Source organism: Tissierella simiarum (assembly GCF_018917865.1).
GTDB lineage: Bacteria > Bacillota > Clostridia > Tissierellales > Tissierellaceae > Tissierella_C > Tissierella_C simiarum.
The window spans coordinates 115,343-494,699 of sequence record NZ_JAHLPM010000001.1 but is presented as its reverse complement, the minus strand read 5'-3'; the positions used below and the strand labels follow the sequence as shown (position 1 = coordinate 494,699).

375 protein-coding genes, 1 tRNA gene, 5 pseudogenes and 2 riboswitches (1 of these 383 only partly in view) are annotated in these 379,357 nt (G+C 30.5%); of the genes and pseudogenes, 328 read left to right on the top strand and 53 right to left on the bottom strand.

What is annotated here, in order from left to right:
• The first annotated feature begins 143 nt into the window (after positions 1-143).
• From KQI42_RS02465 to proB, 12 genes are all read left to right on the top strand, one after another.
• Positions 144-821 carry a hypothetical protein gene (locus KQI42_RS02465; protein WP_216516356.1) on the top strand — a complete coding sequence of 226 codons (678 nt, stop codon included), beginning with the start codon at positions 144-146 and terminating at the stop codon, positions 819-821.
• Positions 822-844: 23 nt separating this feature from the next.
• The gene (locus KQI42_RS02460; protein WP_216516354.1) at positions 845-1,435 is read left to right on the top strand and encodes a nucleotidyltransferase family protein; all 591 of its coding nucleotides are present in this window, start codon (positions 845-847) and stop codon (positions 1,433-1,435) included.
• Positions 1,436-1,611: 176 nt separating this feature from the next.
• A complete protein-coding gene (locus KQI42_RS02455; protein WP_216516352.1) occupies positions 1,612-2,901 on the top strand; it encodes a neutral/alkaline non-lysosomal ceramidase N-terminal domain-containing protein in 1,290 nt (429 codons plus the stop codon).
• Positions 2,902-2,927: 26 nt separating this feature from the next.
• Positions 2,928-3,353, top strand: a complete 426-nt coding sequence (locus tag KQI42_RS02450) for a PTS sugar transporter subunit IIA (RefSeq protein WP_216516350.1) — start codon at positions 2,928-2,930, stop codon at positions 3,351-3,353.
• 103 nt (positions 3,354-3,456) lie between these two features.
• Positions 3,457-4,236 carry a PTS mannose/fructose/sorbose/N-acetylgalactosamine transporter subunit IIC gene (locus KQI42_RS02445; RefSeq protein ID WP_216516348.1) on the top strand — a complete coding sequence of 260 codons (780 nt, stop codon included), beginning with the start codon at positions 3,457-3,459 and terminating at the stop codon, positions 4,234-4,236.
• Positions 4,229-5,041 (top strand): PTS system mannose/fructose/sorbose family transporter subunit IID, encoded by an 813-nt coding sequence (locus KQI42_RS02440; protein WP_216516346.1) that lies wholly within the window; start codon positions 4,229-4,231, stop codon positions 5,039-5,041. The genes KQI42_RS02445 and KQI42_RS02440 overlap by 8 nt, the downstream gene beginning before the upstream one ends.
• A gap of 71 nt (positions 5,042-5,112) precedes the next feature.
• Positions 5,113-5,601, top strand: a complete 489-nt coding sequence (locus KQI42_RS02435) for a PTS sugar transporter subunit IIB (RefSeq protein ID WP_216516344.1) — start codon at positions 5,113-5,115, stop codon at positions 5,599-5,601.
• A gap of 28 nt (positions 5,602-5,629) precedes the next feature.
• Positions 5,630-6,337, top strand: coding sequence for an SIS domain-containing protein (locus KQI42_RS02430; protein WP_216516342.1), 708 nt, complete (start codon positions 5,630-5,632; stop codon positions 6,335-6,337).
• A gap of 35 nt (positions 6,338-6,372) precedes the next feature.
• A complete protein-coding gene (gene nagA / locus KQI42_RS02425; RefSeq protein WP_216516340.1) occupies positions 6,373-7,569 on the top strand; it encodes an N-acetylglucosamine-6-phosphate deacetylase in 1,197 nt (398 codons plus the stop codon).
• A 93-nt stretch (positions 7,570-7,662) separates the two neighbouring features.
• On the top strand, positions 7,663-8,781 hold the full coding sequence (locus KQI42_RS21610; RefSeq protein WP_216516338.1) for a Gfo/Idh/MocA family protein: 1,119 nt from the start codon (positions 7,663-7,665) through the stop codon (positions 8,779-8,781).
• A 329-nt stretch (positions 8,782-9,110) separates the two neighbouring features.
• Positions 9,111-10,352 carry a glutamate-5-semialdehyde dehydrogenase gene (locus KQI42_RS02415; protein WP_216516336.1) on the top strand — a complete coding sequence of 414 codons (1,242 nt, stop codon included), beginning with the start codon at positions 9,111-9,113 and terminating at the stop codon, positions 10,350-10,352.
• A 10-nt stretch (positions 10,353-10,362) separates the two neighbouring features.
• A complete protein-coding gene (proB, locus tag KQI42_RS02410) occupies positions 10,363-11,163 on the top strand; it encodes a glutamate 5-kinase (protein ID WP_216516334.1) in 801 nt (266 codons plus the stop codon).
• A 133-nt stretch (positions 11,164-11,296) separates the two neighbouring features.
• Here proB and KQI42_RS02405 read toward each other — a convergent pair whose 3' ends face one another.
• Both KQI42_RS02405 and KQI42_RS21190 read right to left on the bottom strand, forming a co-directional pair.
• Complete coding sequence (locus tag KQI42_RS02405; protein ID WP_246566000.1) at positions 11,297-12,709, bottom strand: alanine/glycine:cation symporter family protein; 1,413 nt, start codon at positions 12,707-12,709, stop codon at positions 11,297-11,299.
• 163 nt (positions 12,710-12,872) lie between these two features.
• Positions 12,873-13,565, bottom strand: coding sequence for a BclA C-terminal domain-containing protein (locus tag KQI42_RS21190; protein ID WP_216516332.1), 693 nt, complete (start codon positions 13,563-13,565; stop codon positions 12,873-12,875).
• A 452-nt stretch (positions 13,566-14,017) separates the two neighbouring features.
• Here KQI42_RS21190 and KQI42_RS02395 point away from each other — a divergent pair, with 452 nt between their 5' ends.
• From KQI42_RS02395 to KQI42_RS02370, 6 genes are all read left to right on the top strand, one after another.
• Positions 14,018-14,869 (top strand): restriction endonuclease, encoded by an 852-nt coding sequence (locus tag KQI42_RS02395; RefSeq protein WP_216516330.1) that lies wholly within the window; start codon positions 14,018-14,020, stop codon positions 14,867-14,869.
• Positions 14,870-15,058: 189 nt separating this feature from the next.
• Complete coding sequence (locus tag KQI42_RS02390) at positions 15,059-15,607, top strand: RNA polymerase sigma factor (protein ID WP_216516328.1); 549 nt, start codon at positions 15,059-15,061, stop codon at positions 15,605-15,607.
• Entirely contained in the window at positions 15,597-16,232 is a 636-nt protein-coding gene (locus KQI42_RS02385) for a hypothetical protein (protein WP_216516326.1), read from the top strand. The genes KQI42_RS02390 and KQI42_RS02385 overlap by 11 nt, the downstream gene beginning before the upstream one ends.
• 13 nt (positions 16,233-16,245) lie before the next feature.
• Positions 16,246-16,803: a DUF4358 domain-containing protein gene (locus KQI42_RS02380; RefSeq protein ID WP_216516324.1), complete on the top strand. Its 558-nt coding sequence runs from the start codon at positions 16,246-16,248 to the stop codon at positions 16,801-16,803.
• A 76-nt stretch (positions 16,804-16,879) separates the two neighbouring features.
• Positions 16,880-18,301 carry an MBOAT family O-acyltransferase gene (locus KQI42_RS02375; protein WP_216516322.1) on the top strand — a complete coding sequence of 474 codons (1,422 nt, stop codon included), beginning with the start codon at positions 16,880-16,882 and terminating at the stop codon, positions 18,299-18,301.
• A gap of 34 nt (positions 18,302-18,335) precedes the next feature.
• Positions 18,336-19,472 carry a DHHW family protein gene (locus tag KQI42_RS02370; RefSeq protein ID WP_216516320.1) on the top strand — a complete coding sequence of 379 codons (1,137 nt, stop codon included), beginning with the start codon at positions 18,336-18,338 and terminating at the stop codon, positions 19,470-19,472.
• 154 nt (positions 19,473-19,626) lie between these two features.
• Here KQI42_RS02370 and KQI42_RS02365 read toward each other — a convergent pair whose 3' ends face one another.
• A complete protein-coding gene (locus tag KQI42_RS02365; RefSeq protein WP_216516318.1) occupies positions 19,627-20,061 on the bottom strand; it encodes a helix-turn-helix domain-containing protein in 435 nt (144 codons plus the stop codon).
• 116 nt (positions 20,062-20,177) lie between these two features.
• On the opposite strand from KQI42_RS02365, the gene KQI42_RS02360 reads away from it, so the two are divergent.
• Both KQI42_RS02360 and KQI42_RS02355 read left to right on the top strand, forming a co-directional pair.
• On the top strand, positions 20,178-20,342 hold the full coding sequence (locus tag KQI42_RS02360; RefSeq protein ID WP_216516316.1) for a hypothetical protein: 165 nt from the start codon (positions 20,178-20,180) through the stop codon (positions 20,340-20,342).
• Between the two features lie 252 nt (positions 20,343-20,594).
• The gene (locus KQI42_RS02355; protein WP_216516314.1) at positions 20,595-21,458 is read left to right on the top strand and encodes a D-alanyl-D-alanine carboxypeptidase family protein; all 864 of its coding nucleotides are present in this window, start codon (positions 20,595-20,597) and stop codon (positions 21,456-21,458) included.
• 69 nt (positions 21,459-21,527) lie between these two features.
• Here the strand turns inward: KQI42_RS02355 and KQI42_RS02350 are convergent, their stop codons facing one another.
• Positions 21,528-22,211 carry a hypothetical protein gene (locus tag KQI42_RS02350; RefSeq protein ID WP_216516312.1) on the bottom strand — a complete coding sequence of 228 codons (684 nt, stop codon included), beginning with the start codon at positions 22,209-22,211 and terminating at the stop codon, positions 21,528-21,530.
• Between the two features lie 156 nt (positions 22,212-22,367).
• On the opposite strand from KQI42_RS02350, the gene KQI42_RS02345 reads away from it, so the two are divergent.
• Positions 22,368-22,685 (top strand): hypothetical protein, encoded by a 318-nt coding sequence (locus tag KQI42_RS02345; protein WP_216516310.1) that lies wholly within the window; start codon positions 22,368-22,370, stop codon positions 22,683-22,685.
• 28 nt (positions 22,686-22,713) lie between these two features.
• On the opposite strand, the gene KQI42_RS02340 is transcribed toward KQI42_RS02345, so the two are convergent.
• Complete coding sequence (locus tag KQI42_RS02340) at positions 22,714-24,072, bottom strand: APC family permease (protein ID WP_216516308.1); 1,359 nt, start codon at positions 24,070-24,072, stop codon at positions 22,714-22,716.
• A gap of 698 nt (positions 24,073-24,770) precedes the next feature.
• On the opposite strand from KQI42_RS02340, the gene KQI42_RS02335 reads away from it, so the two are divergent.
• The 16 genes from KQI42_RS02335 to KQI42_RS02260 all read left to right on the top strand — a co-directional run bounded on the left by KQI42_RS02335 (position 24,771) and on the right by KQI42_RS02260 (position 40,092).
• Positions 24,771-26,024 carry a M20/M25/M40 family metallo-hydrolase gene (locus KQI42_RS02335; protein ID WP_216516306.1) on the top strand — a complete coding sequence of 418 codons (1,254 nt, stop codon included), beginning with the start codon at positions 24,771-24,773 and terminating at the stop codon, positions 26,022-26,024.
• Between the two features lie 208 nt (positions 26,025-26,232).
• On the top strand, positions 26,233-26,865 hold the full coding sequence (locus KQI42_RS02330; protein WP_216516304.1) for a winged helix-turn-helix domain-containing protein: 633 nt from the start codon (positions 26,233-26,235) through the stop codon (positions 26,863-26,865).
• A 116-nt stretch (positions 26,866-26,981) separates the two neighbouring features.
• Positions 26,982-27,602 (top strand): sugar transferase, encoded by a 621-nt coding sequence (locus KQI42_RS02325; protein ID WP_216516302.1) that lies wholly within the window; start codon positions 26,982-26,984, stop codon positions 27,600-27,602.
• A 2-nt stretch (positions 27,603-27,604) separates the two neighbouring features.
• Positions 27,605-28,258: a NeuD/PglB/VioB family sugar acetyltransferase gene (locus KQI42_RS02320; RefSeq protein ID WP_216516300.1), complete on the top strand. Its 654-nt coding sequence runs from the start codon at positions 27,605-27,607 to the stop codon at positions 28,256-28,258.
• A 49-nt stretch (positions 28,259-28,307) separates the two neighbouring features.
• The gene (locus KQI42_RS02315; RefSeq protein ID WP_216516299.1) at positions 28,308-29,483 is read left to right on the top strand and encodes a LegC family aminotransferase; all 1,176 of its coding nucleotides are present in this window, start codon (positions 28,308-28,310) and stop codon (positions 29,481-29,483) included.
• A 269-nt stretch (positions 29,484-29,752) separates the two neighbouring features.
• Entirely contained in the window at positions 29,753-30,952 is a 1,200-nt protein-coding gene (locus tag KQI42_RS02310) for a glycosyltransferase family 4 protein (protein WP_216516298.1), read from the top strand.
• Positions 30,953-31,232: 280 nt separating this feature from the next.
• Positions 31,233-32,054 (top strand): LicD family protein, encoded by an 822-nt coding sequence (locus KQI42_RS02305; protein WP_216516296.1) that lies wholly within the window; start codon positions 31,233-31,235, stop codon positions 32,052-32,054.
• A gap of 565 nt (positions 32,055-32,619) precedes the next feature.
• On the top strand, positions 32,620-33,066 hold the full coding sequence (locus tag KQI42_RS02300; RefSeq protein ID WP_343231631.1) for an FAD synthase family protein: 447 nt from the start codon (positions 32,620-32,622) through the stop codon (positions 33,064-33,066).
• A 290-nt stretch (positions 33,067-33,356) separates the two neighbouring features.
• Positions 33,357-34,160 (top strand): glycosyltransferase family A protein, encoded by an 804-nt coding sequence (locus KQI42_RS02295; RefSeq protein WP_216516295.1) that lies wholly within the window; start codon positions 33,357-33,359, stop codon positions 34,158-34,160.
• A gap of 327 nt (positions 34,161-34,487) precedes the next feature.
• On the top strand, positions 34,488-35,540 hold the full coding sequence (locus tag KQI42_RS02290; protein ID WP_216516293.1) for an O-antigen ligase family protein: 1,053 nt from the start codon (positions 34,488-34,490) through the stop codon (positions 35,538-35,540).
• Positions 35,541-35,618: 78 nt separating this feature from the next.
• The gene (locus tag KQI42_RS02285) at positions 35,619-35,939 is read left to right on the top strand and encodes a hypothetical protein (protein ID WP_216516292.1); all 321 of its coding nucleotides are present in this window, start codon (positions 35,619-35,621) and stop codon (positions 35,937-35,939) included.
• Positions 35,940-36,017: 78 nt separating this feature from the next.
• Positions 36,018-36,578 carry a lipid II flippase MurJ gene (locus tag KQI42_RS02280; protein WP_216516290.1) on the top strand — a complete coding sequence of 187 codons (561 nt, stop codon included), beginning with the start codon at positions 36,018-36,020 and terminating at the stop codon, positions 36,576-36,578.
• 118 nt (positions 36,579-36,696) lie between these two features.
• Positions 36,697-36,954 (top strand): polysaccharide biosynthesis C-terminal domain-containing protein, encoded by a 258-nt coding sequence (locus tag KQI42_RS02275; RefSeq protein ID WP_216516289.1) that lies wholly within the window; start codon positions 36,697-36,699, stop codon positions 36,952-36,954.
• 170 nt (positions 36,955-37,124) lie between these two features.
• Positions 37,125-38,207 (top strand): UDP-glucose 4-epimerase GalE, encoded by a 1,083-nt coding sequence (gene galE, locus KQI42_RS02270; RefSeq protein ID WP_216516287.1) that lies wholly within the window; start codon positions 37,125-37,127, stop codon positions 38,205-38,207.
• 31 nt (positions 38,208-38,238) lie between these two features.
• A complete protein-coding gene (gene murJ / locus KQI42_RS02265; protein ID WP_216516285.1) occupies positions 38,239-39,771 on the top strand; it encodes a murein biosynthesis integral membrane protein MurJ in 1,533 nt (510 codons plus the stop codon).
• A gap of 156 nt (positions 39,772-39,927) precedes the next feature.
• Positions 39,928-40,092 carry a hypothetical protein gene (locus tag KQI42_RS02260; RefSeq protein ID WP_216516283.1) on the top strand — a complete coding sequence of 55 codons (165 nt, stop codon included), beginning with the start codon at positions 39,928-39,930 and terminating at the stop codon, positions 40,090-40,092.
• A 171-nt stretch (positions 40,093-40,263) separates the two neighbouring features.
• Here the strand turns inward: KQI42_RS02260 and KQI42_RS02255 are convergent, their stop codons facing one another.
• The gene (locus KQI42_RS02255) at positions 40,264-41,292 is read right to left on the bottom strand and encodes a sensor histidine kinase (protein WP_216516281.1); all 1,029 of its coding nucleotides are present in this window, start codon (positions 41,290-41,292) and stop codon (positions 40,264-40,266) included.
• Complete coding sequence (locus KQI42_RS02250) at positions 41,279-41,962, bottom strand: response regulator transcription factor (RefSeq protein WP_216516279.1); 684 nt, start codon at positions 41,960-41,962, stop codon at positions 41,279-41,281. Before KQI42_RS02250 ends, KQI42_RS02255 begins: the two co-directional genes overlap by 14 nt.
• Positions 41,963-42,143: 181 nt before the next feature.
• Here KQI42_RS02250 and KQI42_RS02245 point away from each other — a divergent pair, with 181 nt between their 5' ends.
• Positions 42,144-44,522 (top strand): ABC transporter ATP-binding protein/permease, encoded by a 2,379-nt coding sequence (locus KQI42_RS02245; RefSeq protein WP_216516277.1) that lies wholly within the window; start codon positions 42,144-42,146, stop codon positions 44,520-44,522.
• Positions 44,523-44,590: 68 nt separating this feature from the next.
• Here KQI42_RS02245 and KQI42_RS02240 read toward each other — a convergent pair whose 3' ends face one another.
• Positions 44,591-45,613 (bottom strand): sugar kinase, encoded by a 1,023-nt coding sequence (locus KQI42_RS02240; protein ID WP_216516275.1) that lies wholly within the window; start codon positions 45,611-45,613, stop codon positions 44,591-44,593.
• A gap of 34 nt (positions 45,614-45,647) precedes the next feature.
• Positions 45,648-46,277 carry a bifunctional 2-keto-4-hydroxyglutarate aldolase/2-keto-3-deoxy-6-phosphogluconate aldolase gene (locus tag KQI42_RS02235; protein ID WP_216516273.1) on the bottom strand — a complete coding sequence of 210 codons (630 nt, stop codon included), beginning with the start codon at positions 46,275-46,277 and terminating at the stop codon, positions 45,648-45,650.
• A gap of 236 nt (positions 46,278-46,513) precedes the next feature.
• Between KQI42_RS02235 and KQI42_RS02230 the strand changes: the two genes are divergently transcribed.
• From KQI42_RS02230 to KQI42_RS02190, 9 genes are all read left to right on the top strand, one after another.
• Entirely contained in the window at positions 46,514-47,275 is a 762-nt protein-coding gene (locus tag KQI42_RS02230) for an IclR family transcriptional regulator (protein WP_216516271.1), read from the top strand.
• A 62-nt stretch (positions 47,276-47,337) separates the two neighbouring features.
• A complete protein-coding gene (locus tag KQI42_RS02225; protein ID WP_216516268.1) occupies positions 47,338-48,018 on the top strand; it encodes a GntR family transcriptional regulator in 681 nt (226 codons plus the stop codon).
• Positions 48,019-48,186: 168 nt separating this feature from the next.
• Positions 48,187-49,206: a TRAP transporter substrate-binding protein gene (locus tag KQI42_RS02220; RefSeq protein WP_216516266.1), complete on the top strand. Its 1,020-nt coding sequence runs from the start codon at positions 48,187-48,189 to the stop codon at positions 49,204-49,206.
• A gap of 1 nt (position 49,207) precedes the next feature.
• Positions 49,208-49,705: a TRAP transporter small permease gene (locus tag KQI42_RS02215; RefSeq protein WP_216516265.1), complete on the top strand. Its 498-nt coding sequence runs from the start codon at positions 49,208-49,210 to the stop codon at positions 49,703-49,705.
• 1 nt (position 49,706) lies between these two features.
• Positions 49,707-51,011, top strand: coding sequence for a TRAP transporter large permease (locus KQI42_RS02210; protein WP_216516263.1), 1,305 nt, complete (start codon positions 49,707-49,709; stop codon positions 51,009-51,011).
• Between the two features lie 31 nt (positions 51,012-51,042).
• Entirely contained in the window at positions 51,043-52,449 is a 1,407-nt protein-coding gene (gene uxaC, locus KQI42_RS02205) for a glucuronate isomerase (protein WP_216516260.1), read from the top strand.
• Between the two features lie 15 nt (positions 52,450-52,464).
• Positions 52,465-53,514 carry a mannonate dehydratase gene (gene uxuA, locus KQI42_RS02200; protein ID WP_216516258.1) on the top strand — a complete coding sequence of 350 codons (1,050 nt, stop codon included), beginning with the start codon at positions 52,465-52,467 and terminating at the stop codon, positions 53,512-53,514.
• Positions 53,515-53,518: 4 nt separating this feature from the next.
• Complete coding sequence (locus KQI42_RS02195; protein WP_216516256.1) at positions 53,519-54,376, top strand: SDR family oxidoreductase; 858 nt, start codon at positions 53,519-53,521, stop codon at positions 54,374-54,376.
• A 251-nt stretch (positions 54,377-54,627) separates the two neighbouring features.
• Positions 54,628-55,206 carry an Rpn family recombination-promoting nuclease/putative transposase gene (locus tag KQI42_RS02190; protein WP_216516254.1) on the top strand — a complete coding sequence of 193 codons (579 nt, stop codon included), beginning with the start codon at positions 54,628-54,630 and terminating at the stop codon, positions 55,204-55,206.
• Between the two features lie 265 nt (positions 55,207-55,471).
• Here KQI42_RS02190 and KQI42_RS02185 read toward each other — a convergent pair whose 3' ends face one another.
• Both KQI42_RS02185 and KQI42_RS02180 read right to left on the bottom strand, forming a co-directional pair.
• On the bottom strand, positions 55,472-55,777 hold the full coding sequence (locus tag KQI42_RS02185; RefSeq protein WP_216516252.1) for a PfkB family carbohydrate kinase: 306 nt from the start codon (positions 55,775-55,777) through the stop codon (positions 55,472-55,474).
• Positions 55,778-55,882: 105 nt separating this feature from the next.
• Positions 55,883-56,713 (bottom strand): AraC family transcriptional regulator, encoded by an 831-nt coding sequence (locus KQI42_RS02180; RefSeq protein WP_216516250.1) that lies wholly within the window; start codon positions 56,711-56,713, stop codon positions 55,883-55,885.
• Between the two features lie 155 nt (positions 56,714-56,868).
• On the opposite strand from KQI42_RS02180, the gene KQI42_RS02175 reads away from it, so the two are divergent.
• The 18 genes from KQI42_RS02175 (at position 56,869) to KQI42_RS02090 (ending at position 75,310) form a co-directional block, all read left to right on the top strand.
• Positions 56,869-58,230, top strand: a complete 1,362-nt coding sequence (locus tag KQI42_RS02175; RefSeq protein WP_216516248.1) for an oxidoreductase — start codon at positions 56,869-56,871, stop codon at positions 58,228-58,230.
• A 1-nt stretch (position 58,231) separates the two neighbouring features.
• Positions 58,232-58,987 carry a 3-ketoacyl-ACP reductase gene (locus tag KQI42_RS02170; protein WP_216516246.1) on the top strand — a complete coding sequence of 252 codons (756 nt, stop codon included), beginning with the start codon at positions 58,232-58,234 and terminating at the stop codon, positions 58,985-58,987.
• Positions 58,988-58,992: 5 nt separating this feature from the next.
• Positions 58,993-60,990, top strand: coding sequence for an FAD-dependent oxidoreductase (locus tag KQI42_RS02165; protein WP_216516244.1), 1,998 nt, complete (start codon positions 58,993-58,995; stop codon positions 60,988-60,990).
• Between the two features lie 9 nt (positions 60,991-60,999).
• Complete coding sequence (locus KQI42_RS02160; RefSeq protein ID WP_216516242.1) at positions 61,000-62,034, top strand: TRAP transporter substrate-binding protein; 1,035 nt, start codon at positions 61,000-61,002, stop codon at positions 62,032-62,034.
• 91 nt (positions 62,035-62,125) lie between these two features.
• A complete protein-coding gene (locus KQI42_RS02155) occupies positions 62,126-62,629 on the top strand; it encodes a TRAP transporter small permease (protein WP_216516241.1) in 504 nt (167 codons plus the stop codon).
• The gene (locus tag KQI42_RS02150; protein WP_216516240.1) at positions 62,629-63,885 is read left to right on the top strand and encodes a TRAP transporter large permease; all 1,257 of its coding nucleotides are present in this window, start codon (positions 62,629-62,631) and stop codon (positions 63,883-63,885) included. Before KQI42_RS02155 ends, KQI42_RS02150 begins: the two co-directional genes overlap by 1 nt.
• Positions 63,886-64,273: 388 nt before the next feature.
• Entirely contained in the window at positions 64,274-65,329 is a 1,056-nt protein-coding gene (locus KQI42_RS02145; protein ID WP_216516239.1) for a LacI family DNA-binding transcriptional regulator, read from the top strand.
• Between the two features lie 26 nt (positions 65,330-65,355).
• Positions 65,356-66,123, top strand: coding sequence for a glucosamine-6-phosphate deaminase (locus tag KQI42_RS02140; RefSeq protein ID WP_216516238.1), 768 nt, complete (start codon positions 65,356-65,358; stop codon positions 66,121-66,123).
• 17 nt (positions 66,124-66,140) lie between these two features.
• Positions 66,141-67,319 carry an N-acetylglucosamine-6-phosphate deacetylase gene (gene nagA / locus KQI42_RS02135; RefSeq protein WP_216516237.1) on the top strand — a complete coding sequence of 393 codons (1,179 nt, stop codon included), beginning with the start codon at positions 66,141-66,143 and terminating at the stop codon, positions 67,317-67,319.
• 79 nt (positions 67,320-67,398) lie between these two features.
• Positions 67,399-68,901: a sodium:solute symporter family protein gene (locus KQI42_RS02130; protein ID WP_216516235.1), complete on the top strand. Its 1,503-nt coding sequence runs from the start codon at positions 67,399-67,401 to the stop codon at positions 68,899-68,901.
• Between the two features lie 2 nt (positions 68,902-68,903).
• Positions 68,904-70,181, top strand: a complete 1,278-nt coding sequence (locus KQI42_RS02125) for an AGE family epimerase/isomerase (RefSeq protein ID WP_216516233.1) — start codon at positions 68,904-68,906, stop codon at positions 70,179-70,181.
• Positions 70,168-71,448 (top strand): neutral/alkaline non-lysosomal ceramidase N-terminal domain-containing protein, encoded by a 1,281-nt coding sequence (locus tag KQI42_RS02120; RefSeq protein WP_216516232.1) that lies wholly within the window; start codon positions 70,168-70,170, stop codon positions 71,446-71,448. The genes KQI42_RS02125 and KQI42_RS02120 overlap by 14 nt, the downstream gene beginning before the upstream one ends.
• Positions 71,415-72,206 (top strand): sugar isomerase domain-containing protein, encoded by a 792-nt coding sequence (locus KQI42_RS02115; protein WP_216516230.1) that lies wholly within the window; start codon positions 71,415-71,417, stop codon positions 72,204-72,206. Before KQI42_RS02120 ends, KQI42_RS02115 begins: the two co-directional genes overlap by 34 nt.
• 32 nt (positions 72,207-72,238) lie before the next feature.
• On the top strand, positions 72,239-73,297 hold the full coding sequence (uxuA, locus tag KQI42_RS02110) for a mannonate dehydratase (RefSeq protein ID WP_246565999.1): 1,059 nt from the start codon (positions 72,239-72,241) through the stop codon (positions 73,295-73,297).
• A 4-nt stretch (positions 73,298-73,301) separates the two neighbouring features.
• On the top strand, positions 73,302-74,159 hold the full coding sequence (locus KQI42_RS02105) for an SDR family oxidoreductase (RefSeq protein WP_216516228.1): 858 nt from the start codon (positions 73,302-73,304) through the stop codon (positions 74,157-74,159).
• A gap of 176 nt (positions 74,160-74,335) precedes the next feature.
• A complete protein-coding gene (locus KQI42_RS02100) occupies positions 74,336-74,857 on the top strand; it encodes a VanZ family protein (protein ID WP_216516226.1) in 522 nt (173 codons plus the stop codon).
• A 179-nt stretch (positions 74,858-75,036) separates the two neighbouring features.
• Positions 75,037-75,204: a type II toxin-antitoxin system prevent-host-death family antitoxin gene (locus KQI42_RS21605; RefSeq protein WP_216516224.1), complete on the top strand. Its 168-nt coding sequence runs from the start codon at positions 75,037-75,039 to the stop codon at positions 75,202-75,204.
• Entirely contained in the window at positions 75,170-75,310 is a 141-nt protein-coding gene (locus KQI42_RS02090; RefSeq protein WP_216516403.1) for a hypothetical protein, read from the top strand. Before KQI42_RS21605 ends, KQI42_RS02090 begins: the two co-directional genes overlap by 35 nt.
• A gap of 193 nt (positions 75,311-75,503) precedes the next feature.
• Here the strand turns inward: KQI42_RS02090 and KQI42_RS02085 are convergent, their stop codons facing one another.
• Positions 75,504-76,856, bottom strand: a complete 1,353-nt coding sequence (locus KQI42_RS02085; protein ID WP_216516221.1) for a hypothetical protein — start codon at positions 76,854-76,856, stop codon at positions 75,504-75,506.
• Between the two features lie 504 nt (positions 76,857-77,360).
• Here KQI42_RS02085 and galU point away from each other — a divergent pair.
• Both galU and KQI42_RS02075 read left to right on the top strand, forming a co-directional pair.
• Positions 77,361-78,257, top strand: a complete 897-nt coding sequence (galU, locus tag KQI42_RS02080) for a UTP--glucose-1-phosphate uridylyltransferase GalU (protein ID WP_216516219.1) — start codon at positions 77,361-77,363, stop codon at positions 78,255-78,257.
• Positions 78,258-78,481: 224 nt separating this feature from the next.
• Positions 78,482-80,371, top strand: a complete 1,890-nt coding sequence (locus KQI42_RS02075; protein ID WP_216516217.1) for a polysaccharide biosynthesis protein — start codon at positions 78,482-78,484, stop codon at positions 80,369-80,371.
• On the opposite strand, the gene KQI42_RS02070 is transcribed toward KQI42_RS02075, so the two are convergent.
• A complete protein-coding gene (locus tag KQI42_RS02070) occupies positions 80,368-80,535 on the bottom strand; it encodes a hypothetical protein (RefSeq protein WP_216516215.1) in 168 nt (55 codons plus the stop codon). The two genes, KQI42_RS02075 and KQI42_RS02070, sit on opposite strands and share 4 nt — an antisense overlap.
• Before the next feature lie 182 nt (positions 80,536-80,717).
• Between KQI42_RS02070 and KQI42_RS02065 the strand changes: the two genes are divergently transcribed.
• The 7 genes from KQI42_RS02065 (at position 80,718) to KQI42_RS02035 (ending at position 86,965) form a co-directional block, all read left to right on the top strand.
• A complete protein-coding gene (locus KQI42_RS02065) occupies positions 80,718-81,395 on the top strand; it encodes a YveK family protein (protein ID WP_216516213.1) in 678 nt (225 codons plus the stop codon).
• Positions 81,396-81,417: 22 nt separating this feature from the next.
• Entirely contained in the window at positions 81,418-82,152 is a 735-nt protein-coding gene (locus tag KQI42_RS02060) for a CpsD/CapB family tyrosine-protein kinase (protein ID WP_216516211.1), read from the top strand.
• Positions 82,149-82,940, top strand: a complete 792-nt coding sequence (locus KQI42_RS02055) for a tyrosine-protein phosphatase (protein ID WP_216516209.1) — start codon at positions 82,149-82,151, stop codon at positions 82,938-82,940. The genes KQI42_RS02060 and KQI42_RS02055 overlap by 4 nt, the downstream gene beginning before the upstream one ends.
• A 10-nt stretch (positions 82,941-82,950) precedes the next feature.
• Positions 82,951-84,042, top strand: coding sequence for an S-layer homology domain-containing protein (locus KQI42_RS02050; protein ID WP_216516207.1), 1,092 nt, complete (start codon positions 82,951-82,953; stop codon positions 84,040-84,042).
• Between the two features lie 23 nt (positions 84,043-84,065).
• A complete protein-coding gene (locus tag KQI42_RS02045) occupies positions 84,066-86,087 on the top strand; it encodes an S-layer homology domain-containing protein (RefSeq protein WP_216516206.1) in 2,022 nt (673 codons plus the stop codon).
• A gap of 142 nt (positions 86,088-86,229) precedes the next feature.
• The gene (locus KQI42_RS02040) at positions 86,230-86,484 is read left to right on the top strand and encodes a UPF0175 family protein (protein ID WP_216516205.1); all 255 of its coding nucleotides are present in this window, start codon (positions 86,230-86,232) and stop codon (positions 86,482-86,484) included.
• The gene (locus tag KQI42_RS02035) at positions 86,477-86,965 is read left to right on the top strand and encodes a PIN domain-containing protein (protein WP_216516204.1); all 489 of its coding nucleotides are present in this window, start codon (positions 86,477-86,479) and stop codon (positions 86,963-86,965) included. The genes KQI42_RS02040 and KQI42_RS02035 overlap by 8 nt, the downstream gene beginning before the upstream one ends.
• A gap of 25 nt (positions 86,966-86,990) precedes the next feature.
• On the opposite strand, the gene KQI42_RS02030 is transcribed toward KQI42_RS02035, so the two are convergent.
• Entirely contained in the window at positions 86,991-90,002 is a 3,012-nt protein-coding gene (locus KQI42_RS02030; protein ID WP_216516203.1) for an S-layer homology domain-containing protein, read from the bottom strand.
• 181 nt (positions 90,003-90,183) lie between these two features.
• On the opposite strand from KQI42_RS02030, the gene pyrG reads away from it, so the two are divergent.
• Positions 90,184-91,791 carry a CTP synthase gene (gene pyrG / locus KQI42_RS02025; protein ID WP_216516201.1) on the top strand — a complete coding sequence of 536 codons (1,608 nt, stop codon included), beginning with the start codon at positions 90,184-90,186 and terminating at the stop codon, positions 91,789-91,791.
• A 64-nt stretch (positions 91,792-91,855) separates the two neighbouring features.
• Here the strand turns inward: pyrG and KQI42_RS02020 are convergent, their stop codons facing one another.
• From KQI42_RS02020 to KQI42_RS02010, 3 genes are read right to left on the bottom strand one after another with little or no spacing between them, the layout of a single operon-like run.
• A complete protein-coding gene (locus tag KQI42_RS02020) occupies positions 91,856-93,175 on the bottom strand; it encodes an ABC transporter permease (RefSeq protein ID WP_216516199.1) in 1,320 nt (439 codons plus the stop codon).
• Complete coding sequence (locus tag KQI42_RS02015; RefSeq protein WP_216516197.1) at positions 93,168-95,222, bottom strand: COG1361 S-layer family protein; 2,055 nt, start codon at positions 95,220-95,222, stop codon at positions 93,168-93,170. Before KQI42_RS02015 ends, KQI42_RS02020 begins: the two co-directional genes overlap by 8 nt.
• A gap of 3 nt (positions 95,223-95,225) precedes the next feature.
• Entirely contained in the window at positions 95,226-95,936 is a 711-nt protein-coding gene (locus KQI42_RS02010) for an ABC transporter ATP-binding protein (RefSeq protein ID WP_246565998.1), read from the bottom strand.
• 351 nt (positions 95,937-96,287) lie between these two features.
• Between KQI42_RS02010 and kal the strand changes: the two genes are divergently transcribed.
• The 17 genes from kal to prfA all read left to right on the top strand — a co-directional run bounded on the left by kal (position 96,288) and on the right by prfA (position 112,438).
• Positions 96,288-96,671: a 3-aminobutyryl-CoA ammonia lyase gene (kal, locus tag KQI42_RS02005; protein ID WP_216516196.1), complete on the top strand. Its 384-nt coding sequence runs from the start codon at positions 96,288-96,290 to the stop codon at positions 96,669-96,671.
• Positions 96,672-96,709: 38 nt separating this feature from the next.
• Positions 96,710-97,525, top strand: a complete 816-nt coding sequence (gene kce, locus KQI42_RS02000; RefSeq protein WP_216516195.1) for a 3-keto-5-aminohexanoate cleavage enzyme — start codon at positions 96,710-96,712, stop codon at positions 97,523-97,525.
• 95 nt (positions 97,526-97,620) lie between these two features.
• Positions 97,621-99,024, top strand: a complete 1,404-nt coding sequence (locus tag KQI42_RS01995; protein ID WP_216516194.1) for a sigma-54 interaction domain-containing protein — start codon at positions 97,621-97,623, stop codon at positions 99,022-99,024.
• 355 nt (positions 99,025-99,379) lie between these two features.
• Positions 99,380-100,786, top strand: a complete 1,407-nt coding sequence (gene nhaC, locus KQI42_RS01990) for a Na+/H+ antiporter NhaC (RefSeq protein ID WP_216516193.1) — start codon at positions 99,380-99,382, stop codon at positions 100,784-100,786.
• Between the two features lie 96 nt (positions 100,787-100,882).
• A complete protein-coding gene (locus KQI42_RS01985; RefSeq protein WP_216516192.1) occupies positions 100,883-101,287 on the top strand; it encodes a hypothetical protein in 405 nt (134 codons plus the stop codon).
• A gap of 105 nt (positions 101,288-101,392) precedes the next feature.
• Complete coding sequence (locus KQI42_RS01980) at positions 101,393-102,925, top strand: PDC sensor domain-containing protein (RefSeq protein WP_216516191.1); 1,533 nt, start codon at positions 101,393-101,395, stop codon at positions 102,923-102,925.
• 141 nt (positions 102,926-103,066) lie between these two features.
• Positions 103,067-103,726 (top strand): hypothetical protein, encoded by a 660-nt coding sequence (locus KQI42_RS01975; RefSeq protein WP_216516190.1) that lies wholly within the window; start codon positions 103,067-103,069, stop codon positions 103,724-103,726.
• A gap of 59 nt (positions 103,727-103,785) precedes the next feature.
• The gene (locus tag KQI42_RS01970) at positions 103,786-104,637 is read left to right on the top strand and encodes a class II fructose-1,6-bisphosphate aldolase (RefSeq protein ID WP_216516189.1); all 852 of its coding nucleotides are present in this window, start codon (positions 103,786-103,788) and stop codon (positions 104,635-104,637) included.
• Positions 104,638-104,650: 13 nt separating this feature from the next.
• The gene (gene fsa, locus KQI42_RS01965; protein WP_216516188.1) at positions 104,651-105,298 is read left to right on the top strand and encodes a fructose-6-phosphate aldolase; all 648 of its coding nucleotides are present in this window, start codon (positions 104,651-104,653) and stop codon (positions 105,296-105,298) included.
• 11 nt (positions 105,299-105,309) lie between these two features.
• Positions 105,310-106,278 carry a class II fructose-bisphosphatase gene (gene glpX, locus KQI42_RS01960; RefSeq protein WP_216516187.1) on the top strand — a complete coding sequence of 323 codons (969 nt, stop codon included), beginning with the start codon at positions 105,310-105,312 and terminating at the stop codon, positions 106,276-106,278.
• A 228-nt stretch (positions 106,279-106,506) separates the two neighbouring features.
• The gene (gene rho, locus KQI42_RS01955) at positions 106,507-107,871 is read left to right on the top strand and encodes a transcription termination factor Rho (RefSeq protein WP_216516186.1); all 1,365 of its coding nucleotides are present in this window, start codon (positions 106,507-106,509) and stop codon (positions 107,869-107,871) included.
• Between the two features lie 94 nt (positions 107,872-107,965).
• Positions 107,966-108,166 (top strand): 50S ribosomal protein L31, encoded by a 201-nt coding sequence (rpmE, locus tag KQI42_RS01950; RefSeq protein WP_216516185.1) that lies wholly within the window; start codon positions 107,966-107,968, stop codon positions 108,164-108,166.
• Positions 108,167-108,312: 146 nt separating this feature from the next.
• Positions 108,313-109,266 (top strand): DUF1385 domain-containing protein, encoded by a 954-nt coding sequence (locus tag KQI42_RS01945; RefSeq protein WP_216516183.1) that lies wholly within the window; start codon positions 108,313-108,315, stop codon positions 109,264-109,266.
• A complete protein-coding gene (prmC, locus tag KQI42_RS01940) occupies positions 109,257-110,117 on the top strand; it encodes a peptide chain release factor N(5)-glutamine methyltransferase (protein WP_216516181.1) in 861 nt (286 codons plus the stop codon). The genes KQI42_RS01945 and prmC overlap by 10 nt, the downstream gene beginning before the upstream one ends.
• Before the next feature lie 19 nt (positions 110,118-110,136).
• The gene (locus KQI42_RS01935) at positions 110,137-110,679 is read left to right on the top strand and encodes a chromate transporter (protein ID WP_216516179.1); all 543 of its coding nucleotides are present in this window, start codon (positions 110,137-110,139) and stop codon (positions 110,677-110,679) included.
• Positions 110,676-111,194 (top strand): chromate transporter, encoded by a 519-nt coding sequence (locus KQI42_RS01930; protein ID WP_216516177.1) that lies wholly within the window; start codon positions 110,676-110,678, stop codon positions 111,192-111,194. Before KQI42_RS01935 ends, KQI42_RS01930 begins: the two co-directional genes overlap by 4 nt.
• Before the next feature lie 176 nt (positions 111,195-111,370).
• A complete protein-coding gene (gene prfA, locus KQI42_RS01925; RefSeq protein ID WP_216516175.1) occupies positions 111,371-112,438 on the top strand; it encodes a peptide chain release factor 1 in 1,068 nt (355 codons plus the stop codon).
• Here prfA and KQI42_RS01920 read toward each other — a convergent pair.
• Positions 112,435-113,145 carry a ZIP family metal transporter gene (locus tag KQI42_RS01920; protein ID WP_216516173.1) on the bottom strand — a complete coding sequence of 237 codons (711 nt, stop codon included), beginning with the start codon at positions 113,143-113,145 and terminating at the stop codon, positions 112,435-112,437. The genes prfA and KQI42_RS01920 overlap by 4 nt on opposite strands.
• Before the next feature lie 141 nt (positions 113,146-113,286).
• Between KQI42_RS01920 and KQI42_RS01915 the strand changes: the two genes are divergently transcribed.
• The 32 genes from KQI42_RS01915 (at position 113,287) to KQI42_RS01760 (ending at position 140,418) form a co-directional block, all read left to right on the top strand.
• The gene (locus KQI42_RS01915; RefSeq protein ID WP_216516171.1) at positions 113,287-114,336 is read left to right on the top strand and encodes an L-threonylcarbamoyladenylate synthase; all 1,050 of its coding nucleotides are present in this window, start codon (positions 113,287-113,289) and stop codon (positions 114,334-114,336) included.
• A 13-nt stretch (positions 114,337-114,349) separates the two neighbouring features.
• The gene (locus KQI42_RS01910; RefSeq protein WP_216516169.1) at positions 114,350-114,796 is read left to right on the top strand and encodes a low molecular weight protein arginine phosphatase; all 447 of its coding nucleotides are present in this window, start codon (positions 114,350-114,352) and stop codon (positions 114,794-114,796) included.
• Positions 114,797-114,808: 12 nt separating this feature from the next.
• The gene (gene rpiB / locus KQI42_RS01905; protein WP_216516167.1) at positions 114,809-115,246 is read left to right on the top strand and encodes a ribose 5-phosphate isomerase B; all 438 of its coding nucleotides are present in this window, start codon (positions 114,809-114,811) and stop codon (positions 115,244-115,246) included.
• Positions 115,247-115,311: 65 nt separating this feature from the next.
• Positions 115,312-115,941 (top strand): uracil phosphoribosyltransferase, encoded by a 630-nt coding sequence (upp, locus tag KQI42_RS01900; protein ID WP_216516165.1) that lies wholly within the window; start codon positions 115,312-115,314, stop codon positions 115,939-115,941.
• A 249-nt stretch (positions 115,942-116,190) separates the two neighbouring features.
• Complete coding sequence (locus KQI42_RS01895) at positions 116,191-117,219, top strand: glycosyltransferase family 4 protein (protein WP_216516163.1); 1,029 nt, start codon at positions 116,191-116,193, stop codon at positions 117,217-117,219.
• A 34-nt stretch (positions 117,220-117,253) separates the two neighbouring features.
• Positions 117,254-118,357: a non-hydrolyzing UDP-N-acetylglucosamine 2-epimerase gene (gene wecB, locus KQI42_RS01890; protein ID WP_216516396.1), complete on the top strand. Its 1,104-nt coding sequence runs from the start codon at positions 117,254-117,256 to the stop codon at positions 118,355-118,357.
• A gap of 15 nt (positions 118,358-118,372) precedes the next feature.
• Positions 118,373-119,785, top strand: coding sequence for a sigma-54 interaction domain-containing protein (locus KQI42_RS01885; protein WP_246565997.1), 1,413 nt, complete (start codon positions 118,373-118,375; stop codon positions 119,783-119,785).
• Positions 119,786-119,813: 28 nt separating this feature from the next.
• Complete coding sequence (locus KQI42_RS01880; RefSeq protein WP_216516161.1) at positions 119,814-119,954, top strand: hypothetical protein; 141 nt, start codon at positions 119,814-119,816, stop codon at positions 119,952-119,954.
• 182 nt (positions 119,955-120,136) lie between these two features.
• Positions 120,137-121,315 (top strand): acetyl-CoA C-acetyltransferase, encoded by a 1,179-nt coding sequence (locus KQI42_RS01875; RefSeq protein WP_216516160.1) that lies wholly within the window; start codon positions 120,137-120,139, stop codon positions 121,313-121,315.
• Between the two features lie 160 nt (positions 121,316-121,475).
• Positions 121,476-122,132 (top strand): acetate CoA-transferase subunit alpha, encoded by a 657-nt coding sequence (gene atoD, locus KQI42_RS01870; protein WP_216516159.1) that lies wholly within the window; start codon positions 121,476-121,478, stop codon positions 122,130-122,132.
• The gene (locus KQI42_RS01865; protein WP_216516158.1) at positions 122,132-122,791 is read left to right on the top strand and encodes a 3-oxoacid CoA-transferase subunit B; all 660 of its coding nucleotides are present in this window, start codon (positions 122,132-122,134) and stop codon (positions 122,789-122,791) included. The genes atoD and KQI42_RS01865 overlap by 1 nt, the downstream gene beginning before the upstream one ends.
• Positions 122,792-122,898: 107 nt before the next feature.
• Complete coding sequence (locus KQI42_RS01860) at positions 122,899-124,254, top strand: short-chain fatty acid transporter (protein WP_216516157.1); 1,356 nt, start codon at positions 122,899-122,901, stop codon at positions 124,252-124,254.
• 264 nt (positions 124,255-124,518) lie between these two features.
• A complete protein-coding gene (locus tag KQI42_RS01855) occupies positions 124,519-124,746 on the top strand; it encodes an AtpZ/AtpI family protein (RefSeq protein WP_216516155.1) in 228 nt (75 codons plus the stop codon).
• Positions 124,747-124,751: 5 nt separating this feature from the next.
• Entirely contained in the window at positions 124,752-125,123 is a 372-nt protein-coding gene (locus tag KQI42_RS01850; RefSeq protein WP_216516153.1) for an ATP synthase subunit I, read from the top strand.
• 75 nt (positions 125,124-125,198) lie between these two features.
• Entirely contained in the window at positions 125,199-125,867 is a 669-nt protein-coding gene (gene atpB, locus KQI42_RS01845) for a F0F1 ATP synthase subunit A (RefSeq protein ID WP_216516151.1), read from the top strand.
• Positions 125,868-125,901: 34 nt separating this feature from the next.
• Entirely contained in the window at positions 125,902-126,186 is a 285-nt protein-coding gene (gene atpE, locus KQI42_RS01840; RefSeq protein ID WP_216516149.1) for an ATP synthase F0 subunit C, read from the top strand.
• Between the two features lie 63 nt (positions 126,187-126,249).
• A complete protein-coding gene (atpF, locus tag KQI42_RS01835) occupies positions 126,250-126,762 on the top strand; it encodes a F0F1 ATP synthase subunit B (protein WP_216516146.1) in 513 nt (170 codons plus the stop codon).
• Positions 126,750-127,292, top strand: coding sequence for a F0F1 ATP synthase subunit delta (locus KQI42_RS01830; RefSeq protein WP_216516144.1), 543 nt, complete (start codon positions 126,750-126,752; stop codon positions 127,290-127,292). Before atpF ends, KQI42_RS01830 begins: the two co-directional genes overlap by 13 nt.
• A gap of 18 nt (positions 127,293-127,310) precedes the next feature.
• Positions 127,311-128,813 carry a F0F1 ATP synthase subunit alpha gene (atpA, locus tag KQI42_RS01825; protein WP_216516142.1) on the top strand — a complete coding sequence of 501 codons (1,503 nt, stop codon included), beginning with the start codon at positions 127,311-127,313 and terminating at the stop codon, positions 128,811-128,813.
• Between the two features lie 28 nt (positions 128,814-128,841).
• Positions 128,842-129,699: an ATP synthase F1 subunit gamma gene (atpG, locus tag KQI42_RS01820; protein WP_216516140.1), complete on the top strand. Its 858-nt coding sequence runs from the start codon at positions 128,842-128,844 to the stop codon at positions 129,697-129,699.
• 19 nt (positions 129,700-129,718) lie between these two features.
• Positions 129,719-131,116 (top strand): F0F1 ATP synthase subunit beta, encoded by a 1,398-nt coding sequence (gene atpD, locus KQI42_RS01815; protein ID WP_216516138.1) that lies wholly within the window; start codon positions 129,719-129,721, stop codon positions 131,114-131,116.
• Positions 131,117-131,118: 2 nt separating this feature from the next.
• On the top strand, positions 131,119-131,529 hold the full coding sequence (locus tag KQI42_RS01810) for a F0F1 ATP synthase subunit epsilon (protein WP_216516136.1): 411 nt from the start codon (positions 131,119-131,121) through the stop codon (positions 131,527-131,529).
• 148 nt (positions 131,530-131,677) lie between these two features.
• Positions 131,678-132,466, top strand: a complete 789-nt coding sequence (locus tag KQI42_RS01805) for a YwmB family TATA-box binding protein (RefSeq protein WP_216516134.1) — start codon at positions 131,678-131,680, stop codon at positions 132,464-132,466.
• Between the two features lie 16 nt (positions 132,467-132,482).
• Positions 132,483-133,733, top strand: coding sequence for a UDP-N-acetylglucosamine 1-carboxyvinyltransferase (murA, locus tag KQI42_RS01800; protein ID WP_216516133.1), 1,251 nt, complete (start codon positions 132,483-132,485; stop codon positions 133,731-133,733).
• Positions 133,734-133,802: 69 nt separating this feature from the next.
• Positions 133,803-134,840, top strand: a complete 1,038-nt coding sequence (gene spoIID, locus KQI42_RS01795; protein ID WP_216516132.1) for a stage II sporulation protein D — start codon at positions 133,803-133,805, stop codon at positions 134,838-134,840.
• 112 nt (positions 134,841-134,952) lie between these two features.
• Complete coding sequence (locus tag KQI42_RS01790; protein WP_216516131.1) at positions 134,953-135,834, top strand: M23 family metallopeptidase; 882 nt, start codon at positions 134,953-134,955, stop codon at positions 135,832-135,834.
• Between the two features lie 58 nt (positions 135,835-135,892).
• A complete protein-coding gene (gene spoIIID, locus KQI42_RS01785) occupies positions 135,893-136,147 on the top strand; it encodes a sporulation transcriptional regulator SpoIIID (RefSeq protein ID WP_216516130.1) in 255 nt (84 codons plus the stop codon).
• 127 nt (positions 136,148-136,274) lie between these two features.
• On the top strand, positions 136,275-137,306 hold the full coding sequence (gene mreB / locus KQI42_RS01780; RefSeq protein WP_216516128.1) for a rod shape-determining protein: 1,032 nt from the start codon (positions 136,275-136,277) through the stop codon (positions 137,304-137,306).
• Between the two features lie 59 nt (positions 137,307-137,365).
• Positions 137,366-138,409 (top strand): flagellar hook-basal body protein, encoded by a 1,044-nt coding sequence (locus KQI42_RS01775; protein ID WP_216516391.1) that lies wholly within the window; start codon positions 137,366-137,368, stop codon positions 138,407-138,409.
• Positions 138,410-138,421: 12 nt separating this feature from the next.
• On the top strand, positions 138,422-139,216 hold the full coding sequence (flgG, locus tag KQI42_RS01770; RefSeq protein WP_216516127.1) for a flagellar basal-body rod protein FlgG: 795 nt from the start codon (positions 138,422-138,424) through the stop codon (positions 139,214-139,216).
• 13 nt (positions 139,217-139,229) lie between these two features.
• Positions 139,230-139,562, top strand: a complete 333-nt coding sequence (locus KQI42_RS01765; protein ID WP_216516126.1) for a rod-binding protein — start codon at positions 139,230-139,232, stop codon at positions 139,560-139,562.
• A 10-nt stretch (positions 139,563-139,572) separates the two neighbouring features.
• The gene (locus KQI42_RS01760; protein ID WP_216516125.1) at positions 139,573-140,418 is read left to right on the top strand and encodes a transglycosylase SLT domain-containing protein; all 846 of its coding nucleotides are present in this window, start codon (positions 139,573-139,575) and stop codon (positions 140,416-140,418) included.
• A 32-nt stretch (positions 140,419-140,450) separates the two neighbouring features.
• Here the strand turns inward: KQI42_RS01760 and KQI42_RS01755 are convergent, their stop codons facing one another.
• Positions 140,451-143,309, bottom strand: coding sequence for a phosphodiester glycosidase family protein (locus KQI42_RS01755; RefSeq protein WP_216516124.1), 2,859 nt, complete (start codon positions 143,307-143,309; stop codon positions 140,451-140,453).
• A gap of 725 nt (positions 143,310-144,034) precedes the next feature.
• Here KQI42_RS01755 and KQI42_RS01750 point away from each other — a divergent pair.
• The 8 genes from KQI42_RS01750 (at position 144,035) to KQI42_RS01715 (ending at position 150,265) form a co-directional block, all read left to right on the top strand.
• Positions 144,035-145,300: an ATP-binding protein gene (locus KQI42_RS01750; RefSeq protein ID WP_216516123.1), complete on the top strand. Its 1,266-nt coding sequence runs from the start codon at positions 144,035-144,037 to the stop codon at positions 145,298-145,300.
• Complete coding sequence (locus KQI42_RS01745; protein WP_216516122.1) at positions 145,275-146,153, top strand: response regulator; 879 nt, start codon at positions 145,275-145,277, stop codon at positions 146,151-146,153. The genes KQI42_RS01750 and KQI42_RS01745 overlap by 26 nt, the downstream gene beginning before the upstream one ends.
• A gap of 241 nt (positions 146,154-146,394) precedes the next feature.
• Positions 146,395-147,597, top strand: a complete 1,203-nt coding sequence (gene gltS / locus KQI42_RS01740; protein ID WP_216516120.1) for a sodium/glutamate symporter — start codon at positions 146,395-146,397, stop codon at positions 147,595-147,597.
• A 463-nt stretch (positions 147,598-148,060) separates the two neighbouring features.
• On the top strand, positions 148,061-148,405 hold the full coding sequence (locus KQI42_RS01735; protein ID WP_216516118.1) for a hypothetical protein: 345 nt from the start codon (positions 148,061-148,063) through the stop codon (positions 148,403-148,405).
• Between the two features lies 1 nt (position 148,406).
• A complete protein-coding gene (locus KQI42_RS01730; RefSeq protein ID WP_216516116.1) occupies positions 148,407-148,610 on the top strand; it encodes a helix-turn-helix transcriptional regulator in 204 nt (67 codons plus the stop codon).
• 179 nt (positions 148,611-148,789) lie between these two features.
• A complete protein-coding gene (locus tag KQI42_RS01725; protein WP_216516114.1) occupies positions 148,790-149,275 on the top strand; it encodes a nucleoside 2-deoxyribosyltransferase in 486 nt (161 codons plus the stop codon).
• A 227-nt stretch (positions 149,276-149,502) separates the two neighbouring features.
• Positions 149,503-149,688 (top strand): hypothetical protein, encoded by a 186-nt coding sequence (locus tag KQI42_RS01720; RefSeq protein ID WP_216516112.1) that lies wholly within the window; start codon positions 149,503-149,505, stop codon positions 149,686-149,688.
• 73 nt (positions 149,689-149,761) lie between these two features.
• Positions 149,762-150,265, top strand: a complete 504-nt coding sequence (locus KQI42_RS01715) for a hypothetical protein (protein WP_216516110.1) — start codon at positions 149,762-149,764, stop codon at positions 150,263-150,265.
• Positions 150,266-150,475: 210 nt separating this feature from the next.
• Here the strand turns inward: KQI42_RS01715 and KQI42_RS01710 are convergent.
• Positions 150,476-150,552 (bottom strand) — tRNA-Pro (locus tag KQI42_RS01710).
• A 438-nt stretch (positions 150,553-150,990) separates the two neighbouring features.
• Here KQI42_RS01710 and KQI42_RS01705 point away from each other — a divergent pair.
• The 33 genes from KQI42_RS01705 (at position 150,991) to KQI42_RS01545 (ending at position 184,054) form a co-directional block, all read left to right on the top strand.
• Entirely contained in the window at positions 150,991-151,464 is a 474-nt protein-coding gene (locus KQI42_RS01705) for a COG2426 family protein (protein ID WP_216516108.1), read from the top strand.
• Between the two features lie 70 nt (positions 151,465-151,534).
• Positions 151,535-151,641: riboswitch (SAM riboswitch) on the top strand.
• A 92-nt stretch (positions 151,642-151,733) separates the two neighbouring features.
• Positions 151,734-152,921 (top strand): methionine adenosyltransferase, encoded by a 1,188-nt coding sequence (gene metK / locus KQI42_RS01700; protein ID WP_216516105.1) that lies wholly within the window; start codon positions 151,734-151,736, stop codon positions 152,919-152,921.
• Positions 152,922-153,086: 165 nt separating this feature from the next.
• Positions 153,087-153,653, top strand: a complete 567-nt coding sequence (locus KQI42_RS01695; protein ID WP_216516103.1) for an RNA polymerase sigma factor — start codon at positions 153,087-153,089, stop codon at positions 153,651-153,653.
• 361 nt (positions 153,654-154,014) lie between these two features.
• On the top strand, positions 154,015-157,071 hold the full coding sequence (gene ebgA, locus KQI42_RS01690) for a beta-galactosidase subunit alpha (protein WP_216516101.1): 3,057 nt from the start codon (positions 154,015-154,017) through the stop codon (positions 157,069-157,071).
• Between the two features lie 67 nt (positions 157,072-157,138).
• Positions 157,139-158,704 carry an extracellular solute-binding protein gene (locus KQI42_RS01685; protein WP_216516099.1) on the top strand — a complete coding sequence of 522 codons (1,566 nt, stop codon included), beginning with the start codon at positions 157,139-157,141 and terminating at the stop codon, positions 158,702-158,704.
• Positions 158,705-158,779: 75 nt separating this feature from the next.
• Positions 158,780-159,739 carry an ABC transporter permease gene (locus KQI42_RS01680; RefSeq protein WP_216516097.1) on the top strand — a complete coding sequence of 320 codons (960 nt, stop codon included), beginning with the start codon at positions 158,780-158,782 and terminating at the stop codon, positions 159,737-159,739.
• Positions 159,740-159,749: 10 nt separating this feature from the next.
• Positions 159,750-160,673, top strand: coding sequence for a carbohydrate ABC transporter permease (locus tag KQI42_RS01675; RefSeq protein WP_216516095.1), 924 nt, complete (start codon positions 159,750-159,752; stop codon positions 160,671-160,673).
• 43 nt (positions 160,674-160,716) lie between these two features.
• Positions 160,717-162,891 carry an MGH1-like glycoside hydrolase domain-containing protein gene (locus tag KQI42_RS01670; RefSeq protein ID WP_216516093.1) on the top strand — a complete coding sequence of 725 codons (2,175 nt, stop codon included), beginning with the start codon at positions 160,717-160,719 and terminating at the stop codon, positions 162,889-162,891.
• A gap of 38 nt (positions 162,892-162,929) precedes the next feature.
• The gene (locus KQI42_RS01665) at positions 162,930-164,039 is read left to right on the top strand and encodes an ABC transporter ATP-binding protein (protein WP_216516091.1); all 1,110 of its coding nucleotides are present in this window, start codon (positions 162,930-162,932) and stop codon (positions 164,037-164,039) included.
• 73 nt (positions 164,040-164,112) lie between these two features.
• Positions 164,113-165,150 (top strand): LacI family DNA-binding transcriptional regulator, encoded by a 1,038-nt coding sequence (locus KQI42_RS01660; protein WP_216516089.1) that lies wholly within the window; start codon positions 164,113-164,115, stop codon positions 165,148-165,150.
• A complete protein-coding gene (locus KQI42_RS01655) occupies positions 165,140-166,084 on the top strand; it encodes an aldose epimerase family protein (protein WP_216516087.1) in 945 nt (314 codons plus the stop codon). The genes KQI42_RS01660 and KQI42_RS01655 overlap by 11 nt, the downstream gene beginning before the upstream one ends.
• Before the next feature lie 22 nt (positions 166,085-166,106).
• Positions 166,107-167,090: a galactose-1-phosphate uridylyltransferase gene (gene galT, locus KQI42_RS01650; protein WP_216516085.1), complete on the top strand. Its 984-nt coding sequence runs from the start codon at positions 166,107-166,109 to the stop codon at positions 167,088-167,090.
• Between the two features lie 25 nt (positions 167,091-167,115).
• A complete protein-coding gene (locus KQI42_RS01645) occupies positions 167,116-168,282 on the top strand; it encodes a galactokinase (RefSeq protein ID WP_216516083.1) in 1,167 nt (388 codons plus the stop codon).
• A 17-nt stretch (positions 168,283-168,299) separates the two neighbouring features.
• A complete protein-coding gene (galE, locus tag KQI42_RS01640; RefSeq protein ID WP_216516082.1) occupies positions 168,300-169,286 on the top strand; it encodes a UDP-glucose 4-epimerase GalE in 987 nt (328 codons plus the stop codon).
• Positions 169,287-169,304: 18 nt separating this feature from the next.
• Positions 169,305-169,559 carry an ATP-binding cassette domain-containing protein gene (locus tag KQI42_RS01635; protein WP_216516081.1) on the top strand — a complete coding sequence of 85 codons (255 nt, stop codon included), beginning with the start codon at positions 169,305-169,307 and terminating at the stop codon, positions 169,557-169,559.
• Positions 169,560-169,657: 98 nt separating this feature from the next.
• A complete protein-coding gene (locus KQI42_RS01630) occupies positions 169,658-169,879 on the top strand; it encodes a DUF1659 domain-containing protein (RefSeq protein WP_216516080.1) in 222 nt (73 codons plus the stop codon).
• A gap of 33 nt (positions 169,880-169,912) precedes the next feature.
• Positions 169,913-170,131, top strand: a complete 219-nt coding sequence (locus KQI42_RS01625; RefSeq protein ID WP_216516079.1) for a DUF2922 domain-containing protein — start codon at positions 169,913-169,915, stop codon at positions 170,129-170,131.
• 43 nt (positions 170,132-170,174) lie between these two features.
• Positions 170,175-170,318: a YvrJ family protein gene (locus tag KQI42_RS01620; RefSeq protein ID WP_216516078.1), complete on the top strand. Its 144-nt coding sequence runs from the start codon at positions 170,175-170,177 to the stop codon at positions 170,316-170,318.
• Between the two features lie 62 nt (positions 170,319-170,380).
• Complete coding sequence (locus KQI42_RS01615) at positions 170,381-170,962, top strand: hypothetical protein (RefSeq protein WP_216516077.1); 582 nt, start codon at positions 170,381-170,383, stop codon at positions 170,960-170,962.
• A 47-nt stretch (positions 170,963-171,009) separates the two neighbouring features.
• On the top strand, positions 171,010-173,223 hold the full coding sequence (gene recD2, locus KQI42_RS01610; protein WP_216516076.1) for an SF1B family DNA helicase RecD2: 2,214 nt from the start codon (positions 171,010-171,012) through the stop codon (positions 173,221-173,223).
• Between the two features lie 10 nt (positions 173,224-173,233).
• Entirely contained in the window at positions 173,234-173,899 is a 666-nt protein-coding gene (locus KQI42_RS01605) for a ComF family protein (RefSeq protein WP_216516075.1), read from the top strand.
• Positions 173,900-173,911: 12 nt separating this feature from the next.
• A complete protein-coding gene (locus KQI42_RS01600; protein WP_216516073.1) occupies positions 173,912-174,322 on the top strand; it encodes a TIGR03826 family flagellar region protein in 411 nt (136 codons plus the stop codon).
• Between the two features lie 168 nt (positions 174,323-174,490).
• Positions 174,491-174,775 (top strand): flagellar biosynthesis anti-sigma factor FlgM, encoded by a 285-nt coding sequence (flgM, locus tag KQI42_RS01595; protein ID WP_216516071.1) that lies wholly within the window; start codon positions 174,491-174,493, stop codon positions 174,773-174,775.
• A 16-nt stretch (positions 174,776-174,791) separates the two neighbouring features.
• A complete protein-coding gene (locus KQI42_RS01590; RefSeq protein WP_216516069.1) occupies positions 174,792-175,262 on the top strand; it encodes a flagellar protein FlgN in 471 nt (156 codons plus the stop codon).
• A 2-nt stretch (positions 175,263-175,264) separates the two neighbouring features.
• A complete protein-coding gene (flgK, locus tag KQI42_RS01585) occupies positions 175,265-176,698 on the top strand; it encodes a flagellar hook-associated protein FlgK (protein WP_216516067.1) in 1,434 nt (477 codons plus the stop codon).
• A 30-nt stretch (positions 176,699-176,728) separates the two neighbouring features.
• Positions 176,729-178,144, top strand: coding sequence for a flagellar hook-associated protein FlgK (flgK, locus tag KQI42_RS01580; RefSeq protein ID WP_216516065.1), 1,416 nt, complete (start codon positions 176,729-176,731; stop codon positions 178,142-178,144).
• A gap of 13 nt (positions 178,145-178,157) precedes the next feature.
• Positions 178,158-179,081 (top strand): flagellar hook-associated protein FlgL, encoded by a 924-nt coding sequence (gene flgL / locus KQI42_RS01575; RefSeq protein WP_216516063.1) that lies wholly within the window; start codon positions 178,158-178,160, stop codon positions 179,079-179,081.
• Positions 179,082-179,280: 199 nt separating this feature from the next.
• Complete coding sequence (gene fliW, locus KQI42_RS01570) at positions 179,281-179,730, top strand: flagellar assembly protein FliW (protein WP_216516060.1); 450 nt, start codon at positions 179,281-179,283, stop codon at positions 179,728-179,730.
• A 1-nt stretch (position 179,731) separates the two neighbouring features.
• Positions 179,732-179,956, top strand: coding sequence for a carbon storage regulator CsrA (csrA, locus tag KQI42_RS01565; RefSeq protein ID WP_216516058.1), 225 nt, complete (start codon positions 179,732-179,734; stop codon positions 179,954-179,956).
• A 23-nt stretch (positions 179,957-179,979) separates the two neighbouring features.
• Positions 179,980-181,551 (top strand): DUF3369 domain-containing protein, encoded by a 1,572-nt coding sequence (locus KQI42_RS01560; protein WP_216516056.1) that lies wholly within the window; start codon positions 179,980-179,982, stop codon positions 181,549-181,551.
• Between the two features lie 71 nt (positions 181,552-181,622).
• Positions 181,623-182,471, top strand: coding sequence for a flagellin N-terminal helical domain-containing protein (locus tag KQI42_RS01555; RefSeq protein WP_216516053.1), 849 nt, complete (start codon positions 181,623-181,625; stop codon positions 182,469-182,471).
• Positions 182,472-182,802: 331 nt separating this feature from the next.
• Positions 182,803-182,973, top strand: coding sequence for a carbon storage regulator (locus KQI42_RS01550; RefSeq protein WP_216516051.1), 171 nt, complete (start codon positions 182,803-182,805; stop codon positions 182,971-182,973).
• Positions 182,974-183,205: 232 nt separating this feature from the next.
• Positions 183,206-184,054 (top strand): flagellin N-terminal helical domain-containing protein, encoded by an 849-nt coding sequence (locus KQI42_RS01545; protein WP_216516049.1) that lies wholly within the window; start codon positions 183,206-183,208, stop codon positions 184,052-184,054.
• Positions 184,055-184,160: 106 nt separating this feature from the next.
• On the opposite strand, the gene KQI42_RS21180 is transcribed toward KQI42_RS01545, so the two are convergent.
• Positions 184,161-184,295, bottom strand: coding sequence for a hypothetical protein (locus KQI42_RS21180; protein ID WP_281420239.1), 135 nt, complete (start codon positions 184,293-184,295; stop codon positions 184,161-184,163).
• A gap of 204 nt (positions 184,296-184,499) precedes the next feature.
• On the opposite strand from KQI42_RS21180, the gene KQI42_RS01540 reads away from it, so the two are divergent.
• The 30 genes and pseudogenes from KQI42_RS01540 (at position 184,500) to KQI42_RS01395 (ending at position 215,282) form a co-directional block, all read left to right on the top strand.
• The gene (locus KQI42_RS01540; protein WP_216516047.1) at positions 184,500-185,126 is read left to right on the top strand and encodes a hypothetical protein; all 627 of its coding nucleotides are present in this window, start codon (positions 184,500-184,502) and stop codon (positions 185,124-185,126) included.
• The gene (locus tag KQI42_RS01535) at positions 185,113-186,972 is read left to right on the top strand and encodes a motility associated factor glycosyltransferase family protein (protein ID WP_216516045.1); all 1,860 of its coding nucleotides are present in this window, start codon (positions 185,113-185,115) and stop codon (positions 186,970-186,972) included. The genes KQI42_RS01540 and KQI42_RS01535 overlap by 14 nt, the downstream gene beginning before the upstream one ends.
• 14 nt (positions 186,973-186,986) lie before the next feature.
• On the top strand, positions 186,987-188,048 hold the full coding sequence (gene pseB / locus KQI42_RS01530) for a UDP-N-acetylglucosamine 4,6-dehydratase (inverting) (protein WP_216516042.1): 1,062 nt from the start codon (positions 186,987-186,989) through the stop codon (positions 188,046-188,048).
• A gap of 31 nt (positions 188,049-188,079) precedes the next feature.
• Entirely contained in the window at positions 188,080-189,270 is a 1,191-nt protein-coding gene (gene pseC, locus KQI42_RS01525) for a UDP-4-amino-4,6-dideoxy-N-acetyl-beta-L-altrosamine transaminase (RefSeq protein WP_216516040.1), read from the top strand.
• A 10-nt stretch (positions 189,271-189,280) separates the two neighbouring features.
• On the top strand, positions 189,281-190,012 hold the full coding sequence (locus KQI42_RS01520) for a cytidylyltransferase domain-containing protein (protein ID WP_216516038.1): 732 nt from the start codon (positions 189,281-189,283) through the stop codon (positions 190,010-190,012).
• A gap of 27 nt (positions 190,013-190,039) precedes the next feature.
• Positions 190,040-190,501: a GNAT family N-acetyltransferase gene (locus KQI42_RS01515; protein ID WP_216516036.1), complete on the top strand. Its 462-nt coding sequence runs from the start codon at positions 190,040-190,042 to the stop codon at positions 190,499-190,501.
• Between the two features lie 15 nt (positions 190,502-190,516).
• Positions 190,517-191,533 (top strand): pseudaminic acid synthase, encoded by a 1,017-nt coding sequence (gene pseI, locus KQI42_RS01510; protein ID WP_216516034.1) that lies wholly within the window; start codon positions 190,517-190,519, stop codon positions 191,531-191,533.
• On the top strand, positions 191,530-192,507 hold the full coding sequence (locus KQI42_RS01505; RefSeq protein WP_216516032.1) for a hypothetical protein: 978 nt from the start codon (positions 191,530-191,532) through the stop codon (positions 192,505-192,507). Before pseI ends, KQI42_RS01505 begins: the two co-directional genes overlap by 4 nt.
• Positions 192,508-192,531: 24 nt before the next feature.
• Positions 192,532-193,812, top strand: a complete 1,281-nt coding sequence (locus KQI42_RS01500) for a motility associated factor glycosyltransferase family protein (protein WP_216516031.1) — start codon at positions 192,532-192,534, stop codon at positions 193,810-193,812.
• A gap of 480 nt (positions 193,813-194,292) precedes the next feature.
• The gene (locus tag KQI42_RS01495) at positions 194,293-196,554 is read left to right on the top strand and encodes a glycosyltransferase family 4 protein (RefSeq protein WP_216516029.1); all 2,262 of its coding nucleotides are present in this window, start codon (positions 194,293-194,295) and stop codon (positions 196,552-196,554) included.
• Position 196,555: 1 nt separating this feature from the next.
• Complete coding sequence (locus KQI42_RS01490; protein ID WP_216516027.1) at positions 196,556-197,254, top strand: WbqC family protein; 699 nt, start codon at positions 196,556-196,558, stop codon at positions 197,252-197,254.
• 47 nt (positions 197,255-197,301) lie between these two features.
• The gene (locus KQI42_RS01485) at positions 197,302-198,273 is read left to right on the top strand and encodes a 2-hydroxyacid dehydrogenase (protein ID WP_216516025.1); all 972 of its coding nucleotides are present in this window, start codon (positions 197,302-197,304) and stop codon (positions 198,271-198,273) included.
• Between the two features lie 27 nt (positions 198,274-198,300).
• A complete protein-coding gene (locus tag KQI42_RS01480) occupies positions 198,301-199,653 on the top strand; it encodes an MmgE/PrpD family protein (protein ID WP_216516023.1) in 1,353 nt (450 codons plus the stop codon).
• Between the two features lie 87 nt (positions 199,654-199,740).
• Positions 199,741-200,634: a hypothetical protein gene (locus tag KQI42_RS01475; protein ID WP_216516021.1), complete on the top strand. Its 894-nt coding sequence runs from the start codon at positions 199,741-199,743 to the stop codon at positions 200,632-200,634.
• Between the two features lie 71 nt (positions 200,635-200,705).
• A complete protein-coding gene (locus tag KQI42_RS01470; RefSeq protein ID WP_216516019.1) occupies positions 200,706-201,944 on the top strand; it encodes an ATP-grasp domain-containing protein in 1,239 nt (412 codons plus the stop codon).
• 54 nt (positions 201,945-201,998) lie between these two features.
• Positions 201,999-203,138, top strand: coding sequence for an HpcH/HpaI aldolase/citrate lyase family protein (locus KQI42_RS01465; protein WP_216516018.1), 1,140 nt, complete (start codon positions 201,999-202,001; stop codon positions 203,136-203,138).
• A 14-nt stretch (positions 203,139-203,152) separates the two neighbouring features.
• Positions 203,153-203,656 (top strand): fumarate hydratase C-terminal domain-containing protein, encoded by a 504-nt coding sequence (locus tag KQI42_RS01460; protein ID WP_216516016.1) that lies wholly within the window; start codon positions 203,153-203,155, stop codon positions 203,654-203,656.
• Between the two features lie 26 nt (positions 203,657-203,682).
• Positions 203,683-204,537 (top strand): fumarate hydratase, encoded by an 855-nt coding sequence (locus KQI42_RS01455; protein ID WP_216516014.1) that lies wholly within the window; start codon positions 203,683-203,685, stop codon positions 204,535-204,537.
• 469 nt (positions 204,538-205,006) lie between these two features.
• Positions 205,007-205,181: pseudogene (locus tag KQI42_RS21755) on the top strand (DapH/DapD/GlmU-related protein); the annotation flags it as partial.
• Between the two features lie 167 nt (positions 205,182-205,348).
• The gene (locus KQI42_RS01445; protein ID WP_216516010.1) at positions 205,349-206,440 is read left to right on the top strand and encodes a DegT/DnrJ/EryC1/StrS family aminotransferase; all 1,092 of its coding nucleotides are present in this window, start codon (positions 205,349-205,351) and stop codon (positions 206,438-206,440) included.
• 59 nt (positions 206,441-206,499) lie between these two features.
• Positions 206,500-207,369 carry a glucose-1-phosphate thymidylyltransferase RfbA gene (rfbA, locus tag KQI42_RS01440; protein WP_216516009.1) on the top strand — a complete coding sequence of 290 codons (870 nt, stop codon included), beginning with the start codon at positions 206,500-206,502 and terminating at the stop codon, positions 207,367-207,369.
• A 33-nt stretch (positions 207,370-207,402) separates the two neighbouring features.
• The gene (gene rfbB, locus KQI42_RS01435; RefSeq protein WP_216516008.1) at positions 207,403-208,452 is read left to right on the top strand and encodes a dTDP-glucose 4,6-dehydratase; all 1,050 of its coding nucleotides are present in this window, start codon (positions 207,403-207,405) and stop codon (positions 208,450-208,452) included.
• Complete coding sequence (locus KQI42_RS01430) at positions 208,439-208,588, top strand: hypothetical protein (RefSeq protein ID WP_216516007.1); 150 nt, start codon at positions 208,439-208,441, stop codon at positions 208,586-208,588. The genes rfbB and KQI42_RS01430 overlap by 14 nt, the downstream gene beginning before the upstream one ends.
• Before the next feature lie 204 nt (positions 208,589-208,792).
• Complete coding sequence (locus KQI42_RS01425) at positions 208,793-209,464, top strand: Crp/Fnr family transcriptional regulator (RefSeq protein WP_216516006.1); 672 nt, start codon at positions 208,793-208,795, stop codon at positions 209,462-209,464.
• Positions 209,465-209,547: 83 nt separating this feature from the next.
• On the top strand, positions 209,548-210,216 hold the full coding sequence (locus KQI42_RS01420; protein WP_343231630.1) for a DUF969 domain-containing protein: 669 nt from the start codon (positions 209,548-209,550) through the stop codon (positions 210,214-210,216).
• A 16-nt stretch (positions 210,217-210,232) separates the two neighbouring features.
• Complete coding sequence (locus tag KQI42_RS01415) at positions 210,233-211,138, top strand: DUF979 domain-containing protein (RefSeq protein WP_216516005.1); 906 nt, start codon at positions 210,233-210,235, stop codon at positions 211,136-211,138.
• Positions 211,139-211,150: 12 nt separating this feature from the next.
• Entirely contained in the window at positions 211,151-211,792 is a 642-nt protein-coding gene (pcp, locus tag KQI42_RS01410; protein WP_216516003.1) for a pyroglutamyl-peptidase I, read from the top strand.
• A gap of 160 nt (positions 211,793-211,952) precedes the next feature.
• Positions 211,953-212,150, top strand: a complete 198-nt coding sequence (locus tag KQI42_RS01405) for a YjfB family protein (protein WP_216516001.1) — start codon at positions 211,953-211,955, stop codon at positions 212,148-212,150.
• A gap of 207 nt (positions 212,151-212,357) precedes the next feature.
• Positions 212,358-214,391 carry a methyl-accepting chemotaxis protein gene (locus tag KQI42_RS01400; RefSeq protein WP_216515999.1) on the top strand — a complete coding sequence of 678 codons (2,034 nt, stop codon included), beginning with the start codon at positions 212,358-212,360 and terminating at the stop codon, positions 214,389-214,391.
• A 93-nt stretch (positions 214,392-214,484) separates the two neighbouring features.
• Positions 214,485-215,282 carry a Cof-type HAD-IIB family hydrolase gene (locus KQI42_RS01395; protein ID WP_216515997.1) on the top strand — a complete coding sequence of 266 codons (798 nt, stop codon included), beginning with the start codon at positions 214,485-214,487 and terminating at the stop codon, positions 215,280-215,282.
• Between the two features lie 107 nt (positions 215,283-215,389).
• Here KQI42_RS01395 and KQI42_RS01390 read toward each other — a convergent pair whose 3' ends face one another.
• Positions 215,390-216,310: a YihY/virulence factor BrkB family protein gene (locus KQI42_RS01390; protein ID WP_216515995.1), complete on the bottom strand. Its 921-nt coding sequence runs from the start codon at positions 216,308-216,310 to the stop codon at positions 215,390-215,392.
• 544 nt (positions 216,311-216,854) lie between these two features.
• On the opposite strand from KQI42_RS01390, the pseudogene KQI42_RS01385 reads away from it, so the two are divergent.
• Positions 216,855-217,427: pseudogene (locus tag KQI42_RS01385) on the top strand (DsbA family protein); the annotation flags it as partial.
• A gap of 102 nt (positions 217,428-217,529) precedes the next feature.
• Here KQI42_RS01385 and KQI42_RS01380 read toward each other — a convergent pair.
• Complete coding sequence (locus tag KQI42_RS01380) at positions 217,530-218,081, bottom strand: cupin domain-containing protein (protein WP_216515993.1); 552 nt, start codon at positions 218,079-218,081, stop codon at positions 217,530-217,532.
• 217 nt (positions 218,082-218,298) lie between these two features.
• Here KQI42_RS01380 and KQI42_RS01375 point away from each other — a divergent pair, with 217 nt between their 5' ends.
• The 5 genes from KQI42_RS01375 to KQI42_RS01355 all read left to right on the top strand — a co-directional run bounded on the left by KQI42_RS01375 (position 218,299) and on the right by KQI42_RS01355 (position 222,951).
• Positions 218,299-219,516 (top strand): DUF819 family protein, encoded by a 1,218-nt coding sequence (locus KQI42_RS01375; protein WP_216515992.1) that lies wholly within the window; start codon positions 218,299-218,301, stop codon positions 219,514-219,516.
• Positions 219,517-219,568: 52 nt separating this feature from the next.
• Positions 219,569-220,540 (top strand): dipeptidase, encoded by a 972-nt coding sequence (locus tag KQI42_RS01370; protein ID WP_216515991.1) that lies wholly within the window; start codon positions 219,569-219,571, stop codon positions 220,538-220,540.
• 94 nt (positions 220,541-220,634) lie between these two features.
• Positions 220,635-221,147 carry a cob(I)yrinic acid a,c-diamide adenosyltransferase gene (gene cobO / locus KQI42_RS01365; protein ID WP_216515990.1) on the top strand — a complete coding sequence of 171 codons (513 nt, stop codon included), beginning with the start codon at positions 220,635-220,637 and terminating at the stop codon, positions 221,145-221,147.
• Between the two features lie 99 nt (positions 221,148-221,246).
• Positions 221,247-221,594: a PadR family transcriptional regulator gene (locus KQI42_RS01360; protein ID WP_216515989.1), complete on the top strand. Its 348-nt coding sequence runs from the start codon at positions 221,247-221,249 to the stop codon at positions 221,592-221,594.
• A complete protein-coding gene (locus KQI42_RS01355) occupies positions 221,581-222,951 on the top strand; it encodes an FtsW/RodA/SpoVE family cell cycle protein (RefSeq protein ID WP_216515988.1) in 1,371 nt (456 codons plus the stop codon). The genes KQI42_RS01360 and KQI42_RS01355 overlap by 14 nt, the downstream gene beginning before the upstream one ends.
• Before the next feature lie 73 nt (positions 222,952-223,024).
• Here the strand turns inward: KQI42_RS01355 and KQI42_RS01350 are convergent, their stop codons facing one another.
• Both KQI42_RS01350 and KQI42_RS01345 read right to left on the bottom strand, forming a co-directional pair.
• On the bottom strand, positions 223,025-223,636 hold the full coding sequence (locus tag KQI42_RS01350; protein WP_216515986.1) for a response regulator transcription factor: 612 nt from the start codon (positions 223,634-223,636) through the stop codon (positions 223,025-223,027).
• A gap of 5 nt (positions 223,637-223,641) precedes the next feature.
• The gene (locus KQI42_RS01345; RefSeq protein ID WP_216515984.1) at positions 223,642-224,346 is read right to left on the bottom strand and encodes a sensor histidine kinase; all 705 of its coding nucleotides are present in this window, start codon (positions 224,344-224,346) and stop codon (positions 223,642-223,644) included.
• A gap of 524 nt (positions 224,347-224,870) precedes the next feature.
• On the opposite strand from KQI42_RS01345, the gene KQI42_RS01340 reads away from it, so the two are divergent.
• Genes KQI42_RS01340 through KQI42_RS01330 form a run of 3 tightly spaced genes read left to right on the top strand, consistent with a single transcriptional unit; the run spans position 224,871 to position 227,974 of the window.
• Positions 224,871-225,803, top strand: coding sequence for an ABC transporter ATP-binding protein (locus KQI42_RS01340; RefSeq protein ID WP_216515982.1), 933 nt, complete (start codon positions 224,871-224,873; stop codon positions 225,801-225,803).
• Position 225,804: 1 nt separating this feature from the next.
• Positions 225,805-226,860, top strand: coding sequence for an ABC transporter permease (locus tag KQI42_RS01335; RefSeq protein ID WP_216515980.1), 1,056 nt, complete (start codon positions 225,805-225,807; stop codon positions 226,858-226,860).
• Positions 226,847-227,974: an ABC transporter permease gene (locus KQI42_RS01330; protein ID WP_216515979.1), complete on the top strand. Its 1,128-nt coding sequence runs from the start codon at positions 226,847-226,849 to the stop codon at positions 227,972-227,974. The genes KQI42_RS01335 and KQI42_RS01330 overlap by 14 nt, the downstream gene beginning before the upstream one ends.
• 64 nt (positions 227,975-228,038) lie before the next feature.
• On the opposite strand, the gene KQI42_RS21595 is transcribed toward KQI42_RS01330, so the two are convergent.
• On the bottom strand, positions 228,039-229,091 hold the full coding sequence (locus tag KQI42_RS21595; RefSeq protein WP_216515978.1) for an ArsR family transcriptional regulator: 1,053 nt from the start codon (positions 229,089-229,091) through the stop codon (positions 228,039-228,041).
• Between the two features lie 220 nt (positions 229,092-229,311).
• Here KQI42_RS21595 and KQI42_RS01320 point away from each other — a divergent pair, with 220 nt between their 5' ends.
• The 7 genes from KQI42_RS01320 to KQI42_RS01290 all read left to right on the top strand — a co-directional run bounded on the left by KQI42_RS01320 (position 229,312) and on the right by KQI42_RS01290 (position 237,716).
• A complete protein-coding gene (locus tag KQI42_RS01320; protein ID WP_216515977.1) occupies positions 229,312-231,009 on the top strand; it encodes a peptide ABC transporter substrate-binding protein in 1,698 nt (565 codons plus the stop codon).
• A gap of 80 nt (positions 231,010-231,089) precedes the next feature.
• On the top strand, positions 231,090-232,025 hold the full coding sequence (locus KQI42_RS01315; protein WP_216515976.1) for an ABC transporter permease: 936 nt from the start codon (positions 231,090-231,092) through the stop codon (positions 232,023-232,025).
• A gap of 9 nt (positions 232,026-232,034) precedes the next feature.
• Positions 232,035-232,958, top strand: a complete 924-nt coding sequence (locus KQI42_RS01310; RefSeq protein WP_246565995.1) for an ABC transporter permease — start codon at positions 232,035-232,037, stop codon at positions 232,956-232,958.
• A 15-nt stretch (positions 232,959-232,973) separates the two neighbouring features.
• Positions 232,974-233,999, top strand: coding sequence for an ABC transporter ATP-binding protein (locus KQI42_RS01305; protein ID WP_216515975.1), 1,026 nt, complete (start codon positions 232,974-232,976; stop codon positions 233,997-233,999).
• The gene (locus KQI42_RS01300; protein ID WP_216515974.1) at positions 233,992-234,948 is read left to right on the top strand and encodes an ABC transporter ATP-binding protein; all 957 of its coding nucleotides are present in this window, start codon (positions 233,992-233,994) and stop codon (positions 234,946-234,948) included. Before KQI42_RS01305 ends, KQI42_RS01300 begins: the two co-directional genes overlap by 8 nt.
• A gap of 27 nt (positions 234,949-234,975) precedes the next feature.
• A complete protein-coding gene (locus KQI42_RS01295) occupies positions 234,976-236,364 on the top strand; it encodes a TldD/PmbA family protein (protein ID WP_216515972.1) in 1,389 nt (462 codons plus the stop codon).
• Positions 236,364-237,716, top strand: a complete 1,353-nt coding sequence (locus KQI42_RS01290; RefSeq protein WP_216515970.1) for a TldD/PmbA family protein — start codon at positions 236,364-236,366, stop codon at positions 237,714-237,716. The genes KQI42_RS01295 and KQI42_RS01290 overlap by 1 nt, the downstream gene beginning before the upstream one ends.
• A 21-nt stretch (positions 237,717-237,737) precedes the next feature.
• On the opposite strand, the gene KQI42_RS01285 is transcribed toward KQI42_RS01290, so the two are convergent.
• Complete coding sequence (locus KQI42_RS01285) at positions 237,738-239,741, bottom strand: S9 family peptidase (protein WP_216515968.1); 2,004 nt, start codon at positions 239,739-239,741, stop codon at positions 237,738-237,740.
• A 173-nt stretch (positions 239,742-239,914) separates the two neighbouring features.
• On the opposite strand from KQI42_RS01285, the gene KQI42_RS01280 reads away from it, so the two are divergent.
• Positions 239,915-240,457, top strand: coding sequence for an RNA polymerase sigma factor (locus tag KQI42_RS01280; protein WP_216515966.1), 543 nt, complete (start codon positions 239,915-239,917; stop codon positions 240,455-240,457).
• Entirely contained in the window at positions 240,450-240,776 is a 327-nt protein-coding gene (locus KQI42_RS01275) for a hypothetical protein (protein ID WP_216515964.1), read from the top strand. Before KQI42_RS01280 ends, KQI42_RS01275 begins: the two co-directional genes overlap by 8 nt.
• A gap of 28 nt (positions 240,777-240,804) precedes the next feature.
• On the opposite strand, the gene KQI42_RS01270 is transcribed toward KQI42_RS01275, so the two are convergent.
• Positions 240,805-241,656, bottom strand: coding sequence for an HDOD domain-containing protein (locus tag KQI42_RS01270; protein ID WP_216515962.1), 852 nt, complete (start codon positions 241,654-241,656; stop codon positions 240,805-240,807).
• Between the two features lie 153 nt (positions 241,657-241,809).
• Between KQI42_RS01270 and KQI42_RS01265 the strand changes: the two genes are divergently transcribed.
• Positions 241,810-243,954, top strand: coding sequence for a hypothetical protein (locus tag KQI42_RS01265; RefSeq protein ID WP_216515960.1), 2,145 nt, complete (start codon positions 241,810-241,812; stop codon positions 243,952-243,954).
• A gap of 67 nt (positions 243,955-244,021) precedes the next feature.
• Here KQI42_RS01265 and KQI42_RS01260 read toward each other — a convergent pair whose 3' ends face one another.
• The 4 genes from KQI42_RS01260 to KQI42_RS01245 all read right to left on the bottom strand — a co-directional run bounded on the left by KQI42_RS01260 (position 244,022) and on the right by KQI42_RS01245 (position 247,144).
• Complete coding sequence (locus tag KQI42_RS01260) at positions 244,022-244,681, bottom strand: peroxiredoxin (protein ID WP_216515958.1); 660 nt, start codon at positions 244,679-244,681, stop codon at positions 244,022-244,024.
• Positions 244,682-244,683: 2 nt separating this feature from the next.
• Positions 244,684-245,112 (bottom strand): Fur family transcriptional regulator, encoded by a 429-nt coding sequence (locus tag KQI42_RS01255; RefSeq protein ID WP_216515956.1) that lies wholly within the window; start codon positions 245,110-245,112, stop codon positions 244,684-244,686.
• A 30-nt stretch (positions 245,113-245,142) separates the two neighbouring features.
• Positions 245,143-245,319: an HTH domain-containing protein gene (locus tag KQI42_RS01250; protein WP_216515954.1), complete on the bottom strand. Its 177-nt coding sequence runs from the start codon at positions 245,317-245,319 to the stop codon at positions 245,143-245,145.
• Between the two features lie 109 nt (positions 245,320-245,428).
• Positions 245,429-247,144 (bottom strand): hypothetical protein, encoded by a 1,716-nt coding sequence (locus KQI42_RS01245; RefSeq protein ID WP_216515952.1) that lies wholly within the window; start codon positions 247,142-247,144, stop codon positions 245,429-245,431.
• A gap of 142 nt (positions 247,145-247,286) precedes the next feature.
• Between KQI42_RS01245 and KQI42_RS01240 the strand changes: the two genes are divergently transcribed.
• Both KQI42_RS01240 and KQI42_RS21750 read left to right on the top strand, forming a co-directional pair.
• Positions 247,287-247,913 carry a copper homeostasis protein CutC gene (locus KQI42_RS01240; RefSeq protein WP_216515950.1) on the top strand — a complete coding sequence of 209 codons (627 nt, stop codon included), beginning with the start codon at positions 247,287-247,289 and terminating at the stop codon, positions 247,911-247,913.
• A gap of 12 nt (positions 247,914-247,925) precedes the next feature.
• Complete coding sequence (locus KQI42_RS21750) at positions 247,926-248,255, top strand: transposase (RefSeq protein ID WP_216516384.1); 330 nt, start codon at positions 247,926-247,928, stop codon at positions 248,253-248,255.
• A gap of 26 nt (positions 248,256-248,281) precedes the next feature.
• Here KQI42_RS21750 and KQI42_RS01230 read toward each other — a convergent pair whose 3' ends face one another.
• The 3 genes from KQI42_RS01230 to KQI42_RS01220 form a co-directional block, all read right to left on the bottom strand.
• Positions 248,282-248,578: a hypothetical protein gene (locus tag KQI42_RS01230; protein ID WP_216515949.1), complete on the bottom strand. Its 297-nt coding sequence runs from the start codon at positions 248,576-248,578 to the stop codon at positions 248,282-248,284.
• A 503-nt stretch (positions 248,579-249,081) separates the two neighbouring features.
• Positions 249,082-250,326 (bottom strand): HlyC/CorC family transporter, encoded by a 1,245-nt coding sequence (locus KQI42_RS01225; protein ID WP_216515947.1) that lies wholly within the window; start codon positions 250,324-250,326, stop codon positions 249,082-249,084.
• A 64-nt stretch (positions 250,327-250,390) separates the two neighbouring features.
• The gene (locus KQI42_RS01220) at positions 250,391-251,095 is read right to left on the bottom strand and encodes an RluA family pseudouridine synthase (protein ID WP_216515945.1); all 705 of its coding nucleotides are present in this window, start codon (positions 251,093-251,095) and stop codon (positions 250,391-250,393) included.
• Between the two features lie 124 nt (positions 251,096-251,219).
• Here KQI42_RS01220 and KQI42_RS01215 point away from each other — a divergent pair, with 124 nt between their 5' ends.
• The gene (locus KQI42_RS01215; protein WP_216515943.1) at positions 251,220-252,149 is read left to right on the top strand and encodes a DMT family transporter; all 930 of its coding nucleotides are present in this window, start codon (positions 251,220-251,222) and stop codon (positions 252,147-252,149) included.
• Between the two features lie 103 nt (positions 252,150-252,252).
• Positions 252,253-253,950 carry a M3 family oligoendopeptidase gene (locus tag KQI42_RS01210; RefSeq protein WP_216515941.1) on the top strand — a complete coding sequence of 566 codons (1,698 nt, stop codon included), beginning with the start codon at positions 252,253-252,255 and terminating at the stop codon, positions 253,948-253,950.
• A 66-nt stretch (positions 253,951-254,016) separates the two neighbouring features.
• Here KQI42_RS01210 and KQI42_RS01205 read toward each other — a convergent pair whose 3' ends face one another.
• The gene (locus KQI42_RS01205) at positions 254,017-254,934 is read right to left on the bottom strand and encodes an FUSC family protein (protein ID WP_216515939.1); all 918 of its coding nucleotides are present in this window, start codon (positions 254,932-254,934) and stop codon (positions 254,017-254,019) included.
• A 149-nt stretch (positions 254,935-255,083) separates the two neighbouring features.
• On the opposite strand from KQI42_RS01205, the gene KQI42_RS01200 reads away from it, so the two are divergent.
• From KQI42_RS01200 to tsaD, 16 genes are all read left to right on the top strand, one after another.
• Positions 255,084-255,758, top strand: coding sequence for a TVP38/TMEM64 family protein (locus KQI42_RS01200; RefSeq protein WP_216515937.1), 675 nt, complete (start codon positions 255,084-255,086; stop codon positions 255,756-255,758).
• A 52-nt stretch (positions 255,759-255,810) separates the two neighbouring features.
• Positions 255,811-256,170 (top strand): flagellar protein FlaG, encoded by a 360-nt coding sequence (locus KQI42_RS01195; protein WP_216515935.1) that lies wholly within the window; start codon positions 255,811-255,813, stop codon positions 256,168-256,170.
• An 8-nt stretch (positions 256,171-256,178) separates the two neighbouring features.
• Positions 256,179-257,870, top strand: a complete 1,692-nt coding sequence (gene fliD / locus KQI42_RS01190; RefSeq protein WP_216515933.1) for a flagellar filament capping protein FliD — start codon at positions 256,179-256,181, stop codon at positions 257,868-257,870.
• A 15-nt stretch (positions 257,871-257,885) separates the two neighbouring features.
• Positions 257,886-258,275 carry a flagellar export chaperone FliS gene (gene fliS / locus KQI42_RS01185; protein WP_216515931.1) on the top strand — a complete coding sequence of 130 codons (390 nt, stop codon included), beginning with the start codon at positions 257,886-257,888 and terminating at the stop codon, positions 258,273-258,275.
• 8 nt (positions 258,276-258,283) lie between these two features.
• A complete protein-coding gene (flgN, locus tag KQI42_RS01180) occupies positions 258,284-258,754 on the top strand; it encodes a flagellar export chaperone FlgN (protein WP_216515930.1) in 471 nt (156 codons plus the stop codon).
• A gap of 386 nt (positions 258,755-259,140) precedes the next feature.
• A complete protein-coding gene (hpf, locus tag KQI42_RS01175; RefSeq protein ID WP_216515929.1) occupies positions 259,141-259,674 on the top strand; it encodes a ribosome hibernation-promoting factor, HPF/YfiA family in 534 nt (177 codons plus the stop codon).
• Between the two features lie 139 nt (positions 259,675-259,813).
• On the top strand, positions 259,814-262,549 hold the full coding sequence (gene secA / locus KQI42_RS01170; protein ID WP_216515928.1) for a preprotein translocase subunit SecA: 2,736 nt from the start codon (positions 259,814-259,816) through the stop codon (positions 262,547-262,549).
• A gap of 10 nt (positions 262,550-262,559) precedes the next feature.
• A protein-coding gene (prfB, locus tag KQI42_RS01165) for a peptide chain release factor 2 (RefSeq protein WP_216515927.1) occupies positions 262,560-263,667 on the top strand; the annotation gives its coding sequence in 2 pieces (ribosomal slippage) (positions 262,560-262,634 and positions 262,636-263,667; 1,107 coding nt in all).
• Between the two features lie 100 nt (positions 263,668-263,767).
• Positions 263,768-265,867 (top strand): Tex family protein, encoded by a 2,100-nt coding sequence (locus KQI42_RS01160; RefSeq protein WP_216515926.1) that lies wholly within the window; start codon positions 263,768-263,770, stop codon positions 265,865-265,867.
• An 82-nt stretch (positions 265,868-265,949) separates the two neighbouring features.
• A complete protein-coding gene (locus KQI42_RS01155) occupies positions 265,950-266,720 on the top strand; it encodes a sensor histidine kinase (RefSeq protein ID WP_216515924.1) in 771 nt (256 codons plus the stop codon).
• A gap of 30 nt (positions 266,721-266,750) precedes the next feature.
• A complete protein-coding gene (locus tag KQI42_RS01150) occupies positions 266,751-267,911 on the top strand; it encodes an amidohydrolase (protein ID WP_216515923.1) in 1,161 nt (386 codons plus the stop codon).
• A 50-nt stretch (positions 267,912-267,961) separates the two neighbouring features.
• A riboswitch (FMN riboswitch) is annotated at positions 267,962-268,084 on the top strand.
• Positions 268,085-268,172: 88 nt separating this feature from the next.
• Positions 268,173-268,778: an ECF transporter S component gene (locus KQI42_RS01145; protein ID WP_216515922.1), complete on the top strand. Its 606-nt coding sequence runs from the start codon at positions 268,173-268,175 to the stop codon at positions 268,776-268,778.
• Between the two features lie 201 nt (positions 268,779-268,979).
• Positions 268,980-269,441: a tRNA (adenosine(37)-N6)-threonylcarbamoyltransferase complex ATPase subunit type 1 TsaE gene (tsaE, locus tag KQI42_RS01140; RefSeq protein ID WP_216515921.1), complete on the top strand. Its 462-nt coding sequence runs from the start codon at positions 268,980-268,982 to the stop codon at positions 269,439-269,441.
• On the top strand, positions 269,438-270,139 hold the full coding sequence (gene tsaB / locus KQI42_RS01135) for a tRNA (adenosine(37)-N6)-threonylcarbamoyltransferase complex dimerization subunit type 1 TsaB (protein ID WP_216515920.1): 702 nt from the start codon (positions 269,438-269,440) through the stop codon (positions 270,137-270,139). The genes tsaE and tsaB overlap by 4 nt, the downstream gene beginning before the upstream one ends.
• 2 nt (positions 270,140-270,141) lie before the next feature.
• Positions 270,142-270,591: a ribosomal protein S18-alanine N-acetyltransferase gene (gene rimI / locus KQI42_RS20800; protein WP_246565994.1), complete on the top strand. Its 450-nt coding sequence runs from the start codon at positions 270,142-270,144 to the stop codon at positions 270,589-270,591.
• A gap of 15 nt (positions 270,592-270,606) precedes the next feature.
• Positions 270,607-271,611, top strand: a complete 1,005-nt coding sequence (gene tsaD, locus KQI42_RS01130) for a tRNA (adenosine(37)-N6)-threonylcarbamoyltransferase complex transferase subunit TsaD (protein WP_246565993.1) — start codon at positions 270,607-270,609, stop codon at positions 271,609-271,611.
• A 166-nt stretch (positions 271,612-271,777) separates the two neighbouring features.
• Here tsaD and KQI42_RS01125 read toward each other — a convergent pair whose 3' ends face one another.
• Both KQI42_RS01125 and KQI42_RS01120 read right to left on the bottom strand, forming a co-directional pair.
• Complete coding sequence (locus KQI42_RS01125; RefSeq protein ID WP_216515919.1) at positions 271,778-273,688, bottom strand: ABC transporter ATP-binding protein; 1,911 nt, start codon at positions 273,686-273,688, stop codon at positions 271,778-271,780.
• Positions 273,689-273,761: 73 nt separating this feature from the next.
• Entirely contained in the window at positions 273,762-273,977 is a 216-nt protein-coding gene (locus tag KQI42_RS01120) for a hypothetical protein (protein WP_246565992.1), read from the bottom strand.
• A gap of 200 nt (positions 273,978-274,177) precedes the next feature.
• Here KQI42_RS01120 and KQI42_RS01115 point away from each other — a divergent pair, with 200 nt between their 5' ends.
• From KQI42_RS01115 to KQI42_RS20795, 7 genes are all read left to right on the top strand, one after another.
• Complete coding sequence (locus KQI42_RS01115) at positions 274,178-274,822, top strand: redox-sensing transcriptional repressor Rex (RefSeq protein ID WP_216515918.1); 645 nt, start codon at positions 274,178-274,180, stop codon at positions 274,820-274,822.
• 306 nt (positions 274,823-275,128) lie between these two features.
• On the top strand, positions 275,129-276,268 hold the full coding sequence (locus tag KQI42_RS01110; RefSeq protein ID WP_216515916.1) for an acyl-CoA dehydrogenase: 1,140 nt from the start codon (positions 275,129-275,131) through the stop codon (positions 276,266-276,268).
• A gap of 20 nt (positions 276,269-276,288) precedes the next feature.
• Positions 276,289-277,080 carry an electron transfer flavoprotein subunit beta/FixA family protein gene (locus tag KQI42_RS01105; protein ID WP_216515914.1) on the top strand — a complete coding sequence of 264 codons (792 nt, stop codon included), beginning with the start codon at positions 276,289-276,291 and terminating at the stop codon, positions 277,078-277,080.
• Between the two features lie 30 nt (positions 277,081-277,110).
• Positions 277,111-278,331, top strand: coding sequence for an electron transfer flavoprotein subunit alpha (locus KQI42_RS01100; protein WP_246565991.1), 1,221 nt, complete (start codon positions 277,111-277,113; stop codon positions 278,329-278,331).
• A 222-nt stretch (positions 278,332-278,553) separates the two neighbouring features.
• On the top strand, positions 278,554-279,819 hold the full coding sequence (locus KQI42_RS01095; protein ID WP_216515911.1) for a Glu/Leu/Phe/Val family dehydrogenase: 1,266 nt from the start codon (positions 278,554-278,556) through the stop codon (positions 279,817-279,819).
• A gap of 104 nt (positions 279,820-279,923) precedes the next feature.
• Positions 279,924-280,814 (top strand): DNA-3-methyladenine glycosylase family protein, encoded by an 891-nt coding sequence (locus KQI42_RS01090; protein ID WP_216515909.1) that lies wholly within the window; start codon positions 279,924-279,926, stop codon positions 280,812-280,814.
• Between the two features lie 110 nt (positions 280,815-280,924).
• The gene (locus tag KQI42_RS20795; RefSeq protein WP_216515907.1) at positions 280,925-281,239 is read left to right on the top strand and encodes a DUF5301 domain-containing protein; all 315 of its coding nucleotides are present in this window, start codon (positions 280,925-280,927) and stop codon (positions 281,237-281,239) included.
• 214 nt (positions 281,240-281,453) lie between these two features.
• Here KQI42_RS20795 and KQI42_RS01080 read toward each other — a convergent pair whose 3' ends face one another.
• Positions 281,454-282,131, bottom strand: a complete 678-nt coding sequence (locus KQI42_RS01080) for a Crp/Fnr family transcriptional regulator (RefSeq protein ID WP_216515905.1) — start codon at positions 282,129-282,131, stop codon at positions 281,454-281,456.
• Between the two features lie 135 nt (positions 282,132-282,266).
• Between KQI42_RS01080 and asrA the strand changes: the two genes are divergently transcribed.
• The 19 genes from asrA (at position 282,267) to KQI42_RS00985 (ending at position 305,159) form a co-directional block, all read left to right on the top strand.
• Positions 282,267-283,289: an anaerobic sulfite reductase subunit AsrA gene (gene asrA, locus KQI42_RS01075; protein ID WP_216515903.1), complete on the top strand. Its 1,023-nt coding sequence runs from the start codon at positions 282,267-282,269 to the stop codon at positions 283,287-283,289.
• The gene (gene asrB, locus KQI42_RS01070; RefSeq protein WP_216515901.1) at positions 283,290-284,078 is read left to right on the top strand and encodes an anaerobic sulfite reductase subunit AsrB; all 789 of its coding nucleotides are present in this window, start codon (positions 283,290-283,292) and stop codon (positions 284,076-284,078) included.
• A 12-nt stretch (positions 284,079-284,090) separates the two neighbouring features.
• Positions 284,091-285,047, top strand: coding sequence for a sulfite reductase subunit C (gene asrC / locus KQI42_RS01065; RefSeq protein WP_216515899.1), 957 nt, complete (start codon positions 284,091-284,093; stop codon positions 285,045-285,047).
• A gap of 46 nt (positions 285,048-285,093) precedes the next feature.
• A complete protein-coding gene (locus KQI42_RS01060; protein WP_216515897.1) occupies positions 285,094-287,166 on the top strand; it encodes a molybdopterin oxidoreductase family protein in 2,073 nt (690 codons plus the stop codon).
• Positions 287,167-287,178: 12 nt separating this feature from the next.
• The gene (locus tag KQI42_RS01055) at positions 287,179-287,595 is read left to right on the top strand and encodes a 4Fe-4S dicluster domain-containing protein (RefSeq protein ID WP_216516378.1); all 417 of its coding nucleotides are present in this window, start codon (positions 287,179-287,181) and stop codon (positions 287,593-287,595) included.
• Positions 287,596-287,597: 2 nt separating this feature from the next.
• Entirely contained in the window at positions 287,598-288,827 is a 1,230-nt protein-coding gene (locus KQI42_RS01050) for an NAD(P)/FAD-dependent oxidoreductase (protein WP_216515894.1), read from the top strand.
• A gap of 10 nt (positions 288,828-288,837) precedes the next feature.
• Entirely contained in the window at positions 288,838-289,806 is a 969-nt protein-coding gene (locus KQI42_RS01045) for a TDT family transporter (RefSeq protein WP_216515892.1), read from the top strand.
• Positions 289,807-290,027: 221 nt separating this feature from the next.
• The gene (locus KQI42_RS01040) at positions 290,028-290,786 is read left to right on the top strand and encodes a hypothetical protein (RefSeq protein WP_216515883.1); all 759 of its coding nucleotides are present in this window, start codon (positions 290,028-290,030) and stop codon (positions 290,784-290,786) included.
• Position 290,787: 1 nt separating this feature from the next.
• On the top strand, positions 290,788-292,971 hold the full coding sequence (locus KQI42_RS01035) for a DUF3160 domain-containing protein (RefSeq protein ID WP_216515881.1): 2,184 nt from the start codon (positions 290,788-290,790) through the stop codon (positions 292,969-292,971).
• Positions 292,972-293,096: 125 nt separating this feature from the next.
• Positions 293,097-293,789 carry a response regulator transcription factor gene (locus KQI42_RS21590; protein ID WP_216515879.1) on the top strand — a complete coding sequence of 231 codons (693 nt, stop codon included), beginning with the start codon at positions 293,097-293,099 and terminating at the stop codon, positions 293,787-293,789.
• Between the two features lie 8 nt (positions 293,790-293,797).
• Positions 293,798-294,871 (top strand): sensor histidine kinase, encoded by a 1,074-nt coding sequence (locus KQI42_RS01025; RefSeq protein WP_216515877.1) that lies wholly within the window; start codon positions 293,798-293,800, stop codon positions 294,869-294,871.
• A gap of 123 nt (positions 294,872-294,994) precedes the next feature.
• Positions 294,995-295,762: an ABC transporter ATP-binding protein gene (locus KQI42_RS01020; protein WP_216515875.1), complete on the top strand. Its 768-nt coding sequence runs from the start codon at positions 294,995-294,997 to the stop codon at positions 295,760-295,762.
• Positions 295,749-297,707: an ABC transporter permease gene (locus tag KQI42_RS01015; RefSeq protein WP_216515874.1), complete on the top strand. Its 1,959-nt coding sequence runs from the start codon at positions 295,749-295,751 to the stop codon at positions 297,705-297,707. Before KQI42_RS01020 ends, KQI42_RS01015 begins: the two co-directional genes overlap by 14 nt.
• Positions 297,708-298,036: 329 nt before the next feature.
• Positions 298,037-298,321 carry a co-chaperone GroES gene (locus KQI42_RS01010; protein WP_216515872.1) on the top strand — a complete coding sequence of 95 codons (285 nt, stop codon included), beginning with the start codon at positions 298,037-298,039 and terminating at the stop codon, positions 298,319-298,321.
• 22 nt (positions 298,322-298,343) lie between these two features.
• Positions 298,344-299,972, top strand: coding sequence for a chaperonin GroEL (groL, locus tag KQI42_RS01005; protein ID WP_216515870.1), 1,629 nt, complete (start codon positions 298,344-298,346; stop codon positions 299,970-299,972).
• Between the two features lie 1,482 nt (positions 299,973-301,454).
• Positions 301,455-301,892 (top strand): hypothetical protein, encoded by a 438-nt coding sequence (locus KQI42_RS01000; RefSeq protein ID WP_216515868.1) that lies wholly within the window; start codon positions 301,455-301,457, stop codon positions 301,890-301,892.
• Positions 301,893-302,419: 527 nt separating this feature from the next.
• Positions 302,420-303,490 carry a hypothetical protein gene (locus KQI42_RS00995; protein WP_216515867.1) on the top strand — a complete coding sequence of 357 codons (1,071 nt, stop codon included), beginning with the start codon at positions 302,420-302,422 and terminating at the stop codon, positions 303,488-303,490.
• Positions 303,487-304,485 carry a hypothetical protein gene (locus KQI42_RS00990; RefSeq protein WP_216515866.1) on the top strand — a complete coding sequence of 333 codons (999 nt, stop codon included), beginning with the start codon at positions 303,487-303,489 and terminating at the stop codon, positions 304,483-304,485. The genes KQI42_RS00995 and KQI42_RS00990 overlap by 4 nt, the downstream gene beginning before the upstream one ends.
• Positions 304,486-304,487: 2 nt before the next feature.
• A complete protein-coding gene (locus KQI42_RS00985) occupies positions 304,488-305,159 on the top strand; it encodes an ABC transporter ATP-binding protein (RefSeq protein ID WP_216515865.1) in 672 nt (223 codons plus the stop codon).
• 167 nt (positions 305,160-305,326) lie between these two features.
• Here KQI42_RS00985 and KQI42_RS21165 read toward each other — a convergent pair whose 3' ends face one another.
• A complete protein-coding gene (locus tag KQI42_RS21165) occupies positions 305,327-305,458 on the bottom strand; it encodes a hypothetical protein (RefSeq protein ID WP_281420234.1) in 132 nt (43 codons plus the stop codon).
• A gap of 264 nt (positions 305,459-305,722) precedes the next feature.
• Complete coding sequence (locus KQI42_RS00980; RefSeq protein WP_216515864.1) at positions 305,723-305,890, bottom strand: Spo0E family sporulation regulatory protein-aspartic acid phosphatase; 168 nt, start codon at positions 305,888-305,890, stop codon at positions 305,723-305,725.
• A gap of 307 nt (positions 305,891-306,197) precedes the next feature.
• Between KQI42_RS00980 and KQI42_RS00975 the strand changes: the two genes are divergently transcribed.
• From KQI42_RS00975 to KQI42_RS00940, 8 genes are all read left to right on the top strand, one after another.
• Positions 306,198-306,896 (top strand): Bax inhibitor-1/YccA family protein, encoded by a 699-nt coding sequence (locus KQI42_RS00975; protein WP_216515863.1) that lies wholly within the window; start codon positions 306,198-306,200, stop codon positions 306,894-306,896.
• A 185-nt stretch (positions 306,897-307,081) separates the two neighbouring features.
• Positions 307,082-307,888, top strand: coding sequence for a divergent polysaccharide deacetylase family protein (locus KQI42_RS00970; protein ID WP_216515862.1), 807 nt, complete (start codon positions 307,082-307,084; stop codon positions 307,886-307,888).
• A gap of 237 nt (positions 307,889-308,125) precedes the next feature.
• The gene (locus KQI42_RS00965) at positions 308,126-308,770 is read left to right on the top strand and encodes a corrinoid protein (RefSeq protein WP_216515860.1); all 645 of its coding nucleotides are present in this window, start codon (positions 308,126-308,128) and stop codon (positions 308,768-308,770) included.
• An 18-nt stretch (positions 308,771-308,788) separates the two neighbouring features.
• Entirely contained in the window at positions 308,789-309,862 is a 1,074-nt protein-coding gene (locus tag KQI42_RS00960) for a uroporphyrinogen decarboxylase family protein (protein ID WP_216515858.1), read from the top strand.
• Between the two features lie 10 nt (positions 309,863-309,872).
• The gene (locus KQI42_RS00955; RefSeq protein WP_216515856.1) at positions 309,873-310,871 is read left to right on the top strand and encodes a uroporphyrinogen decarboxylase family protein; all 999 of its coding nucleotides are present in this window, start codon (positions 309,873-309,875) and stop codon (positions 310,869-310,871) included.
• Positions 310,871-312,595 (top strand): ASKHA domain-containing protein, encoded by a 1,725-nt coding sequence (locus tag KQI42_RS00950; protein ID WP_216515854.1) that lies wholly within the window; start codon positions 310,871-310,873, stop codon positions 312,593-312,595. Before KQI42_RS00955 ends, KQI42_RS00950 begins: the two co-directional genes overlap by 1 nt.
• A gap of 13 nt (positions 312,596-312,608) precedes the next feature.
• The gene (locus KQI42_RS00945; RefSeq protein ID WP_216515853.1) at positions 312,609-313,469 is read left to right on the top strand and encodes a uroporphyrinogen decarboxylase family protein; all 861 of its coding nucleotides are present in this window, start codon (positions 312,609-312,611) and stop codon (positions 313,467-313,469) included.
• A 141-nt stretch (positions 313,470-313,610) separates the two neighbouring features.
• Positions 313,611-313,898 carry a hypothetical protein gene (locus KQI42_RS00940; protein ID WP_216515851.1) on the top strand — a complete coding sequence of 96 codons (288 nt, stop codon included), beginning with the start codon at positions 313,611-313,613 and terminating at the stop codon, positions 313,896-313,898.
• A 72-nt stretch (positions 313,899-313,970) separates the two neighbouring features.
• Here KQI42_RS00940 and KQI42_RS00935 read toward each other — a convergent pair whose 3' ends face one another.
• Both KQI42_RS00935 and KQI42_RS00930 read right to left on the bottom strand, forming a co-directional pair.
• Positions 313,971-314,264 (bottom strand): spore coat protein, encoded by a 294-nt coding sequence (locus tag KQI42_RS00935; RefSeq protein ID WP_216515849.1) that lies wholly within the window; start codon positions 314,262-314,264, stop codon positions 313,971-313,973.
• Between the two features lies 1 nt (position 314,265).
• A complete protein-coding gene (locus KQI42_RS00930; protein WP_216515847.1) occupies positions 314,266-314,484 on the bottom strand; it encodes a hypothetical protein in 219 nt (72 codons plus the stop codon).
• Between the two features lie 306 nt (positions 314,485-314,790).
• Between KQI42_RS00930 and KQI42_RS00925 the strand changes: the two genes are divergently transcribed.
• Complete coding sequence (locus KQI42_RS00925; RefSeq protein WP_216515845.1) at positions 314,791-315,222, top strand: Csac_0668 family 2Fe-2S cluster-binding (seleno)protein; 432 nt, start codon at positions 314,791-314,793, stop codon at positions 315,220-315,222.
• Between the two features lie 46 nt (positions 315,223-315,268).
• On the opposite strand, the gene KQI42_RS00920 is transcribed toward KQI42_RS00925, so the two are convergent.
• On the bottom strand, positions 315,269-316,393 hold the full coding sequence (locus tag KQI42_RS00920; protein WP_216515843.1) for a double-cubane-cluster-containing anaerobic reductase: 1,125 nt from the start codon (positions 316,391-316,393) through the stop codon (positions 315,269-315,271).
• Between the two features lie 272 nt (positions 316,394-316,665).
• Here KQI42_RS00920 and saoB point away from each other — a divergent pair, with 272 nt between their 5' ends.
• The 7 genes and pseudogenes from saoB to saoX all read left to right on the top strand — a co-directional run bounded on the left by saoB (position 316,666) and on the right by saoX (position 322,242).
• Positions 316,666-317,472 carry an ABC transporter substrate-binding (seleno)protein SaoB gene (gene saoB, locus KQI42_RS00910; RefSeq protein ID WP_425519733.1) on the top strand — a complete coding sequence of 269 codons (807 nt, stop codon included), beginning with the start codon at positions 316,666-316,668 and terminating at the stop codon, positions 317,470-317,472.
• A gap of 13 nt (positions 317,473-317,485) precedes the next feature.
• Entirely contained in the window at positions 317,486-318,358 is an 873-nt protein-coding gene (gene saoA, locus KQI42_RS00905) for an ABC transporter ATP-binding protein SaoA (RefSeq protein WP_216515837.1), read from the top strand.
• A gap of 44 nt (positions 318,359-318,402) precedes the next feature.
• Positions 318,403-319,559, top strand: a pseudogene (locus tag KQI42_RS21585) (double-cubane-cluster-containing anaerobic reductase).
• A gap of 19 nt (positions 319,560-319,578) precedes the next feature.
• Entirely contained in the window at positions 319,579-320,232 is a 654-nt protein-coding gene (locus tag KQI42_RS00890) for an ABC transporter permease subunit (RefSeq protein WP_216515831.1), read from the top strand.
• A 39-nt stretch (positions 320,233-320,271) separates the two neighbouring features.
• Positions 320,272-320,406, top strand: coding sequence for a nitrate ABC transporter substrate-binding protein (locus KQI42_RS21935; RefSeq protein WP_216515829.1), 135 nt, complete (start codon positions 320,272-320,274; stop codon positions 320,404-320,406).
• 147 nt (positions 320,407-320,553) lie between these two features.
• Positions 320,554-320,976, top strand: coding sequence for a MerR family transcriptional regulator (locus tag KQI42_RS00880; RefSeq protein ID WP_216515827.1), 423 nt, complete (start codon positions 320,554-320,556; stop codon positions 320,974-320,976).
• 81 nt (positions 320,977-321,057) lie between these two features.
• Positions 321,058-322,242 carry an ABC transporter substrate-binding subunit SaoX gene (gene saoX / locus KQI42_RS00875; RefSeq protein WP_216515825.1) on the top strand — a complete coding sequence of 395 codons (1,185 nt, stop codon included), beginning with the start codon at positions 321,058-321,060 and terminating at the stop codon, positions 322,240-322,242.
• A 48-nt stretch (positions 322,243-322,290) separates the two neighbouring features.
• Here saoX and saoC read toward each other — a convergent pair whose 3' ends face one another.
• From saoC to saoD, 4 genes and pseudogenes are all read right to left on the bottom strand, one after another.
• Positions 322,291-322,761: a Cys-Cys-COOH (seleno)protein SaoC gene (gene saoC, locus KQI42_RS00870; RefSeq protein ID WP_216515823.1), complete on the bottom strand. Its 471-nt coding sequence runs from the start codon at positions 322,759-322,761 to the stop codon at positions 322,291-322,293.
• Between the two features lie 4 nt (positions 322,762-322,765).
• A complete protein-coding gene (gene saoE, locus KQI42_RS00865) occupies positions 322,766-323,863 on the bottom strand; it encodes an efflux transporter SaoE (RefSeq protein ID WP_246565989.1) in 1,098 nt (365 codons plus the stop codon).
• 11 nt (positions 323,864-323,874) lie between these two features.
• Positions 323,875-324,087, bottom strand: a pseudogene (saoT, locus tag KQI42_RS21150) (thioredoxin-like (seleno)protein SaoT); the annotation flags it as partial.
• 107 nt (positions 324,088-324,194) lie between these two features.
• Entirely contained in the window at positions 324,195-324,527 is a 333-nt protein-coding gene (saoD, locus tag KQI42_RS00855) for a DsrE-related protein SaoD (protein ID WP_216515819.1), read from the bottom strand.
• A 173-nt stretch (positions 324,528-324,700) separates the two neighbouring features.
• On the opposite strand from saoD, the gene saoL reads away from it, so the two are divergent.
• From saoL to KQI42_RS00810, 9 genes are all read left to right on the top strand, one after another.
• The gene (gene saoL, locus KQI42_RS00850) at positions 324,701-325,372 is read left to right on the top strand and encodes a MerB-like organometallic lyase SaoL (RefSeq protein ID WP_246565988.1); all 672 of its coding nucleotides are present in this window, start codon (positions 324,701-324,703) and stop codon (positions 325,370-325,372) included.
• 264 nt (positions 325,373-325,636) lie between these two features.
• Positions 325,637-326,161, top strand: coding sequence for an RNA polymerase sigma factor (locus tag KQI42_RS00840; protein WP_343231629.1), 525 nt, complete (start codon positions 325,637-325,639; stop codon positions 326,159-326,161).
• Positions 326,154-327,473: a DUF4179 domain-containing protein gene (locus tag KQI42_RS00835; protein ID WP_216515813.1), complete on the top strand. Its 1,320-nt coding sequence runs from the start codon at positions 326,154-326,156 to the stop codon at positions 327,471-327,473. Before KQI42_RS00840 ends, KQI42_RS00835 begins: the two co-directional genes overlap by 8 nt.
• A 325-nt stretch (positions 327,474-327,798) precedes the next feature.
• The gene (locus KQI42_RS00830; protein ID WP_216515811.1) at positions 327,799-328,497 is read left to right on the top strand and encodes a DUF5058 family protein; all 699 of its coding nucleotides are present in this window, start codon (positions 327,799-327,801) and stop codon (positions 328,495-328,497) included.
• Positions 328,498-328,511: 14 nt separating this feature from the next.
• Positions 328,512-329,189 carry a hypothetical protein gene (locus tag KQI42_RS00825; protein WP_216515809.1) on the top strand — a complete coding sequence of 226 codons (678 nt, stop codon included), beginning with the start codon at positions 328,512-328,514 and terminating at the stop codon, positions 329,187-329,189.
• Between the two features lie 28 nt (positions 329,190-329,217).
• Positions 329,218-330,393, top strand: a complete 1,176-nt coding sequence (locus tag KQI42_RS00820) for a M20 family metallopeptidase (RefSeq protein WP_216515807.1) — start codon at positions 329,218-329,220, stop codon at positions 330,391-330,393.
• A gap of 13 nt (positions 330,394-330,406) precedes the next feature.
• Positions 330,407-330,529, top strand: coding sequence for a hypothetical protein (locus tag KQI42_RS21145; RefSeq protein ID WP_281420231.1), 123 nt, complete (start codon positions 330,407-330,409; stop codon positions 330,527-330,529).
• 14 nt (positions 330,530-330,543) lie between these two features.
• The gene (locus KQI42_RS00815; RefSeq protein ID WP_216515805.1) at positions 330,544-331,728 is read left to right on the top strand and encodes a M20 metallopeptidase family protein; all 1,185 of its coding nucleotides are present in this window, start codon (positions 330,544-330,546) and stop codon (positions 331,726-331,728) included.
• 144 nt (positions 331,729-331,872) lie between these two features.
• Entirely contained in the window at positions 331,873-333,510 is a 1,638-nt protein-coding gene (locus tag KQI42_RS00810) for a PucR family transcriptional regulator (RefSeq protein WP_216515803.1), read from the top strand.
• Positions 333,511-333,620: 110 nt separating this feature from the next.
• Here KQI42_RS00810 and KQI42_RS00805 read toward each other — a convergent pair whose 3' ends face one another.
• Positions 333,621-334,580: a CPBP family intramembrane glutamic endopeptidase gene (locus tag KQI42_RS00805; RefSeq protein WP_216515802.1), complete on the bottom strand. Its 960-nt coding sequence runs from the start codon at positions 334,578-334,580 to the stop codon at positions 333,621-333,623.
• A gap of 18 nt (positions 334,581-334,598) precedes the next feature.
• Complete coding sequence (locus KQI42_RS00800) at positions 334,599-334,976, bottom strand: helix-turn-helix domain-containing protein (protein ID WP_216515799.1); 378 nt, start codon at positions 334,974-334,976, stop codon at positions 334,599-334,601.
• Between the two features lie 322 nt (positions 334,977-335,298).
• On the opposite strand from KQI42_RS00800, the gene KQI42_RS00795 reads away from it, so the two are divergent.
• The 8 genes and pseudogenes from KQI42_RS00795 to KQI42_RS00755 all read left to right on the top strand — a co-directional run bounded on the left by KQI42_RS00795 (position 335,299) and on the right by KQI42_RS00755 (position 345,374).
• Complete coding sequence (locus KQI42_RS00795; protein ID WP_216515797.1) at positions 335,299-336,753, top strand: SPFH domain-containing protein; 1,455 nt, start codon at positions 335,299-335,301, stop codon at positions 336,751-336,753.
• A 239-nt stretch (positions 336,754-336,992) separates the two neighbouring features.
• The gene (locus tag KQI42_RS00790) at positions 336,993-337,337 is read left to right on the top strand and encodes an FtsX-like permease family protein (protein ID WP_343231634.1); all 345 of its coding nucleotides are present in this window, start codon (positions 336,993-336,995) and stop codon (positions 337,335-337,337) included.
• A 156-nt stretch (positions 337,338-337,493) separates the two neighbouring features.
• Positions 337,494-338,324 (top strand): annotated as a pseudogene (locus KQI42_RS20785) (polysaccharide deacetylase family protein).
• 1,324 nt (positions 338,325-339,648) lie between these two features.
• On the top strand, positions 339,649-340,650 hold the full coding sequence (locus KQI42_RS00775) for an ABC transporter ATP-binding protein (RefSeq protein ID WP_216515789.1): 1,002 nt from the start codon (positions 339,649-339,651) through the stop codon (positions 340,648-340,650).
• Between the two features lies 1 nt (position 340,651).
• Positions 340,652-341,617 (top strand): ATP-binding cassette domain-containing protein, encoded by a 966-nt coding sequence (locus KQI42_RS00770; RefSeq protein WP_216515787.1) that lies wholly within the window; start codon positions 340,652-340,654, stop codon positions 341,615-341,617.
• Complete coding sequence (gene opp4B / locus KQI42_RS00765) at positions 341,595-342,560, top strand: oligopeptide ABC transporter permease (RefSeq protein ID WP_216515785.1); 966 nt, start codon at positions 341,595-341,597, stop codon at positions 342,558-342,560. The genes KQI42_RS00770 and opp4B overlap by 23 nt, the downstream gene beginning before the upstream one ends.
• 12 nt (positions 342,561-342,572) lie before the next feature.
• Positions 342,573-343,505, top strand: coding sequence for an ABC transporter permease (locus KQI42_RS00760; protein WP_216515783.1), 933 nt, complete (start codon positions 342,573-342,575; stop codon positions 343,503-343,505).
• Positions 343,506-343,523: 18 nt separating this feature from the next.
• Complete coding sequence (locus KQI42_RS00755) at positions 343,524-345,374, top strand: oligopeptide ABC transporter substrate-binding protein (protein ID WP_216515781.1); 1,851 nt, start codon at positions 343,524-343,526, stop codon at positions 345,372-345,374.
• 73 nt (positions 345,375-345,447) lie between these two features.
• On the opposite strand, the gene KQI42_RS00750 is transcribed toward KQI42_RS00755, so the two are convergent.
• A complete protein-coding gene (locus tag KQI42_RS00750; RefSeq protein WP_216515779.1) occupies positions 345,448-346,173 on the bottom strand; it encodes a hypothetical protein in 726 nt (241 codons plus the stop codon).
• 483 nt (positions 346,174-346,656) lie between these two features.
• Here KQI42_RS00750 and KQI42_RS00745 point away from each other — a divergent pair, with 483 nt between their 5' ends.
• From KQI42_RS00745 to guaA, 24 genes are all read left to right on the top strand, one after another.
• Positions 346,657-347,223 (top strand): hypothetical protein, encoded by a 567-nt coding sequence (locus tag KQI42_RS00745; protein WP_216515777.1) that lies wholly within the window; start codon positions 346,657-346,659, stop codon positions 347,221-347,223.
• A gap of 166 nt (positions 347,224-347,389) precedes the next feature.
• Positions 347,390-347,821: a hypothetical protein gene (locus KQI42_RS00740; RefSeq protein WP_216515775.1), complete on the top strand. Its 432-nt coding sequence runs from the start codon at positions 347,390-347,392 to the stop codon at positions 347,819-347,821.
• Between the two features lie 18 nt (positions 347,822-347,839).
• A complete protein-coding gene (locus KQI42_RS00735; protein ID WP_216515774.1) occupies positions 347,840-348,268 on the top strand; it encodes a ferritin-like domain-containing protein in 429 nt (142 codons plus the stop codon).
• A gap of 134 nt (positions 348,269-348,402) precedes the next feature.
• The gene (locus KQI42_RS00730) at positions 348,403-348,966 is read left to right on the top strand and encodes an RNA polymerase sigma factor (protein ID WP_216515772.1); all 564 of its coding nucleotides are present in this window, start codon (positions 348,403-348,405) and stop codon (positions 348,964-348,966) included.
• Positions 348,953-349,441 (top strand): hypothetical protein, encoded by a 489-nt coding sequence (locus KQI42_RS00725; RefSeq protein WP_216515770.1) that lies wholly within the window; start codon positions 348,953-348,955, stop codon positions 349,439-349,441. The genes KQI42_RS00730 and KQI42_RS00725 overlap by 14 nt, the downstream gene beginning before the upstream one ends.
• Positions 349,438-350,217 (top strand): hypothetical protein, encoded by a 780-nt coding sequence (locus KQI42_RS00720; protein ID WP_216515768.1) that lies wholly within the window; start codon positions 349,438-349,440, stop codon positions 350,215-350,217. Before KQI42_RS00725 ends, KQI42_RS00720 begins: the two co-directional genes overlap by 4 nt.
• 5 nt (positions 350,218-350,222) lie before the next feature.
• Positions 350,223-351,137, top strand: a complete 915-nt coding sequence (locus tag KQI42_RS00715; RefSeq protein WP_216515767.1) for a hypothetical protein — start codon at positions 350,223-350,225, stop codon at positions 351,135-351,137.
• Between the two features lie 79 nt (positions 351,138-351,216).
• Entirely contained in the window at positions 351,217-351,621 is a 405-nt protein-coding gene (locus KQI42_RS00710; RefSeq protein WP_216515765.1) for a hypothetical protein, read from the top strand.
• Positions 351,622-351,766: 145 nt separating this feature from the next.
• Positions 351,767-352,621 (top strand): ABC transporter ATP-binding protein, encoded by an 855-nt coding sequence (locus tag KQI42_RS00705; protein WP_216515763.1) that lies wholly within the window; start codon positions 351,767-351,769, stop codon positions 352,619-352,621.
• Entirely contained in the window at positions 352,614-353,339 is a 726-nt protein-coding gene (locus KQI42_RS00700) for an ABC transporter permease (RefSeq protein ID WP_216515761.1), read from the top strand. The genes KQI42_RS00705 and KQI42_RS00700 overlap by 8 nt, the downstream gene beginning before the upstream one ends.
• Before the next feature lies 1 nt (position 353,340).
• Positions 353,341-354,060, top strand: coding sequence for an ABC transporter permease (locus KQI42_RS00695; protein WP_246565986.1), 720 nt, complete (start codon positions 353,341-353,343; stop codon positions 354,058-354,060).
• A 16-nt stretch (positions 354,061-354,076) separates the two neighbouring features.
• Complete coding sequence (locus tag KQI42_RS00690; protein ID WP_216515758.1) at positions 354,077-354,682, top strand: TetR/AcrR family transcriptional regulator; 606 nt, start codon at positions 354,077-354,079, stop codon at positions 354,680-354,682.
• A 164-nt stretch (positions 354,683-354,846) separates the two neighbouring features.
• The gene (gene pepF / locus KQI42_RS00685) at positions 354,847-356,748 is read left to right on the top strand and encodes an oligoendopeptidase F (RefSeq protein ID WP_216515756.1); all 1,902 of its coding nucleotides are present in this window, start codon (positions 354,847-354,849) and stop codon (positions 356,746-356,748) included.
• Positions 356,749-356,898: 150 nt separating this feature from the next.
• Positions 356,899-357,435, top strand: a complete 537-nt coding sequence (locus KQI42_RS00680) for a chromate transporter (RefSeq protein WP_216515754.1) — start codon at positions 356,899-356,901, stop codon at positions 357,433-357,435.
• A complete protein-coding gene (locus tag KQI42_RS00675; protein ID WP_216515752.1) occupies positions 357,436-357,966 on the top strand; it encodes a chromate transporter in 531 nt (176 codons plus the stop codon). It abuts the gene before it with no gap.
• 26 nt (positions 357,967-357,992) lie between these two features.
• Positions 357,993-358,877, top strand: coding sequence for a LysR family transcriptional regulator (locus KQI42_RS00670; RefSeq protein ID WP_216515750.1), 885 nt, complete (start codon positions 357,993-357,995; stop codon positions 358,875-358,877).
• Positions 358,877-359,113, top strand: coding sequence for a thioredoxin family protein (locus KQI42_RS00665; protein WP_216515748.1), 237 nt, complete (start codon positions 358,877-358,879; stop codon positions 359,111-359,113). The genes KQI42_RS00670 and KQI42_RS00665 overlap by 1 nt, the downstream gene beginning before the upstream one ends.
• 94 nt (positions 359,114-359,207) lie before the next feature.
• Positions 359,208-359,537, top strand: a complete 330-nt coding sequence (locus KQI42_RS00660) for an ArsR/SmtB family transcription factor (protein WP_343231628.1) — start codon at positions 359,208-359,210, stop codon at positions 359,535-359,537.
• Positions 359,538-359,557: 20 nt separating this feature from the next.
• On the top strand, positions 359,558-360,610 hold the full coding sequence (gene arsB, locus KQI42_RS00655) for an ACR3 family arsenite efflux transporter (protein ID WP_216515744.1): 1,053 nt from the start codon (positions 359,558-359,560) through the stop codon (positions 360,608-360,610).
• A gap of 14 nt (positions 360,611-360,624) precedes the next feature.
• Positions 360,625-361,020 carry an arsenate reductase ArsC gene (locus tag KQI42_RS00650; RefSeq protein ID WP_216515742.1) on the top strand — a complete coding sequence of 132 codons (396 nt, stop codon included), beginning with the start codon at positions 360,625-360,627 and terminating at the stop codon, positions 361,018-361,020.
• Positions 361,021-361,025: 5 nt separating this feature from the next.
• On the top strand, positions 361,026-362,033 hold the full coding sequence (locus KQI42_RS00645; RefSeq protein WP_425519732.1) for a permease: 1,008 nt from the start codon (positions 361,026-361,028) through the stop codon (positions 362,031-362,033).
• A gap of 15 nt (positions 362,034-362,048) precedes the next feature.
• Entirely contained in the window at positions 362,049-362,981 is a 933-nt protein-coding gene (locus tag KQI42_RS00640; RefSeq protein ID WP_246565985.1) for a CobW family GTP-binding protein, read from the top strand.
• Between the two features lie 162 nt (positions 362,982-363,143).
• The gene (guaB, locus tag KQI42_RS00635) at positions 363,144-364,595 is read left to right on the top strand and encodes an IMP dehydrogenase (RefSeq protein ID WP_216515740.1); all 1,452 of its coding nucleotides are present in this window, start codon (positions 363,144-363,146) and stop codon (positions 364,593-364,595) included.
• Positions 364,596-364,612: 17 nt separating this feature from the next.
• The gene (gene guaA / locus KQI42_RS00630; protein WP_216515738.1) at positions 364,613-366,127 is read left to right on the top strand and encodes a glutamine-hydrolyzing GMP synthase; all 1,515 of its coding nucleotides are present in this window, start codon (positions 364,613-364,615) and stop codon (positions 366,125-366,127) included.
• Positions 366,128-366,444: 317 nt separating this feature from the next.
• Here the strand turns inward: guaA and KQI42_RS00625 are convergent.
• A protein-coding gene (locus KQI42_RS00625) for an IS3 family transposase (protein WP_216515736.1) occupies positions 366,445-367,577 on the bottom strand; the annotation gives its coding sequence in 2 pieces (ribosomal slippage) (positions 366,445-367,337 and positions 367,337-367,577; 1,134 coding nt in all).
• Positions 367,578-367,681: 104 nt separating this feature from the next.
• Here KQI42_RS00625 and KQI42_RS00620 point away from each other — a divergent pair.
• The 6 genes from KQI42_RS00620 to KQI42_RS00595 all read left to right on the top strand — a co-directional run bounded on the left by KQI42_RS00620 (position 367,682) and on the right by KQI42_RS00595 (position 372,159).
• Positions 367,682-367,858 carry a TnpV protein gene (locus KQI42_RS00620; RefSeq protein ID WP_216515734.1) on the top strand — a complete coding sequence of 59 codons (177 nt, stop codon included), beginning with the start codon at positions 367,682-367,684 and terminating at the stop codon, positions 367,856-367,858.
• A 320-nt stretch (positions 367,859-368,178) separates the two neighbouring features.
• Entirely contained in the window at positions 368,179-369,159 is a 981-nt protein-coding gene (locus KQI42_RS00615; RefSeq protein ID WP_216515732.1) for a helix-turn-helix domain-containing protein, read from the top strand.
• A 96-nt stretch (positions 369,160-369,255) separates the two neighbouring features.
• The gene (locus KQI42_RS00610) at positions 369,256-369,732 is read left to right on the top strand and encodes a pyridoxamine 5'-phosphate oxidase family protein (protein ID WP_216515730.1); all 477 of its coding nucleotides are present in this window, start codon (positions 369,256-369,258) and stop codon (positions 369,730-369,732) included.
• A gap of 21 nt (positions 369,733-369,753) precedes the next feature.
• Positions 369,754-370,821: a hypothetical protein gene (locus KQI42_RS00605; protein WP_216515728.1), complete on the top strand. Its 1,068-nt coding sequence runs from the start codon at positions 369,754-369,756 to the stop codon at positions 370,819-370,821.
• Positions 370,822-371,308: 487 nt separating this feature from the next.
• On the top strand, positions 371,309-371,719 hold the full coding sequence (locus KQI42_RS00600) for a DUF4829 domain-containing protein (RefSeq protein ID WP_216515726.1): 411 nt from the start codon (positions 371,309-371,311) through the stop codon (positions 371,717-371,719).
• Positions 371,720-371,820: 101 nt separating this feature from the next.
• Positions 371,821-372,159 (top strand): hypothetical protein, encoded by a 339-nt coding sequence (locus KQI42_RS00595; RefSeq protein WP_216515724.1) that lies wholly within the window; start codon positions 371,821-371,823, stop codon positions 372,157-372,159.
• A gap of 534 nt (positions 372,160-372,693) precedes the next feature.
• Here KQI42_RS00595 and KQI42_RS00590 read toward each other — a convergent pair.
• Positions 372,694-373,887 carry a saccharopine dehydrogenase family protein gene (locus tag KQI42_RS00590; RefSeq protein WP_216515722.1) on the bottom strand — a complete coding sequence of 398 codons (1,194 nt, stop codon included), beginning with the start codon at positions 373,885-373,887 and terminating at the stop codon, positions 372,694-372,696.
• 88 nt (positions 373,888-373,975) lie between these two features.
• Here KQI42_RS00590 and KQI42_RS00585 point away from each other — a divergent pair, with 88 nt between their 5' ends.
• From KQI42_RS00585 to KQI42_RS00565, 5 genes are all read left to right on the top strand, one after another.
• Positions 373,976-374,194: a hypothetical protein gene (locus tag KQI42_RS00585; protein ID WP_216515720.1), complete on the top strand. Its 219-nt coding sequence runs from the start codon at positions 373,976-373,978 to the stop codon at positions 374,192-374,194.
• 114 nt (positions 374,195-374,308) lie between these two features.
• Positions 374,309-374,881, top strand: a complete 573-nt coding sequence (locus KQI42_RS00580; RefSeq protein ID WP_246565984.1) for a TetR/AcrR family transcriptional regulator — start codon at positions 374,309-374,311, stop codon at positions 374,879-374,881.
• A gap of 300 nt (positions 374,882-375,181) precedes the next feature.
• The gene (locus tag KQI42_RS00575; protein WP_216515718.1) at positions 375,182-376,975 is read left to right on the top strand and encodes an oleate hydratase; all 1,794 of its coding nucleotides are present in this window, start codon (positions 375,182-375,184) and stop codon (positions 376,973-376,975) included.
• 139 nt (positions 376,976-377,114) lie between these two features.
• Positions 377,115-379,226 (top strand): hypothetical protein, encoded by a 2,112-nt coding sequence (locus tag KQI42_RS00570; protein WP_343231627.1) that lies wholly within the window; start codon positions 377,115-377,117, stop codon positions 379,224-379,226.
• A protein-coding gene (locus KQI42_RS00565) for a hypothetical protein (RefSeq protein WP_216515716.1) crosses the window boundary here: on the top strand, positions 379,223-379,357 show its 5' portion. The gene runs 1,104 nt beyond the window's last position; the window shows 135 of its 1,239 coding nt (coding positions 1-135); it begins with the start codon at positions 379,223-379,225; the stop codon falls past the right edge of the window. The genes KQI42_RS00570 and KQI42_RS00565 overlap by 4 nt, the downstream gene beginning before the upstream one ends.

Here is a 379,357-nt window from a genome sequence, read left to right as displayed (position 1 = left end):
TTATTGATACAATTTTTTGCATGAGGACTTCATCCTTTCTGGGAGGTATTTGTTTTCGGCAAAAACATTGTACCATACAGAGGTTGGAGTCCTCAATTTTCATTTAAGTTTACAAAACGGTATAGAAAAATAGGAGGGGGATTATGAAAAAAGAATTGGATAATAACGAAATTATTACGTGTGAAAGGGAGAAAGAAGATAAGACATATAATATTAGCATTATAGTGTTTTGGGGAGCTATATGGGGTATTATAGAGGCTACAGTAGGGTATGTATTACATATCTTATCCTTTAGAGTGCCAACAGGGTCTATTTTATTCCCTATAGGATATTATTTTATGCAAAAATCTTATAGAGAAACCAAAGACTTAAATTCAATATTTTATACTTCAGTTATTGCAGCTTCAATTAAACTAATAAATTTATTTATACCAATGACTCCTGTAATTAAGGTAATTAATCCTTCAGCTTGTATTTTGCTGGAAGGTTTAGCAGTAGCTCTGATATTTAAATTCTCTGAATATAAAGAAGGACCAATAAAATATATCTACGCCCTTATAATGAGTTTATCTTGGAGGGTAGGATACTATATAATGTGTTTTGCTGCTTTTATTCCTTTAGGTTTAATGAAAAGTTCCTCTATAATAGATAGAAGTAAATTTATAGAGTTTTTCCTTATCAATGGGCTCATAAACAGTTTAATTATATATTTCTATGCTAAAATTACAGCAAACAATAATAAAGAAATAAAGATAAAATATAATCCTATATTCTCTACATCCTTGTTAATCATTGCACTTTTCATTCAATGGTTAATCTAAAATAGGATTAGAATAAACTAAAGATGAAGATAGAAGGAATAGTTCTGGCTGCTGGATTGTCAACTAGAGTTGGTGAAAATAAGCTAGTATTGGATGTAGATGGGAAAACTGTAATTGAAAGGTGCATTCTAGGAATGTATGATATATGTTCTAAAATAATAGTAGTAGGTGGACATAGAATAGAAGATATAGAGGATATATTGAGCAATTATTCTAAAGTAGAGTTAATTTATAATCTTGATTATTTAGATGGAATGTTTAGTTCGGTGAAAAAAGGATTAACCCATATTAAAGAAGAAAGATTTTTCTTAATTCCTGGCGATTATGCTGTTGTTAATAAGAAAACGTATCAAGATATGCTAAAAGTAGACAATGATATAGTTATTCCAATATATGAAGGGAGAAAAGGTCATCCATTATTAATGAAAAGTTATTTAATAGAGGAATTATTAAAAGATATTTCTTGTGAAACTTTAAGAGACTTTACAGGTAAAAAAAGTTTTACTTCTATAAATATAGAAGATCCTGGAATATTAATGGACATAGATACTATGGAAGATTATAGAGAAACTCTTTTATATTTTAAAAAAAAGAAAAAGGATATTTTAAAATGACTAAGGAATCATTTTAAAATATCCTTTTTTATTATAATATTAATTATCGAATTTATTTAAGTTACTCATATATGATTGAGTAACTTTGTATATATAAGATTATAAAGCAATATATAAATTCTAAGTTTAATATGGGACAGGGTAAATATTTCCGAACAGAATTGGGGGAATTTAAGATGAATAATAAGCTATTAGCTCAAGTATCTTCTACAGCCTTTGATATTTCAAAAGGAGTTTATATGGCTGGCTATGCAGATAGAAAAGAGAGAAGTTTGGGAACTCATGACAATCTACATACCAAAGCTCTTACAATTTCAAATGGAGACAAAACTGCTATTTTTATTACCAATGATTTATTAGGAGTAGATAAAGATATAGTAGAGAAAGTTGTATCAGGTATAAGAAATAGCATTAATATTCCTGAAAAAAATATATTTATATGTGCAACTCATACTCATTCAGGACCAGATATAATCCTATGGGATGTAGGAAAGCAAAAATCTCAAGATAATTTAAATAAAAAAGTAAAAGAAGAAGTAATAAATAGAGTCATAGAGAATGCTGTAAATTCCACAAAAAACTTAGAATCAGTAAAAATAAAGTTTGGAAAGTCGAAATCATCAGAGGTTGCATCTAATAGAATAGATAAAGAGCTGCCGTTGGATGATTCAATGGATATTATTTATATAGAAAAAGAGAATCTTATTCCCTTGGCAATAGTAGTAAATTATGCTTGTCATCCAACAATTTTAGGAGCCGACAATCTATACATATCTGCAGATTATCCAGGAGTTTTACAAAGACTAATAGAGGAACACTATAATAATAAAACACAAGCTATGTTTATAAATGGAGCTTGTGGCAATCAAAGTACAAGATTCACAAGAAAATCCCAAGATTTCATGGAAGTAGAAAGAATGGGGAGAATCTTATTTGAAAAAGTATTAGAAGGAATATTGAATTTAGAAGAAGAAAAGGACTTTTCTGTTGAATCAGTCAAAGAATATTTTTCATTTCCTAAAAAAGCATTACCTACCTGTGAAGAAGCAATATCTCAGTATAATAAAGCTAAAAAAGAAAAAGAAAAGGTGTTAAACAACTCCAAATCTACCCAGCAAGAAATAAGAATAGCCATAACTAAATACCAAGGAGCAGTAATAAACTTAGATTTAATAAATACATTGGATACTTTAGATTTTAATCTACCAATTCAAGTTCTTAAAATAGGAAAGATCATATTGGTTGGACTTCCCATAGAACTATTTAATGAATATGGTCAAATAATAAAGAAAAAATCTAAATATAAAAATACTCTAATAGTTGGGTACACCAATGGAATGTTAGGATATGTCTATACACCAGAGTCTTATGATAAGGGTGACTATGAAGCTTGGTCTTCGCCTTTTCATAAGACAACTGGGGATTTTATAGTGGAAAATGTACTGGATCTTATAGGTAAACTTTAAAAATAAAGAAGAATAGGAGGGATCATATGTACAATATACTAATAGTATCGCATGGAGATATAGCAAAGGGATACTTAAATACGACTGAGATGATTATGGGAGAAGTTGAAAATGTTATGGCAATTGGTATCCAGCCTGGGGAAGGTACGGAAGATTATGGAGATAAGGTATTTAAAGTTGCCAATGAGTTATATACAAAAGATGGACTTTTAATATTGACAGATTTATATGGTGGAACCCCTTGCAATATATGCATATCAAGAATTTTACCATATTTTGCGAAGGTTCAAATAATAGCAGGATTTAATTTACCAATATTATTAGAAGCTTTAGGAAGTAGAAATAATTCTTTAGAAGAATCTATCAATACTTTGTTAGATATAGGGAATATGGGCATAGTTGATGTAAATACCATAGTAAAAAATAAAAGAATTGATGATGAAGATGAATGATTACTGAAATCAATAAAATTCACATACAAATTTCAGCACTATCCAGTAATAAAATTTAGAAAGGAGGATAGTGAAAAAGATTCTTTAATTGAAGGAGGGTGTAATGTATATGCAAATCACTTTTATTCAAACCTTATTACTTACTATTTATGCTTTTGTTGCTATCTATGATGCATTAGAAACGGATATAGGTTTAAGTAAACCTATACAAGCAGGATTTTTTACAGGACTTGTAATGGGTGATGTTACACTAGGTTTAGCTGTAGGTGCTACTTTACAGCTAATGATTCTGGGAGTAAGTACTTATGGTGGTGCATCGATCCCTGATTTTATGACTGGTTCTATAATTGGAACGGCTTTTGGAGTTATTTCAGGTAAAGGAATAGAATTTGCCATAGGTCTTGCTGTACCAATAGGATTATTGTTAGTACAACTTGATGTTTTAGCAAGATTCACCAATACATTTTTCCAACATAGAGCTGATAAATATGCAGATGAAGGCAATTTTAAGAAGGTTGAAACAATGAATATTTTAGGAATTATACCATGGGGTTTATCCCGTGCAATACCAGTGTTTATAGCTTTGTTATTTGGTCATGAAATAGTTGATAGCCTTGTAAAAGTATTTCCAGCTTGGTTAATGAGTGGATTATCTGTTGCCGGTAGAGTTCTTCCTGCACTAGGAATCGCTATATTATTAAGATACCTACCAGTAAAGAAATATTCTGCCTACTTATTAATAGGTTTTGTTTTGGCTGCCTATTTGAAAATACCAATGGTTGGAGTTGCAATAATAGGTTTGGCACTAGGGCTATTAGTATATCAAAGAAGCCAAAGAGAAGCACAAAATGCTTTTGCAGGAGGTGTTAATGAAGATGAGTAATAAGAATATGGATACTGGAAAGATAACTAAAAGGGATTTAAAAAAGGTATATCGTAGATGGCTACTAGGAGGACAAATTGGATGGAACTATGAGAGGATGCAAGGATTATGCTATTGCTTCTCTATGATGCCTGTACTAAGAAAACTTTATACCAAGGAAGAAGATTTGAAAAAGGCAGTAAAACAACATCTTCAATTTTTTAACACTGAACCAGATATGGCTCATTTGATTTTAGGTGCCAATGTTGCTATAGAAGAAAGTCAAGGACTAGAAGCAGTGGAAACTGTTACAGCTATTAAAACTGGGCTTATGGGACCATTTGCAGGAATAGGAGATACTATATTTGGAGTTATTGCAGGTACTGTATTTGGATCTATTGCAGCCTATATGGCGTTAAACGGAAATTCTCTTGGAATTTGGATATGGTTGGCTTGGAACATAGCTAGATGGTTTATTAGATGGGAATTTACTAAGTTAGGATATGCACAAGGCTTAAAACTTGTTGCTGCAATGGAAGGAAAATTAAAAAGTATGACGGAGGCAGCAAGTATACTTGGATTAACTGTTGTAGGAGCATTGATTCCTACTGTAGTGCGACCTACAGTACCAGCAGTGTTTCAATCGAGAGAAGTAACTATGGAAGTACAAGGAATATTGGATCAAATAATGCCAGCTCTAATTCCTGTAGCCTTAGTAGCTTTTGTATATTGGTTATTAGGACGGAAGAAGATGAATTCCACAAAAGCAATATGGATTCTTTTGGCTCTATCCATTATTTTAGGAGCATTTGGAATATTAGGTTAGAATAAAAAATCAAAGGGAGTATTATTTTTAATACTCCCTTTAATAAAAAGTGTTTGAAAGGAGGTTTAATCTTGGGCATAGTACACGTGAGAATAGATGATAGACTTATTCATGGGCAAGTAGCAGCTTTTTGGTGTAATTCATTAAAAATAGATAGGATAATGGTTGCAAATGATAAAGTTGCTAGTGATGATATGCAAAAAAGTGTTCTAAGATTAGTTGCTCCACCAGGTATAAGAACATCTATTATCTCAAAGGAAACAGCCGCAGCCAATATTAAGGCAGGAAAGTATGAGACACAAAGAGTATTTCTAATTTTGAAAAATCCTAAGGATGCCTATGAACTAATTAACTTAGGAGTAGATTTAAAAACTATAAATGTAGGAAATATGGCTCATAGAGAGGGAGCAATTCAAATAAAAACCAATATAAAAGTAACCAAAGAGGACATCGAATATTTTCTAAAGTTAAAAGAAATGGGAGTGGAATTAACAGCTAAAATGATTCCAGACGACCCTGAAACTGATTTTATGGATTATTTAAAAAAAGCATTAGATTAGTGATATACTTTAGAAAGGAGAAGGTTTTATGGGTTACGAGTTATATTTTAATGTTATTGAAGAAATGATTAGAGATGTTAAGGAAACACAAGAAAATAGTATAAAGAAAGCAGGAGAAATTATAGCAGATTCAATAATGGCTGGTGGCATAATTCAAGCATTCGGTAGCGGACACTCTTATGCTGGTGCTATAGAAATAGCAGGTAGAGCTGGCGGACTGATTCCAGCTAAAGTTTTAGAAGAGCCTTCAAGAGGCAGGTATGAAGTAGTTGAAGGTGTGGGAACAAAATTTATGGAACAGGCGGACATAAGGGACAATGACTGTTTTGTTCTAATATCAAATTCTGGCAGAAACCCATTAATAGTTGAGATTGCTGATATAGTAAAGCAGAAAGGAAACAAGATAATAGCAGTTACTTCTTTGGATATATCAAGGACTATGACGTCAAGACATTCTTCTGGAAAAAAACTATACGATTTTGCTGACGTAGTACTTGATAATAGAGGTGTAGAAGGGGATGCGGCAGTTAGTTTATCTGGTATGCCTAATAGGATATGTGGAACTTCTTCAATTACAGCAGCTATATTACTAAATGCTTCTGTATTAGAAGCTGTCGAAATAATGTTAAGTAAAGGGTATACACCGCCTGTATACATGAGTGAAAATGTGGATGGTGGTCCAGATTATAATAAGAGATTGGTAGAAGAATACGCAGATAGATTGTATAGAAGATAATATATGCTGTACCTAGTATTAGGGAGGTATTTATTTTGAGTAAATATATTATTAGGGGAAATAAGATATTTACACCAGATTCAATTATGAGTGGCGGTATTATAGTCAATGAAAAAACAATAGAGAAAATAATCCAAGAAGACGATATAAATAAATATAGAGAACTACCTGTCATAGAGCTTAAGGATTCTATGATAATTCCTGGTCTTATAGATATTCATATTCATGGTTCAGGAGGATGGAGTACCAGTGTAGCTAATAAAAATCATATAGAAGGTCTATGTAAATATCTTCCTTCTGTAGGAGTTACATCATATCAGCCAACATTAGGAGGAGAAGAAACAGATGAAATAGGAAAGATTCTAGAAACAATAGGAGCTGTTATTGAAGATGACTATGAAGGAGCAAGGATTTTAGGAATCCACATGGAAGGACCATTCTTAAATCCAAAAAAGAAAGGAGCTTTCATAGTAGAAAATTTAAAAGAACCTTCTATTGAATTAATGGAGTCTTTTATAGAAAAGAGTAAGAATAACATAAGTCATGTAACTATTGCACCTGAACTAAAACATAGTCATAATCTTATTAAGTTGTTGGTTGAAAAGAATATATTAGTTTCTGGAGGACATACAAATGCTACAATAGAGGAGACAAAAGAAGCAATAGATCAAGGAATATCTTTATCAAATCATACTTGTAATGCACAAAGTTCCATTCATCATAGAGAACCTGGTGCTTTAGGAGGTTATTTACTAGATGATAGAGTGTATTGTGAACTAATATGTGACTTATTCCATGTTCATCCAGATATGATAAAAATAATTATTAAAATGAAATCTACAGATAAAATTTGTATGATATCAGATGCTATTATAGGGTCTGGGCTAAAGCCTGGTAAATATGAGTTTTCAGAAAGAGTTATAATTATTGATGATGAAGGATGGAGCAGGTTATCAGATGGAACTATTGCAGGAAGTACAAAGAATCTTTTATTTGGGTTTAAAAACATGGTTACAAACTTAGGACTACCAATAGAAGAAGTAGTCAAAATGTCTTCATATATTCCAGCTAAGTTAGCAAGAATAGAAGATAAAAAAGGATCTATTGAAGAAGGAAAAGATGCGGATATAGTTATTTTAGATAAGGATTTTAATGTTCTCATGACTTTTGTTGAAGGAAAACTTTGCTTTGCTTCGACAAAAGAAGAAGTTTTTCTGAACGAGGATATATAAATATAGGCTGATGATATCTTAGTTTCTATAAAAGAAATAGGATATCATAGCCTATTATCACTTTTTATTTTAATAAAGGAGGAGAAAATACTCGTGAAAAAACTTGATATTGGTTTAATAGGATATGGATACATAGGAAAAATACATAATATTGCATATAAAACTATACCGATAATATTTCCACAATACGGAGATGCCTATAATTTATCATCTCTTATAAGTACTAAAACTCAAAATCTAGAAAATACAGGTTTTAATACACTTGTATCTTCTATATATGACTTAAAAAATGAGAACCTAGATATAGTCGATATCTGCACACCTAATTTTTTACATTTAGAGCAATCTAGTTTTTTCATTAGAAAGAACTCAAATATATACTGTGAAAAGCCTATGGCAGTAAACTTAAAAGAAAGTTTGCAAATTTTGAATTTAGTTAAGGAAAAGGAAATTATTACGCAATTAGCTTTGGTATATAGGTTTATGCCTGCTATAAGTAAAGCTAAAGCAATGATAGAAAACAACTGTATAGGAGAAATAATCAATTTTAGAAGCCAATTATTTCACAGCAGTTATTTAGATCCCAATAGAGCTATTACTTGGCGATTAAAGAAGGAAATGTCCGGAGGAGGAGCTATATCGGATTTAGGTATACATCTACTAGATATATTAGTATTCTTATTAGGTTATGAAAACATAGACAAGCTTAGAGCTGAAGCCAATACTATTATTAAGGAAAGACCAGCAGAAAACGGAGAAGGAATGGAAAAAGTAGATGTTGACGATTGGGGGCTAATAATCTTATACTTGAAAAATGGTGCTGCAGGAACTATAGAAGTATCAAAAGTATCTCATAACCCTTATGACACTTTTGAAATGGAGATATACGGTACTAATGGATATATTAAAATATCTGATAAAAGTCCATATGAACCTATTTACAGTCTATATAACTTAAAGGATTCAAAAGATACATTAGAAATAATTAAAACTGATAATTATGTAAATTATTTAAACAGCATATATCCAAATCCAAAGATGTCTATGGGACCTATGGTTGATATGCATATAGCCAGTATATTAAATATGATAATAAATGTATCAAACAATAAAGTCCTCAACAAGGAAACACCTACCTTTGAAGAAGGGATAAAATCACAAAAATTAGTAGAATTAGCTTATTTATCTGTTAAAGAAAAAATAAAAAGTTGAATTTTCTTTTCTTCATCCTAGTATTAGATTTTTAGCAAAATAGAAAGATGAGAAAATGACTATGAAAATTTTTTATGAGAAATTTAGAAATGTAATTTAATATGCAATTATTACCATAAAGAAATATGGTTAAATTGAAATAAATAATACTATAAAAACTCTTCCAACTGGTTATTGGCCATAGGAAGAGTTTTTAAAAATTTTCATTTTGTCAATATTATAAATTAAGATATATTAAATAGGAAATAAAAAATGTTGGATAACTTGTTCTAAAGTGATATAATGCTTATTAAAAAATAAAAAGTGAAATAAGATTTGGAGGAATCTTTATGTCATGTATATCAGATATGGGTAAATTATTAAGAAAATCAGAAAAGCAGTTATCTATAGCCTCTACAGAAGATAAAAACTTAGCTTTAAAAAAGGTAATAGAAAGTATAGAAAATAATAGGAAAAATATTCTTGAAAGCAATGAGGCAGACATAGCTATTGCAAAGGAAAATAATATGAAGCCAAGTCTAATAGATAGATTAAAACTGGATGATGAAAAAATAGATTCCATAATAGAAAGTATTCATACTGTAATAAAATTGCAAGATCCTATTTGGAAAAGTGATAAGGTTTGGACTTTGGAAAATGGATTAACTATTTCTAAAATGAATGTTCCTTTAGGAGTAATAGGTATAGTTTATGAATCGCGACCAAATGTAACGGTAGATGCTTTTACACTGGCTTTAAAAAGTGGAAATTGCATAATGTTAAGAGGAAGTTCTACTGCCATAAATTCTAATAAAGCTTTAGTAAAAGCTATAAAAGAAGGACTAGCTAACAGTCCAATATCAGAAGATGTAGTTCAATTTATCGAAGACCCTAATCGAGACCATGTTCTTGAAATGCTAAGAGCTAATGAATATATTGACTTGATAATTCCTAGAGGAGGAAAAGATTTAATAAGTTTTGTTGTAAAAAATGCTACAGTACCAACTATAGAAACGGGAGTTGGAAATTGTCATATTTTTATAGATGAAAGTGGAGACTTAAATAAAGCTTTAGACATAGTAATTAATGCTAAAACCCAAAGACCTGGGGTATGTAACGCTTGTGAAACCCTTTTAGTCCATAAAAATATTGCAGAGAATTTCTTACCACTTCTTTATGATAAAATTAAAGATATAGTAGAAATCAGAGGTTGTTCTAAAACTAGGTCAATAATATCGATGAAAGAGGCGGTAGAAAGTGATTGGCAAGAAGAGTATCTAGATTATATCTTAGCTATAAAAGTTGTTGAAGATTTAAATGAAGCTATAGACCATATAGGAAAATATGGATCAAAACATTCAGAATCTATAATTACAGAGAATCTAAGCAACTCAAGAATGTTTTTAAGGAAAGTTGATGCAGCAGCAGTATATGTTAATTCATCTACCAGATTTACTGATGGAGGAGAATTTGGATTTGGGGCAGAAATGGGTATAAGTACTCAAAAAATACATGCTAGAGGGCCAATTGGCTTGGAACAGTTGGTAAGTAATAAATATTTAATTATAGGAAATGGACAAATAAGAAGGTAGGATGGGCATAATGGACAATAATTCAATAAAGGATAGCAATAAAATAGTGATAAAAATAGGAAGTAGTACTATAACTAGTGAGGATGGAACAATAAATAAAGAATTTTTAGATAATCTAGCTAAACAGGTGAAAACTTTAATGGATATGGGAAAGAGGGTAATTATAGTTTCTTCGGGAGCTAGAATTTCTGGAGTAGGAACTTTAGGAAAATGGTCAAGGAAAGAGGATATACATTATAAGCAGGCATTGTGTGCCATAGGACAAGTAGAACTAATGGATTCTTACAGGAAAACCTTCAATAATTACGATCTTCATGTTGCACAAATATTATTAACAAGACAGGATTTTGAAGATAAAGCTAGAACCTTAAACATTAGAAATACTTTATTTACATTGATTGATGAAGGTGTTGTACCAGTAATAAATGAAAATGATACTGTATGTGTAGACGAAATAAAAATAGGGGATAATGATGTTTTGGCAGCTTATACAACTGTATTATGGAATGCGGATTTACTCTTTATCCTTAGTGATATTGATGGAATATATGATAAGAGTCCTAAAGAGAATAAGGATGCTACTTTAATAAAATGGGTGAACAATATTGAAGAGCTGGAGAAAAATATATCTATAGGAAAAACTAGCTCCTTTGGTACTGGTGGAATACAAACTAAAATAAAAGCAGCAAAAATTGTTAATGGCTATGGAATACCGTTGATAATATCCAATGGGAAAAAAGAAAATATAATTGAAAAATTAAATGGAGAGTCTGAATCAGGAACCACTTTTTATGAAGATAATAGACATTAAAGAAAAATGGGCAGAAGAATAGCAGCGTCAACATTCTAGCGTTGCTGCAATAAAAGAAAGATGAAAATATAATTAAGCTTAAATAATTTAAAAAAGCTTTTCTAATTGGCAATAACCAATTAGAAAAGCTTTTTTAGGATTCTTCATTATTCCAATATTCTAAGTTGTTTAACTTAGGATTAGAGCTCGCTTTGAAAACAGGGTTTTTTCCTTCTTTTCTCTGTCTTGTATAATCTTTCAGTGCTTCATAGGCTATAGGGCTTAATCTAGCAATTACAATTAAATTTATTACAGCCATAAGTCCCATAAATAAATCAGCCATATCCCAAACGGTTGAGAGTTTAGCCATTGATCCTAGCATAACCATACATAAAGCAAAAATCCTATAAATAAAAAGAGCTGATTTACTTGATTTTATAAACTCAAGATTTGTTTCACCATAGTAGTAATTACCTATAATAGAGCTAAAGGCAAATAGAAAAATACAAACAGCAACAAAGGAATTTCCCCAAGAACCAACTTGATAAGATACAGCAGCTTGTGTTAGCTGTATTCCTGTTAAATCTCCTGGATTATTGTAAACTCCAGATAAAAGTATTATAAAAGCTGTAGCACTGCATATTAGAATGGTATCAGTGAAAACTCCAAGGGTTTGGATTAAACCTTGTTTTACTGGATGACTTGTATCTGCAGCAGCTGCTGCATTTGGTACACTTCCCATACCAGCTTCATTAGAAAAGAGTCCTCTTTTAATACCTTGTATCATAACTAAACTTAATGATCCCCCAACAGCTTGTTTTATACCAAAAGCATTTGTAAATATGATTTTTATCATTCCTGGTATCAAGGTTATATTTTTAATCATTATAAATATACTAAGTGATACATATATTAAAGCCATAATAGGAACAATTACTGAAGATGCATTAGCAATTCTTTGTACGCCGCCAAAAATAATATAACCAGAAAGAACTACTAAAATAACTCCTGTTATTGCTGTATTAAACCCAAAAGCCTGCTCAAAAGCACTTGCTATAGTATTCGATTGTACAGAATTAAAAACAAGACCAAATGTAATTGTTATTAGTATGGAAAAAATTATTCCTAACCACCGTTTACCTAAAGCTTTTTCAATATAATATGCTGGTCCACCTCTAAAAGTATCTCCATCTTTTACCTTGTATATTTGTCCCAAAGTACTTTCTATAAAACTTGAGCTACTTCCAATCAATGCAATAAGCCACATCCAAAATACAGCACCAGGACCACCGATTGCAATAGCTAAAGCAACTCCCGCCAAATTTCCTGTACCTATTCTTGATGCAGCACTAATACAAAATGCCTGAAAAGAAGACACTCCCTGTTTATTATCTTTGGTATTTGTTTGTTCCCCTAATAGTTTAAACATCTCTCTAAAGTATCTAAATTGAACAAAGTTAGTCTTAATAGAAAAATAAATCCCTAGTAAAATTAACATTCCGATTAATATATAAGACCATAGAAAATCGTTTATAGATCCTACTAAATTGTTTAATAAATTTGACAAAAAAATCCCTCCTTCTTGCAATTATTACAATAATCTAACTATTAAGATTATAGTTTAAGATATTATCTAAAGTCAATATATTTTTTTAACCATAATTTCTATAATTTATATAAAGAGTATAACGGCAAAGTAAAAATAACTTTGCCGTTACATATTTGTTTAACTAGCTTATACATGTAATGCTTAGGGTAGCGCCTGAACCTGATTGAAGAGTTGCTACAGCAAGTGTTCCAAATAATTCAAGTTTAATAACTGAACCAGCAGATAAGTTTATCATGAAATCTGAATTAAAGCTTGTTAGTGCTGTTTCAATTGGGCTGATTACAGAAGGAGCGAATGGAGAATTATTTATTGAAATTCTAGAACCTACTAGTAGTCCCGTTGTTAAATGAATATTATAAGAAATATAATATAAACCAGCTGTATTTACGGTAAATTCTGTATTACTTTCATTTGCCACAATATCTGGTGATAAAATTTGAGAATTAGGAAGTGGAATAGTAGTACCACCAAATACTACCGAAATAGCCGATCCTGTTGTATTTGCTGCAAAACCATGAGTTTCAGTTGGAGAAGGACCAGTAGGACCAGTAGGACCGGTAGGGCCTTGAATACCTTGAGGACCTTGAGGGCCAGTAGCGCCTGTTGCACCAGTAACACCTCTAGGACCCTGAGGACCAGTAGGACCAGCAGGACCTGTAGGGCCAGTAGGACAAGTTACACATTTTGAGACTATAGGTTTACAATATGGTACAGTAACCCAGCAAAATTTTTCATGATTTTTTCTACAATGACAAGAAGAATTTCTCATATGATAGCTATTTGAATAGAGATAATAGTTATATTCATTATTCATGTATTAAACACCTCGCCTTTACTTTTAAGTCAATGTTTTAAGATATACTAATATTAAACAATCTATTGGAAAATGGATTTTTTAAAGTTCTCTTAACTAAAAAACTAGTTTTAAGAATGAGTGAAATTATAATGATATATTTGATACTTCTTTTTCAGTATATAATATGAGAATATATATTTTTTGTCCCTACAAATTGTCAACTCAAGTAAACATTTCTAAATGATTTTAATGTCGAGGTTGATAAAAAATGAGCAGACGTAGATTTAAATCTAATAGATAATAAAAAAGAATTTGGTATTTTTTTAAATATAAATATAATTTTATAGGATTTTTATATAAGAAAAGTAGAGGATAAAATATTGTCTTATTATCATTTAACTTTTTATATGCTTATAAATTGTCTATATTGGCGATAATTCTAAGAAGCTTAGATTAGGAGAGATGAGAGATTGAAAACTAATGAATTTATTGATGGAACTCAATTAAGTTTAGAAGAGTGGTTATGTCTACTTAATGATAATAAAGATAAGGTTTTTCCTAATAATTATTTTCCAACAGAAGATATGTTAGAAGAATATTTAAGTACTATAGATAAACGAAGTGATGAAGAAGTAAAAAATATAATCAGACATTTTCTTACCTATTCAGATTTTTTAGATTTGGATAGAGAATATCAATTAGAAGGTATTACTTGGATACTTAATTTATTGCCATATTATCCTATTAGAGCTATGGAAGCATTAAAATCTTATTTTATAGTACATATGGGTTCTATTTCTCAAACATTCATATATGGTATTGAAGAAACTATGATTTTAATTTGTGCTAAATTTATGGAACATAAAGAGGACATACAAGAAATACGAGACCTTAATTGCAATAAATTGGCATGGCTCGTTGCAGAAATTTATACACAAATGGGATATTATACGGAGATAATTTCAGAAACTTCTGATGGGGGAGTAGACATTATTGCTATGAGAGCTGAAGGCGGTAAGAGAGAGAAACTGTTAATACGCTGTAAAGGCAATGAATGTAATATAACATCAAGACATATAAGAGAAACCATAGAGGAATTCCAACTGAACGAAGAGACTAAAGTAGTTTTCATAACATCTTCTAATTTTTCAAATGAAACAAAAGAGTTGCCTAAGGAATATGGATATCTAGAATTATTAGATATAGAAGATTTAACTAAACTTCTTAATTTACATTTAGGTAATTATTGGACTCATAAATTAGAAAACATCTTTTTCTATAGAGAGTTAGAAGAAGATAATAAAATCCTTTCTGCTTGGTAATAACCAATTAGAAAGGATTTTTAATTTATAAATTTGAAAAATAGGAAATTATAAATGTTTATTTCTTACTATAGTTTTATTTTCTAATTTAAAAGTTCTAAAAGACTAAAAAATAAAATTATTAACATAATAGGTGTAATTATTTTAAATTTCATACGAATAATAAGTAGAGGATGAGGAGGAAAACTAATGATCTCAGATAACGACCTTTATAAACAGTTCTTAAGTGGTAATATCTTATCATTTGAAGAACTGGTTCTAAGGCATAAGGACAATCTAATCTATTTCTTGCAAAGATATGTAAATGATCTATATATTGCTGAGGACATTGCTCAGGATGCATTTGTATATATTTATGTATACAAAGATAAATTTAATTTTAAATTTAATATAAAAACTTTTATTTATACAATAGCAAAAAATAAAGCAATTGATTACATTAGAAAAAATAGTAAGACAGTATCTATTGAAGGTTATGAAGATCTAGAATTGCAAGAAAATGAGCTAGAAAAAAAGATAATCCAAAATGAAGAGAAAAGAATTGTTAATGAGGCAATTAAAAGGCTGAAAAAAGATTATCAAGCAGCATTATTTTTAATTGATTTTCAGGAGTTTTCCTACTCTGAAGCTGCAAAAATTTTAGGAAAAAGTCTACCTCAATTTAGAATCCTCATATTTCGTGCAAGAAAATCATTAAAATCACTATTAGAAAAGGAAGGATACGTGTATGAAAAGTGATAGGGAATTTATTGATGGAATTTATAATAAAGCTAAAAAGATTGATATAATACAAAAACATAAAAATAATATGATAATTAATTATTATTTTAAACCCGCAATGGTAGTAGCATTGATTTTAATAGTTTCACCACTTATTATATTTTCATCATTTAATAAATCAACAGAAATTCCTAAGGGATATACTAATAAAACCCCAATTGCTAGGGGATTCAGTATTAGTTCTGATTTAGATAGTATGATCCAGCAATCTGACCTTATAGTAAGGGGCAAAATTACTGATATTTTTAAAAGTGAATATGAAGATAATGATTTGCTTTTTACAAAAATAGAAATAAAGCAGATTGAAACTTTTAAAGGTCAAGATAATAAAGATCATATAATCTTAAAAATTAGAGGTGGCTTTGATAAAAAATCTAAAACTTATGTGGAATATGAAGCTAACTTTAAAGAAAAGGAGGATACTCTTTTATTTTTAAAGAAAATTGACAATAGCACATATGAACTTACCTTTTCGACTTTTTCAAAATACACATACCTTTCTAAATCTAATGGAGATAGGGTGTATATCTCACCTGATGGTGAGGAACTTTTTATCAGTAAGTTAAAACAAAAAATTAAATAAGGGGAAATGAAAATTGAAGAATAAAATTTCTTTATTTAAATCAGTTATTCTAATGTTTGCAATAGTGCTTTTAACAGGATGTACAAGCCCGGGAAGCAATTCTAATCCAAACTCAAAACCAGTTGAAAGTGGAAAACTTAAAGAAGTGCATGAAGCAGTAAAAGCAGCATATGGTGAGAATTATATTCCTTCCATGCCTTTTGATGATATACAAATAGAAGAAAAGTTTGGTATTAAAAAAGATATAGTTAAAGAAATTATTGCTGAAGGTCCAATGATGAGTACTAACGTCGACGTATTTATAGGTGTTGAAGCAGTTGAAGGACAAGCAGATGAAATTGAAAAAGCTCTTCAAACATATAAAAAGGAGTTAGAAGAAGACACATTGCAATATCCAATGAATATTCCAAAGATTAAATCATCCGTTGTACTAAAGGTTGATAATTATGTTTTCTTTTTACAACTTGGAGAAATAAATACAGATGGCAAAGATGAAGCTGAACAATTAGCTTTTGCTGAAGCAGAAGTTAAAAAAGCAGTTGATGCAGTTTATGAAATTTTAGGTAAATAAGAATTGATATTTTTCCACTTATAAGCTTTGGCTTAATAGGTGGAAAAATATTTTTGGAAGGAGGGAGGTAAGATCTATGGTATTTAGCAGTTTGCTTTTTTTATTTATATTTTTTCCTATAATTTTATTGACCTATTACATTGCACCTATTAAATATAGAAACTTAATTCTTTTTATATTTAGTATTTTCTTTTATGCATGGGGTGAGCCAGTATATGTTTTGTTGATGATATTTTCTACTCTTGTTGACTTTACACATGGTATGTTAGTGGAAAAATTGAAGGAGTCTGGTGAAATCAAAAAAGCAAAACTTGTGTTATTATCTGCTATGGTCATTAATCTTGGGTTACTTGGATTTTTTAAGTATTCTGATTTTTTAATAGGTAATATTAATTTACTTTTAGGGCTTAATATTCCTCTCCTTAACCTTGCACTACCTATTGGTATATCATTTTATACATTTCAAACCATGTCGTATACAATTGATATCTATAGGGGTGAGGCTAAGGCGCAAAAGAATATAATCTCATTTGGGACTTATGTTGCATTGTTTCCTCAGCTAATAGCTGGACCTATTGTCCAATATAAGACAATAGCTGATCAGTTAGTTAATAGAAAGGAAAGTATTAAACAATTTTCTTATGGAATACGCCGATTTATAATTGGACTTGGTAAAAAAGTATTATTAGCTAATAATATTGGATTATTATGGAGTCAGATTTCTGATATGAAGGCAGCAAACCTATCTGTCGTAACTGCATGGATTGGAATAATGGCCTTTGCATTTCAAATCTATTTTGACTTCTCGGGGTATTCCGATATGGCTATAGGACTTGGAAATATGTTTGGATTTGATTTTTTAGAAAACTTTAATTATCCTTATATGTCAAAAAGCATTACTGAATTCTGGAGACGCTGGCATATATCATTGGGTACATGGTTTAAGGAATATGTCTATATTCCTCTAGGTGGTAATAGAAAGGGGTTTATAAAGCAAATACGAAACATACTTATAGTTTGGCTATTGACTGGTATATGGCATGGTGCCAGTTGGAATTTTGTTTTATGGGGACTTTACTTTGGTATTATTTTAATTATTGAAAAGTTATTTGTTTTAAAGTATTTAAAAAGAATTCCTAATATTTTTTCTCATATATATACTATTTTATTAGCATTGTTTAGCTGGGTAATTTTTGCTTTTGATAATACTGTACAGATAGCTGACTATTTAAAATCCATGTTTGGACTAACAAAATCAGGTTTTATAGATGGACAAGGCATATATTTTCTATATACAAATTTAATTCTAATTATAATATTAGCAGCAGCAAGTACGGATATACCAAAAAGGATTGGTAATTGGCTAATGTTAAGGTTAGAAAATCAACAAATAGTATTATCTATAGTAAGAAACTTTATCCTTATAGGAATATTTATTCTTTCGGTAGCATATCTAGTTGACTCAAGTTATAATCCATTTTTATATTTTAGATTTTAACTATAATAGAATAAATTTTAGGGAGTAGGCAAACATGAAAACATCATTAAGTGATAAAATTACAGTAATTAGCTTCGTTCTAATAATCTTTATATTGTCAATTACAAATTTAATTTCTCCTAATATTTCTTTTTCAGAAAATGAAAACCGATATCTTGCCAAAAAACCCAACTTGGAGTGGGAAACTATTGTTTCAGGAGAATACTCAAAGAATTTTGAGGAATATATAATAGATCATTTTATACATCGTGATAAATGGGTAGGATTAAAATCCTTATCTGAAATTGCAATGCTCAAAAAGGAAAACAATTCTGTGTTTTTTGCTAAAGATGGATATTTAATTGAAAAACACTTAGATAAAGATATTGACAAGGAACATCTTGAGCGTAATATTCAAAGATTAATTGAGTTTACAAATAAGAACTCCAATATGAATCTTTCAATTATGCTTATACCAACTGCAAGTAATATTTTAAAAGATAAATTACCTTCTTTTGCTCAAATATATGATCAAGATAAATTAATAGATACTGTTAAAAATAGACTTGAATCAGGTATATTCGTTGATGTAAGAGATATTTTTAAACAAAATAAGGATAACTATATTTATTATAAGACAGATCATCATTATACAACAAAAGGTGCTTTTCTAGCCTATCAAGAATGGTGTAAGGCTATGGGAGCAAATGGATTGAAAGAGAAGGATTTTAATATAAATCCAGTGAGTAAAAACTTTTTTGGAACACTATATTCAAAATCCAATCTTTATACTACAAAACCTGATACAATTTACACTTATATCCCAAAAGAGAAAATAAGCTATGAAGTTGATTATAATATGGGAGAAAAAATAACTGATACTCTTTATGAAACAAGCTATTTAGATAAGAAGGATAAATATTCCATGTTCTTAAACGGAAACAATCCTCTTGTAAAAATAAAAAGTTCAAATAAAAACGGTAAAAACTTACTAGTGATTAAGGATTCATTTGCACACAGTTTTGTACCTTTCGTAGCAAATGATTTTGAAAATGTTCATATGATTGATTTAAGATATTTTAATATGAGTATGGAAAAATATATAGAAGAAAATAATATTACAGATGTATTAGTGCTTTATAACACTATAAACTTTGCAACTGATCCGAATATGTCAGGTTTAATTAAATAGGCAATTAAAATATCTCAATTTGCCTATTTAATGTCTTTTTTATCAAACTATGGAATTGGATGCCATAGCAGTAGCAATCTTATGAATAATTTTGGGATGATTACAATAATTAGATTTTTCCAAATGGAAAAAGAAGGCGAAAAGCTAAGAATGGTTATTCTTTATTATGATTTTGTTTTATTTCATTTTCTAACTTGGCTATTTTTATTGCAGCATCTATTCCATACTTTACAATATTCTCTATTACTTCTTTAGGTATATTTTCCTTTGCATTTATTATACCTTCTAGCAATAATCTTTCCATTACTTCATTCTCAATTTCTTTACATATATTATTTTTCAAATATTTTTCATATGCAGCTTCTTTTAAGATAAAATTTGTATCTCTAATGTTAGTTCTTCCAAGAAGATAATCAATAGATACATCAAAAATATCTGCTATATTTTTTAATATATTTTTATCTGGAAATCTTTCGTTGGTCTCATATCTGCCTACCGTTGCCCTAGAAACATTTAAATCTTTTGATAGGTCTTCTTGCGTCATATTGTTTTCTAGTCTTAGTTGTTTCAGTCTATTACCAAAAGACATTTTATTCACCCTTATTTTTATAGTTATTTTGTGTAATGAAAAGTAGTTTTTATACTATGAAATCTTAAATACTTATAATATAGAACATAGCATTTTTAGTATATTTATATAATATAATGCACCAAAAAGACGAAAAAATTCAAAATACTATTGACAATCGACCGAATGGAGCTATAATATTAGATAGAACCACTATGGTACATTTAGATAAAAATAACTTGGAAAGAGATAGATTTTTAAACAAGAAAGTATCTAATATTTTTAAGATGATTACTTTATAAAAATTAATATTGTTTTTTAGTATCTGAGTATAAAAGATATTGAAAGTAGGTTATTTTCTAATATCTCCATAATTTTATACTCTTTTACATTATTTATAAAAGCTCTTAGCTTGCCCCACTGCTAAGAGTTTTTATCATGTGATTAGTAAATATTAAAGATATCTTAAGAAATGATTTATAAATAATTAACAAATAAATTATATAAATTTAATATAATCTAACTTAGTTATATACTAGATGGAGGTACATAGAATGGGAAGAAGGAAAAGAAAAAAGAAAAGTAAGTTTAGTTTAGGAATATTATTAATTATAATTATACCGATTTCTATAGCTTTATTTGCTAGAGATGATCAACCTAGTATTAAAGGAGAAGCTGCAATAGTTATTGATGGAGAAACAGGGAGGATAATATATTCAAAAAACATACATGAAAAAATGTATCCTGCAAGTACTACTAAGCTTATGACAGCTATTCTTTTGGAAGAAAATAAATCCCCAGAGGATATTTTAGTTTATAGTAAGAATGCTGAGTTCCAAGAACCTAGAAAGTTATCTTTGCCTGTAGGGACAAAGATTTCTGCAGAAAATTCCATGGATGCTTTGTTAATATATTCAGCTAATGATATAGCCTATATGATAGGGGAAAATATTTCAGGAAGTAATGATGAATTTGTAAAACTTATGAATGAAAAGGCTAGGGAAATGAACTTGAAAGATACTCATTTTGAAAATCCATCAGGTTTACCTAATGATAATCATTATAGCACAGCTTATGACTTAGCATTAATAGCTAAAAAGGCCTATGATTACCCTTGGTTAATGGAGGCAATTAACAAAGAAAGCAGTTATATAAAAACTGAAAACAAAGAAATTGATTTTGTTATAGATAATACTAACGTATTATTAAATAGAAATGGATGTGTAGGAGGAAAAACTGGATATACAGATGGAGCAGGTAAGTGCCTAGTAGCTTTTTATGAGAGAGGAGGCAGAAAACGTATTGGAGTAGTCCTAAAATCGAAAGATGATATTACTGTATTTGAAGACATGGAAAAAATAATAGACTGGAGCTATAATCCCGTAGGTAAGTTCTTAAAGAAGATTTGGTCATTATAAGAATTATATTTATTAAAAATGAAAAAATAGAAGGAAGAGAAAAATACTCTTAATCCTTCTATTTTATATTTAATCCATATATTTTTTTCCCTTAGTCAAAAGCTTGTTTTTTTTTGTACTTTTAAAGGATTCATAATAACTTTTTACATCTTTTGTAATGGAAGTGTCATGGCCGTTATCCTCTAATTCTTCTTCCATTTCCTTTAAAACAGCATAAAATTTATTGTCACTTTCTTTTTCAAGTTTACTTCCTTCTGATATATATTTGTTGGCTAATTTAGCAGTAGAAATTTCTCCAGCTTTATACTCAGCATAACCTTTGCTAATAAGAGCATTTAAATCGCCTTCAAATTCAGTTTGTAAAGATTCAAATTTGCTGTTATATTCAGACACAATGGATATATATGATTTACCATTGGTATTTTCTTCAATAGCATCTTTCTTTTCTCCAGGTTTTCCATTTTTATTAGATTCACCATTATTATTGGAATTATCAACAGCATCAACAGAATTATCTTCTTTATCCACAGATTCTTCCTTTTCTATAACTTTTAATAAAGGGTTTTCCACAATAAGTTCTTTATTATCATCAACATCATCAACGTTTGTTATATCTTCTTTATTTTTAAACTTACTATAACTGCTTATCATACCTATAGTAAATTTAATCTTATCAAAATTAATAAAAATCAATACAACTATAAGAGCTAAAATACCAATAAGAAAATATTTAAAATTACTTTTCTTTTTCAAGCCTCCCACAACCTTTCTGCCATATCTTTTAAAGATTATAACATATTTAAAGAAAACAAGAAATAAAAAATAAAAGTAGAATGAATGTTCTTTTATTTAAAATATAAGTAGTATATTATAATGATAACGAAAAAATCGGACTAAGGGGGAATAAAATTGGAAAAGGAAATACTAGAAGCCATAGGGAAACTTTTGGACGAAAAGCTAGATGAAAAATTGAGTCCTATTTGGAAGGAAATTAGAGATCTGAAAACAGATACGGAATTAATAAAGGCACAGCAAAAAGAACTAGAGTCACTACTTAATATGCTATTGGACAAGTCAGAAATAAATAGAGCTGAACATAATAAATTAACTCATGATATGGCACAGGTCTTAGAAACGGTTAATAATATAAGAAGAGATTTAACTGCCGTAGAAATTGTAACGGCTAGAAATATGGAGAATATTGCTCATTTAAAGGCTATAAAATAATACCTGCCGAAGCTAGGCAGGTATTATTTTATATATGTGATTTCCCGATATCTTTTGGTCCAAGTACAATTGGTTTCCATTTCTCTGGCTCTAGTTTTTGCATTCTTTTAGCATATAAGTGGAAAAATACTCCTAAAAGGAAATATCCTGCTAATAAGAATAATGAAGATGCAGAGATTTCTGATAGGGAAGCATATATAACCCATAAAGTAAATATAAGAGCAGCTAGCCCTACTAGAGTACCACCTTTTACTTTAAAAGGCCTTTCCCAATCAGGATGTTTCTTTCTAAGAGTAAGAAAAGCTAAAACTACTGCCGTATAAACTATTCCAGCAACGAAAGAATAAATAGTGTAAATATATTCTACCCATTGTTCTGGTGCAAAGACTGTAAAGTAAATTGCAAGTATTCCAACTACTATATTGCCTATATAAGGTTGTCCATCTTTATTGATCTTTGTAAATATAGGAGATAATTGTCTTTGTTGAGCAGCACCATATAAACATCTAGAAGCACTTAGCCAGAATCCACTTAAAGTAGTTACTGTACCTAAAATTCCAACGATCACAACTATTACAGCAAGCCAATGCTTTCCCACTAAGTCCGCAACTCTAGGATCTACAATGTCTATATTCGATATCCATTCAGCGGAAACTATTCCGCCATTACTGATAATTGCAAGTCCATAGATTAAAAATGTAATTCCAATAGCTCCTATATAAGCTTTCCATTGATCTTTTCTTGGGAAATTAGCTTCCTCTGAAAGTTGAGGTATAAGGTCGAAGCCAATATATTTAAATATTAATATACCAACAGCAGCACTATATCCTGAAAAACCTTTAGGAAACCAAGGTCTTAAGTTGGACATATTCCATTGACCGCTAGTTATTAAGTTTACGGAAACGAATATAGAAGTGACAATCATAATCCAAAATAAAAAATTTTGAATTTTTCCTAATATCTTAATTTCCTTATTGGTCATAAAGAACCATAGTATAAGTACTGCTAAGGCTACTACTTTAGTTTGAAAAAAAGTTAAAGGATAAAAATAATTTGTCATTGTAACGATGCCATATGAAACGGTAGGCATAGCAAGAACGTAAAGCAGAAGTTGTGCCCAGTCAAAATACCAGCCTAAATCCCAGCCAAAAGCATTAGAAATCCAGATATTTGCTCCTCCAGCAAAAGGAAGCATAGCAGACATTTCAGAATAAACAAAAGCTAATGGTAAAACGAGAACAGCAGTAGTAGCCAAAGCCCAGAAGCTTCCAGTACCACTTAATGCAAACCAATACTTGATTTCAACCATCCAAGCTGCAATCATACCACCAGCAGCCATGGCTATGACTTGAGATAGAGATAATTCCTTCTTTAAATTATTACTCAAAATTTTTACCTCCTTTAAATTGTAATTATTTATTTCAGTTTAATGTTAATTGCAAAATACATACCATCTGGAGAACTATTTAAATATGAGAGAATGTGACAAAAAACAACAATATTATGTTACAATAAGAGATAGATAGAGATTTGTGTATTGAAACATTTGACAGTTTCAAAGAATTGCATAACAAGGAAATAGAAAGAATTAAAAGTAGTTGGGAATATAAAAATATAAATACAAAAGCGTCTTGAAACGGGTGTTATGCTATCGCTAATGTGGTTATAGAACTGCTTGATAGTGAAAGTTTTAGGGAAAATAGATAGTTTTAATATGTTGTAACTATATTAAATATAGTGAGAGTATTAAAGAAATCTATACAGTACCTAAGAACCCCACTGCTTTAGCTGTGGGAGTTTCAGCTTTGCACCAATAGAGGGAACTAAATGGAGTATTGCATTGGCTGTAAATTCAGAAGATTATTCAATAGACATTCAACATGAGAAGATGAAAAGATATGGTTTAAAAGATGAATAGGAACGTAAAAGTATCATAGTATGTTACTGAAAGGTTACAAATTTTCATACTTAATTTTTAAAGTAGTATTTATTCAAGATGAACTCTTAGATTGATACTACTTTATTTTTGGCATGAACCTTGCTTAATTATATTTTAAGAGAAAATCGAAAGGAAGGGATACTTAAATGATACTAGTTCAAAGAAGTAATGCTACAAGAATGTTAGAAGATATAAAGACTCTTTCAGGTTTTGGTGGTCGCTTTGCAGGAAGTGAAGGAGAACATAAAGCTGCCGACTTTGTAAAAACTGCCTTTCAAGAATCTGGATTAGAAGTTGTAGAAGAAACCTTTATTATAGATGCTTTTGAAGAAATAGAATCTTATATTGAGTTAAATGGAAAAAGATATGAAACAAGAGCTATGCAATATTCTACATCTACAGAAGATACAGGAGTTGAAGGAGAACTTGTATTTGCAGGGATAGGCAGAGAAGAAGATTTTGAAAATTTATGTGTGAAAGATAAGATAGTAATATTTCATAGAGATAAGGAAACAGAAAAAGACCAATTTTGGCATGAAGTAAGTTTAGCTGCAAAAAAAGGAGCAAAGGGAGTAATATTAATAAACTTTGAACCTTGGATATTTGTCACTACTTTAGAAACTGGACTATTTGATCCTGAAAAACGATTTCTTCCAATAGAACCAAATCCAATTCCAGCATTAGTAGTAGGAAGAGATAGTGGGGAAGAAATATTAAGGAAGATGGAAAAAGGAAATAAAAAGGTAAAGATGTTTTCTAATACATTTAATGGAAAGAGAGAATCTAAAAATGTTAGAGGTATAAAATTAGGTACAGAACTGCCAGATGAAAAAATTCTTATCTATGGACATAGAGATTCTGTAGGAACACCTGGAGCCAACGATAATGGTTCAGGTACAGTTATAATGATGGAAATAGCAAGACTTCTTAAAGATATGCCAACAAAGAGAACTATAGAAATAGTTTCATTAGGAGCAGAAGAGCAACTAGGATCCATTGGGTCTTTGGAATACGTTAAAAAGCATAAAGATGAACTAGATAAAATAAAAGCTTCTTTTGAATTAGATATGGTAGGAGCAGGAAGCTCACTTTGGATTATAGAAAACGGAAACTGGCCAGATGAAAAGATAAAACTTTCAAAATGGTTATGTGATCATGTGAAAAATGCTGCCGATGAACTAGGATACCATATAGATTTAGGTTCCTGTGATTTAGGAACACCAGATTCAGGAAGATTTTCTAAAGCAGGAGTTCCAACTACTTGGATATGGGGGCCATCAGATATATACTACCATAGTCCAGAAGATACTTGGGAAAAAGTAGACCCTAATAAAGTGAAAGCAGTTTGTGATATAGCCCTTACAAGTATATACGATTTAGCAAACAAAGATAGAGTATAAATATAGATTAATAGGAGATTAATAAATGGAGAGGAACACTTTGTAATATATAAGTGTTCTTTTTTCATAGAAACATTTATAGATATTTTTGATCGCTTATGAAATTCAATAAAAAATAACAAAATAAGACAATATACCCTTTTATTTTTTCCAAAAAATGATATAATATAATCGTTCGTTCATCGAATGAATAAAGGAAGGTGGATTAATGGATTTTATAAAGGATATTAAATTCTTTACGCCAACTTTACAGCTAAAGGAATTGGCAATATTACAACATATAGAAAATAAAGAAGACACAACACAAAAAGAATTAGCTGACTTAATAAATGCAGCACCTTCCATGATCAATGTATATATTAATGATTATGAGGAAAAAGGCTATATAATAAGAGAATATATATCAGCCAAAACAGTAAAATATAAAATTACACCACAAGGAATTAATAGAAAAAATTATTTACTTATAAGCTACCTTAGAGAACTACTAGACCTATACAAACTAGCTAAAGAAAATGTAGAAAAATTTCTTCAAGATATTGAAAATAAAGGATATAAAAACATACTATTATACGGTGCTGGAGAAGTAGCAGAAACCATACTGGGTGTCATAAGAGACAGACAGCCTAGTGATATTACTGTAGAAGCTATTGTAGACGATAATCCAGAGAAATGGAACAAAGAATTATTAGGGCATAAAATTATATCTCGTGATGAAATAAAAGAATACAATCATGACGCGATAGTAATTACAAGCTATACATATGAAGATGATATAAGGAAGAGATTAGAAGAAGTAGGATATGATGAGGATAGGGTAGTTAGATTTTTTGGTGGGTAGTTGATTGGTAGGATGTAGTTATTAAGTGCTTGGCAATTAGAGAAATTTGCGTATAAACTGTTGGAATAGATGATTTGTAGTAATGTAAAATTAAACCTTTTGGAGGTTGTGCATAAATGTATAAAAAATATGTAAAGAGGATATTAGATTTTATTTTTGCAATTATATTGTTACTAGTTTTGTCACCTATCATGATGATTGCTGCTATAGCAATAAAAATAGAAGATCCAAAAGGGACAGTTTTATTTAATCAAAAACGACCTGGAAAAGATGCAAAAATATTTGGAGTCTATAAATTTAGAACTATGAGAGTTGAGACTGAACGTGATAATAAACGACTTTCCGATATGGAAAGAATGACAATGGTTGGCTCGTTTTTAAGGAAGACAAGCATAGATGAACTTCCACAGCTACTTAATATAATTCGTGGAGAAATGAGTTTTATAGGACCAAGACCATTGCTGGTTCAATATCTTCAATATTATTCATCAGAACAAATGAAAAGGCATGAAGCCATACCTGGAATATCTGGATGGGCTCAGGTTAATGGGAGAAATACAATTAGTTGGGAAGAAAAGTTTAAATATGACGTTTGGTACGTAGATAATCAATCATTTCTTCTTGACTTCAAAATCTTCTGTATGACTATTTACAATGTAATAAATAAAAAAGATATAAATAATTCACAAGGTGATACAATGCCAGATTTCAAAGGAGAAAGGGCAGGGATAAATTAAGTATGGAGAAAATCATAATAGTTGGTTGTGGTCAACATGCAAATGTAGTTTTATATAATGTGAAAAATCAAGGTAAATATGAAGCTTTAGGTTTTTTTGAATCTAATCCTGATAAAGTAGGAAGAGAATTTCATGGACTAAAAGTATTAGAATTCTATAAGGAATGGGACTTAAAAGAGTTAATAAATAAATATAAAACAAATAAATTTTTTATCGGTTTTGGGAATATGAAATATAGAAGACTTGTTTATAATGAGTTTGTAAATGCTGGCTGGGAAGCAGTTAATATATATCACCCTGATGCAGTTATATCGGAAGAAGCCAAAATTGGAAATGGGGTCTTAATAGAAGCAGGTTGCTTGATTACACCTAACCCTATAATTGGAGATAATGTAGTAGTGAATACCGGCTCTCAAGTAAATCATGATAATACTATTGGAAATCATGTTTACATAGCGTCAGGCGTAGTTTTATCAGGTGGAGTCATCATTAAAGATAATACTTTAATCGATGATGGAGTAATAGTTACACTTGGCAGAAAGATAGGAGCAAATTGCATAATTGGAGCTGGAAGTATTGTAACTAAAGATATTGAAGACAATGTAGTAGTATATGGTGCTCCTGCTAAAGTTATAAGAAGTAATAATAATATATAAATAAATACTGCTGTTTAAGGGTAAGTAGTATAAATTTTGGAGGAATATTATGACTAATAATAAACAAATACCTCTTTCAGTCCCTAATCTTTCACTAGACATTCTTGAAAATGTCAAGGAAACAATAGAGACGGGTTGGGTATCAACTGGAGGAAGGTTTATAACGGAATTTGAAGAAAAAATAGCAAAATACGTAGGTGTAGAAAGAACAGTATCATGTCAATCTGGTACAGCAGGTCTTCATCTTGCATTAAGAGTATTAGGTATAGAATCTAGAGATGAAGTTATAGTGCCTACACTTACATTTATAGCAGCAGTAAATCCAGTTAAATACATGGGAGCAGAACCAATATTTATGGATTGTGATGATACGCTTAATATGGATATGGACAAGCTGGAAGAGTTTTTAGAAAATGAATGTGACTATATAGATGAAAAAGTAATCAATAAAAGTACTAAAAGACAGATAAAAGCTATCGTAATAGTTCATGTATTTGGTAATCCAGCTAATATGGAAAGGTTAATGGAAGTTAAAGAAAAATATAACCTAAAAGTAATAGAAGATTCTACAGAAGCTCTAGGTTCTTATTATCTAGAAGGTAAATATGCAGGTAAATACTGTGGTACTATTGGAGATATAGGAGTGTATTCTTTCAACGCAAACAAGATAATAACTACAGGTGGCGGAGGAATGGTGGTATCCAATAATAAAGAATTACTAGATAAAGTATCATTTTTAGGGGTACAAGCTAAAACAGATTCTCTTTACTTTGTTCATGATGAAATAGGATATAACTACCGTATGACAAATATACAGGCGGCCTTTGGAACGGATCAAATAGATAGACTGGAAGGTTTTATAGAAACAAAGATTAAAAATTATAACTTATATAAAGAAGCTATAGAAGACATAGAGGGACTAACATTACTATCATTTAGAGCAGATACAAGAGCAAATCATTGGTTTTATTCTGTGATAGTAGATAAAGAGAAATATGGTATGGATAGAGATGAATTATTAAGAATGTTAAATGATGAAAATATTCAAACTAGGCCATTGTGGAGGTTGATACATAAACAGAAGCCATATTTAGAAAGTCAGAGTTATAGGATTGATATGGGCGAGTACTATGAGAAGAATCTGATGAATGTGCCTTGTAGTAGCAATTTAAGTGAGGAAGAGGTTGGGGTCGTAGTAAACAAGCTAAAAGACTATAAGATTTAATAGGCATATATTTATTCTTTAAATCAAACTATTATTTTTAGGAGACATAATATAAAAAAATATTTATGACATCTTGTGAGCTGATCTGAAGTTAACCCTTATTTTGGTGGAAGATATTCACATGTATATGAGAGTGGATTAAATATGCCGGAGATGATTGCCAAGAATATAAATGAGAACAGGAATGTAGATACAATAGTCCGGTATTAAAGAGTATTTATATAATGAAATGCAATGAGATTTACATCTTAAAAAGGAGTAGATTATTGATGAAGGACATACTGATAATTTCGCACTTTGTTGATTTTCCATTTGAGAAAGGAAATGACAGGTTTTGCTATATTGCCGAAAAATTGAGATTGTATGGTAACCAAGTAGAAATAGTTACTTCTGATTATATACATGTGAGTAAGTCATATCGTCACAAGGATAGCGTTGAACTATTGAAACTTAACTACAAAACAACAATTTTACACGAGCCATCATATCTAAAAAATGTTTCTTTGAAAAGAGTTTATTCACATTATGTATTCGGAAAAAACTTAGAGAGCTACCTACTAGGAAGAGATAAGCCAGATATCATTTACTGTGCTGTTCCGTCTCTTAACGTGGCGAAAGTGGCAGCAAAGTATGCCAAGAAGAACAATATACGTTTTATTATAGATGTTCAAGACTTATGGCCTGAGGCATTCAAGATGGTTTTTAATGTTCCTGTTCTAAGTGATGCCTTGTTCTATCCAATGAAAAAGCAAGCTGATTATATATATGATGCAGCTGATGAAATAATTGCTGTATCAAATACTTATATGAATAGAGCTTTAAAAGTCAATAGAAAGTGTAAAGAGGGTCATAGCATTTTTTTGGGCACAGAATTGGCATCTTTTGATAGTTTGATGGAAAAAAATAAATTTATCGGTAAGCCTGAGACTGAAATATGGCTTACATATGTAGGTACCCTAGGTCATAGTTACGATTTAACTTGTGTGATAGATGCCCTAAAAATATTGGAAGGGAAAGGAATTAAAAATATTAAATTTATTGCCATAGGTGACGGACCATTGAAATTCATGTTCGAGAATTATGCAAAAGAAAAAGGTGTATACGTAGAATTTATTGGTAGGCTCGAGTACGGCAAAATGGCAGGTATTTTGAAGTCATGTGATATAGCTATAAATCCAATTAAAGCAGGGTCAGCTGGAAGTATTATTAATAAAGTAGGTGACTATTCTGCAGCAGGTTTGCCTGTATTGAACACACAAGAATGCACTGAATATAGAAATTTAGTGGATGAGTATCAAATTGGATTAAATTGTCAGAATAATAATGCGGAAGATTTAGCTACAAAGCTAGTACAGTTGTACGAAAATGAGACTTTAAGAAAAACTATGGGGAAGAATAGCCGAAAATTAGCACAAGAACTATTTGATAGAAAACAAACATATATGAAAATAATAGATCTGATAGGATGAAACTTTACTCATAGCGCATTTTTTCTTTAAAAATCATTAAAATGTAGTTACCCTTTTAGTTATAAAACAATGATTAGTACTGTAAATAATGATGAAGCAGCGACATGGTTAAGATAAGGATTAAAATTTTGTATTTGAATTTATAAGATCTATTGCAAATTATATGTCGAAGGATGATCTCATAAATAAATTAATGAAGGAGTCTTATTACTTGAGAGAGAATATATAAAGAATTAACAAGTAAGTTCATATCTCAAATTATTGGTAAAGGAATGAGAAAATGGCCAAGCAAACGATAAAAGATGTTCAAACTAAAATATTAGAAACAATGAAATTCATTGATAGAATATGTCGTGAAAATGACATTGTTTATTACATTATGGGTGGAACTGCTCTTGGTGCTGTAAGACATAGTGGGTTCATTCCATGGGACGATGATCTTGATATATTCATGACGCCTAGTAATTATGAAAGATTTAAGACAGTGTTTAATCAAATAGAAAGCGATAAGTTCGTATTGCAAGAATGGAAAATTGTTGATAATTATTTGGAATATGCTAAAGTTCGAATGAATGGTACTACGTTCATAGAGAAAGCTTTCAAGAATCGAAAAGATATGCATCATGGTATATACGTTGATATTATGATACTTCATAAATGTCCTAATAAACTATTAATACAGAAAACTGTCTATTATGCATCTAAATATGTAACAATAGTGGCACTTTCTCAGAGAAATTGGGAACCTAAGACTAAATTTCAGAAAGTGGTTTTAAGAGTGCTAAAATTATTGCCTAATAAGTTGATTTCTCGACAGTGCTATAAGCTCATTTACAAGTATGATAGCCTAAAGAATGATTTTGTATATTGCTATTTTATTACAAAGGTTAATTTCAAACAAGGGATATTTGAAATTAGTATGTTTGGAAAACCTATTGATATTCAGTTTGAAGATACGGTGTTAATGGGCCCTTCTGATATAAAAAAATATCTCAAATATAGGTATGGTAATTACATGAAATTACCGTCTGTGGAAGAACAGATGGCAGCTGCACATGCGGAGGTGTACGATACAGAATCTGGGTTTGAAGAATACTTATAAATATATTTTACTTGATTGATTGTCTAAGTGTATATAAGTAATTGTTGCAAACTACTTACTGCTTTACAGAGAAAGCAAGTGTATGAAATAATGTTTGATTTTAGAAATAAATTCAAAACAGGAGAACTAAAGATTATGAGATAGATCATTGATTCTGTCTACTGAGAACTCATCAAACGACTCTTGGTGCGTGGATTTTTTCATAAAAGAAGGGGGAATCTCATATTGGGTATTGGGGAAATTGAAACCGAGAGAGTATTGCAACTTTTGATAGTATAATAAGAGTGATTGAGGATGCGCCTAAATAGTTGTTTGGCTACGGTATAATGAAATTTATCTAATATGATGATGGCAGATAAGCAGGTATATTGTCATGCTATTCTAAGATATGAAAAAGAAGTAAGATTATTTGGGCATAATTAGAAAGATAAGTTTTGGGGAGGAATCCCGAATTTGGTTATAGATGATTTAGATATGGATAAGCTTATCAGAATTTCTTCTTATTATTAGAAGTAATTTGAAATTGTAATGTAATAGAGAATAATTATTTGAAGGAGTGATCATTGTGAAAAAGTACAAGGTAGGCTACACGACAGGTGTTTATGATATGTTCCATATAGGTCATTTAAACTTGTTAAAAAGAGCGAAAGAGCAATGCGACTATCTGATTGTTGGCGTTACAACAGATGAATTAGTGTCATATAAAAACAAAAAAGCCATTATATCACATAGTGAACGAATGACAATAGTTGAAAGCATAAAGTATGTAGATAAGGTAGTGCCTCAAAAGAATATGAACAAAATGGAAGCATGGGAAAAGTATAAATTTGACGTTATGTTTGTAGGTAGTGACTGGAAGGGTACAGACAAGTGGAATGAGCTTGAGTATCAATTTAGTGCTGTAGGTGTAGATATTGTTTATTTCCCTTATACACAAGGAACTTCATCCACGAAATTAAGAGAAGTTTTGAATAAGATTATGAATAGTGATGTAGCGGTTACTAAGGAATAGATTACATATATCATAGAAAATTTATAAAGAAGGATCTAGGCACCTATCCTTTCAGGTATTTAAACTATGTAGGTAAATGCTTTATGTAAACATTAAAACTAGAAGCTAAGAGATTAAAAAACAAGGATTTGCTTGAATATACCTGTTTTGAAAAAGTTAACAAAAGAATATAAAAAACTTACTTCACTGGGAAAAAACAAGGGCAAGAGCAAAGAAATGTAATGAAGTATTTTAGTAGGTATTATACTTAAGAATTAAAGAAACTGTTTATAACACGGGAGTTGAATAAAATGAGAATTGAAGTTCTAATATCGGCTATGAATCAAACCAACTTTGATTTGGTTGAAAAGAATAACATTCGTTCAGATGCCCTAATAATAAATCAATGTGATAGATATGATTATGCTGAAAAAAGTTTTGATAAATATTTGGTGAAAATGATATCAACTAATAATCGTGGATTATCTAGAAGTAGAAACGAAGCTTTATTAAATGCAACTGGCGATGTGTGTTTATTGTGCGATGATGATGTAACATATAAAGATAATTATGTCCAAATAATTAAAGAAGCTTTTAAAAAACTACCGGATGCTGATATTATTGTATTCAATACAGAAAAGATGAATTGTTCTGATTTAAAAAAGCGTAAGCATATTGAAAAAATAAGAATAGCACCTAAACATAAAAACTATGGTTCTGTGCGAGTTGCTTTTAAATTGAGGTCTTTCAAAAAAAATAATATCTGGTTTAATGTAAATTTCGGTGCAGGGAGCATTTATAGTTCTGGTGAGGAATCATTAATGTTTAGAGAAGCTAATAAAAAAGGGTTAAAGATATATGAGTATCCGGCTTTTATTGCTAATGTTGACTATTCAAACTCAACGTGGTTTGAAGGACACAATGCTAAGTTTTTTTTCAATATTGGCGCGTGGTTATCTGTAGCATATCCAAAATCAAAACATCTGTTTAAGTATTATTATCCGATATCATTTAATAATCATTGTTCTTTAACTAAAAAGGAAATAATACATTACATAAATCAAGGTATTAATTCTTACAATAACTTATGTGGTTTTGCGGAAACACACACTTAAATGGAAAAAGAATAGATTAAAATGGTTTACTTGCTTTGAAAAGGTGAGGACTATTCTACACTTACTTTAAAAATATATTTTTAGAGTAAAAGGATATAAATGCTGTGTAGAAAAGTCTAATAATTAGTTATGCTTAAATTATAAAAATATGGTGTTAAACATAGAAAAGGGCTGAGTACGTTGAAATCTAAAACGAGTATAGTTGTATTATTTATGCAAATTTTAATAATGACATTGTTTTTTGGAAGGTTTAATGTGAATATTGGCTTTGCATTTAAACCATACATGTTTATGAGTATTTTTAACATTTTTTTCTTATTCAAGTATATGAAATTTAGCAAATTATTAACCTTCGAAAAGGCTATGTTGATATTCATTTTAGTTTATTCTTCTACAGCTTTACATTTTAGCTATCCAGAAGCACATTTGCGTTTTATATTTGCGTTTTATGTTATATTAATTTTTTATTTTTCAACGAGGGGATTACTTATATCCTGTAGTATTGACGAAGTAGAAAAGATGATTTCAAAATCCGGATTAATAGTAAGTATATTATCATTGACATACTATTTTATGGGGGTTTATAAAGCGGGGATGAATTTTCATGGTAATAACATATCCTACTACGGTTTAATTATAGATAGATCTATACCAAGGTTAACGGGAATAGTATCAGATGATCCAAACATATCTGCATTTTTTATTACATTATACTTTTTTTATTTTTTAAATAATTTAGATTCTAATAGAAATAGAATTTGTTTTATCATTACTTTAATTTGTATCATTTTAACTTTCTCAAGAGGAGCATATATATCCATATTAATTGCATTGGTGATATCATTTATGATTGAAAAAGACAGAAAATGGAAATGTAGATCTATCTTATTGGCTATAATAGTTCTTTTTGTATTAGTTAATGTGTTAGAAGTTTTAGGTATAGGATATGTAGATTTATTCAAAAGACGATTTTTAGGCATGTTAAGTAGTGGTGGAAGTGGAAGGAGTATTATCTGGAAAAATGCATTTGAAACATTTATAAAGAACCCAATATTTGGAATTGGGATTAATGCTTTTTTAAATTATAGTACATCTAATTACGGAATACATAACTATATACACAATACATTCCTTGAGGTTCTTGTAGAATCTGGGGTAGTTGGTTTCTTTATATATGGCTTATTTTTAATTTTAGTATTTTTTAGCTGTATTAAGTTATTTAAAAAAAATAAAGAAACAAAATTTTTATTAGTAACATTTATTGGAATGATGTTTCAAATGTTTTTTTTATCCATACTATTAAGTGAAGTATTTTATTTCATAATACTTTTAATATATCGATATAGTAAAGAGTATTTAAGTGTAGATACTGTGGATTAACGTGGATACAAAAATTACATGGAACTCTTTATTGCATTGTATGTGAATAAATTAATTCGCAGATAACAAGGGAATTCAATGAAAAAAGCAGCAATTCTTTTAGTACTAATAACAATAATTTCAAAAATATTTAGCTTTGCTAGGGGGATTACTTTGCCATATTTCTATGAGACATCAAGTATAAGTGCCGCCTATTTAATATCAATAACAATACCTGCGGTCATATTCTCTTTTATAGGGGCCAGTATATCAGCAGAGGATTGCCTATACAACAAGATAGAACAAGAGTATGGAGAAAAGGAAGGAAATAAATATACTAATAATCTTGTAAATATATTGATAATCATAATAGTACATATGATTATTCTGGGGCTTTTATTTACAGACCAGAAACAGTAAAGATATTCTCACTAGGATTTGAAGGAGAAACTTTAGCTTTACAATTAAAATTACCAAGATAAGTTTATTGGGAATATATTGTATAGGGCGTATATATTTAATGGATTTCTCCATATAAAAGGGAATTATGTAATACCAGCATTAATTCGGGTCCCAATAAATTTCTTTATTATAATATCTATAGGGAGTGTTGTAGCTATAACTTCACAGCTGATATTACTAGTACCTTTCATACATAGAAAAGGATATAGACATAACTTTGTATTAGATATAAAAAATGAGTATATTAAAAATATTGTATATATAGCATTACTAGTTACAATTGGAGTGTCAGTAAATCAGGTAAATGTACTTGTTGATAGAACTTTAGCGTCTAGTGTTGCAATAGGTGGGATATCAGCTCTTAACTATGCTAATAAACTGAATGGATTTGTACAAGGTTTATTTGTTATTTCAGTAGCAACTGCTATGTATCCTATGATATTTAAAATGACGGCAGAGAATAATATAAAGGAACTGAAAGAAACAATATTAGAAGATATAAATTCAATTAGTTTATTAGCCATACCAGTTACAATTGGAGCTATGTTCTTTGCAGAGCCGATAGTTAAACTTTTATTTGGTAGAGGAGCAATTTGAATCTCAGGCCATACCTATTACCTCCAGTACATTGTTTTTTACTCTATTGATATGATTGGTTTCAGGCTTAGGTTAATTCTTAATAGAGTTTTTTATTTTTTACAGGATGAAGATTCCAATGAGCAACGAAGCTATAGCAATAGTTATGAATATTATTCTATCAAAATACATGGGTATAGGTGGACTGGCTCTAGCCACAAGTATATCGACTATATTTTGTACAACATTATTATTTATAAGTTTTAGAAATAAAATAGGCTCATTTGGTATGAAGAACATAGCTATTTCCTCGATAAAAATCCTATGTGCTTCATTGGCTATGGGAACAATAGCTAAGCTATCCTATAGTGTTTTACTTAAATATATAAGTGGCTAATACATCATTAATAGTCTCAATTGGTATAGGTTGCAGTAGTATATTTTGTTATAATCTATTCTATGAGAATAGAGGAAGTAGATACTATGATAAATGCAGTAAAAAATAATTTGAAGAGAAGTGTAAGAAATGCATAAAATAGAGTATTTTTAAATGGAGGACAATTACATATGACTATATTAATAACAGGGGGTATAGGTTATATTGGAAGTCATATTTGTGTAGAGTTGTTAAATACGTGCTATGATGTTGTTGTATTAGACAACTTTTCCAATAGTAAACCTGAATCCTTAAATCGTATACAAGAAATAACAGGAAAATCATTAAAATTTTATAATGCTGATGTTTTAGATAAAGAAAGACTTGAAGAGATATTTAAAGAGAACAAAATTGAAACAGTAATTCATTTTGCAGGATTTAAATCAGTAGGAGAGTCAGTAGAAATTCCTATTGACTATTATCATAATAATATTACTGGAACATTAATACTTTGTGAAGTTATGGCGAAATATAATGTAAAGAAAATGGTATTTAGTTCATCTGCGGCTGTATATGGTAAGAATAATAAATCACCGTTAACAGAAAATTTACCCCTTAGTGCTACTAGTCCTTATGGTTGGACTAAGCTTATGATAGAGCAGATTTTAAAAGATGTATTTATTTCTGACAGAGAATGGAGTATATCTTTACTTAGATATTTTAATCCTATTGGAGCTCATGAAAGTGGTAAGATTGGCGAAAACCCAAATGGAATACCCAATAATTTAATGCCTTATATAACTCAAGTAGCTGTCGGCAAAAAAGAAAAACTATATGTTTTTGGAAATGATTATGATACACATGATGGAACTGGAGTTAGAGATTATATTCATGTGGTAGATTTAGCAAAAGGACACTTAAAAGCACTTGAAAGAATTATGGAAACTACAGGAATTAATACATATAATCTTGGTACTGGTATAGGCTATAGTGTACTTGATGTAGTCAATAGTTTTGAAAGAGTTACAGGAAAAAGAATACCATATATTATTGCAGATAGAAGACCAGGTGATATTGCTAAATGTTATGCAAATCCTACAAAAGCACTTAAAGAATTAGGTTGGAAAGCAGAAAAAAGTCTTGATGATATGTGCCGAGATGCATGGAGATGGCAAGCTAATAATCCAAATGGATATGAGGATAGAACAACTGTATTTGGGAAAGAATTAAAAAATATTGTTCTTGATGAAGCTGCAATTTCTAAAGAAGAATAGAAATATAGAAAAAATGGAGTATGAATCATAAATGAAAAAAACAGCAATTCTTTTAATGTTAATAACAATAATTTCAAAAGTATTTGGTTTTGCTAGGGATATAACTCTTTCATATTTCTATGGAGCATCAAGTATATCTGATGCCTATTTAATATCTTTAACGATTCCAACTGTAATATTTTCCTTTATCGGAACTGGTATATCTACAGGATATATACCTATGTATAGTAAGATAGAACAGGAGTATGGAGAGAAAGAAGGAAATAGGTATACTAATAATCTTGTAAATATATTGATAATTATATGTACAATTATGATTATCTTTGGGCTTTTATTTACAGATCAAATAGTAAAGATATTTGCACTAGGATTTGAAGGAGAAACTTTAGCTTTAGCAGTTAAGTTTACAAAGATAAGTTTATTGGGAATATACTTTACAGGGCTTATATATATTTTTAATGGATTTCTTCAAATGAAAGGGAATTATGTAATACCGGCATTGATTGGGTTTCCAATGAACTTCTTTATAATACTATCTATATTTTTAAGTTCAACTACAAATATTACAGTGTTATCTATAGGAAGTATTGTAGCTGCAGCTTCACAGCTGATGTTACTAATACCTTTTATACATAAAAAAGGATATAGATATAAATTTATATTGGATATAAAAGATAAGCATATTAAGAATATGGCATATATAGCATTACCAGTTATAATTGGAGTATCAGTAAATCAGATAAATGTACTAATTGATAGAACGCTGGCTTCTAGTATTGCAGTGGGTGGTATATCTGCACTTAACTATGCTAATAGATTAAATGGTTTTGTGCAAGGATTGTTTGTTTCTTCAATAGCAACTGCTATGTATCCTATGATATCTAAAATGGCTGCGGAAAATAATGTAAGCGGGCTTAAAAAATCAGTGTCAGAAGCTATAAATTCAATAAATCTTTTAGTTATACCAGCTACAGTAGGAGCTATGATATTTGCAGAACCAGTAGTTAAACTGCTATTTGGTAGGGGAGCATTCGATCCTCAAGCTATATCAATGACTTCTGTTGCTTTGTTTTATTATTCAATTGGTATGGTCGGTTTCGGGTTAAGAGAAATATTATCAAGAGCTTTTTACTCTCTACAAGATACTAAGACTCCTATGATTAATGCTGCCATTGCTATGGTTATGAATATTGTTTTAAATATAATACTTTCAAAATATATGGGCATAGGTGGACTTGCCTTAGCAACAAGTATATCAGCTATATTCTGTACAGTACTATTATTCATAAGCTTTAGAAAGAAAATAGGCTCATTTGGTATGAAAAACATAACTATTTCCTCTATAAAAATTTTATGTGCTTCATTGGTCATGGGAGTAATAGCTAAGCTATCCTATACTATTCTACTTAAATATATAAGTGCTAATTTATCCTTAATAATTTCAATTGGTATAGGTGCAGTAGTATATTTCATCATTATCTACTTTATGAAGATAGAAGAAGTGGATACTATGATAAATGCAGTAAAGAAGAAGCTAAAGAGAAATACAGATGTATGTAGGTAAAAGACGAAGCTCAATTCAGAGTATTGTTTACTATTTTAAACAAAAATAATAGAAGGAAGTATTAATTAGCAGCTATATTATTATTTTAAAACACTCCCTTAAATTACCTTGTATGTAAAGATTGATTATACAAAAAATACATATGAGGTGATAATAGTGAAAGAAAAGCAATCTAAAGAGAAACAATCTAAAGAAAAAATTGATAAAAACTTTTTTAAAGCCATGAATTATGAACTTGCTGGTGAGATTGGTGTAATAGATAATGAAGATATGATAAATAATAAAAGAATTGATTCGCCTGAGGATAATGTTGAAAAATAGTCCACTAAAGAAAGAAAATCAAATGCAGTGGGCTAGAATGGTGAAAACATCCTAAATTGCGTTGAAGAAATTGTACTGAATGAGATAATTTAAGCATAAATAACAAACCCGACAGTTAGTTATAAGTAGTTAACTGTCGGGTATTTTAATTCATTTTTTATATTTATCGGATTATCGACTAAGTCGGACAATAAAAGTAGATCCATTGTATTCCTTGCTTTTTACTGTTATTTTACCACCACATAAATCAATAATGCGTTTTACAATAGAAAGTCCTAATCCATGTCCATCAGTTTTATGTGCCAAATCTCCTTGATAAAATTTATCAAATGCATGCTCTATCATTTCATCTGTCATTCCAATACCGTTATCTTTAATTTTGACTTTGACATCATTTCCTGTTTCATAGCACGTTACTTCGATTTTTCCGTTTTCATAGCTATATTTAATTGCATTTCCAATGAGATTCAGCCATACATGCATCAGCATTTCTTCATCGCCGTAATAATCTATAGGATTCAATGTGAGATGTAATTCTATGTTTTTAGCTTCCCATTCTTTCTCTAATAATAGAATACAATGCCGCAACTGTTCATCCAGAGAAAATTTAACTTTGTTTGATATAATATTTTGATTTTCCAATTTGGTAAGAAGTAAAATGTTTGAAGACATATTCGTTAAGCGCTCCGATTCTTTGATAATAATATCTGTGTATTCTTTTATCTCATCGTTGGTAAGGGAAGAATTCTGAAGCTGCTTAGCAAAACCCCGGATTGAAACAATAGGAGTTTTGAATTCGTGAGAGAAATTGTTTATAAAGTCTCGATGCATCATTTCGACACCAGAAAGCTCAAGTGACATATCATTAAAGTTTTGAATTAAATCTCCCAATTCGTTGTCCATGTTTAAATTTGAAACCTGTATATTATAATTTCCTTTTGCTACTTCTTTTGTTGCGGCGATTAATTCATTCAAAGGCTTTAATACATGTTTTCCTGTAACATAAGACATAATAGTGCCAAAAATAATACTAATAAAACATATTATAAAAAACATAACTGCTGGTGCCATTCGGCGGCTTTCTAAAAGATTAAATTTGTACAGGGACAGCAGCATTAATCCAGATATTAACCAAGAGGACACCATAATGAGAAAGACCACAATTACAAATATAATGTTCAACTTTCTAATTCTTTTCATCTTTTTTTACCGCCTTATATCCAAGACCACGAACCGTAATGATTTCGAAGTCATGATTTGTTTTGAATCTTTCCCGTAAACGGTTAATGTGAACATCTACAGTACGTTCATCTGTATCACTGTCCATATCCCAGATTTCATCCATTAGCTGTCGTCTTGTTAGGATCTTATTTTGGAATGACAGCAGTTTGAATAAAAGCATAAATTCTTTTTTTGGTAATTCCTCTGAATAACCGTTTTTTGTAACAGTAAGAGAATCATAGTCTAAAATTGTTTCACCTACAGTTAGCCTATGTTCGTTTGCAATCTTCGCTCTCCTTAACAGTGCAGAAATTCTTAATAGCATTTCTTCTTCGTTCACTGGTTTCACCATATAATCATCTGTTCCAGAGAGAAATCCAATTTTCTTATCGGCAAAGGCTTCTTTCGCCGTTACCATCAAGATAGGAAGGGTATAGCCTGTATCCCTTAATAGTTGCGTAAGTTCAAATCCATTCATATTTGGCATCATAACATCGAGAAGGATTAGATCAACATGATTTTTGTCGAGGGCTTCCAGCGATTCTAAGCCATCTTTCGCCAAAATTGGTGTATAGCCATTTTGTGACAAAATATTTTTCATAAGTTTACGTGTATTTTCATTATCATCTACAACTAATATATTAAACATTTCAGAAACCTCCATAGGCGTGATTTACAACTTTTATTTTATCAATATATAATAATAACATCAACTGAACATGAACACGTAGATAGAAATAGCATACCCCATATTTTTTAGTTTATATTCAGTTAATATTTATGTAGTAATCTTTATAGCGTAGCAAAAAAACATCGAAGGAGGCGCTGCTATGCTACAATTAAAAGAAATTACTAAAAGCTACACAACCGGCGACTTTACCCAAGTTGCTTTGAACGGCATTAATCTGAATTTCAGAAAAAATGAATTTGTTGCTATTTTAGGGCAGAGCGGATCGGGTAAAACCACCTGCCTAAATGTTATTGGAGGTTTGGACCAATATGATAGTGGTGATTTAATTATCAATGGAAAATCTACCAAAGACTTTAAAGATGGCGAATGGGATGCTTACCGTAATAACAGTGTTGGATTTATTTTTCAAAGTTATAATTTGATTTCTCATTTGAGTATTCTTGACAATGTAGAAATGGGTATGACACTAAGTGGTGTGTCATCTGCTGAGAAGAATAAAAAAGCACTTGAGGTCCTTGAAAGAGTGGGACTAAAGGAGCATATATATAAAAAGCCAAATCAGCTTTCTGGCGGACAGATGCAGAGAGTTGCTATTGCCCGAGCTCTTGCCAACGATCCAGATATTATTTTGGCAGATGAGCCTACAGGTGCATTAGATTCGGCAACCAGTGAGCAAATCATGGATTTAATTAAGGAAATTGCTGATGATAAGCTTGTTATCATGGTTACCCATAACCCGGAGCTTGCGGAAAAATATGCAGATCGTATTGTCAATTTCAAAGATGGCGAGGTAACTCATGACAGCAATCCTTATCAAGTTATTAAGGAAGAGACTGGATATCAGTTAAAGAAAACTAGTATGAGTTTTTTCACTGCCTTGAAAGTATCTGGAAAAAATATTGCAACGAAAAAATGGAGAACGGCATTAACTGCTTTTGCTGCCAGTATTGGTATTATTGGAATTGCATTGATTTTGAGCCTTTCTTCTGGATTTCAGGTTCAGATTGACCAATTCCAGAGTGATGCTTTGTCTGAATTTCCTGTCATTATTTCTCAGTCTGCAATGAGTATGGATGCAGAATCTATGCAAGAAATGAGGGGACAGATGCAATCACCTATATCTGGAGATAGGGAATATACAGATTCCGATGAAGTTTATCTTTATGATTCTGCTGAAAACAAGATTACTCATACCAATAAACTTACAGATGAATATCTTGAATATGTAAATAAGATTGACCCTATAATTTGTAAAAGTATCGGATATACTCGAATGTTGGGTATGAACTTGCTTCGAGAAACAGATGGTAATGTAGTTCCAGCTTCTGTTGCAGTAGGCCTTAATACAGGTGGAGGAAGCGATCAAACGAATATGCAGGGTATGGCTAATATGTCCAGCATGAATGGAGTAGGACTTGCTTCTTATCCTGAAGTATTGGATGACTCAGAACAGTCTTATTTAGAGAAAAACTATGATGTACTTGCCGGCAGTTATCCGACTGAGGAAACTGATTTAGTCTTAGTCATAGACAATAAGAATCAGGTAGATTATACTGTACTGAAAAATCTAGGATTTGATACGGATAATATTGACAGCGTTAAATTTGCAGATATTGTCGGAACTGAGTTTAAGCTGATAACCAACAATGATTACTATCAAAAAACAGAGATGGGAAATTTCTTGCCTAGATCTGATTATAAGGCTATGTATGATTCAACAAACAGCATTACTTTAAAAATTTCCGGTATTGTTCGTCTGAAACCAGATGTTTCCCTTGGAATTTTAGGCAATGGAATCGCATACAGCGACAACTTGGTACAGCATATTTTAGAAATTGAAAAGGATTCAGAAATTGTAAAAGCTCAAAAAGATGCTGATCATAATGTTATAACAATGGAAAAATTGGATGACACATCAAAATCTACTTTCCTTTCCTATTTGGGCGGAGATGCAACTCCATTTATGGTTTATTTATATGCATCTGACTTTGAATCCAAAGAAGCTGTTTTATCCTATTTAGATGAGTATAATAATGGTAAAGCTGAAGAAGATACTGTTATCTATACAGACCTTGCAAGTTCAATGACCAATATGACAAGTGGTATTATGGATGCAATTACGCTGGTTCTTATAGCTTTTGCTTCAATTTCTCTAATCGTTTCTTTGATTATGATTGGGATCATTACCTATATATCTGTATTGGAGCGTACCAAAGAAATTGGTGTTCTTCGTGCGCTAGGGGCTAGGAAAAAGGATATTACCCGTGTGTTTAATGCAGAAACATTTATTATTGGTGCATGTTCTGGTCTCATGGGAATAGGTATTGCATACCTATTAACAATACCTATGAATATTGTCCTAGAAAATATGACAGGCTTATCTGGTGTTGCACAGCTGGATCCTCTATATGCACTTCTTCTTGTGACAATCAGTGTGGTACTTACGTTGATTGGCGGCACAATTCCTGCCAAGATGGCTGCAAAGAAAGATCCGGTAGAAGCATTAAGAACTGAATAATTTTTATTAAAGTCAAGAATAAATGTCCTTTTCTGGTTTATTTGTACCAGAAAAGGACATTTATCTTATTATCTTTGAACTCTACCAGAAGCGTCTCCTTTTAATAGGTTTTCAACTTCGGATACAGTTACCATATTGAAATCTCCGTGGATAGTATGTTTTAATGCTGATGCAGCTACACCGAATTCTAAAGCATCTTTGAAATTCTTTCCACTTAATATACCATAGATAAATCCTGATGCGAAAGAATCTCCTCCGCCTACTCTGTCAACTATTCTTACATCATATTTTCTTGAATGATAGAATTCATTTCCATCATAAGCACAAGCAGACCAACCATTGTCAGAAGCTGAATAGGATTCTCTTAAAGAACTTATAACGTATTTGAAATCAAATTTTTCTTTCATTTGTTTAAAAATATTTTGGTATCCAGCTAATTCTAACTCACCAGTAGTTACGTCTGTTTTTCCTGGTTTGAAACCTAGTGTTAATTCAGCATCTTCTTCATTTCCAATACAAACATCTACATATTTCATTAGATTAGTCATTACTTCTTGAGCTCTTTCTGGAGTCCATAGATTTTTCCTATAATTAAGGTCTACAGAAACGGTTACACCATGTTTTTTAGCTGCTTTTAAAGCTTCTTCCGTTAGAATAGCAGCTTCTTCACTTAAAGCAGGAGTAATTCCTGAGAAATGGAACCATTCTGCATCTTTAAATATTTCATCAAAATCAAAATCATTTACACTAGCCTCTGCTATAGAAGAATTGGCTCTATCGTAAACAACTTTTGAAGGTCTCATAGAAGCACCACTTTCTAAATAGTAGATGCCTATTCTGTTTCCTCCTCTTTCAACATACTCAGTATTAACCCCATATCTTCTTAATTGGTTGATAGCAGCTTGTCCTATTTCATTTTTAGGTAATTTTGATACGAAGTATGAGTCTAATCCATAATTTGCAAGAGATACTGCTACATTTGCTTCTCCACCGCCATAAACAACATCAAAGGATTCTGCTTGAACGAATCTTTCGAATCTAGGAGTGGAAAGTCTAAGCATTATTTCACCTAAAGTTACTACCTTTTTCATTTTATGCCCTCCTAATTAAAATATATTTTAAAAACTATTTGCCTCTAGCTTCTCTAACTTTGTTAACAAACTCTTTTGCCGCTTTTGTCATATCTTCACTAGTTCCCTTTGTTAAGTTGCCACCTACACCAACGGCTATACAGCCATTTTTTATCCATTGATCAACGTTGTCTAAACTAACTCCACCTGTTGGCATTAAGGATGCTTGTGGCAAAGGTCCTTTTATTGCGGAAATAAAGGATGGACCAAAGGCACTACCTGGAAATACTTTGATAACATCGGCTCCGGCTTCCATAGCCGTTATCATTTCTTTTATAGTCATACATCCTGGCATATAAGGTATTTGGTATCGGTTGCATAATTTAGCCGTTTCTAGATCAAAGGCTGGACTAACTATGTATTTTGCTCCTGATAAAATAGCAATTCTTGCAGTTTCACTATCAAGAACTGTACCTGCACCAACTAGTAGTTTATCACCAAATTCATTTGTTAGATCTTCTATAACTTTATGTGCTCCAGGAACTGTAAAAGTAATTTCTATAGAATCTACTCCGCCATCCATACAAGCTAAAGCGATTTTTTTAGCTTTTTCAGTGCTTTCTGCTCTTACTACTGCAACAACTCCAACTTCATGGATTCTCTTAAGGATTTCATATTTTATCATACTAAAACCTCCTTCTACTATACTATTTCATAATATGAAACAATGATTCGTATTATGAAACCAGTTAATTTCATTATAGTCAAAGACGAAAATAATTGCAAACTTATTTTTGAAAAATATATAAAACTTAAAAATCCATATTATTAACAATTCATGTAAATATATGCTATAATCAAATAAATCTGATATTATTTTAAAATTAAAAATAAAAAAGTATTTAATTAGGAGTGAAATAGATGATTGATGTAGTACAATCTGTAGATAGAGCATTATCTATATTAGAATTGATATCTAATTATAATGAAGGCTTGGGAATCACAGAAATAAGTGAAAAGGTAGAACTTCATAAAAGTACTGTTCATAGATTATTAGGTACGCTGATTTATAAGGGATTTGTAGAACAAGACTTGATAACAAATAAATATATGATATCTTTAAAACTTTATGAACTAGGTACAAAGCGAATTGAAGATCTTGATATACTTAAAATTTCAAAACCATATACTAAGGAGTTAATGGAAGAATTAAATGAAGTTGTTCACTTAGTTATAAGAGATGAAAATGATATTGTTTACATAGATAAAGTAGAAGCCGATAATACCATAAGAATGGCTTCAACTATAGGAAGAAGGTCACCATTATACTGTACTTCAGTAGGGAAGGCTATATTGGCTTTTATGGATGACGAAGAGGTAGAAGAGATATGGAAGAATAGCAATATTCAGAAATTAACTGAGAATACTATTACTGGTTTTGAAGAGTTTAAAAAAGAGTTGAGTAAGATCAAAGAACAAGGATATGCTGAAGATGATGAGGAGAATGAGTTAGGAGTTAGGTGCATTGGGGCTCCTGTCTTTAACCATAATGGTGAAGTAGAAGGTGCTATAAGTATTTCTGGACCTACTATTAGGGTTACTAAAGAGAAAGTTGGGGAAGTAGCCGAGGCATTGAAGAAATATTCAAGCATGATTTCAAAGGGGCTTGGTTATAGGGGATAGTGTATTTATAGCAATTAAGTTAATATAAATAATAATATCAAGTTACAAAAGGAGGAAAAGATTTGACAGCTTCAAAGCTTTCCGCAAGTGAATATGTTTATAATTGTTTAAAAGATGAGATAATGTTTTTAGAATTATTACCAGGACAAACAATAAATGAAGTAGAAACTTCTAATAGGTTTAATGTGTCGAGAACACCTGTTAGAGATGCATTCAATAGATTGGAATCAGAAGGACTTATTGATGTTAAATCTAAATATGGTACTTTTGTTACATTAATAGATATAGATGAAATTTCGGATATAATGTATATGAGAGAAAAGTTGGAGTTAGCAGTTATAAAGGATATAAAATATATATCAAAGTCCCAAGAAGTAAAGATAAATGTGTTATTGCTGCAACAATATAAAATATTAAATAGTAATCTTGATGAATTAGAAATGGCACAGAAATTTTTGGAAGCAGATAATGAATTTCATGCTGCAATATTTAATTTAGACAATAAAGAAAGTATATGGAAAAGAATTGCTGAGGGTAATCCTCACTATAATCGATTACGGCTATTGGCAAATAGAGAAAATAAAAATAGTTTGGACAAAATACATGAGGACCATACTAAAATTATAAAGGCTATAATTTCTAAAGACTATGAGTTATTAGAAGAATATTACAATAAACATATTTATGAGGGAATAGAAAATCTAACGGAAATTGTGAGTAAATATAATGAATATTTTAAATAAAACAGAATCCTTCACAACTAGCAAGATTATTGCTAGTTTTTTACAAAGCAAAAATGTTGCATACAACAAGTTGACATTTGTATACAACATGATAAAATATAAAAGGAAATTCGATTGCATCAAAATAATTATTATGCATTTATAACAGTTGGAAAGGAGAGTATTTCAATGTACAGACTCACAAAAAAGATAGTATGTTTACTATTAGTAGGGATTTTAGCATTTAACTTAGCAGGGTGTAGTATCAATACTGGTGGAAAACGTATTATCAGGATATCACATGGACAGTCATCAACACATCCACAACATATAGGTTTATTGACATTTAAAGAACATATAGAATCCCAATTAGGTGATAAATATGATATTCAAATTTTTCCTAACGAATTATTAGGGCCATCTAATAAGGCTATTGAATTAGTTCAAACGGGAGCAATAGATTTTGTAGTTTCTAGCACAGGGAATTTGGAAACCTTCGATGATATTTATCAAATATTTAGTATGCCCTATTTGTTTGATAGTGTAGATGCATACCATAAAGTTATGGAAGATAAAGAATTAATGGAAAGTATATTTAAATCTACAGAAGCTGCTGGATTTGAAGCAATTACATGGTTTGATGCAGGTACTAGAAATTTTTATGCAACATCAGCAATCAGAACTCCAGAGGATTTAAAAGGGAAAAAAATTCGAGTCCAACAAAGTCCTACCAATGTAAGAATGATGGAATTATTTGGTGCAGCAGCGGCACCTATGAGTTTTGGAGAAGTCTACACTGCAATTCAGTCAGGGGTTATTGATGGTGGAGAAAATAATGAGCTTGCTTTGACTAATAATAAGCATGGAGAAGTAGCAAAGTATTATTCATATAATCATCATCAAATGGTCCCAGATATGTTAATAGGTAATGTTAAATTTTTAAATGAATTATCACCAGAAGAGAGAAAAATCTTTAATGAGGCAGCAGAATTATGTACGATTACTGAACGGGAATACTGGGATATTCAAATTCAAGAAGCAATAGACGAAGCAAAATCTATGGGGGTTGAATTTATAGAAACAGATATAGAATTATTTAAAGAAAAGGTACTTCCATTACATGAGGAGTTATTAGAACAAAATAGTAAACTAATATACATATATGAAAAAGTCCAGGAGATAAATAAAGAAGTAAAGGGGTTAGAATAATATGAGTAATTTCAAAGTGAAAATAAATAAGATATTAGAGATAACATGTATTTCTTTATTTGTATTTATAACCATCATAGGAACATATCAAATAGTGACTAGATATGTATTTAACTCACCCAGTACAATTTCAGAAGAATTATTAACTTTTTCTTTTACATGGATGGCATTATTATCTGCAGCTTTGGTGTTTGGAAAAAGGGAACATATGAGAATGGAATTTGCGGTAAACTTTCTTAAAGATAAGTCAAAGATAATGTTAAATATAGTTTCTGAAATTTTAGTTATAGCTTTTGCCTTAACGGTATTGATTTATGGAGGTATTAAGATTACTAAACTTACAGCAACACAGATAACAGCATCTTTAGGTATACCAATGTCATATGTATATATAATTATTCCCATAACAGGGATTTTGATAGTTTTATATAACATTATAAATATTAATGAATTAGTTAAAGATCTTAAGCCAAAAGATTTGAGTAAGGAGGGAAAATAAAATGAGTATCGCACTAATTTCAGGTTTGATAATAGCCATTGTTTTAATAATTTTATTAATAGCAGGGGTACCCATAGCTATTTCCTTAGGAATATCCTCAATACTCGCTATCTTACCTACTTTGAATTTTGAAGCTACAGTTATTACAGGGGCTCAAAGAACATTTTCAGGAATATCAGTATTTACATTAATAGCTATTCCATTTTTTATTCTAGCAGGTAATATTATGAATAAGGGTGGAATTGCTGTAAGATTATTAAATTTTGCAAAACTTATATCAGGTAGAGTTCCAGGAGCAATGGCTCACACTAATGCTGTAGCAAATATGATGTTTGGAGCCATTTCAGGATCAGGAGTTGCAGCAGCTTCAGCAATGGGTAGTATTATAGGACCTATTGCAGAAAAAGAAGGATATGATGCTGATGATATGGCTACAATCAATATCGCTACTGCACCAACAGGGTTATTGATACCCCCAAGTAATGTATTGATAACTTTTTCTTTAGTAAGCGGTGGGACATCAGTAGCTGCATTGTTTATGGCGGGATACATCCCAGGAATTTTATGGGGACTTGGATGTATGGTGGTTGCATTTTTTATAGCAAAGAAAAAAGGATATGTGAGTACAGAACGTGTAACTATGGTACAAGCCTTAAAGATAATACTTGAGGCAATTCCAAGTTTATTGCTAATAGTTATTGTTATTGGAGGAATAACATCAGGTATATTTACAGCAACTGAAGGTTCCGTAATTGCAGTGCTATATAGTTTAATATTATCTCTTTTATTTTATAAAACTATAAGTATTAAAGATTTATATGGAATTTTTAAGGAAAGTGCTGAGTCTACAGGAATGATAGTTTTTTTAATTGGCGTATCAAGTATAATGGCATGGGTGATGGCATTTACTGGAATTCCTTCAGCTATTTCAAATGGGCTTTTAGGGATAAGTCAAAATCCTGTGATTATCTTATTGATTATTAATTTCATATTACTATTTGTAGGGACATTTATGGATATTACTCCTGCTATATTAATTTTCACTCCAATTTTTATGCCTGTTTGCCTAAATCTAGGTATGTCAGCAGTGCAATTTGGAATCATGATTGTACTAAATTTATGTATAGGAACTATAACTCCTCCTGTAGGAAACATACTCTTTGTAGGGGTTAAGGTTGGTAAGACAAAACTTGAGAATATAATAAAAAAATTAATACCATATTATATAGTCATATTTATTGTTCTATTGATTGTAACGTTTGTTCCACAAGTAAGTACTTGGCTACCTACATTGTTAGGATATTAAAGAAATAAAGCTTAATGGTAGGAGGTTTAAGATGAAAAAATTTATTAATGATAATTTTCTGCTTAATACTCAGACTGCAGTAGATCTATATCACAAATATGCTAAAGATATGCCAATATTTGATTATCATTGTCATTTAAATCCTGTAGATATTGCAGAAAATAGAAGATATGAAAATATAACAAAGATTTGGCTAGATGGTGATCATTATAAATGGAGAGCTTTACGTAGTAATGGGATAGATGAAAAATATATAACTGGAGATGCATCAGATTATGAAAAGTTTGAAGCTTGGTGTAAAACAGTTCCCTATCTATTAGGAAATCCTCTATATCACTGGTCTCATTTAGAGTTAAAAAGATTTTTTGATATTGATGTTTTAATTAGTGAAGAAACAGCAGGTGAAATTTGGGAAAAAGCTAATAGAAAATTAGAATCAGATGAGTTTACTGTTTTAGAGTTAATAAAGAAGTCAAATGTAAGAGCATTATGTACTACAGATGACCCTATAGATAGTTTGAAGTATCACAAAATAATTAGAGAAAATCAGAAATATGAAGTAAAGGTATTGCCAACATTTAGACCAGATAAAGCTATGAATATTGATCATAACGGTTTTAAAGCTTGGGTAACTAGCTTAGGTCAAGTGAGCAATATGCCAATTGAAAATTATGATGAGTTTATTAAAGCATTAAAAAGTAGGGTGGAGTTTTTTCATGAGCAAGGATGTAGAATTTCTGATCATGGTATAGAAGATATATTTTTTGAAGTATCTAGTGAAGAGGAAGTGGAAAAGATTTATCAAAAAGGATTGAAGGGTGAAAAATTAACTCAGTCTGATGTCGATAAATTTAAAACTATGACTTTACTTAATCTGTCACAGATATTCTATAAGTTAAATTGGACTATGCAACTTCATATTGGTGCATTAAGAAATAATAATTCTAGAATGTTTGAAAAGATTGGTGCTGATACCGGATTTGATTCTATTAATGATGGAATCATAGCAAAGAAATTATCAAAGCTTTTAGATAGCATGGATATGAATAAGGAACTACCTAGAACAATTCTTTATTGCTTAAATCCTAGGGATAATGATGTAATAGCCACTATGATAGGAAATTTTCAAGGTGGAGGTATACCAGGTAAAATTCAATTTGGATCAGGTTGGTGGTTTAACGACCAAAAAGATGGAATGGAGAAACAAATGAAGTCATTGGCGAATTTAGGACTTCTTAGAAGGTTTGTTGGTATGGTTACAGATTCAAGAAGTTTTCTATCTTATACAAGACATGAGTATTTTAGAAGGGTACTATGTAATTTAATAGGGAGTTGGGTAGAAAATGGAGAAGTCCCAAATGATATTAACTTATTAGGATCTATGGTAGAAGAGATATGCTATAAAAATGCAGTTGAGTATTTTGGGATAGAGATATAATGGAGGTTGATGTATTTGAAACTATCATTTAGGTGGTATGGAGAAGAGGATCCAGTAAAGATAGAATATATTAAACAGATACCTAGTATGGATAGTATAGTAACAGCGATCTATGATGTACCAGTTGGTGAAGTTTGGAGTATGGAAAGTATAAACAAAGTAAAAGAAACTGTTGAAAAAGCGGGTTTAAACTTTGACGTTATAGAAAGTGTTCCTGTACATGAAGATATAAAATTAGGTTTTTCAAGCAGGGATAAATATATAGAGAACTACAAGCAGAACATTATAAATCTAGGAAAAGCAGGAGTAAAAGTTATATGCTATAATTTTATGCCAGTATTCGATTGGACAAGATCTCAACTAGATAAAAAATTAGAAGATGGCTCTACTGCCCTTGTGTACTACAAGGATCAAATTAATAAGATGGACCCACTGAAGGGGGAATTATCACTACCAGGATGGGATTCAAGTTATACTAAAGAAGACCTTAAGGATTTATTTGATAAATATTCAAAAATTGATGAAGAAGACCTTTGGACTAATTTAGAGTATTTTTTAAAGGAAATAATACCAGTAGCTGAAGCAAGTAACGTAAAAATGGCAATACATCCGGATGATCCACCATGGTCTATATTTGGATTGCCTAGAATTATAACAACGGAAGAGAATTTAGATAGATTTTTGAAACTCGTAGATAGTGAGTATAATGGATTAACTCTATGTACTGGATCTTTAGGAAGTGGAAGTTTTAATAATATAGTTAGAATGGTGGATAAATATTCAGCACAAGGTAGAATACACTTTATGCATGTAAGAAACATTAAATTATTAGACGATGGAAGTTTTGAAGAAAGTGCTCATTATTCATCTTGTGGTTCTTTAAATATAGTTGAAATAATGAAAGCTCTTCATAAAAATAAATTTAATGGATACCTTCGTCCTGATCATGGCAGGATGATTTGGGGTGAAACTGGTAAACCTGGATATGGATTGTATGACAGAGCTCTTGGTGCAATGTATATAGCAGGTATTTGGGAAACATTAGATAATGTAAATAAGGAGTGAGATTATGAAACTACCATTTAAAATTGATTTAAGTAACAAAGTAGCTGTAGTTACAGGGGGTACAGGCGTACTAGGGAGTTTATGGGTAGAGGCATTAGCTGCTTGTGGAGCTAAAGTTGCTATTCTTGGAAGAAACTTAGATAAAATAAATGAAAAAGTAAAAGATGTAGAAAATAATGGTGGAATTGCAATAGGAGTAGTAGCAGATGTACTAAATAAAGAAAGTCTAGTAAAAGCTCATATTGAGATTTTAGAAAAACTGGGACCCTGTGATATTTTAATAAATGGAGCAGGAGGCAATCATCCTAAAGGCACTACTACAAAAGAATATTTATATGAAGAAGATTTAAACAATACTGATGAAAATAATGTAACTTTTTTTGACTTAGATGGAGAGGGTATTAGATTTGTATTTGATTTAAACTTCTTGGGAACATTTTTACCATCTCAGGAATTTGCAAAAGATATGGTGGGCAGAAAAGGATGTACCATAATAAATATATCATCTATGAATGCATATACTCCTTTAACTAAAATACCAGCATATTCAGGTGCTAAGGCAGCTATCTCTAACTTTACAGAATGGTTAGCTGTCCATTTATCAAAAGTTGGAATTAGAGTAAATGGTATAGCACCAGGATTTTTTCTAACTAGTCAGAATGAGAGTTTGTTATTAAATGATGATGGCTCCTATACAGATAGGTCAAGAAAAATTTTAAATAGTACACCTATGAATAGATTTGGAAAACCAGAAGAGCTTATTGGAGCTTTACTATTCTTAGTAAATGAAGAAGCATCTAGCTTTGTTAATGGAGTTGTAATACCTGTAGACGGAGGATTTTCAGCTTATTCAGGGGTATAGATTTTCTATATAGTAGTTATTTTCTATTATCTAATTTACGAAAAGATAGAAAAGATAAGAAAGTCATTATTAGCAGTTATGATTGCTAGTGATGACTTTTTTATATTTTTGTTTAACATATGTGAGATATTAACAGCTATGGTATAATAGAGATAAGTAGGTGATGAAATGAAGATACAAAATCCTTACGATAAATTTTTTAAAGAAACCTTTGGAAATATAGAGGTAGCACAAGAACTACACTAGGAGAGATGATAACAGGATATAAAAATTTGCCAAAAGAAGTACAAAAATTTATTCCTGACTATGAATATTTAATTTATGATATATCGAGATACACAGATGAAGAAATAAAAGGTGAAGCTCAACTTAGAATATTGCTCACTATATTTAGAGATATATTTATAAAGGATAACAAAGGGCTACAAGAGTCGATATATAGAGCAGTAGCATATCTACAAGAATTAGATGATAGAGAAACAGGAATAGAGTATTTTGAAACCTTTATTAGATATATATTTAGTGCAAGATCAAATTTAACAAAAAGAGATGTTGAAGAAATAATAGAAGAGATAGAAAAGTCTTATCCTGAAGGGAGTGAAGTTATTATGACTATAATAGAAAGATATAGAGAAGAAGGTCTTATAAAGGGTATGGAAAAGGGTATAGAGAGAGGTATGGAAAAAGGCATAGAATTGGGAGAAAATCGAAAGAAAATTGAGGTAGCTAAAAATTTACTTAAAATTAATTTGCCAATAGAACAAATAATAGATGTAACGGGATTAACAAAGAAAGAAATGGAAAAGCTGATAGAAGAAAGTATTAATTAATAGCTATGTTATTATTTTAAACTCCTCCTTAAATTACCTTGTATGTAAAAATTGATTATATAAAAAATACATATAAGGTGATAATAGTGGAGGAAAAGCAATCTAAGGAGAAGAGGGAATCAATTCTAATCCAAGTAAACAAAATCAAGAAAAAGATAAAAAATAGGTTGTGTTAAAGTCGGAAATAAAAGTCCTTTTCTGGTAAGAATAAACCAGAAAGGGACTTTGTTTTCACTATCTTTGAGCTTTACTAGAAGCATCCCCTTTAACAGGTTTTCAACTTCGATACAGTTACCATATTAAAATCTCTGTGGATAGTATGTTTTAGTGCCGATGCAGCTACACCAAATTCTAAAGCATCTTTGAAATTGTTTCCGCTGAATATACCATAGATAAATCCTGATTCGAAAGAGTCTCCTCCACCTACTCTGTCAACTATTCTTACATCATATTTTCTTGAATGATAGAATTCATTTCCATCATAAGCACAAGCAGACCAACCATTGTCAGAAACCGAATAGGATTCCTTTAAAGAACTTATAACATATTTAAAGCCAAATTTTTCTTTCATTGTTTAAATATACTTTGGTGTCCAGCTAATTCTAACTCACCAGTAGCTACGTCTGTTTTTCCTATAATTAAGTTCTATAGAAAGAGAGAATAATTAATTAACTAATTATTCTCTCTCTTTTCTATAATATTTTCTAAATTGTAAAGGTGTTATATTCTCCTTTTTCTTAAATATCCTAATAAAATTACTCTGGCTATTGAATCCACAGTCCATAGCTATATCGGTAATACTATTGTCTGTAAAATAAAGCTGATTTTTTGCATGAGATATTCTTTTTAGTAAGATGTATTGATTTAAGGTAAAGCCTGTTATATTTTTATAGGAATGTGCTAAGTAATATTTACTTATAAAAAAGTCAGCTGCAATGGATTCTAAAGTTATATTTTGTGTGAAATTCTCATCTATGTATGTTTGTATATCAAGTATTCTTTGATCCTTTTTATTGATATTAGTAATAGGGAATTGATTTGTATATTCTCTATATAAAAATATTATAAGATGACTTAATAAAGAAACAAATTCAATATGCCAAAACTCTTCTTGTGCCGAGTATATGAGACTTAAATTATTTAATATCCTACTTATTGAGCTTATATGCTTTTTCTTAACTTCAAATTTATTTTCAAAGGAATCAGTACGAATTTTAAATATGGATAATAAAGCAGGTTCTTTAATTATATTATCTAGATAATGGGAATCAATAATGATCATATATCTTGAATATGGAGTAGTTATTGGACTCATTTCATGTTTTTCTAAATTATTTAAAAACACTAAATTGTTTTTATCACAAGTATAAATCTTATTATCTATAGTAAAATTAGCCTCACCTTCAGTAATGAATATTATCTCATATCCATTATGAAAGTGCTCCGTTAAGCCTATTCCCCTTGAAGTCAATGTTTTAAAATCCATATTAATATTCTGATGATCCAATTTATCACCTCTTTTAATAAAAGCAATCTTTATCAATTTTTGGGCAACTTGTCAATATAATTACACGATTTACTATATTATAATGTTACCGTAAATAAAAAACAACAGTATTAATTAATTGTTAATAAATGCTATTTAATCGAGGAGGAGAAATATTGGCAGGGAATACATATGCAAGTAATGGAAATTTTAAGTATGGACATCTTAGTGAATTAGAAAAAGACATAGAAAGACTAGAATTAGGTATAAAAACATCCCAAAATCTAGATTTGTTTAAGATGAGAATTAATATTGGGAATCATATAATTCCAAATTCTATTGCTAGTCTTCCGATGGAAGGTGGAGACTCTACTGAGGAAGGAAGTCCAACGGAACTTACGTATAGAAAGTATGAAAAGATCGCAAGAGGTGGGGCTGGATTAATTTGGATAGAGGCTGTTAGTGTTACTAAAGAAGGAAGATCCAATGATAAGCAACTATGGATAACAGAAGAGAATTGGATGGAATTTAAAAAGTTGAATGATTTAATCAAACTATCTGCAAAAGAAGAGTTCGGAGAAAACCATAATCCTATAACGATTATTCAGTTAAACCATTCAGGTAGATATTGCAAAGTAAATGGAAATAAAAACCCTATTATTGCAACACATAAGGAGTTATTAGATAATAAATTAGGGATATCAGATGATTATCCAGTTGTTACTGATGATTACCTTAGAGGGCTTGAAGGAGATTTTTTAAAGGCTGCTAGGTTAGCAAAAAAAGCGGAATTTGATGGTGTAGATATAAAGGCCTGTCATGGATATTTATTATCAGAGTTGTTATCTGCATATGAAAGAGAAGGTGAATATGGAGGCAAATTTGAAAATAGAATTAAATTATTTATAAATGTTATTGATAAAATAAAAGAGGACAATGATTGTCAAGGATTATTACTGGCTTCAAGGTTAAACATATATGATGGTTTACCATATCCTCAAGGCTGGGGAGTATCAAAAGAAAACGGTATAGCTATGGATTTAGAAGAACCAAAAAAACTCATAAGTATTCTAGTAGAAAAAGATGTAAAATTAATAAGTTTAACTATGGGAAATCCATATTTTATACCTCACATAAATAAACCATATGATATTGGAGATTATGTTCCAGATGAAAATGTTATCATAAGTTGTAATAGACTTATAAGTGGAATTGGAGATATACAAAATACTTTTCCTAGCATTAATTTTGTTGGAGTAGGATATAGTTGGTTTAGGCATTTAGCACCTTATGTAGGGGCAGGTAGTTTGGAAAACGGATTATGTAAAATTATTGGTTTTGGGAGAGAAAGTATATCCTATCCTAATTTTGCCAGAGATATATTAGATAATGGTGAGATGAAAAAGAATAGAGTGTGCGTATCTTGTAGCAAGTGTAGTGAAATGAAATCTAAAATAAGCACTTGTGGATGTGTTGTTAGAGATAATGAAGTTTATTTACCTATTTACAAGGAAATGAAAAATAAGGAGATTAAATAATATGAGTAGAGTTGCTGTTGTTACAGGAGGGACAAGAGGTATAGGACTCGGCATAGTTAAAGAATTGTATGAAGACGGTTTTTCAATTGCTTGTCTCGGTAGAATAATAAGTGAAGAAGTAAATGATTTAATAAGAACATCTGAAGGAAGAATTAAATTTATTACAGCTGACATCAGTGATGTTGATAAAATACAGGCAAGTGTAGAAGAAGTAGTCTCTACATTTGGTAGGATAGATGTTCTAGTTAACAATGCAGGTGTAGCTCCTAAGGAAAGAAATGATGTTCTTAAAACAACACCTGAAAGCTTTGATTTTGTAATGAATACTAATCTAAAAGGGACATATTTTATGACTCAAGAAGTAGCAAATATAATGATCAAACAAGATAAGCAAGATTTTCCGCCTAAAATCATAAATATTTCATCCATGTCTGCATATACATCTTCTACGAATAGAGGAGAATATTGTATATCAAAGGCAGGGATTAGTATGATAACTAAACTTTTTGCCGATAGATTATCGAATTATGGAATACTTGTTTATGAAGTTAGACCAGGAATAATTAAAACTGATATGACATCAACAGTTAGTGAAAAGTATGATAAGTTGATTGAAGATGGTTTGCTGCCAATCAAGAGATGGGGGACACCCAAAGATATTGCTGAAATTGTAAGTATATTATGTTTACCTAAAATGTGTTATTCAACAGGCGACATTATAAATGTAGATGGTGGATATCATATAAGGAGGTTATAGAGTAAATGTATAAAGGGCAGATTACAATCAATAATATACCAATCAATGTATATGAGTATAATACAATAGTAGTTGGCTCAGGAGCAGCCAGCCTTAATGCAGCAGATGCTCTATTTAAATTAGGTCAAAAAGATATAGCGTTAGTAACCGAAGGAATGAATAGAGGAACTTCTAGAAATACAGGTTCTGATAAACAAACTTATTATAAGCAATCTACTTCTATAAAGGATGCTGATAGTCCCCTTAAGATGGCTAAAACTTTATTTAATGGTGGAGCAATGCATGGAGATATAGCATTGGTAGAAGCTGCTTTGTCATTAAAAAGCTTTTATAAATTGATAGATATAGGGGTACCTTTTCCCCATGATACATTTGGACAATATGTAGGTTATATGACAGATCACGACGAAAATAGTAGGGCAAGTTCAGTAGGACCATTAACCTCAAAGTATATGACAGAACAGTTAGAAGAAGAAGTAAGAAAAAATGGAACAGATATATTTGATAGATTTTTAGTGATTTCCATATTAAAAGATGAATTTAATGAGGAAGCTGTAGGAGTATTAGCTTTAGATATAAAAAATATGGATGAAAAAAACTATGGCTTGTCATTGTTTAATTGTAGAAATATTATTTATGGAACAGGTGGACCTGCATCAATATACTATAGATCGGTTTTTCCGAAGAGTCAATCAGGAGCTACAGGAATTGCACTAGAAGCAGGAGTTAAAGCTAATAATTTAACTGAGTGGCAATACGGGATTGCATCTATAAAGTTTAGATGGAATTTATCAGGTACATATCAACAAGTTATTCCTAGATATATATCTACTGATATGGATATGAATGATGAGAAAGAATTTTTGGGAGATTATTTCAAAAATCCAACGGACTTGTTAAATGCTACATTCTTAAAAGGTTATCAATGGCCCTTTGATTCTAGAAAATTAACCAACAACGGTTCTTCAGTGATAGATTTACTTATATATATAGAAACACAAATAAAAGGGAGACGAGTATTTTTAGATTTTACTAAGAATCCTAGTTGTGCTACTGTAAGCGGAGGTTTAGATTTTAATCTTTTAGGAAAAGAGGCTTATGAATATTTAAAAAATTCTAATGCATTTCTAAAAACACCAATTGATAGATTGGCAAAAATGAATCCTTTATCCATAGATCTATATAAGAAAAATAATATAGATTTAGAAAAAGAGTACTTAGAAATAGATGTTTGTGCACAACATCAAAATGGAGGATTAGCTGGTGATATTTGGTGGGAAAGCAATTTGAAGAACTTTTTCCCGGTAGGCGAAGCAAATGGAACATTAGGGATTTATAGGCCTGGCGGCAGTGCTTTAAATTCTACTCAAGTTGGGAGCTATAGAGCTGCTGAATTAATAAAAAATAAATATTATCAAAAACCTATGGAATTGGACAAGTTTATAACCAAGGTAAATAATCAGGTTATGAGAAAAGTAAATCTTATAGAGAGAATAAAAATAGAAGACCATAAGAAATCCAATTTAATTGAATTTCAAGAAAGACTACAAAAAGAAATGTCAAAAATAGGTGCCTTTATTCGTGATAAACAAAAAATTGAAAAAGGACTTATTATGCTTAATAAGACATTTAAAGAATTTACAGATTTAGTTTATATAAATGATTTAAAAGAACTACCTACTGTATTTAGAATATACGACATGATAATAACTCAAATAGCGTGTTTAAGCTCTATTTTAGAATATATTAATAAGGGAGGCGATAGTAGAGGTTCTTATTTAATATCGGATGAAGATGGTCTTTATGAAATAAGAATAAATGACATGGTATTGAAATTTTCATTAGAAAAGGATTTCAGAGATAAGATATGTGAGACTGTGATTGATGAAAACGATGGGATTGATGTTTTTCATAATTGGGTAGATGTACGACCGATCCCAGAGTATGATTCGTGGTTTGAAAATGTGTGGGAAGAATATAGACAAAAGAAAATTTATAATTAGGAGGAAAATATGAAATCAAATATAACTTTTAAGAAAATATTAGTTTCAATAATTATATGTGCACTTGCTTTACCACTGTTTGCTTGCGGAAACTCTGAAAAGACCAGTAGTGGGACTGAAAAGGATGTATATGAATTAAAATTTGCCCATGTTGTTAGACCAACAACACCAAAAGGAATGGCAGCCGAAAAATTTAAAGAAATGATAGAAGAGAGAAGTAATGGAAGAATTAAGGTAACCATATATCCAGATTCACAAATGGGTACAGATCAAGAAATTAATGAACAAATATTAGCTAAAACACTAGATATGAATGCTCCATTTTTATCTACTATTACATCTTTTGTTCCTGAGTTTGAGTTGTTTGATTTACCATATTTATTTAATACCAGTGAAGAGGTTTTTGCAGCATTAGATGGTGAAGTTGGTGAGAAATTAAATGAATATTTAGAAGCTAAAGGTTTGGTTTCGTTAGGATATTGGGGTGGAGGTTTTAAACAATTAACAAATTCAAAATTACCGATAAAAAGTGTAAAGGATTTAGATGGTTTAAAAATTCGTGTAAGCCAAAGTCCACTTTTAGTTACACAATTTAGGGCTATAAATGCAGGTGGAATTTCCGTACCTTTTAGTGATTTATATTCCTCTTTACAAACGGGAACTGTGGATGGACAAGAAAATCCCTATGCAAATATAGCCACTAGAAAATTTTATGAGGTACAAAAATATTTAACTATAAGTGATCATGGGTTTATGGGATTTGTGTTTATAATGAACAAAGATAAATTCCAATCATTACCAGAAGATTTGCAATTACTTGTAAAAGAGGTTTCCAAGGAAGTCACTGAATGGCAATGGGAAAAGACTGCGGAAATGGATGCTGATTATCTTAAGGAAATAAAAGATAAAGGTATGATAATTGACGAATTTGATGATGCTGCAAAAAAAGAATTTAGAGAAGCTACACAAGCAGCATACGATGAATTTTTAAAGATGGAAAATGGACAAGAGTTATTAGAATTAGTAGAGAAATATACGAAATAATCAGTGATAACAATGTATGAAGGACAAATAAAAGAATTAGTCCTTCATACATCAATATGCTTTTACAATATAAAATGATAGGATGGTTCTTATGAAAAAAATATTTCAAGTATTAAATAAAGTAGAGGATGCTGTGGCTTCTAGCTTATTGATAATAACATCTTTATTGGTTTTTGTACAAGTTATATTAAGATATAAATTCAATTATTCAATATCTTGGTCAGAAGAAGTATCAAGAATGATGATAGCGTGGTTTATTTTTATTGGTAGTAGTATGGCAGTAAAAGACAATGCTCATGTTAATATGGATGCATTGTTTTCCATAATATCTGGTAGAGCCAAGATATTGGTAGGCATGATAGTAGATATTATAAATATTATATTTTGTATCATCATTATAATAGCTGGTATAAATATGTTGAAAAATGCTATGGCAATAGGCTCAATGGCTACATCTGTAAAGGTTCCGCTTTATATACCTTATGCTTCAGTACCAGTTGGAGTATTTCTAATGTTGATACGCTACATAATAAATTTTAAAAACAAGTTCAATGATTTAATTAGATTTAATGATATTAAAAGAGAGGTGAAATAATGTTATTATTAGTATCCTTTATAGTATTACTTTTACTTGGAGTTCCCATAGGTATAACAACTGGACTTTCATCTATTATAGCAATGCTTAGCAGTGGTATAGGTTTAGATACTGCTGTGCAGAAGATGTTTTCAGGAGTAGATTCTTTTAGTCTAATGGCTATTCCTTTCTTTATTTTTGCTGGAGACATTATGTTAAAGGGAGGAGCTTCAAAGAGGTTAATAAACTTTGCTAATAAATTATTTGGTTGGATAACTGGCGGATTGCCCATTACTGCAGTAATTTCTTCTATGTTTTTTGCTGCATTATCTGGTTCTAGTCCTGCTACGGTAGCTGGTGTAGGAGGAGTAATGATTCCAAATTTAGTTGAAAATAAATATGATCGTAAGTTTACAGTAGGCCTATTATGCGCTGCTGGGTCCCTTGGAATAGTTATTCCACCAAGCATCACAATGATGTCCTATGGTGTTGTCTCAGAACAGTCCATAAGTGATTTATTTATTGCTGCTATAATACCTGGAATTTTTATTGGATTAACTTTAATTGTATATAGTTATATTTATTCTAGAGTTAAAAAACATGAGAAATCAGATTTTCCAACATTTAAAGAGGTAATAACTTCCTTTGGTGAAGCTTTTTTTAGTATATTAATGCCGATTATTATTCTAGGTGGTATTTACTTAGGAATTGCAACTCCTACAGAAGCAGCGGCAGTTTCTATAGTATATAGCTTGGTTATTTCTATTTTTATATACAAGGAGATAGATTTTAAAGATGTACTTGCTATTTCCAGAAGGTCTGTAATAACTTCTGCTATGATAATGTTTGTTATCGCAAACTCAAAGATATTTAGTTGGTATTTAACTTTCCAACAGGTTCCCTTAAAAGTTGCTGAAAGTGTCCTAAAGTTTGAAAGTTCTCCTATTTTGATTTTACTTGCAATTAACGTTATATTATTATTTGTAGGTATGATTATGGACTCAAGTGCTGCTGTACTTATTTTAACACCTTTATTTATTCCTATTGTTATGAATATAGGTATTAGCCCAATTCATTTTGGGGTTATTATGATTGTCAATTTATCAATTGGAATGTTAACTCCACCCTTTGGGTTGAACTTGTTTGTAGCTTCGGGTATAAGTAAATCATCTTTATCAGATGTAATAAGTGGAAGTATACCATTTATTCTGTTATTGATTATAGATTTATTGATTATTACGTTTGTACCACAATTGTCATTAATGTTAATAAAGTAGATTGTAATATAAACCGCTTACTTCAATGTGAGCGGTTTTTTATTTATAGAAAATAAATTATGTAATTGAAGCTTAAAACAATGGTTTAGAAAGATTTTAGTTATAAATATAAAATAATTAAGAAATAAAAAGAAACAAGAAGGGAAACAAACAGAAACAAATAAAAAGACATAGTGAAGAGAAACTATGTCTTTTTATTATCTATTGATTACTTTTTTAAGTAACATTCTGAAAAAATATAAGAATTAATGCCATAAATAGGAAAATTGCTTTATATATAGATTTTGAAAAATAAGAAATATAATTAAATTAAGAAATTTAAAGAAACAGAAAGGGAAACAAACAGAAACAAATAAATATTATGTGGAAGGAAAATAGGAGGGATAAGATGACTAGGGTTAAAAGACCTACAATATATGATATTGCTAATACTGCAAACGTATCCCCTGCAACAGTTTCAAGAGTATTGAGTGGGGCTAATTATCCAATAAGTGACGATACAAAGAAACTCGTTTTAGATGTTGCTGAAGAATTGGAATATAGACCTTCTAGTTCAAAATATGTGACTAAATCAAGATTATCAGAAATTGGTGTTATAGTACCTAATTTAAGTAATCCATATTATTCTACACTGGTGCTGGCTGTAGAAAGATTTGCAGCAGAAAATAAGATGAGAGTTTTATTATGCAATTCAAACGGAGATGAAAACCTTGAAAAATATTATGTAGAATCTTTAATACAAAAAAAGATAAAAGGTATTATTATTTCTTCAGTTGCAAGTTCAGTAGATCATATAAATAACATTCGTTATACAGGTGCATCAGTAGTTTCTTTCGATCAAATAGTAGATATAGATTGTAATAAAGTTTCTTTTGATTATAGAGAAGGCGGGTATCTCGCAACGAAGCATTTAATTGATCTTGGACATAGAAGAATAGCCTTTATTAGTCCATATCTAACTAGACATAGTAGAAAGAAAATATTTGAAGGATATAAGGACTGTTTAGTATCTCACAATATAAAAGTAGAAGAATCATTAATATTTACATTTCCAGAGCTAGTGGAGAAATCTGAAAACACTGGTTTGGATCATACTGATAATGAATATTACACAAAAGAATTATTGCGGTTAAAAGATAGACCAACTGCTATTTTCTGCATTAACGATGTAATAGCTCTAAAGGTATTAAAAGAACTAAAGTTCCATGGAATAAAAGTACCAGAAGAAGTTTCAATAGTAGGGTTTGACAATATAGATATTCTAGAAGTTATTAGTCCAAGACTAACTACTGTTGACCAGTGTACTTATGAAATGGGCAGGTTAGCTGCAGAAATGCTTTATCTAAGTGTAATGGATAAAACAAGAAAGAATATTTCAGTTTCTTTGCAGCCAGTTTTAGTAAAAGGAGAGTCAACAGCTCCTATAAATACACCAATTAAATAAAAATTATTATATAGAGGAGGATTTTGATGTCATTAATTAAAGAATTTATGGTAGACAAAATGAATGTAAAAGTGTATTCAGAAAGAGAATTTATGGGGAGTAGTGCTGCTAAAGAAGCAATAGAATGCTTAAAAGAATTGCTAGATAAAAAGGAAGAAGTTAATGTTATCTTTGCAGCAGCACCATCTCAAAGTGAGTTTTTACTTGAACTGACAAAGGAAAAATCTATTGATTGGACAAGAGTTAATGCTATGCATCTTGATGAATATATAGGTTTAGAGAAAGATTCAAAGCAACGTTTTGTACATTTCCTAAATGAAAACGTATTTAATAAGGTACCTTTTAAAAACGTATATTCTATGGATTTTATTAAAGGTGTTAGAGAAGAATTATCTAGATATGAATCCATACTTAAAAATAATCCAATAGATGTAGCTTTCATTGGAATTGGAGAAAATGGACATATTGCATTTAATGATCCAGGAGTAGCAGACTTTCAAGATAAATTATTAATAAAAGAAGTAATATTAGATGAAGCTTGCAGACAGCAACAGGTAAATGACAAATGTTTTGATAGCTTAGAAGAAGTTCCAAAAACGGCTGCAACCGTAACGGTTCCTTTGATAATGAGTGCTAAAAGAATTTTCTGTATGGTACCTGCTGCAACAAAAGCAAATGCTGTAAAGAGGACAATAGATGGAGATATAAGTGAAGACTGTCCATCTACTATTTTAAGAAACCATGATAATGCAACTCTTTACTTAGATCCAGATTCAGCAAAACATATTTTATAGAATAAGGAGGATTTACCATGATTACTGCTATTAGGAATGGGAAGATTATTACACCCTATAGAATTATTGAAAATGCTACTGTCGTCATAAAAGATGGATATATTTTAGATGTTCATGAAGAACCTATGGAAATCAGTGAAGATGAGATAAACATCATAGATGCAAATGGATTATATGTTTCACCAGGATTTATAGATATTCATACTCATGGCGGCGGTGGGTTTGATTTTATGGATGGAAGATATGAGGATTTTATTGGAGGTGGATTGGCCCATTTAAAGCATGGAACCACTACTATAGTGCCTACCACACTTACCAGTTCTCGTGAAGAGTTAATCCAAAATATTGAATCTTTTAAGAAAGCACAAAAAAGTTCCAATGGACCTGAATTTCTAGGATTACATTTAGAAGGACCATATTTTAGTATGGAAATGAAAGGTGCTCAGGATCCTAGATATATTAAAAATCCTGATCCCAATGAGTATTTAGAGATTCTTAATATTGGAGATGGAGCAATTATAAGATGGTCTGTTGCTCCTGAATTAGACGGTGCCTTACAATTAGGAACTGAACTTAGAAAAAGAAATATATTACCTTCTATAGCTCATAGTGCAGCTGTTTATGAAGACGTATATAAAGCTTTTGAAAATGGATATACCCATGTGACTCATTTTTATTCTGCAATGTCAATGTTAAAGAGAATCAATGGATATAGATATTTAGGAGTTGTAGAGAGTACCTATCTCATAGATGAAATGACAGTAGAGATAATAGCAGACGGTTCTCATTTACCTTCTGAACTAATACAGTTGATATATAAAATAAAAGGCAGTGACCGAATATGCTTAGTTACTGATTCCATGAGAGGTGCGGGAATGCCTGAAGGTGAGTATATATTAGGAAGCATAAAAGATGGACAAAGAGTTATTGTGGAAGACAACGTAGCAAAATTACCAGATAGATCAGCTTTTGCAGGAAGTGTTGCAACTAGCGATATGTTAGTTCGAGTTATGTATAAAGATGTACAAGTTCCATTAACTGAAGCCATAAAAATGATAACGGCTACACCAGCTAAAATAATGGGAATAGACAACAGAAAGGGAACAATATCAAGAGGAAAAGAAGCAGACTTAGTATTTTTTGATGAAGATATTAATGTAGAAAAAGTATTAATTAAAGGTAAAACTGTTGACTAAAAATTGCGAAGGAGGTGCTTTAAATATAATTAAGCAAAGTTTTACTTTTACTTATAAATAAATAAAGGGAGGATTTAATATGCATGCTTTAGACTATTTAGCAATAACCCTGTTTTTCTTTATTATGGTTGGTATAGGGTGGTATTCCAAAAATAAAGTTAAGGATTCAACAGACTTCTTTCTAGGTGGAGGAAAAGTACCTTGGTGGCTATCAGGAATATCACATCACGTGTCTGGCTATAGTGGTGCAGTTTTCGTTGCTTATGCAGGAATAGCTTATACATATGGATTTACATTGTATATTTTCTGGGCTGTAGGGATTTCAATTGCAATATTTCTTGGCTCAATAACTATAATTCCAAGATGGCCTAGATTAAGACAAAAGCTAAATATTCAATCACCTACTGAATATATGCAACTTAGATATGGACTGTCTGCCCAACAACTAACTGCTTGGTCTGGAGTTATAGTTAAATTATTGGATGTTGGAGCAAAGTGGGCATCAATAGGTATTCTATTGTCTGGATTTACAGGATTACCTATATGGCTTGGTATTTTAATTTCAGGATTTGTATCTTTATTCTATGCTTCTATTGGTGGAATGTTTGCAGACTTAATGACAGATTTTGCACAGTTTATCGTACAAATTACAGGAGGATTGGTTCTTTTCTTCGCAGTATTAAAACAGCTAGGAGGACCGTCTGCTATCTTTACAATATGGGATCAGCTGCCACCAGGTAACTCTAATTTATTCAATGGACCATATACACCATTATACGTTACAGCTATGCTAGTAATAAACTTTTTAAGTTACACAGGTGGAACTTGGAACTTAGCAGTTAAGTTTATAGCTACAAGTGAAAGTAAGGATGCTAAACGTTCTGCTAGACTATCAGCAATATTATATTTTATATGGCCTTTAATATTATTCTTCCCTATGTGGGCAGGACCTATATTATTTCCAGGAATGGAGAACCCTGCAAATGATCTTTATTCTACATTAACAACAACGTTTTTACCTCCAGGATTGGTAGGATTAGTATTGGCAGCTATGTTTGCTAACACTATGTCTATGACAGTTTCAGATTCAAATACTATATCTGCTGTTATTACTAGAGATATATTACCTGCCATATCAGAAAAATTTGAGAAACGTAAAGACTCTTTAGTTTTAGCTAGAACTACTACAGTAATTTTTATTGTATTGACAATATTGGTTGCATTATTTAGAGATGTATTTGGCGATGTAGTAGGATTGATTTTAGGTTGGTTTGCAGCATTACTAGGACCTACAGCAATACCATTAATATGTGGATTGTTCCCAAGATTTAAGCACTCAGATAATAGAGCAGCAATTCTATCAACAATAGGAGGATTCATGATTTTCATTGCTACAAAATACTTAGGTTTAGAGGTATCTCCAGCTTTAGGTCTAGTTTTACCAATCCTTACATCCTTTATAATATATACAGGATTAGGGCTTATAAACAAAATGTTAAAGAAAGAAGTACCAGCAGAAGTAGAAGAATTATTGTTATATCTTGATACAGATGAAGCCATTTCCAAAAAGGAGATGATTTAATAGTGTATAGCAATTTTAAAGAATTAAGGAAGTTTTATAGAGAAGAAATTGAGAAAAACTTTTTCCCATTCTGGAAAAGAGCCTATGACAGTGAATTTGGAGGTGTATATACCTGCTTCAATAATCAAGGCACAGAGCTTTCTTCAAAAGATAAATATACTTGGTCTCAAGGAAGATTTTTATGGCTTGTAAGTAATCTATTTATAATGGTTAGTGAAGATAAATTGAATTTAGATTTATCAGAAATAAAGGATATGGCAGCTAAAACCTTCCAATTTCTTAAAGACAATGTTTTCTTAGATGACTTTAAATGTGCCTATGCTTTGACTAGAGAAGGAAGTAAGATAGATTTTGATGGAAGAATGGATACTAGTATTTTTGCTGATACCTTTGTTTTGATTGGCTTTAATGCATATGGTAGATTTTTAGGAAACAAAGAGGCTTTAGAGTATGCAAATAAAGTTCTAAACAGCATTATGGATAGGATAGATTCTGGTGATTATATGACTGAACCATATCCAGTCGATAAGGCTTTTAGGTCTCATTCTATACCTATGATTTTATCCAATTGTCTTCAAGAATGTCTAGAAACTAGTAGAGCCACAGGGTTTAAATATGACTTGGAACTAGAAAATTTATTGCAAGAGAAAATTGATGAAATTCTTGACTATCATGTACAAAAGAATAATACAATATGTGAATTGAAAACGGAAATAGATGAGTACAAGGATACACTACTACACAACCATATTAATCCTGGTCATACTATTGAGTGTTTATGGTTTTTAATTCATGGTCTTGAATCATTAGGTGGATATGATAATAGGATTAATAAGATAAAGGATATATTTAATTCTACATTGGATATTGGAATGGATAAGGAATTTGGAGGACTATTAAGATTTGTTAATAGGAATAAGGGGTTAAAGCCAGAAGGAAGGCTTATTGGGGACAAGTTTGAAGAACTAATTAATGATACTTGGGATTATAAGCTGTGGTGGCCTCATTCAGAACTTCTTTATACATCATTGCTTCTCTATTTTAAAACTAAAGATAAGGACATGCTAAAAATATATAATGAGGCACATAAATATGTGTTCCATACTTTCCCAAACCCTAATAGAGAAATCGGGGAATGGATTCAGATCAGAGATAGGGAAGGAAAACCTATTAACAAAGTAGTAGCACTTCCTGTAAAAGATCCTTTTCATATACTTAGAAATTTCATGTTAATTCTAGACCTGTTGCATGAAAGGGACGAGGAATATGAAAATATATAAAGGTAAGATTGATATAACTCCTCAAGAAAAGTTAAAGCTAGGAGGATTTGCCCATAGAGATAGTAGATATGTAGGTGTAAAAAATAATTTATATCTTAGGGTTTTAATAATGGAAGTAGATAATAGAAAAGTGGCTATATTTACTGCTGATATATTATTTTGGAGTAAAGAAGTAGTAGAAGAACTTAGGAGTATAATAGAAAGAAAATATTTGATTAGTAAGGAAAATATAATATTTTCAGCCACTCATAATCACAGTGGACCTTTATTACCAAAAGATATGCTGCCTGAACTTGGAGAATATAGCCAAAGCTATTCACAGTTTTTGAAAGAAAAAGTTATACATTTATTGGATTCTGTCTTTATGAATCCAATAGATGTATATGTGGAATACATCGAAGATAAAATGTACTTTGGGGTCAATAGAAGGTTAAAAGAAAATGGCAAAATATTGATGAAACCAAACTATCAAGGAGAAATAGATAATACGTGTAGCCTAATAAAATTTAACAATGTAAAATCTGGGAAAGTAGAATCAATTCTTATTAACTATGCACTACATGCTAACGTAACCGATGATAACTATATAAATACTGATTATCCTGGGGTCATATGTAAGAACCTAGAGGATAAATTTGAAGGTAGTATAGTTTTATTTTTACAAGGATTTTCAGGTAATATTAGACCAAAACTTATAATTGGAGAAGAATTTTTCCGTGGAACCTTTGAAACAGTAGAAAACCTTGGAAATCAAATTAGTGATAAGATAATAAAAATTATTTCAAAGAATGGAAAGATAATTAAGTCTGAACTAGATAGTTATTCATTAAAAATAAAAATGCCAATGGATCTATCTATTCAACAAGAAAATAAACTTTTTAGTGCAGAAAATAATGACTTTTTTCTTAGATGGATTAAGTTTATTAAAGAACATCCAGAGAAAGAAATAGATGGCATTTATCTTCATGTTCAAGGTATTAAGTTGTCAAGGAACCTAATGATAATTACATTAAATGGAGAAGTAGTTACTGAATATGCTTTATATATAAAAGAAAAATATAAGGATATTAATTTTTTAACCTTAGGTTGTTCTAATGGGATGATTGGATATTTAGCTACGAGAGAACAGCTATTGGAAGGCGGATATGAATCAGAAGATTTTATTTATTATTTTGGATTACCAGGGAAATATTCTACGGAAATTGACAACCTTATAAAGGGGGCCATGGTAGAATGTGTCGAAAATCTAATGAAGGATGTGATTTAGTGAAAGTTGATATAATAGATATGTATTATGAGGCAGTAACTGGTCATATTAGAAAAATATATGAAGAAGAAAAAGTTAAGATAAAAGAAGTGGCAAAAGTATTATCAAAACATATAAAACAAGATAAATTAGTTTATATATGGGGACCAGGTGGACATTCTAATTTAGCTTCACAAGAAATATTTTTTAGAGCAGGTGGATTAATGCACGTTAGTGCTATATTAGATGGTGGAACACTTCTTAGTAATGGTGCATTAAGATCTATGGAGATTGAGAGATTACCAGGGTACGGAAAAATAGTAGTACGAGATAATAATATAGGTGAAGGTGATTTATTAATAATTGCTAATGCATATGGAATTAATTCAGCCGTAATAGATTCAGCACTAGAAGCTAAAAGATTGGGTGCTACAACTATTGGAGTATCTTCTTTTATTCATGCTGAGTCTACACCTTCGGATCATGTAGCAAGACATCCTTCTAAGAAAAATCTTCATGAAATTGTAGATTATGCTTTGGATTGTAAGATCGAAGTTGGAGACGCAGTACTTAAAATAGAAGGATTGGAGCAGAAAGTTGGTGCTCTTTCAACTTTTGCTAATGCTTTTGTTTTAAATTCTCTAGTGGTTGAAACTATAAATAATTTAGTTGAAGAAGGTATTAGGCCGCCTATTTGGCAAAGTGGGAACTCGGATGGTGGCGATGATTGGAACAAACAATTTATGGAAAGATTTAAAGGAAAAGTTAGATGGCTATAGGCTATTAAGAATAAAATATAAATAATAGGGGGTTGATTAATCTGAAACTATCATTTAGGTGGTATGGAGAAGAGGATCCAGTAAAAATAGAATATATTAAACAGATACCTAGTATGGATAGTATAGTAACAGCAATATATGATGTACCAGTTGGTGAAGTTTGGAGTATGGAAAGTATAAACAAGCTAAAAGAAACTGTTGAAAAAGCAGGTTTAAACTTTGACGTTATAGAAAGTGTTCCTGTACATGAAGATATAAAATTAGGTTTTTCAAGCAGGGATAAATATATAGAGAACTACAAGCAGAACATTATAAATCTAGGAAAAGCAGGAGTAAAAGTTATATGTTATAATTTTATGCCAGTATTCGATTGGACAAGATCTCAACTAGATAAAAAATTAGAAGATGGCTCCACTGCCCTTGTGTACTACAAGGATCAAATTGACAAGATGGACCCACTGAAGGGGGAATTATCACTACCAGGATGGGATTCAAGTTATACTAAAGAAGACCTTAAGGATTTATTTGATAAATATTCAAAAATTGATGAAGAAGACCTTTGGACTAACTTAGAGTACTTTTTAAAAGAAATAATACCAGTAGCTGAAGCAAGTAACGTAAAAATGGCAATACATCCGGATGATCCGCCATGGTCTATATTTGGATTACCTAGGATTATTACAACAGAGGAAAACCTAGATAGATTTTTGAAACTCGTAGATAGTGAATATAATGGATTAACTCTATGTACTGGCTCTTTAGGAAGTGGAAGTTTTAATGATATAGTTAGAATGGTGGATAAATATTCAGCACAAGGCAGAATACACTTTATGCATGTAAGAAACATTAAATTGTTAGATGATGGCAGTTTTGAAGAAAGTGCTCATTATTCATCTTGTGGCTCTTTAAATATAGTTGAAATAATGAAAGCTCTTCATAAAAATAAATTTGATGGCTACCTTCGTCCTGATCATGGCAGAATGATTTGGGGTGAAACTGGTAAACCTGGATATGGATTGTATGACAGAGCTCTTGGTGCAATGTATATAACAGGTATTTGGGAAACATTAGATAATGTAAATAAGGAGTGAGATTATGAAACTACCATTTAAAATTGATTTAAGTAACAAAGTAGCTGTAGTTACAGGAGGGACAGGCGTACTAGGGAGTTTATGGGTAGATGCATTAGCTGCCTGTGGCGCTAAGATTGCTTTACTTGGCAGAAATCAACAAAAATTAGATAAAAAAGTAAAGGAAATTATAGATAATAGGGGCACTGCCATAGGCATTGAAGCAGATGTCTTAAATAAAGAAAGTCTAGTAAAAGCTCATGTTGAGATTTTAGAAAAATTGGGACCCTGTGATATTTTAATAAATGGAGCAGGAGGCAATCACCCTAAAGGTACTACTACAAAAGAATATTTATATGAAGAAGATTTAAACAATACTGATGAAAATAATGTAACTTTTTTTGACTTAGATGGAGAGGGTATTAGATTTGTACTTGATTTAAACTTCTTGGGAACATTTTTACCATCCCAGGAATTTGCAAAAGATATGGTAGGAAGAAAAGGATGTACTATAATAAATATATCATCTATGAATGCATATACTCCTTTGACTAAAATACCAGCATATTCAGGTGCTAAAGCAGCTATCTCTAACTTTACAGAATGGTTAGCTGTCCATTTATCAAAAGTTGGAATCAGAGTAAATGGTATAGCACCAGGATTTTTCTTAACCAGTCAAAATGAAAAATTATTATTAAATGAAGATGGTTCCTATACAGATAGATCAAGAAAAATTTTAAATAGTACACCTATGAATAGATTCGGAAAACCAGAAGAGCTTATTGGAGCTTTATTATTCTTAGTAAACGAAGAAGCATCTAGCTTTGTTAATGGAGTTGTAATACCTGTAGACGGAGGATTTTTAGCTTATTCAGGGGTATAGATTTTCTATATAGTAGTTATTTTCTATTATCTAATTTACGAAAAGATAGAAAAGATAAGAAAGTCATTATTAGCAGTTAGAATTGCTAGTGATGGCTTTCTTTTATCTACATTTGATTATTCCTATTGGAATTGGATATAAACATATGATAAAATAGGACAATACTATATTAATTCTTGAAAGCCAATATAGAAAAATTAAATGGAAAAGAAGTGTATAACATGACTAGAAGAAAAAATAAAGCTTATATCCTAATTTCATGGACAATAGTTATACTTTGGCTAGTTCTGATTTTTTATTTATCATCTCAGGTAGTAGAGAAATCTAATGGCTTAAGTAAAGGAATAACTGAAGTTATTGTAAAAACATTAGAAAAGATTATACCTAATGCAAATATAGATATAAATAGATTTAATCACTTGTTAAGAAAAAATGCACATTTCTTTGCTTATTTTATACTTGGAGTATTGGTTATGAATATTGTAAATAGAAAAGGCATTAACGGTTTTAAAGCTTTTGCCATAGCTTTAGGTATTTGTATACTTTATGCTATATCAGATGAAGTACATCAGTTATTTGTACCAGGTAGAGGTGCACAGGTAAAAGATGTACTTATTGACAGTGCTGGAGCAGCTACTGGAATTGGTATATGTAAAATAATTAGTAAAATTCGCAGAAAAAAAGATAAAATATTATAGATGTATGATTTTGTCATAAAGTAATATTAGCTATGTGTAGGGGAATACGAAGTGATAATAAGGGTTCAAGCATGATGAGAAGGATAATTTTATAGAAAATGCCCGAAAACCTCTGTTGTTTATCTCGGAGGATATAAGGGTATTAAATTAAGGCATAATATTAACGGAGGAGTGATGCTATGCCTGAAATTAGGTCAATAAAGGACTTGAGAAATACAACTGAAATTTCGGAACTTTATAATAGCAAACAAGAACCGATTTTTATAACCAAAAATGGCTATGGAGATTTAGTTATTATGAGCATAAAAACGTATGAACGAGAGGATAGCTCGAGCAGATTTATATAGAAAACTTACCGAAGCAGAGACACAGGTTAAAAACGGTGAACTACTTTTAGATGCTGAAAATGTTTTTGAAAAAATGAGAAAGAAGAATTGTAGAGAATATCCATAGATTAAAATTTATACAAAAAGCGAATTATGATCTAGAGCAGATTTATAGTTATATTTATGTTGAGAAACAAGTGGTTATTATGCGAATACTTTATGGTCGTCGAAAATATGAAGATATACTTTAAGCATCTGTTAGACAGATGCTTTTGACTTTTCATTTGTATTTAGTATGAAGATAAAATCTTTGTATAAAATTAATTAATAACTTTATTTACCTCACTTTTTTTAGAATTACTCAGTATTAAATGAAGGATTATTCCAATGGCTAATCCCCAAGCAGCTCCCCTTGTAGCTAATACTGCCCCCATAACTCCTGAAATACCTTTATCTAAATCAGTATCACAGATATCCATTGCAAGTCTTGTACATATGTATCCTTGAACCAATAATGTCAGTGATAATGCTACTGGAAGCACTGGTTGAACAAGAGAAACTATAGGAACTAGAGTAACAGAGATGAAGGTCATCCATCTAAATGTCCCTACACCACCGAATATAGAATCCATAGCTTCCCTACCTTCTTTATATCTTTGGGATACAGCAGCTGTTACGGCTGCCCACAATGGTCCGCATAGTGGTACATAAGGTGCTATCAATGCCATTATTATATTTCTAAAACCGCTTATTAAATTTGATCTGTTTGAATTGAAGTCAATTTTTTCGTCTTTTCTTATTTCATCAGCTTCATTAATCAAAGCTTCACTAGTAACAAAATCTCCAAAAGCTATTATATATGCCATTATAGCCATAGGTATAGCTGATATAAATAATTTAGCTTCTGGAAAACCAATTCCAAAAGGACTAATAGTTTTTATTATAGTTGAAAAATTGGGAATATGAATTATTGAGCCTATTTCTATTTCAGGTATAGGTAATTCTTTAGCAATAGGTCCAATTATAATACTTACTATTATTGCAGGAAGCATACCATATTTACCTATACTATTAAAAAATCTATTTTTCTTTCTTAACTGTCTAAATTTTTCAGAGAACAATAGATAAAATGCAAATGCAGAACCTATAGTAACGGATATAGGATATAGTTCAAATCTTCCTCCTATTTTAAACTCTCCTATTATGGCAGAAAATCCTGCTCCCAATAGGATACCGGCTTTTATTGAATTGGGAACTATCTTCATCATTTTACCTGCTATACCTGTTGTTCCCATAATTATGAATATTAATCCAACTATAAGTTGTAGTGCTATTAAAGCATGTATTCTTTCGGTACCAATGGCAAATTTACTTAAATAAGCAATAGTAAGAGGAATAGATGGAGTTATCCATCCTGGAACTACAGGATCCCCTAATAAGGCATGTATACAATATAAAAATCCATTAATTATGACCATGCTCCATGCAATATCAAAGGATAGTCCTAAATTTTCAGTTAGAATTGGTATTGCTCCTAAACAAGTGGCACACATCAATATAGCTTGTAGGGCCTCAGACCTTTCCCATCTATAATGAACAAAGGGAAGTCTGATTTTAAATATGCCAGCTGGTATGTAAGGATGTTCTTGACCATGTTCTCTCTTTAAAGCCATATATTTCTCTCCTTTCCATTTGATAGTTTAATAATTTCTTTTATAATTTTTTTGTTTACCTATATTTATATAAAGCAATTACAGTGCCAAAAGATATGTCTATAAAATTACATAAGGGTTTATATAAGCATTAACCTCACTAGAACCTATCTATAATTGTTTTAGGATAATTTCTTATAAAATAAAAAACAATATTAGTTGCATAATTGCAACTAATATTGCTATCTATTTAACATAGTTAATCATATATTATGTTGATAATTGTTGTGTTTAACAGGCTAAATTGTGCTATGTTGTAAAATTGCAACAAAGTTCAATTATGCCATAAAAAATATTTAAATCTTATATTTACAACTTGGTTAAGGTTCTTTACAGTTTATTGGTCTTGTTGTAGACTAGATGTGATAGGCTAAGTCTAAATTTAGTACAAATTTCAATGATTAATATAAATGTTTTAAAAATAAACTACAATTTTCAAGTATTTATTTAAGGAGGAAATAAAAAATGCAAGTACGTAAAGCTATAATTCCAGCAGCAGGTTTAGGTACACGCTTCTTACCAGCTACGAAAGCACAGCCAAAAGAAATGCTGCCAATTGTGGATAAGCCTACTTTACAATATATTATTGAAGAAGCTGTAGACTCTGGGATAGAAGAAATACTCATTATTACAGGAAGAAATAAAAAGAGTATAGAAGATCATTTTGATAAATCTATTGAATTGGAACTAGAATTAGAGAAAAAAGGTAAGGATGATTTACTTGAAGAAATAAGGAAGATTTCTGATATGGTAAACATTCATTATATACGTCAAAAGGAACCTAAGGGACTAGGGCACGCTATTTATTGTGCTAAAAGCTTTATTGGAAACGAACCTTTTGCAGTATTATTGGGAGATGATATAGTTTATTCTGAAAAACCTTGTTTAAAACAAATGATTGAAGCCTATGAAGAATATAAGGCAACAATCTTAGGAGTTCAAGAAGTATCTAAAGAAGATGTGAACAAATATGGTATTGTTAATGGAAAACATATAGAAGATAGAGTATACAAGGTAAAGGATTTAGTAGAGAAACCTGATGTAAAAGATGCACCGTCTAATATAGCTATTTTGGGAAGGTATATTATAAATCCTGCTATATTTCAAATACTAGAGCATACACAGCCAGGAAAGGGTGGAGAGATTCAGCTTACTGATGCATTAAAGGAATTAGCTAAAAAAGAAGCTATGTATGCTTATAATTTTGAAGGAAGAAGATATGATGTAGGAGATAAACAAGGTTTTTTAGAAGCTACTGTGGAATTTGCATTAAGAAGGGAAGATTTAAGAGAGAATTTCTTTAGTTATCTAATGGAGATAACCAAGAACAATATATTAAACGATAATATAGATATTAAATAGTAGGTGATAAAAACTAATCCTAATGGATTAGTTTTTTTATGCAAAAAGTATGTGTAAACATAGTACTTAATATCTGTTTCGTTATTTATGTGTCGAAAAAGATAATATTAAAAGATAAATGGTAGAATAATGAAGGAGAATTTGATAAAATATAATTGGTATGAATTGGCATGGGTTAATTTAACAACTAAATTATAAAATTAAACTAGAAGAAGGGGTTATAGATGAAAAAAAGACGTATAGTTTTTCTTATGTTCTTAGATGTAATAGCTATTAACCTTGCATACATATTAGCCCTATATATTAGGTTTGAAGGAGTACTAGATTTATCTTATATGAAAATTTATTTAAACCATATTATAGCTATTACATCTATGAAATTAGTTGTTTTTTATCTTTTTAAGTTATATAAAAGCTTATGGGAATACGCTAGTATTGATGAAATGATAGAAGTAGTAGGAGCTTCTATTGTTGCAAATGTTTTGATTGGAATATATATGTATTTATCACAGGCAGGACTTCCGAAAAGTATTTATGCTATGGTATTAATATTGGATATGGCTTTAGTTGGAGGAAGTAGGTTTTTTTATAGAGTATTTAGAAGGCTAAAATACGGTATTAAAAATGAAAGTGATTACAAAAGAATCCTTATTATAGGTGCAGGTGCAGCAGGAGCTTTAGTACTTAAAGAATTAAGAAACCATGAAACATTACATAGCAAACCCGTAGCTTTTATAGATGATGATCCAAAGAAAAAGGGAAAAAACATTAATGGTATTCCTGTTGTGGGAAATAGAAATAATGTATTAAAAGTTTGTGAAAAATACAGAATTGATGAAATAATTATTGCAATGCCTTCTGCTAAAGTAGAAGATAGAAAATACTTTTTAAATGAATGTAAGAAATCTAATTGCAAAACAAGGATTTTGCCAGGAGTATATGAGCTTATTGATGGTAAAGTTAATGTAACTAAAATAAGAGATGTTCAAATTGAAGACCTTTTGGGTAGAGAAGAAGTAAAGCTAAATTTAGGGGAACTATCTAATTTCATTGAAGGGAAAAGAGTTTTAGTTACAGGTGGAGGAGGATCTATTGGCTCTGAACTATGCAGACAGATTGCTAGATTTAACCCTAAAGAATTAATTATATTAGATATTTATGAAAACAATGCCTATGATATACAAAATGAGCTTATAAAACGGTATGAAGATCTAAAACTTCAAGTCATTATAGCAACGGTTAGAGATAAAGTTAGAATAGATGAAGTATTAGAGAAGATTAGACCACAAATAATATTCCATGCAGCAGCCCATAAACATGTTCCTTTAATGGAAAACAATCCAGGAGAAGCTATAAAAAACAATGTCTTTGGCACTTTAAATGTAGTACAAGCTGCCGATAAATATAATGTAGATAAGTTTGTCCTTATATCTACAGATAAAGCAGTAAACCCAACGAATGTAATGGGAGCAACTAAAAGAATTTGTGAAATGATCATACAATCTTATAATTATATTAGCAATACTGACTATGTAGCTGTTAGGTTTGGAAATGTGTTAGGCAGTAATGGAAGTGTAATACCTTTGTTTAAGAAACAAATTGCTGAAGGTGGACCTGTTACTGTAACGGATGAAAGGATAATCAGGTTCTTCATGACTATACCAGAAGCGTGTCAGTTAGTATTACAGGCTGGAGCTATGGCTACTGGAGGAGAAATATTTATTTTAGATATGGGTGAGCCTGTAAAAATTATGGATTTAGCTAAGGATTTAATAAGACTTTCAGGATTTCAGCCCGAAGTGGATATTCCCATAAAAATAACTGGTCTAAGACCAGGGGAGAAACTTTTTGAAGAGATTCTTTTAAATGAAGAGGAAATGACTAAGACTAGTCACAATAAGATATATATTGAGGAGCCAATGGAGTTTGATAATAATAAGTTGATGAATCATATTTTCAAATTAGAAAATGCTGTTAGAAGCCAAAGTTCTATGAAAATAAAAGATGTTTTAGCAGAAATAGTGCCTACTTATAGACCTTTTAAACCAGTTTCTCTTATAGAAGAAGATATTATTTTTACAGGTCAAAAAGAAACAGCAGTTACCTATGATTAATTAGCTAAAACTAATACAGCAGTAATGATTATAGGGAAAAGAATTATGAAGGTAGCTACAAGAAGACTTTGTTTCTCTTTTGCGTTTAATATGTAGTCAGAATTATAATAGTTTTTTTCCTTTTTTCTTTTAGAAATTTTTTTTATAGCATTAACAAAAGTCATAACTAAACCTCCAATAAATCGAAATATGTCGAACTACATAGTATTATACTATAGCAATGCAAAATGTAAATAGGATTTTAGTGCTATTATGACAAAATAGACTATTAGGAGGATAGAAATATATTTTAGTTTTGATACAATAATTATATGTGCTTATGTCACAGTAGGGGAGGATTACAAGGATGGAAGAAATTAGTTTGCGAGAGTATTTTTTTATCCTACGAAAGAGGTTAGGATTAATTTTAATATTAACAATTGTTGCTGTAGCAACTAGTGGTATTGTTAGTTATTTTGTCTTAGAACCAGAATATCAAACCTTTACTACATTAATGGTAGGAAAGCCAAAAGATTATCAAAGTGAAAGTAAACTAGAATATAATGAACTTTTATTAAATCAAAAACTTGTATCTACTTATGGAGAACTAGTAAAGAGTAGAGTCGTTGTAGATCAAGTTATTAAAAATTTAAATTTAGATATGAGTTTTAAAATATTTACAGAAAAGGTAAATGTAAATTTAGTTAAAGATACAGAGATTATCAAGATTCAAGTAATGGATACAGATCCAAAGTTAGCAGCAGAGATTGCCAATGAAACTGCTGAAGTCTTTATGGATAGTGTAAAAACTATAATGAAAGTAGAAAATGTACAAGTAATAGACAAGGCTCAGCCTCCAGAAAATCCAGTTAAGCCAAGACCAAAGCTTAATATGGCTATAGCAGGGATATTAGGTATTATGGCAGGGGTATTTTTAGCGTTTTTACTTGAATATATGGACAATACTTTAAAGACTCCAGAAGATATAGAGAAACATTTAGGATTGCCAGTACTAGGGGCTATACCAATGGTTAAAGATGAATAATTTTAAATTTTGAGGTGAAGAAATGAGACAAGATAAATTAATTACTCAAACAAATCCAAAGTCTCCAGTTTCAGAGGCATTTAGAACCTTAAGGACAAACATTCAATTTTCAAATATTGATAAGGATATAAAGACCATAGTGGTTACATCATCAAGTCCTAGTGAAGGGAAGAGTACTATTGCTGCTAATCTAGCTAATACTATTGCCCAAGGAGAAAAGAAGGTACTATTAATAGATTGTGATTTGAGAAAGCCAAGGGTTCATAAAGTGTTTGGATTAAGTAATTTAGAAGGGCTTACTAATGTAATAGTAGGAGAAAAGAAACTATCTGAAGTAGTACATAATAGTGAAGAATTAAAAGATCTTTATATTGTTAGTTCAGGACCTATACCACCAAATCCTGCAGAACTATTGGGTTCTAAAAGGATGAAAGATTTTTTAGATAGTATCAAAGAAGAATACGATATGGTTATATTAGACACTCCACCAATAGGCTTGGTTACAGATAGTGCAGTTTTGTCTACCATAGTCGACGGAACTATATTAGTAACTGCTGTAGGACAAACGGATGTTGAAGTAGTAAAAAGAGCAAAGGAACTATTAGAAAAGGTTAATGCCAATATAATAGGAGTAATATTAAACAAAGTACCTACAGAGGGAAGAGGATATTATAAATATCATTATTATCAATATTATAATTACTCTTATTATGAAGAAGATGATAATAAGAAAGGGAAAAAGAGGCGAGCTAAATGATAGATATTCACAGTCATATATTGCCTAGGGTAGATGATGGATCTATAGATATGGATATGTCCATAGATATGGCTAAAATATATTTAGAAAATAATATAAATAAGGTTATAGCTACTCCTCATTATATAGAAGGTAGTAAGAATACTTCTTTAGAAGATAATAAAGCAGCTTTATCTGAATTAAGAGAAGAACTATATAAAGAAGGGATAGACTTAGAAATATATCTAGGAAATGAAATTTATGTTTCTATGGATATAATAAAATATATAAAGGAAGAAAAAGTTTCAACTTTAAATGGGACAAGGTATGTTCTTATGGAATTTCCTATGTTTGATATTCCTTTATATGCTGAAAATATTATTTATGAAATGCTTTTAAAAGGCTATATCCCTATAATAGCTCATCCTGAAAGAAATAGTAAGATTATTGAAGACCCTAATATCCTTTATAAATATATAACCATGGGAGCTTTAGCTCAGCTAAATCTTCCGAGCTTAGAAGGAAAGTATGGCAGCAGTATAAAAACTACAGCTGAAATATTGGTTCAACATAATATGATTCATTTTGTAGCCACTGATGCCCATACCAATAGGGGAAGATCTCCTAAAGTAGCTAAGGGATTAGAAATATTAAGCACTATGGTATCTAAGGAGGATTTTGATAGAATCACTTATTTAAATGGAAATCTTCTGTTGGAAGACCAAAATATTTCTGTATCCGACCCTATAAAATATCAGGAGAAAAAAGGTTTTTTTAAATTATTAAAGAATAAAATAGGTATATTCTAGGAGGTGAAACATGAAGAGAAAAGTAGCAATATTTTTAGCAGCTTTAATATCAGCAAGTAGTTTATCTACTACAGTTTCCTATGGTGCCTCAGATGGAGCTTTGGAAGTATTCTTAGATCAGCTGTCAAAAGTAAGTGAGGATAAAAGGGAAACAGGAGCCTCAGTACTAAAGGTATATTTAGAAGATAGTGACAGTGGAATTAGAGATTTAAAGAGAGATTTAGACTCTTTCTTAAACGAAAACCATATTAAAACTATTCATCAAAAAGGATATAGCCTTGATGATGTTAAGGCAGAGTTAGACAGGCTTAATGGCTGGAGTATGGATGAAAGGATGCTTTTAATTGACCACCTATCTAATGGTGATTCTAATGGCATAAGAGATTTAGTTTCTAGTGCCGGAAAGGGAACTAATCCTGCACCAGAAGGAACAGGAAGTAGTGGAGGCAGCACTAGCGGAGGATCAGCTATAACAACAGACCCTAAACAAGGTAACATAAAAGAAAATCCTAAAAAAGAAGAATTAATAGAAGTAAACTTTAAAGATATTAATGAACATAAGAATAAGGATAGTATTATTTACTTAGCTCAAAGAGGGATCATTGAAGGGAAAACTAAGGATACTTTTGATCCTAATGGTGATTTAACTCGTGCAGAGTTTATGACTTTGATTTGTAGGGTTCTAGGTATCAAATCAGCCAATAATGAACCTTTAGCTTTTAAAGATATAAAGGTTAATGGTTGGTATTATGAATACATCAAGGCTGCTTTTGACAACAAAATCATTGAAGGGACAAGTCCTACTACTTTTTCACCTAATAATAAAGTGACTAGAGAACAAATGGTAGTTATTATTATGAGGATATTAAATGATAAGAAAATTACCTTTACTCTAGATCCAATAAATAAAGATGTTTTAATGTATAAAGATGCAGATAAAATATCTTCTTGGGCAGCCACAGATATGTTTTATGGGGTGAAATATGGGATTATTGAAGGAAGAACAGAGACTGCCTTAAATCCTAAGGACTTTGCAACAAGAGGAGAAGCAGCTGAAATTATTAAAAAGTTGTACGACCTTATGAAAAATAAGGGTAAATAAGTTAAAATAAAAGGAGGATGACTATGAAAAAAATACTATCATTAATGTTAGCATTAGCAATGATAATTAGTGTATTTACACCTATTATTGCTAATGCAGAAAAATTAGATCCAAAAGAGCAATTGTTTAATGAATTAAGAGCGAAATTTGAACCTATAAGGAGTGGAACTAATGCTGATGATGCAATAGCTGTAGTTGTGGCAGTATTAAATAACACAGAAAATATCTATAAAAATGTAACTAATAATGTAGAATATAAAAATTATTTAAATGCAAAAGGTATTACAGAAGCTACAGTGAAAGGTATTATTAGTGTGCTAGATAATAACAAAGAATTGATTAAGAGTATTATTAAAGATACTAACTTAGACTATAATAGTGTAAGTGGTCAATTGGATACACTTTTACAAAGCTTATATAATGCTTTACCAGAAGAGACGAAAAATAGTATAAACAAATATGCAAATAGAAAAGATGAAAAAATAAATGTACTTACTAACGTAATTAGTGCTTTAATTAATGAAAAAATTGGTTCAGGTAATTATAGTATGAAGACTAATAAGTGGATTTCATTTAATTTAGCTGTTACTGATAGTCAAATATCTACTGCTAATAAAAGCATTTCAGGGAAATCAGATGAACCGCTAAAAGAAATTCATAAAAACATAGCTACTAGCTTACTTAATTCCTCTGTAAATGTTTTATCAGAAACTTTACTAAATGCTGCCGGAAAATTACTTTATGAGACTAAATTAATAACTAAAGTAGAAGTAGATACAGAAAAACCAGATTCAGGTAGTAGCACAGGTGGTGGCGGTGGAAGTACATCAACTACACCATCAACTCCAGGAACTTCAACACCAGACCCAGTTATAGAAGTACCTACAGAAGGTGCTGTTATTGGAACTGTTGGAAAAGAACATGCAACAGTTACTACAAGTGCTAAAGGTACTAACGTTCAAGTTAAAGAATTTGAAACAGTAAAAGCTATTGATGCTTTAAGGAAAAAAGCAGGAGCAGATAGAGATGCCGTATTAGTTATAAAATTAGACCATGTTAAAGGCTTAGACGTTAAAGTAAGTTTACCAGTTAAAGTGGTTAAGGCTTTAGAAGAAAAGAAAGTTGACTTAAAAGTAGTAACTAGCGATGTAGAATTTGGATTACCAAAGGATGCATTAAAAGAAACTACTATACCAACAGGTGCTAAATTAGAATTAAGAATAGCAGAAGTTAGTAAAGAAGTAGAAGTTGAAAATGCTGACGTTAAGAGAGTTGTAGAGTTAAGCTTAGTAATCGTTAAAGGTAGTGAAGAAACTGTTGTTTCTACTTTCGATGCTCCAATTACTGTAAAAGTAGACATTAAAGGATTAGGAAACAATGATAAGCTTGCTGTATATTACTTAAATGAAGAAGATAATACTTTAGAATTTGTTACTGGTAAGATCCAAGATAACAAGGCAGTATTAGTATTAGAACATTTCAGTAAATATGTAGTTGTAGAATCAAATAAGACTTTCACAGACATTGAATCTCATTGGTCAAAACTATATGTTGAATCCATGGCTGCTAAAAATGTAGTAGGCGGATATGATGATGGAGCATTTAGACCAGAAGGAAAAGTTACTAGAGCAGAATTTGCTAAGATGATTATTAATTCTTTAGAGCTTAAATTAGAAAAGTATGATGGAAGCTTTACAGACGTTAAAGAAAATGATTGGCATGCAGATTATGTAGCTACTATAGTTAAATTAGGAGTAGCTGGCGGATATGATGATGGAACATTTAAACCAAACAAAGAAATCACAAGAGCAGAAATGGCTGTAATTTTAAGCAATATATTAGATGTGGAAGTTGAGGAAACTGAAATTGAAGCTTTATTAGGTCAATACAAGGATGTAGAGGCTATACCAGCATGGGCTACAGAAGCTATTGCTAAAGTAGCTAAAGCTAAGATTATGCAAGGAGTTAATGACAACTTTAATGCAGGAAATACAACTACAAGAGCTGAATCAGCTACAGCTATTTACAGAGTATATAATAAATAATAAAGCAGCTTTTAAAGAAGGAATAAGTAAATTATACTTATTCCTTCTTTGTTATAATAAGTAAGTTATTTTTTTAATTAGTTATAAAAATAAAAAAATGATATAATAAAATATAGGAAGATAAAAGAAAGGAAGTGTTAATATGTATATAAATACAAATATCAAGCTTCCACAGGAAATACTGCTTTCTTTAAGAGAAAGTAGTGAAAATATAGTACTAGAAATGAAAAAAACGATAGCTGTTAAATATTATAAAGAAAGGAAACTTTCCTTAGGCCAATGTTGTGAACTTGCAGAAATGAATAAAGAAGATTTTATTGAATATTTGGCACTTAATGAAGTATCTATTTTCAATTTAGAAGAAGAAGAGCTTTTTGAGGATATAAGAAATGCTTAAGGTAATAGCCAATTCTACTCCTATTATCGCTCTTGAAAAAATAGGCAAGCTAAATATTTTAAAAGAACTTTATGGAAAAATATATATACCTTATGGAGTTTATGAAGAAGTAATCATTGGAGGAAAGGAAAAGATAAATAATAACTTTATACAAAATAATGATTTTATTATAATTAAAGAAATAAAAAATGAAGAAGCTAAGAAGTTATTTCTAACAAGTCTCCATAAAGGGGAAGTTGAGGTCATGATTTTAGCAAGAGAGATGGAAGCAGACATATGTATAATAGATGATTTTTTAGCAAGAAAATATGCTAAATATTTAAACATAAGAATAACAGGAACAATGGGGATTTTATTGAAAGCTAAAGAATCTGGAATTATAAAAGAAATAAAACCATTGCTAGATAATTTAATTGAAGAACACATATACATTGATAAAAAGTTGTATAAGGATGTTTTACAAATAGCTAAAGAACAATGAAAATAGGGTCGATTGACCCTATTTTTTATCTATAGATATCTCTACCTGTATTATAATAATCCCCTGATTCTAAAGCTAAATTACCAGCTTTATCTCTTATATAGGTTAAGTCTGAAGAATTTTCTCCAACTACTCTTACGGAATAACCAGAAGTTACAGGTCTGTTTTCTATAGTTATAACTATTATACTTTTATCTGAAGATTTTAAAGATGTTCTGTAATCATCTCTACTTAATACATGTCCATCTGATAATCGAATGATTTCCAAATCTCTTTTGTATAGACCAGCACCTTCATCTTCTAAAGCTTCTGTAAAAGGTAATTCTATTTGGTTTCCGTAAACATTTAGGTTGCCAATATTAGACTTTACTCTAGGAGGTACTTTATCTACTAGAGAAAGGATAGTAGATTCTACTCCTGTGTTAATAGAAGTTTCCATCTTATTATTAGAGTTGATTCTTAAAGCACCTGATGGAATGCTGGTGTCATCGCTGTCATTTAAATGAATAGTTATTTCTGGTGAACCATCTACTACTACATCATAAATAGTTCTTCCTGTTATAGTAAAATCACTGGTTGAAGCTGATATTATTGGCTGATTAAATTTCACTTTAATCAAATTTGACTCTAATAAAACTCCCTGTCTACCAGAATTATCACCATAATAATCTATAGCTTTTGCTTTACCTGAGGAAGTTCCATCAAATTTAATTTTCATTAGTAAAGGATCTGTGTCATTTCCATTGATATCTTTTAATCCTCTAATATCTAATTCTGTTAAGTTTCCTGTTGTGCCTATAACTACCTTCTTATTATTTATTTGTTCAGGTAGGGTTATGGTTACTGATTTACCATCATTTCCAGGAGTAAACTGAGTATCCGTTGGTAAGTATTGCTGTCTTCCATCAAAATTCATTATATAGTTTTCTGGATTACCTACAGTAGTCATATCCATTTGTTTGCTAAAGTGAATTAGTATGTAGTTTCCATAGCCTGTATGGCTTATCATCTTTGGTTTTTCTACATCGTTCATATCTATTACAGCTGAGAAAGGGGCTACTGGATTTTTAAGAGGCGTAGTATCCGGAACTCCTTCAATAGTTAAAGTGTTTGATCCTACTGGTAGTGGACTATATAAAGACATAACGAATTCTCTACCAGAACCTTGTATGTCTTTAATACTTACAGTTCTTCCATCCTTATTCTTTATGGAATAATTAGATCTAGTTTTTCCATCTACATTTTTGCTGTAATAAACAGTTATAGATTTACCATCATCAGCCACTTTGTAGCTTAGTACTTCTGGGCTTGTTTTATCTATAACTGGAGTTACTTTTACTTCAGTCGATTTAATTTTATTGTCTGAGTAATCAGATACATTTTCAACATAGATTACATTTTCGCTAGTTGAAAGTCTATTATTAGAAAAATCAACAATAGCTTTGTTATCTACAAATCTAACATTATTTGCATATTTTTTTATAGATCCAGATTTCCAATAGAAATTATTCTTATTAGCCGAGCTAGGATCTATATCTTCATCGAATTCTATAATCACTTCTTCTAAAGTAGCTGAAGCATTTTTTATAGTAGGAGGTGTAGTATCCTTTACTACATCGAAGGAAATATCTTGATCTACAGATCTATGGCCTACATAGTCTTCTAAACCTGATACTGTCAAGGTATGCTTTCCTTCACCTAATCCAGAGTAAGATGAAAAATATATTAAAGTAGCAACATTATTTTCTAATTTAACAGTACCTGAAAATTTTTTTCCATCAACTTTAAAATTTGATGATGTAGCAGATTTAACAGGTTCTGAAAGTATAACTTTCATGCCTTTTGTCCCAAGTTGCTTAACTTCTAATACTTTCGGTATTTGGTTATCAAAGGCTTGAAATTCTTTATCTTTTATTTCTTTTTCCACACCACTGGTGGATTTAATTTTAAATGCAGACACTTTATATTTACCTTGTTGTGTCATAACTCCATTTAAAGTTAAAATTACCTTTGTATCATTATCTTCAAATCTTACATCTTTAATAGTTCCTGCAGTAGTAATATAATTGCTAGCAAAACTAGCATTAGACTTATCTACAGGCTGAGTAAAAATTAAAGCTATTTCTTTTAAATTATCTGCTTTCACTTCCGCTAAATCAAAAGGTAAAGCAGCAATAGTTACAGATTGAAAACTAGTATTTTGTGATCCACTAGTAAATCTATAGTGGTAAGTTCCTACTTGAAGATTATCAACTCTTAATGAGAATTTTCCATCTTCATCAACATTTACATCAATCATTTGTTCTCCAGTAGTTATTCCTGAAGAAGCTGGTCTTAAATGTAATTTTAAGGACTTAGCCCCTTTAGCAGTTCCTTCAAAGATTAAAGAAGTATTTTCAACTTTTACTTCAGCATCTACAGCCAATTGATCTGGTATATTAAGGTTTAAAACTTGAGCTAAAGTTAAGCTGCTGCCTTTTTTAGTTTGTCTTAGAGTGTTTATTGTCATAGCAGACATTTGACCTCTAGACAAATTACTCTTAGGATTACTTGTTAACCCTTCCATTAAACCAAGCTTTTCAGCTAATTCTGGGACATGATTCCATACTTTTACTTCTTCATCATATCCTAGAGTTCTAAGTAATACTGTTTGAAATTGTTGAACAGTAACAGTTTTGTTAAATCCAAATGTTTTATCATCCATTCCAGCAATTAGACCTTTATCTACAGCCCATGTAATATAAGGAATATAAAATTTTTGCTTATTTGTAAGGTCCTTAAATATATTTTTTCCCTGGAAATTTTTTGCTTTATTTTCTTCCTTATACAGTCTACTTATTAAAACTACCATATCTTGTCTTTTTAGGTTTTGATCCAACATTAAATCCCCAGTAGTGGAACCTTGCAATACGCCTATACTTTCTAAGATCTTGCCAGATTCACTAAAAAGATCTTTTTCTGTGTCTACGGCAAATACAGGAGCCAGTGCGGATAAAACTAAAGCTAAGACTATTGCTATTGATAATACTCGTTTCATTTATATCTCCCCTTTCTTGTATTCTACTACTATTATACTACAAAATAAGGTATTTAAATATTACAATCTAGTTACACTAAGATGTCCAGAAAAATTAATACTACTACGTTGACATATTATTTTTAATAAGATAGAATACTATAGTTATAGATTGTAGTATTCTTAAGGAGGTTGTAGAAAAATGCCTACTAAGTATATATTTGTTACGGGCGGTGTAGTTTCATCCCTAGGAAAGGGGATTACAGCAGCGAGTTTAGGGCAGCTTTTAAAGAGTAGGGGACTTAAGGTCACCATTCAGAAATTTGACCCCTATATAAATGTAGATCCAGGGACTATGAGTCCTTATCAACATGGAGAAGTTTTTGTAACCGATGATGGAGGAGAAACAGACTTAGATTTAGGCCACTATGAGAGATTTACGGATGTTAATCTAAATAAGTATAGTAATGTGACGGCGGGAAAAATATACTGGTCGGTTCTTAACAAAGAAAGAAAAGGGGATTACAATGGTAGAACTGTTCAGGTAATTCCACATATTACTAATGAAATCAAAGAAAGAATCAAAAGAGCATCCAAAGATAGAGAAGTAGATGTAGTTATTACAGAAATAGGTGGTACTGTAGGAGATATAGAAGGATTACCTTTTTTAGAAGCTATTAGACAGATTAAATATGATGTAGGTAAGGAAAATGTTATGTATATTCATGTAACATTAGTACCATTCCTTTCTAAAGCAGGAGAGCTTAAAACTAAACCTACACAGCATAGTGTTAAAGAATTAAGAAGCATTGGTATTCAACCAGACGTACTTATATGTAGGACGGAAATGCCTTTATCTGAAGACTTAAAAGAAAAGATTGCTCTTTTCTGTGATTTGGACTCTTCAGAAGTTATAGAGAATTTAGATGCAGATACTATTTATGAGCTTCCACTAATGCTTGAAAGAGAAGGCTTGCCTCAATTAGTAATAAATCATCTTAATTTAAAATGTAAGGAATTAGATTTAAGTGAGTGGAATGTTATTGTAGAGAAAGTAAAGAATTTAAAAGGCAAGGTTACTATAGCTTTAGTTGGTAAATATGTAGAACTTAAAGATGCTTATATTTCTGTAGCTGAATCCTTAAGACATGGAGCTATAGCTAATGGTGTAGACGTGGAAATTAAATGGATTCATGCTGAAGAAATAGATAATGGAAATTGTGATGATGTTCTTAAAGATGTAGACGGAATATTGGTACCTGGTGGTTTTGGAGACAGAGGTGTTGAAGGAAAAATTTGTGCATGTAGATATGCAAGGGAGAATAAGATTCCTTATTTAGGAATCTGCTTAGGTATGCAATTGGCAGTAGTAGAGTTTGCAAGGAATGTAGTTGGTTTAAAGGATGCTCATAGTTCTGAATTAAGATCAAATACGCCATATCCAGTTATAGATTTAATGCCAGAACAAAAAGATGTTGAAAATCTTGGAGGTACTATGAGGTTAGGATTATATCCTTGTAAAATAGCAGAAGAGACCTTAGCTATGGACGTTTATGCAGATGAAATTATTTATGAGAGACATAGACATAGATATGAGTTTAACAATGAATTTAGGGATAAATTAATTGAAAAAGGATTGATCATCAGTGGAGTTTCTCCTGATGAAAGATTGGTGGAAATTATCGAACTTAAAGACCATCCTTGGTTTGTAGGTGTTCAGTTCCATCCAGAGTTTAAATCTAGGCCAACAAGGTCCCATCCATTATTCAGAGAATTTATTAAAGCGGCAATTAAGTATCAAGAAAAATAAAAGATAATAAAAACTTCCTCTTTTAGTGTAGATACAAAAGAGGAAGTTTTTTTATTATAATATTTTATTCTGTTCTTATAGCTTCTAAAGCACTTAAATTCATTGCTCTTTTTGCTGGATAATATCCTGACATAATACCTATTACGATAGAGAAACCCATAGCTGCAAATATTAGCCATACTGGAATAATACTTATCTTTGCCGCTCCTCCTGTACCCATGAAATCTCCAAATTGGTTACTGAATTTATTGGCTACAAAGGATAATATTTCGCTAAAGATTACTCCAGCTATCCCACCTAGAAGACCAATCATAGCTGATTCGAATAGGAATAATCTTTTTATATCTTTTAAGGAAGCACCAATTACTTTCATTACCCCTATTTCTTTAGTACGTTCATAGATACTCATTACCATGGTATTAGTTATTCCTATAGCTGCTACTAATAATGATACGCCGCCTATTCCTCCTAGAACTGCCTGTATAATTCCAGCAGTTTTCTTCATTTCATTTAGCCAATCATTTAAGCTGAAAGCTTCATGGCCCATATCTTTTATTGTTTGCTGAACAGTTTGAACATTATTTATTTCATCTACTTTAACTAAAACTGTTTGGTAACCTTTTTCTTCACGTTTTCCTGATTGGGATTTATTACCTTCAATTCTTTCATTTTCTTTCATCATTTTTTGAACAACATTTATTGGCATATAAATATTCCAATCTTTTTCATAATCTCCTTCTTGAAGAATTCCAACAGTTTTTATTTTATATTCTTTGTATTTAGGTTTTTTTTCCCCGGGCATATCATAACCATAGTTTGAATCAAATGTAAAAAACATTCTATCTTTCATTAAGTCTATCTTTGGCTCTCTATAAGTTCTGGATTTAGGGTTATAGAAGTAATGTTTTACTCCACCACCAAATACTACGGATAAATCGTCGCCTTCATGCAGTAGACGACCCTCTCCGATTTTAAAATCAAATTCTTCCATTACCTTTGGGTCAACACCTTTAATATTTGCATAAGCTAGATATTTACCATTAACAATAGTTCCTCTAGCTTCTACCATAGCCGTTACTGCCGTTACGTGATCTAATTTTTTAAATTCTGCTATTGCTTTATCATCTAATGTAACTTTTTTCTTCTTTTTATCTTGAGATTGCTCAAAGCCGCCGTATCTTCCTCCTTTGCTAACAGTAATGGTATTTAAACTGCCCATTGAAGCTAACTGCTGCTTAAAAGCTTCACTCATACCAAAACCAAGGGACAACATTACAATAATGGAGCTAGTACCTATTATAACTCCTAATACTGTTAGAAAGGTTCTTAATTTTCGTCTCCACAGATTTTTAACTCCCATTCGAATTAAATCTATACTACTCATCTATAGCCATACCTTTCTTTTTCTTTTTCTTATAGAATACAAATCCTCCAGCTCCACCACCTATAATAACTAAAGAAATCCATAGCCATTTACTCTTTAAAAGTCCTTTGATTCCTCCTTTTTTATCATCCATTGGAGGCATATCGTCTGGGTTTTCATCCATTGGAGGCATTTCAGCTACATTTAAAGTAAATTCTTCTCTTACTTCTTGTTCTTTACCTGAGGAGTCTTCATAAGTGAAAACTACGGCACCTTTTAATTCACCAGCTTCATTAGGAATTACCATACCTTCAAAATATTCACTGTTACCGCTGTTGAAGTTACCTATATAAGAGCTTCCATTTTCTGTTTGGAAATCACCCTCTAATTTAACCATCATGTTGTATAAAGTTACCTTACCAGTATTATAAAATTCTACAGATATAGGAGTAGGTTGACCAATAAATGCTTCTGGTGAATAAGTAAGTTCTCCAGATTCTAGTTTTGATTTTTGTACTACGGGAACTCCTATTAGTTCTGTTGCAGTAAACTCTGTTCCGTCACTATCTTCATATTCAAAGTTAGCAGTTAGAGTATAAGTCTTAGCCTGAGCATCTGGAACAGTAAACATAGTAATCTTTTTCTCTATTCTTCCCTTAGGAGGAATACTATCGATATAGAAAGTATTACTACTATCTACTGGAGTAAATACACTGCCACCAGCACTATTACTTTCTTTATCTGTTTTTTCATCAGAAGTTAAAAATATTTTTATATTTTTAACAGCTTTTTGGCTATTAGTATTAAAGAAAGATAAATTCATTACAAAATTTTCGCCAGCATTTGTTATGTTTGGTTCAAAACTATATTTGTCTATAATAAGTTTTGGCTTACCTTTACCATCATCTCCAGCTTTTTCTACATATACTCCTACATATTGAGTAAGTTGGTATTTATTTTCACTACCTTGATTTAATTCATCTTCATATTCTATAGTTATATTAATTGGATAGTTCTTTGTAGTAGCATCAGGAGTAGGTGAAAATATAAATTCTAAGGATTCCTTTTCATTAGCAGGAATACTGTTTATCTTTTTAATGCTTGCAGTCTTAGGTACTACTGCTGGGTCTGAACTTTCAACTTTTACTAAAACATTACTTGCTTCTAATGAACCATTATTTCTTAAGTCAAATTTTAATACAAAATCTTTATTTGGTTTAATGGCAGTAGTAGGATATTGAAGATTTTCTATTAATATGTTTGAACTTTGGCCGCCTTTACCGCCTACGTTTATATATATTTTTTGCGTTTCCTTTATATCCTTTCCGTAGGAGAAAGTTACATCTAATTCATGACTGCCTTTTTTTATATTATTGGCAGCTTTCAAATTAAAGGATGCATAAGATACGGAACCACCTAGAACCCTGTTAATATATGCTGTATCTGATCCAGAAGCTATGTATAGTCCACCATCATTTTTTAATCCTTCAAGTTTTACTGTTACATCTTTAGCTTCTATAGAACCTTTATTTTCAAACATAATGTTTACTTTTACATTTTCTCCAGGACCTATTATTTCAGGTGTAGGATTTACTTTTTGAATTATTAATTTAGGTAATGTACTTTTGCCAGTAATTCTCACATAGATTACTTCTTCATAAGTACCATCATAATCATAAGCGTTTTTATATTTAAAACTTAATTTAATAGGATAATTTCCTGGTGCAGCATCAGGAGATATAGATAGATTAAGTTTTATACTTCGAGTAGAGTTTCCATCTATTTTAGGGATTGTTATAGAATTAGTTAAGTTGTTTACAGTAAAAGGTCCTTCTCCCTCAAATATCGGAGTTATTGAGACATTTTTAGCAGAGTAACCAGTATTTTTTACATTCATAGAAAGGGATATAGTACTTCCTGCATCCCCTTGTGGTATATCAGTATTTTCAATACTGAATATAGGTAATAGTTTAGATTTATCAAATTCTTCTTCTTTAGCCAAAACTGTTAATGGCAGTTGTGTTAATACTAATAGTAGTACTAGAATAGTACTCAAAAACTTTTTCATCTTTTAAGATTCCCCCTTAGCTAATTTTTCATTTTCTACAATTTTTTCAACATTTCCATCACGAACATATACAATTCTATGAGTATAATCCGAGATTTCTACATCGTGGGTAACTATAATTAGAGTTTGGTTGAACTCTTGCGCCATACCCGTTATTAAATTCATGATTTCTAAAGTAGTTCTAGTATCTAGGTTTCCTGTAGGCTCATCAGCGAAGACTATTTGTGGCCTACCTACAAAGGCTCTAGCTATACTAACTCTTTGTTGCTGTCCACCACTCATTTCTGAAGGTTTATGGTGAAGCCTGTTACCTAATCCTACGGCTTGAAGCATTTCTTTTGCCATTTTATCTCTTTTAGATTTAGGAACACCTCTAAAGGTAAGGCCTAAGCTGACATTTTCCATAGCAGATAGAGTAGGGATTAAGTTATAAGATTGGAATACGAAACCTATATATTGTTGGCGGAATTTTGCTAAATCTTTCTCACTCATCTTTTCCAAGTGATGTTTATTGATTATTATTTCCCCCCGAGTAGGTTTTTCTAAACCTGCCATCATGTTTAGAAGCGTAGATTTACCTGAACCCGATGTTCCCAGCAGACATATAAACTCTTCTTTTTCAATAGAGAGGGATATGTCATTTAGAGCCACGATTTTTTCATCGCCCATTTTATATACTTTTCTTACGTTGTTTAAGACTATTAAATCTTCCAAAAAGGAATTCACCTCCCTAAAATAAGCTATTATCCAGTTTTATTGTACCATAGTATTTAATCATTAAAAAGTTACAATATGATTAAAATATACCATATAACTATTAAATTTAGATTAATTAATTCTTACATTTTTGTAAGACATGGAAAATAGGTAGACATGTATTAATTATAGCTTATTTATTGAGCTACATCTAGGAAAGAAATGATTTTAATAAATTTATTATTGTAACCTAGAATTTAAAAAATTCTTTAATACATTAACTTGTATAATTAATATCAACATATATGGTTTAGGAATATAACTTATGATATAATGAATTTGACTATAATAGTAATGGAGGTATAGAAGATGGGAAAAGCTATGATTAGAGTAAGAATGAGTTCAGGAGATGCCCATTATGGCGGTAATTTAGTTGATGGTGCAAAAATGTTACAATTATTTGGAGACGTAGCTACGGAATTACTTATAATAAATGATGGGGACGAAGGTCTTTTTGTAGCTTACGATAAAGTAGAATTTACTGCCCCAGTATATGCAGGAGACTATATCGAAGCAGTTGGAGAAATAACTAAAGTAGGTAATACTTCTAGAAAAATGACTTTTGAAGCTAGAAAAGTTATTGTTCCAAGACCAGACATAAATGATTCAGCCTGTGACGTATTAGAAGAGCCAATAGTAGTTTGTAGAGCAGAAGGAACTTGTGTTGTTCCAAAGGATAAAATCAGAAAATAATTTATAAATTCAAAATATTATTTATAGGAGTGATATTTATGGATAAATTGATTATAACAGCAGCTATATGTGGTGCAGAGGTAACCAAAGAACATAATCCAAACGTTCCTTATACAGTAGAAGAAATAGGTAGAGAAGCAGAATCTGCATATAAGGCTGGAGCAAGTATTATTCATTTACATGTAAGAGAAGATGATGGAACACCAACTCAAGATAAAGCAAGATTTAAAGCGTGTATAGATGAAATATTAAAAAGATGTCCAGATGTTATCATTCAACCTTCCACAGGCGGAGCAGTAGGTATGACAGATGAAGAAAGATTACAACCAACTGAATTAGGGCCAGAAATGGCTACACTAGACTGTGGTACTTGTAACTTTGGTGGAGATGAAATATTTGTAAATACTGAAAATACAATCAAGAATTTTGGCAGACTTATGATTGAAAGAGGAGTTAAACCTGAGATAGAAGTATTTGACAAGGGTATGATAGACTATGCTATTAAATATGCAAAACAAGGGTTTATCAAGGAACCTATGCATTTTGACTTTGTATTAGGAGTACAAATGGCTGCAACAGTAAGAGATTTATCCTTTATGGTGGACAGTATACCAGCAGGTTCTACTTGGACTGTATCAGGAGTTGGTAGACATGAGATGCCATTGGCAGCAGTAGGAATAGCAATGGGTGGACATGTTAGAGTAGGCTTTGAGGATAACGTATACATTGAAAAAGGTGTACTTGCTAAATCAAACGGAGAATTAGTAGAAAAAGTAGTGAGAATAGCTAAAGAATTAGGCAGAGAAATAGCTACTCCAGATGAAGCTAGGGAAATTCTAGGACTAAAAAAATAAACATTAAATAATACCGGGGATGATATTCTCGGTATTATTTAATAAAGTCATCAGTTCTCATTCCAAAATTCAATCTATGATTAAAGGGGCTGATCATGATTGCTCAATTAAAAGAGGAAGAATTGTTTGCATGTATTTTAAGGAACATAGACATTGGAATAAGCGTAATTGATGAAAATGGGTTATTTGTTTATTATAATGAAACTATGGAAAAGATAGAAGGAATAAAAGCAGAAGAAGTAATTGGCAAGCATGTCCTTGAAATACATACCAATTTAAATGAAAGTTCTAGTACACTGCTTAATTGCTTGAGGACAGGCAAAAGAATCAATAATCGGATAAAAGTACAGGTAAATAAACATGGAGAAGTAATTTATTTAGTTACAACCAATGTTCCAATAATAAAGGAAGATAAAATTATTGGAGCTATAGAATATGTTAAAAATGAAAATTCTTTTGGTGAACTTTATGATTATCTTGATAAAAAGCATAAGAATCATAAAAAAGAAGTAAAAGAAATTAAAGATAAAGACATAATAAAAGGTTATACCTTTGAAGATTTTTTAACTATAGAAAAAGAGCTGATAATTCTTATAAATAAAATAAAGGATATGGCTTTATATGATTATAATGTTTTTATATCTGGAGAAACAGGAACAGGCAAGGAGATAATTGCCCAAAGTATACATAATAGAAGTCAGAGAAAAAATAAACCTTTCATTGCCCAAAACTGTGCTGCAATACCAGAGAATTTATTAGAATCTATATTTTTTGGAACGGATAAAGGCAGTTTTACTGGAGCGGTAGATAAAATGGGACTGTTTGAACAAGCAAAGGGAGGAACACTTCTATTAGACGAATTGAATTCTCTTCCTATATATCTACAGGCAAAATTATTAAGGGTTTTGCAAGAAGGATATATTAGAAGAATTGGAGGAACAGAAGATATACTGGTAGATGTTAGAGTAATAGCTACAATCAATGAGAAACCAGAACTTCTTATTAAAGGAAATAGACTTAGAGAAGATTTATTTTATAGATTAGGTCCAATCTATATCAATATTCCTCCTTTAAGAGAAAGAAAGGCAGATATAGATTATTTAACTAAAGTCTTTATTAAAAGAGAAAGTAAATCTATAAAGGTGAAAGAACCTATCTTATCTAAAAAAGTAAAACAATACTTTAGAGATTATTCATGGGTTGGCAATGTAAGGGAATTAAAAAATGTTGTAAAATATATAATATTAAATTCAGCCTGTAGTGAAGTAGTCGATATAGACTATTTACCTTACTATATGAAAAATAATCTTATAGATAAGAAGATACATGATTTAAATTTAGAAGATTTAGATTATCAGGATAAAGTAATAGAATTTGAGAAAGTTATTATAAACGATGCATTGAAGACAACAAAGGGTAATGTGTCAGAGGCTTCAAAGTTATTAGGAATTAAACGACAAACTCTTCAATATAAAATAAAAAAATGGCAAATAGAATAGTTGCCAATATATTAGCAATTGCTAATATATTGGCAACTTTTTTATAACCCATAGGAAAGTCCTATTTTTCCTTAATTTAGACTTTCCGTAATGGGTTTCAAAAAAGGCTTCCTTAATATATCAATGTTTCAATAGAAGCCTTTTTTATATGCAAAAAAGTAGTTTTCATTATAAAAATTATTTAAAAATAAAATAAGTGCTGATATATTGGCAAAAAAATCGAAAATTCTCTAAGATACTTTAATATAAAAAAGAAGATTCCCTTTCTATGCACCTTTGATGGTTTCGAAGTATTGGGCATAGTTATTGCAATACTATGAGGATATATATAAAAATCATTAAAGGAGGAAATAAAATGAAAGAAGCTAGGAAACCTCGACTATGGGAAGCCTTGGTACCCGTATTAGGAATGATGCTATTAATTGTAGTAGGAATTTTGAAATTTGAGTTAGAGCCCCATATACCAATTGTTTTGGCTTGTTTTCTTGCAGCAGTTATGGCGAAGAAGGTTGGACATACTTGGGACAACATACTAGGAGGCATGCTTGAAAGTATTAATAGAGCACTAGAGGCACTTATTATTGTTATGATTGTAGGAATGTTAATTGGAAGCTGGGTATCATCGGGTACAGTTCCAGCAATGGTTTATTATGGTTTAGGATTAATTTCTCCTAAAATATTTTTGCCAACAGGTGCAATACTTTGTGCCGTTGTATCCGTTGCAACAGGAAGCGCTTGGACATCAGCAGGTACAGTAGGTATAGCACTTATGAGTATAGCAGAAGGCCTTGGAATTAATCCAGCCTTAGCAGCTGGAATGGTGATCTCAGGTGCATATTTTGGGGACAAGTTATCACCTCTTTCAGATAGTACAAATGTTGCTGCTGCTACAGCAGAAACTCCTTTATATGATCATGTCGGGGCAATGATATCTACAACCTTGCCAAGTTTTGTTATAGCATTGATTATCTATGCAATTGTTGGAATAAGAATGGGTACTGGAAACTTTGACCCTAGCAGAGTAGAATTAATTAGAAGTACTATATTGAAGAATTTTAATATAAATCCATGGCTTATGCTGCCACCACTGTTTGTAATCTTTGCAGCAGTTAAAAGGATTCCAGGAATACCATCTTTATTAGCAGCTACAGGATTAGGCGGTTTATTTGGAATGATTTTTCAAGGAAGAGGATTGGGAGAAGTACTTCAAACTTTTCACCATGGATTTAAAGGTGAAACAGGAGTTGAAGTAGTAGATAAGCTGTTAAATCGTGGTGGTGTGGAGTCCATGATGTGGACTATATCCTTAATAATATTTGCTCTAGCATTTGGTGGAATATTAGAAAAATCAGGTTTTACAGAAGCTATATTAGGTAGAATTGTTACTAAAGTTAAATCTATAGGCGGCTTGGTTACTTTGACAATAGTGACAGGGATAATATGTGATTTTATTCTTACAGATCAATATCTTTCTATAATAGTACCTGGGAGAATGTATGCTAAAGCTTTTGATGATAGAAATCTAGATAGAAAGTTTTTATCAAGAACCTTAGAAGACGGTGCAACTCTATGGTCAGCTTTATGTCCTTGGAATGGATGCGGAGCATATCAAGCTGCAACTCTTGGAGTGTCAACATTTTCTTATTTACCTTATGCTTTTTTAAATATAATCAATCCTATTTTAGCAATAATATTTGCTTACATGGGAATTGCCATTTTCTATAAGGAAAAAGATGGTATAGAATCAATTAAAGTAGATTAATAGTTATTTTAATTATATAGCCCCAAAGGATTTGGGGCTTTAAAATTATTTAAACTACTATTTTGGTTTAAGAAATCTATAAGGGGTGAACTGTTTGTGGAAAAAATTAAAATAAATGATAAATCTAAATATGTGCCTTTATATAAGGTCCTAACTTTTATATTCGGAATAGTTTTTGTCGTTACAGGTATTAAAGATTTAGAAATATACAAAGTCATTTTAGGACTTTTATTTTTATTTTATTCTACTTATAATAAGGAAATTTATGTATCAAATGAAGGCATTAGCTACAATTATAGTGGAATTTTATTTAAACAAAGAGACTATTTTAGTTTTCAAGATGTTGATGAAATTACTATATTTAAACATAAAGATAATTGTATAATTTATTTCATTAAAGAACCTATGGCTAAAAAGTTGATTGTTCAAGATGAAAATAGTGAAGAGATTATAAAATTAGTTCAAAGTATTCCTAGTGTTACAATAAGTTTTAGGTCTTAAAGGCTTTTATTGAAACAAAGAAATAATAATGTTAAACTGATAATGGGATTAGCACAAATTATTACTTTTATTTCTTACTATTGTAGGCTATATTAGGAGGTAGACATGAAAAGCATCAGAAGTAAAATCATTATTGTAAGCTGTCTTATATGTATTTTCAGTATTCTCTCAGCAACTATTATTAGCTATAAAATACTATCTACAAATATTAAGGAACAAACTCTAGGAAAACTTGAAGAAACTTCAAGAAAATATGCTAGTGAAATAGACGGATGGTTTGCTGTTCAAGGAAAAATATTAAATGAGATTTATAATGAAATAATTTATAATAATGATTTTGACAAAGAAAGATTGATTGCTTATTTCAATTATAAAAATAAGACTAATCCTGATATAAACGAGTACTATATTGCCTTTTCTGATAATATATTTGTTACTGGTAATGGGCTATGGATTCCCAAAAGTGATTATAATTGTATAGAAAAGGAATGGTATAGGAAAGCTGATGAAAGCAATGAGGTTGTAGTTTCATCTCCTTATGTAGATTCAAACTATGGAAATGTTATTGTTACTGTTTCCAAAGCTATAAGGATAAATGGGACCACCATAGGGGTATTGTGTTCTGACATCTCAATTGACCATATTGTAAATATTATTAACGAAGCCAAACCTTCAGAAGAAAGTTATGGATTTTTAATTGATAATAACGGAAGTATTTTGGCTCATCCTAAAAAAGAATATCTTTATTCTAAAGAAAAAGGATTAGTAAATGTCTATGATGCTTATAAAGTTGTAGACATTAATACTGGAGCAGCTAATTTAAAAGAAATAGAAACTGTACTGGATTATGATGGCGTAGAAAAGTACTTTCTATATACTGGTTTAGAATTTATGGGATGGAATGTAGGTTTTTCTGTTCCTGTAAAAGAAGTACTGGAGCCTTTAAAAGAAATTGTCAATAGCTCTATTGTTTTAGCAATTGTATTGACCTTTATATCTGTAGCATTAACCTTTATTTTAGGAAATTCCTTTTCAAAGCCTATAAAGATGGCTACTTATTACATAGAGCAAATGGCTGAGCTAGATATTAGACAAGATATAGATGAGAGAAATTTAAAAAGAAAAGATGAAATAGGAAGAATGTTTAGATCCTTTCAGCTTATTGTAGAAAGTTTGAGGGAATTTCTAGCCAATTTAAGGATTATTTCTGATAAAATATCTACTTTCTCTGGCGAATTAGCTTCTTCTTCTCATAAATCCAGTGTTGATGCAGATAATGTAGCTGAAACATCAGCAAGCGTAGCAGAAATAAGTGATAGTCAGCTAAAGAAAATCACCAAACTCATTGATTCTATTGAAGGGATTTCTGGTAGAATCAATGAATTAATAGGTAATGAGACAATAGAAGATAATCAAGTATTAAGTCAGCTAAAATTAATTGGAATAGAGATTGAGGATTTAATAAAAGAATCAAATAATACGAAGCATATAAAAATATTTGAAGCGGGTCAAATAAAAAATGTTACATCTTTGACAGAAAAGCAAACATTATTAATGGAGCAGATTTCATCAGCCAGTGATTGCCTTGCAGAATTAGGGCAAGAGCTAAATGAATATATAGATAACTTTAAGAGCTAAGCGTTGTATTTATAAATGTTAAAGACCTTTTGTTATGGTAATAAAATCCAAAACAGGGAGTTAATTACTCGATAAAAATTTCGACATTTAGAAGGAATTTTATATTGAATGAAGAATTACTCTAATAAGGAGGGAGACCTTATGTTAATTAATGGGTGGAAAACTCTTATTATTAGATGTAATCATTGTGGAAAATTAGAAGAGTATGACTTTAATATATTTGAGATCATGTCTAATTGCCATACAGAGTTCCAATGTAGCTGTGGTAACAAGGTAGTGACTATTGATACTAAACCTGATAGAACTGGATATTTTAAGCTAACCTGTTTTACATGTGGAGATGAACATCTATACAAATTTCATATGATGGATTTATTTACAAATGATAAAATATATAATTGCTATTATGGTGATGATATATGTTTTATTGGAAATAGAAAAGCCGAAAATAGATTATTATTGGAAGAGTCTGTATCTGTTGAAAAGATATTTAGAGAAAAAAATATAATGAATTACTTTACTGATTTTAAGATTATAGCCACCTCTTTACATAGATTGGGTCAAATGGAGAGAAATGGACTAGTTAGTTGTGAATGTGGTTCTTCTAAAATTGAAATAAAGCTTTTCTTTGATAGAATAGAACTTAAATGTGAACAATGTAATAGTGTAAAGATTATATATGCAGAAACTGAAGAGGATTTAAATGTCCTTATAAATAAAGATAAAATCGTATTAAGAGAGCAAAATATTTCCTGTATAGATTCTATGGGAGAAAAAATGAGAGATTTTAAAAAGAAATAGAGTTAAAAATGTGTAATAATGATATAATAGTATATATTAATAGAAATAGGAGGTATAATATGTTAGTTACTGGTAGAGAATTACTACAGGATGCTCATAAAAATGGATATGCAGTTGGAGCATTCAACGTAAACAATATGGAAATAGTACAAGCTATAATAGAAGCTGCAGAAGAGACTAATTCTCCTGTTATCCTTCAAGCGAGTCAAGGTGGCATTAAATATGCTGGTATAGAGTATATTTCAAATCTAGGTAAAGTTGCTGCTAGAAAAGCAAAGGTACCTGTAGCTATTCACTTAGATCATGGTACAGATTTTGATCAAGTAATGTTATGTATAAGACATGGATTTACTTCTGTTATGATAGATGGTTCTAGATTTCCACTAGAAGAAAATATTGCATATACTAAAAAAGTAATAGAAGTAGCCCATGCTGTTGGAGTTTCAGTAGAAGCTGAATTAGGTAAAATTGGTGGAACAGAAGATCATATTACAGTAGATGAAAAGGATGCTACTTTTACAGATCCACAAGAAGCTTTAAGGTTTGTTAAAGAAACTGATGTAGATTACTTAGCTATAGCTGTTGGAACTGCTCATGGAGTGTATACAGGAGAACCAAAGCTTGACTTTGATAGAATAAAAACTATTAAAGAACTATTAAACATTCCACTTGTACTACACGGTTCTAGTGGAGTTCCAGAAGAAAGTATTAAGAAAGCTGTATCTTTAGGAATCAATAAGATAAATATAGATACAGATATCAGAATGGCATTTGCAGAAGCCGTTAAAGAATTCATAACAAATAACCCAGAAAGCATTGATCCAAGAAAGATATTAGGGCCAGCAAAGGAAGCTATGAAGGAAGTAATTAAGGAAAAACTTCATATCTTTGGTTCTGTAGGGAGAGCTTAAAGGAGGGTTCTAAATGAAACTATTTATAGATACGGCTAATATCGATGAAATAAAAGAAATTAATGAATGGGGAGTTATCTGTGGTGTAACTACTAATCCTAGTTTAATAGCTAAGGAAGGCAGAGACTTTAAAGAAGTTGTAGAAGAAATAACCAGTATTGTTGATGGACCCATTAGTGCAGAAGTTATTTCTTTAGATAAAGATGGTATGCTGAAGGAAGCTAGGGAACTAGTTAAAATCCATCCCAACATAGTTATTAAAATTCCTATGACTAAGGAAGGATTAAAAGCTGTTAGTGTTCTTTCTAAAGAAGGCATAAAGACTAATGTTACTTTGGTTTTTTCACCAAATCAAGCTTTACTTGCTGCAAGAGCAGGAGCCAGTTATGTAAGCCCGTTCGTTGGTAGATTAGATGATATTAGCAATGAAGGGATGCGTATTATTGAGGATATTATTCAAGTATTTAATGTGCATAATATAGATACAGAAATAATAGCTGCCAGCATAAGACATCCAATCCATGCTCTAGATGCTGCAAAAGCAGGAGCTCATATAGCGACAATTCCTTATAAGGTATTTATTCAAATGTTGAGTCATCCATTAACAGATAGTGGTATAGATAAATTTTTAAAGGATTGGAATGTATTACAATCTAAATAGGGAGTGGTGCTATGGATAGAAATTTAGCTTTAAATTTAGCTAGGGTTACGGAGGCTGCAGCTTTAGCCAGTGCAAAATATTTAGGTAGAGGCGATAAAAATGCAGCAGATCAAGCAGCCGTTGATGCTATGAGACGTATGTTTGATACTATAAATATAGATGGAATTGTAGTTATTGGAGAAGGAGAGTTAGATGAAGCACCAATGCTTTATATTGGAGAAGAAATAGGTAAAGCTACTGGAGAAAGTTTAAAAGTAGATATTGCTGTAGATCCATTAGACGGTACTATTTCTGTAGCTAAAGGATTACCTAATGCTATATCTGTTGTAGCTATAGCTCCTAGAGGATGCTTGCTTCATGCTCCAGATACTTATATGAAGAAGATAGCCGTTGGACCTAAAGCTAGAGGATTTGTAGATATTAATGCTTCTGTAGAGGAAAATATCAGAAATGTAGCTAAGGCTTTAGATAAAGATGTTTCTGAAATAACGGTTAATATATTAGATAGGCCAAGACATGATAAGTTAGTAGAAGAAGTTCGTAAAGTAGGAGCACGAATTAAAATGTTCAGTGATGGTGATGTTCTAGCTGCTATATCTACTTGCTTTGATTACACTGGTGTTGATATACTAATGGGTATAGGGGGAGCACCAGAAGGAGTTATTGCAGCAGCAGCTCTTAAATGTATGGAAGGTGAATTTCAAGGTGTTCTTTGTCCAGCTACAGAAGAACAAAAGGAAAGATGTTTAAACATGGGAGCAGACTTGAATAAAGTTTTAACTATGGAAGACTTAGTAAAAGGTAATGAAATAATTTTTGCTGCTACAGGAGTATCCTATGGTGAGCTTTTACAAGGTGTAAAATACTTAGAATACAATAAAGCTTCTACTCATTCATTAGTTATGAGAGCGGAAACGGGAACTATTAGATTCATTGAAGCTATTCATAGACTTGATAAGAAGCCTGAATATGCTAAATAGAGTATGCTGTGCAAATTCTTAATTTTAAATTAAAACTACAAAACTAAAACTTTTCACTTTGCTTACAAGTAATATTATCGTGTTTAAATTTGAGCAAAGTGAAAAGTTTAATCCTCATCAAAAATGAATTTATTCCATCCATGTTTTAATCTTTTTTATTCAAAATCAATAATTAATAAATAATAAATAATTAACAATTGGCATAAGCCAAACGGAGGTGTTTTTGTTTTGACCCAACAAGAATTAGAGGGTAAAAAGATTGGAGAGCTAAGGGAATTAGCCAAGGCTCAAGGTATATCTAGTCCTTATAAATACAAGAAAGATGAACTGATTGATATGATATTGCAAAATTATGCTTCAAAAGAAGAAAAAACAGAAAAAGAAGTAGATGACGAAGAGGAAATGAAGATTGATATTAAAGAAATTGATATGGAAGAATTACCGGAAAAGGTATCTGAAGAATTGGAACAGATGAATGATATTAATGGTGCTGAAGGAATCCTTGAAGTCCACACTGATGGTTATGGATTTTTAAGATGTGAAAACTATTTATCTGGTGATGAAGATATTTATGTTTCTCCTTCTCAAATTAGGCGTTTTAGGTTAAAAACAGGAGATAAAATCTTTGGTATAACGAGACCCCCAAAAGCTGGGGAAAAATATAAAGCCCTTCTTTATGTAAAAAACGTTAATGGATTACATCCAGAAACCTGTATTAGAAGACCTGACTTCGATAGTCTAACCCCCATTTATCCAAAAGAAAGATTAGCACTTGAAACTACATCTAGTGAGCTTTCCACTAGGATGATTGATTTAATTGCACCTATTGGTAAAGGACAGAGAGGAATGATTGTGTCTCCACCAAAGGCAGGTAAAACAAGTTTATTAAAGATGGTAGCTAATTCTATTGCTAAAAATCATCCAGAGGTAGAAATTATAGTTCTTTTAATTGATGAAAGACCAGAAGAAGTAACCGATATGAAAAGATCTGTTAAAGGAGATGTTGTATACTCTACTTTTGATGAACTACCAAAACATCATACAAAAGTGGCAGAAATAGTTCTTGAAAGAGCAAAAAGATTGGTGGAACATGGAAAGGACGTAGTAATTCTTCTTGACAGTATTACTCGTTTAGCTAGAGCCTACAACTTGACTATTCCAGCAACTGGAAGAACTCTTTCTGGAGGATTGGATCCAGGAGCATTACATAAACCAAAAAGATTTTTTGGAGCAGCTAGAAAGTTGGAAGAAGGCGGTAGTCTAACTATTCTTGCTACAGCTTTGGTAGAAACAGGTAGTCGTATGGATGATGTAATATTTGAAGAGTTTAAGGGTACAGGTAATATGGAAATTCATTTAGATAGAAAGCTATCTGAGAAGAGGATATTCCCTGCTATAGATATAAATAGATCGGGAACTAGAAGAGAAGAATTGCTGCTTACTCAAAAAGAATTAGAAACTATCTGGGCTATTAGAAAAGCCTTGAGTAACGCATCCACTCAAGATGTAACAGAAACTTTAATAGAGAATCTAGTGCAGACTAAGAACAATGATCAATTTATAGAAGAGATGAGAAATAAAATCTGGTTTTAGTTGAAAAGGAAAATAATTTGTGCTATAATTTAGTGGTTGAAATATGTAAATATTTTATTACTATATACTTAGCAACTAAAGAGAGGTGAAAGTTATGAAGAAGGATATTCATCCAAATTATCAAGAAGCTACAGTATACTGTGCGTGTGGAAATACATTTAAAACTGGCTCAACAAAAGATGAACTAAGAGTTGAAATTTGCTCAGAATGCCATCCATTCTTTACAGGACGTCAAAAATTTGTTGAACGTGGTGGACGTGTTGAAAAATTCAAGAAGAAATACGGTATGGATTAATTTCTTCAAAAAAAGATAGGTTAGTTGCCAAAGCATCTAACCTTTATTTTTTAAGAAAATAAAATAGAAGGGGGGAAATCCTTAGATTTCCATTAATATGAATCCTATTTATTGTTTTAATGGAAATAAAAAAATGGGAGGATCTTATGAAGATAAAAGAGTTAAATAGAGCTCCAAAGCATATAACCAATATTGGAGGTCAGGCTTTAATTGAAGGAGTAATGATGCGTGGTCCAAAACATGTGGCCATAGCTGTAAGAAAGCCTGATAAGGAAATAGAATTAAAAAGAGAAGAATTGAATACTTTAGGAATGAAGTATAAATTTTTTAGACTTCCATTTATAAGAGGAGTAGTGGGATTAGTAGAAGCTATGATAATTGGTACAAGATCCCTAATGTATTCAGCAGAATTTTTTGAAGAAGAAGAGGTTGAATCTAAAAAGGAATCTGTAACAGAAAAAGTATTTAAAGATAAAGCAGAAAATGTACAAATGTTCCTAACCTTACTAACATCCTTTGCCTTAGCCATAGGACTATTCATGTTATTACCTACCTTTTTAACCAACTTCTTTAAAAATAGAATAGAAAGTTCCTTGGGTTTAAACCTTTTAGAAGGTTTAGTTAGGATAATCATATTTTTAATTTATATTGTAGGAGTATCTAAGCTAGATGATATTGAGAGAGTATTCCAGTATCATGGAGCAGAGCATAAAACTATTCATTGCTATGAAAATCAAGAAAAATTAACAGTAGAAAACGTAAAAAAATACCCTATACTTCATCCAAGATGTGGTACCAGCTTTTTATTCATGGTTATGATAATAAGTATATTGGTTCTATCATTTTTTGGATGGCCAAATCCTTTACAGAGGTTTTTAGTTAGAATTCTTATGTTTCCTGTAATAGCAGGTATATCTTATGAAGTGAACAGACTTATAGGTAAAAGCAATTCTAAGCTGGCATATATCCTGTCTTATCCAGGACTTATGATTCAAAAAATGGCTACAACTAAGGAACCAGATGGAGAACAAATAGAAGTAGCAATAAAGGCCTTGGAAGCAGTTCTTACAGAAAATAAGGATGAAGATTTATGGAAATAAATAAGCTTTTAGAGAAAGGTGTAGATTTAATTAAAGATAGAGAATTTGGAAATCCTGTATTAGAAGCTATCTTGATTTTATCCAATCTTTTAAATGTGGATAAAACTTATATTTATACCCATGGTAAGGATGAAGTTTCACAAGAAGTTGAGGATAAATATTTAAAACTTATGAATAAAAGAGCATCAGGCTATCCAGTTCAATATATATTGAAAGAAAGAGAGTTCATGGGACTAGACTTTTACATAGAAGAAGGAGTTCTAGTCCCTAGACCAGATACGGAAATCTTAGTAGAATATATTATAGAATATATTAAAGAAGAATATGGAAAAAAGAAAATAAATATATTGGATTTAGGAATTGGCAGCGGTGCAATTTCCTTAAGTTTAGCTTATTATTGTAGAAATGCAGAAGTCTATGGAATAGATATAGGTGATATTCCTTTAAAGGTAGCAAATATTAATAAGGAAAAATTTAATCTTAATAACGTAAACTTTTATAAAGGAGATCTCTTTAAAGCTATAAAAGGGTTAAGTTTAGAAGAAAAGTTTCATATAATTGTATCTAATCCTCCTTATATACCGAGAGAAGAAATAGATAAGCTTCAGGATGAAGTAAAAGACTTTGAACCTAGGCTAGCCTTAGATGGAGGAGAAGATGGACTAGACTTTTATAGAAGGATTACTCCTAAGAGTAAAACCTATCTAATAAAAGGCGGGCTTTTAATATATGAAATAGGGTATGATCAAGGAAAAGCTGTTAGAGACATTTTAACTAAAGAAGGATTTCAAAGAGTTTCTATATTAAAAGATTTACAGGGATTGGATAGAGCTATTTTTGGTATTAAATGATAAAAGGAGATGTGCTTTAATGGAAATATTGTTTAAACTATTTATAACATTTTTTAAAATAGGTGCATTTACTTTTGGTGGGGGATATGCCATGCTTCCTTTAATTCAAAGGGAAGTGGTAGAAAGAAATGAATGGCTTACAGCGGAAGAATTTATAGACATATTAGCTATAGCAGAAGTAACACCAGGACCTGTAGCTATTAATACAAGTACTTATGTTGGATATAAGATGGCAGGTTTTAAAGGAGCTATATTTTGTACTTTGGGAACTGTTCTTCCTTCTTTTACAATTATACTGTTGATTGCTAAATATTTCTGGGAATATAGACAAAATGCTGTGGTAGAAAAAATATTTTTAGGAATAAGACCAGCAGTAGCTGCTTTAATATTTTCAGCAGTATATAAACTAGGAAAGAATATGGAACTTAATATTTTTAAAGTGATAGGAGCTTTATTTACTGTGTTGGCTATAGTGGTATTTGATATAAGCCCAATAATCATAATTGTTGCAGCTGCCTTAGGTTCTATTGGATATTTTAAAAATAAGGAGAAAGATATATGAATCTACTTAAACTTTTTATATCATTTTTAAAAATTGGAGCTTTTAGTTTCGGTGGCGGATATGCCATGCTTCCACTGATAAAAAAAGAGATAATAGAAGTTCATGGGTGGATGACGACAAAAGAATTTATAGATATACTAGCTGTGGTAGAAATGACACCAGGACCAATTGCCATAAATTCAGCTACTTTTTTAGGCCATGAAGTAGCAGGAATTTTAGGCTCTATAGTAGCTACGATAGCTGTAGTTTTGCCCTCCATCGTTATAATACTTTTTATAGCACACTTTTTATCAAAATTCAAAAGTTCTCCTTATGTAGATTGGGCATTTAAAGGAATAAGACCAGTAGTGTTAGGCCTTATTATATCTGCTAGTATAACTGTATCTAAAGACGCTTTTATAGATTTTAAAGGCTTTATACTGGGGACAGTATTGTTTTACTTAATTTCTTTTAAAAAATTGCATCCTATTTTGGCTATTATTATTGCTGGGGTAACAGGGACAATAATTTATTAAGACTATAATCATAATAAATTTAGAATGTGGAAAAATAATTCTTTACAAGACTTATTGAATATGCTATCCTCATTTTTGTGAATTGGATTTTTTTAATGGAATCATGTTATAATATATGTAAATAAGCTAATTATAAATTAATAATATATATGTAATGTTGGAAAGGAGGCGAGAAAATGTTAGATAAATTAGCATTTCTTGAGAATAAGTATAAAGAGCTAAGTGAAAAAATAATTGATCCAGAAGTAATTAGCAATATGGATGAATGGACTAAGTTAATGAAGGAAAATGCAGAAATAGAGCCTATAGTAATGAAATATAGGGAATATATTAAAGCTACAGAAAGTCTTTCAGAGGATAAGGAGATGCTGAAAGAAAAATTAGATGATGAAATGAAAGAACTAGTGAAAGAAGAAATAAAAGAATTAGAAGAAACTGTAGCAAAATTAGAAGAAGAACTCAGAATACTCCTTATACCTAAAGACCCTAATGACCACAAGAATGTAATTGTAGAAATAAGAGGTGGTGCTGGGGGTGACGAGGCAGCTTTATTTGCAGGAACTCTATTTAGAATGTATTCCATGTATGCAGAAAGACAAGGCTGGAAAATAGAAATAATGAGTTCCAATGAAATTGGGATTGGTGGATTTAAAGAAATAATATTTATGATTAAAGGTAAAGGCGCTTATAGTAGATTAAAATATGAATCTGGAGTTCATAGAGTACAAAGAGTTCCAACTACAGAATCTAGTGGTAGAATACACACTTCTACTTCTACTGTAGCAGTACTTCCTGAAGCAGAAGATATAGATATTGAAATTAATCCCAATGAAATTAGGGTAGATGTATTCCGTTCATCAGGTAATGGTGGTCAATCTGTTAACACCACTGATTCTGCTGTTAGAATCACTCATATTCCTACAGGAATAGTAATATCATGTCAAGATGAAAAGAGTCAGCTTAAGAATAGAGATAAGGCTATGAAAATCTTAAAGACTAGACTTTACGACAAAATGATTTCAGAACAAACAGCAGAAATAGCTCAAGAAAGGAAAGGTCAAGTAGGTACTGGAGATAGATCTGAAAGAATTAGAACTTACAATTTCCCGCAAGGTAGAGTTACAGATCATAGAATTAATATGACCTTATATAAACTTGAGGCTTTCTTAGATGGAGATATAGACGAAATGATCGATGGATTAATTACCACAGATCAAGCTGAAAAATTACAACATGTAGGCTAAAGATATAGGATTGTACCTATTATAAATCCTGTTATAACGCCTAAAGTAGAGACCCTTCCTTTGTGAAGGGTTTTTCCTGTTGGTATTATTTCATCACAGATTATATAAAGCATTGTTCCTCCAGCCAAAGCTAAACATAAAGAAATAATATTGTTAGAGATAGAACCTAAATAAGCACCTAAAAATGCTCCTACTCCCGTAGGAATTCCTGCCAATATAGTATAAAGGACTACCTCCTTATTAGAAAACTTATTTAATCTCAAAGGTATTGCCATGGAAATGCCTTCAGGTATATTATGAAGAAGCATGGCTAAAGCCAAAACCATTCCAAAATTTGATGTAGCTAAAAAACTAGAACCTAAAGCTAATCCTTCTGGGAAATTATGTACTCCAATACTTAAACCTAAAATTATACTAGTTCTTAAATAAGGTCTACAGCTAATATTTTGTATATACTTTTCTATTGTAATAACTATTAGCATTCCTAAGATTATTCCTAGTAGTACTGTAAATATATTTCCTAATAAAAAGGATTCTGGTAATAAGTGAAAGGTTACAATAAACATCATAAATCCACCTGTTAAACCTAATAAAAAGCTTAATACTCTATTAGATTTCTTAATGAAAAGGCTTATAACTCCACCTATTCCAGTTCCTAATACACCAACCATCAATCCTATAAAAGCAATAATATATACGTGTCTCATATTCTCACCCCTTATAATTTATGAATATTCATTTTTTAAATAAATAAGAACCTTTCTCTTGTTTACAAAAATTCTTTTTTAAAATTTGACTTAATAATATATAATATATAGGAAGAAGGTCAAAGAAAATGAGGGAGATTTATGGAAACAAGAATTGTAAAGGTAAACAAAGAAAATATAGAAAGAGATTTAATTTTAAAGGCAGCAAATATTATAGAAGAAGGTAAACTAGTTGCTTTTCCTACAGAAACTGTTTATGGTTTAGGTGCCAATGGATTAGATGAAGAAGCAGTAAGAAAAATATTTTTAGCTAAAGGAAGACCTCAAGACAATCCTTTAATACTTCATGTCTATTCTATAGACCAAGTAAAAGAATTGGTAGAATACATACCTAATATAGCGGTAAAATGTATGGAGAAATTTTGGCCTGGACCTTTAACTATATTATTTAAAAAGAGTCAGCTTGTTCCCGATATAATTACAGCAGGTTTAGATACTGTAGCCATAAGAATGCCAAATCATCTCATAGCATTAGAATTAATTGAATTATCAGGAGTGCCTATAGCTGCACCAAGTGCTAACTTATCGGGAAAACCCAGTCCAACATTAGCTTCCCATGTAATAGAAGATTTAATGGGAAAAATAGATATGATAATTGATGGTGGGAGTACTGGTGTAGGTCTTGAATCAACAGTATTAGATTTATCAGGAGATATTCCTATGATACTAAGACCCGGAGGAGTAACCTTGGAGGACTTAAAGGAAGTAATCCCTCATATTACTCAAGATATTACTATAATAAAAGAAGATGAAAATATTATACCTAAATCTCCAGGACAAAAATATAGGCATTATGCACCTAGGGCTGAAATGTTTCTTTTTAGTGGATGTGTAGATAATATTGTGGAGAAAATAAATGAATATGCCAATAAATATGAGGATGAAGGAAAAAAAGTGGGCATAATGGCTACAGAAGAAACTAAAAGTTTTTATAAAAGTGGTATAGTCAAAGTAGTTGGTAGTAGAGAAAACAAAGAAACTATTGCACATAATTTATTTAATACTATAAGACTATTTGATGAAGAAAATGTAGATATTATATTGGCAGAAGGAATTGACTTATCTAATATAGGAACTGCTATTATGAACAGAATGATGAAGGCTGCCGGAGGAAAGGTAAGGAAGGTATAAAGGAGAGAAGATGATGAATGTACTATTTGTTTGTACGGGGAATACCTGTAGAAGTCCTATGGCTGAGGGTATTTTAAGAGATATGGCAGAGAAAAAAGGAATGGAAATAACGGTTAAATCTGCAGGGGTTTTTGCCTATGATGGAGAAAAAGCATCTAGAGAAGCTATAGAGGTAATGGAATATAGTGGTATAGATATTTCTAATCATAGGGCTAGTTTAGTTCATAAAAAACTTATGGAAGAAGCAGACTTAATAATAACCATGTCTTATAGCCATAAAGATGTTCTTATAAGAAAATTTCCCTTTGCCAAAGAAAAAATTTTTACTTTAAAAGAATATGCTTATGGAGTAGATGGAGATGTAATAGATCCATTTGGCAGAGGTATAGCAGCTTATAGCAGGACTAAAAATGAACTTACTGATAGTATAAATCAACTTATTGTTAAATTAAATGATTAGGAGGGCATTTAGATGAAAATCGGAATAGGTAGTGACCACGCTGGATATGAATTAAAGGAATATATTAAAGATTATCTAAAAGAAGAAGGTATTGAATACGTAGATTATGGTACAAATACTATAGATTCAGTTGACTATCCTGATTATGCAAAAAAGGTAGCAGAAGCAGTAGCGACTAAAGAAATTGAAAAAGCCATTGTGATCTGTGGCACAGGTATAGGTATATCTATAGCATGTAATAAAGTTAAAGGAATTAGATGTGCTTTATGTAGCGATACCTATTCTGCTAGAATGAGTATGGAACATAATAATGCTAATATTTTAGCCTTGGGAGGAAGAGTTATAGGCAGAGATTTAGCCATGGAGATAGTATCTGTTTGGCTTAAGTCAAAATTTCAAGGTGGAAAACATGAAAGAAGAATAAATAAAATTAGTGATATTGAAGGCTAAATTATGATATAATCGTATAGGTTTTAAATAGGAAAATAGAAAAGAACAGGAAAGGAGTTTTTTATATGGGTAATGTTGTAATTTTGGATCATCCACTTATTAAACATAAACTTACTTTTATTAGAGATAAGAATACAGGGTCTAAGGATTTTAGGGAGCTAGTTAAGGAAGTTTCTATGCTAATGGCTTATGAAGTAACTAGGAATCTTCCTTTAGAGGAAATTGAAATAGAAACTCCTATTACAAAGATGAAATCTCAAGTAATTTCTGGTAAAAAGGTAGGATTGGTGCCTATACTAAGAGCAGGTTTAGGAATGGTAGATGGAATGTTAAATCTTATACCAGCTGCAAAGGTAGGACATATAGGACTTTATAGGGATCCAGAAACTTTAAAGCCAGTAGAATACTACTGTAAATTGCCTCAAGATATAGAGGAAAGGGAATTAATAGTCTTAGATCCAATGTTGGCAACGGGAGGATCAGCTGTAGCAGCTATTCAATTTTTAAAGGAAAGAGGAGCTACTTCTATTAAATTGGTTTGCCTAATTGCTGCACCAGAAGGAATAGAAGAAGTTGAAAAATCCCATCCAGACGTAGATATTTATGTAGCAGGTGTAGATGAAAAGTTAAACGATCATGCATATATAATTCCTGGTTTAGGAGATGCAGGAGATAGATTGTTCGGAACAAAATAAGTAATAAAAAGTGAGTAATTAAATCTAGATTTAATTACTCATTTTTTATTAAAAGTTTTTATATAAAAATATTGAATAAGACTTTATTATTTTTGAAAACTATGTTAATATATTAACATAGTTTATAAGTTTACATAATTTATTATATTGTTTTCCCATGAAATTCATATATATGATATTAATTGACTTATTATCTATTCTAATATAAAATTTTAACTAGAAACCTAGAATGAAGGAGAGATAAGGGACATGGAAAACTTTATAATACCGTTTTTTGAAGCAGTTATTATATCATTAATTATGACACCTATTGTAAGGAAGTTGGCATTTAAAGTTGGAGCCATAGATATTCCAAAGGATGATAGACGAGTACATAATAAACCGATGCCTCTAATGGGAGGTGTAGCTATATATATTGCCATTGTAGTTTCAGCATTAACTTTACTACCAATAGATAAGAGTTTAATTTCTATTATTATTGGAGGAACTATAATTCTTATATCAGGAATTATCGATGATCTAAAAGGCTTAAGTCCAAAGATGAAAATTGTATTTCAGTTATCAGCAGGCTTAGTCCTTATATTAGGAGATGTAAAGGTAGATTTTATAACCAATCCTTTTTCCAGTGAAAGCGCCTTACTTTATTTAAAATGGTTATCTATACCTATTACATTATTTTGGGTAGTAGGAATAACGAATACTTTAAATTTAATCGACGGATTAGATGGATTAGCTGCAGGTGTGGCAATGATTTCTAGTTTATCTTTAATGCTTGTAGCTAGTAAATTTGGATATGGTAATATTATAATTTTATCTGCCATTGTAGCTGGTAGTTGTTTAGGATTCTTACCTTATAATTTTAATCCAGCTAAAATATTTATGGGAGACACAGGAGCTTTATTCTTAGGTTTCATGCTAGCAGCTATCTCCATAGAAGGTGTAATGAAAAGTGTTGCTACCATAGCTATTATAGTTCCTATACTGATTTTAGGGGTACCCATTTTTGATACTACTTTTGCTATATTTAGAAGATTGCTTAATGGTCAGTCTATAATGTCTGCAGACAAAGGTCACTTACATCATAGATTGCTTAATAGAGGATATTCACAGAGAAAAACAGTATTAACTCTTTATGGAATAAGTGGTATATTTGGTTTGTTTGCTGTATTAGTAGCAAAATATAATAGTAAGCAGGCAGTATATTTGTCAGTAGTTTTATTTTTTATAACTGTTGTTGTTGCAATTAAAATGGGGTTATTTGGATCTAAGAAGAAATAAAAGGAGAGATTAACCATTGAAAAAATTAAAAGTCATGACGGTTTTTGGAACTAGGCCTGAAGGAGTTAAGATGGCTCCAATAGTTAAAGAAATGGAAAGAAGAGAAGAAATTGAAAGTATAATATGTATTACTGCTCAACATAGAGAAATGCTTGATCAAGTTCTTAATCTTTTTGAAATTGAGCCTGATTATGATTTAAATATATTTAAACATGGACAAACTTTAACAGAGATTACTACTAAGGCTTTAGAAGGCTTAGAAAAGGTTATAATTGATGAAAAACCAGATGTTTTATTGGTTCAAGGAGATACTACTACAGTTTTTGCAGGAGCTTTAGCTGCTTTTTATCAAAGGGTAAAAATTGGACATGTGGAAGCAGGATTACGTAGTGGAAATCTTTATTCACCTTATCCTGAAGAAGCTAATAGAAAACTAACTGGAATTTTAACAGATTATCATTTTGCTCCTACAGAAAAAAACAGACAAAATTTATTAAAAGAAGATTATCCAGAAGAAAAAATATTTATAACAGGAAATACAGTAATAGATGCTTTAAAATATGCTGTAAAGGAAGATTATACCTTTGACATACCTCTATTAAATAAGCTAGATTATAAGGAGAAGAAGGTAATTTTACTGACTTCCCATAGAAGAGAAAACTTAGGACAACCTATGGAAAATATTTTTACTGCTATTAGAGATATAGTGGTAAAGCATGAGGATGTAGAGGTAGTTTTTCCAATTCATTTAAATCCAAAGGTAAGGGATATAGCTAATAGGATTTTAAGTGGTAATAAAAGAATACATTTATTAGATCCTTTGGATTATGAACCTTTTACAAATCTTATGGCAAAAGCTTATATAGTAGTTACTGATTCTGGAGGACTGCAAGAAGAAGCACCAAGTTTAGGAAAGCCAGTACTTGTAGTTCGAGAAGAAACGGAAAGACCAGAAGGAATAGAAGCTGGAACAGCTGAATTAGTAGGTACAAGTTATAATAAGATATTTGATGAATTAGATCTTTTATTATCTAATAGAGATGAATATAATAAAATGGCAAATGCAGTAAATCCTTATGGTGATGGTAAAGCTTCAGAGAGGATAGTAGATATTATTCTTGAAAATTGGAACCTTTAAATTAGAGGTGATAAATTGAAGAAGAAAGCCAAAGAAGAACTAGAATTTCAGTTAAGAGAACTAAAAGACAGTTTAGATATGCTTGAGGATATACTTAATTATGCTTACGAAGGTTATGTATTGGTAGATAACCAAGGAAAAATAGTTAAGATGAATTATGAAAAGTTAATGGGAATAAAAGAAGAAGATGCCCTTGGAAAGCCTGTAGAAGGGGTTATTGAAAACACTAGAATGCATATTGTAGTTAAGACAGGAGTTAAAGAATTAAGAGATGTTCAAAGAATCCAAGGTCATGACATGATTACTAACCGTATTCCTATAGTTAAAAATGGTAGGATAATAGGTGGAGTAGGTACTGTTTTATTTAAGGATGTTAGTGAAGTCAAGGAATTAGCTCATCAACTTTTGGATTTGCAAAGCAAGATTAATAAATACAGAGGAGAAATTGAGAGGATTCAAGGAACCAGGTATTCCTTTGATAGTATTATTACTCGTAATGGTAAGATGGAATATTTAAAAAAGGTAGGCAGGAAGGCAGCTGAATCTAATTCTACTGTGCTTATTACTGGTGAAAGTGGAACAGGTAAGGAGATGTTTGCTCATGCCATTCATAAAGCTAGTTATAGAAAAGCAGAAGCCTTTATTCCTATTAACTGTGCTGCTATTCCCAGAGATTTATTAGAATCAGAATTATTTGGCTATGAAGGTGGAGCTTTTACTGGAGCCAGAAAAGAAGGAAAGCCGGGAAAATTTGAATTGGCTACAGGTGGCACTATTTTTTTAGACGAAATTGGAACTATGCCTATGGAAATGCAGGCAAAGCTTTTAAGAGTTTTAGAAGCTAAAGAATTTGAAAGAATTGGTGGAAATAAAAAAATTGATTTAGATGCTAGAGTGATTGCTGCCACTAATGAAAATATTGAAGAAGAAATAAGAAAAGGCAAGTTTAGAGAAGATTTATATTACAGGTTAAATGTTATAACTATAGATATTCCACCTTTAAGAGATAGACCAGAAGATATTTCCCTGTTAGCAGAAAATCTCTTAGAATATTTAATTAAAGAAATGAGAACAGAAGAAAAAGAGTTATCACCAGAAACTATTAAGATTCTTAGAAGATATAGTTGGCCAGGTAATGTTAGAGAACTAAGGAATGTTTTAGAAAGAGCCATTAACCTTTCTTCAAAAACCCTTATTCTACCTGAACATTTGCCAGAAAGGGTTCTTAATAGAATTAATTATAATTTAGGTAATAAAGAGGAAGTTGAACCTTTAAAGGATATAATTAGAGAGGCAGAAAAAGAAGCTATAAGAAAGGCTTTGATTCTTACTAATGGAAATAAATCCTTGGCAGCGGAAAAGCTAGGAATTCATAGGACTGCCTTATATAAGAAGATGGAAAAATATGAAATGGAAGATTATTATTAATTGTGTATAATAAAGACTACATTTTTTTATGAAATGTATACTTTTGGATACATCAATTTACAGAAAAATGTCTGATGAAAAAGTCTATGTAATACTTCCAATAGGTCAATTAAGCTGTGGTAACATTAAGTTTAGAAGTGTAGATAATAATCTACACTTTGTATTTTGATCAATATGTTATAAAAATCACAATCTGTTATTTGTCTTTAGAATTCAGTGGATTACAGTAATTTTCATAAAAAAATTTTAATAATAATATTGGCATGCTATTTGCTATATAAATAGAGTAAAGGAAAACAATCTGTAATCCATGATAATAAAATAAATATATAAATACTGGGAGGTATAAAGATGAGAGAAGTTGTTATCGCAAGTGCAGTTAGAACTCCTATAGGTGCTTTTGGAGGAAAATTTAAAGATGTTTCAGCAGTACAATTAGGTACTATAGTTGCTAAAGAAGCTTTGAAAAGAGCTAATATTGAGCCAAATGTAGTAGATGAAGTTATATTTGGTAATGTACTTCAAGCTGGACTTGGACAAAACGTAGCAAGACAAGTTTCAATTCATGCAGGTATTCCAGTAGAAGTACCATCATTTACAGTAAATAAAGTTTGTGGATCAGGACTTAAGACAGTAGCATTAGCAGCACAAGCTATTTTAGCTGGAGAAGCTGATGTAGTTTTAGCTGGTGGAACAGAAAATATGTCTCAAGCTCCGTATTTACTAAAGAGTGCTAGATGGGGACAAAGAATGGGTAATGGATCTATTGTAGACTATATGGTACAAGATGGACTATGGGATGTATTTAATGATTACCATATGGGAATTACTGCAGAAAACATTGCAGAAAAATGGAATCTTTCAAGAGAAGAACAAGATAATCTAGCTTTAGTTAGCCAAAATAGAGCAGAAGAAGCTATTAAAAATGGCAAATTTAAAGATGAAATCGTTCCAGTGGAAATTCCTCAAAGAAAGGGAGATCCGATAGTTGTTGATACTGACGAATACCCAAGATTTGGTGCTACTATAGAATCTATGGCTAAACTTAGACCAGCATTTAAAAAAGATGGTACAGTAACTGCAGGAAATGCTTCAGGAATTAATGACGGAGCAGCTGCAATAGTAGTAATGTCTAAAGAAAAAGCTGAAGAATTAGGAGTTAAACCGTTAGCTACAATTGCTGCGTATGCTTCAGCAGGAGTAGAGCCATCAGTTATGGGAACAGGACCAATTCCAGCTACTAGAAAAGCTTTAGAGAAAGCTAACATGACTGTAGCAGATTTAGATTTAATAGAAGCTAATGAAGCTTTTGCAGCTCAAGCTTTATCTGTAATAAAAGAATTAGGTTTAGATACAGAAAAAACTAATGTTAATGGTGGAGCTATTGCATTAGGTCATCCAATAGGAGCAAGTGGAGCTAGAATTTTAGTTAGCTTATTACACGAAATGGATAAAAGAGATGCTAAGAATGGTTTAGCTACTTTATGCATTGGTGGAGGTCAAGGTATAGCTTTAGTTGTAAAAAGATAGTTAAATAAAATTAGGAAGGTATCTTTTGTCTAAGAAAATTAACAGAAGAACCTTCCTATTATCTGAAAAATCGACATAAAGCTTATATTTGAACTTTGACTATTTTATCACAAATTGATATAATGATCTTAGTAAAAACAATACAACGGAGGTGGGATTTATGAACAAAGTAATAACCATTGAAGAAGCTGTAAGTCATATTAAAGATGGTATGACTATTATGGTTGGCGGTTTCTTAGCGTGTGGTACTCCTCATAAACTTATTGATGCATTGGTTGAAAAAGGAGTTAAAGATTTAACATTGATTTGTAACGATTCAGGATTCCCTGAGCTTGGAGTAGGAAAATTAGTTGTTAATAAGCAAATTAAAAAATTAATAGCTTCCCACGTTGGGACAAACCCTGAAACAGGTAGACAAATGAATACAGGAGAAATGGAAGTAGATTTAGTACCTCAAGGAACTCTTGCTGAAAGAGTTAGAGCAGGAGGATCTGGTTTGGGTGGAATATTGACTCCAACAGGAGTTGGTACTGTTATAGAAGAAGGAAAACAAAAAATTGAGATAGACGGAAAAACTTATTTATTAGAACTTCCTATAAGAGCAGATGTAGCTTTAATATTCGGAAATACTGTAGATAAATACGGAAACATTTCTTACTATGGTTCTACTAGAAACTTTAATCCATTAATGGCAGCTGCAGCAGATTTAGTTATAGTTGAAGCTGATAAGATAGTAGAAGTTGGAGAAATAGACCAAAATCATGTTGTTACTCCAGGATTATTTGTAAATTATATTGTTGATGGAGGTGACAAATAATGGATAAAAATCAAATAAAAGAATTTATTGCTAAGAGAGTGGCTAAAGAATTAAAAGATGGGGATGTAGTTAATTTAGGTATTGGTTTACCAACGCTAGTAGCTAACTATGTACCAGAAGGAACTAATGTATTTTTCCAATCAGAAAACGGATTCGTAGGATTAGGACCAGCACCTAAGGAAGGACAAGAAGATCCATATATAGTTAATGCAGGAGGTCAACCTGCAAGCATTATTCCAGGAGGAATGTTCTTTGATAGTGCTACTTCTTTTGGAATTATCCGTGGAGGTCATGTAGACTTTACTGTTTTAGGAGCTCTACAAGTTGATGGAGAAGGAAATCTAGCTAACTGGATGATTCCAGGAAAAATGGTTCCAGGAATGGGTGGAGCTATGGATCTTGTGGTTGGAGCTAAAAAAGTAATTGTTGCTATGGAACATACTGTTAAAGGGAATCATAAGATACTTAAAAAATGTAACCTTCCATTAACAGCAGCTGGCGAAGTAGATATGATAATTACAGAAATGGGAGTTATAGAAGTTACTGATAAAGGCTTAGTTTTAAAAGAAATTAATCCAGAATTTACAATAGAAGACGTTAAAAATGCTACTGAAGCTGAGCTAATCATTGCTGAAGATTTAGTAAAAATGGAGATATAGTTGGAATATGAGTAGCACCTAACGCTGGTTAGGTGTTACTTAATCCTGTAGTTTATCTATTTATTAACATAAAATTATATTAACAATGGAAAAGGAGGTTTTATAAAATGTTTAAGAAATTTACCAATGCCTGTGTAACACTAGTGCAAAAGTATTTACCCGATGCATTTATATTTGCTATTTTTCTAACAATTATAACATTAGTTTTAGGCGTAACTTTTACAGGACAAAGTTTTATATCCATGTTAAATCACTGGGGTAATGGTATTTGGAGTTTGTTAGCCTTTTCGATGCAAATGGTTCTAGTATTGGTTACTGGTCATACTTTAGCTAGTTCACCTCCAATTAAGAAGGGACTAAGAAAGTTAGCTAGTTTCTCAAAAACTCCTACACAAGCAATCCTTGCAGTTTCTTTTGTATCAGCAATAGCTTGCTGGATTAACTGGGGATTTGGTCTAGTAATCGGTGCTTTATATGCTAGAGAATTAGCTAAACAAGTAGATGATGTGGACTACAGATTATTAATTGCCAGTGCTTACTCAGGATTCTTAGTGTGGCATGGAGGAATTTCTGCGTCCATTCCTTTAACTTTGGCTACTGCAAGCAATGATCTAGCTGGTATGACTGCTGGCATAGTAACAAAATCTATTCCAACTACACAAACAATGTTTTCACCTTTAAATTTAATTATATCTTTTGGACTAATATTTACATTACCTTTAGTTAATAAAGCTATGCATCCTGAAAAGAAATTTGCAGTAGTTGTTGATAAAAGGTTATTGGAAGAAGCAGCTACAGAAGATGATAGTTTCTTTATGAAAAATGATACTCCTGCTGATAGAATAGAAAACAGCAAGATGATTAACTATGTTACTTTTGCTTTAAGTTTCATTTATATTGTTTACTACTTTATTGAAAAAGGATTTGATTTAAACTTAAATATTGTTAATTTAATATTCTTAACTTTTGGGATGTTATTCCATCAAACACCAAGGAGGTTCATCCATGCTATTGGAGAGGCTACCAAAGGTGCATCTGGTATTATACTTCAATTCCCATTTTATGCTGGAATCATGGGTATGATGACTGGTGCAGGTGCTGATGGAGTAAGTTTGGCTTCAGTTATTTCCAATGGATTTGTTAATATTTCAACAGCTAGAACTTTCCCGCTATTTACTTTCTTAAGTGCAGGAATAGTTAACTTCTTTGTACCTTCAGGTGGAGGACAATGGGCAGTTCAAGCTCCTATTATGATGCCTGCAGGAGCAGCTTTAGGTGTACCAGCGGCTAAAACTGCTTTAGCTATAGCTTGGGGAGATGCATGGACTAACATGATTCAACCATTCTGGGCTTTGCCAGCTTTAGGTATTGCAGGATTAGGTGCTAGAGATATTATGGGTTTCTGTTTAATAGACCTAATCTATTCTGGAATTATAATTTGTTTATCTTTCTTATTATTATAAAAAAATAAAAGGCTCTTGATGCATCAAGAGCCTTTTGCAATACTTAAATTAAATTTCTTCAATTTCATATTAATAAAGAATATTCAAATTATATTTTAAATAAATATATTCCTTTAGTACTATTTAGTTAATTATCAATAAAATTAATGAATAAATTGTTTGCATAATGCTTTTAAATTGTGTATAGTAGTAATTATATTTGGAAAATAGACAAGCAAAAACAAATGTTAAAAAATAAACGATTTTTTGTCTGAGGTGTTTTTTATGAAGAAAAAAGACTATAAAGATGTACTAAAAAATTTAGGGTTGATTAGTCAGATTGGTATTTCTGTCATAACTCCCATATTGCTTGGAGTATTTATAGGACAATTTATTGATAAGAAAGTAGGAACTCAGGGTATATTTATTATAGTCTTTATTATCTTGGGTGCTGGTGCAGGTTTTTTAAATCTTTTTAAACTTGGCGGATGGCAGAAAAATAAGAGGAAGTGATTTTATTGAATAATGATTTAGTTTTTAAAGTAGTGAGAAGAACTGCTATATTCAGCCTTCTTGTTATTGGAGTAATTGCATTTGTTTTTAAAGAACCAAAACCTATTGTCTTAGGATATGTATTTGGAACATTGATAAGTATATTAGCTTTCAAATTGTTAGATAATACTATTAATAAATCTGTAAAGATGCCACCAGCTAAAGCCTCTAGCTATGCAACACTTCATTATTTTATTAGATATTTTATATACGCTATAGTCTTAGGTGTAGCAGCTTTGGCTAATTACTTGAATTTTCCTGCTGCAGTACTAGGTTTATTAATGGTTAAAATTGTTATATTGACTTCAACCATATTCGATAAAAATTTTGGAAAATAATAATTACTTTTATATCACATTTAGGAAATATGATATACTAAATATATTAAAATTTTTAGGAAAGGAGGGAGATATTTGGAATTATTAATACGAATTGCAGGTAAAGATATAATTGTCCCTGATACCATCGTTAATGTTTGGGTTGTAACAGTATTGCTTATAATATTTGCTTTAGTAGTCAATAAAAAGATAAAAAAAGCAAGTATCGATGAAGCACCTTCAAATTTCTTAAATGTGATAGAAGCATTGGTTGATGTTGTTGAAGGATTGGTAAAAGATACTATGGGACCTCAAAATATGAAGTTTGCACCCTATATTCTAACTATTATGTGTTTTTTAATAGTAGCTAATTTATTTGGATTGTTAGGATTTTCACCGCCTACATCTGATTACTCTGTTACATTTTCCCTAGCATTGATAACCTTTGTTCTGACACAGTATTGGAGCTTTAAAAATGCAGGTGGATTATTAGGGTATCTTAAAGGGTTTACTGAGCCTATGGCTTTTTTAACTCCATTAAATGTTATTGGTGAATTAGCAAACCCAATCTCATTATCCTTCCGTCTTTTTGGAAATATAATGAGTGGAGGTATTATTATGGCCTTATTATATAATGCGTTGGGCTATATTGCACCTCTTATAACACCACCGTTACATGCCTATTTTGACGTGTTCTCTGGTGTATTACAAACCTTTATATTTATAATGCTATCTATGATATTCATAGGTGGTGCAGCAGAATAAAACAATTTTTGAAAATTTGGGAGGAGGAAATAAAATGTTACAAGGAATTACAAGTGAAGCTTTCATATTAGGATGTTCAGCTATTGGTGCAGGTTTAGCTATGATTGCAGGTATTGGACCTGGAATCGGTCAAGGTCATGCTGCTGGTCATGCTGCAGAAGCAGTAGGAAGACAACCAGAAGCACAAGGGGATATTACTAGAACCATGCTTTTAGGTCAAGCCGTAGCAGAAACTACTGGTATTTATGGTTTAGTTATTGCTATAATTTTACTATTTGTTAGACCACTGCTTACAGCTTATTTAAATCTAGGACTATAATTTAGGAGGGAGATGGGTGCTTTTCCCATCTCAAAGTACCCCTTATGTGAAGGAGGTTAGTTTATGGATATTGAAGTTAGAGCTTTGCCCCAGTTATCTTCTATGCTAATTGCTTGGGCAGCTTTGTTATTACTTTATTTAATGCTTAGAAAATTTCTATATAAACCAGTTTCAAACTTTCTAAATGCTAGGAAAGAGAAGATTCAAGGAGATTTAGATGGAGCTAAAGCTTTAAATGAAGAAGCTGTACATTTAAAAGAAGATTATGAAGGCAGAATTAACCAAGCTAAGTTAGAAAGTCAGCAAATTATTGAAAATGCAAGAAAACGTGGTGAAGAAGTAAGAGAAGATATTATTGCTGAAGCAAAATTAGAGGCTGAAACCATTATAAATAAAGCTAGAAAAGAAATTGCTAGAGAAAAGGAAATCGCTCTTCAAGATGTAAAATCTCAAGCTGGAGAAATGGCTATCCTTATTGCCTCTAGGATAATGGAAGAACAAGTTAATATGGATACTCAGAAAAACTTAATCAATAAATTTATTGATGAGGTAGGTAAATCAAAATGGCAAAGCTAGTGAGCAAAAGATATGCTTCAGCCTTATTTGAAGCTGGTTTAGAATTAAATAAGATAAAAGAGTTTAATGAAGAATTAGACTTTATTAAAAGAATACTAGAAGAGGAACCTCAATTACTTCAGATATTAAATCATCCAAAGATAAACAAGGATGAGAAAAAGGATCTGATCAACAGTCTTTTTAAAGATAAGGCGTCTGGGGAAATGATTAACTTTATATACGTACTTATTGACAAAAGACGAGATAGCCATCTTCTAGAGATAGCTAATTATTATAAAGAATTGTTTAACGAACATGAAAATATTATGAAGGTTACTGCAATAACAGCAGTTCCTATGGATAAGAATGCTCAAGATAAACTTTCAGTTGTTTTATCTAATAAACTAAATAAGAATATTGAGCTTATCAATGTAGTAGATAATACTATTCTTGGAGGAGTTCTTTTAAAAGTTGAAAACAAACTAATAGATGGAACTCTTAAAGGTCAACTTGAATCTATTGGAAGAGTTATAAAAGGTGCATCATTATAGGGAAGTTGAGGTGATAAAATGGAGTTAAGACCAGAAGAAATCAGTTCTATTATTAAGGAACAGATTAAAAAATATGAAAAAAGATTAGATATGGTTGATATAGGTACTGTTATCCAAGTTGGAGATGGTATTGCAAGAATTCATGGGCTTGAAGGCTGTATGGCAGGAGAGCTTATTGAATTTCCTGGTGAGGTTTATGGTATGGCGTTAAACTTAGAAGAGGACAACGTTGGTTGTGTACTTTTAGGTTCCGATAGAGCTATTAAAGAAGGCGACACTGTTAAAAGAACAGGTAGAATTGTAGAAGTTCCTGTAGGAGATGTAATGATAGGTAGAGTAGTTAATGCTCTTGGTCAGCCAATTGATGGCAAGGGAACTATTACAGCAGATAAGTTTAGACCTATTGAAAGAATAGCTCCAGGGGTTATCACTAGAAAAAGTGTTAACCAACCTTTACAAACAGGAATTAAATCTATTGACTCTATGTTTCCTATTGGTAGAGGTCAAAGGGAGCTTATAATTGGAGATAGACAAACAGGTAAGACTGCTTTAGCTATAGATGCAATAATAAATCAAAAAGGTCAAGATGTTGTTTGTATCTATGTAGCTATTGGTCAAAAAAGATCTACTGTAGCTCAAATAGTTGATGTTCTTGAAAAACAAGGTGCTATGGATTATACCATAATAGTTTCTGCTACTGCAAGTGAGCTAGCACCATTACAATATATAGCTCCTTATGCTGGCGTTACTATGGGTGAAGAATTTATGGATAATGGAAAAGATGTCTTAATTATATATGATGATTTATCCAAACACGCTATTGCGTATAGAGCAATGTCTTTACTTTTAAGAAGACCACCAGGAAGGGAAGCTTTCCCAGGAGATGTATTTTATCTTCACTCAAGACTTCTTGAAAGAGCAGCAAAATTAGATGAAAAATATGGTGGAGGATCTATTACCGCACTGCCAATTATTGAAACATTAGCTGGAGATATTTCGGCATATATTCCAACCAATGTTATATCCATTACTGATGGGCAAATCTTCTTAGAAACAGACTTGTTCTTTGCAGGTCAAAGACCAGCTATTAACACAGGACTTTCTGTATCTAGGGTTGGGGGAGCTGCCCAAATTAAGGGAATGAAAAAGGTTGCTTCAAGACTAAAACTTGAACTTGCTCAATATAGAGAACTGGCTGCTTTTGCTCAATTTGGCTCTGAGCTAGATAAAGAAACTAGAGATAGATTACACCAAGGGGAAAGAATTATGCAAATCTTAAAACAGCCTCAATACAACCCTATGAGTGTAGAACATCAAATTATTATTCTTTATATTGCTCTTAATAAATATCTTTCTGATATACCTGTGGAAAGAGTAAGTCAATTTGAAAAAGAATTTTTAAACTTTGTGGATAATAACTATCCTGAAATAGTTGATAATATTAAAGAGACTAAAGACTTAACTGATGAAAATACAGAAAAAATAAAAATAGCTATTACTGAATTTAAGAAGAACTTTTAAATTCCCTTAGAAGCGGGGGTGTATATTTTTGGCTGAATCAACACGAGATATTAAAAGGCGAATAAGAGGAATAAGTAATACAAAACAGATTACGAAAGCTATGGAGTTAGTGTCTTCGGCAAAACTAAGAAAAGCTAGGGAAAAGCTAGAAAAAGCTAGACCTTATTATAATACTGTGCTTCAAAACATTCAATCAATCTTAGGAACTGCAGGGAATCTAAATCATCCTTTACTAGAGGTTAGAGAGGTGAAGAAATCCTTATATATTATAGTAGCTGCTGATAGAGGATTAGCAGGAGGATATAACTCGAATATTATTCGTTTAGCAGAAAGTGAAATAAGAGAAAAGAAAGAAGAAGTATCCTTAATTGTTGTAGGAATGAAGGGCAGAGATTATTTTAGAAGAAAAGGCTACAATGTAGTAGGTGAGTTTGTAGGTATTACAGAACAACCTGATTTTTCTGATGCTAGAAAAATTGGCAGATTGGCTCTAAAACTTTATAAAAATAAGGAAATAGATGAAATTAAAATTGTATATACTCAATTTATAACTACTATTTCTCAAGATCCTAAAATTCTTAGACTACTTCCTAGTGAAGAAGTTAAAGAAGGTGAGAAGACAAAAGGATCTATTACAGATTTTGAGCCTTCTCCAGAGGAAGTTCTTGATTATTTGATTCCAAAATATATTGAAAGCAGTATTTATGGAGCTTTAATAGAAGCTTCCTGTAGTGAGCAGGGAGCTAGAAGAACTGCCATGGAATCTGCTACAGATAATGCTGAGGAAATGATTGAAGAACTACAGATTAGTTATAATAGGGCTCGACAAGCAGCTATTACCATGGAAATATCAGAAATTGTTACAGGTGCTGAAGCTCTTAAGTAACAGAGAAAGGAGTGGGGATATGGAAAAGAACATAGGTAAAATTGTTCAAATTATCGGCCCCGTAGTTGACATTCGATTTAGTGAAGATAATCTACCAGAGCTATTAAATGCTATTGAAATAGATAAAAGTGGAGAAAAAATAATTGTAGAAGTAGCTCAGCATGTGGGTGATGACACTGTTAGATGTGTTTCTATGGATTCAACAGATGGATTGGTTAGAGGAATGGAAGCGATAGATACAGGAAAATCTATTGCTATTCCTGTAGGCAGGGAAACTTTAGGAAGATTGTTTAATGTATTGGGAGAACCTATAGATGGTAAGGGAGAAGTGAAAACTTCTAAATTGTCTCCAATTCATAGACCAGCCCCATCTTTTGAAGAACAAGAAACTTCTAGAGAAATATTTGAAACGGGGATAAAGGTTGTAGACCTTATAGCACCTTATTCTAAAGGTGGTAAGATTGGTTTATTTGGTGGTGCAGGTGTAGGAAAAACAGTTCTTATACAAGAACTTATAAACAATATAGCCACTCAACATGGTGGTTTGTCTGTATTTACAGGTGTAGGAGAAAGAACTAGAGAAGGTAATGACTTATATCATGAAATGATTGAATCTGGAGTTATTGACAAAACAGCTTTAGTATTTGGTCAGATGAATGAGCCACCAGGAGCTAGAATGAGAGTAGGATTAACAGGTCTTACTATGGCTGAATATTTTAGAGATGAAGAAGGCCAAGATGTTTTATTATTTATAGACAATATATTTAGATTTACTCAAGCAGGTTCAGAAGTATCTGCCTTACTTGGAAGAATGCCTAGTGCCGTAGGTTATCAACCAACTTTGGCTACAGAAATGGGGCAGCTTCAAGAGAGAATTACTTCTACTAAGAAGGGTTCAATTACTTCTGTTCAAGCTGTATATGTTCCTGCTGATGACTTAACAGACCCAGCACCAGCTACTACTTTTGCTCACTTAGATGCTACTACTGTATTGTCTCGTCAAATCGCAGAACTAGGTATTTATCCTGCAGTAGATCCATTAGATTCAACTTCTAGAATCTTAGACCCAGAAGTTGTTGGTAAGGAGCATTATGAAGTAGCTAGAGGAGTTCAAGAGGTGCTTCAAAGATATAAGGATTTACAGGATATTATAGCTATTCTTGGTATAGATGAGCTTTCTGATGATGATAAATTGACTGTTGCTCGTGCAAGGAAAATTCAAAGATTCTTGTCACAACCATTTACTGTAGCAGAACAGTTTACTGGTATGGAAGGAAAATATGTACCAATAAAAGAAACTGTAAGAGGATTTAAAGAAATTCTTGAAGGAAAACATGATGATATTCCAGAAACTGCCTTCTTTATGGTAGGAACCATTGATGAAGCTATAGAAAATGCTAAGAAAATGGAGGGTTAATCATGTCTGTATTCCATCTAGAAATTGTAACCCCAGATAGGTCCTTCTTTTCTGAAGAAGTGGAAATGGTTATAGTTAGAGGTATTGAAGGGGATCTAGCTATTTTGAAGGATAGAGCACCTTTGATTACTCCGTTAAAAATAGGAAAAATAAGGATATTTCAAGATGGTAAAGAAAAGGTGGCTGCTGTAGTTGATGGTTATATAAGTGTAGAAAATCATAAGACTACAATTATTACAGAAGCTGCTGAATGGCCAGAAGAAATAGATATCGAAAGAGCAGAAGCTGCTAAGAAACGAGCAGAAGTTTTATTAAAAGAAAGACCTGATGGGATTGATGTGGCAAGAGCACAATTAGCTTTACAAAGAGCTTTAAATAGAATAGAAGTTGGAAAATTAAAAAGAATTGATTAATTAAATAAATTAACAAGGTATAAAAAGTACCCTTTCTTGGCAATACTTTTATCATAGGAAAGGGTACTTTTTATGTTAAAAATGTTTTGTCCCCCTTTACATTTTTATAGAAAGACCTTTTCCTTAAAATGTATAAGGAGGGGAAGTTATGAAAAAGTTTTTATTGTGGGCTATTATTTTTTCCTTATTAATACCAGTTTTTTCTTTAGCAGATAAAAAAGATGGTGAACAAGATTTATTAATGGGTATCTTAAAAGAAGCAGGTGGAGAATTTTTAGAAGGGGATATTAATATTGGTGGAGTTATAATTAATGAATTCATAGATGGATATACAATGGAATCAATGGGAGAAAAACTAAAAAGTGAAATCGGAATAGTTGGGAAAAAGCTAGAGGAGAATAGGGGAGATTATCCTCTAGAAGGTAATTATTATTCAAAAGAATTTATAGAAGAAGAAGGATTTAATCAATTAACTATTTGCGGATATGACACTAATATGAATCCTACAACTATTATACTATCTTCTTATTTAGATAAAGAAACTACTAAAGGAGAAACTAGTCTTTTTATAAATTTAATTAAAAAAGAGCAAATTTTAGATTTAAATGGTATAATAGAGGAGATGGAAAGTATTTTTACAGACTTTAATAAGCCTGCAGAAATTACCACTTGCATAATAGGAACTTTTGATGGAGAATTAGAAGGGAATGTTAGAGAGGAGAAGGCCATTAAAGCTATTAAAAAAGCTAAAGGGAAGATTAAAGAGAAATACGTTGATCCATCTATTGTAAGCTTTACAGCCTATACGCCCTATATAGATAAATTTATCTATTCTGGGAATAAAAAGGTTAACTTAAATGTGGCAATAAGGTATAATGAATACGAAGATAAAACTTATTTTTGGATAGGAACACCTATAATAACCATTGGCTATTAGATTAGGAGGGATTTGTTTGGAAAGAATAATGGTGGAGAAGAGCCCCCCATTAAAAGGAACAGTAAGAGTAAGTGGTGCTAAGAATTCTGCACTTCCTATATTAGCTGCATCTTTATTGGGAACAGAGGATATTATATTAGAAGATGTACCAAAGTTAAAAGATGTAGATATAATTTGTGAAGTATTATCTTCTTTAGGTTCTAAAGTTGAATATTTAGATAAAGGAATTATAAAAATTAATTCTCGTGATATTAATAAATTTGAAACACCTTATGAGTTGATGAGTAAAATGAGAGCATCTTTTTTAGTCATGGGACCTTTATTGACCCGATTGGGTAAAACTAAAAATTCACTACCGGGAGGTTGTGCTATAGGAACTAGACCAATCGACTTGCATCTAAAGGGATTTAAAGCCTTAGGTGCTAAAATAGATGTGGATCATGGAAATATAGGAGCTTATGCTGAAGAATTAATAGGAGATAAAATTTATTTAGACTTCCCAAGCGTTGGAGCTACAGAAAATATAATGATGGCTGCTGTTATGGCTAAAGGTGAGACTATTATCGATAATGCAGCTATGGAACCAGAAATTGTTGATCTTGCTAACTTTTTAAATAAACTAGGTGCGGATGTTAAAGGTGCTGGTACCAATACTATTAGAATTAAAGGAGTAGATTACCTTGGTGGAGCTACTCATTCTGTAATTCCTGATAGAATTGAAGCAGGAACCTTCATGGTAGCTAGTGCTATTACTGGAGGAGATATTACTGTAGAAAATGTTATTACTAGTCATATAAAACCGGTAATTGCTAAATTAAAAGAGGCAGGATGTCAAATATATGAAAATGGAGATAAAGTTAGGGTTATTGGTGGACCGAACCTTAAATGTGTAGATATTAAAACCTTACCTTATCCTGGATTTCCTACAGATATGCAAGCTCAATTTATGGCTTTAATGAGTATTTGTAAAGGAACAAGTGTTATTATTGAAACCGTTTTTGAAAACAGATTTATGCATGTAGATGAACTTAAGAGAATGGGTGCAGATATAAAGATTGATGGAAGAAGTGCAATTATACAAGGTGTTAATAATTTAATGTCGGCGCCAGTTAAAGCTTCTGATTTAAGAGCAGGTGCAGCTTTGGTATTAGCTGGATTAGTAGCTGATGGAGTTACAGAGATTGGAAATATTCATCATATTGATAGGGGATATGACGGTATTGAAGAAAAATTTGCTAAATTAGGAGCAAAGATATATAGAGTTTAATATTTAACATAAGATAATACCCTCTTGCATAGAATTTATATATAAACTAAAGGCAAAGAGGGGGAAAAAATGAAGAGATTTGGAATGTACTTATGTGTAGTCTTGATAATAACTATATTTATACCCACAGTTATTGTTAAGACTTTTAATTTTGTACCTGTAAATACTTCCATAGAAGGTAAAAAATTTAGAAAAGAAAAAGAGACTGTTTTAGAAGAAAAGACCCCTATAAAGCTAGAAGATTTGAATGGGAAGATAAAGGTTTTTAATTCTAGAACTGGAGAAGTAGAAGAATTGTTGTTAGATGACTATGTAAAAGGAGTAGTAGCAGCAGAGATGCCAGGAGAGTTTCATATAGAAGCTTTAAAGGCTCAAGCTATAGCTAGTAGAACTTATGCCCTTAGCAGAAGTTTAAAGTTTAAGGATGGTCATCCAGACCATAAGGGGGCACCTCTTTGTACTGGAGTTCACTGTCAAGCCTATTTAAGTTTAGACGAATTAAGAGAAATTCATTCTGATGGCTGGGTAGAAAAGTATTGGGGTAAGATAGAAAAGGCTGTAGACTCAACTAAAAATCAGGGAATTTTTTATAACGGAGAAATTATTGAACCTTTGTATCACTCTACTAGTGGAGGAATGACAGAAGATGTAAAAGATGTTTTTGCAGTAGAACTTCCATATTTAAGAAGTGTTGCTAGTCCTTATGAAGAAGGAGCACCAAAGTTCAAAAATGTGGTTACTTTAACAGTAGATGAATTTATAAAAAAGATTCTCACTAAATATTCTGGTGCCAATATTACTAAAGAGAATTTTTCTGAAAAAATTAAATTAGTCGAGAAAACAGAAAGTGGCAGAATTAAAAAAATAGCCATTGATAATAATGTTGTAAATGGCAGAGAGTTAAGAGACTTATTTGAATTAAACTCTACTAACTTTACGATATCTTACAATGTAAAACTGGGTATTGTAGAAATTGAGACCTTTGGATATGGACATGGAGTAGGAATGAGTCAATGGGGCGCTAATGGTATGGCTAAAAATGGGAAGAATTATGAGGAAATTTTAAAACATTATTATACAGGAGTAGAATTAAGAGAAATCGAGTAGAGAAATCTACTCTTTTTTTATACAAATTTTATGCAAAAAATCTCCATATTTTAGTAAAAATAAGTGTATGAATTTCTACAATGTGGAAATAATACTTAATGGAGGTGGGACAATGAAAAATAAATTTTCTAAACTAATAGAGAAAAATGGATTTTTATTATTTTTATTTATCTGTGTCTGTATAGTGGCGGTGGGAACGATCTTTGTTTCAACCCGAAGTCTAAAAGGAATAGATGAAAATGTAGGAGAAAAAGACCTTACTATTTTAGAAAATGAACCTTACAGAGAAAGTGTAAATTATAAAAAAGATTCTAATGAAAATACTATAGAAGACATGGAGTTAAAGTCCAGAGAAGAAGTAGAAACAAAGGATAAAGTGGAAGAAGAAACAAAGGAAGTAAAAGAAATAGAAGAAACTAAGGATGTAGAAGAAGTTAAAGAAGCAGAAAAGGTTAAAGAAGTAGAAAAGGCAGAAAAAGAAGAGGAAGAAGCAGTAGAGGTAGCTTTAAGGGAAGAAGAAAAGCCAGATAAAAAAGACAAAAATGAAGAAGAGAAGGAAGAAGAATTAGAATTTGTAGAAGATAAAACAATAACCTTAGTTCTTCCGGTAGAAGGTGATGTAAAAACGGAGTTTACTAAAGATACTTTAATTTATTCTGAAACTTTAGAAGAATGGACTAGCCACTTAGGAATAGACATTGCGGCTAAAGAAGGAACCATGGTAAAAGCAGCTATGGATGGAACAGTAAAAAAAGTATACGAAGATAAACTTTGGGGAAAAGTCATCATAATAGACCACGGAAATGGTCTAGAAACTAAATATGCTAACTTATCTACTGTAGAAATGGTGAAAGAAGGGTTAAAGGTAAAAAAAGGCGACCCTATAAGTGGAGTAGGAAAGTCAGCTCCAATAGAAATGATGATGGAACCTCATGTTCATTTTGAAGTCATTAAAGATGGAAAAATGGTAGATCCAAGTTCTATTAGCAAGTAAAAAAGCATAAGTATTTACAAAGATTAAATACCCAAATAGTTCAAAGGGGGTTAATTAAGTGAAGGATTACATAGAAGAAAGGGCTTTAGAGATTGCAAAGTATATAATAAGTGAAAAAGCTACTGTACGACAGGCGGCTAGTATTTTTGGTGTTAGCAAAAGTACTGTTCATAAAGACGTGACAGAACGTCTTCCGAGGATAAACCCTCTTGTAGCAGCCATGGTTAAACAGGTATTAGAAACAAACAAAGCTGAGAGGCATATTAGAGGCGGAAAAGCAACAAAATTAAAATACAAAGTAGTTAACGAATAAAAAGGGTCCTAAATTTTGGGACCCTTTGGTCTTTTTGAAATATGTAAAATAATCCAAAAAAATAGAGGAATTTTAGGTTTTATATAGAAATAAAAGATGATAAGGATTATTAAAGGGGGAAGTTTGCATGGCGGCTTTTAGAACCGATGTAGGTATAGATTTAGGTACTGCAAGTATATTAGTTTACGTAAAAGGAAAAGGAATAGTTTTAAAGGAACCTTCAGTTGTGGCAATAGATCAGAATACAAATAAGTTTTTAGCAGTAGGGGAAGAAGCTAGAAAAATGCTTGGCAGAACTCCAGGCAATATTATTGCTATTAGACCTTTAAGAGATGGAGTAATATCCAATTATGACGTTACAGAAAGAATGCTAAAATATTTTATACAAAAATCTATAGGTAAGTTTATACTAAGACCTAGAGTCATTATATGCGTGCCTAGTGGAGTAACAGAAGTGGAGAAAAGAGCGGTTATTGAAGCCAGCAATCAAGCAGGAGCTAGAAAAACTTACCTCATTGAAGAGCCTATTGCAGCGGCAATTGGTGCTGGTGTAGATATTACAGAACCTAATGGAAATATGATAGTAGATATAGGGGGAGGAACTACTGATGTAGCTGTTATATCTTTAGGAGGTATAGTGGTTAGCCGTTCTATAAAAACTGCAGGTGATGAATGTGATGAAGCGATTACTAAATATATAAGAAAAAAATATAATATGATGATAGGAGAAAGAAGTGCAGAAGATTTAAAGGTTAATATAGGCAGTGCTTACAAGAGAGAAAAAGAAGTTTTTAAAGAGGTAAGAGGAAGAAATTTATTAACAGGGCTTCCTATGAATGTGAAAGTTTCTTCCACAGATATGTTGGAAGCTTTGGAAGAGCCTATCCAACAAATTGGTGAAACCGTCCATGCAGTTTTAGAAAGAACACCACCAGAGCTAGCAGCTGATATCGGAAATAAAGGTATTTTGATGACTGGAGGAGGAGCTCTTTTATATGGTATGGACAAGCTTATAACTGAGAAAACAGGTATACCAGTTCACATAGCTAACGATCCAATATCTTGTGTAGCCATTGGTACGGGTAAATCTCTAGATTGGGTTGAGGTTCTTGAAAGTAGTCTAGTTGAAGATAGTTCTATAAGAAGATATAGAGGTTAAAGTTTTAGGAAAATTAGTCGATAATAATTTAGATATTGATTTTAAGGAAGGGATAAAATATGAACAGAGGTCTCTATATTGGAGCTACTTCTTTGGTTTCAAATCAAAGAAAGTTAGAAGTTTTATCAAATAATTTAGCTAATGTAAATACTGCTGGATTTAAAAAGGATATATCTCTAGTAGAATCCTTCCCAGAAAAACTATTAGCTAAGATGAGTAGGATTCCAGAAGGTGGAAACCTAGGTGAAGAAAGCAATATAACCTATGAACGACAAGGAGAAGTACATACAGCTCGTACAGAAAAAGGATATTTTGTTGTAAATACTCCTATGGGAAAATCTTATGTTAAAGATATCCGGTTTATTGTTGATGAAAATGGATATCTAAGAACTTATTATAAGAATGTAAATGATGAATATAAAACTGATTATGAAAACTATATTACTGATGCCAGCGGTAATCCTATACAAGGAGATCAAGGGGATATGGAAAATTTTCTTCAAGGAATAGTGTACAATCCTCCTGCCTATGTAGTAGGTACCATGAGTGGAGGAATAAAGTTTCAAAAAAATGTTACGGATTTTACCCAAGGGAATATGATGGAAACAGGAGGAGCTTTAGATTTAGGACTAAAGGGTCAAGGCTTCTTTAAAGTAGTAGGGGAAAATGGACAAACTCAGTATACTAGGGATGGTTCTTTTACCATAAGTGATGGATATCTAACAACTTTAGAGGGAAATAGAGTATTAGGTATGAATGGAGAAATATATTTAACTGGTAAAGATATAGATATTACCAATAAAGGACAAGTTATTGCTGACGGTAACTTAGTAGATACAATAAACTTGGTTGATATAAACAATAAAGAGTTTTTAAGAAAGATTGGTAATAATTTATATACAATGGCTGAAGAAGTCAATGCAGAAGAAATACCTTTTGAAGGTGAAGTACTTCAAGGCTATTTAGAAACCTCTAATGTAAATGCTATTACAGGAATGGTAGAAATGATTACCCTTCTAAGGGATTTTGAAGCTAGTCAAAAGGTAATAAGGATTCAGGATGAAATGTTAGAGAAAGCAGCTAATGAAATAGGAAGAGTTTAGGAGGTTTAAGATATGAGGTCACTATGGACTGCAGCAACAGGAATGAAAGCACAACAGTTTAATATAGACACAATTGCAAACAACTTATCCAATGTTAATACTACATCTTATAAAACACAAAGGGCAGAGTTTAAAGATCTATTTTATGCTAATATTAAGAGAAGTAACGTATTGGATGATCAAGGAAGACCAGTTAATTTAGAGGTAGGTCATGGTGTCATGCCTACAGCAACTAAAAGAGATTTTAAAACTGGAAGTTTTATTGAAACTCAAAGCCCTTTTGATGTAGCTATAGATGGAGAAGGTTTTTTTGGTATCTTAATGCCTAATGAGGACGTTATGTATACTAGGGATGGTAGTTTTAAACTTAGTATTGATGGTGATGAGGGAACTTTAGTTACTTCTGAAGGTTATATTGTACTTAGTGAAGATGAAGATGAAATAGTTTTTGAAAGTGGAATAAAAGACATAGTTATTGATGAATTTGGATATATATATGGTAAGGATGAAGATGAAGAAACAGTAGAAATAGGTAGACTAAAACTTGTAAGATTTATAAATCCAGAAGGGTTACAAAGTGAAGGACTTAACCTATACAGTGTAACTACAGGTTCTGGAGAAGAAATACCTATGGAAGCAGAAGAAATGAAAAGCAAGCTTGTTCAAGGATATTTGGAAAGTTCAAATGTTCAAGTAGTAGAAGAAATGGTTAAAATGATTACTGCACAGAGAGCTTATGAAATCAATTCAAAGACTATACAAACTTCTGATGAAATGCTGCAAATGGCTAACAACTTGAAGAGATAACGAGGTGGGCTAATTGGAAATACTACCAAATAACAACATCATAGGAAATGGGCAAGATCCTACAATTATTCAAAAAAAGATGGAGAATCTTATCAAAGAAAATGTAGAGGACAGCAAACTTAAAGAAGTATGTAAGGAATTTGAGTCCATATTTTTATATATGATGTTTAAAGAAATGAAAAATACTATACCTGAAAATGGAATAATAGAAAAGAGTCAAGGAACTAAAGTATTTGAAGAAATGTATTTAGAAGAACTATCAAAAGAAATAACTAAAGGTGACAATGGTATAGGCATAGCTGAAATGATGTACCAGCAGTTTAAAAAAGGTTATGTAAGTTGGTAGGAGGGTTTTTATGGAAAGAAAGACCGTAGCTTTTTTACTGATGTTCTCTCTAATTTTTGGTCTGGCAGCAGCATCTTATTGCGAAAATAAGAACTTGTCTAGAAAAGAGGTAGAAAAAGTTATAGAGGACGTTGCTACTAAAAGAGGTATACCTAGTATTATTTTAAAATCCGTTGCTAAGATAGAAAGTTCCTTTGTTCAATTTAATGGCGATGGAAAACCAAAGGTAAGTAGAAGTGGACATATTGGAATAATGCAGGTTAGTAGAAACAGTGGCTACGATGTAGATAGGCTTAAAAAAGATCCAGTTTATAATATTGAAGTTGGAGCAGATTTGTTGTTGGCTAAGTGGAAGCTGGCTAATAATAAAATGCCTAAAATTGGGAATATGGATCCAAATATCTTGGAGCATTGGTATTTTGCACTTTGGGCATATAATGGTATTTTAGAAAGAAACAATCCCAACGTAAATAAAAGTACTTATCAGGATAAAATCTATAATATAGCATTAAAAGAATACGGTCAGAAGATAACTCCTATAAGTAGAGGAACTCTACCTTCTAGGGGTATACCAAAAAATACTTTAAAACTTGAAACTCCTGAAAAATTCCATGAAGGAGATATTATTAAATATACTATAGGTGATAAGGTTAAATTAGATGGGAAGAACTTCTTGATATTTTATGATAAACCTCATGGTAAAGATATAGGAAAAGTTAAAGAAGAAATAATGACTATAGTTGAAGGGCCAGTACTAAGTAATGGATTTTACTTTTATAAGGTAAAAGTAGATAAAGATGAATCTAAATTAGGCTGGGTCTATGGTAACTGGATTATAAAGGTAGATGAAAAATAGAAAATGAGTTAGGGAAACTCCCTAACTCATTTTTAGTTTACTTTTACTTTTGGATTTTCAAATAAGGAGTTGATTTGATAGCTTATATCATTTCCATTTACAACAAATTCTATTACTGAAAGGTTATATATATCATCTGGAGCGTTTAGACCTTTTGTATTAAGTTGGATATATCTTACACCATCTTTTAAATCAGAAGAAGTACTGTTGCCACCATGAACGACAAAAATATTTTTTCCACGTTCTTTGGCTTCGACTAAATTCTTATGAAGTAGTTCTGCTTCTAGGGTATCGGTAAAACCGTTGGAACCAAAGATTGGTGTTGGTAAGAATAAAACTATATTATTGTCTTGCTCATTTAATAAATCATTTGTAAGCCACTGCCATTGTTGTGGGTTAGTAGCTCTAATTCCACCTTTAGCACTGCTAAGATTTATAAATAATACGCCTTTATGTTTATTTTTTGTATAAGCTTTATTTGTATCTATTACAGCATTGTTTTTTAGTCCTTTTTTAAATTCATCGCTTACTCCATTTAAGAATACTCCAATTTTATGATTATTTATTCTAGACTTAATCTTACTGCTAGCATCATATCCTACAAGCTTGTCTATACCTTTTGGTTCTACAGACACTATGAAAGAGAATCCATCTGAAGTTACTTCTGTTTTAACATTTTTATCATCCGTTAAATTACTTGGTGTTGGTAATGCCATGTTACCATAGGTAGATGGATAAAGAGCTGATAAACTATCAAGTAATATTTCACCAGAGTGTTTTTTCAAGTCATCTATTTCAGTTACGTATATTCGTTCTAAAGTTACAGGATAGCTTACATTAGATGGAATATTAGCCGTTAGATACTGCCATCCAGTCCAATCTATAGTCTTTGCAAAATCAATAGTATGAGAAGTTCCTTTGCTATCCTTTAAAGTTCCCCTTAACCAGCTACCGCTATTATCACCGTTTACCCAAAGGGAAAGTTTTTTAGGTGCTCCAGTAAAGGTTAAACCTGCATTTCCTTTAGGTGTAAGGTTTAAATAAGCTGCTCTAGTGTTATCACCTTTAGAAAAATCATATCGTAGTGCAACACTACTATTGCCATCCTTTGCTTCTTTGCTTAAACTGATACCACCTGTTACTGATTCAGGATAAGAAGCAAATTTAAAGTTTTCTAAAGACTCAAATCCTTCTACTAGTATTCCCTTATTACCTACGGAAACTAAAATATTTTCTATACCATCTCCTATTTTAGCAGTAATGGCTCCACCACCAGCTTTTTCACCACTATAGAAAATATTCTTTTCTATATATCCAATATTTCCTGTTATAGTAAAAGTTATATCCTCTGGATATATCTTTGCTTGGAAGCCATTTTTGTCTTTGCCATAAAAGTCGCCTAAAGTTTTTTGACTATTTATATCTAGATTAAAGCTAGATGTATTGGTAGTTATATCTCTTACAGGTTCTAAAACTTTTACACTTGTATCACTAGTTATACCATTATAATTAGCAATTATTTTAGCTGTTCCTTCAGAACTAGCTTTAAAGCTGTTTCCAGTAATAGTACCTTCAACACCTTCATGACTATAAACTACACTATTTTGATCAATTTCTACTGGATTATGGTATTTATCATAACCTTTTACTGAGAATTTTCTAGTAGTATTTACAAACATTTTAGTATCGTCAGTTAAAACTTTTATATAGGATAATTCTCCTTTAGGTGCATTTGAAATTACTCCTACTCCGTTTACTACGCTTCTTTCTCCACCATCGGAAGGTTTATTCACTACTTTTGCTTTTTCTTCATTGGCAGGTTTTACTGCCATAGTAGTTGAACCACCACCATCAAGGTTTAAAGCGTTATAGGCTCCTAATTCTTTTAATAGGGCACCAAACATCTCTTGACTTACACCTTTAAAGGAAGAATCTCTACCATCTATTGTAACTAACAATAGTTGATCTCCCTCTTTATTTATTCCTATGCCTGTCCTTGGTTCGTTGCCTTTAATGTTAATATTGGTTAGAGATAATTCTCCATCCTTTAATATTATACTGCCACCACCTATTGCAAACTTAATATTTTCAATATTAGGCGTTGTAGTAATATCTAGTTTTACAGGGTCTCCAACAGAGAATCCTAATAAACCTTCTTGCTTTTCACCTCTTACAGCTAATATGTAGCCATTTTGTGGAATGTTTACAGCCTCTTTGCCAACTCTAACATCGGTTACTATGTCATTTTCTACTACTACTTCTACTAAATCTTTGTGGAATCTAGTTCCTATTGATTTTGTTCCCCAGTGTTTGTTGAGTAAAGTAACTGTATCAAAATTTTGGGTTACTTTGTTGATTGTGTTTATTAGTACTTGTTTTCCTGTGTTTTCATTAATTGCAGCCATTCTTCTATCTAGGTAAGTAATATTGCCCTTATTTAAAGTATCTATGAAGAAGGTTGGAAGCGCATAAGCCATTTCTATAGGGGAGGATATAACTTCACCATCATTAATAAGAGTTCCCATTGCTGATGGCAAAGGCTTATAGTTAAAAAAGTCCCCATTTACAGCTGCTACTGCATTATGCTTGTCTACTAAATTACTAACCTTGTCCCTATTTGGTATACCATTAGGATTAAAAAGACCTTTTATTTCAGTGTATTCATCATTTAAGTCTATTCTTAGTACATTTATATTCCACCAGCCAGAAGAAGTAAATCTCATTATATTTTCATGGACAACTCCTGAAGAAATATGCTGAGATTCTTCAGTCTCATATATGGTATAAGGCATATTTACAGTTATCTTTTTGGCTAAAGCTGGAGTGGCAGAAGATAAAAGAGTAGAAACTACTAACAGATGAACAAAGACTTTCTTAATAGTTTTTTTCATTGCTTTCTTTCACCTCTCTTGATTTTAAAACCATAGATTCATCTCATCCTTATTCTTTAAGGCAGTAAAAATGCCATGTTTTGAATTTGGTGTTTCTTTATATATGGTTTTTTATAGATTGTGAATTGATTCCATACGTATTAGGTAAGAATTTTCACAACAGTAATATCGAGCTTTTTGTTATTTCTTCTTATTTTTATAAAAAGATTATCATTACATAAAGGTCTTTGTTGGTTAAATAATTTTTAGTTACAAGGTATTTGATCCAACTTCATAGAACGTGCTTAAAAATAAGGTATCAATATCTAATACCTATGATGAGCCAAGGCTAATTTATTAAATCCTTTATCTTGTAGTGTATTGTAAGTAGTAGTTATCATTATTTATACACATCAAGAAAAAGGTTTTTTCCTCTCTAAAAGGATATACCCCTATTTTATATCATTTAACTATTATTTCAAACATTTTAAGCATAGACTTGGTCTTTTAAGGGAGATATCATTACTAAGATGATTATATAATTATAATATATCAATTTGGTTACAAATACATTACAATACATTAACAATTGCTAAGATATATTATTTAGTGGAAAAATGCAAAAAAGAAGTAATTTATAGTTTATTAAAAAAAGATAGAATAATTATAGTTTTTAATTCTCATATATTTGTGCACCTATGCCATATATAGTATAATACTGTTAATATATAACGTGGGGGAGGAAAATGAATAAATATAAAAAATATATATTATTTTCATTACTAGTTGCAATTTTTGGAGAAATATATTTTTACCCCTTTGATAGCAGGTTGAAATTTTCAGCTGGAGTTGCAGTACTTCAATTAATTATACTTATTGAAGATAATATAGATGAGAAGTTTTTTTCACCATTGTGCGGAATCATGGTTTTTGCTATGAGAAGTATTTTCAATCTATTATTTACTTCTATGAAACTTAAGGAAATAATAGTTATTAATATACCTTCTTTAATCTACTATATAGTATTTGGTTTTTTATGTTATGTTAGTAGGATAGTAAAAAATAAAGATAATTTATTAAGAGTATTGATTACCTTTACAATAATTGATTCATTGAGTAATATATGTGAATCTCTTCTAAGAAGAGGGATATCTTTAAATATTGTACAAGGAATAATTGCAGCAGGAATGATACGGAGCTTAGTAGCTTATATCATTTATTTCATATACAATAGACAGAAGTTTTTCATTCTAAAGAAAGAATACCAGAAAAGGTATACTCAAATAAACCTTCTCGTAGCAGATATACAAGCTGAGGTATTCTATCTCAAGAAATCTCTTAAGGATATTGAAGATGTAATGGGCAGAAGTTATAGTTTATATGAAACTCATAAAGAAGATTGTGAACTAAGGGAGCAAACCCTTAGTATTGCAAGGGAAGTTCATGAAATTAAGAAAGATTATTTAAGAGTATTGAAAGGATTTGAATCTTTCATAAGAAGTTTTGAGAGAGATGAGACAATGAGTTTGTCTAATATATTTATAATAATAAGAGATAATACTGATAGATGTATAAATGAAAGTAATAAAAATATAAAGATTACCTTTAAATTTCAGGAAGATATATCATTAAAATCATATTATAATCTTTTTACTATATTAAATAATCTTATTATGAATAGTATTGATGCATGTAAAGATAATGATGAAATAAAAATATTGGAAGAACACGATGAAGAATTTTTTTACTTTACAGTAAGTGATACTGGTGAGGGAATTGATAAGGATGTAATACCCTATATTTTTAATCCTGGATTTACAACAAAGTTTGATACCTTTACAGGAAAAGCTTCTACTGGAATAGGGCTACCTCACGTTAAAAATATAATAGACAATTTAAATGGTGTGATTTACGTTGAATCAAGAATAGAAAGAGGTACTACATTTAAGATAAAAATACCTAAAATCTCATTAGTCGGAGGAAAAAATGGAAAGAACAATTCTAATAATTGATGATGATGTAAATATAAGAAAAATGTTATCCATTCTCATAAAAAAGAATAACCTTGGAAAGGTTGTAGAGGAATTAAAAAGTGGTGATTCTGCAGTAGAAGAAATCCTATTTTATAATCCAGATATAGTACTTATAGATTTATTATTACCCGTCATAGATGGCTTAGAAATAATTAAATTGGCAAAGGGAAGAGGATATACAGGTAAATTTATAATGATATCTCAGGTTGAAGATAAAGATATGATTTCTAAGGCTTATGAGGCAGGAATATTATTTTTTATAAATAAACCTATTAATGATATTGAAGTTATAAATGTTATTAAAGGTGTTTGTTATAATATTGAACTTGAGAATTCTATTTCTATCGTTAAAAATGCAGTATTTAATATGAGAGCTAATAAGGAAGAGGTTCATTCAGATAATATAGATAATCTTATATCTAAAATATTTATAGATTTAGGAATAGCAGGTGATATGGGAAGTAATGACTTAAAGAAAGTTATTAAGAATGTTATTAATATAAAGAAAACAAAAAATGATCAGTCATATTATCTTCAAGATATATACGAAAAAATAGTAGAAGAGGAAAGTGGAAAAGAAAACTTATCTTCTAATAAGAAAGCTTTTGAGCAGAGAATAAGGCGGATTATACAAAAGGCTTTTCAAACCATTACAGAATTGGGAGTTAATGACTACAGTAATATTATATTTTTAGAGTATAGTACAATTTTATTTGATTTTTCTCAGATAAGGCAACAGATGCGACATATAGAAAACCATAATGAGAAAAGTGGAAAAATTAACATTAAAAAATTCATTGAAGGCATAATTGCTAAAATAAACCTTTTATAACCTATTACTTATGGGGAATAAAGGTTTGTTTTTTATTGTTTTCTTCAATTTACAGAAAAATAAAAAAGTTTTTGTAGTATAAGGTAGTTTTATAATAATAAGCCGTAGTACCACTTTAAAATTAATAGTGTAATCGTTTTCACCATTCCATAAAGAGTAATTTAAAAAAGTCAGAATAGTGAAACTTGTAAAGGATGTAACGATTATAAGAAGGAATTGATTTAAAAAGGGGGAATGTAAAATGGACATTACGCTTAATATGTATCAAGCATCTGCTATAGCTATAGTTGTTTTATACATAGGAGAATGGTTGAAATCAAAATTGAATGTTCTAGAGAAATATTGTATCCCAGCTCCAGTTGTAGGAGGAATAATATTTGCAGTCTTAAATCTGATATTTAAATCAACTGGCATTATGACTATCAGTATTGATGATACACTTCAGAAGTTTTTTATGACAGTGTTTTTTACTACTGTTGGATTTACAGCCAGCTTTAAGCTTTTAAAAAAGGGGGGAATACAGGTTGTTCTATTTCTTGTTATAGCAGTAGCTCTTGTAGTATTGCAAAATATTATAGGAGTTGCATTGGCAAAAGCATTTGATTTAAATCCTCTTATAGGACTATCGACAGGATCAACGCCTATGACAGGTGGTCATGGAACATCTGGTGCATTCGGAGATGTTTTCGAAAAAGCGGGTGCCATTGGTGCTTCAACTGTTGCTTTGGCTTCAGCAACCTTTGGTCTTATAATAGGGAGCATGATAGGAGGACCTATTGCAAAGAGGCTTATAGACAAAAATAATTTACTTGAAAAAACAGGAGACAATTTAAAATATAATAAAGAAATAGCAGTTACTGAAGAACCTGCTAAAGAATTGAGTATGAATGAGTTAATGTCAGCAACAGCACAGATATTTATAGCAATGGGTATTGGAACAATAATATCTATGCTATTTGAAAAAATAGGGAGGACATTTCCACCATATTTAGGAGCTATGTTTTCAGCAGCCATAATAAGAAATATTGGAGATGCCTCATCTTTATTTGACATCAAAGGTGAAGAAATAGATATTATTGGAAATATATCTTTATCATTATTTTTAGCAATGGCACTTATGGCACTTAAGCTTTGGGAACTTGCTGCTCTTGCAATTCCGCTTATAGTAATGTTAATAGCTCAGACAGTACTTATGGCATTATTTGCTTATTTTATAACCTTCAATGTTATGGGGAAAGATTATGAGGCAGCAGTTATGGCTGGAGGACATTGCGGTTTTGGGATGGGTGCTACACCTAATGCTATGGCAAATATGCAGGCAATTTCAGGTAAATATGGCTATTCACCAAGAGCTTTCTTTGTAGTACCTCTCGTAGGAAGTTTGTTTATAGATTTTTTTAATGCTGGTATTATAACGTTTTTCATGAATTTTTTTGCTAAGTAGATAAAGTATTGTTCTATAGATAAGTATCTATTACTATCTTATATATTGTAGACAAGAGGATTCTGAAATGATTAAATATTTCAGGGTTCTTTTGTATTTTAATAAGATTTAAATTTTAATTTGTATATAAATTCTTAGTTGGAAAAGAGTTTAATTAGAAAAGCTGAGAAGGAGAAAACCATGACTAAATTAGAGATTTGGCAAAGGAAGCAAAGGGAATAAGTTAAGAAGTCTTTAGATAAAAAGAGAATAATAGAAGATCAAAAGATGGAAAAAGGATTTAAATGGACATAGTATTCCGGATTGAGCTTTATTGATTATGTTAGATAGAATAAGTGAGTAGATTAGACTGGCTAGGTGTAATGTCTAGTCTTTTTTATTATTATGGAAAAACAAAAAAATGTTATAAATAATTAACATTACTAACTTGAATAATTATTTTAAATGTGATGTGTTTATAATATTGATTCTGTATATTGTAAGCAGAGAAAATTTTGGTTTTCGTCAATATGAAAATATCATCTCAAAAATTTATTATACAGCATTGGTGCTTTATGGTCTTGTTGGATTAATAAAGCAGGAAAAAGTTGATGAATTAGTGGAAAGAATATTGAGTAAAGTAAATAAAATATGTATGATTGTTGCTGATATAGGGTTAATATTATTAATTATTCTTGTTGCAGCATCGGATTTCAAAAGAATATATATCACTAGAGATATGATTGGATTGCTGATGTTACTTTTATTGTTTACAATTGCGAGCCTTAAACCAGTATTATTTTATTACTTTGACAAGAAAGGGTTATAGAATGTCTACTTTGAAAACCAGTTTAAAAACTTATAGAGAGAACGCAAATATGAAACAAAGTGAATTGGCTGAGTTAGTTGGTGTAAGACGTGAGACAATTGTACATTTAGAAAATGGAAAATACAATCCTTCGTTAAAGCTAGCTATGGATATTGCAAAGATATTTAACGTCACGGTGGAAGAACTATTTGAATTTCTAGATTGATATCTTATTAAACTTGTATTTTTATTATATTTAGCAATATAATCTAATTTAGATGAGATTGGGAATTAAATTCCTGGTCTTTTTTATTTTTTGAAAGAAATGTTTAGTGTGCTATAATTTTGTTAAGATTTGAAATTATATATAAAATTATATATAGAAAATATACTAGGGGGGATTCAATGAAGGCATACTTAGCGAATGGGTTATTTGGCATGGGAGATAGATTATTAAATTCACTGATAGCATCAGAAATAAGAAAAGAAATACAAGGAATTGATTTATATGTTCCTCAGGAAAATGATGCTATAAATGATAAGAGTTCATATGCTGATTCTATTGCCATTGCGAAAGCTGATATGGATAAACTTAGAGAAAGTGAGTTTTTAATTGCAGTGATAGATGGAGTTGAAATTGATAGTGGTGTTGCTGCTGAAATAGGAGCATTTTATATGATGGATAAACCTATTTTTGCTTTATATACAGATGTACGTCAGCAAGGCAGAGATAATAATAAAAAGATTGAAGCACTAATAAATGACAGTACTGAAAATCAATTTGTATATAGAAATCTCTTTGTTATTGGGTTAATTAAGCAAAGAGAAGGTAATGTATATTCTACAGTAGAGGATCTTGTAGAAGGTATAAAAAAATATTTAAGAAAATAGATTTAATAAGATATGACTAGGTTTAGACCTGGTCTTTTTTTATTTTCAAGATATTTCTATCAAATTAAACAAAATCTTATGTTGGTTTTTATCTATAAATATGAATAACTGTAGTAAATTCTTTTACTATGACTTAATTTGTATTATTTTCCTCATGAGTAAATAAAAGGATTTTCCATACCTCTCGTAGAATATAACACATCACAAAGATAAAGGGAGGTGATTCCATGCTTCTAAGTAGAACAAAAAAATTATTTATAATATTTGGTTTAAGTCTTGTTCTATTTATGCAATTTGGATCAATGAGCGTTTTTGCAACAATTTCTGATCGTGTAAGCGTTAATGATGGTGGTAGTGGTAGTGGAGGTAGCTCTGGTGGTGGCGAAAAATGTTACGAGTACGTCATTAATTAAAGCTGTATTATTAGGTAGATTTAGTTATATGGTATACTTCAGTAAAAAAATAATGTTAACAGGGGGAAATATTATGAAATATTTTAAAAAATTAAGTGTTTTTTTAGCAATCACATTAGTTATTTGTGGATTTGGGCTACCATCGTATGCCGATAGTAATGATGTTCTTAAAGAAACTGATTCATTAATTCAATCTGGTTTAGAAGATATAGAAATAAATGCAATATATATTGATGCTAGTGGAAAAACAAATGATAATAATATAACACCATTTCTTAATTATGAAGATGTAAAAATTAAAAATGGACAAAGGGCTGTATTTACTAACGATGGAGATTATTTTGAGATAGAAAAGGGTGTAGAGGTATCTCTTCACTGGAACAATTCACCAAGTGCAAGACTTGAAGTCGGGTTTATGGATAGTCGTGGTAATACTACAGTGCATTTTACTTCCGAGAAACCTATCGTAGGAAGTGGTGCTACTATGACAATGCCAAAAACAGGTAAGTATAAGTTTTATATTAAAAATCTTTCATCAGATCCTACTACTATTACGAGGGCAAGTGTTACTTTTTAATTAATTTTAAAGCTTGAGTATTTTAAGTATCTTTAGAGCCTGAGAGATTCAGGCTCTTTTTTCAAGAAAATTAGAGGGATTATTATGACTAGAAATCTAGTCTTTTTCTTTTTACACAAAATAAAAAAGACTCATAGGAAACTTCCTATAAGTCAATTTTCTTTAGTCCAAAGATTTATGATTTCGATCTCTCCATCTTTGTACTGCAAATGGTCGGGGTGAGAGGATTCGAACCCCCGGCCCCATGGTCCCAAACCACGTGCGCTACCAAGCTGCGCTACACCCCGTCGACCTGCTGACTATTATAGTATAAGGGATTTAGACTATAATTGCAACATGTTAAATTCGACTATATTCGCTCAAAAAATACATTATACAGGATATATGCTAAATTATATGCATAATTCACAGCATATCTTTGTATATCTATTTATATATATGAATTACGCTAATTTAAAATACATCCTTTTATAAGAAAATTAAAATTAGATAATTTTGATTCTTTATTTTAGTCTTTTTTATAATATAAATTTAATGTATATTTTTAAAAAATACAGCTATGTACATCTTTATATCACTATAGAATTAGGATCTGAATTTAAAAAACTTGTCCCACGAAAAGAAAAGTTGTATCATATATAAATATAAAATAGTAGTTATAGAAGGATTTATTAAATAAAGATAGAATATATTTATAGAGAGAAATAAGTTTTGGAGGAATAAATATGATGGGTATTTTAGAAGGACTGAAAAGAGAAATTATAGTAATGGTTGTTGCAATGATGCCTGTATCCGAACTTAGAGGGGCTATACCTTTAGGTATATCTTTAGGATTAAGCCCTATTCACAGTACTTTAATCAGCATGGCAGGAAATATTCTTATAGTACCTTTTTTATTAAAACTTCTACATCCTATAATGGCATATTTTGAAAAGACCTATCTTTTTTCAAAGACTATAGGATGGGTGAAAAGAAGATCAATGAGAAAAGCAAAGACTATAAAGAAATATAGTTTATTGGGGCTTTTTATATTTGTAGCTATACCTATACCTACTACTGGAGCCTGGACAGGATGTATCATAGCTTCTTTATTAAAATTAGATTTTAATAAGGCCTTTTTAGCTATTTCATCTGGTATTGTAACTGCAGCTCTTATCGTTTCTACTATAAGTTATAAGGTTTTTAGTATTATACAATGATATTTAATGTCAAATATTGACTAGGATTTTTACTTGTGCTAAAATGAAATAAATGAATATAAATCTTGATACCTTATCAAGAGTGGTGGAGGGAATGGGCCCGCTGAAACCCGGCAACCAGTAGCTTAATCTACAAGGTGCTAAATCCCACAGAACGTGGATTCTGGAAGATGAGGTGATGCATGTGCTGATGCCTTTTCCTTTGGAAGAGGTTTTTTTGTTGTATATGGATAAATAATAAATTAAAGATAAAATGGGAGGAAAAATAAATGAAAAAATGGTTATTTACTTCTGAGTCTGTAACCGAAGGTCATCCAGACAAAGTCTGCGACCAAATATCGGATGCTATTTTGGATGCAATTCTTGAGAAGGACCCAGAGGCAAGAGTAGCTTGTGAAACCACTGTAACTACAGGATTAATCCTAGTAGCTGGAGAAATTACTACAAATTGTTATGTAGATATTCCTAAAGTTGCTAGAAAAGCTGTAGAAGAAATAGGATATACGAGAGCTAAATATGGTTTTGACGGAGATACTTGTGCAGTTTTGACATCTATAAATGAACAATCTCCAGATATAGCTCTTGGAGTTAACAATGCTTTAGAACAAAAAGATAATAGTCAAGATGAATTAGATAAAATTGGAGCTGGAGATCAAGGTATGATGTTTGGGTTTGCATGTAATGAAACAGAGGAATTAATGCCTATGCCTATAGCCTTAGCTCATGAATTAGCAAAGAGATTATCAGATGTTAGAAAGGATGGTACTTTAGAATATTTGAGACCAGACGGAAAAACTCAAGTTACTGTAGAATATCACGATGGAAAGCCTATAAGAATAGAAAATGTAGTTGTTTCTACTCAACATAGCCCAGATGTAGATTTAGATACAATAAAGAAAGATATAAAAGAACATGTAATATTAAAGATAATACCACAAGAAATGATAGATGAAAATACTAAATACTATGTTAATCCAACAGGCAGATTTGTTGTAGGTGGACCTATGGGAGATGCAGGATTAACTGGTAGAAAGATTATTGTTGATACTTATGGAGGATATGCTAGACATGGTGGTGGAGCTTTCTCAGGGAAAGATCCGACAAAGGTAGATAGATCTGCTGCTTATGCTGCAAGATATGTAGCAAAAAACTTAGTTGCAGCTGGCTTAGCTGATAAATGTGAAGTAGGACTAGCCTATGCTATTGGAGTAGCAAGACCTTTATCTATTTATGTAGATACTTTTGGTACAGGTAAAATTGCTGATGAAAAAATTGAAGAATTGGTTAATAAACATTTTGACTTAAGACCAGCGGCTATTATTAGAAATTTAGATTTAAGAAGACCAATTTATAAAGATTTAGCTTCCTATGGTCATTTTGGTAGAAAAGATTTGGACCTGCCTTGGGAAAAAACTGATAAGAAAGATATTTTAAGAAAAGAAGGTTTAGGAGAATAACGGAATATTAAAAAGTCATATAAAAATGAAACTGTTTACAGAGAAATCCTTAAAAGTAGAGAAGGGAGTTTATCCTTTTCTACTTTTTTCTTTTTCCTCAAATACAGGTAATATAAAGTTACCTAGGGAATATTGAAAGGCAGCCTTTCTCTTAGGAGGATTAAGGTGTATAACGAAATAGAGAGATTAATATCTAAAAGCAATAAAGGGGAAGAAGAAAGTAAAGAGGAACTAATAAAAAGGCTTCAGCCTTTAATAATTAGTTCCATTAAGAGATACTATAATAAGATTAATGAATATGACGATTTAATTCAAGAGGGAAATTTAGTTGTTTTACAATGCTTAAAGGATTACGATAAAAATAAGGGAACCTATTTTTTAGGATATGTAAAGACTATGCTCAAATTTACTTATCTTAACAAGCATAGGGAAAAAATTTGTTTTTCCATTAATCAACCTGTAAATAACGGAGAAGGAGAATTAATAGATATATTGGAATCAAAAGAGGAAAGTCCTTTAGATTTCTTATTAGAGAAGGAAAACTATGAATTTTTATATGAAGGATTAAATAGACTAACGGATAGACAAAGGGAAGTAATAGTTTATTTTTATGTAGAAAGATTATCTATAGGACAAATTGCTGAAAAGCTAAATATTACTTACAGAACCGTTATAAATACTAAAACTAGAGCTTTAGAAAAACTAAAGGAGTATTTTAAAATAGAACAATAAATAAAGTTTGTAGTATAGCACCCTTTGATGTCTAAAATCAAAGGGTGCTATACTACAATATTGGATTAAAATAATATTGCATTAAATATTAATTAATAGTATAATGGAAAAAACTGAACATTTTAATATATTTTTTTATATGTAAATATAGAAAACGATTTCTATAAATGATTAGTAAATAAATTAAATATGCTAATATAAATTATTTGTTTCTAAAATCTATATTTTAAAGGTTTAATAAACATTTAATAAAATCCTGGATTTTCAAGAATTTGAGAAGTATTTATTTTATAAGTTAAAAATATGATAGTGTAAAACCATAGAAAACGTTTACTTAATATTGTATAAGGGGGAATACATAATGACTGTATTAAGAGATTGGGACAATCTCAAGGTACTTCACAAAAATCGACTGAGCAGCAGGGCATATTTTATATCTTATGAGAATAAGGAATCTGCTCTAACCTTTGAAAGAGGGAAGTCTCAGAGATTTAAACTACTTAACGGAATGTGGAAATTTTATTATTCAGAAACACCTGAAGAAGCTCCAGAAGGATTTTTTCAAGAGGACTTCCAGGTAGAAGATTGGCATGATATAAGGGTTCCAGGAAATTGGCAGCTTCAAGGATACGGATATCCTCATTATACAGATTTAATTTATCCATTTCCTATTGATCCGCCTAAAGTTCCTTCTAAAAATCCTACAGGATGTTACAAAAGAGATTTTTATATTCCAAAGAATTGGGATGGTTGTAACGTAATTCTTAGATTTGAAGGGGTAGACAGCGGGTTTCATCTTTGGGTGAATGGAGAAGAAGTAGGATATAGTCAAGGAAGTAGAATGCCTTCAGAATTTGATATAACACCTTTTATAAAGACTGGAAAAAATAATTTAGCTGTAAGGGCATATCAATGGACTGATGGTACTTACTTGGAAGATCAGGATATGTGGTGGTTAAGTGGAATATTTAGAGATGTTTCTTTAATCGCAAGAAAGCCAATCCATATTAATGATTTTTTCATAAAAACAGAGCTAGATGAATCTTATGACAATGGAGTACTTAAAGTAGAAACTAAGTTTAAAAATACTACTAATAATGTAGGAAAAGATTATAAGGTAGAATACATACTTTTAGATAGTAACTATTCTGAGGTAAAAAATTCTATGGAAAGTATATCTTTAGAAAAAAAAGAAGAAACAGAGGTTTCTGTAAGTATACCAGTAGAGAAACCTAGAAAATGGTCAGCAGAAACTCCATACCTATATAATCTATTGATTATCCTTAAAGATTCTAAAGATGAAATTATAGAAGTTATACCAAATAAAATTGGTTTTAGAAAAATAGAGCTTAAAGATGGAAATTTTCTTATAAATGGTGTACCTATAATGATTAGGGGAGTTAATCGCCATGAAACTCATCCAGATTTAGGCAGAGCTGTACCTTTTCATTCTATGGAAGAAGATGTTGTATTGATGAAGAAAAATAATGTTAATGCAGTGCGAACGTCTCATTATCCTAATGACCCAAGATTCTATGATTTGTGTAATAAATATGGATTGTATGTAATGGATGAAGCAGATTTAGAATGTCATGGTTTTGAACTAATTGGTCATTACGATAAAATAACCAATGATCCAGAATGGGAAGAAGCTTATGTAGAAAGAATAGAGAGAATGGTTGAAAGGGATAAAAATCACCCTTGTATAATAATGTGGTCCCTAGGAAACGAATCTAGTTTTGGCTGCAACTTTGAGGCTATGGCTAATTGGTGTCATAAAAGGGATAACACTAGATTAGTCCATTATGAAGAAGATAGAGAAGGAAAAGTTGTAGATGTTATTAGCTCCATGTATTCTAACCATGAGAGGATAGAGAACTTTGGAAAAATGGAAAACATGGATAAACCTCATATTCTTTGTGAATATGCCCATGCTATGGGGAATGGCCCTGGTGGACTTAAAGAGTATTGGGATATATTTTATAAATACAAAAGACTTCAAGGTGGATTTATATGGGAATGGGTTGACCATGGTCTTAGAAGATACACAGAAGATGGCAGGGAATATTTTGCCTATGGGGGAGATTTTGGAGATGAACCAAATAATTCAAACTTTTGTTGCGATGGTTTATTGATGCCAGATAGAACCCCTACCCCAGGTTTACTAGAATACAAAAAGATAATAGAACCTATAAAAGTGGAAGAGGTAGATCTAGAAAAAGGCCAAGTTAGAGTAAAAAACATATATGATTTTATATCATTAGATCATGTAAATTTACATTGGGATATTTCAGCGGATGGTAAAAAGCTTCAAAGCGGAATATTAGAGATATCTGATATTGAAGCTGGTAAAAGTGAAGTTCTTACAATACCAATTGACTTTAATAAGAAATATAAACTGAAAACAGATTTATGGTTAAATATTCAATTTGTATTAGCTATAGACACTAATTGGGCTGATAAAGGTCATGTAATTACATGGAACCAATTTAAACTACAAGATAATTATTCTAGAGAAATTTTTAGCACTAAAGAATATATACCTAGTTTAAATGTTAAAGAAGATCATAAATTTATAAATATTGAGGGATATGATTTTAAACTTATATTCAATAAACTTAAAGGGGAAATTTACAATTGTAGCTATGAGGGCGTAGATGTTTTAACTAAGGGTCCAAGATTAAATCTTTGGAGGGCACCTATAGATAATGATATGTATGTGATTAAACATTGGAAGGAGAAGGGAATTCACCAAATACAATATAGAGTTGACACTGTAGAAACAGAGATATATGAAAAGCAAGTAAATATAAATGTAAAAACCCTTGTTTCTCCACCAAATGGTGATTGGGCTATAGAATGTGAATATATTTATAAAATATATGGCAATGGATATATAGATTTATCTATAAAGGGAAATCCGAGGGGCAAGCTTCCAGAATCCTTCCCTAAAATTGGATTACAGATGGAATTACCTTATGAAATGTCAAGGGTAAAATGGTATGGAAGGGGACCAGGAGAATCCTATATTGATAGCAATGAAGCCAATTTATATGGGATATACAATAGTACTGTGGATAAACTATATACTCCATATGTATATCCTCAGGACAATGGAAATAGAACGGATGTAAAGTGGGTTTCACTTACTGATGAAAGAGGAATGGGGTTTGTAGTTATTGCTGAGGATAATCTTAACTTTAGTGCCCATTATTATACTACAGAAGATATAGAAAAAGCTAAACATACAACAGATCTTTGCAAAAGGGGTTTTATAACATTAAACATTGATTATAAACATCATGGACTTGGTAGCAACAGTTGTGGTCCAGTTCCATTGGCACACCATAGTTTGAAACCAAGTAGTTTTGAATTTAATATAGCCTATAAGCTTTGTTATGAAGCAGAAGACTTTTAAACCATTGACTTTAATTGCAGTATAAAAATTTATAGTGCAATTAAATATAAAATATGGGGGGATATTTATGAAAGGTAAAAGGGTATTATCACTTATTCTTGTTGTAATGCTCATAATGTTAAGTATGGTTGGATGTAAGAAAAATGAGACTTTTACATCAGATCAGGATGCGGAAGGTGGGGCAGATGGAAAAGTTACAATCAAGTATTGGGTTCCTTTTGCTTCAAATCAATATATACAAAGTTTAAATGAAAGTGAAATGTACAAGGAGCTAGAAGAAAGGACTGGCGTTCATGTAAAATTCATTCATCCTGCAGAAGGAGAGGAAATGGAGCAGTTTAATCTTATGTTAAACTCAAAAGAATTGCCAGATGTTATCCAGACATATGCTGGACAGTATAAGGGTGGTATGGATAAGGCTATAGAAGATGGGGTTTATCTAAGGCTTAATGAATTAATTGATCAACATGCACCTAATTTTAAAAAGTTATTAGAAGAAGACCCAGAATTGGCAAGACAGACTATGACAGATAAGGGAAATATATATGCTTTCCCTCTGGTTGGTATAGATCCAGATGAACCTGCATGGTGGGGGCCAGTTTTTCGTGGAGATTGGCTTGAGGAACTTGATTTAGAAATACCTAATACTATAGATGAATGGTATAATGTGTTAACTCAATTTAAGGAAAAGAAAAATGCTAAGGCACCATTAGTATTTAGTTCAAGAGGTATAGATCCATATGGAACTATCATAAGTGCTTTTAATATTGGTCCTGGTTTTTACAAGAAGGATAATGTTGTAAAATATGGGCCTATGGAGCCAGAATTTAAGGAATATCTTGCTACCATGAATAAATGGTATAATGAGGATCTAATAGATAAGGATTTTCCTACAAGGGATAGTAATGGCAGGGCTACTTTAATTACTTCGGGTGATGCTGGAGCATATATTAGCGAATATGCAGTTGTAGACCAATATCAAGCAGCAATTGCAGCAACTGATCCTAATGCAAAATTTATAGCTGCTATACAACCATCATTAAAAGCTGGCGAAAAGGTAAATTACAGAGTAGTTAATGAACGAAATGGCGGATATGAAGCTGTTATAACATCATCATGTAAAAATCCTGAAGCTGTAGTTAAATGGTTCGATTATGCATATAGCCAAGAAGGTTTTATGTTATTTAACTATGGTATAGAAGGCAAGAGTTATAATATGGTAGATGGTGAACCACAATTTACTGATCTTTTGACCAACAATCCAGATGGACTAGATTTTTGGACAGTATGTAATAAATATAAACTAGAGGTAGGACCATATTTAAGAGATTATAAGGCAGTGCCAGGTTTTACAGATATTGATTTAGATTGTATGGAACAATGGACTAAGGCAGGAACAGATCATGTAATACCGCCAGTTAACTTTACTCCGGAAGAAAGTGAAACTTATTCAGATATTATGGGTGATGTGGCGACCTTTAAAGATGAAATGGTATTAAAGTTCATAGTAGGAGAGGTACCTTTAAGTGAATTTGATAATTATGTAGAACAACTTAAGGCATTGGAAATAGAAAAGGTAATAGATATTTATCAAGAAGCACTTAATAGGTATAATAACAGAAAAACCAATTAATTATTTTAGAATTCTGAAGAGGTCTTAGACCTCTGCAGAATTCATCAAAAATTTTAATAGAAGGGAGTTATATTTATGGAAAGTATGGAACAAGTTTCTACAAAGCCAGATAATAAGAAAAAGAAAACAAAGTGGGAAATGTTAAAAAAGGATCTTAAAAAAAATAAATGCATATATTTAATGGCAATACCCATGATAGTGTATTTCATATTGTTCCACTACATGCCCATGTATGGGGTTCTTATCAGCTTTAAGGATTTTAATCCAAGATTAGGTATATGGAAAAGTCCATGGGTGGGATTGAAACATTTTGGAACTTTTTTTAATAGCATATATTTTAAAAGGACATTAAAGAACACGGCACTACTTAGTTTTTACTCATTATTGTGGGGATTTCCAGCTGCTATCATTCTAGCATTACTACTTAATGAATTAAAAAATGAAAAATTTAAGAGACGTATACAAACAATCACATATTTACCACACTTTATATCATTAGTAGTCATATGTGGATTAATTGTAGATTTTACTTCAACAGATGGCTTAATAAATTCAATATTATCAAATTTTGGGGTAGAACCTACAAACTGGCTTACAAAGCCAGAATGGTTTAGGACTATTTATATAGGTTCTGGATTATGGCAAAGTATTGGTTGGGATAGCATAATATTTCTTGCAGCTCTTTCAGGAATTGATCCTTCCTTATATGAGGCGGCTAAAATTGATGGGGCAGGAAGATGGAAGCAAATGCTACATATTACTTTACCAGCTTTAGCCCCCACTATTATTGTAATGTTTATACTTAATATTGGTGGACTTATGAGTGTAGGAGCACAAAAAGTTATTTTATTATATAATCCATTAACCTGGGAAACTTCTGATGTTATATCAAGTTATGTATATAGAAAAGGTGTACAGGGGGCTGAATATAGTTTTAGTACAGCAGTAGGTCTTTTTGAATCTCTAATTGGATTTACATTACTTATAATTGCCAATAAATTAAGTAAGAAAATAACTGAAGAAAGCTTATGGTAGGAGTGATAGAATGTCAATAAATGAAAGTTCTAAGAAAGCAAAACTTACAAGAAAAATTACGGGCGGGAAAGTTTTTGATTTATTTAATGTAATATTAATGATTTTGCTTATGATCATATGCATATATCCTATGTTATATGTGCTATTCGCCTCTTTAAGTGATCCACATCTTCTTATGCAACATAAGGGACTTTTATATAAGCCTTTAGGATTTACTTTACAAGGTTATTCCCTAGTTTTTCAAAATCCAAGTATTATGAAGGGCTTTTTAAATACAGTTTTTTATGTCGTTGTAGGAACAATAATAAGTGTACTTTTAACTGCTATGTCTGCTTATGTACTTGCACAAGATGATCTATTACTTAAGAAACCCTTAATGTTAATGGTTACTATAACAATGTTCTTTAGTGGAGGTTTAATTCCCTTCTTCTTACAGGTACAAAGATTAGGCTTAAGAAATACAAGGTGGGCTCTTATTTTTCCAACTGTAATATCTGCATGGAGCCTTATTGTACTTAGAACAGCATTTAAAAAGGTACCAAAAAGTCTTATAGAATCCGCTAAAATAGATGGTGCTAATGATTTCACTATTTTATTTAGAATAGTTATCCCTGTTTGTAAAGCAACTATGGCAGTTATGGTGCTGTTATATGCTGTAGGCCAATGGAATTCATGGTTCAATGCATTAATATTTTTAGATGATAGATCCAAATATCCATTACAACTTATTTTACGTGAGATACTTATATCCAATGATATGAGGGAGATGATGAATCTTCCTAAGGGTTCGGCACAGTTTATTCAAGCAGATGCATATAAGGCATTAATTAAATATAGTACAATAGTTATTTCTACATTGCCAATTCTATGTATTTATCCATTTGTACAAAAATATTTTGTTAAGGGAAATATGATGGGTTCATTGAAGGAATAGGAAATAAGAGTATTTTTAAATATATTATATGGGGAGAACTAATATGAAACTACCTATAAAAACAATTGCTAGTTTATCTACATGCTTATTTATATCAAGTATTCTAGTAGGTTGTGGTAAAAGACCTTCTTTAGGTTCTAAAGATATAAGATATAAATTTAAAGATTTAATAGACGTAAAAGGGGTTCCTATAAAGGCGGCACCTAATGATAACTATGAGATAAATCCATTTTCTGACATGGGAGCATGGCATGCTTATCATCTCCCAGGGCTAGATGATAAAGAATATTATGGTGGATTTACAGGTCCGTTATATATTGCACAAGAATATGGAAGGTGGCTAAGTAAATCCTTTAATCTTATAAAGATATACGATGCTCAAAGCGGAAAAGAAATTAAATTAGCTGATTGTAAGGATTTAGATTTATCATATTATCCAGGATTATTAGTACAAAGATATGATATGGAGGATTTCGTTTTAAATCTTGAACTTAGATTTATTACAAATAGAACTGCACTTGTAACTACTAAAATTAAAAATAAAACTAATGAAGATTTAAATCTAAAACTTAATTGGGAAGGTGAATTATTAAAAGATTCTAGGCATAATGATGGCGAGATATTGGATATCAGATTAGAAGCTAGTGCAAATGGGGTAAAGGTTAAGTTTCCAGATGTAAATCATACATGGGCTGTTTTTACTTCAAAGGAAATGGAATATGAATTATTATATCCTTTTGAAGTAAAAACTAAAGTTGATGGTGATAAATATATTATTGAGATAGAAGATATATCTATAAAATCTAAAAAAGAATATATTTTGAATACAATTAATACCTATACCTTTACTAAGGATGAAAAAGATAATGAAAATCAGAAAATAGCAGATATATTTAAAAATCCATCAAAGTATATTAAAGACAATGATTTAAGATGGGAGAACTATCTTTCAAATGCCCTAAAGGGTAAAAATCATGATTATGATAAATTGGTTGTAAAAACAATAGAAACTTTAACAACAAATTGGAGAAGTCCAGCTGGGGAAATAAAAAGAGATGGGATTACTCCTTCCATGTCCTATAAATGGTTTAATGGGATGTGGGCATGGGATTCATGGAAACAAGCAGTAGCAGTTACAAACTTCGCTCCAGAACTTGCTAAGGATAATATCAGGGCAATTTTTGATTATCAAAGGGAAGATGGAATGATAATAGATGCTATATTCTACAATAAAAATAGATACGGCTATATTGGAGAAAAAGGTGGGAATTGGAATGAGCGGAATTCAAAACCACCACTTGCATCATGGGCAGTATGGGAAGTTTATGAATCAACAGGAGATAAATCATTCCTTGGAGAAATGTATCCTAAGCTCGTTAAATATCACAATTGGTGGTATATTGGCAGAGACAATGATAAAAACGGAATAGCTGAGTATGGAGGTTCTGTAGATGTTTTAAATAATACAGAAGAAGAAATAATAAGGGCTGCTGCTTGGGAAAGTGGGATGGACAATGCTGTTAGATTTGATATAGATTATGGGATTAAAGTAATTGAAAATATAGATGAAAATGGGGAGCTTGTTGGCTATTCTATTAATCAGGAATCTGTAGATTTAAATTCTTACCTTTATGCGGAAAAGAAATATTTAGAGAAAATTGCAAAGGTATTAAATAAAACTTCTGAGGTAAATAAATACAGGGAAGAAGCAGAATATGTAAAAGATTTTATACAAAGAAATATGTTTGATAAGGAAACAGGCTTTTTTTATGATATAGATATTTTAACTAAGAAGCCACTTAGGGATAGGGGGAAAGGAATAGAAGGGGTTCTTCCTCTTTGGGCAGAAGTAGCATCAAAGGAACAAGCGGAGATGGTGAAAGATATTTTAATCGATGAAGATAAATTTAACACTAAAGTTCCCTTTCCGACGGCATCAAAGGATAATCCAAGATATGATTCGGAGAGATATTGGAGGGGACCAGTTTGGCTAGATCAGGCATATTTTGCAATTAAGGGTTTGGATAAAAGTGGCTATAAAGATGAAGCCAATAAATTAGCAAAAAAGATAGTTGAAAACATTGAAGATGGCATGGTTGATGGAGCGGTTATAAGAGAAAATTATAATCCTGAAAATGGTGAAGGGCTTCACTGTACTAATTTTAGTTGGTCTGCAGGAATGCTATATTTATTGTGCAAGGAATATTTAATGCAATAAACTATGTATTGTATAAAGAAGGTTTAGGAGGCGATCAAATGGCAAGTGTAATACTAAAAAATATTAATAAGGTTTATTCAGGAGATGTTTTGGCCGTTGATAATATTAATCTTAATATTGAGGATAAGGAATTTTTAGTTCTAGTTGGACCATCTGGATGTGGTAAATCAACTACTTTAAGAATGATTGCAGGTCTGGAAGAAATAACTTCTGGGGAGCTTTATATAGGAGATACACTTTGTAATGATATTGAGCCTAAAGATAGAGATATAGCCATGGTTTTTCAAAATTATGCACTATATCCTCATATGACAGTATATGAAAACATGGCTTTTAGTTTAAAGATGAGAAAAATACCAAAGAAAGAAATTAAAAGTAAAGTTGAAAAATCAGCAAAAATATTAGGTATTGAAGAATATTTAGATAGGAAACCTAAAGCATTATCAGGTGGACAGAGGCAAAGGGTTGCATTAGGTCGAGCTATCGTTAGAGATCCAGAAGTTTTTTTAATGGATGAACCTTTATCTAATTTAGATGCTAAACTTAGAGTACAAATGAGAGCCGAAATTTTAAAATTACATAAAAATTTGAATACAACTTTTATTTATGTTACTCATGATCAAACAGAAGCTATGACTATGGGTGATAGGATTGTTGTTATGAAAGATGGGGTTATTCAACAGGTAGATTCACCACGTAATATATATGAAAATCCTGTAAATTTATTTGTTGCAGGATTTATAGGAAATCCCCCAATGAATTTTATAGAAAGTAAAATAATTCAAGAAAACAATAAATTATATATTTCATTTAGCGATGTAAAACTTGAAATTCCAGAGGATAAGGCTAAACTTATTCGAAATAAAAACTACATCAACAAGGAAGTAATATTTGGTATAAGACCAGAACATATTAGTGCCAATCCAAGGTTTATTGAATTAAATCAAAATACTCAGCTAACTGCTAAGGTTGATGTTGTGGAAAATATGGGTTCTATGGCAAATTTATATCTTATATATGATGATATAAGTTTTGCTGCAAATGTAGACTCTTCAACTAATGTAGATATGAGAGATAATATTAATTTGGCAATGGATATGGATAAAATGTATATTTTCGACAAAGAAACTGAGTCTACTATACTGTGATAGTAGATGAAAAATTTCATAGCAATAGATTATATTTTTAAATATTTTGTTATATAGAAAATGGGGTGTAAACATGGCTATTACTATACATGATGTGGCAGAAAAAGCAGGAGTTTCTATTGCCACTGTATCTAGAGTAATAAATAATAATTATCCGGTAAAAGATGAAACAAGGGAAAAAATAGAAAAAGCTATTGAAGAATTGGGATATGTACCAAATGAAATAGCCAGAAGTCTAATACTTAAAAGTACATCTAATGTAGGAATAATTGTACCGGGTATTACTAATCTCTTTTTCCCCACAATAGTTGAAGAAATTAATAAGACTTTAAGAGATGAAGGCTTTATTATATCTTTATTTACTACTGATGGAGATCCTAAAGCTGAAAAGAAATTGGTAGATAATGTAATATCTAGAAATATGGATGGAATAATAGTTATTGACCCTTCTGTAGATAATTTAGAAAATGGTTATTTTGAAGGAGTAAGCAAAAAAATTCCTACCATAATTATAAATGGAAATACAAATAAATATAACTGTAATTTTGTATCTTATGATGAAGAAGTAGGAACTAAAGAAGCTTTTAATTATCTTCTAGAATTAGGTCATAAAGAAATAGTTTTCATTCGAGGAGATAAGAGTTTATCCTATGATTTAAAGGAAAATATCTATAGAAAGTTTATAAAAGACAATAACCTTAAATATGAAAAAGTAATATCTGTAGGTATGGGAAATAGTCTAGATGTAGTTGAAAAGACACAAGAAATATTTGAAAAGTTTTTATCTCTAAATAGAGAAGCTACAGGTGTTTTTGCATGTAATGATTTAATGGCTGTAGGAGTCATAAATGCTTGTAACAAAAGTGGAATTAAGATACCTGAAGATATGTCTGTTATTGGCTTTGATAACACTCTTCTTTCAAATATTAGTCATCCTAAGATAACAACTGTAGATTTAAACATGAAAGAAATAGGGCAAACTGCTGCGTTTGAGATAATGAATATGACAAAGAAAAATATAGTGTCTACTAAGAAAATAGTTTATGACACAAAACTTATTCATAAAGAAAGTTGTGGTAAGAGAGTAGGTCCGATAAACAATGGAGATTAAAAACGAGAAGCATTTCAATCTAAATAGTATAGTAATGGAAAGCAAAGTTTTAAAGATGAAACTTTTACCTGACTTAGGATTTAAAATGGCTTCTTTAGTATATAAACCTAAAAATATGGAAATTCTTTTTCAGCCTGAAAATAAAAAATATTCAATACCTCAATATGGGGATTGTTTTGAAAAATACGATACATCAGGACTAGATGAAATGATACCTACTATAGATAAATGTGTTTATCCAGAAGGAAGCTATAAAGGAAATATACTGCCAGATCATGGAGATGTTTGGAGTATTCCCTGGCATACAGATATTAAAAAAGACACTGTAATGGGTAAAGTAAAGCTTAGAAGTTTACCTTTAGAGTTCCACAAGTCTTTGACTTTTGAAACAGATAATGTAGTAAGAATAGACTATAAAGTAAAAAATCTTGATAATGAAAATATAAGTTATTTATGGGCATTACATGGATTAATGATATTTGATGATGAAACTAAAATTATATTTCCAAAAGAGGCAAAAAACATATTAAATGTCCATGAAAACAGTATTTTGGGGCCTTGTGGAGAAAGGTATTCCTTTCCTTTAGCTAAAGATATAGATGGCAACTTAGTAGATCTATCCTATTTAAAACACTATAGAAATGGTGAATCCTATAAATACTATTTTTTAGATGATTTAGAAATCGGAGAAGTAGGGATTCATTATTTAGATAAAAAAGTAAAATATATTTTAAGATATGATACTAAAAAAATTCCCTATCTTGGAGTATGGATAACCAAAGGGGGATTTAAAGGAGAATATAATTGTGCGATTGAACCTTCAAATGGATTTTATGATAGTGTGGAAATAGCTTATGGAAAGAGTAAACTTCCTGAATTAAAATCTAAGGAAGAAGATTTCTGGACAATATATATGGAGATAAAAGAAGATTAGAATAATTAGAGGGGGTAGAGATATGGCAGAACTTAGATGGAACCCTTTGTTGAAGGATTGGACTATGGTAGCATCTCATAGGCAAAATAGGCCAGAAATGCCTAAAGACTGGTGCCCGTTCTGTCCTGATTCAGGAAAGGTTCCTAAAGACTATGAAGTTTATAAATATGACAATGACTTTCCTGCCCTAAGTCAGCAACCATCTGAACCAGATAAAGTAGGAAGTAGTTTTTATAAAACAAAACCTGCTTATGGTAAATGTGAAGTAATATTATATTCTCCTAAACATAATGCATCATTATGGGAATTAGAAATTGAACATATAAGAAAACTTGTAGACTTATGGTGTGAAAGATATATAGCTCTTTCTAAAGATGAAAATATAAAATATATTTTTATCTTTGAAAATAGGGGAAGAGAGGTAGGCGTATCTATGCCTCATCCTCATGGGCAGATATATGGATATTCTTTTATGCCTTTAAAGATACAACAAGAGCTAAATTCTTCTAAAGAATATTTCCTTGAAAATAAAGAATGTTTAATATGTAGGATGAATAAAGAAGAATTAGATTTTAAAGAAAGAGTAATCATAGAAAATGAAGATTTTCTATGTTACTTACCATTTTTTACTGATTATCCCTACGGAGTATTTATAGTTTCTAAAAAACATAGATGTAGAATGATAGAGTTTAATGAAAGAGAAAAAAACAATTTTGCTAAAATTTTAAAAGATGTAGCTGGAACTTTGGATACTCTTTTTAATAGAGAATTTCCCTATATGATGGCTATTCATCAAGGATCTGTTAATTCATCGGAGTATGAAAATTGTCATGACTATTATCACTTTCATGTTGAATTTTATCCTCCTTTTAGATCAGACAAAAGGATAAAATATAATGCTTCTTCAGAAACTGGTGCTTGGGCAAATTGTAATCCAAGAAGCGTTGAGGAAACAGCAGGGGAATTAAGAGAAGCATATGAAAGGTTCTCTAAGAAAGATGGATAAAAAGATTGAAGGGAGATTTACAGAAATGGACTTATTGAGTTTAAAGTCTAGATTTTTTCAACTATATGGCAATGGAGAAGTGTCTATTTTCTTTTCACCAAGCAGGGTTAATTTAATTGGTGAACATATTGATTATAACGGTGGATATGTAATGCCTTGTGCTCTTCAACTTGGGACATATGGATTGGTGAGAAAAAGAGATGATGGTAATGTTAGACTTATATCGAAAAACTTTGACTTAAAAATAGAAACTCATGTTAATGATTTAAAATACAAAGAAGAACATGGATGGGGGAATTATCCTAAAGGAGTTCTATATTATTTAAAAAAAGCTGGATATAAGGTTTCAGGCATGGATATATTGATAAAAGGTAATATACCCAATGGTGCAGGACTTTCTTCTTCTGCTTCTTTGGAACTTCTTATAGGGCAAATAGTCAACAGTTTATTCAATGAAGGAAAAATTTCCTCAATAGAATTAATTAAAATATGTCAAAGAGCAGAAAATGAATTTATAGGAGTTAAATGCGGTATAATGGATCAATTTGCTATAGCTATGGGAAAAAAGGATAAAGGAATATTATTAGACTGCCATACTCTTTACTATGAATACATAGATATGAATCTTAGAGATTATACTTTGGTTATTATGAATACAAATAAAAGGCGAGAATTAAACGACTCAAAATATAATAAAAGAAGAGAAGAATGTGAAATAGCATTGAATATTGTTAGAAGATATAAGAACATAGAAAATCTTTGTCAATTAACCATAGAAGAATATAATGAATTAGAATTATATATAGAAGATGAGACTATTAGGAATAGAGCAAAACATGCAGTTTATGAGAATGGAAGGGTCTTAGAAGCCTGTGAGGTTTTGAAAAAAGGGGATATAAAAGAATTAGGAAAACTTCTTGTACAGTCACATAACTCCTTAAAAGATTTATATGAAGTAACAGGAGTAGAATTAGATACTATAGTAGAAGAAGCTATAGCTTATGAGGACTGTATTGGAGCTAGAATGACAGGTGCAGGCTTTGGAGGATGTGCTATAGCTTTTGTAAAAGAGGATAAGGTTGAAGATTTTATAAACAAGGTAGGACAAACTTATAAAAATAAAATAGGCTATGAAGCAAGTTTTTATATAACGGGCATAGGAGACGGTACTAGAGAGCTGTCCTTAGAATAAATATAGAGGTGATATATATGGCTGTTTTAGTTACTGGTGGAGCAGGATATATAGGCAGTCATACGGTTTTAGAACTGCTTAATAGAAAAGAAAAAGTAGTTGTAATAGATAATTTAGTTAAGGGACATAGAGAGGCAATAAAAGGAGGAACTTTTTATCAAGGGGATCTTAGGGACGAAGACTTTTTATGCAATGTATTTGAAGAAAATGAAATTCAAGAAGTTATTCACTTTGCCGCCTATTCCTTAGTAGGAGAAAGTGTAGAAGATCCAATAAAATACTATAACAATAATGTAGTAGGAACCATTCAGCTTTTAAGTACTATGAAAAGATATGGAGTTAAAAATATAGTTTTTTCGTCAACAGCAGCAGTATATGGAGAACCAATTAATATTCCTATTTTAGAAGAAGATGCTACGATTCCAACCAACCCTTATGGGGAAAGTAAATTAGCCATAGAAAAAGCTCTTAAATGGGCAAATAAATCGGGAGATATAAACTACATAGCTCTTAGATATTTTAATGCAGCAGGAGCTAATAAAGATGGTTGTATAGGTGAAGATCATAGTCCTGAAACCCATCTTATACCTATTATATTGGAAGCAGCATTAGGAAAGAGGGAAAGGGTTTTTATCTATGGAGACGATTATGATACTCCTGATGGAACTTGTATTAGAGATTATATCCACGTAGTAGATCTAGCCGAGGCTCATATACTGGCTTTAGATAAACTTAGAAGAGAAGGAGAAAGTGGCATATATAATTTAGGAAATGGGCGAGGATTTTCGGTAAAAGAAGTGATAGATAAAGCTAAAAAGGTTACAGGAATCAATATACCTGTAAAAATAGGAGAAAGGAGATTGGGAGATCCAGCTGTATTAGTGGCTTCTTCTAAAAAAGCAAAAAAAGAACTAAATTGGAATCCTAAATATAATGATTTGGAAAAAATTATAGAAGACGCTTGGAATTGGCATAAAAACAATTTAAATGGATATAGAAGATAAAAATAAAGGGGATTAAAGATGGCTAAGGTAACCTTTAAAAATGTTTATAAAATCTATTCGGGAGATGTAGCAGCAGTTAAAGACTTTAATCTTGAAATAGAAGATAAAGAGTTTATCGTATTAGTTGGATCTTCTGGCTGTGGAAAATCTACTAGTCTTAGAATGGTGGCAGGACTTGAAGAAATAACTAAAGGTGATATATACATAGGAGATAATCTGGTAAATCAAGTACCGCTGTTTGATAGTGAAATGGAAGAAGCTATATTGAATTAAAGTAAAACCTCTTGTTTGTAAAATAACAAATAAGGGGTTTTTTTTAATAGTAAAATGTTGTCCCTTCTTCTATATAAGAAGTAGAAGGGGGTGATAAGATGGCAATTCAAGAAATAAAGGAAAATACTACATTGAAGATTGAACTAGATGGAGGCACGGTTGACGGAAAGCAAAAGATTAAATCTAAAACCTTTAACAAAGTTAAAGTAACAGCAGAAAACCAAGAGTTATTTAAAACTGCAACAGCTTTAGCTAATCTTCAAAGTAAGGATTTATTAAAAGTTAAAAGGATTGAAGAAGTAGTATTAAAGGAAGAGTAAAATATTTTCATTATTTAATAGGGAGGTGATTAGATGGAAAAAAGTAGATTAGAAATGGAGTTTATAGATATGGGCAGCAAAAAGTTTAGAATAGCCATTGATGAACCTAAAAATGGTATAACTCCTCAAGAAGTTAAGGATGCTATGGAAGCCATAGTAGCCAGTAATATATTTACTTCTGCAGAAGGAGATTTAGCAGGAGTAATTGGAGCTAAGATAGTGACAACTACTGTAAATGAATTAGAATTTTAATATAAGGGACCTTTGGGTCCCTTAGTTTGAAAGGAGAACTAATATGAATGAAATATATAGTCATATAGCTAATTTAGGTTTTCCTATAGTAATTTCTATCTATCTTTTGGTAAGAATAGAAGGAAAGTTAAATCAACTAACGGAAAGCATAAATGAACTATCTAGAACAATAGCTGGAATAAAGTAAAAAATTCCCTTCTTGACACCGAACATAAGTTCTGTTAAAATAAGTCAAGGAGGGGATTTTTTATGGAAATAGAAAAGATCTTATTAGAAGAATTGTTAGCTTTCCTTCCAATCTACATAACATTAAAAGGAAATTGCACATTAATATATACGAAGAATGGAAGGGAAAGGGAAATAGAAAAGGGGATTAGATCCGTTTTAAATCAGCTTAGTAAATATTATTTTATGGATCTAAAGGAAGTAAAAAAGACTTATGGGAATTTACTTTGTTCGAAAAATTTAGTACCTATACCTTTTAATAAGGATAATGTATTTATACCAGTAAAGACAAGAAAACCCATGTATAAAAATGACGGAGCCATAGGTTATGTTAATATAAATCACATAAACAAGACTACTAAATTAAACAATATGTCAATAATTCATTTAACCAATGGTAAAAAAATTCAATGTTTAAATTCCCTTGAAACAGTTAATAAACATATAAATAATGGTCATATTGTGAAGAAACTTTATGAAGACAAACAAACTATAACTTTAAGGGACGGTTATAGTTTTTATGCAGAATACGATAGACCGGCTACCAAGGGAGATATAGCATTACTTAGAAGAGAAATTTTAGAAATAAAAGAAACTATAAGATAGGCTAGTGTGATATAATAAGCTTAATTATAATAAGTGGAGGAATGGCATTGCTAAGTTTAGAAGGAGTAATTGAAGAAATAAAATTTAGAAATGAAACTAATGGATATACAGTAGCAAAACTCCATACTTCTGATGGGTTAGTGACCATAGTAGGTTATGTTCCTTTTATAAATTTAGAGGAAAAGGTAAAAGTAGAAGGAGAATGGATTTATCATCCAACTTATGGAGAACAACTTAACTTTACCAGTCTCTCCACAGTAGTACCTTCAACATTAACGGGAATAGAAAAATATTTATCCTCAGGACTTATCCCCTATATTGGACCCAAAACTGCAAAAAAAATAGTAGAAAAGTTTGGATTAGAATCTTTAGAGGTTATTCAATATAACCCAGAAAGACTTAAAGAAATAGAAGGTATAGGGGATAAAAAACTAGAAAAAATAGTGAAAGCTTATGAAGAGCAGAGAGAACTAAGAGATATAATGGTGTTCTTACAGCAGTTTGGTATTACCGTTAACTATGGCATTAGAATATATAAAAAATATGGTAAGGATACCATTAATATAATTAGTGAAAACCCTTATAGATTGTCAGAAGATGTATTTGGTATAGGCTTTAAAACTGCAGACCAAATAGCTCAAAAAATGGGTATAAGTATACAATCACCTTATAGAATAGAAGCGGGAATTAAATACATTATAATGGAACATGCAGGTAATGGCCATTGTTATGTACCTAAGGAAGAGTTAATCTTTCATACCTCAAAACTTCTGCAAATAGAAGATACTTTAATAGAAGAATCTATAAGAGACTTAGCAATAAAGGGAAATGTTCACTTAATCAATGAAGGAGATGAAACCTTAGTCTATTATACTCCTTTCCATGTAGCAGAAAATAATGTTAGTAAGAAAATAGTTGAACTTTCTAGAGTGGACTTAGAAGAATTTAATGTAGATGTGGAAAAGGAGATTCAAAAAATTGAAGAAGAGGAAGGCATTAATTTTGCTAAGAAACAGGTCTTAGCCATAAAAGAATCTTTAAATAATGGACTAATAGTTGTAACAGGAGGACCAGGAACGGGGAAAACTACTACCATTAATGCAATTATTAAAATTTTTGAAGACTTAAACCTTTCAGTAGTCTTAGCTGCTCCAACTGGAAGAGCTGCTAAAAGAATGACAGAAACTACTGGTAGGGAGGCAAAGACTATTCATAGACTTTTAGAATATTCCTTTATGGAAGAAGATATACCTTTTGGAAAAGATGAAGATAGTCCTATAGAAGGAGATTTGATTATAATAGATGAAGCTTCCATGATAGATATTTTACTTATGAATAGCCTACTTAAAGCTATTAATCCAGGAACAAGGCTTATATTAGTAGGAGACGTAGACCAGCTTCCTTCTGTTGGACCAGGCAATGTTTTAAAGGACATTATTAATTCAGGAGTAGTAAAGGTAGTTGAGTTAGATGAAATCTTCAGGCAGGCTGGAGAAAGCATGATTATAGTCAATGCCCATAGAATAAATAAAGGAGAATCCCCTTATTTAAACGAAAAGAATAAGGATTTTTACTTTATGACTAAACCTCAACCCAACTTAATAGTAGATACAATATTAGATTTATGTAAGGAAAGGCTACCAAACTTTTATGGAGTAGATCCCGTTAAGGATATTCAAGTCTTAACGCCTATGAAGAAAGGCGATGTCGGAATCAATTCTTTAAACAAGCATTTACAGGCTGTATTAAATCCTAAAGCTAAAGAGAAAAGTGAAAAACAGATGGGAGACGATTGTTTTAGAGTTGGAGATAAAGTAATGCAGATAAAGAACAATTATACAACTGAATGGAAACTAATTAGGAATGGTATAGAAATAGAATCGGGAGAAGGAGTATTTAATGGAGACTTTGGATTTATAACGGATATTGATGAAGAGGATAGAATCATAAAAGTTCTATTTGACGAAGAAAAGGAAGTAGAATACGATTATAATCAATTAGATGAATTGAAATTAGCTTATGCAACAACAGTCCATAAAAGTCAAGGAAGTGAATTTCCGGTAGTAGTTATGCCGATATATTGGGGGCCGCCAATGCTATTAACTAGAAATTTACTTTATACTGCAATAACTAGAGCTAAAAAATTGGTAGTATTAGTTGGAGAAGAAAGATATCTTTCTATGATGGTGAAAAATAATAGAATTACCAAAAGATATTCTAGCCTTGATAGTAAAATAAGGAACATTATGGCCATTTTTTAGGAGTGAAAGAATGGGAATTATTAAAGATATTAACGAATTATTATTTCCTGAAAGGCATATTTGTTTATTTTGTAAGGGGAAATCGACTATTATAAAGTCATATATTTGTAAGGAGTGTGAAGAAAAGTTAGAAGCTATAAATAAGGAAGTTTATTTAGATTCTTACTATATATCTAAAGTAGTCTATTCTTTAGCTTATAATCGATTTATTAGGGAGAAATTAAAGGAATATAAATTTAATGGAAAAAATTATTTGTATAAGCCCTTTGGTGAAATTATGTTAAATACTATAAATCAAAAGAATCTCTGTAGTGAGATAGATTTAATTATGTACGTTCCTTCTCATAGAAGAAAGGAAGCTTTAAGAGGATATAATCAATCTGAACTTTTAGCTAGATACATAGCAAAATTTCTTAATATCACTTTATCTTCTAAGAACTTAATTAAAATTAAATGGACTAAAGACCAGAGTCAGCTACAAAGATTAGATAGAATAAAGAATTTAAAAGGTTCCTTTCAAGTAAGAGATAAAGAGGAAATTAAATTCAAAAAAATATTGCTTATTGACGATATTATTACTACAGGAACTACTATGGAAGAGTGCAGTAAGGTATTGTTACATAATGGAGCTAAAGAAGTTGTAGGACTAGCCCTTACGTCTAGTAAAATAAATTAGGTGGTGGAAGGAATGAATGTTAGAAATTGTAATCGATGTGGAAAAATTTATAATTATGATGGTTTTAGATTATGTATACAATGTAGAAGAAATGATGAGGGTGATTTTCAGAAAGTAAAAGAATATCTATATGAAAATCCTGGAGCTAATGTGGCTGAGGTTTCAGAACAAACAGAGGTTTCAACAAGGAAAATAATTGAATTTTTAAAAGAAGGAAGATTAGAAATAAAAGATGAAAACAATATTCTTCTTGAATGTGAAAAATGTGGTACCCCTATTAAGACTGGCAGATTTTGTGACAAATGTACTATTAGTCTTCAAAAAGAGTTAAGACAGGCTGTAGCTAGAACAAAAGATCCTAAAGATTTAGGAGTGGGAAGAGCAAAAGAAAAAATAAGAATTACGGATAGATATAATAAATAAAAAGGGCTTCTATTGAAGCATTAACATATTAAGGAAGCCTTTTTTGAAATCCATTACGGAAAACTTAAATTAAGGAAAAATATGATTTTCCTATGGATTATAAAAAAGATTAAAGAATCACCCTACTTTACCGATAATATTATTGAATATGGGAAGTGGGGTGTTTTTATGAGAATAAATAAAATGGATAATGTGTTTCAAGTATATAACAAAAACTTGGGAGTCAAAAATATAAAAACAAATAAATCAGGAAAAAGTTCTGATGAACTAAAGATCTCAGAGAATGCTATGGATTTTCAGTTTGCAATTAATAAAGTTAAAGAAGTAGAAGATATACGAGTGGAAAAAGTAGAAAAGATTAAAGAACAAATAAAATCAGGAACCTATGAAATAGATGGTAAAAAGATTGCAGAGAAAATATATAACAGCATTAATTTTGACCAAAAAATTTAGTAGTAGGTGGTAAAAAATGACCTTTAAAGAAGAATTGGAACAATTGTTAAAGAAAGAATTAGAAGTCTTGGCTAAACTAAAGACTCTATCCTTTGAAAAAACAGATTTAATCATAAACAACAGGATACAAAAATTAGAAGAAGCAACAATGGATGAGGAAACTTTAATTAACGAAATAAGTTTCTTAGAAGAAGAAAGAGAAAAGCTATTGGATAATTGGGGAGTAGGAAAAGATACATCCATTTCCGATGTAATAGAAAAGATTCCAGAGGAAAAGGAAGACTTAGTAGAATTAAAAGATAAGTTAAGTCATGAATTAGAAGAGCTATATTTAAGAAATGCTCTAAACAATGATTTAATAAGAGATTCTCTTGAATGGATTGATTTTAATATGAATTTAATTACCAATAGCAGTCAAACTCCTACTACCTATGGTAAAGGTAACAAAGGATTAGGCGGCAATAGTATTTTTGATAGGAAGGTGTAGTGATGGGATTTGGAGGATTATATATATCTATATCAGGATTACAAGCTAATAAAAGATCATTAGAAACTGTTTCACATAATATATCTAATGCAAACAATTCTAATTATGTAAGACAAGGAGCAATTCATGTTTCAAACTCCTATACAAACTCTATGGATAGTAGATTTCAAGTAGGAACAGGAGTTAGTATACAGCAGATTAGACAAATAAGAGATGAGTTTTTAGACATAAAGTTTAGAAGGGAAATGGCGACTTTTGGATACCATAAGGCGAAATCTGAACTTCTTGCAGACGTAGAAAGTATATTTAATGAGATACCCGATAGCGGTCTGCAAAAAATAATGGACGGTTTTTGGGATAAATGGAATGAGTTATATAAAGAAGCTGATAGTTTACCTATAAGAGGTTTGGTTCATGAAAGTGCTATAGCGTTTACAGATACAGTAAATCATATGAGCACTCAGCTAGATAATATTCAACAAAACTTAAATAAGAAAATTGTAACTACAGTTAATGATATCAATAACACTTTAGATAAAATAGCGAGTTTAAATAAGAAAATAAAAGTAATAGAAAGCAGCAATAATGTAATGAAGGCCAATGATTATAGAGATGAAAGAAATGCACTATTAGATAAGTTATCAGGAATTCTCCCTATATCTTGTTATGAGAACAACCTTGGGGAAGCAATAGTATCTCTTCAAGGGAAAGACTTAGTCAGTGGAAGTAACTTTAATTCCATCAGTATTGAAAATGATGAGAAAGGGTTGGCTAATATATACTGGAAGGATTCGAAAGATAAAATAGATTTAAATGGATTGGGAGAATTATGTGGACTTATAGACGTCAGAGACGGTTCTGTTAAAGAGTATATAAATAGGCTGGATGTGTTGGTTAAAACTATAGCTACTGAAATAAACAATATCCATAGAACTGGCTTGGATTTACAAGGAAATACTAATATTGATTTCTTTGTCCCAGCAGATGGAAGTATTAATGCTTCCAATATTAGGGTAAACCCTATTTTATCTGATTTTAATAAAATTGCAGCATCTAAAACATTGGACAAAGGTGATGGAGATATTGCAAAAGCCATTCATGATTTAAGAAAGGAAACTCTTTATGGTAAATTTGATCCATCAAAGCCCTTTGATGATCCAGCAAATAAGGATATGAATATAGATGAATTTTACAATGATTTAATAGCAGTTTTAGGTATTGAAAGAGAAAGTTCAAGAGGTACTGCGGAAACCCAAGCCTTTTTAATCAATCAGATAAATGAAGATAGAAAAGGAATTTCCTCTGTATCTTTAGATGAAGAAATGACAGATATGATTAAGTATCAACATTCCTATGTAGCCAACAGTAGAGTTATAAATGCCGTAGATGAAATGATAGAGAACGTTGTAAATAGATTAGGTTTAGTAGGAAGATAAAAATTTTTTCGAAGGGACTGAGAAAATAATATGTTTTTTGGATTAAATACGGCAGTAAAAGGTTTATTAGCAAGTCAAAGAAGCTTATACATTACAAATCATAATATAGATAATGCCAATACAAAAGGATATTCCAGACAACAAGGATCTCAAAGGGCAACATCTCCTTTTGAATTACCTGGAGTAGGATTTCTAGGTACTGGAACTGAGATTTACGATATAAAAAGAGTAAGAGATTCCTTTGTGGATTTTAAATATTGGAATGAAAATGCTCCAATGGGAGAATGGGAAGTTAAGAAAAATATTTTAACCGAAATAGAGAAATTAATGGGAGAACCATCTGATAGTAGTTTTAGAAAGTATCTAGATGATTTCTATACAAGTCTAGATGAAATGAGTAAAGATGCTTCTGATGATTCTTATAGAAAACCTGTTAGAGAAAATGCATTAGCTTTTACAAAGCATATTAATGAGACTGCGATAAGACTTGAAAATATGATGAAAGAAACCGAAAAAGCTATGGAGATTAAGGTAAAAAATATAAATAATTTAGCTACTCAAATAGGAAGTTTAAACAGACAAATTTATTCAGCTGAAATAAATGGTCAACAAGCCAATGATTTAAGGGATAGAAGAGAACTGTTAGTAGATGAATTATCTAAAATAGTTAATGTAAGGGTAGATGAATCTTCGGAAGGTAAATACACAGTTAGTGTAAGTGGTATATCCATAGTAGATCATACTACAGTAAATAAAGTAAAGTTTGATAAAAACAGTGAAGAGAAAGTATTCTGGGAAAATGGAAGTCCTATGAATCTTAAGTCTGGAGAACTAAAAGGTTTGATAGACTTATATAATGGTGACGGTAAGGACAATAATTATAGGGGGATTCCTTATTATATAAATAAATTAAATAGCTTTGCTAAAGGATTCGCTACAAAATTTAATGAACAGCACAGAATGGGATATGGGCTTGATGGAACTACGAATGGCATAGATTTCTTTAAGTTTGATAGCGATAACCCAGCAGCAACTATAACTCTCGATAATAAAATAATGGAAGACTTAAAAAATATAGCAGCTGCTTCAAAATCACCAGGGGATGCCGAAGATAATAATAATCTTCTAGCTATAATAAAATTAAGAGAAGACAAAGAATTTTTTACAGGCGATGACTCACAAGGAACTCCTGATGATTTTATAAAATCTATTCTTTCTAGTTTAGCTGTAGACAGCTTACAGTCTAAAAGAATATATGGTACTCAAGAACTAATACAACAAAATGCTGAATTAAAGAGAAAATCTATTTCTGGAGTATCTGAAGAAGAGGAAATGGCAGATATGGTAAGATTCCAACATGTATATGTTGCCTCAGCAAGAATGATAACTACTATGGATACAATAATAGAAACAACCATAAATCGATTAGGGCTTGTAGGAAGATAAGAGGGGTGAGAAAATGAGAATAACCAATAATATGCTTGTAGATAACATGGTATATAATTTAAATGGAAATCTACAAAGACTTGAAGAATTACAATATCAAATGGCAACAGGGAAAAAATTTAGAGTTCCCTCTGATGATCCAATAGGGGTGAGTAAAAGCTTAAAGTTTAATACAGACTTATCCAAAGTTAATCAATATGTAAGAAACACTAAGGATGCTTATTCTTGGATGAAGGAAACAGAATCGGCTTTAAGTGAAATAAATGCAGTACTACATAGAGCCAACGAATTAACAGTACAAGCAGCTACTGGAACCAACTCTCCTGAGGATTTAGAGAAGATAAAGGAAGAAATTAAAGAGCTAAAAGGCCATTTAATTCAAGTAGGAAACTCTACTTATGCAGGGAGACATTTATTTACAGGCTTTAAAACGGATAAACCTTTATTAGATGAAGAGGGAAACTATAATATAGATTTAAGACCAGATGAAATATTTGAGTACAATGTAGGGGTATCAGAAACTGCATTAATAAATACTTTAGGTGGAAAAGTATTTGGAAGTCCTAGTGGTGGATACGGTGGAGAAGTAAAAACAGGAGAAAAGCCAACATTAATAAAGGTGTTTGAAGATTTATCTGAAGCATTAGAGAATAATGTTACAGCCGATATACAGAAATCCATAGGAAACATTAAATCTTCTATGGAACAAGTATTATCAGTAAGAGCAGAAGTAGGAGCCAAATCCAATAGACTAGAACTAACACAAAATAAATTAGAATATCAAGTAATTAGCTTGAAAGAGCTTCTATCATTTAACGAAGATGTTAGTTTACCAGAAGCCTATATGAAATTAAATATAGAGGAAAATGTATATAGATCGAGTTTAGCTGTTGGAGGCAGAATAATCCAACCTAGTTTAATGGACTTTTTAAGATAGCAAAAAGCCTACTTTGGATAAAATATATCCATAGTAGGTTTTCTTATAACGAATAGGAAAGTTCTACTTTTTTTCTTTTTTCAATGTAAGAACTTGTTCTGACCTAAATGAGTTTAAGAAAAGCTACCTTAATAACGCGTCGATAGACGCTTTTCTTATATTAACATATTATAGTATAATAAACTTAGGAGGGGACAAAATGAAGATAAATACAAAATATTTTGGCGAAATAGAAGTAGTAGAAGAAAAAATAATTGAATTTCAAGAAGGAATACCAGGCTTTGAAGAAGAAAAGAAATTCGTAATCATAAATAATCCAGATTCAGAAAATCCCTTTGATTGGCTTCAAGCTATAAATGACCCTAATCTATCCTTTGCAATAGTAAATCCATTTATAGTATTTGATGACTACGATGTAAGAATTCCAGATTCAGCCATAGATAAGCTTAAATTAGAAAATGAAAAGGATATAGTGATTTATACTATAGTAGTAGTGCCAGAAGATGTTAATAAAATGACAACCAACCTTTTAGGACCTATAGTAATTAATAGTAAAGAGAGATTAGGAAAACAAATAATTTTAGACGATGAAAGATATACTACGAGACACTATATTTTCAGTCAAAATAGCGAAATAGGAGGAGAGTAGTATGCTGATTCTTGCAAGGAAGAAAGATGAAGCTATTATTATAGATGGAAATATTGAAATAAGAATAGTAGATATAGAAGATGGTAAAGTAAAAATTGGCATAGAGGCTCCTAAGAATATTGACATTATGCGTAAAGAATTGTATAAAAGAATACAGGAAGAAAATTTAGCGGCAGTAAATACAGAAATAAAAATGGAAGAGATGAAAAAATTATTTAAAAAATAGGGTACATTCAAGGAGGAGTTATAGTGGGCAAGGATAGCTGTGAAGTAACCTATTTAGGAAACAATAGGAGTTGGAAAATATTAATAGTAGATGACGATAATTTTATACATAGAATGATAAAAGAAATAAATAAGGATTTTAAATTTGAGGACAAGCCTTTGGAATTTTTAAGTGCTTATTCAAGTGAAGAAGCACTTAATTTGTTGTCTGCCAATAAAGATATAGCTTTAGTTCTACTAGATGTATTTATTGAAAATGAAAAAACTGGACTCAACCTTACAAAATATATTAGAGAAGTACTTAACAATATGGAAATAAGAATAGTTTTAATGACTGGCAGAGGAAGTAGTCAATTACAAGAAGATGCAATAGTTAACTATGATATTAACGGATATGAAATTAAGACAGAATTGTTTTCTAAAAAAATGTATACAGTAATTATAGCTTCTCTTAGATCCTATAGGGATATTATTCGTATCAACAACAATAGAAAAGCTATGGAAGAAGTAGTCTCTTCTTCGAGCAGTCTCTTTGAAACTAGCTCAGTTTATGATTTTATTACTGATGCTCTATGCCACTTAAGTTCAATTATAAACCTATGTAAAGAAAAAGATGGTTGTACCGTAAATGCCTTTGCAGCTACCCGCTATTTTGGAGATAAAAGTTTTAAAATTATTTCTGGTCATGGTAAATACTTAAGCTTTGTAAATAATAGAATAAAAGATGTAGTTTTACAAGAAGATTTTGAAAAAATAAAGGAAGCCTACAGAAAAAAAGATCATTTATTTTTTGAAAATAGCTATATTTCCTACTATAATAGTTCCAATGGAGTAGAAGGAATAATCTTTATAGAAACCGATGGTAAGATAGATCATGTAGATAAAGCACTTTTAGATGTATTTCATAGAAGTATATCGGCTGCCTTTGAAAATCTATGTTTAAATATTGAAATAGAAGAAACTCAAAAAGAAATACTATATATTTTAGGAGAAGTAACTGAAGCTAGATCTGAAGAAACAGGAAACCATGTAAAAAGGGTGTCTAAATATTGTAAATTACTAGCAGAAGAATATGGACTTTCTAAAAGAGAAGTAATGCTTCTAACCTATGCTTCACCTATTCACGATATAGGAAAAGTAGCCATCCCTGATAATATATTATTGAAACCAGGAAGATTAACTCCAGAAGAATTTGAAATAGTAAAAACTCATACTACTATAGGATATAATCTACTAGAAAGTTCTCATAGACAAATACTAAAAACAGCAGCCATAGTAGCCCATGAACATCATGAAAGATATGATGGTAAAGGTTATCCTAAAGGATTAAAAGGAGAAGAAATACATATCTACGGTAGAATAACTGCCGTAGCTGACGTATTTGATGCCTTGGGATCTCCAAGAGTTTATAAAAAAACTTGGGTAATAAACGATATATTACAATATTTTCAACAAGAAAAAGGAAAACACTTCGATCCAAAGCTAGTAGATATCCTATTTAGCAATTTAGATAAATTTTTAGAAATAAAACAAAAATATTCTGATGAAAACACTAAAGTTATTGGACAAGCATCCGATAATATAAGTGAAAGCTAAATAGCTTTTAAAAATATAAAAGTTTTATGGCAAGGATGCCAAAAACGAAAAAATTCAAGGAGGAATTTATAATGAGAATTAATAACAACATGATGGCTATGAATACTCATAGACAACTAGGAATAGCTAACAATGCTGGTGCTAAATCAATGGAGAAATTATCATCAGGATTTAGAATCAACAGAGCAGGAGATGACGCAGCAGGATTAGCAATCTCTGAAAAGATGAGAGGTCAAATTAGAGGACTTAACATGGCTTCTAAAAATGCTCAAGATGGTATTTCAATGATTCAAACAGCAGAAGGTGGATTACAAGAAGTACATGCTATTCTTCAAAGAATGAGAGAGTTAGTAACTCAAGGTGCTAATGATACTTATGCAACAGCAGATAGAAGTAATATAACAGATGAATTAAAAGAGTTAACAGCAGAAGTAGGAAGAATAAAAGATACTATTCAATTCAACACTAAAAAATTACTTAATGGGACTGCTGGATCTGGTGTTACTTTCCAAGTAGGAGCAAATTCTGGAGAAATAATGACTGTGAATTTTAAGGCTGATGGTGTCAATCTTTCTGGAGTACACAAAGCTTTAGCTGATGCATTGGGAGAACTTGATGATAATAGCAACTTAGTAACTGAAAACTTCCAAAAAGCTATTACTACAATAAATACTCAACTTGAAACTGTTTCAAAAGGAAGATCATTATTAGGAGCTGCACAAAATAGATTAGAGCATACAATTAAAAACTTAGATAATGCTGCTGAAAACTTACAAGCTGCAGAATCAAGAATCAGAGATGTAGATATGGCAAAAGAAATGATGGAGATGACAAGACAGAACATATTACAACAAGCTTCAACAGCTATGTTGGCTCAAGCAAATCAAGCACCACAAACTGTATTACAATTATTAAGATAACTAAAACTCTAAATATATAACTTAATTAGGGATGATAAACAATTCAAGGATGAATTGTGAAATAATTTCGACTCAAGGACGAGTTGATATGGCCTTATATTTTGTAGAATGTAAATATTAGGTATGTATTGACTCGTTTTTTGTAAGGGAGATTTCTAATATATTAGAAATCCACATTTAATATAAAATATAGCACCAAAGGACTATGCTTTATAATATTTTAGTACTATAGATTTATCATGAAATACATGATAGTATTTGAATTATGAATTAGGACTTGGGGAACCTGGAAGTATTCACTTATTATAAGTTATACCAAGGAGGAGATTTGATGTTGGTAGTAGGCAGAAGGCCTAACCAATACATAGTAATTGGTGATGAAATTATAGTTAAAGTTATAAAAAGTGATGAAGGGGATCTAAGATTAGCAATAAATGCACCTAAAGATGTAAAGATTGTCCGTGGTGAAATATATGAAAGTGAAAGATTGAAAAAAATATAATATTATTTAGTTTCAAAATTTATTAGTATTAAATTATCTAGATGAGTTGATTTATGAGATATATCGAATATGGGATTAGAAAATAATTTAGAGGCTAATTATTTTGTAGTAATAAATGATATTAGTAGACAACACAATGCTAGAAATTTGTGTAGTCTATTATATATAAATAAAAATAAAATATTTTAGTGAGAAAGGAAGCTCACTGTAAAAATTCAAGGAGGGAAAATTAATGAGAATTAATAACAACTTAATGGCTATGAATACTCATAGACAATTAGGAATAGCTAACAATGCTGGTGCAAAGTCAATGGAGAAATTATCATCAGGATTTAGAATCAACAGAGCAGGAGATGACGCAGCAGGATTAGCAATCTCTGAAAAGATGAGAGGTCAAATTAGAGGACTTAACATGGCTTCTAAAAATGCTCAAGATGGTATTTCAATGATTCAAACAGCAGAAGGTGGATTACAAGAAGTACATGCTATTCTTCAAAGAATGAGAGAGTTAGTAACTCAAGGTGCTAATGATACTTATGCAACAGCAGATAGAAGTAATATAACAGATGAATTAAAAGAGTTAACAGCAGAAGTAGGAAGAATAAAAGATACTATTCAATTTAACACTAAAAAACTACTTAATGGAGATGCTGGATCTGGTGTTACTTTCCAAGTAGGAGCAAATGCTGGAGAAATAATGACTGTGAATTTTGAGACTGACGGTATTAATCTTTCTGGAGTACACAAAGCTTTAACTGATGCACTGGGAGAACTTGATGATAATAGCAAATTAGTAACTGAAAATTTCCAAAAAGCTATTACTACAATAAATGACCAACTTGAAACTGTTTCAAAAGGAAGATCATTATTAGGAGCTGCACAAAATAGACTAGAGCATACAATTAAAAACTTAGATAATGCTGCTGAAAACTTACAAGCTGCAGAATCAAGAATCAGAGATGTAGATATGGCAAAAGAAATGATGGAGATGACAAGACAGAACATATTACAACAAGCTTCAACAGCTATGTTGGCTCAAGCAAATCAAGCACCACAAACTGTATTACAATTATTAAGATAGTTGAACTATTTTTAAGACAAACTAAACCAGAGGATTTTCCTCTGGTTTTTTAGATTGATTTTTATAAAACATTTAAGGTTATCAGTATTTTTCATACACCAAGTTTTTAAACTTCTCTGTATTTCGATAAAATTTTGTTTTCTAATAAATCTTTAGTTATTACATTTCTTCTAATATTAGTCATTTGATAATCTCTATAGTTTGCTATGATATGTTTTTCTGTTTTTCTGAAGGCTTTCATAATTTTATTATAGATTCATTAGTTCTGCGAACACTTAATTTAAAAGTTAATAGTTTGATATCAGTATAGGAATATTAATTTCTTATAATGGTAATCATTTTGTCGAAATACCTAGTTGCTATAATCTATTAGAATGAGATATTATATAAATAATTATCTTATTTTGTCGATAATATATTTAGAGTAAAGAATGGGGGTATTATGTTGAAAATTTATATTGAAAATCAAATTTTGGAATATGAAAATAATAAAGATGAAATTGACAATATACTTACTGAGATTGATGATATAATTACTAATTCATCTAAAACGTTGAGCTATATGATAATAGACGATTTTGAAGTATTTAATAATTATTATGATTATTTTTTAGATAATATTAGAGTAATAGAAAAAATAGAAGTGGTTTCTGTAACATACAAAGAGTTAATAAATGATATATTAAACTCTACATTAGATTATCTCGAAAGAACTCCGAACTTAATAGATGAGCTAGCTAATAGTTTCTATAAAAATCCAAATAGAGAATCTTGGAAAAATTTGAATGATCTGTTAGAGGGAATTGGATGGCTAATAGATACTTTTTCTTCAATAGATCGAGATAAAAGACTTAAAGATATAGTTTTAAATTATGAGAATTGGAATCTTTATGCTGAAGGAATATTTTCAATTAAGGAAATATTAGGAGATTTTGAGGCTGCTCTATCTAACGACGATTATATCTCTATAGCTGATATATTACTATATGAAATTTCACCAAAATTTAAAGAAATGGCAAAAAATCTATTAGGATTAGTTAGTAGGGAGGCTGCTTTAGATGGTCTTAGTTGATAATATAAATATACTTAAAGAGGCATATCCTTATACCTGGAGAAAATTCAAAGATCTGGAAGGAAGTATTAATGTTAACTTAGTTCAGTTTGAAGATACGAAGAAAGGTGATAAGACTTTATATGTGGAAAAAGATGGGAAGAAGGTATATTTACATAGTAAATATGATCCAATTAGAGAATCAGAAGCCATATTAGATGAATATAAAGAAGTTCTTAATGATACGACAGTAATCTTTTATGGGATAGGTTTAGGTTATCATGTAGACTTATTTCTTAAGAGATATCCTAATATAAATTATTATATATATGAACCTATACCAGAAATTCTGAATGCATATTTATCCTATAAATCCATAAAGAAAATGTCGTCATCAAAATTAAAAGATATAGTATTAGGAGATGATGAATTAGATATTAGAAATTTCTTTAGCCAATTTATAGATAAGTCTAATAAAAATATATTACAGATATCTTTAAATAGCCATATAAAAATTTTTCCTGATAAGTATAAAAAGTTTATAGAACTGTTTAAAGAAACTATGAAAGACAAGAAAAGTACTGTAGGTACAAATCTTGTATTTCAAAAAAGATGGATAATAAATAGTATGAAGAATTTTGGCGAAGTATTATCTACACCAAATATTATTATAGAAAAAAAAGATGAGTTTAAAAACAAACCTGCAGTATTGGTAGCTGCAGGACCTTCATTAAATGAAGAAATAGAAAATCTTAGATATATTAAAGAAAATGGATTAGCTTATATATTCAGTATAGGATCTGCTATAAATACACTTATTCATCATAATATATATCCAGATGCTGCAACTACATACGATCCTGGTGCCTTTAATCAAAATGTATTTAAAACCATAAAAGAAAAAGATATAGTAGAAGTTCCGATGATTTTTGGATCTAGTGTTGGGTTTGAGACTATAGAGGACTACCCTGGAAGAAAATATCATATATTAACTAGCCAAGACTCGGTATCAAATTATTATCTTAAGGATAAGGATGAAAAAATTTTTAATATAGTTCAAGATGCATCTACTATAGCAGTGGTTACTATGCAATTACTATATAAATTAGGGTTCAATCCTATTATATTAGTAGGACAGAACTTGGCTTATAGAGGTAGGGAACAGCATTCAGAAGGTATATCCTATAGTAACAATCTTACTGATGAAGAGATTGAAAAAAGTGTGAGAGTAAAAGATGTTTATGGTAATGAAATATTAACTAGTGAAGGCTTTAACTCCATGAGACAGCAAATGGAGGCCTATATAAGAATACTTCCTAACGTAAAAGTAATAAATACAACTAAAGGTGGAGCTAATATAGAAGGAACAGAATTTATAGAATTAAAAAAGATAATTAATATGAACTTAAAAGAAAGCATAGTAGAAGAGGACTGGCTAAATACACGTAAAACAAATTATGATAAAGATTATCTAGAAAATCAAGCTAATAAAATGGATAAAGCTTATATTAGAACCTTAAAAATAAATAAGGACTATAATAATATCCTAAATAAAATAGAAAAGTCAATAAACAATAGAAAATTTTCTCAAACGGAAAATCTCTATATTAAATTAGATAAAGAATTAAGGAAAATTGAGAATAATGATTACTATAAGACATTTATATTACCAATGAACAGAGTGCAATACAAGATATTAGTAGATAGTATAGATAGCTTAAATGAAGAAAAAGATCCTTATGTAAAAGGTAAAAAAATTATAGAAAGTTTCAAAAACTTTATAAATATATGTGATAGAGATATAGAAATGATAAAGCCAATATATGAAGAAATGAAAGAAAATATTGATAAATTTTGCAGTAAGTAAAGTGAGGGATAAATGTGCTAGACAACAAATCTATTTTAATAACAGGTGGGACAGGTTCGTTTGGTAAGAAATTTATTGAAATGGTATTTGAAAGATATAATCCTGCGAGGGTAATTATATATTCAAGAGATGAATTTAAGCAAGATGTGGTAAAAAAAATGTTTTCATCTAGACTAACTAAAGATCAATTTTCGAAACTTAGATTTTTTATAGGAGATGTAAGAGACAAAGATAGACTATATAGGGCATTTAAAAATGTGGATTATGTAATTCATGCTGCTGCAATGAAACAAGTACCAGCTTGTGAATACAATCCTTTTGAGGCAATTAAGACAAACATACATGGAGCACAAAATATAGTAGATGCAGCTTTAGATTGTGGTGTCAAAAAAGTAGTTGCTTTATCCACTGACAAAGCAGTTAACCCAATTAATCTATATGGGGGAACAAAATTAGTGTCTGATAAACTATTCATATCAGCAAATGCATATTCAGGTGGAAAGGGAACTATATTTTCGGTAGTTAGATATGGAAATGTAGCTGGTAGCAGAGGTTCTGTAATACCTTTTTTTAAGGAATTAATTGAAAATGGAGAAAAAGAACTTCCAATAACAGACCTTAGGATGACAAGGTTTTGGATTACATTAGAGGAGGGAGTAGAGCTTGTGTTTAAGGCCTTAGAAGAATCTAGAGGTGGCGAAACTTATATCTCAAAGATACCCTCATTTAAAATAACTGATTTAGCTAAGGCAATGTTTCCAAGTTGTAACTTAAAAGAAGTTGGTATTCGAGAGGGAGAAAAGCTACATGAAGTAATGGTAACTAAAGATGACTCTAGGATGACCTATGAATATGATAAGCATTATATAATATATCCATGTTTTGACTGGTGGAATTCTGAGAGAGATATGACGCCAGGAGGAAAGTCTATTAAAGAAGGATTTGAATATAATTCAGGATCAAATAGTGAATGGTTGAGTATAGATGAACTAAGAAACCTTTTAATAAAATTAAACATGATGCCATTTAACTATGACTACATTAATGAGGTAGCAACGACTAGAAATTTAGATTAATTAGAGTTTATTAAGACTGGAGGAATAAGAAATGAAACCAGCAATTTTAGGTGGGACCCCTATAAGAAATAAGCTATTACCATATGCGAAACAATATGTAGATGATGAAGATTGTTTTGCTGTAAATGAAGTTTTAAAATCTAACTTTTTAACAACTGGTCCCAAAGTAAAGGAATTTGAAGAAATAATAGCTAATTATGTAAGTGCCAAATATGCAGTATCATTTTCAAATGGCACTGCTGCTTTACATGGAGCCTGCTATGCTGCAGGTATTAAATCAGGAGATGAAGTAATCACTACTCCTATAACTTTTGCAGCATCAGCAAATTGTGCTCTTTATATGGGAGGAACTCCTGTATTTGCAGATATAGATGAAGAGACATTTAACATAGATGTAAATGAAATTGCAATGAAGATTACTGATAAAACAAAAGCAATAGTTCCAGTTGATTATACGGGACAAGCAGTAGATATAGATGCTATTAAAGATTTAGTAAAAGGCACTGACATTATAGTGATTGAGGATGGGGCTCATTCTTTAGGAACTAAATATAAGGGAACTAGAGTAGGCAGTCTTTCTGACATGACTATGTTTAGTTTTCATCCAGTGAAGACTATAACAACTGGTGAAGGTGGAATAATAACAACAAATAACGAAGAATATTATACAAAGTTAATAAATTTTAGATCTCATAATATTACTAGAGATATTAATCAACTTGAAAATAAAAATAGTGGTGAATGGTATTATGAGCAACTAGATATTGGATTTAATTATAGGATGACAGATTTTCAAGCAGCATTGGGACTGAGTCAAATGAAAAAGTTAAATAAATTTATAGCTAGAAGAAAAGAAATAGTAAATAGATATAATGAAGCTTTCAAAGAACTTGATGGGGTAATTCTCCAGAAAAATGCATATTTCTCAGATACAGTAAATCATTTATATGTATTAAAACTTGATTTGCCTAAACTTAAAGTGGATAGAAAAGAAATATATAATGCGCTTATAGGAGAAAATATCGGAGTGCATGTACATTATATACCAGTTTATTGGCACCCATATTATCAAAGATTAGGATATAAAAAGGGATTATGTCCTAAGGCTGAGGAGTTGTACAATACATTGTTAACAGTGCCTTTATTTCCAGCAATGAGTGATGAAGATGTGGAAGATGTAATCAATGGATTTAATAAGATTATCAATTATTATAGAAGGTAGTGTGTAGAATATGAAAAGCGTAGCAATTATACAGGCCAGAATGGGTTCAACAAGACTTCCAGGAAAAGTAATGAAGAAGATTTCGGATAAGACCGTTTTGGAACATGTAATAATTAGAGTAAAACAAGCTAAAGAAATAGATGAAGTAATAGTAGCAACAACTGTTAAAGAAGATGATAATTTAATAGTAGAAGAGTCGAAGAGATTAGGAGTTAAATTCTATAGAGGGTCTGAAGAAGATGTACTATCTAGATATTACCATGCAGCTAAGGAGAATAATGGAGATATAGTGGTAAGAATAACCTCGGATTGTCCTTTAATAGATCCAAATATAGTTGATGAACTTATTATATTTTATAAAAATAATAAGTTTGATTTGGTAACTAATGCAGGTTCTGATGTAACACAACGAACGTATCCAAGGGGATTAGACACAGAAGTATTTTCATTTAAACAACTAGACGTAGCTTATAAAGAAGCTACTGAAAGATATCAAAGAGAGCATGTAACACCATTTATCTATGAAAATGGTAATAATGTATTTTATTATAAAAATGACATAGATTATTCAAAACATAGATGGACATTAGATACAGAGGAAGACTTTGAATTGATAGCAAAGATATATGATAAATTATATATGGGAAAACATGATTTTTATCTCAATGAGATAATAGAATTATTTAAAAGACAACCAGAGTTGTTTAATATAAATGAGCATATAGAACAGAAAAAATTCTAGTAGTTAAGATGTAAGGGGTCAATTAATATGATAAATATTGATAGTTATAAATTAGTGAATGTTACAGAGAATGATTGTGATTTGATATTTCAATGGTCTAATGATAAGGATGTTAGATTAAATTCATTTAATTCTAACCCAATAAAATATGAAGATCATATAAAATGGTTTAAAGACAAGATGAAATCAAATGACTCTATTATGTATATTTTTAAAGTTTGTGATGGTAAAGTTGGTTTAATTAGATTGGACAAACTAGAGAATAATACTTATATAATTAACTATAGCATTGCAAGAGAGCATAGAGAAAAAGGATATGCAACAATATTATTAAGATTAGTAAAAGAAAAATACAAAGATAGTTTTTTAATAGGCAAAGTTAAAAAAGAAAATATAGCTTCAATAAAAGCTTTTATAAAGGCTGAATATATAATGAAAGAAAAACTAGATATGTATATATTTTATTCTTCTAATAAAGAAGAATTATGAAGGGAGTAAAAGTCTATGTTTGATAATAAAGTATATATAGTAGGAGAACTATCAGCTAATCATGGGCATGACATACAAGTAGCTAAAGATACAATAAAAGCTATCAAAGAAGCAGGAGCAGATGCAGTAAAGATTCAAACGTATACAGCGGATACAATTACAATAGATTGCGATAATGAATATTTCAAAATAAAGCAAGGGACATTATGGGATGGAACAACATTATATAAATTGTATCAAGAAGCATATACTCCATGGGAATGGCATAAAGAACTCTTTAGTTATGCAAAGGAAATAGGTATTACAATTTTTTCTTCTCCATTTGATAAAACAGCGGTGGATCTGTTAGAAAGTCTTAATACGCCAGCATATAAGATAGCTTCCTTTGAAATAACGGACATACCTCTAATAGAATATATTGCATCAAAAGGAAAGCCAGTGATTATATCAGCTGGAATAGCAACAATAGGAGAAATAAAAGAAGCAGTAGATACATGTAAGAAAATGGGTAATGATGATATTATATTATTGAAGTGTACAAGCTCATATCCAGCACCATATGAGGATATGAATATACTCACGATACCAAATATGAGGGAAACATTTGGAGTAAGCGTAGGACTGTCAGATCATTCTATGGGAAGTATAGTAGCCTTAGGGGCTGTAGCCTTAGGAGCTAAATTTATAGAAAAACATGTAATATTAGATAGAAGCATAGGAGGACCTGATGCAGAATTCTCAATGGAAATAGAAGAGTTCAAATCAATGGTACAAGAGATAAGGAAACTAGAAAAAGCATTAGGTAGAGTAAACTATGATCTTAATGAAAAAGTATTAAAAAATAGAGCTTTTTCCAGATCGTTATTTTTTACAGAAGATATCAAAGCAGGAGATATAATAACTGAAAATAATATGAGACCAATAAGACCTGGGTATGGAATACATCCAAGATATTATTATGAAATATTGGGAAGGAGAGTATCAAGAGATATTAAAAGAGGGACACCTGTTGATTGGAGTCTTGTAGAGTGAAAAATGTTGTAATTAGAACACTAGGTGGAAAAGGAATAGGATATGGACACTTTTATAGGTGTCTTTCTTTAGCTAAGGCTATTAAACGATTAGAAAAAGATGTTAATATTACTTTTATAATAAATCACGAGCTGATAAGTTTAATAAGTAATACTGAATTTAAATTTATAATGAGCAATAATTTAGACAAAGATCACACGATAATTGAGAAACTTAACATTAGCTTATTTATATTTGACTCATACTTAGGAGAGAATGATTATCTTAGAAAGATGAAAGAAAAATCTAAACTTATGCTCATAGATGATAACAATGATATATATGATTCATCGATACCAGATATTATTTACAATGGAAATATACATGCTGGAAAGTTGAGATATCCAGATATTAAAGGACAATTAAAGTTATTAGGACCTAAATATTTAATAATGAAAGAAGAATATTGGGATAAACATAATGAAGGAACATTAAATAAAAATGGAATTTTAATTACAACGGGTGGTACGGATGAATATAAGATTGTATTAAAAATAATAGATGCAATTAAAGATTTAAGTATTAAAACTAGAATTATTATTGGACCTGGATATAAAGATAATTATATTAAGGAGATTGAAAATGTAAAGACTGAAAATATAGAATTGATCTATAAACCACTTAGTTTGAAAGAATATATATTATCTTCAAAAATAGTAGTCACTGCTGGAGGTAGTACTGTTTATGAGATTCTATCACAAAAAAGCATTCCAATTATATTTAGTATAGCTAACAATCAAGATTTTATATGTAAAGAATTAAGCGATATAGGGATTGAATACTTAGGTAAGCATCCAAATATTGAGTATCATTTACTAGATAAAATAATTAAAAAAATACAATATGATAAAAGATATAAAAATGATGAAATTTTTAATATAGTAAACAGAGAAGGAGCTTTATTAGTTAGCAAGATATTGCTTAGGGAAATCTAATTTTTGGAAGATGGGAGAATATATATGCCAGAAAAAATGAATTTAACTTTAATTACCACTAGACATATAGATATGCCAACAATTCAAGTCGAAGTAGATAACAAAAAATATTTTTTATACAGCAAATATAATCCCATTATAGATTCTAAGGCCTTTGCAGAAGAAACATATGATAGGAATATAGAAAACTATTTAATTTACGGCTTGGGGTTAGGATATCACATAAATGAATTAGAAAATTTAATAAAAGTTAACAATAAAAATTATCATATATATATAATTGAATGTAATAAAAGTATACTAAACTTAGCAATGAATAATGTTAACTTGAGTGGAATTTTAAATAACCCAAATATTACACTGTTTGTAATGGAAAATGAAAGAAAATTTTATGATAAGCTAAACAAGATATTATCTATAAAAAATATAAAAATAGCAATCCATAGACCTTCACTTAATATTATTCCAAAAGAGTTCATAGAGCTTAAATATTTATTTGAAGAATTTATGATGAAACAAGATACTATAGCTACATACCAAAGTATTTTAGATGAGAATTTTAAAGTAAATATTAAAAATTTTGATAGTAATGTGGATACTTTGTTTAATAAACTTAAAAATAAACCTTTATATTTAGTTGCTGCAGGTCCATCTTTGGATAAAAATATTCATGAACTAGCTAAAGTTCAGGATAACGGAATAATTTTATCTGTAGGAAGAGCTGTACGGCCATTATTGTCAGCTAACATTATACCAGATTATATAATAATTACTGATCCATCTGATTTTCTCTATGATATGCAACTAAAAGGATTAGATATAGATGTTCCTATCATAGTATTGTCTACTTGTGATAAAAATGTAATGCTGAAATATAAAGGACTTAAGTATATAGCATTACAAGAAGGATATTTAGCTGCAGAGGAGTATGCAAAGGATAATAATCACCTATTAGTGAAGACTGGGGGATCTGTAGCTACCACTGGATTAGATATAGCTATTAGAATGGGATGTAATCCTATAATATTCGTAGGACAAGACCTTGCGTTTACAGATAATAAGACTCATTCCAAGGATACTTTTTCAAAAGATATAATAGAGAGTAAGCGTTTAAGAAATGTAGAGGACATCAATGGAAATAGTATACAGACATCAAAAAATCTATATATTTATCTAAGATGGATACAAAATAGAATTGCTAAAGAAAATGATATAGAGTTTATAGATGCAACTGAAGGTGGAGCAAGGATTATGGGAACTAAGGTTATTAAGCTAAGGGATATAGTTTGTAAGGTTAATAAATGAATTATTAAGTAGATAATAGTAAAAAAAGGGTGACTAGATTTAAATAGATTTAGTTGTTTTTTTATTTATGAATTACCCACTTAGTGAATAGTATTCGTAGATAAAGAAATCTACAGTTGTTTGTATATTTTACTTTGAGATACTATTGCAATAATGGTTTTATAAAAGCAATATGAAAGAATAGATTTACCCATAGTTTTATGAGATATTCAATGTGGAATTTCCTTTATTTACTTAACTAAGAGTATTGTAATCAAATTAATTACTTTCTACTTAATTAGAATACTGTATAACTAGGAAAATATATATCGTATTCAATGGTATAACTAGTTTAAATATAGTTGGATAGATGAAATGATGGTTCTATATAGAAAATAAAATTATCCAAGAAAAGTTGTTAGAATAGACTGTTTAAAGAAAGATCTAAATTTGTCGATAATATTCTATAGGATTGGGTTATTTTAATGGAGGTAATGTAGATTGGATAATATTTTATTAGTTTTTTTAAATGACTTAGATAATGTTAATGAATTTAATAAAATAATAGATAAATTTGCTGAGAATAAATATGCCATGTATCTCTTAGATAATATTAAAGAAGATGAATATTTCTCAATGGATGATTTGCCACAGCTGGTGGAATTTTATAAAAATCAGCATGATAATGTAAATAAAGTAGTTGTATTATCAAATTCAAGGGATTTAATATTTTCATGGTATAGATGTTACAATTCTGTAGTAGATGATTTTATATACTTTATAGATGAAGATGATAAGAATTATTTTCATTCAAAAAATAGACATTTTGACTTTTTTCATAACTTATCTGAATTTAATGAGGTTAAAGAAGAAACTATTAATGGAAGAATATATCTAAACATTAACTTTACTAACTATAATAGAATAATTGATTTTTTAATTCAAGATAATAATTTTATCTATTTTAATAGCTTAAATAAATATGATTTTATTAAGTGTGAAACAGATAAAAAAAGTATATCTAAAAAATATATATTTAATGAATATGAGTACAATTTTGAAATAGATAGTATAAAAGATATTGAAACGATAAATGTATCTAAAACAAACAAAAAAGAATTAAAAATTAGTAATTGCTTTTTACAGGAAATACTGGAATGTATCTATATAATTCCATATCTAACAGTTTATTTTTATAAATCAAAGCAACAAATATTTACTGATTTATTGTTGTTGATTTATAAAGGTTTAAAAAAAGATAAAAAACAATATCAAGAAGAAATTTTTGAATATTTGTTTTCATATATGAATAATCATGATGCAGATTTTAAAGAAAAAATATACATTTCTTCACTATTGGTTATGATACACGGAGAAAATGAAAAATTAACAGAGTTTATGATGAAAACATTATTAGAAGATGAAGAATATATTGAATATCATTATGAAATAGTCGCAAATCTTATGTTTTATCATACTAATGAAAACTTAAAAAAACACGATAGTTATGAAATTGATAGAAGAAAGATAATTGATAAATTAGCCAAAAATAATAAAACTAAATTATGCTTGGATAATGGAAGAATTGGAGAAAACGATATAAAAAGAATTGCTATCGTAACTGATCAACTTTTAAGTATGTACCATTCACCAACAAGATGGACAATAAATTTTGTAAAGAGTATAAAAAATAAATATTCAGATGTTGAGATTAGTATAATAGTCGAGGACAATTTATATTGTAAGAGAGTGGAAAAGTTAATGCCATATTTTTATACATCGACAGAATCTATTGATTGTAAATTAATGCATAAAGCTGAGTTACTTAATTACGATGTTGATATTTATTACTCAGATAATAATACAAGTAGAAGCGAGAAACTTAGTAAAACAATTAAAAGAATTGAAGATTTTAGACCAAATGTTATTTTTTACAATACTCCTATTTCATTATCTGTGATGAGTCTTATTGATTATTATCCGGTTGTATATATGTCGTATAATGATTTTAATTTTACTATTCCATCACATATATACTTAGAAAGAAATAAGTTAGCAGTTATCAAAGAAAATGAAAAATGTAATCTAATTGATATGAATAATGTTTATGAATATAATCCTATAACCAGTCAACTTAATCCTGCAGTAAGCAAAAATGAAGATATAAAATCAAAATATAAAAGACCGGAATTTGGTATTAGTGATAAAGACTTTGTAATGGTTACAGTTGGTAATAGATTAGATGGAGAAATAAGCAACGAATTTATTGATATGGTAGTAGAATTTATGAAAGACAAAGATGAAGTAAAATGGATATTAGTTGGTAATTGTCAATTACCTTATTTAAAGAATAAATATTACAGTGTATTTTTAAAAAAAGTAATTAAGATTAACTATGAATATGATTTATTTGCACTTTATGAAATCTGTGATATATATTTAAACCCTATAAGAACTACTGGAGGTGGCAGTATTAATAGGGCTATGTATAAAGGACTTCCAATTGTAATATCATCTAATCATTCCGATTCTATAAATTATGTTGGATTTGAAAATACTTGTGGATATGAATTGAGTGATTTAGAAAAAGAAATGTACAAGATGTATACTAATAAAGACTATAGAGAAATCAAAGGTATGATTATGCAAGAAAGATTTAATATGTATCTATCTAAACGAGATGAGTACATGGAACAACTATGGCTTTATTTTAACAAAGCTATTTTTAATTTTAGAAATAAAGTAGAAAAAAAAGAGGGATAAAATGAAATTAGCAATTATGCAACCATATTTTTTACCTTATATAGGATATTGGCAGCTGATGAATGCAGTAGATAAATATGTAATATATGATGATGTGAATTTTATGAAACGTGGTTGGATAAATAGAAATAGAATTTTGATGAATGGAAAAGCAAAAATAATAAACATTCAGATGTATGGTGCAAGTCAAAATAAATTGATCAATGAAGTAGAATTATTAGGTGATAAAAAACATAATAAAAAGTTATTAAGAACTTTAGAAAGTTGCTATAAAAAGGCACCGTATTTTTCTAGTGCTTATCCTATTGTTGAGAAAATTATTAATAAAGAAGAACAAAAATTAATAGGATACTTAGAATATTCTATAAAGCAGATTTGCGAGTATTTATCAATAAATACTGAATTGATTGTTTCATCTACAATAAATAAGAATAATGATTTGAAGGGTCAAGATAAAATATTGGAAATTTGTAAGATACTTGGTGTAGATGAATATTATAATGCAATAGGAGGACAAGAATTATATTCATATGAAGATTTCGAATCTCAAAATATTAAGCTTAAATTTTTGAAAACAGAAAGAATTAATTATAAGCAATTTAATGATGAATTTGTGCCAAATTTATCCATCATAGATTTGATGATGTTTAATTCTAAAGAAGATATAAAAAAAATGTTAGAACAATACGAGTTATTATAAGAAATATTAGGTAGAAAAATTTAGAATTAAGGATAGGGAGATAGAATATGCCAACTATTTTATTAACAAATCACTATAGCAATAACCCACTTTTCATCATGGAGAAAGAGATACCCCCAGGATTTGATCTTATATTATTAGATAAATCGTGTAAAGAAGAATTGATTGAGAAAGCAAGTAAAGCTGACTATCTTTTAGTAAGTGGGCGAATACCAATAGATGAACAGGTAATAAATGCTGCTGCTAATTTAAAGATGATTCAAAGGACAGGTGTTGGAATTGATATGCTTAATATAGAAGTAATTAAGGAAAAAGGTATACCTGTTTATGTAAATCAAGGTGTTAATTCTAGAAGTGTAGCTGAACATACTATAATGTTAATTCTTTCAGTACTTCGTCACCTTCCTTTAGCAGATTCTAGCATTAGGATGGGAAATTGGTTTAAACAAGAACTTGGAGTCGAATGTAATGAGTTATATAATAAAACAGTTGGACTTGTCGGATTGGGTAATATCGGAATTGAAGTAGCTAAAATGTTAAAAGTATTCGGAGTAAAAGTGTTATACTATAAACCTTCAAGGTTAATTGCTGCTAAAGAAAAAGAGTTAAATATCGATTATAGGCATTTAACAGAACTTTTGAAAGAAGTAGATATATTGAGTTTACATTGTCCATTAAATTCAGAAACTGAAGGTATGATTGGAATAAAAGAGATTACTGCAATGAAACCAGGATCTATCATAATAAATACCTCCAGAGGACGTCTAATTGTTGAGGAGGAATTAATAAATGCTTTAAGAACGGGGCATATAAGAGGGGCCGGATTGGATGTTTTTTCGGAAGAACCATTATCTAAAAACAATCCTTTATTAGGTCTTGAAAATGTAGTTCTTACTCCTCATATAGGAGGGGTAACCTTGGAAGCCTTTAGGAGGATGATGAGAGAAGCATTAATAAACATTAAATTTTTTGAAGAGGGAAAAATGGAAATGATTGAAAGTAAGAGGTTACAAATTTAAAATATTTTTATATAAGGAAGGATAATATTGAACAATAATTTAACAGATAAATTTATAGATAGTTTATATAGCTTAATGCAAGAAACTCTTCCAGAAGCAGTTATTAAACAAGCTAAAATATGTATTCTTGATTACTTGGGTGTAACTCTAGCTGGTGCAAGGATGCTTGAGAGAAAAGGTAACAAGTTCTTAAATTACTTTGATTCTGAGCAAGGTGATGCTACTTTAATTGGATTTAATAGAAAAGCGACTATTCAAAATGCAGTTATAGTAAATGGTCTTAGTTCGCATATATTGGAGCTTGATGATGGTCAACGATTTGGTATGATTCATCCTGGAGCACCAATTATTTCGGCACTTATATCTTTGGTAGAACATGAAAAAATAAAAGGTAAGGACTTTTTATTAGGTACTATTATAGGTTATGAAGCTGCTGTGAGGCTGGCAGGTACAATTCAGCCTTCTCATAAACAATGTGGATATCACGCTACGGGAACTTGCGGGACTATTGGAGTAGCCGTTGGGATTGCTGTTGCTCTTGGTTTTACAAAAAAAGAGTTGAAGGATGCCCTTTCTGCAGCAGCCACAAGTGCATCAGGAATTTTAGAAGTTATTGAAGATGAATCAGAGCTGAAACCTTTCAATGTTGGAAAAGCAGCTCTTAATGGCTTAATAGCTGCATTTGTAGCTAGAGCTGGATTTACGGGTCCAAATGATATTTTGGGTGGTAAAAGAGGTTTTATATCAACTATGTCTAAGCAATATGATTTATCCTTTTTAGATAGAAAGCAGGGAGATGCATACGGGATAGAAAGAATTTATATAAAACCTTATGCTGCATGTAGACATTCTCATCCTGCTATAGAGGCAACAATAAACATTCGATCAAAGTATAGCATTTGTCCTGATGATATAAAGAATGTAAAAGTATATACATACGATTTAGCAATTATGGGCCATGATCATACGCAGATCCAAGGGACTAATTCAGCAAAAATGAGCATTCCGTATAGTGTAGCTGTTGCTCTTGAATTTGGTAAGGCTGGAATTGAAGAGTTTATGCCTAGATATATACAAGATACAAGAATAACTTCTTTAATTAATAAAATACAAATATATGCTAATAAAGAATTAACTACTTTAGTTCCTGAAAAACGTTCAGCGATTGTTGAGATAATAACCTATGATAACAAGTGTTATATAGAAAGAGTAGATTATCCAAAAGGAGAACCTGAAAACCCTATGACAGAAGAAGAAATAAAAGAAAAGTTTATTTCATTAGCCATGTATGGAAAAAAATCAATGAAAGAAGCTCATGAAATAATCGAAATGACTTGGAATTTAGAAAAGGATTTATTTAAGATATTTGACTTTCTATAGATGTTATACAATCAAATTACTTTTGTGTTTAGTGATTCATTGTTAGTAATGATTTAAAATTTAAATATTTCGAAAGGTTGGATAAAGGTGGAAGATACTAGAAAGTTTCTTGAAAAAATCGGAATGCCTTCTGGAGATGCTTATGATTTGCCTACTTCAGAAAAAAAGTTTTCAGATGGTGCTCAGTATAGGTTTGAGGTTCCTGGAATACAAGGGCCAGGACCTATGAAATCTTTGCTTGAAGAGTTGGATAAATATAGATTGGTTATTCATCGTGTAACGCAGACAAAAGGAATTATGCTTCTTACAGATGACGAAATAAAAGAAATGGTTTATTTAGCAAAAAAGTGGAATGTAGAACTTATCTTAGCAATCGGGCCTAGAGCTACTTATGATACTAGCGCTTCTGTCCAAACCACAGAAGGTCAAAGAATGGGGTATCGTCTTCGAGGTCAGGAGCAAATTGTTCGGGCTATTGAAGATGTAAAGAGAGCAGTTACTTTTGGATGTCGTGGATTTTTAATCTATGATGAAGGGCTTTTATGGTTACTAAATGAAATGCGCAAACAGGGAGAAATTCCTTTAGAGTGCAAATTTAAGATATCTGCTCATTGTGGTCATGGAAATCCTTGTTCTGCAAAATTACTTGAAGGTATTGGAGCAAATTCAATTAATCCTATTAGAGACATTCAACTTCAGATGCTTGCTTCAATAAGACAAGCAATAAATATACCTATAGATGTGCATACAGAAAATCCAGCTTCGTCTGGAGGTTTTATCAGACACTATGAAGTGCCTGAAATGATACGTGTCAGTTCTCCGATTTATTTAAAAACAGGCGGTTCGGTAGCAAAGACACATAGTTGGGAAACCACCAGTGATGATGCAAGAAAAAGAGCAAAACAAGTTCTTTTGGTTAAGCAGGTTATAGAAAGATATTATCCAGATGCAGTATGCTCAGAGAGAGGTAAAATTGATTAAAAAAACGACTATATAAAAAATATTCATAAATAAGAATTAGGTTTAGGCTAAATTTTAGGAGGTACAAGAATATGAATAACCGACCAAAAGCGATTATATTAGGGGGCTCCCATGCACATATAGCATTAATAGAAAACTTAAAAAGACGAGGTTATTATACTGTTCTAGTTGACTATTATGAAGAACCACCTGCTAAAAGATTTGCAGATGAACATATTAGAGAGAGTACTCTTGATCAAACAAAAATTCTTGATATAGCTCAGGGCTTAGATGCAAAATTAGTTATCAGTACATGTCTAGATCAACCAATTCCAATTGCTTGCTATGTTTCAGAAAGATTAGGTTTACCCACTCCTTATAAATATGAAACGACATTAAATGTAACTAATAAAGGATTAATGAAAAAGAAAATGGTGGAAAATCAAATTCCAACATCTAAGTATATTATTGTAGATGATGTTACAGATGTTGAGATAGATGGAATGAAATTTCCAGTTATAGTAAAACCAATTGATAGTACTGGTTCTTTAGGGGTGAGGAAAGCAAATGATTTATTTGAACTCAATAAATATTTAAAAGATGCAATAAGAATAAGTAGAACTAATAAGGCGATAGTTGAGGAATATAGTAAAGGTATAGAGGTTAGTTTTGATTGTTTTATTCAAAATAAGATAGTTCACTTAATCATGATGCGTAGGCAGTTTAAAATGAGAGATGATGGTGAGTTAGGAATGCAATCGATTGGTTCTATAACTCCTATAGAAATATCTCAAACAGCCAAACAAAATATTCAACAAGTAGCAAATAAAATAGCAGATGCTTTTGATTTAGATAATACTCCTTTGCTGATTCAAGCATTTATTAATGATGATAATATTAATATTATTGAATTTGCAGCTAGACTAGGTGGAGGTACACATATTAAGAATGTTAAATTAAATACAGGTTTTGATATTTTAAATTCAGCAGTTGATTCATATCTAGGGATTCACACCAATATAAGGTACAAGCAATCGGAATCATATTGTGCAACAAATATTATATATTCATTGCCAGGTGTATTTGGTAGTATTATGGGGTGTGAAAATCTGATAGATAGAGGGATTGTGGAAGAATTTTTTATCTATAAAACAAAGGGAATGGAAATTCCCAAAGGGTTGTCTAGTCGCAATAGAGTTGGTGCTTTCTTGGTTAAAGCAAATACTAAAGAGGAATTATTTAAAAAAATTGCTATGGCAAGAAATGAAATAGAAGTACTAGATGCTGATGGTAACTCTATTATGAGAAAAGATATTTATCTAAGAGAATAATTATAAACCAGCTAAGAATTAATAAATTATAGAGTATATATATGGAGGTATAAAATGAAACATCATCAGTACAAAGCAGACTTTAAATTTGTTAAAGAACCAATTGAATTTAATAAGTATACAGATAGACATTTACTACAATATTGTTTGGGTGCAACTTTGTATATGCCTGCTAAAAAGAACTTTGTAGATATAATAATGAATAAAAAAATGCCTGGTCTAACTTCAATAGTAATGTGTTTTGAGGATGCTATAGCAGAAGAAGAACTTTCAGACGCAGAGACAAATTCCATTAATTTATTAGATGTTATTTCAAAAGAATTAAGTGCTGGGAATATTAAGTATGAGGATATCCCTTTGATTTTTTTTAGAGTCCGTTCTCCAGAGCAATTTAAGAATTTTACAAAAAAATTAAAGCCTAGTTATATAAATATTATAGCAGGATTTGTTTTTCCTAAATTTACTACAAGTAATGGATATCTATACTTAAATCATCTTAAATGGATAAATGATAGTTTTAATGATATATTATATGGAATGCCTATTTTAGAAAGCCATGAGATTGCTTTTAAGGAAACAAGGATATGTGAATTAACTGGTATAAAGAAATTATTAAAAAATTATAGAGAATTTATACTTAATATCAGAGTGGGAGCAACTGATATGTCTTCATGTTTTGGTGTTAGAAGAGGAATTGATTACTCCATTTACGATATCCTGACAGTTAGGGATTGTTTATCAGATATATTAAATCTTCTTAGCAGAGAAGATGATGAGTATGTTGTATCTGCACCTGTATGGGAGTATTTTTTAGCAGATAAAAGTATGAAGTTCAGTGAGACTCTTGAAGGACATATTCATACTTCATTATTAAAGAGAAATCTTATTATAAATGAAGCAATTGATGGTCTATTAAGAGAAGTAATAATTGATAGAGCTAATGGATTTGTTGGAAAGACTATAATCCATCCTACTCATTTGAAATATGTAAATGCTATGCAAGCAGTAACAAAAGAAGAATATGAAGATGCTGTACAGATATTAAATACTTCAGGTGGGGTAATTAAAAGTTCAAATTGTAATAAAATGAATGAAATTAATCCTCATAGAAATTGGGCAAATAAAATTTATGCTAAGGCACAAGTATATGGAGTTGTTGAAAATGAGTCTAGTTACGCGCAACTTTTTATATAAGGAAGGTATAGTAGATGAAAGCAATTAATACTCCAATTACAGAATATATGATTGAAAATCTTTCTGTAGGACAAATAATAACAGTTTCTGGACAAATACTAACTGGTCGTGATGCAGTTTTGCCAAAGCTGGTAGCACTGATAGAAAATGATAAACATAAGGAATTAGGTATAGAGTTGAAGGGCAGTGTTATATTTCATACAGCAGTAAGCCCTGCTGGAGTTGGTCCTACCTCTAGTAATAAACTTGATATTGAAAGAAGTATTCCAGAGCTTGCAAAAGCAGGAGTGAAAATTCACTTGGGTAAAGGCGCACTTAAACCATCTACCTTAGAATCTCTATATAAAAATAATTCAGTATATGCCATAATTCCTCCCATAACAGCATTGCTTTCAAGTAAAATTATAAAAAAAGAAATAGTAGCTTTTGGAGAAGAGGGGATGGAGGCACTACATTTACTAACAGTTAAAGAATTTCCAATGATTATAGCAGCAGCACATGGTAAAACACTATATTGACTTATAGAATAGTAAGGAGTGACGCAATGGAACGTGATGAATTGATTTCAAAAAAAGTGTCAGATACTTTGATTCGAGCTGCTAGTAATTTTCGAGAAGATCAAAAAAAGGTTTATGAAAAGGCTATAAAAGAGGAGACTAACCCAAGCACAAAATGGGTATTAGAGAGTCTTTTAGAAAATTCCGAGGTAGCTCAAAAAAATAGTAGCCCTCTTTGCGATGATACTGGAATTCCTCACTTATTTTTAGAGGTGGGAAAAAATAAAAAAGTGAGTGGCGAATTTTTAGAGTCGATACAACAAGGTATTGCTGAGGGGCTACAGAAACTACCAGGTAGACCAATGGCTATAAAAGGTAATGATATAGAGCGGTTAGAACAATCTGGTGGGCTAGATGTGGATCCTGGAGCAGTATCACCTGCCCCTATTATTATAAAGCCTGTAGAAGAAAATGTTATACGACTTTATATTTTGATGCAGGGTGGAGGGCCTGAAATTAGAGGAAAAACCTATCGAGTTTTTCATCAACATAAGTTGGAAGTGATTATAGATGAAATCGTAAAGTGGACAATAGATGAAGTTAGTAAATTGGGATGCACTCCTTGTATACCAGCAATAGGTATTGGTCGAACTCATTTTGAAGCTACTTCGTTGATGATTGAAGCAATGATTAGAGGAAATTTTAATAAGCAAAGTGATATAGAGAAGGAAATTACCAATAATATCAATATGAGTAATATAGGTCCGTTAGGATTGAAAGGTAATAACACAGCATTGGCTACATTTGTGAATGTAGGTCCTCAAAGAGCTAGTGGGGTTCGTATTGTGAGTCTGCGACTTTGCTGTTGTGTAGAGCCAAGGGTTGCGAGTGTATTATTATAAAATTGTAATTAAGTTTAATCAACTTTAAGAAAGTGATGTGGTTTTGGTGCATGACAATAATTATATTTCTCTAGATGCAATAATTAACAATAGTATAATTGGAAATAATATTAAGGTTTTTAGAGGTGCAGAAATAAAGGAAAGTAAATTAGATGATTATACATCAATTGGGGATCAAACTATAATTTCTGAAAGTGATATAAATGCGAATTCTGCAATTAACCGTAGAAATTTTATCTTAAGATCTAAAATAGGCAGTTACTGTTATACTGGAATTGGAACAACGATTAGACACAGCGAAGTTGGAAAATTTTGCTCTATCAGTTGGAATGTATCAATTGGAGGAGGAAATCATGATTATAGTAAAGTAACAACAAGCCCACTATGGAGGTTCCATATGTTAGATACTGGCAATATAAATCATAATACCAATGATGAATTTAAAAAGAAACTTGAAATTAAAGATTTATGTATTATTGGAAATGATGTTTGGATAGGTTCTAATGCAGTTATTTTAAGAGGGGTAAAAGTAGGTAATGGTGCTGTAATAGGAGCAGGTGCGATTGTTACGAAAGATGTAGAACCATATTCCATTGTTGTTGGAAATCCAGCTAGAGTGATTAAAAAGAGGTTTTCTGAGCAAATTATAGAATCCCTAGAGAAAATTCAATGGTGGAATTGGTCTAAAGAAATTATTAGAAAAAACTTGGATTTGGTATATTCATCTACTGTGGATGAACATGTCATTAATAAATTAATGGAGATTTCTATACAAATTAAATAAAGCTATAATAGAAGGTGTAAAAATATTATGAAAATACAAGTTACCCGTTCATCAATGTCAAATTTTGAAGAATACATAGAAGAAATCAAAGAATTATGGGAAAGTCATTGGCTTACTAATATGGGTGTAAAACATAAAAAACTGGAGAAAGAATTATTAAATTATCTAGATACTCCCAATATAACACTTTTTACAAACGGACATCTTGCTCTTGAGTGTACAATAGAAGCTTTAAATCTTGCTGGTGAAGTTATAACAACACCTTTTACTTTTGCATCTACAACCCATGCAATAGTAAGAAATGGCTTAAAACCAGTATTTTGTGATATAAATCTTGAGGATTATACAATAGATGTGGACAAGCTAGAAAGTTTAATAACAGAAAAAACTTCTGCTATTATTCCTGTTCATGTTTATGGTAATATTTGCAACTTTAAAGAGATTGAAAGAATAGCTAAGAAATATAAATTAAAGGTTATTTATGATGCAGCACATACTTTTGGTATAACAATAGATGATGTAAGTGTAGCAAATTTTGGAGATGCATCAATGTTTAGCTTTCATGCGACTAAGGTATTTAATACTATTGAAGGTGGAGCAATAACTTATAAAGATGAAAGATTATCTAAGATATTGGATGGTATAAAGAATTTTGGAATTACAGAATCTGAGTCAGTTGAATATGTAGCTGGAAATGCTAAGATGAACGAATTCCAAGCTGCTATGGGTATTTGTAATCTTCGTCATTTAGATAAAGAAATAGAAAAGAGAAAAGTTGTTGTAGAGAGATATCTTGAAAGATTAAATAATGTTAATGGAATTAAGATATGTAAACCTCAACCAGGGGTAAAGAGTAATTATGCATATTTTCCAGTAGTATTTGATGGATATAAATTAAATCGTGATGAGGTGTTTGAGAGACTAAAAGAGAAGAATATTTTTGCTCGAAAATATTTTTATCCACTTACTAATAGTTTTGAATGTTACAAGGGAATATTTGATATTCAAAAAACGCCTGTTGCCCAATATATAGCGGATAGAATTTTATGTCTTCCACTTTATGCTGATTTAGATTTAAATGATGTAGATAGAATTTGCGATATTATTTTAAATAGTTAAACTAAATTTATTTGAGTAATTATTGAATTAATTGATGGAGAAAAAGGGGAGTAATTTAAATGAAAGGTATAATACTAGCAGGTGGGTCTGGAACAAGACTATATCCTATTACTAAAGGTATATCTAAACAAATATTACCTATTTATGATAAACCGATGATCTATTATCCACTATCAGTACTAATGTTAGCTGGAATTAGAGAAGTCCTAATTATATCTACACCTAGGGATATTGTATTATATGAAGAATTATTAGGTGATGGAAAAGATCTAGGGATGAAATTTGAATATGTAATTCAAGAGCATCCCAATGGATTAGCAGAAGCCTTTATAATTGGTGAAAAGTTTATAGACAATTCATCGGTTGCATTGGTGCTTGGAGATAATATTTTTTATGGGAGCAATTTTGGTAACAGATTGTTGCAAGCAGCTAAATTAACTGAGGGTGCAAAAATATTTGGATGTTTTGTTAAAGATCCAAGGGCTTATGGTGTAGTAGAAGTAGATGATAAAATGAATGCTATATCCATTGAAGAAAAGCCTGAATATCCTAAATCATCCTACGCAGTGCCTGGATTATATTTCTTTGACAATAATGTAGTTGAGATAGCTAAATCTGTTAAGCCTTCAAAACGAGGAGAAATTGAAATAACATCAGTTATTGATGTATATTTAAAAAAAGGTAAGTTAAAGGTTGAATTGACAGGTCGAGGTCTTGCTTGGCTTGATACTGGTACTCATGATTCACTACTTGAAGCATCTAATTTTGTTGAAGCTATTCAAAAACGTCAAGGATTATATATTGCGTGTATTGAAGAAATTGCTTTTAGAAGAGGTTATATCTCTAAGTCAGAGTTACTTGAATTAGCGCAGTCTCTTATAAAGACAGAATACGGTCAATATTTAATAGATGTTGCCAATAGTAATTAGCAAAAGATAAATAATACTGGAAAGGAGTACAATATGAATATCCTTGTAACAGGTGGAGCAGGATTTATTGGCTCTAACTTTATAAAATATATGCTATCTAAATATGATTATAATATAATTAATTTAGATTTATTAACCTATGCAGGAAATTTAAATAATCTTAAAGATATAGCTGACTTTGATAAATATACTTTTATCAAAGGTGACATTTATGATAGAAAATTGTTGGATGAACTATTTAATAAACATAATATAACTACTGTAATTAATTTTGCTGCGGAGTCTCATGTAGATAGAAGTATAGAAGAACCTGAGATATTTTTAAAGACAAATATACTAGGTACTCAAGCATTATTAGATATTGCGAAGAAACATTGGAAGATTGAACCTGATAATAAATATAGTAGAGAATTTAAACAAGGAGTTAAGTTTATACAAGTATCCACTGATGAGGTATATGGAGCTTTGGGATCAGACGGATATTTTACTGAAGATACAAACTTAGCACCCAACAGTCCTTACTCTGCTTCAAAAACATCAGCGGATTTACTAGTGAGAGCATACCATGAGACATTTGGGCTTCCTATAAATATTACTCGTTGCTCTAATAACTATGGACCGTGTCAGTTTCCAGAAAAGTTAATTCCATTGATGATTAATAATGTACTGAATAATAAGGATCTTCCTGTATATGGTGATGGTAATCAGGTTCGTGACTGGTTGCATGTTAGGGATCATTGTATTGCGATTGATACTGTATTACATAAAGGTAAGATGGGAGAAGTGTATAATATTGGTGGAAATAATGAAAAGAGAAATATCGAAATTGTAAGACTTATATTAAATGCACTTGGAAAAGAGGAAGAATTGATAACCTATGTAGCTGATAGACCAGGTCATGATAGAAGATATGCTATAGATAATACGAAGATAACTAAAGAGTTAGGATGGATTCCTTCTTATACTTTTGAAGAAGGGATAAAAGAAACTATAGAGTGGTATTTAAATAATAAAGACTGGATGAATGATATAGTATCTGGAGATTATATGAAGTATTATAACAAAATGTATGGAGAATTCTAATGATTTTGCAGAGAAATTATATGATATGGTGAGCTTTGGAAATATTCAGCAGGAATATACTCATAAGAGATTTTTAGAAGTAATTAAGAGTGACAAGAAAAATTTAAATTTTATGGACGATTTTAGCGAAGAATAAATTCTTCGCTATTTTTTATAACCCATAGGAAAGTCTTAATTTTCCTTAATTTAAACTTTCCGTAATGGGTTTCAAAAAAAGCTTCCTTAATATATTAATACTTCAATATAAGCTTTTTTTATAAAATAATCAGTATTTTCTTGAAAAAATAGAGGAAAGAATAAGGTATAGATATAAATAATTTTATAAATTGAGGTGTTGCTTATGTATGAAAAATATTTTGATTCAAAAAGTCAGGAAAAGATGCGAGATGTATTTCTTCAATTAAGTAAAAGGGGTGTTATTAAAACCTATGAAAAAAACAGTGTTATAAGAACAAATAAAGAAAAGAGCTTCTGTATAGTAGTTGAGGGAAAACTTAAACAGTCTATAAATAGCGTTGAAGGAGAGGAGAAGATTTTATATATTCTCCAATCTGGAGAAATATTTGGGGAAATGGATTATTTTGCAGGAGGTGAAAATCAACTAATTGTAAAAACTCTTGAAAAAAGTAAAATTTCCTTTATAAATGAAGAAGTCATGGAAAAGGTATTAATAGAAAATCCAGTAATTTATAGGAATATTATTCACAGTATTATTAGAAAATTTAGGATAGTTATGTTTCAAATGGGTAATATGGCCTTTGCAGATGCTCAAGGAAAAGTTGCAGATACAATCATAAGGTTATATAGTCAGGGAGGTATTGATGAAGTAGAGGGGAAAGTGGTTAATGAAAAATTAACTCATGAAGAAATTGCAAAATTAATAGGCTGTTCCAGAGTTACTGTTACTAGAGCATTAAATAAGTTTAAAGATAATGGATTAATAGAAATAAGAGAAGGAATGGTTATTATTAAAGATATAGCAGGTTTAAAAAAATATATTAAATGGAGATAATTTGTATCCTAGGCTACAGAAAGTATTTCCTAATTATAATATCATTAATTTAAATATTCAAAAAATTAATAGGGGGGAAAAATGTGATTAAGCTTATTGGAGTTTTAATTATTATCATCGGATTTGCATTAAAACTTGACACAATAGCAGTTGTACTTACAGCTGGTGTAGCAACTGGGCTTGTTGGTGGACTTAGTTTTGGTGAAATTTTAGATATTTTAGGAAATGCTTTTATTACTAACCGTTATATGACCATTTTCTTTGTTACATTACCTATTATTGGGTTATTAGAAAAGTACGGTTTGAAAGAAAGGGCTGCACAGCTTATAAGTAATGTAAAAGCTGCTACTACAGGAAAGATACTTTCTGTTTATATGCTTATAAGAATTGCAGCAGCTGCATTATCTTTAAGAATTGGAGGTCATGTAGAATTTATTAGACCTCTTATTTATCCTATGGCAGAAGGTGCTGCTAAGAATAAATATGGAGATATACCAGAAGAACAAATAGAGGATATTAAAGGTCTTTCAGCAGCTACAGAAAACTTTGCAAACTTCTTTGGACAAAACGTGTTTATTGCAGCAGGAGGAGTTTTGTTGATAGTAGGAACATTAAAGGAATTAGGAGTAGATGTAACGGAAAAACAAGTATCAAATGCAGCTATTCCTATAGCAATCATTACTGTTGTTCTTGCAATCATAAGATATACATTGTTCGATAAAAAATTAGATAAAGTTATGAAGAATAAATAGGGAGGTGTAAAGGAACATGGCTTTAGAGCTTTTATATAAATTATCTGGAATAGTTGCTTTAATTACTGCTTTTTATGTATTCAAAGATAAAGAGATAAAAAGTAAATTAGGTACAGGACTTTTTTGGCTTATATTAGCTATTACATTTTTAATTGGAGAGATGCTGCCATCAAAAGTTGTTGGAATAATGGTTCTAATGATGGGAGTTCTTACAGCAACTAAACAAGTGAATATTGGTAAGTTTAAAGAAACTTCTCAAGAATTTAAAATTGAGAAATCCAATTTATTAAAGAATAAGTTATTTATCCCAGTATTAAGTATTGCATTTTTTGCCTTTGTAATAGGTCAGTTTACTAGTCTAGGAGGAATGGTAGGCCTTGGAGTTGGAGCTATTGTAGCAACTACTGTAGGATTAGTATTAACGAAGGCTAAACCACAAGAGGCTTTATATGAAGGAAACAGACTTTTACAACAAGTAGGACCTTTTGGAATACTCCCTCAACTTTTAGCTGCTTTAGGAGCATTATTTAATGCAGCAGGAGTAGGGGAAGTAATAGCTAATGGAATATCAGGAATTATTCCAGCAGACAACATTGTATTTGGAGTTATAGCATATTGTGTAGGAATGGCATTATTTACAATGATTATGGGTAATGCTTTCGCAGCTTTTGCAGTTATTACTGCAGGAATCGGATTACCATTCGTATTCAATCAAGGGGCAGATCCTGCCATAGCAGGTGCATTGGCATTAACAGCAGGATATTGTGGAACACTGATGACACCTATGGCTGCAAACTTCAATATAGTTCCTGCAACGGTTTTAGAAATGAAGGATAAGAACAAGTTAATAAAAATACAAGCTCCTATAGCATTAGTTTTATTGGCTATCCACATAGTTTTAATGCTAATATGGGCTTTTTAAGGAGGAATTTAAATGAAAGTATTAATTACAGGTTTTGATCCTTTTGGAGGAGAAAAAATAAATCCTGCCTATGAAGCAGTAAAAGGTTTGGAAGATAATATTAAGGGGGTAGAAATTGTTAGAAAGGAAATTTCTACAGTATTTAGAAAGTCTATAAATCAATTGGAAAAGGCAATAGAAGAGGAAAATCCAGATATAGTTATTTGTGTAGGACAAGCTGGCGGAAGATATGATATTACAGTAGAGAGAGTAGCCGTAAATATAGATGATGCAAGAATAGAGGATAATGACGGAAATCAACCTATAGATACACCAATATTTGAAGATGGAGAAAATGCATACTTTGCATCTATTCCTATTAAGGCTATGGTTCAAAAGATGAAAGAAAATGGAATACCTGCTAGTGTTTCAAACAGTGCTGGAACCTTTGTATGTAACCATATTATGTATGGACTATTGTATTTAATTGATAAGAAATATCCTCATATAAGAGGAGGATTTATCCATGTGCCTTATTTACCAGAACAAGTTGTAGGGAAAGGAAATATGGCTAGTATGAGTACAGAAAACATTATTAAAGGACTTACATTAGCTATTGAAGCAGCATTAGAATATGAGGAAGATATAAAGACGCAAGAAGGAAAAACTCATTAAAGAAAATAGGGACAGACAATGTCCCTATTTTTTACTATATTCAAGGAAATATCTTTATGTTTTACTGTATTTATAAAGATTAAAACATATTTAAACCTTAAACATATTCCATCATATTGCCGATACTATATTTGAGTCAATAATTAAAGGGGTTGATATTGTGGATATAGCTGGATTATCAATAGGATTAAGTCAAATGAAAGTGGCCCAACAAGCAAGTGTTTCTGTTTTAAAAATGGCTATGGATAATATGAAAAGTCAAAGTCTAGATTTAACTAAAATTTTAGAAGTTAATACTAGAACAATGGAACAATCAGTAAATCCTCAAATTGGGGGAAATATTGATATAAGACTATAAGCTAGGAGCTAATCCTAGCTTATATTTTTTCGTATTAAACTGACAAAGTTATACAATATACACAAGATTTATTGGAAGGCATACAACATTATGTGTATTTGTAATAATTCATCAAGGAGGTTAGATATTAGAAGAGAGAAATTTAAAAAATACTATTATTATACACTATACTAATTCAAATAAAAAATATAGAAGGAGTGTCTTACAATGAAAGGAAATAAAGAAAAGAAAATTAACATGATTTATTTTAAAAGTTTAAAAACAAGAATGGCTTTATTAAATATTTTACTTTTACTAGTTATATCAGTAACTATGGGACTTATATCATATGGCCTTTTCGATAAAAGTATAAGAAACCACATGAATCAAATTCTTACAAATAAGGCTTTTGATTCAGTTAAATTAATAGATGAGAAGATAGATAAATTTATAGTCACTATTGAGGGGGCTGCTAGTCATGAAAGAATAGCTAATCCAAGCATAAGTTTGGAAGAGAAGTCAGCAGCTTTAAATCAAGAAAAAGAACGACTAGGATATACTGAATTAAGTTTTATAGATTTAAATGGAGATGCAAAACTAGAAAATGGAGAAATAATCAATGTTGCTGATAGAGATTATTTTATAGAAGCTAAGGAAGGAAAAAGTTTTTTGTCAGAAGCTTTTAAAAGTAGAACAGGGGATGAAAATCAGATAGCTATTTCTACACCTGTTAAGTATAGAAATAAAATAGTAGGAGTATTAGTAGGATTTAAACCTGCCGATGAAATTTATAGTATTATTGATGGCGTAAGTTTTGGAGAAACGGGAGATGCTTTTTTAGTTAATGAAAAGGGAGAATTAATTTCATACTATATTAAGGAAGTAGTTGAAGCTGGAGACCTTACAATTGAGAAGATGAAAGATAATCCAGAACATAAAGGGTTATCAGAAGTGTTTCAAAAAATGGTAAATAAAGAATCAAATGTAGATGATTATTATTATTCTGGCAAAATGAGATATGCTAGTTATACATCTTTAACAAACAAAGATTGGTCTTTAGGAGTAGCTATAGATGTAAAAGAAATGGATAAGGATTTAAATCAATTAAGAACTTATATGATATGTCTTATAATTGTAGCTTTAATTGTTGGAATTTTTTATTCCTTATTCATAAGTAATTCCATTACTAAACCCATAAAAGAAACTACTGAACATATGAAGGAAATATCAGAATTAAATATTAAAAGAGATGTAGATCCTAAGATATTAAGGAGAAAAGATGAAATAGGAGATATAGGAAGGGCTAACAAGATTGTAATTGAAAATTTAAGATTTTTTGTTCAACAAATAAATGAGTCTTCTGAGCAAGTTGCTAGTTCGGCAGAAGAATTAACAGCTATGTCTGAAGAGTCAGCTTCTGCTGCTTCTAATATTGCAGAGGCATCTGGGCAAATTGCTTATAATTCAGAAAATCAACTAAATGATATATTAAATGTTACTTCTTATATGGAAGAAATATCTGCTCAAATTCAAGAGATAAGCAGTAATGCTGAAGAGATAGATAATTTGAGTAATTATGTATCAGAAAAGACAAGTGATGGAAAGATAAAAATGGAAGAAACTACTTCTCAAATGAATAGCATTATAAATAGTTCAAAAGAAGTAAAATCTTCGTTAGAAAAAGTAGACAATAGCTCTAAAAAAATGGATGAAATAATAAATGTTATTAAAACTGTTGCAGAACAAACCAACCTTCTAGCTTTAAACGCAGCTATAGAGGCAGCAAGAGCAGGAGAGGCAGGAAGAGGCTTTTCTGTAGTAGCTGATGAAATTAGGAAATTGGCTGAAGAAACAGGGAATTCTACAGATAAGATCTATGATTTAATAAAACAAAATCATGAATTAATATACAAAGTTAATGTAAGTATGGAATTAAGCAATACAGAAATTGAAAAAGGTAGAGTTACTGTAGCTGAGGCAATAGATTATTTTAATGAAATAGCAGACTTAATAGATAGAGTAGTACTTCAAGTGGAAAGTATAAGTAAAGCTATAAACCAAGTTGGAGAAGGGGCAGAAAGTATAGTAACTTCTGCATCATCCGTAGAAGATATGAGTAAAGGTATATCTGGAAATGTACAAAGTGTATCTGCCTTAACAGAGGAACAAACAGCATCTATGGAAGAAATTGCTTCAGCTAGTGATAGCTTATCTCAATTGGCTATGGAGCTTAAAGCTTTAATATCGAAATTTCAAATATAAAATCAATTAACCACATTATGTTAAGAATTATATAAAACTTATTGTATAATATAATTGTAACAATTATTTTTATAAAGAATAGGATGTGATTTTTTGTATAAATTAGTTGCTATTGATATTGATGGGACCTTATTAGACGATGAAGAAAAAGTATCTAAAAGAACTGTAGATAAGATAGAAAAATTAATGGATATGGGTGTCGTAGTAACTTTAGTTACTGGAAGAAATTATTCATCTACTAAGATGGTAGCTGAAGATTTAAATATAAATTCACCTTTAGTTGTGTTTAATGGTGCTCAAATATTTGATCCCATTAAAGATGAACTTTTGTTTAATGCTACTATTCCTTTAAAGGAAACTAAAGAGATAATAAGGCTTGGAGAAAATAGATCTCATTACATAAGAGTTTACATAGACAACATTCTCTATGTAGAAAAAGATGATGAACGGGCACAGGCAACTTCTAGGAACCTTAATATACCATATAAGGTAGTAGGAAAGTTAAGTGAAAATATTGTAGATAAAGCTACCATGATAATTTTAAGTGATGAAGAAGAGAAAATAAAGGCTCTTTATAATAATGTAAAAATGGATAGTGTATTTTTTACTATGTCTACCCCTCATTCTTTAGAGTTTATTCCTTTTAATACTAATAAGGGTACAGGAGTAAGGCATCTATGTGAGAGGCTAAACATAAGGAGAGAAGAAGTTCTTGCTATAGGAAATAATTTAAATGATTTAGAAATGTTAAAGTTTGCAGGAAAAGGTATTGCCATAAAAAACTCTGATGAAATGCTTTTAGATAGATGGAATGAAATATCTAAATATACCAATAATGAAGATGGAGTTTATCATGTTTTAGAAGAAACTTTTAGGGAATCTGCAAAATAAAAAATATAGGGTAACCAAGCTTTTAATGCTTGATTACCAAGATTATGTTTAGATTTTATAATGGATATAAAAATAAATGTTAAAAAACCATAAATTTTATAAAAAATTTATGGTTTTTTTCTATATTTATGCCTGTTTAAAAAACTATCTTTAGAATATGTTACGAAGCCGTCTTCCTTAAAGGATTCTAAAGTAGCATTAATTTCACCACCTAGTACTATTATTATACTACTTATGTACAACCAAATTAAAAGTATAATAATTCCTCCCAAACTTCCATAGGTTTTAGAGAAGTTTCCAAAATTGTTTACATAGTAAGAAAAAATAGTGGAAATAATTATCCAACCTATAGACGCAAAAATAGCACCTGGCAAAGTATTTTTAAATTTAATTCTTCTCTCTTTTTTGGTAGAAGGACTAAATTTATATAATAAAGCAAATATAAGAATCATAGAAAATAGAGAAATAGTGACTCTAAAATACCGCCATATTGTAATAAAAGTTTCAGTTTTTCCTATAAAAGCAAAGACTTTATTACCTAATAATTCTCCGAAAACTAAGGTTAAGAAAACTAAAGTTAAGAGAATCAATAGTGCGATGGTAAAGATAATAGATAGCCCTCTAAGTTTCCAATAGGATCTAGATTCTTCAAAGTCATAAGCTCTGTTTATAGCTCTAATTACAGCCATTATACCTTTAGAGGCCGCCCATATACCTGTAATAGCACCAAGAGAAAGAAGAGTCTCGCTGCTGCTTTGAACTATTTCTGTAATAATACCAGATAAAATTTTTTGAGTTTCTATAGGCAATACTATGATTAATCCTCCAAATATATCTTCTCTTGCAATAGGCGTAAAGCTTAATATGTTTAAGAAAAATATCAAGAAAGGAAATATAGATAGTATAAGGTAATAAGTTAACTGAGCACCAATAGCTGTAACAGCATCATCTTTAAAACGAAAAAGAAGCTGGTCTATAAACAGTATCCATTTTTTATTGTAATACTTATCTAGATTTCTAAATTTCAAGTAATCACCCCAATCAATACTTATATTAGAATAAAGATATTCCCAAAGTTATTAGTACAATTATAATTTTAAACATTATATATATATTACCTAATAAAAATTAATTTAAACAAGATAGAATGTTAAAAATTTTGCAAAATATATTTTTTGTTATTGTAAATAATATATAGCTATAATCATAATGCTGCAATGATTGCCACATTTATAAGAAGAGAATTGGAACATTAGTATTGAACATACTAATAGTATAAAAAAGGTCTAGGATGATTATTTAAGTATTACTGCAAAAATTGACTTTCATTATGGAAAATAAAGAAAAAATAAATAGATTAATAAGAACATTAAATGATTAAAGAATAGGTTAAAATGGAGAAATTAAGGTATTAATAGTTTATAGATTTGTATAGATAATACTACTTAGATTCTAGGTGATATTATATTTACATCAAAAATTAGACTTAATATAGAATTTAATCTAGGAGGAAAAATGAAAACAAAAATATATTATGTTATGGATACTATGTGTGGATAGTGTTATGGTTTTAGTGATGTTATAACTAAAATACAAGAAAAGTACAAGGAAATTTACGATTTTAATATTTTACCTGGAGGAATGTGGAGAGAGGATAATGTTAAAATTATGAATGCTAGTTTGGCTGATTATATAAAAAGTCATAATAGACAAATAAAGCAATTAACTGGGAAAAAATTTGGAGAAGGATTTAATAAAAATATATTACAAAATACGGATATGATTTTAGATAGTTTTCTAGGGGCAAAAGCAGTAGTTTTAATTCAAAGATTAAAAAAGGATGCAGCTTTTAAATTTCTTAAGAAAGTTCAAGAGGCTTTTTTTATAGAAGGAAAGGATATGAATAGTTTGGAAACATATATTGAAATAGGGGAAAGTTTTGGAATAACCAAGGAAGAGTTTGAGAGAAAATTTCTCTCAGAGGATTTAATACAAGAAACTTTTAAGTATTTTAATATGGTTGATTCAATAGGGGTAAGAAGTTTTCCGACAGTTGTTGCAGCAAAAGAAGGTAAGGGAAGAATAATTTCACAAGGCTATACTAAATTTGAAGAACTAGATAAAATCTTGTTTTCTTGTTTTTAAACATATATTTATTTTATAAAGATAAAGTCCAATATATAGGATACATTATTTATAATTATTAAAACCCTCTTTAAAGATAAACTAAGAGGGTTTTATTGTTTTTTAAAAGCTTGGAGGAGTCATGGCCCAAATAGATATACAAGTCTCATCTCCAACGTTTATATATCTATGGGGTGTAGTACTGTTGAAATAAATACTATCTCCTTCTTCAAGTATATATTCTTCATCTTCCATTTTTATCATCAGTTTACCTTTAATGACTATACCACATTCTTCACCTTCATGGGTTATAAGTTCCTTAGTTGAATACTCACCTTTTTTAATCGTAATATATAGGAATTCAATTTTTCTATTTAGGTCAGGAGATAAGAGTTCATAAGTGGCATTAGAGTTTGAAGCTAGTATTTTTTTTCGGTTATCTCTAGTAACTATTGGATTAAAGCTATTTTTATTTTCTTCATCAAAAAAATATCCCACTGATACATTAAGACTTTGAGCAATCTTCCATAAAGAAACTATAGAGGGAGTTACCATGTTTCTTTCAATCTGGCTAATAAGACTAGAGCTTAATTCAGCATTTTCTGCTAATTCAGCAATTTTCATTCCCTTTTTTTGTCTCAAACTTTTAATCTTTGCACCTACATTAATCTCCAAAGTAATTCACTCCTATTTTTATCTTCTTATATTAAATTTTATCATAAAAACATAACTTAATAAATTCAATATAATGAAAAAAAGTTAGTATATTGAATTTGTGTTGAATATATATTATAATAAAAATTAGCAGAAAATTAAATATTATCAGAATCAATATTCACATCTAACTGTGGAAAAGGTTTTCCACATAAAAATATAAAGGGGGATGTATTAGATGAATGGTGGAACTTTAATTAGTGCCGATAATACTTGGGCTTTGTGGACTATTTTAGTTGGATGGGCAGCTATTAGTATCTACTTAGAACAGACTTACAAATGGGCATCAAAAGTTACTGGAGCAATTATTGGATTAATAGGAGCTATGATATTGGCTAATTTAAAAGTAATACCTACAGAAGCACCTACATATGATGCTGTTTGGGGATATGTAGTACCTTTAGCTATACCACTTTTGCTATATAAAGCAAATATTAAAAAAATATGGCGTGAAAGTGGAAGAATTGTTATTGTATTTTTACTAAGTGCCATGGGGACTTTGCTTGGAACTTTTATTGCTTTTCTAGCTTTAAGAAATCGTATACCAGAATTATATAAAATGGCGGCAATGATGACTGGCTCTTATATTGGTGGTGGTGTTAATTTTGTAGCTATGGCAGAAAGTTTTGCAACGCCAGGAGAATGGGTTTCGGCGTTAGTGGTAGCAGATAATTTATTAATGGCTTTATATTTTTTCGTATTAATTGGAATTCCATCAGTTAAGTTTTTTAGAGATAAATTTACTCATCCTCATATGGATGAAGTGAAAAACATGGGAGATAACCAAGAAGGGGAAACTATGGCTGCCCAATACTGGGGCAGGAAAGAGATATCTTTAAAAGATATTGGCTTTGCTATGGGAACTGCTTTTGCAATAGTTACTGTATCCACAGAAGTAGCTTCGTTTTTAGGTAGTAAGATACCCACAGGAAACTTCATTACAGATCTATTAAATGGACTTTTAGGTAATAAATATTTAATTATTACTACATTGACTATGTTACTTGCTACTTATTTACCAGGATTTTTTGGAAATATTAATGGAGCTCAAGAATTAGGTACATTTTTAATCTATATTTTTCTTGTAGTAATAGGTGTACCAGCTTCAATTCAGCTTATATTGACTAAATCTCCTCTATTATTAGTTTTCTGTGGAATTATAGTGTTAGTTAATATGATAGTCAGTTTAGCTCTTGGAAAATTGTTTAAGTTTGATTTAGAAGAAATTCTCCTTGCATCTAATGCTAGTATAGGTGGACCTACTACAGCAGCAGCTATGGCTATAGCTAAGGGATGGAATAAGTTAATAGCCCCTTGTATACTAGCAGGTACTCTAGGCTATATTATAGGGAATTATTGTGGAATATTGATGGGGAAAGTATTACAATTATTATAGAACATTAAAGGCAGAGAAGTTAACTCTGTCTTTAATAACGGGAGGTATGACAATGATTTTTGACATTCATGGGGACATTTGGACTGATGTTACTACTAAAAGAATAGATGGCGTTAAAGATGTAATTAGAACTTATCATTTAGATAGATTTAAAAAAGGAAATATGGCAGGTGGAATTTTTGTTATATGGGCAGATCCACCTCATGATACTAGACCAAGAGAAAGATTCATAGAAAGTGTAAGGGCTATGAGTAGTGAAATTTGGCAAAATCAAGATATTATAAAAATCATATATAATAGCAATGATTTTTATAAGGCTGTAGAGGAAAATAAATTAGGAATATTAATAGGAGTAGAAGGTCTAAGTTCTTTAGGAGAAGATATAGAAGGGTTATACTCTCTATATCAAATAGGAATTCGTCATTGTAGCCTTACTTGGAATGAAGAAAATCCTTTAGCCACAGGAATAGACGGAGATATTAATAGAGGACTTACTAAATTAGGAAAAGAAGCTATAAAAATTATAGAAGATTTAGGCATTATTTTAGATGTATCTCATGCTAATGATAAAACCTTCTGGGATATATATGAAAATACAAATAAACCTTTTATTGCATCTCATTCTAATTGTAGGTCTTTATGTGATGTAAGGAGAAATCTGACAGATGATCAGATTAGGGCTATTGGAGAAAAGGATGGATTAGTAGGGCTTAATGGATTTAATAAATTTGTTCATAAAGAGAGAGAAAAGCAAACAGTGGAATATTTAGCTAGCCATGTAGATCATATAGTTGAATTAATAGGTATAGATCATGTAGCTTTTGGTTTTGATTTCTTTGAGTATCTAGAAGATAATACTACGGATAGCTTTGTAGAAGGTGAATATAAAGGAACTATAGGACTTGAAGATATTTCTAAGACAGATAATTTAATAAATGTTTTAAGAAAAAGAGGTTATAAAGAAGAAGATATAGAAAAAATAAGTTATAAAAACTTTTTAAATATCATGGATAAAGTATTGTAAAGGGAGCTATTGCTCCCTTTTTAAAATTAAACCTAAAATTATGATATTATAAAGATATAAAACTATAGCACAATGATATAGGGGGTATATGTATATGGAAGGTTACATACATGTTTATACAGGAAATGGAAAAGGTAAAACTACAGCTAGTGTTGGTTTAGCAGTAAGAGCAGCTTTAGCGGGTAAGAAGGTTTTTATTGGGCAGTTTATTAAAGGCATGGAATATAGTGAATTACATATAACAGAATATTTACCACAAATTAAAATCCAGCAATTTGGTAGAGATTGCTTTATTCGTAATGCTCCAACAGAAGAGGATATAAAATTAGCGAGAAAAGGACTTAAAAAATGTGAAGAGATTTTAGAAAAAGGAGAATATGATTTAATTATATTAGATGAATTAAACATTGCATTATATTTTAACTTGTTTTCTATTGATGAAGTAGTAGATATACTAAATAAAAGAAATAAAAATATAGAAGTGGTCATTACAGGAAGATATGCACCAAAGGAAATTATAGATTTAGCTGATTTAGTTACAGAAATGAAGGAAATAAAACATTATTATAATGAAGGAGTAGAAGCAAGAAAAGGTATTGAGTTTTAATAATAGTCACGATAAATATAATACTCTCTTTATTGACTTATATAGATAATCTATATATAATATATATAGATTATCTATATAATGAGAAGAGGTGAATTTATGGGAGTTAATAGGAATTTAATAACTGGAAGTACAACAATGTTGGTATTAAGTTTATTAGAGGATAAAGATATGTATGGATATTTGATGATTGAGGAATTAGCTAAAAGGTCGGATAATACATTTTCATTAAAAGCAGGAACACTATATCCCATATTGCACAGTCTTGAAGAGCAGGGAATGGTACAATCCTATGATAAAGAGGCGGATAGTACTAGAGTAAGAAAATATTATAGTATAACAAAGAAAGGCAAAAAAATGCTTGCAGAAAAAAAGGCTGAGTGGAAGTTTTATGTCTCTGCTGTTGATCAAGTTTTGCAAAGGGGTGTTGATTTTGGAACAATCTAATAAAATTAAGGAGTATTTAAAGACTGTTTGTGAACAAATAAGATGGAAAAAAGCACACAAGATCATTTCAGAAGAAATAGAAAACCATATTATTGATCAAAAGAATGCATTAATATCTGAAGGGCTGGATGAGGAAACGGCAATTAATAAAGCCATATTGGAGATGGGAGATCCCACTGCTGTAGGCTTGGAATTTGACCGTACTTATATACCAAAACCTGAATGGGGTATAATTGCATTAACCGGAATTTTACTTATTTTGGGTGTTATCATTAGAGGTTTTATTTTTCGTAATCCTGAAATGACAGATATATCAAACAATGGTATAATGTTTACCAATAGCATAATATTTACTATCTTTGGGATGCTAACCATGATTATTGCATATTTCTTGGATTATACTATTATTGGAAAGTATCCTAAAATAATATATTTTAGCCTTGTTTTAGTAACACTTGGAGTTATGATTATATCACCTGTTTATCAAGGACAGATTTTTTATGTTAAGTTTTTAATGTTATTATTTCCAACAGCCTTTGCTGGGATAGTCTATGATATGAGAAATAAGGGATATTTAGGGATAATTTTAAGTGGAATATATTTTATTATACCCGTTTTAATTTGTTTAAAGATTCCAAGTTTATCAATCTTAGCTTTATATTCAATAACTAGCCTTATGATTTTTACATATGCAATATTAAGAGGTTGGTTTAATGTAAAAAAGTTGAATGGATTACTGCTTATTTATATACCAATAGTTATTGTATCATTAACTAAGATTGTATTTATAAATGATTATCAACTACTTAGACTAAAAACTGCTTTTAACCCATCCCTTGATCCAATGGGAGCAGGATATTGGGCTAATGCAACTAGAAGTATAATAGTGAATGCAAAATTATTTGGGTCTAGTCAATTTGGATTAAATGCAGATAATGTGTTAGTGGATATACATACTGACTTTTTACTAACCTATTTAATTCATAGAATCGGGTGGATATCCTTTATTATAATAATGTTTTTCATATTGGCATTTATTATTCGCTCTCTTAAATTTAGCTTAAAACAAAAAAGCGTATTAGGTGGATTAGTGTCTTTATCTGTTATAGTCACTTTTATTATGCAAGTTTTATTTTATGTTGCAAGTAATCTAGGATTTCAATTGTTTACACCTTTGACATTACCACTGATTTCATATAGTAAAATAGCTACAGTAATAAATATGTTTTTAATTGGCATTATGTTGTCTGTATATAAATCTAGTATGTTATATGGTAACAGAGATTTAAATCCGTTGATTAGAAGAGAGAGAGTTAAAATTGTTGATGGGAAAATAATCATAGATTTAAATAGATAAATAGAAAAATGAAATTTTTACTCTTCTATAATCATATAAGATAGTGAGAAACATCCACTATCTTATTATTTGTCTATACATCAAACTTTAACTTATAATAATAAATTGCAAGTTGAGTCCTATCCCTTAGTGATAATTTTTCCAGCATATTAGAAACATAATTTCTTACAGTACCTTCACTTAGAAATAGCTTGTCAGCTATTTCTTTGTTATTTAGCCCTTCTGCCACTAAGAGTAAAATATCTAATTCTCTATCTGATAAGTCAATGTCTATATTCTTTTTTGAGTACTTTTGAATATTGGATACTATTTTTGAATCGAAAACTAAATTTCCGGAATAAACTGCATTCATTGCAGGAATAATTCCTTGAATATTTTGTTTTAATATATAGCCTTTACAACCTAGGGAAAGAGCGGATGAAATATATTCATCATCTTGGAAGGTGGTAATTAATAATATCTTAGCATCTGGGTCTATCTCTAAAATTTTCTTGGTAGCTTCTATACCATTCATTTTTTCCATTCTTATATCCATAAGGATTAAATCTGGTCTATGTAGATTATAAAGATCAACAGCTTCCATGCCATCATAACCTACAGCTAGAACTTCTATTCCACTAGCATTTACAATTGTCTTTAGAGAATTAACAACTAAATAGTCATCGTCTACAATTATAATTTTCATATTTATCACCTCTTCATTAAAGTCAAGTGTATTTTGAAACCATTGTCAAATTCATAATTCAAAAAACCATTATATTTGTTGGCTATTTCATTCATAGAAAGAAGACCTATACCTTTAGTTAAGAGATTGTCAGTTCTATTAAATTCACTCCCATTATCTTTTATTATAATGGAATAGAATTTAGGTTGATTTAATAGACTTATTTTAAGTTCCGTAGCATTAGAATGTTTAACACAATTGGTAATGGCTTCTCTTATAATAGATAAGATATCAAATTTTAAATCATAGGGCAGATCATCTTCCAACCTATAGATCAGGTCAACTTCTATGGAGGGAATTTCACTACAAAGACTTTCGATTCTACTTTTTAAATCAAGGGATTCATTATATAAATTATGGATACTCTTTCTAATATCATTCATTCCATTATCTAAAGTATTCTGAAGTAAATCTAAGCTTTCTGACATAGTATTATCAGAGACTATTTTTAGAGCTTCCACTTGTAAAATACTGCTGCTTATAGCATGACCTATTGAATCATGAAGTTCTCTTGCAATCCTATTTCTTTCTGTAAGTATGGCAATATGGATATTTTTTTCTCTATCAATTTTTAATTGCTCATTATATTTTTTTAAGTAAATAGTATCTTCTTTCAATTCATCCCTTACTGTTTTATTTTCATTTAAAAACACATTAAATTTTTTTGTCATAACTGAAAGATAAAGAGATATACAGGATATTAACAAATTTATTATAGAAAAATTTCTTAGAATTATAGGTATAACAAAAAAAGTATATACATTGAAATCTAAATACATATTATACAAAATCAAAGGTAAGTAATAGATGAACAGGGGGTCATAAAGATAAAGCATTAGAAAAACAAAATAAATAAAAATTCTTATTTTTCTAGGGCGAAATAAGTCTAAAGCTAAGGAAAGTATTAGGCTTATAAGAAAATAAAAGACCAAGTCTTTTGTTGGACTTACCTTATAGGTATTATATAAGCAAAAAAGAACTATAAATGACTTTTCTATAAACCTTCTCACTAAAATTCCTCCTGATTAAGTTTGCCAAATGATTAATACTCTTTATATTTTAATTATACTAATATTGATTATATTATACAATTTATTATATGACATTTGTCATATTGTATTGTGATTCTATACACTACAAGGGAAACCATTAAATTCATATAATTAAATTAAGATGAAATATGGGAGTGATTTAAATGATAGTAAGAGTAAAAAATTTAGTAAAAAGATACAAGGAGTTAATTGCTCTTGATCATTTCAACATGGAGGTTGAAGAGGGAGAGATATTAGGACTTTTAGGACCTAATGGTTGTGGCAAGACTACAGCAATAAACTGTATTCTTTCATTATTAAGCTTTGATAAAGGTGAAATAGAAATATTTGAAAAGAAAATGACTCCAAATTCCTATGATATTAAAAAACAAATAGGGGTAGTGCCTCAAGAGGTTTCAGTTTTTGAGAATTTAACGGTGAGGGAAAATATAGATTATTTTTGTGGACTTTATATAGAAGATAAAAGTTTAAGAAAACAATACGTAGAAGAAGCTATAGAATTTGTAGGTTTAAAAGATTATATAAAGTTTTATCCTAAAAAGTTAAGTGGGGGACTTAAGAGAAGATTAAATATTGCTTGTGGAATAGCCCATAAACCTAAGCTGATTTTTCTAGATGAACCTACTGTTGCAGTAGATGCTCAAAGTAGAAACTTTATATTGGATGGAATAAAAAGGCTAAATCAAGAGGGTAGCACTATTATATACACTACCCATTATCTAGAGGAAGCAGAAATGCTTTGTAAGAGAATCATCATCATGGATAATGGAAAAAATTTGGTTTCTGGAACTAATGAAGAACTAAAAGCTATGATAACAACAACTGAAAAAATAGTAGTCGGATTCTCAGCCATTGAGGATGAAAAAGCTCAGAAAATCAAAAGTATACCTCATGTAATTGACATAGAAAAAAAAGAAGATGATTATATTATAAAGTTTGAAAATGGACTCAATAATTTATCAAATCTATTGGAATTTATAAAAGAAAACAAATTAGCCTATACCAAGCTCTATAGTCAATTACCTACATTAAATGATGTATTCTTAGAGTTAACAGGGAAGGAGCTTAGGGATTGATATGAAAAATATATTTAGAAATTGTATATATCAAGGAAAAAACCGATATAGAGATAAAAGTTTTCTTTTCTGGACTTTAATATATCCATTGATAATGGCCATATTTTTCTATACAGCCTTTAATGGATTGATTGATATAGAGTTAGAAAGTATAGATATAGGAATAAAATCTGAAAATCCTATTGGATTTATATTGGAAGAAATCGAACTTCTAAATGTCCATAAAATATCAGAAGATGAGATAAATGAAAAACTAGAAAATGAAGAAATTCAAGGATTTATTGACAATGATTTAAATCTATTAGTTAGCAAATCTGGGATAAATCAGACCATAATTAAAGAGATTATAGATCAAATAAAACAAATGGGAGAGTTAAATGTACCAATTGAAAAATTTGATTTTACAATAGACTATGTATTAGATAGAAATCAAAAGGCAGATGCTATAATCATTATATTCTACTCACTAATTGCAATGGTTTCTACCTATGGAATTTTTCCTGGGATTGAAACAGTTAGTTTAATTCAAGCAAATTTAACTAATGTAGGCAAGAGGATAAATGTAACGCCACTTAAAAAGAATGATTTTTTACTGGCAGGAGTCATAGTTTCATTAATCTTAAACTTGCTTTCAAATGGGATACTGCTTATTTTTATAAAATATATTTTAAAGATTGATTTATTTACAGAAATAAGGTATAGTGCAATTTTTATAATAATAGGAAACTTATTTGGAGTAGCCCTTGGGATGTTGATCGGTGCTTCTAATAAACAAAGTGGAAATGTAAAAACCATTTTAGGCATTATGATTACATTAGTTTTATCATTTTTCTCAGGAATGATGTCTCCAGATATAAAAATTTTGGTTGATAAAAAAATTCCTTTAATAGGTAAGATAAATCCAATTTCCATAATAACTGATAATTTATATAAAATAAATCTTCTAGAAAATACTCAAAATGTAAATCAAGGAATTATAATTTTAAGTATTTACTGTATAACTTTAATCTTTATTTCCTATGGATTTCTAAGGAGGAAGACCTATGACAGTATATAAGTATTTTATTAAAATAGCATTAAAAAATAAGGGAGTTATCCTTTCTTATACAATTATTTTCTTCATTCTATCAATAATAAATGGTAGTACTAATGCACAAAGAGAAACCAGCTTTATGGAAACAAAGCTTGATATCGGAATAGTTGATAATAGTGGTAGTGAATTATCAAAGAGTTTAATAGAGTATTTAGGAAAAAAGAATAATATAATTGATACAATCTCAGATGAAAAGTATATTAAGGAGCAGATTTTTCTAGAAATAGTAGATGCAGTAATTATCATTCCAAAGGATTTTGAGGAAAAAGTAATTAATAAAGAAAGAGCCATTGAGTTATATAATGATGATAGAAAAATAGAATCCTATCAAATTCAAAATCAGATTAACAAATTTATCTCCTTTACTAATGCAACCTATGAAGATGGTAAGTTTGATTTATCTAGTGTAGGCATTGCCTTGGATGAAGGGATAAAGGTAAATTTACTTAAAATTGATAATAATGATGTAAATCAAAAGGCAAATACATGGTTTAAGTTTTACTTCAATTTCACCAGTTATATTATAATGGCCATATATATTGCAGTAATAGGCTTTGTTATGACTGATTTTATAAATAAGGAAGTTGAAAATAGAAGAAAGATATCTTCAATAAAGTTCTTGAAATTCAACAGAGAAATATATTTAGGGCAACTAACAATAGCAAGCTTTATAACATTAGTATTTATATTGGGGAGTATTGTCTTAAAAGGCAAATATATTGGAGAAGTAGATTTTTCAAAATATGTGATCAATACAATAGTGTTTTCATTCTCTGCTTTATGTCTTGTATTTTTAATCAATAATATAACCAATAACAAATTTATTATAAGTGGAATAAGTACAGTATTATCCCTTGGAACTTCGTTTATATCAGGTGTAATGGTGCCACAACAGTTATTAGGGGAGAAGGTATTAACAATAGCTAAGTTTTTCCCAACCTATTATTTCGTAAAAATAAATGAAACGAATATTAGTTCCTTCTTAGATGTGAAGTATGAAATATTTATGCAGTTGTTGTTCGCTATGGCATTCTTGTTGATGGGTTTATATTTTTCTAAGGTAAAGCAAAAGGCTTAGAGATAAATGAGTTAAGGAGAAAAATAGCTGAATTACAAGCATTTTTCTCCTTAATTTCTATTGATTATTCTAAGAGATCTTTTAAAGCTATATCAAATAATTTTTTTAGATTTTCCTTGTTAGTAGTATAATAATATCTATTATTAATACTAGGTTCAAAATTTAATATACCTAAATCAAGTAGTAAGTTTAAATGATAAGATAAAGTGGCTGTGGTTAAATTAAAATAATCTGCTAATTCTTTATTATACCAAGGACGTTTACTGGTAATTTTAATGATTTCTATTCTCTTATCGTCAGAAAGTGCTTTAAATAAGGCTTTATACCTATTTTGTATCATCTTGTTATCAAGTCTATCCTCTATAGTATATCCATAGAACATGATAAAGGTATTATCTATACTAAAATAAAAAATTCCTAAATCTACATAAAAGCTAACAAATATTCTTAGCTGATTTTCATCAACTATAATTTTTGAATAATCTCCTAAACCAACTGCATTTAAAAAACCTAAAGAATCTTTTTTAAATAGTTTGTTATGATTTCTACATTGTTTTTCCATAAAATCATATACTTTTTCTTGAGAAGGTTCATAATATAGTTTATAAAATGCTTCAAAGACTTCTACTATTTTATTTTTATATTCTGTAGGATGTTTTTTTATTTGTATGAAAAAAGAAGATATTTCTTCGTTATATAACTCAGTTAGATTATTTCTAATCATTATATCTTCACTATCTAGAGGAATTTCTGAATCATAATAATAGTAGGTTAATTCAATTAATCTTTGACTGTCTAGTTTTTTAAAGCTTTCGATTAATTCAATAGGTTCTTTTAAATCTTCTTCGAGAACGAGTCTAAAGGATATATCGAATAATCCAAAAACCTTATTCATTATGAATACGATATCATTTCTTAAAAACGGGGAAATATTATTATCTACATATTTAATCCATTCTTTTACATCGTTACTTGGAGAAAAATCTAACATTCCTTTCGTAACATCTTCTTGTAAATCCTTATTATTCCAGCTAGCCTGTTGTTGTTTATTAGTTGCATATTTAAACATAGATCCTATAAATTCTACAGCCCTGTTATATTCTATTTTATAGTCCACCTCACCATCTCCTCACCCCATACTTAATATATTACTATAATACAGTAAAGGGTGAAATAAATCAATATATGTTAGAACGATTTCTAAGATATGTTAGAAAAACATTGACTAACATTAAAAATTATTCTATACTGAAGTGGTAGAGTATTAACAAACTTAATAGTTTAAATAACAATAAGGCATTACAATGATGAAATACTAAATTAGAGGAGGATTTTACATGAGATTTAAAAAGTATTTATCTTTGACTATTGTTTTAGTGTTAATTCTAACAGCTCTTACAGGCTGTGGGAAAAAGGATGCTGTAAACGACACAGGAAGTCAGGAAAGTGAAGGACAAGTAGTTGAGAAACCCCTTGATAGCGAACAATACTTAAATCTTGTTATGGTTGCAGAGCCAAGTACCTTAGATGCTTCTAAAGGATCTGATTCCTATTCAAATGGAATATTAAATGAAGTTCTCGAACCACTTACTAGATTAGAAGAAGATGAGGACCTGAAAAACGTTTTACGTCCTGCAGGAGCAAGTGAATGGACACATAACGAAGATGGCACTGTATGGACTTTTAAAATAAGAGATGCAAAGTGGTCAGACGGTGTAGCTGTAAGAGCCCAAGATTATGAGTATGGAATAAAAAGATCATTAGCACAAGATACTGCTGCTCCATATGCCTACTTATTAGCTCCTATTAAAAATGCGGCTGAAGTAAATAGTGGACAACTTCCATTGGAAGAACTTGGAGTTAAATCCCTAGACGACAATACTCTTGAAATAACTCTTGAATCTCCAACACCATATTTCTTACAGTTAACTTATCAAAGAGTTATGATGCCTCAAAGACAGGATGTAGTTGAAAAACATAAAGATAAATATGGTTCAGAGATCGATACCTTAGTATATAATGGACCATTTACCATAACTAATTGGGTACACAATAGTGAAATCGTTCTAACAAAAAATGATAATTATTGGGACAAGGATATCGTTAAATTAAACAGTGTAAATATCAAAATATTAAATGATGAAAATGCAATATATAATTCATTGTCCAATAGATCCATTGATTCATCAGGAGTTGGTAAACCAGAATGGATTGAAAAATTTAAAGGAAATAAAGATTTAAATCATATTGAGGTTACTAATCCACAAACATTCTTTAAATTCTTCAACACGAAAGATAAAGTATTCAGTAATGCTAATGTTAGGAAAGCATTTGCATTAGCTATAGATAGAGAAGAGTTGGCTAACGTTATATTCCATGGAATAAATGTACCAGCTTATGGATGGGTATCACCTAATATATCAATTGGTGATGAAGAGTTTAGAAGTGTCAGTGAAGAGCCAATAAGAAAATTAGCAGCTGATAATCCGAATCCAAAAGCTCTTTTAATAAAAGGATTAGAAGAATTAGGAATGGATACAGATCCATCCAAACTTACTGTAAAAATGACTCTGGGTTCAACAGACCAATGGTTTAGAACTTATGGCGAATATGTACAACAAATGTATAATAAAAATCTTGGTGTTAATTTTGAAGTTGAATTTGTTGAATGGCCAGTATTTACATCAATGGCGGAAAAAGGCGAATTCCAAATTGGTTATATGGCATGGGGAGCTGAATTTAATGACCCTATATCGCTATTAAGTTTGTTAAAATCGGATGCTGGATCCATTCAAACTGGTTGGTCAAATGAAAGATATGATGAATTAATTGACTTAGCATCTAAAGAAATGGATCCTAAAAAACGTTTAGAATATTTTGCCGAGGCTGAAAAGATATTATTATATGATGAAGCAGTATTAGCACCAACTGTATATCCAAAGTACAATATATTTAGATATAAATATGTTCAAAATTTAGGTGTTACTCCATTTGGTACTGCAGGATATAAGTACGGATTTACTCAAGGAAGATAATAGGGACTGTAAAATGGACAGCAGTTTGTGAACCTGGTTTACAAACTGCTGTCTTATAAGACCTAGGAAGGAGAATTACAATGGGTAGGTATATTTTAAAGAGAATTGGATATATGTTTTTAACCTTGTTTATTATCACTACATTAACGTTTTTTTTAATGCATAGTATACCAGGAGATCCACTAGCTCATATGGCTAAAAAGTTACCAGAACAAATTAGATTGAATTACTATGAAAAATATGGACTAGATAAACCTGTTATAGTACAATATGGTAAGTTTTTGAAAAATGTGATTACTAAAGGTGACTTAGGTGAATCTCTGAGGTATCCAGGAAGATCTGTTACAGAAACTATATTAAAAAATGCTAAAGTATCTGGTAGGCTAGGTATTCAAGCTATAGTTATAGGAGTTACTATAGGAATTGTTCTTGGTATAATAGCTGCCCTAAATAGAAATAGATGGCCGGATTATTTAGTCATGTTTATTGCTATTTTAGGGGTAACTGTACCAGTATTTATAATCGCCGCTTTATTACAATATTTATTTACTGTTAGATTCGAGCTATTACCTACTACAGGCTGGGGGAAATTTAAGCATACAATTCTTCCTACCATTGCTATGTGTTTTGGCTCAATTGCTACTTATGCTAGATATATGCGTTCAAACGTATTAGAAGTTATAAATCAAGACTATATACTTACTGCTCAAGCAAAGGGTGTTAGCCCATTTAATGTAGTAAGGAAGCATGTTCTTAGAAATGCTATTTTACCTGCTATTACTATACTTGGACCCCAAATAGCTGGCGTATTTACAGGTTCCTTTGTTATTGAAAGAATATTTGGGATACCAGGACTTGGCTTTTATTATGTAAGCTCTATTAGTGATAGGGATTATACTATGATAATAGGTACTACAATTTTCTATGCTACATTATTCGTATTTTCTCAATTAGTAGTAGATATACTTTATGGGGTAGTGGATCCTAGAATAAGGGTTTCAAAGTCAGGTAAATAGGAGGTTAAGATGATGGAAGGAATTTCAAAGGATAAATTTAAAAAAATCAGTATAGACATTTCAGCAGGGGAACAAATAGCAAGACCTAGAATGACTTATTGGCAGGATGCTTGGAGAAGATTAAAAACAAATAAAGTAGCCATGTTATCCATTATAATTTTACTAACAATAATGATTATGACAATAATAGGACCATATTTAAGCGGTTTTCCCTATGAAGAAATTAATCCTGCAAAAATTAATATAAAGCCTAATAGTGAACACTGGTTTGGAACAGATGAGCTTGGTCGAGATGTATTTTCAAGGGTTTGGCAAGCTGGTAGAATATCCATGGTTATTGGTATTGTTGGTGCCCTTATTGCTACCGTAGTAGGCAGTATTTATGGAGCGGTTGCTGCTTATTTTGGAGGTAAAGTAGATACTATAATGATGAGAATCGTAGAAATACTGATGAGTGTTCCTTATTTAATCATAGTAATTTTAATATCTATTATTACTGAAACTAGATCCATAGGTACATTACTCGTATCTTTAACATTGACTGGCTGGTGTGGAATGGCAAGACTAGTTAGAGGGCAGATGCTCCAATTAAAGCAACAGGAATATATAATGGCAGCGGAAGCATTGGGAGTAAGTCCTTGGAAGATAATTACTAGACATTTAATACCAAACTCTCTTGGAATAGTAATAGTGGCTATTACTTTCGATATTCCAGGTTATATTTTCGCTGAAACATTTTTATCCTATATTGGATTAGGAGTTCAACCTCCAAGTACTTCATGGGGTGCTCTTGCATCAGCAGCACAACAAAACTTTATTTTTTACCCTCATCAATTATTTTTCCCTTCATTGATGATTGCTTTAACCATGTTGTCATTTACGCTTTTAGGTGATGGACTTAGAGATGCTCTAGATCCAAAGCTACGTCAATAATAGGGAGGGATAATAATGAAGAAAATATTAGAAGTAAAGGATTTACACGTATCTTTTCATACTTATGCTGGTGAAGTTAAAGCTGTAAGAGGCATTAGCTTTGACTTAAATAAAGGTGAAACCTTGGCTTTAGTTGGAGAGTCTGGCTGTGGAAAGACAGTAACTGCAAAAGCAATAATGAGACTATTAAAGGAGCCTCCAGCAGAAATAAAGAAAGGCTCACAGATACTGTTTAATGGTGAGAATGTTGTTGAAATGAAAAAGAAAAGATTGAGTACTTTTAGGGGTGAAGATGTAAGTATGATCTTTCAAGATCCTATGACATCTCTTAATCCTACTATGACTGTTGGAAAACAGATTATGGAAAGTTTAGAAATACACAAGAAGATGAACAAAAAAGAAGCCGAAGCTGAGGCTATTAGACTTCTTGAAATAGTAAATATACCAAATGCAGCTGAAAGAGTTAAAGCATATCCTCATGAGTTATCTGGTGGAATGAGACAAAGAGTGATGATAGCAATAGCTTTATCTTGTAATCCAAAGATACTTATTGCAGATGAACCTACTACAGCTCTTGATGTTACTATTCAGGCTCAAATTATAGATTTGCTCGGTGAATTAAAAGAAAAGTTTGATACATCTATTATATTGGTTACCCATGACTTAGGTGTTGTTGCAAACTTTGCAGATAAAATTCAAGTAATGTATGCTGGACAAGTAGTTGAAAGAGGTACAAAAAAGGATATATTTTATAATAGTCGTCACCCATATACTTGGGCACTTCTTAGTTCAGTACCTAGACTTAATACAGAAAGTAAAGAAGAACTTTATTCCTTAGGAGGAACACCTCCAGATTTAATTCTTCCTCTAAAAGGTTGTCCTTTTAGTTCTAGATGTGAGCATTGTATGGAAATATGTTTAGAGGAAAGACCTGAGGAATTAAGTTTAACAGAAACCCATAGTTTATCTTGCTGGTTGCAACATCCTTCTGCACCCAAAGTAGAAAGACCAGAAGCATTGAGAGGTGAAATACATGAGTAAGGAAAACTTAATAGAAGTAGTTAATTTAAAGAAATACTTTCCTGTGGGAAAAAATGCAACCTTAAAGGCTGTAGACGATGTTACTTTTAATATTAAAAAGGGTGAAACTCTTGGCTTGGTAGGAGAATCTGGATGCGGTAAAACTACTTGTGGGAGAACTGTTTTAGGTATTTATAAAGCTACTGATGGACATGTATATTTTGATGATAAAGATGTACACTCCATGAACAGAGAGGAAAAGTTAAAGTTTAAGAAAAGAGCCCAAATTATTTTTCAAGACCCTTATGCTTCTTTAGATCCTAGAATGACTATAGGAGATATTATAGGAGAAGGTATGGACGTTCACTTAAAGTTAAGTCAAAAGGAAAGACAAGAGAAGATTAATGATTTACTTGGAAAAGTAGGATTAAATAGTGAACACAGTGCTAGATTTCCTCATGAGTTATCAGGAGGTCAAAGACAGAGAATAGGCATAGCTAGAGCTTTAGCCGTAGAGCCAGAATTTATAGTATGTGATGAACCTATTTCTGCATTAGATGTATCGATTCAAGCCCAAATTGTTAATTTACTCATTAAGTTACAGAGGGAACTAGGTTTAACCTATTTATTTATTTCTCATGATCTTTCTATGGTAAAGCATATTTCAGATAGAGTAGGGGTAATGTATCTTGGTTCTATTGTAGAATTGGCTAGCAACAAGGCTCTATATGAAAAACCGCTTCATCCCTATACTCAAGCATTAATCTCGGCTATACCTATACCAGATCCAGAAGTAGAAGATACAAGAGAAAGAATTAAATTGAACGGAGAAGTTCCTAGTCCAATTAATCCTCCTAAAGGATGTAAATTTAGGAAAAGATGTATCCATGCAAAGGAAATTTGTAGTGAATCAGCTCCAGAATTAAAGGAAATAGGGAAAGATCATTTTGTAGCATGTCATTTGTTTTAGAAAAAAGGTAAATTAAGGGGGATATATATGCTAAATAAATCTATTATAGAAGATATATTATATGCAGCACTTTCAAGTGGCGGAGATTTTGCAGAAGTTTTTATTGAAGATAATTTTACTACAGAAATATCTACTGTAGGTGGGAATATTGAAAAGGGTATGAGCGGCAGGGATTATGGAGTAGGTATTAGAATATTTAATGGATTAAATAGTATATATGCCTATACCAATGATTTATCCAAGGATAACCTTATAAAAATTACTAAAAAAGCTTCAAAAGCTATTAAGGAGAATCCAAAGAATATAATTATAAACTTTGATAAAGTGGTAATACCAAATCTTCATGAGCATAAATTAGCACCAAGTAAAATAGCACTATCAAGAAAGTTAGAACTTATGGAAAGAGCTACTTCAGCGGCAAAATCTTATGATGATATAATATCTCAAGTAACTGTCAATTATTTAGATCAAGAACAAAATGTACTTGTAGCCAATACAGAGGGAGTTTTTGTAGAAGATAAGAGAGTAAGAACTAGAATGCTTATTAACGTAGCAGCAGAAGATTTAGGACAAATGGAAACAGGGTATGTTGGGCCAGGAGCATTAATGGGGTTAGAGTTCTATGATACTATAGATATTGAGGAATATGGAAGAGAAGCGGCTAGAATAGCTAAGACCATGCTTTATGCTGATTATTGTCCAGCAGGAAATATGCCAGTTGTAGTAGACAATGGCTTTGGAGGATTAATGTTTCATGAAGCTTGTGGTCATAGCCTTGAAGCCACATCTGTAGCTAAGGGAGTTTCTGTTTTTGCAAACAAAATGGGGGAGAAAATTGCTTCGGAAGTAGTCACTTTAATTGATGATGGTTCTATGACCAATCACTGGGGTTCCCTTGGTGTAGATGACGAAGGCAACAAGACTCAAAGAAATGTCCTTATCGAAAAAGGCATTTTAAAAGGATATCTTATAGATAAATTAAATGGAAGAAGAATGAATATGAAAGCTACTGGCTCTGGAAGGAGACAATCTTATAGATTTTCACCAACATCAAGAATGACTAATACCTATATAGATAATGGAGAAAGTAGTAAAGAAGAAATTATAGCAAATACAGAATATGGATTGTTTGCAAAATATATAAATGCTGGTTCCGTAAATCCTGCTACTGGTGATTTTAATTTCTCACTTTCAGAAGCCTATTTAATAAAAAACGGGAAGATATATAAACCAGTTAAAGGTGCTACTCTTATAGGAAATGGAAGTAAGATTCTTAAAGATGTAGATATGGTTGGTAATAATTTAAAAATAGGTCAGGGTTATTGCTTTTCTACTAGTGGAGCCATATTCATAGGTGCTGGACAACCTACCATTAGGGTTAAATCAATGACAGTCGGTGGAAGGGAGGAAGCATAATGGGTAGAGAGGAATTAATTCAGCTGTTATTTAAAAAGGGAAGAGAATATAATATTAAAGATTTGGAAGTTTATATGGAAGAAAATTCTTCTTTGAATTTTAATATATATGAAGGAAAATTAGATGAATATAGTGTTTCTAAGGAAGAAATCTTATCTTTAAGAGGCATATATAAAAATAAAATGGGATATTCTTATACAGAAAAAATGACAGAATCCTCTTTAGAAGAGGTACTTCATAATTTAATTGAATATGCAGAAAATAATGGAAGTGAATATATAGAGGTACTAGCTAGTCCAAATGACCAATATAAAAATTTAAAAGAGAAAACTAACGGATTAGATAAGTATACGGAAGAAGAAAAAATAAAATTTTTAAAAGATATTGAGAAAGAAGCTTTTAGTCTAGATACTAGAATAACAACGGTAGATTCATGTGAATATGTAGAAAGCACTAAAACTGTATTTATTAAAAACACGAGAGGATTAGAATTAGAAGATAGTCATACCACAGGACTTATAAATCTTTCAGTAGTAGCTAAAGATGGAGATGACGTACAGACAGGAAATTCCTATATTAATTTTAGTACTTTAGAAGATAGATATAAAAGTTTATTAGTTAAAGAAAGCGTTTCTGATGCTTTAAATATGTTAGGAGCAGCTTCTATAGAATCGAGAAATTATGAAGTAATACTTAGGAACAATGTAGCAGCTAATTTGTTTAATGCTTTTTCTCCTATATTTCTTGGAGATATAGTTCAGAGAAATCTGTCCTTGATGAAAGAGAAGATAGGTGAAAAAGTTGGAAGTGATATATTAAATATAGTAGAAGATCCCTCTATGAGTAATGGAAGGGTATGTAGAGCTTTTGATGATGAAGGGACTATTACTTATTCAAAGTATCTAATAGAGAAAGGTATATTGAATACTTTTCTTCACAATAATAGGACTGCCGAAAAAGAGGGATTAGAATCTACGGGAAATGGATTTAGGATATCTCATAAAGGATCTATAGGAGTCTTACCTACTAATATGTATATAGAACCAGGAGATATAACTTTAAATCATATGATAAATACTATAGAAAAGGGGATCATCATTACAGATATACAAGGCTTACACGCTGGAGTAAATCCTATGTCAGGTGATTTCTCTCTTTCTTCTAATGGGTTTTTAATAGAGAAAGGAGAAATATCTAGACCTATTAGTCAAATAACTATTGCAGGCAATTTCTATAATTTGTTAAAAGATATATCTGCTATAGGAAATGATGTTAAAACTTCTTTTCCTTATATGAACTATTTTAACTCCCCTTCAATAAAGATAAATAGTTTAACAATAGCAGGTAAATAAAACCATGGAGGGAATATCCCTCTATGGTTTTAAGTATTTATTGAACCAATTCGTTATTTCTTCTAATCTTCTTATTCTATGTTTTGGTTTTCCACTTCTACTTAACTCATGGTTTTCTCCTCTAAACATACATAATCTTGACTCCACTCCATGATATTTTAAGGAAGTGAACATTTGAATACCTTCTGGCAGCCAACAGCGATAGTCTTCTTCTGAGTGGATAAATAAAGTTGGAGTAGTTACATTATCAGCATATTTCATTGGAGAATGAAACCACAACTTTTCGTAGTCACTCCAAGGTGTAGCACTTTGCTGATCATCTACAAAATAATATCCAATATCCGTTGTGCCAAATTTGGAAATCCAGTTGGAAATACTTCTTTGAGAAGCAGCAGCTTTGAATCTATTAGTATGACCAATAATCCAATTAGTCATAAACCCACCATAAGATCCACCAGTGACTCCGATTCTTTCTCTATCAATAAAAGGATATTTCTCTATAACTAAATCGGTGAATTTCATTAAATCCTCATAATCAATGGTTCCATACTTCCCTCTAATATCAGCAAACTCATTTCCTCTACCATCACTACCTCTTGGATTACAGAAAAATACTGCATAACCTTCGTTAGTCCAGTACTGCATTTCGTGATAAAAAATTTCACCATAAACAGTTTTAGGGCCACCATGAATGTTTAATATGGCTGGATAAGATTCTTCTTCTTTAAAATCTACAGGCTTCATTATCCAACCTTCTATAACTATACCTTCTGAAGTTTCAAAGGTTAGTCTTTCAGGAGAAGAGAGTTTCTTTTCTTCCGTAATCCATTGATTAAATGTAGTAAGTTGAACTTCTTCTTTTTCCTCTAAAGTATATAGTTCTTGAAGTTTTAGTTCTCTCAATCCTATAAAATGAATTTTTCCGTTAAGTACATCGAAACCATCAATAGATCCTTTGCCTTCCGTTAACTTTTCAATATTTCCTTCTTTATCAATCCTGTTTATGTAGGAACTATTCCATTCTGTAGTAGAAAAATATAAATATTCTCCATCTACTTTCATTGAACTATTTCCACCATATCTGCAATCGGATCCTACAGAGTTCCAGATACTATAATCAAAATCTTCCTTAGAAATTTTAATTGTATTGTATCCTTGGGTATCCATTAAATAGAATCTAGGATTCTCATTGATACCAAATGACTTCATATCGTGACCTGCAAATATAATCTTATCTCCTAAAAAGTCTGCATAAGTATAACTGAAAGGTTCTAGTTCTGATATCTTTTCTAGATAATTATTTCTTATATCGTAAAGGTGTAAATCAGACTTAGTTTGCATTTTATCAGTAAATGACGAAGTAACTATTACTACCATAGATTTATCTTCATTCATTTTATAGCTGTCAACATGAGTAAATTCATCTGTTATAGGTGTAATCTTTTTTTCTTTAATATTATATAAATATAGTCTATTTCTTATCTTATTGGTAAAACCTTGACCATTTAGCCAAAACGGAATTTCGTCTAATACTTCATAATCTTTATCTTCTTTCATTTTTTTCATAACTTTATTTTTTTCTTCCTCTGATAAACCTTCTAATTTAGGTCTATTGTGATCATATAGAGCTGTCAATAGCAGAGTGTTTTGGTCTAGAATTTCAAGACTAGTTACACTAAGGGGAATTTCAAAAGACTTATTAGCTTCCCCACCATTTAGACTAATTTCATAGTAAACGGTGAAAAGTTCTCCATTTTCCTTTCTATCCTTATCTTTCTTATCTCTTATTGCAGGAAATAAGAGAGTATCTTGATCCTTGAAGATAAAAGACCTTTCTTCATCTAGAGAAGTTAGCTTTAAATAAGATTTTTTTTCTACATCATAAACGTATATGTTAGATAGATATTTGTTTTCCTCTACATCCATGTGATGAAGGACAAAACCAACGCTTTTTCCACTAGGTGAAAGTTTAATGCCCGATAGAAACTTATACTTAGTAAAATCATCTAGCTTTAAGTTTTCCATACATATCCCTCCAATATTTTTTTAGGGTATTATATATCCATTATATACTATTTATTTACTACAACAAAGACAATTAAACTAAGATTTCATTTATGATAAAATGAAAAAAGATAATGAATTGTGCAACCTTTTTTAAAAATAATAGTCTAAATATTAAAGGGGGGAAAAAGAGAGTGGCTAAAGATGTTGAAAAAAATCTAATAAAAGAACTTAAAAAAGGTAAAGAAGAGGCATATGTTTCTTTACTAAAAAATTATGGAAATAGATTAATTAAAACCTGCTATCTTATGCTTAAAGATGAAAAAGATGCCGAAGATATAGTACAAGAAACCTTTATAAAAGTATTTAGCCATATTAACTCTTTTAAAGGAGCTAGTTCCCTTTATACTTGGATTTATCGTATAGCTATTAATTTATGTAAAGATAGATTAAAGACTAAAAGAGAGTATCTTCCCTATGAAGAATGGATTGAAACAGAAGATAGTGTAGAGGAAATAGTACTTCTATCCATAGACATAGATAATCTTAGAAAAGCTTTATGGTCTCTTTCGCCTATTTATAATGAGGTACTGATACTATTTTATTTTGAAGAACTTTCTATTAAAGAAATAGGGGAGATATTAGACGAGAAGGAAGGAACAGTAAAAAGTAAATTAAGTAGAGGAAGGATGGCATTAAAGAAAGCCCTAGAGGAAGGAGGTATTTACGATGAATAAAGATGAACTAGGTTTAGAGCTTAAAAGTATAATGGAAGAAGAAACTAAGGATATTTGTATATCTAATGAGTTAATAAATAAAATATTAGAAGGCAAAAAGAAAACTTGGAAAGATAAAGTAAGAGAATTTTTAAACAAAGAAATAGAAATCCCATTAGCTCCAGCTATAATAGGAACTGCTGCTTTATTTATTATTACCTTTTCTCCTATAGGAAATAATACTATGGAAAAAAATAAAGATGTAAGAATTATAAATGTAGGGTCTTCTCAAATAATTTTAAGGGAAGTAAAAGAGGTGGGTTTAAATGAAAGAAAATAGTACCCAAGTTTGGGTACCTTAAATCATATTATCCAATTTTAAAACTTTCTTCATCAGCAACTAAATCACTAACTTGAGAGATAAACTCTTGAATTTGTTGTTCATTTAAGTTTAAACTCTCAATAGCAAAAGGAGAAAGATTGTAGGCTAGTCCATCTAAACCAAGACCAACTCCCATCATCATAGTAATAGCATCTGCAATATGAACAATAGAAACTAGCTGAGAATTGGTTTCTGCCATTTCTGGAGTATGATGAAGGCTGATAGCTTCTACTAAATCTTTAGGGAAATTCCATTTTTCTGCAACCTTTTCACCTACTCCTCCATGGTCAAAGCCTAATACTTCTCTTTCAGCATCTAAGAAGGATATTTTATTCTTTTCAATTTTATTTAATATTTCTTTATATTCTTTTTCTACATGTTGATTTAATATGGTTTTTCCAATATCTCTTAATAAACCTCCAATATAAGCTTCTTCTGGAGAGGGATAATTAATTTCCTTGGCAATATACCTAGATATTATGGCACAAGTTTGAGATTGAGTCCATAATTCATTTTTAGCTAAAGAGTATCCTTTTAACTCAGAAGCTAAAAATCTACTTACAGTAGAAGCTAGAGCTATACCTTTAATAGCTTGAAATCCTAAGAGAACTGTTGCTTGGGACACAGTAGATATTTTTCTAGGGTATCCATAATAGGCGGAATTTGCAAGGCGTAAAACTCTTGTAGTTAGACTTTGGTCTTTTAATATTTCTTTTTCTATATCTTGAACTGTAGAATTAGGATCTTCTGTTAAAGTGATGATATTATTTATCCGTTCAGGTAATACTGGCATATCGTCAACTTTATTAACAATATAATTTAAAGTTAATTTAGTCATATATAACTCTCCAATCTATAGGTATATTTACTATAATTATACCCTTATTATTGTAATAGGAATATAGACAAAAAGACTTATTATTTTGTTTTATGCAACCTTTTTTTAAAATAATCGTCTAAATAACAAAGAATAAAAAAGAGGTGAGATTAAATGAAGAGGATTAGATTAAAGGTTAAAACATTAATCTTAATAAGTACGGGAATTTTATTTACTATATTTATTATTATTCCTTTTATTAATTTAGAAATAGCTAATGGTCTTAGTAGAAATAACCCTAGTAAAGCTATTAGATTTTATGAGAATTATTTAGCCATGCCTATAAGAATGAGAGAAGATGAAGCTTTATATAATGCTTCAAAGAATTTAACATTAGATCTACAAAAATATAATATAATGATGAAAGCAAGAGGATGGGGCTCTCCAATAGATAAGAATAGTATGATGAAAGCTATAGAATATAATGAAAGAATTATAAAGGAGTTTCCTAAAGGAGAATATTACACAAAAGCTTACAATAAAATCTTGGATTTATATATTTCTATTGAAGAAGTAGAGAAATTAAAGGAATGGATAGAGTGGGGGAAAGCTATAGATAATAAGGAAATAAATTATATAAGCAATATGTATGAAGCTTTCTATTACTTTGTAGATAGAGATTTTGAAAAGGCTCAAGATATTTTAAACAAGTATTCTAATAAAGAGGAAATTATAGATTATAAATATTATTTTCTAAAAGGGCATATAGCCTTTGCTAAGGAAGAATATGATGAGGCAAATAGATATTATGAAAAAGCCAATAATGAAGGGTGGATCCATGGAGATACTTTATTTGGTTCTCCTATACCTAGTGGTAGAAGTAATTGGGCAAAGAAAGAAATAGAGCCTTATATAGGAGAAAATAAGATAAAGGGAAGAGTAACCATGAATGGAAAAGGAATGCCTTTTGTTGAGGTATATATACAAGATACTAATGCAGGTTATTCTTCAAGTGGTATAAATTTTGTTGCCATAACAGACTTAAATGGAGAGTATGAAACTATAGGGTTAAAGGAAGGAAAATATGAAATGGGAATTGGTATCAACTCTTCATTGTTGTACGATAAAGTTTTTTTAGAAAAAAGTCAGAATAATATAGGCGTTTATGGAAATATGGAGTTTGATTTTGAATTTGCTTCACCTTTTAAAATATTAAAGCCAGAAGGAACTGAATTAATAGAAGGAAGTAAATTTACGGTAGAATGGGAAGAGGTTTCGGGAGTAGATTATTACATGATTCAAACTATTAGTTCTAGTCGTGGTATTAGGTTCTCTATACCTGATGAAAATAAAATATCTAAGATAAAAGGTAATAAGGCAACGTTTGATTTAGAAGTATTGAGATTTATGGGAGGAGGTATATTTTATTTTGAAGAAGATATGATAATAGCACATGAAAGTATAATAGAAAATATCTATTCTGGAAAAGAAATACCTATTATAGTTAATGGATATGATAAGGAAGGAAATTTGCTTTGTAGCAGTCTTCCTGTAAGTTCTTATTATGATAATATTTCTAGTGTAAGAGTACCAAAGAAAAAATTAACAGAAGGAGAAAAGCTAATTTTATCAAAAAAGTATGATAGGGCTATAGAATATTATGAGAAAGTACTTATCGATGATGAAAACAATATAGAGGCTTTAATGTATTTATCCAAACTGTATATGATAGGCTGGAAAAAGGATATGAAGGATTTAGATAAGGCCATTGAATATAGTTTTAAGACTTATGAATTAACTGGCAATGATGCCATATTGACTAAATTGATTAACTCCATGTATATAGGAGATAAAGCTGTATATAAGAATACAGTAGAAAAGATATTTGAAATAATACCAGAAGAAGAAATGACAGAAGAGCTTTTATTAGAAAGAGGGGAATACTATAAAGCTATTGGAGATTTAAAAAAAGCTAGAGAAGACTTTGAAATTATAAAGGAAGATTATATGAATACAGAGATAATCTATATTGATTTATATTTTGGGGAGTTTCAAAAAGCTTTAGATAGGTTGAAGGATGAGGAATTCAGATTCTCATATGTAAGTAAGGAACAATTAGAAAAGGGGATAGAAGGATTATTAGAAATTGATATTGAGTCAGAAGAATATATTAAATTTAAAAACCTTCTACAAATGATTCTAAAGGGAGAAGGAACTTATGAGGAAAATAGGGAATCCTTTAAAGACATTTATTACAGTACTAAAGTACCTGCCATTAAAATCCTTTTGGAGGAAATAGAAGCAGCTAATCATTGGTAAAATATATTAAAAAAGAAAGAGGAGTAGCCTTATCTTCAAAGCTATTCCTCTTTCTTTATCTAAATTCTTATAAATTCTTATATACAAACCACCAATCAAAAGCTTCAAGTTCTTTGTTATTAATTTTTTCTTTTCTTTCTGCAACTAAAGCTTCATTATTTGCTGGAGGAACGATTACTTTATCTCCAATTAAGTAATTATTTGGCCACTTTTCTGGTAATGCTACACTGTGTTTGTCAGCTGTTTGAAGAGCTTTAACAGATCTTAATATCTCGTCTATATCTCTACCAACTTCTTGTGGATAGTACATAATTAATCTTATTATACCTTTATCGTCAACTATAAAGACTGCTCTTACTGTATTAGTTCCTTTGTTTTCATGAATCATTCCTAATTGGTTAGATACTCTTCCTAATTCATCAGCAATAACTGGGAAAGGAATAGTAATATCTGTATGTTCTTTAATCCATTCAACCCATTTAATATGAGAGAATACTTGGTCAACAGACAATCCAATTAGTTCAGTATTCAATTTTTTAAATTCTTCACTTTTTCTTGCAAATTCAACGAATTCAGTTGTACATACTGGAGTAAAATCACTTGGATGACTAAATAGTACAAACCATTTTCCTTCATAATCCTCTGGAATTTTCTTAGTTCCATGAGTTGTTACTACCTCCATAGATGGAAATCTTTCACCTAATAAAGTCATTCTTTTTTCTTCCACTTTTAAACCCCCTTGTTTTTTTCAATACATTTTTTACAAATTCCATATAAATTAATATTTTTACTTTTTATATGATACTCTTCTAGATTTAAATCATTAATGAAATCATCTGGAAGGTGAAAATCATATACTTCTTTACATTCTTCACATATAAAATGACCATGACAACAAGTATCAATATCATAGCGAAGCTCTTTTTCTCCTGTAGACAGAGGATAAACTAATTTGTTTTTTATAAATATATCTAAGGTATTATATATACTAGTTTTAGATAAAGTAGGTATTTCATTGATTAATTCTTTATATATATCTTCTACTGTAGGATGAATTCTATTATTTAACATATAGTCTAATACCTTTATTCTAATAGTAGATGGTTTAATATTATGTTTAGTTAGCATTGATTTAAGATATTCATTACTGTATTCCATGGTTTCCCCCCTTTCTAGAGAAGAAAAATACTATTTAGCTGAGTAGAAACATCTTTTTGGTGATTCAATTAATTCATCTTCTTTTAATTTTTTAATTGCCTTGTCTACTTCTTTTTTATCGATACCAGCTTTTTCAGCAATTTCCCCTGCTTTTAATGGTGATTCTGATTCTTTTAATGTTTTTAATACTAAATCTTTTGTATCCATCATATACCCTCCTTTAAATATGTAATGGTTTTAATTTTGTAATGATTACAATTTTATTATACATACAATTTTTATTTATGTCAAGACATAAAAAAGCAGATAATAAAAATTATCTGCTTTTCCTAAATAATTCTAGGTTTATAATGTTACATTTATGATCTCTATTGTCCTTATCTTCAAAGAGTGTTAGAACTATTTTACCAAATGAAGTTAATCTAATATTATAATTAGGGTATAAGCTACAGCGAATTAAACCCAGATATTCTAAATACTTATAATACGAGAAAAAGAAATCTGGAAAACTAGAAAATAAAGGTAGAATCATATTTATTCTATAGTTAGTATCTTCTTTAAAAGAAGCCAATAGTTTCATAAAATCCTTTTTAAACTTATCTATATTCATTTGGGATTTTAATCTAGATATAAATCCAATAAATTCACTACTCCATATATATTCAAAAAATAGAGAATACTTTTCTTCATCCTTAAGTCTTAAAAAGTTTGAACCTTTTTTGGTAATAGTCAAATAATTTCCGTTTAAAACTATTAACCCTAGATTTAAAGAAAACTTATAAAACATATGAATTAAAGGGAAATCTTCCTGATTTGGAGCCTTTTTCTCCAAAGGTTCTTCTAGGTCAAATAAGCTATTTATTTCAAGAAGATGTTTCCTTTTAATATATTTATTTTTTCCTGTAACTTCCAAAGGTTTATCTATGATATATAATATAAATTTATCATAATCCATTATTAAACTTATAGCATCTTCATTTAAAATACAAGAAACACCAGTAGATATTTTTCTATTAATTTTAAAAGGTAATTCTACATATTTAAGTTGGCTTAAATAATTAAATCTATTGTTGCTAATATTTAATATTTCTTCATAGGCTTCTTTATAATCACAAGTTATATTTTTTAAAAATCCTATATATTTTTTTAAAGTAGAAATATAAGAATTTAAATCTTCTTGTGTTGATATAAAGCCATCAATAATAGCTTCATTAAAAAAGTATTCAAAATCTAGCTGATCTAAGTCATATAATGTCATATCTTCGTCCATTAAATAGTATTCAAATAAGTCTATTAAATTGGATATATGTTTTTTTATCATAGATCTAGAAGATTTAAGCTGTAAATAGCCTTCAAACTCATCTAATTCATCATAAACAATGGAAGTTATATCTTCGTCTATTTCTATGGCTTCATACATACAATCAGTATAAATTTTATATAGATTAATGCTATGTTGTTTTAAATATTCCTTCATAGTTAGAGAAGGAGAAGTTAATCGAACATGGTTAAAATCTAAGAAAACTTCTTCTAAAAAAGTAGGTTTCATTGAATGAGGAAGATAACTAATATCTCCAATAAAACTCATACTATCTAAAACTTTTCCAATCCTTGCAAATATAAAATCACCACTATTTAAAACATTTATTAGTTCTGGTTCCCATAACATTTGAGTTTGATTTTGTAATAGATCTTTTACATATAAAAATTCTTCTTCAAAATCAATAATTTCAAATAACGAAATATGAGATTTATTTCTCTCAATTAAGACTTCTTTTTCTAAGTTAGTTAAAGATTTAGGCATTTCTTCAAGAAAGTGTTCAATGAATGTTTTACCATCTTTAGTTATATAATCAATACTTATCCAAACATTAAAAGCAATTATGTTTTTTTGTTCTCCAAAGTCAGGATAATAAAAGTCAACGTTATTAAAGAAGTTAGCATCTTCTGTATACTTATTAATATATTTTAAAAGTTTTTTAGTTGCATTACCCTCTATATTCTGTATTTGCTCGTAAGTTAGTTTATACATTTTCCCCTCCAAAAAGTCAATAACAATAAAGTATTTGTTGATATATATTATATACTAAAACATTACTAGTTGCATAAAAGATAATGAAGTTTATAAATATTTTTTCCTATTATATAATAGTTATAAGTAAAGGAGGGTTTATATGGATATTTTTAAAGAAGTTTGCGTAGGAAATTATGAAGAGGCTAGAAAAGCAGTAGAATTAGGAGGGAATCGGATAGAACTTTGTGATAATCTAATGGAGGGTGGAACTACTCCGAGTTATGGTACTATATTTTTAGCGAAAAAAAGGTTAAATATAGATATAAATGTAATTATTAGACCTAGAGGAGGAAATTTCGTTTATAGTGAAGAGGAAATAGAAATTATGGAAAGAGATATAGAGATATGTAAAGAGATAGGAGTAAACGGCATTGTAATTGGTGCTTTAAGAGAAGACAATACTTTAGATGAAGAAACTATAAGAAGACTTGTAAAAAAAGCAGAAGGATTAAGTGTAACTTTCCACATGGCATTTAATAAAATAGAAAATAAGAAGTTAGCTTTGGACAAGCTAGTAGATATTGGAATAGATAGAATTCTTACGGCTGGTGAGGAAGGTCATGCTATGGATAATATACCAGTTTTAAAAGAATTAGTAGATTATGCTGGAGAAAGAATAATAATTTTACCAGGAGCTGGTGTAACTTATGAGAATTATTTAGAGCTAGTAGAAAAAACTGGTGCTAAAGAAGTTCATGGAACTAAGATAGTAGGCAACTTAGTATGATGGGAAAACTACATAGAACAAGTAGAAGATATAAGACACACTGAGAGAATAAAAGAAATTTACAAATTACGGAGTAAAGCCATAGAACGAGTATTTATGGATGCAAAAGAAAAACATGGAATGATGTATACTCAATATAGAGGGTCAATCAAAGTTAGAATGGAACTAACCATCCTATTTACATGCATGAATAAAAAAAAACTGGCGATTTGGAAGTTTCGAAAGGGACTTATAAGAAACTATTTTAATGCTACATTTAAAGAATATATAGCAAATTTTATTAAAATACAAAAGGATTCTAAAATTTCTAGTAGTTTCAGAACCCTTTTGTCAACAATCTGAGCCTATCATTTGATAGGCTTTTTACATTAATATCCTGGACAATTTGAATTGGAATGATAATGATTATGGTAACTATATACTACATCTGTAGAAGCACAATACATACACTCATAAAAAGTTCTTGTTTCTCTCCATGAGTACGTGCATCCAGGAGTTTTAGAACATGGGTTAGAATAATCTGTGCTAGAAGTTTGCATTCTTACCCATCTGTGGTTGCATGCAGCTGTTGGACTTACATTAGTAGCACTAGCTAAACTTGTTGTAGTAGATCCTAAAGCTAATATAAATATAAGTATAAGTGATAAAATTCTAGACTTTTTCATAATTTCACCTCCTCTTATAGATATTTTTCTAAGTTAAATAAAAATTGATATTCTCATCCTTTTGGATAAAAAAATCAATAAACAAACCTAATTTTTAAGTTATTGTAGTTAAGATTATATTGGATTAAAAAGTAGAAAGAATGAATATAGTAGCAATAAATAATAATTGGAAAGAGTTGAGCATAAAGTTAGAAGACTATATTGCTTGTACAAATTCTTTGGAAAAATATTTACGGAAATATTTTAAAATGATGAGATACTTTAACTATAGAATATTTTTTATTTAATTAACTATATAAAAAATACTTTTCAGGTTTATTATACCTTTTGATAAATATATTGTAAATGCATTTTGAAAAATAAAATATATAATTTTTGTAATAAAAAATTACTTTTGAATAAACTTCAATAAAAAAGAGCACGTCTAAAAATAATAAAAATTATATTTACAAGATAATTTCTTTTTCCAACATGTTTTTCATTGTTAATATAAAAAAATGAGGCTAAGTAAGAACCCTCATTTTTTCTATCCTGTTTTTTTCAATTTTTTCTATTATAAACTTAATGTTTTCATATTCAATAGTCTCACCGACTTCAGGAAATCTGCCTAAAACACCAATTACAAATCCTCCAACAGAATCAAAGTCTTCAGATTCGATTTTTGTACCTATCATTTCATTTAAAAGATCAATCTTTGTACTACCATCTACTAAATACTCATCTTCCTTTATTACTTCAATATCTTCATTTTCTTCATCATATTCATCCGTAATTTCTCCTACTATTTCTTCTACTAAGTCCTCTGTAGTAACTATTCCAGCAGTTCCACCATATTCATCCAGTATTATAGCTATAGGAATTCTATTTAATCTCATATCATCAAAAAGTTGAGCAGTAGACTTATATTCATAAGTAAAATATGCTGGACGAAGGATATCTTTAATAGTAAAACTTTCTTTATTATCCACAAAAAATATTAAATCTTTTATATGAAGAATTCCTATAATATCGTCTATATCCTCTTCATAAACTGGTATTCTAGAAAAGTGTTCTTCTTTAAAGAGGTTTACCAATTCATCATAGCTAGAGTCAATATCTACAGCTACCATATCTGTTCTGGGAGTCATTACATCTTTAGCTTGAGAGTCCCCAAACTCAAAGACATTGTATATCATCTGCTTTTCTTCTCCTTCAAGAACACCTTCTTCATGACTTACATTTACTAAAGTTTTTAGTTCTTCTTCTGTAATAAATGGTTGTTTACCAGGTTTTTTTCCTCCTAATAACTTAATTATTCCACTGGTAATAAAGGTTAAGATAGAAATCAAAGGTTTAAGAACAATAGTTATATAGTATATAGGTTTGGCAACTTTTAAAGAGGTTTTTTCAGAGTTTTGAGCAGCTAAGGATTTGGGAGTAACTTCTCCAAAGACCAATATTAAAAGAGTCATAATACCTGTAGCAATTCCAACTCCTCTACTTCCATAAAGCTTTATTGCTATAGAGGTAGCTAAGGCAGAAGCTCCAATATTTACTACATTATTACCAATGAGAATAGCTCCTAGCAGCTTATTTGGGTTTTCTACTAGTTTATTTATTATATCAGCATATTTTACTTCTTCTTCTAACATACGTCTAATCCTGATTTTACTTAAAGACATTAAAGCAGTTTCTGCAGCAGAAAAAAAGGCAGAAAGGAAAATAAGTATAAACAAAGTAATAAGTTCCCAAAAAATTTTATCGGACAAAATCATCACACTCCAAAGATTTATATACTGGATAACTATCAAATTATGTATCTATTAAACAATCTTAAACTAATAAAGAAAAATTAAATAAATTCCATGGATATTCATTATATGGTATAGATTTAAATGTTAATTCCTTATTGTTCTTTGGATGATTAAAGGTTAAGCTATGTGACCAAAGAGCAATTTGATTCCATTCCTTTCTTTTTGTAAAAGTCTTATTATATTTAGTATCCCCCCACAAAGGCATTTTATGGTGAGAAAGTTGAACTCTAATTTGATGATGACGACCAGTTTTTAAATTGACTTTTACTAAGGATAGGGGTCCAAATTCTTCAGTTTCTATAGTCTCTATAATATTATAATCTAAAATAGCTTCTTTAGATCCTTTAGTATCTTTATTAACAACTTTACTCATATTTATAGTTCTAAGTTTTAGTAAATAATCTTTTAAAGTTCCACTTCTTTCTTCAGGATTTCCACAGATTATAGCTAAATATTCTTTATTAATACTTCTTTCTTGAACCTGCCTTGAAAGATTAGAGTTGGAAAACTTAGTTTTTGCATACAGAATAACTCCGCCTACAGGTCTATCTAATCTATGAATTAATCCAATGTAAGGATTTTTAGTATTATGTTCTTTGCTTAGTTTTTCTTGTAATATGGATAATAGATCAGTATCTTCTGTTTTATCCCTTTGGCAGGGTAATTTTGGCGGCTTATCTACTACTATAATGTGATTATCTTCATAAAATATGTTTATATCCATTTTTCCTCCTAATATATTTATATTTTTATATAATGGCTTTATAATAGATAAATGTGCTTAAATTTATTATAATGGGTAATAAGAAAAATATACAGTAATATATACACTAAAGAAAGGAGAAAATATGGAGAAAATCTTTACTAAAAAATCCAATATTCTAATTATATCCCTAATATGTACAATTTTATGGGGAAGTGCATTTCCCGTAATAAAAATAAGCTATGAAACTTTTAAAATCAATCCATCAGATATATTTTCTAAAATATATTTTGCAGGACTAAGATTTTTTATAGCTTCCATTATGGTCTATATTATTAGAAAAATAGTCATAAAAGAAAAACTGGAAATCAAAAAATCATCAATTAAGCCTATATTAATATTGGGAATATTTCAAACTACTCTTCAGTATTTTTTCTTTTATATTGGGGTAGCCAATACATCAGGGATAAAAAGTGCTATACTTCAGTCAGGAAGTACATTTTTTACAGTTATTGCGGCCCATTTCATTTATGAAGGGGACAAACTTAATACAAGAAAAGTAATAAGCCTGCTTCTTGGTTTCAGTGGGGTAATCTTTGTAAATCTAGGCAAAAACTTCGATCTAAGTTTTAAGATGATAGGAGAAGGATTTTTAATAATCTCTGCTTTAGCTAGTACTATGGCCACTATATATGTAAAGTCTATATCCACAGACATAGACTCTTTTTTAGTTTCAGGAGGTCAAATGTTCTTAGGATCTTTATTTTTATTGTTAGTAGGAAAAATAGGTATGAAAGGCAGCAGTTTAAATTTTAACTTTCTAGGTATTATGCTATTAGTATATTCTGCCTTTATTTCAGCGGCAGCTTTTGTTTTATGGTATATGCTTTTAAAGTATAATCCTCCTGGAGAAATAGCTATATATCGATTATTTATTCCTATTTTTGGGGCAATTTCTTCGATACTATTTATTAGAGAAGAACATTTTACTATTAACTTAGTTTTAGGACTAGCTCTAGTAGTATTAGGGATTATAGTATTAAATATTGATAATAAAAAAAGAATTTCTTCCTAATGAAAATTAGGAGGAGATTATTAAAATATTATTGAAAATACTACTATTTTACAGTAAATTTTGATATTATGAAAATAACTATAAAAGAAAAGGGGGAAACACGGTGATAAAATTTCAAGATTATAAATATGAACGTCCAGATCTAGTTAAGATTGGTGAAGAAGTTGATAGTCTTTTAGAGAAATTTAATGAAGCAAAAACTTTTGAAGAACAAAATAAGATAATAGAAGAAATAAATAAAATTAGATCTTTAGTAGAAACTATGGAAAATTTAGTTTCTATTAGACACTCTATTGATACTGAAGATGAATTTTATAGTAAAGAACAAGATTTTCTAGATGAAAATATGCCAATGTATCAAAATATAGTGTCTAAATACTATAAAGCTTTGGTTAACTCTAAGTTCAGAGAAGAATTAGAAAAGGTCTGGGGTAAACAAGTATTTACTTTGGCAGAATTACAACTAAAGACTTTCTCTGAAGAAATTATTGAAGATTTAATAAAGGAAAACAAGTTAGTGACAGAATATGATAAGCTGATAGCTTCAGCTAAGTTAGAGTTTGAAGGAGAAATTAGAAACTTAAGTCAAATGCAGCCATTTATGCAATCTAAAGACAGGAACGTGAGAAAAGAAGCCTACGAAACTTACATAAGATTCTTTAAGGAAAATGAAAGTGAAATTGACAGAATTTATGATGAACTAGTTAAAGTAAGAGACGGTATGGCTAAAAAGCTTGGTTATACAAATTATGTAGACTTGGGTTATGCAAGAATGAACCGTTCTGATTATGATTCTAAAATGGTTGCTAGCTATAGAAAACAAGTATATGAAAACTTAGTTCCAGTAGTGGCAGAATTAAAGGATAGACAAAGAAAAAGATTAGGTCTAAGTGAGTTAAAATATTATGATGAACCTTTAGAATATTTAACTGGAAATGCTACCCCTAAAGGAGATCCGCAATGGATTATAGATAATGGAAAGAAAATGTATAAGGAACTTTCTAAGGAAACTGATGAATTTTTTACTTTTATGGTAGAAAGAGAATTATTGGATTTAGTTAGCAAGAAAGGAAAAATGAGTGGAGGATACTGTACTTATATTCCAGACTATAAATCACCATTTATTTTTTCCAATTTTAATGGAACTAGTGGAGACGTAGATGTTTTAACTCATGAAGCTGGTCACGCTTTTCAATCTTATTTAAGCAGAGATTTTGAAATGCCAGAATATGATTTCCCAACTTTAGAAGCCTGTGAAATTCATTCCATGAGTATGGAATTTATTACTTGGCCTTGGATGGAGTTGTTTTTTGAAGATGAAGTAGATAAATATAAATTTAGCCATTTAAGTGGAGCTATAAACTTTATTCCTTATGGAGTTACAGTAGATGAATTTCAACATTTTATCTATGAAAATCCAGAAGCAACGCCAGAGGAAAGAAAGACTAAATGGAGAGAAATCGAGAAAAAGTATCTTCCATTTAGAGATTATGAAGATAATGATCTACTAAATAGAGGAGGCTATTGGTTTAGACAAGGACATATTTTCTCAAGTCCATTCTATTATATTGACTATACTTTAGCTCAAATTTGTGCTTTCCAATTCTGGATTAAGGATAGAGAGAACCATGAATTATCTTGGAAAGATTATATAAGACTTTGTAAAGCTGGAGGAAGTAAACCTTTCTTAGAATTAGTAGAATTGGCTAATCTTCAAAATCCTTTTGTTGATGGAACCATTAAAAGTGTAGTTGAGCCAATTAAACAATGGCTTGATGAAATAGACGATAGTAAATTTTAATAAATCATAGAAAAAAACTTCTTCCCGCTAATGTTAGCATTAGTCGAGAAGAAGTTTTTCTAAATTTTATAATTTTTCTGCCGTAGGATTTAAGTCTTCACCTAAAATTTTATTAATAGTCAGAAGTTTTTCTAATATTTGATTTAAATGATAGTTATAAACTATATCTATATTTTCTTTTTCTATATTTTCTCTACAAGGAATTATTTTAGGGTATAACTTCTCTAATATTGCTTTGTTTTCCCCATCTATATAAGGATACTTTTCTATTTGAGCTATAATACTTATATTATTATATATATTTTCAAACATAAATAACATCTGCTGAAATCCAAAGCATTCTTTAGTTTTACATAGATTTAGTTCAATATCTTGTCTTAAAGTAGTATAGTTATCTTCTAAAATTTTCATTTCTTTTTTTAGATCTACTAAGTCTACTTCTTTTTGTCTCCAAATTAAGTTGTCTATTATTATTCTGCTATCCATGTACATATGCCGGATAGAAGATTTGATTTTTTCTTCCATATTTGGTGGAAGTATAAAATAGTTTACTACCATACTTACTATAATTCCAATAAAAGTATCTATAATTCTAAAAATAGCATAGTTTAGCCTAGTATCTTCAGTATTGTTTAAAGTAATAGCTAAGAATACTATGCCAGAAATTTGAACAGATTTTTTCCAGCCAAGTAAATAACATAAATGAATAACAATAATAATACCAACGCCTATAAAAAACGGATTTTGGGGAAAAACTAGAGAAAATAATAATCCTATAAAAGCACCTAAAAATGTACCTAACATCCTATTTTTACCCATTATAAAGGATTCTGATACAGAGGATTGCATAGCTAATATGGCACCAATTCCAGCAAAAAAAGGACTTTTAGAGTGAATAAGAAAGGATAATGTAATACTTATTGCTACTGCAATGCCAGTTTTAATAGTTCGCATACCTATTTTAAATTGCATACCTTTTTTCATTTTTAAGACCCTTTCTGAATTGTATTTAATAACATTATACCAGCCTATTATAGGTAGTACAACTGAAATAAGAAGGTTTTGTATTAGTTGGAAAGATAATAGAAATAGACTATAATAATATAAATAGTAATAAAGAGGTGGAAATAAGAATGAATAAAAAAATATTTAAAATTGGACTTATAGCGATTCTTCTGGGCATTCTAGTATACCTTACTACTTATGTAAATATTTATGATAAGAACAGTTTGATGAACTTTATTACTTCCAAGGAAGTAAATACTAGTTTTTCTGCATTTTTCACAGTCTTTGCAACAATATTAATGGTATTTTTTGTACCTATTTCTTGGCTATCTGCTGCTGGAGCTTATTTTTTTGGAATGAAGAGTTATGGTAACATTATGATTAGTGGATTATTAGCTTCTACAATATCATTTTTTATATCTAAAATATTTAGAAAAGATGTAATGAAATGGATTAATAAAATTTATAATAGAAAAGAAAGAAAAATGGATTTAAATGAAGTATCTAACCTTATTGAGACCTATGGGAGAAACTACATATTTTTTCTAAGAAATACTCCCTTTATTCCGTTAGCTATATCCAATTATGCCGCAGGTATAACAAGTATTTCTTATAAGGATTATATTATAGGAACTCTATTTGGACTTATGCCAAATCAACTAATTTCAACTTATTTCTTTGTAAAAATTGCTAATATTAAAAAGGATTTTAAGGGTGTAATATTTGGAACTTTAATAAAAGGAGCTTATTTAACAGGAGTATATTTTTGTTATAGAAAAAGTAAATACAGGATTAAAGAATAGTTAAAAATAGTCGATATATTAATTAGAAATACATCGAAGGGGGTTTCCGAGGATGCCATTAGCTGCAATAACCAATGGTAGTATAACAAATGGCTTAAATACTACTAGAATTAATTCAACAATAAAGAGTGAAAATATGTATGGAGATGGAACTAATGATATAAATATCTCTGAAAAAAAGAAATATACAGAAGAAGAGATAATTAGTTCTATAGAAAAGGCAAATAAAAGTTTTATTGCTTATGATAGGAGATTTGAATTTTCAATTCATGAAAAAACTAGGGATATTATGGTAAAAGTTATAGATGTAGCTACAGATGAAGTTATAAGAGAAATCCCTCCAGAAAAGATATTAGATATGGTGTCAGCAATTTGGGAAGTAGTTGGAATTATGGTTGATGAAAGGGTGTAGGTGATTTTATGAATACTATGAGAATATCAGGTTTAGCATCAGGAATAGACACTGAAGAAATTATAAATAATTTAATGAAAGTTGAGAGACTAAAGGTTGATAGAGTATTTAGGGATAGACAGACTTTAGTTTGGCGTCAAGAAACATATAATTCTTTGAATAAAGATTTTGCAAACTTTATAATGAATACTAGAAAAAGTTTTGGTTTAACTCAAGTAACATATAAAGGTACTCTTTATCCTAATTCTTATAAAAATTTGACATGGGTTAAAAAAGCAACTTCTTCTAGAGAAGATATAGCAACAGTATCTAGTACATCTAAGGCGGTAAATGGAAACTTTCAGTTGGAAGTAAAAGAATTAGCAAAAGGTGCTACTTTTGTAAGTGGTGAAAAAATAGGAGAAAGTGAGACATTTGGTACAGAATTAGAGTTCGAGCTAATTGCTGGAAAAGACAAGAATGGCGACGATATTAAAAAATTAATAAAAGTAGAAAATAGTAAAGGTGTTACTATAAATGATATCGTTAATAAAATAAATGCGGCTAAAGTAGAAATGTTTGATGGAAAAATAGTAACAGATGGAAAAATAGTAGAAGATGGAGCTCCAAGAGAATTAACAGAAGAAGAAATGAAACAAGTAAAAGAGGTATCTTTAGGAGTGACAGCTTTTTATGATAAAGAAAATGAGAGGCTATTTTTACAAACTACAGAAACTGGGGATAAATCTAGAATAAATATAACTTCTAATAATAACGAATTTATGAATAAATTAAATATCCCTGCTGGAGGAGTAAAAGGTACTAATGCTAAAGTAGAATATAATGGAGTTGAATTACATTATTCATCAAATAATTTTAATATAAATGGTATAGATATAGAGATTAAGTCTAAAGGTATGACTACTATTAAAGTTGATACCGATGTAGATGGAATAATTGAAAAGGTTGAACAGTTTGTTGAAGAATACAATAAATTAGTAGATAAGACTAATAAACTTTTATCCGAAAAACAATATAGGGACTATTATCCTCTGACAAGTGAAGAAAAGAAGTCTATGGATAAAGATGATATAAAACTTTGGGAGGAAAAAGCTAAATCAGGGATTTTAAAAAGCGATACTATAGTTCAAAGAATCATGCAAAATACTAGAACTTCCATATACGAGAAAATAAATACTGATGGAATTTATAAGCATATAACAGAGATAGGAATAAGTACTGAGAAATATGTTAAAGGTAGTCTTGGTGGAAAATTGGTAATTGATGAAGATAAGTTAAAGAAAGCTATCTTAGAAGATCCGGAAAGTGTAATGGAGCTTTTATTTAAAGAAACTAAAGAAGTTAAGCAAGTCATAGATGGGGAAGAAAAAGTTAAAGTAGAAAAAGGCGGCTTAGTATCCAGAATTTATGATGAGATGATGGCGGGAATGGAAGAAATAGTAAATAAATCGGGAGTAGGAGATGACTCCGATTTGTATAGAAGTGTTAGACCTAATATGCTGCTAAATTTTGTTACAGAATTATCCAGTATTAGTTTATTAGATAAAGATGTTTTACAGATGAGTAGAAAACTTGATGATTTAGAAGCGATGCTTTTTAGAAAAGAGAGTGCTTATTATGCAAAGTTTACTGCTATGGAAAAAGCTATTAGTAGAATGAATAGTCAAGGTGCTTGGATAGGACAGCAATTTATGAGATAGGGAAGGGAGAAGAAAATGACATATAACGCTCTTAATCAGTACAAACAAAATGCAGTACTTACTGCTACTCCAGAAGAATTAACATTGATGCTCTATGATGGTGGAATCAAGTTTATGAATATAGGAAAGTATTCCATTGAAAATAAGGATTTAGAAAAAGCTCATTCCTCTTTAATAAGGGCCCAAGATATAATTATGGAGCTTAATGCTTCATTGAATATGGATTATCCTATATCCAACGACTTAAGGAGCTTATATGACTTTGTATTAGACAAGCTTATAGCTGCTAATATAAATAAGGACACTAAACCCATAGATGAGGCTTTAGAGGTAATGACAGATATGAGGGATACTTGGAAGGATGTTATGAAGCAAATAAAACAAAAAGTTTATCAAAATAAGTAGGTGAATAGATGGATAGCAGTATGATAGATACTATGGTAGCTCTATCTAAGGAGAAAAATGAGCTATTATTAGAAATTCTACAATTAACTAAACTACAAAAAGACTTAATAGAAAAAGAAGATATGGAAGAACTAAATTATGTTTTAGATAAAAAAGATAAGATAATGCTAGAAATAGATAAGATAGATGTATCTTTTTTAACTTTATATGGACAACTTAAAAGAGAAGAAAATATAGATAGTCTTGATGAAATAAACACGGATAAATATCCAAACTTAAAAGATTTAAAAGAAGTTGTTGCTGAAGTCACTTCAACTTTAATGAGTATATCTCTTTTAGATGAAAAAAATAATAAGTCTATTAGAGAAAGTTTAGAAAAAACTAAGTTAGAGCTTAGAAGAGTAAAAAAAGGTAAAATAGCATATAAAGGATATAATACTGAAGTTTCGGGAAGTATGTTAATCGATGAAAAAAAATAGAAAGGAATTCCTTTCTATTTTTTGTTTTGGCTGTATATACTGTTAATAAGAAATATATTCTGGGGATAAATAAAATGTAATATATATTCGGAAAATATGAAAAATTGTGGATAAATCAAGAGTATTGTAGTTGTCCACCATTTATCAAGAGTTTATACACATTAAAAAGTAGATTATTAACAGTTTTCCACAGTTTTATACACATAATCCACAGAAAGTTGCAAAAACTATCCACATAACATCCACAGTAGTTTGTTAACAATTTTTATATATTTTATTAAATTGAGGATTTTTAAAATAATAATGTTTATATAGTCCACTTAAGTGGGTATATTATATAATACAAATAGTATAAGCTTTTAGCTTATATGAAAGGAGCTGGGTTTATGAAGATGAATTATACTGGAAAAAATGTAGAGGTAACAGAAGCCTTAAAAGACGTAACTGAAAAGAAATTAGGTAAGTTAGATAAATATTTTCAAAAAGATGTAGAAGGTAATGTAACCTTTAGTGTTGAAAAAAATAGGAAAATAATTGAGGTAACCATAAACCTTCCTGGAACAATACTTAGAGCTGAAGAATCAAGTGATGATATGTATGCTTCTATAGATAAAGCTGTGGATATATTGGAAAGACAAATGAGAAAGCATAAAACAAAATTACAAAGAAGATATCAAAATGGTGAAACCATTAGGTTTGAAAACATAGCACCACTTCCTGTAGAGGAAGAAGGAGAAAAGTTAAAGGTTGTTAAAAGGAAAAAATTTGATCTTAAACCAATGTCTACAGAAGAAGCTGTTTTACAGATGGAATTATTAAGACATAATTTCTTTGTATTCATGAATGCAGACTCTGAGGAAATAAGTGTAATTTATAAGAGAAAAGATGGACATTATGGGTTGATAGAGCCAGAGTTTTAATAGTATAATTAAATATAGATGTGAAAATTGCAGGATATTCATCCTGCAATTTTTTATGATATCCTTTATGTTGTAAGGAATTCAAATAAATGATAAAATAAATAATGGTCTGAACTTTTTTTGAAAGGTGGTTAAATCAATGAAAGGCTTATTTGGAAAAGTTTTTGGTTCCTATAGTGATAGAGAATTGAAAAAAGTGACTCCATTTGTAGATAAAATTGAATCCTTAGATGGAGAAATGCAAAGCTTAACAGATGAACAGCTAAAAGGAAAGACAGTAGAATTTAAAGATAGATTAAATAAAGGTGAAACCCTTGATGATATTTTGCCTGAGGCTTTTGCAGTAGTTAGAGAAGCTTCTTCTAGAGTTCTTGGTAAGAAACATTTTAAAGTTCAGTTAATTGGAGGAGTAATACTTCATCAAGGTAGAATTTCTGAAATGAAAACAGGAGAAGGAAAAACATTAATGGCTACTCTTCCCGCTTATTTAAATGGACTTACAGGCAAAGGAGTTCATGTTGTAACAGTTAATGATTATCTAGCTAAGAGAGATAGACAATGGATGGGAAAAATTTATGAGTTCCTAGGTTTAACAGTAGGATGTATAGTTCATGGTTTAACTAGCGAGGAAAGAAAAGCAGCTTATAACTGTGATATAACTTATGGAACTAATAATGAATTTGGCTTTGATTATTTAAGAGATAATATGGTTATATATAAAGAAGAAATGGTTCAAAGAAAGCTCTATTATGCTATAGTAGACGAAGTAGACAGTATTCTAGTAGACGAAGCTAGAACTCCATTAATTATCTCAGGAATAGGAGATAAATCTACAAAGTTATATGAAGCTGCTGATAGTTTTGTAAGAACTTTAACTGGTAGAATAATCGACCCTAAAGAAGAAAAGATTGATGTCTTTAATAGAGAAATTAAGGAAGAAACAGTAGACTTTTTAATTGATGAAAAAGCAAAGTCTTGTACCTTGACTGAAAAAGGTACGGCAAAGGCGGAAAACTTCTTTGGCTTAGAAAACTTAGCTGATGTTAATAATATGGAAATAGCCCACCATATAAACCAAGCTCTAAAAGCAAGAAACATTATGAAAAGAGATATTGACTATGTAGTGAAAGATGGCGAAGTCCTTATAGTAGACGAATTTACTGGTAGATTAATGTATGGTAGAAGATATAGTGATGGTTTACATCAAGCCATAGAAGCTAAGGAAGCTTTAAATGTAAAGAGTGAGTCAAAGACTTTAGCAACTATAACATTTCAAAATTACTTTAGAATGTATGAAAAACTATCAGGGATGACAGGTACTGCTAAAACAGAAGAATCAGAGTTTAGAGAAATATATGGTATGGATGTCGTAGAAATTCCAACTAATAAACCAGTAGTTAGAGATGACTTACCAGATAGTGTATATAAAAACGAAGAAGCAAAGTTTAGAGCAGTAGTAAAAGAAATAAAGGAAAGACATGCTATAGGTCAACCTATATTAGTAGGTACTATATCTATTGAAAAGTCAGAGGTTTTAAGTAAGCTGCTTAAAAAAGAAGGAGTTCCTCATGAGGTATTAAATGCCAAATACCATGAAAGGGAAGCAGAAATAGTTGCACAAGCAGGTAGATTTGGTGCTGTAACTATAGCTACCAATATGGCTGGTAGAGGTACAGATATTGTTCTTGGGGGAAATCCAGAATTCTTATCTAAACTAGAGATGAAGAAGAAAGGATATTCTGATGAGATCTTAGGTTTAGTAGATAGCTTCTTTGAAATTGAGGATGAGGAAGTTTTAGAGGCAAGAAAGACTTATAAAGAATTATATGACAAGTACAAAGAAGATATAGATGTTGAAAACGAAAAGGTAGTTAAGGCAGGAGGACTTCATATAATTGGTACTGAAAGACATGAATCTAGACGTATTGATAACCAGCTAAGAGGTCGTTCTGGTAGACAAGGAGACCCTGGTTCTTCAAGATTCTTTATATCTTTAGAAGATGATTTAATGAGATTGTTTGGTGGAGAAAGGATTAAGGAAATAATAGATAACATAAATATGCCTGATGATGAGCCCTTAGAGCATAGACTTTTAACTAAATCTATAGAAAATGCTCAAAAAAAGGTAGAAGGCAACAACTTTGCTATTAGAAAGCATGTATTAAAGTATGATGATGTAATGAATAAACAGAGAGAAGTAATCTATGGAGAAAGAAGAAAGGTATTAGAGGGAGAAAACCTAAGGGATCATATTCAAGGAATGGCTGCTAGTTTAGTAGAATCTAATGTAGAGATGTATACAAGACAAAGCAAGTATCCTGAAGAATGGGATCTAGCTGGGTTAGAAAATTATTTAATTAATTTGTTCCAATTTAAAAAGGGATTCCTATCCTTTGACAATATAGAAAACTTAACTAAAGAAAGTTTAATAGAAAAAATCTTAGAGATGGTGGAAGATAAATATAAGGTTAAGGAAAAAGAATTTGGAGAAGACAATTTTAGAGAATTAGAAAGAGTGGTTCTTCTTCAGGTTGTAGATAGTAAATGGATGGATCACATAGATGCTATGGATCAGTTAAGGCAAGGAATTGGTCTAAGGGCATACGGGCAAGTAGATCCTGTTAGAGCGTATCAAATGGAAGGTTTTGATATGTTTGATGAAATGACTCATAGTATCTGGGAAGATACAGTGAAATTTTTATATCAGGTAGAAAATCCAGAAAAGGTTCAAAGAAAGAGAGTAGCAGAACCTATTTCCACTAATGCTGAAGAAACCAGCAAGCCTTTGGTTAAAGATAAAAAAGTAGGTAGAAATGATCCCTGTCCTTGTGGCAGTGGAAAAAAATATAAAAAATGTTGTGGAGCTAATGAATAGGGGGGATTAAATGGAGGAAATTTATTTAGACAAGGAAAAACTTCAGAATATTAAAGAGATGGTTAAAGAGCTGGGTGTTTCTCTTTGACATTGAAGGCTTAAGAGAAAAGGCTTTATCTTTAGAGAAAGAATCCTATGATGAGTCTTTTTGGAAAGATATAGACAAGGCTCAAAGAATAATGCAGGAAGTAAAGTCTTTAAACAATCAAGTTAAAGAATATGATGATTTAATGGAATCCATAGAAGATTTAGAAATTTTAATGGATTTAGCCATAGAAGAAGAAGCCTATGATATTTATAAGGAAATAAAAGAAAGTTTAAATAAGATATCTAGCGTAGCAGAAGAGTTTAAGTTATCAACTTTATTAAGTGGGGAATTTGATAAAAGTAATACTATACTTTCTATTCATTCAGGAGCAGGAGGGTTAGAAGCTCAAGACTGGGCTGAAATGCTTCTTAGAATGTATAGAAGATGGGCAGAACAAAAAGGCTTTCAAGTGGAAACTTTAGATATACTCCCTGATACAGAAGGAGGAATCAAAAGTGTAACCTTATTGATTAAGGGATTTAATTCTTACGGTTATCTGAAGTCTGAAAAAGGGGTACATCGTCTTATTAGAATTTCTCCTTTTGATTCATCGGGAAAAAGACATACTTCTTTTGCAAGTATAGATGTGTATCCAGAATTAAATGAAGACATGGACATTGAAATAAATCCATCAGACTTGAAAATAGACACATATAGGTCTAGTGGAGCTGGAGGTCAATATGTAAATACGACAGATTCCGCCGTTAGAATAACACATATTCCCACAGGCATTGTTGTTCAATGTCAAAGTGAAAGATCACAACATAGCAATAAGATTACAGCTATGAATATGCTTAAGGCAAAACTAGTTCAATTAAAAGAAGAAGAACAAAAAGAAAAAATTGAAGATTTACAAGGAAGCTACATTCAAATTGGATGGGGCTCTCAAATAAGATCTTATATATTTCATCCCTATAGTATGGTTAAAGATCATAGGACAAACATGGAAGTAGGAGATGTAGACAGGGTTATGGATGGAGATATAGATCCCTTTATTAATGAGTATTTGAAACAAAGAGCCCTTCTTTAAAAGAAGGGCTAATTTTTTTCAAAAATGGTAGGACTTTTGTAACATTTGTCGAATATTAAATTAGGGGATTTTGGTAATTAATTAGATATGGAGGTTATATATGGATATTTTAAAAATGCTTATAGATGAATTTAATCTAAAGCCCTTTCAAGTAAAAAACACTATTGAACTATTAGATGAAGGAAATACTATTCCTTTTATTGCTAGGTATAGAAAGGAACAGACTGGTGAGCTAAAGGATATAGTCTTGCGTGACTTATCCAATAGATTAACTTATTTAAGAAATTTAGAAGCGAGGCAAGAAGAAGTAATAAGGCTAATTGATGAGCAAAATAAATTAACAGAAGAATTAAGAACAGAAATATTAGCTTCTGAAAGCCTTCAAAGAATTGAGGACTTGTACAGACCTTTCAGACCAAAGAGAAGGACTAGAGCTACTATAGCTAAGGAAAAAGGCTTAGAAGGATTGGCAGAAATAATACTTAATCAAAATTTAAAGAAAGGAGAATTAGCAAAAGTTGTATCAACTTTTATTAACGAAGAAAAAGAGGTCAATAATGCAGAAGAAGCTTTAAATGGAGCCATGGATATAATTGCTGAAATCATTTCTGATAATCCAAACTACAGAGAAATTATTAAGAGGGTAGCCAATGATAGGGGATTAATAGTTGTAGAGGCTGTAAATAATGAAGAAAAATCTGTATATGAGATGTATTATGACTACAAAGAACCTATAAAAACTATTGCAAATCATAGAATATTAGCCATAAATAGGGGAGAAAAAGATAAAAAATTAAAGGTTGCCTTAAATATCTTAGATGAAGAATTGATAAATTTGCTAAAGGAAAAGGTTATCCTGGATAAAAATCTAGATACATCCGAATATTTAGAAAGATCTATAGAAGATAGCTATAAAAGATTGATATTTCCTTCAATAGAAAGAGAGATAAGAAATAATTTAACGGAAAGAGCTGAAGAAGAAGCTATAAAAGTTTTTGCACTAAATTTAAAACCCCTTCTACTACAACCTCCAATTAAGGGAAAAACAGTTATGGCCATAGACCCAGGATTTAGGACGGGATGTAAGGTGGCTGTAATAGACGATACAGGAAAGCTTTTGACATATACAACAGTTTATCCTACAGAACCTCAAAATCAAGTTGAAAAAACTAAAGATGAATTAAAGGAATTAATAAATAAATTTAATGTAGATATTATTGCAATAGGAAATGGAACTGCTTCTAGAGAGACAGAAATGGTAGTGGCAGAAATGATAGGAGAATTAAATAAAGATATTTCCTATATAATAGTTAGTGAAGCAGGGGCTTCAATTTATTCTGCTTCAGAAGTGGGAATTAAAGAGTTTCCTGATTTAGATGTATCTATAAGAGGAGCTGTATCTATAGGAAGGAGACTTCAAGATCCATTAGCAGAATTAGTTAAAATAGAACCTAAGTCTATTGGTGTGGGCCAATATCAGCATGACTTAAATCAAGGAAAACTTAATGAATCATTAACAGGTGTTGTGGAAGATTGTGTTAATAGTGTGGGAGTTGACTTAAATACTGCTAGTCCATCTTTATTAAAATATGTAGCTGGCATTTCAACAAGAGTAGCTGATAATATAATTAATCATAGGGAAGAGAAAGGAAAATTTAAAAATAGAAAAGAATTACTAAAAGTTAAAGGATTAGGAGAAAAAACCTTTATTCAGTGTGGAGGATTTTTGAGAATTCCAGAAGGTACTAATCCTCTAGATAATACAGGAGTCCATCCAGAATCTTATGATACAGCAGAAAAGTTACTGGAAATGGACTATTTAAGTGGGGATATAAAAAGTATATCAGAAGAATTAAACGTAGGCATACCTACATTACAAGATATAATTAATGAACTAAAAAAACCTGGTAGGGATCCAAGAGATGAAATGCCAAAACCTATATTAAGACAAGATGTATTAAAAATAGAAGATTTAAAAAAAGATATGGTGCTAATGGGGACTATTAGAAACGTAGTTGATTTTGGAGCATTTGTAGATATTGGTGTAAAAGAAGATGGGCTGGTACATATATCTTGTCTATCTAAGGGGTTTATTAGACATCCTAAGGAAGTCGTTAAAGTAGGGGATATAGTTAAAGTTAAAATACTAGATGTAGATATGGAGAGGGGTCGAATTTCCCTTAGCATGAAGGATATCTAAATTATCAGAGGTGGCTTAGTATTCGGGTGGAGTTAAAGCTCCACTTGAACTTAGTCTTACTTTATAGTGGGGGGCATGCAAGGTGTGGAAGTCGATAGATGATTTTGAAAAGGAACTAAAAAGAATTGAATATTTAAGAAATATGGGTGAATTAATGGAAGGAGTAACCCATGATCTCAATAATCTACTTACAACTATTTCTGGGTTATCACAACTATCTTTATTAAAAGATGCTTCTGTTGAAGTAAAGAATAATTTGAGAATCATAAATCAAACTGCCCTAGATGGAAAAACTGTAATAGATAAAATTCATAACTATATTAGAGGAAGCTATAACTCTAAAAAAGATTATCATTATTTTGATGATATTGTGATAAGTAGTTTAGCTATGGCGAAACACAGGTTTAAAACCATAAACACATTGGAGAAACACAATGTTTGCTTAGAAACCGATCTAAATTGTAATGGAATAATTTATTGTAATGAATATGAGATTAGACAAGGAATATTAAACATAATATTAAATGGAATAGATGCCATAGAAGGAAAAGATGGAATCTTAATAGTTAGAACTTATAATGAAGATAATTGTGCAGTTGTTGAAATATCAGATAATGGTGTAGGCATAGATGAAGAAACTATGGAAAAGTTATTTGAACCATACTTTACCACAAAGGGTTCTAAAGGAACTGGTCTGGGGTTAAATATTGTGAAAAATATATTGAGAGATCATTCTGCTGAAATAAGCGTAGAGAGTAAAGTAGGAGAAGGAACAACTTTTAAAACTAAATTTACTATAGTTGAAAACATACATGTTGATGAAGATAAAAAGAAAGGATATAATATTGTTTAGAGTAACGAAATATTAAGGGGGGAATTTTTTATGGTATTTATTAAAAATGGAACCGTATATACTATGGCAGGAGAAATCATTGAAAATGGATCTATACTTATAAAAGATGGTAAAATAATTGAAGTAGGTAAGGATTTAGTTGCACCTTTAGATGCACAAGTAATTGATGCAGAAGGGAAAATGGTAACTCCTGGTTTTATTGATGCACATTGTCACTTAGGTATGTGGGAAGAAGGCATGGGATTTGAAGGAAGCGACGGGAATGAAATGGTTGATCCTGTAACCCCTCATTTAAGAGCTATAGATGCTATAAATCCAATGGATATATCCTTTGAAGAAGCATATGTTGGAGGAGTAACTACGGCTGTTACAGGACCAGGTAGTGCCAATGTAGTAGGAGGTACTTTTGTAGCTGTTAAAACTTATGGTAAGAGAATAGATGACATGATTATTAAAGATCCAATTGCTATGAAAATTGCTTTTGGAGAAAATCCTAAGAGAGTATATGAAAGCCAAAAAAAATCTCCTATGACTAGAATGGCAACTGCAGCTATATTAAGAGAAACTTTATTTAAAGCAAAAACTTATATGGAGAAAAAGGAAAAAGCAGAAGATCCATCAAAAATGCCTGATTATGATATGAAGATGGAAGCAATGATAAAAGTACTTAAAAAAGAAATTCCTTTAAAAGCTCATGCCCATAGAGCAGATGATATATTTACTGCTTTAAGAATTGCTAAAGAATTTGATGTAGACATTACTTTAGAACATTGTACTGAAGGACATTTAATAGCAGATTATTTGGCTAAGGAAGGTAAAGGGGCTATAGTTGGACCAACTCTATCCAACAGATCAAAGGTTGAGTTAAGAAACCTTACTTTTGATACACCAAGAGTACTTCATGAGGCTGGAGTTAAAATAGCTATAATGACCGACTCCCCAGTAATACCACTTCAATATTTACCAATATGTGCAGGACTTGCACATAGATCTGGTTTAGATGAAATGGAAGCGTTAAAGGCAATTACCATAAATCCTGCTGAGATTGTAGGCATTGCTGATAGAGTAGGAAGTATTGAAGTAGGCAAGGATGCAGATATAGTAATATTTGATGGTAATCCAATTAAAGATATAGATTGTAAAACTTATGCTACTATCATCAATGGAGAGATAGTTTACAAAAAATTCTAATTATTTGACATGTATTAAGAAGAGTAATATAATATATTATGAATAATAAGATATATCTTCAGGGGGAGGTGCAATTCCTCACCGGCGGTAAAGCCCGCGAGCCAATATAAAATTTGGTTGACTTGGTTAGATTCCAAGGCCGACAGTTAAAGTCTGGATGGAAGAAGATGTAGTATAATTTATGACTATTTTTGTACCCCGAAGATTCTTCTTCGGGGTTTTTTAAATCCCTGAAGAAAATAAAAAATGGAGGGATTTTTTATGTACACATTAAACAAAGAATCATGGAATACAAGAACTATGGTTAAAGTTTCAGTGTTGGGAGTTATTGGATTCATACTTATGCTATTCGATTTTCCCCTATGGTTTGCACCACCTTTTTTAAAGTTTGATATTTCAGATTTACCTTCTTTGATTGGTGCTTTTTCTTTAGGACCTATGGCAGGAGTATTGGTTCAGTTGCTTAAAAATATTTTAAACGTAGTAATAGAAGGCTCGACTACTATGATAGTAGGAGAATTTTCTAATTTTGTAGTAGGAAGTATATTTGCATATATAGCAGGATATATCTATTATAAAGATAAAAATTTTAAGAATGCTTTAATTGGATTAATAGTAGGAACTTTTGCAATGACTGCTTTAATTTCGGTTATAAACTATTTTTTCATGATTCCTTTTTATGCAAAACTATTTGGAATGTCTATAGAGAAAATAGTAGATATGGGAAATGCCGTTAATAAAAGGGTTGTAGATTTTAAATCTTTAATCATATATGCTATAGTCCCATTTAATTTATTAAAAGGGCTAGTAGTATCTTTAGTAACTATACTAATATATAAAAAAATATCACCAATACTTCATAGATAAATAATAAAAGGATTTTCTATAAAGCTATTATAGAAAATCCTTTTGTTTTATATTAGCTCTTTTATAATTTTTAATAGAAAAAGTATATTAGGATAAAATCTAAATAATATTAAAATAATCAATGAAGGATTAATAATGTAGCGTAAAAAACACGTAAGTGCTATAATATTAGGGAGTTTTATAAATAGGAAGGTTGAGTTTATGCTGGAAATAAGATTAAAAGGATTAGAAGAAACCGAAAAATTTGGTATTAAATTAGGAGAAGTTTTACAGAGTGGGGATATAGTTTGTCTTAATGGAGAATTAGGTGCTGGAAAGACCACTCTTACTAAATCTATAGGAAAAGGATTAGGGGTAGAAGAATATATAACTAGCCCGACTTTTGCTCTAATAAATGAATATGAGGGAAGAGTAAGGGTTTATCATTTTGATGTATATAGATTGGAAAATGTAGATGAATTATATGACCTAGGGTTTGATGAATATTTTTATGGAAATGGGGTTTCCATAGTAGAATGGGCAGAAAAGATAGAAAAGCTACTTCCTAAGGAAAGAATTATAATTAATATAGATAAAGGCAAAACTCTAGATGAAAGGATAATAGTTATAACTGGTGAAGGAAATAGGTATAAAGAAATAATTAAGGAGTTGAATATAGATTGAAAGTATTGGCTTTAGATACATCCACTATGATGGCAACTTGTGCAGTCTTAGATGAAAATAGAGTTTTGGGGGAGTATTCTTTAAATCAGGATATGACCCATTCTGAAAAATTAGTTCCTATGATAAGGGAAGTTCTTTATAGCTTAAACTTAAAAGTAGAAGATATAGACCTATATGGTGCAGCTATTGGACCTGGTTCTTTTACTGGACTTAGAATTGGGATAGCAACTATTAAAGGTTTTGCTCATTTATTTGAGAAACCAATAGTTGGCGTATCTACGTTAGAAGGATTAGCCTATAATTTACCTTGCAGCAAAATAATAGTTCCCATGATTGATGCCAGGAGAGATAGAGTATATACAGGTATATATGGTTCGGAAAAGAAAAATATTAAAACTATAATGAAGCCTACAGTTCTAGATATTAATGAATTACTCAGTATATTGAATGATTCTTATGAAGAAATAGTAGTAAATGGAGATGGATCTCTTCTACATAGAGATATTATAAATGAAACTTTGAAGGAGAAAGTTATATTTTCTACTATAGGTCAAAATATGTGTAGAGCTGTTAGTATTGGTGAATTAGCAATAAAGAAATATAGAGAAGGGAATATTGATAATTATTACAGCTTAATTCCAGATTATTTAAGAGAATCTCAGGCACAACGTGAATTAGATGAAAAGAGGCGAAAATAAATATGGATATTATCATTCGAGAAATGAGAGAAAAGGACTTAGACAGGATAATGGAAATAGAAGAAAGTGTATTTACTACTCCTTGGTCTAGAGAAGCCTTTTTACTTGAAATGACTCGGAATCTACTTGCAAAATATATTGTAGCAGAAATAGATAATAAGATTATAGGCTATGGAGGAATATGGTTAATAATTGATGAAGGTCATATTACCAATATAGCTGTTGATGAAGAATATAGAGGATTGGGAGCAGGAAAGAGATTAATAGAAGGTCTTATAAACTTGTGTAGTGATAGAGGTATAAGAGCTATGACCTTAGAGGTAAGAAAAAGCAATTTAATTGCTCAAAGATTATATGAGCAATATGGATTTATAAAGTCTGGTATTAGGCCTAGGTATTATTCTGATGACAATGAAGATGCAGTCATTATGTGGAAGAGCATAGAAGTATGATAAGAGGTGATAAAAATGTTAACATTAGCAATAGAAACTTCCTGTGATGAAACTTCTTGTGCTGTAGTCAAGGATGGAAGAGAAGTTTTATCTAATATTATCTCCTCCCAAATAGAAATTCATCGTAAATTTGGAGGAGTAGTTCCAGAAGTAGCTTCAAGAAAACATATAGAAAATATAAATCAAATAATAGGGCAGGCTTTAGATGAAGCTAATGTAACCTTTAAGGATATAGATTTAGTTGGAGTGACTCAAGGCCCAGGTTTAGTGGGAGCTTTGTTAGTAGGCATATCTACAGCAAAAGCAATAGCTTTTGGCTTAGACTTGCCTATTATTGGAGTAAACCATATACAAGGTCATGTTTGCGCTAATTATATAGAACATAAAAACCTGGAGCCTCCTTTTACCTGTTTAATAGTATCTGGAGGACATACCTATTTAGTACAAGCTAATAGTTATACGGATTATGAATTAATAGGGAGAACTCGAGATGATGCTGCAGGGGAAGCTTTTGATAAAGTAGCTAGAGCTTTAGGTCTTTCTTATCCAGGAGGTCCTTTGATAGATAAATTAGCTAAGGTTGGTAATAAGGAAGCTATCTATTTTCCAAGGGTATTTTTAGAAGATAGTAGTTATGATTTTAGTTTTAGTGGATTAAAGACCGCAGTTCTTAACTATTTAAATCAAGCAAATCAAAAAGGTGAAGACATAGTAGTAGAAGATGTGGCTGCTAGTTTTCAACAAGCTGTTTTAGATGTTCTTGTTGAAAAAGCTTTTAGATTAGCTAAAGAAAAAGGCTCTGATAAAATAGTCATAGCTGGAGGTGTTGCAGCTAATGAGGGATTGAGAAGTTTAATGGAAAGTAGGGAAAAAGAAGAAGGAATAGATATTCTTTATCCTTCAAAAGTATTGTGTACAGACAATGCTGCTATGATAGGATCGGCTGCATATTTTAACTATATTGAAGGTAAGGAGTCAGATCTTTATCTTAATGTGATTCCAAATTTAGACTTTAAGTAATAATCTTCAACATGATTTTTCACATATTGTCCACATATTTATGCTGGTTTACCATAAAAATATGTGGACAATGTGGAAAGATAGGGAAAAAAGGTGTAAAACATGGCTATATCCTTGGGGATAACTCTGTGGATTCTGTGTATAACTTGTGGACTCAATGTGGACATTATTCGTCTGTTAAATTTATCCATTTGTCATATAAAGACTCTAAATTTGATTGAAGGATTTCTCTTTCCTTGGTTAACTCTACAATTTTTTCAGGGTTGTTATATAGATCTGAATCGCATAATAATTTATCTAGTTTTTCGATTTTATTTTCTTCCTCGGAAATATTTTTTTCTAATTCTACAATTTCTTTACGTTTAATTCTTTCTTGCTGAAGCATTTCTTTTTCTTTTTTACGTTCCAATTTAAGTTGAGTTTTAGTTTTACTACTTTCATCATCATCTTCATATATGACTTCATTCTTTTTTTCTAAATAATAGTCATAATTACCTAAGTATTCTTTAATACCTTCTTTAGTTAATTCAAGAATTTTATTTGAAACTCTATTTAAAAAGTATCTATCATGAGATATAACGAATAAAGTACCTTCATAATTTAATATGGCTTCTTCTAGAACTTCTTTAGAGTCTATATCTAAATGATTAGTAGGTTCGTCCATTAATAAGAAATTAGCATTAGATAACATTAACTTTAATAAAGAAAGTCTTCCTTTTTCACCACCACTTAAATCGCTTATTTCTTTAAATATATCATCACCAATGAATAAAAACTGGCTCAATATACTTCTTATTTGATAATGATCCATAGTAGGATTCTCATCCCATATTTCATCTACTACGGTTTTATTTAAATTAAGCTTAGTCATTTCTTGATCAAAATAACCTGTAACTACATGATGACCTATGTTTATTTCTCCACTATCTTTAGCTATTTGACCTAAAATTATTTTAAAAAGTGTAGTCTTTCCTATACCATTGGCTCCAATAAGGCCAACCTTTTCTCCTCTATAAACAGTAAAGTTAATATCTTCTAACAACTTGAAATCTTTAAAACTTTTTTCTAAACTTTCTACTCTTAGAACCTCTCTACCACTTTTAATCTTAGGCTCAAAAGTGATTCTCGCTTTTTTTGAATCTATTGGTTTATTAAAAACCTTTATCTTGTCCAACATTTTTTGTCTACTTTGAGCTTGCCTAATATATCTTTGGCCTCCATAGTTCATAAAACGACGGATTATTTCTTCCTGTCTTTTTATTTCTTTTTGTTGATCTTCAAATTTTTTCTTTAATAATTCCAATTCTTTTTTTCTTTGTTCCATGAATTTAGTATAGCTGACATTATATATAGATAACTTTAAGTTATCTATATGAAATATTTTAGATACTACATTATCTAAAAAGTATCTATCATGAGATATGATTAATACTGCTCCTTTATACTCATTTAAAAATCTTTCCAACCAATCAATAGCATTAATATCTAAATGATTTGTAGGTTCGTCAAGTAATAATAGATCTGGTTTTTCAAGAAGAAGTTTAGCTAAAGAAAGTCTGGCTTTTTGACCACCACTTAAAACATTTACAGACTTTTCCAAATCTTCATCTTGAAATCCAAGACCTTTCAATATGCCTTTTATTTCTGATTTATATCCATATCCATTTAAGGCAATAAATTTTTCAGATAAATGTCCATATTCGTCCATTAGTATAGTTAACTTTTCAGTCTCACCTTTAGAACTTTCAAAAGCTATTTCATTTTCTAAGGTTCTTAAATTCTCTTCCATTAATATTAGGTTCTCAAATACTTGCAAACATTCATCAAAAACATTTTTATCGCTTTCCATTCTTGTCTGTTGTTTTAAATATCCTACCTTTAGACCTTTTTGAACATATATTTCTCCACTATCTTGACTTGTTTCTCCTGCTAATATATTAAAAAGAGTAGTTTTTCCTGAACCATTAAGACCAATTAGTCCAATTTTATCTCCATCTTCTACAGTAAAGCTTATATTATCTAATATAGTATCTACCACATAGGATTTAGTTATATTCTTGCATGAAAGGACTATCATTTCTATTTCCTCCTAAATATTATTCTCCTATATTTTATCAGAAAAAATAGTCCTTTAAAAGTAAGGACTATTTTTACCTCTTTAAATCAAGCTCCATTGCCATAGAAGATAAAACTTTATCTACTAAATCTAAATCACATTTTCCTTCTCTAGTATAGTGACCACATTTAATACAAGTTTCAAATTTTTCTTCATAGCTGTCAGCTGATGAAGTTAATTCTGTATTTTCTCTTGGAGTATAAGAATCGCAGTACAAAGCTATTTTTCGTAGCTGTTCTCTACTTGCCAAAAAAATCCCTCCTTAATATAATAACTATATTTATTATTTCAAATTAGTGGTTTAATATTCACGATATGGGGAAAAAATAATAAGAGTGATTTTTTCTAATATGTAAAAAAAATTAAAAATTTCATTATTTTTGACACAAATATTTCAAAGTGTTATAATATAGTGAGCAAAATATATGATTTAGGTGGGGGATTTAAAATATGGATAAAGACAGTAAAGTATCTATAACTGTTATTAGAAGACTACCTAAGTATTATAGGTATTTGGGAGACTTGCTTAAAAAGGGAATAAATCGAATTTCTTCTCAAGAGTTGAGTAAGATGACTGGATTTACAGCTTCTCAAATAAGACAAGATTTAAATAATTTTGGTGGATTTGGACAACAGGGTTATGGATATAACGTAGAGGAGCTACATAACCAATTAGGAAGAATATTAGGATTAGATACAGTATATAATGCAGTAATTGCTGGTGCTGGAAACTTGGGCCAGGCTGTGGCAAATTACAAAGGTTTTGAAGATGCTGGTTTTAAAGTATTATGTCTTTTTGATAAAAATCCTAAATTAATAGGACTAAAAATTAGAGAAATAGAAATCAGAGATGTAGATTCATTGGAGGAGTTTATTAAAGAGAATAATGTAGAAATTGGAATTATAACTACTCCTAAAGAAAATGCTCAAGATATTGCAGATACTTATATTAAAAGCGGTATAAAAGGTATTTGGAACTTTGCTCCAGCAGATTTGAAAGTTCCCGAAGATATAATAGTAGAAAATGTCCATTTAAACGAAAGTTTATTTACACTTTCATATTTCCTAAAAAATAGGTCTGATTACACAACTTAAACCTATAAGGGTATACTTAGTTGTCTGAACTTTTAAAAAAGTCTAACGAATGTTAATATCGTAACAAAAATTAACAGTTATTTGTATATTATTAAACAGAGAAAAATAGAAAAATGCTATAAAAAGCCTATTTCATCATAAAAATTGATGAAATAGGCTTTTTATTCTATATATACCAGTAAAAAACAATAAAAAAATAACTAAATTAGGATAAATAATTAACAATAATTATAGAAATAAAAACCTAAATGAATTATAATGAAAGTATCAGGTATTTAGCCAATATATTAGGGAGGGAAATAAAATATGAATTTCAATTTAACAAAAGAGCAAGAAATGGTAAGAAGTGTAATGAAAGAGTTTACTGAAAAAGAAGTAAAACCTATTGCTGCTGAAATCGATGAAACAGAAAGATTTCCAAGGGAGACAGTAGAAAAGATGGCTAAGTATAACATGTTGGGCATACCTTTCCCAGTAGAATATGGCGGTTCCGGTGCTGATGAAGTGGCTTATGCAATTGCAGTGGAAGAACTATCAAAGGCTTGTGCTACAACAGGTGTTATATGTTCTGCTCATACATCTCTTGGTTGCTGGCCAATATATAAATACGGTAGTGAAGAACAAAAACAAAAGTATCTAGTACCTTTAGCAAAAGGAGAAAAATTAGGGGCTTTTGGATTAACTGAACCAAATGCAGGAACTGATGCAGCTGGTCAACAAACTATAGCAATTTTAGAAGGCGATAATTATATATTAAATGGTAGTAAAATATTTATAACTAACGGTGGACAGGCAGATGTTTATATAATATTTGCAATGACAGATAGAAGTAAAGGAACTAGAGGAATAAGTGCATTTATTGTTGAAAAAGATTTTCCAGGATTTAGTATAGGAAAGATTGAAGAAAAAATGGGTATTAGAGCTTCAGCTACTACAGAACTTATTTTCCAAGAATGTATAGTTCCTAAAGAGAATCTTCTTGGGAAAGAAGGAGAAGGTTTTAAAATTGCCATGTCAACCCTTGATGGTGGTAGAATTGGTATAGCTGCTCAAGCTTTAGGTATAGCAGCAGGAGCTTTAGATGAAACAGTAAAATATGTTAAAGAAAGAGAACAATTTGGAAGACCAATTTCTAAATTCCAAGGAATTCAATGGATTTTAGCAGATTTAGCTACAGAAATAGAAGCTGCTAGATTATTAGTATATAAAGCAGCTTATAATAAGGCAAACAATCTACCTTATAGTAAAGAAGCAGCTATGGCTAAATTATTTGCTGCAGAAACAGCAATGAATGTTACTACTAAATGTGTACAATTACATGGTGGATATGGATATACAAAAGATTATCCTGTTGAAAGAATGATGAGAGATGCTAAGATAACTGAAATATATGAAGGTACATCCCAAGTACAACAAATGGTTATTGCAGCCAATTTATTAAAATAACAGGTAGAGGAGGAAGATTGATGAATATTATAGTATGTCTAAAACAAGTTCCTGATACTAACGAAGTTAGGATTGATCCTGTTAGAGGAACCTTAATTCGTGAAGGAGTACCAAGTATTATTAATCCAGATGATAGAAATGCTTTAGAAGAAGCTTTAAGAATAAAAGATGAAAATAGTGATGTAAAAGTTACAGTGCTTAGTATGGGACCACCTCAAGCTGATGTAGCTTTAAGAGAAGCTCTAGCTATGGGAGCTGATGATGCAATATTGTTAAGTGACAGAGCATTTGCTGGTTCTGACACTTGGGCAACATCTACTGCATTAGCAGCAGGTCTAAAGAAAATTGGTGATTATGATATTATATTCTGTGGTAGACAAGCGATTGATGGAGATACAGCACAAGTTGGACCTCAAATAGCGGAACATTTAGGTTTACCTCAAATAACTTATGTAGAAGAACTAAAAATTGAAAAAGACAAGGTAATAGCTAAGAGATCATTAGAAGATGGACACTTTATTATAGAATCAGAAATGCCTGTTTTACTTACAGCTATAAAAGAATTAAATGAACCAAGATATCCTTCTATAAAAGGTATATATGAAGCTCATAAAGCAGACAGAGTAAAAGTTTGGTCAGCTGCCTATGTAGAAGCAGATAAGAGTAACTTAGGGTTAGATGGTTCACCAACTCAAGTTAATAAGTCCTTTACACCACCTGGAAGATCTGGTTCAGGTGAAATTTTACAAGGTAGTGCTAAGGAAGTAGTAAGAGATTTAATCGTAAGATTAAAAGAAAAACAAGTTATTTAGTATACCTATGAAAAAAAGGAGGAAATAGGCATGGCAGTAAAAGTAATGGAATTAAAATGTATCGGTTGTGGAAAATGTGTTAGAGTATGCCCTTTTGATGCTATAGAAATGAATGACAAAAAGGCAAAAATAACAGAGAAATGTACAGCCTGTGGACAATGTGTTGAAGCGTGTCCAGTTAAGGTTATAGAAAAAGAAGAAGCTAAAAAACGTGGAGTTAATGTTGATGAATATAGAGGCGTTTGGGTATTTGCAGAACAAAGAGAAGGAAACCTATTAAATGTGGCTATTGAATTAGTAGGAGAAGGTAGAAAAATAGCTGATGCTCTAGAAACAGAATTAACTGCAGTATTATTAGGAAATAAAGTAGATGATTTAGCGGAAAAATTAGTAAAATATGGTGCAGATAAGGTACTATATGCAGATAGTGAACTATTAGAAGTATATACTACTGATGGATATACAAAAGTAATCTATGATATGATTGATGAAATAAAACCAGAAATAATGTTAATTGGTGCTACTAATATAGGTAGAGATTTAGGGCCAAGAATTTCTGCAAGAGTACACACTGGACTTACAGCAGATTGTACAAGATTAGATGTAGATTTAGAAAACAGAAGACTTATGCAAACTCGTCCAGCCTTTGGTGGAAACTTAATGGCTACTATTATATGTCCTGATCATAGACCACAAATGTCTACAGTTAGACCAGGAGTTATGGAAAAAGCTAAATATGATGAAAACAGAACTGGAGAAATCATTAAGTTTACTCCAAATTTAAATAGTGAAGATATTAAAGCAAAAGTTATTGAAGTAGTTAAAGGCGGTAAAGCAGAAGTACAGCTTGAAGAAGCTAAAATTATAGTCTCTGGTGGTAGAGGACTTGGAAATACAGAAGGATTTAAACTTATTGAAGACTTAGCTAAAAAGTTGGGTGGAGTAGTTGGTGCAAGCCGTGCTACAGTAGATGCTGGTTGGATTGAGCATGGTCACCAAGTAGGACAAACTGGTAAAACTGTTAGACCTACTTTATATGTAGCTTGTGGTATTTCAGGAGCTATTCAACATTTAGCTGGTATGCAAGATTCTAAAGTAATCGTTGCTATAAACAAAGATCCAAATGCTCCAATTTTTAAAGTTGCAGACTATGGTATAGTAGGAGATGTTTATGAAATATTACCAGAACTTATAGAAGCATTAGATAACGTAGATGATATAATGGATGCTTTTAAGGAATTAGCAAAATAAATTTGAAATTAAGAGGCAGAATTTACTGCCTCTTAATTTTTTAATTAAAATTTTTTGATTTTTTGAGTATATGACTTGGTTTCATAGTCAATATTGTAGACTATTGAGAACCTTCTGAAAAGTTTACAAAAAAATATATGTATGTTATAATGCCATTGTAATTATAATGGATTTTAGATGAAAAGGTTTTCATCTAACCAAATCAGAGGGAGGTCGTATTTAATGGCAAAGGAAAATTTAAATCCACTTGAGAGTGCTCAAAAGCAAGTTAAAATCGCGTGTGACGCATTAGGACTTGACCCATCTGTTTATGAAATATTAAAGGAACCTCAAAGAGTAATAGAAGTATCTATACCGGTTAAAATGGATGATGGATCAGTTAAAGTATTTAAAGGTTACAGATCAGTTCATAATGATGCTATAGGACCTGCAAAAGGTGGAGTTAGATTCCATCCAGGAGTAAATCTAGATGAAGTAAAGGCTTTATCAGTATGGATGACATTCAAATGCTGTGTAACTGGTATTCCATATGGTGGAGGAAAAGGTGGAATTACAGTAGATCCTAGTACTTTATCAAAAGGAGAATTAGAGAGATTATCTAGAGGATACATACAAGGACTTTATAAATATTTAGGAGAAAAAATTGATATTCCAGCTCCAGACGTAAACACTAATGGTCAAATTATGGCTTGGATGGTTGACGAATACAATAAATTAACTGGTCATGCTGCTGTTGGAGTAATAACAGGTAAACCAGTAGAGTGGGGCGGATCAAAGGGAAGGAACGAAGCTACTGGATTTGGAGTTGCAGTAATAGTTAGAGAAGCAGCTGCTAAAGTAGGCATTGATATGAAGAAAGCTAGTGTAGCTGTTCAAGGATTTGGAAACGTAGGTAGTTTTACTGTTAAAAATATTCAAGGTCAAGGTGCTAAGATAGTAGCTGTTGGTGAATGGGCTAAAGATGTAGGTACTTATGCTATATATAATGAAGAAGGATTAGACTATGAAGATATGGCTGCTTATATGAGCGTTCATAGAAACTTAGTAGATTATCCAAAGGCTAAAAGAATTTCACTTGATGAATTCTGGGCATTAAACGTTGACATCATGGTTCCAGCTGCATTAGAAAATGCTGTTACTGTAGAAGTAGCTGAAAAAATCAATGCTAAATTAGTATGTGAAGCTGCTAATGGACCTATTACTCCAGATGCAGATGAAGTACTTGAAAGAAAAGGAATTACAGTTACTCCAGATATCTTAACAAATTCTGGTGGAGTTACAGTTTCTTACTTTGAATGGGTACAAAACCTATACGGATATTATTGGGAAGAAGATGAAGTTGTACAAAAACAAGAAATTGCTATGGTTAATGCATTTAATGATATCTGGAAAATTAAAGAAGAATACAATGTTACTATGAGAAAAGCAACTTACATGCATTCAGTTAAAAAAGTTGCTGATGTAATGAAATTAAGAGGATGGTATTAATATAGAAACTGGCTTTTAGCCAGTTTCTTTTTTCTCGCTTGAATAGAAGCAGAAGTTATAGGATAATTATAATAGTAGATAAAAATTAGAAAAGGGGTATTGTTATGAACTATAATATAACTGAAGAAGAAAATAAAATTATAATAAAAAACATAAAGGATTTTGAACCTAAGCATATATTTGAATGTGGTCAAGCTTTCAGATGGCATGTAGAAGAAGATAAATCCTATACTACAATAGCTTATGGAAAAGTGATTAATGTAAAGAAAGAAGACAATGATATTATACTATCTAATACTAATTTACAGGATTTTAACAATGTTTGGTATCATTATTTTGATTTAGGTAGAGATTATGATGAAATAAAAAAAGAATTGTCTAAAGATCCAATATTAGCTGAAGCAATTGAATTTGGGGATGGTATTAGAATACTCAATCAAGAACCTTTTGAAATGGTAATATCCTTTATAACCTCAGCTAACAACCAAATACCTAGAATAAAAAAATCTATAGAACTAATGTCTAAATATTATGGAGAGAAAATACAAACTGAAGAGTATTTTTCTAATATGGAATATTATAGTTTCCCTACTGCACAAAGTCTATCAAAGGCTAGATCAGATGATTTAAAGGAAATATGTAAAGTAGGATTTAGAGGAGAGCGAATTGTAGAGACAGCAAAGATTATAGCTAATGAAGAACTAGATTTAAATTTAATTTATGATTTAAATAGAGATAAGGGTAAGGAGTTGTTAATGACTTTACCTGGAGTTGGACCAAAGGTTAGTGATTGCATTTTACTGTTTGCATTTAATAAAGATGAGGCTTTTCCAGTTGATGTTTGGGTTAAGAGGGTCATGGAGTACTTTTACTTGAAGGAAGATACTAATGTTAAACTAATAGGTTCTCATGGTGCCAGAATATTTGGTAATCTTGCAGGATTTGCTCAGCAGTACCTATTTTATTATGCTAGAGAATTAGGTATAGGGAAATAGGGTTGTAAATAATATGTATTAGGCTATCTTGAGTTTATCTAATGAAACCGAAAGTTACTGATTTTAGTAGTAAATTTCGGTTTTTTTATTGACACGTTGGTTTAATCCTTGTGTTAATTATTGCCTTTGTAGCAATTTGTATTGGACTTATCAGTAATCCTAAGAGTGAATTCCATAACAATATTGTTATTCCAAATGCAGAAGATATTTTGTCAGTTCAGATGACAGAGTGGGAAAGTAAACAAGTAACATCCAAAAGTTCAGCCATTAGAATTACTGACTATAATCATATTTTAACTCTGAAAAATTTAGTTTCAAGCGAAAAAAAGATAGATAGAAAGAGTATTCAAGATGTTCCTTTAGTAGATAACTATATTAAAATTGAATTAAACAAACAGAAAGAAGTCACTACTCTTCTCCTTTAAGAGGAAAAAGGAAAATATTATATTGAACAGTCTTATCAGGGTATATACGAGATTGATTATAATAACATAATCATTGTATTGTATGATAATTGCTGCATATAAAATAAACAATCCCCTAATACTAACAAGGTATTAGAGGGGCATTTTGCAGCTTTAAATTTATTTGTTTTGACAAAAACTTCTCTAAGATGGATACTCTTATTGAGCAGATTTTTTAATTTATATAGTCTAAAAGTTTATCTCTATCAATAATTATAATTCTATGACCCTTTAAAAAAATAATTCCTTTACTTTCTAGTTCTTTTAAAAAACGATTTACAGTTTCTCTAGAAGCTCCTACCATGTTAGAAAGGTCTGTTTGATTCATAGGTGCATCGATTAAAATATAGTCATTCACTTCTTTGCCATAATCCCTTGATAATTTCCATAGCCTAGAAGCTATTCTTTGGCTTGTATTATAGATTCCTAGATTTAGAATTTGTCGCTGACTTCTACGAGTTAGATGTGCCAATGAGGTAAGTACAAGAAAGTTAAGATTAAAATCTTCTTGCATTAGTTTTAGTAAAATATCTTTATCTATACTAATTAGACATGTATCACTAATAGTTTTTGCACTGGTTGTAGTGACTTTTCCATCAATACTACATTGGTTCACAAAATCTCCATCTGAAAGATAGTATAAATATTTTTCTTTTCCCTCTGGAGATATTTTCGATAATACTATGTACCCCGAAAGAATAAGATAGATTAATGGATTTAACTCTGATTCTAGATAAAGAACAGTTCCTTTAGTATTTTCCATATATGTGGAGTATTTTAAAAATTTTTCTTTTGTTTTTTGTGAAATATCTTTCCAAGATTCAAATTTATTTAATTGTTTAAGAATCATCATCTATTTCACTCCCCACTTTTGTTTTAAATTTTTGATAATATTGTATCATAATTGTGATACATTTCACAGTCTATTTGCTTTATATGAGTTATAATAAATCAGAATTGTCACTACAATTAACGAGGAGGATATTATATGAGTTATGAAATAACAAATATTAAATTTAATTCATATCTTGAAAAATGGTCCAGAGATTATGAGATTTATGGACCTGTTAAGATATCAGCAGGGGGAAGGTTTTCTGATACAGATAATATACGTTATGAGAAAATTAAAAAAGTAGAGGATATTGAATACAAAGAAAAATCCATTTTTTCTGCAAAGGAAGTATTATTTCCAGTTACAGAAACACTTTTTAATATTCAAGAAGAACAACTTAATGAACCAGTATATGATAAAAAGAAATATTTAGTTTTTCTTCGTGCATGTGATATTCATGCAATAGATCGGATAGATTATATTTTTTTAAAAAATGGCATCTATACTGACCCATATTATAAGAGAAGAAGAGAAGCAATTAAATATATTTTAATTGGTTGTAAGGAAAGTTTTGAAAATTGTTTTTGTGCATCAATGGGGACGAATAAAACTGACAATTATTCTATGGGAATTAAATTTTTTGACGATAAAGTCCATATTGAAGCTAAAGATCCAATATTCCAAGAGGAATTTAAGGAAGAAATTGAAATTGAATTTACCCCAGATTATGTTTTAGAGAATTATTATAATGTTACGATCCCTAGTGTGGAAAAACTGGATTTTTCTCTATTTAATGATGAAATGTGGAAAGATTATGCAATGAGATGTATATCTTGTGGTCGCTGTAATTTTTCTTGTCCTACATGTAGTTGTTTTACTACAAGTGATATTTACTATAAAGAAAATCCAAATAATGGTGAAAGACGTCGTGTATGGGCAGGATGTCAGGTAGACAAATTTACGGATATGGCGGGAGGACATTCTTTTAGGACGGATTATGGTTCAAGGATGCGTTTTAAAACAATGCATAAGGTTTATGATTTTAAGAAACGATTTGGAGAAATCATGTGTGTAGGATGTGGTCGTTGTGATGATAGATGCCCAGAATATATATCTTTTGCACGATGTATTAATTTGGTTTCTGAAAAAGTTAATGAAGATCATGAGGAGGTAAAGTAGATGAATCCATATATGACGTATCCTGCAAAAATTAAAAAGATTACTAAACATACAGATATTGACTATACATTTTTTATTGAAAAAATTATGGATGTTAAAGGAGGACAGTTTATACAGGTATCAGTTCCAAAGTTTGGAGAGGTGCCTATTTCTATTAGTGATTATAACGATGAATTAATAGAGCTAACTATTAGAAAAGTTGGGCGCGTGACAGATGCTATTTTTAATAAAAATGTAGGAGATAATTTACATATTCGCGGACCTTACGGTAATAATTTCGATCCAGAAATTTATTTTGGGAAAGATTTAATTATGGTCACAGGTGGAACAGGACTTGCTCCTGTAAAAAGTATTATTAATTATTTTCATAAACATTTAGATAAGTTAAATAGTTTTAAATTAATTAGTGGATTTAAGTCTTCTAAAGATATTCTCTTTAAAGAATCATTTGAAAAATGGGAAAAAAATATGGATGTTTGCTTAACTATTGATACACCTGAAGAAGGCTGGACAGGCAATACTGGCTTTGTAACAGAACATGTATCCAAGCTTGATCTTTCTAATATTGATAATGTTGGTGTAATTATGGTGGGACCGCCTCCAATGATGAAGTTTACTGGAATGGAATTATCTAAACTAGGAATTAAAGATGAACAAATCTGGGTTTCTTTTGAACGAAAAATGTCCTGTGGCATTGGAAAATGTGGACATTGTAAAATTGATGAGACTTATATTTGCTTAGAAGGTCCAGTATTTAGATATGATAAAACTGTTAAATTAATAGATTAAGGGGGAAGACGGATGTTAGATTTAAACACTAAAAAAATTAAAAAGAATGCATTTCGAATTACAAAACAGCGAGATAAAACTTCTATACGTGTACGAATTCCTGGTGGGCAACTACCTGCTGAAATTATACCTACTTTATACGAAATTGCTACAAAATATGGAGATGGTAAACTTCATATTACATCAAGACAAGGCTTTGAAATCACAGGAATTAACTTTGAAAATATGAAAAAAATTAATGAATTAATTAGCCCAGTAATTGAAAAATTAGAGTTGCCTTACGGAGTTCAGATTGATAATCCAAAAGAAGGATATCCTGCTTCTGGAACAAGAAATATATCTGCTTGTATTGGAAATCGAGTTTGTCCCTATGCAAACTATAATACTACAGAATTAGCTCGAAGAATAGAAGCAGCAGTTTTTCCCCATGATCATCATTTTAAAATAGCAACTACTGGTTGTCCAAACGATTGTATAAAAGCTCATATGCAGGATTTTGGAATCATAGGAATGGCAAATGTTAAATATGACCCTTATTATTGTGTAGGTTGTGAAGCGTGCGTGAAAAATTGTAAAAAGCGTGTTGTTGGTGCTTTAGAAATGGTAGAAGGAAAAGTTGTAAGAAATGAAGCAATTTGTATAGAGTGTGGAGAATGTGTTTTGACCTGTCCTATGCAGGCTTGGTCTAGGAAAGAAGAGAAGCTTTATAAGTTAGTAATTATGGGACGAACTGGAAAAAAGGGTCCACGTTTGGCACAGACTTTTATTCAAGGAGCTGATGAAGCATCTATTATTAAAATTATTCAAAATACCTATGGTTATGTAGATGAATATATTGATCGTACTCTGCCTAAAGAGCATGTTGGTTATATTGTAGATCGTACAGGATATCAGGAGTTCAAAAAATGGGCATTGAAAGATGTTAAATTGCCAAAAGAAGCAAAGGTAGCTGAATATATTTACTGGTGATAATAAAGAACTTAAGAGAATGCAATAAAATAAGAGAGGGATGGCTATGAAAAAAGTACAATCAACCTGTAACTATTGTGCATTGGACTGCAACCTTGATTTTTATGTAGAAGATAATAGAATTGTAAAAGTTGTTCCTACTAAAAGGTATCCAGTTAATGACGGATTTTCTTGCATCAAAGGATTGTCTTTGGATAAGCAGCAAACTACAGTGGATCGTTCACCTTTACCAAAAATTAGACAATCTGATGGAAGTTTTAAGTATGTTTCATGGGAAGAAGGATTTAATTATGTAGCAAATAAACTATTGGAATTACAAGATAAATATGGAAGAGAAAGTATTGCTGGAATAAGTACTGGACAACTTACTATGGAGGAGTTTGCCCTATTCGGACATGTTATGAGAAACTTTCTCAAAACTAATGTAGATGGAAATACAAGACTTTGTATGGCAACAGCTGTTGTTGCTCATAAGCAAAGTTTTGGTTTTGATGCACCGGGATTTACTTTAAAAGATATTGATGTATCGGATACAATTATTTTGATTGGGGCAAACCCAGTAGTTGCCCATCCGATTTTGTGGGAGCGTATTTTAAAAAATCCGGATAAGAAAGTAATTGTAATTGATCCTAGAAGATCTGAAACAGCTCAAAACGCTGATTATTGGTATGGACTAAAAGGAAAAACAGATTTGACTTTATTATATACAATTGCCAACTTATTAATTGAAAAAGATTATATTAATAGAGAATATATAGATAAAAATACGGAGGGATTTGAGGAATTTAAATCCTTCGTAAAATCTTATACTTTAGATAAGGCTGTAGAGATTACAGAATTAAAAAGAGAACAAATCTTAGAACTTGTAGAACTTATACATGGGGGTAAACGTGTATCTTTCTGGTGGACAATGGGAGTTAATCAAGGATATGAAGCAGTACGTACTGCTCAAGCTATTATCAATCTAGCTTTAATGACTGGTAATATTGGAAGAGAAGGCACTGGAGCTAATTCTATTACAGGACAATGTAATGCAATGGGCTCTAGAGCTTATAGTAATACGGCATGTTTCTTCGGTGGTGGTGATTTTAATGATCCTAATAGAAGAAAACGTATTGCAAAAGTATTAGGAGTACAAGATTCTGATTTAGCAGAAAAACCAACAGCAACTTATGATCAAATAATTGAAGGTATTAATGAAGGTAGGATTAAAGGATTATGGATTCTTTGTACCAATCCACGCCATAGCTGGACAAATAATGAGACTTTTGCAAAGGCAATTGAGAAACTTGAATTATTTGTGGTTCAAGATATTTATGATGATACAGATAGTGCAAAGAAGTGCACTGTGTTTTTTCCAGCAGTTTCTGGTATTAAAAAAGAAGGAACTTATATTAATCTTGAAAGAAGGATTTCTGCCATGAGACCTTGCTTGGAAAAATCTAAAAATGAAAAAAATGATTATGAAATTATCTATGGAGTAGGTAAGGCATTAGGAATGGATTCTCTCCTAGATAAATGGAAAACACCAAGAGACTGCTTTGAACTAATGAAAGAATGTTCTAGAGGAATGCCTTGTGATATGACAGGTGTAACTTGGGAAGGACTAGAAGGTTCTAATGGTATTCAATGGCCTTTTAGAGAAGGGGAAGAACTAAAAGAAGATCAAAGACGACTTTATGAAGACGGTAAGTTTTATACTCCATCGCAAAAAGCAAAGTTTGTATTTGAGGAAGTGAGGGAAAATCCGCTTCCTACTACAGATAAGTTTCCATATGTGTTGAATACAGGAAGAGGTACGGTAGGACAATGGCATACTCAAACTCGTACTAGAGAAGTTCAATTCATTGAAGATGTTAGTATTAGGAAAGCATATATTTATATGAATACTAGATTGGCTGTAGAGAATAAAATTAGAGAAAATAATTCTATACGTGTTTATTCTATTAATGGAGAAAATGCTGATTTTCTCGTAAAGATAACAGATAATCTAAGGTATGAACAGCTTTATGCACCAATACATTATATTGAATGTAATAAACTGACGCCTTCTCTTTATGACTCTTATTCAAAAGAGCCATCTTATAAGGCTACACCAGTTTATTTTGAAAAACTCTAAGGAGGAATAGCTATGAAAAGAATAAAGATAGATAGAAATAAATGTATTGGATGCTTAACCTGTGTTACTGCTTGTGTAGTATCTCATGAAAGTAATGATGCAAGAAATCGTGTGGTAATTGATAGTGAAACAAAAGCTTCTCCTATTTTCTGTCGCCATTGTGATTTACCTGAATGTGCTTATACTTGTATGACTGGTGCAATGCACAAGAATTCAGAAACTGGATTTATAGAATATGATGAAGCACAATGTGCTAGCTGTTATATGTGCATTATGGCATGTCCTTATGGTGTTCTTAAAAGTGATAGGATTGATCATAAACTAATTATGAAATGCAATATGTGTGTTCATCGTACTGAAAATAGTTCTCCTAAACCAATGTGCATTGAAAAATGTCCAATGTATGCAATTACCCTAGAGGAGGTATAGTTATGAAGTATGTAATTTTAGGTTCATCTGCTGCAGGTGTCAATGGAGCAAAAGAGATTAGGAAACTGGATCCTAAAGGAGAAATTGTTATGATATCTAAAGACGAAGCTATATATTCTAGATGTATATTACATCATTATATGGCTGGCCATCGTACTATGAATAGACTTAGTTTTGTAGAAAAAGATTTTGTTAATCGCTATAACATTCAATGGTTTGGAGGTAAAGAGGCAATTGGGTTAAATGCAGAAAAGAAAGAGGTATATTTATCTAATGAACAAACTATTAGCTATGATAAACTTCTTATTGCAACAGGGTCTAATTCCTTTTTTCCACCTATTGAAAATATGGACAAGGCTAAAAATGTCTTAGGATTTCGTAATATAGATGATTGTTTGAAAATCATGGAACAAATAGATAAAGTACATAATATTGCTGTAATTGGTGGAGGATTAGTAGGAGTCGATGCTATTACAGGATTAATAGATTCGAAAAAAAATCTATATTTAGTAGAGATGCAGAATAGATTACTATCCATTCAATTAGATAAAAGAGCTGCTAAGACATATGAAGATGCTTTTCGTAAAAGAGGAGTAAAGTTTTATTTCAATCTTGGTGCAAAAAAAATTAATCTTGATAAAGAAAATAAGATTAAAAGCCTTACATTAAATAATGGGGAAGAAATCCCTTGTGAATTACTTATTGTAACTGCTGGAGTTCGTGCTAATATTGGATTCCTAAATGGTTCCACAATTAAAGTAGATAAAAAGGGCCTTATTATTGATAGAAGTGGAAGAACCAATGACCCCGATGTCTATGGTGCAGGGGATGTTACTGGATGGGGACCTATTTGGCCTGTAGCTGTAAAGGAAGGTATTATTGCTGGCAGCAATATGGTTGGAGTGCATAAAGAGATGACAGATTTCTTTACCAGCAAGTCTACTATGAATTTTTTCGGTATTCCAACTATGTCTTTAGGAATTAATGAGCCGACGGATGATAGCTATTTAGTAGAGATAGAAGAAGACAAAAAAGGGAACTATAAAAAAATTATTCATAAAGATGGAAAAATTCATGGGACCATTCTTCAAGGAGATCTTTCTTATGCAGGAGTATTAACACAATTAATTAAAGAGAATATCGATATTTCTAAAGTAAAGAAACCAATTTTTAAAATCGATTACTCTGATTTTTTCCATACTACAGATAATCTTGAATTTAGTTATGAATAGGGGGATAATTATGGATAAATCATTTTTGGAAAGATTAGAAAATATGCCGGTGCCTGTTTTGCCTACTATGGTTGGAACCTTAACTCTATCCAATGTATATCAAGGTTTAGGTTTTTCTTGGATAAGACATGTTTTTATGTGCCTTGGAACTTGTATCTGGATTTTTTATCTTATAAAAATTTTGAAATATCCTAAGACGTTTAAAAAGGAATATACTACTACAGTCTCAAGTAGTCTATATCCGGGTTTTACAATGATTATGATGATACTAGGTAGTTATTATATTGAATTTAATCAAGTCTTTGGGAAAAGTCTTTGGATTATAGGATTGAGTCTTCATGCAATTCACATTCTTGTATTTACCTATAGAAATTTATTGAGTAATTTTAACATTAATACTTTTCTGCCTAGTTGGTTTGTTACCTATAATGGTATTATGGTTTCTGCTGTAGTTGGTAAAGCAATGAATGAGTCATTTATTTGCAAGATAATCACTTATTATGGCATTACTGTTTATTTATTACTTATTCCTTTTATGATTTATAGATTGATAAAAGTGGAAATTAAAGCACCAGTTTATCATACTATGGCAATTTTATTAGCACCATGTAGTTTATGTTTAGTAAGCTATTTAAATAATATAGATAATCCAAGCCTATATTTAGTATTTGGTCTTTATTTTGCAGTTATCTCTTCATTAGCTTTTGTAATTTGTAAATTGCCTAAGTTTTTCTCTTTTGACTTTACACCAGGATATGCAGGAATGACTTTCCCTATGGCAATAGGAATTGTTGCTTCCATTCAAGTTTATAAATTTGTAGGAGGACTTGGGTATGAGAAATTATCTATTGCTATTAAGCAATTATCCGGATTTCAAATCTATATTACTACTACTATTATAGGTTATGTATTAATTCAGTTTTTAATAATGTTTTTAAAAAGTAGAGAACAAATAAATAAAAAAATGGAATCCATTTAAGGATTCCATTTTTTGTGATAGAGGGGCGGTTCTCTTGTCGCAAAAAATAGTATTACAGTTTTCATGTGAATTAAAGGTATAGGAAAATAAGAGAATTGATAATTAAAGTAAAAAAATTAATTAATGGAGAGCAAATATTGTAAAGAATATGTAACTATTTTCAGTTAGAATAATGATATATTAAAATTAAATAAAAAGTAGATAGGATGGGGAGAGATTCCATGAAATATTTTAAAATTCTAATAGGAATTATACTAATATTTTTTATGGGTTTCTATTTTTGGTTTTTCCAAAATTATATGAGAAATGAGGATGAGATCTCGACTATACAACTATATTTAGGTAAAAATATAGATTTATCATTTTTAACAAAAGAAAAAGTTAAAGAATATGCCGTAGGAAATATCAAAGGAGATAATAAAGATTATTTAGTAGTACTGACAGGAGCAAGATGGAGAAAATTTGGTAAAGAAGTAGTTATTTTTTCATTAGAAGAAATGAAAGAAATATATAGACGAGACTTCTCAGAATTTAAACCTTGGAAAATATCTATAGGAGATATAGATGGAGATGGAAAAGATGAAATATCTATAGGAGTATATAAAAAATCTCCTCTTCATCAAGTAATGACTAAAAGACCTTTTATATATTCCTTTGAGGATGGAAAATTAGAACCAAAATGGAGAGGATCAAGATTATCTAGACCTTTTACTAACTATATTTTTTCTGATATAGATAAAGATGGCATGGACGAAATAGTATCCATTGAAATACTAGAAGATAATAGAAAAATTATAAATACATATAAGTGGAAGGGCTTTGGATTTGAGGCATATTTAGAAACTAGAGATTATAGGGATATTACTGGACTAATGATAGAAGAAGATAAGATATATATTGAAGTTAAAGAAGAAAAGGATAAATATTTAGGATTGATAAAATTACAGGATGATAATTTAATAATAGAAAGGGTGGATTAGTATGAAAGGAAAATCATTATATTCAGTTATATCTTTAGTGTTAGTTCTGACTATTATTCTGACTGGATGTATTGGAAAGGAAGTAAATAAATCAGAAAAAGAAGATTTCGCTAATGTACCAGATTTTAATGAGAATAAAGAAGAAACCAATATAGGAGTAAACCAAGGGCTAGTAAATATAGAAGTTCCCTATGAACCAAGGGAATTTGAAACAAAAGTAGAATCCTATAAAGTAAAATCTGATTTATCTAATATTGAAAATCTGAAAATATTTGGCGAATTTTCAAAGGAGCAACTAGAACTTTTAGTGAAAAATAATTTTGTAGCAAATCCTACAAAACAAGAGCAATTGTTTTATATCTATGAAGATAACGAGTACAAGGATATACCTTCTTTTATTACCACAGATTCAATTTTACAGGTCTATCATATTTTCTATGATTATACATTACGAACATTAGAAAATGATAAATTAATAGGATTAGTAGAAGAGATGACAGATAAAATGTTAAAAAATGCTATTAGTATTTATAATGGATTAGAAGATAAAGAAATGAAGAAGATTCAGCTAAAGAATATTGCGTATTTTGCTACTGCTGAACTTGCTCTAGAGAAAGAACTTCCAAAGGAAGTTCCAGAAGAGGCAAGAAAAATAGCATTAGAGGAATTAGAAAAGATAAAAGCTCACTCTGGATTTCAACAATCTAGTCTATTTCCCTATGACTTAGATTATAGTCAATTTACTGTAAGGGGGCATTATACCCGTTCTAAGGATTTTGAGAGATATTTCAGAGCTATGATGTGGTATGGTCAGGCACCATTTCCCCTATATTTTAAAGAATATGAGGAAAGAAATATAGAGCAAACTTTACAAGCTCTCTTGATAACTTATAGTTTATATTCAGATAAGGAAAGCTATAATAAATGGGAGAATATATATGAACCAACAAATTTCTTTGTAGGGAACTCTGATGATTTGAATATTTACCAATATGGAGAATTATTATTTAAAATATATGGTAAAAATCCTGATTTAAATAAACTAGGTGATAAGAAAAAATTAGATGAATTTTATAAAGAAGCAGATAAACTTCCAGAACCGCGAATAAAGCCAAAATATACTTCAGTAAGTACTCCTGCAGGTAAACAGTTTAGATTTATGGGACAAAGGTATGTCCTTGATGCTGAAATAATTCAAGAGTTAGTAGAACCAATAGAAAGACCAATACCATCAGGACTTGATGTAATGGGGGTTCTAGGTTCTGAAAGAGCAAAAGAAATTCAATTATCTAAAGAAGAAAATCAAGGATGGGAAGGTTATCCAAAAGAATTCAATAGGCTAAGAGATAAGTTTGAGAAACTATCAGATAAACAATGGATGGGAAATATGTATCAAGGGTGGCTCTGGACATTAAAGGGATTTCTAGAACCTTTTGGAGAAGGTTATCCATCTTTTATGACTAATGAGGCTTGGGTAGAGAAGGATTTAAATACAGCCCTTGGCTCTTGGTCAGAACTCAAACATGATACTATTCTTTATGGAAAGCAATCTGGTGCAGAAATGGGTGGTGAAGGATTTAAAGAAGTAGTAGGATATGTGGAGCCAAATATAGAGGTATATGAAAAATTATTGTGGCTAACTAAATTCTCAAGAAAAAATTTATCCATTAGGGGTTTAACTATAGAAGGAATAGATATGAAGATGGGAGAACTTGAAAAACTTCTAGAGTTTTTAATAAACTGTTCAATAAAAGAGCTTAAGAATGAAGAATTAACTATTGAAGAATATGAATATATCCAAATCTATGGTGGTGTACTAGAAAGTTTAACAGCTTCCTTTGCCGGAGATTATTTGCGTTGGTTTGAGATAACTTCTGAAACAGATAAAAATATGGCAGTAATAGCAGATTTCCATACAATAGCACCAAATTCTTATAGTGATGGAGGTTATATGGAGGCAGGAGTTGGTCCTGCATATGAAATATACGTAGTAGTGCCTATAGGAGGAAAATTATATCTTACAAGAGGTGCTGTATTTAGTTATCATGAATTCATATCAGATATAAGATTAACAGATGAAAAGTGGCAAGAAATGATAAAGGAAGATAAACAACCGAATATGCCGAAATGGACAAATTCTTTCGTAAGAGGAGGAAAGGGAGAGATACCTTATCCTGAGGATTAATGAATAACTAATAGTGAAAAAATGGAATCCTTTTAAGGATTCTATTTTTTTACATGGAAAAATTCTCTTAAATAGGATATCCTAAATATATAACTATAGGAACTTAGCTATTAAGAGGTGAGAAAGTGTATAAAATTTTTGTTATTGAAGATGATGAAAAAATAATAAACCTTATGAAAGATAGGTTAGAACGCTATGATTATACTGTAATTACTGTCAAAGATTATACAGACATTAAAGCCGAATTTATTAAAGAAAATCCTCATTTGGTTCTTCTAGATATTAATTTACCTAATTTTGATGGGTTTTTCTGGTGCAGAGAAATAAGGACTGTATCTAAAGTGCCTATTATATTTATTTCAGCTAGATTTTCTGATATGGATCAAGTAATGGCTATAGAGAATGGGGGAGATGATTATATTATAAAGCCTTTCTCCTTTGATCTTTTATTGGCCAAGATAAAGGGAGTTTTAAGAAGAACCTATGGAGAATATGCAAAAAGCAACTTTAAAGAAATCTATGAAATAGAAGGTGTTTATTTATATAAAAATCAAAATGCAGTCGAATATAGAGACAATAAAATTGAATTAAGCAAGAAAGAGTTTTCTTTACTATATATTCTCATGACAAATTTAAACGATATAGTATCTAGAGACACTTTGCTAGAAGAACTTTGGGATGATATAGAATTTGTAGATGATAATACTTTATCTGTAAATATTGCTAGGGTTAGAAAGCGTTTAGAAGACATAGGAATCTACGATGCTATTCAGACAAAAAGAGGTCAAGGTTATTCTATGATAAAGACTTGGGACTAGGTGGTAAAATGAAATTTAAAGATTATTTAAGAGATAGATTATTATATATTATTATTTATTTTATTAGTACCTTTTTAACTATTACTATAATGATGTTAGACTTAATAATTAGACAAGAAACTCTTAATATATCTAATATCATTTATGCTTTTATGCTATCTTTTATATTATTGTGCATTTTAATAACTATAGATTATATGAAAAAGAGGAAGTTTTATAGGATTCTTAACTATGGATTAGATAAAAACAAAGAGTTACAGTATATATTTAATATGCCTGACAATATAAATAAAGAATATGATGCTATTAAAGAACTACTGATTAATAATTATATAACTTATAAAAATACTTTGGAAAAGTATATAAAAGCTTCTAAAACTCATACAGATTTTAATAATAGATGGGTTCATCAAATGAAAACACCTATATCGGTTATAAAACTTATTTTGGAAAATGAAAAGGATAAGAGTATAGATGAGAATACTAAAAGAAGCTATGAAAGTATTGAAGAAGAAATAGAAAAGTTATCTCATGGATTGGAAATGGCTTTATATACTTTAAGAGTGAAGGATTTTGAACTGGATTTTAAGGTAGAAGAAGTAAGTTTACTAGAGGTTGTGAGGAATGTAATCAATGAAAATAAAACTAGTTTTATAGTGAACTCTATCTATCCTAAAATAGTTTCAAAGGAAGATCAAATAGTAAAAAGCGATAAAAAATGGGTAAAATTTGTGGTTAGTCAGATAATATCTAACGGTATAAAATATTCAAAAGTTAAAGAAAGCAAAGATAAGGATATAAGTATTTTAATATATAAAGAAAGGGATAGAACTATTTTGTCTATAGAGGATAAAGGCGTTGGTATTCCTAAACAAGATTTAGATAGAGTGTTTAACCCTTTCTTCACAGGTAGAAATGGTAGAACTTATTTAGAGTCTACAGGCATGGGACTTTATCTTTCAAAGGACATATGTGAGAGATTAGGTCACGGTCTTTATATAGAATCTGTTGAAGGAGAGGGAACTAAGGTAACTGTTATCTTTTATCATGGAAATAGTATATATGATTTAGGAAAGAGTTAATCTGACAATATTGTAAGATAGTATATTTATTTGAAAGGGAAATCAATAGTAAGATTTCCTTTATTTTTTTATAATTTATATGAAAGACTTAATTGAAGAAATTTTTAATATAGGAGGTAGAACATGATTGTATTAGAAACTAAAAATCTATCTAAAATATATGGCAGTAAGGGAAAAGGAGTATCTGTTAAAGCGTTAGATGATTTTAATATGACAATAAAAGAAGGAGAATTTGTAGGAATTATGGGTCCATCAGGAAGTGGAAAGACCACACTTTTAAATATTCTTGCCACTATAGATTCTCCATCTTCTGGTGAAGTTTTGGTAAATGGGCAAAACCCTCACAGCTTAAAAGAGGATAAATTAGCTATATTTAGAAGAACAAATTTAGGCTTTATATTTCAAGATTTCAATTTGTTAGATACTTTATCTGTAAAAGAAAATATAATTCTTCCTTTAGTATTAGAAGATTCAAAAAGGAAGGAAATTGAAAAGAAGTTGGATGAAATAGCAACAGTATTAGATATAAAAAGTATATTAAATAAAAGAACCTATGAAATATCAGGAGGACAGCAGCAAAGAACAGCTTGTGCAAGGGCACTTATAAGTAATCCAGCTATTATATTGGCAGATGAGCCTACAGGAAATTTGGATTCTAAAGCATCCTTCGACTTAATGAGTTCTTTGGAAAAGATAAATGAAGAAAGAAAAGCTACTATAGTAATGGTAACTCATGACGCTTTTGCAGCAAGCTTTTGCAAGAGAATAATAATGATAAAAGATGGAAAGTTCTTTATGGAAATAGTTAAAAATTCTAATAGACAGATATTTTTTAAGGAGATATTAGATGCCTTATCCCTTCTTGGAGGTGGATATAATGAAAATATCTAATATGGCTGTCAGTAACGTTAAAGGGAATTTGTATAGATATGTAATGTATTATCTAAGTAATTCCTTTGCAGTAACAGCATTCTTTATATTTGCTAACTTTGTATTTCATCCTGCATTAAACGTAAAGTCTATTGGAGGTCATCCTGTTGCACTAATGGGTGCCGCTAATGGCATGATAGCTTGTCAAGTAATAATAGTAATATTTTCAGTATTATTTGTAGGTTATTCCACTTCTATATTTTTAAAATCTAGGGGAAAAGAGTTTGGACTTCTTTCTTTGTATGGTATGAGTAGAAAACAAATAAAAAAATATGTACTTATAGAAAGTACTGTTATATCTTTATTATCCATAGCAACTGGTATATTAGCAGGAATGGCTTTTTCAAAGTTGTTTCTTATGGCAATGGAAGCTTTTATGGATATTAGTCTTCCTTTTAATATATCTTTAAAGGCTCTGGGACTTACTGTATTAGTATTTTTTACTCTATTTGAAGTAGTTAGTTCCCTTATGCTTTTTCAAATAAAGAATAAAGAAATAATACAACAGCTTAAGAGTAGTAAAATGCCTAAAGAAATGCCCAAGTTCTCTAAAGCAAAATCTATATTAGGAGTAATATTAATGGTAATAGGATATGGAACGGCTTGGATAGTAGAAGGTGTAGCTGTACCATTAGCTATGATACCAGTAATATTAATAGTTGTAGCTGGTACTTATTTTATATTTACTCAATTTAGTATAGCTATAGCAAATAAAATATTAAAAAATGAAAATATAATTTATAAAAAGACTAATATAATAGCATATTCTCAAATGATATTTAAACTACAAGACACAGCTAAAGTATTGTTTGCAGCAGCTATTTTAGGTGCAATTACCTTTACTGCTACAGAAACCATATATTCCTTTTTCACAGAAGTCCCTAGACTACAAGGGATAGATACTCCTGAGGCAATAGCCTTAATTCAAAGCGGCAGTAATTTAAATGATAATAGTATGGAATATGTAAAAGAAGTTTTAGATAAAAATAACGTAAAAGTAAAAGAATATCACAAAGTAAAAGGTGTAATACTTTATGATGAGAAAACGGAAAAACAAGAAGGACAGCGTAAAGAGAAGTATTTCACTATGTCAAATTCAGATTATAATAAACTAGCTAAATCTGCAGATAGAGAATTAGTGGAAGTAAAAAAAGGAGAAGTTGTATATAACTATCCTTATGAAGATCCATATATAAGTACGGAAGAACAAGATAATATAAAAAGAGCTAAATGGGATGAATATGATTTGGGGGTAGGAAGTGAAGTAAGAAGTTATAAGCTCAGTAAAGAGGTACATGGCGCTGTAATGGCATTGCCTAATATGGGATATTTTGATGCCTTAATTTTAAATGATGAAGATTTTCAAGAAGTATTAAATAAAACAAAAGAAGAAGATATAGTTATATATAATGGAATAGATATAGAAAAATGGCAAAGTTCTTATAAAGCATCTATGGAAATCAAAGAAACAATAGGAGAAAAATATGATAATAAATATTATTCAAAGGCAATTCCTTACAAAGAAATTAGAAAAAGTTTTGGGATGATCTTGTTTATTGGATTTTTCATAGCCTTTCTTTTCTTTATAGCTTCAGGAAGTATAATATACTTTAAATTATTTAATGAAATAAAGCAAGATAGATTAGAATATGATATTCTTAGAAAAATTGGAGCTACTAAAAAAGATATAAACAAGATAATTACTAAACAAATAGGAACCATATTCTTTTTACCTTTTATAGTAAGTACTCTACACTCATTTTTCGCATTAAAATCTCTTTCTAATTTATTAATGAGAAATCTGTTTACTAATGGACTTGTAGTTATGATAGGATATTTAATATTTCAGACAATATATTTCATTATAATAAGGTCTATTTATATAAGAAAAATAGAATATAATTAAAGATATATTGGGAACAATTTTTTTGTTCCCTTTTGTTCTATTTTATGGACTAGAATTCAAAAGATATTAGATAGAAATAATAATTTACAATTGAAATAACGAGTAAAGAAATATATGGATATTTAGGAAGATATTAAATGAAAATAGAAGAAAATTAGATTTAAATCTAAAATATCATTAAATATGGATAAAAACGATAAAATTTAAGACTTGATTCCCCGTTTTGTATTAAGTAACATATAAACTGTACATATTAGCACTCAACGTCAATGAGTGCTAATAAATTGGAAAAAATAAAATTAATATTAATACAAGGAGGTAGTACTAATATGAATCTAAAACCATTAGGTGATAGAGTTGTTATTAAAAAAGTTGAAGTGGAAGAAAAAACAAAGAGTGGCATAGTTCTTCCAAGTACTGCTAAGGAACAACCACAAATGGCTGAAGTTGTTGCTGTAGGCGACGAAATTGCAAATGATGAAAAGAAAAAAGATCAAATCAAAGTAAATGACAAAGTAATATTCTCAAAATATGCTGGAACAGAAATCAAAGTTGATGGAGTAGAATACACTATTCTTAAGTTAAACGACATTTTAGCTGTTGTTGAAGAATAATTAATAAAGGAGAGTGGACAAAATGGCAAAGGAAATTAAATTTGGTGAAGATGCACGTCGTGCCATGGAAAGAGGTATTAACCAATTAGCTGATACTGTAAAAGTAACTCTTGGACCAAAAGGAAGAAACGTAGTTTTAGATAAAAAGTTTGGTGCTCCATTAATTACAAACGATGGTGTAACTATAGCTAGAGAAATTGAATTAGAAGATAGATATGAAAATATGGGAGCTCAACTTGTTAAAGAAGTTGCTACAAAAACTAATGATGTAGCTGGAGACGGAACTACAACTGCTACATTATTAGCTCAAGCAATTATTAGAGAAGGTCTTAAAAACGTGGCAGCAGGAGCAAATCCAATGATTCTTCAAAAAGGAATCAAAAAAGCTGTTGATACTACAGTTGATGAAATAAAAAGATTTTCAAAGAATGTAGAATCTAAAGAAGCTATTGCACAAGTTGCTTCTGTATCTGCTGGAGACGATGAAATTGGTAAATTAATAGCTGAAGCTATGGAAAAGGTAGGTAACGATGGAGTTATTACTGTAGAAGAATCAAGATCCATGGGAACTACTTTAGAAGTAGTAGAAGGTATGCAATTTGATAGAGGATATGTATCTCCTTATATGGTAACAGATACTGATAAGATGGTAGCTGAAGTAGAAAGTCCATATATATTAATTACTGATAAGAAGATAACAAATATTCAAGAAATTCTTCCAATACTTGAGCAAATAGTACAACAAGGTAAACCACTATTAATTATTGCTGAAGATATTGAAGGAGAAGCAATGGCTACATTAGTAGTAAATAAATTAAGAGGAACATTTAACTGTGTTGCAGTTAAAGCTCCAGGATTTGGAGATAGAAGAAAAGAAATGCTTCAAGATATTGCTATCTTAACTGGTGGTCAAGTAATATCTGAAGAATTAGGATATGAATTAAAAGATGCTACTATAGATATGTTAGGTAAAGCAGCAAAAGTTAAAGTGGATAAAGAAAATACTGTTATAGTAGATGGAGAAGGTAGTCAAGCTGATATTCAAGCTAGAGTTAAACAAATAAGAACTCAACTTGAAGAAACTGAATCAGAATTTGATGCAGAAAAACTTCAAGAAAGACTTGCTAAATTATCAGGCGGAGTAGCAGTAATTCAAGTTGGTGCTGCAACAGAAACTGAACTTAAGGAAAGAAAATTAAGAATAGAAGATGCTTTAGCTGCTACAAGAGCTGCAGTTGAAGAAGGTATTGTACCTGGTGGTGGAACAGTTTTAGTGGATTGTATACCAGCTGTTGCTAAAATGTTAGAAGAATCTACTGGAGACGAAAAAACAGGTATTGATATTATAGTAAGAGCATTAGAAGAACCAGTAAGACAAATTGCAACAAATGCAGGACTAGAAGGATCCATAATAGTTGAAAAAGTTAAAGATGCAGAAGACGGAGTAGGATTCGACGCATTAAATGAACAATATGTAGATATGATTGGAGCAGGAATCGTTGACCCAACTAAGGTAACTCGTTCAGCATTACAAAATGCAGCTTCAGTAGCAGCAATGGTATTAACTACTGAAAGTGCTGTAGTAGACATAGAAGAAGATGACCCAATGGCTGGCATGGGAGGCATGGGCGGCGGAATGCCAATGATGTAGTTTTAATAAAAACCTCCGAGGAGGAAAACAAAAATGCACCTCAAAAGTTAGACAATAAATTTAACTTTTGGAGGTGCATTTTTGTATGATTAATGCTAAAAAATGTATTAGCTTCTATTCCTATAAACATAGGGATTATGGTGAGTGGATGATATAGAATACGTGAATTAGATGGGATAATGTATAATAGTTTGTTCTATTGTAAGACACTGGACAAAGAATGGTTGAAAATATGAAGAAAAACCGTATAGAATTCTTGGATTCTATACGGTTTTGGATTTTTTTGATTTAAAGCAATTATTCTTATTATAATAAATAGGTTTATTGTCAAGAAATTCACCTTTTTTACCAACCAAAAGCAATTAAGAATGGATAAATAATGAAGTAAAATGACTTAGTATCAAATTGTGTTAATTGTTAATTGTGGTATAGTAGAAAGCAATCTTAAAGTATATTTAGTTTGATATAAAGGAATTATCACAATTATCACCCTATTATTTTTTATTAACATTATCATACTGATTATATAGAAAAGATATTTTCAAATTAGGATATATAGGCTATAAATGTGAATCTAGTATTGTATGTACTATTGCTATTTTTTATTTATATAGTTTTTACAAATTTCAAAAGTAGAATCTAAATTTAGCATAGCTTAGAAGGAATTTTAGGAATAACTTTAGGTAGCAAAACGATATTATTGACAAATTCAACTTGCGAAAATTGGAAGATAATACTTTCTTAGATAAGTTCAGTTGTTGCTTTTAGTAGAGATGAAAAGATAAATTTTAAATTCCTTCTTAAATTACTATTTGATAGTATAATTGTGAAATTATTAAATATAAAATGATGTTTAAAATAATAATAGAAACAGTTAGAGTAAGTAGAAATAACTATGGGATTAGAGAACTTAAAATAGAGATTAATAAACTAGATTATATATCGACTTAAACACAGTTAATTGTAAAATAAGTTATTAATATAAACAAAACTGACGTTTATTCAAAAAATAATAGAAATTACCTTATAAACATATCTAAGCTTAAATTTATAATGTTTTTATCATATAAGTCTTTATCATTAAAGGAGATAGAGTTAATATTTTCAGTAATAGGAAATTTTTCATTAACTTTAATCTTTCATATAAGATTTGTCGATAGGCTTGTTCCCTCTATCACCAATAAGAATTCTAATATGCAGATATAAAAATTTAATTATATTAACTAAATTACTAATTTTTTATTTTTATGAATTATTTTTTAAATTTTAATAAAAATATATCAAAAAGGGGGTAAGATAGTTAATCACATATGAAATGTCTAAATATCAATTGTGGATATTTGAGTATACTGTTATACTTGATATTCCACAAGTAAGAGGGGGGATAGCTTTATTAAATAATTTTATGGTGTACAAATAAAAAATAGACAACTTAATATAGGGTAAAAAATATAGAATAAGTTAATTTAGGGGGAATAAATAATGAAAAAATTTTTTAGAATATTTGTATTAGGCTTGATTATAACATGTGTATCATCACTTACTATTTTTGCAGAGAGTCCAAACTATGGAAAAAGTACAGAAAGTAAACCTATAGGATTATTTTTTACTGGATACATACAATGTAAGCCATCATATTATGACTCACGTGGTGGACATGCCGCATTTGGATGGTTTCAATATGAAAATACAGCAGATGAAAGTAGATATTATACAGATGTTGGGAAAAGTAAATATGATAGTAGTATTTATTCTAGAGAAAAAACAGTAAGAGATATATGGGGTTTTGGACATGATAAAGCAATTTTTAAGCATGGTTTCTTCTGGACAGGCAATGGAGAGAATTGGCCACAAACACTATTTAATATGAATTTAAATAAATTAAATTTAAAACCAGTGAGTATAGAATTTGCAGAATAGTTAAGAAAACATATATCTAAAGATTATTATATAATGCTATATGGGAAATCCTGAATTATAGACTTATAATTCTTATTTAGCTTCCTAACTATCTGAAACAATCAAATTTGATTATGATGAAATTGGAGATAAACTGGTAGTATGATTTTAATAGAAGGAAAACAAGGCATAATGTTATATATTGATACTATAGATTAGGAAGCTAAAATTTCCTACAGAGTTGATAATCACTTGAAATATGAACTATTTATTAATAAAAAATGAACAGTTAAACAAGACTTTAAAATATAAGTTTTTAAATTTAATAAAGAATAATGCAAATACGAGATTTATGAAAAATATCAACAATAAATGAATCTTGGCTATATTGCTATAATTAAATATGTTATGATTCATGCTCTAATGCTAATCATTAATTATTCCAAAAGTAATACATAGGATGAAACTAAGATTATGCTAACTATTTTTATAAAGTTGTTATATAAATTTTGATTCTTTTATCAAATTGATGATTGGAGAAAAAATATATGAAAAGAAAATCTTTTGTAATACATTTACTTCTTAGTATATTGATAACTATGTTATTTATAATGGGCTGGAAAAATTTCGAATTTTTATATGCTAGAGAAACTCATCCAATATTTTCAGATATGGAATTTGAATACATTGAAATTGAAAATAGTGCATTTTCTGCAGAAGAAATTTTAAGAGAAAATTTTAAACAAAATTTGAATAATAAAATTTTAGACGATAATGGAATATTATTATTTAAAGCTAACGGTTCAGCAGGAATAGCAATAGTTGATGGAAATTTAAATTATAGTCATCAGGTCGTGGAAGGTAGGTATTTTGAAAAAACAGACTTTCAATCAGGGGATAGAATATTAGCAATTGAAGATAGCTATTTAGCAAAGAAATATAGTGAAGGGGTAAGGACTACTGTTATAAATGGTAGGAATTATGATTTAATAGGAATTATAAGTAAAAAAGAGTTTATTGGAACAATAAGCGGTATAAATGTAGAATATATATATCCATATATAAATGAAAGGGAATATATAGGTAGCTTTTATATTATTAACCCAAAGGGGGAATATCAAGATGTCGAAAAAACATTTCACGATGATTCAGCATTTCAATATGCCAATTTCAAAAAGATTGGCATATTGGAATTAGATAAAAGATATTTGTTTAAAGAAATTTTTAAATCAGATTTAATGTTTAAGTTTATTGTAATGTCAGTTATATTTGGTCTTTTGAGTATATTATTTTACGTTAGATGGGAATTAGGAAATGAAAATTTTATTAGAAATGTACATTTTATTTTTGGTGCTACAAAGTCAAGTTTTTTAAGGACTAAGAAGCATATATTTTTAGGTATATTATTAGGGGGAATTTGTGGAGCAATAATATGTACTTTACTACAACCTTTTATATTTTCAAGTGAATATTATAAATTTATTATGATGGATAAGAAAGATTATTTGCTTGATTTTGAAACCGTATGGATACCAATAACATCTATATATATAGCAGTTTATTTAATTAACTATATTACATATTCCTATAATTGGGAAAGAAATTGGGTGAAAAAATGAAACAATTTATATGTGCATTAAAAGATTGTAGACATAGGATTATTATAAATATTTTACTTAGCATTCAAATTTTTATTATGTCTATTATGATTTCTGGAATTACTTATCAAAGTTATATATCATTTAAAAATTATAGTTATTTATATAAATGGAATAAAGATAAAGATTCAGTGGTATTTGATGTTTATATAAATACACAAAAGCCAGGCTCTTTTGAAAAATCCATATACGCTTTACAAGAAGTTTTATCAGGGGGCGAATACTCTTCTGGATTTTCTTTTTTTATTGAAGATGATAATATCTACTTATTTGGAAATTGGCAAAATATAAATGAATTTAGTACAATACCTTTTTTAAACATAAATGAAAACGAAAAAAAATTAGATAGGAATATAGATACTATATTAGCAGGACAGTCAATATATTCTACAAAAGATAAAAATATTTATCTAAGTTCTAGTGAGAATCTTATGGAAAACCAACATTTAATAAATACAAAAAATTTCGTGCAAATAGTAAGTAATTTAAATCTATTTTCACCCCCAGAAGAAACGGTAGACTCTTTTGTTAATCAAATTAATGAAAATACTATATTTTTAACAATTATTCCCAAAAAGTTAGAAATTAAAATAGATAAGATGATATCTGATTTTTGTATTTTAATTCCCCCAATATGTTTTTTATTTTTAACTATAATAGGTGTTTTATGTATTTTGGATGGAACATATAAGAAAAAATCAAGAGAATATGCTATTCATTACGTTGTAGGGGCTAGTGAAAGTGATATTTTAATGAGAATGCTTTTTCTTTTTAATATTATTAGTTTACCGGGGGTTATATTAACTATTTTGACTTATAATATGGGAAAATTTGAAACAATTGTATTTCTACAAGGACTATGTATATATGCTATTTTATTCATCTGTTCTTTTATTCCATCATTAATTCATTTTTTCAAAAATACAAATAAAGCAACATTCTTGAGAGGTGATTAGTTATGTTGTTGAAAATGGAAAATATCGGTAAAATATATGAATCCAAGTATCAAAGATGTATTGCTTTAGAAGAAATTTCTTTGGAAGTAGGAGTAAATGAATTTATTATTATTATGGGACCATCAGGATGTGGAAAAACTACTTTATTAAATATTTTAGGATTGATTACATCGCCTACAAGTGGAAAATATACTATAAGAGATGAATTAGTTAATAATATGAGTTTTAAAAAGAAAGCTAATTTAAGAAATAATTTATTTGGCTATTTACTTCAGGATTTTGCTTTAATTGAGAATGATACTGTTATAAATAATATTTTACTACCTATGAAATATTCTGATAAAAAATTTTTATTAAAAACCAAAGAAGAACGGGCTAAGGGATTAGCTTCATCTGCTGGAATAAATACAAAATTAAACCAAAAAGTTAAAAATCTTTCAGTAGGACAAAGGCAGAGAGTAGCATTTTGTAGAGCGTTGATAAATATGCCTAAGATTATTTTAGCTGATGAACCAACAGGATCATTAGATAGTCAAAACTCTGAAGAGTTGATAAAGAATTTATTAGAGTTTCATAAAAGAGGGAACTCGGTTATTATGGTTACTCATAATCTAGAGTATGCTAATATAGGAAGTAGGCTTATTACTATGAAAGATGGACATATAGAGTATTAACAAAGAATTGCCAACGGAAAATATTATTTTCCGCTGGCAATTTTTTTATAATACATAGGAAAGGATAAATTTTTATAGTATAGATTTGACTTTTAATATATTTGGGCGTTTGATGAAATGATTTGTTTTAATAAAAAGTCGGGGATAATCCCCGACCCATAGAGAGGTTAACATCTACCAAATCCACCACAGTTGCAGAATAAAATTACTAAAAGCAGGAAGAAGAACAGTAATGAGTCATCCATACCACCGTCACATCTACCACCAAATAATCCACCACGACATTGATTATCTGCCATTATAGGCACCTCCTAATAAAAAATTAAGAACAAGGACCCTTATATATTAGACTATGGATACTATTAAGAAATTGTTAATGTTTTAAGTATGAAATAAGATGAAAAACAAGGGCGTTGAGATTTAAATCTCTTTAACAGTCTATGCAGATTGGAGAAAAGTGTTAATGTTTAAAGTTGATTATTTAAAAAATAAATAATAGGCAAAAGACCTAAAAAATAACCATAAATTGTACAACAGGTCAAACATTAGTTAATTAGTAGATATTATTTTATATTATAATATTTTAAAAGAAGCTTATCCAATAATTGGCTTAGTTCAACAATTTCTTTATCAATTAGATCGTAATCATTTTCATGCATTAAATTATAGAGTTGAACTTTAGTATCTTCTATTTGTTGAATAAGTTTAAATAGTTTAACTTTTTTATCCAAGTACATACCCCTTTTCTTTTGAAAATTTGTTTGACCTGTTGCACTATGAAAATTTTATACCAAAAAATGCATATTTAAATAGAAATAGGTGGAAAAATGATGAATAATAGTATGATAAGGAGAAAATATCTTAAAAAATTATTTAATAATTATATAAACCTAATAAAACATGTGTAAGATATTGGGAGGAAAGGATTGAGAATTAGAAGAAGCTTAGTAATTAAAATAGGACATTTGCTTCATTGCATTTAATGAAAATAAATGGTAAAATTAATATTCGAAAATTAAGTAAGAAGGAGGTTATAATATGAATTTACAAACAATGGACTTAAATAACGTAGAAGAGCGACAAAGAAAATTTATACTTAGAGTTTATCTTTGGATGGCAGTTGCCTTATCTATAACTGGAATTACTGCTAAAATAACAGTTTCAAGCTATAATATATTAATGTTTATATTTAGTAGTGATGTAGTTTTTTATGGTTTAATATTTGGTGAGTTAGCATTAGTTGCTTTTCTATCTAGAAGAATAAATAGAATGTCGCTTTCAACAGCTTCATTGGCATTTATTATTTATTCAGTAGTAAATGGCTTAACTTTATCTTCTATTTTCTTGTTATATACTTATGAATCTATAGCAGCAGCATTTATCATAACTGCTGGAACATTTGTTGTAATGAGCATATATGGATATGTTACAAAAAATGACTTAACTAAAGTAGGAAATATTTGTTTAATGGCACTTTTTGGAATGATTATTGCTTCTTTAGTGAATATGCTTATGGGAAGTCAAACAGTATCTTGGGTTATATCTTATATAGGGGTTCTAATATTTATAGGATTAATTTCATATGATACACAAAAATTGAAATCAATGTGTGCTACAGGATTCTATGATGAAAGTATAGAAAAGAAAAGTGCAATAATAGGAGCTTTATCATTATATCTAGACTTTATTAATTTGTTCTTAATTATATTAAGACTTTTATCACGTCGTAGAGATTAAATTTTATATACAATGAAATAGATATTTTAAGACCAATGAGAAAAAAGAGTAGATTTCATTTTGAAATTTACTCTTTTATTTTTCATAATAAAGAGCTTTTTTTAAAATATTATTTTATATCATGTCATATCTTTATAAATAGAGAGAATTATTTTATCAAGGTTTTTTCTAGGGGGTTTTATAAAATGTTTCTTTATATAAATAAAAGGATGTTGTTAGTTTTGTTGTTAATATTAATTCTTATTGTTGGATTTATTGTATTTAGGATAATATTTAAACAAAAAAGCATACAGACAAATGCCACTCCGAAAGGGTACATAGCCTTAGTAATAAATGATTTAGGAAACAATGGAGAGGGGATAGAAGAACTTATGAAATTAGATATTCCAATCACTGGGGCTGTAATGCCTTTTTTAGAATATAGTAAAATAGATTCAGAAAAATGCTATAATGCTGGGATGGAGATTATATTACATCTACCAATGGAATCAGAATCAGGACCTATTAGTTGGTCAGGACCTAATCCAATAACTTGTGCTAAATCTAATGAGGAAGTTAGAAAAAACGTAGAAGATGGGATTAAGGAAATAAAATGGGCTAAAGGTATAAATAATCATATGGGATCAAGAGTAATGAAAAATGAAAGAATAATGAAGGAAGTTTTAAAAGTAGCTAAAGAAAAAGGATTATATTTTTTAGATAGTAGAACTGGTGAATATTCAGTAGCAGAAAGGCTAACAAAGGAGTTAGATATAGTATATTTCTATAGAGATATATTTTTAGATAACTCTAAAAGAGAACAAGATATAGTAGATTCTATGGAAAAACTTGGCCAAATAGCTTTAGAGAAAGGATATGCTGTGGGTATAGGTCATGTTGGAGGTCAAGGTGGAAAAATTACAATCGAAGTTATAGATAAGATGTCTAAGAAGCTACAGGAACAAGGAATCGAATTTATATATTTATCACAAATTGAAAAATTGAACCCTTAAGCTTAAAAGCTTAGGGGTTATTACTACAATAAAACCTTATTAAATTGTTTTTATTTATCATCCTAATTTTAGGATTTTTTTATTTGTGTTTAATTTTATAGTTTTCATTCATTTCTCTTGTTTTATTATTTTAGTCTATAACAAATAAATCCTGCATTAATAATACTTATTAGAATACTATTGCCAATTAATATACAATATTACTTAATAAGGATAGTAAATTAAGGGGGTTATAGAATGAATGAAGAAAAACTATTTCAGGAAATTAGTGAAGCGGTAGTGGAAATGGAAGATGAATTAGTAGAAGAGCTCTGTAATAAATCATTAGAATTACTTATACCAGCAGATAAAACAATTACAGAAGGTTTGGTGGCAGGAATGAATAAAGTAGGGCAGCTCTACGAGGAACAAGAATATTTTCTTCCAGAAGTACTTACTTGTTCAGACACTTTAAACATAGGGTTGGATATATTAAAACCCCATATAGAAAAAGAATCTACAGATAATCCTATAAAAGTAGTTATTGGAGTTGTTGAAGGGGATACACATGATATAGGTAAGAATCTAGTTAAAATAATGACTGAATCTGCAGGTATTGAAGTATATGATTTAGGCAGAGATGTTCCATTGGAAAAATTTATAAATGTAGCAGAAGAAGTAAATGCAAACTTTATTTGTATGTCAACACTGATGACTACAACTATGATGGGTATGAAAACTGTAATAGATATGTTAAAACAAAGAAATATAAGAAATAAATATAAAGTTATGATCGGTGGAGGACCTATTTCTCAGAAATTTGCAGATGAAATTGGTGCAGATGCATATACTGTTGATGCAAATGAGGCAGTAAAAAGAATAAAGACAATGGTAGCAAGCTAACGGAATGGAGGTGTAGATTTGAGAAAAGATCAAATGACCCCAAAAGAAAGAATGACAGCTTTTGCACAAGGACTTGAAATAGATCGTATACCATGTAATCCTCATATGGGAGTGACTATGGCACCATTCATAGGTATAACCCTTAAAGAATATTATCATTCAGCAGAGAGAATGGCAGAACTGGAGATTGCATTGTTTGAAAAGTTAAGGCATGATGGTGTAAGTGTTTCAGCTACATTAAGAGGGGTTGCTGAAGCTATGGGTTCAAAGATGCATTATCCTGATAACAATATTTCATTATTACTTGCTCCTGCAGTAAATAGTGTAGATGAAATAGAGAGTTTAAAACCTTCTGATCCTGAGAAGGATGGCAAGCTTCCATTGGTTCTTAAGGCTATAAAGATTATAAAAGATAAGATTGGTGATGAAGTAAACGTAGGGGCAGGTTTGGCTGGACCTTTTAGTACTGCTGCTTCAGTAGTTGGTACAGAAAATCTTCTGAAATGGATGCTTAAATATCCGAAGAAAGTTCATACATTAATGGAAATTGTAACTGAATCAAACAATAGATTTATTGAAAAAGCTGCAGAATTAGGCATAGGAGTAGGATTCTCAGATCCGGTATCATCCACTAGCTTAATAAGTGTTAAACAATTTAACGAATTTTCTGCACCATATATAAAAAAGAGCGTAGATAAAATGAAATCTTTAACTGGACGTAGTATTTCAATACATATTTGTGGTACAAGCAAGGGAATTTGGGAGTCTGTTATGGATACGGGAGTATCAAGTTTTAGTATTGATAATGTGGAAGACCTTGCTGAAGCAAAGAAAATAATGGGAGATAGAATTACAATATCAGGGAATGTTCCTCCAGTAGATGTAATGCAAAAAGGAACCAGGGAAGATGTTTTAAGAGCTGCTAAAGAATGTATTAAAAAGACTTATGGATCTAAAAAAGGTTATATACTTAGTTCTGGATGTCAAATACCTATGTATTCGCCAATGGAAAATATTGATGCATTAATGGATGCAGTTAGAATATATGGTAGCTATCCAATTAATGAAGAACTATTATTTAGTGAAGAGTAGGAGAGAGATTATGAATGAAAAAGAAAGATTAGTAAAATTGCTTAAGGGTGAAAAAACAGACAGACCTCCTATAATATGTCCTGGAGGCATGATGAATGCTGCTGTTACAGAGTTGCTAGGGGATATGGATCTAAATCATAATACAGAATTGGATGCTATGGTAGCCACAGCTATTAAAATTAGAGAAGTTGTAGGATTTGAAAATTATGGTGTGCCATTTTGTATGACATGTGAGGCAGAACCATTGGGGGTCACAATTAGTGAAGGGGATAAGAATAACGAACCTAGGATACTTGAATATAATAATTCTTCTATAGATGAGATAATGGAGGAATTTAGAATAAATCCACTAGAAAATAAAAGAATGGCCACTGTGATTACAGCTATTGCAAAGTTAAAAAATGATGAGATTCCAGTGATTGGAAATATAACGGGACCTATAAGTACTGCTACTTCCATTGTAGATCCTCTTAGGCTATTTAAAATGCTAAGGAGAGAACCAGATGAAGCCTATAGATTTATTGAATATGTAAATGATTATTCCATAGAATATGCAAAAGAAATGGTAAAAGCAGGTGCTGATCTTATAGCCATTTCAGACCCTACAGCCACTGGGGAAATATTAGGGAAGAAAAACTTTGATAAATTTGCAATGCCTATGTACGAAAAATTCCTAAAGGTCATGAAAGAACTTAGTATCCCCGTAATAATTCATATTTGTGGTGATGCAAAGACTATAATTGATAGCTTAAATACTTTAGAAGTAGATGCTCTTAGCTTCGATTCAATAGTAAATATGAGATTTGCAAAATCAAAACTTAATAAAAAGCTTATGGGAAATGTAAGCACTCTGTTACTGCAAAATGGGCCTATAGACAGAATTATTTCTATTACAAAGAATGCCATTGATTCTGGAGTAGATATTGTATCGCCTGCTTGTGGATTAGGTATGTCTACTCCTATTGAAAACTTAAGAGCTATGACAGACTATGTGAAAGGAAGTATATAATGCCTATAGTAAATTTTATTAAAGAAAATATAAGTATTGAAGTAGAAAAAAGCACCACCTTACTAGATGCAATTAGAGAAGCAAAATTAAATATAGAAACACCATGCAATGGTATGGGGTCTTGTGGAAAATGTAAAGTCATAGTAAAAGGGAAGTTATCAAATCCAGTTAATGGAGAAGAAAAAATTATTGACATAAACAAACGTGAAAGATTGTCTTGTATGGCAAAAATCCTTGGAGATGTAGAAGTAAAGCTTATTGATAGTGAAAAGATATTGAAAACAATAAATAAAGGTCATAGTATTGATGTGCCGGTAGATAGTTCTGTGAAAAATGTAAAGCTATCACAGATTGACAAGGAAAGCTCTAGTCCATATATAGATTATTTAGGATATAATTTTAATTCAGTAGAACTATATCAGAAAATTAGCAGATTAGAGAATAACAATCCTCAAGAAATATGGGGAGTTGTATCTGGAGAAGAATTATTGGATATAGCAGAATTTCGAAAAAAAATATTAGGTGTAGCAATAGATATTGGAACTACAGGGATTTCATATTATCTATTAGATCTATCTAGTGGAGAAATAATTGAAAAATTATCATCTTTAAATCCTCAAACTCAATATGGAGGAGATGTGCTTACAAGGATTACATATTGTATGGAAAATTCTCTAGGCTCTATTAAATTACAGGAACTGATTATAGATGAAATAAATAGCTCTCTTAAACAATTGGTGAGTAGCAAATATAGTATAAATGATATTTATCATATTGTGGTGTCAGCTAACACTACTATGCTTCATCTTTTATTAGGCATAAATCCAAGTTCATTAGCTAAAGCACCCTATAGATCAATATTTTTAAGTCCCAAGGATATTAAGGCAAAAGATTTATCTATTGAGGCCAATAGAGAAGCAATACTAACCATTATTCCTTCTGCATCTTCTTATGTAGGTGGAGATATAGTATCTGGTATTATGGCATCAGATTTTCAAAATAATAAAGAAGCTATATTTATAGATATTGGTACAAACGGTGAATTGGCAGCTTTAAGAGATGGAAAGATAATATCTACATCTACGGCAGCTGGCCCTGCATTAGAGGGAATGAATATAGAGTGTGGATGTCGTGCTCAAAATGGTGCTATAGAAACCTTTGATATAGATGAAGAGTATAATATAAGCTACAGTACTATAGGAAATAGAAAGGCAATAGGAATCTGTGGAAGTGGACTAATGGATATAACTAGTGCCTTGATTAAAAGAGATATTTTATTGAAGTCTGGTAGATGGAATAAGAAATTAGACGATAAAATAGCAGATCGATTAATAGATAAGAAATTTTATATTACAGAAGATGTATATATTTCTCAAAAAGATATAAGACAAATTCAATTAGCTAAAGGTGCTATAGCTGCCGGAGTTATTTTGATGCTGGAGGAAATAGGACTAACAATAGAAGAAATACCAAAGGCCTATATTGCAGGAGCATTTGGATATCATATTAACCCAGATAGTATCAAGACTATAGGTCTTATTCCTAGAGGATTTAAAGGAGAGATAAACTTTTTAGGCAATACTTCATTAGAAGGAGCTAAATTAGCTTTAATTAATAAATCATGTCTTGAAAAGGTGTATGATATTAATAAAAACATGATAGTGCTAGAGTTGTCTCTTAGAGAAAACTTTCAAGACGTATTTGTAAATCAGTTAAATTTTTAGAAAAGGTGATAAAATGGCAGTTACAAATATTTTTAAATGTAGTGGTAATGAAACAGAGACTATTCCTAATAAAATCTTAGAAGAATTAAATATATCTTTTGAAGATGTAAATAAGGATGCTGCTAAAATAGCAATATTATCTAAAATTTTAAGAGAAAATAAAAGTAGAACATATTGCACAATTCCCTTTTGTCATACTGTAGAGGCTGAAGCTTTCGGTTCTACTGTAATCTTTGATAAAAGAGTAGGTAATAGAATTAATAAATATAGAATTGATAATATATCCTCGATGGAAGTTATTCCTTCCATTGACTTAACTAATGGTAGAATAGCTGAGGTTTTAAAAGCTATAAAAAAACTAAAGGAAATGGAAGAAAAGGTATGTCTAAATATTACAGGTCCTATAAGCCTTGCTACATCAATTATGGATAGTAGATTATTTTATAAAACACTTAGGAAGGATAGAGAAACAGCTAATAGACTATTAAATCTGATTGAAGATAGTATAGTAGCCTATATGCTTGAAGGTATAAAACAAGGGGCAGACATTATATCATTTGCTGATCCTACAGGTACCATAGATATTCTTGGACCAAGGATATACGAAGAAGTATCAGGAAAATCTACATACAATATATTAAAAAAAATTGAAAGTCAATTAGGAGATACTATAGTTCATCTTTGTGGCAAGACATCAACTTCCCTTGAGGCTATAGGGCTTTTAGAAATTGACAGAATAAAAGTTGAGGGCAAAAATTATATTGAAAAGATAGATAATATTAGAAAAGAAAGAAATGATATAAAATTTATTGGTCATTGGTGTCTGAAATTAGATAAGGATGTTAATGAAATAACTTGTTGTAGGATTAAGTAAATGAATAGTACCTAACTAATGATTTAAGATATTTTACAGATTTTTAAACTATCCAAAAATAAATGTGGGAATTACTTATATCAGAATAGCTATATCTTTGATAAACTCATTATTTAAGAGAATTGAGGGGTGTTTTTTGAGGTGGCAACAATGAACGTAGAGGTTAATACACTTAGAGGCATAAAAAAACTAAGATTATCAGGAAAATATTCAAATATTGGAGATATGGAGCAGAGAGTAATTCATTTAGATTATGATGAAAATGAAGAATTCTTTGAAAAATTTTGGAATTCAATGAACTTCTTCTGTACGAAGAATCATTGTGATGTATGGATTAACAATATGGATATAAGTGATAAGGATATAATACCTGTGGATATAAGGACAGATTTATTAGTGGGGAAAGCTGTTTTAAATGAAAAAAGCTAGAGCGTATCTCTAGCATTTTTATTTAATTTAATAGGAAAGTTTTACTTTACTATTTTTTCAGTAAAATTATAACTAGCTTATTGTATTTTGAGATTCATTATAAGCATCCAGTAATTGTTGGGTAGGTGTATCATAAGGTTTTTCCCATCCCTTTTGAACAGCTAGTTCTGTTATTGCAGTATGTCCGCCTAATACTTGGTTTAAATTTGATAAATACATTGCTTTTAATTCTGGAGTAGTAGCAGTCATACCAGAATTAAGATATGCTATTGCACCAGCAGAAGCACTAGAAATCATGCTGTTAGCTATAACTTCGTCGCTTATATTTGTAGTTTCTTTTACTTTATTAGTAAGAAAAGTAGCCATATTATTCTACCTCCCTTGTTGATGTAATTTGATTTTCATTAATAAACTGTTGAATTCCTTTTATTCTTCCCTCTGTTGCTAAAACAGCAGCTTCAGCTTGCCTTTTTAAGTCTTCATCTGTAATTAGTACTTGCGTAGCTTTAGAAACTGTTAAGGCATCTTTTTCCATCTTCAATAAGCTTGTTAATGATAATACTTCACCTTCCGTGAGTTTTCTCATTTTATAACCTCCAATTTCAAAAATGATTTTGACTTTAATGACATTAATAGTATGTGAATTTCAGTGTGTAATATGTTATGTAATGATTTCAAAAAAAGGATAAACAATACTATGATTTGTTATTTCCATAAAAAGGAAATCAATAAAAATAAATTTAGACAAATGATATATTTACTTTTAACAAATAAAGGATGGACTTTTACTCCTTAAAAAATCAACTAATGATAGCTTTTGTAAAATAAACCATTGACCTTAAAGTTCACTTTAAGGTTTATAATGAAAATAAGTAAAGGAGTGAAAAAATAGATGGAAGAAAAATGTCCTATATGTCATCAGATAAGTGAAAAAGTAAAGAGTATAACTGTAAAGCATCTAGTATCTGATAATTTTCTCGGAGAAATTGTTAATGAAGAAACTTATTATTTGTGTATGAATGAAAACTGCGATGTAGTATATTACAACCTAAATAATGAAAGTATTCTTGATAAGAAAAAAGTAAAGGTACCCATATGGTTCAAGGGAGATGCCAATCCTAAATACATATGCTATTGTAATAAGGTAACTGAAGAACAGATAATAAATGCTGTAATAAATCAAGGTGCTAAGAATATAAATGATATTAATAAGTTAACAGGAGCAATGAAGAATGGAAAATGTATGCTAAACAATCCACTAGGCAAATGCTGTGGTCCAATTGTATTGCAAACTATAAAGAGGGCACTTCAAACTAACAATTAATATAAATATTAGTAAAAAGCTAGAAAATGACTCTAGCTTTTTAACATTATAGTATTTCCACAAATGCGGCAATTCTGGTCTTGATTTGGCCAATATTGGATTCTGAGTAATCCGTTTCTAAAGCCATATATGGTATGCCTGTATCAGTAATTAGTTTCTTGATCGTTCTTGATTCTACACTATATGAATGGCAAGTCTGGAGTACTACTTCGATAACGGCATCAACTTTAAATTCTTCTATTAATTCTGGTAATAATTCAATCCGTTTAAGATTAGGTGTCATAACTGAACAGCCAATATTTAAATATCTATCAGCTATTGCTTTTATAATATCATCAGTATTTTCATCAACTTTATTTCTAATAGATTTTATGCCTTCACAATTTTCAAAGCAAACAACTACACCACCACTATTTTCAATGGTATTGACAATCTTGTCCAAAACTCCACCCAATGGACAACCTGTAACAAGGATTCGCTTAGCCTTATTATCTACAGGTCTTGCACCTTCTTCATAATCTTTCTTAATTTGATTAATCAATTCTTCTAGTTGTTTATATTCTTCTTTTAAATCAAAGTTAAATTTATACTCCTCAAGTATCTTATACATATCAAAACCTGTGATTGCAGGTGGCTCAAGCTTGCTAAGTTCAAACAATTCACCATATAAAGATCTAAAATTATTTCTAAAGGAAGTAGCTTCTTTTAACTTTTTCTCTGTAATTTCTATGCCAAATTTTTCTTCTAGAATTTTAATCAATAGTCTAACTTCTTTTTCCCACATAAGAGATGAATAACTTCTGTCAATTCCCTGTGGTAATTGCATAATATGTATATCCTTTAATTCACTTAGTAACTCGTACATTTTTTTCTTACCATCACAGGTTGTTTCTCCAATAATTATATCAGAGAGATAGGTATAACCACATTTATCTGATATTGCAGTACCATAGCTTGATTTAATCAAAGGGCAGAGGTTTTTTGGAAGGTCTGATTCCGAATTAATTATACTTTCATTGCTTGTACCACATAGATTTACTATATGAATGCCCGCAGCATCTAATATTTCAACTGGTGCAAAACTACAGAAGATACCTGCAATTTTACCTCCATTTTCCTTAATTTCCTTTGCTTTTAAAGTACCATTTTTTATCATTTCAAAATTATCCATATTAAACCCCCTACGATTTATTTAATCCATTGAGAAGCAGAATTATTTTTATTACATCGTTAGAAATCAAATTCAATTACAAAACAATTATATATGAATTTTGAGAATGGCGTAATTACATTATTTTATACGAACCTATGATACTATAAAATATCTCTATAAGTATTTAATCAAGTGAAAAGGTTTGATATAGTATTTTTGATATAGAAATGGCATGTATTTAATCTACATAGTTAAAAAACTGACAAATAAAAATATAGAGTGATAATTATATGAATACAAATAAAAAGATACTTCTTTCATTTCTATTTTTATTGATTTTGGGATTAGCATTTTTCCATTTCATGCCTAGAGAGAAAGAAATCAAAAATACTGATATAGGATTAAGAATTGGATCTGGAGATGATATAACTGGATTGCTTCTCAAACAGATCATTAAAACAAGTAAAAACATAGGTATAGAAAGTATTGATGTTACAGAAGAAAATGAAGAAATTTTACATGATTTTATATTCAAAGATTGCTGAAGTAACACAGCACAATGGGCCTTGAGCTCAGATGAAATTGATATGGCTTTTTATTGTAATCATATGGCCTTGCATTTAGTACGGGCTAATGATGATTTTGAAATTTATGGTCCAGTCATCATGAATGCTGAAATCATCGTCTATAAAGGGGACATGGAAAATATCTATAGACTTGGTATTGGACAGAAGAGAGAACATTTACATAAACTTGCTAAAGAAAGCTATAGACAGGTAGAAGAAGTTGTTGAAATGACACCTGTTTCTTTGCCGTATTCCTTAGAAAGAGAACAAATAGATGGGGCAGTTTTAGATTTAACCAAGGCAGCTCTATTGCAAGAGTTTAATTTTGTGCCTCTTTCAGAAAATGATTATATCTCTTATAGCTTAGTTGTCAGGAAAGATATTATAGGTACAAAGGTATTTGAAGATTTTTTAACAGTATATAATAAGACAATAGAAGAGTTAAATCAAGTGGGAATACTTAAGGAATATATTGTCATGACAGAAGAGCTCTTGAATAATACAAAAATTAAATTTTTGAGTTTAGAATAGGAAAGGTGAAAATATGTCAATATCTGTACAAGGAATTACTAAAGTTTTTTCAAATAGAAGAGATAAAAAATCAATGAATACTGTATTAGAGAATATATCTTTTGATGTAAATGAGGGGGAATTTGTTTCTCTGTTAGGACCATCAGGTTGTGGAAAGACGACAACTCTAAATATTATTGCAGGTTTTTTGAAACATGAAGGCGGGAATATTTCTGTTAGTGGTAAAGAAGTAAATAGGCCGGGACCAGATAGAGCTTTTGTGTTTCAAAATTATGCACTTTTTCCATGGATGAAAGTTGGAGAGAATATTATGTATCCAATGAAGATGCAAGGAATACCAAGAAAAGAACGTGAAGAGAAACTTAAAGAGCTATTAGAGATGGCACATCTTGAAGAATATGCAAATTATTATATCCATGAAATATCTGGTGGTATGAAACAAAGAGTTGCTCTGCTTAGGGCTCTTGCATGCGACCCAGAGATACTATTGATGGATGAGCCATTAGGCGCTGTTGATTTTCAAATGCGTCAAATGCTTCAAGCACAGCTAGAATCTATGTTGCAAGAAAAACGAAAAACTGCTCTCATGGTTACCCACGATGTTGATGAGGCTATTTATTTAAGTGATAGAGTTATTGTTATGTCTAGAGATCGAGGAAAGATATTAGCTGATATAAAAATTGAGCTTCCAAGACCTAGAGATAGAAAAAATGAAAGATATCATCAATATACTAATGAATTATCCGACATCTTAAGATCTGCCTTAAATGGTGAAATCAAAAATCAAGGGGATGAGGAATTATTAGAGTTTATTCAAAAAACGGATAAGAAAGGTAGCGATAAAACAGTATTTGCTGAAAAAGCACTTTGTAGTAGCAACAAATAGTCTAATTAGCTATATTATATTATTTTAATAAAAGGAGAACGTTTATGACAACATTGCCAGAACGCTTTGAAGAATTTGCCGATGCCAGAAGGCAAGGTTTTCTAAAGATAAAGGAGTTAAAGGATAAGGGGGGAAGATTATGCGGTACGTTTTGCCAATTTGCTCCTTCTGAAATTATTGATGCAGCAGGACTCTATCGAGTAGGTCTATGTGGTCAAAGTGCTGAACCAATTCCTGCTGCAGAAGTAGAATTACCTGCAAACCTTTGCCCTTTAATTAAATCAAGTTATGGATTTGCATTAACTGAAACATGTCCTTATGCTTATTTTTCTGATCTCATCGTAGGTGAGACAACCTGTGATGGGAAGAAAAAAATGTATGAAATGCTTGGTGAACTAAAGGACGTTCATGTTATACATTTACCAAATAATCCTGATCCTGAAAGATCTTTGGAATCTTGGATTATGGAGTTACGTCATTTTAAGGAAGTATTAGAAAAGAAATTTGATATTACTATTACAGACGAGATGTTACGGGAAGCCATTAAATGGGGAAATAAGGAGCGTATTCAAATGGCTGCTTATATGAACTAGGACGCTTTGATCCACCTGCCATTGCAGGTTTGCACATGCGTAGTGTAATGGAAGGAGTTCAATACATATTTGATCAAAAAGATCGCTATGAAAAAGTACAAGAGGTTTTAGACAAATGCGAAGAAGATTGGAAAAATGGTAACGGACCTATTCCTAAAGGTAAAAAGAGACCTAGGATATTAGTATCTGGTGGACCTAGTGGTGGAGTATTTGAAAAAACTATTAAGGTTATAGAGGAACTTGGTGGTGTTATAGTTTGTTATGAAGGTTGTAGTGGTATTGTTTCTAGAAGAAGACTCATTGAGGAATCTGAAACAAAAGATCCAATTGAATGTATTGCAGAAAAATATTTAGAGGTGCCTTGTGCTGTTATGTCACCTAATCAAAGACGGTTAGATCAAGTAGCGCTTACGATTGATGAGTGGAAAGTTGATGGTGTTGTTGGAGTTATTCTTCATTCATGTCATCCATTTGGAATTGAATCCACAAATATTAAAAAGATTGCAAATCAATGTGGCAAGCCTTATCTACACCTAGAGACAAATTATGGACAAGGAGATGAGGGGCAACTAAGAACAAGAATTGAGGCATTCTTAGAAATGCTTTAAGAGGAGGTGAAGAAAAGAATTGAATGCACAAGAAAAAGATGTAAAAAGAATGGTACATGCAAGTAAAATGAAGGATAGAAATGCTTGGAGAAAGCTTAATGGAAAGGATTTTAATTTTTATACTCCAATTGCTTTGATTATCATTGCTATTATATGGGCAATTGCAGCAGAAATTGTTAATAAACCATTTCTTTTCCCTTCCTTAAAAAGTGTAATGGAAGCATTTTTTAAAGCATTGACAGATTTATATGTACTTAGAAATATTGGCATCACTATACGTCGGGTAATGACAGGTGCTTTCTATGCATTTATTATTGGTCTACCTGTTGGTATGATTATGGGATATTCTACGACTATGTTAAGAGCTTTTGCACCATTTATAAACTCTTTGAGGCAGGTTCCTATCATGGCTTGGGTGCCATTATCTATTATCTGGTTTGGTCTCGGTGATGGACCGACGATTTTTATGATTGCCTTTACAGGTATATTTACGATTATTTTAAATACCATAGCAGGGGTGCAGGAAATTAGCAAAGATTTTTATCATGCAGCTCGAAGTATGGGAGCAAGCACAAGTGATATTATTAAAGATATTGTTCTTCCAGGATCACTTCCTGGGGTTATTACTGGAGTAAGATTAGCCATTGGTATGGGTTGGATGTCGGTTATCTGAGCGGAGTTCATTGCAACCAGTGCCGGGTTCGGCTACTGTATGGTAGAGGCTCAATCTAGAATGGAAACTCATACAATTATAGCATATATGTTTATAGCTGCTTTGATTGGGTTTGGTATTGATAAATTGATGCTCTTAATTGAAAGTATATTATTGAGATGGAAAGCAGATTAAGAATATCCGCCAGCTAAGCTGGTGGATGTTTTTTACGACTGGTGTCCTTATTATATCTAAAACAATAATTAATATATAATTTCTATTTTTTCTCTTGACCTTAAAGTTAACTTTAAGGTTTATAATAAGATTTAGGAGGTAACCGTGTTGTTTATAAAAGAGACGTGTAGAATTACTGGACTTAGTAGTTCTGCTGTTCGATATTATGAGAGTCAAGGTTTATTAGGGGAAGTAGAAAGACGATCCAATAACTATAGGGTATTTGATGAAGAAGATATAGAAAAACTACTTTTTATAAGAAAGGCTAGAACATTGGGATTTGAATTAGAAGAAATAAAAAAGATATTAGCACTAAAAAATAAGGGGATACATCCGTGTAACTATGTAAGTCAGAAGATACAAGAGAAAATATCTTCTATAAAAGCAGAGATAGCTAGACTCGAAGAAGAGAAAGATAGATTAGAAAAACATCTATCAGATGCAAGCAAAATAAGCGGATGTAAAGGTACTATATGTCATTTCATTGAAGGAATTGAAGATGAGAAAAAGGAAGTAGTAAACCATAGGTAGTAGAAGAGGTAAAGTATACTAAAGCGGTTTATGATATGTGTATACATGTTATATAATATATAAGCTAGGGAGGAAATATTTATGAAAAGAAGAATAGTTGCCATGCTTTTAGTATCAATAATGATTGCAGCCAGTGCTACAGGTTGTACAGATAGTAGTAAAGAAACTGTAATCCAAGAGATTGATTATGACCCTGCAGTAGAAGCTGCAAAGTATGAATTAGGAGAATTAACGGATGCAGACAAAGATTTTGTAATACAACTAGGCTATAGAGACTGTGACCATATGGTTCCATCTATTATAGGAGAAAAGGCTGGTATTTACAAAGCTTTAGGACTTAATGTTGTTGTAACTAAGACTGGTAAAATTATGGAAGCTATGTCTTCGGGAGAAATGCATGTGGGATATCAGGGTATCGAAGGTGCTATTAAGTCAGTTAACCAAGGAGCACCACTATTTATGGCTGCAGCAAATCATTTAGGAGGTTCTAGATATTTGGTTGTTAGCAATGATATAAAAGAGCCAAAGGATTTAATTGGAAAAACTTTAGCTATTGGATCTAGTGCAGAGGCAAAACCAGAATGGCGTAATTGGGCAGAACAATTAGGAATTCCAGTAGAATTAGAAAATTACGAAGTAGTTGATATGGGAGATAAGGATAAAGTTTTTGCATTAAAAGCTGGACAACTTGATGCTTTTTCAGCTTGTGACCCATATGGTTCTTTAGTGGAATTTGAAGGATTCGGTCGTATTATGGCAACTGGATGGGGTGCTCATGTTTCAGAAGATATGGAAGAAGGATGGGGTATATGTTGCATTTATTGTATGAACAATGAATTCAAAGAAGCACATCCAGAATTAGCAAGAAGATTAGTGCTTGCACATGCACTTTCTATTAAATACTTATATGAACATCCATACAATGCTTCTATGATGTTTGCTGAAGGATTTGGTGTTCCTCCAGAAGTTGGATTAAAAACTGTTTATATGAAAACTATAAAAGAAGGAAGAACAATTACATGGCAATTCTCACAAGAAAATTTAGATAACTATATTCAATATTTTTATGACTTTAATATTGATGAGAAAGATATTCCAAATATAGATGATATTGAAAAGTTTATGTCAACAGATTTGCTTGAAACTTGTGGTATAGAAGATTTTGATACATTTATTAAGGAAAACATAGATGATAATTTTCCTGTTGGAGATACTTATGATGAATGGTTATCTAAGGCAAAAGTTATAGATGGTGTTACTGAATAAAAAGTATATAAAAATGGAGCTTATATAAGCTCCATTTTTATATATTTTTTAACAGCATTCTTCCATACCTTCTCCAAATAAATCTCTTATTTCTATATCATCAATTAATCTGAATATAGAATAACCAAAATTTCCATCCTTTGAACCAGATACAATAAATTCTATTGGTCCAGTTTTATCGATATTTTTAAACTCAATTTTTTGATTATCTATAGGAGCACTAGTGTGATTAGATAATTTAAACCCATTGCCTGTATCTATAACTACAACCATTGCATTCTTTCTAGGAGCTTCATTATAAATAACCAGGAGATCCTTACGACCATCATCGTTTAAATCTTCATATCCACATAGTATTACCTTATTATCAGGATGAGTTTCTATAAAATACAAAAGAAGCTCATTATCAGGTTCTACTCCTAAGGATTCCACAGAACTACTTTTTTCTAGAAAAAAAGCATAAAAGCCTAAAGCGAAGATCACCAGTCCTATTAATATCATTTTAGTATTTTTTTTCATCTGATTACCTCGTTTGTTTTGCAAAATTTCCGAATAAATCTTTTACCTTTGGATACATACCCTTTAAGAAAAATAGAAAAACGATAAAGGAGCATACATATTTAAGTGGTTCTGGTAAGGTAAAAAGTAACTTATTTGCATTTTCAATTGTACTATCGATTCTATTATAGTTAATGGCGGGTTCAAATCTAGGCATAAGCCATAAATTTGTTAAATATCCAACGGTTAATGCAAAGACAGATATTACTGTCCCATATATTATAGCAGTTTTTTTACCAATCATCTTATAAATACTCAATAGCTCAGGAAAATTAGTAGCTGCACCTGCCATTAAAAAGGTAATTGCAGCACCAGGTGAAGCACCACTAGCAATTAGGGCAGCTATAAATGGAATATGACCAACTGCACAAACATACATAAGTGCCCCAAGGACTGCTACATTCCAAAGTGATAACATACTAGGATTTCCTAGATATTTTTGTATAAAGGAATCTGGAAATGCAGTTAGAATAAATCCCCCAAACAACATTCCTAAGACTACATATTTACTCAATACTATGGCCAAATCTTCAACAACCCATTGCATACCTGATTTAAATTTTTCTAATAAAGTAATCTTTTCTATTGGCTCTAATGATATAGCTGCTATTTCTTCTTCTAGATCAGGTTTTCTTATCTCATTACCCCCTAATTTATTGCCTATTATTCCTATAATAAAAGGAAGTAAAAACCCTGCAGCTATATTTATCATGGTTAACTCTTTTCCTAAGAGTCCATAGCTAAGTATTAATGCTATAGGATTTAATGCAGGAGTAGATGCCATAAATGCTAGGGTAGGTCCCACATAAGCTCCAGAATAGTATAAGCTAATACCAAGAGGGATTGTCCCACAGCTGCAAATTGGTAAGCACATACCTGAGAGTGTTACTTTTAAAATAGAACTAAGTTTGGTGTTGCCTAAGGATTTATGAAATCTTACTGGGGATATTACATCATGTAGAAGCCCAGCTATTATGTAACTAAAAACAAGCCAACCAGAAGTTCCATTAAGTAAATTAATAGAAGATAATAATATATTCTTTAAAAAATCTAGTAATAACAATAACATCACCTCTAATCATCTAATTCTTTTACAGCTAAAGCAATTTCTTTTTCGATAATATCTTTAGATATCCGTTGAATCTTCTTTTTCTCGTTAATAATCAAAGTTCCTCTAAATATAACTCCATATTTCTTCACATAATCCATGTTCTTACCTGCATAGTATATTTTCACATCTACCTTGTCCTTATATTTAGCTGCAGCTGCCTCTACAGCACGGGTATAACCGTCACATCCAGATCATGTATTAATGAATTCAACTAATACTCTTTTCAAATTATCGCCTCCATATTGTAATAAAAAAAAGTCCGTATCAAACGGACCTTGTAGTTCTAGAATGTAATTACTTGGTCAAGATCTACTGAACCAAGGGCACCATATAATACTGGGAAGCAACCAATTGCAGCACCTGGTACAAGTATGTTTTCAATTTGTCTTTCAATTGCACATTGATCACATGCTAAAAGTATCATACCAGTTTCTTCATGTAATTTTTGAAGTCTGTCACCGATATCAGTTTCATTCATCAGTAAGAATGTATTATCAAAAACGAAGAACATACCTACTACTTCTGCTCCATGGTTACCAGCTTCTAATTGTGGAATCACCATATCTCTTAAAATAGTTCTTGCATTATCCGAGCTTATGACGTATGCAACTTTCACTTATATTCCCCCTTATATCTTTTGAATCCTCTAAATAATAACATGATTGTGCAAAAAATAACAATTAAAAGATATTATAATATAAAGCTTATTCATTAATATTATCTATTTAACAATTATTTTAAAAAGTGATAGCATGATTAAGACAATATTATAGAAAGAGATGGTATGCCATGGAAAGATTGAATTATAGATATTATACTAATGAACAATTAGCAATGGATAGTATAGATAGCAGACTAATAAAGGAAGAGAAAATATTAAGAAGACACCTAATGAATTGTGTTATTAACAAGGGACAATCTCTTGATATAAATGATGTATATGAAGTTACTAGTGATATAAAGATAATGGATAAAGAAGTAGTAGACAAGATAATAGGCAATTTATTAAAGAAAAATGCAATAGTAATAGATGAGGAGAGAAATGTGAATTTTATCTATCCAGTTTCGGCAATTCCTACTAATCATAAGGTCATACTTGCTGATGGTAGACAATTTAGTGCTATGTGTGCTATAGATGCTATGGGCACAGCGTTTACTTTTAAGCAGGATGTAAATATAGAGTCAAAGTGTAGTAACTGTGGTGCTGATATTAAAGTAAGTATTAGAAATGGTAAACTTGATAGTTACGAGCCTACAGATTTACATATACTTCATGTAGATTTAAATAAAAATTTAAATTGGTCAGGAAACTGCTGAAATATTATGAATTTCTTCTGTACGAAGAAAGAATATGATACATGGGTTGCTAAAATGCAATTAAATGAGTTTGATATATTTTGTTTAAATGTTGAAGAAGCTCTAAGAGTTTCGGAAATGTTATTTAGCGTAACTGATATATAAAGATAATAAGTAATGACATGAAAGGTATAAATGGATATGTAATTTTTATAAAATAAGTTAATTAAAAATATAAAAGATGATAAAGGGAACAGAATACTCTGTTCCTTTTTATATTATCTAAGGGACTTTTCATTGATCTCCAAGTGTTTTTAATACTTCTAATCATGCTAATTTATTTTCTATAATGTCTCTAATAAATTTATAATTAAATAAATGAACTTTTTTAGTGGTACAATACTCTTATGTATAGATAGGGGTGAGAAGGTGGAAATAAAACTATTAATTAAACAAGCAAAAAATGGCGATAAAGAGGCCTTGCTACGTCTTGTTATGGCTCAACAGTTAGATTATTATAAGCTAGCCTATGTCTATATGAAGAACGAAGATGATGCCTTAGATGCAATTCAAGATATGATAGTTATTATATATGAAAACATACACAAACTTAAGAATGATGATGCCTTCTATAGTTGGAGTAAAACAATATTGGTCAATTCTTGTAAAAGTATATTGAGGAAAAATAAAAAGATTGTTCCTTTAGAAAATATAAGAGAAGAAGGTACTTACGAAATATATGAAAACCCTGAGGACAAAATAGTATTAGAAAAATATCTATCAGAATTAAGTCCTAAGCATCAGGAAATAATTAGATTAAAATATTTTCTAGATCTAGACTATGAAACTATAGGGCAAATATTAAAAATACCTATTGGTACAGTGAAATCCAGAATGAGTGTTGGAATGAGAAAGCTGAAAGAATCTATGGGAGGTGAATACTTAAATGACTAATATAGAAAAGTTATTAAAAGAAAGTAAAGATAATCTAGATAGATTAGAAGTACCAGAGGATATGGAATCGAGATTAAGAAATGCTCTAGATAATATGCCTAATAGGAAAATAAAAAGAAAAAATAGGACTAGGGGAAAAGTTGCGGCACTAGTTATTGCAACATTACTTGTAGGGTCCAATATGGACACTTTAGCTTATTATGGAAAAAGATTAATTGGTTATGAAAGTGTTATGGATGGAACTTTACAAGAGTTAAATGAATTGGGTAAAGGTCAAAGTATAAACAAATCTTATAAATTTAAGAGTGGAGTTACAGTTACACTAGACGGAATAATGTTAGACGATAATAATTTAATAGCCTTTTACACTATAAATGATCCTAAAGGTAAAGTTGAAGACAAAGACTCTGATTTAAGAGTATCTATAGTTGGAGCTTTAAATAAAGACTATACCTACAGTGGATCGGGAGAAGCAAATGAAGATGGTACAGAAATGAGATGGGTGATTGCTTGCGATGCTCCAAAATTTTATGAAAAGAAAATGAAATTGAAAATAGAATCAATGGGCACTGAGCAAGAAGAGGGAGTAATTGAATTTAAATTAGATAGAACCGAAGCAATGGGTCATAAGATAAAAATGTCTATTTATAAGAAAATTAAAGTAGATGAAAGAGAAATAAAGATCAAGTCCTTAGTAGCATCACCAACAACTACAATTATAAAAGGACAAATTCAAAATATATTGGAGTTAGGAGTAGACCATATAAAAGGTGAAAGGTTCATGCCTGAAAATATAGACATTGTGTTGTTAGCTAATGGAAAAGAAGTACAAGTGAAAAGTTCAGGGATAAGTACAGATATGAAAGGCATCAACTTTTATATATCCTATGATGCTTTGCCTGTCGATATAAAAGATATAGAAATAAAGCTAGTATCTTTTGGTGGAAACCATGATACTAATGAGTCAATTGAACTTAGTAAAGGTAGTGTCAACAAAACTATAAAGATTCTAGAGCAAGATATAAGCATTAATGAAGTTTATGAATCCAAGGGAAATACCTATATAAATATTACTACAGATGAAAATACAACATTGAGTAAAGTATCTTTAAATATAGATGGAGAAAAAAAGGAATTAGAGAAAACTCTTCCTGGAGATTATGAAAAAATAGTAGTTGAAGGTACTACCCAAATAAAACATACTAGAACTCTTGAATTTAGAGGAACGGGAGAAAAGTTAGAGTTAAATATTCAAAGGATGAGATACAAAAAATTATATGATGAAACCATATATAAGCATAAGATAAGATAGGGAAAAATGAAAGTATTAGGGCATATCTGTATTGGAGAATTCAGTCTTCAATGCAGATATGCCCTTTTAAATCTAAAATATAGTATAACAGCATAGACCTAAGGTAGAGATTAAAGAAAGTGTTGAAGGGGTCTTAAAATAGTTTGGAGATTAAGGAGGGAAGTTTTTTATTATATAATAATGCAAAAAAATAATAGTTTTTGTACAAAAACATAAAGCTACAAAAAATTACATTATTCTCTTAATTACTCACAATTTTTTTTACAAAGAAAAGTAGTAAGATTAAGATAAAGTTGTAAATAAAAATATGCAGGAGGTAATAAACATGAAGGAATACTTAAAAGTAGCCAATGACCCAATGTTATGGTTAATGTGCTTACCAGTAGTAGCAGTAGTAGGAATTCAAGCAATTATATTTTCTAAAAAAGCGTTTGCCAGTGCAAACTCAGTACAACTTACAAAAAAAGAGGCTAAAGATGCCTTTAGAATTGGAGCTATATCAGCTATAGGACCTGCTGTAGCAGTATTTGTTGTAATGCTAGGTATGATGGCAGTAATAGGGGCACCTATGACTTGGCTAAGGTTATCTATAATAGGATCTGCACCTGCAGAATTAGCAGCATCTACAATGGGAGCTAAGGCCATGGGCGTTGAATTTGGCGGAGAAGGTTATGGAGTTATAGAATATGCAAACTCTGTTTGGGCTATGACTTTAAATGGTATTGGTTGGCTTTTATTCTGTGGATTATTTACTCATAAACTAGATGGTTTAAGAAACAAGATTTCAAAAGGAGATTCAAAGCTTACAGGTGAAATAGGTGGAGCAGCTATGTTAGGTGCCATGGCATATTTAGTAGGAGGTCATTTAATAGCAGGAAGTGGAAACTTAGTCGCTGCATTAGTTGCAGGAATAGCAATGATATTATTAGGAAAATTAGCAGAAAAACTACCTAAACTTGCAGAATATAATCTAGGAATTGCAATGGTTATTGGAATGGTTGCTGCAGTATTATATGTAGGATAATAGGAGGGATATAAATGGAAAACAACAAAAATCAAGCTTATTATGAAGGTTTTACAAAACCAATTATAAAGACAGGAAGATGGACTTTATTCCTCGCAGTAGCTCTATGCTTTCTTCCAGCAATTTATTTATGGATAAGATACGGAGCATTACCACCAATTGGTGCTATTCTGACAGGTTGGTTTCTAATTGCATCAATTTACGGATCATATTATTTTATTGAACCTATATCATTTTTCCCGATTTTAGGGGTTGCAGGAACTTATATGTCATTTTTAGCAGGAAATATAGGTAATATGAGAGTACCTTGTGCAGCTGTTGCTCAAGAAGCATTAAAGGTTGAGCCAGGTTCAGAGAAAGCAGAATTAGTAGCTACATTAGGAATTGCAGGTTCAATTATTACAAACTTAATAGTTGTAACAATAGCAGCTATTGCTGGAAATGGACTTATGCAGTTATTTCCACCAGTAGTAATTAAGGCATTTGAATTTGTATTACCAGCAATATTCGGATCCATGTTTGCAATGTTTGCAGTTAAATATCCGAAATATGGTGCATTTGCAATAGGTCTAACGTTATTCCTTTTAGGAGTTGTAAAGGTATTGCCAGTATATATATTAATTCCTGTATGTGTATTTAGCACAATAATCTTTGCAACAACTTCATATAAAAAGAAAGCAAAACAACAATAAAAACAATAATACATTGGAGGGGGACGTAATGAAAGATAATAGCATATTAAAATTTATAGATAAGGATGAAACCATAGATTTACTTCAACAAATGATAGGCTTTAAAACTGTAAACGAACCAGGAGATGAACTGCCACTTGCTGAGTTTATAAAAGAAAAATTAGAGGACTATGGAATAGAAGCAATAGTTGATGATTTAGGAAATAATAGAGGCAATGTTATAGGAAGATTAAGAGGTACTGGAGAAAGAGAAGCACTATTATTTAATGGACATTTAGATACTGTTCCTCCAGGAGATATTGAGTGGGAGCATGGTCCATATAGTGGTGCAGTAGTAGATGATAAGATTTATGGTAGAGGGTCTGCTGATATGAAGGGTGGACTAGCAGCAATGCTCATTGCACTTAAAGCAGTAAAAAAAGCAGGATGGAAATTAAAAGGTGATTTTATTTATTCTGCCACTGCAGGAGAGGAAACGGATAGTATAGGTGCAATAAAATTTGTAGAAGATGGAGGACTAGACGGAGTCGGAGCCATAATAATTGGGGAACCAAGCTCAAATGGAATAAATATAGCAGAAAAAGGTGCATTTTGGGTTGAAATAAGTACCTATGGCAAGACAGCACATGGTGCATTCCCACAAAACGGGACTAATGCTGTAGTTCATATGAATGCATTATTATCTGAACTCATAAGCTATAAGTTCAAATACGAGGTAAATGAAATCGTTGGTCATCCAACTATGAATATATCTACTATAAATGGTGGAGTAAAGACAAATGTTGTGCCAGATAAATGCAGTATTACCATAGATATGAGAACTGTACCTGGCATGGATCATAATGAAATAATAAAAGATTTTGAAGAAATGATAGAAAAGCTATCTTCTCAAATAGATGACTTCAAAGCAGATATTAGGATTCTAAATGATAGAGCTGCAGTAGAAACAAAAGGAGATAATCCATTTGTAAAATTAGCTGAAGAAACTGTTAAAGAAGAATTTGGTAAAGATATTAAGGCACAAGGAGTAAATTTCTATACAGATGCATCAATATTTTTACCCGCTAAACAAATACCTTGTATATTTTATGGACCAGGAGATGCTAATATGGCCCATCAGCCAAATGAACATATAACAATAGATAGTTTAATGGAATCAGTACAATTTTATGCAGCAATAATTGAAAAATATCTTGTACTATAAGGGATGATTTATCTTGCAATCCAATATAGGAAGAATTATAAAAGATATAGAAATGGTAACTAACTTTAATAAGATTTCGGGTTATGGATGTACTAGGTTTTCATATAGTGAAGAAGATAAACTAGCTAAAAACTAAAAGGGGGAATCAGTGTGGATATAATCAGAAAATCTCAAGAAGTAGAAAAAAACATTATAAATTGGAGAAGAGAATTGCATCAAATCCCTGAAGTAGGCTTAGATTTACCACAGACATCTGCATATGTAGCACAACAACTTAAAGAAATGGGAATTGAGTATAAAGAAAATGTGGGAGTCTCAGGTATAGTAGGATTAATCCAAGGAGGTCAACCAGGAAAAACTATAGCTTTAAGAGCGGATATGGATGCTCTTCCCATTAAGGAAGAAACAGGACTGACCTTTGCATCACAAAATGGTAATATGCATGCTTGTGGACATGATGCTCATACTGCAATTCTTTTAGGAGTTGCAAAGGTATTAAGTGAAAATAAAGATAAGCTTAAAGGCAATGTAAAACTAATATTCCAGCCTGCAGAAGAAGGACCCGGTGGAGCAAAGCCAATGATAGAGGATGGAGCATTAGAAAATCCAAAAGTAGATGCAGTTATGGGACTTCATGTAGGAACACTAACTGATAATGCAAAAGAAGGATTAGTAATGGTATCTTATGGTGGTATGATGGCTTGTCTAGATAGATTCAAATTAAAATTAATAGGTAAGGGTTGTCATGGTGCTTATCCTGAAAGTGGTATAGATCCAATTGCTATGGCAGGATATTTTTTATCCAATGTGCAATCAATTGTTAGTAGGGAAATAAGTCCAACGGATCCAGCAGTAGTTACAGTTGGAACAATCAATGGAGGCTTTGCATATAATATAATCCCAGATAGTGTAGAATTAGAAGGAACAGTGAGGGCAGTAGACCAAAAGGTAAGAGAAAACTTAGCTAAGAGAATCGAAGAATTTGCAAAAGGGATTTCTGAAACAATGAGGGGTAGCTACGAATTTAAATATGTCTTTGGATATCCTCCACTAGTAAATGATGAAGCATTTACTAAAGATTTTGTAGAATCCGCAAAAAAGGTTGTTCTAGAAGATGATATAATGATAATGAAAAAGCCAATAATGGGTGGAGAGGATATGGCATACTTCTTACAGGAAGTACCAGGAACATACTTCTTTATAAATACTCCTAAAGCAGTAGATGGGGAATTCTATCCGCATCATAATGCTAAATTTGATATAAATGAAGATTTATTCTGGAGAGGAGCAGCATTACTTCTTCAAGGTGCATTAGATTATTTAGAGAAAAATTAATTTTATAATAATGTTAAATAACTTCCTAGTTTTGATAAAAAATTTTAAAATTAGGAAGTTATTTATTTGCTCGATATTGTCGGATGTTGTCTAATATATGATATAATAGGATTATGATATATTAAATGGAAGAGGTAAGACATTATGGGGATTAAAATAGGAGAAATATTAAAAACAAAGTTTTTTTCAGATTATCATTTGATTGCAGGAGAAAAAGGGCTAGATAGAGAAACTCAAGCTGTAGCACTTTTTGATGCTCCAGACGGATACAAATGGTTTAAAGGAAAAGAGCTAGTACTCTCATCGGGATATTTATTTAAGGATGATATTAAACTTTTTAAAGATGTAATAATTTTTTTGCATAGTAAAAATTCAACAGGGATGGCAATAAAAACCGATAGATATTTAAATGAGATTCCAGAAGAAATAATAAATCTATGTAATGATCTAGGATTTCCATTAATCAATATACCATATAATGCAGCTTGGATTGATATAATCAATGCAGTAAATTCAATTGCTATGAATAGCTATATAACTTATATTAATGATAAAAAGAATGCTGATAAACTTTTGCTTAGGAGTGATAATTTTCATAAAAAAATTGAAAAAACAATAATAAATCTTTCAGAAGAAATTAATTATCCCATATCTATATTTGATATTTTAGAAAAAGAAATATTTACTTTTCCCATAAACCACTCTTTGCTAAAAGATGATATTTCCTTTAATAAAGGAGACGATTTTTCATTTAATTATCAAAAGGAAGTACTATGCGATAAATTGAACATCTATAGAATAAAAAACATAGAAGATAAAAGTAAATGTCCTTTTATTATAATGCCAATAGTAATAAAAGGTGTAACTGTATCAAAACTAATAGTATGGGAAGAATGTAATGAGATTGATTACTATGATCTATTTTCATTAAGACTTAGTTATACATTACTTTTAGAAATATATGAACAAATTTATCTTATGAATTCTTTTGAAAGGCGATTTTATGATGATCTTATTAAAGATTTAATAAATGGAGAATTAGATACGAAACAAAAATTAATTAAAGCAATGAATAGCATTCAAGATTTTAAACTAAATATAGAAAATAAATTTATATGTATATGTATAAAACAAGATGAAAACAATCCATCATTTTATAATAGTCGTGAAACAATATCTACTACATTCTTGTTGAATATTCCAAAGGACAAATCTATATTTGGTATATTGGATGATAATACTATAATAATTATATATGATGTAGAAGAGCATAGAGAAGATATTATTGAAAATGTGAAAAAAACCTTTGAGCCCATATTTAGACAAATAAAAACTACTTTTTCCGATAGAGAAATAAAACTAGGCATAGGGGATATGGTAGAAGATATTTGTTCCATAAAGAAAAGTTATATAGGATCTTTAAAAGCTGTAGATATTGGGTCTTATATTTATCCAGATGGAGAGATGATTTCTTTTGAAGATTTAGGACCATTCGGACTACTACGCTTAGAAAATATTCAAAGAAAAAATTTTAGTAATAATTTTAGCAATATTTATCCACTGCTAAAAGAACCAAATAGTGAAGAACTTATATCCACTCTAAAAGTTTATCTAGAGAGTGAATCAAATTGCAATATAGCAGCAAAAAAACTATTTATCCACAGTAATACTGTAAGATATAGAATTGCAAAGATACAGCAAACTTGTAATATTGACTTAGAGGATCCTATAGAAAGATTGAAGATAGAGATTACACTGAAATTTATTGATATATTAAAATAGTAAGTGAAGAACTCCAGATGAACAGAAGGATAATGAGTTTAATATAAAAACATCCGATATTGATTAAATATCGGATGTTTTTATATCAAACAAGATGCGCACTAGCTGTATCAAAATTCAATTTTCTTAATGCCCTTTTTCTTAAATTTTAAAGTAAGAAGAACTGTACAAATAGTTAACACTAATGTCGTTAAAATGCTGGACTCAATTCCATATTGCCCGCCATTTAAGATACAGCTACCATTTACTGATAAATTGAATATTGCAGTTGATTGCCCATCTGTTCCACTTATTCCACTTAGATTAAGTCTGCAAACATTCAGTGATATGAAATTCCAAAAAGAATGCAATCCGCAGGCAACATAGATATTTCCATCGTTTATAATATATAGTGCAAAAACAGCGGATACCAAAAGCAGATTGGCTAATCCTATAATACAGTAAATCAAATCAGCTTGAAAAAGAGATGAAAAGTGCGGCCATGCGAAAGCAATTGAACTGATAAAGATTGCGATTGGAATAACAACTTTTTTTGAAAGGGAAGTCATAAAAAATCCACGGCACATAGTTTCTTCCATTGCACCCTGAACGATAAATCCACCCATAAATGCTAAAATAATCGGAAAATCAATACTTTTAAAGATACCGTTGTATTTTATTGCACCGGTTAAAAGGCTCAAACCTATACACACCGTCAATAATAAGACAGCAACGAGTATTCCTTTTAAGTAGATGGTGACTTTTTTGTTAAAGCCCAATGTTTTGGGGGAACGTCTTTCAAAAATTTTGCAATATAGAAATATTACTCCTATATGTATGATGTATCCGTAATACTTCATTAGTGTCATTGCTTGCATACTAAGCATTTCACCTTTAAGAACATTGTATCCCATTGCAAAATGAATGATAATTGCTATTGCTTCTGCTATAAACATTGAAGCAAAATAAACAAATATAAAAGCCAGTATTTTTCTTATAACAAAAAGGATTACGGAAACATTTTCATCATTTCTGCTAAACGGATTAATACCCTTGAAAAAAACTTTGATTGTGTTAAAAACAGTACTCATTTTATTACCCTCCACAAATTATAATGAGGGGAATCGGTTGGTTATAAAATATATTATCATTACTATTACATCAATTAATACCATCCCACCTAAAATGATACCTGCTATTTTTAAAACCCAAAATATAATGTCACACGTCGTATTTTTGGCCTTTGTAACTTCAATTTCAAAAGTATCGCTTTCAGCCTTCGATGCCGGCTTTTGGCCTTTTACAAGATCATCTATGGACACACCGAAATATTCACCGAGTAATATTAATTTTCCAAGTTCGGGTGTAGTTTCGTCTAACTCCCATTTTGAAACAGTCTGCCTTGAAACATTAAGCTGTGCGCCAAGCTCGTCCTGTGACATTCCCTTAGCTTTTCGTAATGATAACAAATTTTCACCAAAACTCATATTCTCACCTCGCCTATAATTATATTATTTTATGTTAAGTGCTGCTACCATTTGCCGTTTTTGCAATGTGTCAACCAAACTTAACATTGCTGTTAAAAGAGCTTTGCAGCGCATTCAATGGAGAGTGTATAAATTTTATTTATATAAGCATATCATATTTCCATTTAACTCTCAACGAATAGAGTTTGAACTTTGAAGTCTGTACCAATAGACTTCTTTTTTTATTACAAGTAGATTACAATTGTTAAAATATTATTTATTTTCAAATCATACCAGTATATAATAGATATGAAAATTATATATTCTAAAAGGGGGTTTTGCTATGCCGTATATATTTATTGCAGGTGGAATATTGGGAGTATTAATACTCTTTTTATTATTTTGGAGAAAAGCACCAGCAGATAAGGCAATGGTCATCACAGGATTAAAAAAGAGAGTATTATCTGGTAAAGGTGGACTTATGGTTCCGGTTCTAGAGACTTCTTGTACAATTTCTCTAGAAAATATTAGCATGACTACTGATGTAAATGAAGCACCTTCTAAACAAGGAATATTTGTAAATATTGTAGGTACAGCTATAGTAAAAGTTAACAATGAAACTAATAGCATACTTAAGGCTGTGGAACAATTTTGTAGTGATGGAGCGAAAAATACAGTAGCTGTTATTAGTAGTATGGTAGAACAAATCCTTGAAGGTAAACTGAGAGGAATAATATCAACTCTTACTGTAGAACAAATAAATGAAGATAGGGCTGCTTTTGAACAAAGAATAGAAGACGATATAAGAGAAGAATTACATTCTATGGGATTATCTTTAATATCATATTCTATACTTAGAATATCTACTCAAGGAGGATATCTAGAAAATAGAGCAATACCTCAGATAGCATCAGCAAAGGCAGATGCAGATATTGCTACAGCTGAGAGGAAAAGAGATACAGAAATCCGTACTGCAAATGCGGTAAGAGAAGGAGAAAAAGCAAAACTATTGGCTGAAACAGAAATAGCTGAAAGTCAAAGGGATAAATCCATTAAGGTAGAAAGCTATAGAGCAGAACAGGATAGAGCTAAAGCAGATGCCGATGTAGCATATAAATTAAAAGAAATTGAGAATGAATCATTGGTAGCAGAGCAGCAAGCAGCCTTAGCAAGAAAGAATGCCTTAGTAGTAGAAGAAAGACTTGTGGCAGAAGTTAAAAAACCTGCGGATGCAAAGAAATATGAAACTGAAGTAAATGCCGAAGCAGAGAAGGTAAGATCTATAAAGCAGGCTGAAGCCCATGCAGAGTCCATAAGAATTAAGGCCGTTGCAGAAGCAGATGCACTTAAAATTGCAGCAATGGCAGAAGCAGAAGCCATCAAAGCTAGAGGTATAGCTGAGGCTGAGGCAATCAAAGCAAAGGGAATAGCTGAAGCAGAATCTAAGGACAGATTAGCACAAGCAATGGCTAAATATGAAGATGCAGCAGTGGTTGAATTAGTGGTAAGCAAATTACCAGAAATAATGGCAGCTATATCAAAACCAATGGAGCAGATAGATAAGATAACTATAATAGATAATGGGGGTAAAGAAGGAGGATCAAAACTAACAAAACTAGTAACTGATGTTACTACAAATGGATTTCAAGTTTTAAAAGATACAACAGGATTAGACTTAACAGAAATCATAACTTCATTAACTACCAAAGAAAATCATATATCACATAATGATTGCAATATAAAAGAAGAGAATATAGAAGATATGGAAGATATGGAAGAAGAACTTGCAGGTAATTAATTTCCATTTATGTAGATAATGGTGTAGGATTATTAAGATATTCTGTTTCAGTTAATGAAATTAGGAGAAGTAGGTTGGTAGTATATAGAAGATTAGTTAAGAATAATATAGGGTTAATGTCTATAAGATAATGGGAAGGCTTATGGATATCTATGAAAAGACCAAAATAATAAATCTGGTCTTTTGAATTTCATTAGAAGTTTTTATATAAGAGAATAGTATGTTAAGTTTAATACAACATAAACTATAATTTAATATCTAGGCTAAGAGAACATGGCATCATGAAAGCCATAGGGCTTACAAAAAAACAGTTTAGAAAGATGATAAAGTTTGAAGGACTTATGTATGGTACTATATCTGCCATATTTTCTTGTGTAGTAGCCTTTATGGTTGAATTGGGTATTTTTATTTATTACGCATATATATCCAGATATCCATTGACATTAAAAAGATTTTTCATAGATTGGAAATCCTTTTTAATAGTGATATTGATAAATCTAACTATTGGATATATAGCCACAATAGGTCCTAGAAGAAAAGTTGATAAAATAGAGATAACCGAAGCTATAAGAACTGTTGAATGAATATTAAAAGGAACTTGTTTAGAACATTAAACAAGTTCCTTTTAACTTGACAAAATTGTAAGGAAAGTTAAATTGTTTTGTAATGTATATATATGCTATTCTTTTATATGAAGAATTTAAAATTATAAATATAAATTGAAAGAAGAGATTGTAATTATGAAAAAATTAGTATATGGCGTTTTATTTATAATATTATTTACATCAATATTTATGGTTATAGGAAAAGAAATAGCAATAGAGGCTTTGGTAGATGTCAATGAAGTCATACCCATACTTATGTATCATCATGTTGTAGAAGAAGGCGTGGAAACTAACAAGATAATGATAACTACTAAAAGGTTTGAAGAAGATATGGAATATTTAAAAAAAGAAGGGTATACTACTATATTCTTCAAAGAATTAATAGATTATAAAGAAGGCAGAGGAAAACTTCCTGAAAAACCTATAGTTATTACATTTGATGATGGATATGAAGATAACTATAAAAATGCCTATCCTATATTAAAGAGGAACAACATGAAGGCTACTATATTTGTGATAGGTTCTAGAATAGGAATAACTAATTTTAACAATGATTCTAGATATTCTTATCTTTCTTAGGAGCAATCTAAAGAAATGTATGAAAGTGGACTTGTAGAAATACAACCCCATTCTTATGATTTACACCATTATAGAGAAAACTCTAAACATGGAAAAGGTATACTGCCTATTAGCCAAGAAAATAAAAAAGATCATTATAATAGATTTTTAAAGGATACAAAAGAAGTTATGAAACATATTAATGATAATATAGGGTGTGAATCTTATGTTTTTTCTTATCCCTATGGAAAGTATGTTTCAACTAATGAGGAAGTTCTTAAAACTTTAAATTTCAAAGTTATCCTTACAACAAAAAGTGAATACGCAGATATATCTAATGGACTATATGGATTAAAAAGAATAAATGTGCCTAGTCATAAGAGATTAGAAGATTTACTCTTATATTAACAAAGCAAGAAAGAATTGGTGAAAAATGTCTAAATATGTATATTGTTATAAAAAATATATTGTCTAAAGCTTGTTTCTATTATATGAAATAAATGGTATAATAAATTCAAAATTAACTATAGGAATTACTATTGATAAAAAAGCTTTAATAACTGTTAGTACATTTACAATATCCAGAAAATATATCATCTAAGTTAAAAATAGATTAACTTAGATGATATTTGTAAATTGTTTATTAGCAATAATAAATAATATTAGAGAATGAAAGGGGGGTATATTTTTTTATAATAGAAAATGTAAAAATCAAAGTTATTTAAAAATTTCACTAGTGTTTAAATATTGGCAAAACCTCCATTAACTTTAATAGTGATTCATATATATTTTCTACTAACAGATTAATAATGAAATTTTAGTGAATGGTGTGTTTTCGAATAGTCCTTGTCTGAATTGGTAATTACACCGATAGGTGGTTTTATTTTGAAATACTGTTTTTTCATTTGAAAAATAGTTTTTCTTATTTCAATATGTTTTATAAAGCCAAGGATTTTTACCATTAAAATTTAATACACTTTTTATAAATATTAACTATTTATCTTTGTATCTCTAATCCTGATGATTTCATAAAGTTTTTAATCTTTAGGTAAATAGAGAACCTAAATATACAAGGGTACCAAATAACATTTCCATAACCTTATCTATTTAATACTATTCTAAATACGTAAACTATGTAATAGCTATAGTATTTCTTTTTATATTTATTACTAATGAAATCATAAAATTCTCCACAGTCTACATAGGCTTTATCAAAACATAAATAATATTTCTGCTTACTATAAGATAATAAAACATTGCATTATTATGTTCTTTGGAATTGGATATAATTGCTTAATTCGACATTTATCCTGATGAACTAGACCTAATATGTATTTTAACTTTTCTTTTAATTGATATAAATTCACTCCAATAACAATATATTAATACTATATTCACAATAATATCTGAACTTTATGGAATAGATTAATCTATTTTATCTACAGTCTATTGGATGTTTTAAATTTAGAATATTCACAAAATTACAACGAATAAATCTTTGCCAATTGATTTTTATATCTAAATCTCAATAAGTAATTGAGCTTATATAATCTTAAATTAAAGAAGAAAGTTTATATTTTAAAGGTCTTACTAGTTAATATTTATAGGATAAAAGCGAATATTGTATTAATTTTTTGTATATTATTTATTGAGGATATCCCAAAGTTAAACACTATTGTTGAAATTTATACGATGTACTAATAAACAAATATATTAAGAAAGGAAATGGGAAATGGGAAATGAAAAAATATTAGAAATCAAAGACTTGCACACTGCCTTTAGATTTCAAGATGAGTATTTCGATGCAGTAGATGGAGTTTCTTTCTCCTTACATAAAAATGAATTGTTAGCAATAGTCGGAGAATCTGGATGTGGTAAAAGTACAATTGCCAATTCTATAGTGGGATTACATGATAAGAATTTCACTAGAGTTAGCGGAGAAATAATCTATAATGGTAAGAATATAGCTAATTATTCTGAGGAACAGTTTAATGAAATTAGAGGCAAGGAAATCGGTTTCATTTTTCAAGATCCATTGGCAGCATTGAATCCATTACATAAGATTGGGAAACAAATAGAAGAGTCGTTAATTTATCATACTGATTTAGATAAAGAACAAAGACATGAAAGGATGTTGCAGCTTTTAGATCAAGTTGGAATTGTTAATCCTAAAAGAACTGCCAATCAATTTCCTCATCAATTATCGGGGGGGATGCGGCAAAGAGTTGTAATTGCCATTGCACTTTCTTGTAAACCAAATATTATTATAGCAGACGAACCTACTACAGCATTAGATGTTACAATACAAGCACAAATATTAGACCTTTTAACAGAACTTCAAAATGAAATTAATGCAGGAATTATTCTTATTACCCATGATTTAGGCGTAGTCGCACAGATGGCAAATAGAGTTGCAGTAATGTATGCTGGAGAATTCGTCGAAGTTGCTCAAGCAAAAGAACTTTTTAGCAATCCTCTTCATCCCTATACAAGATCATTGTTACAATCAATACCTCAGTCTGATTTAGTAGAAGAAGAATTGCATGTTATTCAAGGAATGGTTCCTTCTTTGAAAAATTTACCAAGAAAAGGCTGTCGTTTTGCAGCAAGGGTTCCATGGATATCAGAATCAGAACATGAAGAAAATCCTGTACTTCATGAAGTTTCAAAAGATCATTTTGTAAGATGTACTTGTTGGGAGAACTTCCACTTCGAAAATGAAGGAGGTTGTTAAAATGAGTTTTCTAGAAATAAACGATTTAAAAGTTCACTTTCCTATTCGTGGAGGATTTTTTAATACTATACAAGAGTATGTCTATGCAGTTGATGGGGTTACTTTTTTCATTGAAGAAGGTAAAACCTATGGGCTTATTGGAGAATCAGGCTCTGGAAAAACTACTATTGGAAAGGCTATTGTAGGGTTAGAAGAGCCAACAGGTGGAGAAATTTTATATCACGATAAACCACTAGGTAGTAGAAGGGCTAGGAAAAAGGTAGGATATAATAAAGAGGTTCAAATGATATTTCAAGATGTATTATCTAGCTTAGACCCTAAAAAAAGAATTCGAGACATTATAGCTGAGCCAATCAGGAATCACGAAAAATTAACGGACGAAGAAGAACTAGAGAAAATTTTAACACTACTAAATATAGTAGGAATGCCTCCTGATGCACTATATAGATATCCCCATGAGTTTTCAGGAGGACAAAGACAGAGAATAGGTGTAGCAAGAGCTGTAGCTTTAAATCCAAAACTTATTGTTGCAGATGAACCTGTTTCTGCCCTTGATTTATCGGTTCAGGCACAGATTCTAAATTTCTTAAAAAAGATACAAAAGGATTTTAATTTAAGTTATCTTTTTATATCTCACGATTTAGGTGTAGTAAAACATATGTGTGACTATATTTATATTATGCATAGAGGAAGATTTGTAGAAACGGGAACGAGAGATGATATATATAATAATCCTCAGCACATTTATACTAAGAGATTGATTGCAGCCATTCCAGAAATTAATGCTGAAAATAGAGAAGAAATTTATAAGAATAGAATTAAGGTTGAGCAGGAATATCGTGAAAAAGAAAGTATATTCTATGATAAAAATGGAAAGGTATTTGATTTAGTTCAAATTTCTGGAACTCACTATGTTGCAATAAAGAGTAAGGAGGATTTGAAAAATGTGGAAAACAATATTGCGTAGAGTATTATTGATGATACCTCAACTTGCTATATTAAGCGTAATTGTATTTGTTTTTGGTCAGATGATGCCGGGAGATCCTTTTACAGGTCTAATAACTCCAGACATGGATCCTTTAGTTATTGAGGAAATAAAAGAAAAAAATGGATTAAATGAACCTATACCCGTTCAATATAAGAACTGGATTGTAAAAATTTTGAGAGATGGAGATTTTGGAAGATCTTATACTTATAAGATGCCGGTTGCTACACTGATTGGTGAAAGAGCTAAGAATACATTATGGTTATCCTTATTGACTTTAATATTAACATATTTAATAGCAATACCCTTGGGGATTTATTCTGGTCGATATCAGAATTCTCATCTTGACAAGGCAGTAATAGTATATAATTTTGTCAGTTATGCTATACCTTCATTTATTCTAGCTCTAATCTTTTTACTAATATTTGGATATAGGTTAGGATGGTTTCCTACTACAGGCTCTGTTGAAATAGGAATTCCAAAAGGAACCTTTGCTTATTTTCGTAGTCGACTCCATTATATGATTTTACCAGCAATTACAGCTGCCATTTTAAGAACTACAGGAACTATACAGTATCTTAGAAATGAAGTAATTGATGCTAAAACTCAAGATTATGTTAAAACTGCTAGAAGTAAGGGAGTGCCTACAAATAAGGTTTATACTCATCATATATTTAGAAATTCTTTACTTCCAATAGCTGCATTTTTTGGATTTACTATTACTGGGCTTTTAAGCGGTTCTGTTTTTATTGAAACAATTTTTAGTTATTCAGGTATGGGTGAATTATTTATTACATCAATTAATAGTAGAGATTATGCAGTAATGAATACTTTAGTTTTATTATTTGGATTTTTAACATTAACGGGGAGTTTGTTATCAGATATAATCATGACAATTGTTGACCCAAGAATAAGGATAGAATAGGAGGGAGCAAATATGAGTAAAAATGGAACTGGTATAAAAGCTATTGCCCCTAAAATAGATGAGGAAGCATTAAAATCTGTTAGTAAGGTTCCGTCCTTTTGGAAGGTGCTAAAGAGAGAATTCAAAGTTGATAAACTTGCAAAGACTTGTCTTGTTATTTTGATTATTATTTTTGCCATTGTTTTAATTGGTTCTTTTATTCTAAATCAAGAAGAAATTATGAAAATAAATTTAAGAAATAAATATAAGGCACCAGGAAAAGAATTTATTTTAGGAGCAGATATTGGTGGAAGGTCAATTGCAGGACAATTGTTAATAGGTGGAAGGAATTCTATTTTAATAGGTATTGCGGTTACCATATTAACATCTGGAATAGGGGTAGTTGTTGGATTGATCGTAGGATACTATGGAGGAAAGGTAGATAGTATAATAATGAGGATATGTGATTTTATCTCAATATTACCTACTACTTTACTTATCATTACCTTCGTAGTCGTTATTCCTAAATATACTATGTGGCATTTTATATTTATTATGACTGTGTTTTATTGGGTAGGTATGACTAGGTTGGTTAGAAGTAAAGCATTATCCGAGAATAGAAAGGATTATATAAATGCTTCAAAAATAATGGGAACTAGTGACCTTAAAATTATGTACGGCAGCATTTTACCAAATATTAGTTCCATTATAATAGTTGATTTAATTTTAAGTTTTGCTGGTAATATTGGTATTGAAACTGGTTTATCTTTTTTAGGATTTGGATTGCCGCCTGCAACACCTTCACTGGGAACTTTAGTTTCTTATGCTAGAACTCCAGGTGCTATGTCGAATAAATTATGGCTGTGGCTACCTGCATCATTATTAATATTAGTAATGATGCTGTGTATAAATTATGTCGGGCAAGCATTTAGAAGGGCGTCCGATGCAAAACAAAGATTAGGTTAAAAAAGGGGGAGTTAAAAAATGAAGAAAAGTTGGAAAATTATTATTCCATTACTACTGGTATTATCGCTGTTATTAACGTCTTGTGGCGATAAGAAAGTGGATGCACCAGAGCAAGAAGAGACTCAAGATGTAGAGGAAGATGCGACTCAAGATGAAGAGCAAGAGGAAACCAATGCATCAGCAGAAATAAAATTACCTCATCCAGTAATTGTTCAGAAAGAAGGAGAAACAATTGGTGGAACGCTTAATGTTGCATTAGTGTCAGATACACCTTTTGAAGGTATCTTTAACTCATTTTTATATGAAAATGCAATAGATGCAGATTTGATGAGTCCGATGTGGGGAAGTTTTATGAAATCTGGCCCTAACCATGAAATTGTTGATGGCGGATATTGTAACGTTGAATTTAATAGGGAAGCTAAGACGGCAACTTATAAACTTCATAAAGACCTAACTTGGTCCGATGGAGTACCTGTAACTGCTGATGATTTAATCTTCGTACATGAAACTATTGCACATAAAGATTATACAGGAGTAAGATTTAATAGTAATTATAGAAATATTGTAGGTATTGAAGAGTACCATGAAGGTAAAGCAGATACTATTTCAGGGCTTAAGAAGATTGATGATAAGACATTAGAAGTAACTTATAAGGAATTTTTCCCAGGAATATTATGGGGAGCAGGACTTACTTATAATGCTGAACCAGCACATTATTTAAAAGATATTCCAATAAAAGATATGGAAGGTCATGAAAAGGTTAGATTGAAACCATTATCTTGTGGCCCATTTGTGATGTCTAATGTAGTACCAGGTGAATCAATAGAATATGTTCCAAATCCACATTGGTTTGGAGAAAAACCTAAAGTTGATAAAATAGTTTATAAAAGAACAAGTCCAGATACTATTGTAGAAGCATTGAAATCTGGAACCTTTGATATTGTTGATAATCTCAATGTTAATAGCTATTTAGAGTATAAAGATTTAAGTAATATTGAATTAATATCTAATATAGATAGATACTTTAGTTATGTGGGATTTAAATTAGGAAAATGGGATTCTGAAAAAGGAACAGTTGTAGTGGACCCAGACAAGAAAATGGCTGATGTGAAATTAAGACAGGCAATGGCTTATGCTATGGATAGGGAACAAGTGGCTGAAGTATTTTATAATGGTCTAAGAATGCCTGCTAATGCTTTAATTACTCCAGCCCATGCTACTTTCTGGAATTCTCAACAGGGAGGATACAAATATGACCCAGAAAAAGCAAAACAAATTCTTGATGAAGCTGGTTATGTTGATGTAGATGGAGATGGAATGAGAGAGGATCCAAAGGGAAATAAATTGAAAATTAATTTACTTTCAATGGCAGGTGGAGATATTGCTGAACCATTGGCTCAATTCTATATTCAATGCTGGAGAGATGTTGGGTTAGATGTAGAATTACAAAACGGTAGACTAATAGAAATGAATGCCTTTTATGATATGGTTAAAGAAGATAATAAAGATATTGATGTATTCATGGCAGCTTTTGGTGCTGGATCCAATCCAGATCCATCAGGATTATGGGGAAGAGAAGCTGCATTTAACTATGCAAGATTTGCAACAGAAGAGAATGATAAATTGTTGGCTGCCATTGCTTCTGAGAAAGCTTTCGGGGAAACTGGAATCGATAATGACTATTTAATCAAAGCTTACCATGATTGGCAAAAATATATGTTTGAACAAGTTCCAGTGGCACCAAATCATTTTAGAATTAATTTAGCGGCAATTAATAATAGAGTTAATTACTATGATCTAAGTGTAGTTAGCGATTGGGGATGGGAGAAAGTTGGTCTATTAGCAGATACTCCTGAAAAGGCAAAATAGTAAAAATTAAATAAACTAAAAACAAAGTCTAACGGTGAAAACCATTAGACTTTGTTTTTAAAAGTAAATAATATTATTTATCTTTAGATAACGAAAGTTTATTACCAAATGTAGGATTTATCCAACCCGATGTAAATTCTCCTTGTCTTGAAATTTTTATATTCTCAGGGTTTTCAAACTTTTTATTTTCCATATTTTTTGGTATTTTATAGTTTAATAAATAGGGATGTGAAGATTTTTCTTTAAAACCAATATCTTTAAATCGAGAATCTTTTAAATAAAATCTTATTCCTTCTCTTATAGGTGTAGAAATATTATCTACTATTTCTAAATAATCTCCTAATTCTCTATAAGATATAAAATTCTTTTCTTGAAAATAAAAATTATCACCATCTCTACCAAGAAACTCCACATCTTCGCTTGTTTTTTCTTCATCATATAGGGAAACTTTTCTGAAACTGTCTACCAAATATAATCTACTATATAAATCTTTTTCAGCACCATTAGGATATTTATATACTGCAATAGTTCTTTTATTGTTTCTTATACCATAATTAACGTATCTATCATATTCATACAATATTTTATATTTATTAAATTTTACTATAGTATTTGTGCTAAAGACAATAAATAAAATAATTACTACAAAAAAGATAATATTAGAGGTTTTACTATTATTGTATCCTATAAATGACAGTCTGTTGATTATAAAAATAAAAACAAAACCTAGGATAATTAAATTAATGAAGAAAGAATCGTATAGAAATTTTTCTGCTTCTATCCAAAATTCATAACTCATCAATTTTCCCTCCTAACTTTAGCATTTTTGTAAATATTTAAATATACAATATCATAATATTTCATTATATTAAATTAAATACCAATAGATATGGAGAAAGACACAATTTCTCATTTTCTAAGACTTATATATTACCATGTTTAATATGATGTTTTCCTTAACCCTGACTTACAATTAATTATATTATCGTTCAATTCTATAAGTAAGATTATAGAAAAAACACAAATAACTGAAGAAGAAAAAGGTTTTATATAAAAAATATTTTTATGTATCTTGACTCTGCTTAAATCCACCTTTGAACATATGCTTACAAAATTGTAAGGAATAGTGAAAGCAATGTGTAAGGTAGCTTTGATATTTTTATATTAGAATAATAAAGGAGAATATTTATACTTAAATATTTTGCAGTACTTTATATTTTTCCTTCGTTATAATAGTTGAGATTTATTTATAAAATATTATGGCAACAGAGGTGGATTAATTATGTCAAATAAACGTGTAATCTATATTTTACTTACACATAGTGGATCTATTCTTTCAAAATGTATTAAAACTTATACTAGGGAACCTTATAGCCATGTATCTATTGCCTTAGATCATACTTTAAATGAATTATATAGCTTTGGTAGAATAAAACCAAATAATCCGTTAATAGGAGGATTTGTAAAGGAAGACATTATAAGAGGCACTTATTCTAGGTTTCCTAATACTACTTGTGCTTTATATTCTTTAGAAATAAGCAACTTGCAGTATAATAAATTAAGGAAAGAAATACATAAATTTAAGTCTGAAAAAGAAAAATATGGATATAACCTTATTGGATTGATAGGGGTAATGCTAGATGTTCCAATGGAAAAGGAATACAATTATTTTTGTTCACAGTTTGTAGCAACTTTGTTATATAACAGTGGAGTATATTTATTTAGAAAATCTGCTGGACTCGTATCACCTAAGGACTTTAGACAGTGTAGAAATCTAGAACTAATGTACGAAGGAAAGTTAATGGATTATTGGAAGGAAGAAAAATTATATTATAGTTCAATAGTTTAAGAGATTAAAAGAATAATTCTTTTATCTCTTTTCTATTTTTTAGAGTAGTTTTTTGTCAGCTTATTATAGTTAAATATGACAATATAACCAAAAATATGTTAGAATATTATTTAGCCTAGAGTTAGGGGAATTGTTATTTTTTATTATATGGAGGGGATGGATATATATGAGTAAAGTGATAGATTTTAACGGTCTTATAAAAGAGGTTGGCAAATGTTGCTTGACTGAAAAAAATTGTGGGACTTGTTATAAGGAAGAGTGTTTTATAGGATATTGTGAACAATGTCTTATAACTTGTCTAAAAAATCAAGATGAGTTCATAGATGAAGGTATAGATAATATTCCTTATGAAGATACAAAAATTTTTGATGAAGAACTTATAATTTCAGCTATTGCTTTTGCTCTTAAACAGTGTAAAAACTGTCAATTGTACCATGATGAAGAATGTATTATAAATATTGTTAGAAGTGCTTTAGAAGTAGCATTAATTGGAGAGCATTTAGACTATAAAGGAAGTAATTTTATATATTTTTCTGATTTACAAGCTAAAAACAAAGATATTGCTCAAAAGGTGTACGATACCTTTAAATCATTATAAATAAAAAGGAGGATTTTTATGGATAAAATTGAATTAGTAGTAGAACATAAAATTGGAGAAGGAAAAGGAACTCCATTAGAAAGAACTATAAAACAAAATTTTAATGGTGAAACCAGTGAGGTAGGTATATACTTAGCTATGGCCCGTCAAGCTCAAAGAGAAGGATATGGAGAGATTGCAGAGGTTCTGAAAACTTTAGCTTGGGAGGAAGCAGAGCATGCAGCTCATTTTGCTGAAATGAATGGAATGATTCAAGATGATCTTTTTGCAAATATTAGACAGATGCTGGAAGGTGAAATATTTGCAAATAAGAACAAAAAAGAAGCAGCAGCTGAGGCAGAGAAATTAGGATTAAAAGACATAAGAGATTATTTTAATGAATCAGCTAAAGATGAGGGACGTCATGCTCGTATATTAGAAGGAATATTAAGAAGATACAATAGATAAAATAAAGTGTAATAAAAATGAGACAAAAGGGGAAAATTTTCCGTGTCTCATTTTTTATTTAAAAAATGTTTATTTTTTTGCAGTAGTTTTATTATCTATATCGTTATAATTAAAGAGGGGAAAGGAGGGGAGGTATGGACTTAGATAAGAAACTGATAGAACGAACTCTATCAGGAGATAACGATGCTTTTACAGAAATAGTTAACAAGTACAAAGCATATATATTTGCTATTATATTAAACTTTATAAAAGATCATAATGAAGCAGAGAATATAGCACAAGAAGTTTTTCTGCAAATTTATATTTCTCTTCCAGATTTTAAAGTTGATAATTTTAAAGGTTGGATTAGCAGGATTGCAGCCAATAAGTCTATAGATAGAAAACGAAAAGATTCTAGAAAATATAGAGAAGAAACTATGGAGAATACTGAAAGCATAATAGATAGTAGAGAGATTAGCAATTACAAGACTCCAGAAGATATATTAATAGAAAAAGAAAAGAGGGAAAAAATTTATGAACTATGCGATAGCATACCTCCTATTTATAAAGATGTAATTATAAAATTTTATTTTCAAGAGAAAACTTATGAAGAAATTGCTAAGGAAGAAGGCACTAATACAAAGACTATAGCTTCTCGGCTCTATCGTGGACGGAATATGTTAAGAGAGAAATGGAGGAAAGAAAATGAAACATTATGATTATGTAGAATGGATTTTTTATAAAGAAAAGACTCTTTCAAATAAAATGATTCAAGAAATGGAAGAACACATTTATGAATGTAATGAATGTATGGATATTTTTCTTTCTCTCATAAATGAAGAAGAAATATATAAAGCAGAAGAAACAATATCTTCAGATTTCACTAGTTGTGTAATGGATAATATACAAGAAATAAAATATAAGCCTAAAATTACAGTAAAAAAACAGAATACATCATTTAAGAACATATTTGGTTACTATGTGGCAGTAGCTGCGGTGACTATACTCTTAACCTTTGGTGGATTTTATAGTGGATTAGTAGATGCTGTACCTCAAGTAGCTAAGTCAACTGTTATAAAAGATACCATAAATAAATCAAACATTATTTTTAATTTATCAGAAGAGATAGTTAATAGAACATCAAATTTTGTCAATAATTTTCAAATATTCAATGGTAGGGAGGAATTAGAATGAAAGAAAAAAGTAAATTTATAACTTTTCTATTATCTTTTGTTCCTGGATTAGCCCACTTATATCTAGGTTTTAAAGATAGAGCCATAATATTTCTCATGGTATTTTTAGGGATAACGTTTAGTCTAGGAGGATTGGCAGCTTTTACTTATAGTGACGGTTTTTTAGTGATTTTGGTTTTTGCTCTCCCTATAATATGGCTTATAGCATTAATTGATGCTTTTTCTTTAAGAAAAGAATTTATTTTAGAAAAGTATGAAAACTCAGGAGGAGAAATGAAAGATAGAAATTTAGAAGAGATAAGAAAATCAAATAAAAAGACTATTACATTGGCTTTATCTGTAATACCAGGTGCAGGCCATATGTATTTAGGTTATCAGGAAAAGGGATTAATATTGATGGGCTCATTTTTCTTTACTGTATTTTTTATGGGATGGCTGAGTTTAAGTCTATTCTTATTTATACTTCCTTTAATTTGGTTTTATAGTTTTTTTGATGCAATGCATATTATTGATGGAAATAGTCCTAATATAGATGAATTTAATATTATCTTACCAAAGATTAAACCTGAATGGATAGGTTGGGGTCTTATTTCAATAGGAGTTCTAATTGCAGTAGAACGTTTACTTTATCCTCTTATATCTAATGAAATGCGTAACTATATTCAAACTTCAGTAGTATCACTGATATTTATTGCTGGTGGTATTAGACTGTTAATCAAAAATAGAAAAGAAGATTCTCTTATAGAAGAGCAAGAGGACTTAGATAAGGAGGATTAGTGAAAATGAAAAAAAGACGAGTAGGAACTACTTCCATGGCAATTGTTTTAATTGTCTTTGGAGTTATCATATTTATTGCACAAATTAAGCGTATATCGGCAGTTAATTTAGCAATTAAATTTTGGCCAATGATATTATTTCTATTAGGAGGAGAGATTCTTTGGTATAGCTATAGATACAAGGAAGAGGATATAAATATAAGATATGATATATTTAGTATATTTATTATTTTGGTAATAGTCTTTATGAATTTAGGCATTTATGGATTAATAGAAACAGGACTAATGAATAAAGTAAATAAAATGGTTTTATCTGAAAACTATACATTTTCTATTCCTTACAATGAAACTCAAGTTGATGATACTATCGAAAAAATAGTTATAAATCAACCTAATTACTATAATTTAACTATTCGTACTGAAGAAAACAATAAATTACTTTATTCTGGACATGTAGATATAGCGGCTGATAGTGAAGAAAAGGCTAAGGAACTTTTAGATAAGGAACATATTATTGCTAAAAAGTCAGGGAACACTTTATATGTTTCATTCATGGAAAGACCTAGCTATAATAGAGAAAATTATATTCGTCCTTACGATACGACTCTTATAATACCAAGAAATAAGAAGGTTGAAATAACTGGAGGAAATGACTTACAATTAGTACTAGATGATATTAAAAATGATTGGATTATAGATAGTATTAATAGAGTAAAAATTAGATTAGATGAAAATATAGATGCAAAAATAAACGCTTTTGTACAATATCAAGAAATGCTAAAAGGAAATGTTAAGTGGAGTAGTATAGAAGAGGGAACTGAGGAGCAACCAAAAGTTAAAGGAGAACTAATTTATAAAAATGGAAATAAGAATATAAGCATTTTAAACTGTGATGAAGTATTCATAGATGAATTAAAATAAAGATTGATCTATATTTATAGTTATGTATATGTTTTTATGATATAATAGCTGTAATTATAACGGATTGGAGGGTAGAATAATGACCAATGAAGAATTCCAAAGAATAGTACTTGAAAAATTAGGAGGTTTAGAAGAAGGACAGAAACGTCTAGAGGGAAGACAGAAAAGCTTAGAAGAAAGGCAGAAAAGTTTAGAAGAGGGACAAATGAAGCTTGAACAAAGGCAAATAAGACTTGAGCAGGGACAGGTTGAGCTTGAACGTGGACAAAAGAACTTTGAAGAAGAGCAGAAAAAACTTGTAATTAAAGTAGATTCTATGGAAAAAATCCTTATAGCTACCCATGAGCAAACAGCAAAACTAATAGAATTTAAAGAAGAAATTAATAATAAAATTGAGAAAGTAATAGAAGAAAATAAATTATTAAAAGAAATGTTCGGAAGACATGAAATAGAAATAAAAGCATTACAGAGAAAAATAGGCTAGAAAAAGAACTTTAATTAAAGTGCACCCAAAATGTTAGACAAAAATCTAATATTTTGAGGTGCATTTTTATTGACAAATAAAAAAATCAAGAATATAATAGACTCATCAGTCTAGACCACATGGTCTATAAAAAGGAGTGATTAAATTGTATCAAATAAATAATTTAATTTTTAAATATCCTAAGAATAAGAGGGATACCATAAAGGACATATCCTTTGAAATAAAGGATGGAGAAATATTTGGCTTACTTGGTCCTAGTGGTGTTGGTAAAAGTACTACTCAAAAAATCTTAATTAAATTATTGACTGGATATAAGGGAGAAGTACTGTACAAAGGAAGAGATTTAAAGTTTTACGAAAAGGATTTTTATGAAGAAATAGGAGTAGGCTTTGAAATGCCAGTACATTTCTCTAAACTGACGGCAGAAGAAAATATAGATTTTTTTAAAAAATTATATAATTCAAATATAGACACGGATAGCCTTTTAAAAAGATTAGGGTTATATGATGATAGGAAGAAGAAAGTAAGTGAATTTTCTAAGGGAATGAAAATAAGACTTAATTTTGTAAGGGCAATGATTAACAATCCTAAGATGCTTTTTCTAGACGAACCTACTAATGGATTAGATCCTAGTAATGCTAGAATAGTTAAAGAAATAATTAAGGAGTATAAGGAACAAGGGGGAACAGTACTACTGACTACCCATTTAATGAATGATGTAGATGAATTATGTGATAGGGTAGCCTTTATGGCTGATGGGAAGATAGCTGAAATTAGCACTCCAAAAGATTTAAAGTTAAAGTATGGAGAAAGAAAAGTAGAGATAGAATACAAAGAGGGAGAAGGAATAAATAAACAATCCTTTGAATTAGATAGTTTAGGAAATAATTTAGAGTTCTTAAAACTAATAAAAGAAAAAGAAATCATAACTATTCACAGTAAGGAAAATACTTTGGACGATATATTTATTAAAGTAACAGGGGTGAAAAAATATGAGTAACTTCTTTGTTCTAATAAATGGAGAAATTCAAAGAATGAAAAAATATAATATATTGACTGCGAGCATCTTTGTTTCGTTGATTTGGATTGGAATATTACATTTTATAGATGTAGAGGATGTAACCAATATTATTCCACTACTTATATTTATGGATGCTACATCAATGGCAATGCTTTTAGTAGGAGTCACTTTTATATATGAAAAACAGGAAGGAACTATTAGAACCTTACTGGTATCTCCTATCAGTAAAACCGAATATATATTGGCTAAAAATTTTTCCAATATCATATTTAATATTTTCGCATTAGTTATTATGTACGGTTATTCTAAATTATTTAAAGAGGTAAACTTAAATTTTTTTGCTATATTAGGTGCGGTAATCTTAGTATCTTTTTTTCACTCTATGGTTGGTTTTTTATTAACTTATTTTTCTAAAGACTTTACCGATTTATTAATGGGAATGATGAAGTATGTTTTTATATTCATGACCCCAGTATTATTAGAAGAATTCAACATTATTACCAATAATATATTTAAAAAAGTTTTATATATAATTCCCACAAAAGCTTCCCTTACATTATTAAAAGGAGCCACAGGCGGTTATGAAACTTGGAAGATATGGATATCTATTTTATATATAATATTTGGAACAATAATTTTATTTTATATAGTATGGAAAAAATTTGATGAATATGCAATGAAAGAAGGTAGGGATTAATATGTATGGGAATTTTATAAAATCTGAAATTAAAAAATGGAGTAGAGATTCTATGATGGGCTTTATGGTTGTATATCCTATTCTATTTGGCTTAATAGGAAGGTATTTTCTTCCTTGGATTTCCCGTAGAAATAATTTTAGCTTAGAAGCATATGCAGATCTGATAATAGTAATACTAACATTACTTGTACCCATTTCCTATGGCGCATTAATTGGATTTTCAATTCTTGAAGATAGAGATGATAATGTTTTAACTGCAATTAAAATTTCACCTTTTGGTATTAAGCAGTTTTTAGCTTTTAGATTGATTATGGTTTCTATTCTCTGCTTTATTGCTTGTATATATGTAATGTGGTTTTCTAATATAGGTAATATTTCTATAAAAAATATAATAGCTATTTCTTTCTTAGCATCTTTTGAAGCACCTATATCAGGTTTATTAATAAATGCTTTAGCTAAAAATAAAATAGAAGGATTTGCAGTAATGAAGGGAGCTGGGACAATAATCGTTTTTCCAATAATAGCATTGTTTTTTATGGGAAAAAAGGAATTATTCTTTGCTTTTGCTCCAGGATTTTGGTCAGCCAAAGCAATAAGCAGTTTAATAAGAGGAGATATTCTCTATCTATCTTATAATCAATATTATTTTATCGGATTATTATATGTATTGATCTTAAATATACTAGTGTATAAATTATTTATTAAACAAACGAGGATATAACAAAAGAGGTGGTCACGTGGAGGAAAAAAAAGAGAAGTCTTTTGAAAAACGACAGGAGCTTATAGATCAGGCTTTAATAGAATTTGGAGAAAAAGGATATGAACAGGCTTCTTTAAATAATATTTTAAAAAAGACAGGTATTAGTAAGGGTACCTTCTATTATCATTTTAAAAACAAAGAAGATTTATATATATATTTAATAGATATATTAGCAGAAGAGAAGATAAATTTTTTTAATAAAAGTATAAATCCTGAGGATTTTGATAAAGATATATTTACTTTATTAAAAATAATGATAAAAACAGGTATAGAATTTGCTCATTATAGACCTGAGATAAACAAGTTTTCTCAATCATATTTAAAAGATTTAGATAATCCAATATTCAATAAAATTAAAGAAAAATATAATTTTGAGCAAAATGATTATTTAGGCAGGTTAATTGATAGAGCTTTTGAAAAAGGAGAATTTAGAGAAGATCTTCCAAAAGAGTTTATTAAAAGTTTAGTAAACTATTTATTTTTTAACTTACAGGATATTTCTAAAACTATAGATATAGATGAGTATGCATTGTCAGCTAATTATTTAATAGAGTTCTTTAAAAATGGTTTAGCTAAGAAATAGAGTAATAACTTCCTTTTAGTATTAAAAAGGGAGTTGTTTTTATAATGTTATATTGTTTTGAAATTTTTAGAATAACTAAGAAGGTAAAAAACATTAAATATGGAATACATGCATAATTATATAAATATTCTAAAGTTTCAAAAAGGAGGTGTGGGGATAGCCCCATGTTTATGAGAAGATTTTATTTAAAAAAATCACTTATATCATTTCTATTGATACTTATATTATTGCTTGGTCAATCAGTAGCTTTTGCTGATGTAAAACTTTCTAAACGTTCAAAGGCTGATGATAAATATAAATGGGATCTTTCACAGATTTATAAAACAAGGCAAGATTTTGAGAAAGATATGAATAAACTTATGGATGAAATCTTACCAAAATATGAAAAGTTAAAGGGAAAATTAAATATAGCAGATAATTTGTTAAACTATTATAAATTAGATGAAGAGGCAAGTAGACTATTGTTAAAAGGACATGTATATGCAAATTTATCTTTAGATTTAAATCAAGCAGATAGTAATGCTCAAGAAATGGTATCTATAGCAAGTACAGCCTATAGCAAATATTTATCTGCTGCTTCTTTTGAAAAGCCAGAGATACTTAGCTTATCAGAGAGCCAACTAAAGGCATTAATTAATAATCCTAAATTAAAGGAATATAAACTATATTTAGAACAATTACTGAAACAAAAAGAACATATATTATCAGATAAAGAAGAGGCAATACTTTCAGCTGCAAGTGACATAATATCATCACCAAATGAGATATTTGATAAGATAACATTGGCAGATTTTGAATATCCTACGATAAAAGATAAAGATGGTAAAGAAATTAAATTAAATAATTCAGCTTATTATGAAATACTTGAAAGTGAGGATAGGGAATTAAGAAAGAAAGCTTATGAAGCTAGGACTAACGCTTATGGGAAAGTAAGCAATACTTTAGCTGCAACATATAATGCTGAGGTTAAGAAAAATATTTTTCTAGCCAATGTAAAAAACTATAATTCATCAATCGAAGCAGCATTAGCAGAAGAATTTATACCAAGATCTATTTATGATAATCTAATAAAATCAGTAAATAATAATTTAGGATATTTGCATAAATACTATGAAATAAAAAAGAAAGCATTAAACTTAAATGAACTGCATGCTTATGATGATTCTCTCTCAATAGTGAAAGACTACAATATGGAAATAAGCTATGATGATGCAGTAAAGATAATTGCTAAGGCATTAGAACCTTTAGGAAAAAAATACGTTGATGATTTTAAGAAAGGTATTAACTCAAGATGGGTTGATGTATATGAAGATGATAACAAATATACAGGAGGATATCAATGGGGCACTTACGATACTCATCCATATATCCTTATGAACTATGAAGATAATCTAGACTCTGTATTAACCCTTGCCCATGAAATGGGGCATGCTCTTAATTCAATGTATTCAAATAAGAATCAGCCATATTATTTATCCGGTTACCCTATATTTACAGCAGAAGTTGCATCTATTACAAATGAATTATTAGTAATGGACTATTTAATTAAAAATGCTAAAAATGATGAAGAAAAATTATATTTAATTAGCAAACAAATAGATAACATTATGGGAACAATTTATACTCAAGTAATGTTTGCTGAATTTGAGCAAACTGTTCATGACATGGCAGAAAAGGGAGAACCACTTTCAACAGATGTACTAAATAATTTGTGGCTGTCATTAATTAAAAAGTATAATGGCAAAGCATTTACCGTTGATGAGAATTCTAAATATGGTTGGTCTAGAATATCACATTTCTATATGAATTTTTATGTATATAAATATGCTACTTCTATGTCGGCTTCTTATGAATTGACAAATAACATCCTAAAAGGGGAGAACGGAGCAGTGGATAGATATCTAGAATTTTTATCAGCTGGCGGTTCAGATTATCCAGTAGAAATACTCAAAAAGGCAGGAGTTAATATGAATTCCTCTAAACCAGTTGATAATATTCTAAAGCATTTTGGAGAGTTAGTTAACGAAATGGAAAGATTACTAAATAAAAGAGCTCAGAAGAAATGAGCATAAATTTAGCGGAGAATCAATTCTCCGCTAAATTTATGTAATATTCTATAACTTTTAGTTATAATACAATAACTATTTATAAGTTCTTATTATAATTTTTCTGTGTTAAGATTTAAAATGACTATTAAATCAGACAGGAGGATTAAAATGAAAGAACTATTTATTATGTTTTTAAGTTTCTTTAAAATTGGTGCTTTCACATTTGGAGGAGGCTATGCTATGATTCCTTTAATTGAAAGGGAAGTAGTAGATAATAGAAAATGGATTTCAAAGGAGGAATTTACAGATATATTGGTCATAGCGCAAAGTTTTCCAGGTGCAATGCCAGTAAATTCTTCTTTATTTATTGGATATAAGTTAGGAGGAATTATTGGAGCTGTTATGGCGATTTTGGGAGTCATACTCCCATCATTTTTGATTATTATTGTTATTGCATTATTTTTTTCCCAATTTAGAGAAAATCCTATAGTAGATAATATATTTAAAGGTATATCGGGAGCAGTACCTGTATTGGTACTATTAGCAGTAAAAGGTCTATCTAAATCAGTAAATAAAAATATTATTAACTTACTTATTGTAGTTATATCTATTTGTGCCATAACAATTTTTGATGTGCACCCAATAATAATTATATTTTTATCAGCTATTTATGGAATATTTTTATCTGAAAGGATGGAGAGCTAAATGAATACAATACTTAAACTTTATATGTGCTTTTTTAAAATAGGTGTATTTGGCTATGGTGGAGGTTATGCCATGTTGCCTTTAATACAGAGAGAAGTAGTAACAAAGAATGCATGGTTAACTACAACTGAATTTTTAGATATTATTGGAATATCTCAAATGACACCAGGACCTATTTCTATAAATACAGCTACGTTTGTAGGATATAAAATAAGCGGATTTTGGGGCAGTGTTTTTGCTACTTTAGGTGTAGTTTCTTTTTCCTTTATATTGGTATCTATAGCTACTCATTATATACTTAAATTCAAGGATTCCAATGTATTAAAGTCGGCTTTAACAGGAATGAGACCTGCTTTAATAGGACTGATATTTAGCGCTTTTTTATCATTATCTAAACAATCCTATATAGATATAAAATCTATAATTATTGGGGGATTTATCCTATTGATGAGTTTAAAGACTAAAATCCATCCAATATTAACTATAGTAATCGCAGGAGGAATGGGTACTTTATTTTATGGCATTATGTAGTATACTTATATTAGGTGATGAAAAGCATGGATTCAAGACTATATACTTTTGTAATGGTAGCCAAAATAGGGAATTATACTAAGGCTGCTGAAAGTTTAAATTTGACACAACCTGCTGTCTATAAACAAATTCAGTATCTAGAACAGTATTACAATACACTTTTTTTTAAGAAGGAAGGAAAAAAACTAGTCTTAACAGATGAAGGAGAACTTTTTCTTCAATATGCTAAACAAATAATAAATCTTCATGAAAACTTAAAAGAAAAGTTAAACCATAAAGATATAAATTATAAAAAATATAAAATTGGAGCAACTATGACTATTGGAGATTATATTCTACCTAAAGTTATTTATGATTATATGGAAAGGCATAAGAATATAAACATAATTTTAAGGGTAAATAATACTAACATTATTCTAAAAAAGTTATTAGAAAGAGAAATCTCTTTAGCTTTAATAGAAGGGCCTTTTGACAAGACAAAATATAAATATAGAAAATTTAAAGATGATAAATTAGTATTAGTAGCTCCAACTAAAGGACCTTTATCTAAAAAAGAAAGTATGACTCTTGAAGAGCTATTAGAACAAAAATTAATTTTAAGAGAAAAGGTTTCTGGAACACGGAAAATAATAGAAGGAGCACTTATTAGTAAAGGTTATAGTGATGATGTTTTAAATCATCATATAGAAATTAGCAGTATTAATGGGATAAAGACTTTGGTAAAAGAAGGGCTTGGATATACTATTCTTTCTAAAGAATCAGTAAAAGCAGAAATAATGGAAGAAAGTATGAAAATTATTCCTATAGAAAATATATCTATTGTAAGAGAGTTTAATTTTGTGTATGCTTATGATGAAAGCATGGAATTTATTGAAGATTTCATAAAGTTTAGCTTAGAAAGGGTGATTTAATGATAATAAAGATATTGGGTGCTGGATGCGATAAATGCCATAAGGCAGTAGAAAACACTAAAAAAGCTATAGAAGAATTAGGCATAGATGCTACTATAGAGGAAGTTGAAGATTTAATAACTATGATGAAATACGGAGTAATGAGTACACCAGGTATTGTCATAGATGAAAAGGTAGTATTAGTTGGTAGGATTCCAGAAGTAGAAGATATTAAGAAAATTGTGGAAGGAAAATAAACTTTATGTATTGACAAAACCCCTTAATAGGGGTTATTATTTTATTAGATACATTGATACATTTAAATATATAAATATGAAGGTAGGTGATATTGTGGATGATAAAGTCGAAATATTTAAAGCGTTGGCTGATAAGAATAGGTTATCTATATTAGATATGCTATCTTGTGGAGAAATGTGTGCCTGTGACATAATGGAAGGACTCGAATTAAGTCAGCCAACTATATCTCATCATATGAAAATTCTTCAACAAGCAGGATTAGTCAATGGAGAGAAAAATGGAAAATGGATGAACTATTCTATAAATGAGGAGAAAATAGATGAAGTATGTGAGTTTATTCAGTACATTACAAATTTTAAAGAAGATTGTATATGCAATAGAGTTAAAGGAAAAGCTTGTTCATTAAATGAGAAAGAAGAATAATTATATTCAGGAGGTAGTTTATGGGTGATAAAAAAGATTCAGGTGGATTAAGTTTTTTTGGTAAATATTTAACTCTTTGGGTAGCTTTATGTATTATTATTGGGCTCTTAATAGGAAAATATATTCCTATTATCCCGCAAGTTTTAAGTAAATTTGAATATGCTAAAGTGTCAATTCCTGTGGCTATACTAATATGGTTAATGATTTATCCTATGATGCTAAAAATTGATTTTACTAGTATAGTTCAAGCTACTAAAAAACCTAAAGGTCTTACAATAACCTGTGTGTCCAATTGGTTAGTTAAACCCTTTACTATGTATTTAATAGCTACTTTCTTTTTAAAAATAGTATTTAAAGATTTAATACCTGGCAATTTAGCTTCTGAATATTTAGCTGGAGCAGTTTTGTTAGGAGCAGCTCCTTGTACTGCTATGGTATTTGTATGGAGTTATTTAACAGATGGAGATGGAGCATATACATTGGTGCAGGTAGCGGTAAACGATTTAATTCTTTTGTTTGCTTTCACGCCTATAGTAGCTTTTTTACTAGGAGTAAGCGATGTTATTGTTCCTTATGATACTTTAATACTGTCTGTAATCTTATTTATAGTTATACCTTTAGTGGGAGGATATCTATCCAGAAAGTATATAGTTAAAAATAAAGGATTAGATTATTTTGAAAATGTATTTTTAAAAAAGTTTGATAATATTACTATTGCTGGTTTATTACTTACATTAATAATCATATTCTCTTTCCAAGGGAAAGTGATATTAGATAATCCTTTACACATTGGACTTATAGCTGTACCGTTAATCTTTCAAACTTTCTTAATTTTTATTATAGCCTATGGATGGAGTAAAGCTTGGAGGCTACCTCATAATATTGCAGCTCCAGCAGCCATGATAGGAGCAAGTAATTTCTTTGAATTAGCTGTGGCTGTAGCCATATCCTTATTTGGATTGGATTCTGGTGCTACTTTAGCAACAGTAGTTGGAGTATTAGTCGAAGTTCCATTAATGCTTACATTAGTTAAAATTGCTAATAGTACTGGACATTGGTTTGAAACTAAGTAGAAGGGTGATTATTTATGAAGAAAAAAGTTGCTTTTATATGTATTCACAATTCTTGTAGATCTCAAATGGCGGAAGGATGGGCAAAAGAGTTAGGAAGTGATTTGTTTGAAGTTTATTCTGCAGGAACGGAAAAATATAAAGAAGTGAAACCTCTAGCCGTTGAAGCTATGAAAGAAGTAGGCATAGACATTAGTTTACAATATCCTAAGTTATTAAGTGAAATACCAGAAGAAGTAGATATATTGGTTACTATGGGATGTGGCGTAGTGTGTCCATTTATTTCAAATTCTTTAATGGAAGACTGGGGTATAGTAGATCCATCAGGAGGCAGTATTGATGATTTTAGAATTGCTAGGGATAAGATAAAAACAAAAATAGAGGATTTAATAAAAAGAGAAAAAAGTAGGTGATCTTAGTGACTAATATTTTTAGTTGGTTAAATGCTCAACTTTTAAAGATGGAGTGGTTATTTAATTTAATTAAGTTATTGGTAGAAAAAATATTTGGAATGTCTATTGAAAGTAGAATCGGAGGAAGTATACACTTTTTTATTTATGATACTATAAAAATATTTATATTATTAACTGTTCTAATTTATGGAATATCTTATATTCAAAGCTATTTTCCTCCCGAAAAAACCAAGAAGATATTAGGTAAATTTAAAGGATTAAAGGGAAATATTATCGGAGCTCTGCTTGGAACAGTAACTCCTTTTTGCAGTTGTTCAAGTATTCCTATTTTTATAGGATTTACTTCAGCAGGACTTCCTTTAGGGATAACTTTTTCTTTCTTAATATCCTCTCCTTTAGTAGATTTGGCATCCATAGTAATGCTTATTTCTTTCTTTGGAGCTAAAATAGCCATTGCTTATGTAATAGTAGGGTTAATTCTTGCAGTAGTGGGAGGTACAATTATAGATAAACTTCATATGGAGGAGTATGTTGAGTCCTATGTTTTTGGAATACAAAGTGCTGATGTAGAATTAGGAGAAATGACTAAGGAAGAAAGACATAAGTTTGCTAAAGCTCAAGTTAAGGATATTATAGGAAGGGTATGGATTTATGTCCTAGCAGGAGTTGGAATAGGAGCAGCTATTCACAATTGGATACCTCAATCTGTAATAGAAAGGATTATAGGTAAAGACAATCCTTTTGCAGTTATTCTAGCTACAGCAGTGGGAATTCCTATGTATGCAGACATATTTGGAACACTGCCTATTGCAGAAGCATTATTTGGTAAAGGTGTTGGTATAGGTACAGTTTTATCCTTTATGATGGGGGTTACTGCTCTTTCACTACCTTCTATCATAATGCTGAGTAAAGTAGTAAAGAAGAAATTACTCATATTATTTATATCTTTAGTTTCTATAGGGATAATAATTATCGGATACTTTTTTAATATATTTCAATATATATTTATATAATTTGAGGTGATAAAATTGAATAAAAAAATTAATTTGTATCTTTTAACAGGATTTTTAGGTTCAGGTAAAACAACATTTTTAACCAATATATTAAATGATCTATCAAAAGAAAAAGTTGGAGTAATAATGAATGAATTTGGTAGAATTAGTATTGATGGAGAAATAATTAAAAAGGAAGGTATGGAGCTAGTAGAAATCAATAGAGGCTCTATATTCTGTTCTTGTCTAAAACTTAATTTTGTTCAGGCTATGATTGAAATGACGGAGAGGGACTTAAAGTATCTTTTTGTTGAAAGTTCTGGTTTAGCAGATCCTTCAAATATTGGAGAGATACTAGAGGCTGTAAAGTATTCTAAAGGAGATGTTTATGAATATAAGGGTGCTATTTGTATAGTGGATGGAGTAAACTTCCTTGACCAACTAGAAGATTTAGAAACAGTAGAAAGACAAATAAAACACTGCCACTTAGTGGTAATAAGTAAAGTAGATTTAATTAATGAAGATACTTTGGTTAAAATTATTGAGAAAATTAAAGAAATAAATCCTATAGTACCTATTGAAACATCTATCTTTGGTAAACTTGACTATGACTTTTTAAAAGAGGATTTAATGAAGTATAAATGGGCAGAAGCAGAAAGTTCAACTAATACTCCAGAAACAAAACCAAAGACTTTAATGTTAACTTATGAAGATGAAGTTAAAAAAGAAGATTTAATTAAATTTATTGATTCTATAAAAAATGATTGCTATAGGTTAAAAGGCTTTTTTAAATTAGAAGATGGTTGGAATCAAGTGGATGTTGTAGGGAAGAAAATAGATTTTAAATTAACTGAAAAAAAGGAAAGAATTTCAGAATTGGTTATTATTTCGAAGATTGGACCTCAGATTATAAGACCTATAGTTAATAGCTGGAATAGTATATTTGAAAAAGAAATGAGATTAAGATAAGAGTACTTTTTAGTACTCTTTAATTTTATCCTTGACATTGATCTAAATTTTTGTTAAGTTAGTAAGAAAAATATTATACCCAAATACATATTATTGCTCATTAATGGCAAATATTTTATAGATTGTGGTATACTAATAAAAAGACAAAAGGAGGAGTTGTGATTGGAATTTGTTGGTGAAGGTTTGACTTTTGATGATGTCTTATTACTTCCTGGGAAGTCTGAAGTATTACCTAAGGAAACTAAATTACACACTTATTTAACTAAAAGTATTAAATTGAATATACCTTTAATGAGTGCTGGAATGGATACCGTAACAGAGTCTAAAATGGCAATAGCTATGGCTAGAGAAGGTGGTATTGGTATAATTCATAAGAACATGACCATTGAGGAACAAGCTTTAGAGGTAGATAAAGTTAAGAGATCAGAACATGGAATTATAACTGATCCATTTTATTTATCTCCTGTTCACAACGTATCTGATGCTTTAGAATTAATGGAAAGATACCATATATCTGGAGTGCCTATTACTGATGACGATGGAAAATTAGTAGGTATCATTACTAATAGGGATATAAGATTTGAAAAAGATACGGATAAAAGAATTGATGATGTAATGACTAAAGAAAATTTAGTTACTGCTACTAGAGATATTTCTATGGATGAAGCTTTAGAAATTATGAAACATCATAAAATAGAAAAACTACCTTTAGTAGATGAAGATTATATACTTTCAGGGCTAATTACCATAAAAGATATAGAAAAGTCTATTCAGTATCCAAACTCAGCAAAAGATAGTACAGGAAGACTTTTAGCTGGAGCAGCAGTAGGAATTACTTCAGATATGATGGATAGAATAGCAGCTTTGGTAAAAGCTAAGGTAGACGTAATAGTTGTTGATACTGCTCATGGACATTCCCAAGGTGTTCTAGATGCAGTAAAAAGGATTAAAGTTGAATATCCACAATTACAGGTAATTGCTGGAAATGTGGCTACTGCAGAAGCTACAGTAGATTTAATTAAAGCTGGTGTTGATGCAGTTAAAGTAGGAATTGGACCTGGATCTATTTGTACTACCAGGGTTGTAACAGGCATAGGAGTACCGCAAGTAACAGCAGTTGTAAACTGTGCTAAGGCAGCTAAAGAATATGACGTGCCAGTAATTGCAGACGGTGGAATTAAATATTCAGGAGATATTACAAAGGCTATAGCTGCAGGAGCCAATGTAGTTATGATAGGTTCACTATTTGCTGGTACTGGAGAAAGCCCAGGAGAAGAGGAGTTATATGAAGGTAGAAGGTTTAAAGTGTATAGAGGAATGGGTTCTATGGGAGCTATGCAATCAGGTAGCAAAGATAGATACTTCCAAGAAGACACTAAAAAGCTAGTTCCAGAAGGAGTAGAAGGTAGAGTACCTTATAGAGGACCTTTGGGAGATGTAGTATATCAACTATTAGGTGGATTAAGATCAGGAATGGGATATATAGGAGCTAAAGATATCTTTGACTTACAAAATAAGGCTAAATTCATAAGAATAACTGGTGCAACCTTAATAGAAAATCATCCTCATGATATTCATATTACAAAAGAAGCTCCAAACTACAGTAGAAGATAGTTAAGGGAGGTTTTATATTGATATTAATTTTAGACTTAGGTGGAAAGTTCAGCAGATATATTGGAAGAAGCATTAGAGAAAGTAAAGTCTATTGTGAAATTGTGCCTTATTATTATTCATTAGAAAAAATAAAGGCAAAAAACCCTGAAGGTATAATTATTTCAGGTGGTGAACCTAATGAAATTGTTGTAAAAGAAAAATTAGATAAAGAAATATTTAATTTAGGAATACCTGTATTATCCATAGGATTTGGTAGTGAAATAATGGTAGAAGCTTTTAAAGGTAAAGCAACAATTCCAGCAGAAAATGATTATGAATATTTGAAGATAAAAGTAGATAAAGATAGTCTATTATTTAATGGATTAGATGAAGAATTACCTCTATGGATGAATGAAGAATATGCATTTGATGTTGTACCAGAAGGTTTTAATAAAATAGCTAACTATAAGAATAAAGTAGTAGCTATCGAAGATGAAGAAAGAAAACTTTATGGAGTAAAATTTCATCCAGAATTAGAAGGTTCAGATGAAGGAAAACAAATTATAGATAATTTCCTATATAAAGTTTGTAGCTGTGGATCTACTTGGAATATGGATGAATTTGTTAGTGAAAGTATAAAAGAAATTAAAGCTCGAGTAGGAGATAAGAAGGTTCTATGTGCTTTATCGGGAGGAGTAGATTCTTCTGTTGCAGCAGTCTTGGTACACAAAGCTATAGGAGATAATTTAACTTGTGTATTTGTAGATCATGGTTTACTTAGAAAGTATGAAAAAGAACAAGTAGAGAAAGTATTTAGAGATGAATTCCATATAAATCTTATAGTAGTTGATGCTGAAGATAGATTTTTAAATAAGCTAGAAGGTGTTACAGATCCAGAACAAAAGAGAAAAGTTATTGGAGAAGAATTCATTAGAGTGTTTGAAGAAGAACAAAGTAAATTAACAGATATAGATTTTCTAGTCCAAGGAACCATTTATCCAGACGTAATAGAAAGTGGAATGGATGGGAAAGTTGTAGTAAAAAGTCATCACAATGTAGGTGGACTTCCAGAAGATATTAATTTTGAGTTATTAGAGCCTTTAAGACAATTGTTTAAAGATGAAGTAAGAGAAGTTGGTAGATTACTTGGAATTAGTTCAGATATAGTAGACAGACAACCTTTCCCAGGACCAGGATTAGGCGTTAGATGTCTTGGTGAACTAACAAAAGAAAAATTAGACATACTTAGAGATGCAGATTATATATATAGAGATGAAATTAAAAAAGCAGGGTTAGATAAAGAAATTTGGCAATACTTTGCTGTGTTACCTAACATAAGAAGTGTAGGAGTAACTCATGGCGAAAGAACCTATAAACATACAATAGCATTAAGAGCTATAACTACAAAAGATGCAATGGTAGCCAAATGGTATCCAATCCCTCTAGATTTATTAGAGAAAATATCTACAAGAATCACTGATGAAGTAGAACAAGTAAACAGAGTAGTATATGATATATCAAACAAACCACCAGCTACTATTGAATGGGAGTAGTAATATGAGTTGGAGAAAGCCAGTGTTTATGCGGGTTGCAAATATATTTGTTTAGTGCTTGGCAACAATTTGGCAACATTTGATTCTATATTCAAAGAATAATTTATTTCAATAACATAAGAAAACCTTACTGATTTCAGATATTCAGGCTGAAATCAGTAAGGTTTTTTCTATGCTCATTTCTTCTTTCTCTTTTTTTCTTCTTCTTTTTCGATTCGTTTGAATTCGGCTGCGAACATATCATCGAGTGCCTGTGATGGAACTTTTGCCCAATTGGACCTATGTCAATATAGTAGACACATTTTCTCGAATAAACTTTATGCTACCCTCTTAATATTATCTTCCCACTCTTGGGGAGTGATATAACCAATGGAGCTATGTATTCTTTCTCTGTTATACCAAGATTCAATATATTCAAATATTGCTAGTCTAGCAGCATCAAAGTTCAAATATTTAACTAGATTAACTTCTTCCTTCTTTAATACTGAGTGAAAGGATTCCATACAAGCATTATCATATGGGTTACCTTTACCACTAAAGGAATGAGTTATTTTAAGTGCTTTAACATATTCTCCAAATTCATGACTTATATATTGGCTACCCAAGTCACTGTGCAAAATTAGACCTTTATTAGGGTTTTGAAGTTTATAGGCATTTTTTAAAGCTTTTATAGCTAAAGTAGTATCTATATTTTTTGACATAGAATAACCAACTATCTTCCTGCTGTTAAGATCCATAACAGAAGCTAGATAGCACCAACCATCTTTAATTGTGTGAATATAGGTAATGTCAGTTACCCATTTCTGGTTAATACTAGTTGTAGAAAAATCTCTATTGAGAATATTTTCTCTACTTTCAACCTTGCTCTTTGAAGAAAAGGGTCTGAATTTCTTACATACTATTGATTTTATGCCGAGTTTATTCATAAGTCTTTGAGTTCTTTTAAGGCTTATAATTATATTTTTATTTTGTAACTTTTGATGTATCTTAGGTGCTCCATATCGGCATTTACTGGCCTCATATATATTTAGAATTTGTTCTTCTAGAAATCTACTTTCAAGGCTTCTTTTGCTTTCTTTTTTATTAAGATATTTGTAATATGAGCTTCTAGATACTTTTAAAACCTTGCACATTAGTTTTATGTCATGAATATCTTTATTATCTGTAATGAACTTATATATTGAGCTTACTTCTTTGCAAATATGGTCATTGCTTTTTTTAATATTTCATTTTCCTCTTCAATTCTAGCCATTTTCTTTAACATGGCCTGATAATCAGCTTGTGTAATCACTTTATTATTATCTAATGCTATGGGCTTAGTTTTCTTTACCCATGTCATTATTGTAGATTTAGGTAGGCCATATTCACCATTTAGCTCAGCTAGAGTTTTACCGGAATTGTAAAGCTCTATAATGGTATTTTTATATTCTTCGGTATATCTTTTTGACATTCTAGACACTTCCTTCCTTGACTATATTTTAAAGCATTCGGAAAATCGTGTCTACAATATTATACTAACATTACTGCTAAATGGGAAACTGAACGAGTATCTGCATGAGATTGACGAAGAATGTTATGAGAGAATGGGAATTGTTAATTAGACAGACGAAAGAAAGGGAAGGTGTGACAGAACAGTTAAAAGCGGATAATCAGATGAAATGGGTTGGTATGGTGAACAATATCTGGAGTTGGGCAGAGGAAGTTGTATTGATGGAGTTGGTGTATCAGTAATGTATCGCAGAGTGGGAGAATGATTGTTTTTCCTGAATCATAACATGCCAGAGTGCTGTATTGTATGCAACATTCTGGCATTTTTGTTGAGGGAAATTTATATTGTCTATTTGATTTTTTTCGAGTATAATTTTCATAGAATGTTAGTAAATTCTGCTTGTAGCAGATAGAAAATGTTATCTACGGTGTTATGCTGTTTCTCAATAAGAGAGAAAATTTATATTTTCTACAGAAAAATAGCATTACCCTCTTGACTCTTCCTTTGGGGAATCCTTTATACTAAGTTTATTCCTGATAATTTAGAAAAGAGGTCGAAACAAATGAACAACCTAATCAAAATCAAAGATGTGTCAAGCAAATATGACATTACAGCCCGTACACTGCGTTATTATGAGGACATGGGATTGCTGTCCAGCACCCGAAGTGATGACTACGCATATAGAATGTACGACGAAAACGCTGTTAGGCGACTTGAACAAATACTCATATTACGCAAGCTGAATATCAGCATAAAAGACATTCAACGTGTTTTCAACACTTCCGGTTCCGATATAGTTTTAGAAGTGCTGGGGAAAAAAGTACAGAACATAGACGACGAGGTTGCGCTTTTGCATGAGTTGAAAGAAATCGTGATGGATTTTATACGGGAAATCGAACAAGTGAACTTTGCAGACAAATCCGACATAAAACTGCTGTATAACAAGGCTAAAGAGATTGAAACACAATTGATAAGCATTGACTATATCGGCAAGCCTTCCAATATAAACCGCTTGATTGAAATAACGGAAAAATTAGATAAAAAAATTCCTGATATAATGGTCGTCAGGATACCGGGATTCAAAGCGGTAACGTGCGGCGATCAACCGTGGGGAGAAATGTTCAAAGAAGGCGGATATATGTACCAATTGTGGCAGTATTGTCATTTGTATAAGAGTGTGATTTTCGATTGTTTTGATTTTTTGCTGTCTAAAAATGACAAAGCTGAATGGATATGTGCCGTTAAAGATGGTGTTACCAATGCGGATGTAAGCCCTTTTAAATTATTCGATTTTCCGGGAGGCTTATACGCTATGGCAGTCAGTATTGACGAAGATAACGAGAGCATACACAAAGTGGAAGATAAAGTTCGCCGATGGATTGAAAGCACAAATTTTGAGCTTGACAAAGGCCGCAATGTTATGTTCAATATGCCTTATTTATATGAAGATGGAAGAGATATTGCCTATAAAGACATAGAAAAGGGACTTGGCTATAAACAAATGCAAAGATATTTTCCAATCAAGCTAAAAGAAGGAATATAAAAATACAAGGAATTTCCCATGTGTTATTTAGGTAATTGCGAAATGCAAAGTATGACAGAACCCATAGGGAAATAAAAAATAAATGGAGGAATTATCATGAACAAGTATGAAAACGCGATGAAGCTTATGGAAGAATACTGCGGAAACGGAAAGGACAACCTTATTGCTCTTGCAACTATTGCATTGTCCCCGAACGCCGTCGGCAATCCCCGCCCTGCTGTCCGTATGGTTGATGCTTATTATGAAGACGGCGTGTTTTATGTTTCTACAGACGCGAATAAAAATAAAATGCTGGAAATTGGGAAAAACAACGAGATTTCCATTTGTGGGTTAGACTTGTTTGTTGCTCAAGGAACGGCTGAAAATCTCGGTTGGGTAAAGGACGAGAGGAACGCGGAAATAAGAGCGAAGATGAAAAAAATCTTCACATGGTTCGATGCACATGGCGGCGAAGACAACCCTGACTCAATCGTTCTGCGTATCACCCTTACGGAAGGAACGATAACTGATAACGACAAAAAATACGGTGAATGGCAGTATAAAGTTGACTTTACGAAGAAAGAAGTGAAATAAATGCGAAAGACACTCAAAGATATGGCAAAGCACTTAAAAAATGTTATTACGCCAGAAATACCTGAAACATATGCAATTAATCCAATGTTTGAAAATATTTCAAACGAGGAAAACATTCGAGAAGGAGTTCTTGCGTTCAGAAACTTTTTGTATCAGCTTTGCGATGTTTTGATTGTTGAAGGTGATTCGTATGACAATCATAAAAAGAATGCTCACGTATTTGATGACCGCGTTACTATTTCGGTATATTTTCCATTCCTGCACAATGTGAAATGCTTATTATTGAATATAGGTTTTCATGGTGTACTAACAGAAAGTGCTCAATCCCTTACCGTCGGAAACAATATATTCAACACGAAAATCCCTGTTTCAAAAAGCATTGAATGCTTGCGATTCTTGACTGATTGTGGCATATTGATTGACGGTATAAACTTGAATGATAAAAAACCTGATTTATTAAAAGCTGAAAGAATAAAAATTTCGTATCCTGATAATCCTGCTATGTTGACGGGCTTGAAGGTAATGGCAATAGCAGAGATAGAATTTGGTAGAAACGCCAACAAATCGAAGGTCAATAAGTCCAATACAATCAGTTATTGCCGCTTCTCCGATATTTTATTGCGATGTGATTACAGAGTATTGAAAAATAATAAAACCGACGATGTTATTTCTATATTAAAAGATACTATGAAACCTTTGTCTGCCAATGTGCAAGATTTTATATTGCAGCTACATCAACGTTATTTGGATAAAGGGCTTAAATGCGATGTGGAAATAAAAGATTTATGGATAAAGATTAAATATTCTTATAAAAGAAATGAGATATGGGCAATTAATGCATCACTTAATAATGGTTATCAAATAAACGTCAAAGCGAAAAACACGCATAAATACGCTGATGCCATCGAGAAACTTCCTTCATTTTTACAAGAAATGATTGAAAAGGGATATGGGTGCGGAAAAAAAAGAGGTATAAGCGATTATTGTGATGGAGGTTGCCGAGGGTTTCGGATTTCCCTGGATGACTCAATCATTGATATAAGAAATGCTATCGAAACTTGGCTTGACACGGAATTGTCATTTGTATAGTATAAGCACTAGTAAAACATAGTGGAAAAATACTATATACCTTGATTAGTGTGATTATCTAAGCTGAAATTTGAAGGATATTTGTTTTGTGGAGTGATGTTGACAACAAAAAATCAGTAAGTCAAAATAATATGTGTAATTGAAATAAAAAGTCGGCATAAAAAGCACCAAAACTAAACATAAATGTTTAGAAACGCCACTGAACTTGCCGAGTGGGAATAATAGACAAAAACCTTATAATGGCTAGAAATAGCTGCTATAAGGTTTCTTTTATGTGTGATGATTCTAAAATGGTTCTGTTTAATAAATATACTCTATGAAAATTTTGAATAATTTGCATACTAAACATCTACAAGTTAAGATATAATTAGATAAACAAGGAAATATTTGGTCAGATGGTGGCTCTGAACTTTTGCAATCTTTATATTTGGATCATGGTTGCTCGATAAACGATATGTACATATTATTAAAAGAAGTAGGTATATTTATGAGAAAAATTATCATATCAATTTTTACAATATTACTTGTATTCTCTTTAGCATCTTGTAAACAGAACAATATTAGTGATGATTTAATAATAGACATTGGAGAGTCTGCTAAATTTACTGAAGAAGAAATAACTGAGGCAATAGATCTTGTCAAAAATAATTTTGATTTTCCGGCATCTACTTTGACGAAAGTCTGGTATAGTGAAGAAAAATCTGACTCATATTTTAGAGATGATTTTAAACAGGGAGTTAGTCCTGAAAATGTTATTTTATTATTATCCAACTTTGATGTTGATGACTCTGGAGATAATCCTGTTTTAAATCCAAATTCAACTTATACAGATTATCAATGGATATTAAGGAGAGATAGTAAAACAAGTAAGTGGAGAATTGAGGATTGGGGTTATTAGAGAAGTATATATTATTGTGAAGTAATAATACTTTTTTAAAAAGGAGGTAGATATACTTGAAACCAATGGATATAAAAAATAAAGTCCTGTGGGGGACTAGTATGGTTGGATTAATGGGTATATCATATTGGTTATGTAGATTTTCTTTTTTTGAAATGCACGGCATGAAGCAGTGGCCAAATATATTGACTATATTAGGTGTTATTTTAATAGTTATCGCTACTATATTTGGAAACCGTATAATTTCAGGGGCTACCGTCATAGGATACGTGGGTGGATTTATTCTTTCTATGATATTTAAGACTTATGGTGTAGACCAAGGTAGAGGAACCATAAATAATGATTGGGTAATATGGGGAATGGTTTTCATTATTTCAATTTTGATTGCTTTTATTATAGATTTTATTCTCAAACAAGCCTATAAAAAGGAAAGAGGATAAATATTACTTGTTTACTTTGATATCATTATTTATATTTTGAATAGATTACATATAAACCTGTCGAGTTTAGCGGGTTTATATATTTTCTTAAGCTGTAATTTCATTGAACTTGAGGGAATTAATTGATATTTGGATAATGTAGTTACTCGACATGATACATATAATTTTTTTCTTCATTAAGTATATTAGGTTCATAATCCTTAGATGCACTTCTAGGGAAATCAGCTTTTTAGTCTTTATACTCCTCTTTCTTTTCCATTCATAAATCTATTAATTCATTTTCTCTGGATATAAAATAAACTCTGTTCTTTCAATTAAATCTATTAAATTTGGTTGTAGGATTATTTATGATAAGATTCATCCATTGCTGAAGCTTATCATTTAATCATAGATATTATTTCGATTTAATCCTATATTATATAAAAAAGCAAAAAATCCTTTTTGATTTAAAGATTTTTTGCTTTTTTTATATGTTTTTTACTTTGTTTTCTTTATGAGAATAATATGAACAAAGTACAAATTCTCTAAGTTTTATTAATACACTTCTCTAACAGTAAGTTCTTCACTAATAGTAAATCCAAATCCATCTTCACGGATTCTCTTTACTGTTTCTTTTACAAATTTGTCTGCATCTTCTATAGCTTCTTCAGCTACCATAATACCTTTTTTAGTTATTTCACCTTTAGCTAACATTTCAGCACCAATGATTAGTGGTATTGCTGTAAGTGGAGCCATGTTTCCTGCTACTCTTCCTATATAAGACATGCTTTTACCATCTTTTTCACCGTGCAGTTCTGTGGCTGCACATGCAGTAACTCCCTTTAAAAATTCCTTAAGTTCTTCTTCTGTCATTGCTGGTTTGCTTGCTTTTTGTGCTAATAATACAGCTAGTGCAAAATCACGAGGTGATACAGGATTACCATTGATATCAAGTGGATAATCGGATGTAAGACCTGCTAAACTAAGGTCTTTAAAGCCTTCGTATGCTGAAACTGGTTCAAGACTGAATCTTACAGATACGTTTTGAATTCCTGGAGAGTATTTAGGGAATGTAAATACTTCAGGATGTCCTATTCTAGTAACTTTACGAGTACCATAAGGTTCTCCAAAATCGAAATCCCATTCTTCGCGGAATGAAGGTTCATTTAATTTTTCTCCGTTTTTAATATATGGAGCATTGTGTACACATTCTAACATATGTCCAAGTACTGCAGGACCACCTGGTTCTTTCTCATCGCATGCAAAGTAAAATATAGCTTCATCTAATGAAGCGAAATAACGTTGCTCTGCACTACATGCTAGTACTGATAGAAATCCTGGGCTTGCACCAAGACCCATTATCATACTAAGACCTTTTTCTTCAGCTTTCTTTGGTAAGTCTGATTCAAATATTTTATTGAATGCTTCGATATCATCACAGAAATCAATATAGTGTTTTCCTGCTTTTATTGTAGTTTCTATAATCTTATATGCAAGAATATGATAAGGACCTGTACAGTTAGCAACTACATCACAATCCTTTATAAGTTCGCATAATGCTTCTTCGTCAGAAACATCAACTTCTGCTGCTTTCACTATTGGTGAGTTAAGACCTTCTACGATTTTCTTATTTTTTTCAAGATTACGAGATGAAATTATTACCTCATCAAAAATACTACCATGATTGATTAAATCTTTAATACCATAAAGTGCTTGAGAACCTGCTCCACCTAATACAACTAGTTTCATAATAATCCTCTCCTTAAATTATTTTGATGTTTCTCACTATTATTTGCTTGTTAAGATTATATCATTAATAAATGTAAGAGTCCAATAAATGGCAAGTAATTTTCATTATATAAATGAAATGAGAACGTGTGATGATAATATTAGTGATATAACTCTAATACCTGATTCAAGTGGATGTATTATATATATTTATAAAAATAATGATTTTTCATCAAGTCTGTGGGGAGCAACAACAAAAACAGTTACAGTAAAATATGAAAAACATATTAAGAGCTTAATTATGTGTCTGTGTTGGCAGATTAGATAACAGCTGTTTTCTAAGGGGTTGAGAAGTATAATACATCATATAATGGATTATTTGCAAATAATTTACTATGTGTTATAATTTAGAATACAGATAAAGGGTTAAGGAGGTGGCGATTTGGCACAGCAATATACCAAAAAAATGATTCGTGAGGAATTTATAAAGATGCTGAATGAGCGTCCACTTAATAAAATCACAGTTAAGGATATTGCTACAGCATGTGAGATCAACAGAAATACTTTTTATTATTACTACACAGATGTATATGCACTTCTGTCAGAGATCTTCCAAACAGAACTTCAGACAGTCATTGATGAATATAATGATACACTATCCTGGGAAGAGAGCTTTATTGTGGCTGCTAAATTTGCTTTAGAAAACAGAACAGCAATTTATCATGTATATAATTCTATGCGGAGAGAAGAAGTAGTGAACTATATATACAATGTATCAGGAAATGTCATGATCCGGTATGTTGAAAAAGTAAGCAACGATATCCCAGCTTCTTCAGGAGATAAAAAACTAATTGCTTCCTTTTATCAGTGTGCCCTCACTGAAATGGTATTACGCTGGATTGCTTCTGGAATGAAGGAAGACCCTGATACTATCATCAGGCGAATTGGGAAGCTATTCGATGGAAACATTGAGTTATCCCTTAAGCGAAGTGCTGGTTTAAATGATATTTGGTAAAAAGGCAATAAGAAAGTCTTTTTCTATCAGACATTTTAACCTCAATGCCTAAAAATTAGATAAACAAACTGCGGTGTTCGAAGTTCGAACACCGCGGTTTGTTTATCTAATGAAAAGAATACAAAAAAACTATATTATAGATTTATACAAATCTTATAGGTAATAGGTATTCATAAAGTAAAAGGGAGACTTATTATTTATTACACCATGTGGGCATACTAATAGAGTATCCATAAAAGTAATCTAAATATAATAGTAGTCTTTAGAAGACTATTAAAAATTAAGAAAGAGGGAGATCAAATGAAATTAAAAACACATGATGATAGACTTACGCTTACAAATGGAACTTATCATTCTTTAGTAAACGCAAGAAAACCTAAGGGAATTGAAGACAAAAAAGCTTACTTAATTGGTACAGGAATTGCTTCTTTAGCTGCTGGGTGTTTTTTGATTCGTGATGCTCATATGGATGGTAGTAAGATTACTTTTTTAGAGCAATTAGACATTCCTGGTGGATCCTTAGACGGTGCAGTTCGTCAGAATGCAGGTTATGTGGCACGTGGCGGACGTGAAATGGGACATCATTTTGAAGTTTTATGGAGCTTGTTTAGTTCATTACCATCTACAGAAGATCCTAATATGACTGTGTTAGATCATTTTTATTATACAAATTACGATGATCCAAACTTTAGTAATTGTCGTATTACTAAAAACCAAGGTGAACGATATGACAATGGAAAATTTAATTTGGGTCAAGATTTGGCAAAAGAATTAGCTGCTTTTGTAAGCATAACAGATGAAGAACTTCAAAATAAATCTATCGAAGATGTTTTTTCTGAGGAACTTTTAAATACTGATTTCTGGACATATTGGAGAACAATGTTTGCTTTTGAGAATTGGCATAGTGCTTTAGAGATGAAATTATATATGAATAGATTCATTCACCATGTTGGAGGCTTACCAGATCTTTCTGCTTTACAATTTTCACGCCATGATCAATATACTTCTTTCGTAAAACCTATGGTTAAATATTTAGAAGACCATGGTGCTAAATTTGAATATGGAGTTACTGTTGATAACGTTGAGTTCTCAATTTCAGATGATAAAAAGGTTGCAAAGAGAATAGTTGCAACAGATAGAAATGGAAAAGATATTTCTATTGATTTAACAGAAAACGACTTAGTATTTATCACTAATGGTTCCATGACTGAAGGTTCTGGATATGGCGATGATAATACTCCTGCTCCATTTAATAAGGAACCAGAAGGATGTTGGAAGTTGTGGAGAAACATAGCAGCCCAATCAGATGAATTTGGGAATCCAGATAAATTCTGTACAGACCCAGAAAAATCTAATTGGGAGTCTTGTACAGTAACTTGTCATGATGAACGTGTTCCTGAGTATATTGAAAAGATTACAAAACGTTCACCATATGGTGGACGCACTGTAACAGGTGGCATAGTTACAGCTCTTGACTCTTCATGGCTGATGAGTTGGACAATAAATCGTCAAGAACAATATTACGGACAGCCTGAAAAAGACGTTGTTGTTTGGGTATATGGGTTATTTTCTGATGTTCCCGGAGACTATATTAAAAAGCCTATGAGAGATTGTACTGGTAAGGAAATTACAAAAGAATGGTTATATCATATAGGTGTTCCTACAGACAAAATAGAAGAATTAGCAGGCTCATGTACTGCAGTGCCTGTTATGATGCCGTTTATTACATCTCAATTTATGGTTCGTGAATTTGGAGATCGTCCTTATGTTGTACCAAAGAATGCAGTAAACTTTGCTTTCCTTGGACAATTTGCTGAAACATTGGATGATCCAGGACGTGATACTGTATTTACTATCGAATACTCAGGACGTACAGCGATGGAAGCAGTATATGTATTGACTGGAGTTGAAAAAGGAGTTCCTGAGGTATTTTCTTCGAGATATGATATTCGATATCTATTAAATGCAGGTAAATGTTTACTAGATGGAGAAAAGCCAGAAATTGATTTACCACCAATGACTAAACGTAAGATTTTAAAACAAATAGCAGGAACAGAAATTGAAGAGTTATTGAAAGAATATGAGATTATTTAATGACATTTAGAGTTAGATAATTTGATTAAAATCCCGAATTTTAAAAAATCGGGATTTTAATTTATATGTATTTATTACTCATATTGCCACTTGATATATTGGTAATACAATAGAACATCATATAAAGGAGGAAACTTCTGTGAAAGAACAAAAAAATCTTAAGCAAGTTTATATTCCTACTATAGAAGAAATGCAAAGTTGGTATGAAGATGATTTGCGCAAGGAAGCCTTAAAATCATCAGAATATGAAAATAATAGAAAAATAGAAGAACAAGGATCATTTTTTAAAGCTTTTCGAAAATTTGAAGAAAAGGATGACAAGATTCCTCCTGATTCTAAAAAAAATAATGTTTATTATGAAAAATATAAAGCTTATGTAGAAGAAGAAACGGCAAATAAGGGCAAAAAGATACAAGAAATTGAAAATTTAATTGAATATGAAAAGTTTTTTCTTCGTTGGGAAAGGAGAGTCAATAGCGAGAGTAATAATTACGGTCATTATGGTAGTAATTCAGCTACAAGATATCGGGTTGATTGTATAGAAAAATTGGAAAAAGAGTTAGAGATAATCCTAGAAAATTCTCCAGAAGCATGGGAATTTTATTATAAACGTCAATTGATAAGGGATATAGAAACCCAACACCAACAGCGTTTGGTAACTGTCCCTTATGTAGTTAAAGCAAAACAAAAAGTAATAGACTCGTTGAATTTAGGTGTCCCTGTATATATTGTAGGACATTTAGGAAGTGGGAAAACCCAGTTAGCAACTGAAGCAGCCTTAGATTTTACTATTCAAAATAAAATACAAAGTGAATTAGAAAACAAAATGGAGGATTGGTTTTCTGCAAATCCAAATGCCACAGAAAAAGATGCTATTGAAAAATTTAGAGAATTTAATGAAGAAAGAAAGCTCCATTATAAAAACATTTTAATTAATGGAAGTAAAGAGGAAATAGAATCTTTACAGCCACTATTTATATCTGGTTCACATAATTTAACTTACGAAGATATGTTTGTAGAGAAAACTTTGTCTCTTGAACGCAGTTTCTCTAAGGGATCTTTTGTGGATTATCTTAATATGATCATAGGGGATTTTTATGAGTGGATGGATGAGCACAGAGCTAGACTGGAACAGATGACTGATGAAGAGCAGCTGCAGCTTAAGATTCAAATATGGAAAAGTTTTTCTGATTTATTAGTAGCAAGTAATAGTGCTTTTGGTACTGAAATCAAAAAAACAGAAAGAGAAATTTTGATTGCAGTAAAAGAGGGGCGTCCTGTAATCGTAGACGAATTAAATACAATTGCCATGCAAAACCTAATTGCTTTGAATGATATCTTGCAGCGTCACGCAGGAAGTACAGCCTATATTACAGGAGTTGGTCCTGTTTTGATTAAACCTGGATTTGGATTTATTGGCACAGGAAATCTATCAACTCAAATGGTGAACTATGAAGGAACAAATGAGCTAAATCCAGCATTTAAATCACGTTTCGTAACGATTGAATACAATTATGTACCTCAAAAGATAATTGGTTCCTTAGAAGATCAAGAGTTTCCAGAAAAAAACGAACTTTTTAGGATAATAATGGCACGATTAGCTGATAAAAATGGAAATATTCATATTCCTGATTCCAAAAGGACCTTAGAAGAATTATTTCGCTTTTCTCAATTGTGCAAGGTTACTCAAAATGTTTTTATGGGCAAGTGGAAAGATAATGAGGTTCAAAAAGATTCTGGAATAGATGAATTAGAGTTGAGAGAATCTGTATTATCAATCCGAAATATTTTGCATGTTTTAGATAATTGGAATCAAGGTGAAGAAAAAGATTTAAGCAAAGCTTTGTGGGATGGTTTTATTAGTTCAATCACTTATCCTGACGATCAAAACTATATTCTCTCACAAGCAGTGCGTTTTGGATTTTTTCCTATAAGTGAAGGGTGGGAGGTTGAGACAAAAGGCATAGGAGAAACGACGATAACATATGAAGAAATTCGTACCCGTCCATATCACTATGTTCGTCCATCAATAGAAACTTTAAGCTATTTAGATGTAGTTCATCTGATATTTGGGAAAGGAACCCAGAGGAAAATTTTGCCAAAAGAACTGAAAGAAATTTTTAAAGATGATATTGACGATTTAACACGGATTGATGCAAAAAAATATCAAGAGTTAGACAAACAACTGTCCCATTTAGAGCATTCAAATTATTTGCTTGAATACTTAGAATATGATGGAGAAGAAGAATGAAAATGAATTTGTCTGTAGATGGAAAGTACTTTAAGAGTCAAGTCAAAAAGCTAAGAGAAAAGCTGAATGAATGCCTAACAAATGGAATTTTGGATGATGGTTTCGAAGAACAATTAGATAAACTCTCACAA

Excerpts from the sequence above, each read along its gene's own strand:
- KQI42_RS01675 (WP_216516095.1), top strand. The coding sequence starts at position 159,750 with ATGTCAATAAATGAAAGTTCTAAGAAAGCAAAACTTACAAGAAAAATT.
- KQI42_RS01515 (WP_216516036.1), top strand. The coding sequence starts at position 190,040 with ATGATAAATATTGATAGTTATAAATTAGTGAATGTTACAGAGAATGAT.
- KQI42_RS01945 (WP_216516183.1), top strand. The coding sequence starts at position 108,313 with ATGAAGATAAAAGAGTTAAATAGAGCTCCAAAGCATATAACCAATATT.
- KQI42_RS02155 (WP_216516241.1), top strand. The coding sequence starts at position 62,126 with ATGAAAAAAATATTTCAAGTATTAAATAAAGTAGAGGATGCTGTGGCT.
- KQI42_RS01500 (WP_216516031.1), top strand. The coding sequence starts at position 192,532 with ATGCCAGAAAAAATGAATTTAACTTTAATTACCACTAGACATATAGAT.
- KQI42_RS00715 (WP_216515767.1), top strand. The coding sequence starts at position 350,223 with ATGAAAAAAAGACGAGTAGGAACTACTTCCATGGCAATTGTTTTAATT.
- KQI42_RS01300 (WP_216515974.1), top strand. The coding sequence starts at position 233,992 with ATGAGTAAGGAAAACTTAATAGAAGTAGTTAATTTAAAGAAATACTTT.
- KQI42_RS02015 (WP_216516197.1), bottom strand. The coding sequence starts at position 95,222 with ATGAAAAAGTTTTTGAGTACTATTCTAGTACTACTATTAGTATTAACA.
- KQI42_RS01015 (WP_216515874.1), top strand. The coding sequence starts at position 295,749 with ATGAAAATATCTAATATGGCTGTCAGTAACGTTAAAGGGAATTTGTAT.
- KQI42_RS01230 (WP_216515949.1), bottom strand. The coding sequence starts at position 248,578 with ATGAAAAAGTCTAGAATTTTATCACTTATACTTATATTTATATTAGCT.
- galU (WP_216516219.1), top strand. The coding sequence starts at position 77,361 with ATGCAAGTACGTAAAGCTATAATTCCAGCAGCAGGTTTAGGTACACGC.
- KQI42_RS01720 (WP_216516112.1), top strand. The coding sequence starts at position 149,503 with ATGCTTCTAAGTAGAACAAAAAAATTATTTATAATATTTGGTTTAAGT.
- KQI42_RS02450 (WP_216516350.1), top strand. The coding sequence starts at position 2,928 with ATGTACAATATACTAATAGTATCGCATGGAGATATAGCAAAGGGATAC.
- KQI42_RS02275 (WP_216516289.1), top strand. The coding sequence starts at position 36,697 with ATGAGCAACGAAGCTATAGCAATAGTTATGAATATTATTCTATCAAAA.
- KQI42_RS01865 (WP_216516158.1), top strand. The coding sequence starts at position 122,132 with ATGGATAAAAATCAAATAAAAGAATTTATTGCTAAGAGAGTGGCTAAA.
- KQI42_RS01875 (WP_216516160.1), top strand. The coding sequence starts at position 120,137 with ATGAGAGAAGTTGTTATCGCAAGTGCAGTTAGAACTCCTATAGGTGCT.
- KQI42_RS00595 (WP_216515724.1), top strand. The coding sequence starts at position 371,821 with ATGGTTGGATTAATGGGTATATCATATTGGTTATGTAGATTTTCTTTT.
- KQI42_RS02440 (WP_216516346.1), top strand. The coding sequence starts at position 4,229 with ATGAGTAATAAGAATATGGATACTGGAAAGATAACTAAAAGGGATTTA.
- KQI42_RS01910 (WP_216516169.1), top strand. The coding sequence starts at position 114,350 with ATGAATGTACTATTTGTTTGTACGGGGAATACCTGTAGAAGTCCTATG.
- KQI42_RS02455 (WP_216516352.1), top strand. The coding sequence starts at position 1,612 with ATGAATAATAAGCTATTAGCTCAAGTATCTTCTACAGCCTTTGATATT.
- asrA (WP_216515903.1), top strand. The coding sequence starts at position 282,267 with ATGAGTTATGAAATAACAAATATTAAATTTAATTCATATCTTGAAAAA.
- KQI42_RS02040 (WP_216516205.1), top strand. The coding sequence starts at position 86,230 with ATGTATATAAATACAAATATCAAGCTTCCACAGGAAATACTGCTTTCT.
- KQI42_RS00575 (WP_216515718.1), top strand. The coding sequence starts at position 375,182 with ATGAAATTAAAAACACATGATGATAGACTTACGCTTACAAATGGAACT.
- rimI (WP_246565994.1), top strand. The coding sequence starts at position 270,142 with ATGGATATTATCATTCGAGAAATGAGAGAAAAGGACTTAGACAGGATA.
- KQI42_RS01045 (WP_216515892.1), top strand. The coding sequence starts at position 288,838 with ATGGATAAATCATTTTTGGAAAGATTAGAAAATATGCCGGTGCCTGTT.
- KQI42_RS01970 (WP_216516189.1), top strand. The coding sequence starts at position 103,786 with ATGTTAGTTACTGGTAGAGAATTACTACAGGATGCTCATAAAAATGGA.
- KQI42_RS02150 (WP_216516240.1), top strand. The coding sequence starts at position 62,629 with ATGTTATTATTAGTATCCTTTATAGTATTACTTTTACTTGGAGTTCCC.
- flgK (WP_216516065.1), top strand. The coding sequence starts at position 176,729 with ATGTTTTTTGGATTAAATACGGCAGTAAAAGGTTTATTAGCAAGTCAA.
- KQI42_RS21180 (WP_281420239.1), bottom strand. The coding sequence starts at position 184,295 with ATGAAAGCCTTCAGAAAAACAGAAAAACATATCATAGCAAACTATAGA.
- KQI42_RS01455 (WP_216516014.1), top strand. The coding sequence starts at position 203,683 with ATGGAACGTGATGAATTGATTTCAAAAAAAGTGTCAGATACTTTGATT.
- flgG (WP_216516127.1), top strand. The coding sequence starts at position 138,422 with ATGAGGTCACTATGGACTGCAGCAACAGGAATGAAAGCACAACAGTTT.
- KQI42_RS02220 (WP_216516266.1), top strand. The coding sequence starts at position 48,187 with ATGTACAGACTCACAAAAAAGATAGTATGTTTACTATTAGTAGGGATT.
- KQI42_RS00935 (WP_216515849.1), bottom strand. The coding sequence starts at position 314,264 with ATGGCTACTTTTCTTACTAATAAAGTAAAAGAAACTACAAATATAAGC.
- KQI42_RS01775 (WP_216516391.1), top strand. The coding sequence starts at position 137,366 with ATGAACAGAGGTCTCTATATTGGAGCTACTTCTTTGGTTTCAAATCAA.
- KQI42_RS00990 (WP_216515866.1), top strand. The coding sequence starts at position 303,487 with ATGAAACAATTTATATGTGCATTAAAAGATTGTAGACATAGGATTATT.
- KQI42_RS00830 (WP_216515811.1), top strand. The coding sequence starts at position 327,799 with ATGAAGGAATACTTAAAAGTAGCCAATGACCCAATGTTATGGTTAATG.
- KQI42_RS00725 (WP_216515770.1), top strand. The coding sequence starts at position 348,953 with ATGAAACATTATGATTATGTAGAATGGATTTTTTATAAAGAAAAGACT.
- pyrG (WP_216516201.1), top strand. The coding sequence starts at position 90,184 with ATGCCTACTAAGTATATATTTGTTACGGGCGGTGTAGTTTCATCCCTA.
- KQI42_RS01630 (WP_216516080.1), top strand. The coding sequence starts at position 169,658 with ATGGCAATTCAAGAAATAAAGGAAAATACTACATTGAAGATTGAACTA.
- KQI42_RS01460 (WP_216516016.1), top strand. The coding sequence starts at position 203,153 with ATGAAAGCAATTAATACTCCAATTACAGAATATATGATTGAAAATCTT.
- KQI42_RS02305 (WP_216516296.1), top strand. The coding sequence starts at position 31,233 with ATGGCCAAGCAAACGATAAAAGATGTTCAAACTAAAATATTAGAAACA.
- KQI42_RS02415 (WP_216516336.1), top strand. The coding sequence starts at position 9,111 with ATGTCATGTATATCAGATATGGGTAAATTATTAAGAAAATCAGAAAAG.
- KQI42_RS01680 (WP_216516097.1), top strand. The coding sequence starts at position 158,780 with ATGGAAAGTATGGAACAAGTTTCTACAAAGCCAGATAATAAGAAAAAG.
- KQI42_RS01020 (WP_216515875.1), top strand. The coding sequence starts at position 294,995 with ATGATTGTATTAGAAACTAAAAATCTATCTAAAATATATGGCAGTAAG.
- KQI42_RS00835 (WP_216515813.1), top strand. The coding sequence starts at position 326,154 with ATGACTAATATAGAAAAGTTATTAAAAGAAAGTAAAGATAATCTAGAT.
- KQI42_RS01100 (WP_246565991.1), top strand. The coding sequence starts at position 277,111 with ATGGCAGTAAAAGTAATGGAATTAAAATGTATCGGTTGTGGAAAATGT.
- KQI42_RS02285 (WP_216516292.1), top strand. The coding sequence starts at position 35,619 with ATGAAAAAAGCAGCAATTCTTTTAGTACTAATAACAATAATTTCAAAA.
- KQI42_RS02085 (WP_216516221.1), bottom strand. The coding sequence starts at position 76,856 with ATGGCTTTAAAGAGAGAACATGGTCAAGAACATCCTTACATACCAGCT.
- KQI42_RS01805 (WP_216516134.1), top strand. The coding sequence starts at position 131,678 with ATGAAAAAGTTTTTATTGTGGGCTATTATTTTTTCCTTATTAATACCA.
- KQI42_RS00680 (WP_216515754.1), top strand. The coding sequence starts at position 356,899 with ATGAAAGAACTATTTATTATGTTTTTAAGTTTCTTTAAAATTGGTGCT.
- saoC (WP_216515823.1), bottom strand. The coding sequence starts at position 322,761 with ATGAAAAAAAATACTAAAATGATATTAATAGGACTGGTGATCTTCGCT.
- KQI42_RS01060 (WP_216515897.1), top strand. The coding sequence starts at position 285,094 with ATGAAAAAAGTACAATCAACCTGTAACTATTGTGCATTGGACTGCAAC.
- rpmE (WP_216516185.1), top strand. The coding sequence starts at position 107,966 with ATGAAGAAGGATATTCATCCAAATTATCAAGAAGCTACAGTATACTGT.
- KQI42_RS01150 (WP_216515923.1), top strand. The coding sequence starts at position 266,751 with ATGGTATTTATTAAAAATGGAACCGTATATACTATGGCAGGAGAAATC.
- KQI42_RS02185 (WP_216516252.1), bottom strand. The coding sequence starts at position 55,777 with ATGAAAGAAAAATTTGGCTTTAAATATGTTATAAGTTCTTTAAAGGAA.
- KQI42_RS01340 (WP_216515982.1), top strand. The coding sequence starts at position 224,871 with ATGATAGTAAGAGTAAAAAATTTAGTAAAAAGATACAAGGAGTTAATT.
- rpiB (WP_216516167.1), top strand. The coding sequence starts at position 114,809 with ATGAAAATCGGAATAGGTAGTGACCACGCTGGATATGAATTAAAGGAA.
- KQI42_RS00650 (WP_216515742.1), top strand. The coding sequence starts at position 360,625 with ATGAAGAAAAAAGTTGCTTTTATATGTATTCACAATTCTTGTAGATCT.
- KQI42_RS01995 (WP_216516194.1), top strand. The coding sequence starts at position 97,621 with ATGATTGCTCAATTAAAAGAGGAAGAATTGTTTGCATGTATTTTAAGG.
- atoD (WP_216516159.1), top strand. The coding sequence starts at position 121,476 with ATGAACAAAGTAATAACCATTGAAGAAGCTGTAAGTCATATTAAAGAT.
- KQI42_RS01040 (WP_216515883.1), top strand. The coding sequence starts at position 290,028 with ATGAAATATTTTAAAATTCTAATAGGAATTATACTAATATTTTTTATG.
- spoIID (WP_216516132.1), top strand. The coding sequence starts at position 133,803 with ATGAAGAGATTTGGAATGTACTTATGTGTAGTCTTGATAATAACTATA.
- KQI42_RS01350 (WP_216515986.1), bottom strand. The coding sequence starts at position 223,636 with ATGAAAATTATAATTGTAGACGATGACTATTTAGTTGTTAATTCTCTA.
- KQI42_RS00795 (WP_216515797.1), top strand. The coding sequence starts at position 335,299 with ATGCCGTATATATTTATTGCAGGTGGAATATTGGGAGTATTAATACTC.
- KQI42_RS00970 (WP_216515862.1), top strand. The coding sequence starts at position 307,082 with ATGTTTCTTTATATAAATAAAAGGATGTTGTTAGTTTTGTTGTTAATA.
- KQI42_RS00965 (WP_216515860.1), top strand. The coding sequence starts at position 308,126 with ATGAATGAAGAAAAACTATTTCAGGAAATTAGTGAAGCGGTAGTGGAA.
- KQI42_RS01245 (WP_216515952.1), bottom strand. The coding sequence starts at position 247,144 with ATGTATAAACTAACTTACGAGCAAATACAGAATATAGAGGGTAATGCA.
- KQI42_RS01430 (WP_216516007.1), top strand. The coding sequence starts at position 208,439 with ATGGAGAATTCTAATGATTTTGCAGAGAAATTATATGATATGGTGAGC.
- KQI42_RS01930 (WP_216516177.1), top strand. The coding sequence starts at position 110,676 with ATGAATCTACTTAAACTTTTTATATCATTTTTAAAAATTGGAGCTTTT.
- KQI42_RS01315 (WP_216515976.1), top strand. The coding sequence starts at position 231,090 with ATGGGTAGGTATATTTTAAAGAGAATTGGATATATGTTTTTAACCTTG.
- KQI42_RS00700 (WP_216515761.1), top strand. The coding sequence starts at position 352,614 with ATGAGTAACTTCTTTGTTCTAATAAATGGAGAAATTCAAAGAATGAAA.
- flgK (WP_216516067.1), top strand. The coding sequence starts at position 175,265 with ATGGGATTTGGAGGATTATATATATCTATATCAGGATTACAAGCTAAT.
- KQI42_RS21190 (WP_216516332.1), bottom strand. The coding sequence starts at position 13,565 with ATGAATAATGAATATAACTATTATCTCTATTCAAATAGCTATCATATG.
- KQI42_RS01145 (WP_216515922.1), top strand. The coding sequence starts at position 268,173 with ATGTACACATTAAACAAAGAATCATGGAATACAAGAACTATGGTTAAA.
- KQI42_RS02370 (WP_216516320.1), top strand. The coding sequence starts at position 18,336 with ATGAAAACATCATTAAGTGATAAAATTACAGTAATTAGCTTCGTTCTA.
- galE (WP_216516287.1), top strand. The coding sequence starts at position 37,125 with ATGACTATATTAATAACAGGGGGTATAGGTTATATTGGAAGTCATATT.
- KQI42_RS01935 (WP_216516179.1), top strand. The coding sequence starts at position 110,137 with ATGGAAATATTGTTTAAACTATTTATAACATTTTTTAAAATAGGTGCA.
- KQI42_RS01685 (WP_216516099.1), top strand. The coding sequence starts at position 157,139 with ATGAAAGGTAAAAGGGTATTATCACTTATTCTTGTTGTAATGCTCATA.
- KQI42_RS01485 (WP_216516025.1), top strand. The coding sequence starts at position 197,302 with ATGCCAACTATTTTATTAACAAATCACTATAGCAATAACCCACTTTTC.
- KQI42_RS02240 (WP_216516275.1), bottom strand. The coding sequence starts at position 45,613 with ATGAAAAAGGTAGTAACTTTAGGTGAAATAATGCTTAGACTTTCCACT.
- KQI42_RS02335 (WP_216516306.1), top strand. The coding sequence starts at position 24,771 with ATGATACTAGTTCAAAGAAGTAATGCTACAAGAATGTTAGAAGATATA.
- KQI42_RS02050 (WP_216516207.1), top strand. The coding sequence starts at position 82,951 with ATGAAGAGAAAAGTAGCAATATTTTTAGCAGCTTTAATATCAGCAAGT.
- KQI42_RS01645 (WP_216516083.1), top strand. The coding sequence starts at position 167,116 with ATGGACTTATTGAGTTTAAAGTCTAGATTTTTTCAACTATATGGCAAT.
- KQI42_RS00995 (WP_216515867.1), top strand. The coding sequence starts at position 302,420 with ATGAAAAGAAAATCTTTTGTAATACATTTACTTCTTAGTATATTGATA.
- KQI42_RS00620 (WP_216515734.1), top strand. The coding sequence starts at position 367,682 with ATGAGATTGACGAAGAATGTTATGAGAGAATGGGAATTGTTAATTAGA.
- rfbA (WP_216516009.1), top strand. The coding sequence starts at position 206,500 with ATGAAAGGTATAATACTAGCAGGTGGGTCTGGAACAAGACTATATCCT.
- KQI42_RS01975 (WP_216516190.1), top strand. The coding sequence starts at position 103,067 with ATGTTAATTAATGGGTGGAAAACTCTTATTATTAGATGTAATCATTGT.
- KQI42_RS01715 (WP_216516110.1), top strand. The coding sequence starts at position 149,762 with ATGAAATATTTTAAAAAATTAAGTGTTTTTTTAGCAATCACATTAGTT.
- KQI42_RS01285 (WP_216515968.1), bottom strand. The coding sequence starts at position 239,741 with ATGGAAAACTTAAAGCTAGATGATTTTACTAAGTATAAGTTTCTATCG.
- KQI42_RS02320 (WP_216516300.1), top strand. The coding sequence starts at position 27,605 with ATGGAGAAAATCATAATAGTTGGTTGTGGTCAACATGCAAATGTAGTT.
- KQI42_RS02115 (WP_216516230.1), top strand. The coding sequence starts at position 71,415 with ATGTGTCGAAAATCTAATGAAGGATGTGATTTAGTGAAAGTTGATATA.
- KQI42_RS02075 (WP_216516217.1), top strand. The coding sequence starts at position 78,482 with ATGAAAAAAAGACGTATAGTTTTTCTTATGTTCTTAGATGTAATAGCT.
- KQI42_RS01215 (WP_216515943.1), top strand. The coding sequence starts at position 251,220 with ATGGAGAAAATCTTTACTAAAAAATCCAATATTCTAATTATATCCCTA.
- galT (WP_216516085.1), top strand. The coding sequence starts at position 166,107 with ATGGCAGAACTTAGATGGAACCCTTTGTTGAAGGATTGGACTATGGTA.
- KQI42_RS01200 (WP_216515937.1), top strand. The coding sequence starts at position 255,084 with ATGAATAAAAAAATATTTAAAATTGGACTTATAGCGATTCTTCTGGGC.
- KQI42_RS02045 (WP_216516206.1), top strand. The coding sequence starts at position 84,066 with ATGAAAAAAATACTATCATTAATGTTAGCATTAGCAATGATAATTAGT.
- KQI42_RS01880 (WP_216516161.1), top strand. The coding sequence starts at position 119,814 with ATGAAATGTATACTTTTGGATACATCAATTTACAGAAAAATGTCTGAT.
- murJ (WP_216516285.1), top strand. The coding sequence starts at position 38,239 with ATGAAAAAAACAGCAATTCTTTTAATGTTAATAACAATAATTTCAAAA.
- prfA (WP_216516175.1), top strand. The coding sequence starts at position 111,371 with ATGTTAGATAAATTAGCATTTCTTGAGAATAAGTATAAAGAGCTAAGT.
- KQI42_RS01110 (WP_216515916.1), top strand. The coding sequence starts at position 275,129 with ATGAATTTCAATTTAACAAAAGAGCAAGAAATGGTAAGAAGTGTAATG.
- uxaC (WP_216516260.1), top strand. The coding sequence starts at position 51,043 with ATGAAAAAATTTATTAATGATAATTTTCTGCTTAATACTCAGACTGCA.
- fsa (WP_216516188.1), top strand. The coding sequence starts at position 104,651 with ATGAAACTATTTATAGATACGGCTAATATCGATGAAATAAAAGAAATT.
- KQI42_RS02190 (WP_216516254.1), top strand. The coding sequence starts at position 54,628 with ATGATAACAGGATATAAAAATTTGCCAAAAGAAGTACAAAAATTTATT.
- ebgA (WP_216516101.1), top strand. The coding sequence starts at position 154,015 with ATGACTGTATTAAGAGATTGGGACAATCTCAAGGTACTTCACAAAAAT.
- gltS (WP_216516120.1), top strand. The coding sequence starts at position 146,395 with ATGGACATTACGCTTAATATGTATCAAGCATCTGCTATAGCTATAGTT.
- KQI42_RS02065 (WP_216516213.1), top strand. The coding sequence starts at position 80,718 with ATGGAAGAAATTAGTTTGCGAGAGTATTTTTTTATCCTACGAAAGAGG.
- kal (WP_216516196.1), top strand. The coding sequence starts at position 96,288 with ATGGGAAAAGCTATGATTAGAGTAAGAATGAGTTCAGGAGATGCCCAT.
- KQI42_RS01425 (WP_216516006.1), top strand. The coding sequence starts at position 208,793 with ATGTATGAAAAATATTTTGATTCAAAAAGTCAGGAAAAGATGCGAGAT.
- KQI42_RS01550 (WP_216516051.1), top strand. The coding sequence starts at position 182,803 with ATGTTGGTAGTAGGCAGAAGGCCTAACCAATACATAGTAATTGGTGAT.
- KQI42_RS00600 (WP_216515726.1), top strand. The coding sequence starts at position 371,309 with ATGAGAAAAATTATCATATCAATTTTTACAATATTACTTGTATTCTCT.
- asrC (WP_216515899.1), top strand. The coding sequence starts at position 284,091 with ATGTTAGATTTAAACACTAAAAAAATTAAAAAGAATGCATTTCGAATT.
- KQI42_RS02385 (WP_216516326.1), top strand. The coding sequence starts at position 15,597 with ATGAAAAGTGATAGGGAATTTATTGATGGAATTTATAATAAAGCTAAA.
- KQI42_RS00920 (WP_216515843.1), bottom strand. The coding sequence starts at position 316,393 with ATGGATAATTTTGAAATGATAAAAAATGGTACTTTAAAAGCAAAGGAA.
- KQI42_RS01010 (WP_216515872.1), top strand. The coding sequence starts at position 298,037 with ATGAATCTAAAACCATTAGGTGATAGAGTTGTTATTAAAAAAGTTGAA.
- KQI42_RS02460 (WP_216516354.1), top strand. The coding sequence starts at position 845 with ATGAAGATAGAAGGAATAGTTCTGGCTGCTGGATTGTCAACTAGAGTT.
- hpf (WP_216515929.1), top strand. The coding sequence starts at position 259,141 with ATGAAGATGAATTATACTGGAAAAAATGTAGAGGTAACAGAAGCCTTA.
- KQI42_RS01220 (WP_216515945.1), bottom strand. The coding sequence starts at position 251,095 with ATGGATATAAACATATTTTATGAAGATAATCACATTATAGTAGTAGAT.
- atpD (WP_216516138.1), top strand. The coding sequence starts at position 129,719 with ATGGAAAAGAACATAGGTAAAATTGTTCAAATTATCGGCCCCGTAGTT.
- flgN (WP_216515930.1), top strand. The coding sequence starts at position 258,284 with ATGGATAGCAGTATGATAGATACTATGGTAGCTCTATCTAAGGAGAAA.
- KQI42_RS02310 (WP_216516298.1), top strand. The coding sequence starts at position 29,753 with ATGAAGGACATACTGATAATTTCGCACTTTGTTGATTTTCCATTTGAG.
- nagA (WP_216516237.1), top strand. The coding sequence starts at position 66,141 with ATGATTACTGCTATTAGGAATGGGAAGATTATTACACCCTATAGAATT.
- KQI42_RS02215 (WP_216516265.1), top strand. The coding sequence starts at position 49,208 with ATGAGTAATTTCAAAGTGAAAATAAATAAGATATTAGAGATAACATGT.
- rfbB (WP_216516008.1), top strand. The coding sequence starts at position 207,403 with ATGAATATCCTTGTAACAGGTGGAGCAGGATTTATTGGCTCTAACTTT.
- KQI42_RS02165 (WP_216516244.1), top strand. The coding sequence starts at position 58,993 with ATGTATAAAGGGCAGATTACAATCAATAATATACCAATCAATGTATAT.
- opp4B (WP_216515785.1), top strand. The coding sequence starts at position 341,595 with ATGTGGAAAACAATATTGCGTAGAGTATTATTGATGATACCTCAACTT.
- KQI42_RS00670 (WP_216515750.1), top strand. The coding sequence starts at position 357,993 with ATGGATTCAAGACTATATACTTTTGTAATGGTAGCCAAAATAGGGAAT.
- KQI42_RS02210 (WP_216516263.1), top strand. The coding sequence starts at position 49,707 with ATGAGTATCGCACTAATTTCAGGTTTGATAATAGCCATTGTTTTAATA.
- KQI42_RS02105 (WP_216516228.1), top strand. The coding sequence starts at position 73,302 with ATGAAACTACCATTTAAAATTGATTTAAGTAACAAAGTAGCTGTAGTT.
- KQI42_RS01855 (WP_216516155.1), top strand. The coding sequence starts at position 124,519 with ATGAAGAAAAAAGACTATAAAGATGTACTAAAAAATTTAGGGTTGATT.
- KQI42_RS00750 (WP_216515779.1), bottom strand. The coding sequence starts at position 346,173 with ATGAGTTATGAATTTTGGATAGAAGCAGAAAAATTTCTATACGATTCT.
- cobO (WP_216515990.1), top strand. The coding sequence starts at position 220,635 with ATGGAAGGTTACATACATGTTTATACAGGAAATGGAAAAGGTAAAACT.
- KQI42_RS01490 (WP_216516027.1), top strand. The coding sequence starts at position 196,556 with ATGAAATTAGCAATTATGCAACCATATTTTTTACCTTATATAGGATAT.
- KQI42_RS00735 (WP_216515774.1), top strand. The coding sequence starts at position 347,840 with ATGGATAAAATTGAATTAGTAGTAGAACATAAAATTGGAGAAGGAAAA.
- KQI42_RS01195 (WP_216515935.1), top strand. The coding sequence starts at position 255,811 with ATGCCATTAGCTGCAATAACCAATGGTAGTATAACAAATGGCTTAAAT.
- KQI42_RS00975 (WP_216515863.1), top strand. The coding sequence starts at position 306,198 with ATGAATTTACAAACAATGGACTTAAATAACGTAGAAGAGCGACAAAGA.
- KQI42_RS00810 (WP_216515803.1), top strand. The coding sequence starts at position 331,873 with ATGGGGATTAAAATAGGAGAAATATTAAAAACAAAGTTTTTTTCAGAT.
- KQI42_RS02060 (WP_216516211.1), top strand. The coding sequence starts at position 81,418 with ATGAGACAAGATAAATTAATTACTCAAACAAATCCAAAGTCTCCAGTT.
- KQI42_RS01400 (WP_216515999.1), top strand. The coding sequence starts at position 212,358 with ATGAAAGGAAATAAAGAAAAGAAAATTAACATGATTTATTTTAAAAGT.
- kce (WP_216516195.1), top strand. The coding sequence starts at position 96,710 with ATGGATAAATTGATTATAACAGCAGCTATATGTGGTGCAGAGGTAACC.
- KQI42_RS02145 (WP_216516239.1), top strand. The coding sequence starts at position 64,274 with ATGACTAGGGTTAAAAGACCTACAATATATGATATTGCTAATACTGCA.
- KQI42_RS02140 (WP_216516238.1), top strand. The coding sequence starts at position 65,356 with ATGTCATTAATTAAAGAATTTATGGTAGACAAAATGAATGTAAAAGTG.
- KQI42_RS01055 (WP_216516378.1), top strand. The coding sequence starts at position 287,179 with ATGAAAAGAATAAAGATAGATAGAAATAAATGTATTGGATGCTTAACC.
- KQI42_RS00720 (WP_216515768.1), top strand. The coding sequence starts at position 349,438 with ATGAAAGAAAAAAGTAAATTTATAACTTTTCTATTATCTTTTGTTCCT.
- KQI42_RS00610 (WP_216515730.1), top strand. The coding sequence starts at position 369,256 with ATGAACAAGTATGAAAACGCGATGAAGCTTATGGAAGAATACTGCGGA.
- KQI42_RS01255 (WP_216515956.1), bottom strand. The coding sequence starts at position 245,112 with ATGGAATACAGTAATGAATATCTTAAATCAATGCTAACTAAACATAAT.
- groL (WP_216515870.1), top strand. The coding sequence starts at position 298,344 with ATGGCAAAGGAAATTAAATTTGGTGAAGATGCACGTCGTGCCATGGAA.
- KQI42_RS01335 (WP_216515980.1), top strand. The coding sequence starts at position 225,805 with ATGAAAAATATATTTAGAAATTGTATATATCAAGGAAAAAACCGATAT.
- KQI42_RS01295 (WP_216515972.1), top strand. The coding sequence starts at position 234,976 with ATGCTAAATAAATCTATTATAGAAGATATATTATATGCAGCACTTTCA.
- KQI42_RS00950 (WP_216515854.1), top strand. The coding sequence starts at position 310,871 with ATGCCTATAGTAAATTTTATTAAAGAAAATATAAGTATTGAAGTAGAA.
- KQI42_RS01375 (WP_216515992.1), top strand. The coding sequence starts at position 218,299 with ATGAATGGTGGAACTTTAATTAGTGCCGATAATACTTGGGCTTTGTGG.
- flgL (WP_216516063.1), top strand. The coding sequence starts at position 178,158 with ATGAGAATAACCAATAATATGCTTGTAGATAACATGGTATATAATTTA.
- KQI42_RS01370 (WP_216515991.1), top strand. The coding sequence starts at position 219,569 with ATGATTTTTGACATTCATGGGGACATTTGGACTGATGTTACTACTAAA.
- galE (WP_216516082.1), top strand. The coding sequence starts at position 168,300 with ATGGCTGTTTTAGTTACTGGTGGAGCAGGATATATAGGCAGTCATACG.
- KQI42_RS00800 (WP_216515799.1), bottom strand. The coding sequence starts at position 334,976 with ATGAGTTTTGGTGAAAATTTGTTATCATTACGAAAAGCTAAGGGAATG.
- atpF (WP_216516146.1), top strand. The coding sequence starts at position 126,250 with ATGGATATTGAAGTTAGAGCTTTGCCCCAGTTATCTTCTATGCTAATT.
- KQI42_RS21935 (WP_216515829.1), top strand. The coding sequence starts at position 320,272 with ATGGTAGAGGCTCAATCTAGAATGGAAACTCATACAATTATAGCATAT.
- KQI42_RS01915 (WP_216516171.1), top strand. The coding sequence starts at position 113,287 with ATGGAAACAAGAATTGTAAAGGTAAACAAAGAAAATATAGAAAGAGAT.
- KQI42_RS00955 (WP_216515856.1), top strand. The coding sequence starts at position 309,873 with ATGAATGAAAAAGAAAGATTAGTAAAATTGCTTAAGGGTGAAAAAACA.
- tsaE (WP_216515921.1), top strand. The coding sequence starts at position 268,980 with ATGCTGGAAATAAGATTAAAAGGATTAGAAGAAACCGAAAAATTTGGT.
- KQI42_RS01555 (WP_216516053.1), top strand. The coding sequence starts at position 181,623 with ATGAGAATTAATAACAACATGATGGCTATGAATACTCATAGACAACTA.
- KQI42_RS00665 (WP_216515748.1), top strand. The coding sequence starts at position 358,877 with ATGATAATAAAGATATTGGGTGCTGGATGCGATAAATGCCATAAGGCA.
- upp (WP_216516165.1), top strand. The coding sequence starts at position 115,312 with ATGGGTAATGTTGTAATTTTGGATCATCCACTTATTAAACATAAACTT.
- KQI42_RS01305 (WP_216515975.1), top strand. The coding sequence starts at position 232,974 with ATGAAGAAAATATTAGAAGTAAAGGATTTACACGTATCTTTTCATACT.
- KQI42_RS01025 (WP_216515877.1), top strand. The coding sequence starts at position 293,798 with ATGAAATTTAAAGATTATTTAAGAGATAGATTATTATATATTATTATT.
- KQI42_RS02360 (WP_216516316.1), top strand. The coding sequence starts at position 20,178 with ATGCACCAAAAAGACGAAAAAATTCAAAATACTATTGACAATCGACCG.
- KQI42_RS01590 (WP_216516069.1), top strand. The coding sequence starts at position 174,792 with ATGACCTTTAAAGAAGAATTGGAACAATTGTTAAAGAAAGAATTAGAA.
- KQI42_RS01660 (WP_216516089.1), top strand. The coding sequence starts at position 164,113 with ATGGCTATTACTATACATGATGTGGCAGAAAAAGCAGGAGTTTCTATT.
- proB (WP_216516334.1), top strand. The coding sequence starts at position 10,363 with ATGGACAATAATTCAATAAAGGATAGCAATAAAATAGTGATAAAAATA.
- KQI42_RS01320 (WP_216515977.1), top strand. The coding sequence starts at position 229,312 with ATGAGATTTAAAAAGTATTTATCTTTGACTATTGTTTTAGTGTTAATT.
- pseI (WP_216516034.1), top strand. The coding sequence starts at position 190,517 with ATGTTTGATAATAAAGTATATATAGTAGGAGAACTATCAGCTAATCAT.
- atpE (WP_216516149.1), top strand. The coding sequence starts at position 125,902 with ATGTTACAAGGAATTACAAGTGAAGCTTTCATATTAGGATGTTCAGCT.
- KQI42_RS02230 (WP_216516271.1), top strand. The coding sequence starts at position 46,514 with ATGATTGATGTAGTACAATCTGTAGATAGAGCATTATCTATATTAGAA.
- KQI42_RS01750 (WP_216516123.1), top strand. The coding sequence starts at position 144,035 with ATGAATAAATATAAAAAATATATATTATTTTCATTACTAGTTGCAATT.
- KQI42_RS01830 (WP_216516144.1), top strand. The coding sequence starts at position 126,750 with ATGGCAAAGCTAGTGAGCAAAAGATATGCTTCAGCCTTATTTGAAGCT.
- KQI42_RS02325 (WP_216516302.1), top strand. The coding sequence starts at position 26,982 with ATGTATAAAAAATATGTAAAGAGGATATTAGATTTTATTTTTGCAATT.
- KQI42_RS01330 (WP_216515979.1), top strand. The coding sequence starts at position 226,847 with ATGACAGTATATAAGTATTTTATTAAAATAGCATTAAAAAATAAGGGA.
- KQI42_RS01705 (WP_216516108.1), top strand. The coding sequence starts at position 150,991 with ATGATGGGTATTTTAGAAGGACTGAAAAGAGAAATTATAGTAATGGTT.
- KQI42_RS02030 (WP_216516203.1), bottom strand. The coding sequence starts at position 90,002 with ATGAAACGAGTATTATCAATAGCAATAGTCTTAGCTTTAGTTTTATCC.
- KQI42_RS02465 (WP_216516356.1), top strand. The coding sequence starts at position 144 with ATGAAAAAAGAATTGGATAATAACGAAATTATTACGTGTGAAAGGGAG.
- secA (WP_216515928.1), top strand. The coding sequence starts at position 259,814 with ATGAAAGGCTTATTTGGAAAAGTTTTTGGTTCCTATAGTGATAGAGAA.
- pepF (WP_216515756.1), top strand. The coding sequence starts at position 354,847 with ATGTTTATGAGAAGATTTTATTTAAAAAAATCACTTATATCATTTCTA.
- KQI42_RS21165 (WP_281420234.1), bottom strand. The coding sequence starts at position 305,458 with ATGGCAGATAATCAATGTCGTGGTGGATTATTTGGTGGTAGATGTGAC.
- KQI42_RS01035 (WP_216515881.1), top strand. The coding sequence starts at position 290,788 with ATGAAAGGAAAATCATTATATTCAGTTATATCTTTAGTGTTAGTTCTG.
- KQI42_RS01670 (WP_216516093.1), top strand. The coding sequence starts at position 160,717 with ATGAAACTACCTATAAAAACAATTGCTAGTTTATCTACATGCTTATTT.
- csrA (WP_216516058.1), top strand. The coding sequence starts at position 179,732 with ATGCTGATTCTTGCAAGGAAGAAAGATGAAGCTATTATTATAGATGGA.
- KQI42_RS02035 (WP_216516204.1), top strand. The coding sequence starts at position 86,477 with ATGCTTAAGGTAATAGCCAATTCTACTCCTATTATCGCTCTTGAAAAA.
- KQI42_RS01360 (WP_216515989.1), top strand. The coding sequence starts at position 221,247 with ATGGGAGTTAATAGGAATTTAATAACTGGAAGTACAACAATGTTGGTA.
- KQI42_RS00695 (WP_246565986.1), top strand. The coding sequence starts at position 353,341 with ATGTATGGGAATTTTATAAAATCTGAAATTAAAAAATGGAGTAGAGAT.
- KQI42_RS01790 (WP_216516131.1), top strand. The coding sequence starts at position 134,953 with ATGAAAAATAAATTTTCTAAACTAATAGAGAAAAATGGATTTTTATTA.
- KQI42_RS01345 (WP_216515984.1), bottom strand. The coding sequence starts at position 224,346 with ATGACAAAAAAATTTAATGTGTTTTTAAATGAAAATAAAACAGTAAGG.
- KQI42_RS01810 (WP_216516136.1), top strand. The coding sequence starts at position 131,119 with ATGTCTGTATTCCATCTAGAAATTGTAACCCCAGATAGGTCCTTCTTT.
- KQI42_RS02090 (WP_216516403.1), top strand. The coding sequence starts at position 75,170 with ATGAACGAGAGGATAGCTCGAGCAGATTTATATAGAAAACTTACCGAA.
- KQI42_RS00730 (WP_216515772.1), top strand. The coding sequence starts at position 348,403 with ATGGACTTAGATAAGAAACTGATAGAACGAACTCTATCAGGAGATAAC.
- KQI42_RS01895 (WP_216516163.1), top strand. The coding sequence starts at position 116,191 with ATGGAAAACTTTATAATACCGTTTTTTGAAGCAGTTATTATATCATTA.
- KQI42_RS00805 (WP_216515802.1), bottom strand. The coding sequence starts at position 334,580 with ATGAGTACTGTTTTTAACACAATCAAAGTTTTTTTCAAGGGTATTAAT.
- KQI42_RS00745 (WP_216515777.1), top strand. The coding sequence starts at position 346,657 with ATGTCAAATAAACGTGTAATCTATATTTTACTTACACATAGTGGATCT.
- pcp (WP_216516003.1), top strand. The coding sequence starts at position 211,151 with ATGAAAGTATTAATTACAGGTTTTGATCCTTTTGGAGGAGAAAAAATA.
- KQI42_RS02055 (WP_216516209.1), top strand. The coding sequence starts at position 82,149 with ATGATAGATATTCACAGTCATATATTGCCTAGGGTAGATGATGGATCT.
- KQI42_RS01605 (WP_216516075.1), top strand. The coding sequence starts at position 173,234 with ATGGGAATTATTAAAGATATTAACGAATTATTATTTCCTGAAAGGCAT.
- nhaC (WP_216516193.1), top strand. The coding sequence starts at position 99,380 with ATGAAAGAAGCTAGGAAACCTCGACTATGGGAAGCCTTGGTACCCGTA.
- KQI42_RS01415 (WP_216516005.1), top strand. The coding sequence starts at position 210,233 with ATGGCTTTAGAGCTTTTATATAAATTATCTGGAATAGTTGCTTTAATT.
- KQI42_RS01520 (WP_216516038.1), top strand. The coding sequence starts at position 189,281 with ATGAAAAGCGTAGCAATTATACAGGCCAGAATGGGTTCAACAAGACTT.
- KQI42_RS00615 (WP_216515732.1), top strand. The coding sequence starts at position 368,179 with ATGAACAACCTAATCAAAATCAAAGATGTGTCAAGCAAATATGACATT.
- KQI42_RS01860 (WP_216516157.1), top strand. The coding sequence starts at position 122,899 with ATGTTTAAGAAATTTACCAATGCCTGTGTAACACTAGTGCAAAAGTAT.
- KQI42_RS02170 (WP_216516246.1), top strand. The coding sequence starts at position 58,232 with ATGAGTAGAGTTGCTGTTGTTACAGGAGGGACAAGAGGTATAGGACTC.
- arsB (WP_216515744.1), top strand. The coding sequence starts at position 359,558 with ATGGGTGATAAAAAAGATTCAGGTGGATTAAGTTTTTTTGGTAAATAT.
- mreB (WP_216516128.1), top strand. The coding sequence starts at position 136,275 with ATGGCGGCTTTTAGAACCGATGTAGGTATAGATTTAGGTACTGCAAGT.
- KQI42_RS01470 (WP_216516019.1), top strand. The coding sequence starts at position 200,706 with ATGAATAACCGACCAAAAGCGATTATATTAGGGGGCTCCCATGCACAT.
- KQI42_RS01080 (WP_216515905.1), bottom strand. The coding sequence starts at position 282,131 with ATGATGATTCTTAAACAATTAAATAAATTTGAATCTTGGAAAGATATT.
- KQI42_RS01635 (WP_216516081.1), top strand. The coding sequence starts at position 169,305 with ATGGCTAAGGTAACCTTTAAAAATGTTTATAAAATCTATTCGGGAGAT.
- KQI42_RS02430 (WP_216516342.1), top strand. The coding sequence starts at position 5,630 with ATGGGTTACGAGTTATATTTTAATGTTATTGAAGAAATGATTAGAGAT.
- KQI42_RS01050 (WP_216515894.1), top strand. The coding sequence starts at position 287,598 with ATGAAGTATGTAATTTTAGGTTCATCTGCTGCAGGTGTCAATGGAGCA.
- flgM (WP_216516071.1), top strand. The coding sequence starts at position 174,491 with ATGAGAATAAATAAAATGGATAATGTGTTTCAAGTATATAACAAAAAC.
- KQI42_RS01160 (WP_216515926.1), top strand. The coding sequence starts at position 263,768 with ATGGATATTTTAAAAATGCTTATAGATGAATTTAATCTAAAGCCCTTT.
- KQI42_RS01615 (WP_216516077.1), top strand. The coding sequence starts at position 170,381 with ATGGAAATAGAAAAGATCTTATTAGAAGAATTGTTAGCTTTCCTTCCA.
- wecB (WP_216516396.1), top strand. The coding sequence starts at position 117,254 with ATGACGGTTTTTGGAACTAGGCCTGAAGGAGTTAAGATGGCTCCAATA.
- KQI42_RS01240 (WP_216515950.1), top strand. The coding sequence starts at position 247,287 with ATGGATATTTTTAAAGAAGTTTGCGTAGGAAATTATGAAGAGGCTAGA.
- KQI42_RS02330 (WP_216516304.1), top strand. The coding sequence starts at position 26,233 with ATGGATTTTATAAAGGATATTAAATTCTTTACGCCAACTTTACAGCTA.
- KQI42_RS01310 (WP_246565995.1), top strand. The coding sequence starts at position 232,035 with ATGATGGAAGGAATTTCAAAGGATAAATTTAAAAAAATCAGTATAGAC.
- KQI42_RS00755 (WP_216515781.1), top strand. The coding sequence starts at position 343,524 with ATGAAGAAAAGTTGGAAAATTATTATTCCATTACTACTGGTATTATCG.
- KQI42_RS00775 (WP_216515789.1), top strand. The coding sequence starts at position 339,649 with ATGGGAAATGAAAAAATATTAGAAATCAAAGACTTGCACACTGCCTTT.
- KQI42_RS01535 (WP_216516045.1), top strand. The coding sequence starts at position 185,113 with ATGGTCTTAGTTGATAATATAAATATACTTAAAGAGGCATATCCTTAT.
- KQI42_RS00740 (WP_216515775.1), top strand. The coding sequence starts at position 347,390 with ATGAGTAAAGTGATAGATTTTAACGGTCTTATAAAAGAGGTTGGCAAA.
- KQI42_RS00825 (WP_216515809.1), top strand. The coding sequence starts at position 328,512 with ATGGAAAACAACAAAAATCAAGCTTATTATGAAGGTTTTACAAAACCA.
- KQI42_RS02020 (WP_216516199.1), bottom strand. The coding sequence starts at position 93,175 with ATGAGTAGTATAGATTTAATTCGAATGGGAGTTAAAAATCTGTGGAGA.
- KQI42_RS01125 (WP_216515919.1), bottom strand. The coding sequence starts at position 273,688 with ATGATAGTCCTTTCATGCAAGAATATAACTAAATCCTATGTGGTAGAT.
- KQI42_RS01090 (WP_216515909.1), top strand. The coding sequence starts at position 279,924 with ATGAACTATAATATAACTGAAGAAGAAAATAAAATTATAATAAAAAAC.
- KQI42_RS01115 (WP_216515918.1), top strand. The coding sequence starts at position 274,178 with ATGGATAAAGACAGTAAAGTATCTATAACTGTTATTAGAAGACTACCT.
- KQI42_RS01725 (WP_216516114.1), top strand. The coding sequence starts at position 148,790 with ATGAAGGCATACTTAGCGAATGGGTTATTTGGCATGGGAGATAGATTA.
- KQI42_RS01625 (WP_216516079.1), top strand. The coding sequence starts at position 169,913 with ATGGAAAAAAGTAGATTAGAAATGGAGTTTATAGATATGGGCAGCAAA.
- fliS (WP_216515931.1), top strand. The coding sequence starts at position 257,886 with ATGACATATAACGCTCTTAATCAGTACAAACAAAATGCAGTACTTACT.
- KQI42_RS01250 (WP_216515954.1), bottom strand. The coding sequence starts at position 245,319 with ATGGATACAAAAGATTTAGTATTAAAAACATTAAAAGAATCAGAATCA.
- KQI42_RS02390 (WP_216516328.1), top strand. The coding sequence starts at position 15,059 with ATGATCTCAGATAACGACCTTTATAAACAGTTCTTAAGTGGTAATATC.
- KQI42_RS02445 (WP_216516348.1), top strand. The coding sequence starts at position 3,457 with ATGTATATGCAAATCACTTTTATTCAAACCTTATTACTTACTATTTAT.
- KQI42_RS01265 (WP_216515960.1), top strand. The coding sequence starts at position 241,810 with ATGAAGAGGATTAGATTAAAGGTTAAAACATTAATCTTAATAAGTACG.
- saoA (WP_216515837.1), top strand. The coding sequence starts at position 317,486 with ATGTCAATATCTGTACAAGGAATTACTAAAGTTTTTTCAAATAGAAGA.
- KQI42_RS02195 (WP_216516256.1), top strand. The coding sequence starts at position 53,519 with ATGAAACTACCATTTAAAATTGATTTAAGTAACAAAGTAGCTGTAGTT.
- KQI42_RS01730 (WP_216516116.1), top strand. The coding sequence starts at position 148,407 with ATGTCTACTTTGAAAACCAGTTTAAAAACTTATAGAGAGAACGCAAAT.
- KQI42_RS01545 (WP_216516049.1), top strand. The coding sequence starts at position 183,206 with ATGAGAATTAATAACAACTTAATGGCTATGAATACTCATAGACAATTA.
- KQI42_RS01205 (WP_216515939.1), bottom strand. The coding sequence starts at position 254,934 with ATGAAAAAAGGTATGCAATTTAAAATAGGTATGCGAACTATTAAAACT.
- KQI42_RS01665 (WP_216516091.1), top strand. The coding sequence starts at position 162,930 with ATGGCAAGTGTAATACTAAAAAATATTAATAAGGTTTATTCAGGAGAT.
- KQI42_RS01755 (WP_216516124.1), bottom strand. The coding sequence starts at position 143,309 with ATGAAAAAAACTATTAAGAAAGTCTTTGTTCATCTGTTAGTAGTTTCT.
- fliD (WP_216515933.1), top strand. The coding sequence starts at position 256,179 with ATGAATACTATGAGAATATCAGGTTTAGCATCAGGAATAGACACTGAA.
- glpX (WP_216516187.1), top strand. The coding sequence starts at position 105,310 with ATGGATAGAAATTTAGCTTTAAATTTAGCTAGGGTTACGGAGGCTGCA.
- KQI42_RS00760 (WP_216515783.1), top strand. The coding sequence starts at position 342,573 with ATGAGTAAAAATGGAACTGGTATAAAAGCTATTGCCCCTAAAATAGAT.
- KQI42_RS01275 (WP_216515964.1), top strand. The coding sequence starts at position 240,450 with ATGAATAAAGATGAACTAGGTTTAGAGCTTAAAAGTATAATGGAAGAA.
- KQI42_RS02070 (WP_216516215.1), bottom strand. The coding sequence starts at position 80,535 with ATGACTTTTGTTAATGCTATAAAAAAAATTTCTAAAAGAAAAAAGGAA.
- KQI42_RS01920 (WP_216516173.1), bottom strand. The coding sequence starts at position 113,145 with ATGAGACACGTATATATTATTGCTTTTATAGGATTGATGGTTGGTGTA.
- metK (WP_216516105.1), top strand. The coding sequence starts at position 151,734 with ATGAAAAAATGGTTATTTACTTCTGAGTCTGTAACCGAAGGTCATCCA.
- KQI42_RS02235 (WP_216516273.1), bottom strand. The coding sequence starts at position 46,277 with ATGATAAAATATGAAATCCTTAAGAGAATCCATGAAGTTGGAGTTGTT.
- KQI42_RS02290 (WP_216516293.1), top strand. The coding sequence starts at position 34,488 with ATGAAATTTAGCAAATTATTAACCTTCGAAAAGGCTATGTTGATATTC.
- KQI42_RS01980 (WP_216516191.1), top strand. The coding sequence starts at position 101,393 with ATGAAAAGCATCAGAAGTAAAATCATTATTGTAAGCTGTCTTATATGT.
- fliW (WP_216516060.1), top strand. The coding sequence starts at position 179,281 with ATGAAGATAAATACAAAATATTTTGGCGAAATAGAAGTAGTAGAAGAA.
- pseC (WP_216516040.1), top strand. The coding sequence starts at position 188,080 with ATGAAACCAGCAATTTTAGGTGGGACCCCTATAAGAAATAAGCTATTA.
- KQI42_RS00770 (WP_216515787.1), top strand. The coding sequence starts at position 340,652 with ATGAGTTTTCTAGAAATAAACGATTTAAAAGTTCACTTTCCTATTCGT.
- atpA (WP_216516142.1), top strand. The coding sequence starts at position 127,311 with ATGGAGTTAAGACCAGAAGAAATCAGTTCTATTATTAAGGAACAGATT.
- KQI42_RS21605 (WP_216516224.1), top strand. The coding sequence starts at position 75,037 with ATGCCTGAAATTAGGTCAATAAAGGACTTGAGAAATACAACTGAAATT.
- KQI42_RS00985 (WP_216515865.1), top strand. The coding sequence starts at position 304,488 with ATGTTGTTGAAAATGGAAAATATCGGTAAAATATATGAATCCAAGTAT.
- KQI42_RS02255 (WP_216516281.1), bottom strand. The coding sequence starts at position 41,292 with ATGAAAAGAATTAGAAAGTTGAACATTATATTTGTAATTGTGGTCTTT.
- KQI42_RS00605 (WP_216515728.1), top strand. The coding sequence starts at position 369,754 with ATGGCAAAGCACTTAAAAAATGTTATTACGCCAGAAATACCTGAAACA.
- KQI42_RS02250 (WP_216516279.1), bottom strand. The coding sequence starts at position 41,962 with ATGTTTAATATATTAGTTGTAGATGATAATGAAAATACACGTAAACTT.
- KQI42_RS00820 (WP_216515807.1), top strand. The coding sequence starts at position 329,218 with ATGAAAGATAATAGCATATTAAAATTTATAGATAAGGATGAAACCATA.
- KQI42_RS00710 (WP_216515765.1), top strand. The coding sequence starts at position 351,217 with ATGACCAATGAAGAATTCCAAAGAATAGTACTTGAAAAATTAGGAGGT.
- KQI42_RS01465 (WP_216516018.1), top strand. The coding sequence starts at position 201,999 with ATGAAACATCATCAGTACAAAGCAGACTTTAAATTTGTTAAAGAACCA.
- KQI42_RS01760 (WP_216516125.1), top strand. The coding sequence starts at position 139,573 with ATGGAAAGAAAGACCGTAGCTTTTTTACTGATGTTCTCTCTAATTTTT.
- KQI42_RS02315 (WP_216516299.1), top strand. The coding sequence starts at position 28,308 with ATGACTAATAATAAACAAATACCTCTTTCAGTCCCTAATCTTTCACTA.
- KQI42_RS02295 (WP_216516295.1), top strand. The coding sequence starts at position 33,357 with ATGAGAATTGAAGTTCTAATATCGGCTATGAATCAAACCAACTTTGAT.
- KQI42_RS00925 (WP_216515845.1), top strand. The coding sequence starts at position 314,791 with ATGGAAGAAAAATGTCCTATATGTCATCAGATAAGTGAAAAAGTAAAG.
- KQI42_RS02120 (WP_216516232.1), top strand. The coding sequence starts at position 70,168 with ATGAAAATATATAAAGGTAAGATTGATATAACTCCTCAAGAAAAGTTA.
- asrB (WP_216515901.1), top strand. The coding sequence starts at position 283,290 with ATGAATCCATATATGACGTATCCTGCAAAAATTAAAAAGATTACTAAA.
- KQI42_RS00590 (WP_216515722.1), bottom strand. The coding sequence starts at position 373,887 with ATGAAACTAGTTGTATTAGGTGGAGCAGGTTCTCAAGCACTTTATGGT.
- KQI42_RS01290 (WP_216515970.1), top strand. The coding sequence starts at position 236,364 with ATGGGTAGAGAGGAATTAATTCAGCTGTTATTTAAAAAGGGAAGAGAA.
- prmC (WP_216516181.1), top strand. The coding sequence starts at position 109,257 with ATGGAAATAAATAAGCTTTTAGAGAAAGGTGTAGATTTAATTAAAGAT.
- saoX (WP_216515825.1), top strand. The coding sequence starts at position 321,058 with ATGAAAAGAAGAATAGTTGCCATGCTTTTAGTATCAATAATGATTGCA.
- KQI42_RS01270 (WP_216515962.1), bottom strand. The coding sequence starts at position 241,656 with ATGACTAAATTAACTTTAAATTATATTGTTAATAAAGTTGACGATATG.
- KQI42_RS00675 (WP_216515752.1), top strand. The coding sequence starts at position 357,436 with ATGAATACAATACTTAAACTTTATATGTGCTTTTTTAAAATAGGTGTA.
- KQI42_RS00945 (WP_216515853.1), top strand. The coding sequence starts at position 312,609 with ATGGCAGTTACAAATATTTTTAAATGTAGTGGTAATGAAACAGAGACT.
- KQI42_RS01095 (WP_216515911.1), top strand. The coding sequence starts at position 278,554 with ATGGCAAAGGAAAATTTAAATCCACTTGAGAGTGCTCAAAAGCAAGTT.
- KQI42_RS01655 (WP_216516087.1), top strand. The coding sequence starts at position 165,140 with ATGGAGATTAAAAACGAGAAGCATTTCAATCTAAATAGTATAGTAATG.
- KQI42_RS01105 (WP_216515914.1), top strand. The coding sequence starts at position 276,289 with ATGAATATTATAGTATGTCTAAAACAAGTTCCTGATACTAACGAAGTT.
- KQI42_RS01445 (WP_216516010.1), top strand. The coding sequence starts at position 205,349 with ATGAAAATACAAGTTACCCGTTCATCAATGTCAAATTTTGAAGAATAC.
- KQI42_RS02160 (WP_216516242.1), top strand. The coding sequence starts at position 61,000 with ATGAAATCAAATATAACTTTTAAGAAAATATTAGTTTCAATAATTATA.
- KQI42_RS01745 (WP_216516122.1), top strand. The coding sequence starts at position 145,275 with ATGGAAAGAACAATTCTAATAATTGATGATGATGTAAATATAAGAAAA.
- KQI42_RS01000 (WP_216515868.1), top strand. The coding sequence starts at position 301,455 with ATGAAAAAATTTTTTAGAATATTTGTATTAGGCTTGATTATAACATGT.
- KQI42_RS00930 (WP_216515847.1), bottom strand. The coding sequence starts at position 314,484 with ATGAGAAAACTCACGGAAGGTGAAGTATTATCATTAACAAGCTTATTG.
- tsaD (WP_246565993.1), top strand. The coding sequence starts at position 270,607 with ATGTTAACATTAGCAATAGAAACTTCCTGTGATGAAACTTCTTGTGCT.
- KQI42_RS02375 (WP_216516322.1), top strand. The coding sequence starts at position 16,880 with ATGGTATTTAGCAGTTTGCTTTTTTTATTTATATTTTTTCCTATAATT.
- KQI42_RS02245 (WP_216516277.1), top strand. The coding sequence starts at position 42,144 with ATGCTACAATTAAAAGAAATTACTAAAAGCTACACAACCGGCGACTTT.
- KQI42_RS01620 (WP_216516078.1), top strand. The coding sequence starts at position 170,175 with ATGAATGAAATATATAGTCATATAGCTAATTTAGGTTTTCCTATAGTA.
- KQI42_RS02130 (WP_216516235.1), top strand. The coding sequence starts at position 67,399 with ATGCATGCTTTAGACTATTTAGCAATAACCCTGTTTTTCTTTATTATG.
- KQI42_RS00585 (WP_216515720.1), top strand. The coding sequence starts at position 373,976 with ATGGCAAGTAATTTTCATTATATAAATGAAATGAGAACGTGTGATGAT.
- KQI42_RS02355 (WP_216516314.1), top strand. The coding sequence starts at position 20,595 with ATGGGAAGAAGGAAAAGAAAAAAGAAAAGTAAGTTTAGTTTAGGAATA.
- KQI42_RS02365 (WP_216516318.1), bottom strand. The coding sequence starts at position 20,061 with ATGTCTTTTGGTAATAGACTGAAACAACTAAGACTAGAAAACAATATG.
- KQI42_RS01600 (WP_216516073.1), top strand. The coding sequence starts at position 173,912 with ATGAATGTTAGAAATTGTAATCGATGTGGAAAAATTTATAATTATGAT.